Annotated in this window: 425 protein-coding genes, 4 tRNA genes and 14 pseudogenes (2 of these 443 only partly in view); 188 read left to right on the forward strand and 255 right to left on the reverse strand. The window is 60.5% G+C overall.

Features of this window, described 5'->3' with window-relative positions; genetic code table 11:
• From KI237_RS22905 to KI237_RS22960, 12 genes and pseudogenes are all read left to right on the forward strand, one after another.
• Positions 1-127 carry the final stretch of an ABC transporter permease gene (locus KI237_RS22905; RefSeq protein WP_212797177.1) on the forward strand. Its footprint begins 689 nt before the window's first position, so 127 of the gene's 816 nt are visible here — the last part of the coding sequence; the start codon falls outside the window, past its left edge; it ends in the stop codon at positions 125-127.
• Positions 124-912 carry an ABC transporter ATP-binding protein gene (locus KI237_RS22910; RefSeq protein ID WP_212797178.1) on the forward strand — a complete coding sequence of 263 codons (789 nt, stop codon included), beginning with the start codon at positions 124-126 and terminating at the stop codon, positions 910-912. Before KI237_RS22905 ends, KI237_RS22910 begins: the two co-directional genes overlap by 4 nt.
• Before the next feature lie 13 nt (positions 913-925).
• Entirely contained in the window at positions 926-1,651 is a 726-nt protein-coding gene (locus KI237_RS22915) for an urea amidolyase associated protein UAAP1 (RefSeq protein WP_212797179.1), read from the forward strand.
• A gap of 11 nt (positions 1,652-1,662) precedes the next feature.
• Positions 1,663-2,304 (forward strand): urea amidolyase associated protein UAAP2, encoded by a 642-nt coding sequence (locus tag KI237_RS22920; RefSeq protein ID WP_212797180.1) that lies wholly within the window; start codon positions 1,663-1,665, stop codon positions 2,302-2,304.
• 299 nt (positions 2,305-2,603) lie between these two features.
• On the forward strand, positions 2,604-6,245 hold the full coding sequence (gene uca, locus KI237_RS22925; protein ID WP_212797181.1) for an urea carboxylase: 3,642 nt from the start codon (positions 2,604-2,606) through the stop codon (positions 6,243-6,245).
• Positions 6,246-6,267: 22 nt separating this feature from the next.
• Positions 6,268-8,046 carry an allophanate hydrolase gene (atzF, locus tag KI237_RS22930; protein ID WP_212797182.1) on the forward strand — a complete coding sequence of 593 codons (1,779 nt, stop codon included), beginning with the start codon at positions 6,268-6,270 and terminating at the stop codon, positions 8,044-8,046.
• A gap of 251 nt (positions 8,047-8,297) precedes the next feature.
• Positions 8,298-8,915 (forward strand): annotated as a pseudogene (locus KI237_RS22935) (GGDEF domain-containing protein); the annotation flags it as partial.
• Positions 8,908-9,126, forward strand: coding sequence for a cysteine-rich CWC family protein (locus KI237_RS22940; protein ID WP_212797184.1), 219 nt, complete (start codon positions 8,908-8,910; stop codon positions 9,124-9,126). The pseudogene KI237_RS22935 and the gene KI237_RS22940, both read left to right, overlap by 8 nt.
• Before the next feature lie 35 nt (positions 9,127-9,161).
• Positions 9,162-9,854, forward strand: a complete 693-nt coding sequence (locus KI237_RS22945; protein ID WP_212797185.1) for a pseudouridine synthase — start codon at positions 9,162-9,164, stop codon at positions 9,852-9,854.
• Positions 9,855-10,164: 310 nt separating this feature from the next.
• Entirely contained in the window at positions 10,165-11,049 is an 885-nt protein-coding gene (locus tag KI237_RS22950; protein ID WP_212797186.1) for an alpha/beta fold hydrolase, read from the forward strand.
• 160 nt (positions 11,050-11,209) lie between these two features.
• Positions 11,210-11,283 (forward strand) — tRNA-Gly (locus tag KI237_RS22955).
• Between the two features lie 142 nt (positions 11,284-11,425).
• Complete coding sequence (locus KI237_RS22960) at positions 11,426-12,007, forward strand: hypothetical protein (protein WP_212797187.1); 582 nt, start codon at positions 11,426-11,428, stop codon at positions 12,005-12,007.
• 346 nt (positions 12,008-12,353) lie between these two features.
• Here the strand turns inward: KI237_RS22960 and KI237_RS22965 are convergent, their stop codons facing one another.
• The 4 genes and pseudogenes from KI237_RS22965 to KI237_RS22980 form a co-directional block, all read right to left on the reverse strand.
• Positions 12,354-16,727, reverse strand: coding sequence for a beta strand repeat-containing protein (locus tag KI237_RS22965; RefSeq protein ID WP_212797188.1), 4,374 nt, complete (start codon positions 16,725-16,727; stop codon positions 12,354-12,356).
• A 443-nt stretch (positions 16,728-17,170) separates the two neighbouring features.
• Positions 17,171-17,233 (reverse strand): annotated as a pseudogene (locus KI237_RS22970) (winged helix-turn-helix transcriptional regulator); the annotation flags it as partial.
• Positions 17,234-17,380: 147 nt separating this feature from the next.
• Positions 17,381-17,712 (reverse strand): annotated as a pseudogene (locus KI237_RS22975) (type II toxin-antitoxin system HicB family antitoxin).
• Positions 17,709-17,930: a type II toxin-antitoxin system HicA family toxin gene (locus KI237_RS22980; protein ID WP_249410764.1), complete on the reverse strand. Its 222-nt coding sequence runs from the start codon at positions 17,928-17,930 to the stop codon at positions 17,709-17,711. Before KI237_RS22980 ends, KI237_RS22975 begins: the two are co-directional and overlap by 4 nt.
• A gap of 819 nt (positions 17,931-18,749) precedes the next feature.
• Here KI237_RS22980 and KI237_RS22985 point away from each other — a divergent pair.
• On the forward strand, positions 18,750-19,022 hold the full coding sequence (locus KI237_RS22985) for a DUF3077 domain-containing protein (protein WP_212800682.1): 273 nt from the start codon (positions 18,750-18,752) through the stop codon (positions 19,020-19,022).
• A gap of 114 nt (positions 19,023-19,136) precedes the next feature.
• Here the strand turns inward: KI237_RS22985 and KI237_RS22990 are convergent, their stop codons facing one another.
• Positions 19,137-19,619 (reverse strand): Lrp/AsnC family transcriptional regulator, encoded by a 483-nt coding sequence (locus KI237_RS22990; RefSeq protein ID WP_212797189.1) that lies wholly within the window; start codon positions 19,617-19,619, stop codon positions 19,137-19,139.
• A 144-nt stretch (positions 19,620-19,763) separates the two neighbouring features.
• On the opposite strand from KI237_RS22990, the gene KI237_RS22995 reads away from it, so the two are divergent.
• The 5 genes and pseudogenes from KI237_RS22995 to KI237_RS23015 all read left to right on the forward strand — a co-directional run bounded on the left by KI237_RS22995 (position 19,764) and on the right by KI237_RS23015 (position 22,225).
• Positions 19,764-20,393 carry a LysE family translocator gene (locus KI237_RS22995; protein WP_212797190.1) on the forward strand — a complete coding sequence of 210 codons (630 nt, stop codon included), beginning with the start codon at positions 19,764-19,766 and terminating at the stop codon, positions 20,391-20,393.
• Between the two features lie 207 nt (positions 20,394-20,600).
• On the forward strand, positions 20,601-20,903 hold the full coding sequence (locus KI237_RS23000) for a type II toxin-antitoxin system HigB family toxin (protein ID WP_212797191.1): 303 nt from the start codon (positions 20,601-20,603) through the stop codon (positions 20,901-20,903).
• Entirely contained in the window at positions 20,903-21,262 is a 360-nt protein-coding gene (locus tag KI237_RS23005; RefSeq protein WP_212800683.1) for a helix-turn-helix domain-containing protein, read from the forward strand. The genes KI237_RS23000 and KI237_RS23005 overlap by 1 nt, the downstream gene beginning before the upstream one ends.
• Positions 21,263-21,597: 335 nt before the next feature.
• Positions 21,598-21,774 (forward strand): annotated as a pseudogene (locus KI237_RS23010) (type II toxin-antitoxin system HicA family toxin); the annotation flags it as partial.
• A 40-nt stretch (positions 21,775-21,814) separates the two neighbouring features.
• Positions 21,815-22,225 carry a type II toxin-antitoxin system HicB family antitoxin gene (locus KI237_RS23015; protein ID WP_212800684.1) on the forward strand — a complete coding sequence of 137 codons (411 nt, stop codon included), beginning with the start codon at positions 21,815-21,817 and terminating at the stop codon, positions 22,223-22,225.
• A 144-nt stretch (positions 22,226-22,369) separates the two neighbouring features.
• Here KI237_RS23015 and KI237_RS23020 read toward each other — a convergent pair whose 3' ends face one another.
• Positions 22,370-22,516 (reverse strand): hypothetical protein, encoded by a 147-nt coding sequence (locus KI237_RS23020; RefSeq protein ID WP_212797192.1) that lies wholly within the window; start codon positions 22,514-22,516, stop codon positions 22,370-22,372.
• Positions 22,517-22,692: 176 nt separating this feature from the next.
• On the opposite strand from KI237_RS23020, the pseudogene KI237_RS23025 reads away from it, so the two are divergent.
• Positions 22,693-23,096: pseudogene (locus tag KI237_RS23025) on the forward strand (low affinity iron permease family protein).
• Positions 23,097-23,182: 86 nt separating this feature from the next.
• Here KI237_RS23025 and KI237_RS23030 read toward each other — a convergent pair.
• The 3 genes from KI237_RS23030 to fos all read right to left on the reverse strand — a co-directional run bounded on the left by KI237_RS23030 (position 23,183) and on the right by fos (position 25,877).
• On the reverse strand, positions 23,183-23,686 hold the full coding sequence (locus KI237_RS23030) for a DUF4142 domain-containing protein (RefSeq protein ID WP_212797193.1): 504 nt from the start codon (positions 23,684-23,686) through the stop codon (positions 23,183-23,185).
• 250 nt (positions 23,687-23,936) lie between these two features.
• Positions 23,937-25,286 (reverse strand): sensor domain-containing protein, encoded by a 1,350-nt coding sequence (locus KI237_RS23035; protein WP_212797194.1) that lies wholly within the window; start codon positions 25,284-25,286, stop codon positions 23,937-23,939.
• A 177-nt stretch (positions 25,287-25,463) separates the two neighbouring features.
• Entirely contained in the window at positions 25,464-25,877 is a 414-nt protein-coding gene (gene fos / locus KI237_RS23040; protein WP_212797195.1) for a fosfomycin resistance glutathione transferase, read from the reverse strand.
• 257 nt (positions 25,878-26,134) lie between these two features.
• On the opposite strand from fos, the gene KI237_RS23045 reads away from it, so the two are divergent.
• Both KI237_RS23045 and KI237_RS23050 read left to right on the forward strand, forming a co-directional pair.
• On the forward strand, positions 26,135-27,370 hold the full coding sequence (locus KI237_RS23045; protein ID WP_212797196.1) for an aminotransferase class I/II-fold pyridoxal phosphate-dependent enzyme: 1,236 nt from the start codon (positions 26,135-26,137) through the stop codon (positions 27,368-27,370).
• A gap of 13 nt (positions 27,371-27,383) precedes the next feature.
• Complete coding sequence (locus tag KI237_RS23050; RefSeq protein WP_212797197.1) at positions 27,384-28,547, forward strand: MFS transporter; 1,164 nt, start codon at positions 27,384-27,386, stop codon at positions 28,545-28,547.
• Here the strand turns inward: KI237_RS23050 and yiaY are convergent.
• Entirely contained in the window at positions 28,544-29,692 is a 1,149-nt protein-coding gene (gene yiaY, locus KI237_RS23055) for an L-threonine dehydrogenase (RefSeq protein WP_212797198.1), read from the reverse strand. The genes KI237_RS23050 and yiaY overlap by 4 nt on opposite strands.
• A 140-nt stretch (positions 29,693-29,832) precedes the next feature.
• Here yiaY and KI237_RS23060 point away from each other — a divergent pair, with 140 nt between their 5' ends.
• On the forward strand, positions 29,833-30,852 hold the full coding sequence (locus KI237_RS23060; RefSeq protein WP_212797199.1) for a DUF4917 family protein: 1,020 nt from the start codon (positions 29,833-29,835) through the stop codon (positions 30,850-30,852).
• A 171-nt stretch (positions 30,853-31,023) separates the two neighbouring features.
• Here KI237_RS23060 and KI237_RS23065 read toward each other — a convergent pair whose 3' ends face one another.
• The 6 genes from KI237_RS23065 to KI237_RS23090 form a co-directional block, all read right to left on the reverse strand.
• Entirely contained in the window at positions 31,024-31,368 is a 345-nt protein-coding gene (locus KI237_RS23065) for a YegP family protein (RefSeq protein WP_212797200.1), read from the reverse strand.
• 81 nt (positions 31,369-31,449) lie between these two features.
• Entirely contained in the window at positions 31,450-32,031 is a 582-nt protein-coding gene (locus KI237_RS23070) for a DJ-1/PfpI family protein (protein ID WP_212797201.1), read from the reverse strand.
• A gap of 258 nt (positions 32,032-32,289) precedes the next feature.
• Positions 32,290-33,507, reverse strand: a complete 1,218-nt coding sequence (locus tag KI237_RS23075) for a class I SAM-dependent methyltransferase (RefSeq protein ID WP_212797202.1) — start codon at positions 33,505-33,507, stop codon at positions 32,290-32,292.
• 214 nt (positions 33,508-33,721) lie between these two features.
• A complete protein-coding gene (locus tag KI237_RS23080) occupies positions 33,722-34,339 on the reverse strand; it encodes a TPM domain-containing protein (RefSeq protein WP_212797203.1) in 618 nt (205 codons plus the stop codon).
• A 28-nt stretch (positions 34,340-34,367) separates the two neighbouring features.
• Complete coding sequence (locus KI237_RS23085) at positions 34,368-35,114, reverse strand: TPM domain-containing protein (protein WP_212797204.1); 747 nt, start codon at positions 35,112-35,114, stop codon at positions 34,368-34,370.
• A 36-nt stretch (positions 35,115-35,150) separates the two neighbouring features.
• Positions 35,151-35,759 (reverse strand): LemA family protein, encoded by a 609-nt coding sequence (locus KI237_RS23090; RefSeq protein WP_212797205.1) that lies wholly within the window; start codon positions 35,757-35,759, stop codon positions 35,151-35,153.
• A gap of 251 nt (positions 35,760-36,010) precedes the next feature.
• Here KI237_RS23090 and bglX point away from each other — a divergent pair, with 251 nt between their 5' ends.
• Entirely contained in the window at positions 36,011-38,302 is a 2,292-nt protein-coding gene (bglX, locus tag KI237_RS23095) for a beta-glucosidase BglX (RefSeq protein WP_212797206.1), read from the forward strand.
• Between the two features lie 132 nt (positions 38,303-38,434).
• Here bglX and KI237_RS23100 read toward each other — a convergent pair whose 3' ends face one another.
• From KI237_RS23100 to KI237_RS23120, 5 genes are all read right to left on the reverse strand, one after another.
• Positions 38,435-39,592, reverse strand: coding sequence for a phospholipase D-like domain-containing protein (locus KI237_RS23100; protein ID WP_212797207.1), 1,158 nt, complete (start codon positions 39,590-39,592; stop codon positions 38,435-38,437).
• Position 39,593: 1 nt separating this feature from the next.
• Complete coding sequence (locus tag KI237_RS23105) at positions 39,594-40,184, reverse strand: YceI family protein (protein WP_212797208.1); 591 nt, start codon at positions 40,182-40,184, stop codon at positions 39,594-39,596.
• A gap of 224 nt (positions 40,185-40,408) precedes the next feature.
• Positions 40,409-40,720 carry an amidase gene (locus KI237_RS23110; protein WP_212797209.1) on the reverse strand — a complete coding sequence of 104 codons (312 nt, stop codon included), beginning with the start codon at positions 40,718-40,720 and terminating at the stop codon, positions 40,409-40,411.
• On the reverse strand, positions 40,717-41,811 hold the full coding sequence (locus tag KI237_RS23115) for a serine hydrolase domain-containing protein (RefSeq protein WP_212797210.1): 1,095 nt from the start codon (positions 41,809-41,811) through the stop codon (positions 40,717-40,719). Before KI237_RS23115 ends, KI237_RS23110 begins: the two co-directional genes overlap by 4 nt.
• A 173-nt stretch (positions 41,812-41,984) precedes the next feature.
• Positions 41,985-42,869 (reverse strand): acyl-CoA dehydrogenase middle domain-containing protein, encoded by an 885-nt coding sequence (locus tag KI237_RS23120; RefSeq protein WP_212797211.1) that lies wholly within the window; start codon positions 42,867-42,869, stop codon positions 41,985-41,987.
• 145 nt (positions 42,870-43,014) lie between these two features.
• Here KI237_RS23120 and olsB point away from each other — a divergent pair, with 145 nt between their 5' ends.
• Both olsB and KI237_RS23130 read left to right on the forward strand, forming a co-directional pair.
• On the forward strand, positions 43,015-43,770 hold the full coding sequence (gene olsB, locus KI237_RS23125) for an L-ornithine N(alpha)-acyltransferase (RefSeq protein ID WP_003198679.1): 756 nt from the start codon (positions 43,015-43,017) through the stop codon (positions 43,768-43,770).
• The gene (locus KI237_RS23130; RefSeq protein ID WP_212797212.1) at positions 43,770-44,564 is read left to right on the forward strand and encodes a lysophospholipid acyltransferase family protein; all 795 of its coding nucleotides are present in this window, start codon (positions 43,770-43,772) and stop codon (positions 44,562-44,564) included. Before olsB ends, KI237_RS23130 begins: the two co-directional genes overlap by 1 nt.
• Positions 44,565-44,678: 114 nt before the next feature.
• Here KI237_RS23130 and KI237_RS23135 read toward each other — a convergent pair whose 3' ends face one another.
• Positions 44,679-45,263: an acyl carrier protein phosphodiesterase gene (locus KI237_RS23135; protein ID WP_212797213.1), complete on the reverse strand. Its 585-nt coding sequence runs from the start codon at positions 45,261-45,263 to the stop codon at positions 44,679-44,681.
• A 157-nt stretch (positions 45,264-45,420) separates the two neighbouring features.
• On the opposite strand from KI237_RS23135, the gene KI237_RS23140 reads away from it, so the two are divergent.
• The 4 genes from KI237_RS23140 (at position 45,421) to KI237_RS23155 (ending at position 48,788) form a co-directional block, all read left to right on the forward strand.
• Positions 45,421-45,723 (forward strand): ArsR/SmtB family transcription factor, encoded by a 303-nt coding sequence (locus KI237_RS23140; RefSeq protein WP_053182660.1) that lies wholly within the window; start codon positions 45,421-45,423, stop codon positions 45,721-45,723.
• A 17-nt stretch (positions 45,724-45,740) separates the two neighbouring features.
• On the forward strand, positions 45,741-46,907 hold the full coding sequence (locus KI237_RS23145) for an MFS transporter (RefSeq protein ID WP_212797214.1): 1,167 nt from the start codon (positions 45,741-45,743) through the stop codon (positions 46,905-46,907).
• A gap of 33 nt (positions 46,908-46,940) precedes the next feature.
• Entirely contained in the window at positions 46,941-47,990 is a 1,050-nt protein-coding gene (locus tag KI237_RS23150; RefSeq protein WP_212797215.1) for an alkene reductase, read from the forward strand.
• A gap of 183 nt (positions 47,991-48,173) precedes the next feature.
• Positions 48,174-48,788, forward strand: a complete 615-nt coding sequence (locus KI237_RS23155) for a hypothetical protein (protein ID WP_212797216.1) — start codon at positions 48,174-48,176, stop codon at positions 48,786-48,788.
• Positions 48,789-48,998: 210 nt separating this feature from the next.
• Here the strand turns inward: KI237_RS23155 and KI237_RS23160 are convergent, their stop codons facing one another.
• Positions 48,999-49,631 (reverse strand): TetR family transcriptional regulator, encoded by a 633-nt coding sequence (locus KI237_RS23160; protein WP_212797217.1) that lies wholly within the window; start codon positions 49,629-49,631, stop codon positions 48,999-49,001.
• A gap of 265 nt (positions 49,632-49,896) precedes the next feature.
• Between KI237_RS23160 and KI237_RS23165 the strand changes: the two genes are divergently transcribed.
• From KI237_RS23165 to adeC, 3 genes are read left to right on the forward strand one after another with little or no spacing between them, the layout of a single operon-like run.
• A complete protein-coding gene (locus tag KI237_RS23165; RefSeq protein ID WP_212797218.1) occupies positions 49,897-51,054 on the forward strand; it encodes an efflux RND transporter periplasmic adaptor subunit in 1,158 nt (385 codons plus the stop codon).
• Between the two features lie 3 nt (positions 51,055-51,057).
• A complete protein-coding gene (gene emhB / locus KI237_RS23170) occupies positions 51,058-54,222 on the forward strand; it encodes an efflux RND transporter permease subunit EmhB (RefSeq protein ID WP_212797219.1) in 3,165 nt (1,054 codons plus the stop codon).
• Positions 54,219-55,676: an AdeC/AdeK/OprM family multidrug efflux complex outer membrane factor gene (adeC, locus tag KI237_RS23175; protein WP_212797220.1), complete on the forward strand. Its 1,458-nt coding sequence runs from the start codon at positions 54,219-54,221 to the stop codon at positions 55,674-55,676. The genes emhB and adeC overlap by 4 nt, the downstream gene beginning before the upstream one ends.
• Positions 55,677-55,853: 177 nt before the next feature.
• Here adeC and KI237_RS23180 read toward each other — a convergent pair whose 3' ends face one another.
• A complete protein-coding gene (locus tag KI237_RS23180; RefSeq protein ID WP_212797221.1) occupies positions 55,854-56,207 on the reverse strand; it encodes a DUF6124 family protein in 354 nt (117 codons plus the stop codon).
• 1,676 nt (positions 56,208-57,883) lie between these two features.
• Between KI237_RS23180 and KI237_RS23185 the strand changes: the two genes are divergently transcribed.
• On the forward strand, positions 57,884-59,137 hold the full coding sequence (locus KI237_RS23185) for an OprD family porin (RefSeq protein ID WP_212797222.1): 1,254 nt from the start codon (positions 57,884-57,886) through the stop codon (positions 59,135-59,137).
• A gap of 342 nt (positions 59,138-59,479) precedes the next feature.
• On the opposite strand, the gene pcaC is transcribed toward KI237_RS23185, so the two are convergent.
• From pcaC to pcaR, 11 genes are all read right to left on the reverse strand, one after another.
• Entirely contained in the window at positions 59,480-59,872 is a 393-nt protein-coding gene (gene pcaC / locus KI237_RS23190; RefSeq protein WP_212797223.1) for a 4-carboxymuconolactone decarboxylase, read from the reverse strand.
• A gap of 10 nt (positions 59,873-59,882) precedes the next feature.
• Positions 59,883-60,683 (reverse strand): 3-oxoadipate enol-lactonase, encoded by an 801-nt coding sequence (gene pcaD, locus KI237_RS23195; protein ID WP_212797224.1) that lies wholly within the window; start codon positions 60,681-60,683, stop codon positions 59,883-59,885.
• 12 nt (positions 60,684-60,695) lie between these two features.
• Positions 60,696-62,060, reverse strand: a complete 1,365-nt coding sequence (locus tag KI237_RS23200) for a 3-carboxy-cis,cis-muconate cycloisomerase (RefSeq protein ID WP_212797225.1) — start codon at positions 62,058-62,060, stop codon at positions 60,696-60,698.
• Positions 62,061-62,105: 45 nt separating this feature from the next.
• Positions 62,106-63,401: an MFS family transporter gene (locus KI237_RS23205; protein WP_212797226.1), complete on the reverse strand. Its 1,296-nt coding sequence runs from the start codon at positions 63,399-63,401 to the stop codon at positions 62,106-62,108.
• A gap of 196 nt (positions 63,402-63,597) precedes the next feature.
• Complete coding sequence (pcaG, locus tag KI237_RS23210; RefSeq protein WP_212797227.1) at positions 63,598-64,164, reverse strand: protocatechuate 3,4-dioxygenase subunit alpha; 567 nt, start codon at positions 64,162-64,164, stop codon at positions 63,598-63,600.
• Between the two features lies 1 nt (position 64,165).
• Positions 64,166-64,870 (reverse strand): protocatechuate 3,4-dioxygenase subunit beta, encoded by a 705-nt coding sequence (gene pcaH, locus KI237_RS23215; RefSeq protein WP_212797228.1) that lies wholly within the window; start codon positions 64,868-64,870, stop codon positions 64,166-64,168.
• A 37-nt stretch (positions 64,871-64,907) separates the two neighbouring features.
• The gene (pcaF, locus tag KI237_RS23220; RefSeq protein ID WP_212800685.1) at positions 64,908-66,113 is read right to left on the reverse strand and encodes a 3-oxoadipyl-CoA thiolase; all 1,206 of its coding nucleotides are present in this window, start codon (positions 66,111-66,113) and stop codon (positions 64,908-64,910) included.
• Entirely contained in the window at positions 66,110-66,889 is a 780-nt protein-coding gene (locus KI237_RS23225; protein ID WP_014336962.1) for a CoA-transferase subunit beta, read from the reverse strand. The genes pcaF and KI237_RS23225 overlap by 4 nt, the downstream gene beginning before the upstream one ends.
• Positions 66,886-67,746 (reverse strand): CoA transferase subunit A, encoded by an 861-nt coding sequence (locus KI237_RS23230; protein WP_212797229.1) that lies wholly within the window; start codon positions 67,744-67,746, stop codon positions 66,886-66,888. Before KI237_RS23230 ends, KI237_RS23225 begins: the two co-directional genes overlap by 4 nt.
• A 294-nt stretch (positions 67,747-68,040) precedes the next feature.
• Positions 68,041-69,387 (reverse strand): 4-hydroxybenzoate transporter PcaK, encoded by a 1,347-nt coding sequence (gene pcaK / locus KI237_RS23235; RefSeq protein WP_212797230.1) that lies wholly within the window; start codon positions 69,385-69,387, stop codon positions 68,041-68,043.
• A gap of 140 nt (positions 69,388-69,527) precedes the next feature.
• Complete coding sequence (gene pcaR / locus KI237_RS23240; RefSeq protein WP_014336961.1) at positions 69,528-70,370, reverse strand: pca regulon transcriptional regulator PcaR; 843 nt, start codon at positions 70,368-70,370, stop codon at positions 69,528-69,530.
• 579 nt (positions 70,371-70,949) lie between these two features.
• On the opposite strand from pcaR, the gene KI237_RS23245 reads away from it, so the two are divergent.
• Complete coding sequence (locus tag KI237_RS23245) at positions 70,950-71,150, forward strand: hypothetical protein (protein ID WP_003198635.1); 201 nt, start codon at positions 70,950-70,952, stop codon at positions 71,148-71,150.
• Between the two features lie 365 nt (positions 71,151-71,515).
• The gene (locus KI237_RS23250; protein WP_212797231.1) at positions 71,516-72,991 is read left to right on the forward strand and encodes an inorganic phosphate transporter; all 1,476 of its coding nucleotides are present in this window, start codon (positions 71,516-71,518) and stop codon (positions 72,989-72,991) included.
• A 237-nt stretch (positions 72,992-73,228) separates the two neighbouring features.
• Here KI237_RS23250 and ccoM read toward each other — a convergent pair whose 3' ends face one another.
• The 3 genes from ccoM to KI237_RS23260 form a co-directional block, all read right to left on the reverse strand.
• On the reverse strand, positions 73,229-73,345 hold the full coding sequence (gene ccoM, locus KI237_RS30780) for a cytochrome c oxidase subunit CcoM (protein ID WP_025212288.1): 117 nt from the start codon (positions 73,343-73,345) through the stop codon (positions 73,229-73,231).
• Between the two features lie 144 nt (positions 73,346-73,489).
• A complete protein-coding gene (locus KI237_RS23255) occupies positions 73,490-73,651 on the reverse strand; it encodes a hypothetical protein (RefSeq protein ID WP_003184513.1) in 162 nt (53 codons plus the stop codon).
• Between the two features lie 94 nt (positions 73,652-73,745).
• Positions 73,746-74,087 (reverse strand): hypothetical protein, encoded by a 342-nt coding sequence (locus KI237_RS23260; protein WP_053119182.1) that lies wholly within the window; start codon positions 74,085-74,087, stop codon positions 73,746-73,748.
• A gap of 230 nt (positions 74,088-74,317) precedes the next feature.
• Between KI237_RS23260 and rapA the strand changes: the two genes are divergently transcribed.
• Positions 74,318-77,164, forward strand: coding sequence for an RNA polymerase-associated protein RapA (rapA, locus tag KI237_RS23265; RefSeq protein ID WP_212797232.1), 2,847 nt, complete (start codon positions 74,318-74,320; stop codon positions 77,162-77,164).
• Positions 77,165-77,650: 486 nt separating this feature from the next.
• On the opposite strand, the gene KI237_RS23270 is transcribed toward rapA, so the two are convergent.
• The 4 genes from KI237_RS23270 to KI237_RS23285 all read right to left on the reverse strand — a co-directional run bounded on the left by KI237_RS23270 (position 77,651) and on the right by KI237_RS23285 (position 81,702).
• On the reverse strand, positions 77,651-78,493 hold the full coding sequence (locus tag KI237_RS23270; RefSeq protein WP_212797233.1) for a cache domain-containing protein: 843 nt from the start codon (positions 78,491-78,493) through the stop codon (positions 77,651-77,653).
• A 249-nt stretch (positions 78,494-78,742) separates the two neighbouring features.
• A complete protein-coding gene (locus KI237_RS23275; RefSeq protein WP_212797234.1) occupies positions 78,743-79,618 on the reverse strand; it encodes an ATPase in 876 nt (291 codons plus the stop codon).
• A 106-nt stretch (positions 79,619-79,724) separates the two neighbouring features.
• Positions 79,725-80,717: an NAD-dependent epimerase/dehydratase family protein gene (locus tag KI237_RS23280; protein WP_212797235.1), complete on the reverse strand. Its 993-nt coding sequence runs from the start codon at positions 80,715-80,717 to the stop codon at positions 79,725-79,727.
• Positions 80,718-80,802: 85 nt separating this feature from the next.
• Entirely contained in the window at positions 80,803-81,702 is a 900-nt protein-coding gene (locus KI237_RS23285) for a LysR family transcriptional regulator ArgP (RefSeq protein WP_212797236.1), read from the reverse strand.
• 97 nt (positions 81,703-81,799) lie between these two features.
• Here KI237_RS23285 and KI237_RS23290 point away from each other — a divergent pair, with 97 nt between their 5' ends.
• The 4 genes from KI237_RS23290 (at position 81,800) to KI237_RS23305 (ending at position 87,137) form a co-directional block, all read left to right on the forward strand.
• Positions 81,800-82,402: a LysE/ArgO family amino acid transporter gene (locus tag KI237_RS23290; RefSeq protein ID WP_212797237.1), complete on the forward strand. Its 603-nt coding sequence runs from the start codon at positions 81,800-81,802 to the stop codon at positions 82,400-82,402.
• A gap of 175 nt (positions 82,403-82,577) precedes the next feature.
• Positions 82,578-83,174 (forward strand): superoxide dismutase, encoded by a 597-nt coding sequence (locus KI237_RS23295; protein WP_212797238.1) that lies wholly within the window; start codon positions 82,578-82,580, stop codon positions 83,172-83,174.
• A gap of 293 nt (positions 83,175-83,467) precedes the next feature.
• The gene (locus KI237_RS23300; RefSeq protein WP_212797239.1) at positions 83,468-85,519 is read left to right on the forward strand and encodes a putative bifunctional diguanylate cyclase/phosphodiesterase; all 2,052 of its coding nucleotides are present in this window, start codon (positions 83,468-83,470) and stop codon (positions 85,517-85,519) included.
• Positions 85,520-85,796: 277 nt separating this feature from the next.
• The gene (locus KI237_RS23305; protein WP_212797240.1) at positions 85,797-87,137 is read left to right on the forward strand and encodes an imelysin family protein; all 1,341 of its coding nucleotides are present in this window, start codon (positions 85,797-85,799) and stop codon (positions 87,135-87,137) included.
• A gap of 174 nt (positions 87,138-87,311) precedes the next feature.
• Here KI237_RS23305 and KI237_RS23310 read toward each other — a convergent pair whose 3' ends face one another.
• The 3 genes from KI237_RS23310 to KI237_RS23325 form a co-directional block, all read right to left on the reverse strand.
• A complete protein-coding gene (locus KI237_RS23310) occupies positions 87,312-88,547 on the reverse strand; it encodes an RNA polymerase sigma factor (RefSeq protein ID WP_212797241.1) in 1,236 nt (411 codons plus the stop codon).
• A 122-nt stretch (positions 88,548-88,669) separates the two neighbouring features.
• A complete protein-coding gene (locus KI237_RS23320; protein WP_003198606.1) occupies positions 88,670-89,014 on the reverse strand; it encodes a YciI family protein in 345 nt (114 codons plus the stop codon).
• A 67-nt stretch (positions 89,015-89,081) separates the two neighbouring features.
• Positions 89,082-89,516, reverse strand: coding sequence for a YybH family protein (locus tag KI237_RS23325; protein WP_003198604.1), 435 nt, complete (start codon positions 89,514-89,516; stop codon positions 89,082-89,084).
• A gap of 141 nt (positions 89,517-89,657) precedes the next feature.
• Here KI237_RS23325 and KI237_RS23330 point away from each other — a divergent pair, with 141 nt between their 5' ends.
• Entirely contained in the window at positions 89,658-90,143 is a 486-nt protein-coding gene (locus KI237_RS23330; RefSeq protein ID WP_003198602.1) for a GNAT family N-acetyltransferase, read from the forward strand.
• Positions 90,144-90,178: 35 nt separating this feature from the next.
• On the forward strand, positions 90,179-90,784 hold the full coding sequence (locus tag KI237_RS23335) for a pyridoxamine 5'-phosphate oxidase family protein (RefSeq protein ID WP_212797242.1): 606 nt from the start codon (positions 90,179-90,181) through the stop codon (positions 90,782-90,784).
• A gap of 11 nt (positions 90,785-90,795) precedes the next feature.
• Here the strand turns inward: KI237_RS23335 and KI237_RS23340 are convergent, their stop codons facing one another.
• Entirely contained in the window at positions 90,796-91,284 is a 489-nt protein-coding gene (locus tag KI237_RS23340) for a GyrI-like domain-containing protein (RefSeq protein WP_212797243.1), read from the reverse strand.
• A gap of 80 nt (positions 91,285-91,364) precedes the next feature.
• A pseudogene (locus KI237_RS23345) lies at positions 91,365-92,026 on the reverse strand (LysE family translocator).
• Between the two features lie 208 nt (positions 92,027-92,234).
• Between KI237_RS23345 and alaC the strand changes: the two are divergent.
• Complete coding sequence (gene alaC / locus KI237_RS23350) at positions 92,235-93,452, forward strand: alanine transaminase (RefSeq protein WP_212797244.1); 1,218 nt, start codon at positions 92,235-92,237, stop codon at positions 93,450-93,452.
• 138 nt (positions 93,453-93,590) lie between these two features.
• Here alaC and KI237_RS23355 read toward each other — a convergent pair whose 3' ends face one another.
• Both KI237_RS23355 and KI237_RS23360 read right to left on the reverse strand, forming a co-directional pair.
• A complete protein-coding gene (locus KI237_RS23355; protein ID WP_212797245.1) occupies positions 93,591-94,943 on the reverse strand; it encodes a GntP family permease in 1,353 nt (450 codons plus the stop codon).
• Between the two features lie 92 nt (positions 94,944-95,035).
• On the reverse strand, positions 95,036-95,569 hold the full coding sequence (locus KI237_RS23360; RefSeq protein WP_212797246.1) for a gluconokinase: 534 nt from the start codon (positions 95,567-95,569) through the stop codon (positions 95,036-95,038).
• Positions 95,570-95,784: 215 nt separating this feature from the next.
• On the opposite strand from KI237_RS23360, the gene gntR reads away from it, so the two are divergent.
• From gntR to KI237_RS23375, 3 genes are all read left to right on the forward strand, one after another.
• A complete protein-coding gene (gntR, locus tag KI237_RS23365) occupies positions 95,785-96,816 on the forward strand; it encodes an HTH-type transcriptional regulator GntR (protein ID WP_212797247.1) in 1,032 nt (343 codons plus the stop codon).
• A gap of 159 nt (positions 96,817-96,975) precedes the next feature.
• The gene (locus tag KI237_RS23370; RefSeq protein WP_212797248.1) at positions 96,976-97,530 is read left to right on the forward strand and encodes a hypothetical protein; all 555 of its coding nucleotides are present in this window, start codon (positions 96,976-96,978) and stop codon (positions 97,528-97,530) included.
• A gap of 291 nt (positions 97,531-97,821) precedes the next feature.
• A complete protein-coding gene (locus KI237_RS23375) occupies positions 97,822-98,241 on the forward strand; it encodes a GNAT family N-acetyltransferase (protein WP_212797249.1) in 420 nt (139 codons plus the stop codon).
• A 124-nt stretch (positions 98,242-98,365) separates the two neighbouring features.
• On the opposite strand, the gene def is transcribed toward KI237_RS23375, so the two are convergent.
• The 3 genes from def to KI237_RS23390 all read right to left on the reverse strand — a co-directional run bounded on the left by def (position 98,366) and on the right by KI237_RS23390 (position 100,218).
• Positions 98,366-98,905 carry a peptide deformylase gene (gene def, locus KI237_RS23380; protein WP_212797250.1) on the reverse strand — a complete coding sequence of 180 codons (540 nt, stop codon included), beginning with the start codon at positions 98,903-98,905 and terminating at the stop codon, positions 98,366-98,368.
• Positions 98,902-99,852, reverse strand: a complete 951-nt coding sequence (locus KI237_RS23385; protein WP_212797251.1) for a YihY/virulence factor BrkB family protein — start codon at positions 99,850-99,852, stop codon at positions 98,902-98,904. Before KI237_RS23385 ends, def begins: the two co-directional genes overlap by 4 nt.
• A 174-nt stretch (positions 99,853-100,026) precedes the next feature.
• Positions 100,027-100,218 carry a CsbD family protein gene (locus KI237_RS23390; protein WP_212797252.1) on the reverse strand — a complete coding sequence of 64 codons (192 nt, stop codon included), beginning with the start codon at positions 100,216-100,218 and terminating at the stop codon, positions 100,027-100,029.
• Between the two features lie 196 nt (positions 100,219-100,414).
• Between KI237_RS23390 and KI237_RS23395 the strand changes: the two genes are divergently transcribed.
• Entirely contained in the window at positions 100,415-100,792 is a 378-nt protein-coding gene (locus tag KI237_RS23395; RefSeq protein WP_003184570.1) for a hypothetical protein, read from the forward strand.
• Between the two features lie 242 nt (positions 100,793-101,034).
• Here KI237_RS23395 and fadD1 read toward each other — a convergent pair whose 3' ends face one another.
• Together fadD1 and fadD2 are read right to left on the reverse strand one after the other, a co-directional pair.
• Entirely contained in the window at positions 101,035-102,726 is a 1,692-nt protein-coding gene (gene fadD1, locus KI237_RS23400) for a long-chain-fatty-acid--CoA ligase FadD1 (RefSeq protein WP_212797253.1), read from the reverse strand.
• Between the two features lie 367 nt (positions 102,727-103,093).
• Positions 103,094-104,782 carry a long-chain-fatty-acid--CoA ligase FadD2 gene (gene fadD2, locus KI237_RS23405; RefSeq protein ID WP_212797254.1) on the reverse strand — a complete coding sequence of 563 codons (1,689 nt, stop codon included), beginning with the start codon at positions 104,780-104,782 and terminating at the stop codon, positions 103,094-103,096.
• A 210-nt stretch (positions 104,783-104,992) separates the two neighbouring features.
• Here fadD2 and KI237_RS23410 point away from each other — a divergent pair, with 210 nt between their 5' ends.
• Positions 104,993-105,937 carry an alpha/beta hydrolase gene (locus KI237_RS23410; protein WP_212797255.1) on the forward strand — a complete coding sequence of 315 codons (945 nt, stop codon included), beginning with the start codon at positions 104,993-104,995 and terminating at the stop codon, positions 105,935-105,937.
• A 44-nt stretch (positions 105,938-105,981) separates the two neighbouring features.
• Positions 105,982-106,452 carry a MaoC family dehydratase gene (locus KI237_RS23415; RefSeq protein ID WP_014336929.1) on the forward strand — a complete coding sequence of 157 codons (471 nt, stop codon included), beginning with the start codon at positions 105,982-105,984 and terminating at the stop codon, positions 106,450-106,452.
• Between the two features lie 200 nt (positions 106,453-106,652).
• On the opposite strand, the gene KI237_RS23420 is transcribed toward KI237_RS23415, so the two are convergent.
• From KI237_RS23420 to KI237_RS23435, 4 genes are all read right to left on the reverse strand, one after another.
• A complete protein-coding gene (locus KI237_RS23420) occupies positions 106,653-107,516 on the reverse strand; it encodes an efflux RND transporter periplasmic adaptor subunit (protein WP_212797256.1) in 864 nt (287 codons plus the stop codon).
• A 9-nt stretch (positions 107,517-107,525) separates the two neighbouring features.
• On the reverse strand, positions 107,526-107,732 hold the full coding sequence (locus tag KI237_RS23425) for a DUF1656 domain-containing protein (protein WP_092203896.1): 207 nt from the start codon (positions 107,730-107,732) through the stop codon (positions 107,526-107,528).
• On the reverse strand, positions 107,719-109,719 hold the full coding sequence (locus tag KI237_RS23430) for an FUSC family protein (protein WP_212797257.1): 2,001 nt from the start codon (positions 109,717-109,719) through the stop codon (positions 107,719-107,721). The genes KI237_RS23425 and KI237_RS23430 overlap by 14 nt, the downstream gene beginning before the upstream one ends.
• Positions 109,720-109,997: 278 nt before the next feature.
• The gene (locus KI237_RS23435; RefSeq protein WP_003198561.1) at positions 109,998-110,462 is read right to left on the reverse strand and encodes a ferritin-like domain-containing protein; all 465 of its coding nucleotides are present in this window, start codon (positions 110,460-110,462) and stop codon (positions 109,998-110,000) included.
• A 206-nt stretch (positions 110,463-110,668) separates the two neighbouring features.
• Between KI237_RS23435 and KI237_RS23440 the strand changes: the two genes are divergently transcribed.
• Entirely contained in the window at positions 110,669-110,905 is a 237-nt protein-coding gene (locus tag KI237_RS23440; protein WP_014336924.1) for a DUF3820 family protein, read from the forward strand.
• Positions 110,906-110,922: 17 nt separating this feature from the next.
• A pseudogene (locus KI237_RS23445) lies at positions 110,923-112,109 on the forward strand (aminotransferase class V-fold PLP-dependent enzyme).
• 109 nt (positions 112,110-112,218) lie between these two features.
• Here KI237_RS23445 and KI237_RS23450 read toward each other — a convergent pair.
• Genes KI237_RS23450 through zwf form a run of 3 tightly spaced genes read right to left on the reverse strand, consistent with a single transcriptional unit; the run spans position 112,219 to position 115,071 of the window.
• Entirely contained in the window at positions 112,219-112,884 is a 666-nt protein-coding gene (locus tag KI237_RS23450) for a bifunctional 4-hydroxy-2-oxoglutarate aldolase/2-dehydro-3-deoxy-phosphogluconate aldolase (protein ID WP_212797258.1), read from the reverse strand.
• 17 nt (positions 112,885-112,901) lie between these two features.
• On the reverse strand, positions 112,902-113,615 hold the full coding sequence (pgl, locus tag KI237_RS23455) for a 6-phosphogluconolactonase (RefSeq protein WP_212797259.1): 714 nt from the start codon (positions 113,613-113,615) through the stop codon (positions 112,902-112,904).
• Positions 113,602-115,071 carry a glucose-6-phosphate dehydrogenase gene (gene zwf / locus KI237_RS23460; RefSeq protein ID WP_212797260.1) on the reverse strand — a complete coding sequence of 490 codons (1,470 nt, stop codon included), beginning with the start codon at positions 115,069-115,071 and terminating at the stop codon, positions 113,602-113,604. The genes pgl and zwf overlap by 14 nt, the downstream gene beginning before the upstream one ends.
• 196 nt (positions 115,072-115,267) lie before the next feature.
• Between zwf and KI237_RS23465 the strand changes: the two genes are divergently transcribed.
• Complete coding sequence (locus tag KI237_RS23465) at positions 115,268-116,128, forward strand: MurR/RpiR family transcriptional regulator (RefSeq protein WP_170842276.1); 861 nt, start codon at positions 115,268-115,270, stop codon at positions 116,126-116,128.
• Positions 116,129-116,272: 144 nt separating this feature from the next.
• On the opposite strand, the gene KI237_RS23470 is transcribed toward KI237_RS23465, so the two are convergent.
• From KI237_RS23470 to edd, 11 genes are all read right to left on the reverse strand, one after another.
• The gene (locus KI237_RS23470; protein WP_212797261.1) at positions 116,273-117,127 is read right to left on the reverse strand and encodes a D-hexose-6-phosphate mutarotase; all 855 of its coding nucleotides are present in this window, start codon (positions 117,125-117,127) and stop codon (positions 116,273-116,275) included.
• A 240-nt stretch (positions 117,128-117,367) separates the two neighbouring features.
• Entirely contained in the window at positions 117,368-118,714 is a 1,347-nt protein-coding gene (locus KI237_RS23475) for a carbohydrate porin (protein ID WP_212797262.1), read from the reverse strand.
• A gap of 131 nt (positions 118,715-118,845) precedes the next feature.
• Positions 118,846-120,006: an ABC transporter ATP-binding protein gene (locus tag KI237_RS23480; RefSeq protein ID WP_212797263.1), complete on the reverse strand. Its 1,161-nt coding sequence runs from the start codon at positions 120,004-120,006 to the stop codon at positions 118,846-118,848.
• A 2-nt stretch (positions 120,007-120,008) separates the two neighbouring features.
• On the reverse strand, positions 120,009-120,854 hold the full coding sequence (locus KI237_RS23485; RefSeq protein ID WP_003198539.1) for a carbohydrate ABC transporter permease: 846 nt from the start codon (positions 120,852-120,854) through the stop codon (positions 120,009-120,011).
• Positions 120,847-121,755: a carbohydrate ABC transporter permease gene (locus KI237_RS23490; RefSeq protein WP_003198535.1), complete on the reverse strand. Its 909-nt coding sequence runs from the start codon at positions 121,753-121,755 to the stop codon at positions 120,847-120,849. Before KI237_RS23490 ends, KI237_RS23485 begins: the two co-directional genes overlap by 8 nt.
• Positions 121,756-121,937: 182 nt before the next feature.
• Positions 121,938-123,239 (reverse strand): ABC transporter substrate-binding protein, encoded by a 1,302-nt coding sequence (locus tag KI237_RS23495; protein WP_212797264.1) that lies wholly within the window; start codon positions 123,237-123,239, stop codon positions 121,938-121,940.
• Between the two features lie 116 nt (positions 123,240-123,355).
• The gene (locus tag KI237_RS23500) at positions 123,356-124,615 is read right to left on the reverse strand and encodes a D-mannose isomerase (protein WP_212797265.1); all 1,260 of its coding nucleotides are present in this window, start codon (positions 124,613-124,615) and stop codon (positions 123,356-123,358) included.
• A gap of 227 nt (positions 124,616-124,842) precedes the next feature.
• Positions 124,843-126,312 (reverse strand): ATP-binding protein, encoded by a 1,470-nt coding sequence (locus tag KI237_RS23505; RefSeq protein WP_212797266.1) that lies wholly within the window; start codon positions 126,310-126,312, stop codon positions 124,843-124,845.
• Complete coding sequence (locus KI237_RS23510) at positions 126,302-127,033, reverse strand: response regulator (RefSeq protein ID WP_212797267.1); 732 nt, start codon at positions 127,031-127,033, stop codon at positions 126,302-126,304. Before KI237_RS23510 ends, KI237_RS23505 begins: the two co-directional genes overlap by 11 nt.
• 186 nt (positions 127,034-127,219) lie before the next feature.
• Complete coding sequence (locus tag KI237_RS23515; protein ID WP_212797268.1) at positions 127,220-128,179, reverse strand: glucokinase; 960 nt, start codon at positions 128,177-128,179, stop codon at positions 127,220-127,222.
• Positions 128,176-130,002: a phosphogluconate dehydratase gene (gene edd, locus KI237_RS23520; protein ID WP_109755740.1), complete on the reverse strand. Its 1,827-nt coding sequence runs from the start codon at positions 130,000-130,002 to the stop codon at positions 128,176-128,178. Before edd ends, KI237_RS23515 begins: the two co-directional genes overlap by 4 nt.
• Before the next feature lie 231 nt (positions 130,003-130,233).
• Here edd and gap point away from each other — a divergent pair, with 231 nt between their 5' ends.
• From gap to KI237_RS23585, 13 genes and pseudogenes are all read left to right on the forward strand, one after another.
• Complete coding sequence (gene gap / locus KI237_RS23525) at positions 130,234-131,235, forward strand: type I glyceraldehyde-3-phosphate dehydrogenase (RefSeq protein ID WP_003184623.1); 1,002 nt, start codon at positions 130,234-130,236, stop codon at positions 131,233-131,235.
• 247 nt (positions 131,236-131,482) lie between these two features.
• Positions 131,483-132,004 carry an RNA polymerase sigma factor gene (locus KI237_RS23530; protein ID WP_212797269.1) on the forward strand — a complete coding sequence of 174 codons (522 nt, stop codon included), beginning with the start codon at positions 131,483-131,485 and terminating at the stop codon, positions 132,002-132,004.
• 99 nt (positions 132,005-132,103) lie between these two features.
• On the forward strand, positions 132,104-133,066 hold the full coding sequence (locus KI237_RS23535; RefSeq protein WP_212797270.1) for a FecR family protein: 963 nt from the start codon (positions 132,104-132,106) through the stop codon (positions 133,064-133,066).
• A 119-nt stretch (positions 133,067-133,185) separates the two neighbouring features.
• Positions 133,186-135,779, forward strand: a pseudogene (locus KI237_RS23540) (TonB-dependent receptor).
• A 181-nt stretch (positions 135,780-135,960) separates the two neighbouring features.
• Positions 135,961-136,551 carry a biliverdin-producing heme oxygenase gene (locus tag KI237_RS23545; RefSeq protein WP_212797271.1) on the forward strand — a complete coding sequence of 197 codons (591 nt, stop codon included), beginning with the start codon at positions 135,961-135,963 and terminating at the stop codon, positions 136,549-136,551.
• 178 nt (positions 136,552-136,729) lie between these two features.
• Positions 136,730-137,155, forward strand: coding sequence for a YbaN family protein (locus KI237_RS23550; protein WP_212797272.1), 426 nt, complete (start codon positions 136,730-136,732; stop codon positions 137,153-137,155).
• A gap of 34 nt (positions 137,156-137,189) precedes the next feature.
• A complete protein-coding gene (locus KI237_RS23555; protein WP_212797273.1) occupies positions 137,190-138,539 on the forward strand; it encodes a CoA transferase in 1,350 nt (449 codons plus the stop codon).
• 219 nt (positions 138,540-138,758) lie between these two features.
• Entirely contained in the window at positions 138,759-140,186 is a 1,428-nt protein-coding gene (gene arcD / locus KI237_RS23560) for an arginine-ornithine antiporter (RefSeq protein ID WP_212797274.1), read from the forward strand.
• A gap of 30 nt (positions 140,187-140,216) precedes the next feature.
• Positions 140,217-141,473: an arginine deiminase gene (gene arcA, locus KI237_RS23565; protein ID WP_212797275.1), complete on the forward strand. Its 1,257-nt coding sequence runs from the start codon at positions 140,217-140,219 to the stop codon at positions 141,471-141,473.
• A gap of 71 nt (positions 141,474-141,544) precedes the next feature.
• Positions 141,545-142,555: an ornithine carbamoyltransferase gene (locus tag KI237_RS23570; protein ID WP_212797276.1), complete on the forward strand. Its 1,011-nt coding sequence runs from the start codon at positions 141,545-141,547 to the stop codon at positions 142,553-142,555.
• A 196-nt stretch (positions 142,556-142,751) separates the two neighbouring features.
• Positions 142,752-143,681 (forward strand): carbamate kinase, encoded by a 930-nt coding sequence (gene arcC / locus KI237_RS23575; protein WP_212797277.1) that lies wholly within the window; start codon positions 142,752-142,754, stop codon positions 143,679-143,681.
• 65 nt (positions 143,682-143,746) lie between these two features.
• A complete protein-coding gene (locus KI237_RS23580) occupies positions 143,747-144,106 on the forward strand; it encodes a DUF5064 family protein (protein ID WP_212797278.1) in 360 nt (119 codons plus the stop codon).
• 263 nt (positions 144,107-144,369) lie between these two features.
• The gene (locus KI237_RS23585) at positions 144,370-144,546 is read left to right on the forward strand and encodes a hypothetical protein (protein WP_212797279.1); all 177 of its coding nucleotides are present in this window, start codon (positions 144,370-144,372) and stop codon (positions 144,544-144,546) included.
• A gap of 7 nt (positions 144,547-144,553) precedes the next feature.
• Here the strand turns inward: KI237_RS23585 and KI237_RS23590 are convergent, their stop codons facing one another.
• Positions 144,554-145,447, reverse strand: a complete 894-nt coding sequence (locus tag KI237_RS23590) for a helix-turn-helix domain-containing protein (RefSeq protein ID WP_212797280.1) — start codon at positions 145,445-145,447, stop codon at positions 144,554-144,556.
• Between the two features lie 175 nt (positions 145,448-145,622).
• Between KI237_RS23590 and pobA the strand changes: the two genes are divergently transcribed.
• Both pobA and KI237_RS23600 read left to right on the forward strand, forming a co-directional pair.
• Positions 145,623-146,813 (forward strand): 4-hydroxybenzoate 3-monooxygenase, encoded by a 1,191-nt coding sequence (gene pobA, locus KI237_RS23595; protein ID WP_212797281.1) that lies wholly within the window; start codon positions 145,623-145,625, stop codon positions 146,811-146,813.
• Positions 146,814-146,865: 52 nt separating this feature from the next.
• Positions 146,866-148,401: an MDR family MFS transporter gene (locus KI237_RS23600; protein WP_212797282.1), complete on the forward strand. Its 1,536-nt coding sequence runs from the start codon at positions 146,866-146,868 to the stop codon at positions 148,399-148,401.
• Positions 148,402-148,577: 176 nt separating this feature from the next.
• Here the strand turns inward: KI237_RS23600 and KI237_RS23605 are convergent, their stop codons facing one another.
• A complete protein-coding gene (locus KI237_RS23605) occupies positions 148,578-149,927 on the reverse strand; it encodes a spinster family MFS transporter (RefSeq protein ID WP_212797283.1) in 1,350 nt (449 codons plus the stop codon).
• 351 nt (positions 149,928-150,278) lie between these two features.
• Here KI237_RS23605 and KI237_RS23610 point away from each other — a divergent pair, with 351 nt between their 5' ends.
• The gene (locus KI237_RS23610) at positions 150,279-152,456 is read left to right on the forward strand and encodes a hypothetical protein (RefSeq protein WP_212797284.1); all 2,178 of its coding nucleotides are present in this window, start codon (positions 150,279-150,281) and stop codon (positions 152,454-152,456) included.
• A gap of 287 nt (positions 152,457-152,743) precedes the next feature.
• Here KI237_RS23610 and KI237_RS23615 read toward each other — a convergent pair whose 3' ends face one another.
• A complete protein-coding gene (locus KI237_RS23615; protein ID WP_053119051.1) occupies positions 152,744-153,049 on the reverse strand; it encodes a DUF2288 domain-containing protein in 306 nt (101 codons plus the stop codon).
• Positions 153,050-153,389: 340 nt separating this feature from the next.
• On the opposite strand from KI237_RS23615, the gene KI237_RS23620 reads away from it, so the two are divergent.
• The 9 genes and pseudogenes from KI237_RS23620 (at position 153,390) to KI237_RS23660 (ending at position 161,087) form a co-directional block, all read left to right on the forward strand.
• Complete coding sequence (locus KI237_RS23620; protein ID WP_212797285.1) at positions 153,390-154,517, forward strand: branched-chain amino acid ABC transporter substrate-binding protein; 1,128 nt, start codon at positions 153,390-153,392, stop codon at positions 154,515-154,517.
• A 229-nt stretch (positions 154,518-154,746) separates the two neighbouring features.
• Entirely contained in the window at positions 154,747-155,670 is a 924-nt protein-coding gene (gene livH, locus KI237_RS23625; RefSeq protein WP_212797286.1) for a high-affinity branched-chain amino acid ABC transporter permease LivH, read from the forward strand.
• Positions 155,667-156,923: a high-affinity branched-chain amino acid ABC transporter permease LivM gene (locus tag KI237_RS23630; protein ID WP_212797287.1), complete on the forward strand. Its 1,257-nt coding sequence runs from the start codon at positions 155,667-155,669 to the stop codon at positions 156,921-156,923. The genes livH and KI237_RS23630 overlap by 4 nt, the downstream gene beginning before the upstream one ends.
• Entirely contained in the window at positions 156,920-157,687 is a 768-nt protein-coding gene (livG, locus tag KI237_RS23635; protein ID WP_057448896.1) for a high-affinity branched-chain amino acid ABC transporter ATP-binding protein LivG, read from the forward strand. Before KI237_RS23630 ends, livG begins: the two co-directional genes overlap by 4 nt.
• Positions 157,688-158,389, forward strand: a complete 702-nt coding sequence (locus tag KI237_RS23640; protein ID WP_003198474.1) for an ABC transporter ATP-binding protein — start codon at positions 157,688-157,690, stop codon at positions 158,387-158,389. It begins immediately after the preceding gene.
• A gap of 270 nt (positions 158,390-158,659) precedes the next feature.
• Positions 158,660-158,965 (forward strand): BufA1 family periplasmic bufferin-type metallophore, encoded by a 306-nt coding sequence (locus KI237_RS23645; protein WP_212797288.1) that lies wholly within the window; start codon positions 158,660-158,662, stop codon positions 158,963-158,965.
• 25 nt (positions 158,966-158,990) lie between these two features.
• Entirely contained in the window at positions 158,991-159,860 is an 870-nt protein-coding gene (gene bufB, locus KI237_RS23650) for an MNIO family bufferin maturase (RefSeq protein ID WP_212797289.1), read from the forward strand.
• Positions 159,857-160,614: pseudogene (locus KI237_RS23655) on the forward strand (HvfC/BufC N-terminal domain-containing protein). The gene bufB and the pseudogene KI237_RS23655 overlap by 4 nt, the downstream one beginning before the upstream one ends.
• The gene (locus KI237_RS23660) at positions 160,611-161,087 is read left to right on the forward strand and encodes a DoxX family protein (protein ID WP_212797290.1); all 477 of its coding nucleotides are present in this window, start codon (positions 160,611-160,613) and stop codon (positions 161,085-161,087) included. The pseudogene KI237_RS23655 and the gene KI237_RS23660 overlap by 4 nt, the downstream one beginning before the upstream one ends.
• A gap of 219 nt (positions 161,088-161,306) precedes the next feature.
• Here KI237_RS23660 and KI237_RS23665 read toward each other — a convergent pair whose 3' ends face one another.
• Positions 161,307-162,221 carry a LysR family transcriptional regulator gene (locus tag KI237_RS23665; protein ID WP_212797291.1) on the reverse strand — a complete coding sequence of 305 codons (915 nt, stop codon included), beginning with the start codon at positions 162,219-162,221 and terminating at the stop codon, positions 161,307-161,309.
• 104 nt (positions 162,222-162,325) lie between these two features.
• Between KI237_RS23665 and KI237_RS23670 the strand changes: the two genes are divergently transcribed.
• The 3 genes from KI237_RS23670 (at position 162,326) to KI237_RS23680 (ending at position 165,485) form a co-directional block, all read left to right on the forward strand.
• Positions 162,326-162,925: a short chain dehydrogenase gene (locus KI237_RS23670; protein WP_212797292.1), complete on the forward strand. Its 600-nt coding sequence runs from the start codon at positions 162,326-162,328 to the stop codon at positions 162,923-162,925.
• A gap of 198 nt (positions 162,926-163,123) precedes the next feature.
• On the forward strand, positions 163,124-163,798 hold the full coding sequence (locus KI237_RS23675; protein ID WP_212800686.1) for a COG3650 family protein: 675 nt from the start codon (positions 163,124-163,126) through the stop codon (positions 163,796-163,798).
• Positions 163,799-163,871: 73 nt separating this feature from the next.
• Complete coding sequence (locus KI237_RS23680) at positions 163,872-165,485, forward strand: NAD(P)/FAD-dependent oxidoreductase (protein WP_212797293.1); 1,614 nt, start codon at positions 163,872-163,874, stop codon at positions 165,483-165,485.
• A gap of 121 nt (positions 165,486-165,606) precedes the next feature.
• On the opposite strand, the gene KI237_RS23685 is transcribed toward KI237_RS23680, so the two are convergent.
• A complete protein-coding gene (locus KI237_RS23685) occupies positions 165,607-166,701 on the reverse strand; it encodes a PLP-dependent cysteine synthase family protein (RefSeq protein WP_212800687.1) in 1,095 nt (364 codons plus the stop codon).
• 268 nt (positions 166,702-166,969) lie between these two features.
• Between KI237_RS23685 and nhaA the strand changes: the two genes are divergently transcribed.
• Positions 166,970-168,157, forward strand: coding sequence for a Na+/H+ antiporter NhaA (nhaA, locus tag KI237_RS23690; protein ID WP_212797294.1), 1,188 nt, complete (start codon positions 166,970-166,972; stop codon positions 168,155-168,157).
• A 919-nt stretch (positions 168,158-169,076) separates the two neighbouring features.
• Here nhaA and KI237_RS23695 read toward each other — a convergent pair.
• The gene (locus KI237_RS23695; protein WP_186615330.1) at positions 169,077-169,541 is read right to left on the reverse strand and encodes an outer membrane lipoprotein; all 465 of its coding nucleotides are present in this window, start codon (positions 169,539-169,541) and stop codon (positions 169,077-169,079) included.
• 170 nt (positions 169,542-169,711) lie between these two features.
• On the opposite strand from KI237_RS23695, the gene KI237_RS23700 reads away from it, so the two are divergent.
• Positions 169,712-169,996 (forward strand): hypothetical protein, encoded by a 285-nt coding sequence (locus tag KI237_RS23700; RefSeq protein WP_212797295.1) that lies wholly within the window; start codon positions 169,712-169,714, stop codon positions 169,994-169,996.
• Here the strand turns inward: KI237_RS23700 and pdxH are convergent.
• The 4 genes from pdxH to dinG all read right to left on the reverse strand — a co-directional run bounded on the left by pdxH (position 169,944) and on the right by dinG (position 175,387).
• Positions 169,944-170,591 carry a pyridoxamine 5'-phosphate oxidase gene (pdxH, locus tag KI237_RS23705; protein WP_212797296.1) on the reverse strand — a complete coding sequence of 216 codons (648 nt, stop codon included), beginning with the start codon at positions 170,589-170,591 and terminating at the stop codon, positions 169,944-169,946. The two genes, KI237_RS23700 and pdxH, sit on opposite strands and share 53 nt — an antisense overlap.
• Before the next feature lie 24 nt (positions 170,592-170,615).
• Positions 170,616-171,734, reverse strand: a complete 1,119-nt coding sequence (locus tag KI237_RS23710) for an OmpA family protein (RefSeq protein WP_212797297.1) — start codon at positions 171,732-171,734, stop codon at positions 170,616-170,618.
• Positions 171,735-171,852: 118 nt separating this feature from the next.
• Complete coding sequence (locus KI237_RS23715) at positions 171,853-172,998, reverse strand: serine hydrolase domain-containing protein (RefSeq protein WP_212797298.1); 1,146 nt, start codon at positions 172,996-172,998, stop codon at positions 171,853-171,855.
• A gap of 244 nt (positions 172,999-173,242) precedes the next feature.
• Positions 173,243-175,387, reverse strand: coding sequence for an ATP-dependent DNA helicase DinG (gene dinG / locus KI237_RS23720; protein WP_186708434.1), 2,145 nt, complete (start codon positions 175,385-175,387; stop codon positions 173,243-173,245).
• Between the two features lie 99 nt (positions 175,388-175,486).
• Here dinG and KI237_RS23725 point away from each other — a divergent pair, with 99 nt between their 5' ends.
• Entirely contained in the window at positions 175,487-175,951 is a 465-nt protein-coding gene (locus KI237_RS23725) for a CopD family protein (protein ID WP_212797299.1), read from the forward strand.
• A 125-nt stretch (positions 175,952-176,076) separates the two neighbouring features.
• Here KI237_RS23725 and KI237_RS23730 read toward each other — a convergent pair whose 3' ends face one another.
• The 4 genes from KI237_RS23730 to KI237_RS23745 form a co-directional block, all read right to left on the reverse strand.
• Positions 176,077-176,835 (reverse strand): collagen-like triple helix repeat-containing protein, encoded by a 759-nt coding sequence (locus tag KI237_RS23730; RefSeq protein ID WP_212797300.1) that lies wholly within the window; start codon positions 176,833-176,835, stop codon positions 176,077-176,079.
• Positions 176,828-177,100 carry a DUF1145 domain-containing protein gene (locus KI237_RS23735; RefSeq protein WP_212797301.1) on the reverse strand — a complete coding sequence of 91 codons (273 nt, stop codon included), beginning with the start codon at positions 177,098-177,100 and terminating at the stop codon, positions 176,828-176,830. Before KI237_RS23735 ends, KI237_RS23730 begins: the two co-directional genes overlap by 8 nt.
• A gap of 145 nt (positions 177,101-177,245) precedes the next feature.
• Positions 177,246-177,971 (reverse strand): PA1041 family peptidoglycan-binding anchor lipoprotein, encoded by a 726-nt coding sequence (locus KI237_RS23740; protein ID WP_212797302.1) that lies wholly within the window; start codon positions 177,969-177,971, stop codon positions 177,246-177,248.
• A gap of 90 nt (positions 177,972-178,061) precedes the next feature.
• The gene (locus KI237_RS23745) at positions 178,062-178,757 is read right to left on the reverse strand and encodes a PA1041 family peptidoglycan-binding anchor lipoprotein (RefSeq protein WP_212797303.1); all 696 of its coding nucleotides are present in this window, start codon (positions 178,755-178,757) and stop codon (positions 178,062-178,064) included.
• 191 nt (positions 178,758-178,948) lie between these two features.
• Here KI237_RS23745 and KI237_RS23750 point away from each other — a divergent pair, with 191 nt between their 5' ends.
• From KI237_RS23750 to KI237_RS23765, 4 genes are all read left to right on the forward strand, one after another.
• Positions 178,949-179,446 (forward strand): DUF6231 family protein, encoded by a 498-nt coding sequence (locus KI237_RS23750; RefSeq protein WP_212797304.1) that lies wholly within the window; start codon positions 178,949-178,951, stop codon positions 179,444-179,446.
• Between the two features lie 2 nt (positions 179,447-179,448).
• The gene (locus tag KI237_RS23755) at positions 179,449-179,937 is read left to right on the forward strand and encodes a YchJ family protein (protein ID WP_212797305.1); all 489 of its coding nucleotides are present in this window, start codon (positions 179,449-179,451) and stop codon (positions 179,935-179,937) included.
• Positions 179,938-180,007: 70 nt separating this feature from the next.
• Positions 180,008-180,493, forward strand: coding sequence for an LEA/WHy family protein (locus KI237_RS23760; protein ID WP_212797306.1), 486 nt, complete (start codon positions 180,008-180,010; stop codon positions 180,491-180,493).
• 5 nt (positions 180,494-180,498) lie between these two features.
• The gene (locus KI237_RS23765; protein WP_024619898.1) at positions 180,499-180,714 is read left to right on the forward strand and encodes an SEC-C metal-binding domain-containing protein; all 216 of its coding nucleotides are present in this window, start codon (positions 180,499-180,501) and stop codon (positions 180,712-180,714) included.
• 138 nt (positions 180,715-180,852) lie between these two features.
• Here KI237_RS23765 and KI237_RS23770 read toward each other — a convergent pair whose 3' ends face one another.
• Positions 180,853-181,410, reverse strand: coding sequence for a cysteine hydrolase family protein (locus KI237_RS23770; protein WP_212797307.1), 558 nt, complete (start codon positions 181,408-181,410; stop codon positions 180,853-180,855).
• 206 nt (positions 181,411-181,616) lie between these two features.
• On the opposite strand from KI237_RS23770, the gene KI237_RS23775 reads away from it, so the two are divergent.
• The 10 genes from KI237_RS23775 (at position 181,617) to pdeM (ending at position 194,878) form a co-directional block, all read left to right on the forward strand.
• Positions 181,617-184,067, forward strand: a complete 2,451-nt coding sequence (locus KI237_RS23775; protein WP_212797308.1) for a penicillin acylase family protein — start codon at positions 181,617-181,619, stop codon at positions 184,065-184,067.
• Positions 184,068-184,259: 192 nt separating this feature from the next.
• Positions 184,260-185,291 carry a ligase-associated DNA damage response exonuclease gene (locus KI237_RS23780; protein ID WP_212797309.1) on the forward strand — a complete coding sequence of 344 codons (1,032 nt, stop codon included), beginning with the start codon at positions 184,260-184,262 and terminating at the stop codon, positions 185,289-185,291.
• Complete coding sequence (locus tag KI237_RS23785) at positions 185,288-186,976, forward strand: ATP-dependent DNA ligase (protein ID WP_212797310.1); 1,689 nt, start codon at positions 185,288-185,290, stop codon at positions 186,974-186,976. Before KI237_RS23780 ends, KI237_RS23785 begins: the two co-directional genes overlap by 4 nt.
• Positions 186,977-187,317: 341 nt before the next feature.
• A complete protein-coding gene (locus KI237_RS23790) occupies positions 187,318-188,100 on the forward strand; it encodes a transporter substrate-binding domain-containing protein (RefSeq protein WP_212797311.1) in 783 nt (260 codons plus the stop codon).
• A 58-nt stretch (positions 188,101-188,158) separates the two neighbouring features.
• Positions 188,159-188,887, forward strand: coding sequence for an ABC transporter permease (locus KI237_RS23795; RefSeq protein WP_025212190.1), 729 nt, complete (start codon positions 188,159-188,161; stop codon positions 188,885-188,887).
• Positions 188,884-189,594, forward strand: coding sequence for an ABC transporter permease (locus KI237_RS23800; RefSeq protein WP_212797312.1), 711 nt, complete (start codon positions 188,884-188,886; stop codon positions 189,592-189,594). Before KI237_RS23795 ends, KI237_RS23800 begins: the two co-directional genes overlap by 4 nt.
• A 27-nt stretch (positions 189,595-189,621) precedes the next feature.
• Positions 189,622-190,740: a succinylglutamate desuccinylase/aspartoacylase family protein gene (locus KI237_RS23805; protein WP_212797313.1), complete on the forward strand. Its 1,119-nt coding sequence runs from the start codon at positions 189,622-189,624 to the stop codon at positions 190,738-190,740.
• A gap of 13 nt (positions 190,741-190,753) precedes the next feature.
• A complete protein-coding gene (locus tag KI237_RS23810; protein ID WP_003198401.1) occupies positions 190,754-191,518 on the forward strand; it encodes an ABC transporter ATP-binding protein in 765 nt (254 codons plus the stop codon).
• A 217-nt stretch (positions 191,519-191,735) separates the two neighbouring features.
• The gene (locus KI237_RS23815; protein WP_212797314.1) at positions 191,736-194,222 is read left to right on the forward strand and encodes a ligase-associated DNA damage response DEXH box helicase; all 2,487 of its coding nucleotides are present in this window, start codon (positions 191,736-191,738) and stop codon (positions 194,220-194,222) included.
• Positions 194,222-194,878 (forward strand): ligase-associated DNA damage response endonuclease PdeM, encoded by a 657-nt coding sequence (gene pdeM / locus KI237_RS23820; protein ID WP_212797315.1) that lies wholly within the window; start codon positions 194,222-194,224, stop codon positions 194,876-194,878. The genes KI237_RS23815 and pdeM overlap by 1 nt, the downstream gene beginning before the upstream one ends.
• A gap of 36 nt (positions 194,879-194,914) precedes the next feature.
• On the opposite strand, the gene KI237_RS23825 is transcribed toward pdeM, so the two are convergent.
• The gene (locus tag KI237_RS23825; protein WP_003184748.1) at positions 194,915-195,121 is read right to left on the reverse strand and encodes a hypothetical protein; all 207 of its coding nucleotides are present in this window, start codon (positions 195,119-195,121) and stop codon (positions 194,915-194,917) included.
• 102 nt (positions 195,122-195,223) lie between these two features.
• Complete coding sequence (dcd, locus tag KI237_RS23830) at positions 195,224-195,790, reverse strand: dCTP deaminase (RefSeq protein WP_003184751.1); 567 nt, start codon at positions 195,788-195,790, stop codon at positions 195,224-195,226.
• 354 nt (positions 195,791-196,144) lie between these two features.
• Here dcd and KI237_RS23835 point away from each other — a divergent pair, with 354 nt between their 5' ends.
• Positions 196,145-196,354 carry a cold-shock protein gene (locus KI237_RS23835; RefSeq protein WP_002554837.1) on the forward strand — a complete coding sequence of 70 codons (210 nt, stop codon included), beginning with the start codon at positions 196,145-196,147 and terminating at the stop codon, positions 196,352-196,354.
• A gap of 176 nt (positions 196,355-196,530) precedes the next feature.
• Here the strand turns inward: KI237_RS23835 and KI237_RS23840 are convergent, their stop codons facing one another.
• Positions 196,531-197,538 (reverse strand): DUF481 domain-containing protein, encoded by a 1,008-nt coding sequence (locus KI237_RS23840; protein ID WP_212797316.1) that lies wholly within the window; start codon positions 197,536-197,538, stop codon positions 196,531-196,533.
• A gap of 165 nt (positions 197,539-197,703) precedes the next feature.
• On the opposite strand from KI237_RS23840, the gene KI237_RS23845 reads away from it, so the two are divergent.
• From KI237_RS23845 to KI237_RS23860, 4 genes are all read left to right on the forward strand, one after another.
• Positions 197,704-198,057, forward strand: coding sequence for an MGMT family protein (locus tag KI237_RS23845; protein WP_212797317.1), 354 nt, complete (start codon positions 197,704-197,706; stop codon positions 198,055-198,057).
• Positions 198,058-198,101: 44 nt separating this feature from the next.
• Positions 198,102-199,661 (forward strand): AmpG family muropeptide MFS transporter, encoded by a 1,560-nt coding sequence (locus KI237_RS23850; protein ID WP_212797318.1) that lies wholly within the window; start codon positions 198,102-198,104, stop codon positions 199,659-199,661.
• Between the two features lie 129 nt (positions 199,662-199,790).
• Entirely contained in the window at positions 199,791-201,506 is a 1,716-nt protein-coding gene (locus KI237_RS23855) for a proline--tRNA ligase (protein WP_212797319.1), read from the forward strand.
• A 17-nt stretch (positions 201,507-201,523) separates the two neighbouring features.
• A complete protein-coding gene (locus KI237_RS23860; RefSeq protein WP_212797320.1) occupies positions 201,524-202,477 on the forward strand; it encodes a hypothetical protein in 954 nt (317 codons plus the stop codon).
• A gap of 112 nt (positions 202,478-202,589) precedes the next feature.
• Here KI237_RS23860 and dinB read toward each other — a convergent pair whose 3' ends face one another.
• Entirely contained in the window at positions 202,590-203,651 is a 1,062-nt protein-coding gene (dinB, locus tag KI237_RS23865; protein ID WP_212797321.1) for a DNA polymerase IV, read from the reverse strand.
• 286 nt (positions 203,652-203,937) lie between these two features.
• Here dinB and KI237_RS23870 point away from each other — a divergent pair.
• The 4 genes from KI237_RS23870 to KI237_RS23885 all read left to right on the forward strand — a co-directional run bounded on the left by KI237_RS23870 (position 203,938) and on the right by KI237_RS23885 (position 208,408).
• Positions 203,938-204,014, forward strand: a tRNA-Met gene (locus KI237_RS23870).
• Between the two features lie 232 nt (positions 204,015-204,246).
• Positions 204,247-204,323 (forward strand) — tRNA-Met (locus KI237_RS23875).
• Between the two features lie 153 nt (positions 204,324-204,476).
• The gene (gene mprF, locus KI237_RS23880; protein WP_212797322.1) at positions 204,477-207,119 is read left to right on the forward strand and encodes a bifunctional lysylphosphatidylglycerol flippase/synthetase MprF; all 2,643 of its coding nucleotides are present in this window, start codon (positions 204,477-204,479) and stop codon (positions 207,117-207,119) included.
• Positions 207,119-208,408 (forward strand): virulence factor family protein, encoded by a 1,290-nt coding sequence (locus KI237_RS23885; RefSeq protein ID WP_212797323.1) that lies wholly within the window; start codon positions 207,119-207,121, stop codon positions 208,406-208,408. Before mprF ends, KI237_RS23885 begins: the two co-directional genes overlap by 1 nt.
• A gap of 261 nt (positions 208,409-208,669) precedes the next feature.
• On the opposite strand, the gene KI237_RS23890 is transcribed toward KI237_RS23885, so the two are convergent.
• Complete coding sequence (locus tag KI237_RS23890) at positions 208,670-210,511, reverse strand: potassium transporter Kup (protein WP_502937137.1); 1,842 nt, start codon at positions 210,509-210,511, stop codon at positions 208,670-208,672.
• Between the two features lie 333 nt (positions 210,512-210,844).
• Between KI237_RS23890 and rimO the strand changes: the two genes are divergently transcribed.
• The 5 genes from rimO (at position 210,845) to tsaA (ending at position 214,940) form a co-directional block, all read left to right on the forward strand.
• Positions 210,845-212,185 carry a 30S ribosomal protein S12 methylthiotransferase RimO gene (rimO, locus tag KI237_RS23895; RefSeq protein WP_212797325.1) on the forward strand — a complete coding sequence of 447 codons (1,341 nt, stop codon included), beginning with the start codon at positions 210,845-210,847 and terminating at the stop codon, positions 212,183-212,185.
• A gap of 236 nt (positions 212,186-212,421) precedes the next feature.
• A complete protein-coding gene (locus tag KI237_RS23900; protein ID WP_212797326.1) occupies positions 212,422-212,895 on the forward strand; it encodes a GNAT family N-acetyltransferase in 474 nt (157 codons plus the stop codon).
• A gap of 83 nt (positions 212,896-212,978) precedes the next feature.
• Positions 212,979-213,689 (forward strand): rRNA pseudouridine synthase, encoded by a 711-nt coding sequence (locus KI237_RS23905; protein WP_212797327.1) that lies wholly within the window; start codon positions 212,979-212,981, stop codon positions 213,687-213,689.
• 57 nt (positions 213,690-213,746) lie between these two features.
• Positions 213,747-214,208, forward strand: coding sequence for a YehS family protein (locus KI237_RS23910; protein WP_212797328.1), 462 nt, complete (start codon positions 213,747-213,749; stop codon positions 214,206-214,208).
• Between the two features lie 33 nt (positions 214,209-214,241).
• Positions 214,242-214,940 carry a tRNA (N6-threonylcarbamoyladenosine(37)-N6)-methyltransferase TrmO gene (gene tsaA / locus KI237_RS23915; protein WP_212797329.1) on the forward strand — a complete coding sequence of 233 codons (699 nt, stop codon included), beginning with the start codon at positions 214,242-214,244 and terminating at the stop codon, positions 214,938-214,940.
• 206 nt (positions 214,941-215,146) lie between these two features.
• On the opposite strand, the gene fpr is transcribed toward tsaA, so the two are convergent.
• Positions 215,147-215,926, reverse strand: a complete 780-nt coding sequence (fpr, locus tag KI237_RS23920) for a ferredoxin-NADP reductase (RefSeq protein WP_003184787.1) — start codon at positions 215,924-215,926, stop codon at positions 215,147-215,149.
• Positions 215,927-216,047: 121 nt separating this feature from the next.
• On the opposite strand from fpr, the gene KI237_RS23925 reads away from it, so the two are divergent.
• A complete protein-coding gene (locus KI237_RS23925; protein WP_063322709.1) occupies positions 216,048-216,974 on the forward strand; it encodes a LysR family transcriptional regulator in 927 nt (308 codons plus the stop codon).
• Between the two features lie 4 nt (positions 216,975-216,978).
• Here the strand turns inward: KI237_RS23925 and KI237_RS23930 are convergent, their stop codons facing one another.
• The 3 genes from KI237_RS23930 to KI237_RS23940 all read right to left on the reverse strand — a co-directional run bounded on the left by KI237_RS23930 (position 216,979) and on the right by KI237_RS23940 (position 219,027).
• A complete protein-coding gene (locus KI237_RS23930; RefSeq protein ID WP_063322710.1) occupies positions 216,979-217,341 on the reverse strand; it encodes a diacylglycerol kinase in 363 nt (120 codons plus the stop codon).
• Positions 217,342-217,413: 72 nt separating this feature from the next.
• Complete coding sequence (erdR, locus tag KI237_RS23935; protein ID WP_212797330.1) at positions 217,414-218,067, reverse strand: response regulator transcription factor ErdR; 654 nt, start codon at positions 218,065-218,067, stop codon at positions 217,414-217,416.
• A 213-nt stretch (positions 218,068-218,280) separates the two neighbouring features.
• The gene (locus KI237_RS23940) at positions 218,281-219,027 is read right to left on the reverse strand and encodes a tRNA-uridine aminocarboxypropyltransferase (protein ID WP_212797331.1); all 747 of its coding nucleotides are present in this window, start codon (positions 219,025-219,027) and stop codon (positions 218,281-218,283) included.
• A 184-nt stretch (positions 219,028-219,211) separates the two neighbouring features.
• On the opposite strand from KI237_RS23940, the gene KI237_RS23945 reads away from it, so the two are divergent.
• Positions 219,212-219,634 carry a quorum-sensing-regulated virulence factor family protein gene (locus tag KI237_RS23945; RefSeq protein ID WP_003198359.1) on the forward strand — a complete coding sequence of 141 codons (423 nt, stop codon included), beginning with the start codon at positions 219,212-219,214 and terminating at the stop codon, positions 219,632-219,634.
• Here KI237_RS23945 and KI237_RS23950 read toward each other — a convergent pair whose 3' ends face one another.
• Positions 219,635-219,829: a hypothetical protein gene (locus KI237_RS23950; RefSeq protein ID WP_212797332.1), complete on the reverse strand. Its 195-nt coding sequence runs from the start codon at positions 219,827-219,829 to the stop codon at positions 219,635-219,637.
• Positions 219,830-220,296: 467 nt separating this feature from the next.
• Between KI237_RS23950 and KI237_RS23955 the strand changes: the two genes are divergently transcribed.
• Positions 220,297-221,415 carry an LOG family protein gene (locus KI237_RS23955; protein ID WP_212797333.1) on the forward strand — a complete coding sequence of 373 codons (1,119 nt, stop codon included), beginning with the start codon at positions 220,297-220,299 and terminating at the stop codon, positions 221,413-221,415.
• Between the two features lie 46 nt (positions 221,416-221,461).
• On the opposite strand, the gene recX is transcribed toward KI237_RS23955, so the two are convergent.
• The 23 genes from recX to KI237_RS24070 form a co-directional block, all read right to left on the reverse strand.
• Positions 221,462-221,929, reverse strand: coding sequence for a recombination regulator RecX (recX, locus tag KI237_RS23960; RefSeq protein WP_212797334.1), 468 nt, complete (start codon positions 221,927-221,929; stop codon positions 221,462-221,464).
• Between the two features lie 8 nt (positions 221,930-221,937).
• A complete protein-coding gene (gene recA, locus KI237_RS23965; protein WP_003198351.1) occupies positions 221,938-222,990 on the reverse strand; it encodes a recombinase RecA in 1,053 nt (350 codons plus the stop codon).
• Positions 222,991-223,073: 83 nt separating this feature from the next.
• Complete coding sequence (locus tag KI237_RS23970; RefSeq protein WP_212797335.1) at positions 223,074-223,574, reverse strand: CinA family protein; 501 nt, start codon at positions 223,572-223,574, stop codon at positions 223,074-223,076.
• Positions 223,575-223,646: 72 nt separating this feature from the next.
• Positions 223,647-224,105, reverse strand: coding sequence for a lysis system i-spanin subunit Rz (locus KI237_RS23975; protein ID WP_249410765.1), 459 nt, complete (start codon positions 224,103-224,105; stop codon positions 223,647-223,649).
• Positions 224,106-224,158: 53 nt separating this feature from the next.
• Complete coding sequence (locus KI237_RS23980; protein ID WP_212797337.1) at positions 224,159-224,704, reverse strand: glycoside hydrolase family 19 protein; 546 nt, start codon at positions 224,702-224,704, stop codon at positions 224,159-224,161.
• Positions 224,705-224,869: 165 nt separating this feature from the next.
• Positions 224,870-225,886 (reverse strand): contractile injection system protein, VgrG/Pvc8 family, encoded by a 1,017-nt coding sequence (locus tag KI237_RS23985; RefSeq protein WP_212797338.1) that lies wholly within the window; start codon positions 225,884-225,886, stop codon positions 224,870-224,872.
• A 9-nt stretch (positions 225,887-225,895) separates the two neighbouring features.
• Positions 225,896-226,108, reverse strand: coding sequence for a tail protein X (locus KI237_RS23990; RefSeq protein WP_212797339.1), 213 nt, complete (start codon positions 226,106-226,108; stop codon positions 225,896-225,898).
• Positions 226,101-226,484, reverse strand: a complete 384-nt coding sequence (locus KI237_RS23995; protein WP_038857206.1) for a phage tail protein — start codon at positions 226,482-226,484, stop codon at positions 226,101-226,103. Before KI237_RS23995 ends, KI237_RS23990 begins: the two co-directional genes overlap by 8 nt.
• On the reverse strand, positions 226,484-228,661 hold the full coding sequence (locus tag KI237_RS24000; RefSeq protein WP_212797340.1) for a phage tail tape measure protein: 2,178 nt from the start codon (positions 228,659-228,661) through the stop codon (positions 226,484-226,486). The genes KI237_RS23995 and KI237_RS24000 overlap by 1 nt, the downstream gene beginning before the upstream one ends.
• 128 nt (positions 228,662-228,789) lie before the next feature.
• Entirely contained in the window at positions 228,790-229,356 is a 567-nt protein-coding gene (locus tag KI237_RS24005) for a phage tail assembly protein (protein ID WP_212797341.1), read from the reverse strand.
• Positions 229,357-229,543: 187 nt separating this feature from the next.
• Positions 229,544-230,050 carry a phage major tail tube protein gene (locus KI237_RS24010; RefSeq protein WP_212797342.1) on the reverse strand — a complete coding sequence of 169 codons (507 nt, stop codon included), beginning with the start codon at positions 230,048-230,050 and terminating at the stop codon, positions 229,544-229,546.
• The gene (locus KI237_RS24015; RefSeq protein ID WP_212797343.1) at positions 230,050-231,216 is read right to left on the reverse strand and encodes a phage tail sheath protein; all 1,167 of its coding nucleotides are present in this window, start codon (positions 231,214-231,216) and stop codon (positions 230,050-230,052) included. The genes KI237_RS24010 and KI237_RS24015 overlap by 1 nt, the downstream gene beginning before the upstream one ends.
• Before the next feature lie 2 nt (positions 231,217-231,218).
• Positions 231,219-231,428 (reverse strand): hypothetical protein, encoded by a 210-nt coding sequence (locus tag KI237_RS24020; protein ID WP_212797344.1) that lies wholly within the window; start codon positions 231,426-231,428, stop codon positions 231,219-231,221.
• A gap of 89 nt (positions 231,429-231,517) precedes the next feature.
• Complete coding sequence (locus KI237_RS24025; RefSeq protein ID WP_212797345.1) at positions 231,518-231,946, reverse strand: phage tail assembly chaperone; 429 nt, start codon at positions 231,944-231,946, stop codon at positions 231,518-231,520.
• Between the two features lie 2 nt (positions 231,947-231,948).
• Entirely contained in the window at positions 231,949-233,844 is a 1,896-nt protein-coding gene (locus KI237_RS30635) for a phage tail protein (RefSeq protein WP_249410663.1), read from the reverse strand.
• A complete protein-coding gene (locus KI237_RS24035) occupies positions 233,845-234,480 on the reverse strand; it encodes a phage tail protein I (RefSeq protein ID WP_212797346.1) in 636 nt (211 codons plus the stop codon).
• On the reverse strand, positions 234,477-235,472 hold the full coding sequence (locus tag KI237_RS24040; protein WP_212797347.1) for a baseplate J/gp47 family protein: 996 nt from the start codon (positions 235,470-235,472) through the stop codon (positions 234,477-234,479). Before KI237_RS24040 ends, KI237_RS24035 begins: the two co-directional genes overlap by 4 nt.
• The gene (locus KI237_RS24045) at positions 235,469-235,801 is read right to left on the reverse strand and encodes a phage baseplate protein (protein ID WP_212797348.1); all 333 of its coding nucleotides are present in this window, start codon (positions 235,799-235,801) and stop codon (positions 235,469-235,471) included. The genes KI237_RS24040 and KI237_RS24045 overlap by 4 nt, the downstream gene beginning before the upstream one ends.
• Positions 235,802-235,812: 11 nt before the next feature.
• The gene (locus KI237_RS24050) at positions 235,813-236,424 is read right to left on the reverse strand and encodes a phage baseplate assembly protein V (RefSeq protein WP_212797349.1); all 612 of its coding nucleotides are present in this window, start codon (positions 236,422-236,424) and stop codon (positions 235,813-235,815) included.
• Positions 236,425-236,427: 3 nt separating this feature from the next.
• A complete protein-coding gene (locus KI237_RS24055; protein ID WP_212797350.1) occupies positions 236,428-236,940 on the reverse strand; it encodes a hypothetical protein in 513 nt (170 codons plus the stop codon).
• Positions 236,941-236,976: 36 nt separating this feature from the next.
• Complete coding sequence (locus KI237_RS24060; RefSeq protein WP_135843944.1) at positions 236,977-237,327, reverse strand: phage holin family protein; 351 nt, start codon at positions 237,325-237,327, stop codon at positions 236,977-236,979.
• A 132-nt stretch (positions 237,328-237,459) separates the two neighbouring features.
• Positions 237,460-237,888, reverse strand: a complete 429-nt coding sequence (locus KI237_RS24065) for a hypothetical protein (protein WP_212797351.1) — start codon at positions 237,886-237,888, stop codon at positions 237,460-237,462.
• Positions 237,889-238,378: 490 nt separating this feature from the next.
• Positions 238,379-239,113 (reverse strand): LexA family transcriptional regulator, encoded by a 735-nt coding sequence (locus tag KI237_RS24070; protein ID WP_028237204.1) that lies wholly within the window; start codon positions 239,111-239,113, stop codon positions 238,379-238,381.
• A gap of 743 nt (positions 239,114-239,856) precedes the next feature.
• On the opposite strand from KI237_RS24070, the gene KI237_RS24075 reads away from it, so the two are divergent.
• The 3 genes from KI237_RS24075 (at position 239,857) to fdxA (ending at position 244,020) form a co-directional block, all read left to right on the forward strand.
• Positions 239,857-240,216: a DUF6124 family protein gene (locus tag KI237_RS24075; RefSeq protein ID WP_212797352.1), complete on the forward strand. Its 360-nt coding sequence runs from the start codon at positions 239,857-239,859 to the stop codon at positions 240,214-240,216.
• Between the two features lie 770 nt (positions 240,217-240,986).
• On the forward strand, positions 240,987-243,554 hold the full coding sequence (gene mutS / locus KI237_RS24080) for a DNA mismatch repair protein MutS (RefSeq protein WP_212797353.1): 2,568 nt from the start codon (positions 240,987-240,989) through the stop codon (positions 243,552-243,554).
• A gap of 142 nt (positions 243,555-243,696) precedes the next feature.
• The gene (gene fdxA / locus KI237_RS24085) at positions 243,697-244,020 is read left to right on the forward strand and encodes a ferredoxin FdxA (protein WP_212797354.1); all 324 of its coding nucleotides are present in this window, start codon (positions 243,697-243,699) and stop codon (positions 244,018-244,020) included.
• A gap of 534 nt (positions 244,021-244,554) precedes the next feature.
• Here the strand turns inward: fdxA and rpoS are convergent.
• The 8 genes from rpoS to KI237_RS24125 all read right to left on the reverse strand — a co-directional run bounded on the left by rpoS (position 244,555) and on the right by KI237_RS24125 (position 251,678).
• On the reverse strand, positions 244,555-245,562 hold the full coding sequence (gene rpoS, locus KI237_RS24090) for an RNA polymerase sigma factor RpoS (protein WP_003198289.1): 1,008 nt from the start codon (positions 245,560-245,562) through the stop codon (positions 244,555-244,557).
• Between the two features lie 106 nt (positions 245,563-245,668).
• Positions 245,669-246,514, reverse strand: coding sequence for a peptidoglycan DD-metalloendopeptidase family protein (locus KI237_RS24095; RefSeq protein ID WP_212797355.1), 846 nt, complete (start codon positions 246,512-246,514; stop codon positions 245,669-245,671).
• Between the two features lie 211 nt (positions 246,515-246,725).
• Complete coding sequence (locus KI237_RS24100; protein WP_170862085.1) at positions 246,726-247,361, reverse strand: protein-L-isoaspartate(D-aspartate) O-methyltransferase; 636 nt, start codon at positions 247,359-247,361, stop codon at positions 246,726-246,728.
• A gap of 41 nt (positions 247,362-247,402) precedes the next feature.
• Positions 247,403-248,152, reverse strand: a complete 750-nt coding sequence (surE, locus tag KI237_RS24105) for a 5'/3'-nucleotidase SurE (RefSeq protein WP_212797356.1) — start codon at positions 248,150-248,152, stop codon at positions 247,403-247,405.
• Complete coding sequence (gene truD, locus KI237_RS24110; protein ID WP_212797357.1) at positions 248,140-249,198, reverse strand: tRNA pseudouridine(13) synthase TruD; 1,059 nt, start codon at positions 249,196-249,198, stop codon at positions 248,140-248,142. Before truD ends, surE begins: the two co-directional genes overlap by 13 nt.
• The gene (gene ispF, locus KI237_RS24115) at positions 249,195-249,668 is read right to left on the reverse strand and encodes a 2-C-methyl-D-erythritol 2,4-cyclodiphosphate synthase (protein ID WP_212797358.1); all 474 of its coding nucleotides are present in this window, start codon (positions 249,666-249,668) and stop codon (positions 249,195-249,197) included. The genes truD and ispF overlap by 4 nt, the downstream gene beginning before the upstream one ends.
• Before the next feature lie 43 nt (positions 249,669-249,711).
• Positions 249,712-250,557, reverse strand: coding sequence for an S-formylglutathione hydrolase (fghA, locus tag KI237_RS24120; protein WP_212797359.1), 846 nt, complete (start codon positions 250,555-250,557; stop codon positions 249,712-249,714).
• Positions 250,558-250,565: 8 nt separating this feature from the next.
• Positions 250,566-251,678 (reverse strand): S-(hydroxymethyl)glutathione dehydrogenase/class III alcohol dehydrogenase, encoded by a 1,113-nt coding sequence (locus KI237_RS24125; protein ID WP_212797360.1) that lies wholly within the window; start codon positions 251,676-251,678, stop codon positions 250,566-250,568.
• 107 nt (positions 251,679-251,785) lie between these two features.
• Between KI237_RS24125 and KI237_RS24130 the strand changes: the two genes are divergently transcribed.
• Complete coding sequence (locus tag KI237_RS24130) at positions 251,786-252,682, forward strand: LysR substrate-binding domain-containing protein (RefSeq protein WP_212797361.1); 897 nt, start codon at positions 251,786-251,788, stop codon at positions 252,680-252,682.
• Between the two features lie 170 nt (positions 252,683-252,852).
• Here the strand turns inward: KI237_RS24130 and ispD are convergent, their stop codons facing one another.
• The 23 genes and pseudogenes from ispD to rpsB all read right to left on the reverse strand — a co-directional run bounded on the left by ispD (position 252,853) and on the right by rpsB (position 279,167).
• Complete coding sequence (gene ispD / locus KI237_RS24135; RefSeq protein WP_212797362.1) at positions 252,853-253,560, reverse strand: 2-C-methyl-D-erythritol 4-phosphate cytidylyltransferase; 708 nt, start codon at positions 253,558-253,560, stop codon at positions 252,853-252,855.
• Positions 253,557-253,835, reverse strand: a complete 279-nt coding sequence (ftsB, locus tag KI237_RS24140) for a cell division protein FtsB (RefSeq protein ID WP_003184873.1) — start codon at positions 253,833-253,835, stop codon at positions 253,557-253,559. Before ftsB ends, ispD begins: the two co-directional genes overlap by 4 nt.
• Before the next feature lie 171 nt (positions 253,836-254,006).
• A complete protein-coding gene (gene eno / locus KI237_RS24145) occupies positions 254,007-255,296 on the reverse strand; it encodes a phosphopyruvate hydratase (protein WP_028237207.1) in 1,290 nt (429 codons plus the stop codon).
• Positions 255,297-255,548: 252 nt separating this feature from the next.
• The gene (gene kdsA / locus KI237_RS24150; RefSeq protein WP_212797363.1) at positions 255,549-256,394 is read right to left on the reverse strand and encodes a 3-deoxy-8-phosphooctulonate synthase; all 846 of its coding nucleotides are present in this window, start codon (positions 256,392-256,394) and stop codon (positions 255,549-255,551) included.
• A gap of 4 nt (positions 256,395-256,398) precedes the next feature.
• The gene (gene pyrG, locus KI237_RS24155; protein WP_212797364.1) at positions 256,399-258,030 is read right to left on the reverse strand and encodes a CTP synthase; all 1,632 of its coding nucleotides are present in this window, start codon (positions 258,028-258,030) and stop codon (positions 256,399-256,401) included.
• Positions 258,031-258,304: 274 nt separating this feature from the next.
• Positions 258,305-259,633: a tRNA lysidine(34) synthetase TilS gene (gene tilS, locus KI237_RS24160; RefSeq protein ID WP_212797365.1), complete on the reverse strand. Its 1,329-nt coding sequence runs from the start codon at positions 259,631-259,633 to the stop codon at positions 258,305-258,307.
• Between the two features lie 135 nt (positions 259,634-259,768).
• Positions 259,769-260,716 (reverse strand): acetyl-CoA carboxylase carboxyltransferase subunit alpha, encoded by a 948-nt coding sequence (locus tag KI237_RS24165; protein ID WP_212797366.1) that lies wholly within the window; start codon positions 260,714-260,716, stop codon positions 259,769-259,771.
• A 149-nt stretch (positions 260,717-260,865) separates the two neighbouring features.
• Positions 260,866-264,387, reverse strand: coding sequence for a DNA polymerase III subunit alpha (dnaE, locus tag KI237_RS24170; RefSeq protein WP_212797367.1), 3,522 nt, complete (start codon positions 264,385-264,387; stop codon positions 260,866-260,868).
• A gap of 150 nt (positions 264,388-264,537) precedes the next feature.
• Positions 264,538-265,191: a ribonuclease HII gene (gene rnhB, locus KI237_RS24175; RefSeq protein WP_212797368.1), complete on the reverse strand. Its 654-nt coding sequence runs from the start codon at positions 265,189-265,191 to the stop codon at positions 264,538-264,540.
• Entirely contained in the window at positions 265,188-266,318 is a 1,131-nt protein-coding gene (gene lpxB, locus KI237_RS24180; RefSeq protein WP_212797369.1) for a lipid-A-disaccharide synthase, read from the reverse strand. The genes rnhB and lpxB overlap by 4 nt, the downstream gene beginning before the upstream one ends.
• A 2-nt stretch (positions 266,319-266,320) precedes the next feature.
• Complete coding sequence (lpxA, locus tag KI237_RS24185; protein ID WP_192262328.1) at positions 266,321-267,097, reverse strand: acyl-ACP--UDP-N-acetylglucosamine O-acyltransferase; 777 nt, start codon at positions 267,095-267,097, stop codon at positions 266,321-266,323.
• Entirely contained in the window at positions 267,094-267,534 is a 441-nt protein-coding gene (fabZ, locus tag KI237_RS24190; protein ID WP_003184897.1) for a 3-hydroxyacyl-ACP dehydratase FabZ, read from the reverse strand. The genes lpxA and fabZ overlap by 4 nt, the downstream gene beginning before the upstream one ends.
• Positions 267,535-267,639: 105 nt before the next feature.
• Complete coding sequence (gene lpxD, locus KI237_RS24195) at positions 267,640-268,695, reverse strand: UDP-3-O-(3-hydroxymyristoyl)glucosamine N-acyltransferase (RefSeq protein ID WP_212797370.1); 1,056 nt, start codon at positions 268,693-268,695, stop codon at positions 267,640-267,642.
• 3 nt (positions 268,696-268,698) lie between these two features.
• Entirely contained in the window at positions 268,699-269,202 is a 504-nt protein-coding gene (locus tag KI237_RS24200) for an OmpH/Skp family outer membrane protein (RefSeq protein ID WP_003184901.1), read from the reverse strand.
• 45 nt (positions 269,203-269,247) lie between these two features.
• Complete coding sequence (gene bamA / locus KI237_RS24205) at positions 269,248-271,623, reverse strand: outer membrane protein assembly factor BamA (RefSeq protein ID WP_212797371.1); 2,376 nt, start codon at positions 271,621-271,623, stop codon at positions 269,248-269,250.
• 74 nt (positions 271,624-271,697) lie between these two features.
• Positions 271,698-273,050, reverse strand: coding sequence for an RIP metalloprotease RseP (gene rseP, locus KI237_RS24210; RefSeq protein WP_212797372.1), 1,353 nt, complete (start codon positions 273,048-273,050; stop codon positions 271,698-271,700).
• 52 nt (positions 273,051-273,102) lie between these two features.
• On the reverse strand, positions 273,103-274,293 hold the full coding sequence (ispC, locus tag KI237_RS24215) for a 1-deoxy-D-xylulose-5-phosphate reductoisomerase (RefSeq protein ID WP_212797373.1): 1,191 nt from the start codon (positions 274,291-274,293) through the stop codon (positions 273,103-273,105).
• Positions 274,290-275,095: pseudogene (locus KI237_RS24220) on the reverse strand (phosphatidate cytidylyltransferase). The gene ispC and the pseudogene KI237_RS24220 overlap by 4 nt, the downstream one beginning before the upstream one ends.
• On the reverse strand, positions 275,095-275,850 hold the full coding sequence (gene uppS / locus KI237_RS24225) for a polyprenyl diphosphate synthase (protein ID WP_212797374.1): 756 nt from the start codon (positions 275,848-275,850) through the stop codon (positions 275,095-275,097). Before uppS ends, KI237_RS24220 begins: the two are co-directional and overlap by 1 nt.
• A 13-nt stretch (positions 275,851-275,863) precedes the next feature.
• Positions 275,864-276,421: a ribosome recycling factor gene (frr, locus tag KI237_RS24230; protein ID WP_212797375.1), complete on the reverse strand. Its 558-nt coding sequence runs from the start codon at positions 276,419-276,421 to the stop codon at positions 275,864-275,866.
• Positions 276,418-277,161, reverse strand: a complete 744-nt coding sequence (gene pyrH, locus KI237_RS24235; RefSeq protein WP_003198235.1) for a UMP kinase — start codon at positions 277,159-277,161, stop codon at positions 276,418-276,420. Before pyrH ends, frr begins: the two co-directional genes overlap by 4 nt.
• 213 nt (positions 277,162-277,374) lie before the next feature.
• Entirely contained in the window at positions 277,375-278,238 is an 864-nt protein-coding gene (gene tsf, locus KI237_RS24240) for a translation elongation factor Ts (RefSeq protein WP_212797376.1), read from the reverse strand.
• A gap of 191 nt (positions 278,239-278,429) precedes the next feature.
• On the reverse strand, positions 278,430-279,167 hold the full coding sequence (gene rpsB / locus KI237_RS24245; protein WP_003198231.1) for a 30S ribosomal protein S2: 738 nt from the start codon (positions 279,165-279,167) through the stop codon (positions 278,430-278,432).
• A gap of 432 nt (positions 279,168-279,599) precedes the next feature.
• Between rpsB and map the strand changes: the two genes are divergently transcribed.
• From map to dapC, 3 genes are all read left to right on the forward strand, one after another.
• Entirely contained in the window at positions 279,600-280,382 is a 783-nt protein-coding gene (gene map, locus KI237_RS24250) for a type I methionyl aminopeptidase (RefSeq protein ID WP_212797377.1), read from the forward strand.
• Positions 280,383-280,426: 44 nt separating this feature from the next.
• The gene (locus tag KI237_RS24255) at positions 280,427-283,129 is read left to right on the forward strand and encodes a [protein-PII] uridylyltransferase (RefSeq protein ID WP_212797378.1); all 2,703 of its coding nucleotides are present in this window, start codon (positions 280,427-280,429) and stop codon (positions 283,127-283,129) included.
• Positions 283,130-283,256: 127 nt separating this feature from the next.
• Positions 283,257-284,456: a succinyldiaminopimelate transaminase gene (gene dapC, locus KI237_RS24260; protein ID WP_212797379.1), complete on the forward strand. Its 1,200-nt coding sequence runs from the start codon at positions 283,257-283,259 to the stop codon at positions 284,454-284,456.
• A gap of 175 nt (positions 284,457-284,631) precedes the next feature.
• Here dapC and KI237_RS24265 read toward each other — a convergent pair.
• A pseudogene (locus tag KI237_RS24265) lies at positions 284,632-284,895 on the reverse strand (DUF6124 family protein); the annotation flags it as partial.
• Here KI237_RS24265 and KI237_RS24270 point away from each other — a divergent pair.
• Positions 284,889-285,170: pseudogene (locus tag KI237_RS24270) on the forward strand (formaldehyde dehydrogenase, glutathione-independent); the annotation flags it as partial. The pseudogenes KI237_RS24265 and KI237_RS24270 overlap by 7 nt on opposite strands.
• Before the next feature lie 101 nt (positions 285,171-285,271).
• On the opposite strand, the gene KI237_RS24275 reads toward KI237_RS24270, so the two are convergent.
• A complete protein-coding gene (locus tag KI237_RS24275) occupies positions 285,272-285,772 on the reverse strand; it encodes a MarR family winged helix-turn-helix transcriptional regulator (RefSeq protein WP_212797380.1) in 501 nt (166 codons plus the stop codon).
• A gap of 258 nt (positions 285,773-286,030) precedes the next feature.
• Here KI237_RS24275 and KI237_RS24280 point away from each other — a divergent pair, with 258 nt between their 5' ends.
• The 7 genes from KI237_RS24280 to KI237_RS24310 all read left to right on the forward strand — a co-directional run bounded on the left by KI237_RS24280 (position 286,031) and on the right by KI237_RS24310 (position 296,041).
• Positions 286,031-286,984 (forward strand): PDR/VanB family oxidoreductase, encoded by a 954-nt coding sequence (locus KI237_RS24280; RefSeq protein ID WP_212797381.1) that lies wholly within the window; start codon positions 286,031-286,033, stop codon positions 286,982-286,984.
• A 37-nt stretch (positions 286,985-287,021) separates the two neighbouring features.
• The gene (locus tag KI237_RS24285) at positions 287,022-288,104 is read left to right on the forward strand and encodes a Rieske 2Fe-2S domain-containing protein (RefSeq protein ID WP_212797382.1); all 1,083 of its coding nucleotides are present in this window, start codon (positions 287,022-287,024) and stop codon (positions 288,102-288,104) included.
• A 553-nt stretch (positions 288,105-288,657) separates the two neighbouring features.
• Entirely contained in the window at positions 288,658-289,545 is an 888-nt protein-coding gene (locus KI237_RS24290) for a LysR family transcriptional regulator (RefSeq protein ID WP_212797383.1), read from the forward strand.
• Positions 289,546-289,909: 364 nt separating this feature from the next.
• Positions 289,910-291,247: an aminotransferase family protein gene (locus KI237_RS24295; protein ID WP_212797384.1), complete on the forward strand. Its 1,338-nt coding sequence runs from the start codon at positions 289,910-289,912 to the stop codon at positions 291,245-291,247.
• 301 nt (positions 291,248-291,548) lie between these two features.
• On the forward strand, positions 291,549-292,958 hold the full coding sequence (locus tag KI237_RS24300) for an APC family permease (RefSeq protein ID WP_212797385.1): 1,410 nt from the start codon (positions 291,549-291,551) through the stop codon (positions 292,956-292,958).
• A 167-nt stretch (positions 292,959-293,125) separates the two neighbouring features.
• Positions 293,126-294,409 (forward strand): alginate export family protein, encoded by a 1,284-nt coding sequence (locus tag KI237_RS24305; protein ID WP_212800688.1) that lies wholly within the window; start codon positions 293,126-293,128, stop codon positions 294,407-294,409.
• Between the two features lie 159 nt (positions 294,410-294,568).
• On the forward strand, positions 294,569-296,041 hold the full coding sequence (locus KI237_RS24310) for an aldehyde dehydrogenase family protein (RefSeq protein WP_212797386.1): 1,473 nt from the start codon (positions 294,569-294,571) through the stop codon (positions 296,039-296,041).
• 241 nt (positions 296,042-296,282) lie between these two features.
• Here the strand turns inward: KI237_RS24310 and KI237_RS24315 are convergent, their stop codons facing one another.
• Complete coding sequence (locus KI237_RS24315; protein ID WP_212797387.1) at positions 296,283-297,638, reverse strand: type III effector protein RopAA; 1,356 nt, start codon at positions 297,636-297,638, stop codon at positions 296,283-296,285.
• 176 nt (positions 297,639-297,814) lie between these two features.
• On the opposite strand from KI237_RS24315, the gene KI237_RS24320 reads away from it, so the two are divergent.
• From KI237_RS24320 to KI237_RS24335, 4 genes are all read left to right on the forward strand, one after another.
• Positions 297,815-298,177: an ArsC family reductase gene (locus tag KI237_RS24320; RefSeq protein WP_063322771.1), complete on the forward strand. Its 363-nt coding sequence runs from the start codon at positions 297,815-297,817 to the stop codon at positions 298,175-298,177.
• Positions 298,178-298,209: 32 nt separating this feature from the next.
• Entirely contained in the window at positions 298,210-299,244 is a 1,035-nt protein-coding gene (dapD, locus tag KI237_RS24325; protein WP_212797388.1) for a 2,3,4,5-tetrahydropyridine-2,6-dicarboxylate N-succinyltransferase, read from the forward strand.
• A 180-nt stretch (positions 299,245-299,424) separates the two neighbouring features.
• Complete coding sequence (locus KI237_RS24330; protein WP_212797389.1) at positions 299,425-300,630, forward strand: aminotransferase class V-fold PLP-dependent enzyme; 1,206 nt, start codon at positions 299,425-299,427, stop codon at positions 300,628-300,630.
• Positions 300,627-301,031: a SufE family protein gene (locus tag KI237_RS24335; protein WP_212797390.1), complete on the forward strand. Its 405-nt coding sequence runs from the start codon at positions 300,627-300,629 to the stop codon at positions 301,029-301,031. The genes KI237_RS24330 and KI237_RS24335 overlap by 4 nt, the downstream gene beginning before the upstream one ends.
• 114 nt (positions 301,032-301,145) lie before the next feature.
• Here the strand turns inward: KI237_RS24335 and tcdA are convergent, their stop codons facing one another.
• Complete coding sequence (gene tcdA / locus KI237_RS24340; RefSeq protein WP_212797391.1) at positions 301,146-301,964, reverse strand: tRNA cyclic N6-threonylcarbamoyladenosine(37) synthase TcdA; 819 nt, start codon at positions 301,962-301,964, stop codon at positions 301,146-301,148.
• A gap of 254 nt (positions 301,965-302,218) precedes the next feature.
• On the opposite strand from tcdA, the gene dapE reads away from it, so the two are divergent.
• The 3 genes from dapE to KI237_RS24355 all read left to right on the forward strand — a co-directional run bounded on the left by dapE (position 302,219) and on the right by KI237_RS24355 (position 304,640).
• A complete protein-coding gene (dapE, locus tag KI237_RS24345; protein WP_014336780.1) occupies positions 302,219-303,370 on the forward strand; it encodes a succinyl-diaminopimelate desuccinylase in 1,152 nt (383 codons plus the stop codon).
• Positions 303,370-304,179 (forward strand): putative RNA methyltransferase, encoded by an 810-nt coding sequence (locus KI237_RS24350; RefSeq protein ID WP_212797392.1) that lies wholly within the window; start codon positions 303,370-303,372, stop codon positions 304,177-304,179. The genes dapE and KI237_RS24350 overlap by 1 nt, the downstream gene beginning before the upstream one ends.
• Positions 304,180-304,262: 83 nt before the next feature.
• Positions 304,263-304,640, forward strand: coding sequence for a hypothetical protein (locus KI237_RS24355; protein ID WP_212797393.1), 378 nt, complete (start codon positions 304,263-304,265; stop codon positions 304,638-304,640).
• Positions 304,641-304,821: 181 nt separating this feature from the next.
• On the opposite strand, the gene KI237_RS24360 is transcribed toward KI237_RS24355, so the two are convergent.
• Entirely contained in the window at positions 304,822-305,031 is a 210-nt protein-coding gene (locus KI237_RS24360; RefSeq protein ID WP_003184959.1) for a cold-shock protein, read from the reverse strand.
• A 248-nt stretch (positions 305,032-305,279) separates the two neighbouring features.
• Between KI237_RS24360 and plsB the strand changes: the two genes are divergently transcribed.
• The 4 genes from plsB to KI237_RS24380 all read left to right on the forward strand — a co-directional run bounded on the left by plsB (position 305,280) and on the right by KI237_RS24380 (position 309,554).
• Positions 305,280-307,778, forward strand: coding sequence for a glycerol-3-phosphate 1-O-acyltransferase PlsB (plsB, locus tag KI237_RS24365; protein WP_212797394.1), 2,499 nt, complete (start codon positions 305,280-305,282; stop codon positions 307,776-307,778).
• 186 nt (positions 307,779-307,964) lie between these two features.
• On the forward strand, positions 307,965-308,339 hold the full coding sequence (locus tag KI237_RS24370; protein WP_212797395.1) for a hypothetical protein: 375 nt from the start codon (positions 307,965-307,967) through the stop codon (positions 308,337-308,339).
• Between the two features lie 93 nt (positions 308,340-308,432).
• On the forward strand, positions 308,433-308,831 hold the full coding sequence (locus KI237_RS24375) for a YbaY family lipoprotein (RefSeq protein WP_212797396.1): 399 nt from the start codon (positions 308,433-308,435) through the stop codon (positions 308,829-308,831).
• Between the two features lie 33 nt (positions 308,832-308,864).
• A complete protein-coding gene (locus tag KI237_RS24380; RefSeq protein WP_212797397.1) occupies positions 308,865-309,554 on the forward strand; it encodes a DUF4197 domain-containing protein in 690 nt (229 codons plus the stop codon).
• A 137-nt stretch (positions 309,555-309,691) separates the two neighbouring features.
• Here KI237_RS24380 and KI237_RS24385 read toward each other — a convergent pair whose 3' ends face one another.
• Together KI237_RS24385 and KI237_RS24390 are read right to left on the reverse strand one after the other, a co-directional pair.
• Positions 309,692-312,757, reverse strand: coding sequence for an efflux RND transporter permease subunit (locus KI237_RS24385; RefSeq protein WP_212797398.1), 3,066 nt, complete (start codon positions 312,755-312,757; stop codon positions 309,692-309,694).
• Between the two features lie 5 nt (positions 312,758-312,762).
• Positions 312,763-313,863 carry an efflux RND transporter periplasmic adaptor subunit gene (locus tag KI237_RS24390; RefSeq protein WP_212797399.1) on the reverse strand — a complete coding sequence of 367 codons (1,101 nt, stop codon included), beginning with the start codon at positions 313,861-313,863 and terminating at the stop codon, positions 312,763-312,765.
• Between the two features lie 94 nt (positions 313,864-313,957).
• On the opposite strand from KI237_RS24390, the gene KI237_RS24395 reads away from it, so the two are divergent.
• On the forward strand, positions 313,958-314,593 hold the full coding sequence (locus KI237_RS24395; protein WP_212797400.1) for a TetR/AcrR family transcriptional regulator: 636 nt from the start codon (positions 313,958-313,960) through the stop codon (positions 314,591-314,593).
• Positions 314,594-314,752: 159 nt separating this feature from the next.
• On the opposite strand, the gene KI237_RS24400 is transcribed toward KI237_RS24395, so the two are convergent.
• A complete protein-coding gene (locus tag KI237_RS24400; RefSeq protein ID WP_212797401.1) occupies positions 314,753-315,535 on the reverse strand; it encodes a class I SAM-dependent methyltransferase in 783 nt (260 codons plus the stop codon).
• A gap of 108 nt (positions 315,536-315,643) precedes the next feature.
• Here KI237_RS24400 and KI237_RS24405 point away from each other — a divergent pair, with 108 nt between their 5' ends.
• Positions 315,644-316,264: an energy transducer TonB gene (locus KI237_RS24405; protein ID WP_212797402.1), complete on the forward strand. Its 621-nt coding sequence runs from the start codon at positions 315,644-315,646 to the stop codon at positions 316,262-316,264.
• Between the two features lie 6 nt (positions 316,265-316,270).
• Here the strand turns inward: KI237_RS24405 and KI237_RS24410 are convergent, their stop codons facing one another.
• From KI237_RS24410 to ppc, 7 genes are all read right to left on the reverse strand, one after another.
• Entirely contained in the window at positions 316,271-316,969 is a 699-nt protein-coding gene (locus KI237_RS24410) for an extensin-like domain-containing protein (RefSeq protein ID WP_212797403.1), read from the reverse strand.
• Between the two features lie 16 nt (positions 316,970-316,985).
• Entirely contained in the window at positions 316,986-317,807 is an 822-nt protein-coding gene (locus KI237_RS24415) for an isocitrate lyase/PEP mutase family protein (RefSeq protein WP_212797404.1), read from the reverse strand.
• Between the two features lie 31 nt (positions 317,808-317,838).
• A complete protein-coding gene (locus tag KI237_RS24420; protein ID WP_212797405.1) occupies positions 317,839-318,699 on the reverse strand; it encodes a DUF72 domain-containing protein in 861 nt (286 codons plus the stop codon).
• On the reverse strand, positions 318,699-319,007 hold the full coding sequence (locus KI237_RS24425) for a hypothetical protein (RefSeq protein WP_212797406.1): 309 nt from the start codon (positions 319,005-319,007) through the stop codon (positions 318,699-318,701). Before KI237_RS24425 ends, KI237_RS24420 begins: the two co-directional genes overlap by 1 nt.
• Positions 319,008-319,369: 362 nt before the next feature.
• Positions 319,370-320,047 carry a tRNA (adenosine(37)-N6)-threonylcarbamoyltransferase complex dimerization subunit type 1 TsaB gene (gene tsaB / locus KI237_RS24430; RefSeq protein WP_212797407.1) on the reverse strand — a complete coding sequence of 226 codons (678 nt, stop codon included), beginning with the start codon at positions 320,045-320,047 and terminating at the stop codon, positions 319,370-319,372.
• 93 nt (positions 320,048-320,140) lie between these two features.
• A complete protein-coding gene (gene adk, locus KI237_RS24435) occupies positions 320,141-320,788 on the reverse strand; it encodes an adenylate kinase (RefSeq protein WP_212797408.1) in 648 nt (215 codons plus the stop codon).
• A 291-nt stretch (positions 320,789-321,079) separates the two neighbouring features.
• Positions 321,080-323,710: a phosphoenolpyruvate carboxylase gene (ppc, locus tag KI237_RS24440; protein WP_212797409.1), complete on the reverse strand. Its 2,631-nt coding sequence runs from the start codon at positions 323,708-323,710 to the stop codon at positions 321,080-321,082.
• A gap of 179 nt (positions 323,711-323,889) precedes the next feature.
• On the opposite strand from ppc, the gene KI237_RS24445 reads away from it, so the two are divergent.
• The 3 genes from KI237_RS24445 (at position 323,890) to lptF (ending at position 325,857) form a co-directional block, all read left to right on the forward strand.
• Positions 323,890-324,234 carry a pilin assembly protein gene (locus KI237_RS24445; RefSeq protein WP_212797410.1) on the forward strand — a complete coding sequence of 115 codons (345 nt, stop codon included), beginning with the start codon at positions 323,890-323,892 and terminating at the stop codon, positions 324,232-324,234.
• 369 nt (positions 324,235-324,603) lie between these two features.
• Positions 324,604-325,017, forward strand: coding sequence for a DUF4398 domain-containing protein (locus KI237_RS24450; protein WP_003198164.1), 414 nt, complete (start codon positions 324,604-324,606; stop codon positions 325,015-325,017).
• 51 nt (positions 325,018-325,068) lie between these two features.
• Positions 325,069-325,857, forward strand: coding sequence for a lipotoxin F family OmpA-related lipoprotein LptF (gene lptF / locus KI237_RS24455; RefSeq protein ID WP_212800689.1), 789 nt, complete (start codon positions 325,069-325,071; stop codon positions 325,855-325,857).
• 206 nt (positions 325,858-326,063) lie between these two features.
• Here lptF and KI237_RS24460 read toward each other — a convergent pair whose 3' ends face one another.
• From KI237_RS24460 to KI237_RS24530, 15 genes and pseudogenes are all read right to left on the reverse strand, one after another.
• A complete protein-coding gene (locus KI237_RS24460) occupies positions 326,064-326,393 on the reverse strand; it encodes a PA3694 family proteiin (protein ID WP_003198160.1) in 330 nt (109 codons plus the stop codon).
• The gene (locus tag KI237_RS24465; RefSeq protein ID WP_003198158.1) at positions 326,390-327,295 is read right to left on the reverse strand and encodes an alpha/beta hydrolase; all 906 of its coding nucleotides are present in this window, start codon (positions 327,293-327,295) and stop codon (positions 326,390-326,392) included. Before KI237_RS24465 ends, KI237_RS24460 begins: the two co-directional genes overlap by 4 nt.
• A 141-nt stretch (positions 327,296-327,436) precedes the next feature.
• A complete protein-coding gene (locus KI237_RS24470) occupies positions 327,437-328,714 on the reverse strand; it encodes a flavohemoglobin expression-modulating QEGLA motif protein (protein WP_003185001.1) in 1,278 nt (425 codons plus the stop codon).
• A 36-nt stretch (positions 328,715-328,750) separates the two neighbouring features.
• Positions 328,751-329,305 carry a hypothetical protein gene (locus KI237_RS24475; RefSeq protein ID WP_212797411.1) on the reverse strand — a complete coding sequence of 185 codons (555 nt, stop codon included), beginning with the start codon at positions 329,303-329,305 and terminating at the stop codon, positions 328,751-328,753.
• 95 nt (positions 329,306-329,400) lie between these two features.
• Positions 329,401-330,117 (reverse strand): TetR/AcrR family transcriptional regulator, encoded by a 717-nt coding sequence (locus KI237_RS24480; protein ID WP_058545985.1) that lies wholly within the window; start codon positions 330,115-330,117, stop codon positions 329,401-329,403.
• Between the two features lie 101 nt (positions 330,118-330,218).
• On the reverse strand, positions 330,219-331,721 hold the full coding sequence (lysS, locus tag KI237_RS24485; RefSeq protein ID WP_212797412.1) for a lysine--tRNA ligase: 1,503 nt from the start codon (positions 331,719-331,721) through the stop codon (positions 330,219-330,221).
• 107 nt (positions 331,722-331,828) lie between these two features.
• A protein-coding gene (gene prfB, locus KI237_RS24490) for a peptide chain release factor 2 (RefSeq protein ID WP_212797413.1) occupies positions 331,829-332,924 on the reverse strand; the annotation gives its coding sequence in 2 pieces (ribosomal slippage) (positions 331,829-332,851 and positions 332,853-332,924; 1,095 coding nt in all).
• Positions 332,925-333,056: 132 nt separating this feature from the next.
• Positions 333,057-334,058 (reverse strand): diguanylate cyclase domain-containing protein, encoded by a 1,002-nt coding sequence (locus KI237_RS24495; RefSeq protein WP_212797414.1) that lies wholly within the window; start codon positions 334,056-334,058, stop codon positions 333,057-333,059.
• Positions 334,059-334,103: 45 nt separating this feature from the next.
• Positions 334,104-335,114, reverse strand: coding sequence for a chemotaxis response regulator protein-glutamate methylesterase (locus KI237_RS24500; protein ID WP_212797415.1), 1,011 nt, complete (start codon positions 335,112-335,114; stop codon positions 334,104-334,106).
• Complete coding sequence (locus KI237_RS24505; protein ID WP_212797416.1) at positions 335,111-337,375, reverse strand: hybrid sensor histidine kinase/response regulator; 2,265 nt, start codon at positions 337,373-337,375, stop codon at positions 335,111-335,113. Before KI237_RS24505 ends, KI237_RS24500 begins: the two co-directional genes overlap by 4 nt.
• Positions 337,372-338,043, reverse strand: coding sequence for a chemotaxis protein CheW (locus tag KI237_RS24510; RefSeq protein ID WP_212797417.1), 672 nt, complete (start codon positions 338,041-338,043; stop codon positions 337,372-337,374). The genes KI237_RS24505 and KI237_RS24510 overlap by 4 nt, the downstream gene beginning before the upstream one ends.
• Entirely contained in the window at positions 338,040-339,305 is a 1,266-nt protein-coding gene (locus KI237_RS24515; protein ID WP_212797418.1) for a CheR family methyltransferase, read from the reverse strand. The genes KI237_RS24510 and KI237_RS24515 overlap by 4 nt, the downstream gene beginning before the upstream one ends.
• On the reverse strand, positions 339,302-339,838 hold the full coding sequence (locus KI237_RS24520) for a chemotaxis protein CheW (protein ID WP_212797419.1): 537 nt from the start codon (positions 339,836-339,838) through the stop codon (positions 339,302-339,304). The genes KI237_RS24515 and KI237_RS24520 overlap by 4 nt, the downstream gene beginning before the upstream one ends.
• The gene (locus KI237_RS24525) at positions 339,838-341,460 is read right to left on the reverse strand and encodes a methyl-accepting chemotaxis protein (protein WP_212797420.1); all 1,623 of its coding nucleotides are present in this window, start codon (positions 341,458-341,460) and stop codon (positions 339,838-339,840) included. The genes KI237_RS24520 and KI237_RS24525 overlap by 1 nt, the downstream gene beginning before the upstream one ends.
• Positions 341,461-341,667: 207 nt before the next feature.
• Positions 341,668-342,377, reverse strand: a pseudogene (locus tag KI237_RS24530) (tellurite resistance TerB family protein).
• Positions 342,378-342,559: 182 nt separating this feature from the next.
• Here KI237_RS24530 and KI237_RS24535 point away from each other — a divergent pair.
• The 9 genes from KI237_RS24535 to KI237_RS24575 all read left to right on the forward strand — a co-directional run bounded on the left by KI237_RS24535 (position 342,560) and on the right by KI237_RS24575 (position 351,633).
• Positions 342,560-343,474, forward strand: a complete 915-nt coding sequence (locus KI237_RS24535; protein ID WP_212797421.1) for a LysR family transcriptional regulator — start codon at positions 342,560-342,562, stop codon at positions 343,472-343,474.
• 197 nt (positions 343,475-343,671) lie between these two features.
• Entirely contained in the window at positions 343,672-345,129 is a 1,458-nt protein-coding gene (locus tag KI237_RS24540) for a gamma-aminobutyraldehyde dehydrogenase (protein ID WP_212797422.1), read from the forward strand.
• Positions 345,130-345,219: 90 nt separating this feature from the next.
• Positions 345,220-346,371, forward strand: a complete 1,152-nt coding sequence (ydcS, locus tag KI237_RS24545; RefSeq protein WP_212797423.1) for a putative ABC transporter substrate-binding protein YdcS — start codon at positions 345,220-345,222, stop codon at positions 346,369-346,371.
• 205 nt (positions 346,372-346,576) lie between these two features.
• Entirely contained in the window at positions 346,577-347,614 is a 1,038-nt protein-coding gene (locus tag KI237_RS24550; protein WP_212797424.1) for an ABC transporter ATP-binding protein, read from the forward strand.
• 1 nt (position 347,615) lies between these two features.
• On the forward strand, positions 347,616-348,563 hold the full coding sequence (locus KI237_RS24555) for an ABC transporter permease (RefSeq protein ID WP_212797425.1): 948 nt from the start codon (positions 347,616-347,618) through the stop codon (positions 348,561-348,563).
• Positions 348,553-349,371: an ABC transporter permease gene (locus KI237_RS24560; RefSeq protein ID WP_212797426.1), complete on the forward strand. Its 819-nt coding sequence runs from the start codon at positions 348,553-348,555 to the stop codon at positions 349,369-349,371. The genes KI237_RS24555 and KI237_RS24560 overlap by 11 nt, the downstream gene beginning before the upstream one ends.
• A gap of 165 nt (positions 349,372-349,536) precedes the next feature.
• Positions 349,537-350,961, forward strand: a complete 1,425-nt coding sequence (locus KI237_RS24565; protein ID WP_212797427.1) for a gamma-aminobutyraldehyde dehydrogenase — start codon at positions 349,537-349,539, stop codon at positions 350,959-350,961.
• Between the two features lie 146 nt (positions 350,962-351,107).
• Complete coding sequence (locus KI237_RS24570; RefSeq protein WP_212797428.1) at positions 351,108-351,371, forward strand: CopG family ribbon-helix-helix protein; 264 nt, start codon at positions 351,108-351,110, stop codon at positions 351,369-351,371.
• A gap of 10 nt (positions 351,372-351,381) precedes the next feature.
• Entirely contained in the window at positions 351,382-351,633 is a 252-nt protein-coding gene (locus KI237_RS24575) for a type II toxin-antitoxin system RelE/ParE family toxin (RefSeq protein ID WP_212800690.1), read from the forward strand.
• Between the two features lie 45 nt (positions 351,634-351,678).
• On the opposite strand, the gene KI237_RS24580 is transcribed toward KI237_RS24575, so the two are convergent.
• Entirely contained in the window at positions 351,679-351,837 is a 159-nt protein-coding gene (locus tag KI237_RS24580; RefSeq protein WP_212797429.1) for a hypothetical protein, read from the reverse strand.
• 387 nt (positions 351,838-352,224) lie between these two features.
• On the opposite strand from KI237_RS24580, the gene KI237_RS24585 reads away from it, so the two are divergent.
• Positions 352,225-353,853, forward strand: coding sequence for a glucan biosynthesis protein D (locus KI237_RS24585; protein ID WP_212797430.1), 1,629 nt, complete (start codon positions 352,225-352,227; stop codon positions 353,851-353,853).
• Between the two features lie 184 nt (positions 353,854-354,037).
• Here KI237_RS24585 and KI237_RS24590 read toward each other — a convergent pair whose 3' ends face one another.
• The 3 genes from KI237_RS24590 to KI237_RS24600 all read right to left on the reverse strand — a co-directional run bounded on the left by KI237_RS24590 (position 354,038) and on the right by KI237_RS24600 (position 357,895).
• Positions 354,038-355,144, reverse strand: a complete 1,107-nt coding sequence (locus tag KI237_RS24590; protein WP_212797431.1) for an NADH:flavin oxidoreductase/NADH oxidase — start codon at positions 355,142-355,144, stop codon at positions 354,038-354,040.
• A gap of 318 nt (positions 355,145-355,462) precedes the next feature.
• Positions 355,463-357,172, reverse strand: a complete 1,710-nt coding sequence (recJ, locus tag KI237_RS24595; protein WP_212797432.1) for a single-stranded-DNA-specific exonuclease RecJ — start codon at positions 357,170-357,172, stop codon at positions 355,463-355,465.
• Between the two features lie 180 nt (positions 357,173-357,352).
• A complete protein-coding gene (locus tag KI237_RS24600; RefSeq protein ID WP_212797433.1) occupies positions 357,353-357,895 on the reverse strand; it encodes a YaeQ family protein in 543 nt (180 codons plus the stop codon).
• A gap of 147 nt (positions 357,896-358,042) precedes the next feature.
• Here KI237_RS24600 and KI237_RS24605 point away from each other — a divergent pair, with 147 nt between their 5' ends.
• Positions 358,043-359,242: a CaiB/BaiF CoA transferase family protein gene (locus KI237_RS24605; protein ID WP_212797434.1), complete on the forward strand. Its 1,200-nt coding sequence runs from the start codon at positions 358,043-358,045 to the stop codon at positions 359,240-359,242.
• Between the two features lie 995 nt (positions 359,243-360,237).
• Here the strand turns inward: KI237_RS24605 and KI237_RS24610 are convergent.
• From KI237_RS24610 to ffh, 13 genes are all read right to left on the reverse strand, one after another.
• Positions 360,238-360,525: a DUF3509 domain-containing protein gene (locus tag KI237_RS24610; protein WP_003198105.1), complete on the reverse strand. Its 288-nt coding sequence runs from the start codon at positions 360,523-360,525 to the stop codon at positions 360,238-360,240.
• A gap of 184 nt (positions 360,526-360,709) precedes the next feature.
• Positions 360,710-362,080, reverse strand: coding sequence for a transporter substrate-binding domain-containing protein (locus KI237_RS24615; protein ID WP_212797435.1), 1,371 nt, complete (start codon positions 362,078-362,080; stop codon positions 360,710-360,712).
• Between the two features lie 120 nt (positions 362,081-362,200).
• Complete coding sequence (gene thrC / locus KI237_RS24620) at positions 362,201-363,610, reverse strand: threonine synthase (protein WP_046063933.1); 1,410 nt, start codon at positions 363,608-363,610, stop codon at positions 362,201-362,203.
• A gap of 102 nt (positions 363,611-363,712) precedes the next feature.
• Complete coding sequence (locus tag KI237_RS24625; protein ID WP_003198098.1) at positions 363,713-365,017, reverse strand: homoserine dehydrogenase; 1,305 nt, start codon at positions 365,015-365,017, stop codon at positions 363,713-363,715.
• Between the two features lie 132 nt (positions 365,018-365,149).
• Positions 365,150-365,881 carry a DsbC family protein gene (locus KI237_RS24630; protein ID WP_212797436.1) on the reverse strand — a complete coding sequence of 244 codons (732 nt, stop codon included), beginning with the start codon at positions 365,879-365,881 and terminating at the stop codon, positions 365,150-365,152.
• A 291-nt stretch (positions 365,882-366,172) separates the two neighbouring features.
• The gene (locus tag KI237_RS24635) at positions 366,173-366,466 is read right to left on the reverse strand and encodes a tyrosine-type recombinase/integrase (RefSeq protein ID WP_283246321.1); all 294 of its coding nucleotides are present in this window, start codon (positions 366,464-366,466) and stop codon (positions 366,173-366,175) included.
• Positions 366,467-366,492: 26 nt separating this feature from the next.
• Positions 366,493-367,005, reverse strand: coding sequence for an RICIN domain-containing protein (locus tag KI237_RS24640; RefSeq protein WP_212797437.1), 513 nt, complete (start codon positions 367,003-367,005; stop codon positions 366,493-366,495).
• Positions 367,006-367,424: 419 nt separating this feature from the next.
• Positions 367,425-368,321 carry a site-specific tyrosine recombinase XerD gene (xerD, locus tag KI237_RS24645; protein WP_212797438.1) on the reverse strand — a complete coding sequence of 299 codons (897 nt, stop codon included), beginning with the start codon at positions 368,319-368,321 and terminating at the stop codon, positions 367,425-367,427.
• Between the two features lie 132 nt (positions 368,322-368,453).
• Positions 368,454-368,804, reverse strand: coding sequence for a 50S ribosomal protein L19 (gene rplS / locus KI237_RS24650; RefSeq protein WP_003175895.1), 351 nt, complete (start codon positions 368,802-368,804; stop codon positions 368,454-368,456).
• Between the two features lie 45 nt (positions 368,805-368,849).
• The gene (gene trmD, locus KI237_RS24655) at positions 368,850-369,623 is read right to left on the reverse strand and encodes a tRNA (guanosine(37)-N1)-methyltransferase TrmD (RefSeq protein WP_205929660.1); all 774 of its coding nucleotides are present in this window, start codon (positions 369,621-369,623) and stop codon (positions 368,850-368,852) included.
• Positions 369,605-370,141 (reverse strand): ribosome maturation factor RimM, encoded by a 537-nt coding sequence (rimM, locus tag KI237_RS24660; protein ID WP_212797439.1) that lies wholly within the window; start codon positions 370,139-370,141, stop codon positions 369,605-369,607. The genes trmD and rimM overlap by 19 nt, the downstream gene beginning before the upstream one ends.
• A gap of 5 nt (positions 370,142-370,146) precedes the next feature.
• Positions 370,147-370,398 (reverse strand): 30S ribosomal protein S16, encoded by a 252-nt coding sequence (gene rpsP / locus KI237_RS24665; RefSeq protein WP_003198088.1) that lies wholly within the window; start codon positions 370,396-370,398, stop codon positions 370,147-370,149.
• A gap of 251 nt (positions 370,399-370,649) precedes the next feature.
• On the reverse strand, positions 370,650-372,026 hold the full coding sequence (gene ffh, locus KI237_RS24670) for a signal recognition particle protein (RefSeq protein WP_003198085.1): 1,377 nt from the start codon (positions 372,024-372,026) through the stop codon (positions 370,650-370,652).
• Positions 372,027-372,232: 206 nt separating this feature from the next.
• Here ffh and KI237_RS24675 point away from each other — a divergent pair, with 206 nt between their 5' ends.
• The 8 genes and pseudogenes from KI237_RS24675 to cmoB all read left to right on the forward strand — a co-directional run bounded on the left by KI237_RS24675 (position 372,233) and on the right by cmoB (position 381,798).
• Positions 372,233-373,045, forward strand: a complete 813-nt coding sequence (locus KI237_RS24675; protein WP_003198083.1) for a cytochrome C assembly family protein — start codon at positions 372,233-372,235, stop codon at positions 373,043-373,045.
• A 12-nt stretch (positions 373,046-373,057) separates the two neighbouring features.
• Positions 373,058-374,299 (forward strand): HlyC/CorC family transporter, encoded by a 1,242-nt coding sequence (locus KI237_RS24680; protein ID WP_212797440.1) that lies wholly within the window; start codon positions 373,058-373,060, stop codon positions 374,297-374,299.
• A 423-nt stretch (positions 374,300-374,722) separates the two neighbouring features.
• Positions 374,723-376,036 carry an MFS transporter gene (locus KI237_RS24685; protein ID WP_212797441.1) on the forward strand — a complete coding sequence of 438 codons (1,314 nt, stop codon included), beginning with the start codon at positions 374,723-374,725 and terminating at the stop codon, positions 376,034-376,036.
• Positions 376,037-376,247: 211 nt separating this feature from the next.
• Entirely contained in the window at positions 376,248-378,662 is a 2,415-nt protein-coding gene (lon, locus tag KI237_RS24690) for an endopeptidase La (RefSeq protein WP_249410664.1), read from the forward strand.
• A gap of 210 nt (positions 378,663-378,872) precedes the next feature.
• Positions 378,873-379,265, forward strand: a complete 393-nt coding sequence (locus KI237_RS24695; protein WP_212797442.1) for a protease inhibitor I42 family protein — start codon at positions 378,873-378,875, stop codon at positions 379,263-379,265.
• A gap of 2 nt (positions 379,266-379,267) precedes the next feature.
• Positions 379,268-379,903 (forward strand): lysoplasmalogenase, encoded by a 636-nt coding sequence (locus tag KI237_RS24700; RefSeq protein ID WP_212797443.1) that lies wholly within the window; start codon positions 379,268-379,270, stop codon positions 379,901-379,903.
• 199 nt (positions 379,904-380,102) lie between these two features.
• On the forward strand, positions 380,103-380,846 hold the full coding sequence (cmoA, locus tag KI237_RS24705; RefSeq protein WP_018611163.1) for a carboxy-S-adenosyl-L-methionine synthase CmoA: 744 nt from the start codon (positions 380,103-380,105) through the stop codon (positions 380,844-380,846).
• A pseudogene (gene cmoB, locus KI237_RS24710) lies at positions 380,843-381,798 on the forward strand (tRNA 5-methoxyuridine(34)/uridine 5-oxyacetic acid(34) synthase CmoB). The gene cmoA and the pseudogene cmoB overlap by 4 nt, the downstream one beginning before the upstream one ends.
• 158 nt (positions 381,799-381,956) lie before the next feature.
• On the opposite strand, the gene tadA reads toward cmoB, so the two are convergent.
• The 9 genes from tadA to KI237_RS24755 all read right to left on the reverse strand — a co-directional run bounded on the left by tadA (position 381,957) and on the right by KI237_RS24755 (position 391,221).
• Positions 381,957-382,448: a tRNA adenosine(34) deaminase TadA gene (gene tadA / locus KI237_RS24715; protein ID WP_212797444.1), complete on the reverse strand. Its 492-nt coding sequence runs from the start codon at positions 382,446-382,448 to the stop codon at positions 381,957-381,959.
• A complete protein-coding gene (locus KI237_RS24720) occupies positions 382,448-383,824 on the reverse strand; it encodes a multicopper oxidase family protein (RefSeq protein WP_212797445.1) in 1,377 nt (458 codons plus the stop codon). Before KI237_RS24720 ends, tadA begins: the two co-directional genes overlap by 1 nt.
• A gap of 107 nt (positions 383,825-383,931) precedes the next feature.
• Positions 383,932-384,750, reverse strand: a complete 819-nt coding sequence (locus tag KI237_RS24725; protein WP_212797446.1) for a helix-turn-helix transcriptional regulator — start codon at positions 384,748-384,750, stop codon at positions 383,932-383,934.
• A gap of 5 nt (positions 384,751-384,755) precedes the next feature.
• Entirely contained in the window at positions 384,756-385,295 is a 540-nt protein-coding gene (locus KI237_RS24730; protein WP_212797447.1) for a kinase inhibitor, read from the reverse strand.
• A gap of 137 nt (positions 385,296-385,432) precedes the next feature.
• Entirely contained in the window at positions 385,433-385,828 is a 396-nt protein-coding gene (locus KI237_RS24735; RefSeq protein WP_212797448.1) for a DUF6632 domain-containing protein, read from the reverse strand.
• A gap of 637 nt (positions 385,829-386,465) precedes the next feature.
• Positions 386,466-388,043 carry a glutamine-hydrolyzing GMP synthase gene (guaA, locus tag KI237_RS24740; protein ID WP_053161917.1) on the reverse strand — a complete coding sequence of 526 codons (1,578 nt, stop codon included), beginning with the start codon at positions 388,041-388,043 and terminating at the stop codon, positions 386,466-386,468.
• 79 nt (positions 388,044-388,122) lie between these two features.
• Complete coding sequence (gene guaB / locus KI237_RS24745; RefSeq protein ID WP_212797449.1) at positions 388,123-389,592, reverse strand: IMP dehydrogenase; 1,470 nt, start codon at positions 389,590-389,592, stop codon at positions 388,123-388,125.
• 242 nt (positions 389,593-389,834) lie between these two features.
• The gene (locus KI237_RS24750; protein WP_018611183.1) at positions 389,835-390,383 is read right to left on the reverse strand and encodes a hypothetical protein; all 549 of its coding nucleotides are present in this window, start codon (positions 390,381-390,383) and stop codon (positions 389,835-389,837) included.
• Positions 390,384-390,453: 70 nt separating this feature from the next.
• Positions 390,454-391,221 carry a sulfite exporter TauE/SafE family protein gene (locus tag KI237_RS24755; protein WP_212797450.1) on the reverse strand — a complete coding sequence of 256 codons (768 nt, stop codon included), beginning with the start codon at positions 391,219-391,221 and terminating at the stop codon, positions 390,454-390,456.
• A 229-nt stretch (positions 391,222-391,450) separates the two neighbouring features.
• Between KI237_RS24755 and xseA the strand changes: the two genes are divergently transcribed.
• The 3 genes from xseA to leuA all read left to right on the forward strand — a co-directional run bounded on the left by xseA (position 391,451) and on the right by leuA (position 395,810).
• Complete coding sequence (gene xseA / locus KI237_RS24760; protein WP_212797451.1) at positions 391,451-392,830, forward strand: exodeoxyribonuclease VII large subunit; 1,380 nt, start codon at positions 391,451-391,453, stop codon at positions 392,828-392,830.
• Positions 392,831-392,833: 3 nt separating this feature from the next.
• A complete protein-coding gene (locus KI237_RS24765; protein WP_212797452.1) occupies positions 392,834-393,667 on the forward strand; it encodes a peptidoglycan DD-metalloendopeptidase family protein in 834 nt (277 codons plus the stop codon).
• Between the two features lie 463 nt (positions 393,668-394,130).
• Complete coding sequence (leuA, locus tag KI237_RS24770) at positions 394,131-395,810, forward strand: 2-isopropylmalate synthase (RefSeq protein WP_212797453.1); 1,680 nt, start codon at positions 394,131-394,133, stop codon at positions 395,808-395,810.
• Positions 395,811-395,995: 185 nt separating this feature from the next.
• Here the strand turns inward: leuA and KI237_RS24775 are convergent, their stop codons facing one another.
• From KI237_RS24775 to trmJ, 22 genes are all read right to left on the reverse strand, one after another.
• Positions 395,996-396,412: a hypothetical protein gene (locus KI237_RS24775; RefSeq protein ID WP_212797454.1), complete on the reverse strand. Its 417-nt coding sequence runs from the start codon at positions 396,410-396,412 to the stop codon at positions 395,996-395,998.
• A gap of 68 nt (positions 396,413-396,480) precedes the next feature.
• Complete coding sequence (locus KI237_RS24780; RefSeq protein ID WP_212797455.1) at positions 396,481-397,272, reverse strand: amidohydrolase; 792 nt, start codon at positions 397,270-397,272, stop codon at positions 396,481-396,483.
• On the reverse strand, positions 397,260-398,408 hold the full coding sequence (locus KI237_RS24785) for a pyridoxal phosphate-dependent aminotransferase (protein WP_212797456.1): 1,149 nt from the start codon (positions 398,406-398,408) through the stop codon (positions 397,260-397,262). The genes KI237_RS24780 and KI237_RS24785 overlap by 13 nt, the downstream gene beginning before the upstream one ends.
• 271 nt (positions 398,409-398,679) lie before the next feature.
• Positions 398,680-400,149 (reverse strand): ribosome biogenesis GTPase Der, encoded by a 1,470-nt coding sequence (gene der, locus KI237_RS24790; RefSeq protein WP_212797457.1) that lies wholly within the window; start codon positions 400,147-400,149, stop codon positions 398,680-398,682.
• Between the two features lie 133 nt (positions 400,150-400,282).
• Positions 400,283-401,434 (reverse strand): outer membrane protein assembly factor BamB, encoded by a 1,152-nt coding sequence (gene bamB / locus KI237_RS24795; protein WP_212797458.1) that lies wholly within the window; start codon positions 401,432-401,434, stop codon positions 400,283-400,285.
• A complete protein-coding gene (locus tag KI237_RS24800) occupies positions 401,427-402,068 on the reverse strand; it encodes a YfgM family protein (protein ID WP_212797459.1) in 642 nt (213 codons plus the stop codon). Before KI237_RS24800 ends, bamB begins: the two co-directional genes overlap by 8 nt.
• 40 nt (positions 402,069-402,108) lie before the next feature.
• Complete coding sequence (gene hisS / locus KI237_RS24805; RefSeq protein ID WP_212797460.1) at positions 402,109-403,398, reverse strand: histidine--tRNA ligase; 1,290 nt, start codon at positions 403,396-403,398, stop codon at positions 402,109-402,111.
• 22 nt (positions 403,399-403,420) lie between these two features.
• On the reverse strand, positions 403,421-404,530 hold the full coding sequence (gene ispG, locus KI237_RS24810) for a flavodoxin-dependent (E)-4-hydroxy-3-methylbut-2-enyl-diphosphate synthase (protein ID WP_003185136.1): 1,110 nt from the start codon (positions 404,528-404,530) through the stop codon (positions 403,421-403,423).
• A 3-nt stretch (positions 404,531-404,533) separates the two neighbouring features.
• Positions 404,534-405,556 carry a RodZ domain-containing protein gene (locus KI237_RS24815; RefSeq protein ID WP_212797461.1) on the reverse strand — a complete coding sequence of 341 codons (1,023 nt, stop codon included), beginning with the start codon at positions 405,554-405,556 and terminating at the stop codon, positions 404,534-404,536.
• On the reverse strand, positions 405,556-406,314 hold the full coding sequence (gene pilW / locus KI237_RS24820; protein WP_212797462.1) for a type IV pilus biogenesis/stability protein PilW: 759 nt from the start codon (positions 406,312-406,314) through the stop codon (positions 405,556-405,558). The genes KI237_RS24815 and pilW overlap by 1 nt, the downstream gene beginning before the upstream one ends.
• 12 nt (positions 406,315-406,326) lie before the next feature.
• Complete coding sequence (gene rlmN / locus KI237_RS24825; protein WP_212797463.1) at positions 406,327-407,475, reverse strand: dual-specificity RNA methyltransferase RlmN; 1,149 nt, start codon at positions 407,473-407,475, stop codon at positions 406,327-406,329.
• 28 nt (positions 407,476-407,503) lie between these two features.
• Positions 407,504-407,929: a nucleoside-diphosphate kinase gene (gene ndk / locus KI237_RS24830; protein WP_003185145.1), complete on the reverse strand. Its 426-nt coding sequence runs from the start codon at positions 407,927-407,929 to the stop codon at positions 407,504-407,506.
• Positions 407,930-408,017: 88 nt separating this feature from the next.
• Complete coding sequence (gene iscX, locus KI237_RS24835) at positions 408,018-408,218, reverse strand: Fe-S cluster assembly protein IscX (protein ID WP_109753617.1); 201 nt, start codon at positions 408,216-408,218, stop codon at positions 408,018-408,020.
• A 13-nt stretch (positions 408,219-408,231) separates the two neighbouring features.
• Positions 408,232-408,573 carry an ISC system 2Fe-2S type ferredoxin gene (fdx, locus tag KI237_RS24840; protein ID WP_042727996.1) on the reverse strand — a complete coding sequence of 114 codons (342 nt, stop codon included), beginning with the start codon at positions 408,571-408,573 and terminating at the stop codon, positions 408,232-408,234.
• A gap of 3 nt (positions 408,574-408,576) precedes the next feature.
• On the reverse strand, positions 408,577-410,439 hold the full coding sequence (gene hscA, locus KI237_RS24845; protein WP_212797464.1) for a Fe-S protein assembly chaperone HscA: 1,863 nt from the start codon (positions 410,437-410,439) through the stop codon (positions 408,577-408,579).
• Between the two features lie 50 nt (positions 410,440-410,489).
• The gene (hscB, locus tag KI237_RS24850) at positions 410,490-411,011 is read right to left on the reverse strand and encodes a co-chaperone HscB (RefSeq protein ID WP_212797465.1); all 522 of its coding nucleotides are present in this window, start codon (positions 411,009-411,011) and stop codon (positions 410,490-410,492) included.
• A gap of 8 nt (positions 411,012-411,019) precedes the next feature.
• The gene (gene iscA, locus KI237_RS24855; RefSeq protein ID WP_122568811.1) at positions 411,020-411,343 is read right to left on the reverse strand and encodes an iron-sulfur cluster assembly protein IscA; all 324 of its coding nucleotides are present in this window, start codon (positions 411,341-411,343) and stop codon (positions 411,020-411,022) included.
• A 24-nt stretch (positions 411,344-411,367) separates the two neighbouring features.
• Positions 411,368-411,754: a Fe-S cluster assembly scaffold IscU gene (gene iscU / locus KI237_RS24860; RefSeq protein ID WP_003185157.1), complete on the reverse strand. Its 387-nt coding sequence runs from the start codon at positions 411,752-411,754 to the stop codon at positions 411,368-411,370.
• 43 nt (positions 411,755-411,797) lie between these two features.
• Positions 411,798-413,012, reverse strand: coding sequence for an IscS subfamily cysteine desulfurase (locus KI237_RS24865; RefSeq protein ID WP_212797466.1), 1,215 nt, complete (start codon positions 413,010-413,012; stop codon positions 411,798-411,800).
• Positions 413,013-413,062: 50 nt separating this feature from the next.
• Complete coding sequence (gene iscR, locus KI237_RS24870; RefSeq protein ID WP_003185160.1) at positions 413,063-413,554, reverse strand: Fe-S cluster assembly transcriptional regulator IscR; 492 nt, start codon at positions 413,552-413,554, stop codon at positions 413,063-413,065.
• Positions 413,555-413,822: 268 nt separating this feature from the next.
• Positions 413,823-414,599, reverse strand: coding sequence for a serine O-acetyltransferase (gene cysE / locus KI237_RS24875; RefSeq protein WP_003197992.1), 777 nt, complete (start codon positions 414,597-414,599; stop codon positions 413,823-413,825).
• A gap of 1 nt (position 414,600) precedes the next feature.
• Complete coding sequence (trmJ, locus tag KI237_RS24880; RefSeq protein ID WP_212797467.1) at positions 414,601-415,371, reverse strand: tRNA (cytosine(32)/uridine(32)-2'-O)-methyltransferase TrmJ; 771 nt, start codon at positions 415,369-415,371, stop codon at positions 414,601-414,603.
• Positions 415,372-415,515: 144 nt separating this feature from the next.
• Between trmJ and suhB the strand changes: the two genes are divergently transcribed.
• Positions 415,516-416,334 (forward strand): type III secretion system regulator SuhB, encoded by an 819-nt coding sequence (gene suhB, locus KI237_RS24885; protein ID WP_003185165.1) that lies wholly within the window; start codon positions 415,516-415,518, stop codon positions 416,332-416,334.
• 1,048 nt (positions 416,335-417,382) lie between these two features.
• On the opposite strand, the gene KI237_RS24890 is transcribed toward suhB, so the two are convergent.
• The 6 genes from KI237_RS24890 to queA form a co-directional block, all read right to left on the reverse strand.
• A complete protein-coding gene (locus tag KI237_RS24890; RefSeq protein ID WP_003185167.1) occupies positions 417,383-417,931 on the reverse strand; it encodes a glycine zipper 2TM domain-containing protein in 549 nt (182 codons plus the stop codon).
• A gap of 117 nt (positions 417,932-418,048) precedes the next feature.
• Positions 418,049-418,963 (reverse strand): protein translocase subunit SecF, encoded by a 915-nt coding sequence (gene secF, locus KI237_RS24895; protein ID WP_212797468.1) that lies wholly within the window; start codon positions 418,961-418,963, stop codon positions 418,049-418,051.
• A gap of 9 nt (positions 418,964-418,972) precedes the next feature.
• Positions 418,973-420,841 (reverse strand): protein translocase subunit SecD, encoded by a 1,869-nt coding sequence (gene secD, locus KI237_RS24900; RefSeq protein WP_212797469.1) that lies wholly within the window; start codon positions 420,839-420,841, stop codon positions 418,973-418,975.
• A 62-nt stretch (positions 420,842-420,903) separates the two neighbouring features.
• Positions 420,904-421,242 carry a preprotein translocase subunit YajC gene (yajC, locus tag KI237_RS24905; protein ID WP_003185175.1) on the reverse strand — a complete coding sequence of 113 codons (339 nt, stop codon included), beginning with the start codon at positions 421,240-421,242 and terminating at the stop codon, positions 420,904-420,906.
• Between the two features lie 43 nt (positions 421,243-421,285).
• On the reverse strand, positions 421,286-422,401 hold the full coding sequence (gene tgt / locus KI237_RS24910) for a tRNA guanosine(34) transglycosylase Tgt (RefSeq protein WP_212800693.1): 1,116 nt from the start codon (positions 422,399-422,401) through the stop codon (positions 421,286-421,288).
• 14 nt (positions 422,402-422,415) lie between these two features.
• A complete protein-coding gene (gene queA / locus KI237_RS24915; protein ID WP_212797470.1) occupies positions 422,416-423,465 on the reverse strand; it encodes a tRNA preQ1(34) S-adenosylmethionine ribosyltransferase-isomerase QueA in 1,050 nt (349 codons plus the stop codon).
• Positions 423,466-423,573: 108 nt separating this feature from the next.
• Between queA and KI237_RS24920 the strand changes: the two genes are divergently transcribed.
• Positions 423,574-423,658: transfer RNA gene (locus KI237_RS24920), tRNA-Leu, on the forward strand.
• Between the two features lie 328 nt (positions 423,659-423,986).
• On the forward strand, positions 423,987-424,316 hold the full coding sequence (locus tag KI237_RS24925) for a hypothetical protein (protein ID WP_212797471.1): 330 nt from the start codon (positions 423,987-423,989) through the stop codon (positions 424,314-424,316).
• Positions 424,317-424,415: 99 nt separating this feature from the next.
• On the opposite strand, the gene KI237_RS24930 is transcribed toward KI237_RS24925, so the two are convergent.
• On the reverse strand, positions 424,416-424,733 hold the full coding sequence (locus KI237_RS24930; protein ID WP_212797472.1) for a hypothetical protein: 318 nt from the start codon (positions 424,731-424,733) through the stop codon (positions 424,416-424,418).
• 26 nt (positions 424,734-424,759) lie between these two features.
• Between KI237_RS24930 and KI237_RS24935 the strand changes: the two genes are divergently transcribed.
• The 3 genes from KI237_RS24935 to KI237_RS24945 all read left to right on the forward strand — a co-directional run bounded on the left by KI237_RS24935 (position 424,760) and on the right by KI237_RS24945 (position 427,683).
• On the forward strand, positions 424,760-425,029 hold the full coding sequence (locus tag KI237_RS24935; RefSeq protein ID WP_212797473.1) for a hypothetical protein: 270 nt from the start codon (positions 424,760-424,762) through the stop codon (positions 425,027-425,029).
• Positions 425,030-425,270: 241 nt separating this feature from the next.
• A complete protein-coding gene (locus KI237_RS24940; RefSeq protein WP_212797474.1) occupies positions 425,271-426,536 on the forward strand; it encodes a hypothetical protein in 1,266 nt (421 codons plus the stop codon).
• A gap of 1 nt (position 426,537) precedes the next feature.
• Complete coding sequence (locus KI237_RS24945; protein ID WP_212797475.1) at positions 426,538-427,683, forward strand: hypothetical protein; 1,146 nt, start codon at positions 426,538-426,540, stop codon at positions 427,681-427,683.
• An 86-nt stretch (positions 427,684-427,769) separates the two neighbouring features.
• On the opposite strand, the gene KI237_RS24950 is transcribed toward KI237_RS24945, so the two are convergent.
• The 4 genes from KI237_RS24950 to KI237_RS24965 all read right to left on the reverse strand — a co-directional run bounded on the left by KI237_RS24950 (position 427,770) and on the right by KI237_RS24965 (position 431,245).
• The gene (locus KI237_RS24950) at positions 427,770-428,861 is read right to left on the reverse strand and encodes a hypothetical protein (RefSeq protein WP_212797476.1); all 1,092 of its coding nucleotides are present in this window, start codon (positions 428,859-428,861) and stop codon (positions 427,770-427,772) included.
• On the reverse strand, positions 428,861-429,391 hold the full coding sequence (locus KI237_RS24955) for a hypothetical protein (RefSeq protein WP_212797477.1): 531 nt from the start codon (positions 429,389-429,391) through the stop codon (positions 428,861-428,863). The genes KI237_RS24950 and KI237_RS24955 overlap by 1 nt, the downstream gene beginning before the upstream one ends.
• Positions 429,352-429,984 (reverse strand): hypothetical protein, encoded by a 633-nt coding sequence (locus KI237_RS24960; RefSeq protein ID WP_212797478.1) that lies wholly within the window; start codon positions 429,982-429,984, stop codon positions 429,352-429,354. Before KI237_RS24960 ends, KI237_RS24955 begins: the two co-directional genes overlap by 40 nt.
• A gap of 901 nt (positions 429,985-430,885) precedes the next feature.
• A complete protein-coding gene (locus KI237_RS24965; RefSeq protein WP_212797479.1) occupies positions 430,886-431,245 on the reverse strand; it encodes a DUF6124 family protein in 360 nt (119 codons plus the stop codon).
• Between the two features lie 492 nt (positions 431,246-431,737).
• Between KI237_RS24965 and KI237_RS24970 the strand changes: the two genes are divergently transcribed.
• Together KI237_RS24970 and KI237_RS24975 are read left to right on the forward strand one after the other, a co-directional pair.
• A complete protein-coding gene (locus tag KI237_RS24970) occupies positions 431,738-432,967 on the forward strand; it encodes a colicin E3/pyocin S6 family cytotoxin (protein ID WP_212797480.1) in 1,230 nt (409 codons plus the stop codon).
• Between the two features lie 7 nt (positions 432,968-432,974).
• Positions 432,975-433,229, forward strand: a complete 255-nt coding sequence (locus tag KI237_RS24975) for a colicin E3-like toxin immunity protein (protein ID WP_212797481.1) — start codon at positions 432,975-432,977, stop codon at positions 433,227-433,229.
• A 78-nt stretch (positions 433,230-433,307) separates the two neighbouring features.
• Here the strand turns inward: KI237_RS24975 and KI237_RS24980 are convergent, their stop codons facing one another.
• From KI237_RS24980 to KI237_RS24990, 3 genes are all read right to left on the reverse strand, one after another.
• On the reverse strand, positions 433,308-434,003 hold the full coding sequence (locus tag KI237_RS24980) for a lipoprotein (protein WP_212797482.1): 696 nt from the start codon (positions 434,001-434,003) through the stop codon (positions 433,308-433,310).
• A 58-nt stretch (positions 434,004-434,061) separates the two neighbouring features.
• Positions 434,062-434,547 carry a DUF3592 domain-containing protein gene (locus tag KI237_RS24985; protein WP_212797483.1) on the reverse strand — a complete coding sequence of 162 codons (486 nt, stop codon included), beginning with the start codon at positions 434,545-434,547 and terminating at the stop codon, positions 434,062-434,064.
• A gap of 273 nt (positions 434,548-434,820) precedes the next feature.
• A complete protein-coding gene (locus KI237_RS24990) occupies positions 434,821-435,537 on the reverse strand; it encodes a hypothetical protein (RefSeq protein WP_212797484.1) in 717 nt (238 codons plus the stop codon).
• A 453-nt stretch (positions 435,538-435,990) separates the two neighbouring features.
• Here KI237_RS24990 and KI237_RS30785 point away from each other — a divergent pair, with 453 nt between their 5' ends.
• The 3 genes from KI237_RS30785 to KI237_RS25005 are packed head-to-tail and all read left to right on the forward strand — an operon-like array spanning position 435,991 to position 438,090.
• Positions 435,991-436,809 (forward strand): alkaline phosphatase D family protein, encoded by an 819-nt coding sequence (locus tag KI237_RS30785; RefSeq protein ID WP_212797485.1) that lies wholly within the window; start codon positions 435,991-435,993, stop codon positions 436,807-436,809.
• A 44-nt stretch (positions 436,810-436,853) separates the two neighbouring features.
• Positions 436,854-437,633, forward strand: a complete 780-nt coding sequence (locus KI237_RS30790) for an alkaline phosphatase D family protein (RefSeq protein WP_283246322.1) — start codon at positions 436,854-436,856, stop codon at positions 437,631-437,633.
• A gap of 52 nt (positions 437,634-437,685) precedes the next feature.
• Positions 437,686-438,090 carry a DUF488 domain-containing protein gene (locus KI237_RS25005; RefSeq protein WP_212797487.1) on the forward strand — a complete coding sequence of 135 codons (405 nt, stop codon included), beginning with the start codon at positions 437,686-437,688 and terminating at the stop codon, positions 438,088-438,090.
• A gap of 22 nt (positions 438,091-438,112) precedes the next feature.
• On the opposite strand, the gene KI237_RS25010 is transcribed toward KI237_RS25005, so the two are convergent.
• Positions 438,113-438,736 (reverse strand): YopT-type cysteine protease domain-containing protein, encoded by a 624-nt coding sequence (locus tag KI237_RS25010; RefSeq protein ID WP_212797488.1) that lies wholly within the window; start codon positions 438,734-438,736, stop codon positions 438,113-438,115.
• 273 nt (positions 438,737-439,009) lie between these two features.
• Between KI237_RS25010 and KI237_RS30645 the strand changes: the two genes are divergently transcribed.
• Both KI237_RS30645 and KI237_RS30650 read left to right on the forward strand, forming a co-directional pair.
• Positions 439,010-439,813, forward strand: coding sequence for a DUF6630 family protein (locus tag KI237_RS30645; protein ID WP_502937138.1), 804 nt, complete (start codon positions 439,010-439,012; stop codon positions 439,811-439,813).
• A gap of 35 nt (positions 439,814-439,848) precedes the next feature.
• On the forward strand, positions 439,849-440,517 hold the full coding sequence (locus tag KI237_RS30650) for a hypothetical protein (RefSeq protein ID WP_249410666.1): 669 nt from the start codon (positions 439,849-439,851) through the stop codon (positions 440,515-440,517).
• 181 nt (positions 440,518-440,698) lie between these two features.
• On the opposite strand, the gene KI237_RS25020 is transcribed toward KI237_RS30650, so the two are convergent.
• Complete coding sequence (locus tag KI237_RS25020; protein ID WP_212797489.1) at positions 440,699-441,244, reverse strand: DUF4256 domain-containing protein; 546 nt, start codon at positions 441,242-441,244, stop codon at positions 440,699-440,701.
• A gap of 204 nt (positions 441,245-441,448) precedes the next feature.
• Here KI237_RS25020 and KI237_RS25025 point away from each other — a divergent pair, with 204 nt between their 5' ends.
• Both KI237_RS25025 and KI237_RS25030 read left to right on the forward strand, forming a co-directional pair.
• A complete protein-coding gene (locus KI237_RS25025; RefSeq protein WP_212797490.1) occupies positions 441,449-441,997 on the forward strand; it encodes a GNAT family N-acetyltransferase in 549 nt (182 codons plus the stop codon).
• A gap of 99 nt (positions 441,998-442,096) precedes the next feature.
• Positions 442,097-442,828 (forward strand): transporter substrate-binding domain-containing protein, encoded by a 732-nt coding sequence (locus tag KI237_RS25030; RefSeq protein WP_212797491.1) that lies wholly within the window; start codon positions 442,097-442,099, stop codon positions 442,826-442,828.
• Positions 442,829-443,407: 579 nt separating this feature from the next.
• Here KI237_RS25030 and KI237_RS25035 read toward each other — a convergent pair.
• Positions 443,408-444,157: a hydroxypyruvate isomerase family protein gene (locus KI237_RS25035; protein ID WP_212797492.1), complete on the reverse strand. Its 750-nt coding sequence runs from the start codon at positions 444,155-444,157 to the stop codon at positions 443,408-443,410.
• 41 nt (positions 444,158-444,198) lie between these two features.
• Positions 444,199-444,852 (reverse strand): arylsulfatase, encoded by a 654-nt coding sequence (locus KI237_RS25040; protein ID WP_212797493.1) that lies wholly within the window; start codon positions 444,850-444,852, stop codon positions 444,199-444,201.
• 127 nt (positions 444,853-444,979) lie between these two features.
• Here KI237_RS25040 and KI237_RS25045 point away from each other — a divergent pair, with 127 nt between their 5' ends.
• The 4 genes from KI237_RS25045 (at position 444,980) to KI237_RS25060 (ending at position 448,867) form a co-directional block, all read left to right on the forward strand.
• Positions 444,980-446,122, forward strand: coding sequence for a hypothetical protein (locus KI237_RS25045; protein WP_212797494.1), 1,143 nt, complete (start codon positions 444,980-444,982; stop codon positions 446,120-446,122).
• The gene (locus tag KI237_RS25050; protein ID WP_212797495.1) at positions 446,116-446,877 is read left to right on the forward strand and encodes a hypothetical protein; all 762 of its coding nucleotides are present in this window, start codon (positions 446,116-446,118) and stop codon (positions 446,875-446,877) included. The genes KI237_RS25045 and KI237_RS25050 overlap by 7 nt, the downstream gene beginning before the upstream one ends.
• Before the next feature lie 228 nt (positions 446,878-447,105).
• Positions 447,106-447,522, forward strand: a complete 417-nt coding sequence (locus KI237_RS25055; protein WP_212797496.1) for a VOC family protein — start codon at positions 447,106-447,108, stop codon at positions 447,520-447,522.
• A 295-nt stretch (positions 447,523-447,817) separates the two neighbouring features.
• Complete coding sequence (locus tag KI237_RS25060; protein WP_212797497.1) at positions 447,818-448,867, forward strand: hypothetical protein; 1,050 nt, start codon at positions 447,818-447,820, stop codon at positions 448,865-448,867.
• A gap of 62 nt (positions 448,868-448,929) precedes the next feature.
• Here KI237_RS25060 and KI237_RS25065 read toward each other — a convergent pair whose 3' ends face one another.
• Positions 448,930-449,643 (reverse strand): FadR/GntR family transcriptional regulator, encoded by a 714-nt coding sequence (locus KI237_RS25065; RefSeq protein ID WP_212797498.1) that lies wholly within the window; start codon positions 449,641-449,643, stop codon positions 448,930-448,932.
• Between the two features lie 97 nt (positions 449,644-449,740).
• On the opposite strand from KI237_RS25065, the gene KI237_RS25070 reads away from it, so the two are divergent.
• Positions 449,741-450,484 (forward strand): FadR/GntR family transcriptional regulator, encoded by a 744-nt coding sequence (locus KI237_RS25070; protein WP_212797499.1) that lies wholly within the window; start codon positions 449,741-449,743, stop codon positions 450,482-450,484.
• A gap of 1,559 nt (positions 450,485-452,043) precedes the next feature.
• On the opposite strand, the gene KI237_RS25075 is transcribed toward KI237_RS25070, so the two are convergent.
• From KI237_RS25075 to KI237_RS25105, 7 genes are all read right to left on the reverse strand, one after another.
• The gene (locus KI237_RS25075; protein WP_212797500.1) at positions 452,044-452,766 is read right to left on the reverse strand and encodes an oligogalacturonate-specific porin KdgM family protein; all 723 of its coding nucleotides are present in this window, start codon (positions 452,764-452,766) and stop codon (positions 452,044-452,046) included.
• A 134-nt stretch (positions 452,767-452,900) separates the two neighbouring features.
• Positions 452,901-453,668 (reverse strand): ABC transporter ATP-binding protein, encoded by a 768-nt coding sequence (locus tag KI237_RS25080; RefSeq protein ID WP_212797501.1) that lies wholly within the window; start codon positions 453,666-453,668, stop codon positions 452,901-452,903.
• A gap of 10 nt (positions 453,669-453,678) precedes the next feature.
• A complete protein-coding gene (locus KI237_RS25085) occupies positions 453,679-454,518 on the reverse strand; it encodes an ABC transporter ATP-binding protein (RefSeq protein WP_212797502.1) in 840 nt (279 codons plus the stop codon).
• A 10-nt stretch (positions 454,519-454,528) separates the two neighbouring features.
• A complete protein-coding gene (locus tag KI237_RS25090) occupies positions 454,529-455,437 on the reverse strand; it encodes an ABC transporter permease (protein WP_212797503.1) in 909 nt (302 codons plus the stop codon).
• Complete coding sequence (locus KI237_RS25095) at positions 455,437-456,474, reverse strand: ABC transporter permease (protein WP_210642934.1); 1,038 nt, start codon at positions 456,472-456,474, stop codon at positions 455,437-455,439. The genes KI237_RS25090 and KI237_RS25095 overlap by 1 nt, the downstream gene beginning before the upstream one ends.
• A 34-nt stretch (positions 456,475-456,508) precedes the next feature.
• The gene (locus KI237_RS25100; RefSeq protein WP_212797504.1) at positions 456,509-458,131 is read right to left on the reverse strand and encodes an ABC transporter substrate-binding protein; all 1,623 of its coding nucleotides are present in this window, start codon (positions 458,129-458,131) and stop codon (positions 456,509-456,511) included.
• A gap of 72 nt (positions 458,132-458,203) precedes the next feature.
• Positions 458,204-459,358: a mandelate racemase family protein gene (locus tag KI237_RS25105; RefSeq protein ID WP_212797505.1), complete on the reverse strand. Its 1,155-nt coding sequence runs from the start codon at positions 459,356-459,358 to the stop codon at positions 458,204-458,206.
• A 433-nt stretch (positions 459,359-459,791) separates the two neighbouring features.
• Here KI237_RS25105 and KI237_RS25110 point away from each other — a divergent pair, with 433 nt between their 5' ends.
• Positions 459,792-460,327, forward strand: partial view of a TRAP transporter substrate-binding protein gene (locus tag KI237_RS25110; RefSeq protein ID WP_212797506.1) — the 5' portion only. Its footprint extends 460 nt past the window's final position; 536 of the gene's 996 nt are visible here — the first part of the coding sequence; its start codon is at positions 459,792-459,794; its stop codon lies beyond the right edge, outside the window.

Consider the following 460,327-nt stretch of genomic DNA (forward strand, 5'->3'; position numbering starts at 1 on the left):
TTACCTGGCGATGGACGTGATCCTGCCTTACGTGGTGTGGATCACCCTGCTCGCCTGGCTGATGGACTGGGGCCTCAAGCAGCTGACCCGGCAAGCGTTCCCCTGGTACGAGGGGGCGAAGGCATGAGTTTCATTACGGTGAACAATGTCTGGCAACAGTATGCCGATCAGGTGGTACTGGAGCGTTTGAACCTGAGGGTCGCCGAGGGTGAGTTCTGCACCCTGGTGGGCGCCTCGGGTTGCGGCAAGTCGACCTTCCTGCGGTTGCTGCTGGGCCAGGAGCGTGCCAGTCGCGGACAGATTCTCCTGGACGGCGAACCCTTGGCCGGCGAGCCGGATGCCAGCCGGGGCGTGGTGTTCCAGCGTTATTCGGTGTTCCCGCACCTGAGCGTGCTGGACAACGTGGCCCTGGGCCTGGAACTGCCGCGCTCGCCGCTGCTGGGCCGACTGTTTGGCAGCGCCAAGCGCCAGGCCCGCGAAGAAGCCGCGCAACTGCTGGACAAGGTCGGCCTGGGCCACGCGCTGGATAAATACCCGGCGCAACTGTCCGGGGGCATGCAACAGCGGCTGGCGATCGCCCAGGCACTGATCATGAAGCCGCGTGTCCTGCTGCTGGACGAGCCCTTCGGTGCCCTCGACCCGGGCATTCGCAAAGACATGCACGCCCTGTTGCTGGAGCTGTGGCGCGAAACCCGGCTGACGGTGTTCATGGTCACCCATGACCTGTCCGAAGGTTTCAGCCTCGGCACGCGCCTGCTGGTGTTCGACAAGGTCCGCGTCGATCCCCACGCCCCCGGCGCCTATGGCGCACGCATTACCTACGACATTCCATTGAACAGCGACCGCCGCACCGCCCGTGCCGCCGTCGACGCCCTGCCCGCCGAACTGGCCGGCACGTTGCGTATCGCTTGAAAGGAGTTTTTCCATGACCGACTCGACCCCATTGTTTGCACCTTTCGCCGAAGAACTGCTGCCCGGCGGCGGCCACCGTTCCTTCGTGCTCAAGCGCGGCCAACTGCTGCGCCTGACCGACCTGCGCGGCGGGGCAAACGTCAGCTTGACGCTGCTCAATGCCAACGAAAAAACCGAACGCCTGAACCTGCCCGACAGCCTCAAATGCCAACACACCGCCAAGCTCACCGCAGGCCATTGCCTCTACTCCGACATGGGCCGGGTGCTGGCGGCCATCACCGCCGATACCTGCGGCTGGAGCGACAGCCTAGGCGGTGTGCTCTGCGCTGAGGAAGTCGCTGAAAAGTACGGTCAGGGCCGCTATCAGGAACTGCGCAACGGGTTCTTTCGCAACGGTACCGACAACCTGCTGGTGGAGCTGGGCAAATGGGGGCTGGGCCTGTCCGACCTGCTGATGACCCTCAACCTGTTCAGCCGGGTCGATGTCGATGAGCGCGGAGGCTTTCACTTCGTTGAAGGCAACTCCCAGGCCGGCGACTACATCGAGCTGTACGCACCGATGGACACCCTGGTGGTGCTGACCGCGCTGCAACACCCGATGGACCCGAACCCGCACTACGCCCCGCAACCGCTCAAGCTCAGTTGGATGAACGCCGACGCCAGCGTCGCCGAGCACTGCCGCCATTCGCGCCCGGAAAACCAGCGCGGCTTCATCAACACCGACCGCCTGTTCGCCTGAGGATCGCTGCCATGTCACTCGCCATCGCCACCGCACACAAGCAACCCGATACTGCCGTCTACCGCGCCACGATTCCCGCCGGAGAACCCTGGCTGGTGGAGGTCAAGGCCGGCCAGACCCTGCGCATCCTCGACCTGGAAGGCAACCAGGCGGTCGATACGCTGTTCTACAGCCTGGCCAATCCCAAGGAACGCTACGACGTGCAGCGCACCCTGCGCCGGCAGAACAGCGTTTACCTGAGCACCGGCAGCGTGCTGTATTCCAACCTCGGCCACCCGATGCTGACCATTGTCGAAGACACTTGCGGGCGCCACGACACCCTCGGCGGCGCCTGCGCCCAGGAAAGCAACACCGTGCGCTATGCCCTGGAAAAACGCTACATGCACAGCTGTCGCGACAACTACCTGCGGGCCTGCGCCCACGACGGTCGGCTGGGCAAGGGCGACCTTGGGCCGAACATCAACTTCTTCATGAACGTGCCGGTCACCGCCGATGGCGGCCTGACCTTCGAAGACGGGATCTCGGCACCCGGGAAATACGTCGACCTGCGGGCCGAGATGGACGTGATCGTGTTGATCTCCAACTGCCCGCAACTGAACAACCCATGCAACGCCTACAACCCCACGCCAGCGGAGCTCTTGATATGGAACTGAAACTCACCCGCCTGCGCCGCTGGCTGTTCGCGTTGTGCCAGAGCCGGTCGGGGCAGTGCATCAAATAGCCACCGATTTCATGAACACCCTCAACCCTTGTGGGAGCGAGCTTGCTCGCGATAGCGGTCTGTCAGTTACATCGCGGCTGGATGTACCGCCGCTATCGCGAGCAAGCTCGCTCCCACAGGGGGAGTCGGGTCTTTGGTTTCGCTCACGGGGACGACCCCGTTGGCCATCGAAAACTGCGGGACGGCCCGCATCCCAGTTCAGGCAGCACGCATGCCTGAGGGGGTTATGCCATGTTCGAAAAAATCCTGATCGCCAACCGTGGCGCCATCGCCTGCCGCATCCTGCGGACCTTGCGTGAACTGAAGGTCGAAGGTGTGGCGGTGTATGCCCAGGCCGACGCCGCCAGCTTGCATATTCTCCAGGCCGATGAAGCCCACTGCCTGGGCGAAGGCGCAGCGGCCGGTACTTACCTGGCGGTGGACAAGCTTTTGGCGATTGCCAAAAGCAGTGGCGCGACCGCGATCCATCCCGGCTACGGTTTTCTCTCGGAAAACGCCGCCTTCGCCGAAGCCTGCGAAGCGGCAAATATCGCTTTCATCGGCCCGACGCCCGAGCAACTGCGAGTGTTCGGCCTCAAGCACACCGCCCGCGACCTGGCGCGCCGGCAGGGTGTGCCACTGCTCGAAGGTACCGAACTGCTCGACAGCCTCGACGCCGCGCTATTGGCCGGCACACAGCTCGGCTATCCGGTGATGCTCAAAAGTACCGCGGGCGGTGGTGGTATCGGCATGCGAGTGTGTCGCAGCGCCGCCGACCTGAGCGAATCCTTCGAAGCCGTCAAGCGCCTGGGCCAGAACAACTTCAGCGACGCCGGGGTGTTCATCGAAAAGTACATCGAACGCGCGCGGCATCTGGAAGTGCAGGTATTCGGCGATGGCCTGGGCCAGGTGATCGCCCTGGGCGTGCGCGACTGCTCGGTGCAACGGCGCAACCAGAAAGTCCTCGAGGAGACCCCGGCGCCGAACCTGCCCGTGGGTATGGCCGACGAACTCTGCGCAGCGGCGATCCAACTGGCCCAGGCCGTGAACTACCGCAGCGCCGGCACCGTGGAGTTCGTGTTCGACAGCGACGCAGGGCTCTTCTATTTCCTGGAAGTGAACACCCGCCTGCAAGTGGAGCACGGCGTCACCGAGCAGGTGTGGGGCGTAGACCTGGTGCGCTGGATGGTGCAACTGGCAGCCGGTGATTTGCCGCCACTGAGCGAGCTGAGCCAAGGTTTGAAAGCCGAGGGGCATGCGATCCAGGCGCGCTTGTATGCCGAGGATCCAGGTCGGGATTTCCAGCCAAGCCCGGGGCTTTTGACCGCCGTGAAATTTCCCCCAGCCGACGGCAAGGCATTGCGCATCGACACCTGGGTCGAGGCCGGTTGTCAGATCCCGCCCTACTTCGATCCGATGATCGCCAAGGTCATTGGCTGGGCGCCAACCCGCGAGCAGGCGCGCCTGGGCTTGCATCAAGCGCTGGATGAAAGCCTGCTGTACGGCGTCGAGACCAACCGCCAATACCTGCAACAGATTCTCCTCGACACACCGTTTTCCAGCGGCCGGCCCTGGACCCGCTGCCTGGAAGCGTTGGTCTATCGCGCCAACACCGTTGAAGTGCTCAGCCCCGGTACCCAGACCAGCGTCCAGGACTATCCCGGCCGCCTCGGCTATTGGGCGGTGGGTGTGCCGCCGTCTGGGCCGATGGACAGTCGCTCGCTGCGCCTGGGCAATCGCCTGCTCGGCAACGAAGAAGGTGCAGCGGCGTTGGAAATCACCATGAACGGGCCGCTGCTGCGTTTCAACTGCGCTGCCCGGGTGGCAGTGACCGGTGCGGTGATTGCCCTCACGCTCGACGGCGAAGCGGTGCCGATGAACACCCCATTGTCAATTGTTGCCGGCGCCACCCTCGCGATCGGCCACATCTCTGGCGCAGGGGCGCGCAGCTACCTGTGCTTGCAGGGCGGCGTGCAAGTGCCGGATTACCTGGGCAGTAAAAGCACCTTCACCCTCGGCCAGTTCGGCGGCCATGGCGGACGGGCGTTGTGTACCGGCGACGTGTTGCACCTGGCGCCGCTGGATGAGCACACGACGCTGCCGCCAACGAGCGCGCCGGACCTGGAACTGCCAAGCGTGCGGCAGATCCGCGTGATCTACGGTCCCCACGGCGCACCCGAATATTTCACCGAGCGCTACATCCAGACGTTCTTCGACACGGCCTGGGAAGTGCACTTCAACTCCAGCCGCACCGGTGTCCGCCTGATCGGGCCGAAACCCGAATGGGTGCGTGCCGACGGCGGCGAGGCCGGGCTGCACCCTTCCAACATCCACGACAATCCCTATGCCATCGGTGCCGTGGACTTTACCGGCGACATGCCCGTCATCCTCGGCCCCGACGGCCCGAGCCTGGGCGGCTTCGTCTGCCCGGTGACGGTGATCGAAGCGGACCTGTGGCAGTTGGGGCAACTCAAGGCGGGGGACAAGGTGCGGTTCGTGCCGGTGGACCTGACGACCGCCCGCTCGCTGGCCCTGCAATGGCCCCCCTGTGGGAGCGAGCTTGCTCGCGATAGCGGCGGCACATCCAACCTTGATGAAACTGACAGACCGCTATCGCGAGCAAGCTCGCTCCCACAGGGGATTGCGTCGCCTGTGGTGTTGGATATCGGCCAGGACGATACCCGCCTGGTCGCTCGCCTGGCAGGCGACACCCACCTGCTGCTGGAAATCGGTGCCCCCGAACTGGACCTGGTGCTGCGCTTTCGCGCCCATGCCTTGATGCAGGCGTTGGAACACAAACACCTGCCCGGCGTGATCGACCTGACGCCGGGCATTCGCTCGCTGCAAGTGCACTACCAACCCGAGCAAATGCCCCTGGCCGATCTGCTGGCGCTCATCGTCGGTGAATGGGACGCGGTGTGCGCCGCGCAGGACCTGCAAGTGCCGTCGCGCATCGTCCACCTGCCACTGTCCTGGGATGATCCGGCCTGTCAGTTGGCCATCGAAAAATACATGACCACGGTGCGCAAGGACGCGCCCTGGTGCCCGAGCAACCTGGAGTTTATTCGACGCATCAACGACCTGCCCAACCTCGACGAAGTGCAACGCACGGTGTTTGACGCCAGCTACCTGGTGATGGGCCTGGGGGATGTCTACCTCGGCGCACCGGTCGCCACACCGCTCGACCCGCGCCATCGACTGGTGACCACCAAATACAACCCGGCCCGAACCTGGACCGCAGAGAACTCGGTGGGCATCGGCGGCGCCTATATGTGCGTGTACGGCATGGAAGGTCCTGGCGGCTATCAGTTCGTCGGGCGCACGTTGCAGATGTGGAATCGTTATCGGGACGTCGCCGCGTTCGACGGCAAGCCCTGGCTGCTGCGGTTCTTCGACCAGATCCGCTTCTACCCGGTCAGCGCCGACGAACTGTTGCGCATCCGTCGGGACTTCCCCCTGGGTCGCTTCGATCTAAAGATCGAGCACAGCCAGCTCAACCTCGCTGAATACCAGCGTTTCCTGGTGCAGGAAGCCGACGGCATTGCCGCGTTTCGCCAACGGCAACAAGGCGCCTTCGACGCCGAGCGCGAGCGCTGGATCGCCAGTGGCCAGGCGCACTTCGACAGTGAAGAACCGGCCATCGCGCCGAGCGAAGATTCGCCGCTGACTGACGGTCAACTGAGTGTCGACAGCCACATCGCCGGCAACCTCTGGCAGGTGCAGGTAGACGTTGGCGCCAGGGTCGGCGCCGGTGATGTGCTGGTGATTCTCGAGTCGATGAAAATGGAAATCCCGCTGCTTGCGCCCTCGGCCGGCGTGGTGCGCGAGGTGCGCGTCCAGCCCGGTTCGGCGGTGCGCGCCGGACAGCGCGTCGTGGTGCTGGACCGTGACTGAACTCAATCAAAGGATTAACACCATGAACCTCTCTCTTCGCTTGGACGACCTGCGCAATGCCTACCGCAGCGGCGAACTGACGCCACGCAAATTGCTACTGGGCCTGCGAGAAAAAGCCGCAGCGCTGAACCCGGACTATCACCTGTTCATCCACCTGCTGACGGCCGAAGAACTGGAACCCTACCTGAGCGCATTGGAAAGCCGCGACCTGGAGAGCCTGCCGCTGTACGGAGTGCCGTTTGCCATCAAGGACAACATCGACCTGGCCGGCATTCCAACCACCGCAGCCTGTCCGGCATTTACCTACGTGCCGCCACGCTCGGCGACTATTGTCGAGCAGTTGCTGGCACTCGGCGCGATCCCCCTGGGCAAGACCAACCTCGACCAATTCGCCACCGGGCTCAATGGCACTCGCTCGCCCTACGGCGCCTGCCGCAACAGCGTGTTGCCCGACTATCCGGCAGGCGGCTCGAGCGCCGGCTCGTCGCTGGCCGTGGCCTTGGGCGTGGCGAGTTTTGCCTTGGGCACCGACACCGCCGGCTCCGGTCGGGTGCCCGCAGCGCTGAACAATCTGGTGGGATTGAAGGCCACCTTGGGGTTGATCTCCACGGCCGGCGTGGTCCCGGCCTGTCGCACGCTGGACTGCGTCACGACCTTCACGGCGACGGCGAAGGAAGCCAGCCAACTATTGGCGCTGACGGCCCGCCCAGACCCTCGTGATGACTACAGCCGCCACAACCCGCAATGGAACGACGGTGCCGCGTTCGGCGCGCCTCGGCGCTTTCGCTTCGGTGTGCCGCGCCAACAGGACCTGGCATTTTTCGGCTGCCAGGAAGGTCCGCAACTGTTTCACAAAGCCATCGAGCGACTCGAACGCCTGGGCGGTGAAGCCGTGGAACTGGACTTGTCGCCGTTCCTGGAAGCGGCGCGGCTGCTTTATGAAGGCCCTTGGGTGGCCGAACGCTACAGCGTTGCCGGCCCCTTGATGGAACGTGAGCCGCAGGCCGTGCTACCGGTCATCCGCGCCGTCCTGGCGAAAGCACCTACGGTAGATGGCGTACAAACCTTCCGCGCCCGGTACTGTTTGCAAGCGCTCAAAGCCCAATGCGACCGGGCCATGGACACGCTCGATTGCGTCCTCACACCCACCATCGGCCGACCGGTGACCCTCGCCGAACTGGCCGCCGAACCGGTGCTGCGCAACTCGGAGCTGGGGTACTACACCAATTTCATGAACCTGCTGGACTACGCCGCCGTCGCCGTTCCCAGTGCGTTCATGGCCAACGGCTTGCCTTGGGGCGTGACGTTGTTCGGTCGAGCCTTCACCGATCAATACCTCTTGAGCGTGGCCGATGCCTTGCAGCGTCAACAGGACAAGGCCTTGCCCTTGCCCGCCAACCCGGCGCGCCACGACCGGGCGCGGCTCGTCGTGTGTGGCGCACACCTGGACGGGCTGGCGCTGAACGGGCAACTCAAGCAACGCGGTGCGCGTCTGGTCGAGGCCACCCGAAGCTCAGCGGATTACCGACTTCATGCCTTGGCCGGCGGCCCACCCTTGCGTCCTGGCATGGTTCGGGTTCGTGAAGGCGGCGTGGCGATCGAGGTCGAGGTCTGGGAACTGCCGAGCAGTGAACTGGGTTCATTCCTGACCGGCATCCCCGCGCCATTGGGGCTGGGCAAGGTGCAACTGGCCGATGGTCGCTGGGAAAGCGGATTCATCTGCGAGTCGTATGGCCTGGAAGGCGCACGGGACATCAGTCACCTGGGAGGATGGCGGGCTTATCTGCGTAGCCTGGAATAAGGCCGAAGCGGTGGTGAGGAAGCTTGCTCCCTCACCACAGTCCTACAGATCTGCAAATCCGAATGTCTTTTCCCACAGGGCCACTAAACTGATTTCATTGGGTCTGCGCCAAGGGAATCGCCATGTCGCTCCGTTCGCCGTTGTATTCCCAGCGCAGGCCGCTCCTGGCCGTGGTGGCGCTGCTCGGTACTGGTTTCCTGACCATTGCGTTGCTGGGCTATTACGCCGCCCATGCCTCGGTACGCGATAACATCCTCAAGACGCTGTATCTGAACCTGCTGATCGGCATACTCGTGACGCTGGCGGTCCTGGCAATCCTTTATCGGTTGATCAACCGCTACCAACAACGCCTCGACGCCCAGGCCACCCTCGACAGCCTGACCGAATTGCCGAATCGCCGTGGCTTCGACCTGCTGGCCGTGCAAGCCTTGCATGAAGCCCAGCGCGAGCCCAAACCCTTGACTGCGCTGCTGGTGGAACTGGACGATTTCAAGCGGCTGGACAGCACCCATGGTCATATCGCCACCGATCAACTGCTGACCGGGTTCGCCCGCGATCTGACGCAAAGCCTGCGGCATTCGGACATCGTGTGTCGCTGGAGCACTGAAGCCTTTGTCGTCCTGCTCAAGGACACCGACGGACAGACCGGTCTGAAGATCGCAGAGAAAATTCGTCAGCACATCGAAAAGCAGCGCTATTTCTGCAGTGGAAAACAATTGCTGGTCACCGTCAGCCTGGGCCTCACCACCTTGCAGGACGAAGACACCTTGCACAGGCTGCTGTCGCGGACCGATCATGCGCTGCAACGCGCCCGGCAGACCGGGTACAACCGAACCTGCGTGGAAATGCCTCATTCCAGTTATGAATAAACCCGACCTTTGCCCGGCCTGCGGCGGTGCCAACGACTGCACCCTGGCCGACCCACGAACCGCCGACCGGGCCTGCTGGTGTTACGGCGTGAGCATCGACCCGGCCGTGCTCCAGGCATTGCCGGCCGAGCTGCGTGATCAGTCCTGCCTGTGCCCACGCTGCGCCCAGGTCGAAGCCCAGTTGCGCGCCAAGCCTCAGCCGATCGCGTAAGATGCCCGCCCTCCGTTGCCTTGCCTGAACTGTCCATGCGCGTCGACCGTTTCCTCAGTAATCTGCCGCGATTCAATCGCCAACAAGTGCGCCTGTTGCTGGTGGAACGCCGGGTGCGGATCGACGGCCAGACCGTCAGCGATCCCCATGCACAAGTCCGTGAGTTCAGCCGTGTAGAGGTCGACGACGAAGTGCTGCAATCGGGCCGACCGGCGCGCTACTTCATGCTGCACAAGCCGCCCGGCTGTGTCAGTGCGACTCGCGACCCGCAACACCCTACCGTGCTCGACTGGCTGGACGAGCCGGACAAGGACGACCTGCACATCGCCGGGCGCCTGGATTTCAACACCACCGGGCTGATGCTGATCACCAATGACGGCACCTGGTCGCGGCGCCTGACACAACCGCAGACCAAGCTGCCCAAGGTCTACTACGTCGAAACCGAGCAAATCATCACGGCCGAATACGCCGAAACCTTCGCCCGGGGCCTGTACTTTGCCTTCGAAGACCTCACCACCCAACCAGCAGAGCTGACGCTGCTGGGGCCCAGATCGGCGCGTTTGAGCATCGTTGAAGGGCGCTATCACCAGGTCAAGCGCATGTTCGGCCACTTCAACAACAAGGTGCTGCGCCTGCACCGCGAGCGCATGGGCCCACTGACGTTGGACGCCGATCTTGAGCCGGGCCAGTACCGCGCCTTGAGCCCTGACGAAGTCCATCTCATCTGAACCCGCTACCGCTGGGCAGAAGTGTCGAACAATTTTCCGATAGGGACTTGCGCAACGCTCGCCCCCCTGCTTGAATCAAACCGTCGGCCGAAATGTGACCGACGAGTCACAACATACTTCCAAGAAACTTTTTGCCGGCTGGAACCCTCAGGTTCCGCCTTGTCCCGCCGGCGAACTGCCCGCCTATAACAACACCCGTCGACCGTTTTTTTGGATCGACATGGGCCTTATCTTCCAGGCGTATGCCTACCTGTCACATTGCCCGTGCAATCTCATTGCGCGCATACCCGCTTGCCAGGAGTCTTATGACATGAGGCCAGAAATCGCTGTGCTGGATATACAGGGTCAGTATCGGGTTTACACGGAGTTCTATCGCGCAGACGCCGCACAAAAGACCATCATTTTGGTCAACGGCTCAATGGCCACCACCGCGTCGTTTGCACAGACCGCCAAAAACCTCTACCCGCAATTCAATGTTGTGCTGTACGACCAACCCTACGCGGGCAAGTCCAAGGCCCACAATCGGCATGAGAAAATGCTGACGAAGGAGATCGAAGGGCAGATCCTCCTGGAACTGATCGACCACTTCGCCGCCGAGCACGTGCTGTCGTTTTCCTGGGGCGGCGCCGCCACGTTGAGCGCCTTGGCCCACCGGCCACGACGCATCGAAAAAGCGGTGATCAGCTCGTTCTCGCCGGTGCTCAATGCGCCGATGCGCGACTACCTGGAACGCGGTGTGGATTACCTGGGCAGCCTGGATGGCGACCGTGTCGGGCACTTGGTCAACAGCACCATCGGCAAACATTTACCGCCGCTGTTCAAGCGCTTCAACTATCGCCACGTCAGCAGTCTGGCCGAGCATGAGTACGGGCAGATGCACTTCCACATCAGCGACGTGCTCAACAGCGACCGGCAGTGCTACATCAACGCGGCCAAGAAAATCAACGTACCGGTGCTGTTCCTGAACGGCGAATGGGACGAATACACCTCCGCCGACGACGCCAGGCTCTTCGCCAACCATGTCGAACACAGCACCTTCAGCACGCTGCAAGCCACCGGGCACTTCCTGGACATGGAGCACAAAGCCGCCTGCCGCGACAGCCGCAACGCCTTGATGGGTTTCCTCACACCGGAACACCACGAAAGCCGACCGCGCTATAGCTACGTGCAGGGCTACCATGCACTGGCCATCTGAAACCGAGTCCTGGCGAGCAAGCCCCTTCGCCCCTTCAGCAACGGGGCTTGCCCGCCAACGACCGCTCTGGTTTGAGGCTCGCGTAGACGACTGACCGCACGCCATGTGAAGAAAAACTTCAAATCCGTGCGCACATCTGGTACAAAGTCAGCCGCTCTGAGCGGGTGTCGTATAATGGCATTACTCCAGCTTCCCAAGCTGATAACGAGGGTTCGATTCCCTTCACCCGCTCCAATCGAATTCTGGTCCTGCGTCGTACGTCTTTGGCGGGGGATTAAAAAGAAACCGGCTCTTGGTGGCCGGTTTTTTTTGGTCTGGCGTTTGTGGGATTTGCGCCCCTGAGGTGCACACCGAGTACCTATGAAGGAGAGCAAGGATGCACCTGATTGACTCATATATGCCTACGTATCAGTTCAGTGAATTGCATACCTTGGACATCCCCGTTGACCCCTCCCAAGCCATGGCGGCAATCCTCGCCCACCGCCCCGAAGACGACCGTTTTTTTCGGTATGCAATCAAGCTGCGCGAACTCCCCATGCGCCTGCTGGGTCGATCCCGGCCCCCAGGGGCTGATCAACGCGCGTCATTCGGACTGGACAATTTCACGCTGCTTGAGCGCAATGGCGACACCGAACTCACCTACGGGCTCGCCGGCAAGCTGTGGAAAGCTGACTACGGCCAAGTCGTTGTCGCGAATGCCGAAGCGTTCGAGCTATTCAATGAGCCGGGGAATGTGAAACTGGTCATCAGTTTCAACTGCCAGTTGCTACGATCGGGCCTGACGAGGGTCACCACGCAAACGCGAGTGCATTGCCTCGACGCGGATGCGCTGCGCAGTTTTACGTCGTATTGGTATTTGATTCGCCCGGTCAGCGGGCTTATCCGCCGACGCATGCTGAAGGCTATTGCGAGACGTTGCGCAGCAGGAGCGTTGAAGAACAGTACGCCAAGAGCATGAAGAGGATTTCACTGTGCCCTCGCCAAGAGGGGAGACCGGTAGGCGGCAAGCGTGCCGAGCAAGCCAGACTGGGCTATGCCGAAAAGTGATAGAGGGTCAAACATGCTTTGCGACAAAAGCGACAACGACAAACAAGGTCAAGGCGAACGCCGCACCGACGCCGAACGGCAGCAACGTAACGCGGAGAGTGGTCGGGGTTGAGCGTCTCATCTCTTCAGCTAACGCCTCTACCTCTTGATGCAATTGTTCGTCGCAAGATGCCCACCTAACGACAAAACAAAAGGCCCCGGCGTTTTTCACAGCGGGGCTTTTTGTATCCTGGTCGCAAGAACGCTGGCTCAGCTGTTTAGGAAAACAGATCATTGGCAAACGGGTTAATGCCCGACAGAGTGACGAGTTGCATATCAGCTGTCTGGATCTGTTCGATGGTATCGTAACCTGCATACCAATCCTTGAGGCGCACACCTTCTTGCGGTGTCTCTCCTGGAGCGAAGCTTGATCGGTGCAGATAGAGGTCATCACCGACGCGATCAGCCAACAGTTCAGAGCTGCTGATGTATGACAAAACCAATTTGTCGCCGCTGCTGATGCCGTCGTCCTGAATCGTCACTAGCGTTGGAGTATTGATGGTGTAGGTATCGCCACCCTCTCCACCGTTAGCAAAACCACTGGCCTGCAATATCAGCCTGTCATCCCCCTGACCTCCTGACAGCGAAAAGCCCACGCCCGTACCGGTCAACAGGTCGTTACCTTCCCCACCATCGGCCATGCCATGTGCCACAGTGATAGTGTCACTTCCGGCCTCACCGTAGGCTTGAGTACCCTCGTCGCTAGCAGCCGTGACGATGGTGTCGTTACCGCTGCCTCCGTACAAGATGTCTGCCTGCGGCCCATTCGCCGAGCCATCGACTTTGAAAGGTCCTATCGACGAAGTCAGCCCACCATAGAGGAAATCATTGCCGTCCCCGCCGTCGATGACGTCGTTGCCCAATCCGCCCTCCAGATAGTTGACACCGGTGTTTCCAACCAAGACATCGTTGAAGTGACTGCCCAACACGTGTTCGATGTTAAGCAATACATCACCTTCGGCATCACCACCTTGATTGATTTGAGTCTGCAAGTTGATCGAGACTCCTGTTGTGCTTGTAATGTAAAAAGCACTGTCGAGACCTGCGCGACCATCGATTACATCTGCCCCGGCTCCACCAATGAAGATGTCCTTCAGGCCAGAGCCCGATAGCGTGTCGTTAAAATTGCTGCCTTGAAACATTTCAACGTTGGCGTAGGTATGACCAGCAGCCTCTCCTGTGTCAGTGCCGTTGGTGAGGTCGATCGTCACCGCGCTGCCAGACTGCTCATAAGTGACTAGATCCTGGCCACCCGCGCCATCCTGCATCACGGACGAACTGCCGCCATAGAAAATGTCGTTATAAGTCGATCCTCTGATCACCTCGATACCGGTATAGGTATCACCTGCCGCGATGCCGGTATGCACACCCGTCTTGAGGTTGATGGTCACGGCTTCTTTGCTATCGGTATAACCCGCTATGTCAGAGCCGACACCGCCGATGAACTGATCCGCGCCCGCGCCACCGAACAGTGTGTCGTTACCCGAACCACCAGTAATGATGTTGTCGCTGTCGTTGCCGTAGCCGATGAACGCGCCAGTGCCGACGTAGGTCAGGCGCTCCACGTTTGCCGCCAGGACCGTGCCACTGGCATTGATCACCGACACGCGGACTTCATCGTTGCCACCACCGGCCTGTTCGATGATAGTGGGGGTGTACCCCATGTTGATGTTGTAGATATCGTCGCCGGCACCACCTTCCAGCCGTACTCCTGTGGCTATGGTGTACGGGCCGGCGGTAAGGACGTCGTTGAAAGCTGAGCCTATGACAGTTTCGATAGCCGTTAAAATAGTGCCTTCGGCATCTCCACCCGTGCCTGCAGTGCCCGTTCCGAGACGAATATTAACGTTTATCCCGGCAGTCGAACCCGAGTAGTCGACCGTGTCGCTCCCGGCACCTCCGTCGAAATCCATGCCGCTACCATCGCCAACGAACGTGTCGTTGAAATTCGATCCTCTGATCGCCTCGATGTCGGTGTAGGTATCACCTGCCGCGATGCCGGTATGCATACCCGTCTTGAGGTTGATGGTCACGGCTTCTTTGCTATCGGTATAACCCGCTATGTCAGAGCCGACACCGCCGATGAACTGATCCGCGCCCGCGCCACCGAACAGTGTGTCGTTACCCGAACCACCAGTAATGATGTTGTCGCTGTCGTTGCCGTAGCCGATGAACGCGCCAGTGCCGACGTAGGTCAGGCGCTCCACGTTTGCCGCCAGGACCGTGCCACTGGCATTGATCACCGACACGCGGACTTCATCGTTGCCACCACCGGCCTGTTCGATGATGGTGGGGGTGTACCCCATGTTGATGTTGTAGATATCGTCGCCGGCACCACCTTCCAGCCGTACTCCTGTGGCTATGGTGTACGGGCCGGCGGTAAGGACGTCGTTGAAAGCTGAGCCTATGACAGTTTCGATAGCCGTTAAAATAGTGCCTTCGGCATCTCCACCCGTGCCTGCAGTGCCCGTTCCGAGACGAATATTAACGTTTATCCCGGCAGTCGAACCCGAGTAGTCGACCGTGTCGCTCCCGGCACCTCCGTCGAAATCCATGCCGCTACCATCGCCAACGAACGTGTCGTTGAAATTCGATCCTCTGATCGCCTCGATGTCGGTGTAGGTATCACCTGCCGCGATGCCGGTATGCACACCCGTCTTGAGGTTGATGGTCACGGCTTCTTTGCTATCGGTATAACCCGCTATGTCAGAGCCGACACCGCCGATGAACTGATCCGCGCCCGCGCCACCGAACAGTGTGTCGTTACCCGAACCACCAGTAATGATGTTGTCGCTGTCGTTGCCGTAGCCGATGAACGCGCCAGTGCCGACGTAGGTCAGGCGCTCCACGTTTGCCGCCAGGACTGTGCCACTGGCATTGATCACCGACACGCGGACTTCATCGTTGCCACCACCGGCCTGTTCGATGATGGTGGGGGTCTGCCCCATATTGATGTTGTAGATGTCGTCGCCAGCACCGCCTTCCAGCCGGACCCCTGTGGCCGTGGTGTAAGGACCAGCAGAGAGCACGTCGTTGAAAGCTGAGCCTATGACAGTTTCGATAGCCGTTAAAATAGTGCCTTCGGCATCTCCACCCGTGCCTGCAGTGCCCGTTCCGAGACGAATATTAACGTTTATCCCGGCAGTCGAACCCGAGTAGTCGACCGTGTCGCTCCCGGCACCTCCGTCGAAATCCATGCCGCTACCATCGCCAACGAACGTGTCGTTGAAATTCGATCCTCTGATCGCCTCGATGTCGGTGTAGGTATCACCTGCCGCGATGCCGGTATGCACACCCGTCTTGAGGTTGATGGTCACGGCTTCTTTGCTATCGGTATAACCCGCTATGTCAGAGCCGACACCGCCGATGAACTGATCCGCGCCCGCGCCACCGAACAGTGTGTCGTTACCCGAACCACCAGTAATGATGTTGTCGCTGTCGTTGCCGTAGCCGATGAACGCGCCAGTGCCGACGTAGGTCAGGCGCTCCACGTTTGCCGCCAGGACCGTGCCACTGGCATTGATCACCGACACGCGGACTTCATCGTTGCCACCACCGGCCTGTTCGATGATGGTGGGGGTGTACCCCATGTTGATGTTGTAGATATCGTCGCCGGCACCACCTTCCAGCCGTACTCCTGTGGCTATGGTGTACGGGCCGGCGGTAAGGACGTCGTTGAAAGCTGAGCCTATGACAGTTTCGATAGCCGTTAAAATAGTGCCTTCGGCATCTCCACCCGTGCCTGCAGTGCCCGTTCCGAGACGAATATTAACGTTTATCCCGGCAGTCGAACCCGAGTAGTCGACCGTGTCGCTCCCGGCACCTCCGTCGAAATCCATGCCGCTACCATCGCCAACGAACGTGTCGTTGAAATTCGATCCTCTGATCGCCTCGATGTCGGTGTAGGTATCACCTGCCGCGATGCCGGTATGCACACCCGTCTTGAGGTTGATGGTCACGGCTTCTTTGCTATCGGTATAACCCGCTATGTCAGAGCCGACACCGCCGATGAACTGATCCGCGCCCGCGCCACCGAACAGTGTGTCGTTACCCGAACCACCAGTAATGATGTTGTCGCTGTCGTTGCCGTAGCCGATGAACGCGCCAGTGCCGACGTAGGTCAGGCGCTCCACGTTTGCCGCCAGGACCGTGCCACTGGCATTGATCACCGACACGCGGACTTCATCGTTGCCACCACCGGCCTGTTCGATGATGGTGGGGGTCTGCCCCATATTGATGTTGTAGATGTCGTCGCCAGCACCGCCTTCCAGCCGGACCCCTGTGGCCGTGGTGTAAGGACCAGCAGAGAGCACGTCGTTGAAAGCTGAGCCTATGACGGTTTCGACACCAATGAGCGTATCCCCCTCTGCGTCGCCACCCCGCCCAACAAGTCCAGTTCCCTGGCGCAAATCTATATTGATACCTTCAGTAGATGCCGAATAGTCAACAGTATCTGTACCAGCACCACCATCAATCTTGTCTGCGCCTGCAGTGCCTTTGATTACGTCGTTGCCACCCAGCGCGTTAATCTCATCATCCCCTGCGGTGCCAATTAGTGCATCTGCGCCAGCTGTTCCATTAATAACTGCCATTTTTTCTTCCCTGCTTTAAGGATGGTAGAGGAGGTCTCTTAAAATCAAAATTGTTTACACACTGAAGCATAGATCTCTGCGGTACTTTTCGGCCGTGGCCAATGAAGCTTGAGCGGAAACTCCGTCTAGAAAAACGGGTAATCAAAGTGTCATTTATTAAATTACAGGCACGACAAAGCCGCCCGATTTGAAAAAAGGGATATGTCTGAGTTTTTACGTTCAATTGCGTGTTGGCGCAGCCGATCCATGCTGAGTTCCATCCAAGGCCCATCCCCCTATTGGGAAGTTAACTGGGCGCTGAGCGTCCTTGCGTGATAGCACGACAATATCTCTTCACACAAGAGGCCTGATACGTACGGAAGGGGAGCGTGCTGCTGACGTCCTATGCAAACGGGGTATGTTGACCCCCTGTGTCCCGCGTTGCGGTCGAGGATGGCTTGTTAACCTTGGATCAAACCGGTCTCTTCCAGCATCCGAACACGACGCAGGCATGGCGAGGCGGATAGCGAGCCGACCAATCCAGGCAGGGGAATACGAAGGGAGATGATGACTCGGAGAACATGATGCGGCTTGATCAGTTGTGGACCGTGGACTGTTGGCAAACGGTGTTTAACGGAGGCAAATGAAATCTGACGTCCTGTCGCAGTCTGTCTTCAAGCGTGCACTTCACGATCCAGAACATCGACCACCCATTGGTTGATGCTCTTGTGGGCGAGCTGAGCTTTCACGGCGACTGTTGCGTGGAGGGCGGGGGCTAGGCGTAGGCTGAGATTGCCAGAATAGGGTTTCTGCGGTGCTCGCCCCAGCTTGGCACAGGTCTCCAGATAATCGGTAACCGCCTCTTCAAACGCGGCCCGAAGCTCGCTGACAGATTCGCCGTGAAACCCGACGACATCCTTAATGCCAGCGATGTGGCCGACAAACAGACCGTCTTCTCGCTGTAGTCGATTCGGGCGGCGTAACCTCGATAATTCATAACGTTCACGACGCAACTCCTGCTTGCTCAAGGAAAGCCCGAGCATCACGTACCTGGTAGGGCTTTGCTTCTTTGTCTGGGTGGGGCCGGTGGAACGTTGCGACCACACCATTCAATTCAAAACGTACACGCGATCCACTGCCTTCAATGGTCTTGGCACCCGTTGCGCCAAACAGTGACTCAATACGAGCCCACTCCAACGTTGAAGGCGTCGGCCTGGAGAATATGGCTCTGAGCGTGCTGAGCTGTTCATTATTCTTGGTATTACACCGCGATACCAAAAAAAGATTTATCACCTGCGTTGACGTGTGAGCAGCACCGATCAATAAAATCAAAATGTGGATCGGGTCATCCTTTCCGATTTAACCCGCCCTCCCCTTCAGTACCACTTTCCGCGAGCTGGCAAAATATGTCGGACATCAATCGCTTAAACCAATCGAGCAATCCGTTCCGCGGGACACTATTTCCTATCTACCCTGCTAATGAGTCCCGTGGCGAGGGAGCTTGCTCCCGCTTGAGTGCGAAGCGCTCACAAGAGGGGCTGCTGCGCAGCCCAGCGGGAGCAAGCTCCCTCGCCACGTATCGCATGACCCAGGGGAGATTTGTAGGCTAAATCCGAGAATTGCGTAGGGGGTGCGCTTACTTTGCTTTTCGGCGAGTTTTCACCTTGTTGCCCTTGTCCTTCGATGGCTACTCTCCAGACGTCGCTGCAAATTCAGCGACCGGGCCTAGGAACCCGTTGAATTCAAGGCGCACAGCGCCCATAAAATTGCAGGCGCTTTTTGTGTTTGCGATGATGTTTTATGGCGGCTGTGCGTGGGACACCCTCGGGTGTGCCGGGTGCCTTGATTCCCGGTTCCTAGCCCACGTGCGGCCGCCACCCGAATCTAGGAAAGGATGGCGGCGGTTTCTCAAGTCAAGTAGTGAAAATATGCGAAACACAATTCCATCCTATTTCCGCGCTTACCGAACCAAGCTTCAGCTTCGTGCCAACGACTTTCCGATCTTCGGAGGCAGGTCATGAACGAAAACACTGAGCTAAAACCATCGGCTACACCCCCTTCAACTATTCCGCCGACCGAGCACTATTCCGTGTCAATGGCGGCGTACCCATCCAAGAGGCATTGGAGCGGGCATCGGATCTTTTGCATCTCGCTCACCGGTTGGCCGAAGACGCGGCGTTTGAAAAGAGCACCGACCGCTACGCCTGGGCTGCGCATTTTTTGTTGGAGATGAGCAAGGCGGTGATTGATGACGTTGTGAAAGTCATTACGCCTAGACCGGAAGTTGAAGTTAGAAAAAAAGCCGAGAAACAATAGATAGACAGTACGTTTGAGAATGGGCACCGCAAGATGCCCACCTAACGACAAAACAAAAGGCCCTGGCGTTTTCGCAGCGGGGCCTTTTGTTTCTTGGCCGTCCACTGCTGTCGTTCATTGTTCAGACCCAGGCAAATGCCCCAACGGCAACGCCCCCGGCGTCTTCACCGTATGAATCGCAAAGTTGCTCCGGATATCACTCACCCCCGGCAGTTTCAACAGCCGCCCGGTGAGGAATCGGTCGTAGGCCCGCAGGTCCGGCACCACCACTTGCAACAGAAAATCCGATTCGCCGGACACCAGAAACGCCGAGATCACTTCCGGCAATGCCGTGACGGCCTGGCGAAACGCTTCGGCTTGTTCGTCGTTGTGCCGTTCAACCTTCACGCCGACAAAGATCGTCAACCCGAGGCCCACTTCGTCGCGGTCCAGGATGGCTTGATAACCGCGAATGACGCCGGCGTCTTCGAGCATCCGCACGCGGCGCAAGCAGGGCGACGGGGACAGGCCGATTTCTTCGGCCAGTTGCACATTGCTCAGGCGACCATCGCGCTGCAGCGCGGCGAGGATTTTGCGATCGAAGGCATCCAGTTTCATGAATTGGCAGTTTCCGATGGAATAAAGCGAATAGCTGGCAGGTTATGCCAGTTAATGAAGTATTAGAAGCCAACTTCGCAACCACCTGCCCTGCCCCTGCGCCATAGACTTGGCACTGGTGAATCGTCGATGAAGGGGTGCGGCATGGCAGAGCTCTGGTTGTTCCTGATGGCCTTGATAGTGGTGTACGTGTTGCCCGGGCCGGACATGATCCTGCTGCTGCAAACCGGTGCCCGTCAGGGCAGGGGCGCGGCGCTGGCGACGGCGGTGGGCCTAGGGGTTGCTCGTGGCTGTCATGTCGCATTGGCGGCGCTGGGGCTTTCGGCTTTGTTCAAGACCGCGCCATGGACCTTTGATGTGGTCCGCCTGGCCGGGGCTGCCTATTTGTTATGGATTGGATTTCAATGCCTGCGGACCACGTTGTTGCCGAACCTTGAAGGCGCCGCTGTCGAGGCCGGAAAGCGGCATTGGTACCAGGCGATTCGGCGTGGGCTGCTGACGAATCTGCTTAATCCCAAAGCCTTGTTGTTTTGCTCAGTGTTGTTGCCGCAATTCATCGACCCACAAGGCGGCCCCGTGCTGGGGCAATTCGCGATCCTGGGTGTGGTACTGGTCGGCGTCGGCCTACTGTTCGATAGCGCCTATGCGTTGGTGGGTGTCGCACTCGGTCGCTGGCTTCAGCGCTCGCCTTCGGCCCAGCGCTTACAGCAGTGGTTGTTTGGCAGTCTTCTGATTGGTTTTGCGGTACGGCTGACGTTTGTGCAGCAGTCATAGCGACTGCCACGAATACAATCCTCCGTCCTCGACACAACTAGACCCTAGGCTACGCGGCCATTATTCAATGTCTATCTCGCGACTTGGAACAACGCACTAGCATGGTGTGCTAGGAGTCGAGCAAATCTTTCATCAACCCTTCCGGCTAAATCCAATTGCAACGCCGGCCCAGTCGGACTAGACTCCTCCCAAAATGGGAGGAAGCAGGTGCGAATTATCGCGAGAGGTACCTTGCGGGAGTTTTGGGAAAGCAATCCGGCTTATGCCGATTCCCAGACGCCATTGGTTGAATGGTATCGACACATGGAGAAAGCGATCTATCGAACGCCTCAAGAAATTAAGGCTGAACTCAGAACAGCCAGTATTCTCAAAAGCGCCAGGGTCGTATTCAACATCGGCGGTAACAAATACCGAGTAATTTTGGCAATCGATTATCAGCGCCAGCTTGGTTTTGTACGATTCGTCGGTGCCCACGCCCAGTACGACCAAATCAACGCGGAGACCGTATGATGAACATCAAACCCATTCGCAACCAGGACGACCTGAATGCAGCGTTTGCGCGCATCGAACAGCTCTGGGGTGCGGAAGTCGGTTCGGCTGAGGGCGATGAGCTGGAAATCCTTGCCTTGTTAATCGAAAAATACGAGGACGAGCACTACCCAATGCCCCCCTCCGATCCAATTGAGGCAATTAAATTCCGAATGGATCAACAAGGCTTGACTCCGCGTGACTTGGAACCGTTCCTTGGATCGAGCGGGCGTGTGTCTGAAGTGTTGAACCGCAAACGCAAGCTGAGTCTGGCGATGATTAAACGCCTGCATGACGGATTGCGAATCCCTTACGAGAGCCTACTGGCAGACGTTGCGTAATACATAGCGACTCCACACCAATCTGCTGCAGCATCTCAAGATAGAAAAAACCGGTCCAACGTGACCGGTTTTTTCGTACTTTTCTAGCAGCAGCTAAAGCTCCGAGGCTGCTTCGCCCCAGCGGGAGCAAGCGCCCTCGCCACCCACGCATTTTCGCCCTGTTTCACATCCCGAAATAAACCCACCCCGCCCCTCTGCCGCCCTTGTGCGACGCCGCTTCTAGACTTCGTTGCAATGACTGCGAATGCCTGCCGAGGCCGTCTTCGGTGGTTATAGTGTTGATCATTCATTTTCAGTAGGTATAGTAACCACCAAGCACACCACACGGAGGTGTTGTGAATAGCCGATTCTTGATAAGCCAAATCATTGCAGACGGTTGGTATCTGGTGCGGGTTCGGGGCAGCCACCATCATTTCAAGCATCCGACCAAGCCGGGGTTGGTCACGGTTCCTCATCCGAAGAAGGACCTGCTCAAGAAAACGGCCATCAGTATTTTGCAACAGGCACTGCTTCAGCCGGCCCGTTGCGCGACGTTCCCGGAGGACGATGAATATGCTTTACCCGATTGCGATTTCCATGGGCGATGACCAGCACGCCTGGGGTGTTGAAGTGCCGGATATTCCCGGATGTTTTTCCGCAGGCGACGACTTGGACGAGGCCATGGCGATGGCGCGCGAGGCCATCGAGGGACACTTCGAGATTTTGGCTGAAGACGGCTCGCCGATTCCGTCGGCCCACACCGTCACCTTGCACGCCGCCAATCCGGCCTATGCCGGCTGCACTTGGGCGCTGGTGGACATTGATGTGACCAAGTACCTGGGCAAGGCGCAGAAACTCAACATCACGCTGCCCGGCTACCTGCTCAATCGTATTGATGAGTATGTGTTGCACCATCCTGAAGAGAAGAGCCGATCCGGCTTTCTCGCTTCGGCAGCGCTCAAAGTGTTGCAGCAAGGGCGCTAAGCAAGCCGCCACAACCTGTGGGAGCGAGCTTGCTCGCGAAGGCGTCGGCACATCCAACATCACTGCGAGCTGATCCACCGCCATCGCGAGCAAGCTCCCTCCCACAGGGTTTTGCGACAGCCCATTCGTGGGGTTGCGGGCTGCCTATTTCTTTTCCGTTCCCGACTCTTGCATCTGCACCGAGGACTGGGTGCCATCGGTGTTGTCCTTGGTCTCGTTACCCGAATTGTCGAAGCAGCCTTGCAGGGCGAACATACAGCAGGCAAGACAAACAGTACGTGCGAGGTTCATGGTGAACTCCGAAGCTGAAGGCTTTAAGGAATGACCTGCGAATCCGGTAATGGGTTGCAATTATTTTCAGGCTGTACGGAAAACCTTGCCGAACAGCGGCGCCTGAAAATGTAAGCAGAATTTTCACCGTTTCATTGCTGTCACACCAGACAGGTGCATCCATAAGGAACACAGCAATGACCTTCGCAAAAATCGCTCAAAAACTGGCGCTCTGGGCGGGAAGCCCCAAGACATTTCTGGGGCCATCGTGTTGTTGGTGCTCTGGGCCCTCAGCGGACCTCTTTTCCAGTTCAATGACACCTGGCAGCTGATCATCAACACGTCAACGACGATCATTACCTTCCTGATGGTATTCCTGATTCAAAACACGCAGAACCGCGATACAGACATCTTGCACCTCAAGGTCGATGAGTTACTGCGCGCAACCAAGGAGGCGCAGAATGCAATGCTCGGGCTCGAGTCGCTGGACCTCAAGCAACTGGAGGCGCTGAGAAAGCATTACCAAGCCATGGGCCAGGGCGAAGCCAAGAACCTTGACGGCCTGGAAGAAAAGAACAAAGTGGACCTGAACCAGTGCTGACGCAGAGGCGCTGAAAGGTTCTCCTTCTGGCGGGCAAAAATTGGCCGGGACGCAAACGTCCCGGCCTGGATACAAAACGCAGCGGATCAGCGGCTGGCTTGCAACGCCCTGGCCATTTCGAGATGCGTCTGCAGCTTGGGCAGGGTCTCATCGGCGAAGGCCTTGATCTCCGGCACTTCGGTAGTCTGGGCCTGCTGCTGGATCTGCGCGATGGCCTCCTCGGTGGCCTTGACCTGGCTGGCGGCATACGCTGCCTCAAAGGACTCGCCTTCCTGGACCTGCGGGATCAGGGCCTTGGCCTTGTCCGCCACCTCCTCCCGGGGAGCGACGGGCAAGTCGAGTTTCTTGGCGATCTTCGCCAGGTGTTGATTGGCGGTGGTACGGTCGTTGATCACCATGATGGTGTAATCCTTGACCTCTCTGGATTCAGCTTTCCCGTGGGCCATGCGACTGGCCTCGATGTCGGCCATGCCTTTGGCTGAAGCATCGTCGATGAATTCGGCAGGCGATTGGGCCCAGGCACTGTTGGCACCCAGGCTCATCAACACAATGACGCTGGTGGTGCGAAAAAAACTGGCCATACGGCTCATGGTCGCGCCCTCCTCTGATAAAAGTTCTGGCGGGGTCCCGCCTCTGGATCAGAACCACCCCATTTTGCTTTCCGCCGAGTAGTTTTCGACAGCCGCGAGGGGGTTCTCCTACTTCTGCGACCCACTTCAAACCTCTTCGTTCGATCATGGACCCTGTTTCCGGCGAGCGGGGCCCGCCTGACATCTGAAAAGGACAACGCTCGAAAGGTTGAAAAAAGCCTGCGGCACCGCGACGAACGGTGGCGCGCTATCAGATACCGAACGCCTTGTGATTGTGGCGTTTGGCCGCATACATCGCCTCGTCGGCGTGGCGGAATAGGGCAACATCTTCAGTGCCATGGTCGGGGAAACAGGCCACGCCGATGCTGGGTTCGATGCTCAGGCAGTGCCCGTCCAGACGCAGTGGCTGGGCCAGTGCATGGCGGATTTTTTCCTGCACGCTTTGGGCATCCCCCAAGGCCTGGATGCTGTGCAGCAAGACCACGAACTCGTCCCCGCCGATGCGTGCCACGGTGTCGGTGTCGCGGATACAGCCCTTGAGACGATTGGCCACCGCTTGTAACAGCATGTCGCCAACCCCGTGGCCATAGGTGTCGTTGATCTGCTTGAAACGGTCCAGGTCGATGTACAACAGGGCCATGCGCCCGGACGCCGCGCGAGCGCTCGCCAGTGCGCACTTGAACCGTTCACGGAGTAATTCGCGGTTGGGCACCTGCGTCAATTGATCGTACTGAGCCATATGCTGCAACCGGGCATGCAACTGCTTGCGCTCGATGGCGATGGTGAGCTGCGCGCAGACGTATTGCAGCAGTTCCTTGTCCTGCTCGGTGTAGCGCACATTGTCTGGCGCGCTCTTGACGATCAGCGCGCCAATCGTGCCGCTCTGTGAGTTCAGCGGCACGCCCAACCAACATGGCGCATCCGGCTGCGCCACAAGGTCGTCAAACCCCGGCGGCAACTGGCTGCAACCGGGCGTCAAGAGGATTGGTTGGCCGCTGCGTATCACTTCGGCGCACAAACGTCCGGTGACCGTGCCTGGCAATTCGGGCTGCCCTTCCCGGTCGTCGACGTGATAAGGGAAGTTGAGTTGCGAACATTGTTCGTCATACAGCGCCACCGAAAAATTCAGCGCCGGCAGCCACTCGCCAATAATCAGGTGGATGCGTTTGAACAGCGCCAGCAGGTCCGCCGCGGCATGGGCCGCCTCGGAAATCGCATACAACGCCGCCTGTCGGGACTCGGCCTGCTTACGTTCGGTGATGTCCCGGGCCACGGCAATGCGCAGTTGGTCCACCGGCGACCAGCGTGCCGACCACAGGATATGCACCACCCGACCGTCCTTGCGCAGGTAGCGGTTCTCGAAATTGAGCTTGGGCTCGCCGTCCATGATCTCCCGGGCTGCTTCGAGGGTCCGCTGACGGTCGGCAGGGTGCACCAGATCGATCATCGGCTGGCCGATCAACTCCTGCGGGGTGTAGCCAAAAATGTGTTCGCAGGCAGCGCTGACAAACACGAAACGCCCTTGGCCGTCGACGGCACACACGGCGTCCAGCAGGAGGTCGATGTAGCTGGCCAGCGGCGCGGAACTTCGAGTGTCCATGGGGCTGGAGGTCATCCGGATAATGCAACGGTGAGCGAAGCGGGTGATCGTCAGTTCGTGACGCCGATACAACGAGCGAGACCGACGCGCCCCCCGTACCGATGAGGATAGCGCAGGCGTTCAACTGTGGGGAACGAAACACCCAGCAGATCAGCCACTCGATCCAACGCAACCCCGTCACTGCGTAAAAAACGCCATGCCGGCATACGGTGCCTGCCGACAAGCCTTCAACCGGGACGCCAGGTCGCCCACATGGACCTCGAGTTTGTGCCCGTCCGGGTCGAGAAAGTAGAACGAATCACCCTCGCTGCGGTTGTCTCGCCACGATGAGACCTGGGCCGCGTTCAGCCGTGCCACCAGCACCGGGAAATCCTCAAGTTTGATGCTGAAAGCGTAATGGGTGTAGTCCGCCACCGGCTCGGGCCTGCGCGACGGGTCGAAAGCCAGGCACAACCACAAACCCGGCAGCGACAAATAGGCCCCGCGATCCCACTGGGCTTCGAGACGCAACTGCAACAGCCCGCCATAAAAAACCACGCTGCGATCCAGGTCGGTGACGGCAAGGGTCAGATGATTGAGGCCTGAGAGCATCAGCAAACAACCTTTAGAAAAGAGTGATAACCCAGCGGGCTTGGGGCGAATCCAGGGTACTTCCAAGCTCCGACATCGCCGACGGATTCCCCGCCCAAGGTCCTAGGCAAAGTCCTACGCAGAAATCTCCAGTGACACTCAAACACACCGGAAACAGCCGATTCAAATCCCTGCACAACGATCTGTAAAGTCTGGAAACACACCGCTATCGAAACACCCCACGGACAGCACCACTCACCAAGGAATGTAATCGCACCATGAACCAGACTGCTCAAGCGCCCCATCACTTCACCCACTACCGCAAGGTGATTACCCTCGCAGACGAGAACTGGCAGGGCACTGAAGCTGGAAAAATCTCAGGGCTGAATGTCGAGGTCAAGACACCCAATGTACTGGTCGACCAATACGGTCGGACTTTCCATCACTTCTGTACCACGTCCTACCTGGGCCTGGACTACCACCCCGCGTTGCTGGACGGCGCCATGACCGCCCTTTGGGAAACCGGCACCCTGCGGGTCGCCAACTCGAAAAATCGCTGCAAGCTGGCGATCCTGGACCAGTACGAAACCCAATTGTCGGAACTGTTTGGCGCCAGTTGCCTCAGTGCCCTGTCGTGCAGCGCGGCAAGCGCCGGAATCCTGCCGCTGCTGGCCAGCGGCGCGTTCACCAACAATTGTTCACCCGTCATGGTGTTCGACAAACACGCCCATTACTCGATGAACCACAGCAAGGCCGCCTGCGCCGATGAAACCCAGGTCATCACCTGCCCGCACAACGACATGGACTTCATCGAAGACCTGTGCAAACGCCAGCGCAGCGTGGCGTACGTGGCTGACGGTGCCTACAGCATGGGCGGGTTGGCGGACCTGGACAGCCTGATGTATCTCAAGCAGCGCTATGGCCTGTTTCTCTATCTGGACGACTCCCACGCTTTGTCTGCGGTCGGGGAGTCCGGCGCAGGCCTGGTCCGCTCGCGCGTCCCGGCCGTGGATGAGCGCACCCTGATCGTTGCTTCATTGGCCAAGTCATTCGGTGCCAGTGGCGGGCTGGTCATGTTTGGCAGTGAACGGCACAAGGCGCTGGTGCAGCGTTACGGTGGGCCAAGCAATTGGTCCCAGAGCCTGAACGCAGCGGCCATCGGCGCCGGCATGGCGTCGATCCGCCTGCACCGCAGTCGAGAATTCAGCGCCCTGCAAGAGCGTTTGCAAGCTAATATCCGCTTCTTCGACAGCCTCGTGCGCACTGAACAGCGCGGCAATCCCATGGCGATCCGCATGGTGCCCTGCGGTGAAGCAGCCCTGGCCAACAGCCTGGCCGTCGAACTGACCGAACAGGGGTATTTCACTTCAGCGGTCTTTTTTCCCGTGGTGCCGCAAGGCAAGGCTGCCATTCGCATTACCCTGCGCGCCGACATGGAGCCGAACGTGATTCGCTCGTTTTGCGAAAAGATCACCGAACTGCTGCTGACCCACGGGCGTGACATCCGCCCTTGAGACAGGACGCTCGATGAAGACCCGTACAACCCTGATCGTCACCTGCACCACCGTTTTCCTGGCCCAACTGGGCATGAGCATCTACTTGCCGGCCCTGCCCGATATCGCTCGGGACCTGGGCGCCGATGCGTCCCGGGTTTCCTGGGGCTTGTCGGTGTACCTGATCGGCATGGCACTGCCCATGTTGCTGTGGGGCAGCCTGAGCCAGCGGCTGGGGCGCAAGCCGGTCTTGCTGGCGGCCTTGGGGTTGTACGGTTTGGCCAACCTGGCCCTGCCGCTGGGCACAACCGTGGAGGCGTTCCTGACGCTCAGGTTGATCCAGGGCATCGGCGCCAGCGGCATTTCGGTGATGGCGCGAGTACTGATTCGGGACAGTTTCAGCGGCGACCTGTTGGCCAAGGCCCTGTCCTGGATATCGATCGCCTTTGTGATTGCCCTCGGTATCGGCCAGTACCTGGGCTCGCTGATCCAGGCCGCTTTTGGGTGGGAGGCGATTTTCCATGGCTTGGGTGCCGTCAGCCTGGCCATGGCAGCGGCGGTGTCCCGGGCCAGGTTCCCGGTGCTGGTGCAAGCCGACAACGGGCAATCGGCGTGGGGCATCTATGGGCAGATCCTGCGCCAACGCGCGTTCCTGCTGCCGGCCTTGGCCGGTGGGCTGGGTTACGGCGTGATCGTCGCCTTCAACACCGCCGCGCCGCTGATCCTGCAGGAGAGCTTCCACTGGTCGCCCATTGAATACGGCCTGTTGGGCTGGCCGGTCAGTGCGGCCTATTTGTTCGGCGCGCTGGCGGTGAACGCTTTTGTACTGCGCACCGGCCAACGGCGAATGATGGGTTGGGGCATCGCGCTGGTGCTGGGCGGCAGCGCGACCATGCTGGCAGGCAGCCTTACCCTGGACAACATCGCGCTGCTCTTCTGGCTACCGTATTGCTTCGCGGTGTTTGGCCAATCGTTGATCTACCCCGTCAGCCTGTCCCTGGCCAACGAAGGCTCACCGGTCGCCGGCGCATACGCCATGGCGTTGAGCGGGTTCCTGCATCAACTGATGGCCTCGGTGATCGGCGCCATGGCCAGCCTGTTGTTGAGCCAACAGGCTTGGCCGTTGGCAGCGTTGTGCGCGCTGCTGGGGATGGCGGCGATGCTCTGCGTGAGGTCCGTACCGCCCCGGGTCGCTTAGAACGCGCTGCGGAAAATCTCTTCGATCTGCCGCTGGTCCGCCGCCCGTGGGTTGGTCAGGCCGCAGGCGTCTTTCAAGGCGTTGGCAGCCAGCACCGGTACGTCGTTGAGGCGTACGCCCAGGTCACGCAAACCGGCCGGGATGTCCACGTCATGGGCCAGGCTGCGAATCGCCGCGATGGCATTCCGGGCCCCCTCTTCCGGGCTGAAGCCACGTGTATCGGCGCCCATGGCATGGGCCACGTCGGTCAGGCGAGCCGCGCATACCGAGGCGTTGAAACTCTGCACATGAGGCAATAGCACCGCGTTGCACACCCCGTGAGGCAAGTCGTAAAAACCACCCAGTTGATGCGCCATCGCGTGGACGAAACCCAACGACGCATTGTTGAACGCCATCCCCGCGAGAAACTGCGCGTAGGCCATGTTCTCCCGCGCGGTCAGGTCATGGCCGTCACGCACGGCCAGGCGCAGGTTGTTGCTGATCAGGGTGATGGCCTTCAGGGCGCAGGCATCGGTAATCGGCGTGGCGGCGGTGGAGACATAGGCCTCGATCGCGTGGGTCAGCGCATCCATGCCCGTGGCGGCCGTCAGGCCCTTGGGCATCGCCACCATCAGCGCCGGATCATTGACCGACATCAATGGGGTCACGTTGCGATCGACAATGGCCATTTTCACGTGGCGCGTCTCGTCGGTAATTATGCAAAAACGGGTCATTTCACTGGCGGTGCCTGCCGTGGTGTTGATGGCGATCAGCGGCAACTGCGGCTTGCTCGAACGGTCGACGCCTTCATAGTCGCGAATCTGCCCACCGTTGGTGGCACACAGGGCAATGCCCTTGGCGCAATCGTGGGGCGAACCGCCTCCCAGCGACACGACGAAATCACACTGGCTCTCCTTCAACAGCCCCAGCCCGAGCTCGACATTGGCGATGCTTGGGTTGGGCTTGGCACCGTCGAAAACCACCGAATCGATATCCTGGAGCGCCAGCAACTCAGCCACCTTGGTAGCGACGCCGGCCTTGGCCAGCCCCGCGTCGGTGACGATCAGTGCCTTGCGAAAGCCGTAGTTGCGAATGGCAGTCATCGCTTCATCGAGGCAGCCCAGCCCCATGATGTTCACGGCGGGAATGAAAAAAGTGCTGCTCATGGGGTCACGCTCCTGGTTGAGGCCGGATCGGCAGGGCCTACAGAATGACCGTCTGGTCATGACGCATCTTGATCTGGCTCAAGACTGGGTCGTGATAAAGTCGCGCCCTGCCTTTGCCACGTTTTGAGATGACCCTTGCGATGACCGATTTCCAGGAATACGACACCCGGCTCGAAGACTGGGAAGCCCTGCGCGCCGATACCGCCTTCAGCGGCCTGCTGGTGGGCAACGGCGCCAGCCGAGCGGTGTGGGATGATTTCGGCTATGACTCGCTGTTCGAAAATGCCCGCACTGTCGAGGAGAAACCCCTGAGCCCGTCGGAGCTGAGCGTGTTCGATGCGATGCAGACGCGCAGTTTCGAACAGGTGCTCGCTGCACTGAAAACCACCAGTCGGGTCAACAAGGCCCTGGCCGTCAGCTCCGCCGCGCCGCGCAATCGCTATTACGCGATCAAGGAAGCGCTGATCAACACCGTGCATGCGGTGCACATCCCATGGCGCCTGGTGCAACCCTCGACCCTGGCGACGCTCAACCAGGAGCTGAGTCGCTACCGCACGGTGTTCACCACCAACTACGACCTGCTCAACTACTGGGCAATCCAGCAGGCGCCCGAGACCATCAGCGACCTGTTCTTCGGCGATGACCACAGTTTCGACCTGAGCCAGGCGACCACCGACAAACCACGCCTGTTGTACCTGCACGGCGGCCTGCACCTGGTGCGCAACCAGGACGGCACGGCGCGCAAGCTCACGTCCACCGAAGGTACCTTGCTGGGCAGTTTCGCCATCAACAACACGATCAAGACCCTCGACGACGTACCGTTGTTCGTCAATGAAGGCCCGAGCCAGGACAAGCTCAAGACCATCCGCAGCAGCGATTACCTGTCGTTCTGCTACGACCAGTTGCTGCAGCACGGCGACAACTTGTGCCTGTTCGGCCATGCCTTGGGCGAGCAGGACAACCACATCGTGCAAGCCCTGCGCCTGGCCGCACCGAAAACCGTGGCGATTTCGATCTATCCCCGTAGTCAGGCGTTCATCCAGCATCAGAAGCGGCACTACGCCAAGGTGTTCCAGGGGCTGGAGGTGCAATTGCGCTTCTTCGACGCGAAGAGCCACCCGCTGGGCGATCCGAAGTTGTCGGTGCCAGTGGAGGTTTAAAGGCAGGGTAAAAAACGTGTGGAGAGGGGATCTATGTGTGGGAGCAAAGCTTGCTCGCGATGAATGATGACTCGGTTAGCCTGCACAACCGCAGCGCCTGCATCGCGAGCAAGCTTTGCTCCCACACACAATTGCCCCTCCACAGGCTAGGCGCCCCTTATTGCTGTCCTGTCAGAGCGCAGCCACGGTCTTGTCCTTGATGACCGTCGTCGGTCCGTTGGCCTTGACGCTGGCAATGCCTTTGTCCCGGGCCGCGTCCGATGAATAAGCTTCACTGCTGCCAATCACTTCATGGTTGGCCGCCTTGAGGTTGAAGTACGGATGGCCGTCCTTGGTGTGCTTGAGTTCATAGCGCTCGGCCAACGGACTGTTTTTCTGCACCGAAGCAATGCCACCATCGACACTGCTGCGGGTGGTGTACAGCTCACTGGTCAAGATTGTCTCGGCGTTGGCCGCTTTGAGCACAAACCGAAACTGGCCGCTGCTGCTTTTGCTGATTTCGTACCATCCGGACATGATTACTCTCCTGGCAATGAAGACATGCCCCGAGAGTAAAGACCCGCCGCGCTTGCCCCGCCAGTCCGTTGTGCAGCGTCATTACAAGGTAATGGCCGTGCCCAGCAGCGTCAGGAAACCCGCCAGCCAGCTCGGGTGCGCAGGCCAGGCCGGTGCGGTTGCGAGGTTGCCCTGGACATGGCCTTGGGTCACGGGAATGTCGATATAAGTCCCGCCCGCCAGCCGGACCTCCGGAGCACACGCCGGGTAGGCACTGCATTCACGCCCTTCGAGAATACCCGCCGCCGCCAGCAATTGCGCACCGTGGCACACTGCGGCAATCGGCTTGCCCGCCAGATCGAAATCGCGCACCAGTTGCAGGACGGTTTCATTCAGGCGCAGGTATTCCGGCGCTCGCCCACCCGGCACCAGCAACGCGTCGTAGTCGGCGGCCTGGACGTTGGCGAAGTCATGGTTGAGGGCAAACAAGTGCCCCGGTTTTTCACTGTAGGTCTGGTCGCCTTCGAAATCGTGGATCGCCGTGCGCACCGTCTGCCCCGCGGCTTTGTCCGGGCACACGGCGTGCACGGTGTGGCCGATCATCTGCAAGGCCTGGAACGGCACCATGACTTCATAATCTTCGACGTAATCGCCGACCAGCATCAGGATTTTCTTGGCGGCCATGGGTTGGGCTCCTTTGGGAATGCGTAAGTGGTTAACGCATTAAAGGTAGACCGGTACGTCGGTGGGTGAGCAATAAGCGGCGATTACCTGACGGGCTGCATCAATACGCTGGTCTCACAGACCTGACCCAACTCTGTGGGAGCAAAGCTTGCTCGCGCTGCAGGCACCGCGACTCGGCAGTCGAACCGAGTCATCCTTCGTCGCGAGCAAGCTTTGCTCCCACAGGCTCCTGCCACAGGAGATTGGTGTAGACAGAAGTCAGGCGAGATAACCGTCAGCCCGCAACAGCGTTTCCAGGCAGTGCTCGGTGATGTGGTAGAAGGCCTTGAGTTCCTGGATCCTGGCCAGCAGCTCGGTGGGGTCCGAAGGTTCAGCGCGTTTGACGGCCAGGATCATCTTGTTCTTGTTGGTGTGGTCCAGGGAGATGAACTCGAAGACCTTGGTTTCGTAGCCGCAGGCCTCCAGGAACAGCGCCCGCAAACTGTCGGTGACCATTTCCGCCTGCTGGCCCAGGTGCAGGCCGTATTGCAGCATCGGCTTGAGCAAGGCCGGGCTCTGGATCTGCAGGCGGATCTGCTTGTGGCAGCACGGCGAGCACATGATGATCGAGGCGCCCGAGCGAATGCCCATGTGGATCGCGTAGTCGGTGGCGATGTCGCAGGCGTGCAAGGCGATCATCACGTCCACCGCACTCGGCGCCACGCTGCGCACGTCGCCGTGCTGGAAGCTCAAGCCCGGGTGTTCCAGGCGCGCCGCCGCCTCGTTGCACAGCTTGACCATGTCTTCGCGCAACTCCACGCCAGTTACCACGCCTTCGGCCTGCAAGGTGTTGCGCAAGTAATCATGGATGGCAAAGGTCAGGTAACCCTTGCCCGAACCGAAATCCGAGACCCGCACCGGTTTGTCCAGGGCCAGCGGCGAGGACGTCAGCGCATGGCTGAAGACTTCGATGAACTTGTTGATCTGCTTCCACTTGCGCGACATCGCCGGGACCAGCTCATGCTTGTGGTTGGTCACGCCCAGGTCGGCTAAAAATGGCCGGCCCAGGTCGAGGAAGCGGTTTTTCTCACGGTTGTGCTCGGCAGACGGCACTTCCCGCAGTTGCTGGGGCTTGCTCTTGAACAGCGAGCTCTTGCCCTTTTTACTGTACTCCAGCTGCGCCTCGTCGGTGACCGCCAACAAATGCGCGTTCTTGAACGATGCCGGTAACAGCGCAGCAATGGTTTGCACCCCTTCGGCCAGCGGGAAATTCTTGGTGATGTCGCGGGTCTTGTAGCGGTAAACGAAGGACAGGCACGGCTGGTCCTTGACCATCAGTTGCTTGACGATCAACCGCTGGAGGTCCGTTTCGTCACCCACGTACTTGGCCAGCACCAGTTTGATGAACGCGTTTTGCGCAAGGCTGGTGTGCAGCAGCTCGACGAACTGGGCGTGGTGATCCGGCGCGGGACGGGCGGGGGTGGCGGTGACGGACATGAAAAAAGCAGCCTCGGGCGGGGCGAATCGGGAATGGCGGGTATTTTAGGGGGGATGGGCAGCGAGGGCACGGAAAAGTTGGTGTGGCGAGCAGTAGCCTCTGTGGGAGCAAGGCTTGCCCGCGATGAATACGCCGTTATTCGGCAAGCCAAACCGAGTCATCGCTCATCGCGAGCAAGCTTTGCTCCCACAGGCTTATGCCGACAGGAAATTTTCAGCCCAGCACCACCAACCGATTCGGCAGCTCATTGCGCTCCTGGGTCACCGGCACGTGCTCCTTGAGCAATTCGCCGCAGGCTTCGATGCAGGTCACAAAGCCCTCCAGCGTCCGCCCCTGGCGGACCTGTTGGGTGAACGTCGCGACAATGGCGTCCCAGTTCTTGTTGTCCAGGCGCTTGGAAATGCCTTCGTCCACCAGGATTTCCACGTACCGCTCAGCCTCGCAGACAAAGATCAGCATCCCCGTGCTGCCCACGGTGTGGTGCAGGTTCTGCTCGAGAAATTGCCGGCGCGCCAGGTTGGAGGCCCGCCAGTGACGTACGGATCGGGGGATCAGGTGCGTGGTGACTCGGGGAATGCGCAACACCAGGCACAGCACGATGAAACTGACCCATTGCACCAGCAACAGGCTGTGCAGGGCCAGCCAACCGGTGAGGTAGTGGACCACGCCAGGCACCACCAGGGCCAGCAGGCTGGCCCAGAGCAGTGGGATGTAGGCGTAGTCGTCGGCGCGAGCGGCCAGCACCGTGACCAGCTCGGCGTCGGTATCGCGCTCGACCCGGGCGATGGCCTCGGCGACCTTGCGTTGTTCGTGTTCAGTCAGTAATGCCATGGTTAAAAGTGCCCGCTCATTATTATTGTCACCAGCCGCCCGACGAACCGCCGCCCCCGAAACTGCCACCGCCACCGCTGAAACCGCCACCGCCACCGCCGAAGCCTCCCCCTCCGGAACCACTCGAACCGCTGGAGCCACCACTTCCTGCCGGCAGGATACCGAGCATCTGGCAAACGACTATCGTCAAGATGAACAGCAGCGCCAAAAAGATGAACAACACCGGATGACGTTCGACGAAATCAGGCTGCTCCTGGCCCCCCTCGCTGTAGATCGGCGTCGGCTCATCCAAAGGGCTGCCGCCCAGCACCACCAGCATCGCCGCGACGCCGTCGCTGATGCCTTTGTTGAAGTTGCCAATCTTGAAGGCCGGGGTGATCACCTGATTGATGATCACCGAACTCTGGGCGTCGGTCAGGCGATCCTCCAGGCCGTAGCCCACCTCGATGCGTAGTTTACGGTCGTCCCGGGCGACGATCAGCAGTGCACCGTTGTTTTTATCCTTCTGCCCGATGCCCCAGTGGCGCCCCAGTTGATAACCGAAGTCTTCGATGCTGCTGCCTTGCAGGTCCGCCAGCGTGACCACCACTACCTGTTCGCCGGTGGCCTGTTCATGGGCCTTGAGCTGCGCATCCAGTTGCCCGCGCACCGACGGGTCGAGCATCTGGGCGGTGTCCACCACCCGCCCGGTCAACGCCGGAAACTTCAGCTCGGCCTGGGCCGTGATGGCGAACACCCAGAGCAACAGCACCAGGCCAAATTTCAACACTCGCATCGCAACTCCTGTGTGCAAGCTCGCTCCCACAATTTTCTAGAACTTCACTTCAGGGGCTTTCTCGGCATTGGGGCTGGTGGCCTCGAACGTTTCGCGGATCGGCAAGTCGCTATACATCACGCTGTGCCACAGGCGTCCCGGGAACGTGCGGATCTCGGTGTTGTACTTCTGCACCGCCAGGATGAAGTCACGACGGGCCACGGCGATGCGGTTCTCGGTGCCTTCGAGTTGCGATTGCAAGGCCAGGAAATTCTGGTTGGCCTTGAGGTCCGGATAACGCTCGGATACCACCATCAGCCGGCTCAACGCGCCGCTCAACTGGTCCTGGGCCTGCTGGAACTGCTTGAGTTTTTCCGGGTTGTCCAGGGTGCTGGCGTCGACCTGGATCGACGTCGCCTTGGCCCGCGCTTCAATCACTGCGGTCAGGGTTTCCTGCTCGTGCTGGGCGTAGCCCTTGACGGTTTCCACCAGGTTGGGAATCAGGTCGGCGCGGCGCTGGTACTGGTTCTGCACCTGGCCCCAGGCGGCCTTGGCCTGTTCGTCCAGGGTCGGGATGTTATTGATGCCGCAACCGGCCAGCAGTGTGGTGAGCAGCATCAGGGCCAGTATCGGCAGGCTGCGTAGGTGGTTCAGTCGTGGATTCATCGGGTGAAACTCTCCCTTGCATGACATTGGAAAAACACGGCCACCTATCTCACCGACGTCTGGGGCATAATCTGCCGCCGCACTGGATTGAAACGGGGCGATGGGCTAAAAGATGCGCAGTGCGAAACTAAGTTCAGCCCAATGGGTTCGAAAGTGTGCTGCATTTAACTGAACAACAATAGCCGCTCCTCACATTTTGGCTGACCGGCGTGTCCTGATCACTGCCCTTTAGGCTTGCGAGAAAATTATTCATGAAGAAGCTGTGTTTGCTGGGCCTGTTTGTCAGTCTGGCCAGTCACTCCGTATTTGCCGACAACCTGCCAGCCCCCATAGAGAACAAGGACGCCTTCATCAGCAACCTGATGAAGCAGATGACCCTCGAAGAGAAGATCGGCCAATTGCGCCTGATCAGCATCGGCCCGGAAATGCCCCGGGAGATGATTCGCAAGGAAATCGCCGCCGGCAACATCGGTGGCACGTTCAACTCCATCACGCGCGATGAAAACCGTCCGATGCAAGACGCGGCCATGCGCAGCCGGTTGAAGATCCCGATGTTCTTCGCCTATGACGTGATCCACGGCCATCGCACGATTTTCCCGATCCCCCTGGCCCTGGCCTCGAGCTGGGACATGGACGCGATCTACCACTCCGGCCGCATCGCCGCCCAGGAAGCCGCGGCCGACAGCCTGGACATCACCTTCGCGCCGATGGTCGATATTTCCCGCGACCCGCGCTGGGGCCGTACCTCCGAAGGTTTCGGCGAGGACACCTACCTGGTGTCGCGCATCGCCGGGGTGATGGTCAAGGCATTCCAGGGCAACGGCGCCAACGCGGCCGACAGCATCATGGCCAGCGTCAAGCACTTCGCCCTGTACGGTGCGGTGGAAGGCGGCCGGGACTACAACACCGTGGACATGAGTCCGCTGAAAATGTACCAGGACTACCTGCCACCCTACCGCGCCGCCATCGACGCAGGCGCCGGTGGGGTGATGGTCGCGCTGAACTCCATCAACGGCGTGCCGGCGACCGCCAACACCTGGCTGATGAACGACCTGCTGCGCAAGGAATGGGGTTTCAAGGGCCTGGCGGTCAGTGACCACGGCGCCATTTTCGAACTGATCAAGCACGGCGTCGCCAAGGACGGTCGCGAAGCGGCGAAGCTGGCGATCAAGGCCGGCATTGACATGAGCATGAACGACTCGCTCTATGGCAAGGAACTGCCAGGGCTGCTCAAGGCCGGTGAAATCGAGCAGAGCGACATCGACAACGCCGTGCGCGAAGTGCTCGCGGCCAAATACGACATGGGCCTGTTCAAGGATCCGTACCTGCGCATCGGCAAGGCCGAGGATGACCCGGCCGACACCTACGCCGAAAGCCGCCTGCACCGCGCGGACGCCCGTGACGTGGCGCGCCGCAGCCTGGTCCTGCTGGAAAACCGCAATCAGACCCTGCCCCTGAAGAAGACCGCGAAAATCGCCCTGGTCGGCCCGTTGGCCAAGGCACCGATCGACATGATGGGCAGTTGGGCCGCAGCCGGCCGGCCTGCGCAATCGGTCACCCTGTTCGACGGCATGACCCGCGCCCTGGGCGCTGACTCGAAGCTGGTCTACGCCCGTGGCGCCAACATCACCGGCGACAAAAAGGTGCTCGACTACCTGAACTTCCTCAACTTCGATGCCCCGGAAGTGGTGGACGACCCGCGCACGGCCCAGGTGCTGATCGACGAAGCGGTACAAGCCGCCAAGGATGCCGATGTGGTGGTGGCCGCCGTAGGCGAGTCCCGTGGCATGTCCCATGAATCGTCGAGCCGTACCGACCTGAACATCCCGGCCAGCCAACGCGAGCTGATCAAGGCCCTGAAGGCCACCGGCAAGCCGCTGGTGCTGGTGCTGATGAATGGCCGTCCGCTGGCGTTGCTGGACGAGAAGCAGCAGGCCGATGCGATCCTGGAAACCTGGTTCAGCGGCACCGAAGGCGGCAACGCCATCGCTGATGTGCTGTTCGGTGACTACAACCCGTCGGGCAAACTGCCGATCACCTTCCCACGCTCGGTGGGGCAGATTCCAACCTACTACAACCACCTGAGCATCGGCCGGCCATTCACGCCAGGCAAACCGGGCAACTACACCTCGCAGTACTTCGATGACACCACCGGCCCGCTCTATCCGTTCGGCTACGGCTTGAGCTACACCGAGTTCAGCCTGTCGGACATGGCCCTGTCGTCGACCACGCTGAACAAGACCGGCAAGCTCGATGCCAGCGTGACGGTGGAAAACACCGGCAAGCGTGACGGCGAAACCGTGGTGCAACTGTACATCCAGGACGTGACCGGCTCGATCATTCGCCCGGTGAAGGAACTGAAGAACTTCCGCAAGGTGATGCTCAAGGCCGGCGAGAAGAAAGTCATTCACTTCACCATCAGCGAAGACGACCTGAAGTTCTACAACGCCCAACTCACGTACGCGGCTGAACCGGGCAAGTTCAACGTGCAGATCGGCCTGGATTCCCAGGACGTGAAGCAGCAGAGTTTCGAGTTGCTCTGACCCCCAGGCAACACCCAAGCCCCTGTGGGAGCGAGCTTGCTCGCGATGGCGACAGGTCAGTCAGATGGATATCGACTGACCCTGCGCTATCGCGAGCAAGCTCGCTCCCACAGTTGTTTCTGGGTGTTCGGGCTAACCCCGCCGATCCAGCAAGTTCACCACCACCCGATCCACCCACCCCCACACCCGCTGCTTGAAGCGCTTCCACAATGGCCGGCGCTGCCAGGCGTCGAGGCTGACTTGCAAGCTCTGGGTGAAGTCCCGCTCGAAACTGGCCGCCACGGCACTGCTGAGCCTGGAATCCAAGGCTTCGAGGTTGGCTTCCAGGTTGAAGCGCAGGTTCCAGTGATCGAAGTTGCAGGAGCCTATGCTGACCCAGTCGTCCACCAGCACCATTTTCAGGTGCAGGAAACACGGTTGGTACTCGAAGATTTTCACGCCAGCCTTGAGCAATCGCGGGTAGTAACGATGCCCAGCGTAGCGCACGGAAGGGTGATCGGTACGCGGGCCGGTCAGCAGCAGACGCACGTCAATGCCGCGGGCGGCGGCCTTGCGCAAGGAACGGCGTACGTTCCAGGTCGGCAAAAAATACGGCGTCGCCATCCAGATACGTTTCTGGCCGCTGTTCAATGCCCGTGACAGCGATTGCAGGATGTCGCGATGCTGGCGGGCGTCGGCATACGCCACCCGCCCCATGCCCTCGCCCACCGGCGGTACGCGCGGCAGGCGTGGCAAGCCGAAGTTGGACGCCGGCTTCCAGGCTCGCCGATGGCGGTTGGCGAGCCACTGGCGGTCGAACAGCAACTGCCAGTCGAGCACCAGCGGGCCGACGATTTCCACCATCACCTCGTGCCACTCACTGCGATCGTCGAGGGGGTTCCAGAATTCATCGGTGACCCCGGTGCCGCCGACGACGGCCAGGCGTTGGTCCACCAACAGCAGCTTGCGGTGATCCCGGTAAAGGTTGCGCACCCAGCGGCGCCAGCTCAGGCGATTGTAGAAACGCAACTCCACCCCGGCCTCGGTCAGGCGCTTGCGCAGGGCCAGGGTAAACGCCAGGCTGCCGTAGTCATCGAACAGGCAGCGCACGCGAACGCCACGTTCGGCGGCCTGGACCAGCGCCTGGACCATCGCGTCGGCGCAAGCGCCCGCCTCCACCAGGTAAAGCTCCAGCTCGACCTGTTCCTGGGCACGGGCGATCGCCACCAGCATGCGTGGGAAGAACTGTGGGCCATCGATCAACAGTTCGAAGCGATTGCCTTCACGCCAGGGAAAAACCGGACCATTCATGTCAGCGCGCCGTGAAGATCAGCACCGCATTCACCGGCACCGACAGGCTGATGGCCGACAACCCGGCCAGGTTGCGCAACTTTTCCAGGCCTGGCGCCAGATCGAAATCCGCCGCATTGAGCACCACCGGTTCCAGGGTCACCACTTGGAAGCGGCGTTCGTCCAGGCGCGTCGCCAGCAGTTCAACGTTGTATTCGTGCTGCTTGCCGTGCAGGTTCACCGTCAGCGGCAGGCGCAATTCCAACTGCGCGCCGTTGGCCAGGTCCTGGATCGGCGCCAGGTCGATCTTGGCGGTGGCCGTGGCTTCGGCAAATTGCTTGATCTGGAACAGCTCGGCGCGCATGCGCTCGTCCCGCAGCGCAATACCACTGTTGATGGAGTCCAGCTCCACTTCCAGGCGCGCCAAGCCCTCGGGCTGGACTTGACCGTGCAGCACCAGGAACCGCTGGACCTCGGAGACGTTGCCGTTCTTGCTGCTGATAAACGACAGCCGCGACGACTCGCCGTCCAGATACCAATCGGCCTGGGCCGGCAGCGCTGCACAGGCCAGCAACAAGCTGGCGGCAGCGAGAGGGAAAAACCGCTGGAACATACACACTCGGTGGGTAGATAAACCTGTGGCGAACCTTAACCGGACCGAGGGCGCTTGCAAACTGTCTGTTTTCAACAGCCGCCCATGAGTACAGAGAACCTGGGTTGAAGGGGTTTTATCTGTGGGAGCAAGGCTTGCCCGCGATGGTGTTTTCGCAATCGCCATCGCGGGCAGCCTTGCTCCCACAGTAGGATCGACGCGAGACCTTGTTGCCAAAGGTGGGTTCAGGGCTCCAACCGACACCCTTGCCGCTCCCCCAGCCACCGCGCGCTGTGGCTACGGCCCAGGCCTGTGACAGTGACGCGTTTGGCTTCGGGGGTTTCGAGGAACGCGCTGATGGGCACCGACTGTTTCACATAGCCACGGCAATAGTCAGCCGGTTGTTCCATTACATAACGGCAAGAGCAGTATTCCTTGGCGGTGTAGGCACTGATGATGTCGGGGAAGGCCCGCAATGCCACCCGCTCCAGCCAGATCCAACTGAACAGGGCGACGAGCAGCATCAATAACAGGGTGAGCAACACGTTGCGCTTCATGGCTGTACCGTCCCGACGAACGCCGCCATGGCGCGCTTGAGCAGTTCGTTATGGCGATAGCTGCCGTCGCGGTCGTCGCCGTAGCGCACGATCACCAGTTTGGCGCTGGGGATAACGTACAGCGCCTGACCCCAATGGCCCAGCGCGGCGAAGGTATCCGGCGGCGCATCGGGCCAAGGCTCGATTGCCGGATCGACGGCGCGGTTGAGCCACCAATGCCCACCCGGCACGGCTTCGTCCTGGCCGGCCTGGAAGTGGGCGAAAGGTTGACGATTGAACGCGACCCACGTCTTGGGAATCAGTTGCCGTTCGCCCCAGCGACCGTCCCGTTGCATCAACAACCCGACACGCGCCAGGTCTCGCGCGGTGAGGTAGGCATAGGACGATCCCACGAACGTACCGCTGGTGTCGGTTTCCCAAGTGGCGTGGCGGATGCCCAGGGGTTCGAACAACGCCGTCCAAGGGTAGTCGGGGTAGTGCGCCGGGCCGACGATGGTTTTCAGGGCCGCCGCCAGCAAGTTGCTGTCACCACTGGAATAACGGAACGCCTGTCCCGGCGGACTGGCGCTTTCATGCTGCGCAGTGAACGCCGCCATGTCATGACGCCCGCGGGTATAGAGCATCGCCACCACCGAAGAATGGAGCGGTGCGTATTCGTAGTCTTCCTGCCAGTCCAGGCCGGACGCCCAGTGGAAAAGATCGGCCAGGGTCAGGCCCGGATGCCGGCTCAGCGGTGGGTAATACTTGGCTGCCGGCTCATCCAGGGCAAAGCGCTGTTCACCGTAAGCCACGCCGAACACTGTCGCCAACAGGCTTTTACTGATGGACCAGGTCAGGTGCGGGGTCTGGGCGGTGGTCGGTCCGGCATAGCGTTCGTAGACCAGCCGACCGTCCTGGATCACCAGCAGCGCGTCGGTGCGGATACCCTCGCGGCTCGCATCGTCCCGGGGTGGGAAGGCGTATTGCTCCAAGGCTTCGATGGCCGGCCCGCTCGGGGTAGGGCCACTTGGCCATTGCTCGCTGGGCCAGTCTTCGGCGTGGGCGCTCAGGTTGAGCAACAGCAGCGGGATCAGCAACCAGCCTTTGGACATGCTTGGGGCTCGCAGGATTGAACCTTCAGAGCCTATTCAAACTTGATGACAGTTTCAGTACTTGTGTCGACAGTACCGACGCCATCGCGGGCAAGCCTTGCTCCCACAGGTCTAAGACAGACTGTCATTTAGCCTGAACCTGTGGGAGCAAGGCTTGCCCGCGATGAGGCCCATCAACCCAATGAAGACTCAAGCGCCTTGGCCAAGCGCTTGGCCCGCGCGCCCGCCGCCATCTCCATCACGCCTTTATCCCGCGTCCACATTTCACGCCACGTCGCAGGCCCGACGGCCAGGGCAGCGTTGAGTTCGCCATCGAGCCCCTGGAACTGAGCGAACAACCCGCCCAGCAGCACGTGCCCGGCCGCACTGGAAGGGTTATGCCGACTCACCTGCGCGCAGCCGGCGAGCAGCGCCAGCAGGCGCAGTTGCAACGCCTGGGGCCATGCGCACTCCTGCCCGACACCATACAACCAAGCGGTCATCGCGCTGAGCACATAAAGGTCTTCCAGGGTGCGGAACGGTTTGACGTAGGCGTGCCAACCGTCGCCTGCCAGCAACTCGCACAGCGCGCCGTCGAGCACGACGCGGCCATGGCTGATGTCCGGCATCAGGGCAATGGCGGGCAATTTTTCCAGGGTGACACCGGGCTCACCCGCATAGGCAACGGCCAGGTTCAACCGTGGCGTTTCACCGGGCGCTTCGCAGCGAGCGGCAATCAGCAGCCACTCGGCGGCGTCACCGGCCGTGACGAAATCCTTGCGTCCGCTCAGGCGCAAGTCGTCGAGGCGGGTTTGCATGTCCGCCGGGCGCAGGCTGCGCTGCTCGGTGGCACACAAGGCGCCGAGGCTCTGGGGCGCGCTCGGCCAAAGCACCCGCAGCGCCGCCTGATACCCCACCAGGAACGCCAGGCCCGGTGTCGCCATCAACCGCGCCCCGGTTACGGCCAGCTCGAACGGCATCACCGGCCCCAAGCGTTGCAACAACGCGGCATAACCTTCGGCCAGGTCCGGATGGGCGGGCAAGCGCTCGCCGCGTTCGATCAGGGTGTGCCAGGGCATGAGAGGGCTCCTTGAAGGCTGTCATATAAGCATCACCAAAGCTTCATGGCGATGACACCGGGGCTACATAGCCTGACTTTGCACAACATGGCTGCATAAAGAAAGTCGACAGGCTGCAACTGAACAGCCCGCACGGAGATTCGCTATGACCCAGATCGCCCGCATCAGCGACACCGGCAATGAACGCCGCCTGCAAGCCGAACGCCTGATCGGCGCCCAAGCCTTGCAAGAAGCACAGGCCCTGCGTTTCAACGTCTTCAGCGGCGAATTCAACGCCAAGCTCAAGGGCGCGGAAATGGGTCTGGACATGGATGACTACGATGTTCACTGCGCCCACATCGGCGTACGCGACCTGAACACCGGCCGCCTCGTGGCGACCACTCGCCTGCTCGACCATCAGGCCGCCAGCAGCCTGGGCCGGTTCTACAGCGAAGAAGAGTTCAGCCTCCACGGGCTGGTCCATCTCAAGGGCCCGATCCTGGAAATCGGCCGTACCTGCGTCGACCCGGCCTACCGCAACGGTGGCACCATCGCCGTGCTCTGGGGCGAACTGGCCGAAGTCCTGAACGAAGGCGGCTACAGCTACCTGATGGGCTGCGCGAGCATTCCGATGCAGGACGGCGGTATCCAGGCCCAGGCGATCATGCAGCGCCTGCGCGAACGCTACCTGTGCACCGAACACCTGCAAGCCGTACCGAAAAAACCCTTGCCGACCCTGGACGTGCCGTCCAACGTCATCGCCGAGATGCCGCCCCTGCTCAAGGCCTACATGCGCCTGGGCGCGAAGATCTGTGGCGAGCCGTGCTGGGACGAGGATTTCCAGGTGGCCGACGTGTTCATCCTGCTCAAGCGCGACGAGCTCTGCCCGCGCTACGCCCGCCACTTCAAGGCAGCGGTCTGATGAGCCGGCTGCGGGTGTACGCGCGAATTGCGCGAGTATTGCTGGTGGTGGCGCTGGGCCTGAGCATGGCCAGCGTGTTCGGCCTGTTTGAACGTGCAGGAATCGCCAACTCGATGGTCCGTCGCCAACGCTGGTCGCGGTTCTTCATGGCACGGCTGAGCCGTGCCCTGCCCTTTTCAGTCACCGTCCACGGTCAACTGCCGCAACGGCCGATGCTGTGGGTGAGCAACCATGTGTCCTGGACCGACATCCCGCTGCTGGGCATGCTCACGCCGTTGTCGTTCCTGTCCAAGGCCGAAGTGCGCACCTGGCCGGTCGCCGGATGGCTGGCAGCAAAGGCCGGCAGCCTGTTTATCCGCCGCGGTTCGGGCGACAGCCAGTTGATCCGCAAGCAAATGAGCCGCCACCTGGAACAGGCCCATCCGCTGTTGATGTTCCCCGAAGGAACCACCACCGATGGCCGCACCCTGCGCACCTTCCACGGTCGCTTGTTGTCGGCGGCCATCGATGCCGATGTCGCGTTGCAGCCGGTGGCGATCCGTTACCTGCGCAACGGTGAACCGGATTCGCTGGCACCGTTCATTGGCGATGATGATTTGCTGTCGCACCTGATGCGCTTGTTTGCCAATGATCGGGGTGAGGTGGAAATCCATCTGCTGGAACCGATTGCCTGCCACGGTCAGGAGCGTGCGGCGCTGGCGTTCCAGGCGCAGCAGGCGGTGCACAAGGCACTCTTCGGGGCGATTCCCGAGAAACAGCAAGCCCCGGTGCGGCCCGCGGCGATTGCGGCCTGACCCGGATTTCTGCGCAGCCCCCCTGTGGGAGCGAGCTTGCTCGCGATAGCGGCTTAACATTCAGCAGGGATGTTGACTGGGCCACCGCTATCGCGAGCAAGCTCGCTCCCACACTTAGTTTTGTGGTGTGGTTTGGCTCAGCGCAAAATCCTGCAACTGCGGGTAGAACAACCGGAAGTCTTCGCTCAACGGCTCATAAAGCCTGATCAACTCTTGCATCGCCCCTGCCAGTTCTTCTGGCCGGGACAAGCGCCGGGAAATGCCGCGCAGGACCTGACCAATCACCTCGAACTCCCGATAAGACCCCAGCCAGTCATCCGCTGCCATATGCGGCGCGATGTGCGCCAAGCGTCCCGGTAGCTGCGGTTCGGTGTTGAGTACGTGATATACCCGCGAAGTGAAATCCAGCAGCGGCCCCTCGCCGTACAACGTCCAGTCCCGGGCCAGACAGTGGTCGAAAAACACGTCGAGCACGATCCCGGCATAACGCCTGCGCACCGTGGAAAAACGCGACAGGGCAATGTCCACCAGGGGATGGCGGTCGGTGTACATGTCAATGCGCCGATGCAGGGCAATCGCCGCTTCGATCCGTGGGTCGTAGAGCCCTTGCAGCGGTCCCTTGACGAAGTCGCCGTAGAGGCTGCCCAGCAGTTGTTCCCGGCCAGGGCCGCCGAGGTGCAGGTGCGCGAGATAGTTCATGGTCCGCAGCTTAGCACCACCACGCCAATATCGTTATAACCCGATATAGCGATTTGTTCGGCATTGAGATCAAATCCATATTTGTATATCGCGAAATAACGATTTAAGGTTCGCTCCATCGCGATATAGCGTTTTATCAACCCCGAGCTTGCCACCCATGACCCTCGACCTCGACGAAATAATAAAAGCCCTGGCGCACCCAGTACGGCGAGACATCCTCAACTGGCTCAAAGACCCCAAGGTCCAGTTCCCCGATCAGTTGCACAACCACGAGTTCGGCATTTGCGCAGGCCAGATCGACCAGCGTTGCGGCCTGTCGCAATCCACGGTGTCTGCGCATCTGGCGGTGTTGCAACGGGCGGGGCTGATCACCAGCCAGAAGGTCGGTCAATGGCACTTCTTCAAACGCAACGAGGACGTGATCCAGCAGTTCCTCAAGCAAATGAGCCAAGAGCTCTGACCTGACAAGGACCCATCATGCCCCTTTCACTCCTGATCCTGGCCCTGAGCGCCTTCGCCATCGGTACCACCGAGTTCGTCATCATGGGTCTGTTGCCCGACGTGGCGGCCGACCTGGGTGTGTCGATTCCCGGCGCCGGCTGGCTGGTGACCGGCTACGCCCTGGGCGTGGCCATCGGTGCGCCGTTCATGGCCCTGGCCACCGCCCGGCTGCCGCGCAAGGCTGCCCTGGTGGCGTTGATGGGGATTTTCATCGTTGGCAACCTGCTCTGCGCCATTGCCAGCGACTACAACGTGCTGATGTTTGCCCGGGTCGTCACGGCCCTGTGCCACGGCGCGTTCTTCGGTATCGGTTCAGTGGTGGCCGCCGGCCTGGTGGCGCCCAACAAACGCGCCTCGGCCGTGGCCCTGATGTTCACCGGCCTGACCCTGGCCAACGTGCTCGGCGTACCGCTGGGCACCGCACTGGGCCAGGAAGCCGGCTGGCGTTCGACCTTCTGGGCGGTGACCGTCATTGGCGTAATTGCGCTGATCGGCCTGATCCGCTTCCTGCCGGCCAAGCGCGATGAAGAAAAACTCGACATGCGCTCCGAACTGGTGGCGCTCAAGGGTACCGGCCTGTGGCTGTCCCTGAGCATGACCGCGCTGTTCTCCGCCTCGGTGTTCACGCTGTTCACTTACGTCGCCCCGCTGCTGGGCGAAGTCACCGGTGTATCGCCCCGTGGAGTGACCTGGAGCCTGGTGCTGATCGGCCTGGGCCTGACCCTGGGCAACATCATCGGCGGCAAGCTGGCAGACAAGAGCCTGGCAAATACGCTGATGGGTGTCTTCATCACCATGGCCCTGGTGTCCACCGTATTGAGCTGGACCAGCGTGGCGCTGATCCCCAGCGAAATCACGCTGTTCCTCTGGGCCACCGCCTGCTTCGCCGCCGTACCGGCCCTGCAAGTCAATGTGGTGGCCTTCGGCAAAGCCGCGCCCAACCTGGTGTCCACCCTGAACATCGGCGCCTTCAACATCGGCAACGCTCTCGGTGCCTGGGTCGGCGGCAGCGTCATCGACCACGGCCTGGGCCTGACCTCCGTGCCCCTGGCCGCTGGCGCGCTGGCCGTGCTGGCGCTGCTGGTCACCCTGATCACTTTTCGCCAGGGCGGCAATGCTGACCTGGCGCCGGCAACTCACTGACTTTTAACCCTTCCACTTTCGAGGTTGTATTTCATGGCGACTATTTTCGACCCCATCAAACTCGGCGACATCGAGCTGAAGAACCGCATCATCATGGCCCCGCTCACCCGCTGCCGCGCCGACGCAGGTCGCGTGCCCAACGCGCTGATGGCCGAGTACTACGTGCAACGCGCATCCGCCGGCCTGATCCTCAGCGAAGCAACTTCGGTCACGCCGATGGGCGTGGGCTATCCGGACACCCCGGGCATCTGGTCCAACGACCAGGTGCGCGGCTGGAGCAACGTGACCAAGGCGATCCACGGCGCGGGCGGCAAGATCTTCCTGCAGCTGTGGCATGTGGGCCGGATCTCCCACCCGTCGTACCTGAACGGCGAAACCCCGGTGGCGCCCAGCGCGATCCAACCCAAAGGCCACGTGAGCCTGGTGCGTCCGCTGGCCGACTTCCCAACGCCGCGCGCGTTGGAAACCGCTGAGATCGCCGACATCGTCGAGGCCTATCGCGTAGGGGCAGAGAACGCCAAGGCAGCCGGTTTCGACGGCGTGGAGATCCACGGTGCCAACGGCTACCTGCTCGACCAGTTCCTGCAAAGCAGCACCAACCAGCGTACCGACAGCTACGGCGGCTCCCTGGAAAACCGTGCCCGCCTGCTGCTGGAAGTGACTGACGCCGCCATCGAAGTCTGGGGCGCCGGCCGGGTTGGCGTGCACCTGGCGCCGCGCGCCGACTCCCATGACATGGGCGACGAAAACCGCCTGGAGACCTTCAGCTACGTGGCCCGCGAACTGGGCAAGCGTGGCATCGCGTTCATCTGCTCCCGTGAGAAGGAAGGCGATGACAGCATTGGCCCGCAGCTCAAGCAAGCGTTCGGCGGCCCGTACATCGCCAACGAACGTTTCACCAAGGACAGCGCCAACGCCTGGCTGGCCGAGGGCAAGGCGGACGCCGTCGCCTTTGGTGTGCCGTTCATTGCCAACCCAGACCTGCCGGCGCGCTTGAAAGCCGATGCCCCCCTGAACGAGGCGCACCCCGAAACGTTTTATGGCAAAGGTCCCGTGGGATACATTGATTACCCAGTACTTTGATCAGCCACTAAAATGACAAAGCCCTGCCTCGAAAGAGCCAGGGCTTTTTGATGCCTTTAAATATTCGGTCAACTATCAAAACTTTCTAAAAGCTCACTTCAATGTTCATATCAAGGCCGACGGCAAAACCGGATAGCCTTGTCGATCAAACGTTAATGACACGCCATTGAAAAGGAATTCAACATGACTGACACCGTTCAAGGTGACAAGAGCCTTTACGAAAAAACACCCTCGCAGTTCAACTACGCACCGCCGGATATCTTGCACAAATACATTGAGTCACTGGACACGAAAGAGCCCTCCGAGGTTCTCAACGCCCTGATGAAACAAGAAAAATTGAACGACGACGCCAACCAGCAGATTCAAGCCTGGCAACAAGAAAGCCGTCGACCAAATCGAACCCGTCTCATTGTAAAGTTAATCAACCATACCGACCGGGCACTTGCCGTGGGTGAAAACGACGTTGACCTGGACGCCGAAGAACGAGACTTCCTGAGTATTACTCCTTGGGACATCCTGGCCTTTAAACTCGACTTCGAATATTCCAGGCAACTGGGCAGCCGCAGTAAGGACATGTACAGAAACTTTATTGTGTTTGGCGACAAGGATTGCGGCTTCGTCTTTAACTTCGGTTTGCGCGTCAACACGTCTTTCGGTGTAATTTCATCGACGCTGACGCCCATCCGGACAAACAGGGTGACTTCTATCGGCGCTACGCCAATCAAGTGCTCGACCCGAATCTCTCATGCGGCGAATGATGAACCCTACGGGTTCACCGTGGAAATCACGCTGGCTTGATAGGTGGCCCCGCCAGGTTCATCTGACGGGGTATCCGCCGCCCCATTCGGAAGGTCTTTCGAAAGGTCTGTTCATACACTTTCACAGGTGCGCAACAAATCACCTACAAAATTCGCCGCCGATGCCCTATCAACCAAGACGACGTCAGTTTATAAAAGCAACTTCGTTCCACAGCTATTGACACAAACCGACGCAATTACGCATTTTGTTTCATTTGCGCAGGTGGGGGCTCAGGCGCAGCATATCCAGCCCGGCTTCCACCCAGCGCTCAGCCTCACCGGCCAGGTCGAAGCTGTCGGGGGCCAGCAACCACTGATACAAAATGCCGTCGATGTAGGCGTGAATAGCGACCGCCGCCCTTTCAGGATTCAGATCGTCCGGCAGTTGACCGCGCTTCATCGCGTTGCGCAACGACAACGCAATACGCACATTGCAGTCGAGGCTGACCTCGCGCCGCTGCTGGCGTAGATCACACATTTCATCGGTGAATTCGCACTTATGGAACAGAATCTCATTAATGCGTCGGGTTTTCGGGTCCAGGGCCACCTGCTGGAACAACCGGACCAGCAGCTTGCGAATACAGCCCAGCGGATCAAGCTCTTCTTCTCTCTCACTGGCACGGGCCAGCTCATCAAGGGGCTCGTGCAAGGTATCGAGCATGGCCTGGAGCAGGTCCGCCTTGTTGCTGAAATGCCAATAGATGGCGCCGCGCGTCACGCCGGCCAATGTGGCGATGTCGGCCAGCGTCGTACGCGCCACGCCTCGCTCGAAAAACGCCTTTTCGGCGGCTTCGAGTATCTGGCTGCGAGTCTCCTGGGCTTCCTCTTTGGTACGGCGGACCATGGCAGTAAACACCTCAATCAGGATGCGTCAGCAATGCGTAAGAATCAGCTGAACAAAATATGAGGCGACGTCTCTTGGAACGCGTCTCTGACTTACACAGGCCTTTGTCAGGCTTTTGTAAATCCGGATATTACGCAATTTGGCTGTTTACAAACAACCATGTACGTAAGTATATTTCTTAGCATCCTACTAATTGAAATAGTGCGCCTTTTTACCTTTCCATCTTTCGAGTGCGCTCGTTGCGCGCCTGGACCCGAGGATTTCCATGCAATTCAAGCCAGCTGTTACTGCCCTGGTTACTGCCATCGCCCTGGCATCGCTGCTCAGCGGATGCAAAAAGGAAGAGGCTGCACCTGCTCCTCCGCCTCCTCAGGTCGGCGTCGTAACCCTCAAGACCCAGCCTTTCACCCTGACGTCGGAGCTTCCGGGGCGCACCAGCGCGTTCCGCGTCGCCGAAGTTCGTCCACAGGTCAACGGCATCATTCTCAAGCGCCTGTTCAAGGAAGGCGCCGACGTCAAGGCCGGCCAGCAGTTGTACCAGATCGACCCGGCCGTCTATGAAGCGACCCTCAAGAGCGCCGAAGCCAACCTGCGTTCCACCAAGTCGATTGCCGACCGCTACAAGCAACTGGTGGACGAACAGGCAGTGAGCCGTCAGGAATACGACACCGCCGTGGCCAACCGCCTGGAGTCGGAAGCCAACCTGCAGACTGCCCAGATCAACGTGCGCTACACCAAGGTCTATGCGCCGATCTCCGGTCGCATCGGCCGCTCCTCGGTCACCGAAGGAGCATTGGTGAGCAACGGCCAGGCCGACGCGCTGGCGACCATCCAGCAACTGGACCCGATCTATGTCGACGTGACGCAGAGTTCGGTCGAACTGCTGCAACTGCGCCGCGAGCTGGAAAGTGGCCGTTTGCAAAAGGCCGGCGAAAACGCCGCCATGGTCAAGCTCACCCTGGAAGACGGCAGCCTGTATCCGCACGAAGGCAAGCTGGAATTCTCCGAAGTGTCGGTCGACCAGACCACCGGTTCCGTGACCTTGCGCGCCGTATTCCCCAACCCTGACCACACCCTGCTGCCGGGCATGTTCGTCCACGCGCAACTGCAGGCGGGTGTGAACAGCGCGGCGATCCTGGCACCGCAGCAAGGCGTGACCCGCGACCTCAAGGGTGCGCCGACCGCCCTGGTCGTGGGCGCTGACAACAAGGTCGAACTGCGTCAGCTCAAGGCCAGCCGCACCGTCGGCAGCCAATGGCTGATCGAAGATGGGCTCAAGGCTGGCGATCGCCTAATCACCGAAGGGTTGCAGTTCGTACGCCCTGGCGTGGAAGTCAAAGCCACCGAAGCCACCAACGTTGGCACCAAGAACCCGGTCCCCGCACAGGCAGCCGATAAAGCCGCCGGCGGCAAAGGGGAGTAAACCATGTCGAAATTCTTTATCGACCGTCCGATTTTCGCCTGGGTGATCGCCCTGGTGATCATGCTGGTCGGGGCCCTATCGATCCTCAAATTGCCGATCAACCAGTACCCGAGCATTGCACCACCGGCCATTGCGATCCAAGTGACCTACCCGGGCGCGTCCGCGCAAACCGTGCAGGACACCGTGGTACAGGTGATCGAGCAGCAGCTCAACGGCATCGACAACCTGCGTTATGTGTCCTCGGAAAGTAACTCCGACGGCAGCATGACCATCACGGCCACCTTCGAGCAAGGCACCAACTCCGATACCGCCCAGGTTCAGGTGCAGAACAAGCTGAACCTGGCCACCCCGCTGCTGCCGCAAGAAGTGCAGCAACAGGGCATCCGCGTGACCAAGTCAGTGCGAAACTTCCTGATGGTGATCGGCGTGGTGTCGCGCGACGGCAGCATGACCCGGGAAGACTTGTCCAACTACATCGTGTCCAACATGCAGGACCCGATCTCGCGGACCGCCGGTGTCGGTGACTTCCAGGTCTTTGGTGCCCAGTATGCGATGCGGATCTGGCTCGACCCGGCCAAGCTGAACAACTTCAACCTGACCCCGGTGGATGTGAGCACGGCGATTTCCGCGCAGAACGTGCAGATCGCCTCCGGCCAGCTCGGCGGCCTGCCGGCCATGCCCGGCCAACAACTGAACGCCACCATCATCGGCAAGACCCGCCTGCAGACCGCCGAGCAATTCAAGGCGATCCTGCTCAAGGTCAACCCGGACGGCTCGCAAGTGCGTGTCGGCGACGTGGCCGATGTCGCCCTGGGTGGCGAGAGCTACAGCATCAATGCCCAGTTCAACGGCTCCCCGGCCTCCGGCCTGGCAGTGCGTCTGGCAACTGGCGCCAACGCCCTCGATACGGCCAAGGCCCTGCGCAAGACCGTCAACGACCTCAAGCCGTTCTTCCCGCAAGGCCTGGAAGTGGTGTTCCCCTACGACACCACCCCGGTAGTGAGCGAATCGATCAAGGGCGTGGTTGAAACCCTGATCGAGGCGGTCGCGCTGGTGTTCCTGGTGATGTTCCTGTTCTTGCAGAACTTCCGCGCCACCATCATCACCACGATGACGGTGCCGGTGGTACTGCTCGGTACCTTCGGCATCCTTGCGGCATTCGGTTTCAGCATCAACACCCTGACCATGTTCGGCATGGTGCTGGCCATCGGCTTGCTGGTGGACGACGCCATCGTCGTGGTGGAAAACGTCGAACGGGTGATGAGCGAAGAAGGTCTGTCGCCCAAGGAGGCCACCAAGAAATCCATGGGGCAGATCCAGGGGGCCCTGGTGGGTATCGCCCTGGTGCTCTCGGCGGTGCTGCTGCCGATGGCGTTCTTCGGCGGCTCCACCGGTGTGATCTACAAGCAGTTCTCCATCACCATCGTCTCGGCCATGGCCCTGTCGGTATTGGTTGCACTGATCTTCACCCCGGCCCTGTGCGCCACCATGCTCAAGCCCATCCCCAAGGGTGAGCACGGCACGCCGAAACGCGGTTTCTTCGGCTGGTTCAACCGCACCTTCGACCGTGGCGTCAGAAGCTACGAGCGCGGCGTGGGCAACATGCTCAAGCACAAGGCCCCGTACCTGCTGGCCTACATCATCATCGTGGTGGGCATGGTCTGGCTGTTCACCCGCATTCCGACGGCGTTCCTGCCCGAAGAAGACCAGGGTGTGCTGTTTGCCCAGGTGCAGACACCGGCCGGTTCCAGCGCCGAGCGTACCCAGGTGGTGGTGGACAAGATGCGTGAGTTCCTGCTGCGCCCAAGCAAGGACGGCGGCGAAGGCGATGGCGTGGCCTCGGTGTTCACCGTGACCGGCTTCAACTTCGCCGGTCGTGGCCAGAGCTCCGGCCTGGCGTTCATCATGCTCAAGCCGTGGGAAGAACGTAACGCTGACAACAGCGTGTTCAAGATCGCCGGCCGCGCCCAGCAACACTTCTTCACCTTCCGCGATGCGATGGTGTTCGCCTTCGCACCGCCAGCGGTGATGGAACTGGGTAACGCCACCGGTTTCGACGTGTTCCTGCAGGACCGCGCCGGCATCGGTCACGAGAAGTTGATGGAAGCCCGCAACCAGTTCCTGGGCATGGCGGCCCAGAGCAAGATACTGGCCCAGGTGCGCCCGAACGGCCTGAACGATGAACCGCAATACCAGTTGGAAATCGATGACGAGAAGGCCAGCGCGCTGGGCATTACCCTCTCGAACATCAACAACACGCTGTCGATTGCCTTGGGCAGTAACTATGTGAACGACTTCATCGACCGTGGTCGAGTGAAGCGGGTATACGTTCAGGGTCAGCCGAATGCGCGCATGAGTCCCGAAGACCTGAAGAAGTGGTACGTGCGCAACAGCGCCGGAACCATGGTGCCGTTCAGCGCGTTCGCCAAGGGCGAATGGGTCTACGGCTCGCCGAAACTGGCGCGATACAACGGCGTGGAAGCGATGGAAATCCTCGGCACCCCGGCGCCTGGCTACTCCACCGGTGAAGCCATGGCCGAAGTCGAAGCCATCGCCAAGAAACTACCGGCCGGTGTCGGTATTTCCTGGACGGGCCTGTCCTACGAGGAACGTCTGTCGGGCTCCCAGGCGCCAGCGTTGTACGCCTTGTCGCTGCTGATGGTGTTCCTGTGCCTGGCGGCGCTGTATGAAAGTTGGTCGATTCCGATCGCGGTCATGCTCGTGGTGCCACTGGGGATCATCGGTGCCTTGATGGCGACCAGCCTGCGTGGCCTGTCCAACGACGTGTACTTCCAGGTGGGCTTGCTGACCACCATCGGCCTGGCGGCGAAAAACGCCATTCTGATTGTAGAGTTCGCCAAGGAGCTTCACGAACAGGGTCGAACCTTGGTGGAAGCCGCCATTGAAGCCTGTAGGATGCGTCTGAGACCGATCATCATGACGTCCCTGGCGTTCGTCCTCGGCGTGGTTCCGCTGGCGATCTCCACGGGCGCAGGTTCAGGCAGCCAGCACGCCATCGGTACCGGTGTGATCGGCGGTATGCTCACCGCGACCATCCTGGCAATCTTCTGGGTGCCATTGTTCTTCGTGACCGTGTCGTCGATAGGCCGTCGCAAAAATACCGACGGGCACGACACTCCTGAAACTTCCAAAGAGGCTGGCCAATGAGCAAGTCGCTACTCTCCCTGACCATCGCTGCCGTCGTGCTCAGCGGTTGCTCGCTGATCCCCGACTATCAGCGGCCCGAAGCACCGGTCGCGGCGCAATACCCACAAGGGTCTGCCTACGAGGCGGCCAATGCGCCCGGCCAGGCCGCCGCCGAGCAAGGCTGGAAGCAGTTTTTCCATGACCCGGCGTTGCAGCAGCTGATCCAGGTCGCCCTGGAAAACAACCGCGACCTGCGCGTCGCGGCCCTGAACATCGATGCCTATGCCGCGCAATACCGCATCCAGCGCGCGGACCTGTTCCCGGCGGTCTCGGCCACCGGTTCCGGCAGCCGTCAGCGCTTGCCAGCGCGGGCGTCGCAGACCGGTGAAGCGGGCATCAGCAGCTCCTACTCGGCCACCCTGGGTATCAGTGCCTATGAACTGGACCTGTTCGGTCGGGTTCGCAGCCTGAGCGAGCAAGCCCTGCAAAGCTACTTCGCCACCGAAGAAGCTCGTCGCAGCACTCAAATCAGCCTGGTGGCCAGCGTCGCCAATGCCTACCTGACCTGGCAAGCCGATAAGGAACTGCTCAAGCTGACCCAGGAAACCCTGGGCGCTTACGATCAAAGCCTCAAGCTGACCTCGCGCAGCGCCGAAGTCGGCGTGGCCTCGGCCCTGGACCTGAGCCAGGCGCGCACCGCCGTGGAAAACGCCCGCGTGCAACTGGCCCGCTACACCCGCCAGGTTGCCCAGGACGAAAACAGCCTGACCCTGCTGCTGGGCACCGGCCTGCCGGCCAACCTGCACACCCAACCGCTGAGCGATGACCTGCTCAGCGAAGTGCCGGCCGGACTGCCGTCGGATCTGCTGCAACGTCGTCCGGACATTCTCCAGGCCGAACGCAACTTGCTGGCCGCCAACGCCAACATCGGCGCCGCGCGGGCTGCGTTCTTCCCGAGCATCAGCCTGACGGCCAACGCCGGCACCCTGAGCCCGGACCTGTCCGGCCTGTTCAAGGGTGGTTCGGGCACCTGGACCTTCGCGCCGCAAATCAACCTGCCGATCTTCAACGCCGGCAGCCTGCGGGCGAGCCTGGACTACGCCAAGATCCAGAAAGACATCAACGTCGCGCAGTACGAGAAGTCGATTCAGACCGCGTTCCAGGAAGTCTCCGACGGCCTGGCCGCACGGCGGACCTACAATGAACAGCTGCAGGCCCAGACCGCCTTCGTCGCCGCCAACCAGGACTACTACCGCCTGGCCGAGCGTCGCTACCGCATCGGCGTCGACAGCAACCTGACCTTCCTCGACGCCCAACGCCAACTGTTCAGCGCCCAACAATCGCTGATCACCGACCGTCTCTCGCAATTGACCAGTGAGGTCAATCTGTACAAGGCACTGGGCGGTGGCTGGAACGCCGAGACGGGCAAGAACGAACCGGTGAAAGAAGAAGCGCCGAAGATGAAGCTGTTCTGATTGATGTTTGAACGCTGAAACACGAAGCCCACCGAAAGGTGGGCTTTTTGTTTGTGCGTGCTGTGTGGGAGCAAGACTTGCCCACGATGAAGGCGATGCGGTCTTGCAGAAACCGAGACGCCTGTTTCGCGAGCAAGCTTTGCTCCCACAGCCCAGCATGGGATAAATCCCACCCAACTAACGTGGGTCGACGATATCCAGCGCTCGACTGGCCAACAACTCACCCAAGTCAATCATCTGCGCCACGCCGAGCGCGACATGCCGCCGCGAGCCTTCCAGATCGAACGCCAGGTCGTTGACCATGGCACTGGCCGAGGCCAGGGTTTCGCTGAGATTTGCTAGCAGGCACTCGGTGTCGAGGGTATCGATGACGGTGAAAACTTGAGTAGATGAGGTGTTGGGTTTTGGGGCGGGAGTGGTGCCCAGATGGTAATCGAGTGCTCGGTCTGCGGCCTCATGGAGCTTTTCTGGATCGGGGTCGTTGTAGGGGAAGGTGCACTCTGATGGCGAAGAAGGATGATGTTTTTTCATAACGGCGCTCCTGCATCAATTGGAGCCCGAGACATTGGGTCCGGGCGCTGGCGCCTAATGAATTCGGCGGGCTTGCAGTCCCGGTCGCTGAGTGGGCAGCGACCGGGACAGGCTAGATTTACCGCTTCCGAGCAGCAACCTTAAAACCTCGTCGGAAAAGTCGTCGAGTCTGTCAGACCGGCCACACATCTTGTGCGAGCTTGCTCGCGATAGCGGCCTGTCAGCTGGCTTTGCTCTTGTTGACTGGGTACATATCCGTTTTCGTGGTAACGGCGACTTAGGGTTTCGCCCTTACGGCGAGTCACTTTCGAAAAGCGCGAAAGTAACCAAAGCGCTCCTGCCCCACCACTCGGCACCTCGCCTAGGCTCGGTGTGCCCTCACTCCGGCATTGCTCCGTGGGCCGCCGCGAAGGACCATCCATGGTCCAGCGCGGCTACCTCGGCATCCATGCCGAGGTGCCCACTGCGCAATGCCTGCGTTCGGCCAGCGTGGTTAACGGGGCGCCGAGATCAACGTCCGCCACGAGGCGGCCTAGTAGCCGACCTGGTTCTTGGTGAGACCGCGTTTCTCCTGTGGGAGCAAAGCTTGCTCGCGATGGCGGTGGGTCAGTCACATGGATGTTGAGCCTACTGGCCTCATCGCGAGCAAGCTCGCTCCCACAATTGGGATTGGGGACAGCCGAAGAAACAGGTTGGCTATAAGGGAGCCTTCGCGAGCAGGCTTTGCTCCCACAGATCTGATGGGTGTACGACCGGGAGAGCCAGGTCGGCTATCAGGCCGCCTCGCGAGCAAGCTTTACTCCCACAGATCTGATGGGTGTACGACCGGGAGAGCCAGGTCGGCTATCAGGCCGCCTCGCGAGCAAGCTTTACTCCCACAGATCTGATGGGTGTACGACCGGGAGAGCCAGGTCGGCTATCAGGCCGCCTCGCGAGCAAGCTTTACTCCCACAGATCTGATGGGTGTACGACCGGGAGAGCCAGGTCGGCTGTCAGGCCGCCTCGCGAGCAAGCTTTGCTCCCACAACAGCTCTGATGGGTGCACGACCGTGAGAACCAGGTCGGCTGTCAGGCCGCCTCGTGGCGGACGTTGATCTCGGCGCCCCGTTAACCACGATGGCCGAACGCAGGCATTGCGCAGTGGGCATCCCGGCATGGATGCCGGGATAGCCGCGCTGGGCCATGGATGGCCCTTCGCGGCGGGCCCACGGAGCAATGCCGAAGTGAGGGCATGCCGAGCCTAGGCGAGGCACCAAGTGGTGGGGCAAAAGCGCTTTGGTTACTTTCGCGCTTTTCGAAAGTGACCCGCCGTCAGGGCGGAACCCTAAGTCGCCGTTACCGCGAAAACGGATATGTACTCAGTCAACAAGAACAAGGCCAGCTGTCAGGCCGCCATCGCGAGCAAGCTCGCTCCCACAGTAATTGCGTCTATCCAACCAATTGTTTTGCCGTTCGATAATCGCCCAAAACCCGCAAACGGCAATTGAACCGATCCCGGGCGGCCCTTCACCATCGCTCGCACAAAACCAATAACAACAGGTTCGAAGCCATGCCCCTACGCCCCGCCTCGCCAGGCTGATCCCTCGATCATCTAACCGCCCAGGTTCCACCGTACCGTCTGCAATCCAAAGTTGCGGCAACGACCCGTTTTGCCCATAAAAATCAGAGACACGCCCATGAAACCCACACAGTACTTGTTCCCCAGCCTCATTGCCGTAGCCCTGACCAGCACCGCCCTGCCCGTCCTGGCCGCAGAGTCAGGGTTTGTCGAAGATGCCAAGGTCAACCTCAACCTGCGCAACTTCTACTTCAACCGCAACTTCACCAACTCGAATGCCACCCAAGGTAAAGCCGAGGAATGGACCCAGAGCTTCATCCTCGACGCCAAGTCCGGCTTCACTCAGGGTGTGGTCGGTTTCGGCGTGGATGTGCTGGGCATGTACTCGGTGAAGCTCGACGGCGGTCGTGGCACGGCCGGTACACAACTGCTGCCAGTGCACGACGACGGTCGCCCGGCCGATGACTTCGGTCGCCTGGGCGTGGCCCTCAAGGCCAAGGTCTCGAAGACTGAGTTGAAGGTTGGTGAGTGGATGCCGGTGCTGCCGATCCTGCGTTCCGACGACGGCCGTTCCCTGCCCCAGACCTTCCGTGGCGGCCAGGTAACCTCCACCGAAATCAGCGGCCTGACCCTCTACGGCGGCCAGTTCCGCGCCAACAGCCCGCGCAACGACGCGAGCATGGAAGACATGTCGATGAACGGCCGCGGCGCGTTCACCTCCGACCGGTTCAACTTCGGCGGCGGCGAGTATGCCTTCAACGAAAAACGCACCCAGGTCGGCGTCTGGTACGCGGAACTGTCCGACATCTACCAGCAGCAATATTTCAACCTGACCCACAGCCAACCCATCGGCGACTGGACCTTGGGCGCCAACCTCGGCTATTTCACTGGCAAGGAAAACGGCAGCGCCCTGGCCGGCGACCTGGACAACAAAACTACGTTCGCCATGCTCTCGGCCAAATACGGTGGCAACACCTTCTATGTCGGCCTGCAAAAAGTCGGTGGCGACGATGCCTGGATGCGCGTCAACGGCACCAGCGGCGGCACCCTGGCGAACGACAGCTACAACTCCAGTTATGACAATGCCAAGGAAAAATCCTGGCAACTGCGCCACGACTTCAACTTCGCCGCCGTCGGCGTGCCGGGCCTGACCCTGATGAACCGCTACATCAGCGGCGACAACGTGCATACCGCCACGGTCGACGATGGTAAGGAATGGGGTCGGGAAAGTGAGCTGGCTTATACCGTGCAGAGCGGCGCGCTGAAGAGCCTCAATGTGAAGTGGCGCAACTCGACGATGCGCCGGGATTACAGCACCAATGAGTTCGATGAGAACCGCTTGATCGTCAGCTATCCGATCAGCTTGCTGTAAAAGCCAGATATGGATGGAGGCTGTACCACCGTCATCGCGAGCAGGCTCGCTCCCACAGGGAATCGGTGTCGAGCACCAAAAGTGTGCTCACTGAGCATCCCGTGTGGGAGCGAGCTTGCTCGCGATGACTTTGGCACATCCAACATCATCGCCAACTGACCCACCGCCATCGCGAGCAAGCTCGCTCCCACAGGGATTTGTAGCGGATGGATGCCTGTGAGCGACTCAAAAACTTGTGGGAGCGAGCCTGCTCGCGATGACGGTGGCACATTCAACATGGCCGCAAGCTGACCCACCGCCATCGCGAGCAAGCTCGCTCCCACAGGGACTCAGGGTGTGGGCTTAACCCCGTGATTCGACGCCCAGTTCATCCCACACCGACTCGGCCAGGTGAAAGGTGGCGTTGGCCGCCGGGATGCCGCAGTAGATGGCGCTCTGCATGATCACTTCCTTGATCTCGCCGCGGCTCACGCCGTTGTTGGCGGCGGCGCGCAGGTGCAGCTTGAGTTCTTCGTTACGGTTCATGCCGATCAGCATGGCAATGGTGATCAGGCTGCGGGTGTGGCGCGGCAGGCCCGGGCGGGTCCAGATGTCGCCCCAGGCGTGGCGGGTGATCATCTCCTGGAACTCGCTGTTGAACTCAGTCAGCGCATTGAGGCTGCGGTCGACATGGGCGTCGCCCAGCACCGCGCGGCGAACTTGCATGCCTTCGTCGTAACGTTGTTTCTCGTCCACAAAAAACTCCTCAGGCGCGGCTGGAATCAAGTAGGAAATCCAGCACCCGCGCGCTGAACGCGGCGCCGGCCTGGACGTTGGACAGGTGCGCGGCGTAGAACTCGGCGTACTCGGCCCCACGGACCCGCTCCTGGATAAAGTGCCCACCCGACGGCGGCGTCACGGCATCTTCAGTGCCGGCGATCACCAGCAGCGGCACGCGGATCGACGCCAGTTGCTCACGGAAGTCGGCATCACGCACCGCCGCACAGTTGGCCGCATAGCCCTGGGGCGAAGTGGCGGCGAGCATGTCAGTGATTTTTTTTGCGGTCGCAGGCTGGGCCTGGGCAAAGTCGGGGGTAAACCAACGGGCAATCGAGGCGTCACGCAACGCCACCATCGCCGCCTTGCCGTCACGCAGCACGGTTTCGATGCGCGGGTTCCACACCGACGGATCGCCGATCTTGGCCGCGGTGTTGCACACCACCAATTTGTGCAGACGTTCGCCGGCATTGATTCCCAACCACTGGCCGATCAGCCCCCCCATGGACAAGCCACAAAAGTGCACCTTGTCGATATGCAAGGAATCGAGCATGGCCAGTACATCGCGTCCCAGTTGTTCGATGCTGTACGGTCCTTCGGTGACCAGCGACTGGCCATGGCCGCGCGTGTCGAAGCGCAACACGCGAAAGTGTTCGCTGAAGGCCGCAACCTGCTCATCCCACATGTGCAAATCGGTGCCCAGGGAGTTGGAGAGCACCAACACAGGGGCGTCTTGCGGCCCATCAAAACGATAGTTCAGATCGCCCTCGGCGAGTTTGACGAATCCCACAACAGTCTCCTTTCAGGCGTTAAAGGCAAGGTGTTCGGCCACCGCTCGGGCCACCCAGGTCTGGGCTTGTCCGAGGTAGTGGGCGGGGTTGAGCAAATGATCGAGTTCGGCGGCGGACAGTTGCTCGGTGACCTGGGGTTCGTCCCCCAGCACCTGACGCAAATGCCGGTGTTCGGCCACGACGCGCTTGCAGCATTGCTCCAGCAGATGGTGCGCCGTGTCACGCCCCACACGCTGGGCCAGGACGATGCTCACCGCTTCGGCCAGCACCAATCCCTGGGTCAATTCCAGGTTGCGGGCCATGCGCGCCGCATCCACTTCCAGCCCTTCGGCCAGCAGCCGCGCCTGTTGCAAGGCACCAGAGACCAGGCAGCAGATCTCCGGCAAGGTTTCCCATTCGGCGTGCCACAGGCCCAGGCTGCGCTCGTGTTCCTGGGGCATGGCGCTGAACAGCGTCGACAACAAGCCAGGCACCCGCGTCGCCGCGCCGATCAGCACGGCCGCGCCCACTGGGTTGCGCTTGTGCGGCATGGTGGACGAACCGCCCTTGCCCGGCGCCGACGACTCGAACGCTTCGCCGGCCTCGGTTTGCATCAACAGGCTGATGTCGCGGCCCAGCTTGCCCAGGCTGCCAGCGATCAAACCCAGCACCGAGCCAAACTCCACCAGGCGATCGCGCTGGGTGTGCCACGGCTGTTCCGGCAGGTTCAGTTGCAACTCGGCGGCCAGGGCTTCGGCGACAGGCAGCGCCTGCTCCCCCAACGCCGCCAGGGTTCCGGAAGCGCCGCCGAACTGCAGCACCAGCAAGCGCGGCTTGAGTTCCCGCAAGCGTTGGCGACTGCGGGTGATCGCCCCCAGCCAACCGGCGATTTTCATGCCCAAGGTCACTGGCGTCGCGTGTTGCAGCCAAGTGCGACCGGCCAACGGTGTGGCGGCGTAGCGTTCGGCTTGGCGGGCCAGGGTGTCGGCCAGTTGCGCCAATTCGCCTTCGATCAAGCCCAGCGCCTGGCGCAATTGCAGCACCAGCCCGCTGTCCATCACGTCCTGGCTGGTCGCGCCCAGGTGCACATAGCGCTCGGCCTCGGCGCTCTGGCTGGCGATGCGCTTGCCCAACGCCTTGACCAGCGGGATCGCCGAATTGCCGGCACTGGCAATCGCTTCGCTCAATGCCGAAAAATCGTACAACTGGGCACGGCAGGCGTTCTCGATTGGCGCCACCGCGTCCTGGGGGATCAAACCTACCCGCGCCTCGGCCCGGGCCAGCGCCGCCTCGACATCCAGCATGGCCTGGACCCGCCCCGCATCGCAGAACACCTCGCGCATGTCGCGGGCGGTGAAGTAGGCATCGAACAGCTGATTGCCCGGTCGTTCGCTCATAAACAGTCCTTGGATGCGCCCGCCTCTCGGTCGGGCGCGGTGGTGTCAAAGGTCGTGATGCAAATACGCCGGTTGCTTGGGCAGGCGCAGGCTAAACAGAAACGCCACCACCATCATCACCGTGACGTACCAATAAAATGCGTTTTCCATGCCTTGGGCCTTCAGGCTCAGGGCGACGTACTCGGCCGAGCCACCAAAAATCGCATTGGCCACCGCATAGGCCAACCCTACCCCCAGCGCCCGTACTTCGGGTGGAAACATTTCAGCTTTTACCAATCCGCTGATGGAGGTGTAGAAGCTGACGATCGCCAGCGCCAGGGTAATCAGCACAAACGCCAGGAACGGGCTGCTGATACTTTTGAGGGTCAGCAGGATCGGCACTGTGCACAAGGCGCCCAGAGCGCCGAACCAGAGCATGGAATTACGCCGACCGATCTTGTCCGCCAGCATGCCGAACAGCGGCTGCATGCACATATAGAGGAACAGCGCGCCGGTCATGATGTAGCTGGCGGTCTTGGCGTGCAGGCCAGCCGTGTTCACCAGGTACTTCTGCATGTACGTGGTGAAGGTGTAGAAAATCAGCGAGCCGCCGGCGGTGTAGCCGAGCACGGTGATGAACGCGGCCTTGTGGCTGCGAAACAGTGCCGCGATGCTGCCGGCATCCTTGTTCTCGCGCATTTCCTTGCTGCTGGTTTCCTTCAGGGAACGGCGCAGGAACAGGGAAATCAATGCAGCCACGGCGCCCACCACGAATGGAATCCGCCAGCCATAGGCACGCAGTTCGTCTTCGCTGAGCAACTGTTGCAGGATCACCACCAGCGACACCGCCAGCAATTGCCCGCCGATCAGCGTCACGTACTGGAACGAGGCGAAAAAGCCACGTTGGCCCTTGAGGGCGACTTCGCTCATGTAGGTGGCCGTGGTGCCGTATTCGCCACCCACCGACAGGCCCTGCAGCAAGCGCGCGAACAACAGCAACAGCGGCGCCCAGACGCCGATGTCCTTGTAGGTGGGAAGGCAGGCGATGAGCAACGAGCCGAAGCACATCATCAGCACCGAGATCATCATCGAGTTCTTGCGCCCATGACGATCCGCCACCCGGCCGAAAATCCAGCCGCCGATGGGTCGCATCAGGAACCCGGCGGCGAACACACCGGCCGTGTTGACCAGTTGCACCGTAGGGTTGTCCGAGGGGAAGAACGCTGGCGCGAAATAAATCGCGCAGAACGCGTAGACGTAGAAGTCGAACCATTCGACCAGGTTGCCGGATGAGGCACCGACGATGGCGAAGATGCGCTTGCTGCGTTCTTCGCCGGTGTAGTGGCTGGTTGGGGTGGTCATGGGTTATTCACTCTTAGGGACTCAACAAAGTCTAGACACACTTCGTAACAGTCCCGTTCCACAGTATTGCGTTGCTTATACTGGCGCTATCGCGGGCAAGCCTTGCTCCCACAGAGGTTGCAGCCATTACCCACAACCTGTTGTGCACGCCTTGTGGGAGCAAGGCTTGCCCGCGATGGCGCTCCTGCTGGCACACTCAATAATCGAAGAACACCGTCTCGGCATCCGTGCCCTGCAGAATCACGTTCCACTGATACACACCCGACGCATCGGGCTTGCTCACGATCGTGGCGCGACGCTCCTCGGGTACACAGGCCAGCAGCGGGTCGGTTTCGTTGGCCGGTTCGCCGTCGAAGTAGATGCGCGTCAGCAAATGCTTGACCAGCCCGCGAGCGAACACCAGCACCACCAAGTGCGGGGCCTGGGTCGTGCCTTCCAATCCCGGCACAGTGCCCGGCTTGATGGTGGTGAAGCGGAAGCGCCCTTCGGCATCCACCGGCACCCGGCCAAAGCCTTCGAAGTGCGGGTCCAGGGGTTTGTCCTGGTCGTCTTCCGGGTGGGCGTATTTACCGGCGGCGTTGGCCTGCCAGACTTCCAGCATCGCGTCGTTGACGAACTGGCCATTGCCGTCGACCACCTGCCCGGTGATCGCCACGCGCTGGCCGAGGGTTTGTGCGACGGTCAGGTCTTCGCGGTTCAGCCAGGTCAGGCCGATGTGGTAGTAAGGGCCAACGGTGTGGGACGTGGTGGCGGTGAGCGTCATCTTATTTCTCCATCGGCGTGGCATCGCGGCCGCGCAAGACGATGTCCCAGCGGTAACCGAGGGCGTAGTGAGGGACGGTTTTTTCGAGGTCGAAACGGGCGATCAGACGTTCCTTGGCGCGGGTGTCCGGCACGCAGTTGTAGATCGGGTCGTATTCCAGCAACGGGTCGCCCGGGAAGTACATCTGCGTCACCAGGCGCGTCAGGATACTCGGCCCGAACAGTGAGAAATGGATGTGCGCCGGGCGCCAGGCGTTGTGGTGGTTGCCCCACGGATAAGCACCAGGCTTGATGGTCTGGAACTGATACCAGCCGTCGGCATCGGTGACGGTGCGACCGGTGCCGGTGAAATTTGGGTCCAGGGGCGCGTCATGGTTGTCGCGGTCATGGTTGTAGCGACCGGCGGCGTTGGCCTGCCAGATCTCCACAAGGATGCCTGGCACTGGCAGGCCATTCTCATCCAGCACGCGCCCGTGAATGATGATCCGCTCCCCCAATGGCTCGCCGGCATGTTGGGCGGTCAGGTCATGGTCCTTCTCTTGGACGCGGTCGGCACCGACAGTCGGGCCGGTAATTTCCGACAGCGAATGAGGCAGGAACACCAATGGCTTGGACGGCGAGCGCAGGTTGGTGGACTGGTATGGCGGGTGCAGATACTCCGGCTGGGTGCCCGCTTGAGGGCGACGATAACCAGGCTTGTCAGTCATGAAGCATTCCTCGGTTTCTTATTAGTAGAGCGACGCATCAGACGCGCTCGATTGCCAATGCCAGACCCTGGCCGACGCCGACGCACATGGTCGCCAGGCCTTTTTTGCCGCCGGTCTTTTCCAGGTGGTGCAGCGCCGTCAGTACCAAGCGCGCCCCGCTCATGCCCAGTGGATGGCCGAGGGCGATGGCGCCGCCGTTCGGGTTGACCTGGGGAGCATCGTCCGCCAGCCCCAAATCGCGCAACACCGCCAGGCCCTGGCTGGCAAACGCTTCATTGAGTTCGATCACATCGAAATCCGCGACCGCCAGGCCCAGGCGCTCAGTAAGCTTGCGCACCGCCGGCACCGGACCGACGCCCATCACTCGGGGTGCCACGCCGGCACTGGCCATGCCCAGCACTTTGCCGCGGGGCGTCAGGCCGTGCTTCTTCACTGCTTCGGCCGACGCCAGGATCAGTGCAGCCGCGCCGTCGTTGACACCCGAGGCGTTGCCGGCAGTGACGGTCTTGTCGGGGCCGTTGACCGGCTTGAGTTTGCTCAAGGTCTCCAGCGTGGTGTCGGCGCGGGGATGCTCGTCCTGCTCGACCACGGTTTCACCTTTTTTATGGGTGATGCGCACTGGAACGATTTCTTCGGCGAAAAACCCTGCCGCCTGGGCCGCTGCCGTGCGCTGTTGGCTGCGCAAGGCGAAAGCGTCCTGGTCGGCACGGGACACGGCGTAGTCATCGGCCACGTTATCAGCGGTCTGCGGCATCGCATCCACGCCGTACTGGGCTTTCATCAATGGGTTGATGAAGCGCCAGCCGATGGTGGTGTCTTCCAGCTTCATGTTGCGGGAAAACGCCGCGTCCGCCTTGCCCATCACGAACGGCGCACGGGACATCGACTCCACCCCACCGGCGATGGCCAGTTCCATCTCACCGCTGGCGATGGCGCGGAACGCGGTGCCGACGGCGTCCATGCCCGAGGCGCAGAGGCGGTTGAGGGTCACGCCGGGGATGCTTTCCGGCAGGCCCGCCAACAGCAGCGCCATGCGCGCCACATTGCGGTTGTCTTCGCCGGCCTGGTTGGCGCAGCCGAGAAACACTTCGTCCACCGCGCTCCAGTCCACCGAAGGGTTGCGCTCCATCAGCGCCTTGATCGGCACGGCCGCCAGGTCGTCGGCGCGCACGGCGGACAAACCGCCGCCAAACCGACCGATAGGGGTTCGAATCGCATCACAGATATAAACGTCGCGCATCAGGCTTCTCCCGGTGCCTGGCCGTGGGCCGCCGCGGTACGAGCTTCCAGGTCGCGCAGTGCGCGCAGCTCCACTTCGGTCGGTTCGGCGGTGGTTTGCACCTGATCGGCGAAACGAATCGCCCACCCGGTGGCGGCAATGACTTGCTCGCGGGTCACGCCGGGGTGCAGCGCGGTGACCACGAACTCATGGGTGTCGGCTTCCGGTTCCATGATGCACAAGTCGGTGATGATACCGACGGGACCGGCGCCTGGCAGGCCCAGGCGCTTGCGCGAATCGCCGCCTTCGCCGTGGCCGACCGAGGTGATGAAATCCAGCTTGTCGACAAACGAGCGAGCCGACTGCTTGAGGATGATCAACACGCTCTTGGCAGAGCCGGCGATTTCCGGCGCGCCACCGGCACCCGGCAAGCGGACTTTCGGCTGATGGTAGTCGCCCACCACCGTAGTGTTGATGTTGCCGAAACGGTCGACCTGGGCTGCGCCGAGGAAACCGACGTCGATGCGTCCGCCTTGCAGCCAGTAGCGAAAAATCTCACCGGTCGGTACGACGGTGTCAGCGGTTTCCGCCAGCTCACCGTCGCCGATGGACAGTGGCAGTACGCTGGGCTTGGCACCGATCGGGCCGGATTCGTAGATCAGCACGACGTCCGGCGACGACGTCAGCCGCGCCAGGTTGGCCGCTTTCGACGGCAGGCCGATGCCAACGAAGCACACGGCATTGTTCTTCAAGCGACGCGCCGCGGCGACGGTCATCATTTCGTTGGTGGAGTAAGTCATGGTTTCACCTGCGAAGCAGCTGCCAGTCTGGCCTGGAATTCACTGAAGTCTTTAGTGCCATGGATGTATTCGTTGATCCATGCGGTAAAGGTCTCACGGTCCCGGGCGATCGGATCCCACGCCTGGTAGAAGCGGTTGTCACGCTCGGTGTAGCCCAGAGCGTAGGACGGATGAGCACCACCCGGCACAAGGCACACGGCGCTCAACGCCCAGGTCGGCAGTACGCAAGCGTTCATCGGTGCGTTCAGATCGTCGACGATTTCTTCCACGGTGACGATGCAACGCTTGGCGGCCAGGGCGGCTTCTTTCTGCACACCGAGAATGCCCCACAGCAGCACGTTGCCCTTGCGGTCGGCTTTCTGGGCGTGGATCACAGTGATGTCCGGGCGCACCGAAGGTACAGCGGCCAATACTTCACCGGTGAAGGGACAGGTCACGCTCTTGATCAGCGGGTTGACCTTCGGCAGGTCGGAACCGGCATAGGCTCGCAGTACGGCGAACGGCAGGCCGGAGGCGCCGGCGACGTATGCGTTGGCCAGGTCGGCGTGGCTGTGTTCCTCGATCTCCAGCGGGCGTGGCCATTGTTTCTCCACGGCATCGCGCAAGCGGTGCAACGACCCGACACCAGGGTTGCCGCCCCAGGAGAAAATCAACTTGCGAGCACAACCGGCGCCGATCAACTGGTCGTAGATCAGGTCAGGTGTCATGCGTACCAGGGTCAGGTCTTTCTTGCCCTGACGAATGATTTCATGACCCGCCGCCGTAGGAATCAAGTGAGTGAAGCCTTCGAGCGCGACAGTATCGCCGTCGTTGACGAATTGCTTCACCGCGTCGTGCAGCGAAAGGATTTCAGCCATGGGGCAGGCTCCCGTTTTCCAGTAGACCGACATGAAGAAAAAGGCGCGAGGTTAAGCGCCGCAGTGACTGAAGATTAAGCCGGGCGGTAAAGCCAAACAATCCGATAATCGACTGAGTGTTCGTTTATCGAACAGATTGTTGTTTAGCTATCTATATTTGCCCAAGCACACAGAGCCCCTGTGGGAGCGAGTTTGCTCGCGATGGCGATGTGTCAGAGACCGATACCTGTCTGATCCAACGCTATCGAGCAAGCTCGCTCCCACAGGTATTCCATTGGAGGTTATATCGTGGGTTCAGGTCGCATCTGCATGGCTGACCATGCCCTTGATCACCACCGCTGTGGTCGCCAGGGCCGCTGGGATCACCAGGGCGGTGAGGACCTGTTCGAAGTTCCAGCCCAGGCCCAACAGGGTCGCGCCCATCCAGGCGCCGAGGATCGCGCCGAAACGACCGATACCCAGCATCCACGAGACACCGGTGGCCCGACCCTGGGTCGGGTAGAAACGCGCGGCCAGGGAAGGCATCGCCGATTGCGCGCCGTTGACGCACATGCCGGCCACCAGCACCAGTGTGGCGAGCAAGGTGATGTTACCCAGGCTCTGCCCCACCGCGTAGGCAAACAACCCGGCCATCAGATAGAAAATGCCGATGACCTTGTGCGGATTGAACCGGTCCATCGCCCAACCCACCCCGACGGCGCTCAACACGCCGCCAAACTGGAACAAAGCACCGATAAACGCAGCCTGCTCCATGCTCGCGCCACTGTCGCGCATCAGGGTCGGCAGCCAACTGGTCAACAGGTAGACGATCACCAGGCCCATGAAATAGGTCAGCCACAGCAGCAAGGTGCCAGCGCTGTAGGTGCCGGAGAAAATCACCGCCAGCACGTTGCGGGCTTTCACGGTTTTCTGTTCCGGCACACTGAAGCTCGCCGCTTGGGCCACTATGCTCGGTTCGATCGGTGCCAGGGTCCTGCGCACCTTGTCGGTGCCGCGATTGCGCACCACCAGGTAACGCGCCGACTCCGGCAGCCAGAACAGCAACACGACCGCCAGGATCAACGGCAGGATCCCGCCAATCAGCAGCAGGCTGTGCCAACCGAACGCTGGTATCAACTTGGCAGAGATGAACCCGCCGCCGGCCATGCCCAGGTTGAAGCCGCAGAACATGCTGGTCACCAACAGGGATTTCTTGCGTTCCGGGGTGTACTCCGAGAGCAAGGTGGTGGCGTTCGGCATCCCGGCGCCTAATCCCAGGCCGGTCAGGAAACGCAATACCAACAGTTGATCGACATTGGTGCTGTAGGCCGACGCCAGGCTGAACGCGCCGAACAGCAGGACCGCGCCCACCAGTACGACTTTTCGTCCGAAGCGGTCAGCCAGCGGCCCTGAGCCCAGTGCGCCGAACACCATGCCGATCAGCGCGGCGCTCATCACCGGGCCAAGGCTGGCGCGATCGATGCCCCACTCCTGGGACAGCGCCGGGGCGATGAAACCCATGGCCGCCGTGTCGAGGCCGTCGAGGAAAACAATCAAGAAACAGAGAATCACCACCCGCCACTGGTAGCGCGAAATGGGTTGGGCATTGATGAAGGACTGCACATCGAGGCAGTTGCCTACGGAGGTCTGAGGCTGGTTCATTTTATTTTTATTCCACGCGATAAACGCAGGCGAACGATCAGGGACCGGCGAAAGACGCCGGATGACGCTGCGCGACATTAATGAGGCCAGGCAAATACCGTCAATTCATCGCCGCCGACTGTGTGCGTTTATCGAACAGCTTACGTGAACAGCTGCGCGCTCAGGTCACGACTGGCCCCCAGCAGGCCTGGCAGGAAGCGCTGTTCCAGCTCATTGCGGCTGACCCGCCCGGCATGGGTACTGACATTCAGCGCCGCTACCACTTGCCCGGATGCGTCGTACACCGGCACGGCAATCGAACGCAGGCCCTGTTCCAGTTCCTGGTCGACGATGCACCAGCCTTGCTGCCGCACTTGTTCCAGGCATTCAAGCAATGCCTCGGGAGTGTGCAAGGTGCGGCTGGTCTTGGCTTGCAGGTCGGCATGGTCCAGGTAGTCGCGCAGCGAAGCATCATCCAGGGCCGCCAGGAGAATCCTGCCCATCGAAGTGCAATAGGCCGGCAGACGCCCGCCGACCGACAGATCGACCGAAATCAGACGCTGGGTGGTGGCTGACCGGGCGATATAGAGGATGTCGTCGCCTTCGAGCGTCGCCATGTTGCAGGCTTCGTGCAATTGCTCGCTCATGCGGTCCAGGTACGGCTGGGCAGAAACGGCCAGGGGCGTCGAGGACAGATAGGCGTGCCCCAGGGTCAGCACTTTGGGCAGCAGCGAATAGGTCCGTCCGTCCGTGGTGGCGTAACCCAGTTTGATCAAGGTATGCAGGCAACGCCTGACGGCGGCGCGAGGGATTTCCGTGCGATGACTGATCTGGGCGATGGTCAGGTGCCGCTTGCGCTCCTGGAAGGCCTGGACCACGGCCAATCCGCGGGCCAGGGACGTCATGAAATCAGGATCGCCGGTCAGGGCCTGGATCCGCTTGGCCGGCGAGGCGACGATCGGTGGCGCGACTGAAGTGAAAGCATTGCGCAATTGGTCGTTCATGTCTGGTCCTTCCCCGGGAATGACGGCTATTACAAGCGGCTGTCCGACGGACAGACAAGGGTCGGACCGCCAACAGTGTTCGATTATCGAACCGGCAACCGATAATCGCAATCCTGCGCGGTGTCATGGGTTCGCCAGCCGTCGAACGCTCGATAACAAGTTGAGCGAGAGCAACAAGCGATTTGACGTGAAGGCCTGGGCGATATTGAACTTGTCGCCTTGAATGGCATCAGGATATCGGCACTAGCAAGCCTCTTCTGAAACCTGATTGACACAAGTTTGCACATACAAACATCGTTTCACACAACAACAGGTCACTTTAAATTTTTCCCGATAGTGTTATTCAGCTGGACCGCTATAATGCAATTCAGCGACGATACGGCCAATCGACCGCTTCCGTACGCAGGCACCTTGGTCAAGACCTTGGCGCCCGAAGCACCTTTAGGGTCGCTTCCCCTGTATTGGCAACAACACGAAGCCCTGATGCTACGTCAGCTGTCAGCTCTGGTGCCGTGGCCGTCTGCATGCCTACATGCAGTGCGTATCACCAGATTCAATTTCAATTAATTAGGTACAACTGTGACGAAAGACGAACTGCGCGCGGAACTTGAGCGCCAGGAACAACGTTACAAGGAAGTTTACGGCGGGGAAATCACCACCTACGCCGCACAACCTGAACCGGAACGCAAACCCTGGCGCAAGCGCGCCACCGTTCAGGACCAGGCCTTCACCCAGGAACTCCAGAAAATGGAAAAAGAACTCAAAGCCGAAGAGCAGTGACGCTCTGCGCCTGATGTTCTTGTGAAGAGGGCTCCGGCCGCCACCCAGGCAGGAATCCGCAGCGCACGCCCGCCATGAGCGGGCCGCTATCCGCTCCCGTCCGACGGCCGGAAAGGTTCATCGCCGACCTTCTTTTCAGATATTTCATACAACCGCTCGAGGTGCTTTACAGCGGGCGGCGATCCGGTTCCGGGACGCTTTGCGCCCCTGAATCAAAAGGTTACGCGCCCCGTGGAAAACCTCACGCCAGAGGCATTCCTACAAATTATTTCGTTGAAGAATGTTGCCGATGAGCAGGCAATGCATCGATTACCGAGGTTTTCTGGCATAATCGCGCCCCCTTATGACCGGGTCAGAAAACCTTCATGATCGATTTATTCAGCGGACTGGATGCTTGGGTGCTTGTGAGCCTCTTGCTCGCCCTGGCTTTTGTCCTCGCCTTCGAGTTCATCAACGGCTTTCATGACACCGCTAACGCGGTTGCCACTGTTATCTACACCAAAGCCATGCCGCCTCATCTGGCGGTGTTCTTTTCCGGTGTGTTCAATTTCCTCGGCGTGCTGCTGGGCGGTGTGGGGGTGGCGTACGCCATCGTTCACCTGCTGCCGGTGGAGCTGTTGATCAATGTGAACACCGGACACGGGCTGGCCATGGTGTTTTCGCTGCTTGCAGCGGCCATCACCTGGAACCTGGGCACCTGGTACCTCGGTATCCCGGCATCCAGTTCCCACACGTTGATCGGCTCGATCCTCGGCGTGGGCCTGGCCAACGCGTTGATCAACGATATTCCGTTGGCCGACGGGGTGAACTGGCAGAAGGCGATCGATATCGGCGCCTCCCTGGTGTTCTCGCCCATGGCCGGCTTCCTGGTCGCCGCCCTGGTGCTGATCGGCCTGAAATGGTGGCGTCCGCTGTCGAAGATGCACAAGACGCCGGAACAGCGCCGCCAGATCGACGACAAGAAGCACCCGCCGTTCTGGAACCGCCTGGTATTGGTGATCTCGGCCATGGCTGTGAGCTTTGTCCACGGTTCCAACGATGGTCAGAAAGGTATCGGCCTGATCATGCTGGTGCTGATCGGTATCGTGCCGGCACAGTTTGTACTTGACCTGGGCAGCACCACCTACCAGATTGAGCGGACCCGTGACGCGACCCTGCACCTGAGCCAGTTCTACCAACGCAACAGCGAGTCCCTGGGTGAATACCTGGCGCTGGGCAAAAGCGTGAAAGGCGATCTGCCAGAGAAGTTCCGCTGCAACCCGCAGCAGACCGAGCCAACCATCGATGCCCTGCTCGATACGCTCAAAGGCGTGGCGGACTACCATTCGCTGCCGTCGGAAAGGCGCATCGAGGTTCGTCGCTACCTGCTCTGCCTGGACGACACGGCGAAGAAGGTCGGCAAGCTGCCAAGCCTGGCAGCCCGTGAGAAAGACGACCTGAACAAGCTGCGCAAGGACCTGACCGCCACCACCGAGTACGCCCCGTTCTGGGTGATCCTGGCGGTCGCCCTGGCGCTGGGCCTGGGCACCATGATCGGCTGGAAGCGCGTGGTCCTGACCATCGGCGAGAAAATCGGCAAGCAAGGCATGACCTACGCCCAGGGCATGTCGGCGCAGATCACCACGGCGTGCATGATCGGCATGGCGAACATCTTCAGCCTGCCGGTTTCCACCACCCACGTACTGTCCTCGGGCGTGGCCGGCACCATGATCGCGAACAAGAGCGGCCTGCAAGGTGGCACCGTGCGCAACATCCTGCTGGCTTGGGTGCTGACCCTGCCAGCAACGGTGGCGCTGTCGGCCGGGCTGTTCTGGCTGGCGTCCAAGGCCTTGGGCAGCTGATTCCAGCGGCCACAAAAAAAGGTGCGATCCTCGTGGATCGCACCTTTTTTTATGCCCTGTGGGAGCGAGCTTGCTCGCGATGGCGGTGGGTCAGTCAACACATGTATCTACAGACCTACCGCTATCGCGAGCAAGCTCGCTCCCACAATGGCTTTATGTGAAACAGAAAACTTGCCAAAAAAAAGGGCGACCGAAGTCGCCCAAAATGCCTTGCGTGCTCGTTGTAGCCGGAAAGACCTACGGTTTTTTCCGCTTGTGTGCGTCTTTCCAGATGAATAATCCAAAGCCTGCGAAAAACACGAACATGAGGCCGACCGTCAACACCCCGGCAAACACCACATTATCGAAAAACATGACTGGCCTCCTGGTCTTGCCCCTGTTGCGATGGGTTCAAGTTAACCAATCAGGCCTGGATGGAAATTGACCGGGGTCAATAACGCCCGCAACGGGGCGAAAAGGTGAGGAAATAACTGATCTGCATCAATGGATCGAGGGGGTTCAGCGCTTTTTCGGTTTATTTTTCGGCTTTTTCTTGGGCTTGCCCAACGGCATGGCCTGCTCGAAAGCCTGGCGGACTTCATTGAGGCGTTTTTCGTTAAGGTCGTGAACGCGCTTGGCGCGCTCGGCACTGAGGTCAATCAGCTTGTCGTCTTGGCTCATGGCGTATGGGCATCGTGCAGTGAATTGCGGATGCGCCCATGATGCGGGCTGTTGGCGGCGTTGACCAGCCTGCGCACGTCGGCAAACACTTGAATCAGATCTGGATATCGACCCACAAGCCCTGGCGCGACTCTTCGTCTATCAGCGGCACCACCGGCACGGTGTTGTCGGCGTTGAGTTCGGTGCCCGGTACGGCCAGGTGTTCTTCAGGGTCTTCATCGGCCTCGCGGCGGCGCCTGTCGCGTTCCTGCTGGCGACGCTGTTCCTCGCGCAACAGCAGCGCGGCCTCTTCCGGGTCGCGGTTTTGCAGGTCGATGGTGCTTTCGTTGGAGCTTTGCTGCACCGGGACCACGGGCGGTATGTCCGGTCGCTGGCGAACCGGATCCTGTTGAGCGGTGATGGGTACGGCGCTCAAAGGGAGCATGGGTGGCAACATAGAAGGTCTCCTGTCTTCAGGTTGTCGGCTGGGAAAGTGGCAGCTTGAACCGCCGGTCCGAAACTTGTGACCCAGTTGGCATTGCAGCGTTGCCCAGGGCCGAGCTTGTTTGATCGCTGGGCAAGTTTAAGTTCCGTGCCGTCAGTCACTAATCAGCGTACGTAAATCCTTTGGTCTGAGGGATCCTTCCGTTAAGATAACCGGCTTTTTCAAGGCGGGAGTCAGGCAGCATGGCGCAGCAGTATCAACCGGGGCAACGCTGGATCAGTGACAGCGAAGCCGAGCTGGGTTTAGGCACCGTTCTGGCACAGGACGGCCGCTTGTTGACCGTGCTCTACCCGGCCACTGGCGACACTCGCCAGTACGCGCTACGGAATGCGCCGCTTACCCGTGTACGGTTTTCGCCGGGCGATGTGATCACTCACTTCGAAGGCTGGAAAATGACCGTGCGCGAAGTCGATGACGTCGATGGGCTGCTGGTCTACCACGGCCTCAACGGGCAGAACGAAGTCGTCACCCTGCCCGAAACCCAACTGTCGAACTTTATCCAGTTCCGCCTGGCGAGCGACCGTCTGTTCGCCGGCCAGATCGACCCGCTGGCCTGGTTCTCCCTGCGCTACCACACCCTGGAACACACCAGCCGCCAGTTGCAGTCTTCGCTTTGGGGCCTGGGCGGCGTCCGTGCCCAACCCATCGCCCACCAATTGCATATTGCCCGTGAAGTGGCCGACCGCATTGCGCCGCGGGTGTTGCTGGCGGACGAAGTGGGCCTGGGCAAGACCATCGAGGCTGGCCTGGTCATCCACCGTCAACTGCTGTCCGGCCGCGCCAACCGCGTCCTGATCCTGGTGCCGGAAAACCTCCAGCACCAATGGCTGGTGGAAATGCGCCGGCGCTTCAACCTGCAGGTCGCGCTGTTCGACGAAGAACGCTTCATTGAAAGCGATGCCAGCAACCCATTCGAAGACACTCAACTGGCCCTGGTGGCGCTGGAGTGGCTGGTAGACGACGAGAAGGCCCAGGACGCGCTGTTCGCCGCCGGCTGGGACCTGATGGTGGTCGACGAGGCCCATCACCTGGTGTGGCACGAAGATCAAGCCAGCCCGCAGTACGCGCTGGTCGAACAACTCGCCGAGACAATCCCGGGCGTACTGCTGCTGACCGCAACCCCGGAACAACTGGGCCAGGACAGCCATTTCGCCCGCCTGCGCCTGTTGGACCCGAATCGCTTCCACGACCTCAAGGCCTTCCGCGCCGAGAGCGAAAACTATCGCCCGGTAGCCGAAGCCGTGCAGGAGCTCTTGGACAAAGGCCGTCTCTCGCCAGAGGCCCACAAGACCATCCAGGGCTTTTTGGGCAATGAAGGCGAAGCGTTGCTGACCGCCGTCAATGATGGCGATGTCGAAGCCAGTGCCCGACTGGTGCGCGAATTACTGGACCGTCACGGCACCGGCCGCGTGCTGTTTCGCAACACCCGCGCCGCTGTGCAGGGCTTCCCGGAGCGCAAGTTGCACGCCTACCCGCTGCCATGCCCGGACGAATACCTCGAACTGCCGTTGGGCGATCACCCCGAGCTGTACCCGGAAGTCAGCTTCCAGGCCCAGCCGGACGCCAGCGAAGAAGAACGCTGGTGGCGTTTCGACCCGCGGGTCGAGTGGCTGATCGACACCCTGAAGATGCTCAAGCGCACCAAAGTGCTGGTGATCTGTGCCCACGCCGAAACCGCCATGGACCTGGAAGACGCCCTGCGCGTGCGTTCCGGCATCCCGGCCACGGTGTTCCACGAAGGCATGAACATCCTGGAGCGCGACCGCGCAGCGGCCTATTTCGCCGACGAAGAGTTCGGTGCCCAGGTGCTGATCTGCTCGGAAATCGGCAGTGAAGGCCGCAACTTCCAGTTCGCCCATCACCTGGTGCTGTTCGATCTGCCGGCGCACCCGGACTTGCTGGAGCAACGTATCGGTCGTCTGGACCGGATCGGCCAGAAACACACCATCGAACTGCATGCCCCGTACCTGGAAACCAGCCCGCAAGCGCGGCTGTTCCAGTGGTATCACGAAGCCCTGAATGCATTTCTCAACACCTGCCCGACCGGCAACGCCTTGCAGCATCAGTTCGGCCCGCGCCTGCTGCCGCTGCTGGAAGAAGCCGACGATGGCCAGTGGCAAGCCCTGATCGACGAAGCCCGCACCGAACGCGAGCGCCTGGAAGCTGAGCTGCACACCGGTCGCGACCGTTTGCTGGAGCTCAACTCCGGCGGCGCCGGTGAAGGCGATGCGCTGGTGGAAGCCATTCTCGAGCAAGACGACCAGTTTGCCCTGCCGATCTACATGGAAACCCTGTTCGACGCCTTTGGTATCGACAGCGAGGACCATTCGGAAAACGCGCTGATCCTCAAGCCCAGCGAAAAAATGCTCGACGCCAGCTTCCCGCTGGGCGACGACGAAGGCGTGACCATCACCTACGACCGCAACCAGGCGCTGTCGCGCGAAGACATGCAGTTCATCACCTGGGAGCACCCGATGGTGCAAGGCGGCATGGACCTGGTGTTGTCCGGTTCCATGGGCAACACCGCCGTGGCGCTGATCAAGAACAAGGCCCTCAAGCCCGGCACCGTGTTGCTGGAGTTGCTCTACGTCAGCGAGGTGGTCGCCCCGCGCTCCCTGCAACTGGGCCGTTACCTGCCGCCGGCCGCCCTGCGCTGCCTGCTGGACGCCAACGGCAACGACCTGGCCGCCCGGGTTTCGTTCGAAACCTTGAACGACCAGCTCGAAAGCGTGCCTCGTGCCAGCGCCAACAAGTTCATCCAGGCCCAGCGCGACCAACTGACGCCACGGATCAACGCCGGCGAAGAGAAAATCGCCCCGCGTCACGCCGAACGCGTGGCCGAGGCCCAGCGCCGCCTGGCTGCCGATACCGATGAGGAACTGGCACGCCTGACCGCCCTGCAAGCGGTCAACCCGACCGTGCGCGACAGCGAACTGGTGGCCCTGCGCCAACAGCGCGAGCAAGGCCTGGCGATGCTTGAGAAAGCGGCGTTGCGCCTGGAGGCGATTCGGGTGTTGGTGGCGGGCTGAGTTTGGCGAGGGGCCGTCGTGGTGCTTTTATCGGGTGTATATCCGATTCTTTGGTAACGGCGGCTTATGGTTCCGCCCTTACGTCCACCGCGAGGCGGCCTGACAGCCGACCTGGCTCTCCCGGTCGTACTCCGCCCCAACTGTGGGGACGAGCCTGCTCGCGAAGAGGTCAGCGCATCCAACATCTTCGTCGGCTGTAACACCGCCTTCGCGAGTAGGCTCGCTCCCACAGGGATTTCCGGCAGCCACAAGATGCCCAGACGCCACGGAACCCTGTGGGAGCGGGCTTGCTCGCGAAGAGGCCGGCACATCCAGCATCGTCATCGACTGTATCGCCGCCTTCGCGAGCAAGCTTTGCTCCCACAGATCTGACGGTTGTACGACCAGGGAAACCAGGTCGGCTGTCAGGCCGCCTCGCAGTGGACGTAAGGGCGGAACCCTAAGTGGCCGTTACCGCAGCAACGGATAGACACCCACAACTCAACGCTAAGGACTGTAATACCCCACCGCCACCAGGAAATGCCCGACCTTCTTCAAGTACGCATGCTTGTCCTCGACCTTGCCCGTCACCGGGTTCTTCCAGCGATACTCATATTCCCCCGCCTCCTGCTTGCCGATCATCGCCAGGATCGGCTCCCCCACCGGCTTGCCATCGGGGTCCTTGACCTTGGCGAAGTCGGTATTGATCAAGCGCAGGTTGGTGCCGTGGCCGACATACCGGCGGGTATTGAGGTCAACGACGAAGACATACAGGTCATCCTGCAGATAACCGCCCTTGAGGGAATTGACCGCCGTCAGCGTGGCTTTCTCGTTTTTCAGCAAGTCGCTCGAGGCCTTGTCCAGCAGCGCCCTGGCCTGTTCGGCAGAAGCCCGTGGCAGGTAGTAGCCAACGGCCAGGATTCGTTCACCGACGCGCTGGAAATACACATGCTTGCGCTCGACCTTGCCGTCCGACCAGTTCTGCCAACGGTACTCGGCCTGCTGGATGCCGCTGGCCTCGGGAGTTTTCAAGGCATCCTTGAAGGCTTTGCGCAGGTCCGGGCCCAGCACGTCGGAAACATCTCGCCCGATCAGCGCCGAGGAAGGCCCGCCACTGGCGAGCATCACACCCTGGGTGTCCACCACGAATACGTAGCGATCCTTGTCGACGAATTCCCCCTGGCGACTGAAGGCGGCAAAGGCTTTGTCGCCGTTGTCGTGGTAATAGGCCAAGGCCTTTTCCAGCAGCGTGCGGGCCGCTTGGCCGTCATCCGGTGTCGCGGCATGAACCGGTGCCAGCCCCAGCAAAAGCATTGCGCCCAGCCAGGCCATCCTGTGAAAAAAACCCATATGCGCGCCCCTCGTTCTTGTTGGTGTTTCAAGAGCGTAGACGGCGTGGGGTGATGTTGGAGTATTCAGGGAATTGCTGGGAAGCCTGGTAAGTCAGTGGTATTGATATTGACTGACATGACGTCATCGCGAGCAAGCTCGCTCCCACACTGGATGGTACTTACCCTGTGGGAGCGAGCTTGCTCGCGATGGCGGTGGCGGTGGCGGTGGCACATTCAGAATCGCCATCGCGAACAAACGCTCACGGGTTTATTGAGCCCCAGCGCGCAGTTGCTGCTGCAAGTTCTGGATCTGCGCTTGCAAGGTGTTGATGTTACGGGTGACCTGGCCGCGGAAAGCGTCGAACTCTGCAGTGTTGCCGCCTTTGTCCTGCTGGCTCTTGAGCACGATCACGTCCTGCTCCAGGCGATCGATGGCCGAGTTGGAGGTGGCTCTTTTCAGGGCGGTGATGTCGGCACCGATGCTCTTGAGCTGGGCATCCAGGGCACCACCCTCGCCTTGGCTTTTCAGGGCGGTAACTTCAGCCGCCAGCGTCTTGACCTGGGCTTGGAGCTCCTTGTTGGAAGCTTGCAACTGAGTGTTGGTGTTCTGCTGTTCAGTGGCCTGGGCAATGAGCTGGGCCAGTTCCTTGTCCAGGTCGGCGGACGGACCGAAGGTGGCTTGCTGTTGCTTGTACTGCTCCAGCAGTTTGCTGTCGAATAGCTTGCCCTGATCCTGCAACTTGCTTTCCAACTGTTTGATCTGCAGTTTCAAGGCCTCACTGTCGCTCATCACATTGGACTGGCCAGCAACGACCTTGCCGGAAAACTCCTGCAGTCGTCCCGCCGCATCTTCACTGATCCGCGCAAAGCTCTCCTGGGTGGCCACCAGTTGCTGCTCCATCAGGGAAATCTGCTGGAAGCTCCACCAGGCCAGGAAACCGAACGCACACAGCAGCGCGCCGACCAATGCCCACAACGGCCCGGTGCTGGGCCCCCTGACCTTGGCCGCGGCAACGGGCGCCGGGCGCGCTTGCACGTGAGGCTGGCGGTTGGGCAGGAAATCATCGTCATCGGGAATGTCGGCCCGCATCCGCAGGCTCGGTACATCATCGAAGTCGTCGTTGGCATCGTTACGCATGGGCATGGTTCAACCTTTGGGAAACCGGTGATGGCTTGGTGCGGTGAGTATAACCCCCTCGCCCGCCGCACCGATTGACCCCGAACCCGGCACTCGGTTCATGGCGGGCCGATCAGCGGGTACTTTGGACCCTCCACCAGGCACAAAATTCATCAAGGGCGGTCCACAGGCTGACCTGCGGATCATAATCGAGATAATGCCGGGCCCGGCTGATGTCCAGGGTGAAATTTTTGTTCATGACCTGCATGCCCAGGCGCGACAGCGTCGGTTCGGGGCGGCCCGGCCACAACTTGCACAAACCTTCATTCAGGGCCGCGACACTATAAGCCAGGCCGTAGGAACGATAACGCCAGACCTGTGGGACTTCCATCTGGCGCATCACATAATTGACCACATCCCACAGCGGAACCGGTGCCCCATTGCTGATGTTATAGGCCTTGCCCAACGCTGAGTCGGTAGCCAGCAGACTGCTGAGCAGCGCTTCGTTGAGGTTTTGCACACTGGTAAAGTCCACTTTGTTCAGCCCGTTGCCGACAATCGCCAGGCGTCCCTTGCGCTGCATTTTCAACAGTCGCGGAAAAATGCTCATGTCACCGGCGCCGGTCACGAAGCGCGGGCGCAGGGCCAGCACTTCGAGGCCGAACTCCTGGGCGCCGAAGACTTTCTGCTCGGCCAGGTACTTGGTGGCCGCGTAAGGGTGCTTGAAGCGCTTGGGCACTTGTTCTTCAGTCAACCCGAGGTGGTCACGACCGTCGAAGTAGATGGACGGCGAGGACAGATGAACCAGGCGGCGAACCTTCTGCTTGAGGCAGGCCTCGACGACATTTTCTGTCACCTGGACATTGCCCTGGTGGAAATCCTGGTAGCGGCCCCAGAGCCCCACGGAGCCTGCGCAGTGCACCACGGCCTCGACATCCAGGCACAGATCCCGGGCCAGCAACGGGTCGCTCAGATCCCCTTGGACAAACTGTGCACCGCGTCGCACCAGGTGTTCCACGCTCTCGGCCCGGCGACCATTGACCCGTACATCCAGGCCTTGCTCCAAGGCGAAACGCGCGAAGCGCCCGCCAATGAAGCCGCTCGCGCCGGTGACCAGAATTTTCATGAATGCTCCTAAGAAATGCGGTTACGAGCCTCGCGCTACAACCTGCAAATTTATCTGTGCGCTGCTTTTACCTGCAGCTTGACGTCTAGTGCGCGTCCCAAGGCACCAACCACTGCCGGGAGGAACGGACCAACTGTTCGGTCAACAAGTTGAGCAACTGCCCGCCATTGCGCCAATAATGCCAGTACAGCGGTACATCGATCGGTTTATCTGCCAGCAATTCCACCAGCACGCCTCGCGCCAGCTGTTCGCGCACTTGCAGCTCGGGCACGAGCCCCCAGCCCAGCCCGGCTTCAGCAAGACGAATGAAACCGTCGGACGAGGGGCACAGATGGTGCTCGAAACCGCCCTCCACGCCCACGGACGCGAGGTAGCGGTGCTGCAGGAAATCATCCGGGCCAAACACCAACGCCGGCGCACGGGCCAATTGATCGGCCCGCACCCCGTCGGGAAAATGCCGGGCGATGAACGCCGGGCTGGCCAACGCCCGGTAACGCATCGCCCCCAGCAACACGCTCCGGGCGCCAGCCACCGGGCGTTCGCTGGCGCAGACACACGCCGCCACTTCACCGGCGCGCATGCGCTTGAGGCCAACGGTCTGGTCCTCTACCACCAGATCGAGCAGCAGGTGCTGCTCAGCGCAGAAATCGCCCACGGCCGCCGCCCACCAGGTTGCCAGGCTGTCGGCGTTCAAGGCGATGCGCAAACGCTCCGGCAAACCCTCCTCATCCAGGGCCGGCACCAGGCTTTGCAGGTCGCGCTCAAGCAGACGCACCTGTTGCACATGGTTGAGCAGCCGTCGGCCGATTTGCGTGGGTGCCGGCGGCGTGGCACGTACCAGCACGGGCTGGCCGACGCGCGCTTCCAGCAGTTTGATCCGTTGGGAAATGGCCGATTGCGATAAACCCAACACCTGGGCCGCGCGCTCGAAACCGGCCTGCTCGACTACGGCAGCCAGGGCAGAGAGCAATTTATAATCGAACATCAGTTTTCCTAATGAGCAATCAGCAGGATTGGTTTTTCTTATACAGCCCTTCCCCGGAAAATGGCCAGCATTGATACACGAACCGGGGATCAAACCTATGTGGCAAAGTTATATGAACGGCCTGCTGGTAGCCTTTGGGCTGATCATGGCCATCGGCGCCCAGAACGCATTTGTGCTGGCCCAGAGCCTGCGCCGCGAACATCATCTGCCCGTGGCGGCGCTGTGCGTCACGTTCGATGCGCTGCTGGTCGCCGCCGGGGTCTTCGGCTTGGCGACCTTACTGGCCCAGAGTCCGTTGCTGCTGTCGATTGCCCGCTGGGGCGGGGCGGCGTTCCTGCTCTGGTACGCCAGCCTGGCCCTGCGCCGGGCCTGCTCCAAGCAAAGCCTGCAACAGGGGGAAAACCAGGCCGTGCGCTCGCTGCGGGCGGTGCTGCTCAGCGCCCTGGCGGTAACGCTGCTCAACCCCCACGTTTACCTCGACACCGTGCTGCTGATCGGCTCCCTCGGTGCTCAGCAGAGCGTGCCCGGCGCCTATGTCGTGGGCGCGGCCAGCGCCTCGCTGCTGTGGTTCTTCACCCTGGCCTTCGGCGCTGCGTGGCTGGCACCCTGGCTGGCTCGGCCAAGCACCTGGCGGATCCTCGACCTGCTCGTGGCGGTGATGATGTTTACCGTGGCGGTGCAATTGATCGTCAACGGCTGATTATTCCAAACCGCTCTGGAACCTCTATTCCACACAGTTGTTGCGTGGTTATGCCGCACCCCCGGTGCTATGATCCGACTCCTGCGCCGCAAAGAGTACAAACTCCCCGGCGCTAGTCTGGCCGCCCGTGATCGGCCTTGCGCTCACCGCAACTGACCTGATTAGGAGAATCACCATGGCTTTCGAATTGCCGCCGCTGCCCTATCCACACGATGCACTGCAGCCGCACATCTCCAAAGAGACTCTGGAATACCACCACGACAAGCACCACAACACCTATGTCGTGAACCTGAACAACCTGGTGCCTGGCACCGAGTTCGAAGGCAAGACCCTGGAACAAATCGTCAAGACTTCCTCGGGCGGTATCTTCAACAACGCCGCTCAGGTCTGGAACCACACCTTCTACTGGAACTGCCTGGCGCCAAACGCCGGCGGTCAACCAACCGGCGCGCTGGCTGAAGCCATCAACAAGGCCTTCGGTTCGTTCGACAAGTTCAAGGAAGAATTCAGCAAGACGTCCATCGGCACCTTCGGTTCCGGCTGGGGCTGGCTGGTGAAAAAGGCTGACGGTTCCCTGGCCCTGGCCAGCACCATCGGCGCCGGCAACCCGCTGACCAGCGGCGACACTCCGCTGCTGACGTGCGACGTGTGGGAACACGCCTACTACATCGACTACCGCAACGTTCGTCCGAAATACGTCGAAGCGTTCTGGAACCTGGTCAACTGGAAATTCGTCGCTGAGCAGTTCGAAGGCAAAACCTTCACCGCCTAAGCACCGATGCCAGACAGAAAACCCGGCGCCGTGCCGGGTTTTTTTTGCCGGGCAAAAATGACCGCAGGCAACATACCTCGCGTCTGGAACCCAAGAAAAAATCCCTGGATGCCTCAAGTTGCGGCCCCTTCCAACCGACATAATGGTCGTAGAGCAATCACTCTGGAAAAAACGTACATCGGTCAGGTTTCAAGCGAAAACCCTTGTGTTTGATTGTCCCTTTGACTGACATCACAGGATTGCCAATACTCATGGCAACTTGACGCTACCCGCACGGAACAAGGAACCACTCTTTGAAGCTGGAACTCAAGAACAGCTTGTCTGTGAAGTTGCTCCGGGTCGTGCTCCTCTCGGCATTGATCGTTGGCATGATCTTGAGCTGCGCCCAGATCGTGTTCGATGCCTACAAAACCAACCAGGCCGTCGCCAGCGACGCCCAGCGGATCCTCGACATGTTCCGCGATCCTTCGACCCAGGCCGTCTACAGCCTGGACCGGGAGATGGGCATGCAAGTGATCGAGGGCCTGTTCCAGGACGAAGCCGTACGCATGGCTTCCATCGGCCATCCACGCGAAACCATGCTCGCCGAAAAAACCCGGCCCTTGCAGCAGTCCGAAAGCCGCTGGCTGACCGACCTGATCCTGGGCAAGGAGCGCACCTTCACCACGCAACTGGTGGGACGCGGGCCCTATAGCGAATATTACGGCGACCTGAGCATTACCCTCGACACCGCCACCTACGGCGAGGGCTTCATCGTCAGTTCGGTGATCATCTTCATTTCCGGGATGCTGCGGGCCTTGGCCATGGGCCTGGTGCTGTACCTGGTCTATCACTGGCTGCTGACCAAACCGTTGTCGCGAATCATCCAGCACCTGACCGAAATCAACCCTGATCGCCCCAGCGCGCACAAAATCCCGCAGTTGCGCGGCCACGAGCAAAACGAGCTGGGCCTGTGGATCAATACGGCCAACCAACTGCTCGAATCCATCGAGCGCAACACGCACCTGCGCCACGAAGCGGAAAACAGTCTGCTGCGCATGGCCCAGTACGACTTCCTCACCGGCCTGCCCAACCGCCAGCAATTGCAACAGCAACTGGACAAGATCCTGGTGGACGCCGGACGCTTGCAACGCCGGGTGGCGGTGCTGTGTGTGGGGCTGGATGATTTCAAGGGCATCAACGAACAGTTCAGCTATCAGACCGGCGACCAGCTGCTGCTGGCCCTGGCCGATCGGCTGCGGGCCCACAGCGGCCGGCTCGGCGCACTGGCACGGCTGGGGGGCGATCAGTTCGCCCTGGTCCAGGCCGACATCGAACAGCCTTACGAAGCCGCCGAACTGGCCCAGAGTATCCTCGACGACCTGGAAGCGCCGTTCGCCATCGACGATCAGCAAATCCGCCTGCGGGCCACCATCGGCATCACCCTCTTCCCCGAAGACGGCGACAGCACCGAGAAACTGTTGCAGAAAGCCGAGCAGACCATGACCCTGGCCAAGAGCCGCTCGCGCAATCGCTACCAGTTCTACATCGCCAGCGTCGACAGCGAAATGCGCCGTCGTCGCGAACTGGAGAAAGACTTGCGCGAGGCCCTGGCCCGCGAGCAGTTCACCCTGGTGTACCAGCCGCAGATCAGCTACCGCGACCTGCGGGTGGTGGGTACCGAAGCCCTGATCCGCTGGCACCATCCCGAGCACGGCCTGGTGCCGCCGGATCTGTTCATTCCCCTGGCCGAGCAGAACGGCACCATTATCGCCATCGGTGAATGGGTGCTGGACCAGGCTTGCAGGCAATTGCGCGAATGGCACGATCAGGGCTTCCTCGACCTGCGCATGGCGGTCAACCTGTCGACGGTGCAACTGCACCACGCCGAACTGCCGCGAGTGGTGAACAATCTCCTGCAAATGTACCGGCTGCCGCCGCGCAGCCTGGAGCTGGAGGTTACCGAGACCGGCCTGATGGAAGACATCACCACCGCTGCCCAGCATTTGCTGAGCTTGCGCCGCTCCGGGGCGCTGATTGCCATCGACGACTTCGGGACCGGCTATTCGTCCCTGAGCTACCTCAAGAGCCTGCCGCTGGACAAGATCAAGATCGACAAGAGCTTCGTCCAGGACCTGCTTGACGACGAGGACGATGCAACCATCGTCCGGGCCATCATCCAGTTGGGCAAGAGCCTGGGGATGCAGGTCATTGCCGAAGGCGTCGAGACGGTCGAACAGGAAGCCTACATCATCGCCGAGGGCTGCCACGAAGGTCAGGGGTATTACTACAGCAAACCGCTGCCGGCGCGGGAATTGGGCCTTTACCTGAAGCAGGCCGAGCGCAGCAAGGTTTCCATCATCTGATTCCTCCCCTTGCGCCAGGCCCCCTGTAGAAACTGGCGAAGCCTGCGATCTTTTGATCTTGATCTTTCACTTGCAACTCAGTTGGCTGGGACAAGATCGCAGCCTCGCTTCGCTCGACAGCGCCTACGGACGCTGCCGAAGGCGGCAATCTCGCATTATTAAATAAGAAATATTTACACCTGCAACCCTTTACACATAATGCAAATCTTTCGCATTATGTCGCAGTTTTGCGCACCCTCGCGCCAGTCCCATCCATCATCGAAGCAGGATGTTTGCCATGATTCGTATGCCCCTGGCTACCGCCAGTCTGCTGGCTATCGCTATTTCCCTCGCCGGTTGCGGCGAAGGCAAAGACAAGGCCGCCGCGCCGCAAGCGCCAACGCCTGCCGCCAGCACCGCGGCACCGGTCGCCCCTGCTGCCGGCAAAATCGACGAAGCTGCCGCCAAGGCCGTAGTCGCGCACTATGCCGACATCGTCTATGCCGTCTACAGCGATGCCCAATCCACGGCAAAGACCCTGCAAACCGCCGTCGACGCGTTCCTGGCCAAGCCGAACGCCGAGACCCTGAAGGCCGCCCGGGCTGCCTGGGTCGCCGCGCGCGTGCCTTACCTGCAAAGCGAAGTGTTCCGCTTCGGCAACACCATCATCGACGACTGGGAAGGCCAGGTGAACGCCTGGCCCCTGGACGAGGGCCTGATCGACTACGTCGATAAATCCTACGAGCACGCCTTGGGTAACCCGGGCGCTACCGCCAACATCATCGCCAACACTGAAGTCCAGATTGGCGAAGACAAGGTCGACGTGAAGGACATCACCCCGGAAAAACTCGCCAGCCTGAACGAGCTGGGCGGTTCCGAGGCCAACGTCGCCACCGGCTACCACGCCATCGAATTCCTGCTGTGGGGCCAGGACCTCAACGGCACCGGCCCGGGTGCGGGCAACCGCCCGGCGTCGGACTACCTGCAAGGTGCTGGCGCCACCGGTGGTCACAACGACCGTCGTCGTGCGTACCTCAAGTCCGTGACCCAATTGCTGGTCAACGACCTGGACGAAATGGTCGGCAACTGGAAGCCGAACGTGGCTGACAACTACCGCGCCACCCTGGAAGCCGAACCCGCCGAAAGCGGCCTGCGCAAGATGCTGTTCGGCATGGGCAGCCTGTCCCTGGGTGAACTGGCGGGCGAGCGCATGAAGGTGTCCCTGGAAGCCAACTCGCCAGAAGACGAGCAGGATTGCTTCAGCGACAACACCCACAACTCGCACTTCTACGATGCCAAGGGCATACGTAACGTTTACCTGGGCGAATACACCCGCGCCGACGGCACCAAGATGACCGGCGCGAGCCTGTCGTCCCTGGTGGCCAAGGCCGATCCGGCTGCGGACACCGCGCTCAAGGCCGACCTGGCCGACACCGAGGCCAAGATCCAGGTCATGGTAGATCACGCCAACAAGGGTGAGCACTACGACCAACTGATCGCCGCCGGTAACACTGCGGGCAACCAGATCGTGCGCGACGCCATCGCCGCGCTGGTCAAGCAGACCGGTTCGATCGAACAGGCTGCGGGCAAACTGGGCATCAGCGACCTGAACCCGGACAACGCTGATCACGAGTTCTGATCAACGCGAGCTACAAAACCTGTGGGAGCGAGCTTGCTCGCGATGAGGGCATATCAGTCGACATCACGGTTGGCTGATCCGCCGCTATCGCGAGCAAGCTCGCTCCCACAGTGGTTTCTGGGGTTTCGCAAATGTGTGAACCGCTCCCACAGGCATTTCGTTGCTTGTCGGTCATTACTGCAACCCCGCAAGCCGCCCTTCGATAAACCGCCGTTCCGGCAACTGCTGAGTCAACTCAAGCGCGCGTCGATACGCCGCCCTCGCCTCGTCCAATCGTCCCAGTTGACGACAGAATTCCGCCTGCGCCGCGTAGGCCAGGTGATAGTCGAGCAGTTCCCCGCGCCCCAGGATCGCCTCGACCAGGCGCAAGCCTGCTTCCGGTCCATCGCGCTTGGCCAAGGCGGCGGCGCGGTTGAGTTCGATCACCGGCGACGGCACGGCCCGCAACAACACATCATAAAGCCCGACAATCTGCAGCCAATCCGTCTGCTCTGCCGTCGGTGCTTCGGCATGCACCGCCGCAATCGCCGCTTGCAGGCAGTAGGGCCCGAAATGCCGGGTTTTCAGCGCTGCTTCCACCAACGCACAGCCCTCGGCGATCAGCTCGGCATCCCATAAGGATCGTGCTTGTTCATCCAGCAGGATCAGTTCACCGGTCGATGACGTTCGCGCCGGGCGCCGGGATTCGTGCAGCAGCATCAACGCCAGCAACCCCATGACCTCAGCCTCAGGCAGCAACTCCATCAGCAGGCGCCCGAGGCGGATGGCTTCGCGCGTCAGGTCTTCGCGGGTCAGCTCGGCGCCCATCGAGGCCGAATAACCCTCGTTGAACACCAGATAGATCACCCGCAGTACGCTGTCCAGCCGTTCCGGCAGTTCCGCGCGGGACGGCACTTGGTAGGGAATCCCGGCATCGCGGATTTTCGCCTTGGCCCGCACGATACGCTGGGCGATGGCCGCCGGGGCGGCGAGGAAAGCCCGGGCGATTTGTTCGGTGGTCAGGTCGCAGACTTCCCGCAACGTCAGGGGCACCTGGGCATCCGCCGCCAGGGCCGGGTGGCAACAGGTGAAAATCAGCCGCAGGCGATCATCTTCCACGTCTTCGTCACTCCACTGGCCCTGCTCCAGCTCTTCGAGCTGGGCGATCAACATTGGCCGGGACGCGGCGAAACGCGCACGCCGACGCAAACTGTCGATGGCTTTGAAACGCCCGGCAGATACCAGCCAGGCCCGCGGGTTGTCCGGCACCCCGTCGCGCTGCCAGCGCTCGACCGCAATGAAAAAGGCCTCGTGCAAGGCTTCTTCGGCGAGGTCGAAGTCCCCCAGCAGGCGAATCAACGTCGCCAGGATCCGCCGCGAGTCTTGCCGATACACCTGCTCGACCCGCGCCTTGACCGTTTCGACCGACATCAGTCGGACATGCCTTGGGGCTCGCTCCAGGCGCGGAAAATCTTCTGACGCGGGGCGTCGATGGATAACGCGTAAGGGGCAGCTGCAACGTTCATGAATGCAGTCCTGTGTGTATTTATTGTTCAGGGGTTCAGTTGGCGCACCGGTCGCACCTCGACGCAGCCGACCCGAGCCGCCGGGATATTGCCGGCGACCTGGATGGCTTCGTTGAGGTCCTTGGCATCGATCAGGTAGAAGCCCGCCAGTTGCTCCTTGGTTTCGGCGAACGGGCCGTCGGTGATCGACAGCTTGCCGCCGCGCATGCGTACCGTGGTGGCGGTCTGCACCGACTCCAGGGCCTCGGCGGCCAGCATCCGCCCACTGCCCTGGATCGATTCAGCATAGGCCATGCACTCGGCGTCCTCCGGACTGTCGGGCGAGTTGTGCAGCGTGTGTTCGTTGCTATACACCAGGCATAGATACTTCATGGAAGGCTCCCTGAGCGGATTGATCAACTATGGACGGCAGAATGAGGCTCAGCAAAAAAACCGACGGTCAGGGTTGCAGGTCGAACAGCGTCGTACCAGCCATCGGGTCGAATGGCGCGGACCAATGTTCATGGACGATTCGCCATTGCCCGGCTACACGCCGATAGCAGGCGGTCACGCGCATCCAGCAGGCCTGTTCCTCGCCTTTGTCGTTGGTGCCGCCGCAATAGGCCAGCCAATGGGCGAAGGCGATGTTCTCGGCCGGGGTAATCTTGACCTGATGGAAGTCGAACTTGTGCGGGCCGGGGCACATTTCCATGCAGGCCTGCCAATGGGCCCGGTAAGCGGTCTTGCCCTTGAATTGCAAGGCCTGGATGGCATCGAACGAGACGATGTCTTCGTCATAGAGGGCCATGACCTTTTCAACGTCCTTGGCCATCACCGCTTGGCGATAGGTGTCGATCAGGGCCTGGATTTCGGTTTCGGTGGCTTGGGTATTCATGGTGATTCTCCGCAGGTTTTTGTTGAAGACACCCTTTGTCGTTTGGAAAAACGGCGAATCGACAAGCCAACAAAAATAATTTCAAAGAAAAAATTCGCTAGAATCCAGGTCCTATTCTGCTGGCAAACAACGGATGTTTTTGTGACCGCTCAGCTCGTCCCCTACGAAGACCTGACCCCGCTTCAACGCGAACAGGTCAGCGCCATCGAAATCCACCCCGAACAGATCAAGTTCGCCGGCGATATCCACGGTGCCCTGCACACGCTGCTGTCCAAGCCCGGCCCCGGGGTCAAGGGGTTTGCGCTATTGGCTGAAGAGGTGCCGGTGGCCTTCCTGCTGCTCAAGCGCCCACCGGTACTGCCCGCCTGGGCCAATGAACACAGCGCCACCCTGCATGCCCTGCAAGTCGATCACCGGGCCCAGGGCAAAGGTTATGGCAAGGCCTGCCTGCAGGCGCTGCCCGCCGTGGCGCGAGCCGCCTGGCCGGAAATCCGCGGGCTGGAGCTCTCGGTTGACGCCGATAACGATTCGGCCATCGGCCTGTACACCCGGCTGGGCTGGGTCGACAGTGGCGAGGCCTACAAGGGCCGCATCGGTTACGAGCGGCGGATGGGGTTGGCGTTCTGATGGAACTTGACCCATAGACTCAGGATGAATGGCTGATGTTGACGTCGATTGAACAGCTGGAAGCTCTTTATGGCCTGCCCCACGAGCGGGCCGTGCGCAAACAGATCCCCTTCCTGAACGAGGATTACCAGGCGATGGTCCGGGCCTCGCCCCTGGTGGTCATCGGTTCGGCAGGACCCGACGGCCTCGATAGCTCGCCCCGGGGCGATGTGCCGGGTTTCGTGCAGGTCCTCGACGAGCACACCCTGGCCTTGCCGGATCGCCCCGGCAACAACCGCATCGACACCCTACGCAACGTCCTGCACGATCCGCGGGTATCGTTGCTGTTCCTCATTCCCGGGATTGGCGAGACCTTGCGGGTCAACGGTACGGCCCGGATCAGCGCCGAACCCGCGCTGCTGGAACGCTTTGCAGTCAACGGCAAGCCGGCTCGCACGGTGCTGCTGGTGACGGTCGAAGCGGCGTTTTTTCATTGTTCCAAAGCCATCGTGCGCTCAGACCTGTGGAATCCGGCTCGCCATCTCGAGCGCTCGGCCCTGCCCAGCGCCGGGGCGATCCACAAGCGCTTGAATGATGGACAGTTCGATGCCGAGACTTATGATCGTGAAGCACCTGCGCGGGTGCAGGCCAGCCTGTACTGAAGCGGTGACGATCAACTTGGCTTGAGCGGGATCCAGATCTCCAGGGTGCCTTGGCCGGTCCTGGGGTTGAAGTCCTCGCTGTAGCGCTCGAACTCCGGTAGCTCGGCCGCTGTATGGCCGGAATGTGGCAGCCACTCGTTCCAGATGTATTGGAACGTGTCCGGTAGTTGTTTCAACGGCCCCTTGTGTTCGAAGACCGCGTAATACCCAGGCTGGATTTCGATCCAGCGGTATTGCTCCGGCAGATCGTCGAGCCGGCTGATTTCCACGCCAGCGATGTATTCGAAACCGCCCTTCCCGTCCGGGTTGCAACACACGCCGTAGGTCACTTCATCTTTCTGCCCTGGCACCTTGCCGAGCCAGGGCAGGAACTTTTCCCAGAGCAAAGGGATGTCCTGGGCAGTGTCCTGGGTAAACCGAGCACCAAAGCCGGCGATAAGCTGAAAACGTCCCTGTTCAAAGCGTGGTTGGGCTGTGTAATCGCGTTTGTGCTTTTCCATGCGGCAACACTCCAGCAAAACGTGAAGTCGGGTTTGGCAGTATAGAAGCCAAACCGTGATTGCCAGGGCCGTTTCGCTCGTCAGATTCCAGGCAAGGCGTTGGTGACGGCTTTTCCTACAAACTCGTTGTAGCCAGAAACAATCACGTATACCGCGAAATAGCAGAAGATCGCGGCGGATGCCCAATAGGAATACCGCAGCAGTTTATCCCCAACAATTTGCCGCCCTGGGTTGCGGCCAGGCACAGGGCCGCGCACCACAACAACCCGGCGCAGAGAAAACCACTGAGGAACAGCGCCGAGCTGAGCAAGGTGCCACCACCCGAACGGGCGATAAGTGTGCCGCCCACCGCAGCGAACCAGAGGATGGCACTGGGCGATGACATGGCCAGGAAAATTCCGCGAAAGAACTCCTGGCGCGAGGAGTTGCCCTGCACCTCCAAGGTCTCGGCGAGCGCGGCACTATGGTAGATCGCCGAATGAATCATCTTCGCCGCGAAATACAGCAACAGCACCGAGCCACCGAGCCACAGCACCCAACGCACCGCCTCGTACTGCAGCAGGACGGTCATGCCCGCCAAGGCCAGGACGGCGTAGATCAGGTCACCCACGCAGGTGCCCAGGCCCAGGGCGAAACCCTGAAAGTAACCGCGCTGCATCGCCAGGGTGATCATCGCGATATTGGCCACGCCAATGTCCAGGCACAGGGAGAGACTCAGCAGGAAACCGCTGGAAAATTCCATCATTCATTCCGTTCGATTGGGGTATAGCGAATTCAACCGCCCGCAGCCATCGTTGAAGGCTGCGTGGCGAGGTAGACAGTGTCGTCGAAAATAGTTGCGCGCGGCTACTGGACAATCCGACATCCGCCCGATTATCTTGCGCCGCAGGCCACCGCAGTGGTCAACGTCGCTCGGACGGTTCCGGGCGCTCACGTATCTCGAGGCAACAATGGCCGAACAAGGTTCGCCGCGCCGCTTTGCGCGCATCGATCGACTCCCCCCGTACGTATTCAATATCACTGCCGAGCTGAAGATGGCTGCGCGTCGGCGCGGCGAAGATATCATCGACTTGAGCATGGGTAACCCCGACGGCGCCACGCCCCCGCACATCGTGGAAAAGCTGGTCACCGTCGCCCAGCGCGAAGACACCCACGGCTATTCCACCTCCAAAGGCATCCCGCGCCTGCGCCGCGCCATTTCGCGCTGGTACAAGGATCGCTATGAGGTGGACATCGACCCGGAAACCGAAGCCATTGTCACCATCGGTTCCAAGGAAGGCCTGGCCCACCTGATGCTGGCAACCCTGGACCAGGGCGACACGGTGCTGGTGCCCAACCCCAGCTATCCGATCCACATCTATGGCGCGGTGATCGCCGGCGCCCAGGTACGTTCGGTGCCGCTGGTGCCCGGGGTGGATTTCTTCGACGAACTGGAGCGGGCCATCCGCGGCTCGATTCCCAAGCCGAAGATGATGATCCTTGGCTTCCCCTCCAACCCCACCGCCCAGTGTGTGGAACTGGATTTCTTCGAACGGGTCATCGCCCTGGCCAAGCAGTACGACGTGCTGGTGATCCACGACCTGGCCTACGCCGACATCGTCTACGACGGCTGGAAAGCCCCGTCGATCATGCAGGTGCCCGGCGCGAAAGACATCGCGGTGGAGTTCTTCACCCTGTCCAAAAGCTACAACATGGCCGGCTGGCGTATCGGTTTCATGGTCGGTAACCCGGAACTGGTCAACGCCCTGGCGCGAATCAAGAGCTACCACGACTACGGCACCTTCACCCCGTTGCAGGTGGCGGCCATTGCGGCCCTTGAAGGCGACCAGCAATGCGTGCGCGACATCGCCGAGCAGTACCGCCAGCGCCGCAACGTACTGGTCAAGGGTCTGCATGAACTGGGCTGGATGGTGGAAAACCCCAAGGCGTCGATGTACGTCTGGGCCAAGATTCCCGAGGCCTACGCGCACCTGGGCTCACTGGAATTCGCCAAGAAGCTGTTGGCCGAAGCCAAGGTCTGCGTCTCGCCGGGAGTGGGGTTCGGGGAATATGGGGATGATCACGTGCGCTTCGCGCTGATCGAAAACCAGGACCGGATTCGCCAGGCGATCCGCGGGATCCGTGGGATGTTCAGGGCGGATGGGTTGGTCCACAAAACCAACGCCTGAGACAAAATCCTGAGATCACCGCAAACCCGTGTGGGAGCGAGCTTGCTCGCGATAGTGGTATGACAGTCGGCGCAAGTGTCGACTGTCAGTTCCTCATCGCGAGCAAGCTCGCTCCCACAATGGGTTATGTGCTGTGGCTTAGACCACCAGCGACAGCAACAGGATAAAGATCAACCCCACCACGGACAGGATGGTTTCCATCGCGGTCCAGGTCTTGAAGGTTTCGGCCACGGTCATGTTGAAGTACTGCTTGACCAGCCAGAAGCCCGCGTCATTGACGTGGGACAGGATCAACGAACCGGCGCCAGTCGCCAGCACCAGCAGCTCACGGTTCACACCCGGCATCATCCCCACCACCGGCACCACGATCCCGGCACCGGTAATGGTCGCCACCGTCGCCGAGCCTGTGGCAATGCGGATCACCGCAGCCACCAGCCACGCCAGCAGGATCGGCGAGATCTGCGCACTCACCGCCATGTGACCGATCACATCACCCACACCGCTGGTCACCAGCATCTGCTTGAAACCACCACCAGCACCAATGATCAGGATGATCGCGGCGGTCGGCGCAAGGCTGGCGTCCAGCCATTTGAGCATCTGGTTGGCACCGATGCCCTGCTTGTAGCCGAAGGTGTACAGCGACAGCAGCAGCGCCAGCAGCAAGGCCGAGATCGGGTGGCCGATCATGTCCATCCAGGCGCGGAAGAGGTTGCCATCGGGCAGCGCCACGTCAGCGAAGGTCTTGAGCAGCATCAGGAATACCGGCGACAGCACGGTGATCAGGGTGATGCTGAAGCTTGGCAGCTCGGCGGCGTTCGTCTCGCGGGCCAGTTGGTCCACCAGCTCCTGGTTCGGATGGCCGGGGATGTGCTTGGCAATGAACGTACCGAAGATCGGCCCGGCAATGATGGCGGTCGGCAGCGCTACGATCAGGCCATAGAGAATGGTCTTGCCGATGTCGGCACCAAATACGCCTATCGCCAGCAGCGGCCCCGGGTGCGGTGGCACCAGGCCGTGGACCGCGGAAAGACCGGCCAACAGCGGGATACCGATCTTGATGATCGACACGCCGGTGCGACGCGCAACGATGAACACCAGCGGGATCAGCAGCACGAAGCCGATTTCGAAGAACAGCGGGATGCCCACCAGGAAGGCGGCGAACATCATGGCCCACTGCACCTTGTCCTTGCCGAAGGCGCGGATCAGGGTCTGGGCGATCTGATCGGCCCCGCCCGACTCGGCCATCATTTTGCCGAGCATCGTGCCCAGCGCCAGGATGATGCCGACAAAGCCCAGCACGCCACCGAAGCCGTCCTGGAACGCCTTGATGATGGTGCCGGTCGGCATGCCCGACGTCAGGCCGAGGAACGCGGCAGCGATGGTCAGGGCAATGAACGGGTGGAATTTGAACTTGGTGATGAGGATGATGAGTCCGATCACCGTGACCACTGCATCAAGCAGCAGGAACGTCTCGTGGGACATGCCAAACATGGGAGGTGTCTCCTGATTTGTTGTTGTTATTGAAGCAGTTATTGGTTAGCCGTCGGGGTAGCGCTATCTTTCTGACGCAAATTTTTTGAAACTCAGCCGGCAAGCTTCAAACCATGGTCCAACCACCAGACGTAAGCCTGATGCGCCAACTCTTCAACGCTGTGGCTGGACGCATCCAGAGCCAGGGTCAGGGGCTCGCCGACAGGGGATTGAAGGGTGGCAAACTGGCTGTCGATCAGGGTCGACGGCATGAAATGGCCTGGACGATGAGAAACACGGTCGGCGGCCACTTCGGGGGTCAATTCAAGGAATACGAAGCCCAGGCCTGGCAAGGCGCTGCGCAGACGCTCGCGATAACTGTGCTTGAGGGCCGAGCAGGTCAGCACCGGGCGCTCACCCGAGGCGTCGACACGGCGCAACTCATCGCACAGGCTGTCGAGCCAGCCGGCACGGTCGTCGTCGTTCAAGGGAATACCGGCGCTCATCTTCTGGATGTTGGCCGCAGGATGGAAAGTGTCGCCTTCGATGGCAGTGGCGCCGCTCAACTGGCACAGCGCCTGGCTGACGCAAGTTTTGCCGCAACCGGCAACGCCCATGATGACCAGGGCGGTGATGGGATTATTCATGTAACACCTCAGCGCGCAGACAGCGCTACCTTTGCCAGTTATGACACCGCAGCAAAAGCAGAAGTTGCCGACGCCTTCTTGTCATTTTTGTGGTTGCAGCATGTTCGTTCACGACACCAGCACACGGGGATCAGGCAAACCCCACTTACGCATTTGCAGCCGCGTCGAGACAGCGCTACCTTAGTACCTTGATTTTTGTTTGGCAAGCCGCCCTGATGACCGCCCCTAAAAACGATAAGAATACTCGCACCACCGGTCGCCCTACGCTCAACGAAGTCGCACGCTTGGCCGGTGTCAGTCCCATCACCGCCTCCCGTGCCCTGCGTGGCGTCAGCACCGTCGCCTCGGAACTGGTGGAAAAAGTCCGCCAGGCCGCCGTCGAGCTCAACTACGTCGTCAACCCCGCCGCCCGCGCCTTGGCTTCGGCCCAGAGCCATTCAGTGGTCGTGCTGGTGCCGTCGTTGTCCAACCTGTTGTTCATCGACACCCTGGAAGCCATTCATCGGGTGCTGCGACCCAAGGGCTTCGAAGTGGTGATCGGCAACTACCACTATTCCCGGGACGAAGAAGAAGACCTGTTGCGCAACTACATGGCCTATCAGCCGCGGGGTTTGCTGTTGACCGGTTTCGACCGCACCGAAAGCGCCCGGCGCATGATCGAGGCCAGCAATATCCCCTGCGTATACATGATGGAGCTGGACCCCGACGCGGGGCTCAACTGCGTCGGCTTTTCCCAGCTCAAGGCCGGCGAAACAGCCGCCGAGCACCTGATTTCCAAAGGCCGCAAGCGCCTGGCCTACATCGGCGCGCAACTGGATCAGCGCACCTTGTTGCGCGGCGAAGGTTTTCGTCGCGCCCTGCAGAATGCCGGGTTGTACGACCCGGATCTGGAAGTGCTGACGCCGCGCCCATCATCGGTAGGCCTGGGCGGCGAGTTGTTCCTGCAGTTGCTGGACAGCCACCCGGACGTCGATGCGATCTTTTTCGGCAACGACGACCTGGCCCACGGCGCCTTGTTCGAGGCCCTTCGCTGCGGCATCAAGATTCCCGAGCAGGTTTCGGTGCTGGGCTTCAACGACCTGCCCGCCTCAGCCCACATGGTGCCGCGCCTGAGCAGCATCAGCACGCCAAGGGAAGCCATCGGCCGTCGCGCCGCCGAGCAAATGCTGACGTTGATGGCTGGCAACCGCATCGCGCAGCCAGTGGTGGACATGGGCTTTGAGCTCAAGGTCCGCGAAAGCACCTGAGCCTGCGCGCCAGTGCGGTCGATCCATGCCGCCCGCCGGCAAGGGTTGGCCGCCCAGCTCGCCGCGTGCCTGCCCACAAGCCCTGAAATAGGGGCCTTGCGGCGACGGCATGGGAATTGCTCCTGCCCATCGCTCAGCCATTACCCACAGGTGTTCATCATGTTGGTCAGCGCAAAACAGCAAGCGATGGTCTTGCCGCTCAAACGCCCGGGCGAAGATCCCACCGCCGAAGCCGCCAGCGGGCTGCAAAGTGCCGCGTTGCAGGCCTTGCGCGATAACGTCCAGGCCCAGGCCAGCCAGGGCAGTGCCCAGGTCCAGGACTCCTTCACCCGAAAAACCACGCAACAGGTCAACGCCGCCACGGCCATTAGCGACAAGGTGGACGAAGCGTTCGCCAAGACCCGCGTGCAATTGCAAACCACGGCTCCGTCAACGACCGAAGAAACCACGACACAAGATGGTTCTGCGACGGCAGAATTCAAGGACTACATGAGCAAGACGCCCGAAGAGCGCCTGCGCGACAGCATTCTCAAAGAGATGGGCATTAGCGAGGAAGAGTTCAAGGCGATGCCGCCCGAGAAGCAGATGGCGGTCAGCCAGGAGATTGCCCAGCGCATGCAGGACAAGTCGGCGATGGCACAAGTGGAAAAGGCCCAGCAGAACCGCACCGACGACAAAGCCTCGGCCACGGACATGTTTCTCGCCTCGCTTTAAGCCTCGGCGCATTGCGCAGCGTTTGAGCTGGGGTCAGCGCCCCAGCTCAAAACTGAGGTCAGCGGAGGCATTATCGGCTCAATGACCGAACAGGTTCACCTTCTTGGTTTTTTTGTCGGCGCGCTTTTCATCGGCAGTCTTCGCCGGTTTTTTCTTTGCCGCTTTTTTTGAATCCATGCCTTTGGACATGATACGTACTCCAGTCATACGGGATGTGAAGTCAGGTATACACCTATCGTCGCACCTGCGTTCTTTTATAATCGCCCTCCCCTTATCGCCCACGACCCTGTCATGTCCGAAATCCATTACGCAGCGCTCGAAGCATCGCTCTGGCCGCTGATGAACAAGTTTTATCGCGCCCACCAATCCTCGATGAAAGCCGTGCGTGACGCGCAGCTTTGGGTGGCGCGACGCGATCAGATCGTCGCCGCCCTGTGCCTGCGGCCGGTGTCGGGCGGGCATTGGTTGACAGGGTTGTTCGTCGACCCGGCGTACCGCGTACAAGGCATCGCCGCGCGGCTGATCGCCGAAGCGGTGAACGGCGTGAATGAGCCGGTGTGGCTGTTCTGCCACCCGGACTTGCGCGGTTTTTATGAGCGGCGTGGTTTCAGCTTCGACCCCGAACTGCCCTATGCGATGGCTGAGCGCCTGAGCCGGTATGCGCGCAGCAAGCCGATGATTGCGATGGGGTTGGCGCCTGCAAAACCTTAAAGATCAACACAGCCCACTGTGGGAGCGAGCTTGCTCGCGATGGCGTCAGGTCAGTTGCACCAAGGGTGGCTGACGCACCGCAATCGCGAGCAAGCTCGCTCCCACAGGGTTTGGGCGTGGGGGATCAATCGTCAGCCGTGGGGTCCAGGTCGGGAAACATCACCTCGGTAAACCCGAATTTGCTGAAATCACTGATGCGCGAAGGGTACAAGCGCCCGATCAGGTGATCGCATTCATGCTGCACCACCCGCGCATGAAAGCCCGACGCGTAACGCACGATCGGCTCGCCCTTGGGATCGAAGCCTTCGTAGCGGATGTGCTGGTAGCGCTCGACCGCACCGCGCAGGCCCGGCACCGACAGGCAACCTTCGAAGCCCTCTTCCATCTGCGGGCCCAGTGGAGTGATCAGCGGGTTGATCAAGATGGTCTGGGGCACCGCCTCGGCGTCGGGATAACGTTCACTGTGCTCGAAGCCGAAGATCACCAGTTGCAGGTCCACGCCGATCTGTGGCGCCGCCAGGCCGACACCGCCGACGCTTTCCATGGTCTGGAACATGTCGTCGATCAACTGCCACAACGCTGGGCTGTCGAACATGTCGACAGGCACCGGTGGGGCGATGCGCAGCAGGCGTTCATCGCCCATTTTGAGGATTTCACGGATCATGGTCGGGCTTCGTCAGGTTGGGTATGAGGGATGGAATGGTCGCGGCCCAGGCCCGACACATGCTGCTTTTCGTGCTCGCCCGCGCTCTTTTCACCTGGGTTCTTGCCCTCGGTGGACATGTGCTCGATCACCGCATTCATCTCCGCGCCGAGCAACAGCACCGCCGCAGAAATATAGAAATACAGCAACAACACAATGATCGCACCGATGCTGCCATACATGGCGTTGTAGTTGGCAAAGGTCTTGACGTAAAACGCGAAGCCCAGGGAGGCAATGATCCACACCACCACCGCCAGCACCGACCCCGGCGTGATGAAGCGAAACTCCTGCTTGACGTCGGGCATCACGTAATAGATCAGCGCCACGGCCACCATCAGCAAGATCACGATCACCGGCCAGCGCACGATGGTCCAGAGCGTGACGATGAACTCCTCCAGGCCGACCTGGGCCGCGATCCAGCCCATCACCTGTGGCCCGAGCACCATCAGCGCTGCAGCGGCCAGCAGCATGCCGGCGATGCCGACCGTGTAGAAGATCGACAGCGGAAAGCGCTTCCAGGCCGGGCGGCCTTCCACCACATCGTAGGCGGCGTTCATCGCGCTCATCATCAGCCGCACGCCCGCCGAGGCGGTCCACAACGCAATGACGATACCCACCGACAGCAACCCGCCCTTGGATTGCTGGAGCTGGTCGATCACCGGATTGACCTGCTCCAGAGCCTGGGGCGGCAGCACCAGTTCCGATTGCAGACGCAGCCAGGAGAAGAAGTCCGGCAGGTGCAGGAAGCCGATCAATGCGATCAAAAAGAGAATGAAAGGAAACAGCGAAAACAGCATCTGGTACGCCAATGCCGAGGCGTAGGTCGACATCTCGTCGTCGAGAAACTCGGTTACGGTGCGCATCATCACACGATGCAAGGGTAAGCCTTTCAAGGCTGGGAACATCATGTGCGTCTCCTTTCGCCGCAAAAAAGGAAGGTCGCTTGGCGACTCACGGGTTGTTATGCAAGACAAAAGTAACCTGTTTGGCGACTTTGGAACAATTTCCCCTCCGCAAGTTCGAGCCGACATGAGAACGGCCACCCGCGGATGGCCGTTCCAATCGTCTTGTCAGCAGGCTGGTTACGCTTTATCGACGCCTTTTTTGAGCGCGTCCTTGGCTTTGCCCACGGTTTGCTGCGCCTCGCCTTTCTTCTCTTGGACCACGCCCTCGGCGCGCATGCGGTCATTGTCCGTGGCCTTGCCCACGCCTTGCTTGATATTGCCGACAGCTTCGTTGGCAACGCCTTTCACTTTATCGCTCGTGCTACCCATGATGTGTCTCCTGTGAACAACAATACGAAGAGTCATTACACAAGGGTTGACTGGGGCCGTTTGCGGGGAGTTTCATTTTTTTCAGCGGCCCATTTCATCGCCGAATGCAGGTTGCGCTTTATGTTTGCCGATCAAGCCCCGAGAATGCCCCACGTATTCAGGCCGAGGCCTGAAGCTCCAACCCCGTAGGAACGTTATGAAACTCGATAAAAAACAGGCCATCGCCCGCAGGAACCAGGAACTGGGTGGCGCCGTACTGGGCGTCAACAACTGCCACTTCAGCGAATTGAACCGCAACCGCAACATCTTCTGGTTCGATATCCCGGTGGCGCGCCTGGCCATCGGTCAATACGAATGGATTCACCTGCTGCTGCACACGCCGGCCACCGATGAGCTGTTGCACCTGAAGGTGCCGACTGTTTTCCTTCGGGAAAAGATGGAAGGCCTGGAAGTGCGCAACCAAGGCAAACGCAAGGCAGCCCTGAGCCTGGAACTGAGTGCTGATAAAGACTCGTACTTGCAGGACATGCGGCCCGGTGGCACCAACGTGGATTTTGCGCAGTTCAGGTTGTAAGCCTGAATGTGCTCCCGCTGGGCCCTGTAGAAGCCCGCGAAGGCTCGGGCCGCGTTCGGACGATCCTTTGATCTTCCACCCAGGATTCAAATGTCAGGGGAAAGATCGCAGCCTCGCTTCGCTCGACAGCTCCTACAAGGTCCGGCGGGAGCAAGCTCCCTCGCCACAAAAACCTCTTTGCGCCAGCATCGTTGCGCAACAAAAAAGCCCCGCTTGAGCGGGGCTTTTTTGTGTAAAGGCTTTTACTTCTTCAGCCCCAGTTTCCTGAGCTCTGCATCCCGCAACTCGCGCCGCAGGATCTTGCCCACGTTGGTAGTCGGCAAGGCATCACGGAACTCCACGGCCTTGGGCACCTTGTAGCCGGTGACGTTGGCGCGCATGTGTTCCATCACCTGTTCCTTGGTCAACGTGACACCTGGCCGGGCGACGATGAAAATCTTGATCGCCTCGCCGGATTTTTCGTCCGGTACGCCGATGGCCGCACATTGCAGCACGCCCGGCAGGGTCGCCAACACATCTTCCAGTTCGTTGGGGTACACGTTGAAACCGGAGATCAGGATCATGTCTTTCTTGCGATCGACAATGCGCATGTAGCCGTCTGGCTGGATCACCGCGATATCGCCGGTCTTTAGCCAACCTTCGCTGTCGAGGATCTCGTCGGTGGCGTCCTGGCGCTGCCAGTAGCCCTTCATGACCTGCGGACCTTTCACACACAATTCGCCGACTTCGCCCAGCGGCAGTTCGACGCCTGCGTCATTGATCACCTTGCACAGCGTCGACGGCAACGGAATGCCGATGGTACCGACCTGGATGTTCTGGATCGGGTTGACGGTCGCCACCGGGCTGGTTTCGGTCATGCCATAGCCTTCGCAGATCGGGCAGCCGGTCACCGCCTTCCAACGTTCAGCCGCTGCCAGTTGCAGGGCCATGCCGCCGGACAGGGTGACTTTCAGGGCAGAGAAGTCCAGCTTGCGGAAGGCTTCGTTGTTGCACAGGGCCACGAACAGCGTATTGAGGCCGACGAAACCGCTGAACTTCCACTTCGACAGCTCCTTGACCATCGCCGGCAGGTCACGCGGGTTGCTGATCAGGATGTTGTGGTTGCCGATCAGCATCATCGCCATGCAATGAAAGGTGAAGGCATAGATGTGGTACAGCGGCAGCGGCGTGATCAGCACCTCGCAACCTTCATTGAGGTTGGAGCCCATCAGTGCCTTGCACTGCAACATGTTCGCCACCAGGTTGCGATGGGTGAGCATGGCGCCCTTGGCCACACCGGTGGTGCCACCGGTGTATTGCAGCACGGCGACATCGTCGCTGCTGGGGTTGGCTTCGCTCACAGGTTGGCCGTGGCCTTTGCTCATCACGTCGTTGAACTTGACGGCCTTGGGCAAGTGATAGGCCGGGACCATCTTCTTGACGTACTTGATCACGCTGTTGATCAACAGACGCTTGAGCGGCGGCAGCAGGTCGGCGACTTCGGTGACGATGACGTGCTTGACGCTCGTCTTGGGTACCACGGTCTCGGCCAGGTGCGCCATGTTCGCCAGGCACACCAGCGCCTTGGCCCCGGAGTCGTTGAACTGGTGTTCCATTTCCCGCGCGGTGTACAGCGGGTTGGTGTTGACCACGATCAGCCCGGCGCGGATCGCACCGAACACGGCCACCGGGTACTGGAGAACGTTGGGCAGTTGCACGGCGATTCGATCGCCCGGCTGTAAATCGGTATGCTGTTGCAGGTACGCGGCAAAGGCACCGGACAACTCGTAGAGTTCACCGTAGGTGATCGTCTTGCCGAGGTTGCTGAATGCCGGCTTGTTGGCAAAGCGTTGGCAGGACTGCTTCAACACCGCCTGAATATTCGGATACTCGTCTGGATTGATGTCGGCAGCAATCCCAGCTGGGTACTTATCCTTCCAAAAGTCTTCAATCATGGAAGCCCACTCCTCAGCAACGCGAATTCTCACCGCATTTGATGCGATTATTATTGGTGTGTGTTTATTGGTGAATCTGGCTTGAATCAAGGCCGAGAAGTCACAAAAGCGCGCCGAGAGTAGCAGCTTTGCCAAAGGCCGCCTAGAGCCAAAAATAGCCCCCACAGTCACAAACATGACTCGTGACCATTAAATGGTCACTTTTAGAGTAAAAGTTCAAAACTTCGCTGAGTCGCTCTGAATACGCAAAAAAATTGTGGGAGCGAGCTTGCTCGCGATAGCGGTGTATCAGCCGATATCTCTGTCACTGACCTAACGCTATCGCGAGCAAGCACGCTCCCACAGGGCTTGCTGGTCCTCTCTGACTTCAGGCGATGTCGCGCAGCTCCCGCCGCAGAATCTTGCCCACCGGGGTCATTGGCAACGACTCCCGCAACACGATGTGCTTGGGAATCTTGTAGCCGGTGAAGTTCTCCTTGCAGTAGGCCTTGAGTTCTTCAAGGCTGACGCCGGTTTCCCGCGCCACCACGAACAGCTTCACCGCCTCCCCCGAACGTTCGTCCGGCACGCCGATCACCGCGCAGTTGGCCACCTTGGGATGGGCCATCATCACGTCTTCGATCTCGTTGGGGTACACATTGAAGCCCGAGACGATGATCATGTCCTTCTTGCGGTCGACGATGCGCACGAAACCGTCCGGGTCGATCACCGCGATATCGCCGGACTTGAACCAGCCCTCGTGGTCCAGCACTTCGGCCGTGGCCTCAGGCTTGTTCCAGTAGCCTTTCATGATCTGCGGGCCCTTGATGCACAGCTCGCCGCGCTCGCCCAAGGGCTGCTCGACGCCATCGTCGTTGATCACTTTCATCAGCGTGCCCGGCACCGGCATCCCCACCGTGCCCAACCGGGACTTGCCGCCATAAGGATTGGCACTGGCCACTGGCGAAGTTTCGGTCAGGCCATAACCTTCGGTGATGCCGCAACCGGTGATCTGCTCCCAACGCTCGGCGGTGGCCTTGATCAGCGCCGTGCCACCGGAGTTGGTGACCTTGAGGTTGGAAAAATCCAGGGACTTGAAATCCGGATGGTCCATCAATGCCACGAACAACGTGTTGAGCCCCAGCAGCAGCGAGAAACGCCAGTTCTTCAGCTCCTTGATGAAGCCACCAATGTCCCGCGGATTGGTGATCAGCACGTTGTGGTTGCCGGTCACCATCATGCACATGCAGTTCGCCGTGAACGCATAGATATGGTAAAGCGGCAGCGGTGCAATCATGACCTCCTGGCCTTCGCGCAACAGTGGATGGCCGTCATCGCCGAGCTGCCCCAGGCAGGCCCGGGCCTGTTGCATGTTGGCCACCAGGTTGCCGTGGGTCAGCATCGCGCCCTTCGCCAACCCGGTGGTGCCGCCGGTGTATTGCAATACCGCAATATCGTCGAGGCTGACTTTCAGCGGCTTGATGCCCTGGCCGCGTCCCAGGCGCAAGGCGCTCTTGAAGGAAATGGCCTGGGGCAGCGAATAGGCCGGGACCATTTTCTTGACCTTGCTCACCATCGTGTTCACCAGCCAGCCCTTGGCGGTGGGCATCAGGTCGCCCATCTTCGCTTCGATCAGGTACTGCAGGTCCGTATCGGGCAACACCTCCTGGACTTTCTGCCCGAACATGTTCAGGTACACCAGCGCCCGGGCACCGGAGTCCTTGAACTGATGACGCATTTCCCGCGCGGTGTACAGCGGGTTGGTGTTGACCACGATCAGCCCGGCGCGCAAGGCACCGAACACGGCGATCGGGTATTGCAGGATGTTGGGCATCTGCACGGCGATTCGATCACCTGGCGCCAGGTCGGTATGGGCTTGCAGGTAGCCGGCGAAAGCCGCGCTGTAGCGCTCGAGTTCGGCATAGGTGAGGGTCACCCCCATGTTGCTGAACGCCGGACGATCGGCAAACCTCTTACAGGAACGTTCGAACACCTCGATCACCGACTTGTAGGCCCCAAGATCAACATCCAGGGGCACGCCGGTCGGGCGTTTGTCATTCCAGAAATCAGGCTGCATTGTTTTTGTCCTCTTTACCTGAGCATGTCCGGGCCGCGTCTGTATCGCTTGCAGAGGCGGAGCTCATGGGACACTAGCAGCTATGGCCAATCAGGCAAATATGGCAACCTGCGTCATTGATTGTATGAATCTTCTTGCCATGGGCGAGACGCAACGGATGCGCTATACAATGCAGCGACGCTGCGTCTGACTTTGTGCAAAGGAATCGCCATGATCCACCAAACGTTCTGGCTGACCGCGACCGACCATAGCCGCCTGTTCGTCAACCAGTGGCTGCCCGAAACCGCCCCTTTGGCGATGATCATGCTGGCTCACGGCATGGCCGAACACAGCGGCCGCTACGCCCGTCTGGCCCAGGCGCTGTGCGACGAGGGCTATGGTGTCTGCGCGGTGGACCTGCGCGGCCATGGCAAGACCGGCGAGGAAGCGATTCTCGGCCATTTTGCCGACGAGGACGGCTGGACCAAGGTCGTGGGCGACCTGGCCAGCCTCAACCACCACATCGTCCAGCATTATCCCGATACCCCCATCCTGCTGCTGGGCCACAGCATGGGCAGCTACATCGCCCAAGGTTACCTGTTGCATCACAGCGCCAGCCTGCACGGGGCGATTCTCAGCGGCTCGAACTTTCAGCCGGTGACGCTCTACCGCAGCGCTCGCCTGATCGCCCGCTTCGAACGCTGGCGCCAAGGTGCCACGGGGCGCAGTGCCCTGATCGAGTGGCTGTCGTTCGGCAGTTTCAACAAGAAATTCAAACCCACACGTAGCCCCTTTGACTGGCTCAGCCGCGATCCGGCCGAAGTCGACAAGTACGTCCACGACCCGCTGTGTGGCTTTCGCTGCACCAATCAACTGTGGGTCGACCTGCTCGGCGGGTTGCAGCAAATCAGCAAAGCGTCCAATCTCGCCCAGATCGATCCGGGCCTGCCCCTGCTGGTGGTGGGTGGCGAATGTGATCCGGTGAGCGAAGGCAAGCGTCTGAAGGATCTGGCCGACGCCTTGCGTGACGCCGGCATCCGGCACCTGCAATTGACGATTTACCCGCAGGCCCGGCACGAACTGTTCAATGAAACCAACCGCGATGAAGTGACCGCCGACGTGCTGGCCTGGATTGCCCAGGCCCTGAGCCACAAGCGGCCGCCACGCAGCGAGTAGGCTTGCAGCGTCTTTCCTTTACTCCGTCACAGGATTTGAAACAGATGACCCAGGTTACCAACACCCCTTACGAAGCCCTCGAAATCGGCCAGACCGCCAGCTATAGCAAAACCGTCGAAGAGCGTGACATCCAGCTGTTCGCGGCGATGTCGGGCGATCACAACCCGGTGCACCTGGACGCCGAGTTCGCCGCAGCGAGCATGTTCAAGGAGCGCATCGCCCATGGCATGTTCAGCGGTGCGCTGATCAGCGCGGCGGTGGCCTGCGAGTTACCTGGGCCGGGCACCATCTACATCGGCCAGCAGATGAGCTTCCAGAAACCGGTGAAAATCGGCGACACCCTGACCGTGCGCCTGGAGATCCTGGAAAAACTACCGAAATTCCGTGTGCGCATCGCCACGCGCGTGTTCAACCAGCGCGACGAACTGGTGGTGGACGGCGAGGCCGAAATCCTCGCACCGCGCAAACAGCAGACCGTGACTTTGCCGACGTTGCCGGCGATTACTGTGGGTTGATTCACTGAAGCGATCAGCCACAGCGGATTGGATGAAGCAACACCTCCCCTGTGGCGAGGGAGCTTGCTCCCGTTCGGCGGCGAAGCCGTCGTAAACAAAGCGCCCGTGTTCGATCAGATCCAACGCGGGCGCTTTTTCAGGGGTGCTTCGCCCCCCAGCGGGAGCAAGCTCCCTCGCCACAAGGTGCGTGGCGCTACGGACTATGGCTGGTCTTCGCGCACCTGCACGCTCGCCGTCATCCCGGCGCTCAGGTTCACCCCCTCCGGCACCTTGTCCAACTTGATCCGTACCGGTATCCGCTGGGCCAGTCGTACCCAATTGAAGGTCGGCTCGACCTCTGCCAACAGCTGCGCATCGGGGTTGGTGTTGCGGTCGGTAATGCCACGGCTGATGCTTTCGACATGGCCTTCCAAGGCATGGCCGGCGCTCATCAGCCAGATCTTGACCGGATCGCCCACGCGAATCCTTGGCAACTTGGTTTCTTCGAAATAGGCCTGCACATAGAACGTCGAGTCGTCGATCAGCGCCATGACCGGCTGCCCGGCATTCACGTAGTTGCCTTCGGCCAGGCGCAGGTTGGTGATGTGGCCGTTGCGTGGGGCCAGGACCTGGCTGCGCGCCAGGTTGAGTTCGGCCACCTTGGCCTCGGCCTGGGCTTCGCGCAGTTCGCCTCGGGCAATGCCGGCGTTGATCTGGGCGTTTTCCCGCAGTTCGGCACTGATGGCCTGGGGCCCCAGGGCCGCACGGCGGCTGGCTTCGTGTTCGCGCAAGCTCAGTTGCTGCTGACGCGTCTGGACCACCGCCCGGGCTTTCTCCAGCGCCGCCTCGAAACGCTCACGGTCGATACTCAGCAACACCTCGCCGGCCTTGACCTGCTGGTTATCCACAGCCTTGAGCTCGCGCACCCAGCCCGATACGTCGGGTGCAATCACCACCACGTCCGCGCGGATCCGCGCATCGCGGGTCCAGGGCGTGAGCATGTAGTACTGCCACAGGTGAAACCCGGCGAAGATCGCCACGGCCACCATGCACAGCGTGACGACGACACGTACGGAGGTACGCATGTTCAACTCCTATAGCGGCCCGAGGACCACGGTAATAACGGTCAGGACACAGACATACAGGGCGCAGTCGAACAAGGCTTCATGCCAGATCCAGCGCCCGGCCGGCACCAGGCTGAGCAACAGGCGCAGCGCGCCGGTCACCAACAACGCCAGCACCAGATAAATCAGGAACGGGCTGAGCAACACCCCGCCAATCGACCACTCACGCAAGCCCATGGCTGTGCTCCCGTCGTTCAGGTTCGTGCTGGTGGCACCAGGCGCGCCAGCTGTTTTGCAATTGCACCACCGCGCCCTGGGCCAGCTTCACTGCGTCACCGGGTGGTTGGGTCGACAACACCGTCAGGAACTGCGCGCTCGCCGCAGCCAGCGCATCGGCCTGGTCACCGGCCGGGCCGCGTTCGAGTACCTGCTCCAGTGCTTCGAAGTAACGCCGCTGCGCCTGGGTATCGGGCACTTGGGCGACGGCCAGGCTCAGGCGCAGATGCAACAGTTCATCGCCAATGTCCAGGCCAAGCAAACCATCATCCCAGCGGCTGCGCGCCTGCACCGGCAATTCAGGGTAATGCCTTGCCAACTGCAACAGCCGGTCGGCCATGCGCCCACCGAACCAACTCTCGGCGCCACGCAGGCTGCGATGGGTCAGGCGCACCAGATCGTGGAGGGTCGCGGCCAGCAGGCGGCGGCTGTGCCAGGCCGGGTTGCGCAAAATCAGCAGATTGAAGGCCAGCACCGCCGCGCCTACGCCAATCATAATTGCCTGGGCGTTGTTGAAGAACGCCGCGACGTCGTATTTCATGGTATTGAGCGGTGAAACCAGCACCACAAAATGCAGGCAGAACGACGTCGCCGTAGCGAAGATCTGCGGCTTGGCCATACCCAGCGCGCCGAAAAACAACGGCACGCCCATGGCCATGCAGAGCATCGCGAAGCTGCTCCATTGCGGGAGTATGAGCTCGCCGATCACGAACGCCGTCGGCACAGCCAACAGGATGCCCCGCAGAAAACTCATGCCGATCTGCGCGCCGTTTTCGCGACTGGCAAACAGGCTGCACACCACGCACGTCAGCACCAGCGCACCCGATGCGGCCGGCCAGGCGGTCGCCAGCCAGAAACTGGCCACCGCCAGGAACGCCAGGGCGCTGCGAGCACCGAAGACCATGGCCAGGGACAGATCACGATGAGGCGCCAGGGTTCGCGGTGGATCCGCCGCCTCCCGGCCCTCCTGCACCGCCGTCAAGGCGGCGCAGGCGGCCAGGGCGGTATCGAGCAACAAGGCGAACCGCGCCAGGCAATAACTTTGCGCCGAACTGATCTGCGGGTCGTGAGATGCATCCCATACCCGGGGGCGCAAGGCTTGCAGGGTCGCACTGTCGGCGTCGAGGGCCTGCCGTACCTCGTTCATCCACGGCTGGAGGGCCTCGGCCTCCTCGGGGTCAAGCTGTTTCCACTGCCGACGTACCGAGCGCGAAAGGCGCAGCAGCATCAGCAATTTCTGGCTCAAGCCGCTGATGGCCCGGGCTCGCTGCCGGCCACGGCTGCCTTCGAACCAGGCATGTTCGCGCTGGGCATCCACCGCGACGATCCTGCCCAGAATTTCCAGCAATCCTTTTCGCGCCTGGACATCGCCAGCCAGGGTTGCCCGGGCGGCCTGCATGCCGCTCTGCCAGGCGGCAAGGGCCTGACCGGCCAGTTGCCGCTCGACCCGCAACGGCCAGAGCAAGGCACTGGCCGCCGTGGCGCAAACAATGCCCAGGCTGATCTCGGTGCAGCGCGCCACCGCCTGGTCGAACACACCCAGCGGATGGGAAATGGCCGGCAAGGCAATGATCGCCACCGTGTAACCGGCCAACACGAATGAATACGACCAGGCACTGCGCAGCAGCGTCGAACAGGCTGTGCACAACCCCAGCCAGAGCGCCAAGGCCAGCAGGAACAACCAGGGCGCCTGGGCAAACAGGCCCATGAACACCACCGACATGACGGTGCCCACCAACGTGCCGACCAATCGCGCCAACCCCTTCTGCACCACCATCCCGGACAGTGGCTGGGCGACGATGATCGCGGTCATCAGCGCCCATGACGGCTGCTCCAGCCCCCAGCGCAACGCCAGCCACAACGCCAGCCCAGCACCAAGCACCGTCTTGATGGCGAACTGCAAAGCGAGGCGGTCGGGGGCGAACAAGGCCTGGAAGGTAATGGGCACGCGAAAAACTCTTTGGGAGATGCCAGTAACAATAGATGCTATGCGGGGAGATAGGCGATGCAATTATTAGCTAGCTACCTATCAGAGTCCAGAGTTGTTTGTCGCCATCATGCGAGGGCTTTTGTGGCGAGGGAGCTTGCTCCCGCTGGGTTGCGCAGCGACCCTGATTTTGGGCTGCTACGCAGCCCAGCGGGAGCAAGCTCCCTCGCCACAGGTACTTTTTCATCGTTATAAAAAAACGCCAGGCAAGCTGGCGTTTTTTGGATCAGGACGCGTTGTTAGCTGGCGCGCGCCTGATTACGCAGGGCCTTGACCTGGTCATGGTTGCGTTGCACACCGTGGTACTGACGCTCAACCAGGTCACGAATACCGACCAGGTTGTGCTTGGTGATTTTCTCCAGCGCTTCCTTGTAGGCCTTGAGCGCATGGTCTTCGCCACGCTCGGCTTCGTTGAGCACCGCTTCTTCATCCTTGCCGGTGAACATGGATTTCACGTCCACCCAACGACGGTGCAGGTCACCGGCAACGCTGGTGGAGGTTTCCGGATCGCCGCCCAGGGAGCGAACCGCCGCTTGCAGTTCGGCCGCAGCAGTCGCGCAATCCGCAGCACGTTGAACGAACAGCGCCTTGAGTTGTGGGTGCTTGATGTCTTCAGCGCAGGTCTTGAAGCCTTCCTGGCCATCTTTGCTGGTCTCGATCAGGTCGTTCAAGACGGAGATGGATTCTTTGTTGATGTCAGTCATTTTTCAGTTCCTTTGCTTGGTGAATAAAAAACCTGCAAGGGATATTGCATCGGCCATGCCAGTCCAAGAATTCAGTTATTTCCCTTTAAAATCAATAAATTAACAAAAAACAAAAAAACTGTATCCGCGTTATTTGCATGATCTGTCATTTGGCCTGCATGCAGAATGCCTGTATTTTCGAGGCAGATTTGAATCAGACGATTGCCATGAACCCGGAAAAGCTCGAATTGCTCATCACGCGTCAAATGCCATTCGGCAAATACAAGGGTCGAATCCTGGCTGACCTGCCCGGTCAATACCTGAACTGGTTCGCCCGCGAGGGTTTTCCTCACGGTGAACTGGGTGGTTTGCTGGCACTGATGCAGGAAATCGATCATAACGGGCTGTCGGACCTGCTCGATCCATTGCGTGCCAAACACGGCAAACCCAAGCCTCGCCCCTGACCAGTTGAGCCCCCGTCATGCCCGAAAACACGCTACGCGCCCACGATGAAGCTTTCTGGCAGACGTTTGTCGGCCGCTACGACGTCGATCCCGCCGGCCCGCTCAACCTGGAAAACGGTTACTTCACACGGATGTCCCGTACCGTGGTGGAGGAGTACCAGCGCAACATCGAACTCATCAACCGGGGCAACTCGGTGTACGTGCGCCAGCATTTCGACCGTGAACACGGCGAAACCATTCGTCGACAGGTGGCCCGACTGATCCACGCATCCCCCAGAGCGTGGCATTGGCCGGTAGCGCGGTGGATGCCTTGCAGACGCTGATTCGCAACTACAACCGCCTCAAGCCAGGCGATCAAGTGCTGATCTGTGATCTGGAATATGCCTCGGTCAAAAGCGCAATGCGCTGGCTGGCCCGCCAGCGTGGCGCGCAGGTGATCGAGATAGTCCACCAGCACCCTGCCAGTTTCGAAAGCCTGGTGGGCACTTATCGCGAAGCGTTCATTCGCTACCCTCGCCTCAAGTTGATGGCGCTGACCTACGTCAACCACCTCACCGGACTGGTGATGCCGGTCCAGGCCATTGCCGAGACTGCCCGCGAGTTTGCTGTCGACATCATCCTCGACGGTGCCCACGCCCTGGGCCAGATCGATTTCAACCTGAAGAAGCTCGGGATCGAATTTGCCGGGTTCAACCTGCAGAAGTGGATCGGCGGGCCCCTCTCCCAGGGCTTCCTGTACATCGCCCCGCAGCGGTTGGCCGACATCGACCCGGACATGGACGAAGACAGCTACCCCGCCACCGACGTCCGCTCACGCACGCCCCACAGCACGCCCAACATCCCTGCCTTGCTCACCTTGCCGCTGGTCTTCGAAGAACACCAGGCCCTGGGCGGCGCTTCGGCCAAAGGCGCGCGCCTCTGTTATCTGCGTGACCTGTGGGTGAGCGCCGTGCGCGATGTGCCGGGCATCGAAGTCATGACCCCGGATGACCTGGGTCTCTATTGCGGCATCACCGCGATGCGCTTCACCGCCCAGGCCGATCAGCAGGTGATGGCTGATCGATTGCTCAATGAGCATGGGATCTTCACCGTGGTGCGCCACACCAGTGTCGGGCCGTGTATTCGCATTACCCCGGGGCTGGTCACCTTGGCGAGTGATATCGAGCGGTTGACTGCAGCGCTGATTAAGCTGAGCCGTACCTAAATCCCTTGCTCCCTCGCCACAAAAGCTAAAACCCAGGCAAAAAAAAAACGGCGCGCCGACCAAGCGCACCGTAAAACCGTAGAACACCCAACGAGGTTCGGTAAAGCAATCAGTCCAGCAGCGCCAAGGCCTCGGCGGTGCATTCCTGGATGCGGGCCCAGTCGCCGTTCTTGATCCACTCAGGATCGAGCATCCAGCTTCCGCCCACGCACATCACGTTTTTCAACGCCATGTAGCTCTTGATGTTGGCCGGGCTCACGCCGCCGGTCGGGCAGAATTTCACTTCGCCGAACGGGCCACCCAAGGCCTTGATGGCCGCGACGCCGCCACTGACTTCGGCCGGGAACAGTTTGAAGCGGCGATAGCCCAGGCTGTAGCCTTCCATGATGCCCGAGGCGTTGCTGATGCCTGGTAGTAACGGCACAGAGCTGTAGACGCTGGCTTCGAGCAGATCACGGGTGATGCCCGGAGTGACGATGAACTGCGAACCGGCCGCCTCGGCGGCGTCCAGCATGTGGCGGTCGAGCACCGTGCCGGCACCGGTCACCAGTTCCGGACGCTGCTCGCGCAGCACCTGGATGGCCTTGAGGCCGTATTGAGAACGCAGAGTCACTTCAAGCGCCGTCAGGCCACCGGCAGCCAGGGCATCGGCCAGCGGCAGGATGTCCTGTTCACGGGCGATGGTGATCACCGGCAGGATCCGCGCCTTGGCACAGAGGCTGTCGATCAGGGCAACTTTGTCCGCCATGGAAACGGTCGGGGATGGGTTTGTCATAGCGGCTGATCCTTGGTTCATGGGCACCAGTAAATCTCTAACGTAGATTGCAAAAACGCGCGGATCGGCATTTCGGCGACATCGTCACCCGCCACCGCAGCGTTCAAGGTGGTCAATTTCGACTGACCGGAAATCGACAGCACTTTGTGTTGCGCCGAAGCCAGCAAGGCGCGGCTCATGGTCAAGCGTTGGTGCGGTACGGTCGGCGCCAGCATCGGCCAGCAGCGACGTGTGCCATTGGCGTCCAGGGCCTGGGCCAGGTTCGGGCTGTCAGGGAACAGCGAGGCGGTATGCCCGTCATCGCCCATGCCCAATACCAGCACATCGATCGGCGGCAGCTCGGCCAACAGACGATCGGCCTGCTCGGCAGCCGCTTCCAGGTTAGTGCTGGCGCTGTAGAGGCTCAGGAACTGGGCCTTGGCCGCCGCGCCTTGCAGCAGGTAACGCTTGAGCAGGCCGGCGTTGCTGTCGGCGTGCTCAACCGGTACCCAGCGCTCGTCAGCCAGGCTGACCACCACTTTGGACCAGTCCAGCGCCTGCTTGGCCAGGTGCTGGAAAAACGCCACCGGGCTGCGGCCACCGGAGACCACCAGGGTCGCCGCACCACGCGCCTCGATTGCCTTGCGCAACTGCTCGGCCACGTTCAGCGCCAGCCCCTCGGCCAGCACCACCGGGTTCTTGAATTCATGGGCGCTAACGCCCTGCGGCAGTTTCAATTCAGATATCGCCATACCATGACCTCCCATCCCGCGTGATCAGTGCAATGGAGCTCATCGGCCCCCAGGACCCAGCCGCATACGGCTTGGGCGCATCGCCGGATTTCTTCCATCCGGCGATCAACTGGTCACACCACGTCCACGCGGCTTCAATTTCATCTTTACGGACAAACAGGTTCTGATTGCCGTTCATGACTTCCAGCAACAACCGCTCGTAGGCATCGGGAATACGTGCGCTGCGATAGGTGTCGGAGAAGTTGAGTTGCAACGGACCGCTGCGCAATTGCATGCCCTTGTCCAGGCCCTGCTCCTTGGTCATCACTCGCAAGGAAATCCCTTCGTCCGGTTGCAGGCGGATGATCAGCTTGTTACTGATCTGCAAGCGCTGCTCGGGCGCGAAAATGTAGTGGGACGGTTCCTTGAAGTGAATGACGATCTGCGACAGCTTTTGCGGCATGCGCTTGCCGGTACGCAGGTAAAACGGCACCCCGGCCCAACGCCAGTTGCGGATGTCGGCGCGCAGGGCGACGAACGTCTCGGTGTCGCTCTGGGTATTGGAATTGGGTTCTTCCAGGTAACCCGGCACGGCCTTGCCTTCGCTGTGGCCGGCGATGTACTGGCCGCGCACCACCTGGGTGGTCAAGCCTTCCGGGCTGATCGGCGCCAGGGCCTTGAGCACCTTGACCTTCTCGTCGCGGATGCTGTCGGCGGACAAATCAGCCGGCGGGTCCATGGCGATCAGGCACAGCAGCTGCAACAGGTGGTTCTGGATCATGTCCCGCAGCTGACCGGCCTTGTCGAAATAGCCCCAGCGGCCTTCGATACCGACCTTTTCAGCCACGGTGATTTCCACGTGGGAGATGTAGTTCTGGTTCCACTGGGTTTCGAACAGGCTGTTGGCGAACCGCAGCGCGATCAGGTTCTGGACCGTCTCTTTGCCCAGGTAATGGTCGATGCGATAGGTACGGTTTTCCGGGAAGAACTGCGCCACGGCGTCGTTGACCTTGCGCGAAGACTCCAGGTCCGAGCCAATGGGCTTCTCCAGCACGACACGGGTGTTTTCGCTCAAGCCAACCTTCGCCAGGTTCTCGCAGATCGCCCCGTACACCGCCGCCGGAGTGGCGAAATAGGCAATGACCTGCTGGGTCGAACCGGCTGCTTCAGCCAAGGCGACGTAATCGTCGGCCTTGAGGAAATCCACGTGCAGGTAGGTCAATCGCGCCAGGAAGCGCTCGAGTACGCTTTCGTCCAGGTCTTTTTCACCGACGTAGCGACGCAGTTCGGCGGCGATGAATGCCAGATGCTGCTGCTCGCTGCCAGGTTCACGGGCCAGCGCAATGATTCGCGTGTCCTCGTGCAACAATTGGGCGCCGTCGAGCTGATACAGGGCAGGAAAGAGCTTGCGCAAGGCCAGATCGCCCAAAGCGCCGAACAAGGCAAAGGTGCACGGTTCAACCGTAATCGAAGGCATGATGTTTGTTCTTTTATCAAGTTAAACTACAAATACCTTTTTTCAAGGTATCACTCAAGGAAAAATGTAGTAATAACCACAACATTTTTCGAAAATACCGATTCCGAGTGGTGGTCCGTCGGAGCCATCAGTAGGATAGGCCACCGCAAAGGGTCGTATCAAAGACCCGTCTTTCTAGGAATCTTGTATGGACCGCGTGCGAAATTTACTGGAACAGATCCAGAGTCGCCTTGAAGACCTTAACAAGGCAGAACGCAAGGTGGCCGAAATCATCCTGCTCAACCCGCAGCAGGCGACCCGCTTCAGCATCGCCGCCCTCGCCCAGGCGGCTTCGGTCAGTGAACCGACCGTCAACCGTTTCTGCCGCTCGTTCGGCGTCAGCGGTTACCCGGAGCTCAAGCTGCAACTGGCCCAAAGCCTGGCCAGCGGCGCTGCTTATGTGAGCCGCGCGGTGGAAGCCGACGACAACCCGGAAGCCTATACCCGGAAAATCTTTGGCAGCGCCATTGCCTCATTGGACAGCGCCTGCCAGGCCCTTGATCCGAATTTGATCAGTCGCGCCGTGGACCTGCTGATCCAGGCCCGGCAAATCCACTTCTTCGGCCTCGGCGCCTCCGCCCCGGTGGCGCTGGATGCCCAGCACAAGTTTTTCCGCTTCAACCTGGCGGTGACCGCTCACGCCGACGTACTGATGCAGCGCATGATCGCGTCGGTGGCCCATACCGGTGAACTGTTCGTGATTATTTCCTACACCGGTCGTACCCGTGAGCTGGTGGAAGTGGCGCGCATTGCCCGGGAAAACGGTGCGTCGGTGCTGGGCTTGACCGCCGAAGGCTCGCCCTTGGCCAAGGCCAGCACCCTGAGCCTGAATATCCCCCTGCCCGAAGACACTGATATCTACATGCCGATGACCTCACGGATCATCCAGCTCACCGTACTGGACGTGCTCGCCACCGGCATGACCCTGCGTCGGGGCGTGGACTTCCAGCCGCATCTGCGCAAGATCAAGGAAAGCCTCAATGCCAGCCGGTATCCGGTGGGGGATGAGTTCAACTGACCTGGCTTGGATGCGCTAGCGCCTGATAAACCGCTATCGCGAGCAGGCTCGCTCCCACAGGGCTTGTGAACACCAAACATCCAATGTGGGAGCGAGCTTGCTCGCGATGAGGCCAGCAACAACACCCCAACCCCAGATCCTGAACTAAACCCCCACCCGCGCCTGCAAACTCAAATGCGCCCGCTCCCCGGGCGCCAGGCACAGGCTGTCGGTGCCGCCACTGGCCGCTTCGACGCAGACGAATTCGCTGACTTCATCCCAACTCACCCCCAGCAACGGCCGTGCGCCAGGATGCCAGACCACGGTGTCGGCACTGTCGCCAGTGTCGATGCACAATTCGCGCTGCCAGGCGTGGTCCTTGAGCTGCAATTCCCCCTCATGTTGGAACACCCGCTGGCAGCCGCCCTCGACCCGCAGTTCGCCTTCCTGCTGGCAAACCTCGCGGCTCAGCTGATCGTAACCTTGCGCGCCTTCCAGCCCAGACAGCGCTACCTCACCAACGTCACCAATACGCCAGTAGGCATGCAAAGCCTGGCTCAACTGGCACGGCAAGCTGTCCTGATGCTCGGTACTCAGGCGCAGCTCCATGCGTTCGCCGAGGTCTGCATGCAAATCCACTTGCCAGTCGCACAGCTGCAACTGCCAGTGCAGGTGCACGCCGTCGTCATCGCTGTGGCTGTCGAGCAGCTTCCAGTCGATCAACCGCGCCCAGCCGTGGGACGGCCAGGCGTTTTCGCTGGGATGACGACCATACCAAGGCCAGCACACCGGTACCCCGCCGCGTATCGCACCGACCTGAGGCCACTTGGCCGCGCACCACAACCAGGGTTTCTGGTCCTTGGGCTGAAAATGCAACAACTGTGCACCCTGGCGACTGAACACCGCCTGGCACAACGGGTGGTCGATCACCAATACATCGCGCTGCCGATAGCGCTCCCACGCGAACACCGGGCGTTCGCGCAAGGATCTGAAAAAGCGTTGTAGCGGATGCTCATGCATGGGCCGCGGTCCTGGAAATCATTAAATACCCAACTGTGTCCGGCTCGTTTTTTGTGGCGAGAGGATTTATCCCCACAGGCCTGTGGGAGCAAAGCTTGCTCGCGACTCAGGCGACTCGGCGCCCTGGAAGACCGTGTCATCTTCATCGCGGGCAAGCCTTGCTCCCACCCCCAAAAAAAAGCGGACAGCCTTGGCTGTCCGCAAATATGCGCACATAGAGAGGAGCTTATCGCAACAGCGTTAGAACACCGACTGAATTTTCAGGCCGGCCACCAGCGCGTTGTCGACTTCATCCACACCGCCTGGATGAGTGATGTATTGCAGGTTGGGGCGCACGGTCAGCCAGTTGGTCACGTGGATGCCGTAGTTGAGCTCGTAGTTGTACTCAGTGTCACGCAACGGCGCGAACAGCGGATCGTTGTAGTCGCTGACACCATTGGCAACGTTGGTCAGCTCGGCGTTTTTCTTCACGTCATCGTTGACATGGATACGGGAGAAACCGATCCCGATGTCATCTTTAGGACGCGCATCGAACGGCCCCTTGTACACGAACATCAACGACTGGTAGTTGTCGACGAAGTTGGTGTCCTTGTCGTGGAAGGTCGCGTTGGCGGCGATGTTCAGGCCACGAGAAGCGTCGCCGTTGTGGGTAGTCAGCTGTTGCTGCGCCACGAACCAGTAGCCGTGCTTGCTGTTGTGACTGCGATAGGCGTTGCCGGTGGTCGCAGCGTCATCGCCATTGTCGTCTTCACGGACGTCATTGGCATCGGCCGTGCTCTTGTAGTAACCGACACGGTATTCGCCCGGCAGATTGTTGACCTTCGGCGACCAGACCAGCTCGACCGGGATGACGGTACCCTTGGTGCCACTGCCGCTGAGCTTGAAGCCGTTACCGTGCTCAAGTTGCGATGGGTTCTGGTTGTACGCACCGATCTGCGCGTAGAACTCAGGCGTGATGTTGTACTTCACGCGAAGCGCAGCTTGCATGACTGGCCAGTTGTACCAGATGCCGGTCGCCCAGTTACCCGCTTGGGATCCGCAGAAGGCCAGGTTCTGAAACTCGCAAGGGAAGGTGTTGAAGTCTTCGCCTTCGCCGAAGTAACCGGCCTTGACGTCCAGCTTGCCATCGAGGAACTGGTGCTTGATCCACAATTGGGTCAGACGGACCATGTGGCCACGCCCGTAGACTTCCTGGGAAGAACTCAAGGTGCCGGCACGCGGGTCGCCGACACGGTCATTGGAAATGTTTTCGCCGTTACGGTTGGTGAGCTGGATCTTGGCCTGGGTGTTATCCCAACCCCACAGTTTTTCCAGGTCCAAGGCCACACCCAGACCAAACTGGTCGGAGTAACGCGCGGTCTTGTCGTTGTTGTAGCCACCATGCAGGTTGGCACCCACTTCACCGACGTAGTCAGCCTTGATATCGATACCTTGCTCGATCAGCTTGGTCCGTTCGCCGCCCCAGTCACCCGTCATCCACTGCGAGTCGGCGCTGAATGCGTCGGCCGCATGGGCACTACCGGCCAGCATCATCGCCGCAACGGCTGACAACTGGCAGATAAGCTGGGCATTGTTTTTCTTCTTCATCCCTACATCCTCGTCTTTATTGTTATTAACTGTTTTTATCTAACGCGGTTTACAACGATTGCGGCGGATGGTCCCCCATCCACCGCATACTCCCCTGTAAAAGCAAGCAAGCCCGCTTCCACACTGATCGCTCAGCGACCCTTGAACTGGGCCACGTTCGGCGCCCGTCCTTCGGCTTGCGCCTCGCCGGCCACACCCAGGCGCTCGCCTGTCTGCGCATCAAATAGTAATACTTTTGAGGGGTCAAATTGCAACGTTAAAGTTTCACCGGCCTGCGGAGCAACGTCCGGCGACAAGCGGCAGCAGACCTTGGTGTCATTTAGACTGACAAATACCAGGGTGTCCGGCCCGGTCGGCTCGGTAACCTGGACCTCCGCCCGGATGGTCGGCAAGCCATTGGGCTCGCTGCCGGCCAGCACGATTTGCTCCGGGCGCATGCCGAGAATCACTTCGCGGTCTTCCAGGCCGGCGTCCTGCATGCCCAGCGGCAACTCGCAACGGGCCTGGCCGCTGTCGAGCAGCGCCAGCAGGCGACCGTCCTTGCGTTGCAGGCGCAGCGGGATGAAGTTCATCGGTGGCGAACCGATGAAACTCGCCACGAACAGGTTGGCCGGGTTGGTGTAGATGTCTTTTGGCGTGCCGAACTGCTGGATGATCCCGTCCTTCATCACCGCCACCTTGTCGCCCAGGGTCATGGCTTCGATCTGGTCGTGGGTCACGTAGACCGTGGTGGTCTTCAGGCGCTGGTGCATCAGCTTCATTTCGGTACGCATCTCGACCCGCAGCTTGGCGTCGAGGTTGGACAGCGGTTCGTCGAACAGGTAGATCTTCGGCCGCCGTGCCAATGCCCGGCCCATGGCCACGCGCTGTTGCTGGCCGCCGGAGAGCTGGCCGGGCTTGCGGCTGAGCAGGTGCTCGATCTGCAGCAGCTTGGCCACGCGGTTGACTTCCGCGTCGATGTCCGCCTGGGGCATCTTGCGGATCTTCAGGCCGAACTCGATGTTCTCGCGCACGCTCATGGTCGGGTACAGCGCGTAGGACTGGAACACCATGGCGATGTCACGGTCCTTCGGGCTCATGCCGCTGACGTCCTGGTCGCCGATCATGATCGCGCCGCCCGTGATGGTCTCAAGACCGGCGATGCAGTTCATCAGCGTCGACTTGCCGCAGCCCGAAGGTCCGACGAGGATCAGGAACTCACCGTCCTTGATCGACAACTCGATGTTCTTCAGGGTGTCCGGCAGGCCGGCACCATAGGTCTTGTTTACGTTGCGAAGTTCAAGCGTTGCCATGATTACCCCTTGACTGCGCCGGCCGTCAGGCCGCGCACGAAATACTTGCCTGCCACCACATAGACCAGCAGGGTCGGCAGCCCGGCGATCATCGCCGCCGCCATGTCCACGTTGTATTCCTTGGCCCCGGTACTGGTGTTGACCAAGTTGTTCAGCGCCACCGTGATGGGCTGCGAATCACCGCTGGAGAACACCACACCGAACAGGAAGTCGTTCCAGATCTGCGTGAACTGCCAGATCAGGCAGACCATGATGATCGGGGTGGACATCGGCAGGATGATCCGCCGGAAGATGGTGAAGAACCCCGCACCGTCCAGTCGTGCGGCCTTCACCAATGCATCGGGAATGCTGACGTAGTAGTTGCGGAAGAACAGCGTGGTGAAGGCCAGGCCGTAGACCACGTGCACGAACACCAGGCCCGTGGTGGTACTGGCCAGGCCCATCTTGCCGAGGGTGAACGAGGCCGGCAGCAGGACGGTCTGGAACGGCAGGAAGCAACCGAACAGCAACAGGCCGAAGAACAACTGCGAACCGCGAAAGCGCCACATCGACAGTACGTAGCCGTTCAAGGCACCGATGGCGGTAGAGATCAGCACCGCCGGAACGGTGATCTTGATCGAGTTCCAGAAGTAGCCGTCGACGGTGGCCCAGGCCTTGACCCAGCCGATGCCACTGACCACGGTCGGCCAGCTCAGCAGGTTGCCGGTGCTGATGTCTTCCGGCGTCTTGAAGCTGGTCAACAGCATGACCACCAACGGCACCAGGTAAAGCAATACGGCGAGGATCAGCACCGCGTAGATGGCGATGCGACTCAGGCTGATGGAAGGTTTGGCAGCGAGACTAGTCATGACGCTTGGTCCTCAGCTCGGAGTACAGGTAAGGCACGATGATTGCGAGAATCGCACCGAGCATCAGGATTGCACTGGCCGAGCCCATGCCCATCTGGCCGCGACTGAAGGTGAACGAATACATGAACATCGCTGGCAGGTCGGAGGAATAACCCGGGCCGCCGGCCGTCATCGCCGCCACCAGGTCGAAGCTCTTGATCGCGATGTGCGCCAGGATCATCACGGCGCTGAAGAACACCGGCCGAAGGCTCGGCAGCACCACTTTCCAGTAGATGCGCGGCATGCTCGCGCCATCGATCTGCGCGGCACGAATGATCGACTGATCAACACCCCGCAAGCCGGCCAGGAACATCGCCATGATGAAGCCCGAGGCTTGCCACACCGCCGCGATCACCAGGCAGTACACCACGCGATCCGGGTCGATCAGCCAATCCAGGCGGAAGCCTTCCCAACCCCAGTCACGCAACAATTTGTCCAGGCCCATGCCCGGATTGAGCAGCCATTTCCAGGCCGTACCGGTGACGATCATCGAGAGCGCCATCGGGTACAGGTAAATGGTGCGGATGAAACCTTCACGACGAATGCGCTGGTCAAGAAACACCGCCAGCAGTACGCCAATCACCAGGGTGATACCGATGAAGAGGCCGCCGAACAGTGCCAGGTTCTTGCTCGCCACCCACCAGCGGTCGTTGTCCATCAGCCGGGCGTATTGCGCCAGGCCTGCCCATTTGTAGTTCGGCAGGAACGTCGAAGTGGTGAACGACAGGACGAACGTCCACAAGATATAGCCATAGAAGCCCACCAGAACGATGAACATGCTCGGCGCCAGCACCAGTTTCGGGAGCCAGCGCTGCAATGCATCGAACGGCGAGGCCTTGCTGAACACAGCAACAGAACTCATGGGAAGATCCAGTACAAGAGAAAAAGACTACAAAACACTCCCTGCGTGGGAGCGAGCGTGTGTGGGAGCTGAGCTTGCTCGCGATGAAGGCGCCTCGGTCTTTTCGAATGACCGCGTTATCGTTCATCGCGAGCAAGCTTTGCTCCCACAGGCTTACCCGCAAGGGCCTGCGGAGCTAACAGTTACTTCGCTGACTGGACCGCTGCGCCCAATTTCTTGGCAGCATCGGCAGGGTCGGCTTTCGGGTCGTTGATGTAGTTGGTCACCACATCAAAGAACGCACCCTGTACCGCCAGCGTGGTTGCCATGTTGTGCGCCATGCTTGGCTGCAGGCCGCCGGACTTGGCGTCTGTCAGGAAGTCCTTGGCAGCGGTCTGGGCGCAGGAATCGAAACCGTACTTGGCCATGTCGCCGAGCATGTCGTTGCGAACCGGAATCGAGCCCTTGTTGATGCTGAAGACTTTCTGGAAGTTCTCGCCCAATACGACCTTGGCGATGTCCTGCTGGCCAGCCGCAGTGCCCTTGTCTTTCTGCTTGAACACCGCCAGGGAGTCGATGTTGTAGGTGAAGGCCTTGTCGGTGCCTGGGAAGGCCACGCACTCGTAGTCCTTGCCGGCGACTTTCTTCGCCGCGGTCCACTCGCTCTTGGCCCAGTCACCCATGATCTGCATGCCGGCCTTGCCGTTGATGACCTTGGCTGCTTCCAGGTTCCAGTCCTGGCCCTTGCCGTCGGCGTCCATGTAGGTCGCGACTTTCTTCAGCTCGGTCAGCGCCTTGACCATTTCCGGACCGGTCAGCGCCTTGTTGTCCAGGTCGACCAGGGCTTTCTTGTAGCCATCAGCACCCATGACCGAGAGCACTACGGCTTCGAATACGGTGCTGTCCTGCCAAGGCTGGCCACCGTGGGCGAGGGGGATGAAGCCCGCTGCCTTGAGCTTGTCGCCGGCGGCGTAGAATTCTTCGAGGGTGGTCGGGTTCTTGGTGATGCCGGCTTTCTTGAAGACTTCCGGGTTGATCCACAGCCAGTTGACGCGGTGGATATTCACCGGCACGGCAACGTAGTCACCGTCGTACTTCACGGTATCGGAGACTTTCTTGTCGAGCAGGCTGTCCCACTTCTCTTCCTTGGCGACGTCTTTCAGGATGTCGGTGTCGAGCAGCCCGGTGGACGCCCATTCCTGGATGTCCGGGCCCTTGATCTGGGCGACGCCCGGTGGGTTGCCGGCCACGGCGCGGCTCTTGAGCACGGTCATGGCAGTGGAACCGCCACCCCCGGCGACAGCGCCGTCCTTCCAGGTAAAGCCGTCTTTTTCTACCTGGGCCTTGAGCACATCGACCGCGGCTTTTTCGCCACCCGACGTCCACCAGTGAACGACTTCCACGGAACCTTTGGATTCAGCGGCAAGGGTAGTGACAGGGAATGCTGCGACGGGAAGCAAGGAAGCAAGAGAAATGACAGTAGCGAGGCGAGAAATCGCATTCATCTAGAATTACCTTTCTTGTTGTTATGCATGCAAGTCTGGTGCTTGCGCTGCATGGATTCTAATCAGAGGGAATCCCTTCGCAGGTAACGAAGGGACGTGCAAATGTCACGACATGGTTACACAGGCGCAGGGCTGGATAACCGTGCCAGGGCTGACGCCATGCTGGGTGCCAGGGGCAGGCGCGGAATCAAGACCGCCTGCCAGGCGTGATACAGGTCCGGCTTGCCCGGCCAGATATCGGCGCTGGGGCAATTTTGCGGATCGAGTTCGTGATGCCAACTGCCGTTGCAGCGGTCGATGAAATGCTTGTCACAGAACTCCCAGAAGCACCGGTACCAAGCTTCGTACTTCGCCTCGTCAGTGCGCTTGAGCAAGGCACTGGCAGCGGCCGCCGCTTCGGCGTGAACCCAATGCAGGCGATGACGAACCACGGCGCGATTATCCCAGTCCAGGGTGTAGACAAGGCCCGGTGCGCCATCGACGTCCCAGCCGTGGCGGCAGTTCTGGTCGAACAGTTTTTGCGCGTCCTGGGCCAGCCAACCCGGGGTCAGCATGCCGATTTGCACCCGTGCGGCCTCAAGGTGCAGCAGCAGCCGCGCCCATTCGAAACCGTGGCCTGGGGTGGTGCCGTAGGGGCGGAAACCATCGGCAGGATTATCCTGGTTGTATTCGTGCAGCGGCTGCCAGTGGCGGTCGAAATGCTCCACCACCAGGTAGTCGTTGACGGCGGCATGGCCGTGGATCACCCGCTCGACGATACGCAGGGCGCGGGCCAGCCAACGAGGATCGTCGGTGGCATCGGCCAGGGCAAGGAAGGCTTCGGTGGCGTGCATGTTGCTGTTGGCGCCGCGATAGGCCTCTTCCTCACTCCAGTCGCGGTTGAAGGACTCGCGCAGCGCCCCCTCTTCTTCGCTCCAGAAATGCTCATCGATGATCCGCACCGCTTCGTCCAGCAACGCCTGGGCGCCGGGACGCTGGGCCACCACCGCGGAACTGGCCGCCAGGGCAACGAATGCATGCAGATAGGCCGCCTTGCCCGCGCCGTCTTCATCAGGCCGCGTCGTGGCGAACCAGCCACCGTGCTCGGCGTCGCGCAAGGGGCCGCTCAGCGCCTGGACGCCGTGGTCCACCAGCTCGGCAAACCCCGGCAGGCCCTGGATGTGGGCCATGGCGAAGCTGTGAGTCATGCGCGCAGTGTTCATGGTCTCGGCCCGAGCATCGGCCGGCAGGTGGCCGCGCTCGTCCAGGTTGCCAAAGCCGTCCGCCAGCTTCGACGCCTTGGCGAACGCCAGCAGCCGCAAGCCTTCGTCGGCAAGCCATTGCTGGTGGGCAGGGGCATTCAGCCAACTGCTGAAGGCCGGTTGGAAGGTGTCCATTGGGTGGTACCTTTTTTGTTGTTTTGACGCAGAGAGTCTAAACAAGGGATGGCGAGGGGCAGGTAACGAAAGGGGCGAGTTATGTCACCGACTTGTGACATTTCCCTGAGGGATGGGTTGAGGCTACTGGCGCCATCGCGAGCAAGCTCGCTCCCACACTGGACCCAAGCTGTTCACTGACCCTTGTGGGAGCAAGCTTGCTCGCGATAAACGATAACGCGGTCTAATCAATCCACACTGCGAGGCAACTGCAACGTCACCCGCAACCCGCCTTCGCGAAGGTTCTGCAAGCTCACTTCACCGCCGTGGCTGTGGGCGATGTTGCGAGCGATGCCCAGCCCCAGCCCGTACCCCTGCTGCTGCCCGGCCAGGCGAAAATGCGGTTCGAAGACTTGCTCCAGGCGCTGTTCCGGCACGCCGGGGCCTTCGTCGTCGACGTGCAGGATGAACGCGGTTTCATCGTCATCGATGTGCAGGTGGGCGTTCTGCCCGTACTTCAAGGCGTTGTCGATCAGGTTGCCGATGCAGCGCTTAAGGGCCAGCGGCTTGCCGGGATACGGCGCCAGCGCCCGGCCATCCTGGGTCACCCGGCCGTTGCCGTTGGGCGCCAGGTAAGGCTCGACCAGGCAATCGAGCACATGGTTGAGGTCCACCGGCTCGATGTTTTCATGGATGTCGGTGTCCTTGACGCATTGCAGCGCGCCTTTGACCAGCAGTTCCAGCTCATCCAGGTCACGGCCGAACTTGGCCTGCAGGTTCTCGTCTTCCAGCAGCTCGACCCGCAGCCGCAATCGGGTGATCGGTGTGCGCAAGTCGTGGGAGATCGCGCTGAACAACTGGCTGCGCTCGGTCAGGTAGCGGCTGATGCGTTCGCGCATGGCATTGAAGGCCCGCCCCACCTCCACCACTTCGCTGCCGCCGCCCTCGGCCACCGGCTCCACTTCGGCGCCCAGGGACATGTCCCGCGCGGCCCGGGCCAAACGCTTGAGTGGTCGGCTCTGCCAGTGCACCAGCAAACCGATGAACAGCAACAACAAGCTGCTGGTGAGCACGATGAAACCGACCTGTTGCTTGGGCAGGTCTTGCTCTTCAAGGCTGGTGTAGGGTTCGGGCAGCAGCGAGGCGATGTACAGCCATTCCCCCGGCGCCATCTGGATCTGCGTGACCAGCACCGGCGGGTTCACCGGTTCCAGGGTCAAGGCGTAGTGAGCCCACGAACGGGGCAGCTCATCGAGTTTGAGCCCAGCGTTGAAAATTCGCAGGTCGTCGGGGCTGACAAAATTGACCGAGATGTCGGCGTTACTGCCCAACGAACGGCGCAGCACATCGTCCACCGCCTTGAGCACCGCCAGTTTGCGCGGCGTGATCGGCAGCACATCCATGCCCAGGGGTTTGTCGTTGAGGGTAACGACAAACCGCGTACCGCCCATGCTGCGCAACTGGTCCAGCACCAATGGCCGGTACGCCACCGGCAGCGAACGCAAATAACTGACGCTGGCGGTCATCGAATGGGCCAGGCTGCGAGCGCTGGTGACCAGGCCTTCGAGTTGGGTGGCGCGCAGTTGCGAAACCCAGATCAGGCTGGACAGGGTCTGGGCGAACAACACCACCAGCAAGGTCAACAGCAGCATCCGGCCCAGCAACGAGCGCGGTACCGGTACCCGCCGGACGATTTTCCTCAACCAATCAATGCCCATTGCTGGCAACCACACTGGCCGCCAGCTGATAACCGCTGCCACGCACCGTGCGAATCAGCCGTGGCGGCTTGTCGGTGTCACGCAGGCGCTGGCGCAGGCGACTGACTGCCATGTCGACGATTCGGTCCAGGGGCATCAGCTCACGGCCACGGGTCGCGTTGCCGATGGTGTCGCGATCGAGAATTTCCTGGGGATGATCGAGAAACAACTTGAGCAGGGCGAAATCGGCACCGGAGAGAATCACTTCTTCACCGTCGGCGTGGAACAGCCGATGGCTGACCATGTCCAGCCGCCATTCATCGAAGGCCAGCACTTCACCGCCGGAGCGCTCCTGGCCGAATTGCGCCCGACGCAGCAGCGCCTTGATACGCGCCTGCAATTCACGTGGGCTGAAAGGCTTGCCCAGGTAATCGTCGGCGCCCAGCTCAAGACCGATGACCCGGTCGGCCTCGTCGGAACTGGCGGTGAGCATGATGATCGGCACGTGGGCCTGGCGAGGGTGCTGGCGAACCCAGCGGCACAGGCTGAAGCCGTCTTCATCCGGGAGCATCACGTCGAGGATCACCAGGTCGCTCGGCGCATCGTTGAACGCCTGGCGAAAGCCGGCGCCGTCCGGCGTGGTACGCACCTGGAAACCCGCGCGGCTGAGGTAGGTGTCCAGCAGCTCGCGAATCTCCTGGTCGTCATCGACCAACAAAATCGATTTGTTTACTGAACTCACAGGGCCGCGTCCTTGTTGTTTGGATTAGGGCGGATTATGCCTGATGGATATAACCTGCAAACACACTACAAACACTCTGTGGGAGCGAGCTTGCTCGCGATAGCGGCATAACAGTCAACCTCATGGCGACTGACACTCCGTCATCGCGAGCAAGCTCGCTCCCACAGGGGGTGGATACCTATCAGTTCAGGCAGCGGCGGACTGTTCCAACGCCACCCCAGCCCCCATCAGGCCGGAGTACGGCGCCGTGACCAGCCAGACCGGAATGCCCTTGAAGTAATCGCTCATGCAGCCCTTGTCGGCGAAACAGTGGGCGAAACCACTTTCGAGGAAGAAATCGGCAAACCGCGGGACCACGCCCCCGACGATATAGACACCGCCGCGCCCGCCCAGCGTCAACACATTGTTGCCGGCTACACGCCCCAGCCAGCGGCAGAACTGCTCGAGCACTTCCAGAGCAATCGGGTCGCCCGCCAGGCCGGCTGCGGTGATGGATTCGGGGGTGTCGAGTACCGGCACATGGCCGTCCACTGCGCAAATGGCCCGGTACACCCGAGGCAAACCGCTGCCGCTCAAGGCGGTTTCGGCGCTGACGTGGCCGATCTCGTTGTAGATGTGCTGCCACAGCTGGGTTTCCCGCGGGCTGCTCATGGGCAGGTCGACATGGCCGCCCTCCCCCGGCAACGCCGCGAAACGGCCTTCGCCCAGGTCCAGCAACGTACCAACGCCCAGGCCGGTGCCCGGGCCGATCACCACTGCCGGGCGCAACGGCTCCGGGGTGCCTTCGCACACGACCCGGTATTCATCGGGACGCAAACGGGTCATGCCCAGGGCCATGGCCGAGAAGTCGTTGACCAGCAACAGCTTCTCCACTTGCAAGGTCCGGCAGAACGCCAGGTTGCTCAGGCGCCAGTGATTGTTGGTAAAGCGAAACTCATCACCGCTCACGGGACCGGCCACCGACAGGCACACCGAACCGATGGCGCCCGGCTTCAGGCCCAAGCCACTCAGGTACACCTGGATGGCATCTTCCGGGCAGGCATAATCCGCCGTTGCCAACACCTGGATGTTTTCCAGGGAGTGGTTTTTCCACAGCGCGAAGCGTGCGTTGGTCCCACCGATGTCACCGACCAAAGCCAGTTTCAATTAAGCGTCTCCAGGGCAGAAGTAAAGGCGCTGGCGCCCTGCTCCGCCGAGCTGAAGGCCATGCGCATGAAACCGAACAGCTCGCGACCGGTGCCGATGTTGTTGCCCAACAGGCCCTTGGCCGGCGTGCGCGCGGCGAATTCCTCGGCGTCCACCTTCAATTCCAAGGTGCCTTTGACGCCATCGACACGGATGATATCGCCCTCCTGCACCCGGGCCAACGCACCACCGACATAAGCTTCGGGGCTGACATGAATGGCCGCCGGGATTTTCCCCGACGCGCCGGACATGCGCCCGTCGGTCACCAGCGCCACTTTGAAGCCACGGTCCTGCAATACCCCGAGGAACGGCGTCATCTTGTGCAGCTCAGGCATGCCGTTGGAGCGCGGGCCCTGGAAACGCATCACTGCGACGAAGTCTTTCTCCAGCAGGCCGGCCTTGAATGCATCGGCCAGGTCCTGTTGATCCTGGAAGACCATGGCCGGTGCCTCGACAATCTGGTTTTCCAGGGCCACAGCCGAGACCTTCATCACGCCACGGCCCAAGTTGCCTTCCATCACCCGCAGGCCGCCTTCAGGCGAGAACGCGCGAGCCACCGGGCGCAGGATGTTTTCGTCGAGGCTTTCGATCGGGCCGTCGCGCCACACCAGCTCGCCATCCTCCAGGAACGGCTCCTGGGTGTAGCGGCTCAAGCCGTGACCGAGCACGGTGTTGACGTTTTCGTGAAGCAAACCGGCTTCCAGCAGTTCACGGATCAGGAACGACATGCCGCCCGCCGCCTGGAAGTGGTTGATGTCGGCCTTGCCGTTCGGGTAGACGTGACTCAGGGTCGGCACCACCTCGGAGAGGTCGGCCATGTCCTGCCAGGTCAGTTGGATGCCCGCCGCCATGGCGATGGCCGGCATGTGCAGGGTGTGGTTGGTGGAGCCACCCGTGGCGTGCAGCGCGACGATGGAGTTGACCAGCGAGCGCTCGTCGACGATTTCGCCGATGGGCATGAAGTTGCCGCTTTGCTTGGTCATGCGCGTGACCTGGAACGCCGCCTCACGGGTCAGGGCATCGCGCAGCGGCGTGTTCGGGTTGACGAACGAGGCGCCCGGCAAGTGCAGGCCCATCACTTCCATCAACAACTGGTTGGTGTTGGCGGTGCCGTAGAAGGTGCAGGTGCCGGGGCTGTGGTAGGACTTCATCTCCGATTCCAGCAGCTCTTCGCGGGTGGCCTTGCCTTCGGCATAGCGCTGGCGCACGTCGGCTTTTTCCTTGTTGGAAATGCCCGAGACCATCGGCCCGCCTGGCACGAAGATCGTCGGCAAATGACCGAAGCGCAGCGCGCCCATCATCAGGCCCGGGACGATCTTGTCGCAAATACCGAGCATCAGCGCGCCGTCAAACATGTTGTGGGACAGCGCCACCGCCGTGGACAGCGCGATCACTTCACGGCTCGGCAGGCTCAGCTCCATCCCCGCCTCGCCCTGGGTCACGCCGTCGCACATCGCGGGCGTACCGCCAGCGAACTGGCCGACCGAGCCGATTTCGCGCAGGGCTTTCTTGATCTGTTCCGGGAAGGTTTCGTAGGGCTGGTGGGCCGAGAGCATGTCGTTATAGGACGACACGATGGCGATGTTGGCGGCGTTCATCATCCGCAGGTGATGCTTGTCTTCGGTGCCGCAACCAGCCACGCCGTGAGCGAAGTTGGCGCACTGCAGCTTGCCGCGCATCGGACCGTCGCTGGCTGCACCGTGGATCAATGCAAGGTAAGCCTGACGCGTGGCGCGGCTGCGGGCGATAAGCCGTTCGGTGACCTCAAGAACGCGGGGATGCATGTGTAGAACTCCAGGCTAACGGGTGTGGCGACCTGATTGTCTATGCTGATCAAAAGCCCGCCGCACGCTGTGTAAAAGACGAGGCGACAGACGGTTTCTTGACCATTCGGACCAGTTGATTCAGGTCACTCGTTGTAGATAAAACAAAATATTGCCACTAAAAAGGCTTGTTTTCTATTTTTATGCGAATAATCTTGTAATTCCAACAACAAATCGACGGCGGCGCAGTTAATGACTCTTCGAATCGCAATCAATGGTTTTGGCCGCATCGGCCGCAACGTCCTCCGTGCACTGTATACCCAAGGCTATCGTCGCGACCTGCAGATCGTCGCCATCAACGACTTGGGTGACAGTGCAATCAATGCTCATCTGCTCAAGTTCGACACGGTCCACGGCACGTTTGATGCTGACGTGCAGCACGATCACGAAAGCCTGACGGTCAATGGCGACCGCATCTCGGTCAGCGCCATCCGCAATCCGGCCGAACTGCCTTGGGCCGCCGAGAAGATCGACGTCGTGTTCGAATGCACCGGCCTGTTTACCGACCGCGCCAAGGCAGCCGCGCATATCAGCGCCGGCGCCCGCAAGGTGATCATCTCGGCACCGGCCAAGGGCGCCGATGCCACCGTCGTGTACGGCGTGAACCACGATATCCTGCGCCAGTCCCACCAGATCATCTCCAACGCTTCGTGCACCACCAACTGCCTGGCCCCTGTGGCCCAGGTGCTGCACCGCGAGCTGGGTATCGAAAGCGGCCTGATGACCACCATCCATGCCTACACCAACGACCAGAACCTGACCGACGTCTACCACAGCGACCCGTATCGCGCCCGTTCGGCCACCCAGAACATGATCCCGAGCAAGACCGGCGCCGCCGAAGCGGTGGGCCTGGTGCTACCGGAACTGGCAGGCAAGCTGACCGGCATGGCGGTGCGTGTACCGGTGATCAACGTGTCCCTGGTCGACCTCACTGTGCAGCTCAAGCGCGAAGCGTCGGCCGAAGAAGTCAACGAACTGCTGCGCCATGCCAGCCAGCATTCGAAGATTCTCGGCTACAACACCCTGCCGCTGGTCTCCAGTGACTTCAACCACAACCCACTGTCGTCGATCTTCGACGCCAACCACACCAAGGCCAGCGGCAAGCTGCTCAAGGTACTGGCCTGGTATGACAACGAATGGGGCTTCTCCAACCGTATGCTGGATAACTGCCTGGCGTTGTGTAACGCCGAGTAACTCACTGCTGACCAATGTGGAGCGAGCCTGTAAGAGCAAACCTGTGGGAGCAAAGCTTGCTCGCGATAGCGATTTCAAAGCCAGCACGGGTGCTGCATGTGACGATGTCATCGCGAGCAAGCTTTGCTCCCACAGGCCTGCTCCCAAGGTTTGCTCCTCACATGGTCTCGGCGAGGTGAAATCAAGGCTTGACCCGCGCAGTAGATGATAAGCATTATCATCTACTCGCATCGGATCGGGCCCTACCGTGAGTCAATCGCGCTTTCATCACGTCTTCCTCGCCCAGCGCACGCCGCTGCTGCGCACCCTCGAGCGCATGGTCAACAACCCCAGTACCGCTGAAGACCTGCTTCAGGAAACCTACCTGCGCGTCACCCGCGCACTGGGCGAACGCACGGTTGAACACCTCGAACCCTTTGTTTTCCAGACCGCCCGCAACCTGGCGCTGGACCATCTGCGTGCCCGGCGCATCCAGTCGCGGACCTTGCTCGATGACGTACCGCTGGAGGTCGTCCACAACGTCGTCGCCCACCAGAGCAGCGCCGAGGACGCCGCCCATGCCCAACAACTGCTCGAACGCCTGAATGTCAGCCTGCAGGCCCTGAGCTCGCGACAGCAGCAGATCTTCATCCTCAGCCGCCTGCATGGCCACAGTTACCAGGAAATCGCCGAACGGTTGGGCGTGTCCCTGAGCACCGTGCAAAAGGAACTGAAACTGATCATGGCGATCTGTGTGGGTGTGGCTGAGCGCAGCCAGGGCGAGCAATGACCCGCCCCACGCTTGAGGCCATAAGCTGCGTACAAGCTTGCCACTTGCTGCGTCCAGCTTGTAGCTTGAGCCCGTGCCGCTAAATACCGAGAACCCACTGTGACGGACAATCACCGCTCTGCCGAGCCCACTGCGACGTCGGAAACCGCCCATGCCATGGAGCAGGCGCTGGACTGGCTGATCCTGCTGGACAACCCCAGCGAGGAACAGACGCGCCAGTTCCACGCCTGGCTGGCAGCCGATCCACGCCACGGCGAGGCGTTCGCCAGGGCCCAGGCGATCTGGAACGGCCCGCAGGTGATGGAAAGTGCCCGTCGACTTGAAGCCGTGCCCAAGGTTACCGCGCGGTCGCGCCTGCGCGCCCACTGGAAACCCCTGGCCACCGCCGCCGTGCTGTTTCTCGGCCTGTTCAACTTCAGCGACCTGCCCCTGCGCTTGCAGGCCGACCACCTGACCGTGGTCGGTGAGCGCCAGCGCTTGCAGTTGGAGGACGGCTCCAAGGTCCTGCTCAACACCGACTCGGCCTTCTCCAGCACGTTCAACGAGCAGCGGCATGTGGCGCGCCTGTACAAGGGCGAAGCGTTGTTCGAAGTCCCGGGCAACCGTAACCTGCCACTGGAAATCGATGCCGGCCCGGTCATGGCCAGCGTCAGCGACACCACGTTCGCCGTGCGTTACCTCGACGGCGTGGCCCAGGTCCAGGTGCAGCGCGGCGACGTGGACCTGCGGGCCACTCGCAACGACACCCATGTGCGGCTGTCAGCTGGCGAAAGCATCCGCATCGGCCCCAACGGCTTCGACCGCCCGGCCCGGCTCGACGCCAACACGGACCTGGCCTGGGTCCAGGGTCGGCTGGTGTTCGAGAACCGGCCACTGAGCCAGGTACTGGCCGAGTTGCGACGCTATTACCCCGGCTGGATCATCAACAGTAACGAACAATTGGCCAACGTTACGGTGACCGGCAATTACCGCCTCGATCAGCCGTTGGACGTGGTCCGTTCGCTGGCCCATATCACCTCGGCGCGGCTCCAGGAATTCCCGGCGCTGGTGATCCTGAACTAAATGAGAATTATTTTTACTCGATAGGTTCTGCTGATTCGTCTCGTTATAGCCAATGCAATTGATTCGCATCCAGCCATGTGAATCTGCACCTATAACAGATGCGACACGGAGCGCTATCGATGTCCTCTCGCCTTACTTGCCGGTTTCTTGCCCCTTCTTGCACGCTGTCACTGCTCACCGCCGCCCTTCTGATGGCCGGCACAGCGCCGCTCGCCCTGGCCGCCACCAGCGTGCAACCCGCTGTACGCAACATGGGCGACTACACCTTTGCCATCGCCCGACAGCCACTGGTCTCGGCCCTGAATGCATTCACTGCGGTCACCGGCTGGCAAGTCGGGATGCCCGCGGAACTGGCCGCAGGCGTCGCCTCGCCAGGGGTGAACGGCTCGCTGTCACCTGAAAACGCCCTGGAGCGCCTGTTGGTGGGGACCCACCTGAGCTACCGCAAGCTGGGCGACAACAGCATCATCCTGGAAAAGCGCAGCGCTGGCAGCGCGCTGGAGTTGCAACAGGTAACCATCAGCGCCACCCGCCAGGAACAGGACATCACCAGCGTACCGAGCACGGTCACCGTCCACGATCGCCAGGAACTGGATCGCAACAACGTCAATACCCTCAAGGACCTGGTGCGCTATGAACCGGGTGTATCGGTGGGCGGCGCGGGCCAGCGCGGCGGTATCAGCGGCTACAACATCCGCGGCATCGACGGCAACCGGATCCTGACCCAGGTCGACGGCGTGGAAATTCCCGGCGGCTTCTTCAACGGCCCCTACGCCAAGACCCAGCGCAACTACGTCGACCCGGAAATCATCAAACGCGTGGAAATCCTGCGCGGTCCGGCCTCGGTGCTGTACGGCAGCAATGCCATTGGCGGTGCCGTCAGCTACTTCACCCTCGATCCGGACGACATCATCAAGCCGGGCGAAGACGTTGGCGCCCGCCTGAAGACCGGCTACAGCTCCGCCGACGAGAGCTGGCTCAAGTCAGCCACCGTCGCTGGCCGTAGCGGGCCGTTCGACGGCTTGTTGCACTACAGCCAACGCGACGGTCATGAAACCCAATCCTACGGCAGCCACAACGGCACGGGCCTGGACCGCACCGCCGCCAACCCCGAAGACGTGCGCGCCAACAACGTGCTGGCCAAGCTCGGCTGGAACTACAGCGACGACGGACGCCTTGGCCTGGTCTACGAGAAATACAAGGACGACCGCGACACCGACCTGAAAAGCGCCTATGGCGGGCCCTACTCCAACGGCCGCCCCACGCTCCCCACCACCATGCTGCCCGGCGGCATGTACCAGTGGCGCACCGGCAACGACACCATCACCCGCGAGCGTTTCGGCCTGGAGCACAGCTTCGCCCTCGACAGCCTGCTGGCCGATCACGTCAAGTGGAGCCTGAATCACCAGGTCGCCAAGACCGACCAGAGCACCGCAGAATTCTACTTCCCCGTTACCCGCCAGGTCCTGCGCACCCGGGAGACCCTCTATGAAGAGAAACAGTGGGTCTTCGACGCGCAACTGGACAAGGCCTTCAGCGTCGCCGACACCGATCACGCCCTGACCTACGGCACCACCCTCAAGCAACAGAAAGTCACCGGCTCGCGCAGTGGCAATGGCGTGTGCCTGGCGGTTGGCGTGGGTTGCTCCGCGGTAGGCGCCATCAGCACCCGGGATGTACTGGCAAAAGCCAGTGACTTCCCGGACCCGACCGTCAACACCTACAGCCTGTTTGCCCAGGACCAGATCAGTTGGGACAACTGGACCTTCACGCCAGGCCTGCGCTACGACTACACCCGGCTCAAGCCGCACCTGACTCAGGCGTTCCTCAACGCCGTGGACCCTACCGGCGGCGGTGACGTCAGCGACAACGACAAGACCTGGCATCGCGTCTCACCGAAGTTCGGCGTGACCTATGCCCTGAGCGACGAGTACACCTGGTACGGCCAGTACGCCGAAGGCTTCCGCACGCCGACCGCCAAGGCCTTGTATGGCCGCTTCGAAAACCCCGACGCCGGCTACAGCGTCGAGCCCAACCCCGATCTGGAACCGGAAAAAAGCAAGAGCTACGAGACCGGCCTGCGCGGCCGTTTCGATGCCGGCTCGTTCGACGTGGCGGTGTTCTACAACAAGTACCGCGACTTCATCAACGAAGATGCCATCACCCCGGCGCCGACCAGTTGACCTTCCAGAGCAATAACATCAAGCACGCCACCATCAAGGGCGCCGAGGCCAGGGGACGCCTGGAACTGGACGTGCTTGGCGCACCGAAGGGCTTGTACACCCAAGGCTCGGTGGCCTACGCGTACGGTCGCAACAACGACACCGGCGAGCCGCTCAACAGCGTCAACCCACTGACCGGCGTATTCAGCCTGGGCTACGACCAGGACCGCTACGGCACCTTGCTCAGTTGGACCGTGGTCAAGAAAAAGGACCGCGTCGACGACAGCAACTTCAACTCGCCCGATGGCGTGAGCAGCCAGTTCAAGACACCGGGCTTCGGCATCCTCGACCTGAGCGGTTTCTACAAGGTGACCGACGACGTCACCGTCAGCGGCGGCCTCTACAACCTCACCGACAAGAAGTACTGGCTGTGGGATGACGTGCGCGGCTACGACAGCGTCGGCGAAGCGGCGGTGCTGAGCCCCGCCAACCTCGATCGCCTGACCGCGCCTGGACGTAACTTCGCGGTGAACCTGATCTGGGATATCTGACCCGATTTGCCAGGCAAAACAAATACCTGTGGTGAGGAGAGTCATGTGGGAGCAAGGCTTGCCCGCGATGAAGGCGATGCGTTCTTTCAGAAATCGAGGCGCCTGTTTCGCGAGCGAGCTTTGCTCCCACAGCCCTGCGCAGATCCCCCTCGCCACAATGTCTTTATAAGAAGGAGTTCTCATGACCGCACAACGCCCCACTTCACGCTCCCAACGCCTGAACCAGATCACCCACGAACCCCACGCCAAGCTCGACGCACTGGTCAAGGCCCACGCCCCGTTCGAAACCCCGGCCAGCTTCGCCCGTTTCGTCGTCGCCCAGTACCTGTTCCAGTCGGAACTGGTGGCGCTGTACAACGACGCCGAACTGTCCGCCCTGATCCCCGACCTCCCGGCCCGGTGCCGGGCAGAGGCGGCCAAGGCGGATCTGGCAGACCTGGACACCGAAGTTCCTGCGCCAGTGGCCGGCGCGCTGATAACCCCGACCCAGGCCCAAGCCCTGGGCTGGCTGTTCGTCTCTGAAGGCTCCAAGCTGGGTGCCGCGTTCTTGATCAAGCGTGCCGTGGGCCTGGGGCTGAGCGAAACCTTCGGCGCCCGGCACCTGGCCGAACCTGCCGGCGGACGCGCCGAAGGCTGGAAAACCTTCACCCGCACCCTCGACGGCCTGGCCTTTACCCAACAGCAGGAAGCCGAGGCCGACAAAGGTGCACTGGACGCCTTCAACCGGTTTACGGTGCTGTTGGAACAGGCCTATGCGGCCGAGTTGGCCTGATTCACGCCGCTCCCACAGGAGATTTATGGTGGATGCATATGTTCAGTCACCCAGAAACCAGTGTGGGAGCGAGCTTGCTCGCGATAGCGTCAGCACAGCCGACATCAATGCCAACTGACACACCGCCATCGCGAGCAAGCTCGCTACCACTGGAATTGTGTATGACTGAAAAACGCTGATGAACCACTATTCAAAAACCGCCCGGCTGCTCTTCGCCCTGCTCGCCTACACCAGCCTGGGCATCGGCCTGGTCGCCATCGTCGTGCCCGGCCTGCCGACGACCGAGTTCATCCTCTTGGCCGCCTGGGCCGCGACCCGCAGTTCGCCGCGCCTGAGCGCCTGGCTGGAGAACCATCGGTTGTTCGGGCCGATGTTGCACAACTGGCGCAACGGTAAAGTCATCCCACGCCGGGCCAAGGTGGGTGCCACCACCAGCATGCTGCTCTGCGCAGGCTTGATGCTGGTGCTGCTCGACCACCGCTGGCCGGTTTACCTCGCGCTCGCCGGCATGGGCCTGGGCAATCTGTGGATCTGGTCGCGCCCGGAACAGGTGCAGGGTGCTTGCTCGCGCCGGGATGCGCAGCGGCCCCCAACGGATTTTTGATCTATGCTCGCCCTCTCGTACTGGAGGGCTTTCGATGTCAGAGCTGCTCACGTCCATGCAAACCGCACTCGGTTTGCCCACGACCCCGATCACCTTCACTGGCGATGGCGCGCTGCCCTCGGCCTTCGCCGTCACGGAGCTGGCCAGCGCCAGCATCGCCGTGGCCGGTCAGGCGACCACCGCACTCATCCAGCAACAAACCGCTCGCCTGCCGCCTGTCGAGGTCGACCGACGCCTGGCGTCGTTCTGGTTCTCCAGCTCCCTGCGCCCCATCGGCTGGAGCGTGCCGCCGATGTGGGACCCGGTGGCCGGCGACTACGCCAGCGCCGACGGCTGGATTCGCCTGCACACCAACGCGCCACATCATCGCCTTGCGGCGGAAAAAGTCCTCGGCACCTGCACCAACCGCGCCGACATGGCGGCCAGGGTAGCCCGCTGGAACAAGGCCGAGCTGGAGCAGGCCGTGGTCGACGCCGGCGGTTGCGCCGCCGAAATGCGTTCGTGGCAAGCGTGGCAGGTCCATCCCCAAGGCCTGGCGGTGAATGCCGAGCCGCTGGTGCACCTGATTGAAACGACTGCAGAGCAGCGCAAACCCTGGCTCGGCTCCGTGACCCAGCCACTGGCGGGCCTTAAGGTGCTGGACCTGACCCGCGTGCTGGCCGGCCCCGTCGCCAGCCGCTTCCTCGCGGGTCTGGGGGCCGACGTGCTGCGCATCGACCCACCGACCTGGAACGAACCCGGCGTGGTGCCGGAAGTCACCCTGGGCAAACGCTGCGCCCGCCTCGACTTGCGTCGGGCCGATGATCGCGCGGCATTCGAGGCACTGCTCAAGGACACCGACATCCTCTTGCACGGCTACCGTGCCGACGCTCTGGAGCACCTGGGTTACGGCACCGAACAGCGCCGGCAGATGGCCCCGGGCCTGATCGACGTCAGCCTCAACGCCTACGGCTGGAGCGGCCCATGGCAGAACCGGCGCGGCTTCGACAGCCTGGTGCAGATGAGCAGCGGCATTGCCGAAGCCGGCATGGGCTGCAAACCCACCGACAAACCGACACCGCTGCCGGTGCAAGCGCTGGACCATGGCACCGGCTATCTGCTGGCGGCCAGCGCCATTGTGTTGTTGTCCCGGCGCCTGGAAAGTGGTCAAGGCGGCTCGGCACGTTTGTCATTGGCGCGCACGGCGAAGCTGTTGATCGAGCGTGGCGCTGCAAGCGAGACCGGGTTACGGCCTGAGGACGAGAACGATCTGGGGCTGGTGGTGGAGCAGACTCCCTGGGGCCCGGCGCATCGATTGCGGGTGCCGCTGAAAATTTCCGCAACGCCGTTGCAGTGGGCCTTGCCAGCCGCCGAGCTCGGGGCTCATCGCCCGCAGTGGTGGTAGCTCAATCGCCATCGCGAGCTCACTCCCACAGTGGGCCTGTGTTCACAAATCCGTGTGGGAGCGAGCTTGCTCGCGATGGCGGCGTGCCCGTCGCCATAGATATCTGTGCTATTGCGCCATCGCGAGCTCGCGTCCACGGGTTACCTGACCCAGATCAGCTGCCGACCTGTCGAATCGACCTAGGCTGGTGACTCTCTTCCCCCACATGGGAGTCATGCAATGTCCGATACCCCTGGAAAACTTCGACTGGGAGCCCTGGTCGCGCTGGTAGTGGGTTCGATGATTGGCGGCGGGATCTTCTCTCTACCTCAGAACATGGCGGCCAGTGCCGATGTCGGTGCCGTGCTGATCGGCTGGGCGATTACCGCCGTCGGCATGTTGACCCTGGCCTTCGTGTTCCAGACCCTGGCCAACCGCAAACCCGATCTGGACGGCGGTGTGTATGCCTACGCCAAGGCCGGGTTCGGCGACTACATGGGTTTCTCATCCGCCTGGGGCTACTGGATCAGCGCCTGGTTGGGCAACGTCGGCTACTTCGTGCTGCTGTTCAGCACCTTGGGCTACTTCTTCCCGGTGTTTGGTGAAGGTAATACCGTTGCAGCGGTGATCGGCTCGTCGGTGCTGCTATGGGCGGTGCATTGGCTGGTGCTGCGCGGCATCAAGGAAGCCGCGTTCATCAACCTGGTGACCACCGTCGCCAAGATCGTGCCGCTGGTGCTGTTCGTGTTGATCGCGGTGTTCGCCTTCAAGCTCGATATCTTCACCGCCGACATCTGGGGCCTGAAGAATCCGGACCTGGGCAGCGTGATGACCCAAGTTCGGCACATGATGCTGGTCACCGTATGGGTGTTCATCGGCATTGAGGGCGCGAGCATTTTTTCCGCCCGTGCCGAGAAACGCACCGACGTAGGCAAGGCCACCGTTATTGGTTTCATCACCGTGCTGCTGTTCCTGATGCTGGTGAACGTATTGTCCCTGGGCATCATGACCCAGCCTGAGCTGGCGAAGTTGCAGAACCCGTCCATGGCCGCCGTGCTGGAGCATGTCGTGGGGCACTGGGGCGCGGTGCTGATCAGCGTCGGCCTGATCATTTCGCTGCTCGGCGCCCTGCTCTCCTGGGTATTGCTGTGCGCCGAGATCATGTTCGCCGCCGCCAAAGACCACACCATGCCCGAGTTCCTGCGCCGGGAAAACGCCAACCACGTACCGGCCAATGCCCTGTGGCTGACCAACGCGATGGTCCAGCTGTTTTTGGTCATCACCCTGTTCTCGGCCAGCACCTACCTGTCACTGATCTACCTCGCCACCTCAATGATCCTGGTGCCGTACCTGTGGTCGGCGGCCTACGCAGTGCTGTTGGCGGTGCGCGGCGAGACCTATGAGAACGCCCTGGCCGAACGCCGCAAAGACCTGGCCATCGGTGCCATCGCCCTGATCTATGCGGTGTGGCTGCTGTATGCCGGCGGGATCAAGTACCTGCTGCTCTCCGCCCTGCTCTATGCCCCCGGCGCGATTCTGTTCGCCAAGGCCAAGCACGAACTGGGCAAACCGATTTTCACCGCTGTCGAGAAGCTGATTTTCGCTGCAGTGATCGCAGGCGCCCTGGTGGCGGCCTACGGGCTCTACGACGGCTTCCTGACCCTGTAGCTGGCTGATTGTTTAACTGGAGAATTTGTAATGACCACGGAAAAGATGAAGTACGGCGTGCATTCCGAAGCCGGAAAATTACGTAAAGTCATGGTGTGTTCCCCTGGCCTGGCCCACCAACGGCTGACCCCGAACAACTGTGACGAGCTGCTGTTCGACGATGTAATCTGGGTCAACCAGGCCAAGCGCGACCATTTTGATTTCGTCACCAAGATGCGCGAGCGTGGCGTCGACGTGCTGGAAATGCACAACCTGTTGACCGACATCGTTGCCATCCCCGAGGCGCTGGACTGGATCCTGCAACGCAAGATCACCCCCAACTCGGTAGGCCTGGGCCTGGTGAATGAAGTCGGTTCGTGGCTGCGCAGCCTGGAGCCGCGCCATACCGCCGAATTCCTGATCGGCGGCGTCTCGGCCGATGACCTGCCGGACAGTTTCGGCGGCAAGACCATCCAGATGTTCCGCGACTTTCTCGGGCACTCCAGTTTCATCCTGCCGCCGCTGCCCAACACCCAGTTCACCCGCGACACCACCTGCTGGATCTACGGTGGCGTGACCCTGAACCCGATGTATTGGCCGGCGCGCCGCCAGGAAACCCTGCTGGCGAGCGCCATCTACAAATTCCACCCCGAGTTCACCCAGGCTGACTTCCAGATCTGGTACGGCGACCCGGACCAGGATCACGGCAGCGCCACCCTCGAAGGCGGCGACGTGATGCCCATCGGCAACGGCGTGGTGCTGATCGGCATGGGCGAGCGCTCGTCCCGTCAGGCCATCGGCCAACTGGCGCTGAACCTGTTCAAGCACAAGGCCGTGGAGCGAGTGATCGTCGCCGGCTTGCCGAAATCCCGCGCCGCCATGCACCTGGACACCGTGTTCAGCTTCTGCGACCGCGACCTGGTCACGGTTTTCCCGGAAGTGGTGAGCCAGATCGTCGCCTTTTCCCTGCGCCCTGACGAGAGCAAGCCCGGCGGCATCGATGTGCGTCGCGAGGAAGGCAGCTTCCTCGACACCGTCGCCGCGGCCCTCAAGCTGCCGGCGCTGCGGGTGGTGGAAACCGGCGGCAACAGCTTCGCCGCCGAACGCGAGCAGTGGGACGACGGCAACAACGTGGTGGCCCTGGAACCGGGCGTGGTGATCGGCTACGACCGCAACACCTACACCAACACCCTGCTGCGCAAGGCCGGGGTGGAAGTCATCACCATCAGCGCCGCCGAACTGGGCCGAGGTCGTGGCGGCGGCCATTGCATGACCTGCCCGATCGTTCGCGACCCTATCGATTACTGATCGTTGAGCCAGGGCCGGCGTTTACCCGATTCCGGCCCTGGGGATAACCGACACCCAAGGAGATCCATATCATGGCTTTCAACATGCGCAACCGCAGCCTGCTGAGCTTGATGCACCACACCAATCGCGAACTGCACTATCTGCTGGACCTGTCCCGCGACCTCAAGCGTGCCAAGTACACCGGCACCGAACAGCCGCACCTCAAGGGCAAGAACATCGCGCTGATCTTCGAGAAAACCTCGACCCGCACCCGCTGCGCCTTCGAAGTCGCGGCCCATGACCAGGGTGCCCACGTTACTTACATCGACCCGGTGTCCTCGCAGATCGGCCACAAGGAAAGCATGAAAGACACCGCCCGGGTGCTGGGGCGGATGTTCGACGCCATCGAATACCGTGGCTTCGAACAAGAGATCGTCGAGGAGCTGGCCACGTTCGCCGGGGTGCCGGTGTTCAACGGCCTGACCGCCGAATTCCACCCCACCCAGATGATCGCCGACACCCTGACCATGCGCGAGCACAGCGACAAGCCGCTGCATGACATCAGCTACGCCTACCTGGGCGATGCCCGCTACAACATGGGCAATTCGCTGCTGATGATCGGCGCCAAGCTCGGCATGGACGTGCGCATCGGCGCGCCGAAAGCCTTGTGGCCGCATCAGGACTTCATCGACCAGTGCCAGGCCTTCGCCGCCGAAAGTGGCGCACGCATCACCATCACCGAAGACCCGAAGGAAGCCGTCAAGGGCGTGGACTTCATCCACACCGACATCTGGGTGTCCATGGGCGAGCCGGTGGAAGCCTGGGATGAGCGCATCGAGCAATTGCTGCCCTATCAGGTCAACGCGCAAATGATGAAAGCCTCGGGCAACCCGCGGGTGAAGTTCATGCACTGCCTGCCGGCGTTCCACAACAGCGAAACCAAGGTCGGCAAGGACATCGCCGCGCGTTATCCGAACCTGGCCAATGGTGTGGAAGTGACCGAGGAAGTATTCGAATCCCCGGCCAACATCGCCTTCGAGCAAGCGGAAAACCGCATGCACACCATCAAGGCGATCCTGGTGTCGGCGTTGGCGGATATCTGAACCCAACGCAGCTTGCTCTCTGTAGAAGCAGATCTCTGGGGGTAAGGTCTGTGGGAGCAAGGCTTGCCCGCGATGGCATCGCCTCGGTCTATCAGATGCATCGAGGTGTCCGTATCGCGGGCAAGCCTTGCTCCCACAGGCCATTTCCCACAGCTGAGCAGGTTACCCGTTACCTCTTTGTGAGAAGGACAGCACCATGCGTATCGTCGTTGCCCTGGGCGGTAACGCCCTCCTGCGTCGGGGTGAACCCATGACCGCAGACAACCAACGCATCAATATCCGTACCGCGACCGAACAGATCGCAAAAATCCACCCCGGCAACCAACTGGTCATCGCCCACGGCAACGGCCCGCAGGTCGGCCTGCTGTCGTTGCAGGCGGCGGCCTACACCTCGGTCACGCCGTATCCGCTGGACGTGCTCGGCGCCGAGACCGAAGGCATGATCGGCTACATCATCGAACAGGAACTGGGCAATCTGCTGGACTTCGAAGTCCCCTTCGCCACGCTCCTGACCCAGGTTGAAGTGGACGCCAACGACCCGGCCTTCCAAAAACCCACCAAACCCATTGGCCCGGTCTACAGCCAGGAAGAGGCGCAGAAACTGGCCGCCGAAAAAGGCTGGGCCATCGCCCCGGACGGCGACAAGTTCCGCCGCGTGGTCGCAAGCCCCAGGCCCAAGCGCATCTTTGAAATCCGCCCGATCAAGTGGCTGCTGGAAAAAGGCAGCATCGTGATCTGTGCCGGCGGTGGCGGCATCCCGACGATGTACGACGCCGACGGCAAGCTGCAAGGCGTGGAAGCGGTGATCGACAAGGACCTGTGCTCGGCGTTGCTGGCCGAACAGCTGGAAAGCGATCTGCTGGTGATCGCCACCGACGTCAACGCCGCGTTCGTCGACTTCGGCAAGCCGATCCAGAAAGCCATCGCCCAAGCCCACCCCGACGAAATGGAAAAGCTCGGCTTCGCCGCCGGCTCCATGGGGCCGAAGGTACAGGCGGCCTGCGAATTCGCGCGCAACACTGGCAAGGTCGCGGTGATCGGTTCACTCTCGGACATCGACGCGATCGTCCAGGGCAAGGCCGGCACCCGCATCAGCACGGTGACACCTGGCATCGCTTATCGATAACAGGAAACTTGCGGGGCGGATCCAGGGTCTGCCCTACTCCCCATGCCTTCAAAGGAGAGTTGCTTATGGCCATGTTCGAACCCGGACACCTGCACATGGAGCGCCATGCGCTGAACAAGGACGATTTCAGCTACAACCTGTGCATCGACTACAAGGTCGACCAGGACGGCAAGGAGGGCACGGGCATGTCGTTTCGGGTGCATGGCACCGTCGAGGACAATACCCTGGACGAGACGTTCTTCCTGGCCAAGGACCAGGCCTTCGACTTCGCCCGCCATGCCACGCGCATCGCTCAGAAATACGGCTTGCCCAAGAGCGCCAGCATCGGCTCGATGCACAAGTACTACGACGAAATGTTCGAAGACGTGCGCAAGCAACTGGACGTCAAGCCAGGCGACCCGATGAAGCCCGAACACCTGGCATGACCGCAAAGAACCCCCTATCCCCTGTGGAAGCTTGTGGGAGCTTGTGGGAGCAAGGCTTGCCCGCGATGGCATCGCCTCGGTCTATCTGCTACACCGAGGTGTTTGCATCGCGGGCAAGCCTTGCTCCCACAAGCTCGCTCCCGCAAGGGGTTATCAGTGTTCTGAATATCGGGTGACACACAAAGCCTGCTTGGCTGGCAACTCGCTATAGCTGACCTATTCTGAAAGTAGTACCCCCGGGTATTCGTTCAGAGGTCACCGCCATGAACATCAAAACAAAAAGACGCCTCGCCATTTTTGTCACCTGCGCCGCCACGCTGGCGCTGTATGGCACTGCGGCCTACCGGGTCGAGCAGGCCAGGCAACTGCCCCGTGAATACGCCAGTTGCAACTTCGAACGGTGCATCCCCCACAGCGCGACCCTGAACGCCCTGCGCTGAGGCGAGGTCAGTCGTCCTGTTGATCAGTCTTGAGCCGGTCCCGGAACGCCTTGGGCGAGATGCCAACGCGCCGGCGGAACAGCCGGGTGAAGTTGGTCGGGTCGGAAAACCCGAGCATTTCGGAAATCTCGTAGATGGTCATGCCGGTGTAGGTCAGCAGGCGCTTGGCTTCCAGCAACTGGCGCTCATGCATGATCTGTAACGCCGGTTGCCCCGCCAGTTCCCGGCAGGTGCCGTTGAGGTGCGACACGGAAATGCCCAGGCGGTGGGCCAGGTCTTCGACTTTAACGTGCTCGCGATAGGTTTCTTCCACCAACTGAATGAAGCCGTTGAGGTATTCCCGGGCCCGTTGCGGGCGCTGGGCCTGGGTGTGTCGCTGCATCACCTGGCGGCTGACCCAGACCATGATCACGCTGACCAGCGCATGCATCAGCATTTCCCGCGCCGGTTGATGCCCCACGTACTCATTTTGCAAGGCGCTGAACAGGCTGTTGAGGTACTCGGCGTTCTCAAGGGCGGGGTAGCTTTCGGCCTGGGCCAGGACGTTGACCGAATGCCCCAGTTGCGCTTGCAGGTGCGTGACCAGCGGTGCCGCCAGGGTCACCACATAACCTTCCACATCCTCGGAAAAACGAAAGCCATGGATCGACAGCGGCGGCAGGATCTGCACGGCAGGCTCGGTGAGTAGAGTGCGCCGGCCCTCGATTTCCAGTTCCGCCTCGCCCTTGAAGACAAACAACAGCTGGCACAAATCGGCGTGCCGATGGGGTTTGATTTCCCATTGATGCTCGCGGCTGCGCTTGGAGATGGTCTCGCAGTGCAACAGGTCCGGCGTCGGCCATTCCTGGCTTTCGCCATAGAGCTTGAACACCGGGATCGAAGGCAGGTCAGGTTTTTTCATAACGTGGATCCGGGCCTGGGGTTGCGGGCGATAATCGCACCAATTGGCGAAAAGAACAGGTATCGGCTCAGTTTTCCCCTTCAACTGACAGGTCCGCAAGCGAAAAATGTAGGCACTCGATTTCTAACAATCAACACCGACCCTGGTCGCGTGCTTCGTGCGAGTCATAAGAACAATGAAAACCCTCAAGACCCAAGTCGCTATTATCGGTGCCGGCCCCTCTGGCCTGCTGCTCGGCCAGTTGCTGCACAACGCCGGGATCGACACTGTCATCCTCGAACGCCAGACCCCGGAATACGTACTGAGCCGCATCCGCGCCGGCGTGCTGGAGCAAGGCATGGTCGAACTGCTGCGCCAGGCCGGCGTTGGCCAGCGCATGGACGCCGAAGGCCTGCCCCATGACGGCTTTGAATTGGCGCTCAACGATCGGCGGGTGCACATCGACCTCAAGGGCTTGACCGGTGGCAAAAACGTCATGGTCTACGGCCAGACCGAAGTGACTCGTGACTTGATGGCCGCCCGCGAAGCTGCCGGCGCCCGGACCCTGTACCTGGCCAGCCATGCCCAACCCCACGACATGCAAACCGAGCATCCCTTCGTGACGTTCGAGCACCAGGGCGAAACCTGGCGCCTGGACTGCGACTACATTGCCGGTTGCGACGGTTTCCACGGCGTGGCGCGACAGTCCATTCCTGCGGAAAAACTCAAGGTTTTCGAACGGGTCTACCCGTTTGGCTGGCTCGGCGTGCTGGCCGATACCCCGCCGGTCCACGAAGAACTGGTCTACGCTCGCCACGCACGTGGTTTTGCCTTGTGCAGCATGCGCTCCAAGACCCGCACCCGTTACTACCTGCAAGTGCCCGCCGAAGAACAAGTGGCCGACTGGCCGGACGAGCGTTTCTGGAATGAACTGAAAAACCGCCTGCCCGCCGACCTGGCCGAAGCCCTGGTGACCGGCCCGTCCATCGAGAAAAGCATCGCCCCGCTGCGCAGCTTCGTGGTCGAGCCGATGCAGTATGGGCGGATGTTCCTGGTGGGCGATGCGGCCCACATCGTCCCGCCCACCGGCGCCAAGGGGCTGAACCTGGCGGCCAGCGATGTCAGCACGCTGTTCAACATCCTGCTCAAGGTCTATCGCGACGGCCGTGTGGATCTGCTGCAGAAGTATTCGGCCATCTGCCTGCGGCGCGTCTGGAAAGCCGAACGGTTCTCCTGGTGGATGACCTCGATGCTGCACCGCTTCGACGACGATGCCTTCAACCAGCGCATCAGCGAAGCCGAGCTGGAATATTTCGTCGACTCCGAGGCCGGTCGCAAGACCATCGCGGAAAATTACGTCGGACTTCCTTACGAGGCTATCGAATAGTCGCCTATCGACTTAAACTGCGGACTTCGTCCCATTTTGCCTCTCCGGCGCGATGCCCGCAGGTTCTGCCTTGACTCAGTTCAATACGCTCCAAGCCCCAAAACCGGCCATCGGCCGCGTGCTGGCAGCCCTGATGCTGGCGATTTTCCTGGGTGCGCTGGACCAGACCATCGTCGCCGTCTCGATGCCGGCCATCTCCGCACAGTTTGCCGACGTCAGCCTGCTGGCCTGGGTGATTTCCGGCTACATGGTCGCCATGACCGTGGCGGTGCCGATCTACGGCAAGCTTGGTGACCTCTACGGTCGCCGGCCGCTGATGCTGTTCGGCATGGGCCTGTTCACCCTAGCCTCGCTGTTCTGCGGCCTGGCACAAAACATGGAGCAGTTGGTGCTGGCGCGGATTGTCCAGGGCATCGGCGCTGGCGGCATGATTTCGGTGAGCCAGGCGATCATCGGCGACATCATCCCGCCCCGCGAGCGTGGCCGCTACCAGGGCTATTTCAGCAGCATGTACGCGGTGGCCAGCGTGGCCGGGCCGGTGCTCGGCGGCTACATGACCGAGTACCTGTCGTGGCGCTGGGTGTTCTGGATCAACCTGCCGTTGGGGCTCGCGGCCTGGTGGGTGGCCCGACGCAGCCTGGTCGGGCTGCCGGTGCCGCAACGCACGCCGATCATCGACTACCTGGGCACCGTGTTGCTGATCATCGGCCTGACGGCGTTGCTGCTGGGGATCACCCAGGTCGGCCAGGGCCATGCCTGGCACAGCCGAGAAGTGCTGGGGTTACTGGGTTGCGCAGGAGCCGCGCTGGGGGTGTTCGCCTGGCACGAACGCCGGGCGCGGGAGCCGTTGTTGCCGATGCACCTGTTCGCCAACCGCGATGCGGTGCTGTGTTGGTGCACGGTGTTCTTCACCAGCTTCCAGGCGATTTCCCTGACGGTGCTGGTGCCATTGCGCTTCCAGAGCGTGACCGGCGCCGGTGCCGACAGTGCGGCGTTGCACTTGTTGCCGCTGGCGATAGGGCTGCCGATCGGCGCGTATTTCGCCGGACGCCGGACCTCGGTCACGGGGCGCTACAAGCCGATGATCCTGAGCGGCGCCCTGCTCTTCCCGTTCGCTATCCTCGGCATGGCCTTCACCCCGCCCGCCGCGCTCTGGCTGAGCAGCCTGTTCATGCTGCTCAGCGGCATCGCTTCCGGCATGCAGTTTCCCACTTCGCTGGTGGGCGCGCAGAACGCCGTACACCAACAGGACATCGGCGTCGCCACCAGCACCACCAACCTGTTCCGCTCCCTCGGCGGCGCGGTGGGCGTGGCACTGATGTCAGCGTTGCTGCTGGCCTTGCTGCAGGATTCAAGCTTCGCCCAACTCGCCAGTTCGTCGCTGATCGGTGAAGGGCATTCCGGCAACGTCTTGCTGGACGGCCTGAACGCCGCCCCGGGCGAGGCGCAGAACGCCTTGCGCCAGGAATTGCAGGCGACGTTCCGGCATTTGCTGGTGATCAGCGCGGCGGTGGCGCTGCTGGGATTGGCAGCCGCGGTGGCGATGCCCAATCGCTTGCTGCGTGGGCGGGATGAGAAGGTGGGATAACGCGCCCTCCCCTGTAGCGCACAAACCTCTGTGGCGAGGGAGCTTGCTCCCGCTGGGGCGCGAAGCGGCCCCACTGTTCTGTCGGCTGAACCCGTTTTTGGGGCTGCTACGCAGCCCAGCGGGAGCAAGCTCCCTCGCCACAAAAGCGCTTTGGCCAGCAAACTGATCTGGAGTCGTCAGGCCGTCGCCGCCGCGCCCACCGGCATTACCTGCGCACTCATCCCGTCCTTCATCCGCTTGGCATCGCGCACAAAGCAGCGCGACGCCAGGAACAGAAACACCATGGTCAAGAGTAACGCCACTGGGATCAGGTACATCGCGTCGTGCAGGCCGATGGCCTTGAACGCTTCGGTCATCTGCGGGGCGTCTGCCGCTGCCATGGCCGTGCGCGCGAAGTAGTCGGACAAGCCGCCCACCACCACCGGACCCAAGCCGCCGCCGAGCAGATACAGCCCGGCAAAGTACAACGCCATTGCCGTGGCGCGCAGGCGCGGCTCCACCACGTCCTGGATCGCGGTGTAGACGCAGGTGTAAAAGTTATAGGCAAACAACCAACCGACGCTGAAAACCGCCACGAACACCCCGATTTCAATGCGCCCGGCATGCAGGGCCCACGCCGTGGTAACCGTCGAAATCGCCAGGCTGAACGTTGCAAACAGCAGGCGACCGTTGGGCACTCGTTGGTGGATCTTGTCCGCGACCCAGCCGCCCAGGGTGAGTCCGAACAATCCCGTCACGCCCACCATGATCCCGGTGGCCACCGCCGCATCGTGCAATGGCATCAGGAAATAGCGTTGCAGCATCGGCACCAGGAAGGAGTTGCAGGCATAAGTGGCGAAGTTGAAACACAACCCGGCCAGCACCAGCCACAGGAAAGTGGGAATCGCCAACACCCGACGGATCGGCCGGTCGATCTCTTCCTGGGACACCTGCACGGTTTCCGCCGCGCCGCGCTTGGGTTCCTTGATGAAGAACATGAACAACGCCAGCACCAAGCCTGGCACCGCGGCGATAAAAAACGGCGCGCGCCAGCTGTCGAAGGCCTTGACCATCGCGCCGATGGTGAAGAACGCCAGCAGCAACCCGATCGGCAGGCCCAGCATGAAGATGCCCATGGCCCGCGCCCGGCGATGGGCCGGGAACAGATCGCCAATCAGTGAATTGGCGGCCGGCGCATAACTCGCCTCGCCGATCCCGACGCCCATGCGCACCACCAGGAACGCCCAGAAACTGCCCACCAGGCCGTTGACCGCCGTCAGCGCGCTCCAGGCCGCCAGGCCCCAGCCCATCAACTTGCTGCGCGAACCGGTATCGGCCATGCGCCCCAATGGCAACCCGGCAATGGCGTAGACGAGGGTGAAGGCGGTGCCGATGATGCCGATCTGGAAGTCGCTGAGGCTCCACTCCATGCGGATCGGCTCGATGATGATCGCCGGGATGGTGCGGTCGAAGAAGTTGAACAGGTTGGCCAGGAACAACAGGAACAGAATGCGCCAGGCATTCGCCGCTTGGGTCGAGTTCTGCATGGGTCCGTCTCTTTTATTGTTATGGGGCATTAGCGCAATCTGAAATCTAGACAGCGGCGCACAGGCTGTCTCCAATCATTCGCAAGGCTGATACCCACCCATGGCGAGCGGCGCGTTTCTTGATGACGGTCAATTTCCTGTAACAATTGCCATCATTTAGCCCATTCTTGATTAAAGATCGTCTTCCAGTGGCCGATTCAACCTATCAGGAAAGAATCTCTCGAGCGGCGCCCAGGCCATAGCCCTGGACGCTCGGGCCGACCTTCGCGCCATCCAAGGACGCGAGCTCCCATCCGCGATGGTTCGATGACAGCGCTCGTCGAGCCAACCAGTTCAGGCATATGGCGCACAATGACTTCCAAAAAAACAGCCACTGCGGTATCCGATCTGACCCTGAGCCCGGCCGCCAACGGTCTTGAAGTCTCGAAACCCTCGAGCAGCTCGCGTCCCCTGTCGACTCAGCAGTATCTGTATTTCACCGAAACCAACACCGATCGGATCCTCGACAACCTCGATGGCTTGCGCGACGCGGTGTTCCCGCGACCGCCCCATCTGGTAGAGGACGAAAGCGACCGCGCCCAGCAGGAATTCCCGTCGGTGTGCCTGATCGGCCTGGGTCGCTGCGGCTCCAACATCGCCCTGGACGTGGCAGAGCTGGTGTACAACGCCCGCAAGTTCTACCTCAACGAATTCAACACCGAAGACAAAGGCTACGGCGACAAGGACTACAGCCCCGCGCAGTGGATTCGCAACAACCTGCGCCTGGGCACCAGCAAGGCCAGCAAACCGGTGTTCCTGGTGGAACCGCTGGTGATGCTCGGCGACCTGGACAAGGACATCGCCGGGCGCATCCGTTTCTCGCGCAAGGGCGAGAAAAGCGGCTTTTTGCGCGACTACAGCAAGATGAAGATCATGGACCTGTCGGAAGTCCACGCCGGTGGCGCCGGTAACGCGCCGATCCTGGGCCAGTACCTGGCCAAGATCATCCTGAACAAGGACACCCAGCGCTTCTCCAGCCCCGACTGGAAAATGATCCACTCGTACCTGATCGACAGCTGCGGCATCAAGGCCAACCAGTCGCGCCTGTACTTCTCGATCTTCAGTGCCGGCGGCGGTACCGGTTCGGGCATGGCCTCGGAGTTCGGCCTGGCCCAGCAATACTCGTACATGAACAAGACGTTCGACACCAAGCCGATGGACGAACACGACAGCAAGAGTGGTCATTCCTTCGTCTTCGAACCGATTTTCACCAGCGGCATCTGCGTGCTGCCGAACATTTCCGACCACCGCAGCGAAATGTCCGAAGCGTTGCACATCAACGCCGGTCGCCTGCTGTGCAAGTACCTGTCGGAAGAATGGGATTTCTCGTACAACTTCGACAACGAAGACAGCAGCGAAGCCAGCGTGATGGGGCGTATCCGTCCGTGGAACGCGATGATGCTGATCTCCAACGACATCATGCGCTACGCCGAAGAAAGCGATGACGGCAACATCCAGAACATTGATGTCAATGCCATGGAGAAGCACGCCAACCAGTACATTTCCCAGCAGATCTTCAACATCCTGACGGCCCAGGCGGTGACCACCGACTACGACCAGAACTATTTCCGTCGGGCCGGCATCGACATCGGCGAAACCATTCGCCTGGACGCCAACGACCTGTTCATGAGCCTGGCCGGCCCGGTAGCGATTGCCTACGCCGAGTCCGTGGTCCCGGAAACCCCGGCGCCAAGCGGCGACAAATTCAAGGTCTTCGAAAAAGAGCCGCCACGCCTGAACATCGATGACCTGTTCTTCCGCTCCATCGACCTGCCGCACTTCAACAAAGTCACCCAGGCCATCGAAGGCATCAGCCTGTTGCCGATCGAATCCAAGCGCTACCGCGCCTCGCTGGAGCAGTACAAGAACTCCGGCTACGACGCAGCGGCCCTGCATGACCTGCACTTCTTCAAGAACTGCTCGTCGGTGGTGTCCATCGTCTCCCTGCCCAAGGACTACAAGCTGTCCTATATGGACCTGAACCGGCTCAAGACCCACCTCAACAGCCTGTTCCCCAACACCACCCTCAAGCGTTACGCGTTGGTGATCGGCGCCTCGGCCAACCTGTCGCTCACCACCCTGATCGCCAAGAGCCCGTGCCTGTCGGATGACTTCCTGACCCTGATCGTGGCCTTCATCAAACGCTGCTTCGCCCGCACCCCGTACCGCTTCGACGACACCCTGGACAACTCGATCCTGGACTTCATCATCAATGAAGACTTCGACGAAGAACGGATCGACGACCTGCTCAACGAATTCGAAAACCCGGCGAAGATCCTCGACACCAACTGGTACGCGATCAAGCCGATGTACGAGAAGAAGTATCGCGAGCTGATCAACGACAAGGACAAGTTCGTCTCGATCAACGACATCCGCCTGTCCCGCGACTGCGTGAAAAAGGCCATCAAGTACCTGCGCGAGATTTACCGTCACCGCATTGGCAAGACCAAGGTTATTTCCCTTAATAACCATACTGGCAGGTCGTATTGAGGCCGGCGTAACACCGCGTTACCTCCAATCGCGAGCAAGCTCGCTCCCACAGGGTTTTGTGTACACAGAACCCCTGAGGGAGCGCGCTTGCTCGCGATAGCGGTCCTGAATCCTGCACCTTAACAATACCCAGAAACAATTGAGCAGCCCAAAGGCCGCTCCATCAACTGTTCCCGTTACGTATACGTCACCCTGCCCTGTGGCGTTTCGCCACGGCAAGACGCCATCACGCTACTCACCTACACACTTTTTCGCCCGCCCGAACACGAACCAACTTGGTGCACTGATCAATTCGACGCCCTTTCCTGAATCATAATCCAGGGCGAAACCACCACCGCCCAAAGCTGCGGATCGCGTTCCAGAAAATCCAGCGCCCGCGTTTCAGACAGCTTGGCGAGCTGGTCGGCGGCCAGCCAGGCAGCGACTTTGGTACCTTCGTCCTGGGCAACGGCCTCGGCGGCGGCGATCAAATCCAGTGCCGGATCGACCCACAATAGGGCACCCTTGGCAAAGAACGGCTCCAGCTCTTTCCAGGTGATGGATGCGGTTTCACCAAGCAGCTTGGCATAGAGGGTGCTAGGTTCTTGATTCATGGGACCTGTCCGGAAAAGAAATCGGCGCGAATGATAACGTCGGTGGTCTGGCAGAAAAACCCGGTAGCAATTGCAGTACCGATTGAAAAGCGCAGGAAAGCCAAGGATTGCCGAATATGACCGGACAAACCCCGCCGCCATTCTGTCTTTTTCTTTCAATTAAGCGACACCCTCAGGTTTTGCCCCCAAGCGCCAGCTTCCCTTGCCAACAATCGGCGCTCTACACTGTACCGGTACAGTTGCCGGGGGCATTTTCCGCGAGGGTATCCAAGATATCTGACCCGGTTCTGCTGCTACGGCGCCAGGACTATAAAAACTACAACAGCATGAGTGGAGCACTATGACTAAGGCTACTAAGCAGATTTCCAAACTGTTTGCCGCTATGGTTCTGGCCGGGGTTGCCAGCCATTCGTTCGCCGCCGACACCATCAAGATCGGCATCGCCGGCCCAAAGACCGGCCCTGTAGCCCAATACGGCGACATGCAGTTCAGCGGCGCGAAAATGGCCATCGAACAGATCAACGCCAAGGGCGGCGTCGACGGCAAGCAACTCGTCGCCGTTGAGTACGATGACGCCTGTGATCCAAAACAAGCGGTCGCGGTCGCGAACAAAGTCGTCAACGACGGCGTCAAGTTCGTGGTCGGCCACCTGTGCTCCAGCTCCACCCAGCCAGCTTCGGACATCTACGAAGACGAAGGCGTGATCATGATCACCCCGGCGGCTACCAGCCCGGACATCACCGCTCGCGGCTACAAAATGATCTTCCGCACCATCGGCCTGGACAGCGCCCAGGGCCCAGCGGCCGGCAACTACATCGCCGACCACGTCAAGCCGAAAATCGTTGCGGTCCTGCACGACAAGCAGCAGTACGGTGAAGGCATCGCCAGCGCCGTGAAGAAAACCCTCGAAGGCAAAGGCGTCAAGGTTGCCGTCTTCGAAGGCGTGAACGCCGGCGACAAGGACTTCTCCTCGATGATCGCCAAGCTCAAGCAAGCCAACGTCGACTTCGTCTACTACGGCGGCTACCACCCGGAGCTGGGCCTGATCCTGCGTCAATCCCAGGAAAAAGGCCTGAAGGCCAAGTTCATGGGTCCGGAAGGCGTGGGTAACGACTCCATCTCGCAAATCGCCAAGGACGCTTCCGAAGGCCTGCTGGTGACCCTGCCGAAATCCTTCGACCAGGATCCGGCCAACGTTGCCCTGGCTGACGCGTTCAAGGCCAAGAAAGAAGACCCGAGCGGTCCGTTCGTGTTCCCGTCCTACTCCGCTGTCCAGGTGATTGCCCAGGCCATCACCTCGGCCAAGAGCGAAGACGCAGGCAAAGTGGCTGAAGCCATCCATGCCGGCACCTTCAAGACCCCTACCGGTGACCTGAGCTTTGACGCGAAGGGCGACCTGAAGGACTTCAAGTTCGTGGTCTACGAGTGGCATTTCGGCAAACCTAAAACCGAAGCTTCGCCTCAGTAAGGCCTGGCCTGACTGACTGCCAATAAAGCCCACGGCGTGCCGTGGGCTTTGTTTTAAACGTATTGGGCCGCGCTGGCGTGATCCGCCAGTCTCCCCACCTGAAAATCTCAAAACCGTCATCAGCGGTTCGCTGGCAAACCTCGCGCTCGAAGTGGATGCAGATCCACGGGGCCGGGCGGGAAAATGACTCCACCAGTGAAATGCGTATCAGGTTTTTAGGAGCGCTGTAATGCCTGACATCTATCACTTCTTCCAGCAGCTGGTTAACGGCCTGACCGTTGGCAGCACGTATGCCCTGATCGCCATCGGCTATACGATGGTCTACGGCATCATTGGAATGATCAACTTCGCCCACGGCGAGGTATACATGATCGGCTCCTACGTGGCGTTCATCGCCATCGCCGGGCTGAGCATGATGGGACTCGACAGTGTCCCGCTGTTGATGACCGCGGCGTTCATCGCAAGCATCGTCGTCACCAGCTCCTATGGCTACAGCATCGAACGGATCGCCTACCGCCCCCTGCGCGGTAGCAACCGTCTGATCCCGCTGATTTCCGCCATCGGCATGTCGATCTTCCTGCAGAACACCGTACTGCTTTCGCAAGACTCCAAGGACAAATCCATACCCAACCTGATTCCGGGCAACTTTTCCATCGGGCCAGGCGGGGCACATGAAGTGCTGATTTCCTACATGCAAATCGTGGTGTTCGTGGTGACCCTGGTCGCCATGCTCGGCCTGACGCTGTTCATCTCCCGTTCCCGCCTGGGCCGCGCCTGCCGCGCCTGCGCCGAGGACATCAAGATGGCCAACCTGCTGGGCATCAACACCAACAACATCATCGCCCTGACGTTCGTCATCGGTGCGGCCCTGGCGGCCATCGCCGCGGTGCTGTTGAGCATGCAATACGGCGTGATCAACCCCAACGCCGGTTTCCTCGTCGGCCTGAAAGCCTTCACCGCCGCCGTACTGGGCGGCATCGGCAGCATTCCCGGCGCGATGCTCGGCGGGCTGGTGCTGGGCGTGGCGGAAGCCTTTGGCGCCGACATCTTCGGCGACCAGTACAAGGACGTCGTGGCATTCGGCTTGTTGGTTCTGGTTCTGTTATTCCGGCCGACCGGCATCCTGGGCCGCCCGGAGGTTGAGAAAGTATGACTAGGCATCTCAAATCGGCGCTCTTCAGCGCCCTGCTTGTCTGGGCCGTGGCCTACCCGGTACTGGGTCTTAAACTGACCATCGTCGGTATCAACCTGGAAGTGCACGGCACCAGCCCGGCCATCCTGGCGAGCATCGCCGTGTGTTCGCTGCTGATGTTCCTGCGGGTGCTGTTCAGCACGCAGATCAGCGCCATCTGGAAGTCGTCGCCCGGCCTGCCGGTGATCCCGGCCAAGGCCAGCAACTTCCTCACCCTGCCATCGACCCAGCGCTGGATCGTGCTGGGCCTGATCGTCGTGGCACTGGTCTGGCCGTTCTTCGGCTCTCGCGGCGCGGTGGACATCGCCACGCTGATCCTGATCTACGTGATGCTCGGCCTTGGCCTGAACATCGTGGTAGGCCTGGCCGGCCTGCTGGACCTGGGTTATGTCGGCTTCTACGCCGTCGGTGCCTACAGCTATGCGCTGCTGTCCCACTACTTCGGCCTGAGCTTCTGGATCTGCCTGCCGATCGCCGGGATGATGGCCGCCACCTTCGGTTTCCTGCTGGGGTTCCCGGTCCTGCGCTTGCGCGGTGACTACCTGGCCATCGTGACCTTGGGTTTTGGCGAGATCATCCGTCTGTTCCTGCGTAACCTGACCGACATCACCGGTGGCCCGAACGGTATCAGCAACATCGAGAAACCAACGTTCTTCGGCCTGACCTTCGAACGTAAAGCCGCCGAAGGCCTGCAGACCTTCCACGAGTACTTCGGCCTGGAATACAACTCGATCAACAAGGTGATCTTCCTCTACCTGGTTGCCCTGTTGCTGGCCCTGGCCGCGCTGTTCGTCATCAACCGCCTGCTGCGCATGCCGATCGGTCGCGCCTGGGAGGCATTGCGTGAAGACGAAATCGCCTGCCGCGCCCTGGGTCTGAACCCGACGATCATCAAGCTCTCGGCCTTCACCCTCGGTGCTGCGTTCGCCGGTTTTGCCGGTAGTTTCTTCGCCGCCCGCCAGGGCCTGGTGACGCCGGAATCCTTCACCTTCATCGAGTCGGCGATCATCCTCGCCATCGTGGTGCTGGGCGGGATGGGCTCGCAGCTGGGCGTGATCCTGGCCGCCATCGTGATGATCCTGCTGCCCGAAATGATGCGTGAATTCAGCGAATACCGCATGTTGATGTTCGGCGCCCTGATGGTGCTGATGATGATCTGGCGTCCTCAAGGTCTGCTGCCTATGCAACGCCCTCACATGGAGCTGCGCAAATGAGCCGCGAGATCCTCAAAGTCGAAAATCTAAGCATGCGCTTCGGCGGCTTGCTGGCGGTCAACGGCGTGGCCCTGACCGTGAAAGAAAAACAGGTCGTCGCCCTGATCGGGCCGAACGGCGCGGGCAAGACCACCGTGTTCAACTGCCTGACCGGCTTCTACCAGCCCACCGGCGGCACCATCGTGCTGGACGGCGAGCCGATCCAGGGCCTGCCCGGCCACCAGATCGCCCGCAAGGGTGTGGTACGCACCTTCCAGAACGTGCGGCTGTTCAAGGACATGACGGCGGTCGAAAACCTGCTGATCGCCCAGCATCGTCACCTGAACACCAACTTCTTTGCCGGCCTGTTCAAGACCCCGGCGTTCCGCAAAAGCGAACGCGAGGCCATGGAGTACGCCGAGTACTGGCTGGACAAGGTCAACCTCAAGGAGTTCGCCAACCGTACCGCCGGGACCCTGGCCTACGGTCAGCAACGACGCCTGGAAATCGCCCGCTGCATGATGACCCGTCCGCGGATCCTCATGCTCGACGAGCCGGCCGCCGGCCTGAACCCCAAGGAAACCGAAGACCTCAAAGCGCTGATTGGCGTGCTGCGCGAGGAGCACAACGTCACTGTGCTGCTGATCGAGCACGACATGAAACTGGTCATGAGCATTTCCGACCACATCGTCGTGATCAACCAGGGCACCCCCCTGGCCAACGGCTCGCCGGAACAGATCCGCGACAATCCTGAAGTGATCAAAGCCTACCTGGGGGAAGCGTAAATGCTGCAATTCGAAAACGTTTCCACCTTCTATGGCAAGATCCAGGCCTTGCACAGCGTCAACGTCGAAGTCCGCCAGGGCGAAATCGTCACGCTGATCGGTGCCAACGGCGCCGGCAAATCCACCCTGCTGATGACGCTCTGCGGTTCGCCCCAGGCCCACAGCGGCAGCATCCGCTACATGGGTGAGGAACTGGTGGGCCAGGACTCGTCACGGATCATGCGCAAGAGCATCGCGGTGGTGCCGGAAGGTCGTCGGGTCTTTGCCCGGCTGACCGTTGAAGAAAACCTCGCCATGGGCGGATTCTTCACTGACAAGGGCGACTATCAGGAACAAATGGACAAGGTCCTGCACCTTTTCCCACGCCTGAAAGAACGCTTTACCCAGCGCGGCGGCACCATGTCCGGCGGCGAACAGCAAATGCTCGCCATCGGCCGTGCGCTGATGAGCAAGCCCAAGCTGCTGCTGCTCGACGAGCCTTCCCTGGGACTGGCACCGATCATCATCCAGCAGATCTTCGACATCATCGAACAACTGCGCAAGGATGGCGTGACGGTGTTCCTGGTTGAGCAGAACGCCAACCAGGCGCTGAAAATCGCCGACCGGGCGTACGTCCTGGAGAACGGTCGCGTGGTGATGCAAGGCACCGGTGAAGCCCTGCTGACCGACCCGAAAGTACGCGAGGCGTACCTGGGCGGGTAAGCGGTTGCGAAAAACGAAAAACGGCCTTTGGGCCGTTTTTTTGTGGGAGCAAGGCTTGCCCGCGATGAAGGCGATGCGATCTTTCAGAAATCGAGGCGCCGGTTTCGCGAGCAAGCTTTGCTCCCACACAATCAACTCTCACCTCATTGGGTTTCGAGGGTAAATAAAAAAAATCGAGAACCCGCTGTAACACTTCCCCACGCTCCCTCTCTAGTTCAGCAGACCGGCGCTAACGCCGGTTCATTTCCCTGAGAAAACTGGAGAATCATCATGACTGCTTCGACCCGCACCCTGTCCGCCACCGCCCTGATCCTGGCCCTGGGTTCTGCCTTGAGCATGACAGCCGTCTCGACCGTCCACGCCGCCGACGACACCATGGAAAAATGCTTCGGCGTTGCCCTCAAAGGCAAGAACAACTGCGCCGCCGGTGCCGGCACCACCTGCGCCGGTACGGCAAAAATGGACTATCAGGGCAACGCCTGGAAATCGGTACCCAAAGGCACTTGCACCACGATGGAAAGCAAAACCTCCCCGACTGGTTTCGGCCAGCTCGAAGCGTTCAAAGCCAAGTCCTGATCGCATCTGCCTGAGACCCGCCACCATGTTGAATACCCCCTCCCTCGCCACTGATAACCGGCTGCCGCCAAGGGCCGGGTTGGGGCTCAAGAGCGAGCATTTTCGTGAGGTGCTCCAGACCCGACCGGATCTGGGCTTTTTCGAAGTGCACGCGGAAAACTACATGGTGGCCGGCGGGCCGCTTCATCACTTCCTGGGGCGGATACGCGAACAGTACCCGCTGTCGCTGCACGGCGTCGGCCTGTCGATCGGTGGGGAGGGGCCGCTGGATGTCGCACATTTGCAGCGCCTGGCCGCATTGATCGAACGCTATCAGCCCCAATCCTTTTCCGAACACCTGGCCTGGTCCAGCCACGGCCCGGTGTTCCTCAACGACCTGCTACCCCTGGCCTACGACGAAGCGACCCTGGACCGTGTCTGCGAACACGTCGACCAGGTGCAGTCCAGCCTCAAACGTACGCTGTTGCTGGAAAACCCGGCGACCTACCTGGCGTTCGAAGCCTCGACACTCGACGAGCCACACTTCATGAGCGAAGTCATTCGTCGCACCGGCTGCGGCCTGCTGCTGGATGTGAACAACGTCTACGTTTCGTGCGTCAACCACTGCCGCGATCCACTGGCCTACCTCGACGCCCTGCCGCTGCGAGCGACCGGCGAAATCCACCTGGCCGGCTTTGCCGAAGACACCGACAGCCTTGGCGAGCGCCTGTTGATAGACGACCACGGCGCGCCAATCGACAACGAAGTCTGGCAACTGTACCTCAAGGTTCTGGCGCAGACCGGGCCGGTAGCCACCTTGATCGAACGCGATAACCATATCCCCCCATGGGAGGTGCTGCTGGCCGAAGCGCGCCAGGCCGATCAACTTCTAAATGCCACGGGAACCCGGTCATGAGCGACCAGCGCACATTCGCCGCCGCCCTGCTCGACCCGCACAAGGCTTGCCCCCGGGGCTGCTCAGCGCTAACGGCGCCGACCCGCAGAGCCGCTTCGCGGTGTACCGCAACAACGTGCTCAGCTCATTGATCAATGCCCTGGCCGACAACTACCCAGTGGTGGCGCAACTGGTGGGCGAGGAATTTTTCCGAGGCATGGCTGGGGTCTACGTCCAGTCGGCGCCGCCGCGAAGCCCGCTAATGAGCGACTACGGGGATGATTTTGCCGGGTTCATCGAACGCTTCGAACCTGCCGCCTGCGTGCCGTACCTGGCAGATGTCGCCCGGCTGGAGCGACTGCACGTTCAAGCCTGGCATGCCGCCGACGCCGAGCCCATGGCCGGAGAACGGATCGTCGAGGCGCTGTCGTCCCCCACACAGACAACGCACCTGAAGATCGGTCTGCACCCGTCACTGCGGCTGCTGCAATCGTCCTTCGCCGTGGTGACGATCTGGGCCGCCCATCAGCACGAGACACCCGAGCCATTCGAGGCGTTTTCGGCGCAAAACGCCTTAGTGCTGCGCAATGGCCTCGACGTGCAAGTGTTCGCAATCAATCACGCGGCCCATGGGTTCATCAGCGCCCTGCAACAAGGTCTGTCCCTGGCCGCTGCCATTGAAGCCTCAATCGATCTCGACCTGGAACAGACCCTGGCCGGGCTCATTCGCCACAGCGCTATCACTCACCTCCTAGCTGAACAGGTATCCCCATGAACGCCCTGATTGCAGGTTCCATTCAATGGCTGGAAAAAATCCCCCACAGCCTGATCGCCTTCATCGCGCGATTCTCGATTGCCGCGGTGTTTTGGAAATCCGGCCAGACCAAAATCGAAGGCCTGGCCATCGACCTGTTCGAGGGCACCTTCCAGATCGGCCTGCCGCACCTGGCGGACTCGACCATTCCCCTGTTCAAAAGCGAATACGCCCTGCCGCTGCTGTCGCCGGAACTGGCCGCGCACCTGGCGGCGTCTGCCGAGCATGTGTTCCCGGTATTGATCCTGTTCGGCCTGGCAACACGTTTCTCGGCGATGGCCTTGCTGGGCATGACCGTGACCATCCAGCTGTTCGTCTACCCGGACGCTTACCCAACCCATGGCACCTGGGCGGCGGTATTGCTCTACTTGATGGCTCGTGGGCCGGGGGTGTTGTCCATCGATCACCTGATTGCCAAGCGCTACGCCCGCTGACTGAAATTGAAATTCTGCTGTGGGCAAATCTCCTGTGGGAGAGATTGAAAATCTCCTGTGTGCAAATCTCCTGTGGGAGCGAGCTTGCTCGCTATAGCGGTGGGTCAGCTTGCATGAATGCCGGATGTGCCACCGCCTTCGCGAGCAAGCTCGCTCCCCCAGGGGGTCTGGACAGGTCAAAAAATCCAAGCCACCCACAAGGGCTGTCCAATAGCTGGGCTATCGCTGAAGCCGATCCAACGCCTCGCCGCTGCGCTTGAACCAGTCAATCAAATAGTCAGCCAGCACCTGGGTGCGCTTGGGCAATCCCCCCTGGTACGGGTGCACCAGATACATCGGCATGCGCCGAGTCTGGTAGTCGCGCAGCAGCCAGTGCAGGCGTCCGTCGGCCAACGCCTCATGCAGCAGGTACGACGGCAGCCGGGCAATTCCGGCGCCGGCCAGGGCGGCTTTTTTCAACAGGCTGTAGTGATTACTGGCGAACGGCCCCGACACCCGGACCCGCAGCAGTTCGTGTCGCTGGTGGTAAAGCCATTCTTCCCGGCCGCTGTAGTGGCTGTTGAGTAAACAGCGGTGTTCGGCCAGGGCCTGGGGCGTTTCGGGTTCTCCATACTGCTCAAGGTAGGCAGGGCTGGCGCAGGTCATCTCGTGCCACGCCAACAATGGCCGGGCCACGAGCCGCTCATCGATGGCGGCGTCGGAACGGATCGCCAGGTCGAAACCATCGCGGGTCAGGTCACGGTAACCGTTGTTGAGCTCCAGTTCGATCTGCACGTCGGGATATGTGCCAGCGAACTCCATCAGCAAGCCTTCGAAGAAAGTTTCGCCCAACGAAACCGGAACCGTCATACGCACCGGTCCGGAAATATCGTCTTTCAAGCGGGCCAATGCCTGACGTGCCCTTTGCACCTGTACCAGCAGCGCCTGGGCCTGGGGCAGCAACGCCGCGCCTGCCGCCGTGAGGCTCAAGCGTCGTGTGGTGCGCTGTAGCAACACCACGCAAAACCGGCTCTCCAACAGGCTGATGCGCTTGGACAACTGGCCCTTGCTGCACCCCAATTGCTGGGCCGCCAAGGTGAAACTGCCCGCCTCCATCAACACGGCAAACGCCGCCAGGTCATCCATTTCGCTCATTGGATTGTTTCCAATTGAAAACCAAAGGTTGCCTATTAGCATGATTATCAATGGAAAGAACCCCTCTAGACTGAAAACTCGTTCAATCCACTGAGGAACAACTCATGAAAATCCTGTTGATCGGCGCCAACGGCACCATCGGTTCGGCCATTGATAAAGAACTGTCGCCACGCCACGAGATCGTGCGGATCGGCCGTCACAGCGGCGAACTGCAGGTGGATATCAGCGACAGCGCTTCAATCCGCGCGCTGTTCGCAAAGACCGGCCGCTTTGATGCCCTGGTGTGCGCCGCCGGTAACGTCACCTTTGCGCCCCTGGCCGACATGACCGAAGACAGCTTCGCCCTGGGCCTGAAAGACAAGCTGATGGGCCAGGTCAACCTGCTGCTGATCGGCCGCGAATTCGCCAACGACGGTGCGTCCTTCACCTTCACCACCGGCGTACTCAGCCACGATCCGATCAAGAGTGGTGCTTCGGCAGCCCTGGTCAACGGTGCCCTGGACAGTTTCGTGCGCGCCGCGGCAATCGAGTTGCCACGGGGCTTGCGGGTCAACTCGGTGAGCCCGAACGTGTTGCTTGAAGCCATGGATAAATACGCGCCTTATTTCCGCGGCTTCAAACCCGTTCCCGCAGTGGATGTAGCATTGGCCTACGCCAAGAGCGTCGAAGGCCTGCAAACCGGTCAGATCTTTCACGTGGGCTAACCGATCACCTACCCATGTAGGAGCTGTCGAAGGCTGCGATCTTTTGATTTTGATCTTTCGCTCGATACGCAATTTCCCGGGAAAAGATCGCAGCCTCGTTGCACTCGACAGCTCCTACACGACTTCTACACAGCGCCTACGGGTTGTGATGTGGGATCAGTCTGAGTAACGTGGCGGCACTTGTCTGGAGACCCAATGATGCGTGCCGCTCGCTCCCTGCTGTTTGTCGCCCTCCTGCCGCTGTTCACCGGCTGCCAACTGCTCGACGCCCCACGTCAGAGCGCCTCCCACGCCGGCCAGACGCGCATGCAGGGCGAACTCACGGCGGCCGATGGCAAGCTGGTGTTCCAGCCATGCCAGGAACAGCGTCGCTACATCATCAACGATAGCGGTGGCACCAGTGTGCTGCAGCAGGCCGCCAGTCTGGCCGATGACCAGGGCAAGCTGTTTGCCGATGTGCGCGGCCGTATCGTCTCCAGCACAGCGGCCGGCACCGACAGCCAATTGGATCTGGAACAGTTGTATCGCCTGGAGCGCTCGGGAACGGCTTGCGAAGACGTTGACTTCAAACGAATGATCCTGCGCGCTGCGGGACACAGCCCTGAATGGACGCTCAAGGCCAGTGGCAAGGGCCTGGTGCTGGACCGCGAAGGTCAGCCGTCGTTGGCGGTGCCTTACGTCGAGGAACAATTGGGCGATGGCCGCTTCAACCTGGGCACCGAGGCCAATGGCCAGAAAGTCGAGCTCTGGGTCACACCTGCGCGGTGTATCGACAGCGTCAGCGGCAGCATGCAACACATGAGCGCCGAGTTGCGGGTCAACGGCCAGGTCCAGCGTGGCTGCGCCTACTTCGGTGGCGCGCGCGACGACTGATTCACAGCTTTTGGCTTATAATCGCCGGTTCACGCCCTGGTGCAGTTGTGCATCCCGCGAACCGGACCCCACCATGTTACGAATCACCGAACTCAAGCTGCCGATCGATCACCCCGAAGAAGACCTGCGCCCTGCCATCGTGCAACGCCTGGGCATCGCCAGCGATGACCTGCTCGACTTCACCTTGTTCAAGCGCAGCTACGACGCGCGCAAGAAATCCTCCGAACTGTGCTTCATCTACACCATCGACCTGACAGTGCGCGACGAAGCCAGCCTGCTGCGCAAGTTCGCCGATGACCGTAACGTCAACGAGGCGCCGGATGTCAGCTACAAAGTGGTGGGCCAGGCACCGGCTGACCTGAACGAGCGGCCGATCGTGGTCGGCTTCGGTCCGTGCGGGATCTTCGCTGCCCTGTTGCTGGCACAAATGGGCTTCAAGCCGATCATCCTCGAGCGGGGCCCGGAAGTGCGCCAGCGCACCAAGGACACCTGGGGCCTGTGGCGCAAAAGCGTGCTCAACCCCGAATCCAACGTGCAATTCGGTGAAGGCGGCGCCGGGACGTTTTCCGACGGCAAGCTCTATAGCCAGATCAAGGATCCGAAATTCCTTGGCCGCAAGGTTTTGCACGAATTCGTCAAGGCCGGGGCGCCGGAAGAAATCCTCTACGTCAGCAAGCCGCACATTGGCACGTTCCGCCTGACAGGCGTGGTGGAAACCATGCGTGAGCAGATTCGCGCCCTGGGTGGCGAAGTGCGCTTCCAGCAGCGGGTCACCGATGTACTGATCGAGGACGGCCAACTGGTCGGCGTCGAACTGGCCAGCGGCGAACAGATTCATTCGAAACATGTGATCCTGGCCCTGGGCCACAGCGCCCGGGACACCTTCCGCATGCTCCACAGCCGCGGCGTGTACATGGAAGCCAAGCCGTTCTCGGTGGGTTTCCGTATCGAACACCCGCAATCGCTGATCGACAGCGCGCGCCTGGGCAAGTACGCCGGTCACCCGAAACTTGGCGCCGCCGACTACAAACTGGTGCACCACGCCAAGAATGGTCGTTCGGTGTACAGCTTCTGCATGTGCCCGGGCGGCACCGTGGTGGCCGCGACGTCCGAGCCAAACCGCGTCGTGACCAACGGCATGAGCCAGTATTCGCGCAACGAGCGTAACGCCAACTCCGGCATCGTCGTCGGCATTACCCCGGAAGTCGATTATCCCGGTGGCCCGCTGGCCGGGATCGAGTTGCAGGAGCGCCTGGAGTCCCACGCGTACGTACTCGGTGGCAGCAACTACGAGGCCCCCGCGCAACTGGTGGGTGATTTCATCGCCGGCAAGCCGTCTACGGCACTGGGCAGCGTCGAACCTTCCTACAAGCCAGGGGTGTCCTTGGGCGACCTGGCCCTGGCCCTGCCGGATTTCGCCATCGAAGCCATCCGCGAAGCCCTGCCGGCGTTCGAGAAACAGATTCGCGGTTACTCGCTGCACGACGCCGTGCTGACCGGCATCGAAACCCGCACCTCATCGCCCCTGCGCATCACCCGCAACGAATCGCTGCAGAGCCTGAACGTCAAGGGCCTGTTCCCGGCCGGTGAAGGCGCCGGTTACGCTGGCGGGATCCTGTCGGCGGGCGTGGACGGGATTCGGATTGCCGAGGCGGTGGCACGGGATATCCTCGGCCTGCCGGCCTGATCGCTATTCCTGTGGGAGCGAGCTTGCTCGCGATGGCAGTGTGTCAGTCAACATCATGGCTGGTTGATGTACCGCTATCGCGAGCAAGCTCGCTCCCACAGGGTCCCAGGCATCTTCAAGGTCAGATATTGGCCCGCAACACGCTTTGCGGCAGCGCCTCGCCCCGCTCCACACACGCCGCTACGCTGTCCATCAGCCCACTCAGCTCATACCCCTGGGCCTTGAGCCATGCCGGGTCGTAATAGGTCGTGGCGTAGCGCTCACCACCGTCACACAAAATCGCCACGATCGACCCCGACTCCCCCGCATCCACCATCTGCCGGGCCGCCATGAGTGCGCCGATCAGATTGGTGCCGCTGGACCCGCCGACCCGTCGTCCCAAACGCTGGGCCAGGTAATGCATGGCCGCCAATGACAAGGCGTCCGGGACCTTGACCATCGCATCGATGACTTTCGGCAAGAACGACGCCTCGACCCGTGGCCGGCCGATACCCTCGATGCGTGAACCACAATCCAGGCGCAGGCTGGCATCGCCGCTGCGGTAGTAGTCGAAGAACACTGAACGCTCGGCGTCGGCACACAGCACGCGGGTGCCGTGCTGGCGATAACGGACGTAGCGCCCCAGGGTGGCGGTGGTGCCGCCCGTGCCGGGGCTTGAAATCAACCAGCTCGGCTCCGGGTGCCGCTCGAAGCGCATCTGCTGGAAGATCGATTCGGCAATGTTGTTATTGGCCCGCCAGTCCGTGGCGCGCTCGGCGTAGGTGAATTGGTCGATGAAGTGCCCGTCATGCTCGCGGGCCAGGCGCTCGGATTCGGCGTAGATCTGCGTAGGATCGTTCACCAGGTGGCTCTGGCCACCATAGAACGCGATCTGTGCGATTTTTTCCCGGGAAGTGGTCGCCGGCATCACCGCAATGAACGGCAGGCCCAGCAACCTGGCGAAATAAGCCTCGGAAATCGCCGTCGAGCCGCTGGAGGCCTCGATCACCGGCGCACCGGGCTTGAGCCAGCCGTTACACAATGCGTAGAGGAACAGCGAACGAGCCAGCCGATGCTTGAGGCTGCCGGTGGGATGGCTGGACTCATCCTTGAAATACAACTCGATGCCCGGCAGGCCAGGCAGCGGCAGCGGAATCAGGTGGGTATCGGCGCTGCGCTGGAAGTCAGCCTCGATGATGCGGATCGCTTCGCGCGCCCACTGGCGGTGCTCGTTCATTTTGTGTTTGCTCATTGGATCGGTTCGACGTGCGGGATCACGCGGTCGTGCAGGCACGCAGGCGTTCGGAAAAAACCAGAAGTCAGCTTAGGAAAAAACCAACAGGATGCACAGGTACAGCTAAGGTCCAATATGGCCCGTAACTGCCGACTGCGTGGCGCAGATCTCGTAACGATATATAACAAAAAAGAATATAACTTTTGTTTTAACAACTAACCGCACGGGTTAGGGTGTGCCATCTTTTTGTTTCGATGAATGGAGAGCGATCGTGGCTCTACGCAATTCTCTGACACGCTTTTTCCAGCTGGAAGCGGCCAGCGGCCTACTGCTGATCGCCGCCGCCGTGTTGGCCCTGGTCATCAATAACTCGCCCCTTTCCTGGCTGTACAACGGCTTGCTGGACACGCCGGTGGTCGCCCAGGTCGGCGCGCTGAAGATCGCCAAACCCTTGTTGCTGTGGATCAACGACGGCCTGATGGCGATGTTCTTTCTGCTCATCGGCCTTGAAGTCAAGCGAGAAGTCCTCGGCGGGCAACTGTCGAAACCGTCGCAAATCGTCTTGCCGGGTGCGGCAGCGATTGGCGGCATGGTGGTACCGGCTTTGATCTACTGGTTCCTCAACCGCGACAATCCTCCTGCCCTCGCAGGCTGGGCGATTCCGACGGCCACCGACATTGCATTCGCCCTCGGCGTGCTGGCCTTGCTGGGCAAGCGGGTGCCGGTGTCGCTCAAGCTGTTCCTGATGACCCTGGCGATCATCGACGACCTGGGCGCCATTATCATCATCGCGATCTTCTATTCCGGCGCCCTGTCGAGCCTGTCGCTCATACTGGCGGCAACCTGTATCGCCGCGCTGGTGGCGATGAACCGGATGGGTGTGGTCAAGCTCGGTCCCTACATGGTTGTCGGCCTGATTCTGTGGGTCTGCGTGCTCAAGAGCGGTGTCCATGCCACCCTGGCCGGGGTGACCCTGGCGTTCTGCATCCCGCTGCGCACGAAAAACGCCGAGACTTCGCCGCTACTCACCCTGGAACATGCCCTGCATCCCTGGGTGGCCTATGGCATCCTGCCGCTGTTCGCCTTCGCCAACGCCGGCTTGTCCCTGAGCGGCGTCACCGTCGAAAGCTTCACCCATCATGTGCCCATGGGCATCGCCATTGGCCTGTTGCTGGGCAAGACCGTCGGCGTCTTCGGCCTGACCTGGCTGGCCGTGAAAATCGGCATCGCCAGCCTGCCCCTTGGCGCCAACTGGGGCCAGGTATTGGGTGTGGCGATCCTGTGCGGTATCGGGTTCACCATGAGCCTGTTCGTCGGGTCCCTGGCGTTCGAGCCGGGCGTAAGTGACTACGCGGGCATGGATCGGATGGGGATCCTCACGGGTTCGATCCTGGCGGCGTTGCTCGGTTATGCGGTGACGGCGGCGGCCAGTCGCAAGCAGGCTGCATTGCCTGGCTGATCCTTGCTTCTGCTTTTGCCGAGGGATGGTGTGTATATCCGTTGCTGCGGTAACGGCTGCCTAGGGTTCCGCTCTTACAGCGGGTCACTTTTGGAAGAGCGCCAAAAGTAACCAAAAACGCTTTGCCCCACCACTCGGCACCTCGCCTAGGCTCGGTGTGCCCGAGATCAACGTCCACCTCGAGGCGGCCTGATAGCCGACCTGGCTCTTGCGGGCGGTGTACACCAATGAGACCAGTTTGAGCAGAACCTGTGGGAGCAAAGCTTGCTCGCGAAGGCTTCGGCACATTCAGCATTGATGCAAGCAGACCCACCGCTATCGCGAGCAAGCTCGGCTCCCACAGGAATCGGCGGTGGACACTGATCTTATAAACGACCAAAAACCTCTGTGGGAGCGAGCTTGCTCGCGAAGAAGCCGGCAAGCCCAGCATCCATGTGACTGAACCCCCGCCATCGCGAGCAAGCTCGCTCCCACCCACCCACCCACCCTCATTCCCACAGGAGAAACGCGGTCACCCAGAACCAGGCCGGCTATCAGGCCGCCTCGCGGTGGACGTTGATCTCGGGCGCCCCGTTAACCACGCTGGCCGAACGCAGGCATTGCGCAGTGGGCATCCCGGCATGGATGCCGGGATAGCCGCGCTGGGCCATGGATGGCCCTTCGCGGCGGGCCCACGGAGCAATGCCGGAGTGAGGGCACACCGAGCCTAGGCGAGGTGCCGAGTGGTGGGGCAAAGCGTTTTTGGTTACTTTTGGCGCTCTTCCAAAAGTGACCCGCTGTAAGAGCGGAACCCTAAGCTGCCGTTACCGAAGAAACGGATATACACCCCCCCAAAAAAACCAGCAGACATCGAACCCCAGAAACAAAAACGGCGCTTTTCCGTTCAGGAATAAGCGCCGTTTTCTCTAATCATTCCAGCTTAGTGCGATACGCGACTCGTGCCACCCACGGTGGAAATACGAACCCGCTCACCCACACGGAACACCTCGTTTTCCTGAACCTGCTGCACATAGGCACGCATGCTACCGTCATCTTCACGCACGGTGATTTCCACACCCTGGGTACGGGTCAGACCTTCTTCAGTCGCAGAACCAAGCAGGCCACCGGCCACCGCGCCGATCACAGCGGCGACGATGCTGCCGCGGCCACCGCCGATGGCGCTGCCACCGACACCACCGACCACCGCACCGGCCGCACCGCCGATCGGGGTCTTGGTGCCTTCGATCTTGACCGGACGCAGGGACTCGATGGTCCCCATGCGAATCGTCTGCACGCGACGCGCTTCGTCACGGGAGTAGGAGTCACCGGTCAGGCTCGACTGACAGCCAGTGAGCAACATCGCCATCGTGGAAAAGGAAGCAACCAGCAAAACAGACTTACGCATAGCATCAACTCCAAAAGACAGGGATTCATTAAACTCCGCAGCTTGACGCCTGTCACGGCCTCGCCGGGATAAAATTGTTTTCATTCAGGTGGGATACAGGCGCACCCGAAAAATTCACCAAACAGTAGCGCCAATTTCCGAAACCTGCGTCATCAACCCGGGGATTTTTCATGGATTATTTCATCATCGTCGCGGTCACCGTGGCCGGTTTGTACTTCCACTGGTGGCTGTACGTACGAATCAAACGCTGGATGGACCGCGACCTGGCGCTGTCCCTGGCGGGGCAGGATGAGCATAAAAAGAACTACATGCTGCAACAATTGGCCCGCGCCCGTGAGCAAGGGGTCAAGCGCAGGGACTTGCCGCAATGGCTTGAAACCGCTGCGGCAGGTTACCCCGAAGCTAAGGCGCCAGACGCTCGCGTGTCCAGTTCGCCCCTTGCAGGCGATAGTTGAGACGATCGTGCAGGCGGCTCGGACGGCCCTGCCAGAACTCGATGCGCTCGGGCAGCAAACGATAACCGCCCCAATGCTCCGGGCAGTGCGGTTGGTGGTCGCTGAAGCGTTGTTCGGTGGCCTTGAGCAAGTCGTCCAGTTCAGCGCGCCCTGAAATCACTCGGCTCTGGGGTGAAGCCCAGGCGCCGAGGCGGCTGCCCAGAGGGCGAACCTGATAATACGCATCCGACTCCTGCGCCGTGACCTTCACCACTTTGCCCTCGATGCGCACCTGGCGCTCCAGGGTCGGCCAGAAAAACGTCATGGCCGCGAAGGGGTTCGCGACCAGTTGCTGGCCCTTGGCACTGTCGTAGTTGGTGAAGAACGTGAAACCCAGGGCATCCAGGCCCTTGAGCAGCAGGATCCGGCAGTGCGGGCGCCCTTGTGCATCCACCGTCGCCAGGGTCATGGCGTTGGCCTCCACCGGGGCCTGCTCGGTTTTCACTGCGTCGGCGAACCATTGGTGGAACAGTGCAAACGGCTCGGCCGGGGCCTGTGCCTCGGTCAAGCCATCGCGGGTGTAGTCGCGGCGCATATCAGCCAGCGGTTGGGTCATGGCGCGTTCCTTGTGGTTAGCCCATCACTGCTTGGGGGTATCGGCGGCCGCGACTTTCTTGGTATCGGTGGCGGCTTTGGCCGGTTGGGTTTTCTTCGCCGGGGTCGTGGCCTTGGCAGGGGCTTTCTTGGCAGGCGCCTTGGCCACGGCTTTTTTGGCCGGTGCTTTTTTACTGGTCGGGGTCACGGCTTTTTTCGCCGCAGGGGCTGGGGCTGGGGCCGCGGGTTTCACGTCCTGGGCCGCCACCATTGTCACGGGTGCGGGGGCCGGCATGTTGTATTTGCTCAGCAGCGCAACCATGGTGTTGGCCGGCGTGACCAGCAGTTCCACGCGACGGTTCAAGGCACGCCCTTCCACACTGTCGTTGGCCGCACGTGGCGCCACTGCACCCATGCCGCGCAGCATCAGGCGATCACGTTGCAGGCCGCTGAGACGGAAAATCGCCGCCACGGACTGGGCACGCTCCTGGCTGAGCTTCAGGTTCGCAGGTGCGGCGCCCGAAGTGTCGCCGTGGCCGAGGATCAGCACGGCAGTCTTCGGGTCGGTTTCAAGGATCTTCGCCACGCGGGTGAACGGGCCGAGGGTCACGGGCAGCAGCATGGCCGGACGGTCCGGGTTGAAGGAGCCGTCCACCGGCGCGGTGACCACCAGCACATTGTCGCGGCGCTCGAGTTCCAGCTTGCTGTCCTTGATGGCTGTGCGCAGCTTCGGCTCGTAGTCGTCGAGCCAGGCCTGGGTGACTTTCGGATCGGGCATCGGCACCGCCTTGGCGGTTTCCTGATCCTTGCCACCAAACGGCCACCACCACTTGCCGTTGCTTTCGGCTTCAGCCTTGGCAACAGCGGTCGGCGCCTTGGCCTCAGGCTTGGCTTCTGCTTTTGCCTCGGCTTTTCTGGCCGCGTCCGCGGCGGTTTCATCGGAAGAGAACGGCCACCACCAGTGGGTGGCGCTCTCGGCCTTGGCTTGCGGTGCGAGGGCGGCGGGTTTCAGAGGCGCCGCTGACGCCGTTTCCTCGGCCACTACCTTGTCGGAAGAGCCAAATGACCACCCGCTACCGCCGCCCTCGGCATCATTTTGTGGGGTTTGTGCGCAACCGGTGATAGCGAAGCACAGCGCCAGAGCGAGGGTTTTATTCGATGACATTGGATATCCACAAAATGATGTAAATGGAAAAATAAAGGCCATGTTTTGGCCGCATAAACAGACGCTTGGAAACTGAAAAGGCCACGAGGTTCCGGTGCCCGCCGCCTTCAATGGCGTTTTACAGACAAGTGGCAAGTACCCTCGCAAGGTTCTGCGCGCGCGGGTCCATCAATACGTAGGGCCCGAGCGTGTTGGTCACGAAGCCAAAAGCCACATCATGTTCCGGGTCGGCAAACCCCAAAGAGCCCCCGGCCCCAGGATGACCGAACGCCCGCGGGCCGAGGCCGTAGGTCGCATTCGGCACATCCGGCTGGTCGAGCATGCAACCCAGGCCGAAACGGGTCTGGGTCAACAAAGTCTTGTCCTCGCCGAAGCTATGCTGGCGAGTCAGCTCGTCGAGCATTTCACCTTCCAGCAGGCTGCCGTCCAGCAGCCCCGCATAGAACCCGGCCAGGCTGCGAGCGTTGCCGTGGCCGTTGGCCGCCGGTTGCTGCATGCGCCGCCACTCCGGTTTATTGGTACTGGTCATGATCGACGGCGGATTGGTGAAGGCCCGGGTGGTCATGGCCGTGGGTTCACGCATCGTCACCTGGAGCAGGCGTTGGGCCGCGGCATCGCCGACGTTGCCTTTGCCACGGGCGATGTGGGCCACGCGATGAAACTCTTCGTCCGCCAGGCCAACATGAAAATCCAGGCCCAACGGCTTGGCAACACGGGCCACGATGGACTCACCCGGACCACGCCCATCGACCCTGCGCAACAGCTCGCCAATCAGCCAGCCGTAGGTGATCGCGGCATAACCGTGGCCCTCGCCCGGCGTCCACCAAGGTGTTTCGGCGGCCAGGGCATCGACCATGGCTTGCCAGTCATAAAGCGCTTCGGGCGGCAGCAATTCACGTAGCGCCGGCAACCCGGCCTGATGGCAGAGCAACTGGCGCAGGGTAATGGATTGCTTGCCGGCGGCGGCAAACTCGGGCCAATAGCGGGCTACCGGGGCATCCAGCTGCAACTTGCCTTCGGCCACCAGTTGCAGGGCGGTGACGGCGGTGAAGGTCTTGGTGCAGGAAAACAGGTTGGCAATGGTGTCGCTGTGCCAGGCTTCATGGCCATCCTTGTCGGCGATACCGGCCCATAGATCGATCACCGTGCGACCACCCACCTGGATGCACAACGCCGCGCCGCGCTCCTGGGGATTATCGAACAGCGCCGCGAACGCTTCACGCACCGCCTCGAACTGAAGTTCATAATGGCCTTGAATCTGCACCCGTAACTCCCTTGAAACAAACACTTTTAAGGTGGCTGGCATTGTTTCAGCCATTCAGGCTTTTGGGAACCGCTGCAAGACGGCTGGCTAGGCATGGCCCGCTGTGGCAAGGAAGAATCTGTGGGAGCAAGGCTTGCCCGCGATGAAGGCACCTGCACCTCGGTTTCAAAAGGACCGCGCGGGCCTCATCGCGGGCAAGCCTTGCTCCCACAAGTACATTGCTCGCTATAAAATCGCAGCGACCTCAGGATATCTCCCGCCGAAACGGCGGCAGCGCATTGAGGATCGCCTTGCCATAGCGCTGGGTTACCAGCCTGCGGTCGAGCAAGGTGATGGTGCCGCGGTCTTCTTCGGTGCGCAGCAACCGACCACACGCCTGGACCAGCTTCAGCGAAGCGTCCGGCACGGAGATTTCCATGAACGGGTTGCCGCCTCGGGCTTCGATCCACTCGGCCAGCGCGGCTTCCACCGGGTCATCGGGCACCGAGAATGGAATCTTGGCGATCACCACGTGCTCGCAATAGGCACCCGGCAAGTCCACGCCTTCGGCAAAACTCGCCAGGCCGAACAGCACGCTGGAATCACCGCCGTCGACCCGCGCCTTGTGTTTGTTCAGGGTTTCCTGCTTCGACAGGTTGCCCTGGATGAACACCTGCTTGCGCCAGTCACGGTCAAGGCCGTCGAACACGTCCTGCATCTGCTTGCGCGAGGAAAACAGCACCAGGGTGCCTCGTGAGCCTTCCACCAGTTCCGGCAGGTCGCGAATGATCGCCGCGGTATGGCCGGCGGCATCCCGCGGGTCGGCCTTGAGGTCCGGCACCCGCAGCACACCGGCGTCGGCGTGATGGAAGGGGCTTGGAACCACGGCGGTCACGGCTTTCTTCGGCAGGCCGGCGCGCATGCGGAAACGGTCGAACGTGCCCAGGGCCGTCAGCGTGGCGGACGTCACCAGCGCGCCATAGGCCACGTTCCACAGGTTGCGACGCAGCATTTCCGCCGCCAGGATCGGGCTGGCATTGACCTCGATATCGAACAGCGAACCGCTTTCGGCCAGGGTCAGCCACCGCGCCATTGGCGGGTTGTCTTCCGGGTCTTCGGCGGTGAAGGCCGTCCACAGTTCCCAATTGCCTTGTGAGCGGGACAACAGGCTGCCGAACAGCGGGTACCACTCCTCGGCCTGGTTACTGGCGATGCCGATGTTGACCTCGCCATCCATGCCTTCCTTGAGCAGGTCGGTCAGGCGCGTGAACAGGTCGGTCAGGCGTGCGAAACCTTTCTTGAGCTCGATGCCCATTTCGCGCATGTGCTCGGGAATCACCCCGCCGACAAACCGGTGACGTGGCCGCTCGCGGCCCTCGACGTCTTCGCCGGGCTTGAAGTCGGCCACTTGCTCGCACGCGGTGAACATGAACTGCTGGTTCGTCTTGATTTCCCGCGCCAGCTCCGGCACTTGCTCGATGAACTTGCCCAGGTCGCCCGGCAATGGATGCTGGGCCAACAGTTTGGTGAGGTTCTTGGCGGTGGTTTCCAGCCAGTCGGCGGTGGAGCGCAGCCGGGTGTAATGGGCGAAATGCCCGATGGCCTTGTCCGGCAGGTGATGGCCTTCGTCGAACACGTAGATCGTGTCGCGCGGGTCCGGCAGCACCGCACCGCCGCCCAAGGCCAGGTCGGCCAGCACCATGTCGTGGTTGGTGACAATGACGTCGACCTTGCCCATGCCTTCACGGGCCTTGTAGAAGGCGCACTGGCCGAAGTTCGGGCAATGCCGGTTGGTGCACTGGCTATGGTCGGTCGTCAGGCGGGACCAGTCGGCGTCTTCCAGGGCCGTGGACCAACTGTCGCGGTCGCCGTCCCATTTATTGCCGGCCAGCTTCTCGATCATGCTGGTGAACAGCTTCTGACTGGCCTCATCGACTTCGATCTTGAAGCCTTCTTCTTCGAACAGCTGGGCCGTGGCGGTCTGCGCGTGGCCTTCCTGGAGCAGCATGTCGAGCTTGGACAGGCACATGTAGCGCCCACGGCCCTTGGCCAGCGCGAACGTGAAGTTCAGCCCGCTGTTGCGCATCAGGTCGGGCAGGTCCTTGTAGACGATCTGCTCCTGCAGGGCGACGGTGGCCGTGGCGATCACCAGGCGTTTGCCGGCGGCCTTGGCAGTGGGAATCGCCGCCAGGCTGTAGGCCACGGTCTTGCCGGTACCGGTGCCGGCCTCCACCGCCACGATGGCGGGCTCGCCACTGCGCCGGCCTTCGTCGTCGGTGTCGATGTCACCCAGGACTTTTGCCACTTCGGCAATCATTAGGCGCTGGCCATATCGCGGCTTGAGGCTCTTGGCTTCGAGAAAACGCGAATAGGCGCCCTGGATCGTGGTTTTGAGTTCGGTGCTGATCATGAATGGTCGGGCGCAAAAAACGCTGGATAAATTTTCAGTGGTTCGGATCGGCGGCTATCATACCCCGCTAATGAATCCTGCGCAGAACGGAGTAACCCAATGACACCCTTTGCCTTCATCTACACCCTGCATTTGCTGGCGGCCCTGGTCTGGGTCGGCGGCATGTTCTTCGCCTGGATGATCCTGCGCCCCGCCGCAATGACGGCGCTTGAGGGCCCTGCCCGGCTCAAGTTGTGGGTAGAAGTGTTTCAACGTTTTTTTGTCTGGGTCTGGGTGGCGGTGGTGCTTTTACCGATCAGCGGTGTAGGCCTGATCCATGTGCGCTTCGCCGGTTTCGAAACCGCGCCGCGGTACGTGCAGGTGATGATGGGACTGTACGTGGTGATGACAGCGCTGTTTATCCGCATCCAGGGCCTGCAACTGCCGGCATTGCGTAGCGCCGTGACGGCGCAGGACTGGCCCGCGGGTGCGGCGGTGCTGGGGAAGATTCGCAGGCTGGTGGGGATCAACCTGTTGATCGGGTTACTGGTGGTGGCGATTGGCGCGGCGCGGCCGATGTTCTGAACATCACCTAAAACCCTGTGGGAGCGAGCTTGCTCGCGATGGCGGTGTATCAGGCAATACTTCATCGGCTGACACAACGCCATCGCGAGCAAGCTCGCTCCCACAGGTTCAGATCAGTTTTTTCTTCAGAACCGCTGCACCGTCACCGTCCCCGCCGCTCCGGCAGGTCCTGGCTGGCCCTCGGCGCCGGGACGACCGCTTTTGCCACCATCGGCGGTATAGACCAGGCACCCCTTGGCCTTGCCTCCCGCCCCCGGTTTGCCACCAGGCCCAGCCGCGCCACCGGCACCGCCGTCCACCACGACCTTGATCTGCTCGGCAGGATAGGCGCGGGGCAGCTCAAGGCGTACCAACGCACCGGCCGCACCCGGCTGGCCATCGCTGCCATTGCTGCCGTCGGCCCCGCGACCGGCCGAACCCCAGGTGCAACCCGGCGCCTGGCCATTGGCACCGTCAAGACCGACGAAACCCGGCGCACCGGTACCACCGCGGGCATCCACCGACAACAGCGGCGCATTCAAGGCATTGAAACGCAGATTGAGATCGCGCCCCGACCGCGCGGCCTTGGTGTAGGTACCCGGTGCGCCGCGTGAAGTGATCTGGCTGCCCTCGGCCAGCTCAGCCTGGGCCACTTTCATTTCCAATACCTGCTGCGCCGGCACGATGGCGATCCGCGCTTCACGCCCCAGGTGCAATTGGTCGATGGTCAGTTCAGTGACATTGGAAGGCACCAGCAGCGTGCCATAGTCGGCCACGTCCAGTCGCTCAAGGACCAGGGTGCTGGTGGTGTTGGGCAGGCGCATCAACGAATGGCTTTCGACCTGGACCACCTGGGCCGAAGCCCATGGGCATACGAATGCGGCGAGCAGACACAATTTACGCATGGGAAGCCTCTGGCGCGGTCGGGAGGGTTTGCAAATGGAAGATACCGAACAGCAGCACTCTGAGGCGATCACGACCTGGCGCGGGGCGGTCACGCAAACTGGCCCTGAACAACAGCAGTTCCAGCAGATGGAGCACCAGCAAAAACCCGCCGGCGACAGTGACCAGCTCATGCAGCGGATGGACGAACGGCACGACCAGATTGACCAGCACCACCAGCCAGAACAGCAGAGTCAGCAAGCGCCCCAGCCCCCAAAACACCTTCATACGCCCCCCTGATCGGGAATTATTCTTTGCGCGCACAGTAACGGCTTGCGCGCAGGATAAGCCAGAGGGCCAGGCAAATTTAATCTAACTTGAGCGCCGGCCGCCGGATCGCCTTACCGACGACCCGACAGCCCTGGCCCGAACTTCAACGCTGAATATGCAGTTCAACCCGACGGTTCTGTGCCCGCCCTTCGTCGGTGTCATTGTCGGCCACCGGCTCGCTTTCGCCTTTGCCTTCGCTGGTGAGTTTGCCGGGGGCCAGCCCCTGGGTCAGCAAATACTCAACGACGCTGCTGGCCCGACGTTCAGACAGCCCCTGGTTATAGGCATCACTGCCGACACTGTCGGTGTGTCCCACGACCCGGATGCTGGCGACATTGGCATGGCTGAGCTTGCCCATCAGCCCATCGAGCTGGCTTCGAGCTTCTGCGGTAAGGTCGGATTTGTCGAAATCGAACAGTACCTTGCCGGCGTCGTTGAGGGTGATGACCTCGCTAGCCGGTGCTTCAGGCTCCATCGGTGGGGCGCTGGCCGGGTATTGCGGCACCGGGCAACCGTGATGTTCGACAGGGGTATTGGCCGGTGTATCAGGGCAACGGTCGCGGCGGTCGAACACCCCGTCGTCGTCTTCATCGCCATCCTGGGCATAGCAGATCAAACCACCGCCCAGTAGCCCCAATGCGGCGCCGCCAGCGGCCCAGCCACTGCTTTCAATGGCCCCCAACCCGCCGCCGGCCAGGCCGCCGATCAGGCTACAGATTGGCCAGGTGCGTTGATTGAGAGGTGCGCTACCGTCGCTGTGAGTGGCGCAACCGGACAACAGACTGCTCGCCAGCAGTACCGGTAAGGCGGCCCTGATTAGAACGTTCATGGTGAAGGCTCCTGTGTCACCGGCCCATACCGGTCACACAGGAGTAAAGACCCGCATCCGCAACTCTACAAGCCGCGAATGGCAAGGGTTTCAGCGGTTTATCTTGATTTCCGTGCGACGGTTCATCGCGCGGCCGTCGGCGGTCTTGTTATCGGCCACCGGCTGGCTCTCTCCGGAGCCGGACACCGAGACGAAACTGGCGCGAGGCACACCTTGCTGGACCAGGTATTGCACCACCGCATTGGCCCGTTTCTCCGACAGCTTCTGGTTATAGGTATCGCTGCCGACGCTGTCGGTATGGCCGGTGACCCGCAGTTGCGCGGTGGACGTTTCCTGTTTCAGCCGGGTGGCGACCGTGCCCAGCACCTCCTTGTCGGCTGGGGTCAGCGTGGCTTTGTTGAACTCAAAGTGCACGTCGCGGATCACGATGGTTTCTTCCTTGACCACTGGAGGCTCTTCCGCCATTGGCGGTGGCGCGGGTGGTGGGCAACCGTCGGCATCGACCTGCACGCCCTTCGGTGTGCCCGGGCACTTGTCGCGGCTGTCCGGCACGCCATCGCCATCTTCATCGCCATCGCCGTGCACCCAGCAGTAAGCCGCCGCCATGCCACCGACGAACAACGCGCCGCCGCCAGCCCAGGAAGTACTTTCGGTGGCGCCCAATCCTGCGCCGATCGCACCGCCGACGGCGGCACAGGTCGGCCAGTCGGTTTTCTGCAAACCTGCGCAACCAGTCAACACACTGGTTAGCAGAACCAGGGGTAACGCTGTCCGAACTATGCTCATCGGTTTTCTCCTTGAGGGATCGGCTTGTCGCCGATTCAGGGGAGTAAAGACCCGTCTTCGAATCTGCGCCAGCCTGAGCAATCGCGGGGTTTCGCCCCGTGTTTGCGAAGATTCCGAACGTTCAGGGACAAACCGCTCTAGGCCACGATGTCCGGGCAGGCTATCGTGATAGTTCTGACTGAGGAACTTCGATGACTGTTGCCATTTCTGCGCGTACGCCCCAGCAAGCCCTGGCGGCCGTGCTTGACCGTTATGCCCCGCAAACACTGCTATTGATCGGTGCCGGCGGCTTTCCCGCGCTCGAAGCATTCCAGCAGGCCCATCCCAACACCGAAGTGGTCCACGCCAGCCCCGGCGCGCTGCCGGCGGACGTGGCGGCACGGCGTTTTGACCTGGCCCTGGCGCTCGATTGCCTGGAGCATTTACCCAAGCGCGAGGGTCTGAACCTGTTGGGTGGCATCCGCAATCTCAATGCCAGCCGCATCGCCGTACTGGCAGACCTCAACGCCTGCGGCTGGCAAGAGACCGACTTTTTTTCCCTGGCCCTGCAAGCCAGCGAGCGATTCCAGCGCGAAGATCAGGTGTTGACCCTGTTCACCTACGATCTGCTTGAATACAAACAAGTCCCCGACTGGCTCAACTCGCGCTTTTGGGCCAATCCGGAAAATTTTGGAAAATATTGGTGGTAACCGTGAACACAAGCTCGCACACACCCATTTGCCCTTGCGGCAGTGGCAACTCACTGGACGCCTGCTGCGGCCACTACCACGGCGGTCACCCGGCGCCCTGCGCCGAAGCCTTGATGCGCTCGCGCTATAGCGCCTATGTGCTGGGCCTGGTGGATTATCTGGTCGCCACCACCCTGCCCGCCCAGCAGCCAGGCCTCGATCGCCAGTCGATCAGCGAGTGGAGTGCCAACAGCACCTGGTTGGGGCTGGAAGTGGAAAGCAGCGAGGTGCTCGGTGGTCAACCGGAACACGCCTTTGTCACGTTCACGGCACGCTGGCACGACGGCCAGGGCGAGCACAGCCACCGAGAGCAGTCCTCGTTCGTGCAGAACAACGGGCGCTGGTACTTCATCGACCCGACCGTGCCGGTCAAGACCGGCCGCAACGACGGCTGTCCGTGCGGCAGCGGGCACAAATTCAAAAAGTGCTGCGCCGGCTACTTCAATCGCTGATTTTAGGAAACGTCCGACGCTCGTCCATCGGCCCAGAGGGCTAGACTGGGGGTAAACCAGAGGCACGGACATGACCCTTCCATCATTCTTGCTGCGCGTCACCTGCCTGCTGCTGTTCATCGGGTTCGGCGGCTGTGCGTCCTGGCGCGGTGAAGAAGCCCCTGACCCCCAGGTGCACCTGGTCAAAGTAGAGGTGGTGCGGGCCCGGTTGCTGGAGCAGAAGTTCATGCTGCACTTTCGCGTCGACAACCCCGGCGACAGCGACCTGACCGTTCGGGGCCTGACGTACCGCATCCACCTCGGTGACCTGCTGCTGACCGAGGGTGAGCACGAACACTGGTTCACCGTGTCCCCAAAACAAAGCGCCTACTTCAAGGTGCCGATCCGCACCAACCTGTGGCCGAAAGTGCGGGACGTGGTGAAGTTGCTGGCCAAACCCCGGGAACAGATCCCCTATCGTCTGGAAGGTGAGCTGGAAACCGGATTATTCATCGCTCACTACGTGCACCTGGAACGCAATGGCGTGATAATCGCCGCCGATTTTATTGCGGAGTAACCCCGATGACCCAACAACCCCACGTCCACGGCCCTGATTGCAACCACGATCACGACCATCATCACGATCACGATCACGATCATGACCACGGCCATGTCCACGGTCCGAACTGCGGCCACGCCCACCAGGAACCGGTGCGCAACGCCCTGAAGGATGTCGGCCGCAACGATCCTTGCCCGTGCGGCAATGGCAAGAAATTCAAGAAATGCCACGGGGCTTGAGGGTCCGGGCGAAAAACTTTTTCGCCGGTTAGACCGTCATCGCGAGCAAGCTCGCTCCCACAGGGGCCCCTGGCTCATCACCGACTCTGTGGGAGCGAGCCTGCTCGCGATGAGGCCGGCACATTCACCGCTTATCTGTCAGCCCGCCTCCAGAATCTGCTTCACAGCGACCACCGTCGCGTACTCGCCATGCAAATTACCCAGGGACATGGCATGCACCTGGGCAGCCGAGCGGGCGTTGCCGAAGTAATCGCTCTTGTCGAAGGTAAAGCAGGCATCCTCGACCACCCAGGTGTCGAATCCAAGGTTGCCGGCCGTACGCGCCGTGGACTCCACCGAGTTGTGCGTCGCCACGCCGACGATCACCAGTTGCCCGACGCCCGCCTTGCGCAGGTCTTGCTCCAGGCGCGTGGCGCTGAATGCATCCGGCACCTGTTTCTGCACCAGCCATTCCCCCGCCAGCGGCTCGAACCGTGGCTGAACCTCCACGCCCAACTGGCCCGGCCAGAACACCGAGTCCGGTGAGCGGGACAGATGGTGGACATGAATCACCGGGCGCGCCGTGTGTCGCCATAAAGCCAGTAGCTCCAGCATGCGCAGCTCTGCCTCGGGATTGTTGCGAGGGCCAAGCCTGGGATGAAGGATGCCTTTTTGTTGATCGATGAGGATCAGCGCTGCGTTGTTCTGTAGCTCCATGCCGGTTTTCTCTTCTCGGTCATTGAATCTTCCACACTTGAGCATCACCTCTTCCTCCAGGCAAGCCTTCGAGCAAAAGCGATGACCCGGCCCCGGAGTTTCATCGCCAAACCAACAAATAACCCTCGCCCCGCTTGCGCGGCCTCCTCCTGCTCACTAACGTAGCGCCTTTATTGGTGCCACCCCCCTCCCGCAGGAGCTTTGCCATGGCCTCGCCAGCCTCTATTTCCCTTATTCCCCGGCTCGGCGTTGCCGCCGCAGTGGCCAGTGTGCTTGGTTTGAGCGGATGCCAGACCTGGAATGCCCAGGACACTGTCCCGCCGACTTCCGGTGTGCAACCGCTCAAGGGGCTGGCGCAGAACGTCTCGGTCCGGCGCAATGCCACGGGCATGCCGCTGATCGAAAGCAACAGCTTCCATGACGCCCTGTTCACCCTCGGCTACGTCCACGCCAGCGATCGCATCACCCAGATGGTCACCCTGCGCCTGCTGGCCCAGGGGCGGCTGGCAGAGATGTCCGGCGCCGAACGGCTCGACGTCGACCGCTACATGCGCGCCATCAACCTGAGGAAAAACGCCGACGAGCTGTACAAGGCGTCTTCGCCACGGCTCAAGCGCTTCTTCGAAGTCTATGCCCGCGGCGTCAACGCCTACCTGTTCCGCTACCGCGACAAGTTGCCGTCGGACCTGGCCGCCACCGGTTACAAACCCGAATACTGGAAACCGGAAGACTCGGCGCTGATGTTCTGCCTGCTGAATTTCAGCCAGTCGGCCAACCTGCCGGAGGAAATCGCCAGCCTGGTACTGGCCCAGACCGTCACCAACGACAAGCTCGCCTGGCTCAGCCCATCCTATCCGGATGAACCACTGCCCGTGGCCGAGGCTGACAAACTCCAGGGCTTGCGACTCAACGGCCAGATTCCGGGCCTGAACGAGATCAGCAAGGCCACCAGCCAGTTGACCGAGCTGAACCTTTTGGGCGCTGCGTCTTCGAGTAACTGGGCCATCGCGCCGCAACGCAGCCGCAGCGGCAAGAGCCTGTTGGCCAGCGACAGCCATGGGCCGCTGGGCATGCCGGGGCTGTGGAGCCCCGTACAGATCCGCGCGCCCAAGTACCAGGCGGCCGGGGTTTCCGTGGCGGGTATCCCGATGATCCTGGCCGGGTTCAACGGCAAAGTGGCCTGGAGCATGACAAGCGTGCTGGGCGACAACCAGGACCTGTTCCTGGAAAAAATCCGCCGCCAGGGCAATGGTCTCTCTTACGAGGTCAACGGCAAATGGCAACCGGTGATCGTGCGCAACGAAACCTTTTTCATCAAAGGCCAGCGGCCGATTCGTGAAACGGTGTTCGAGACCCGCCACGGCCCGTTGCTCAACAGCGCCCAGGGCCCGGCCATGGCCAACGGCTTTGGCCTGGCGTTGCAGATGCCGAGCCTGAGCGAGGACAAGACCCTGGATGCGTTCTTCGACCTGTCCCGGGCGCAGAACGTCGAGAAAGCTTCCGATGCCAGCCGGGAAATCCGCGCGATGGCGGTGAATCTGGTATTTGCCGACGCCGGCCATATCGGCTGGCAAGTCACCGGTCGCTACCCCAACCGCAGCGAAGGCGAAGGCCTGTTGCCGTCGCCAGGTTGGGAGGGTCGCTACGACTGGGACGGTTACGCCGACCCGATGCTGCACCCCTACGATCAGGACCCGGCCCAGGGCTGGCTTGGCACGGCCAACCAACGCGTCATTCCCCACGGCTACGGCATGCAGTTGTCCAACTCGTGGGCCGCACCGGAGCGTGGCGAACGCATGGCCGAACTGGCCGGTGCGGGCAAGCACGACACCCGCAGCCTGACCGCCATGCAATATGACCAGGGCACGACGTTCGCGGCCAAGCTCAAGAAAGTCTTCGAAGCACCGGGCATGACCCAGCCGCTCAAACAGGCGATCGAAGCCCTTCCGGTGGCTGACCGGGCCAAGGCCCGCGAGGCCTACACCCGCTTGATGGCATTCGATGGCCGGCTCAGCCCGACCTCCGCCGACGCGGCGATCTATGAGCTGTTCCTGCAGGAAAGCATGAAGCAGATTTTCCTCGACGAGCTAGGCCCGGACAGCAGCCCGGCGTGGAAAGCGCTGGTCGCCAATGGTCAATTGTCCTACTCGGCCCAGGCCGATCACCTGTTGGGGCGAGAGGACAGCCCATTCTGGGACGATGTGCGCACCCCTCAGAAAGAAGACAAGGCCGTCATCCTCGCCCGCAGCCTGGCCGCCACCATCAGCACCGGTGAAAGCCAGTTGGGCGGTGACCGCAAGGCTTGGCAGTGGGGCCAACTGCATCGCTACGCGTGGAAGAACAGCAACGGCCAGATCGTACGCGGCCCGCTGCCGGCCGGAGGCGACGCTTCCACGCTCAACATGGCGGCGTTCGCCGGGGGCCAGGATTTCAATACCACCCTGGCACCAGCGATGCGTTTTATCGTTGACTTCGGCCAGCCTGAACCGTTGATGATCCAGGACGGCGCCGGACAGTCCGGCAACCCGGTCAGCCCGAACTATGCCAATGGCATCGATCCGTGGATCAAGGGGCAGTACCAGAGCCTGCCGTTGCAGTCGCAGAATTTCGATCGGGCCTATGGCAAGACGCGGTTGACCCTGGTGCCTGGTAAATAACTGCAGCGCGCCCGATCGCGAGCAAGCTCGCTCCCACAGGGGCCGGTGTTGAATCAGATGCGATTCGACACAAAGCCCATGTGGGAGCGAGCTTGCTCGCGATGGGGTCACCCCATCCACCCCCGAAAACCCGATAGAACTTCTCCCTCCGCCCCCGCCTCTACCTGACAAGCCCATCGCTCCGGTGACTGCATGGATCTTGTCATTGCCCGCCCCGAAGGCTTGTACTGCCCGCCCGGGGACTTCTACATCGACCCGTGGCGCGCGGTAGAACGTTCGGTCATCACCCACGCCCACGGCGACCATGCCCGCAGCGGCAACCGACACTACCTGGCAGCGGCACCCGGCGAAGGCATTCTGCGTTCACGCCTGGGCCAGGACATCAACCTGCAAACCCTGCCCTACGGCGAACGCTTGTCGCATCATGGCGTGACCTTGAGTTTTCACCCCGCCGGCCATGTGCTGGGCTCGGCCCAGGTGCGGCTGGAATATCAAGGCGAGGTCTGGGTGGCGTCAGGGGATTACAAAGTCGAGCCAGACGGCACCTGCAACCCATTCGAGCCAGTGAAATGCCATACCTTTATCACTGAATCGACCTTCGGCCTGCCGATCTACCGCTGGCAGCCCCAGGCGCAGATCTTCGACGAGATCAACCAGTGGTGGCGCGGGAACATCACCGCCGGCCGAGCCAGCGTGTTGTTCTGCTATTCCTTCGGCAAGGCCCAGCGGATTCTTCACGGCATCGATGAAAGCCTCGGCCCGATCCTGGCCCATGGGGCGGTGGAGCCGCTGAACCGGGTCTACCGCGAGGCCGGTGTTCGCCTGCCGCCGACAATTTATGCCAGCGACATCAACAAGAACGACCCGATCATGGGCCAGGCGCTGGTCATCGCCCCGCCCTCTGCCGGGGGCACCAGCTGGATGCGCCGCTTCGGCGATTACAGCGACGCCTTCGCCAGCGGCTGGATGCGCCTGCGCGGTACGCGGCGGCGGCGCGGCGTGGACCGGGGTTTTGTGCTGTCCGACCACGCCGACTGGTCTGGCCTGCTCTGGGCCATCGAACAGACCGGCGCCGAGCGGGTGATGGTGACGCACGGTTCGGTAAGCGTGCTGGTGCGCCATCTCTGTGAGCAAGGCCTCGACGCCCAGGGGTTCAGCACCGAGTACGGCGATGACGAAGAAGACCTCGCCACGACCACCGACAGTGGTGAGGAGGCGTCATGAAGGCCTTCGCCGAGCTGTACGCCGAACTGGACGCCACCACCTCCAGCAATGCCAAGCTTGCCGCCATGCAAGCCTACTTCACCAAGGCCCCGCCTCGGGATGCGGCGTGGGCCGTGTATTTCCTCTCCGGCGGGCGCCCACGGCAACTGGTGCCGGTAAAAATCCTGCGGGAGTTGGCGGTCCAAGTATCCGGGCTATCGCTCTGGCTTTTCGAGGAAAGTTATCAGGCCGTGGGCGACCTGGCCGAAACCATTTCGCTGGTATTACCCGAATCGCCCCACAGCTCCGATGAAGGCCTGGCATTGTGGACCGAAGAGAAACTACTGCCGTTGCGTGGCGAGTCGCCCGCAGTCCTGGCTGAACGACTCCCGGCGATCTGGGCGCAACTGGACCGGCCGAGCCTGATGCTCTGCATCAAACTCATCACTGGCAGCTTCCGGGTTGGGGTGTCCAAGCTGTTGGTGACCCGGGCCCTGGCGACCCTGGCGGGGCTGGACAGCAAACGGGTGGCCCAACGACTGGTGGGCTATACCGACCTGTCCCATCGCCCCACGGCGGCCAGTTACCTCAAACTGATCGCAGCTGAGTCCGACGATGAACATGCCCAGCGCGGCGGCCAGCCTTATCCGTTTTTCCTGGCCCATGCCTTGTCTGCCCCGGTGGAGCAATTCGACGCCCTGCTGGGGCCGGCCAGCGACTGGCAGGTGGAATGGAAATGGGACGGCATCCGCTCCCAGGTGATCAAGCGTGACGGTCATCTCTGGGTCTGGTCCCGAGGCGAGGACCTGGTCACTGAACGATTTCCGGAATTGCATTCACTGGCCCAGGCGCTGCCGGACGGCACGGTGATCGACGGTGAAATCGTGGTCTGGAAAGCCCCCAAGTCGGCCACCGAGGACGCCTTCGACCCGGACGCGCCGCTGCAACCGGCGGTGCAACCCTTCGCCCTGTTGCAGCAGCGCATTGGTCGCAAGACCCTGGGCAAGAAAATCCTCGACGATGCCCCGGTGGTGGTGATGGCCTACGACCTGCTGGAATGGCAAGGCGAGGACTGGCGCAGCCGCCCCCAGGCCGAGCGTCGCGAACGGCTGGAGGCGCTGATTGCCGGTGTTCACAGCCCGGTGCTGTTGCCGTCATCGACAGTCACCGGCCAGGACTGGCTCGACCTCGCCCGGCAGCGCGAAGCCTCTCGCCGCCTCGGTGTCGAGGGCATGATGCTCAAGGCCCGCGACGCGCTGTACGGCGTGGGGCGCACCAAGGACATGGGGGTGTGGTGGAAATGGAAGATCGACCCGTTCAGCGTCGACGCGGTGCTGATCTACGCCCAACGCGGCCACGGCCGGCGCGCCAGTCTGTACAGCGACTACACTTTTGCGGTGTGGGACAACCCGCCGGGCAGCCGCGAACGCAGCCTGGTGCCCTTCGCCAAAGCGTACTCGGGGCTGACCGATGAAGAAATGCGCCAGGTCGACAGCATCGTGCGCAAGACCACCGTGGAAAAGTTCGGCCCGGTGAGCAGTGTCACGCCGACCCTGGTTTTTGAGCTGGGCTTTGAGGGTATCGCCTTGTCCAAGCGCCACAAGAGCGGGATCGCGGTACGCTTTCCACGGATGCTGCGCTGGCGCCAGGACAAGCACGTCGACGAGGCCGACACACTGTCGACCTTGCAGGATCTGCTGAAATAACTTGCTCCCGCCGGGCCCGTCGTAGGCGCTGTCGAGCAAAGCGAGGCTGCGATCTTCCCCCAGGCGATTAAATCGAGAGCAAAGATCAAGATCAAAAGCTCGCAGCCTTCGGCAACTCCTACAGAGCCCAGCAGGCGTTCGCGCCATCCTGGTGCAGCTTTTGATGTACGCTCATCCCCGCGCACCATCACATTCCATTGCCTGCCGCCGAAGCTTTTAAAACACTTGTTCGGCACTCTGGTTCGGAAATTGCTACCTTTATGCCGTCATACCGTTCTCGCCTTCACCGGTAACAATACTTACGCGCCACAAGCGCTCATATTGGTTTTAGGGATTGAATAATGAAAAAAGCACTGCTGACCCTTTCTGCACTGGCGTTGTGCATGGCTGCTGGCGTCGCCACGGCCAAGGAATACAAGGAACTGCGTTTTGGTGTCGACCCTTCCTACGCCCCGTTTGAGTCCAAAGCCGCCGACGGCAGCCTGGTCGGTTTCGACATCGACCTGGGCAACGCGATCTGCGCAGAGCTGAAGGTCAAATGCAAATGGGTCGAAAGCGATTTCGACGGCATGATCCCAGGCCTCAAGGCCAATAAATTCGACGGCGTGATCTCCTCCATGACCGTCACCCCGGCCCGCGAAAAAGCCATCGACTTCTCCAGCGAGGTGTTCTCCGGCCCAACGGCCTATGTCTTCAAGAAGGGCTCGGGCCTGAGCGAAGACGTTGCCTCGCTCAAAGGCAAGACCGTCGGCTACGAGCAAGGCACCATCCAGGAAGCCTACGCCAAGGCCGTGCTGGACAAGGCCGGCGTCAAGACCCAGGCCTACCAGAACCAGGACCAGGTCTACTCCGACCTGACCTCCGGCCGTCTCGATGCCGCGATCCAGGACATGCTCCAGGCTGAGCTGGGCTTCCTGAAATCGCCAAAAGGCGAAGGCTATGAAATCAGCAAGCCGGTGGACAACGAGCTGCTGCCGGCCAAGACCGCCGTCGGTATCAAGAAAGGTAACAGTGAGCTGAAAGCACTTTTGGATAAAGGTATCAAAGCGTTACACGACGACGGCAAATACGCCGAGATCCAGAAAAAACACTTTGGCGATCTGAATCTGTACAGCGGCAAATAATGCGCTGCGCCCATCCGGTCTCGGATGGGCGCTTTTCTCCTGCCAAAGGCTTTCTTCCATGTTCGAACAACTCCTACAAAATCTGGGGCTCAGCGCCTTCAGCCTGCAGGGTTTTGGCCCGCTGCTGATGCAAGGCACCTGGATGACCATCAAGCTGTCGGCCCTGTCCCTGTTGTTGAGCGTCTTGCTCGGCCTGCTGGGCGCCAGTGCCAAGCTGTCCAGCGTCAAACTGCTACGAATCCCCGCACAGCTCTACACCACGCTGATCCGTGGCGTGCCAGACCTGGTGCTGATGCTGCTGATTTTCTACAGCCTGCAAACCTGGCTGACCTCGTTTACCGACTTCATGGAATGGGAATACATCGAGATCGACCCATTCGGCGCCGGGGTGATTACCCTGGGCTTCATCTATGGCGCGTACTTCACCGAAACCTTTCGTGGCGCGATCCTTGCGGTCCCCCGGGGCCAGGTCGAAGCCGCCACCGCGTATGGCCTCAAGCGTGGCCAGCGTTTTCGCTTCGTGGTATTTCCACAAATGATGCGCTTTGCCCTGCCAGGTATCGGCAACAACTGGATGGTGATGCTCAAGGCCACCGCGCTGGTGTCGATCATCGGCCTGGCCGACTTGGTCAAGGCAGCCCAGGATGCAGGCAAGAGCACTTACCAGCTGTTTTACTTCCTGGTACTGGCGGCATTGATCTATCTGCTGATCACCAGCGCGTCCAACTTCATCCTGCGCTGGCTTGAACGCCGCTACGCCGCCGGAGCCCGGGAGGCGGTGCGATGATCGAACTTCTGCAAGAATACTGGCGGCCATTCCTTTACAGCGATGGCGTCAACGTCACGGGCCTGGCCATGACCCTGTGGCTGCTCAGCGCCGCGCTGCTGATCGGTTTTGTGGTGTCGATCCCGCTGTCCATCGCCCGGGTTTCGCCCAAGTTCTACGTACGCTGGCCGGTGCAGTTCTACACCTACCTGTTCCGAGGCACGCCGCTCTATATCCAACTGCTGATCTGCTACACCGGGATCTACAGCATCGCGGCGGTACGCGCCCAGCCCCTGCTGGACAGTTTCTTTCGCGACGCGATGAACTGCACGATCCTGGCCTTCGCCTTGAACACCTGTGCCTACACCACGGAGATTTTCGCCGGGGCGATCCGCAGCATGAACCATGGCGAAGTCGAAGCCGCCAAGGCCTACGGCCTCACTGGCTGGAAGCTGTACACCTACGTGATCATGCCGTCGGCCCTGCGCCGCTCGCTGCCGTACTACAGCAATGAAGTGATCTTGATGCTGCACTCCACGACCGTGGCGTTCACCGCTACCGTTCCTGACGTGCTGAAAGTCGCCCGGGACGCCAACTCGGCGACGTTCCTGACGTTCCAGTCGTTCGGGATCGCCGCGTTGATCTACCTGACCGTCACCTTTGCACTGGTAGGCCTCTTCCGCCTCGCCGAACGCCGCTGGCTGGCCTTTCTCGGGCCGACCCACTAGGGCTTTTGTTCCAGGACACACACGCACATGCGCCACCAGATCCACGACCTGCTGGCCCCGGTACCGGGGACCGCACGCAAGATCCACAGCTTCCACTTCGGCCCGGAAAAAGCCGTTGGCAAAATCTATATCCAGTCGTCCCTGCACGCCGATGAACTGCCTGGCATGCTGGTCGCCTGGCACCTCAAGCAGCGCCTGGCCGAACTCGAAGCCTCGGGCCACCTGCGGCACGAGATCGTGCTGGTGCCCGTCGCCAACCCCATCGGCCTCGAACAGGTGTTGATGGACGTACCCCTGGGTCGCTACGAAACCGAGAGCGGGCAGAACTTCAATCGCCGCTTCGTCGACCTGAGCGAAGAGATCGGCAACGAAATCCAGGACCTGCTCACTGACGATGCGCAGCACAACCTGATGCTGATCCGCACCAGCCTGCGCGATGCCCTCGCGCGCCAGACCGCCGGCACGCAATTGCAATCCCTGCGCCTGGCATTGCAGCGGCTGGCCTGCGACGCCGACATGGTGCTGGACCTGCATTGCGATTTCGAAGCCGTGGCCCACCTCTACACCACGCCCGAAGCCTGGCCGCAGGTCGAGCCACTGGCCCGCTACATCGGCGCCGAAGCCAGCCTGCTGGCGACCGATTCGGGCGGCCAGTCGTTCGACGAATGCTTCACCCTGCTCTGGTGGCAACTCAAGGAACGCTTCGGCGAACGCTTCGAGATTCCCCTGGGCAGTTTTTCGGTCACGGTGGAATTGCGTGGCCAGGGTGACGTCAACCACGGGCTGGCGAGCCTCGACTGCCAGGCCTTGATCGAATACCTGATCCGTTTCGGCGCCATCGACGGCGAACCAATGCCCATGCCCGAACTGCCCTACCCGGCCACGCCACTGGCCGCTGTCGAACCGGTGGCGACGCCCGTGGGTGGGTTGCTGGTCTACAGCGCCCTGCCCGGCGAATACCTGGAGGCGGGGCAACTGATCGCGGAAGTCATCGACCCGGTCAGCGACACCGTTACCCCCGTTCATTGCCGTAACGCCGGGCTGCTGTATGCCCGTTCGCTGCGCCGCATGGCCACGGCCGGCATGGTGATCGCCCATGTCGCCGGCACCGAAGCCTATCGCAGCGGCTACCTACTTTCGCCTTGAGGATGCATGCTCCATGTACAAACTGACCATCGAAGGCCTGCATAAAAGCTATGGCGAACATGAAGTGCTCAAGGGCGTTTCGCTCAAGGCCAAGACCGGCGACGTCATCAGCCTCATCGGCGCCAGCGGCTCAGGCAAAAGTACCTTTTTGCGCTGCATCAACTTCCTGGAACAACCCAACGACGGCGCCATGAGCCTGGACGGCCAGCCGATCCAGATGATCAAGGACCGCCACGGCATGCACGTGGCCGATGCCGACGAACTGCAACGCATCCGCACGCGCCTGGCCATGGTGTTCCAGCACTTCAACCTGTGGAGCCACATGACCGTGCTGGAAAACATCACCATGGCGCCGCGCCGGGTGCTGGGTGTCAGCAAGCAGGAAGCCGACGACCGCGCCCGTCGTTATCTCGACAAGGTCGGCCTGCCGGCACGGGTCGCCGAGCAATACCCGGCGTTCCTCTCCGGCGGCCAGCAACAGCGCGTGGCCATTGCCCGCGCCCTGGCGATGGAGCCGGAGGTGATGCTGTTCGACGAACCCACCTCGGCCCTGGACCCGGAGTTGGTGGGTGAAGTGCTTAAGGTGATCCAGGGCCTAGCCGAGGAAGGCCGGACCATGATCATGGTGACCCACGAAATGAGCTTCGCCCGCAAAGTCTCGAACCAGGTGCTGTTCCTGCACCAGGGCCTGGTGGAAGAAGAAGGTCGGCCGGAAGACGTGCTGGGTAATCCCACCAGCGAACGGCTCAAGCAGTTTCTCAGTGGCAACCTGAAATAAACTTCAGCCCTCATGGCAGACTGTTCCTGTGGCGAGGGAGCTTGCTCCCGCTGGGCTGCGAAGCGGCCCCTTGTCTCGGCATGACACACCTTGAGGGGAGGCTGCGCCTCCAGCGGGAGCAAGCTCCCTCGCCACAAAAGCTGCCCCGCAGTGCATTAAACCTTTCATCGCTCGCCGAGGTCACTGAAAGAAGACGTTCAGGGCGCACACGGCAGGCATGGCGACATCCAATAATTTCGCGAAACAGTGGTTCGATGCCCGCGGCTGGAAACCGTTCGCCTTTCAGCAGCAGGTATGGGCCGCGGTCAAGCGGGGGGAGTCCGGGCTGTTGCACGCCAGCACGGGCGCCGGCAAGACCTACGCCGTGTGGTTTGCCGCCCTCAACCGTTTCGCCCGCACCGCACCGCCGCCGGATAAACCGCGCAAACGCAAGCCGCCGGCCGAACCGCTGACCGTCCTGTGGATCACGCCGATGCGCGCACTGGCGGCCGACACCGGCAAAGCCCTCCAAGCGCCCCTGGCAGATCTGAACCTGCCGTGGAGCGTCGGCCTGCGCACCGGCGACACCAGCGCCAGCGAGCGCGCCCGCCAGGGCCGGCGCCTGCCCACCACGCTGATCACCACGCCTGAAAGCCTGACCCTGATGCTCGCCCGAGCCGATGCGCAAGCCGCCGTTTCGACGCTGCGTATGGTGGTGGTGGATGAATGGCACGAGTTGCTCGGCAACAAACGTGGCGTGCAATTGCAACTGGCCCTGGCGCGCTTGCGGCACTGGCACCCCGCACTCATCGTCTGGGGCGTGTCCGCGACCCTGGGCAACCAGGCCCACGCCGAACAGGTATTGATCCCGCAAGGCAACGGGATCAGTGTGCAGGGCGCCAACGGCAAGGCGTTGCAGATCGACACGCTGTTCCCCGCCGGCCTCGAACGTTTTCCCTGGGCCGGGCACATCGGCCTGAAGATGCTGCCCCAGGTCATTGCCGAAATCGACGCCAGCCGCAGTTGCCTGGTCTTTACCAATACCCGGGCCCAATCGGAAATCTGGTATCAGGCCGTCCTTGAAGCAAGGCCCGACTGGGCCGGGCTGATTGCCCTGCACCACAGTTCGCTATCGCGTGAGACCCGGGACTGGGTGGAACAGGCCTTGAAGGACGGCCAGCTCAAAGCGGTGGTCTGCACGTCCAGCCTGGACCTGGGGGTGGACTTCCTGCCGGTGGAACGGGTGCTGCAGATCGGTTCGGCCAAGGGAGTGGCGCGGCTGATGCAACGGGCCGGGCGCTCCGGTCACGCACCGGGGCGGACCTCCCGGGTGACGCTGGTGCCAACCCACAGCCTGGAATTGATCGAGGCCGCCGCCGCGCAGGACGCCGTGGCCCAACGGCACATCGAACCGCGCGAATCGCCCTACAAGCCGCTGGATGTGCTGGTGCAACATTTGGTCAGCATGGCGTTGGGGGGCGGCTTCGTGCCCGAGGTGTTGTTCGAGGAGGTGCGCGGCGCCTGGGCCTATCGCGACCTGAACCCGGCCGAATGGGCCTGGGCCCTGGCCTTCGTGCGCCACGGCGGCCTGTCATTGACCGCCTACCCCGATTACCGACGCGTCGAACCGGACGAACACGGGATCTGGCGAGTGCCCGACGCACGCCTGGCCCGGCGTCACCGCATGAGCATTGGCACCATCGTCAGCGATGCCAGCCTGCAATTGAAGTTCTGGAGCAAGGGCGGAGGCGGCAAGACCCTGGGCAGCGTAGAGGAAGGCTTCATCGCCCGCTTGCGCCCCGGTGACGGTTTTCTGTTCGCCGGGCGGTTGCTGGAATTGGTCCGGGTCGAGGACATGACCGCCTACGTGCGGCGCAGCCAGGCCAAGAAGGCCGCTGTGCCGCGCTGGAACGGCGGACGCATGCCGCTTTCCAGCGAATTGGCCGCCGCCGTCGTGGCACGTTTGAGCGAAGCCGCCGCCGGCCGCTTCGAGGGCCCGGAGATGCACGCCGTGCAGCCCCTGCTCTTGACCCAACAACGCTGGTCCGGTTTGCCCACGCAAGGCACATTGCTGGCCGAAGCCCTCAAGTCCCGGGAAGGCTGGCACCTGTTCCTCTACCCGTTTGCCGGACGCCAGGTTCATCTGGGCCTGGCCAGCCTGCTGGCCTGGCGCGTCAGTCGGCAACAACCGCTGACGTTTTCGATTGCGGTCAATGACTACGGCCTGGAGCTGCTCAGCGCCACGGCCGTGGATTGGTCGCACTACCTGACCCCGCGCCTGCTGAGTGTCGATCACCTGCTGGCCGACGTGCTCGCGAGCCTGAATGCCGGGGAGCTGACCCTCAGGCGCTTTCGCGAAATCGCCCGGATCGCCGGGCTGGTCTTCGCCGGCTACCCCGGTGCGCCAAAAAGCACCCGGCAAGTCCAGGCCTCCAGCGGGTTGTTCTTCCAGGTATTCAAGCAATACGACGCCGACAATCTGTTGCTGGCCCAGGCCGGGGAGGAAGTCTTGCGTGAAGAACTGGATATCCGTCGACTGGAGCAGACCTTGCAACGTCTCAATACCTTGAAGCTGGACCTGCACATGATCAAGCGTCCCACCCCGCTCGGGTTTGCGCTGCTGGTGGAGCGGTTCCGGGAAAGCATGAGCTCGGAAAAGCTCGCCGACCGCATCCGGCGGATGGTCAGCGAGCTGGAAAAGACTGCCGATCGCGGTGATGCCTGATGCCAGCGCCGTATCCCGTCAGCCTGGCCGGCGAAGAACTCTGGTTGCTCCCGGAAAAAGCCGTGTACTGGCCCGCCCAGGAAACCCTGATGGTGGCCGATGTTCATTTCGGCAAGGCCGCCGCTTATCGCCGCCTGGGTCAACCGGTCCCCCATGGCACTACCGCCAGCAACATCGCCGTGCTGGATCAACTGCTGGCAAGCCTGTCATGCCGGCAGTTGATCTTTCTTGGGGATTTTCTCCACGGCCCCGGCTCTCATGCGCCCGGCACCTTGAAGGCACTTTCCGACTGGCGTGAGCGACATCCGCACCTGGCCATGACGCTGATTCGAGGCAACCACGACAAACGTGCCGGTGACCCACCGCCAGCGCTGAACATTCGTGTCGTACCGCAACCGTTGCTTCTGGGCCCCTTTGCCGTGCAACACGAGCCTACCCCCCACCCCAGCCGCCATGTCCTGGCCGGTCACGTGCATCCGGTCTATCACCTGAGCGGCAAGGGCCGGCAACGCCTGCGCCTGGCCTGCTTCCGACTGGGCAGTGAAATCAGCCTGCTGCCGGCCTTCGGTGCGTTCACGGGCGGCTATCAGGTCGGGCAGGACAGCGCTTGCAGGATTTTTGTCATCGGCGATAACGAAATATGGCCCGTCAGCTAAAGCACTCTGTGCTCTCGCAGGCGGGCCATCGTCTCATCAGGCAACAGGCGCAGGAGGCGGCTCGTCCGGCAGGGTAGGCTCGCCGGGTTCGGTAGGTTGTTCGTTGGGGGTATCGGGATCAGGCTGACCGGGGATGCCGCCCGCCGCTTCGACAGGATGGGCCAGCAATGACCAGGCCATGACACCGATCTGATTGGGCTCAAGCCTTGCCAGTTCGGCACTGATTCGCGGATCGATCTTCATAGAGCAACTCCTGAGCGAAGGCCCGCTGCGCTGACGCACAAAAACGGGCAGTACACGCAATAGAGTGTCTGCCCGCTCAGGAATTCCAACAGCTCGTCAGATTCAGGTACGCGGCAACGTCACGCCGCGCTGGCCCTGGTACTTACCACCACGATCCTTGTAGGAAACTTCGCATTCTTCATCGGATTCAAGGAACAGCATCTGCGCCACACCCTCGTTGGCGTAGATTTTCGCCGGCAGGGTCGTGGTGTTGGAGAATTCCAGGGTCACGTGACCTTCCCACTCGGGCTCCAGCGGCGTGACGTTGACGATGATGCCGCAACGGGCATAGGTGCTCTTGCCCAGGCAGATGGTCAGTACGTTGCGCGGAATGCGGAAGTACTCGACGGTACGGGCCAGGGCGAAGGAGTTCGGCGGGATGATGCAAACGTCGCTCTTGACGTCGACGAAGCTCTTCTCGTCGAAGTTCTTCGGGTCGACGGTGGCCGAGTTGATGTTGGTGAACACCTTGAATTCGTCGGCGCAGCGCACGTCGTAGCCGTAGCTGGAGACACCGAAGGAGATCAGCCGGTCGGCGCCTTCGCCACGCATCTGGCGCTCGACGAAGGGCTCGATCATGCCGTGCTCTTGCGCCATGCGGCGAATCCACTTGTCCGATTTGATGCTCATGGCGGTTTCCTGAAATAGCGAGGTGGAAAAAATACGTCCGGCATCTTACCGGGGCACGGGGCCGGGTTCAAAGCGCCGCACGCAAATCTCGCCAATCCCCCTTGATTTCCGGCTCCTGCCGGCCATCGCCCGCGCCGTCAGTCACCAAATAAGAGAAACCTTCGCAAAGACCATTGGCACATTCTGGAAAAAGGGTTAAGGTGGCGCCACTGTGTTGCTTGTGTCACTGAGAATCTCTACACGATATGTTGAATTTCGATCCAACCATCTACAAGAATTTTTCCTGCTCTTTGCACTCAGTCTCGGCCAGGGTTCTTCCTGAGTCGCAGTTATCTTTGTTCAAGGAGTTACACCATGTCTAATCGCCAAACCGGTACCGTTAAGTGGTTCAACGATGAAAAAGGCTTCGGCTTCATCACCCCACAATCCGGTGACGACCTGTTCGTTCACTTCAAAGCTATCCAATCCGACGGCTTCAAAAGCCTGAAAGAAGGCCAACAGGTTTCTTTCATCGCTACCCGCGGTCAGAAAGGCATGCAAGCTGAAGAAGTTCAAGTTATCTAACTTGTCCTTGCTTTAGTAAAAGGCCCCGCCCTCAAAAGCGGGGCTTTTTTGTGCCTGTCTGTTTTTATCGGCGCACAAAAAAACTGTGGGAGCGAGCTTGCTCGCGATAGCGGCCTGTCTGTTAGACCGCTATCGCGAGCAAGCTCGCTCCCACAGGGTTTGTTACTCGCCTGGGATTACCAGGTCACGCCAAACCCGGCCGTGTAGCGTGTCTTGCTCAAGTCGCTGTCTTCGGTCCCCTCGATGACATCCTTCTCGGCCTTGAGGTTGAGCGACGCCCAGTCGGTGACCTTGTAGCGCAGCCCCACTTCAGCGTCATAGGCATAATCCGCCACATCGGACAGCGGTTTACCCACCTCACCGTTGGTGAAGAACTCGACGCGCTTGCCAATCAAGTAGCGGTTGTAGTCCCACTTCATGGCCACGGAGTAGAAGTTGTCCTTGCCACCATCGCGGTATTCATAGTCGGTGCGGTTCAACAGCGAACCCAGGGAGAACGCCCCTAGCTCGTCATCCCAGAACTGATAGCCCGGACCGGTACCCACCACGCGCTGGCGCGCCAGGTCTTCGACTTTGTCACGCTTGTAGTTCAGACGGCCTTGCCAGAACCATTTGTCGGTCAGGAACCGGTCGAGGGAATATTCCAGGCGCCAGTTATCGGCGGAAACCACATCGTCCTGGAACTCGCGGTTGTATTCACCTTCGGCGGTGTGCCGCCATCTGCCGTGGCGAGCCGAGGTCTTGAAGTCGATGTCGTAATCGTCGGTATCGTTTTCCGCACGCTGGTAATCCAGCGCGGCATCGATATTACCCTTCCACACCAAGTCCTCGACCACCGGCTTGGGCTTGAGGATCTGCTGGATACTGGCCAGATCGACGGTCTTGGGTGCATCACCGTTGGCCAAGGTGACCTTGCCATCCTCGGCCGCATGCAGCGCCTTGGCTTTCTCGCCGGTATAAGCATCCTGCTTGACCAAGAGTTGCTGATCGCTCTCCAGAGTCTTGACCTGTTTCCAGTCGATAGGAATCGCACCGGCGTAATCGGTCTGGATCAGCAACTTGCCGCCATCAAAAACGGTAATCTTGCCACTGAGCTTGTCGCCATTCTTCAACCAGACGGTATCGGCAAGCAAGGGCATGGAGGCACTGGCAACAGCCAGGCATAGCAGGGTTCTAGACAACATAAGCGTATAAAGAGCTCAAGTTTGCGGTGAAAAGGCGGCATTATCCCCCGGGACGACACCTCAGCAAGGACTGACCAAAGTATTTGTAATGAGTTCATTTCTCAACCAGCTTTACAGGACTTAACCTACAAACGGCCACACACCCTCTTTTTCGGACGCCTGAACGTGACTGATGCATCCCTGGATACCGAGAACGCCGCCCAAATCCGCCGCACCACCCTTTACCTGACCCTGGCACAGGTGCCAACGGGCAAGGTGGTCACCTATGGCCAACTGGCTGAAATGGCCGGCCTGGGCCGTGCGGCGCGCTGGGTCGGACGCACTCTCAGCCAGTTGCCGAACGACACGAAACTTCCCTGGCATCGGGTATTGGCCGCCGGCGGTCGGATCAGCCTGCCCGAGGGCAGCGCCTCAGGGGATGAACAGCGCGCACGCCTGCGCATGGAAGGGATCAGTGTCCTGAACAATCGTGTTGATATTCAGCGCCATGGCTGGCGCCCGGTAGAGCACAGCGGTTAGAGTGCGCGCTTTGTTTTCGCAATTTTTGAGGCAGACTCCAGCCCATGCCCCGTAAAACCTGGCGCGCCGCCCTCGCCGCCTATGCCAGTCCCTCGACGCTCGTGCTGTTGCTGCTTGGCTTCGCCGCCGGCTTGCCGTACATGCTGGTGTTTTCCACGCTCTCGGTCTGGTTGCGCGAAGCCGGTGTGGCCCGCGAAACCATTGGCTACGCGAGCCTGATCGGCCTGGCGTACGCCTTTAAATGGGTCTGGTCGCCGCTGCTCGACCAATGGCGCCTGCCGTTGCTCGGTAAACTCGGGCGTCGGCGTTCATGGCTGGTGCTCTCCCAGGGCCTGGTGATCCTCGGCCTGATCGGCATGGGTTTCTGCGACCCGCAAAAACACCTGTCTTGGTTGATCGCCATCGCCGTCATCGTGGCCTTCGCCTCTGCGACCCAGGACATCGCCGTCGACGCCTATCGCCTGGAGATCGCCGACGACACCCGCCAGGCCGCCCTCGCCGCCAGCTATATGTCCGGCTACCGCATCGCGGCACTGCTGGCCACCGCTGGCGCCCTGTTCTTCGCCGAAGGGTTTGGCTCCACCGGCTTCAGCTACAAACACTCGGCCTGGGCCGGCACCTACCTGCTGTTCGGTGTATTGATGGTCCCGGCGTTGCTCACCTCGCTGTTCATGCGCGAACCGCCGGTGCCACTGCGCACCCAACTGCAGGCCGGACGCTACTCGTTCGCCCATCAACTGGCGTCGGTGTTCGTGCTGATCGTGCTGCTGGTGTCGGTTCCGGCGATGTTCACCCAGCTCTACAACACCGACTTCGCCAGCGTGCTGTTCGAAGGCGTCAGCCTGCTCGACCTGCTGCTCGAAGACCGCGCATTCCTGCGGGCCATCCTCTATATCATCCTGACCGCCCTGTGCCTGTCGGCCGTGGGCCGCCGCGGATTGGCGCCGGTGCTGACGCCGGTCAACGACTTCATCCTGCGCTATCGCTGGCAGGCCCTGCTGTTGCTCGGGCTGATCGCGACCTATCGGATGTCTGACACGGTCATGGGGGTCATGGCCAACGTGTTCTACATCGACCAGGGGTTCACCAAGGACCAGATCGCCAGCGTCAGCAAGATTTTCGGCCTGATCATGACCCTGGTCGGCGCCGGCATGGGCGGCCTGCTGATCGTGCGCTTCGGTATCCTGCCGATCCTGTTCATCGGCGGCGTGGCCTCGGCCGCCACCAACATCCTGTTCCTGATGCTCACCGATATGGGCGCCGACCTAAAGATGCTGATTGTCACCATCTCCCTGGACAACTTCAGCTCCGGCCTGGCCACTTCGGCGTTCGTCGCCTACCTGTCGAGCCTGACCAACCTGAAATTCTCCGCCACCCAATACGCCCTGCTCAGCTCGATCATGCTGTTGCTGCCGCGCCTGATCGGCGGTTATTCAGGGGTGATGGTGGAGAAGTTCGGCTATCACAACTTCTTCCTGATCACCGCGTTGCTGGGCGTTCCGACCCTTCTGCTGATCGCCTTGCACTGGTTCCAGGAGAACCGCCGCAAGAACTCGACACCCATTGCAGAACCAACGCCCACCCGGCCTGCGGAAGAGTCGTAGGAAACTTCAGGAAACGCCGGGGAAACCGGCGTTCACATCGGGCGACCCGCCACGCGCCTGTACGCCAGGGCATCTCGCCCGTACAATGCTCCGTCACTTCTCGTCATCAGCAACCGACAACGGCCAACCATGCGCACCAGTCAATATTTGCTCGCCACACAGAAAGAAACGCCTTCCGACGCCGTCGTGATCAGCCATCAGTTGATGCTGCGTGCCGGCATGATCCGCAAACTTGCCTCGGGCCTGTACACCTGGCTGCCGATGGGCCTGCGGGTCATGCGCAAGGTGGAAGCCATCGTTCGTGAAGAGATGGACGCTGCCGGCTGCCTGGAAGTGTTGATGCCGGGCACCCAACCGGCCGAGCTGTGGCAGGAATCGGGGCGCTGGGAAGAATACGGCCCTGAGCTGCTGCGCATCAAAGACCGTCACGGTCGGGACTTCTGTGCGGGTCCGACTCACGAAGAAGTGATCACCGACCTGATGCGCAACGAGTTGAGCAGCTACAAGCAGCTGCCGATCAACCTGTATCAGATCCAGACCAAATTCCGTGACGAAATCCGTCCACGCTTCGGCTTGATGCGTGGTCGCGAATTCATCATGAAGGACGCCTACTCGTTCCACACCGACCTGGCCTCGCTGCAAGTCACCTACGACCGCATGCACCAGGCGTATTGCAACGTCTTCACCCGCCTGGGCCTGAAATTCCGTCCGGTTGAAGCCGACAACGGCTCCATCGGCGGCGCTGGCTCCCACGAGTTCCATGTACTGGCCGAATCTGGCGAAGACGACATCGTCTTCAGCAATGGCTCCGACTACGCCGCCAACATTGAGAAAGCCGAAGCCGTGCCACGGGAAACTTCCCGCGCCGCGCCGAGCGAAGAACTGCGCCTGGTGGATACGCCGAACGCCAAGACCATTGCCCAACTGGTGGAAGGCTACAACCTGCCAATCGAGCGCACCATCAAGACCCTGATCGTGCGGGCCGAAGAGGAAGGCAAGCTGATCGCCCTGATCGTCCGTGGCGACCACGAACTCAATGAAATCAAGGCCGCCAACCAGCCAGGCGTCGCCAGCCCGCTGGTCATGGCCACCGAAGCCGACCTGCGCGACGCCATCGGTGCCGGTGCCGGCTCCCTCGGCCCATTGAACCTGCCGCTGCCGATCATCATCGATCGCTCGGTGGAATTGATGAGCGACTTCGCCATCGGCGCCAACGTCGACGACAAGCACTATTTCGGCGTGAACTGGGAACGCGACCTGCCGGTTCCAACTGTCGCGGACCTGCGCAACGTCGTGGCCGGCGACCCGAGCCCGGACGGCAAGGGCACCCTGGAAATCAAGCGGGGCATCGAAGTCGGGCACATCTTCCAGCTGGGCAACAAGTACAGCAAGGCGATGAAGTGCGAAGTGCTGGGCGAGAACGGCAAGCCGGTCACCCTGGAAATGGGTTGCTACGGCATCGGTGTATCCCGCGTGGTAGCTGCCGCCATCGAGCAGAACAACGACGAGAAAGGCATCATCTGGAGCGACACGCTGGCACCTTTCCAGATTGCCCTGGTGCCGCTGCGCTATGAAACCGACCTGGTGCGCGAAGCCACCGACAAGCTCTACGCCGAACTGACGGCCGCCGGCTTTGAAGTGCTGCTGGACGACCGCGACAAGAAAACCAGCCCCGGCATCAAGTTCGCGGACATGGAACTGATCGGCATCCCGCATCGGATCGTCGTCAGTGACCGTGGCCTGGCCGAAGGCAACCTGGAATACAAGAGCCGCACCGAGGCCGAGCCGCAAGCGCTGCCGGTCGCCGACGTGCTGTCGTTCCTCCAGGCCCGTATCCGCCGCTGACACCAGATAGAGACGTCATGTTCAAGCGAAACACCTTAGGCCTCGGTGGCGCCGCCCTGTGCGGCGCCCTGCTGGTCAGCGGCTGTGCCAACCACATGTCACAACGCAGCGAGCACGAAGAACGGGTCGAGCGTAAATTGCTCGACCACAGCCTGCAGATCGACGTGGGCGAACCCAAGGTGCTCGACCTGCCGCAGCGTCGTGTGCGAATCAATGAGCAGAAGACCTTCGAAGTCACTGAGTTCGATGTCACTCGCCATTACGACCGCTACACGCCGTACCAACCCTGGCGGGAGATTTATGAGATCCCCTTGGGCGCGGTGGCCGTAGTGGCCGGTGTCGGCGCGAACGTGGTCAATGTGTTCACCCTGGGCAACCTGCCGGACACCGTGACCCGGGACTGGATCAGCTACGGTTTCGCCGGCCTCAACCCGTTCATGAACGTCCCTTCCCATGGCCGCGCCCAGCAGAACCTGGCGGGCATCGACGAAGTCCAGCGCGACAAGCGTACGGAACACTCGAGCCTGCCTTGGAGCGAACGCCCGGTGGAGGTCAAGGCCGCCCGGCAGACCTTCGAGCTGAGCACCGACCGTAACGGCGTGCTGCGCCTGAACCTGCTGGAAAGCCCGTTCGCCGAGCAGGACCTGAGCCAATTCGGCAAATTGCAGATCAGCGTGACCGATGCCCAGGACGAAGTGCACACCGACTCATCCCTGAGCATCAGCAGCACCTTGCGCAGCAAGCTGCTGGAAGCCCACGCGTTGATCTACGACGACCTGGAAGATGACGAGGTGAGCCAATGGGTGCATCGAGTCAAGCGGCTGTCGGAGCTGGGACTTGAAGAAGAGGCCAGCGAACTGGAACAGAGCCTGATCGAACTGACGCGCAATGATCCGGAGTTGCAGGCCGAATTCATGAAAGCCCTGACCAAGGATGGCGGGCGGTTGGTCGCGGATCCTGGCGTTAACTGACCCCCCTCTGGCAAGGAACTGTGTGGGAGCAAGACCTGTGGGAATAAAGCTTGCTCCCACAGGATCCTCCTGACCACAAGTACCGCGCCAGACGGAGCATTCATCGGCTGCCTCACCGCTCGAACAACTCCAACTGCTCAAACCCACCGCGCAAATCCTCCAGCCGCACCCCTATCCCCAATAATCGCACTGGTTTGCCGCCCCGGTTGAACGCCTGGGTCAACAGCAACTGGTAGCTGCCCAGGTCCCGCCCTGCCCCGGCCTGTTCCAAGGTGGTTTGGGTGAAGTCATGGAACTTCACTTTGACGAACGGCTTGCCCGGTCGATAACTGCTGTCGATCCGTGCCATGCGTCCGCTGAGGGTTTCCATCAGTTCCGGCAGTTTGTCGAGGCAACTCACCAGGTCGGGCAGGTCGACATCGTAGGTATTTTCCACACTGATGGACTGCCGTCGGCTGTCGTTATGCACCAGCCGCTCATCGACCCCACGGGCCAGGCTCCAGAGGCGCTCACCGAAACTGCCAAATTCGCGCACCAGCGCCAACTTGTCCCATTGGCGCAACTGCAAGCAATCGACGATGCCGAGCCGGTTCAGCTTATCGGCGGTGACCTTTCCAACACCGTGAAGCTTGCTGACCGGCAGGGCCGAAACAAAGTCATCGACCTGATCGGGGGTAATGACGAACAACCCGTTGGGCTTTTTCCAGTCGCTGGCAATCTTGGCCAGGAACTTGTTCGGCGCGACGCCTGCAGACACAGTGATGTGCAATTGGTTGGAAACACGTCGGCGAATGTCCTGGGCGATGCGCGTGGCGCTGCCACCGAAATGGGCGCTGGCGGAGACGTCCAGGTAGGCCTCGTCCAGCGATAGCGGCTCGATCAGGTCAGTGTAATCGCTGAAAATCGTATGAATTTCCTTCGACGCTTCCCGATAAGCATCCATTCGTGGCTTGACGATCGTAAGGTCCGGGCAAAGCTTCAAGGCGTGACCGGAGGACATGGCCGAGCGCACCCCGTAGGCCCGCGCTTCGTAGTTACAGGTGGCAATCACGCCCCGCCGATCCGCCGAACCTCCCACCGCCAAAGGCTTGCCGGCCAGCCGCGGGTCATCGCGCATTTCGATAGCGGCATAGAAACAGTCACAGTCGACATGGATGATCTTACGTTGCGTCATAAATAAAGAAGCAGAGTGTGCGACGAATCGGACCACCAGTATCGCACCGACACCTGTATGTAGCACCAGTAGTTTGAAAGATCCTTCGTGGAGAGGCGAAAGTGCCTACACAAATTTACTTTCTCAATCGCAACGCCCCCTCCAATAGAGCCGCAACCCTTGCCAGGCCTGCGTCACAGCGCTGTCACAATGCCTTTTCACAAGGCTAAGCGCTTGAAGCGGAACAGGTTTTTATGAAGTCAGGGTTGACAGCGGCGCGATCCTCTGTAGAATGCCGCCACACAGACGCGGGATGGAGCAGTCTGGTAGCTCGTCGGGCTCATAACCCGAAGGTCGTCGGTTCAAATCCGGCTCCCGCAACCAAACATCAAAAAAGGCTACTCGAAAGAGTGGCCTTTTTTGTGCGCGCTCGTTTTCTGACTACCCGATCAGAGAGTCGCCGCCTGCGACACCCTAAGCACAACCAGTTGTAGGACAATTTCCTTTAAATTCCGAGCATTTAGGAAGGCAAGGAGCGGATCGAGCGTTTATTTGAGCCTATCGCCTTTTAACGGTTGACACTCAGGCATTCGCCTGTAGAATGCCGCCACACAGACGCGGGATGGAGCAGTCTGGTAGCTCGTCGGGCTCATAACCCGAAGGTCGTCGGTTCAAATCCGGCTCCCGCAACCAAATATCAAGAAAGGCTGCTCGAAAGAGTGGCCTTTTTTGTGTCTGGCGAAAAAAGCTCTACATTACAAAGATTTTGTAATTATTTTCCTTCGCAGGGATTGGTAACTTGGCTGGATACCCCCATCCTGTCGCGCATAGCTCAAGAGGTGATTGATGCGCGCCCACTCGTCTGACCCGCAAGACCCTGTTACTGCGACACAACCGATCAAGGCCGAACGATTGCGCTGGCTGGACCGGATCAGTCAGTACCGCCAGCCTATTGGTCTGGCGGTCACGTTGCTGCTGTTTGCAATTGCCTTGATTGCCTGTCGCCACTTGCTGAGCGAGCTCGATCTTTACGCTCTGCACGATTCAATTCTGGAAGTGCCACGGCCGGCCCTGCTGGGCGCGATCGCAGCCACGGTAGCCGGTTTCATCATTCTCCTGGGCTACGAATGGTCCGCCAGCCGTTATGCCGGGGTGACGCTGCCGCCACAAACCATGATCCTGGGTGGGTTCACCGCGTTCGCCATCGGCAATGCCATTGGCCTGTCACTGCTGTCGGGCGGCTCGGTTCGCTACCGTCTGTATGCGCGTCATGGCCTGGGGGCCTCGGATGTCGCCCACATGACGCTGTTCGCCAGCCTGTCCCTGGGCTGCGCGTTGCCGCCGCTGGCGGCCCTGGCGACACTCAGCAACCTGCCCGCCGCGTCCGCCGCGCTGCACCTGCCTGCGACTTTGCTGGGGGCCATTTCCGTGGCGGTGCTGCTGCTCACCAGCGTCTTGGCCATCGGCATTTACCGCCGACGCCTGCCGGAACAGCCTCATCGTGACAGCCTGCTGGTAAAAGCCGGTCGCCGCACACTGCGCCTGCCGGGCCGACGCCTGACCTTCCTGCAGCTGGTAATCACCGCGCTGGATGTCGCCGCCGCCGCCACCGTGTTGTATCTGTTGCTGCCCGAGGCGCCGCCGTTCGGCGCTTTCCTGCTGGTGTACCTGCTGGCGCTGGCCGCCGGGGTGCTCAGCCATGTACCGGGCGGCGTCGGCGTGTTCGAAGCAATCCTGCTGGCCGCGTTTGCCGACAAACTCGGGGCCGCGCCGCTGGCCGCCGCGCTGTTGCTGTATCGCTTGATCTACGTGCTGCTGCCGATGCTGGTGGCCTGTGTGCTACTGCTGATTAATGAAGCGCAACGGCTGTTCCAGACGCGCCAGAGCCTGCGGGCAGCGTCGGGTTTCGCTGCGCCGATCCTGGCGGTGCTGGTATTCCTTTCAGGTGTGGTGCTGCTGTTTTCCGGGGTGACACCGGAAATCGATACCCGCCTGGAGCACATCGGCTTCCTGATCCCTCATCGGCTGGTGGACGCTTCGCACTTCGGCGCCAGCCTGGTGGGCGTGTTGTGCCTGTTGCTCGCCCAGGGCCTGCGCCGTCGCCTCTCGGCCGCCTGGATGCTGACCACCATTTTGCTGCTGGTGGGCGCCCTGCTCTCGCTGCTCAAGGGTTTTGACTGGGAAGAAGCCACGCTGCTGACGCTGACGGCCGCCCTGCTGGCGATATTCCGACGGTCCTTTTATCGTCCGAGTCGCCTGACCGAGCTACCGTTTTCCCCGCTGTTCCTGATCGCCAGTATCTGCGTGCTGGGCGCGTCGATCTGGCTGCTGCTGTTTGCCTACCAGGACGTGCCCTACAGCCATCAGTTGTGGTGGCAGTTCACCCTCGATGCCGACGCCCCTCGTGGCCTGCGCTCCCTGCTGGGTGCCGCCGTACTGCTGGTGGTGGTGTCCCTGACCTGGTTGCTGCGCACCGCGCGGCCGGTGATCCATTTGCCGACGGCAGAAGAACTGGAGCGGGCCAAGACGATTCTCATGACGTCTTCGCAACCCGACGGCGGCCTGTCCCTGACCGGCGACAAGGCACTGCTGTTTCACCCCAACGACGAAGCCTTCCTGATGTACGCCCGCCGTGGTCGCAGCCTGGTAGCGCTGTATGACCCGATCGGTCCTACCCAGCAACGGGCTGAAATGATCTGGCAGTTCCGCGACCTGTGTGACATCCACCATGCCCGCCCCGTGTTCTATCAGGTACGTGCCGAGAACCTGCCGTACTACATGGACATCGGCCTGACAGCCATCAAGCTGGGCGAGGAAGCACGGGTAGACCTCAAGCGTTTCGATCTCGAAGCCAAGGGCAAAGAGATGAAGGACTTGCGCTACACCTGGAACCGCGGCACCCGTGACGGCCTGTCGCTGGAGATCCATGAACCGGCCCAGGCGCCGATGGATGAGCTCAAGGTCATTTCCGATGCCTGGCTGACCGGCAAGAACGTGCGCGAGAAAGGTTTCTCCCTGGGCCGTTTCAGTAATGACTACCTCAAGCATTTCCGCATCGCGGTGATTCGTTTCGAAGGCCGCCCTGTCGCATTCGCCAACCTGCTGGAAACCCACAACCCGGAGCTCGCCAGCCTCGACCTGATGCGCGCCCACCCCGAGGCGCCTAAGCTGACCATGGAATTCATGATGGTCGGCCTCATCCAACATTACAAAAACCATGGCTACGCCCGCTTCAGCCTTGGCATGGTCCCGCTGTCGGGCCTGCAACCGCGGCGCGGCGCGCCGTTGACCCAGCGCCTGGGTTCGATGGTGTTCCGTCGTGGCGAGCAGCTCTATAACTTCCAGGGGCTGCGCCGCTTCAAAGACAAATTCCAGCCTGACTGGGAACCTCGTTACATGGCCGTGCCCGCCGGACTCGATCCGCTGGTGGCGCTGGCCGATACTGCCGCCTTGATTGCAGGCGGCCTGACTGGACTGGTGAAACGCTGATGATGCAACGCTCCTGGCGATACGTAGTGGCCGCTCTGCTGGTGCTGGCGGTGATTCTCGGTGGTGGTTACTGGTACTGGAACCGCCCGGCCCCGCAACCGACCCTGGAACAGCTAGCGCCCACCGACGGCGTAGCGATGACCAGGGTCATCCCCGGTACCAAGCCGCGCGCCCAGGTGCTGGTGGCGGTCAATGAAGACCAGAAGCTCAGCGACACGCAGTTGACGACCCTCAGCCGCAGCGGCTCGGCGCAGATCGTCCAGGTGATCCTGCCCAAGGACTGCATGTTGCAAGGTCGCGCCCTGCAGACGGGCTTGCGCCAGCTCCAAGGGCCAGCCACGCTGGTCAGCGGCATCGGCCCTGGCGCCGTGCTGGCCTGGCGCTGGTTGGCCGAGCAGAAGGACGACAAGGCCAAGGCCGTTTCGGTGGACCTGGCCCTGGAAAAACCCGGCTGCACTCACTTGCTGCCCAAAAGCGCAGCCCACGGCCACTGGCTGGTGGCCTGGAACGATAACCCTGACGACACCAGCGCCGGCTTCGTACGGGATCAGAAAAATGCCGAGACCAGCATCAGCGACTACGACATCAATCTGCCGCAAGTGCTGAACAACGAACTGCGCAAAATCCTGGTGGGCACCGACAAGGCCAAGGGTGGCCTGGCCATCCCAGTGGTAGAAGTCCCAGCCAGTCAGGCGCGGGACACCGTAACCCTGTTCCTCTCCGGCGACGGCGGCTGGCGCGACCTGGACCGCGACGTGGCCGACGAAATGGCCAAGATCGGCTACCCAGTGGTCGGCATCGACACCCTGCGCTACTACTGGCAGCACAAGAGCCCTGAACAGAGCGCGGTAGACCTCGCCGAGCTGATGCAGCACTACCGCCAGATCTGGGGCACCAAGCGCTTCGTCCTCACCGGCTACTCCTTCGGCGCCGACGTGTTGCCGGCCATCTACAATCGCCTGCCAGACACCGAACAACAGCGGGTCGATGCAATTATCCTGCTGGCCTTCGCCCGCACCGGCAGCTTCGAGATCGAAGTCGAAGGCTGGCTCGGCAACGTCGGCACCGAAGCCGCCACTGGCCCGGAAATGGCCAAGCTGCCCGCCGAGAAAGTGGTGTGCATCTATGGCGGTGAAGAGGCCGACGAAAGCGGCTGCACCGACAAGACGGCCGTGGGCGAAGCCATCAAACTGCCTGGCGGCCATCACTTCGATGAAAACTACCCGGCCCTGGCCAAGCGCCTGATCGACGAGATCAACAAGCGCCAGAGCAAACCTGCCGACCAGTGACCTGATGCAGGCATGACAAAAAGCCCCGGCAGCCTTGGTTGCCGGGGCTTTTTTATGCGGACTTGGCTTCACACACCCCCCTTTGTGGGAGCGAGCTTGCTCGCGATGACGGCAGCACAGTCAACATCACCGCCAACTGGCCAACAGCTATCGCGAGCAAGCTCGCTCCCACAAAGTTTCACTCTGGCATCAGTATTCGTATCGCCCATAAAAAAGCCCCCGCTGCAGCCAAGCAACGAGGGCTTTTTGTTTTGTTCAAGCTTACATCTCGACCTGGGTCCCCAGCTCGATCACCCGGTTCACCGGCAGGTTGAAGAAACGCAGGTTGCCGTTGGCGTTCTTGAGCAGGAAGGCAAACAGTATCTCGCGCCAGCGGGCCATGCCCTCCAGCTTGGAGGCAATGACGGTCTCGCGGCTCAGGAAGTAGGTGGTGCGCATCGGGCTGAAGTCCAAGTCGTCCAGATGGCAAAGCTTGAGCGCCTGCGGGACGTCCGGCTCGTCAGTGAAGCCAAAGTGCAGGATCACCCGGAAGAACCCTTCGCCATAGGCATCGACCTCGAAGCGCCGCTGCGGCGGTACTCGGGGAATGTCTTCGTACACCACCGTCAGCAACACCACTTGCTCATGCAGCACCTGGTTGTGCAGCAGGTTGTGCAATAGCGCATGGGGCACGGCGTCCGAACGTGCAGTCAGGAACACAGCGGTGCCCTGTACGCGATGGGGCGGCTGCACACGAATACTGCTAATGAAGATCGGCAGCGGCAACGCGCCTTCGTCCAGGCGCTCCACCAGCAATTGCTTACCGCGCTTCCAGGTGGTCATCAGCACAAACAAGGCGATACCGGCGATGACCGGGAACGCACCGCCCTGAACGATTTTCGGCACGTTAGCGGCAAAGTACAGGCCATCGACCAGCAGAAAACCAATCAATACCGGCACCGCCAGCAGCGGCGGCCATTTCCACAACAGCAGCATGACCGCCGAGACCAGAATCGTGGTCATCAGCATGGTACCGGTCACTGCCACGCCATAGGCCGAAGCCAGCGCGCCGGAAGACTCGAACCCCAGCACCAGCAGCACCACGCCAACCATCAGCGACCAGTTCACCGCGCCAATGTAGATCTGGCCCTGCTCGGCGCTGGAGGTGTGCTGGATGTACATGCGCGGGATGTAACCGAGCTGGATCGCCTGGCGCGTCAGGGAGAACGCCCCGGAAATCACCGCCTGCGAGGCGATGACCGTAGCCAGTGTCGACAGGCCCACCAACGGAATCAGCGCCCAACTTGGCGCAAGCAGATAGAACGGGTTACGTGCCGCTTCGGGATCCCCCAGCAGCAACGCGCCCTGGCCGAAATAATTGAGTACCAGCGCCGGCAGCACCAGGATGAACCAGGCGCGGGCGATCGGCTTGCGGCCGAAGTGCCCCATGTCGGCGTACAGCGCTTCGGCCCCCGTCAACGCCAGCACCACGGCGCCGAGGATTGCCACGCCCATGCCCGGGTGGACGACAAAGAAACGCACGGCCCAGGCCGGGTTCACCGCCTGCAACACTTCCGGGTGTTGCAGGATGCCGTAAACACCCAGGGCGCCAAGCACCAGGAACCAGGTCACCATGATCGGGCCGAACAGGATGCCAATGCGGGCAGTGCCGTGGCGCTGGATCAGGAACAGCCCCACCAGCACCACCAATGACAAAGGGACCACCCAGTGATCGATACCGTCGAACGCCAGGCCAAGGCCTTCAATGGCCGAGAGCACGGAAATGGCCGGCGTGATCATGCTGTCGCCGTAGAAAAGCGCCGCGCCGATCAAGCCGCAGATCACCAGGAATGTCCGCAGCCGTGCCCTTCCCGCCGCCGCTCGCCGCGCCAGGGCAGTAAGCGCCATGATCCCGCCCTCGCCCTGGTTGTCGGCGCGCAGGACGAACATCATGTACTTGATCGACACGACCCAGATCAGCGACCAGAAAATCAGCGAGAGAATCCCCAGCACCCCATCGTGATTGACAGACACCCCATAGGCACCGGAGAACACTTCCTTGAGGGTGTACAACGGGCTCGTGCCGATGTCGCCATAAACCACTCCGACCGCCGCGACCAGCATGCTCAGCGGCTTCGCTGCCGAATGCTCGGCACCCACCGCCTGACTACTTGCATGACCCATCCAACACTCCTGATTCCAGACCTGGCTTCTTGAACGAAGCACGATGCTTTGTTGAGGCAGCATGCGCTGTTTTACGTATTGTTACAGACGTTTTGTTGACTGCAGCAATCGTCAGAACGCAAAGGCGCGAAGCATAGCGCAGCACTCGTCGCATTTCCCGGTATAAAGCTGGTCAAGTGCCTCGACCATGGATAGAATTGCGCACTTTTTGATCAGAGGCGCGTCAGGCGCCCTGTCTCGGCAAGAGACGATCCCCCTACACCGAGGTTAGACATGTCCACCACTACCACGCCAGCCAATCCGAAGGTCGGCTTCGTTTCCCTGGGTTGCCCGAAGGCTCTGGTCGACTCCGAGCGCATCCTGACCCAGCTGCGCATGGAAGGCTATGACGTCGTGTCCACCTATCAGGACGCCGACGTGGTCGTGGTCAACACCTGCGGCTTCATCGATTCGGCCAAGGCCGAGTCCCTGGAAGTGATCGGCGAAGCCATCAAGGAAAACGGCAAGGTCATCGTCACCGGCTGCATGGGCGTGGAAGAAGGCAACATCCGCAACGTGCACCCAAGCGTGTTGGCCGTGACCGGTCCGCAGCAGTACGAGCAGGTGGTCAACGCCGTGCATGACGTGGTGCCGCCCCGCCAGGACCATAACCCGCTGATCGACCTGGTGCCGCCACAAGGGATCAAGCTGACCCCGCGCCACTACGCCTACCTGAAGATTTCCGAAGGCTGCAACCACAGCTGCAGCTTCTGCATCATCCCGTCGATGCGCGGCAAGCTGGTGAGCCGCCCGGTGGGCGATGTGCTCGACGAGGCCCAGCGCCTGGTCAAGGCCGGCGTCAAGGAACTGCTGGTGATCTCCCAGGACACCAGCGCCTACGGCGTCGACGTGAAATATCGCACCGGGTTCTGGAACGGCGCGCCGGTGAAAACCCGCATGACCGAGCTGTGCGAAGCCCTCAGCACCCTCGGCGTCTGGGTTCGCCTGCATTACGTCTACCCGTATCCGCACGTCGACGAACTGATCCCGTTGATGGCCGCCGGCAAGATCCTGCCGTACCTGGACATCCCGTTCCAGCACGCCAGCCCGAAAGTGCTCAAGGCCATGAAGCGCCCGGCGTTCGAAGACAAGACCCTGGCCCGCATCAAGAACTGGCGCGAAATCTGCCCGGACCTGATCATCCGCTCGACGTTCATCGTCGGCTTCCCCGGTGAAACCGAAGAAGACTTCCAGTACCTGCTGGATTGGCTGACCGAAGCCCAGCTCGACCGCGTCGGCTGCTTCCAGTATTCGCCTGTCGAAGGCGCACCGGCCAACGACCTGGACCTGGCCGTGGTGCCGGACGACGTCAAGCAGGACCGTTGGGAGCGCTTCATGGCGCACCAACAGGCCATCAGCTCGGCGCGCCTGCAAATGCGCATCGGCCGTGAAATCGAAGTGCTGGTCGATGAAGTGGACGAGCAAGGCGCCGTGGGCCGCTGCTTCTTCGACGCCCCGGAAATCGACGGCAACGTCTTCATCGACAATGGCAGCAACCTCAAGCCGGGCGACAAGGTCTGGTGCAAGGTGACCGACGCCGATGAATATGACTTGTGGGCTGAACAGATCCACTGACCTGCGTCACAGACTCACCGCTGTACCTTGTGGGAGCCGAGCTTACTGGCGATAGCGTCGGATCAGTTGGCACCTTAACTGACTGACACACCGCTATCGCCAGCAAGCTCGGCTCCCACAGGCGCTTCGCAAACCCGGTAAAAATTGATAAGCCCTGCCTTGCGACAAGATGCGGGGCTTTTTTACGACTATCGTATGGAGAAATCCCAGGACATCAGCACAAGGAACACGCGGCCATGCGTCAGCATTCGGTCATCCATACACCCAAACCGAGCGACTATCAGGAATTGACCCAGGTGTGGGAAGCCTCGGTGCGTGCCACCCACGACTTCCTGCCGGACAGCTACATCGAGCTGCTGAAAAACCTGGTGCTCACCCGTTACCTGGATGCGGTGATGCTCGTTTGCACCCGGGACGCACGCCAACGGATCACCGGTTTCGCCGGCGTTGCGGCCGGCAAGGTCGAGATGCTGTTCATCGACCCTCAACACCGCGGGCAGGGCCTGGGCAAGCAACTGCTGCACTACGCCATGGAACAGCTGAACGCCGATCAACTGGACGTCAATGAGCAGAACCCACAGGCCTTGGGCTTCTACCTCAAGCAGGGCTTCGAGGTCATCGGCCGCTCGGAACGAGACGGCATGAACCAGCCCTACCCGCTGCTACACATGCGCTACAAGCAGCCTGACCTGAAGGCTGGGCGCGGCTAAAAACGGCATGAGGCAAATGGACCCGCGATTAACCGGCGCCAGGCAGGTACAATGCCCACCCTCTTTTTGTTACGGCCCCCGTCATGACTGACCCGATTCGTCTCTCCAAACGCCTCATCGAACTCGTCGGCTGTTCCCGTCGGGAGGCTGAGCTGTTCATCGAGGGCGGCTGGGTCACCGTGGATGGCGAAGTGATCGATGAGCCACAGTTCAAGGTGACCACCCAGAAGGTCGAACTCGACCCCGAGGCCAAGGCCACCGCGCCGGAGCCGGTGACCCTGCTGCTGAATGTGCCGGCGGGCATGGACGTGGACACCGCGATGGCGTCCCTGGGACCGCAGACCCTGAGCGAAGAACATCGCTTCGGCAAGCGCCCGCTCAAGGGCCACTTCCTGCGCCTGACCGCCAGCGCCGACCTGCAGGCCAACGCCAGCGGGCTGCTGGTGTTCACCCAGGACTGGAAGATCTTGCGCAAGCTCACCGCCGACGCCGCCAAGATCGAGCAGGAATACGTGGTGGAAGTCGAAGGCGAGATGGTCGCCCATGGCCTCAATCGCCTGAACCATGGCTTGACCTACAAGGGCAAGGAGCTGCCGGCGGTCAAGGCCAGCTGGCAGAACGAGAACCGCCTGCGCTTTGCCATGAAAAACCCACAGCCCGGGGTGATCGCTCTGTTTTGCCAGGCGGTCGGGCTCAAGGTCGTCGCCATTCGCCGTATTCGCATCGGCGGCGTGTCCATCGGCAAGGTGCCGCTGGGCCAGTGGCGCTACCTGTCTGCCAAAGAGAAATTCTAATTTTCCGGCGCCCCGTCGAACCGGGGCGCCCACTGCCGATTGATCAGGACTGCACACATGATTCACAACGACGTACTGCGCAGCGTGCGCTACATGCTCGACATCAACGACAAGAAAGTCATCGAGATCATCAAGCAGGGCGGCTTGGAAGTCTCCCTGGCGGACCTTACGGGCTACCTCAAGAAAGACGAGGAAGAAGGCTTCGTGTTCTGCCCTGACGAGGTCATGGCGCATTTTCTCGATGGCCTGGTGATCTTCAAGCGTGGCAAGGACGAAAGCCGCCCGCCGCAGCCGATCGAAGTGCCGGTGACCAACAACATCATCCTCAAGAAACTGCGAGTGGCGTTCGAACTGAAGGAAGACGACATGCACGCCATCCTCAAGGCCGCCGAGTTCCCGGTGTCCAAACCGGAACTGAGCGCGCTGTTCCGCAAGTTCGGCCACACCAACTACCGCCCGTGTGGCGACCAGTTGCTGCGCAATTTCCTCAAGGGCCTGACGCTGCGCGTTCGCGGCTGACTTTCGAGATTTCCAGAGCCTCGATCCCAACCCATGACCTACACCGTCTCCCCCATCGGCTTCGTCCGCTCCTGTTTCAAGGAGAAGTTCGCCATCCCCCGCCAACCGCAACTGGCCCCGGCCGCACGCGGTGTGCTGGAGCTGGTGGCGCCGTTCGATCAGGGTGAGGCCGTGCAGGGGTTGGAGCAGGTCAGTCATGTCTGGCTGCTGTTCCTGTTCCACCAGGCCCTGGAAGACAAGCCACGGTTGAAAGTGCGGCCGCCGCGCCTGGGTGGCAATAAGACCATGGGCGTGTTCGCCACCCGCGCCACCCACCGCCCCAACGGCATCGGCCAGTCAGTGGTGAAGCTGGATCGGGTCGAAGCCGGACGCCTGTGGATCTCGGGCATCGACTTGCTGGACGGCACACCGGTGCTGGACATCAAGCCCTATGTGCCCTACGCCGACATCATCAGCTGCGCGTCCAACCACATCGCCAGTGCAGCGCCTGAGCTGATCCCCGTGCAATGGGCGGACGCAGCCCTGTTGCAAGCCCAGGATCATGCCAGACGCCTGCAAGAGCCCTTGGTGGCGCTGATCGAGCAATGCCTGGCCCAAGACCCACGCCCGGCGTACCAGCTTCCTACCGCCGAACGGGAATATGGTGCGCAGTTCTGGGACCTGGACGTTCGCTGGCATTACCCGCAGCCGGGGTTGATTCGGGTGTTGGAAGTCGTTCCTGCGGTTAAATAGACCCCGGAAACGAAAAAGCCCGCACGGCCTTCATCAGGCGGCGCGGGCTTTTTATGGTCTGGCAGCTGGACCGAGTCGCGGCCATCGCGAGCAGGCTCGCTCCCACAGGGTTTTGTGTTGAGTCAAATCTCACGAACAACACAGGTCAAATGTGGGAGCGAGCTTGCTCGCGATGGCGATCTATCAGCCACCACAGATATCTAGGCTTACTTCTCTACAAACGCCCGCTCGATCAGGTAATCACCCGGCTCGCGCATACGCGGCGAAACGGTCAGGCCGAAGCTGTTGAGCACTTCGCTGGTCTCGTCAAGCATGCTCGGGCTGCCGCACAACATGGCGCGGTCGTCCTGCGGGTTGATCGGTGGCAGGCCGATGTCGCGGAACAGCTTGCCGCTGCGCATCAAGTCGGTCAGGCGGCCTTCGTTCTCGAACGGCTCGCGCGTCACGGTCGGGTAGTAAATCAGCTTGTCACGCAGTGCTTCGCCGAAGAACTCGTTCTGCGGCAAGTGCTCGGTGATGAACTCGCGGTAAGCGACTTCATTGACGTAACGCACGCCGTGGCACAGGATCACTTTTTCGAAACGCTCATAGGTTTCCGGATCCTGGATGACGCTCATGAACGGCGCCAGGCCGGTGCCGGTGCTGAGCAGGTACAAATGCTTGCCAGGCTTGAGATCGTCCAGCACGAGGGTGCCGGTGGGTTTCTTGCTGATGATGATCTCGTCGCCTTCCTTCAAGTGCTGCAACTGGGAGGTCAGCGGACCATCCGGCACCTTGATGCTGAAGAATTCGAGATGCTCTTCCCAGTTCGGGCTGGCAATCGAGTAAGCGCGCATAAGCGGGCGGCCATTGGGCTGTTGCAGGCCGATCATCACGAACTGACCGTTCTCGAAGCGCAGGCCCGGATCGCGGGTGCACTTGAAGCTGAACAGAGTGTCGTTCCAGTGATGAACACTGAGGACACGCTCGTGGTTCATGTTGCTCATGTACGGGGACTCCTGGGAATGATGCCTGCGCCGATAATCTGCGCAATTGCATCGCATTCTAATGGCGGCGACAATATCTGTTAAATGGATTATTAAGATAAGGGTTATCGGTTATATAGATATGCGATTTACTCTACGTCAACTTCAAGTCTTCGTCGCCGTTGCCCAGCAGGAAAGCGTCTCTCGCGCTGCGGGCCAACTCAATCTGTCGCAGTCGGCGGCCAGCACCTCCATCACCGAACTGGAGCGGCAATCGAGCTGCCAATTGTTCGACCGTGCCGGCAAGCGCCTGAGCCTCAACGCCCTGGGCAAACAACTGCTGCCCCAGGCAGTGGCGCTGTTGGACCAGGCCAAGGAAATCGAAGACCTGCTCAACGGCAAGTCCGGTTTCGGCTCACTGGCGGTCGGTGCCACCCTGACCATCGGCAATTACCTGGCGACCTTGTTGATCGGCGGTTTCATGCAGCGCCATCCAGAAAGCCAGGTGAAGCTGCACGTGCAGAACACAGCCAATATCGTGCACCAGGTTGCCCATTATGAAATTGATCTGGGTCTAATCGAAGGTGACTGCAGTCATCCAGACATCGAGGTACAGAGCTGGGTCGAGGACGAACTGGTGGTGTTCTGCGCACCTCAACACCCGCTGGCCAAGCGCGGCCAGGCGACCATGGAGGAACTGACCCATGAGGCGTGGATCCTGCGGGAACAGGGTTCCGGCACGCGCCTGACCTTCGACCAGGCCATGCGTCACCACCGTAGCGCGTTGAATATCCGCCTGGAGCTGGAACACACCGAAGCGATCAAGCGCGCCGTGGAATCGGGCCTGGGCATTGGCTGCATCTCACGCCTGGCCCTGCGCGACGCCTTCCGCCGCGGCAGCCTCGTCGCAGTGGAAACCCCGGACATGGACCTGGCGCGGCAGTTCTATTTCATCTGGCACAAACAGAAGTACCAGACCTCCGCCATGCGTGAGTTCCTCGAGCTGTGCCGGGCTTTCACCGCCGGGGCCCAGCGCAGCGACGAAATTGTGCTGCCAACCATTGCCTGAGCCGTTACAGCAGCACCACGCCCCACACCAACGCGATCATCGTCAGGGCGACGAGCTGGGCCGCGCTGCCCATGTCCTTGGCGTTTTTCGACAATGGGTGCAGTTCCAGGGAGATACGGTCGATGGCCGCCTCCACCGCCGAGTTGAGCAATTCCACGATCAATGCCAGCAGGCACACGGCGATCAGCAGCGCCTGCTCGACACGACTGACGTTCAGGAAGAATGACAACGGAATCAGTACGACGTTGAGCAACACCAACTGACGGAAAGCCGCTTCGCCGACAAAAGCTGCACGCAGCCCGTCCAAGGAATAACCGGAGGCGTTGAGGATGCGTTTCAGGCCGGTCTGGCCTTTAAAAGGTGACATAGAGTGGGCAACTGCTCGAAAAGGAGTGGGGAAACTAATTCAAACCTGGTCAAAAAAGCGTGAACCAGAACACTAAGTCTGCGGTGAAATTGACTCAAGTTGTTGCAGCAGCAGGGCTGCCTGGGTCCGGGTGCGCACGTTCAGCTTACGAAAGATCGCCGTGACGTGGGCCTTGATGGTGGCCTCCGACACGTTCAGCTCGTAGGCTATCTGCTTATTCAGCAAGCCTTCGCAGACCATGGTCAACACCCGGAACTGCTGCGGCGTGAGACTGGCCAAGCCTTCGCTGGCGGCCTTGGCTTCCAAGGACACGCTCACCGCTTCGAACGCCTGGGGCGGCCAGCAGACATCGCCGTCCAGGACGGCCTTCACGGCCTTCTGGATCATCTCCAGGGAACTGGACTTGGGTATGAAGCCGCTGGCGCCGAATTCCCGGGCCTTGACCATCACCGAGGCTTCTTCCTGGGCCGAGACCATGACCACGGGGATCTGTGGATATTGGCCCCGCAACAGCACCAGCCCTGAAAAACCATAGGCACCGGGCATATTCAGGTCCAGCAGCACCAGGTCCCAATCGGCCTTCGCCGTCAACTGGACCTCCAGCTCCGCGATACTGGCCACCTCCGTCAACCGGACAGCCGGGCCGAGGCCCAGGGTCACAGCCTGATGCAACGCGCTGCGAAAGAGCGGGTGGTCATCGGCAATCAGGATTTCGTATGTGGCCATTTTTCAAATGATCCTGTTTTTAATGGCAGGCCCGATGCATTCGCGCCTCGCCAAGACAACTCAAGACACCGCCTTGCAGCGGCATCCACAGGGGCACATTCAACGCCAAACTCGGCGTTTCAAACATTGGCGGCGCCCTGGTCGGCGCCAAGCATGCCCAGCGCAGCCAGGGTGGTCAAGCAGCACGGCCGCCACGGTGTCCAGTATGGGCCACTATTGGGCCAATACCGCTTGCGGCGTACGGATAAAGGCTTGCAACTCGGCATGGGCCGGGGTCGACACGTTTACCTCCTGCTGGCCCTTGGCACCCAGGTAATGCTGGCTGAACACATCGAAATAAGCGTCCAGGGCCGACGCGGCATCGCTGTCCCCCGCCAGCTCCAGACACAATGCCGCCACTTCGGCAGTGCACAGGTGCTCGCTGCGGGTTGAACGGCGCAGGCGGTAACGCGACAATCTATCGGGCAGCAGGCTCAGTATCGGCAGTCGGTCGAAATACGGACTTTTACGAAAAATCTTCCGCGCCTCGGTCCAGGTCGCATCCAGCAGGATGAACAGCGGGCGCTTGGAATGATCGAGGTCGACCGTGTGGGTCACCCGCGATGGCTCGACGTATTCCCCCGGAAACACCAGGTACGGTTGCCATTGCGGATCGCCCAGCAGCGCGAGCAGTTGCTCGTCGACGTCGGTGCGCGACCAGATGAACGCGTGATTGTCGCGCACGACGTCGGCAATCAGCCAACCCGTGTTGCTCGGCTTGAACACTTCCTTGCTGGTCATGATCAGGCAGACCCCGGAGCGGGTCTCGACACTCGGACGCCAGGCACACAGGCAATGGCTCTCGATCACTCGGCAGGCGCTGCAACGGGGGGCGCGCCAACCACGGGCCTGGATCGGCCTGATTCCTTCATCGATTCGCTGATCGCGCAGGCGGGCTACGGCGTTAGGGGCGTGATTCATCGTGGGCAACGCCGACAGACAGGAAAACTCGACACGAACGACACTCGGCAGGGCAATAAAGGCCGGCAGTCTACCAGAGCGCACGAGCCTGTACCGTCCACCCTGGCTCCCCTATAATTCCCGGCCACTGAACGCACAGTCATGTGATCGGTCGAACCACCAGTCACTGAACCAGGAGAGTTTCATGCTGCGCCTTATCGTCCCTACCGTTGCCGTTCTGTTGGCGACGTCCTTCAGCGCTCAGGCTGCTTCGCTGAAAGAACTCGAACTGAACAAGATGCTGCAGAATGTCGCCAAGGAAAGTAGCGTCGGTACGCCGCGGGCGATCAACGAAGACATTCTCGACCAAGGCTATACCGTCGAAGGCACCGAGTTGATCAATCATCTCAGTGTGCAAAGCAGCCATGCCCAGAAAATGCGTGCAGACCCCAAGGCCGTGTACTTCCAGCTGGGCTCCACGGTGTGCACCAACCCGGGCTTTCGCAAGCTGATGGCCAAGGGCGCGACGATGCGCTACGAGTTCACCGAGGTTAAGACCAACCGCCCGGTCGCGACCGAGCGCTTCCAGGAATCGGATTGCCCGAAACCCGCCAAGACGAAGAAGTAATCAACCTGAGCTTGCGCGCCGCTGCTCATCGTCGGCGCGCAACTCCGCCACCAGCGCCTGCAGGTAACGCGAGCGCCACGCTCGCCCTCCCAACCGACGACAGCATTCTTCCTCAAGACTCACCCGATTGGCCTGTGCCGATTCCAACAGCATCAAGTACAACTGCCTGTCGAGCTCCAGAGTGACCTTGGTCATTTCTCCCGCCTCCATGCCCGATCCGCTTCAATCCATCACATGGCACCCAACCCTGGGCGTCAAATTGCATTGGAACGCTTGTTATCAGTAAATCAGAGCGGCACGCATCCGGCCGGCAATCTGACGAGCGGCGCGATATTTCAGCGCATGTATCCTGCGGTTGCCAACGGTCACTTTTGAGCGCCATGATCAGGACAGCAAAGATCGGCATGACGGTCTAGATTCAGAAGTATCCATAGTATTTTCATCGGGCAGAAAGAGGCTGCCCGGCCAACACCTTGGCGTGCGATTGTTTTTATCAAAGGGAAAAGCAGAACCCGCTGGATGGCTTGGTCGCCTTGCTGCAGACCGCGTCAAGCCAGGTCACCCTCCAGGCCTGATGCCTGGGCTGACAACGACACACGGAGTGTCGTGGCCTCGATGAATATCTCATCCGGGCCGGGGTCCTGTTAAGAAGGAGAAGCTGAATGCCTTACAAACCGAATGACCTGCTCAGTCGTCATTTTGAGAACCACGGCCACGACCTCACCCGCAAGGTCGAAGAACAACTCAACCTGGTGTCCCCCAACAGCCCCAACCTCCCCATTTACCGAGACATGATCCTGACTGTGCTACGCATGGCCCAGGAAGATCACAACCGCTGGAATGCCAAGATCACGCTACAAGCGCTGAGGGAACTGGAACACGCCTTCCGTACCCTCGAGCAGTTCAAGGGCCGGCGCAAGGTCACGGTCTTCGGCTCGGCCCGAACGCCTATCGAACATCCACTGTATGGCCTGGCCCGAGAGCTGGGGGCCGCGCTGGCCCGTTCGGACATGATGGTCATCACCGGTGCCGGCGGTGGCATCATGGCCGCCGCCCATGAAGGCGCAGGCCGCGACCACAGCCTGGGATTCAATATCACCCTGCCTTTCGAGCAACACGCAAACCCGACCGTTGAAGGCACGCCGAACCTGCTGCCGTTCCACTTCTTCTTCACCCGTAAACTGTTTTTCGTCAAAGAGGCCGACGCACTGGTGCTCTGCCCCGGCGGTTTCGGCACGCTTGATGAAGCGCTGGAGGTCCTGACGCTGGTACAGACAGGCAAGAGCCCGCTGGTGCCGGTGGTCCTGCTGGATGTCCCGGGAGGCAAATTCTGGCAAGGCGCCCTGAACTTTATCCGCGAGCAATTGGAGGAAAACCGCTACATCCTGCCCACCGACATGAAGCTGATGCGCCTGGTGTACAACGCCGAAGAGGCCGTGGAAGAGATCAACCAGTTCTATCGCAACTTCCACTCCAGTCGCTGGCTCAAGCATCAGTTCGTGATCCGCATGAATCACAAGCTAACCGAACAGGCGTTGCAGCAGATGCAGGGAGAATTCGCCGATTTGTGCCTGAACGACTGTTTTCATCAGCATGACTACAGCGGTGAAGAGCACGACGAAGCGCAGTTCAGTCATCTGACGCGACTGGCGTTTGCCTTCAACGCCCGGGATCACGGTCGCTTGAGGGAACTGGTGGACTACATCAACCTGCCGGAAAACTGGGCCCAACCCGCCCAAAAAACCCATCCCCTCACGTGGGAGCCGATCAAGGTAACCTGAGCCCATAAAAAAACGGCCTGCTATCGAAATAGCAGGCCGTTTTTGTTTAGTCATCCATACCGCGACCGCTGAACAAGCGGTTGATCATTTCCATGGAGTAGCCTCGATACGCCAGGAAACGCCCTTGCTTGGCTCGTTCCCGTGCATCGATGGGTAAATGTCCTGAGAACTTGCGGCGCCAGGTGTCCATCAGTTGCTCCTGCCAATCGATACCACTTTCGCGTAAGGCAAGTTCGATATCCGGGCGTTGCAAACCGCGCTGACCCAGTTCCTCACGAATGCGCAAAGGACCATAACCGGAACGGGCGCGATAGGAGACAAAGCTTTCCAGGTAACGGGACTCAGACAGCAAGCCCTCTTCGGTCAAACGGTCGAGGGCTGTGTCGATCAACTCATCGGTCGCGCCGCGCTGACGCAGTTTACGCGTCAGCTCGACTCGACCATGCTCGCGCCTGGCGAGCAGGTCCATTGCGGTTCGCCGCACCGCGACGAGGGTATCGAGTACGACGGTCATCGAATCGATCAGATGTCAGCGTCAGCCAGGTCGTCCGCAGTCTCGCGATTAGCCACGGACTTGACGTCTGCCACCGGGCTCAGCAGCTTGTCACGCAGTTGCTTCTCAAGGGCAGCGGCGACTTCCGGGTTGTCCGCCAGGAACTTGGCCGAGTTGGCCTTGCCCTGACCGATCTTGGTGCCGTTGTAGGCATACCAGGCGCCCGACTTCTCGACAAAACCGTGCAGCACACCCAAGTCGATCATCTCGCCATTGAGGTAGATGCCCTTGCCGTAAAGAATCTGGAACTCGGCCTGACGGAACGGCGAAGCCACCTTGTTCTTCACGACCTTGACGCGGGTTTCGCTGCCGACAACCTCATCACCCTCTTTCACCGCGCCAGTACGGCGGATGTCGAGGCGAACCGAGGCGTAGAACTTCAGCGCGTTACCACCGGTGGTGGTTTCCGGGCTGCCGAACATCACGCCGATCTTCATGCGGATCTGGTTGATGAAGATCACCAGGCAGTTGGCGTTCTTGATGTTACCGGTGATCTTGCGCAGGGCCTGGGACATCAGGCGAGCCTGGAGGCCCACGTGCATGTCACCCATTTCACCTTCGATTTCAGCCTTTGGTACCAGTGCTGCCACGGAGTCGACGATGATCACGTCAACCGCGTTGGAACGCACCAGCATGTCGGTGATTTCCAGGGCCTGTTCACCGGTATCCGGCTGGGAAACCAGCAGGTCGTCGACGTTGACACCCAGTTTGCCGGCGTATTCCGGGTCCAGGGCGTGTTCGGCGTCGACGAAGGCGCAGGTCGCACCGGCTTTCTGGGCCTGGGCGATCACCGACAGGGTCAGTGTAGTTTTACCGGAAGATTCAGGACCGTAGATTTCAACGATTCGGCCTTTTGGGAGGCCGCCGATGCCAAGCGCAATGTCCAGGCCCAGGGAGCCGGTGGAGATGGAAGGAATAGCCTGACGGTCCTGATCGCCCATACGCATTACGGCACCCTTGCCGAATTGACGTTCGATCTGACCCAAGGCCGCAGCCAAGGCTTTCTTCTTGTTGTCGTCCATTAAAGTCCTCACGTAATCAATAAGGCCTGACGGCCAACACCTGTATAAGTAGCCAGTATTATTCCACAGCGTTCGAGGATCGCCTACCCCTGATTTGAGATTTCTACAGCGGCATGTTGCAGCAGCCCCTCTAGCGCGGCCTTCACCGTTTGTCGGCGGACCTCGTCACGGTTGCCTGCAAAGAATCGCTGCTCGCTGATCACCGCCTCTCCAACGCCCCAGGCCAGCCATACGGTACCCACCGGTTTATTCGGCGAACCGCCATCCGGCCCCGCTACGCCGCTGACCGCCACGGCAAAACGCGCCAGGCTTTTATGCTGGGCACCTCGCACCATGGCCTCGACCACCTCGCGGCTGACCGCCCCGACCTTCCCGAACAACTCGGTGGGCACATCCAGCTGCTGGGTCTTCTGGCGATTGGAATAGGTGACGAAACCGGCCTCAAACCAGGCCGAACTCCCGGGAATCCGGGTAATCGCCTCGGCAATCCCGCCGCCAGTGCAGGATTCGGCCGTGGTGACGTGGGCATTGAGCAACTGCAGGCGCCTGCCCAGCTCGGCGGCCAGTCCGGTGATGTCATCCATGGTGCCTCTCCTGATTCCACACAATTGAGGCCTACCGTACACGAGCAACGGCAGCTTGCAAGGCTCGCCGGATTATCGACCCAGCGCCCTGATGTAGGCCTGGCAAGCCTGCAAGGCGATCAATCCGCGGTCACCTTCGTCGGTGATGGCGATAATTCGTTGAGCATGCGCCGGGTCAAGTCGGGCGCGTGGGGCGCCATGATCCAGGCCGCTGGCGGGGGTGGCGGCAGGCACTGCACAACCGGCGGCAACATCGTCGGCGTCGAGGAGGACTGACAGCCGGACATCGGCAGTAGCAAGGCGATCGCGCAGGCGATCCTGATCACGTTGGGCATCGCTCAAGGCTCGGTAATGGGTTTGTTCGCTGGTGGAGAGTTGCTGTTGGAGGGCGAGGCGTTTGTCTATTTCTTTTTGCTGCGACGCGGCGGCTGCCACGGTCAGTTGTTTCAGGATTTCAGCCTGGGAATGGGCCTGTTCGGCCAACGCCTTGCCATAGCGCCAATCCTGGATTTTCCATGCGGCGCTGCTCATCAACAACGAAAAAATCAGGGTCGCGACGGGAAGAAACCTCAGCAACGCCGGATTCATTCGAGCACCCGCAACGCACGCTCATACAGCGCTCGCCGGTCTGCCGCACCGTTCTGGCCGCCATTGATCCGCTGGGTGATGGTCTCGAAATCGCCGGCATCGGCGAGGGGGTTCAGCCCGCGCATAGCCCAGAACCATGCCGCCGAATGGCCGGCCCATCGTGGTTGCTCCAACAGCCCAGGCTCCGCGAGCAGATCTAGGCCGAGGGCCTCACCGCAAGCCCGATAGTTAGCACGTCCGGTAATCTGGAGCAGTCCGCGCCCCCGGTATCTTTGACCGTCACCGTCGGCTTCGAGCGTATTCCCCAGGCGCGACGCCAGTCGGCCGGTATCATATTTTTCAAGATAATCATCGCTCCCTAGTTCCCGTACGTAACGCAGCTGGCCGGACTCATGGCCGACCTGGGCGATGAACGCCGCGACACGTTTAACGCCAATGATCCGATAGCGCCCCATGGCATCGTTCAGGACCGGCGCAAAAACGCCGGCATTGGTGCCGGCGTTCGGGAGGATAAACAGCAACTGGGCTTGCGTGACGGACATGGCCTTCTCCTTGAGGCGATTGAGTTCGTGCCAGCGGATGCAGACACACCTGTAATTGCTCGAACCTCGCACCGCAGCGCAATGACACAAAGGTCTCCATACCTGACGACGACGCCACTTCAGTACGATTTCGCCCCAAGCTCGCTCCCACACAGGCGAGTGGGGTCAGGCCCTGGCATCCAGGCAGGTTGCATTAATCAAGCAGCGATAACTTTTTTCCCGGTCACCGCTGGCGGTGACCTTGTCGATCGACCAGCGACCGCGCATGAAATCCGGCCAGGACGGGTCCAGCAGTACGATGCCCTCGGCGCCGAGCCCCGGGTTGCCAGGGCATTCGATCGTCACCTTGAGTGCTTCGCGCAGCATCCGGCGCACCTCTCCTTCACCGGCAGCGCGGGCGTCATCGGCACTCTGGAAGCGCTGCCGCAGGGTCTTGAACGGCGCGATGCCGCTCGCCTCGACCTGCAGCTTGCCGGCCGCCGCATCCCACCAACGGGTCTTGCAGCCCTGGTATTTCGCCCGGGCGGTTTCATCCAGCTTGGCCGAGATGAAAGCGTGGTCGCCCGGACGGTTGTTGGTCGTCACCAACAGTTTCATCTCGGGCAGGACCTTGCCCGACAACGACTTCGCCTGACCGCGCCGCGCCAGCACATACAGCTCGTTGATCGGCTTGGCGACGGCGTCATAACGGTGGGCCAGGCGCGTCAGGAACCCCATGTCGGTTTCGTTGGATTGGTCGATGTGCTCGATTTTGATCAGCGACAGGTCCGGCGCCACACGGGGGGAAAACCCGTGCCTGGAGGTCAACTGACGAAACAGCGCCCCCAGGGTCGTCGGACCATGGCTGACAGATCGGCGTTGCTTGAATCCAGTCTGATCCGCAGCACTGAACGGCGCGGCCATGGCCACCAGCACCAGTTGCAAAGGGAACAGGAACGGCGTGCGCCGGGTGATGACGAACTCACCTTTATCCACCAGCCCCGACTCCCGATAACCGACCCGTAGACCGATCTTCCCGCCCAGGCTGGGTAACCCTTCGAGCCCCTCCAGGCTAATGGTGAGCGTCAGCTGGTCGGTCTCGATGCCCGCGGCGTCGACATGCTCCCACTTGAGCAGGCGTTCGTTGAGCAGCGCGGCGTTCGCGCCATAAATTTCCACCGTTGGCGTAAAACCCAATGACATGTCGCCTCCTTAATCCCAGGCCGAAACCGGTGGGGTTGCCACGGGCTTGAGGTCCACTTCCGGCAGGACCACCCATACGTCTGCCGGCAATACCGGGCCCCATTCAGCCAAGCCCGGATTGAGCAGCCAGAGCGCCTCCTCGACGATATCGTCACAACGCCCGAGCTCGCGGTACAGCAACAGATTCACCGAATCACCGGCGATACTTCGAACCCTACGCATTGGCGAACTCCGTCAATTCAACCACCCAGCCGACCACCATTGCCGTGCCGTCATCAATGATCTCGGTCTGGGTTTCCGTGACCTTGTTGATCTGCCACAGGCCCCAATTGCGACCGATGCCATCGACCAACGGCACGGGCACGCGCTGCGCCTGCAAGGCGCGCAACTCATCGAGGCGATCCATGGCGGTCGCGTACATCGACTTGCCGGTGATCGTCAGCCCTTGCAGGCCTTGCCCGACTTGGCTGGACTTGGGTTTGCTGGTAAGGATATCGATGCTCTTCCAGCCACCGTCCGAGGTGCGCACCAGGCTGTGGTACGCAAAGTTTCTGGACAGGCCGAAAATGAAACTGCCCAGGGCCATTTGCTGACGCATCACGTACCTCCGTCGGTCAGGGCCGCGTCACTGCGCATGGCGAGTGAGTTGGGCATGGTAGTCAAGCCAAACTGGCCCGAGAGCTGCTGCACCACCAGGTTGGCCAATTGACTGGCGCTGGCCTGGTCTTGGCCGTTGATGTAGATGTTGGCGGTCATGGTGTTCTGTTGCGTGGTGGTCTGGGCGTTGGTCAGGTCTTTGCTGAGCTGGTCTGGAGCGGCGAGTCTGTCGACGGGGGCGACGAGCTTCTCACCCAGAGACGCGCCGGCATCGCTCCCCAACCAGCCGCCCAGCAGTCCGCCAATCAGGCCACCAATGGCCGTGCCAATCACCGGAACGACACTCCCCAAGGCCGCACCGGCCGCAGACCCCGCTGCAGCGCCTGCCCAGCCGCCACCCGCAGCGCCCAGGCCTGCGCCCATCATTCGTTTGTCGCCGGTAAGGACACCCTCGGCCACATCAGCGACGGCGCCGACTACTTTCAATGGGCCGGGAGCCCTGCGAGTCATCGAGCGTAATGAGGCCGTTGGCCCGAGTGAAAGACGCCCAGCGCCGCCCAGCGAGCCTCGTGTACTGACGCGTATTTTCGGCCTGCTCGTGGACTCGGTACGCTGGTTGGCGTTGCGTGTATCCAGCTTGTCCCCACGAGGATTTCTGAAATCTTCGGAGATCACCTCACCCAATCGGCCAGGAAGGTGCGGGGCGGCCTTACCCAATACCCGCTTGGCCGCTTGGTTGCTCATCTCATCCGCCATGGCCTTGAGCAGCGCCCCCACCAGCGGTTTGATCGCCGCGCCAATCAACACAATGGCCGCGGCGGCTTTAGGTGAGGACTCAGCCAACTCACTCATGCCATCGGCCAGCGATCCCAGCCACTGGAACGAGGTATCCGCCAAAGGCGTCACGGCATTGCCGGTGGCCACCGACAAACGCTCGCTGCGGGCGTTAAGGACGTTCAACTGACCTTGCCGGGTTTTCGACAGCGCCAACGCGTCCTGTCGCACCGAGCCGTCGTTGCCCAGTTGTGAAGTGGCGTATTGGCCTGGGTCTTTCACCTGCCAGAACGCGGCGTTCACATCGTCGAGCTTCTGCGACATGCGCAGCACCGCTTCATCGCCAGTGCCAAACAGCGAAGAGGCAAGGGTCGAGCGTTTTTCGGGCGGCTGCGCGTTCAAGGCCGCCAGCACTGACATCACCACCCCCGGCGCGACGTCCTTGTCACGCAAGCCGCTCGCCACCTCTTTGGGATCAAGCCCCAGTTGCTTCCAGGCCGCTTGCTCGGTCGCGGAGGCCTGATCGCCCTTGCCTAAAGCGGTCGTGAAGTGATCGAGCGCCACACCCGCTTCAGCTTGTTGCGCGCCAGTATTGAGCAGTGCCGCCGTCAGTGCCGCCGCTTGGGCAGGCTGCAGGCCCGCCGAGGTGGCGGCCGCACCGTCACGCTGCAACACAGTGCCGATCTCACTCGCTTTCGCACCACCGGGAATCTTGCTCAGGTGGTTGGTTGCATCCGCCAGATCAAACGCTCTCTCTGCGCTGAGTTTCATGGAAGTGCGCCAGCCGAGCACCATCTCAGCGGCTTCCATGGCCGGCATTTTGAACGTCGCGGCTGTGACACCTGCATCACTGGCGAAGCGCAACAGTGCCAACTGCCGGTCCGAGGCATTGGGCAGATCGCTGCCGACTCCTGCCCTGGCCGCCAGGCTTTGCATCCTCACCACCTCAACCGCCGTGGTGCCTGCGGCCGCCACCAATGGCGCACTGGCGATACGCTGGGTTGGTTGCGCCATCTCCGCAATCTGGCGAGGCGTGAATTGGCCGGCCTGCTTCAGATCGGCCACGGCCGAATCCATCGCTATCGCCGGTTTGAGCAGCGCCGGTGGTTCGATACCGCCCCCCGACCTACCCTTTGGCTCATTGGCCGACTCACCCTTGGCGCCTGCGCCCATGGCTTGGGAAAACAATCGTTGCGCCGAAAGCTTCACCGTCAGCGACTCGATCGCCGTGGTCAGCAGGCCGAGCTTGAGCCCAAGCGTTTCCAACGCCAGATCGAGGCTCGCCAGTTGATCCCTGGCGAACGCGCCTTGTGCTGACACACCGCTCGTGAGGCTGGTATTACCGAACGCCAACCCACGCTCATCGAAGGCTGCGTATTTGAGCGAATATCTATCGTCCGCCATCCCGCTCTACTCCTGTTTCACGCCAAGGCGAGTGATCGCAATGTCGTAGCGGCGCAAGGCCTTGCCGGCGTCCCACTCCAGGATTTCCGCCTCACTTACCGAGTAAATGAGCGGCACCACATCGAGAATCACTTCGATGTCGCGCTCCGAAAGAAGTCCGCCGGTTTGTTTAAAAAATCGTCAATGCGTACCTGAAGCTGTGTCCAGTCGGGCACGGTCAACAGGCCCAGGTCGGGAATCATCAGCCCAGTGCAATGGGCCGTGATGAACTCGGCGCGTTCCTTGGCCGTCTTCAGTTTCTTCATCGCCTTGGTCGCGCGCAGCACCGGCATTTCCAGGGTCAGCGCGGTCAGGCTGCGGCCCGCTACGTCGAGTGGTTGCAGCAGTTGCACTTGGTCGGGATCGGCCTGTGGGTCATCCAGAAAGTACGACGCCGGGCGCGTGGACATCTCGTGCACGTACTGGGCGATGCTCACGTAGTCCGGGCGTTTGAGCTGGTCGAGTGCCTTGACCGACAGGCCGGTGGCCAATTTGGCCAGCTCGAAGAACTGATCGTCTTCGTCATCGCCGGCACGGGCCAGGGCGTCTTTCTGCGCGGCGTAGTACAGCGGCTTGAGTTGGATTTGTTCGATCTGCGACTCGTCGTCACCGGTGATCGGCGACAGCAAGACGTGAACGGGAGGTGTCCAGGACATGAAATGAATTCCTTGCTGAATCGTGGGGAGGTATTGCGCAATGCCGGTCAGTCAAGATGTGCAACCTGTGTGGGAGCGAGCTTGCTCGCGATGGCGGCGGTACATTCAGCATCAGGAGGTCTGATACACCGTTATCGCGAGCAAGCTCACTCCCACAGGGGATTGTGGTTAGCTGACAGGCCGTTGTTTAAGGCAACAACACCGCACGCCGCGCATCACCGAGGATGTCGACGCCGTTGAGCACGAACTTCTGGGTGCGCACGTCGATGTCGATCACCGGAACGCCGTTTTCCAGACGGTTGTAGGTGCGGCAGGACAGCTCAAGGTTGGTCTTGGGCTTCTCGCTCATTTTCAGCGGGGTTTCCTCGAGGGATTTCAACTTGCCGCCCACCGTGTGGTAGGTGAACCAGGTGTTGCCGTCCTGATCCTGGCCAGCTTCACGCACGTTCAGCAGAATGTCGTCGCCCACGCTCACGCCCAGTGCCAGCATGATTTCCGGGCCGAGGCCTTGCAGCGTCAACTTGGCCGTCAGTACCTTGCCGCCCTTGGCCATTTCCTCGCCAATGAAGCGGCCGCCACGCATCTCTTCCATGTCGAATTCGATCTTCGGCGGGCTGAACTCTTCCACCGTCGCCGACAACGGCAGGCCTTGCAGGGTGGCCGCGATGGCCTGTCTTACGCGGTTGGTAAACATTAGAGAACGTCCTCCAGGAACTGCTCGATGATTTCATCGCGGGCATTGAGTTGATAAATCATGTGTTCGTTCGGCGCGTAGCGGCCGTAGTCAATGACCACGTACCAGGTGCCGTTCTTGTACTTCTCGACGCTGTTCAATTCCGGGTGCAGGTACACGCTGCCGCCGGGGATGGTTTCGTCGGCCACCAGGGTTTGCAGCCAGTCGTTGATGCGCTTGACCTCCTGGTCCATGAACGACTTGGTCAGGTTCTTGGCCATGGCCTTCTGGCCGGCTTTCACCAGCTTGCGGCTGATGGCATCTTCCAGGCCGACGTAGCTGATGAACTTGCCGGTGATGGAGCGGTTACCCAGCAACGAGAAGCCGCCGAGGATGGTCCGGGCGTAGTAGCTGACGCCGTAGCGATTGAGCAGATCGCCTTCGGTGGAGGTGTCGAGGATGTTGTATTCGACGGTGCGCGAAACGTCCTCGGCATAGGTCACCTGGTTGCCCGGGCTCTCCCATTGCTTGACCTTGGCCAGCGCGGCAATCGCCAGGCTGGAAGGCGACAGGAAGACGTTTTTCTTCGCCGCTTTCGAGTACACGGCAGGCATGTTGTGCACCACCAGGCAACGGTCGAAACCCAGGTCCGCACCGCCCAGTTCCTGGCTGTAGGTCACTTGGTCGGCGACCGAGGCGTCCTTGCCGTCGAGCACCACACGCGCCTTGATGCGCTTGCCGAACGAAGCGAACTCGCTCGCCACGGCCTTGCTACCGGTAAAGCCCGGCGCGCCGATGATGGTCAGGTCTTCAGCGACCCCACTCAACGCCGCCAGGCCCAGTTTGCGACCGGTCTGCGCTTCGATGCCGCCGATGACGTTGTTCTGCGTATCGGCCAGCGTCGCACCCTCTTCGACGATGACCACGTAGACCGGCACCTTGACCACTTTGAGAATCTGGTAGACCGCCTGGAACAGCGTCCCCGCCTCGGCACCGGTCGGGTCCAACTGGGCATGGGTGGTGAAGCTGTTGATGCGGAACGGGGTGTTTTTCGGAATCAGCAGATTGGCATTCGGCGCGGTGCCGACCAGCCCGATGACGTTGTCCCCCAGGCCACCCATGGCCTCGGGAGATTCGGTGGCATTGACGGTAATGCCGTTGTGCTCGAAGTTCAAAACCTCAGCCATGGTTATTCAGCCTTTTTGGTGGCGGCCTTTTTGGCCGGGGTGGATGCAGAAGCCGGTTCGACGACTTCGGTTTTTTTCAGCGCCAGGCGACCGGCGCTGCGCAAGGCGTTGGCCTCGACGTCGAGCAGATCGAGTTCCTGGCCGATGCTCGACCAATGGCCGCCGCCGGTGGGGAATGGGAGGAGTACGGTGTAGGTTTGGCGTAGTGCCATTTCTGTTTCTCCGGATATGAAAAAGCCCCTTGGGAAAGGGGCTTTGAGGTTTTGGACGGATAAGAAAACGCCCCGACGGTGCGGGGCGTTTACTGGGATTGCTCGGCGAGCCAGAGAGGTGCAATCGGCCGGGATTCCAAGGAAGGAAAGTCAGATGTTTGCGGCCAGTCCCGAAGCGCCTGGCGATACGAGAGCAGCACGGGAAACTGCTCTGCATTCAACGTAGGAGCCAACTCTAACTCCTGTTCTTCACGGTGACGTGCGACCAACCATTCAGTGCTTCGAATTTCAGAATCGCGCCAGTTACGCTCGAAGGCGATCAATTGATCTGGCGATATCACCCGGTCAAAGGACTTGGGCCAACCATTGACGACCTTTATTTCTTTGCCTTGATCAATCTCATCTCTCAAGGCTTGGTACACTTCCTGAGAAAGTTCTACACACTCCTTCCCGACTGCATCGCCATAAGGTTCTCCGGGATAAAAGCCACCTGTCTCTGCGCAAAAAAATACAGTCATGATCAATATCCCCAATATTCCCAAGTTCCAACGGTATTGCTGAGTGAAACGGCAGAGTTGTTATTCACACAGACCAAGATAGTGCTCTTGGAGGTGCCGTTAGGCCGGGGCTGAGCATTCGACAAACCTTGACTATGGACTGTCCCCGAACCGGAAAGAAGCCCATTTGGAAACGCTTTAGGCAGCGTGATTGTTAGCGTTGTATAAGCACCGCCAGCAATCGCAGAGGCCGCATTGAAGGTTCCCCATTGGCGAATTAGTCCACCCGGATAATGCTGATATCCACTCGCGCCTACCGAAACTTTAAAATCATCACTGGTGACCCCTACCAACCAACCCGTCCACTCTCCCGCGTTTTGCATGACACGCACGGCAAAGATCGGCGTCTGTCCGCTGGATAGACCTCCAGTGATTCGCTGAACCAGGTAGTTGTTACTGGCATAGCCCTCGACAACAAGGCTGTAGCGTAATGACGGAGACCAGCCGAGCGGGATGTTTAGCAAACCAGCCAAAGGGGTCAAATAATTACCGGGGACCAGATAATTATCCATGTCAACTTCAGTTCTCAAGAATCCTCGACCAGCGCCAAAGGCGCCGACGGTCATAAGTACGCCGGCAGTCAGATCAAGCGGACTTGCCTGCCTCCTCATTGCAGTAGACAACGCATCCGGGACCGATCCGTTCTCCGCATACCAGGTAATACCCGCGCCAGTCGACAGAGTGATGCTATCCAGTGTATTGAGCACCAACTGATTAGCAGCAATACCCGCCACATAATCCGTACCTTGCAGGACGATGGTTGCAGTACCGGTCGACACGTTCAGCAGATTGATAGTGCCGCCATTGAACCCCGTGCTTGCCTTAGGCAAAGTGATATTCACCGGATTCGCCGAATTGATGATGAACGACTTACCGAACGCATCTGTGGTCAGAACGGTACTCGCGTCCAGCCCACCAATGCTTGAATGGTTACCGAGCGCACGCTGCACAAACGCAGTCGTCGCGAGTTGCTGATTGTTGTTGCTGACCGGTGCAGTCGGAGCCGTCGGGACGCCCAGCAACGCGGGCGAATTGAGCGGCGCAAACCCTTGAGTGATGTTCTGAAACGCCAACGCCGTAGTGCCCAGTACGATCAAACCATCGGTAATCAACTGCCAGATCGTATTGGCAAGCGTCGCGCCCTCCTCCACCGAGACAATCAACCCCGAAGTCACCTCGGCACTCGCATCGGCATCCTTTGCCCGAACCCAAGCGCCGTTCGCGACAACGTAAATACCGTTGTCTTTCGCCAAAGTCTGGGATTTGACCAAGACACGATTCCCGGCGATCACCGCAACACCATCGATCGCCTGCGCGCCACTCAAGACAATATTGGCTGTCGTTGCCACCCGCACAGATTGCTTGTTGTCGAGCTTGGCGAGTTCGTCAGCCACATAGCCGGCAACCCAAGCCCGCGTCGCCTTGACCACCGTATCGTCAATCAGCAACGTCACCAGCTCAGCATTACTGGTCTCGAAAATCGACCGGATGTAGAACTCTTTGCCCGAACCGGACGTCGCCAACACCGGTTTGAACGACTCCGGATACTTGACGATCGCGTACAGGATCCCGGTATCGGTCCAGATTCCGGCCTCACGCACATACCAGCCACCCACCTCAGGTGGGATGGTGACCTCAGCGAGTAACCAGCTCGGGTTTTTCTCATCCTGGAACAGCGCGTTCAATGGCCCGCGCCACACTTCGCGCTTGAGTGCCGTCGCTGTTGCAGCCGGGTTGTATTCCGCGCCGCCGCCGTCGCCGACGGAAATCTGTGACAGTTTGATCGGTACGCCCGTCGCCTTGCAGGCGGTTTCGTAGGCAATCCCCGCGTCGGTAAGCAGGGTGTAGTAGTCGGCCATTTAGGACCCCTGTGGATAAATAGTGGAAGTTTCGACGGTGTAGAGCCCTGCAGCCATGAAGGACTGGCCCGAGGCTTCAAGGCCCTGGATGACAATCGGATAAACCGTGGTCAGCTCGCCGCACACCGTGGCGGCCCCGATGACGTGGCGACCGGAGGCACTCAAGCCGACCGACACCGTCAAGGTGTCGCGTTCGCTCTTGGCGTCGGCCAGGCGCCGGTCAAGGCGGGCGTCGATTTCTTCGCTGTAGGGCTGCTCGGTAAATGCCCTGACGGAAAAACTGTAGGGCGGGCCGGGTGGCGTTTGCTCATACCAGGCGCGCACTTCAGGCATCAGTTGCAAACCCTTGGCGGCATTTTCCAGCGCCTTTCGCGTCCCGGCCTGCCGGGCGGTGGGCCAGGCGAGCTCAACGGTCAGGCGCTTCTGCGCCTCAGGTGCCGCGGAGCTCCACTCGTTGACCCCACGATCCGCCGCGAGATACGGCAGGAATGCCAGGGGCGTGGTCGCCGGGTTCATCAGTTCGGGAAACGGCGGATCGATGCCTTCGAGCAACCGGGCGAAACCCAGATCGAGCGCTCGTTCCAACGGTGAGCTGTTGGCCGGCAACAGGCTCGGGTGAGGTGTGTCGTCACTCATAACGTATCCACCTCGACCTCGATACCCGTGCAATACGGCGCCTGGAAAGCCGTGGTCACGATCGGTGCAAGCGGCTCGAGAATCTGCAGCTGAACCGCGCCCGCGCTGTGCAGCGTGTAGTCGATCCAGCTCGGGTCCACCCGACCTTCCAGGCGATGACAAGCTTGGGCATATGCCTGCAACTGCTGCTCGGCGGCAACCTGAGTCAACCCCGAATCCGGGCCGGCATTGATCTTCGCCACGACACGGATTTTGTAGGGTTTGATCTGCGCGGCCTGGACGATGACCCGATCCGTTTCCGGTCGCACATCAGGCCGAGCGAAATGCTCGCGAACGCCGTCGAGCAGCGCCTCGGACGGTGTGCCATTGCCCTCTCGGGACAGCACCGTGACCGTGACTTCGCCTGGCGCAGTGCGGCGGCCATTGCCGTCCTTGACCTGCGCCGCATAGCCATCCGGGTCGAAGGTGTAGGTAACCGTTACCACGCCCGCCGAGGCATTTTCCACCTTCACGACGGGCCGCTCACCCAAGGTAAAAATCTCCCGCCGATACTGCATGCGCGAGCCGGCCGCCGGGGCATGGGGGGCCAGGTAGTAGCGCAACCGGGCGTCATCGTCGCTCTCGTAGACTGCGGGAACGGGCGGAAACGCTGCAGGATCACCGGGATCAAGCAACTGGCGCTCCAAGCCCATGTCGGCGAGCCGCGCATCGAGGTTGCTGCCCGTGGCCCACCACGCCAGCATCTGCTGGATGCGGGCGTTGTACTTGCGTTCGTGGGTTTGCAGGCGGACACAGAACGCCTCGAGGGCGAGGGTCAGCAATTCGCTTTGGTTTTCGAGACTGTCCACCAGCTTCGCCGCGCTGGCGGGCGAACGGGCACCGACGTACTCGACCACGAAGGTCTTGAATTCGGCGAGCAAATCCTCGAACGCTTCGACGGTGACGATGGCCGGTTCCGCCAGTTGGTTCTGGCCGGGTATCAACATGCTCATGTCACCACCTCGAAAGTCTGTTTGCGGTTTTTCCAGGTGCCGGCGAAACGCAACAACAAGCCGGCGCCGTGTCGGCTGGCGACAATGATCTGCGGTTCAAAATCATCGATGCCGTTGTCCGGGTTGTAGAACGCTTGGGCCGCGTGGCTCTGGGCAAGGATCAGCAGGTCGTCGCCGAGGTTCTGCCCCAGCAACTGCGTGAGGGCGCAGCCATACAGCGGACGCTTCTGGCGAGTGCCCAACGGTGTGGTCAGGGCCCGGGTGGCGCGCTGCACGAACTGCAGCCAGTCGTCGACCGTGACGCCGGTATTTCGATCGATTCCAATCATGGGGAAATCTCTTATGCGGTACTGATGACACGTCCCTGGTGATCCACCACCGGGCCGCTCAGGTGCACACCGGAGGCGTCGAGCCGAATGCCGACGGCGCCCAGTTGCCATTCGATGGCATCGGGCGTCATCGCCAGCCGCGCCAGGCCAATGTTCAACTGCAGGGCTTCGCGGGAACCGCTGAACGTCGCCGGGCCGTTTTGCCAGTGCAGGACATGACTGCCGTGGTCGTAGCCGTTTTCCGTACCGTCCTGATAGAGGCGACGCGTCAGCGAGGCCTGGGTCGAGACGGGCGGGAACTGACCGCCGTTGAGGCCGAACAGCGCCACCGCCTGTCCACCGCTCTCACCGCCGCCATGGTTGAGCAACAGGCATTGCTCGCCCACGGACGGAATCCGCGACTCGCTCTGGGTCCCGGCGCTCGGGTTGAAAAAACGGATCGCCGGGGTCAGCAGACCGCCATGGCTGACCTTGCAGGTGTTGCTGGCGGCGTCGACCTCCTGGCAAACGCCGATGCGGCAGAAACTCTCCGCCCGCCGATGCAGGTCTTCCAGCTCGGTTTCCATCTGCGCCAGACGCTCGATGATCGGCCCCAGATGCATCCGTAGCAGCGCATCAAACATGGCTCAGCCCTCGAGTGCGGTGTATTGGTCCGGGTCGTCGATGTTCGAGACTTCCCAGGTACGGGCAAATTTCGGGATGCCCAACGGGTCCTCCAGCAGCGTCGGGCCCAAGTACAAGGTTTGGTGGAATAAAAGGGTCCAGGCGGTGTACGTCCGTGCCGGGCTGATGAACGTGGACGCAAGACCATCGATCTCCGTGGGCAGATCGCATTGGTCGCCCGACAGTCCCCAGCGGTTGTCCACGACCAGGTGTTTCAGCTCACCGGCCAGGTCGCACGCTTCCCATCCCGGAACGGCCATGACCACCTGCAGGGAAACCGTCAGGACATGGGCGATACGCCCGTCGTTGGCGCGGTTGCCTGACGCATCACGTTCAATGGCAATCAGCACCCAGGGCTGGTCGTCGGTGCCATCAAAATCCTGAGGGCTGCCGATTTTCAAAGTCGGATAAGTGGCGCGCAGCGTCTGGGCAATGGCGGCGAACAGCTGCGACGGTTTTTCGATAAGGACGGGCATTGATCGCCTCCTTGTGTATGGATCAACAATGTCGATTCATGGCTGGTCGGGAGGAACGTCCCGCGGTGGCACTTCGCAGACGCCAATCCGCTTGGCGACCCAGCGCTCGTAAAGACCGATCGCCACATCGGCACCGGCCATGGCGGTCAGGCAACCCAGGGCGCAGGCGCTCCAGATCGACATGCCGAGGGCGTACAACAGCATGGTTGCCGACACGCCGCAGACCACGCAGGCACCGGAGCGCAAGGCCAGGCGCCGCAACAGCGACCAGCCGCGGGCGCCCTCCTTGTCGGCGCGCCACATCTCGCCGGACACCCCGCCCACCAGGGCGAGCACGATGACCAGCCAGATCGGCATGTCCAGCAACGCTTGTTGCTCGTTTGTCATGTCTCGTTTCCTGGGGATGATTAATATTGGACGGGTAAGTTTTTTTGAAATGGAATGAGATGCGGGTCGGTGAAACCCACTAAATCGCTAGAAACGGCGTTCAAGCGTTTTTCAGGTAATTGGGGGCTTACATCACTTTGGCGCAGCGCAGGTCGCGCCTTTGTAAGTCATGGTGTAGGTGTAGTGCCGGTCCCAAGGCAGCGGTAGCCCGCTGGGGGCTGCCCATTCCGCGTAGTTGCCCGACATCGACCCCACGGCAACGACCTTACCCATGGCAATGGTCGCGAGATTGTTGGCGCTCCCTGCACCCGGCATTGGCACACTCCCGTTCCATTGGAGGTCTTCTCCGTTCTGGAACCATGCGCCCTTCCAGCCGGCCTGCGAGCTCGAGTACCAGGTGTTGTCTGCTTTGAAACAGATCGTTTGGTTGGCGAAAAAACCACCGCCCGGAACGTGGTAGGAAGCGAATTGCCAGGAACCGACAGGTGAGGTTTCAGCAATGGCTTGGATGGCCTGGGAGGCCAGGACTGCTGCGATCAGCACACTGAGCATTTTTTTCATTAACTGACTTCCTTTAGGTAAGTAGCTTTGTTGGGACGTTGATAGGAATCTTTATCGGAAGCACCTCACGGCACAGGCATTCCAAAAAGCCCGGTCGCCCAGGCTTTTCAGTAATGCGCTTAATCTTTCGGCGCGACTGGCGCGGTACGGATCCATTCAAATTGTTTTTCCGACCGCGGTCCCTGCCCGCCGGATAACTGCTTCTGGTGCTTTACGCTGCACACCCGGGTCAGTTGCCAACCCTCTGAACCGTTAAGGCCGGTTCATCGCTGCCTGTTGGTGGAACTAAAGAGCTTCGTTGCCAGCCGCTTTGTCGAGCGGCTTGGACATAGAATATGCATGGATGCATATACAGTCAATGCATAAATGCATTTATTTATGCGCGCGAAATGCACAAACGCATTTAACCCTCGTAAACACGGGTGTTGGGAGTTTTCAGGAGGCGAAAAAAAACCCGCACGGCGGCGGGTTTTATCTGACAGCGGGGGGGTTAGCGGGCGTACATGCCCCACCAGAAGACATGACCGAGGATGACGATTTGCTCATCCTGCATTTCCTGGAAGGTGTAGTCCTCGTCCGGATGTTCATCACGGTTGAAGCTGCGCAGGCGAATGCCAGTGGGCAGGCGATAAAGCTGCTTCACCCGCAATTGGCCATTGTGGTTGATGGCGTAGAGGTCACCGTCGACGATGTCGCCGATCCCACATTTACCTGCGTTCACCCCAACCGTGGCCCCGTCGCGCAGCACAGGCAACATGCTGTTGCCGCGCACCGTCACGCATTTGGCCTGGTCGAACTGCACACCGTTGTGGCGCAGGCTGCGCTTGCCGAAGCGCAGACTTGAGCGTTCGCTTTCCTCGATGACGAATCTTCCTGATCCAGCAGCCAATTCAACCTCGCGCAGAAAAGGGACCGAGACCTCGTCTTCCTCGACGGGTGTTTCGTCGTCCCACAGGCTTATGTCCTTGAGTTCGGAATGCGGCTCGTCGCGGCGGGCATTGCCGACGGGCACAACGTCCGCGCGCCCGCGCAGCTGGTCGGTGCTCACGGCAAAATATTCGGCGATCTTCGAGATGTGTTTATCCGAAGGGTCGACGATCTTGCCGCTGAGGATCCGCGAGAGGGTGGACTGAGGCACGCCGGTACGCCGGTGAAGCTCCGTGGGGGAGATCCCGTGCTGGTCGAGCAATGCTCTTAATACGGTAGAAACGTTGCGTTTTTGCATAACGCGCATAGTGCTTGTTCTTTTCGCAGAAGACAAATGCTGTTTTGCATAAACGTGCATATCAATGATGAGATCGCTCACATCTGGGGCGTGTCGGACCGCGTATTGAAGACGGCGGAGCCTTCAACATCAATACAGGCTGACTTACCGCTATCGCGAGCAAGCTCGCTCCCACAGAGGATCTGCGGTGGACGCGATGTCTATAACAACCCCGGAACATAGGTGGGAACGGGCTTGCTCGCGATGACGGCAGCGCATTCAACATCAATGCAAGATGATCCAACGCTGTCTCTGGCTACGTAGGGCAGCCAGCTTTTTTGTGAGCGCTTCGCACTCAAGCGGGAGCAAGCTCCCTCGCCACGGATCAATCCGAAATTTTCCCTACAACCTCATGGGAAATCGCCCGATCCGCGTCCTTCAATTGTGCGGCACCAGGCTACGTCGTCTTGCGCCTCTGCCTACAACTACGCCAGAATCCGCCGGCTTGTCCATCTTGGATCCCACCGGTACTTTGGTTCTCGTCACTGCCCATCAGTGATCGGGTTTAGTAGCTCGGCATCCAAGATGTTCATTGCTCCATTCAGTCAGGTATTCCTTCTCCTGCGCTCAATGGTAGCTGTGCGCAGGGCGCCCTCGGGTGCGCCGGTTTCTTGGATCCCCGGTCTACTAACCTGCGTACAGCTGCCACCCACTTCGTTTAGTAGCGAATCGGTGGTGGCTCTCACTTCGAGGATCCAAGAATCATGAGCAAGAACACGTCCAATCCCCCCACCCCAGACGATCACGTCTCCCGCAGCCAATCGGCCAACGCCAAGAAACTCGACGACGCGGCCACTCGCGCCCTGGACTATTACCTCAAACCAAAAGCCGACAAAGAAACCTGCGACACCCTCGACACCCTTTTCGTCATCGCCCCTAACGTCGATGCCGAATGCCTGCTCGCCAATCTCAGCGAAACCCTGGCCTCGACCAATGCCATGGTCAGCGACCTGGCATTCGACCTGAAGGGCTCGCGGCGGCATATCGCCCTGGGGGTCCAGCAGATGATCGAGCTGAGCCAGTTGCTCGCGAATCGAGCGTTGGATGTAGTCGATCCGAGGTAGGCATCCGTGATGCAAACCGGGATTTAAGAGAAGCCCGAGTAATCACTGTGGGAGCGAGCTTGCTCGCGATAGCGGTAGTTCAGTTACAACTAAGTTGTATTGGCTGCCGTCATCGCGAGCAAGCTCGCTCCCACAATTGGATCGGGGTACGACCGGGAGAGCCAGGTCGGCTATCAGACCGCTTCGCGAGCAAGCTTTGCTCCCACAACAGATTTGATGGGTGTACGACCGGGAGAGCCAGGTCGGCTATCAGACCGCCTCGCGAGCAAGCTTTGCTCCCACAACAGATTTGATGGGTGTACGACCGGGAGAGCCAGGCCGGCTGTCAGGCCGCCTCGCGGTGGACGTTGATCTCGGGCGCCCCATTAACCACGCTGGCTGAACGAAGGTGTTGCGCAGTGGGCAACCCGGCATGAATGCCGGGTTAGCCGCGCTGGGCCATGGATGGCCCTTCGCGGCGGCCCATGGAGCAATGCCTTCGTTCAGGCATGCCGAGCCTAGGCGAGGCACCGAGTGGTGGGGCAAAAGCGCTTTGGTTACTTTCGCCTGGGCCGGCATTCCGGCTTTTCGAAAGTGACCCGCCGTCAGGGCGGAACCATAAGCAGCCGTTACCGAAGAATCGGATATACACCCCGTCCAAAACCACTCACATATGGGTCGCCCCCGACCACCCATGTTAACCTTGCGCCCATCGCGGAAAAGCCCGGGCCGCCGCCCTCCTTTTGCCCCACACCTTTCAACGAGCTTGCCTGACACCGATGAATACAGCCGTGAACGACCTGTCCTCCCACACGCCGATGATGCAGCAATACTGGCGCCTGAAGAACCAGCACCCCGATCAGCTGATGTTCTACCGCATGGGCGACTTCTACGAAATCTTCTACGAGGACGCGAAGAAGGCCGCCAAGTTGTTGGACATCACCCTGACGGCGCGTGGGCAATCGGCGGGCATGGCAATTCCGATGTGTGGGATTCCTTACCACGCGGCGGAAGGTTACCTGGCGAAGCTGGTCAAGCTGGGCGAGTCGGTAGTGATTTGCGAGCAAGTCGGCGACCCGGCCACCAGCAAAGGGCCCGTGGAACGCCAAGTCGTACGCATCATCACCCCGGGTACGGTCAGTGATGAAGCCCTGCTGGATGAACGCCGGGACAACCTGATCGCCGCAGTGCTGGGGGATGAGCGCCTGTTCGGCCTGGCCGTGCTGGACATCACCAGTGGCAACTTCTCGGTGCTGGAGATCAAGGGTTGGGAAAACCTGCTGGCGGAGCTCGAGCGAGTCAATCCGGTGGAGCTGCTGATCCCGGATGACTGGCCCAAAGACCTGCCGGCAGAAAAACGCCGTGGCGTGCGGCGTCGGGCGCCGTGGGATTTCGAGCGCGACTCGGCGCTGAAAAGTCTTTGCCAGCAGTTCTCCACCCAAGACCTCAAGGGCTTCGGCTGTGAGAACCTGACCCTGGCCATTGGCGCCGCCGGTTGCCTGCTGGCCTACGCCAAGGAAACCCAGCGCACCGCCCTGCCCCACTTGCGCAGCCTGCGTCACGAGCGCCTGGATGACACGGTGGTGCTGGACGGCGCGAGCCGCCGCAACCTGGAACTGGACACCAACCTGGCCGGCGGCCGCGACAATACCCTGCAATCGGTGGTCGACCGTTGCCAGACCGCCATGGGCAGCCGCCTGCTCACCCGCTGGCTGAACCGTCCGCTGCGTGACCTGACGGTGCTGCTGGCGCGCCAGACTTCCATCACCTGCCTGCTGGACCGTTATCGCTTCGAGCAACTGCAACCACAGCTCAAGGAAATCGGTGACATCGAGCGGATCCTCGCCCGTATCGGCCTGCGCAACGCCCGTCCCCGCGACTTGGCACGCCTGCGCGATGCCCTCGGCGCCTTGCCCGAACTGCAAGTGGCGATGACCGACCTCGAAGCGCCGCACCTGCAGCAACTGGCGCGCACCACCAGCACCTATCCGGAGCTGGCCGCGCTGCTGGAAAAAGCCATCATCGATAATCCACCGGCAGTGATCCGTGACGGCGGCGTGCTGAAAACCGGCTACGACGCCGAACTCGACGAGTTGCAATCGCTGAGCGAAAACGCCGGTCAGTTCCTGATCGACCTCGAAGCCCGGGAAAAAGCCCGCACCGGCCTGGCCAACCTCAAGGTCGGCTACAACCGCATCCACGGCTACTTCATCGAGTTGCCGAGCAAGCAGGCCGAGCAAGCCCCGGCCGATTACATCCGCCGCCAGACCCTCAAGGGCGCAGAGCGTTTCATCACCCCGGAACTCAAGGCGTTCGAAGATAAGGCGCTGTCGGCCAAGAGCCGCGCCCTGGCTCGGGAAAAGATGCTCTATGAAGCGCTGCTCGAAGATCTGATCAGCCAACTGCCGCCCTTGCAGGACACCGCCGGCGCCCTGGCGGAACTGGACGTGCTAAGCAACCTGGCCGAGCGCGCGCTGAACCTGGACCTCAACTGCCCGCGCTTCGTCAGCGAACCGTGCATGCGCATCAGCCAAGGCCGTCACCCGGTGGTCGAGCAAGTACTGAGCACGCCGTTCGTGGCCAACGACCTGAGCCTGGACGACAACACCCGCATGCTGGTGATCACCGGTCCGAACATGGGCGGTAAATCCACCTACATGCGCCAGACCGCATTGATCGTGCTGCTGGCCCACATTGGCAGCTTCGTGCCGGCGGCGAGCTGCGAATTGTCCCTGGTGGACCGGATTTTCACCCGGATCGGCTCCAGCGATGACCTGGCCGGCGGACGTTCGACGTTCATGGTGGAAATGAGCGAAACCGCGAACATCCTGCACAACGCCACCGAACGCAGCCTGGTGCTGATGGACGAAGTCGGACGTGGCACCAGTACGTTCGACGGCCTGTCCCTGGCCTGGGCAGCGGCCGAACGCCTGGCGCACTTGCGGGCCTACACGCTGTTCGCCACCCATTACTTCGAACTCACCGTGTTGCCGGAAAGCCAGCCTTTGGTGGCGAACGTGCACCTCAATGCCACCGAGCACAACGAACGCATCGTGTTCCAGCACCACGTGCTGCCCGGCCCGGCCAGCCAGAGCTACGGCTTGGCGGTGGCGCAACTGGCCGGTGTGCCAAGTGAAGTCATTACCCGTGCCCGTGAACACCTGAGCCGCCTGGAAACCACCAGCCTGCCCCACGAAACGCCGCGCCCGACCAAAGGCAAACCGGCCGCACCGCAGCAAAGCGACCTGTTCGCCAGCCTGCCGCATCCGGTACTCGATGAACTGGCCAAGCTCGATCTGGATGACCTGACACCTCGTCGGGCACTGGATTTACTCTATACATTGAAGACACGGATCTAACACACAGGCTTTCAAGCTGTTAGAATCGCGCGCGGTTTGGGATGCTGCGAACTATTAGCCTGGTTCGCAGACTATCGCTCCCAAACCTGGCGACCCCACCGTGAAGGGGCTTCGCTGCCGCCGCCTGAGGAGAGAATTAGAAATGACCTTCGTCGTCACCGACAACTGCATCAAGTGCAAGTACACCGACTGCGTAGAAGTGTGTCCGGTGGACTGCTTTTACGAAGGGCCGAATTTCCTGGTCATTCACCCGGACGAGTGCATCGACTGCGCCCTGTGTGAACCGGAATGCCCGGCGAATGCCATTTTCTCGGAAGACGAAGTGCCGACCGGTATGGAGAACTTCATCGAGCTGAACGCCGAACTGGCGGACATCTGGCCGAACATTACCGAGAAGAAAGACGCGCTGCCTGACGCTGAAGAGTGGGATGGCAAGACTGGCAAGATCGCAGACCTGGAACGCTGATTACCATCGTTCGCTGAGAAGGCCCCTTGCGGGCCTTTTTGCTGCCTGGAACAAAATCGCAGGCAAAAAAAAGGGGCGGTTTGACCCGCCCACATTTTTTCCCTAATCCCTTTAATCCTTTTCATCATCCTGATGAATCGCGTCCTGCGATGTCCTTCCTTCCCATCGTCCTTGACGGGTGTGTCTGTCCGTCGACACAGGGCTGATATTAGTGTTTTCCCGGGCGAGTGCAACGCGGCTGATACAGGTGGCCGGCTCTGTCACACTACATTCATCAGAAAATTCCCCTTATAAATCAGTTAAATATAAAAATATCACGGCGTTTATAGCGGTCTGTCCCGCCGATGAGAAACCAATCGCTTACGTAACACTAGGCAAAGGCTTACACGCTAAATCTATAAATAGAATAAGCGTGGGAACACTCACCGGCCGCCCTCGCCACAAGAATGTGGTGCCCCCTGGACCACGGCCCATGCTCACAAACGAAAAAGCCCCGAACCAGTCGGGGCTTTTGCTGTTGCACTGAGCTTTATGTCACTGGAACAGCGACTCGCTCGACAAGCCGTTTTTCTCCAGGATCTCACGCAGACGCTTGAGACCTTCCACCTGGATCTGCCTGACCCGCTCACGGGTCAAACCAATCTCCAAGCCCACATCTTCAAGCGTGCTGCTTTCATGACCGCGCAAGCCGAAGCGGCGAATCACCACTTCCCGTTGCTTGTCCGTAAGTTCCGAAAGCCACTGGTCAATGCTCTGGGACAAGTCATCGTCCTGGAGCAACTCGCAAGGATCGGTCGGACGATCGTCGGTCAGGGTATCCAGCAGGGTCTTATCCGAGTCCGGCCCCAGCGAGACGTCTACCGAAGAGACCCGCTCGTTGAGCCCAAGCATGCGCTTGACCTCCCCTACCGGTTTTTCCAGCAGGTTGGCGATTTCTTCGGGTGAAGGTTCATGGTCGAGTTTTTGGGTCAACTCACGGGCAGCCCGCAGGTAGACATTCAGCTCCTTGACCACATGAATCGGCAACCGGATGGTCCGGGTCTGATTCATGATTGCACGTTCGATGGTCTGGCGGATCCACCAGGTGGCGTAGGTCGAGAAACGGAAGCCGCGTTCGGGGTCGAATTTCTCGACGGCGCGAATCAGGCCCAGGTTGCCCTCTTCGATCAGGTCCAGCAGTGAAAGTCCACGATTGACGTAGCGTCGGGCGATTTTCACCACCAGGCGCAGGTTGCTTTCAATCATGCGTTTTCGACCGGCCGGGTCGCCACTTTGCGACAGCCGCGCAAAATGAACTTCTTCCTCGGGGGAGAGCAGCGGCGAGAAACCGATTTCGTTGAGGTACAGCTGAGTGGCGTCAAGCGCCCGGGTGTAATCGATGTACTTATGTTGTTTAAGTGAAGCGGAGTGTTTGGATTTGGCACGAACGGAAGGTGGAGTCGCCCCTTCATCATTCGACATCGAATCCATAGCGATGCCGGTCTCCATAAGGAGAACCTCATCGTCGATGTCAAACTCCGGCACTTCTTTACTGAGAGCCATTGTTATAGTCCTTTGGTGAGTTCGACCTCAAGCTCAAGCGACGCCTTTATCCTTGGCAACGCTGGAGCCTGTTCCCTCTACGTGACGGAACAGGCTGACAATCAAATCAACGCCGTGGCAGGAATTGCAGCGGATCTACTGGTTTACCTTGTCGGCGAATCTCAAAGTGCAGTTTCACCCGATCTGTTCCCGTCGATCCCATTTCGGCAATTGTCTGTCCGACCTTGACCTGCTGCCCCTCCCGAACCAACAGCCTGCGGTTGTGGCCGTAGGCACTGACGTAGGTATCGCTGTGTTTGATGATCACGAGTTCGCCGTAGCCCCTCAAACCACTCCCGGCGTACACAACCGTGCCATCAGACGCGGCTAAAACAGGCTGTCCCAAATCCCCGGCGATATCAATTCCTTTATTCAAACTACCGTTTGAAGAGAATTTTCCAATGAGAACGCCATTAGAAGGCCATCCCCAGCCTGTCGGGGCGGGGCCTGCCGGAGGCATCGGAGCGGGGGCTGGTTTGCTCGCGACGGACGGTACTGTCGCCGTTTCAGCCCCCGCCGGCCGGCGAATGACCGTGGTTTTACTCGACGAAGAAGGGGTCGAACCCGACTGCGTCACCACCGCGGTAGGCGTTGAACCGTTACGGCCATCAAAGCGAATTGTCTGACCGGGGTGAATCGTATAAGGCGCAGGAATGTTGTTACGCGCCGCGAGGGCTTTGTAGTCCCAGCCGTAGCGGAAAGCGATGGAAAACAGCGTATCGCCGCGACGGACTACATATTGGCCGGTCGTTACTGTAGGACGTTGAGGTGCTGCACTGTTGCGATCGACAACCCGGACATTACTCGACGGCGTACTGGAACATCCGACCAGCAAAGTGCTCAAGACAAGGCCAGTCACCAGGCGCTGAAAGCTCGTGATACCCATACGCTGCGCAATGACTGTGAGACTCACCCGCCGCTCCCTTTGTGGTGGCTGAAAAATTGGAAACTGCCTGTCCAGGCAGAACTCATATAAATATAGCTGGCAACGACAGCGCCTCTATTAATGAAGCACAACGTGTCGCCGCACACGTTTGCTCGACGCCGTTGGACTCTGTTCAGCAAATCGGTGCCGCTGTAAGACACAGGCCAGGCCACGGAATTCAGCGTCTGTTTATAAATGCTCAGGCCAACGGTCCATTGAGTAACGGCACGAACCGTACCGCCCCCAGGACGTGTCGCGAAAAACCGTGTTCTTCACGCACGATCAGCATCAGTTGCTGGACTTCACCGGCGCCCACCGGAATGACCAGTCGTCCACCGGGGGCAAGCTGATCCAGCAGGGCCTGGGGTACATCGGTGGCCACCGCGGTCACAATGATGCCGTTGTACGGCGCCAGAGCCGGCCATCCCTCCCAGCCATCGCCCCAGCGAAACACCACGTTGCGCAGGTTCAACTCAACCAGGCGTTCCTTGGCGCGATCCTGCAGTACCTTGATCCGCTCTACGGAAAACACCCGCTCGACCAGTTGCGACAACACCGCCGTCTGGTAACCCGAGCCGGTACCGATCTCCATCACCTTGTCCAGCGGCCCCGCCTCCAACAGCAACTCGCTCATGCGGGCCACCATGTATGGCTGGGAAATGGTCTGGTTGTGGCCGATCGGCAACGCCGTGTCTTCATAGGCGCGATGCGCCAGGGCTTCATCGACGAACAGATGGCGCGGTGTGCGGCGAATCACTTCCAACACCTGGGCGTTGGACAAGCCTTCTTCGTAGAGACGCTGGATCAGTCGTTCACGGGTGCGCTGGGAGGTCATGCCGATTCCGCGGCGCAGCATATCGTCTTGCTCACGAGCCATCAGCGCAGCCCCTCCAGCCAGCCATCGAGATGTCCAAAGGCGTCGTTGAAGGTGCGGTCCAGTTGCAACGGCGTGATCGAGACATAACCTTGCATCACCGCATGGAAATCAGTGCCCGGCCCACCGTCCTCGGCATCACCGGCCGCAGCGATCCAGTAACCGGCCTTGCCGCGCGGGTCGACGACGTGCATCGGCTTGGCGGCGCGGGCACGATGGCCCAGGCGAGTGAGCTGGATGCCACGGATGTGATCGAGTGGAAGGTTGGGGATATTCACGTTCAGCACGGTGCGTGGCGGCAGGTCCAGCTCGCCATGGGCTTCGACCAGTTTACGGGCGAAGTAGGCGGCGGTAGGCAAGTTGTCGACCTGGCGTGAAACAAACGAAAAGGCAAACGAAGGCTTTTCCAGGAAGCGCCCCTCCAGGGCCGCGGCGACCGTGCCGGAATAAAGCACATCATCCCCCAGGTTGGCGCCCAGGTTGATCCCCGATACCACCATGTCCGGCTCTCGCTCCAGCAGGCCGTTGAGGCCCAGGTGCACGCAATCGGTCGGTGTTCCGTTGAGGCTGATGAAACCGTTATCCAGGTAGCAGGGGTGCAACGGACGGTCGAGCGTCAGCGAGCTGCTGGCGCCGCTTTTGTCCTGGTCCGGGGCGATGACCACGCACTCGGCAAAATCCGCCAGCGCAGCATAAAGCGCGGCAAGACCGGGTGCAGTCACCCCGTCGTCGTTAGAAATCAGAATACGCATGGGCTGTCCGTCTGCCCCACCGGCACCAGATCGACGAGTTCGCGCACCAAGACAGTGGCGAAACATCCGGCCGGCAGGACGAATTCCAGTTGCAGAATGTCAGGCGAGGGATAATGCCACGACAGCCCGCCAATGGGCAGTCGCAGGATGCGACGTTCGTGACTCATTCCCGCGTTTATCAACCAGTCGCGTAAATCGGCTTCGCCTGCGGCGATGGCTTGTTCCAGTTCGAACGTCGCACCGGCGGCAGGCGAAGGCCCCTCGCCCCACTGCGGCCCGGTCGGATGCACGTCGAGGATCGCCAGGCGCGGGTCGCTGCACTCAGCCTCGCCGGCCGGGAAGAAACTGCGACTGTCGGTGAAGGCGAGCAAATCGCCCACCTGGGCTTGCTGCCAGGTACCGTCGGCGACCCGCGCCGCCAGCACCCGGTTGAACAGAAAACTGCGGGCGGTGGATAACAGACGCGAGCGCACATTGCGCTGTTCCGGCAACGCCTTGCGCGCCGCCCAGGCCCGGGCATCGACGACATTGCCGCCGTCGTGGCCGAAACGCTGGGCGCCAAAATAGTTGGGGATGCCCTGGCGGACAATCTGTTGTAGACGCGCATCGATCGCCGCCGCGTCGCCCGTAAACTGGGTCAGGCGCAAGGTAAAGCCATTGGCCGAGTGCGCGCCGCGTTGCAGCTTGCGCCTGTGGCGTGCGGTCTTTAGGATCTTCAGCGTGTCGTTCTCTGCCGCCGACAGGTCCGGATCGGCCTTGCCCGGCAACTGAACGCTGAACCACTGGCGGGTCAGGGCCTGGCGGTCCTTGAGCCCGGCGTAGCTGACGGTGCGCAACGGCACGCCGGCAGCCTTGGCGATTCGCCGGGCCGCTTCTTCGGTGTTCAAGCCACGCTTTTCAACCCAGATCCACAGGTGCTCGCCATCGCCGGTCAACGGGATGTCGAGCACTTCATCGACCTGGAAGTCTTCAGCGGTGGCTTTGAGTACCGCGCGACCCAGTGACTCGCCGTAGGCACGTGGCCCCAACAATTCCAATTCGGTCATGAGCGCAGCAACAAGGCGATGGAATGGACGGCAATGCCTTCTTCGCGACCGACGAAGCCAAGCTTCTCGGTGGTGGTGGCTTTCACGTTCACTTGGTCCAACTCAACTTGAAGATCCTCGGCGATCGACTGGCGCATCGCTTCGATGTGCGGCGCCATCTTGGGGGCCTGGGCAACGATGGTGTTATCGACATTGCCGACTTTCCAGCCCTTGGCATGGATCAGCGAGACCACATGACGCAGCAGCACGCGGCTGTCGGCGCCCTTGAATTGCGGGTCGGTGTCGGGGAAGTGTTTGCCTATGTCACCCAGGGCAGCCGCGCCGAGCAAGGCATCGCTCAAGGCGTGCAGCAGGACATCACCGTCAGAATGCGCGAGCAGCCCGAAGCCGTGTGCGATCCGCACGCCGCCCAGGGTAATGAAGTCGCCTTCAGCGAAACGGTGAACATCGTAGCCGTGGCCAATACGCATAAAAAAACGCCCCGATTTTTGTCAGGGCGTGATTCTACCTGCATTAGGCGTTTAGAGCGCGCGCATGATGCTGTAAGTGGTCAACAATGAAGCTGGCAATGAAGAAATAACTGTGGTCGTAGCCCGGTTGCAGGCGCAGTTGCAACGGATGGTTGGCAGTCTTGGCCGCTTGTTGCAGGGCTTCGGGCTTGAGCTGGTTGGCCAGGAAATCATCGCGATCGCCTTGGTCCACCAACAGGGGCAGCTTTTCCTGGGCCTCGGCAATCAAGGCGCAGGCATCCCATTCACGCCATTTCGAACGGTCTTCCCCCAGGTAACGAGAGAAAGCCTTCTGGCCCCAAGGGCAATCCATCGGATTGTTGATCGGCGAAAAAGCCGACACCGAACGGTAACGCCCCGGGTTGCGCAAGGCGCAGACCAGCGCGCCATGACCGCCCATGGAATGACCACTGATGCCACGCCTGTCCGAAGCCGGGAAATGCGCTTCGACGAGTGCCGGCAATTCCTGCACCACGTAGTCATGCATCCGATAGTGCCGTGCCCACGGATCCTGCGTGGCGTTCAGATAAAAGCCCGCCCCCAGGCCGAAGTCCCAGGCACCGTCCGGATCGCCCGGCACATCGGCGCCACGGGGGCTGGTGTCTGGCGCAACGATGATCAGGCCCAACTCGGCGGCCATGCGCTGGGCACCGGCCTTTTGCATGAAGTTCTCGTCGGTGCAGGTCAGCCCGGACAACCAATACAGCACGGGCAACTTGCCGCCCTGCTCGGCTTGCGGCGGCAGGTACACGGCAAACACCATGTCACAACCGAGCACTTCGGAACGGTGCCGGTAACGTTTGTGCCAGCCGCCGAAACTTTTCTGGCAGGAGATGTTTTCCAGACTCATGACCGACCTCAGAAATGGATAACGGTACGGATGCTCTTGCCTTCATGCATCAGGTCGAACGCCTTGTTGATATCTTCCAGGCCCATGGTGTGGGTGATGAAAGTATCCAGCGGGATCTCGCCCGTCTCGGCCATTGCCACATAGCTTGGCAACTCGCTGCGACCGCGCACGCCACCAAAGGCCGAACCGCGCCAGACGCGCCCGGTCACCAACTGGAAGGGACGGGTGGCGATTTCCTGGCCAGCGCCGGCCACACCGATGATCACCGACTCGCCCCAACCTTTGTGGCAGCATTCCAGCGCAGCGCGCATCAACTGGACATTGCCGATGCATTCGAAGGAGAAGTCCACGCCGCCGTCAGTCATGTCCACAATGACTTCCTGGATCGGACGGTCGAAATCTTTCGGGTTGACGCAATCGGTGGCGCCCAGCTGCCTGGCGATTTCGAACTTGGCCGGGTTGATGTCGATGGCAATGATGCGCGCGGCCTTGGCCTTCACGGCACCAATCACCGCCGACAGGCCGATGCCGCCCAGGCCGAAGATCGCCACGGTGTCACCCGGCTTGACCTTGGCGGTGTTGAGTACCGCGCCGATACCGGTGGTGACGCCGCAACCCAGCAGGCAGACTTTTTCCAGCGGGGCTTCTTTTTGAATCTTCGCGACGGAGATTTCCGGCAGCACGGTGTACTCCGAGAACGTCGAGGTGCCCATGTAGTGGAAAATCGTCTCGCCCTTGTAGGAAAAGCGCGAAGTGCCATCTGGCATCAGGCCTTTGCCCTGGGTGGCGCGAATCGCCTGGCAGAGGTTGGTCTTGCCCGACTTACAGAATTTGCACTGGCCGCACTCCGGCGTGTACAGCGGGATCACATGGTCCCCCACCGCGACCGAGGTCACGCCTTCGCCGATGGCTTCGACAATGGCGCCGCCTTCATGACCGAGGATCGACGGGAAGATCCCTTCCGGGTCGGCGCCCGACAAGGTGTAGGCGTCGGTGTGGCAGACACCGGAAGCCACCACGCGCAACAGCACTTCGCCCGCCTTGGGCATGGCGACGTCGACTTCAACGATTTCCAGGGGTTTCTTGGCCTCGAAGGCAACGGCAGCGCGCGACTTGATCATTCGGACTCTCCAGCAAATAAAAACAAGACCGGGAGTGTAATCCTTCGCTGGACGATGAATAATCCAATCAAAAGCAAAACATTATTGCCGTACAGGGATAATCCTTCATGTCCGATAACCGCTGGGAAGGGATCGACGAATTCGTCGCCGTGGCCGAATGCAGTCAATTCACTGCCGCAGCCGAACGCCTCGGGGTTTCTTCCTCCCACATCAGCCGGCAAATCGTACGACTTGAAGAGCGATTGCAGACACGATTGCTCTACCGCAGCACCCGGCGGGTCACCCTCACCGAGGCCGGCCAGACGTTTTTGCAGCATTGCCAACGCCTGCAGGACGGACGCGAGGAAGCACTGCGGGCGGTAGGCGATCTCACCAGCGAACCCAAGGGCATGCTGCGAATGACCTGTGCCGTGGCCTATGGCGAACGATTTATCGTGCCCCTGGTGACGAGTTTCATGGGGCTGTACCCGCAGTTGCGGGTAGACATCGAACTGAGCAACCGCCCTCTGGACCTGGTGCATGAAGGCCTGGACCTGGCGATTCGCCTGGGTCGCTTGCAGGACTCGCGCCTGGTCGCCACGCGCCTGGCGCCGCGGCGCATGTATCTGTGCGCTTCACCCTCTTATCTGGAACGTTATGGGCGGCCCCATAGCTTGTCGGAATTGAGCCGCCACAACTGCCTGATCGGCAGTTCCGACATTTGGCAACTGGAGCAGAACGGGCGGGAATTTTCCCAGCGGGTACAGGGAAACTGGCGCTGCAACAGTGGGCAAGCGGTGCTCGATGCAGCGTTGCAAGGGGTGGGGTTGTGCCAACTGCCGGATTATTACGTGCTGGAGCATTTGCACAGTGGTGCATTGATCTCGCTGCTGGAGGCACATCAGCCGCCGAATACGGCGGTGTGGGCGTTGTACCCGCAGCAGCGGCATCTGTCGCCGAAGGTGCGCAAGTTGGTGGATTATTTGAAGGAAGGGTTGGCGCAGCGGCCGGAGTATCGGGGATAGCACTGATTGTTCGGGTTGCCTGAGCGATTGCTATCGCGAGCAAGCTCGCTCCCACAGGGGTTCTGTGCTGAACACACTATTTGTGCTCAATGAAATCCAGTGTGGGAGCGAGCTTGCTCGCGATGGCGCCGGCCCAAACAATGGTGATCCAACGAGGAAACACAACCCGCTCAATGACCATTCGCCCACCGCTGGCGCAACCACTCCAGGTCTTCCGGCCGAGTGACCTTGATGTTATCGGCCCGCCCTTCGATCAACCGCGGAGCCTGCCCCGCCCATTCCATGGCGGACGCTTCGTCGGTAATCACCGCATCTGCAACCAGGCTGTCGGCCAAGGCCCGATGCAAGGCGCCGAGGCGGAACATCTGTGGCGTGTAGGCTTGCCAGATCACACTGCGATCAACGGTTTCCAGCACCCGTCCATGCTTGTCGACGCGCTTGAGGGTGTCGCGCGCAGGGACAGCCAGCAGGCCGCCGACCGGGTCGTTCGCCAACTCGCTGAGCAATGAATCCAGGTCATCCCGGGCCAGGTTCGGCCGGGCGGCGTCGTGCACCAGCACCCAATCGTGATCGTCGGCGCCCTGCTCGTGCAGGTGCAGCAAGGCATTGAGCACTGAATCCGAACGTTGTTCGCCACCGTCGACGCGCTGGATGCGTGTGTCGTTGGCGCAGGCCAGGGTCGGCCAGTAGGGATCATCGTGTGCAAGGCTGACCACCACCCCCTTGACGGTGGGATGATCGAGGAAACAGCCGAGGCTGTGTTCAAGAATTGTGCGCCCGCCCAGTTGCAGGTATTGCTTGGGACGGTCCGCGGCCATACGAGCGCCAACGCCCGCGGCAGGAATCACGGCCCAGAAGGCCGGCAAACGAATACTCATTGGGCCAACTGGTAGAGGGTTTCGCCCTCCTTGACCATGCCCAGTTCATGTCGAGCCCGCTCTTCAACGGTCTCCATGCCTTTTTTCAGCTCTGTCACTTCGGCATCCATCACCCGATTACGCTCCAGCAGCGCCTCATTTTCGGCGTGTTGGTCGGCAATTTGCTGAGTCAGGTCGGCCACTTGCGCCAAGCTGCCATTACCCACCCACAGGCGGTACTGCAGGCCGGCCAGCAACAGGAGCAAGACAAGAAACAACCAGTTGGGACTGCGCATCGAATATCAGGTATCCAGTGAAAAAAGACCGCCATGCCAAACTTTGCAGCGTCTGATAGCACGAAGCCTGGAAAACCCAGGCTTGTGCTTGATAAGGCATCAGATTAGAGGCAAAACCGCCGCCAGGGCGACCTTTTCGACACAATCCGCTGTCTTTTTACCATTTACTGCTTAGCCGCGAAACTCGGCGCGACCGTTGTACTTGGCCTTGCCATTCAATTGCTCTTCGATACGCAGCAGTTGGTTGTACTTGGAAACGCGGTCGGAACGGCACAGCGAACCGGTCTTGATCTGGCCTGCCGCAGTGCCCACGGCCAGGTCGGCAATGGTCGAGTCTTCGGTTTCACCGGAGCGGTGGGAGATCACGGCGGTGTAGCCGGCGGCCTTGGCCATCTGGATGGCTTCCAGGGTTTCGGTCAGGGTGCCGATTTGGTTGAACTTGATCAGGATCGAGTTGGCGATCTTCTTGTCGATGCCTTCTTTCAGGATCTTGGTGTTGGTCACGAACAGGTCGTCACCCACCAGCTGGGTTTTCTCGCCGATCTTGTCGGTGAGGATTTTCCAGCCAGCCCAGTCGGACTCGTCCAAACCGTCTTCGATGGAGATGATCGGGTAACGCTCGGTCAGGCCCTTGAGGTAGTCGGCGAAACCTTCGGCGGTGAACACCTGGCCTTCGCCGGACAGGTTGTACTTGCCGTCTTCGTAGAATTCACTGGCGGCGCAGTCCAAGGCCAGGGTCACGTCGGTGCCCAGCTTGTAGCCAGCGTTGGCCACGGCTTCGGAGATCACTTTCAGTGCGTCTTCGTTGGACGCCAGGTTCGGTGCGAAACCGCCTTCGTCGCCGACGGCGGTGCTCAGGCCACGGGCTTTGAGCACAGCCTTGAGGTGATGGAAAATCTCGGTGCCCATGCGCAGGCCTTCGGAGAAGGTCTTGGCGCCAACCGGCTGTACCATGAATTCCTGGATGTCGACGTTGTTGTCGGCATGCTCGCCGCCGTTGATGATGTTCATCATCGGCACCGGCATCGAGTAAACACCCGGGGTGCCGTTGAGGTTGGCGATGTGGGCGTACAGCGGCAGGTCCTGGTCCTGGGCAGCGGCCTTGGCAGCGGCCAGGGACACGGCGAGGATCGCGTTGGCGCCCAGGGTGGCTTTGTTTTCGGTACCGTCGAGCTTGATCATCGCGTGATCGAGGGCTTTCTGGTCGGCAGGATCCTTGCCCAGCAACAGGTCACGGATCGGACCGTTGATGTTGGCGACGGCTTTGAGCACGCCCTTGCCCAGGTAACGGCTCTTGTCGCCATCACGCAGCTCCAGCGCTTCGCGCGAGCCAGTGGAAGCACCGGACGGCGCACAAGCGCTGCCGATGATACCGTTGTCGAGAAGCACGTCCGCTTCAACAGTGGGGTTGCCACGGGAGTCGAGAACTTCACGACCTTTGATGTCGACGATTTTTGCCATTGTTGTAAACACTCCAAAGTTGACTAGAACGTTGCAGAAAACTTGCTCACCCTCAGCTGCGATTCAGCCAAAAGAGACCGAATGGGAGCGCTTCGCACTCCAACGGGAGCAAGCTCCCTCGCCACAAGAGCACGGCTTGCCGGCGATGGGGCCCTCAAGGACGCCATCGCTGGCAAGCCATGCTCCCACAAGAGCAGTGCGGCCAGCGGGCCAGAGCGATAATCGAGCGGTACTTTACCGGAGAAAACCGCGTTACGCGGTTTCTATTGTCGGAAAACTCTTGACCAGCTCATCCAATGCCTTGAGCTGAGACAGGAAAGGTTCCAGCTTGTTCAAGCGCAAGGCACAAGGGCCGTCGCACTTGGCGTTATCCGGATCGGGGTGGGCCTCGAGAAACAGACCGGCCAGGGACTGGCTCATGCCCGCCTTGGCCAGATCAGTGACCTGGGCGCGACGACCGCCGGCTGAGTCGGAACGGCCGCCAGGCATCTGCAAGGCGTGCGTCACGTCGAAGAGCAGCGGGTACTCGAACTGCTTCATGATGCCGAAACCGAGCATATCGACCACCAGGTTGTTGTAGCCGAAGCTCGAACCCCGCTCGCAGAGGATCAACTGGTCATTGCCGGCTTCTTCGCACTTGCTCAGGATGTGTTTCATCTCCTGGGGCGCGAGGAATTGGGCTTTCTTGATGTTGATCACCGCGCCGGTCTTGGCCATCGCGACCACCAGGTCGGTCTGGCGCGACAGGAAGGCCGGCAACTGGATGACGTCGCAGACCTCGGCGGCGACTGCGGCCTGGGCAGGCTCGTGGACGTCGGTGATGATCGGCACACCAAAAGCTTGCTTGATGTCCTGGAAGATCCGCATGCCTTCTTCCAGGCCCGGGCCACGGTAGGAGGTCACGGACGAGCGGTTGGCCTTGTCGAAGCTGGCCTTGAAGACGTAAGGGATCCCCAGTTTCTGGGTGACCTTCACGTACTCTTCGCAGACCTGCATGGCCATGTCGCGGCTTTCCAGCACGTTCATGCCGCCAAACAGCACCATGGGCTTGTCGTTGGCAACCTCGATGTCGCCGACGCGGATGATCTTCTGGGCCATCGTCTTATGCCTTTTTCTGGTGTTGAGCCAAAGCGGCTTTCACGAAACCGCTGAACAACGGATGACCGTCGCGTGGCGTCGAGGTGAACTCGGGGTGGAACTGGCAGGCGACGAACCATGGATGATCCGGGGCCTCGACCACTTCGACCAGCGCGCCGTCACCGGAACGACCGGAGATTTTCAGGCCGGCTTCGATCAACTGCGGCAGCAGGTTGTTGTTCACTTCGTAGCGATGACGGTGACGCTCGACGATCACATCCCTGGCGTAGCAATCGTGGACCTTGGAGCCGGCTTCCAGCAGGCACTCCTGGGCACCGAGACGCATGGTGCCGCCCAGGTCCGAGCTTTCCGTACGCACTTCCACGGCACCGGTGGCATCTTCCCACTCGGTGATCAGGCCCACGACCGGATGGCCGCTGGCGCGATCGAATTCGGTGGAGTTGGCGTCTTTCCAGCCCAGCACGTTACGGGCGAACTCGATGACCGCCACTTGCATACCCAGGCAGATCCCCAGGTAAGGCACCTTGTTTTCGCGAGCGTATTGCACGGCAGTGATCTTGCCTTCCACGCCCCGCAGGCCGAAGCCGCCCGGCACGAGGATCGCATCGGCGCCTTCGAGCAGGCCGGTGCCCTGGTTCTCGATGTCTTCAGAATCGATGTAGCGCAGGTTGACCTTGGTACGGTTGCTGATGCCGGCGTGACTCATCGCCTCGATCAGCGACTTGTAGGCGTCCAGCAGCTCCATGTACTTGCCGACCATGGCGATGGTGACTTCGTGCTCAGGGTTGAGCTTGGCATCGACCACCGCTTCCCATTCAGACAGGTCGGCGCTGGCACACTGCAGGCCGAAGCGCTCGACGACGAAGTCGTCCAGGCCCTGGGAGTGCAGGATGCCCGGGATCTTGTAGATGGTGTCGGCGTCTTCCAGGCCGATGACCGCGCGCTCTTCAACGTTGGTGAACTGGGCGATCTTGCGACGCGACGAGATGTCGATCGGGTGATCGGAGCGGCAAATCAACACGTCCGGCTGCAGGCCGATGGAGCGCAGTTCCTTGACCGAGTGCTGGGTAGGCTTGGTCTTGGTTTCGCCGGCCGTGGCGATGTACGGCACCAGTGTCAGGTGCATCAGCATCGCGCGCTTGGCGCCGATTTCGAAACGCAGCTGGCGGATGGCCTCGAGGAACGGCTGGGACTCGATGTCGCCCACCGTGCCGCCGATTTCGACCATCGCCACGTCGGCATCGCCAGCACCCTTGATGATGCGGCGCTTGATTTCGTCGGTGATGTGCGGGATGACCTGGATGGTCGCGCCCAGGTAGTCACCACGACGTTCCTTGCGCAGCACGTGTTCGTAGACACGGCCGGTGGTGAAGTTGTTGTTCTGGGTCATGGTCGTGCGGATGAACCGCTCGTAGTGGCCCAGGTCCAGGTCGGTCTCGGCGCCGTCGTGGGTGACGAACACTTCACCGTGCTGGAACGGGCTCATGGTGCCCGGGTCAACGTTGATGTACGGGTCCAGCTTGAGCATGGTGACCTTAAGTCCCCGCGCCTCCAGGATGGCCGCCAATGAAGCCGAGGCAATGCCTTTCCCCAATGAAGAAACAACACCGCCCGTGACGAATATGTAGCGCGTCATGAAAAACCCTAGAAGTCTGCGTTAAAGCGGTCCGAGCCGCCGGGGAAAGCGAAGGAAGGCCGAAGCCCCCGATCACCTGCATTAATCACAGTGCACCTTTCAAAAAAACCGCCGCGTTGGGACAGACCGGAAGTGAAATCACCGGTACGTTGCTCGCTACACATTTTTTGGAATCGCCCAGCAAAGACTGCTTGGTAATCGGCAACTCCTGCAATTCAGGCGAATCCACAGAAGTTGTATCAAGAAGGGAGCGTAGTCTACCGGAAAGCCCCTTTCAGCTCAAACCCAGATCTTGGCTTCCTGGCGTCCAGATCAATTGCCAACTGCCATCAGCCTGTGCATCGAGCCCGGCCAGGTTGGCCACCGCCAGCAATTGCTCACCCTGATAGAGCAGCGGCAATCGGCCGCGAACGAACGCCGGCACGCCCTTTTCATTGAGCAAACGCTTGAGGTCACGGTGACCACGACCCGCTAACGCCATCACCTCGCCGCCTTGACGATAGCGCACGCTAAGCGGCCCCGCAGGCGGCGTGCCGTCGAGCACCACCCGACCATTGCCTGGCAAGCTCAGCGCAACCGCCGGATCCGCCCAGTCGACGCTGCCTGGCAGCGAACATAGCCAGTGGTCGGATAACCACCAGACCCGCCCGACGGCGCGGTGCAGCTCGCCACCTGCCAGGCGCCAGATCGGCCGGGCATCGTCGACGGCATCGCGCAACGAGTCCCAGCCCGACCAGTGATCGGTGTCGGGCAGCAGGGTCATCGGTGCCAGCCAGTGGCTCAAGGCGTTGCGCTGACGGGCCGGCGACAACGCCCGCAAAGGTGCCAGTGCCAGGGACTGCAGCCCAAGCCAGTCGAACGCGCCCGCAGACGCGGCCTGGGCCAGGTCGATCCGCGCCAGATCGTCCAGCAAGCCCTGGGCTTCACTCATGTGCGCCGCGCTGCGCGCCAGGGTCGTCGGGGCTTGGGGCCACTGCTCGGCCAGCACTGGAAAAACTCGCTGGCGCAGATAATTGCGCGCGTAGCGATGGTCGTCGTTGGAGGGATCGTCGATCCAGCTCAAGCCTTGTTGCGTCGCATAGATCTCCAACTCCGCGCGGGACACGTCGAGCAGAGGTCGCAACAAATAACCCTGGCCCAGCGCACGCTGCCTTGGCATCGCCGACAAGCCCCTCACCCCTGCCCCGCGCAGTAAACGAAACAACAGGGTTTCAGCCTGGTCATCGCGGTGCTGGGCAGTAAGTAGCACTTCGTTGCCCTGCGTTGCTGCGTGGAAAGCACCATAACGCGCCTCCCGGGCGGCGCGCTCGACGCTGGCGCCCGGCCGGACTTGCACATTGACCACTTGCAGCGGCACCCCAAGGGCCTCGCAAACCGAGCGGCAATGGGCCGGCCATGCATCTGCCACCGACTGAAGGCCATGGTGGACGTGGATCGCATTTAGCGGGGGCAGGGTTTGGGTTTTGGAGAGAGACACGAGCAGGTGCAGCAGGACGGTGGAATCGAGGCCGCCGGAGAAGGCGATGCGCCAGGTGGCGGCGTTGCACCAGGGGGACAGTTGTGTGAGGAGCCGGGTGGGCAGATCAATCCTGGGCTGATTCATAGAAACTGGCCTCCACACAAATCAAATGTGGGAGCGAGCTTGCTCGCGACGGCGGAGTATCAGTCAACTTATCGGTTGAATGTTAAACCGTTATCGCGAGCAAGCTCGCTCCCACACAGGGGTACAGCGCTTGAATCAGAGGCCGTAGCTCATCAACCGCTCGTAGCGACGAGCCAGCAAGGCGTCGTTGTCGAACTTCTTGAGCATCGACAATTGCGATGTCAGCTCGGCACGAATCAGTGCCGCCGCCGCAGCCGGGTCGCGGTGGGCGCCGCCGACTGGCTCGCTGATCACTTTGTCGACGATGCCCAGGCCTTTGAGACGCTCAGCGGTAATGCCCATGGCCTCTGCCGCATCCGGCGCCTTCTCGGCGGTTTTCCACAGGATCGAGGCGCAGCCTTCCGGCGAGATCACCGCATAGGTGGAATATTGCAGCATGTTCAGCTGGTCGCAGACGCCGATGGCCAATGCACCGCCAGAGCCGCCTTCGCCGATTACGGTGGCGATGATCGGGGTTTTCAGACGCGCCATGACGCGCAGGTTCCAGGCAATCGCTTCGCTCTGGTTGCGCTCTTCGGCGTCGATGCCCGGGTAGGCGCCCGGCGTGTCGATGAAGGTCAGGATCGGCATCTTGAAGCGCTCGGCCATTTCCATCAGGCGGCACGCCTTGCGGTAGCCTTCAGGGCGCGGCATGCCGAAGTTGCGACGCACCTTCTCGCGCACTTCGCGGCCTTTCTGATGGCCGATAACCATCACCGGCTGGTCATCCAGGCGAGCAACGCCGCCAACGATGGCAGCGTCATCGGAGAAGTGACGGTCACCGTGCAACTCATCGAACTCGGTAAAGATGTGCTCGATGTAGTCCAGGGTGTAGGGACGACGCGGGTGACGCGCCATGCGGGCGATCTGCCAGCTGGTCAGCTTGCCGAAGATGTCTTCGGTCAGCGTGCGGCTTTTGTCCTGCAGACGAGAGATTTCATCGCCGATATTCAGCGAATTGTCATTACCGACCAAGCGCAACTCTTCGATCTTGGCTTGCAGGTCGGCGATCGGCTGTTCGAAATCTAGAAAATTCGGGTTCATAGGCGTCCGTCTTGGGTCGACGTCCAAGAGAGCTTGGGCCGGCCGGTTGTCTATTCGCGCCTACCTTAAGGGAGAGGCGCGTTCAGGTCGAGATTAAAAATTCGGGTCGAGATCAGGGGTATTCCGGTTTCAGGAATGGCCCCTGGCCGTCAACGGTATTGGAGGAAGACGTTGTCTTTGCCGAACTGGTCACGCAAGGCTTGAATCAACGCATCCGCCGGGTCGATCCGCCAGCCTTCACCAAACTGCAGCACAGCCTTGGCGTCGGGGCGTACATACTCCATGGTGATCGGGCAGGCGCCGCGATGGCGCTTGAACAATTCGCCCAACCAGCGTAGCTGATCGCCCTTGAGATCCTGGGTCTGCAGCTTCAGGCGCAGGCTTTCCGCCAGGTTGGTACGGGCATCTTCCATGCTCATCACCCGCTTGACCCGCAGCCGCAGGCCACCGGAAAAGTCATCGTTGCTGACCTCGCCTTCCACCACCACCATCGCATCGGTCTGCAACAGCGACTGCGCCGAGTGAAACGCATCGGCGAACAATGAGGCCTCGATGCGCCCGGAGCGGTCGTCAAGGGTGATGAAGCCCATCTTGTCGCCCTTTTTGTTCTTCATCACCCGCAGGGCGATGATCATGCCGGCGACGGTTTGCGTATCGCGCGCCGGCTTGAGGTCGATGATGCGCTGACGGGCGAAGCGGCGGATCTCGCCCTCGTATTCGTCGATCGGGTGACCGGTGAGGTACAGGCCCAAGGTGTCTTTCTCACCCTTGAGGCGCTCCTTGAGGGTCAGTTCCTTGGCCTTGCGATGGTTGCCATAGACGTCGGCGTCTTCTTCGACGAACAGCCCGCCAAACAGGTCGGCGTGGCCGCTGTCATGGGTGCGGGCTGTCTGTTCGGCAGCCTTGATCGCCTCCTCCATCGCCGCCAGCAACACCGCGCGGTTGCGGTCGATGTTGGCCTGGTAGGCCTTGGGCTCATCCTGGAAGTAAGGGCCCAGCCGGTCCAGGGCGCCACTGCGGATCAAACCGTCGAGGGTGCGCTTGTTGATGCGCTTGAGGTCGACCCGGGCGCAGAAATCGAACAGGTCCTTGAACGGCCCGTCCTGGCGCGCTTCGGTGATGGCCTCCACCGGCCCCTCGCCCACGCCCTTGATCGCGCCCAGGCCGTAAATGATGCGGCCTTCGTCGTTCACCGTGAACTTGAACTCCGAGGCGTTCACATCCGGTGCGTCGAGGCGCAGCTTCATGGTCCGCACTTCTTCGATCAAGGTCACGACCTTGTCGGTGTTGTGCATATCCGCCGACAGTACCGCGGCCATGAACGGCGCCGGGTAGTGCGCCTTCAGCCACGCGGTCTGGTATGACACCAGGCCGTAGGCGGCGGAGTGGGATTTGTTGAAGCCGTAGCCGGCGAACTTTTCCACCAGGTCGAAAATGTTACCGGCCAGGTCGGGGTCGATGCCGTTGGTCGCGCAACCCTCAATGAAACCGCCGCGCTGCTTGGCCATTTCCTCGGGCTTTTTCTTACCCATCGCCCGGCGCAGCATGTCCGCACCGCCGAGGGTATAACCGGCCATGACCTGGGCAATTTGCATCACCTGTTCCTGATACAGGATGATGCCGTAGGTCGGTGCCAGCACCGGTTTCAAGCCTTCGTACTGATAATCCGAGTGCGGGTATGCCAGCTCGGCGCGGCCGTGCTTACGGTTGATGAAGTCATCCACCATGCCCGACTGCAACGGGCCCGGACGGAACAGGGCCACCAGTGCGATCAGGTCTTCCAGGCAGTCGGGCTTGAGCTTTTTGATCAGCTCCTTCATGCCCCGGGATTCAAGCTGGAACACCGCCGTGGTTTCGGCTTTTTGCAGCAGGCTGTAGGTCGGCTTGTCATCCAGCGGAATAAAGGCAATGTCCAGCGGTTCTTCGCCGACCTTGGCCCGGTCACGGTTGATGGTTTTCAGCGCCCAGTCGATGATGGTCAGGGTCCGCAGGCCGAGGAAGTCGAACTTCACCAGGCCCGCCGCCTCGACGTCATCCTTGTCGAACTGGGTCACCAGGCCGTCGCCTTCTTCATCGCAATAGATCGGCGAGAAGTCAGTCAGTTTGGTCGGCGCGATCACCACGCCCCCGGCGTGCTTGCCGACGTTACGCACCACGCCTTCGAGCTTGCGGGCCATCTCCCAGATTTCCGCGGCTTCTTCATCGACCTTGATGAAGTCCCGCAGGATTTCTTCCTGCTCGTAGGCCTTCTCCAGGGTCATGCCGACTTCGAACGGAATCATCTTCGACAGACGATCCGCCAAACCGTAGGACTTGCCCTGCACCCGCGCCACGTCGCGTACCACCGCCTTGGCGGCCATGGAACCGAAGGTGATGATCTGGCTCACCGCGTTGCGGCCATATTTCTCGGCCACGTAGTCGATCACCCGGTCGCGACCGTCCATGCAGAAGTCGACGTCGAAGTCGGGCATGGATACCCGTTCCGGGTTGAGGAAACGTTCGAACAGCAGGTCATATTCCAGCGGGTCGAGGTCGGTGATCTTCTGCACGTAGGCCACCAGCGACCCGGCACCCGATCCACGGCCAGGCCCCACCGGCACGCCGTTGTTCTTGGCCCACTGGATAAAGTCCATCACGATCAGGAAGTAACCGGGAAAGCCCATCTGGATGATGATATCCAGCTCGAAATTCAACCGATCGACATACACCTGGCGCTTGGCTTCGTAATCTTCGGTGGTGTCCTTGGGCAAGAGGACGCTGAGGCGTTCCTCCAGGCCGTCGAAGGACACCTTGCGGAAATACTCGTCGATGGTCATGCCATCGGGGATCGGGAAGTTGGGCAGGAAGTGCTTGCCCAGCTTCACGTCGATGTTGCAACGCTTGGCGATCTCGACAGTGTTTTCCAGCGCCTCGGGCAGGTCGCTGAACAACTCGGCCATTTCCTCGGCGCTCTTGAGGTATTGCTGGTTGCTGTAGTTCTTCGACCGACGCGGATCATCGAGGGCACGGCCCTCACCGATGCAGACGCGGGTTTCGTGGGCCTCGAAATCTTCCTGCTTGATGAAGCGCACGTCGTTGGTCGCCACCAGCGGCGCGCCGATCTTGTCGGCCAGGGCCACGGCGGCATGCAGGTGTTCTTCATCATTGGGACGATGGGTGCGCTGCACTTCGATGTAGAAGCGATCCGGGAACACCGACATCCAGTCACGGGCCAGGGTCTCGGCTTCCTCGGGGTTGCCACTGAGCAGGGCCAGGCCGATTTCACCTTCCTTGGCCGCCGACAGCATGATCAGCCCTTCGCTGGCCTCGGCCACCCACTCGCGCTCGATGATGATCGAGCCGTTGCGCTGGCCGTCGATAAAGCCACGGGAGATCAACTCGGTGAGGTTGCGATAACCCAGGGCGTTCATCACCAACAGGCTGATACGGCTCAGCGGTGCGTCCGGGTCCTTGTTCGACAGCCACAGGTCGGCGCCACAGATCGGCTTGATCCCGGCGCCCATGGCGGCCTTGTAGAACTTGACCAGTGAACACATGTTGTTCTGGTCGGTGACCGCCACGGCAGGCATGTTCATGCCCACCAGGGTCTTGACCAGGGGCTTGATCCGCACCAGACCGTCGACCAGGGAGTATTCAGTGTGCAGGCGTAGATGAACGAATGAAGCCGGCATAGTGATCCTGCGTTAAGTCATGAAAACAACAAGGCCCGGATTGTACCGGGCCTTGGGTAAAACATGTAGGAGCTGCCGAAGGCTGCGATCTGTTGATTTTGATCTGGATCTTGAGTTCCAAGATCAAAAGATCGCAGCCTTGGGCAGCTCCTACGGGATTGGCGAGCGTTCCACCACCCCTTCGCGCGCCTCATAGGCCAACCGTACCGGGGCGAACGAGCGCCGGTGGATCGGCGTTGGCCCGAGGCGCGCCAGGGCTTCCAGATGCACGGGCGTCGGGTAGCCCTTGTGGCCGCCGATGCCGTAGCCCGGATAAATCAGCTCGAAGGCGCTCATTTCCCGGTCGCGACTGACCTTGGCCAGAATCGAAGCCGCCGCGATGGCCGGCACTTTCGCATCGCCCTGGATCACCGCTTCGGCGCGCATCGACAGTTTCGGGCAGCGATTACCATCGATCATCGCCAGTTTCGGCGTAATGTGCAGGCCCTGCACGGCACGCTGCATGGCGAGCATGGTGGCGTGCAGGATATTCAGTTCGTCGATTTCTTCGACCTCGGCCCGGGCGATGCACCAGCTCAGGGCCTTCTCGCAGATCTCGTCGTAGAGCTTTTCGCGACGGGCCTGGGTGAGTTTCTTCGAATCGTTGAGGCCCAGGATCGGCCGCTTCGGGTCGAGAATCACCGCCGCCGTCACCACCGCGCCGCACAACGGGCCACGCCCCACTTCATCGACACCGGCCACCAGCTCTTCGACTTCGGCGACCAGATTGAAGTCCAGGCCCATCTGTAGCTTCACGTTACTCATTGTTTTGCGCCGATCAGGGTCAGCACCGCGTCCGCAGCCTGGTTGGAGGCATCGCGGCGCAAGGTGCGATGGATTTCGTCAAAGCCCCGGGTCTGTTCCTGGCCGCCGTCAATCAACGGCGCAAGCGTACTGGCCAATGCATCGGCGGTGGCCTCGTCCTGCAACAACTCAGGCACCAGCAAGCGCTGGGCCAACAGGTTCGGCAAGGACACGTAGGGGCTCTTGACCATGCGCTTGAGAATCCAGAACGTCAGCGGCGCCAGGCGATAGGCGACCACCATCGGGCGCTTGAACAACAACGCCTCAAGGGTAGCCGTACCGGACGCGATCAACACGGCGTCACACGCGGCCAGGGCTTCATGGGAGCGACCGTCAAGCAGCGTAATCGGTAAATCGCGACCGATCAAAAGCTCTTCAAGCTGGGCCCGACGCTGCGCACTGGCACATGGCAGAACAAAACGCACGCCGGGACGAATCGACAGAAGGCGCTGCGCGGCGTCGAAAAACAGGCCACCCAGGCGACTCACTTCGCCACCACGGCTGCCAGGCATCAAGGCCACCAGCGGCCCTTCGGGCAGGCCCAATGCCTGGCGCGCTGCTTGGCGATCAGCCTCCAGGGGAATCGTATCGGCCAGGGTATGCCCGACAAACCGTACCGGCACGCCCTTCTCTTCGTAGAACCGGGCTTCGAATGGCAACAGCGTCAGCATCAGGTCGCAGCCTTCGCGAATCTTCAGCACCCGCTTCTGCCGCCAGGCCCAGACCGACGGGCTGACGTAATGCACGGTCTTGATCCCGGCCTGGCGCAACTTGAGTTCGATATTGAGGGTGAAGTCCGGCGCATCGATGCCGATGAACACATCCGGTTTTTCATCGATGAGGGTCTGGATCAGTTTCTTGCGCCGGGCCAGCAACTCGCGCAGGCGACCGAGCACTTCCACCAATCCCATCACCGACAGGCGCTCCATCGGAAAATAGGACGTCAGCCCCTCGGCTTGCATCAACGGCCCGCCAACACCGATGAACTCGACGGCAGGATGCTGCGCCTTGAGCGCGCGCATCAGACCGGCGCCCAGAATGTCACCGGAAGCCTCTCCCGCCACCAGTGCAACACGCAAATTAGCCATGGTCAGCGAGTGATGCCGCGGGTCGAAGACTGGATGGAGTCGCGGAAGATCGCGACTTCCGGGTATTGCGCCGAAGCCTCGGCCAGTTCGGCGAGCGCCTGCTCAACCGTCAGGCCCTGGCGATACACGACCTTGTAGGCGCGACGCAGCGCCGTAATCGCCTCTTCGCTGAAACCACGACGGCGCATGCCTTCGAAGTTCATGCTGCGGGCTTCGGCCGGGTTACCGAACACCGTGACATAGGCCGGGACGTCCTTGCCGATGGCCGTGCCCATGCCAGAGAAGCTGTGGGCGCCGATATGGCAATACTGGTGCACCAGGGTGAACCCGGACAGGATCGCCCAATCATCCACGTGCACATGGCCGGCCAACGCAGTGTTGTTGACCAGGATGCAGTGGTTGCCAATCACGCTGTCATGGCCGATGTGCGCGTAGGCCATGATCAGGTTGTGGTCGCCCAGGGTCGTTTCGCTGCGATCCTGAACGGTGCCACGGTGAATCGTCACGCCTTCGCGGATCACGTTGTGATCGCCAATGACCAGACGGGTTTCTTCACCTTTGTACTTGAGATCGGGCGTGTCCTCGCCTACCGAAGAAAACTGGTAGATGCGATTGTGCCGACCAATCCGGGTCGGTCCCTTGAGAATTACGTGGGGACCGATGACCGTACCCTCGCCGATTTCCACACCTGCGCCGACAATCGACCACGGGCCGACCTCGACATCGGCGGCCAAAATGGCCGTCGGATCGATGATTGCGCGAGGGTCAATCAAACTCATAGTTTGCGTTCCGCACAGATGATTTCAGCGGAGCAGACTGGCTTGCCGTCGACCGAAGCCTGGCACTCGAACTTCCAGATCTGGCGCTTGCAACTGATGAACTTGGCTTCGAGGATCAACTGATCGCCCGGAGTGACCGGCTGGCGGAAGCGCAGCTTGTCGGAACCGACAAAGTAATAGAGCGTGCCGTCGGCAGGCTTTACGTCGAGCATTTTGAAACCAAGGATCCCGGCAGCCTGAGCCATCGCCTCGATGATCAATACGCCCGGCATGATTGGATGCGCGGGGAAGTGACCATTGAAGAACGGCTCGTTGATGCTGACATTCTTGTAGGCGCGAATGCGCTTGCCTTCAACGTCCAGGTCCACCACCCGATCCACCAGCAGGAACGGGTAACGGTGAGGCAGGTATTCGCGAATCTCGTTGATGTCCATCATTTCGGGGGGAAGCCTATGTAAAGATTGGAAGCGCACGAGTGACGCGCACTCCGCTAGCAAATCAAGATGCCCTAACGGCTGTGCACACTTGATATGGAAATGGTATCAGCCATCTGATGAAGCATTACCGCCAGGGGTCACGTCCCCTACACGCTTTTCCACCTGCTTGAGGCGCCGCGCGATGTCGTCGAGCTGGCGGATACGCGCCGCGCTCTTGCGCCATTCGGCTGCCGGCTGCATGGCCGTACCGGAAGAGTAGGCACCCGGCTCGGTAATCGAGTGGGTCACCATGGTCATCCCGGTCAGGAACACGTTGTCACAGATATCGATATGGCCCACCAGCCCCACGCCACCGGCGAGCATGCAGTGCTTGCCGATCTTGGTGCTGCCGGAGATGCCCACGCAGGCGGCCATGGCGGTGTGGTCACCGACCTGGACGTTGTGGGCGATCTGGATCTGGTTGTCGAGCTTGACGCCATTGCCGATGACCGTGTCGGCCAGGGCGCCGCGGTCGATCGCGGTGTTGACGCCGATCTCCACGTCATCGCCAATGGTGACACCGCCGATCTGGGCAATTTTCTGCCAGATGCCTTTCTCGTTGGCAAAACCGAACCCTTCGCCGCCCAGCACTGCGCCGGACTGGATCACTACCCGTTTGCCGATGCGCACATCGTGATACAGGGTGACCCGTGGTGCCAGCCAACCACCTTCGCCGACCTCGCTGCGCGCACCAATGACACAGTGGGCACCCAACGTGACGCCGGCACCGATACGGGCCGTACTTTCGATGACCACGAATGGGCCGACGCTGGCCGTTGGGTCAACCACGGCGTCTGCCGCGATCACTGCGCTGGGGTGAATACCGGCAGCCGCTTTCGGCTTGGGGTCGAACAGATGGGAAATGCGGGCATACGCCAGGTACGGATCGGGCACGATCAGGGCATCGCCAGCAAACCCATCGGCATCAGCGGCCTTGAGCAACAGCGCAGCCGCCCGGCTGTCGGCCAGGTACTTGCGGTACTGGGGATTCGCCAGAAAGCTCAACTGAGCTGGGCCAGCCTCTTGCAAAGTGGCTAGCCCAGTAATTGCTTTCTGCGGGTCGCCACGCAGGGTGGCGCCGAGGAACTCGGCCAACTGGCCGAGCTTGATAGTCGCTGTCATGGATTACTTCAGCTGATTCATGCGCTCGATCACCTGGCGCGTGATGTCGTATTGAGGCTTGACATCGATCACTGCGCCACGCTCGAACACCAGGTCAAAACCACCTTTCTTGATGACTTCTTCCACGGCGCTGTCGAGTTTCGGCTTGAGTTGCTTGAGCATTTCGCGGTCGGCAACGGCTTTCGCTTCGTTCAGCTCCTTGGACTGGAACTGGAAGTCACGGGCCTTTTGCTTGAATTCAAGCTCCAGACGCTCACGCTCGCCCTGGGCCATCTTGTCGCCACCGGCGACCAGACGATCCTGAATGCCCTTGGCGCTGCTTTCCAGGCCCTTGAGCTTGGTCAGTTGCGGGCCGAATTTCTTCTCCGCATCCACGGCATACTTCTTCGCCGCGTCGGACTCCAGCAGGGCCATCTGATAATTCAGCACGGCGATCTTCATGTCGGCAAAAGCCGGACCTGCGACCAGTACGGTCGCCAGGAGAACCAATTGAGTCAACTTACGCACGATGTACTCCTACAAAATCCATTGTCGTTATCTTGGGCCAGATACTTAGAACGTCTGGCCGAGGGAGAATTGGAACACTTGGGTTTCAGCGTCATCCGGTTTCTTGATCGGCATTGCCAATGCGAAGCTCAAGGGACCAAGCGCGGTGACCCAGGTCACGCCTACACCGACAGAACTGGCCATGTTGCTCAGGCTGATGTCGTTGCACTTGGTGTTGGAGCTAGTACCGTTCGTATTGGTGGTGTCACTGCACGAGGAGTCGAAGACGTTACCTACGTCCCAGAATACCGAAGTACGCAGGGAGCGCTGATCCTTGACGAACGGCATCGGGAACAGGATTTCGGCGCCACCCTGGATGAGCACGTTGCCACCGAATGGAAGCGGATCCTGGTCCGGATCACGAATAGTACCCGGGTTGTTGCCCGAACTCGGAGTGCTGCGTGGGCCCAGGGTGCTGTCCTTGAAGCCGCGAACCGAGTTGAAACCACCGGCATAGTAGTTCTCGTAGAACGGCAGGCCATCGGTCGAACCGTAACCGTCACCATAACCCAGCTCAGTGTGCAGGCGCATGGTGTAGTTGTCAGACAGCGGCTGGAACAGCTGGCCTCGGTAGTCGAGCTTGAAGAACGACAGGTCGCTGCCAGGGGTGGTGGTCTCGAGCACCAGGCTCTGGGAACGGCCACGAGTTGCCAGCACACCCTTGTTCAGGGTCGACTCAGACCAACCGACTGAAGCCTTGAAGTTCAGGTACTTGTCGCCTTCCTTGTCAACGAAGTCAAAAATCTCGTCAACGGTATAACGACCGGTGCTGATCTCGTCCTGCTGGGCGGTGAGACCGAAGGTCAGACGCGAAGTCTCGCTGATTGGATAACCCACGTTGACGCCTGCACCCAGGCTGTCCACGGCATAGCTGGAGATATCGGAGTCGAGCTCGTCATAGTCGGTGGTGCGGTAGAAGGCGTTGTAGCCCAGGCTCACACCATCAGCGGTCCAGTAGGGGTCCACATAACCGAAGTTGTAGCGGGTCTGGTATTCGCTGCGGGTCAAGCCGATGCTGACCTTGTTACCGGTACCCAGGAAGTTGTTCTGGGTGATCGAGCCACCGAGGATCAGACCGGCGCTCTGGGCGAAACCGACACTGGCGGTGATCGAGCCGGAAGCCTGCTCTTCGACGCTGTAGTTCACATCGACCTGGTCATCGACACCCGGTACGGCCGGCGTCTCGACGTTGACTTCCTTGAAGAAGCCCAGGCGCTCAAGACGAGTCTTGGACTGGTCGATCAGGTAGGTCGAAGCCCAGCCACCTTCCATCTGGCGCATTTCACGGCGCAGCACTTCGTCCTCGGACTTGGTGTTGCCACGGAAGTTGATGCGGTTGACGTAGGCACGCTTGCCCGGGTCCACGGCGAAGGTGATGTCGACGGTGTGGTCTTCATCATGCGGCTGCGGCACGCCGTTGACGTTGGCGAAGGTGTAGCCCTCGTTACCCAGGCGACGGGTGATCAGTTCGGACGTGGTGGTCATCAGCTTGCGCGAGAACACCTGGCCCTTCTGCACCAGCAGCAACGACTTGACCTGGTCTTCAGGCACTTTCAGGTCGCCGCTGAGCTTGACGTCACGAACGGTGTACTTCTCGCCTTCGTTGACGTTGACAGTGATGTAGACGTGCTTCTTGTCCGGGGTGATGGACACCTGGGTCGACGCGATGTCCATGTTGATGTAGCCGCGGTCCAGGTAGTAGGAACGCAGGCGCTCAAGGTCACCGGAGAGTTTTTCACGGGCGTACTTGTCGTCGTTCTTGAAGAAGGACAGCCAGTTGGTGGTCTTGAGCTCGAACAGGTCGATCAGGTCTTCATCCGGGAAAACCGTATTGCCCACCACGTTGATGTGCTGGATGGCCGCCACGGTGCCTTCGTTGATGTTGACCTTCAGGCCGACGCGGTTGCGCGGCTGCGGCACCACTTCGGTGTCGACGGTGGCCGAGTAGCGGCCCTGGGCAACGTACTGGCGCTGCAGCTCGTTACGGACACCCTCGAGGGTGGCGCGCTGGAAGATCTCGCCTTCGGCCAAGCCGGATTGCTTGAGACCCTTCATCAGGTCTTCGGTGGAGATCGCCTTGTTGCCTTCGATCTCGATACTGGCGACCGACGGGCGCTCGACTACCGTGATGACCAGGACATTGCCGTCACGGCCCAGTTGGATATCTTGAAAGAAGCCGGTCTTGAACAGCGCACGAGTGGATTCCACCAGGCGCCGATCATCCGCCTGCTCGCCGACGTTCAACGGCAAGGCACCAAAGACGCTACCCGCGGAGACCCGCTGGAGGCCATTGACGCGAATATCAGAGATAGTGAAGGACTCGGCGTGAACTTCGGCGATCATCAATACGGTGAGAACCGCAGTTAGCAGCAGACGTTTCATGAAGTCCTTTCTTATTCCAACTGGCAATAAACAAACTGCCGCAAAATGCGGCAGATTCGCAATTCAGCGAAGCGTTACAGTCGACCCAGATCGTTGACAAGGGCAAGCAACATCACCCCGACCACCAAGCTGATACCGATCTGTATCCCCCAACCTTGCACCCGATCCGACAAGGGACGACCACGCGCCCACTCGATCAGATAAAACAGCAGATGCCCCCCATCCAGTACCGGGATGGGCAGCAAATTCAGAACCCCCAGGCTAATGCTCAGATAAGCAAGGAAATTCAGGAAATCAGCGACGCCCGACTGGGCAGAAGCGCCCGCCACTTTAGCAATGGTTATCGGTCCACTCAAGTTTTTTACCGAGAGCTCGCCGAACAACATTTTCTTGAGTGAGTCCAGCGTCAGGATGCTCATGGTCCAGGTACGACGCGCACCCTCGCCAATCGCCGCCACAGGGCCGAAACTGACCTCGCGGATCATTTCCGGCGGCCACTCGACCGCCTTGACGCCCGCCCCCAGGTAACCGGTCGGCGCCTTGCTCTCGCCACGGGCGGCCAGGGTCACCGGGATGTCGATTGGAGCACCGTCGCGCTCGACGCGCAGCACAATTTTGGTATCAGGACGTACACGAACCGAATCGACCACCTGCTGCCAGTCGCTGACCGGCAGGCCGTCGAACGCCAGCAACCGATCGCCGGTCTTCAAGCCAGCGGCCTGGGCCGGGCCTTTGGGATCAAGTTCAGCGAGTATCGGCGGCATCGCCGGACGCCATGGCCGGATCCCCAGCGACCGGATCGGATCCGGTTCGTCGGCGCCCTTGAGCCAGTTGTCCAAAGCCAGTTCGCGAGGCGAATCCACCGTGGAGCCCTGCTCGCGCACCATCAATTGCAACGAACCGCTTTCACCCAGGCGACGCACCAGTTGCAGGTTGACCGCCGCCCAACCCGACGTCGGTTCGCCATCGATAGCAACGATTTCCTGCCCGGCACCCAGCCCGGCACGGGCCGCAACGCTACCCGACTCCACCGCACCGATGACAGGACGCACCTGCTCGCTGCCCAGCATGGCCAGGCCCCAGAAAAACACAATGGCCAGCAGGAAGTTGGCGATCGGCCCCGCGGCGACGATGGCGATACGCTGACGGACGGTCTTGCGATTGAAGGATTGATCGAGCTGGTCGGCCGGGACTTCGCCTTCGCGCTCATCGAGCATCTTGACGTAGCCACCCAGCGGGATGGCCGCTACGACGAACTCGGTGCCCTGCTTGTCGTGCCAGCGCAGCAAGGGCATGCCAAAGCCCACGGAAAAACGCAGGACCTTGACGCCACAGCGCCGCGCGACCCAGAAATGACCGAATTCGTGGAATGTGACCAGCACGCCCAAAGCAACCAGGGTGCCGACAATCATATAGAGCGCGCTCATCTGTTTTCTCCGCAATCCTGTCCAGGGCGACCCTGGCTAACGTATCGCAGCTTCAACGCCCGTGGCGCCGCAGCCATTGGCCCGCCAACTCACGAGCCCTGGCATCGGCCGTAAACACCGTAGCGAGGTCATCGACCGAAACCACGGCCTCGAGATTCAAGACTTCCTCGATGATACTCGCGATCTCGAGGTAACGGACACGTCCATCGAGAAACGCTGCAACCGCCACTTCATTGGCGGCGTTAAGCATGGCCGGCGCACTGTTACCCGCCTCGGCCGCCTGGCGCGCCAGGCGCAGGCAGGGAAAACGCTGCTCATCGGGCGCCTGGAAGTCCAGGCGAGCGATGGCGAACAGGTCCAGCGGCGCAACCCCCGAATCGATGCGCTCCGGCCAGGCCAGGGCATTGGCGATCGGGGTACGCATGTCCGGATTGCCCAACTGGGCCAGCACCGAACCGTCGACATAGTCCACCAGGGAGTGAATCACGCTCTGGGGATGAATCACCACCTCGACCTGGGACGGCTTGGCATCGAACAGCCAGCAGGCCTCGATCAGCTCCAGCCCCTTGTTCATCATGCTGGCCGAATCCACGGAAATCTTGCGCCCCATGGACCAGTTCGGGTGCGCACAGGCCTGCTCGGGTGAAACATGCATCAATTCTTCCAGCGGTGTCTGCCGGAACGGACCACCGGAGGCTGTCAACAAAATCCGCCGGACACCCACCGCGCCGAGGCCACGGGAAAAATCCTGCGGCATGCATTGAAAAATCGCATTGTGCTCGCTGTCGATGGGCAGCAATACCGAACCGCTCTTACGCACAGCCTGCATGAACAGTGCGCCGGACATCACCAGCGCCTCTTTGTTGGCCAGCAAGATCTTCTTGCCGGCCTCCACCGCCGCCAGCGTCGGACGCAAACCCGCCGCACCCACAATGGCCGCCATCACGGCATCGACTTCGGGGTCGGATGCCACTTGGCAAAGGCCCTCCTCTCCCACCAGCACGCGGGTTTGCAAGCCAGCGGCGCGCAGATCGTCCTGCAGCGCCCGCGCCACAGCGGCTTCAGGCACCACAGCAAACCGCGGCGTGTGGCGTATGCACAAGGCCAGCAGTTCACTCATGCGCGTGAAGCCACTGAGGGCGAACACCTGGTAACGCTCCGGATGCCGACCAATGACGTCAAGCGTACTCAGGCCGATCGAACCGGTCGCACCAAGAACCGTGATCTGCTGGGGGCGATTCACGATGCCGCCATCCACAACAGCACGGCAAAGATCGGGATCGCGGCGGTAAGGCTGTCGATGCGATCCAGCACGCCACCGTGGCCGGGCAACAGGTTACTGCTGTCCTTGATCCCCGATTGACGCTTGAACATGCTTTCGGTCAGGTCGCCAACCACGGACACAAATACGATCAGGGCGGCACCAATAAGGCCCATCAGCAACTGTGCGACAGTCCAGTCCCGCACGAAGCCGACCACGGTCGTGATCACCAGGCTCAGGGCCAGGCCACCATAGACCCCTTCCCAGCTCTTGCCAGGGCTGACCTTCGGCGCCAGCTTGCGCTTGCCGAAGGCCTTACCGGAAAAGTAGGCGCCGACATCGGCCCCCAGACCAGCACCATTACGACCATGATCTGCCAGTTGCCCAGCGGGCCTTGCTTGATCCAGATAAGCCCTTGCCAGGCCGGCAGCAGGATCAGCAGGCCGATCATCAGCTTGGTCGCCGCATTGGCCCAATGATGGGTCGTCTGCGGATAGGTCAGGACCAGGAAGGTCGCTGTCGCCCACCACAGTACCGCCGCGCCCAGCACCCAAGGCGCGAGGCCAGGCACCACGTACATGATGAACAGCATGGCCGCCACGGCCGCTGCGTAGGCCACGCGTGCCGACTGTGCAGGAAAACCCGCCAGCCGCGCCCATTCCCACGCGCCCAAGGTCACGACAAACCCGATGAACAGCGCAAAACTGGCGCCTTCGAGCAGGAAGAAACCGCCCAGGGCGATGGGCAACAGGATCAAGGCAGTGATGATTCGTTGTTTAAGCATTAAACCCGGGCTCCAGCTTCGATCTGCTCGCTCGTTTTACCGAAGCGACGCTGACGGGAAGCGAAATCGGCCAGTGCGGTACGCATGGCTTCGTGTTTGAAGTCCGGCCAGAACAGGTCGGAGAAGTACAACTCGGCATACGCCAATTGCCAGAGCAGGAAGTTGCTGATGCGATGTTCGCCACCGGTACGGATGCACAGGTCTGGCAACGGCAGGTCGCCGGTCGCCAGGCAGGTCTGCAACAGTTCCGGGGTGATGTCTTCCGGGCGCAAGTGCCCGGCCTGGACTTCCCGCGCCAGCCGCTGGGCCGCCTGGGCAATGTCCCACTGACCACCATAGTTGGCGGCGATCTGCAGGACAAACCGATCAGGACCCGCCGTCGCGGACTCGGCTTCGCGCATCGCAGCCTGCAATTCCGGATGGAAGCGCGAGCGATCACCGATGATCCGCAAGCTGATCTTGTTATCGTTGAGGCGCTTGGCCTCACGACGCAGGGCCTTGAGGAACAGGTCCATCAAGGCACTGACTTCATCGGCCGGACGCTGCCAGTTCTCACTGGAGAAGGCGAACAGGGTCAACACCTCGACCCCTGCCTCGGCGCACACCTCGATAACCGCACGAACCGCGTCGACCCCCGCCTTGTGCCCGGCGACGCCGGGCATAAAGCGTTTCTTGGCCCAGCGGTTGTTGCCGTCCATGATGATCGCCACGTGGCGCGGCACCGCGAACGGCACGGCCTGCTTGGTCTTTTCCATGAAAACGAGACCCTTATACGGCCATCAGGTCTTTTTCTTTCTGCGCCAAATCCGCGTCGATCTTAGCCACGTACTTCTTGGTCAGGTCGTCGATATCGCCAGTGGCACGACGCTCTTCGTCTTCGCTGATTTCCTTTTCCTTGACCAGGTCCTTGAGCTGGCTGTTGGCATCACGACGGATGTTGCGCACGGCAACACGGGCGTCTTCAGCCACATCACGGGCCTGCTTGGTGAAGCCCTTGCGGGTCTCCTCGGTCAGGGCCGGCATGGAGATCAGCAGCAGCTCACCCAGGTTGGTCGGGTTCAGGTTCAGGCCGGCACTGCCGATGGCCTTGTCGACTGCGCCCAGCATGTTGCGCTCAAAGGCCACGACCTGCAGGGTGCGAGCGTCCTTGACGGTGATGTTGGCCACTTGCTTGATCGGGGTGTCGGAGCCGTAGTACGGCACCATCACGCCTTCCAGGATGCTCGGGTGCGCCTGGCCGGTGCGGATGCGACCGAAGTTGTGCGCCAGGGACTCCAGGGATTTCTGCATGCGCTGTTCAGCGTCTTTCTTGATTTCGTTGATCATTGTTGTACTTCCTCGATCAGTGTTCCTTCGGCGCCGCCATGGACGATATTCAGCAAGGCGCCGGGCTTGTTCATGTTAAAGACGCGCAGCGGCATCTTGTGGTCGCGGCACAGGCAGATAGCCGTCAGATCCATTACACCCAGCTTGCGATCCAGCACTTCATCGTAGGTCAGATGATCGAACTTCTCGGCATGCGGGTCCTTGAATGGGTCAGCGGTATAGACGCCATCGACCTTGGTTGCCTTGAGCACGACATCGGCATCGATCTCGATCGCTCGCAGGCAGGCGGCCGAATCCGTGGTGAAGAACGGATTACCGGTGCCGGCGGCAAAAATCACCACTTCTTTGGAGTTGAGGTGGCGCATGGCTTTGCGGCGGTCGTAGTGATCGGTCACGCCAACCATGGAAATGGCCGACATTACGATGGCCGAGATATTGGCACGCTCCAGCGCGTCACGCATAGCCAGGGCGTTCATCACAGTGGCCAGCATGCCCATGTGGTCGCCCGTAACCCGATCCATGCCGGCCGCGCTCAGCGCCGCGCCGCGGAACAGGTTGCCGCCGCCGATGACCAGGCCGACCTGAACGCCGATCCCGACCAACTGGCCGACTTCCAGGGCCATGCGATCCAGCACTTTCGGATCGATCCCGAACTCTTCCGAGCCCATCAGGGCCTCGCCGCTAAGCTTGAGTAGAATGCGTTTATAGCGAGCCTGATAACCACTGCCCTGCTGAGCCATTGCGAATCTCTCCTGCGGCGTATTTTCGAAAATTCTTTGCAAGCTGTTTACAGCCTGCGTTCACTCTAGCGTGGCGCTGACACAGCGCCATCGGAACACGGCTTTGTAAGCCAGTTCCGACAGGAAACCAATAAAAATCGGCATCCCCATCCAAAAAGAGGCTGCGCGCGTTAAGCGGGCAGCCTCTTCAGGGCGACAGTTATAAAAACCGTCTTATTGCTTGCTGGCAGCCAGCTGAGCAGCAACTTCTTCAGCGAAGTTGTCTACTGGCTTCTCGATGCCTTCGCCCACTTTGAAGTAGGTGAAGGAAACGATTTCAGCGCCGCCCTTCTTGGCCAGTTCACCGACCTTGATTTCAGGGTTCTTGACGAACGCCTGCTCAACCAGGCTGGCTTCAGCCAGGAACTTGGTGATACGACCGGCAACCATTTTTTCAACGATTTCGGCTGGCTTGCCTTTGATCTTGTCTTCGTTGAGCTGCATGAACACAGCTTTTTCGCGCTCGATGGCGTCAGCGGAAACTTCCGAAGGCAGCAGGAACTCAGGGTTGCTGGCAGCGACGTGCATCGCGATGTCCTTGGCCAGTTCCACGTTGCCGCCTTTGAGGGCTACAACAACGCCGATCTTGTTGCCGTGCAGGTAAGAACCGACAACGTCGCCTTCAACGCGAACCAGGCGACGAATGTTGACGTTTTCGCCTACTTTGGCAACCAGTGCTTCACGCACCGATTCCTGAGCGGCGATCAGCGGAGCTGCGTCGGTCAGTTTGTCAGCGAATGCTTTTTCTACGCTGGCAGCAACGAATGCCTTGAAGTCGTCTTGCAGAGCCAGGAAGTCAGTCTGCGAGTTGACTTCAATGATAACGGCAGCCTTACCGTCTTCCTTGATGCCGATCGCGCCTTCAGCGGCAATGTTGCCAGCTTTCTTGGCAGCCTTGATGGCGCCCGAAGCACGCATGTCATCAATGGCTTTCTCGATGTCGCCGCCAGCCTTGGTCAAGGCTTTCTTGCAGTCCATCATGCCTTCGCCGGTACGCTCGCGCAGTTCTTTGACCAACGCTGCAGTAATCTCTGCCATTTCAAAATCCTCTTGGATAGGTTTTCAACCATTCCACCCGATCGAACGGGCGATCAATTCTTCCCGAACCACCCTTGTTAGCCGCTGCACGTTACAGATGCTGTAGCTGCGCTGCCGACAAGTGGTTTTCGAGGTGGCAAAAAGGGGGCCAAGCCCCCTTTTTGCTTACTGAGTCAACGCCAGGGCGTCAATTACTCAGCGGCTGCTGCCGGAGCTTCTTCAGCGAAGACTTCGGTGCCGCCATTTACGTTGTTGCGACCACGGATCACAGCGTCAGCCATCGAACCCATGTACAGCTGGATGGCGCGGATGGCGTCATCGTTGCCTGGGATGATGTAGTCAACGCCTTCCGGGCTGCTGTTGGTGTCGACAACGCCGATGACCGGGATACCCAGCTTGTTGGCTTCGGTGATCGCGATGCGCTCGTGGTCAACGTCGATCACGAACAGTGCGTCAGGCAGACCGCCCATGTCCTTGATACCGCCCAGGGAGCGGTCCAGCTTCTCAAGATCGCGAGTGCGCATCAGCGCTTCTTTCTTGGTCAGCTTGGCGAAAGTACCGTCTTCGGACTGGACTTCAAGGTCACGCAGACGCTTGATGGAAGCGCGAATGGTCTTGAAGTTGGTCAGCATGCCGCCCAACCAGCGGTGATCGACGTACGGCGAACCGCAACGTGCTGCTTCTTCAGCAACGATCTTGCCAGCGGAACGCTTGGTGCCGACGAACAGAATCTTGTTTTTGCCCTGGGCCAGGCGCTCTACGAAGGTCAGTGCTTCGTTGAACATCGGCAGGGTTTTTTCAAGGTTGATGATGTGGATCTTGTTACGCGCGCCGAAAATGTACTTGCCCATTTTCGGGTTCCAGTAACGGGTCTGGTGACCGAAGTGCACACCGGCCTTCAGCATATCGCGCATGTTGACTTGGGACATGATAGTTCCTTGATAAGTCGGGTTTGGCCTCCACGTATCCCAATGACCAACCAGCGGCTATATGAGCCAAAGGCACCCAGGTCATCGTGTCGACACGTGTGTGGATTTAAGCTTGCGGGGTCATCCCCGGAAAGCGGCGCATTTTATACCACAGCAAGGGCGAAAACGGAACACGGATTCTGAAATCCCTGTGGCGAGGGGATTGTGGGAGCAAGGCTTGCCCGCGATAAAGGCGATGCGGTCCTTTAGAAATCGAGTCGCCTGGATCGCGAGCAAGCTTTGCTCCCACTCGCGCGCCCACGCCACAGAGTTCCAGCGGGAGAGTTCTTTGCGCTGATCGTCTGTTAGAATCGCCTCTTTCAGGGCCACGTGAATCATCATCCGCCGCCCATTTCGTTTTGAACAGCGCCGTCAGGCGCAAAGAGAGCCTGTATGACCGTTACCCTCAAGACTCCCGAGGACATCGCAAAAATGCGTGTCGCCGGCAAACTCGCCGCCGATGTGCTGGAGATGATCGCCGACTACGTCAAGCCAGGCGTGACCACCGAAGAGCTGGACCGCATCTGCCATGACTACATCGTCAACGAGCAGAAAGCCATCCCGGCCCCGCTCAACTACAAAGGCTTCCCGAAGTCGATCTGCACCTCGATCAACCACGTGGTCTGCCACGGCATCCCCAACGAAAAACCGTTGAAGGATGGCGACACCCTGAACATCGACGTCACCGTCATCAAGGACGGTTTTCACGGCGACACCAGCCGCATGTTCCATGTCGGCAACGTGCCGGAGTGGGCCGAGCGCCTGTCGAAGGTCACCCAGGAATGCATGTACATGGCCATCGAACTGGTGAAACCGGGCTGCCGCCTGGGCGACATCGGCGAAGTGATCCAGAAGCACGCGCAGAAAAACGGCTTCTCGGTGGTACGCGAGTTCTGCGGCCATGGCATCGGCAAGGTGTTCCACGAGGAACCGCAAATCCTGCACTACGGCCGTGCCGGCACTGGCATGGAACTGCAGGCGGGCATGACCTTCACCATCGAGCCGATGATCAACCAGGGTCGCGCCGACACCAAGGTGCTGGGCGACGGCTGGACGGCCATCACCAAGGATCGCAAGCTGTCGGCCCAGTGGGAACACACCTTGCTGGTCACCGAGACCGGATACGAGATCTTCACCCTGCGCGGCGATGACACCATTGCTCGCGTTTCCGCCTGATCCGAACCCAGCCTATAGATATAGATAGAAAGGAAAGCCATTAAATGCCGCAGGTGGATCCCGAACTCTTCGACCGCGGCCAGTTCCAGGCTGAACTGGCCCTGAAGGCAAGCCCCATCTCGGCGTTCAAGAAGGCGATTCGCCAGGCCCACGAAGTGCTCGACCAGCGCTTTCGCAATGGCCGGGACATTCGGCGGCTGATCGAGGACCGCGCCTGGTTCGTCGATAACATCCTGCAAAAGGCCTGGGAGCAGTTCAACTGGAGCGAGGATGCCGACATCGCCCTGGTGGCGGTCGGTGGCTACGGGCGCGGCGAACTGCACCCCTACTCCGACATCGATCTGCTGATCCTGCTCGACAGCGCCGATCATGAAGTTTTCCGTGACTCCATCGAGCGCTTCCTGACGCTGCTGTGGGACATCGGCCTGGAGGTCGGCCAGAGTGTGCGTTCGGTGCAGGAATGCGTCGACGAGGCCCGCGCCGACCTGACGGTGATCACCAACCTGATGGAAAGCCGCACCATCGCCGGCCCCGAGCACCTGCGCCAGCGCATGCTCGATGTCACCAGCACGGCGCACATGTGGCCCAGCAAGGACTTTTTCCTGGCCAAGCGCGCTGAGCAAAAGGCCCGCCACCACAAGTACAACGACACCGAATACAACCTGGAGCCCAACGTCAAGGGCTCGCCCGGCGGGCTGCGGGACATCCAGACGATCCTGTGGGTCGCCCGACGCCAGTACGGCACGCTGAACCTGCGCGCCCTGGCCGGTGAAGGTTTCCTGGTGGAAAGCGAAAACGCCTTGCTGGCCTCGTCCCAGGAATTTCTATGGAAGGTCCGCTACGCCCTGCACATGCTGGCCGGGCGCTCCGAGGACCGCCTGCTGTTCGACCACCAGCGCTCCATCGCCAGCCTGTTGGGCTTCGAAGGGCAGGATGCCAAGCAATCCATCGAAAACTTCATGCAGCAGTACTACCGCGTGGTGATGAGCATTGCCCAGCTCAGCGAACTGATCATCCAGCACTTCGAGGAGGTCATCCTCGCCCCCGAGGACGAAGAACCGCCGCAGCCGATCAACTCCCGCTTTCAACTGCACGACGGCTACATCGAAGCGCGTCACGACTATGTGTTCCGCCGCACGCCGTTCGCCATGCTCGAAATCTTCGTGCTGATGGCCCAGCAGCCGGAAATCAAGGGGGTGCGTGCCGATACCATTCGCCTGCTGCGGGAAAACCGCCATCTGATCGATGAGGATTTCCGCCACGACATCCGCAACACCAGCCTGTTCATCGAGCTGTTCAAATGCCGGATCGGCGTTCACCGCAACCTGCGGCGCATGAATCGCTATGGGATCCTCGGGCGCTATCTGCCGGAGTTCGGTTTCATCGTCGGGCAAATGCAACACGACCTCTTCCACATCTATACGGTCGATGCCCACACCCTGAACCTGATCAAGCACCTGCGTAAGCTCCAGTACACGCAGGTGTCGGAGAAATTCCCGCTGGCCAGCAAGCTCATGGCCAAGTTGCCCAAGCCCGAATTGATCTACATGGCAGGGCTGTACCACGACATAGGCAAGGGCCGCCAAGGCGATCACTCCGAGATTGGTGCGGTGGATGCCGAGGCGTTCTGTCAGCGCCATCAACTGCCCCTGTGGGATAGCCGGCTGATCGTCTGGCTGGTGCAGAACCACCTGGTGATGTCGACCACCGCCCAACGCAAGGACTTGTCCGACCCGCAGGTGATCCACGACTTCGCCCAGATCGTCGGCGATGAAACCCGCCTGGACTACCTCTACGTGCTGACCGTGGCCGACATCAACGCCACCAACCCGAGCCTGTGGAATTCCTGGCGCGCCAGCCTGTTGCGCCAGCTCTACACCGAGACCAAGCGCGCCTTGCGTCGCGGCCTGGAAAACCCGGTGGACCGCGAAGAGCAGATCCGTCGCACCCAAAGCGCAGCCCTGGATATCCTGGTGCGCGGAGGCACCGATCCGGACGACGTCGAGCAGCTCTGGTCGCAATTGGGCGATGACTATTTCCTGCGCCACACCGCCGGCGACGTAGCCTGGCACAGCGACGCGATCCTGCAGCAACCGGCCGATGGCGGACCGCTGGTGCTGATCAAGGAAACCACCCAGCGCGAGTTCGAAGGTGGCACGCAGATCTTTATCTACGCCCCCGACCAGCACGATTTCTTCGCCGTGACCGTGGCGGCGATGGACCAGCTCAACCTGAACATCCATGACGCCCGGGTCATCACCTCCAGCAGCCAGTTCACCCTCGACACCTACATCGTGCTCGACACCGACGGCGACTCGATTGGCGACAACCCGGCACGGGTCAAGCAGATTCGCGACGGCCTGACCGAAGCCCTGCGCAACCCGGCGGACTACCCGACCATCATCCAGCGCCGGGTGCCGCGCCAGCTCAAGCATTTCGCCTTCGCGCCCCAGGTAACGATCCACAACGACGCCCAGCGCCAGGTCACGGTGCTGGAGCTCAGCGCGCCGGATCGTCCCGGCCTGTTGGCGCGGGTCGGTCATATTTTCCTGGAGTTCGACCTGTCGCTGCAAAACGCCAAGATCGCCACCCTCGGCGAGCGGGTCGAAGACGTATTCTTCATTACCGACGCCAACAACCAGCCGTTGTCCGATCCGCAGCTGTGCAGCCGCTTGCAGGAAGAGATGGTCCGGCACTTGAGCGTCAACCAGGAACCTGATGCTCACCCGACACGCATTAGCATCTGAATCACCGAATCCCCTGTGGGAGCGAGCTTGCTCGCGATAGCGGCGCAACATTCAATAGTGAGGTTGCCTGACCCACCGCTATCGCGAGCAAGTTCGCTCCCACAAACCCTATTGAACGAGGCCCCCGATGAACAACGCTCTGAACCAGTTGCAGCCCTACCCGTTCGAAAAGCTCCGCGCCTTGCTCGGTAGCGTCACGCCCAACCCGGACAAGCGGCCGATTGCCCTGTCCATCGGCGAACCCAAGCACCGCTCGCCAAGCTTTGTCGCCGAGGCCCTGGCCAGCAACCTGGAAAAGATGGCGGTGTACCCGACCACCCTCGGCATCCCGGAGTTGCGCGAGGCCATCACTGGCTGGTGCGAGCGCCGCTTTGCCGTGCCAAACGGCTGGCTCGACCCGGCGCGCCACGTGCTGCCGGTCAACGGCACCCGTGAAGCACTGTTCGCCTTCACCCAGACCGTGGTCAACCGTGGCGACGACGCCCTGGTGGTCAGCCCCAACCCGTTCTATCAGATCTACGAAGGCGCGGCGTTCCTGGCCGGGGCCAAACCGCACTACCTGCCGTGCCTGGACGCGAACGGCTTCAACCCGGATTTCGATGCGGTCTCGCCAGACATCTGGAAACGCTGCCAGATCCTGTTCCTGTGCTCGCCTGGCAACCCGACCGGCGCGTTGATTCCAGTGGATGTACTGAAAAAACTCATCGCCCTGGCCGACGAACACGACTTCGTCATCGCTGCCGACGAGTGCTACAGCGAACTGTACTTCGACGAACAAACCCCGCCGCCAGGCCTGCTCAGCGCCTGCGTCGAACTCGGCCGCAAGGATTTCAAACGCTGCGTGGTGTTCCACAGCCTGTCCAAACGCTCCAACCTGCCAGGCCTGCGCTCCGGTTTCGTGGCTGGCGATGCGGACATCCTCAAGGGCTTTTTGCTGTACCGCACCTACCACGGCTGCGCGATGCCGGTTCAGACCCAACTGGCGAGCATCGCGGCGTGGAACGACGAAGAACACGTGCGGGCCAACCGAGCGCTGTACCTGGAGAAATTCAACGCGGTCCTGGATATCCTCGCGCCGGTGATGGATGTACAGCGACCCGATGGCAGCTTCTACCTATGGCCAAATGTGGGCGGCGATGATGCAGCGTTCTGCCGTGACCTGTTCGAACAGGAACACGTGACCGTGGTGCCAGGCTCCTACCTGTCCCGCGACGTGGACGGCGTCAACCCAGGCGCCGGCCGCGTGCGCATGGCCCTCGTCGCGCCACTGGCCGAATGCGTGGAAGCGGCCGAGCGGATCCGGGCGTTCATCCAGCGCCAGGGTTGATGGCTGTATGGGGGCCACAGGTTCAGTGCTTCACTGGTATTTTTGTGTTTTGCCAATCGATTTATCGCGAGCAAGCTCGCTCCCACAGTGGTTTGGTGTTGTTCGCAGAACGCGTGATCGACACCAATCGCCTGTGGGAGCGAGCTTGCTCGCGATGGGGCCAGCACTTATTGCATCAAGTCCGAAGCTCTACCCGATCCAAAGCCTTGTTCGCCAACAACGCCCCCAACTCAATCATCTGCACCACCCCCAACGCCACATGCCGCCGCGAGCCGTCCAGGCCAAACGCCAGGTCGCTGAGCATCGCATTGGCCGAGGCCAGGGTTTCACTGAGGTTGGCTAGCAGGCTTTCGGTATCGACATTGTCTACAACGGTGAACAACTGCACCGAGGGCTTGGGTTCCGACTCGCTGTCGTCAGGCTTGAGGTAATGATCCAGGCGCTACGGATAGTGCTGCTGGACACGGTTCGCTAAACATTCGCTTCGACCTAGGCGGGGTTAAATCCCACAGCTTCCACACTGGGCAAACGCCGGCAATGACGTATAACCTTCAGCTCGCGCAAGCGATCATGTGGGATCGCCTGAACATCGCTGACATCGTTGGGGTAGAAGTGATCACATTGGACGAAGCACCTAAAGGGTACGGCGAGTTCGACGCAGGAGTGCCGAAAAAATTCGTCATTGCCCCTCACAATATGTTCCGCCAAGCCTAGATCAGTCGTAAGCGCAGCCCTGTTGGAGGGCCGTGCTTTTGCCAACAGGCCGCTGAAACAACCAGCGCCTTCAGCCCCATTCTTGATATGACTAAGAAGAGTTACGACTCCGCGACTTCGTAACCCGAAGTAAACAGTAAGGCGTTCGGATCAACAGCATTAACCGCATCCAACTGCGCGCTCATTTTGTTCAAACAGCCGATAAGTAACTCTACCTCCTCCCCGCTGAGGCCGGCCAAGAGCAACCGCTCTCTCTCCAAGGCAACGACAAGCACCCGGTTATGGAGCTCCTGCCCCGACACCGTCAAAGACACGGTGTACCTCCGCGCATCCTTCAGATCTGTATCAATTGTGATGAGTCGCTCACGCTCAAGCAGCTGGAGAGCTCGACTGACAGCACTCTTGTCTAGGCCGATGACCTGAACCATTCGGTTAGCGCTGATTTGCTGCTCCACGGCCAGTAAAGCCAGCAACCTCCATTCCACAATCCCGATCCCAAAATGCTTTCGATAACACTGTGACGCACCAGTGGACATTTTATTGGTCAAGAAAGTGAGCAAGGCGGGTATGTAGCGTTCGAGGTTCAAATGGGTAACTGGCATGACGAATGGTTCCTGGATTTTCGACCAAATTGGTTGACACCGCAACCAAAATGCCTAGTATGAGAATCACGTGATGACTCCGCGTTCGCAGTGTAAGCGTTCGCGGTATGACAATAAAAACAAAGGTGCCATGCCATGTCTTGCTCTGTAGCCTTCTTTCTCTCTTCCTGACCCAGGCTTTTAGCGCCAAGAAGCGCTAGACCCAGCCAACATCCTCCCAGCAATCAAACACTGCAACCATGCGGTGGGGTTAAGCTCATGCTTGAAGTCCGCGTTTCTCGAAAAATCAACGAAGCTGACGGCGTTTGCAGCTTCGAATTAACCGCAACCAACGGTGCCCAGCTGCCTGAATTTACTGCCGGTGCGCATATCGATGTGCATGTAGCAACTGGCCTCACACGCCAATATTCGATTTGCAACGCTCCGCATGAACGTGACCGGTATGTCATAGCCGTGCTCCATGAACCCGAGTCACGAGGAGGGTCTCGTGGTATGCACACAGACGTGGTCGAAGGAGCAATGCTTTCTATTGGAAGCCCTAGAAATCTATTCGAGTTGGATCTCAAAGGTGAGAGATACCTTCTGTTTGCAGGTGGGATTGGCATCACACCGATCCTGGCCATGGCACATACGTTGAATGCTGCCGGTAAGGACTTCGAAATTCACTACTGCGGTCGATCCATCGAGCGCCTCGCTTTCCTGAATACCCTCAACCAGGCGCCGTATCGCGACCATGTGCATATTCACGTCAACGATGGACATCCCGATCAACTATTGAACGCTGAAAAAACTCTATCTGCGCCTTCAAAAAGTGACCAGCTTTATTGCTGCGGCCCGTCAGGCTTCATGACTCATATTCAAAATACAGCCAAGGCCCAGGGCTGGGAAGACCATCAAATACACAAGGAAGATTTTGCCTCTAAGCCCCAGGTAATTGAAGGAGACAGTCAGTTTGAAATTGAGCTACATAAAACTGGGAAAATATTTGAAGTTCCAGCAGACAAAACCGTTCTTGAGATTCTTTTGGAAAACGGAGTGGAAATAGAAACCTCCTGTGAACAAGGCATCTGTGGTGCTTGCATTACTAAGGTTTTAGATGGCACTCCGGATCACCGCGATCAATACATGAATGCCGCTGAACACTCAAAAAATGATCGTTTTACTCCCTGCTGCTCGCGCGCTCACAGCAAGCGACTGGTACTGGATCTGTAGTCAAACAATAAAAAATCCTGATAGCCCGGAGAAAGACATGAGTACAACAGAAACTCAGCCACTCGCATATGATGCAGCAGGGGCTTCACAGGCATCAAAATTCCCTCTGAATCTTTGGTATGTTGCAGCGCTTGCATCGGAACTTAAAGATAAGCCCATTGGTAGAACCCTCCTTGGCAAGCCGATTGTTCTATTCCGCACTGCAGATGGTCAGCCAGCGGCTTTGGAAGATCGCTGCTGTCACCGCGCCCTCCCGTTATCGCATGGCACTGTTGAGGCGCATGGCGTTCGCTGTGGATATCACGGACTAATGTTCGATAATAAAGGCCATTGCATAGAAGTACCAGGCCAAGCAAAAATCCCAACCAAAGCTAAAGTTCCAGCGTTTCACGCGAAAGAAAGAGATCAAATTATCTGGATTTGGTTTGGCGATGCTGATAACGCCAATCCTACATGCGAGCCACCTGAATACGAAGTTCACTCGAATGGTAGATATCTTTTCGAAGGTGATGTCTACCACTACGACGCGCCGTACCAACTGATCCATGACAATCTTCTAGATTTAAGTCATTTGGGATATGTCCACTTACGCACAATTGGTGGCAATGCAAGCATCCACATGAACGCACAAATGAATGTCGAAAGTGACGACTCTTCAGTCCGTGTCACAAGGTATATGCCTGATTCCGAACCACCACCTACTTATGTTGCGGCATACCCCTTCAAAGGGAGAGTAGACAGGTGGCAGGAAATTGAATTCCGCGTCACGCATCTCCGCATTTGGACAGGCGCTGTGGATATTGGTACTGACTCACTGGATGACCCGGATCGCGGCGGGTTTCATATGCGAGGGTTTCACGGAGTAACTCCAGAAACAGAAACTACTAGCCATTATTTTTGGACGATGGCAACCAATCCGGTCAGTTCCCCTCAAGAAACGCTCAAAAAAGTAGTTGAGCAAACAATAATGACCTTCGACGAAGACAAAGTTGTAATCGAAGCCCAGTACAAAAACATGGTTAAAATTGGCAACGGGCCGATGGTAGACATTCATGTAGACGTCGGAGCAAATAGGGCAAGAAAAATTATCGAAAAGCTGCGTAACGAAATCATAAGCTGAAAATTTATTTCCAATAAACCTCCAGCAGCCTATGCCCCTTGTTTAGACTGGACAGCCCATAGTCAATTTATAGAAAATCCGAACCCATGCTTTGCTGTTTTTGCAGGAGGCATGGGCTCCACCGCCCATACACCTTGTAGAAAATCAACAACTGAGTGGACTCTGAATTCCAAATTCAGATTTCTGTCTGATAAAACTGCTGCGTACAATGAATCAACGTCATCGACGTGCTGCGAAATCCAGTATCCTGAAATATAACCACGCTCCAAAAATGTGCGCTCATGGAAACATGCGCACCAACCCATGTACGGAAATACACAACATTGGTGGAGCTTGGTAACAGGTGCGCACCTTGACTAGAAATCAAGGTGCCCCCATCACCGCGATGATTGACTCGCACCCTCAGTGTTAAGACCCGGAAGGCTCTAAGTCGGCAATCCCAACGCCACAGCAAACAGCCGCCCAGGCCATAAAAAAGTTGAGACCGCAACGGAACATTTGCACAAATCTTGCTTGAATATGACAGAAGCCACTATCTGTCGATGTAACGATTATGGACACAAAAAAAATTCTCCTTGCCGTCCGACTCGCCGAAACCTTGCATTTTGGCAAGGCGGCGGAGCTTGAGAACATGGCCCAGTCAGGCTTAAGCGCGCAAATTGCCAAGCTTGAGAGCGATTTAGGGTTCAGGCTTTTCATTAGAGCGAACCGTAGAGTCGCCCTGACTGAGGCTGGGGAGCGCTTCATCGAGAAATCTCGTATATTCATTGATGATATGTACAACTCAATCGCAGAATGCAAAGCGCTATCTGAAAATAAGCGAGCGGTTGTCAGGGTAGGTTTTTTTGGTGACCAAGCCGCTGAATACACACACCCGATCTTTGCTCTATTTCAAAAACTCAACCCTCATATTCGTCTAGTTTTTGTAGAACTCAAGATGAGTAACCAGGTACAGTCATTGATAGGCGGCGCGGTGGACGTAGTACTAATGCGATTGCCAACCTTCGACGAAAGACTGGAGTATATCGAGCTCTTTCAAGAGTCACGCGTCGCGGTTGTACCCTCAACACATCCTTTTGCTGAGCGTCAATCGCTTACGGTGGCAGATCTCCTGGATAAGCCATTTGCGATACCGGCTGAAGGGGCTCCCCGAGACTTAATTTCATATTGGAGCCTAGCCGACATTCGCCAAGAGCCCAGTAGAGTTGCCGCTTTCGTAAACTCTATACCTGAAGCTCTAGCTGCAGTAGCGTACGGGGGTGCATTTGATACTTTCCCACTCTCGATGAGCAAGGCGCATAACCATCCAGGTATTAGGTATGTACCCATTACTGATGCGTCTCATAACACAATGACACTCGCTACAATTAATGGAAATAGATCGCCATCGATCATGGCTCTGAGAAACTGTGCCTCCAAAGCTTTAGGATTCGAAATTTGATCAACCTCTCGTGATGTCATCGATCTCAAGCCGACCGTTGAAGCAATTCTTGCCACCTTCCTCTCCGAAGCTGATAGTCGCAAGGCATCGGCTTAGCTGCGTTTATATCCTTTTGCTGCGAACTTAGACGCAGAAAACATATAGATTCGATCCAATCACAAAACGTGATTAATCAATCAGCTTTCTTGCATTGAACCTCTGCTAAGCCTGTCACATCATCGAATCGTCAGTTCACCTTTATCAGCGAACATTTAACTTTAATAGCAACGCTCAACCAATACATCTTTGTGCCTGTAATGAAATCATGTTTGGGCGATACGATCACCTGCCATGTTTTCTCACAATGACAAAAAGAGGCAATAAAATGAATCATGTCGAAAAAATGCTCGTTTTAGATCGAAAACATCTGATCCACCCCCACCTGCCAAAAAACGATGATAACCGCGTCATCTTTGCGCGAGGAAAAGGCTGCAAACTCTGGGACATCGAAGGACGCGAGTATCTGGACGCGACCGGTGGGCTCTGGTTAGCACAGATTGGGCATGGCCGCGAGGAGATCGCCGAAGCAGCCGCCCGCCAGATGAAACAATTAGAATATTTCACGTGCTTCTGGGACTTCTCGAACGAACGTGCAATTGAGTTGGCGGAAAAACTCGCCACCTTGGCACCTGGTGATTTGGAAATGAGCTTTTTCACCAGTGGTGGATCGGAGGGCGATGACGCAGCGATTAAAACTGCTCGTTATTATCACACCCAACGTGGTGAACCAAAACGCACCTGGATTCTCTCTCGAACAAACGCCTACCACGGACTTGCCTATGGCGGGGGTACCGCTACCGGATTTGCTGAATTGCGGGATGGTATGGGGCCGCACCTACCACACGTCGCTTATCTTACTCAGCCAAATGCTTATCGCACTTACTATTTCAATGGACAAAATCCGACTGATTTCTGTGTCGCTGAGCTTGAAAAAATGATCGCCAGCATTGGCGCCGAAAACATTGCAGCCATGATCGCCGAACCGATCATGGGCGTAGGTGGGATGGTGCCTCCACCAGCCGACTACTGGCCACGCATGGCGCAAGTTCTTAAGAAGAACGGGATTTTACTGATCTTCGACGAAGTAGTATCTGCTTTTGGCCGCTCAGGCTACTGGTTCGCGGCAGAAAAATACGGCGTTACCCCAGACATGATCGTAACAGCCAAGGGCATTTCCAGTGGCTACATTCCCCTCGGCGCTGTAATCATGAGCCGTGATGTTGCAGATACGGTACGTGAGGGCCATGGCTATCCATTGGGTTACACCTACAGTGGTCACCCCGTAGCATGTGCGGTCGCCTTGGAAAACCTCCGCATTCTAGAAGATGAAGATCTGATCAATCGCTCTAACGAAATGGGCGCTTATATCGCAGAACAACTGTCGGCCCTGCGTGATAATCCATGCGTTGGTGAAGTTCGTCAGGCTGGAATGGGCATTGGCATTGAGCTGGTGACAGACAAGGAGTCTCGCCAACCTTTGCCTGATGTTGCAATGACGATCCCCGACATCATCCGCGAAGAAACGGGCGTTATTGTTCGTATCAGCAATGCCACGAACATTTGCATGTCTCCTCCCCTCACAATGAGCAGAGAGGAAGCAGATCGCGCAGTAGAGGCAGTCTGCGGCGTACTGGCCCGCGTAAGGCCAGACGGTACGGTTTAAGTGAATCTCAGCCTGGATCCTACGTTCGGATCCAGGCGGCTTACGAATATCGGTGCCTGTAGCTGCCGCACGGTGATAAATGAAGAGCTTTTTGAGAAGAGCGTTCCCCATCCGCCCCTCAAAAGCCCGAGGAATCCCAAATTACGCACTCCAAATTAATAAAAACAAAAACCATGATTTAATTAATTTGCGACAACTGCCAAACTGCGGCTCTGGCCATTTAATTAAATCCTAAAATAGACGACCTAGTTATTAAGAGCGATCTTATTAGCCGGGAAGTTTGCTGTATGCGGAGGGTTCTATGCAAACCGATGAACACAAGCTACGCCCCAATTCATTAGGCGTATCCGATATTGTTTTTTTTGTTGTAGCCGCTGCCGCTCCTCTAGGAGCTACGCTGGGTGCAGCACCCGCTGTTTTTGCTATTGGAGGCCCCAGCGCACCAAGTCTGTATCTTTGTGCATCCGTGATTCTATTACTTTTCGCTATTGGCTTTGCGGCCATGAGCAGGTATGTGGTGAGTGCTGGTGGCTTTGCTGAACTGGTTAAAGTCGGAATAGGTCGACCTTTTGGCAACGCTGCTTCAGGCATCGCGATCCTGGCTTACATCTGCATGCTGATTGGAATCTTCGGCGCCTTCGCTGCTTTTAACTCTGAAGCCTTCAAGTCCTTTCTCGGATTTGATCTAAGCTGGCAAGCTAGCGCTATTTTCGCGATCATTATTGTTGGTGTCTTCGGCTATTTGGATGTGAATATTTCGGCCAAAGTTCTTGGCGTTCTGATGATACTGGAAGTCTTGATTCTGGTGGTATTTGACGCCGCCGTTCTTATAAAATCCGATACCACAGCCATCACCTTTCAAAACCTCATACCTACTGACTTAAGCACACCTGGACTCGGTGTGGCCTTTATGTTCGCTTTCGCGTGTTTCGTGGGTTTTGAGTCAACAACGATATACGGTGAAGAAGCTAAAAACCCACATAAGACCATCCCGATGGCAACTTACATTGCAATTGGATTAATCGGTATATTCTATACAGTCACCACCTGGTGCCTGGGGATCGCTTACAGCGGCGCTGACATTCAAGCCGCTGCAGGCACGGATTTAGTAAACTTCGTCTTCAATGCAAACACAAAATTTGTAGGCCAATGGTCAACAGACCTTATGCAAATCCTAGCAGTGACGAGTCTATTTGCCGTCTTGCTGTCGTTCCACAATGCACTTTGCAGGTATCTCTTTTCGCTGTCGCGCTCGGGCTTCATTTTCAAAAGGCTAGGCAGGGTTCATGCCAAAAATAGCAGCCCACACAATGCAAGTATTACGCTTAGTTTCATAACACTGTTTATTATCGCTTTGTTCATGGCAGCAGATGCAGACCCTATCAACAGTCTGTATATGTGGATGGTTGCTCTTGGCACGTTGGGTATCCTGGCACTTCAAACATTGGGTTGCATTGCAGTTATTGCATACTTTAAGAAAACCCGCAAAGGGCACTTCTGGCAGGGGCTAGTAGCACCGGCCCTAGGTGGCGCTGGGCTATTTGTAGTCGTTCTGCTCGCCATCACTAACTTTCAAGAACTAAGCGGAGCAAAATCCGGGCTCGCTAGCCAACTACCTTGGCTAGTTTTGGTGGCAGCAATTTTGGGAGTAGTTAACGGTATCAGGAAACCTAAGCGACTGATTGATGGGGGCAACCCGGCTTCAACTTGATTGCGCAAAAAAATTACGGCGTTCCTTGGGAACGCCAAAATTCAAAGCTTCAATAAAGCAATATGCTTAGACATTGCTGTTAATTAACGAGTCTGCCAACAACAATATAATAAAGGATTCCAGCTATGGCACTTAGCAAGAGCTGCATTACCAAAATCATTCCGTGCATGGCGCTGAGCTACTCCTTGGGTGCGAATGCTTACGAGCTTCTAGCGAGTGGCGGCACGAAAGTTGATGCATCCCTGGAAGCCGTGTATGCATTGATGCACAGCGATAAGAATTATAACGTCTTAAACAACCGAGACCCCGGCAGCTCGAACTGGAGCGAAGGCTACATCAAGTACGGATTGAGCGGCAGCCAAGAAATCGCTAACAGCTCAACTGCGTACGGCGCATTTAACTTGATTAGTTCTGGAACTTGGGGGGACGGCGATGCAGCCGGATTTACACAAGGTAGCGAGCGCAGAACGGCGGTCAACGACGCCTATTTTGGCTGGCGTTCCGGGGATATGTTCCCTACCCTCGGTCACAATGGTTTAGATGTTTCAGCAGGCAGCCAGCAAGTCATGATTGGCGATGGATTCCTAATCCATAGTGATGGCCTGAGCTACGGTGATGCAGATCTGGGTGGCAACTATGATCGGGGAGGTGCCTACTACCTGGCGGCCCGCAAAGCATTCAAAAATACTGCTGTTGTAAAAATAGGTGGGAGCGAAGGATGGCGGAGCGATCTAGCATGGATCAAATCAGACAATCGCGCCCAGGCAGAAACAGAGCTTGGCTTAGCAACGCTTGAGCATGTCAATGAACTTGGGACTCTCGGCGTCACGTATATTCGCGGTTTAGACGTGAACGAGCGCTACGCTACGCCGCTGCAACGTGAGCGTGACGGTATGAACGTGGCTAGCATTCGCGGGGTTGGCTCTTTAGGTGTAGAGCAGCTTCACCTCTCATTTGAATACGCAACGCAGGATAGAAGTGACGGTCGAGAAAACGCCTGGTACCTTGAGGGGGGCTGGACATTCAAGGATTTAACTTGGTCACCAACAGTTACTTATAGATATAGCCGTTTCTCTGAAAACTATGACACTTTGTTTTACGGCCAAAGTAGAGGTTATGGCACCTGGTTCCAGGGGGAAGTCGCCTCTAATTACGCTGGCCCGTTCAACCAAAACACCAAAGTTCATCATGTTGGCATCAAAGCAAAACCCACCGAAAGTTTAACTGTGGGGGCATTGGCGTTTGATTTTAGAACAATCAACAAGAACCAAGGTAATCTTGACGGCAGGGAACTAGATCTTTATGCCGAGTGGATGGTAAATGAACATCTCATGATCAGCCCGGTCATTGGTTTTTACCAACCGAAGAAGAGCGCTCAGGATGGAGGGCTCCAGCTGGGTGATAACTCGACTAACACCTACCTACAGCTGATCGTGGGAACTTTCTTTTAATCGCCGAGCCGCTTAGCCGCCATCAGTATTCCAACGTTAGGGCAATAAATATGGCGGCTTCACAACAAGCACTCAGTCATTTGTAACGCTGAGTCTGCTCGTTAAATATAATTTTCATATTCAATTCATTTTGAACAAACAGATATTGGAGGCCAAAAAATGCATAAGACCCAACCTTATACCTCTCTGAATCTTCAACCCATTGCGGGTACTTGGCGCGAAGGCAGCACGGGCCGCTCAATGACCGTCAATGACCCCTTTACGCGCAAACCTTTAATCGAAATCTCTCTCGCTAGCAAAGAGGATTTGAATGATGCCTACACCCGAGCGGCGCAGGCTCAGGTTGCATGGGCAGAAACAGGCCCCACTGCACGCGCTGCGGTACTACTGCGCGCAGCACAGATCTTCGATGAGCGTCATCAAGAAATAGTTGATTGGATTATTTCGGAATCAGGTAGCACCCGGATTAAAGCCGAGTTCGAATGGATATCGGCAAAAAACATTACCTTGGAAGCAGCATCCTTCCCGAATCGTGTCCATGGACGGATTGTCGAATCCGACGTGCCGGCTAAAGAAAGCCGTATCTATCGCCGTCCACTTGGGGTTGTGGGGGTAATTAGTCCTTGGAACTTCCCTCTCCACCTGACTCAGCGCTCACTTGCTCCAGCCCTGGCACTTGGCAATGCAGTGGTAGTAAAGCCTGCAAGTGACACACCTGTTACCGGCGGACTTCTGCTCGCACGAATCTTTGAGGAAGCTGGACTGCCAGCTGGCGTACTCAGCGTGATCGTTGGTTCCGGAGCAGAAATCGGTGACGACTTCGTGTCGCATCCAATACCGAGTTTCATTTCATTCACCGGCTCAACGCCTATAGGGCAGAACATCGCTAGACAGGCAAGCTGCGGTGAATACCTCAAACATGTTGCTCTCGAACTCGGTGGTAACAACCCGTTTGTTGTCCTTGCAGACGCAGACCTTGAGCTCGCTGTACACGCAGCCGTTGTTGGCAAGTTCCTTCACCAAGGGCAGATTTGCATGGCCGTCAACAGGATCATCGTGGAAGACTCGATTTATGACGACTTCGCCTCAATGTTCATCCAGCGCGTAAGCAATCTCGTGCTTGGAGATCCGGGAGACATCAAAACTGCTGTCGGCCCAGTGATCAACCAGAAGCAGTTCAGCGGCCTGACGCAGAAAGTAGCACAAGCCAAAAGAGAAGGCGCAACCCTGGCCTACGCTGGCGAGTCTGAGGGTCTAGTCTTCGCTCCTCATGTTTTCACAGAGGTCAAACCCCATATGGAACTGGCGGTCGAAGAGATATTTGGCCCGATTGCCGGCCTGATGCGTGCCAAAGACGCCGAGCACGCCCTGGAACTGGCAAACGCAACTCAGTTTGGTCTCTCTGCTGCAGTTTTCTCTGGTGATCTGGATCGAGGTGTTCAATTTGCCCGGCGGATTCAGTCAGGTATGGCGCACGTCAACGATATTCCTGTTGCAGACGCTGCCAACATTCCTTTCGGTGGGGAGAAGAATTCTGGCATTGGCCGATTCAACGGCGACTGGGCAATCGACGAATTCACCACAACTCAATGGGTATCTGTACAACGTCAACCGCGTCAGTACCCCTTCTGATTCGAGTGCCTGGGCTGGGCAAAAAACAGCACGGCGCATCAAGCCGTGCTCGGCATTCTCCAGACTGAGAATGCCGAGTCTTTGAAATAGCCCGGAGCAATAATTCTCGACGAACGTGAATCGTGCACTACGCAAGTATTTTATACGCGCGCACTCTTGCTTGCTCCTTAGCCTCTTGACGCCTTGAGCTTAAAGAGGCTTTTTTTAACAAAAACTCAGAGCGACCGGCGACTCTGCGAAGCTAAACAGCTCGCTCAGCGGCATTGAGGGTCGAGCGGCCCGAGACCACATCGGCGCCGTCATCCTCATTGTCGCTATCTTCGGCGATCTGTTCGGCCGTCGACATGTTGGCCAAGGGCAACATTCCCTGCAGCTCATCCGGATGAGCGGGACCGGCGGATAGCCTGTCCAACGCGGCGGAGGCCTTGTCCGCCAACGGCTGGGTCATCACTCCCGTCGTCACCCAGGCAGCGAGCACCGGGGCCATCGTGGCCGTCACCGTCGCCTTGCCAGCCGCCGCCACACCCGCAGGCGAAATCCCGGAACGCCTGGCTGCGTTGACCGCGGCGGTCTGGGCCATGCCGATCGCCGTAATACCGCCGGCCAACGCGCCGAGACCACTGACCAGGCCAGTCGGCGTAACCAAGGCTTGCAGCGATTTGCTGCCATCGCGCATCGCGTCCAGCGGCAGGCTACCGACCCGCTTCGCAATGCCCATCGCAGCACTCCCTACGCCATAATTCTTGAGGTCCTTGTAACGCTGGTGCCAGTCTTGACGCCCCAGCAGGTATTCCGGGCCAATCCGGTGTTTGGATTTATCGATGGAATGTTGCAGGTCATAAGCGGCCATGCCTGAAAGCGGAGAACCGACGGCAGCGATCACCGAGTCCACCTTGCTGCCCGTTTGCGCATCGACGGTCTTCGTCACGACGGGTTGGATGACCGTGCGCAACACGTTTCGCGCGGTGAAGGTCTGGAACGTCAGGCTGCCTTCGACAGCCTGGGTCGTCAGGCTCGGCTTCACAGCCTGGGCGGCTTCCTGCATGACCGGCTCCAGATCGGCATTTTCGGCGACCAGCCACTGGGTGTCGCTGGTGGCGCGCTTGATCAGGCCATTGCCGACCGTGTCGGAGGCGCTGCTGACCAGGCCGGCAATCGCCGACAGCGCCAATGGAGCGGTAATCGAACCATTGCCGGTCACCGCCGGGGCGAAGTCCAGCGCGATGGACGCCGCGCCGAAGGGAACCGAACGAAGGAATCCAACCGTGTCATGGGCCGCGCGATCCAGGCGCGAGCCTTTGGTCAGCACGGCATCGACGCTTTGCGCGGTTTCCCCGTCATTGGCCAAGGTACGCGAACGATCGTCGATCAGTGCTTCGAAGGCCTCGCGATTGGCACCGTTTATATGCGGCTCGAATACCCGGGTGAGCTGGGCCTTGATTGCACCCGTCCGATTGGCCAGGTCCTGTTCAGCCGTGACAGGACCGATCGGGACGGATGCAGCGGTCCCGGTGGTCGCGGTCGTTGAATGGGACGGGAGTGTTTCTTCAACCTGATTCGTCAGTGGATGGGGCGGTGTCAGGGAGATGGAATCCATGGGCGGGTCTCTTGTGCGCAAAAGTGAAGGGTTTACCTGTGTTGCGTGGTCACCTCTTTCCGATCGGTTCCGCCTCGTCCGATCCGTCGCGACAGTCAAGGCACTGAAAGGAACGACGTGGCATAATCGTCCGCTGATTTTCAGGACGATACCGGGAACGTTTTGGGGGAGCATTCATGCCCAAGGAAAACAAGCACTTGCAGCTTTTCGGCATCAAAGCCTGTGACACGATGAAAAAAGCGCGTACCTGGCTCGATGAGCACGCGGTGCGCTACGACTTTCACGACTACAAGACCGCCGGCATCGACCGTGAGCACCTGACCCAATGGTGCAACGAACATGGCTGGCAAGTGGTGTTGAACCGTGCCGGTACGACCTTTCGCAAACTCGACGACGAACGCAAAGCCGATCTCGACCAGACGAAAGCCATCGAACTGATGCTCGCGCAACCCTCGATGATCAAGCGCCCGGTGCTCGATCTCGGTGACCGAACCCTGATTGGCTTCAAGCCAGATATTTATGCGGCAGAGATCAAGTAAGCCTGCCCAGTCCATTTTGTAGAGGTAATTTCATGTCCACTACCCTGTTCAGCCTGGCCTTCGGTGTCGGCACTCAAAACCGTCAAGGTGCCTGGCTGGAAGTGTTCTACGCACAGCCGCTGCTCAACCCGTCGGCCGACATCGTCGCAGCCATCGCACCGATCCTCGGCTACAGCGAAGGCAACCAGGCCATCACCTTCACCACCGCCCAGGCCTCGCAACTGGCGGAAGCGCTCAAGGGCGTTGATGCCGGGCAAGCCGCGCTGCTGACCCGCCTGGCCGAAAGCCACAAGCCGCTGGTCGCCACCCTGCTGGCCGAAGATGCCCAACTGGCTTCCACGCCTGAGGCCTACCTCAAGCTGCACCTGCTGTCCCATCGCCTGGTCAAGCCCCATGGCCTGAACCTGGCCGGCATCTTCCCACTGCTGCCGAACGTGGCCTGGACCAGCCTGGGCGCGATCGACTTGAGCGAACTGGCCGAACACCAGCTCGAAGCCCGCCTGCGTGGCGAGTTGCTGGAAGTGTTCTCGGTGGACAAGTTCCCGAAAATGACCGACTACGTGGTCCCGGCCGGCGTGCGTATCGCCGATGCCGCGCGGGTCCGCCTGGGCGCCTATGTGGGCGAAGGCACCACCGTGATGCACGAAGGCTTCGTCAACTTCAACGCCGGCACCGAAGGCCCGGGCATGATCGAAGGCCGTGTTTCGGCGGGCGTATTCGTCGGCAAGGGCTCGGACCTGGGCGGCGGTTGCTCGACCATGGGCACCCTGTCGGGCGGCGGCAATATCGTGATCAAGGTCGGCGAAGGCTGCCTGATCGGCGCCAACGCCGGCATCGGTATCCCGCTGGGCGACCGCAACACCGTGGAGTCGGGCCTGTACGTGACGGCCGGCACCAAAGTGAAGCTGCTGGACGAAAACAACCAACTGGTCAAAGTGGTCAAGGCCCGCGACCTGGCCGGCCAGCCTGACCTGTTGTTCCGCCGCAACTCCGAAACCGGCGCGGTGGAGTGCAAGACGCACAAATCAGCCATCGAGCTGAACGAAGCACTGCACGCCCACAATTAAGCCGCTTCACATCCTCACCTGTGGGAGCGAGCTTTTTTTGTGGGAGCAAAGCTTGCTCGCGATGGCAGCGACACGGTTTACGGTGAGACCGCGTCATCGTTCATCGCGAGCAAGCTTTGCTCCCACAAAAAAAAGCCCGCCCTCACAGGGACCGGCGTACCTTCAGCAGGGCCCGAAAGCATGTTGATCCAATCCCCCTGGCGGGCCGATTTCCCGGCTATCGCCGCCCTGCAACGGCAAGGCCAGACCTACCTGGACAGCGCCGCCACCACGCAAAAACCCCAAGCACTGCTCAATGCCCTGACGCATTACTACGCCAACGGCGCGGCCAACGTGCACCGGGCGCAACATTTGCCGGGCGCCCATGCCACCCAGGCGTTCGAGGACAGCCGCCTCAAGGTCTCGCAATGGCTCAATGCCGGAAACTGCGGGCAAGTGGTCTTCACCCACGGCGCCACTTCGGCGCTGAACTTACTGGCCTATGGGCTGGAACATCTATTCAACCCGGGCGACGAGATCGTCATCAGCGCCCTGGAACACCACGCCAACCTGCTGCCGTGGCAACAACTGGCCGAGCGCCGTTCGTTGACACTGGTGGTGTTGCCACTGGATGCCGACGGGGTGATCGACCCTGGCGCCGCCGCCGAACTGATCGGCCCGCGTACGCGGTTGCTGGCGGTGAGCCAGTTATCCAATGTGCTGGGAGCCTGGCAACCGGTGCCAGCGCTGCTGGCGCTGGCCAAGGCCCGGGGCGCGCTGACGGTGATCGACGGCGCCCAAGGCGTGGTTCATGGCCGCCACGACGTGGAGGCGCTGGGCTGCGACTTCTACGTGTTTTCCAGCCACAAACTCTACGGCCCCGATGGGCTGGGCGTGCTGTTTGGCCGTACCGAAGCCCTTGGCAACCTGCGTCATTGGCAGTTCGGCGGCGAAATGGTGCAACAGGCCGATTACCACAGCGCCAGCTTCCGCCCCGCGCCGCTGGGTTTCGAAGCGGGCACGCCGCCGATTGCCAGCGTGATCGGCCTGGGGGCGACCCTGGATTACCTGTCCGACCTCGACCCGCAGGCGGTCATCGAACATGAGGCAGCGCTGCATGACTACCTGCTCCATGGCCTGTTGGCCCGCAACGGCGTTCACCTGGTGGGCACCCCGCGCCTGGCCCTGGTCAGCTTCGTGGTCGACGGCATCCACAACGCCGACCTGGCGCACCTGCTGACCGAGCAAGGCATCGCCGTGCGCGCCGGGCATCACTGCGCCATGCCGTTGTTCAAGCATTTGAAGCTGTCCGGGGCGATCAGGGTGTCGCTGGCGCTGTACAACGACTCTGCCGATCTCGAACGTTTCTTCGAGGCCCTGGACCAGGCCCTGGAGATGTTGCGATGAACCTGCCCGCCGATGCCGCCCTGGCGCTGCAAACCTTCCAGGACGCCGCCGGCTGGGAACAACGTGCGCGATTGCTGATGCAATGGGGCGAACGCCTGCCGCCGCTGAGCGATGCGGACAAGTGCGACGCCAACCTGGTCCATGGTTGCGAGAGCCAGGTGTGGCTGGTGGGCCGCTTGCACGATGGGCACTGGCAGTTTTCCGCGAGCAGCGATGCGCGGCTGATTCGCGGCCTGGTGGCGCTTTTGCTGGCGCGGGTCAACGGTTTGTCCACTGAAGAGTTGCAGCAGGTGGATTTGCCGGGTTGGTTCAATCAGTTGGGATTGTCGCGGCAGCTATCGCCGTCGCGCAGCAATGGGTTGAATGCGGTGTTGAAGCGGATGTTTGAGTTGGCTCAATAACCGCCATCGCGAGCAAGCTCGCTCCTACATTGGATCGGGTTGAATGCGATGTTGAATACACCCAAATCCACTGTGGGAGCGAGCTTGCTCGCGATGAGGCCTTCAACCACGCCCTCAAACCTGAGGCTTGGCCCTGTCAGACGGCCGCCGCACTCCCGCCACAATCTTATCCACAGCCTTGGTCGCCGCGACCATGCCGAAGGTCGCCGTCACCATCATCACCGCGCCAAACCCACCGGCGCAGTCGAGCTTGACGCCGTCGCCGACAAAACTCTTCTGCAAGCAAATGCTGCCGTCCGGTTTCGGGTAGCGCAGTTGTTCGGTGGAGAACACGCAAGGCACGCTGTAGTGACGAGTCACGGTGCGGGAAAAGCCGTAGTCGCGACGCAAGGTGGAACGTACCTTGGAGGCCAACGGATCGTTGAACGTACGGTTCAAGTCGCAGACCTGGATCAGCGTTGGGTCGATCTGCCCGCCCGCCCCGCCCGTGGTGATGATCTGGATCTTGCGGCGCTTGCACCAGGCGATCAGTGCAGCCTTGGCGTTGACGCTGTCGATGCAGTCGATCACGCAGTCGATGTTCGGCGTGATGTATTGAGCCATGGTGTCACGGGTGACGAAGTCGGCCACCGCATGCACCGTGCAGTCGGGGTTGATCCCGCGCAGCCGCTCGGCCATCACTTCGACCTTGGGTTTGCCGACGGTGCTGTCCAGGGCGTGCAACTGACGGTTGGCGTTGCTCACGCAGACATCGTCCAGATCAAACAGCGAAATCTCGCCCACGCCGCAACGGGCAATGGCTTCCGCCGCCCAGGAACCGACACCGCCAACACCGACAATCGCCACATGGGCCGCCCGCAGGTGCTCCAGACCTTCGACGCCATACAAACGGGCGATACCGGCAAACCGTGGATCTTCTGTACTCATGACCATTACCCCAAAAACCGGCGCGCATTATAGGGCACCCAACGACCCGTCGCGATGTAGGCCTGTCGAAAACCTTTGTGGGAGCGAGCTTGCTCGCGATAGCGGCGTGTCAGTCGGTCTTGATCTTGCTGATCCACCGCTATCGCGAGCAAGCTCGCTCCCACAGGGTTTTGTGTTTTGCTATAAGATAACCGCCATTTTGCGCGAGCCTGCCCGCGCCTGCATAAGCCTTGCGTTCACTCTATATTCCCGGAGCTTCCATGACGGCCCACGCCGACCTCTCGCCGACCCTGCAACTCGCCTGCGACCTGATCCGCCGTCCGTCCGTGACGCCAGTGGATGCCGATTGCCAGAAACTGATGATGCAGCGCCTGGGCAACGCGGGCTTTACGCTCGAGCCGATGCGCATCGAGGATGTGGATAACTTCTGGGCCAGCCATGGCAAGCATGACGGTCCGGTGTTGTGCTTCGCCGGGCACACCGACGTGGTGCCGACCGGTCCGGTGCAGGCCTGGCAGCTCGACCCGTTCGATGCGGTCATCGACGAACAGGGCATGCTCTGCGGCCGTGGCGCGGCCGACATGAAGGGCAGCCTGGCGGCGATGGTGGTGGCGGCCGAACGGTTCGTCGCCGACTACCCGGACCACAAGGGCTCGCTGACCTTCCTGATCACCAGCGACGAAGAAGGCCCGGCCCACCACGGCACCAAAGCCGTGATCGAGCGCCTCAAGGCCCGCCAGGAACGATTGGACTGGTGCATCGTCGGCGAACCGTCGAGCACCACGTTGGTGGGTGATGTGGTCAAGAATGGCCGGCGCGGTTCCCTCGGCGCGAAGTTGACCGTGCGCGGCAAACAAGGTCACGTGGCTTATCCACACCTGGCGAAGAACCCGATCCACCTGGCCGCACCCGCCTTGGCAGAACTGGCTGCCGAGCATTGGGACCACGGCAACGACTTCTTCCCACCGACCAGTTTCCAGATCTCCAACCTCAATTCCGGCACCGGCGCGACCAACGTGATCCCCGGCGACCTGGTGGCAGTGTTCAACTTCCGCTTTTCCACCGAATCCACCGTCGAGGGCCTGCAACAGCGCGTCGCCGATATCCTCGACAAGCATCAACTGGACTGGCACATCGATTGGGCACTGTCCGGCCTGCCGTTCCTCACCGAACCAGGTGCGCTGCTCGACGCCGTATCGTCGAGTATCAAGGACGTCACCGGGCGCGAGACCCAGGCGTCCACCAGCGGTGGCACGTCCGATGGTCGCTTCATCGCCACCATGGGCACGCAAGTGGTGGAACTGGGGCCGGTCAACGCGACCATCCACCAGGTCAACGAACGCGTGCTGGCCGCCGATCTCGATGTGCTGACCGAGATCTACTACAAGACGCTGATCAAGTTGCTCGCCTGATGCTCGCCTGCCCGATCTGCAGTGAACCGCTGAACGCGGTGGACAACGGTGTAGTGTGCCCAGCCGGCCACCGCTTCGACCGCGCGCGGCAGGGTTACCTGAACCTGCTGCCAGTGCAGCACAAGAACAGCCGCGACCCCGGCGACAACCAGGCGATGGTCGAAGCCCGGCGCGACTTCCTCAACGCCGGGCATTACGCCCCGGTCGCCCGGCGCCTGGCGCAACTGGCCGCCGAACGCGCGCCCGGGCGTTGGCTGGACATCGGCTGTGGCGAAGGCTACTACACCGCGCAGATCGCCGAGGCGCTGCCCGATGCCGATGGCTATGCCCTGGACATTTCCCGCGAGGCGGTCAAGCGCGCCTGCAAACGCAACCCGCAACTGACCTGGTTGATCGCCAGTATGGCCCGGGTGCCGCTGGCGGACGGCTGCTGCCAGTTCCTGGCCAGCGTGTTCAGCCCGCTGGACTGGCAGGAGGCCAGACGGTTGCTCAGCCCCGGCGGCGGCCTGATGAAAGTCGGCCCCACCGCCGGCCACCTGATGGAATTGCGCGAGCGCCTGTACGACGAAGTGCGCGAATACACCGACGACAAGCACCTGGCCCTGGTGCCGTCGGGCATGGTGCTGGATCACAGCGAAACCCTCGAATTCAAGCTGACGCTCGAAAACGGCCAGGACCGCGCCAACCTGCTGGCCATGACACCCCACGGCTGGCGCGCCAGTGCCGAACGCCGTGCCAGCGTGATCGAGCAGGCCGAGCCGTTCCAGGTCACGGTGTCGATGCGCTACGATTATTTCGTTCTTCAATAACCTTTTGATTCCGGGCCCCGGGCAACCGTTCGGGGCCAGTTAAATCCGCGAATGGATTTTTCAAGACCGCAGCGAGGACATCCATGCGCCAACCCGATATCGAGATTTACCTCAAAGACGCCGACGTCGACCACAAGGCCATCGCCACCTGGCTCGGCCAGGCCCTGGGGCCGTGCAGCGACTGGGTCCAGAGAGGCCAGACCTACAAGTGCAAGGCTGGCAATATCCCAGTGACCTGGCTGCCCAAGGCCGTGGGCAAATGGAACAGCCTGTACCTGGAAAGTGACCAGACCCCGTGGGAAGACGACATCGCCTGCGCCCGCGCCGCCTTCGCCGCACTGAACGTCGAAGTGCGCTGCGCGCCTGGGTCATGGGTCGAGGAAGAAGGCGAGGAATCGGCCGATCGCTGGATTCGCATCAGCGCCGATGGGGAAGAAGAGATTACCTGGAAGACGGCGTAACAGTCTGGACGCATGGCGCAATTGCCATGTTCATGACAGATCCAAGGTGAAAGAAGATCCCATGTGGGAGCGAGCTTGCTCGCGATAGCGGTGTGACAGCCAATGAAGATGTTGCCTGATACACCTCTATCGCGAGCAAGCTCGCTCCCACAATGGGTTTTGTATCGCCAGTGAATGCGGGTTACAACCCCACCACATCCTCAGCCTGCAAGCCCTTCTGCCCTTCCACGACCGCGTACTCGACCTGCTGGCCTTCGGTCAGTGAACGGTGGCCCTCACCGCGGATCGCGCGGTAATGCACGAACACATCCGCCCCACCTTCGCGCTGGATGAAACCGTAGCCCTTGGCATCGTTGAACCACTTCACGTTGCCGGTTTCCCTTGCTGCCATGATACTCACTCCCCTTTCTTATTTTTAGGTCGGCTTTTCCCGCCCGACTGCAGAAGGCAAAGCCGTACGAACGTTAGCTGCCGTCCAGCCGTCCATAAGGGGCCGTGGCAGTCACCGGCCGAGTATATGACACAGGTAAAAACTCTCAACTGACTTTACTTCGGCGCTTTTTTGCCGATTTTCGATGAATCCGGCACACTAGCGAGCCCGAGCAGCCGCTCGGTTTTATCCACTCATGCAGAAGCCGTATGACCCGTTCCCCGTTCCGCCGTCTTGTGTTTGGCGCCCTGCGCCGACTGTTGTATCTCTGGGTTCGCTCCGAGACGATCAACCAGTCGTCCTTCACCCTCAACCTCGACCGCAGTCGTCCGGTGTTCTACGTCCTGCAAGATCCTTCACTCACTGACCTGGCGGTGCTCGACACCGAATGCACCAAGGCCGGCCTGCCCCGTCCGGTGCTGCCGGTCTCGGTGGGCAACCTGCTGGAACCGGCGGCGTTTTTCTACCTGACGCCAGCGCCGGACTGGATCGGCCGCCAGGACAAGCGCGGCGCGCCGCCCACCCTGACGCGGCTGGTCAACGCCCTGACCCACAATGCCGCCGAAGACGCCCAGATCATTCCGGTCAGCGTGTTCTGGGGGCAGTCGCCCGACAGCGAATCCAGCCCCTGGAAGCTGTTGTTCGCCGACAGTTGGGCCGTCACCGGGCGCCTGCGTCGCCTGTTGAGCATCATGATCCTGGGGCGCAAGACCCGCGTGCAGTTCTCCGCGCCGATTCACCTGCGCGAGCTGATCGAACACGACAAGGGCCACGAGCGCACCGTACGCATGGCCCAGCGCATCCTGCGGGTGCATTTCCGCAATTTGAAAGCAGCGGTCATCGGCCCCGACATCTCCCACCGACGCAATCTGGTCAAGGGCCTGTTGAACCAGCCGCTGGTCAAGCAGGCGATTGCCGAGGAAGCCGAGCGGGAAAAGATCTCCACCGAAAAAGCCAAGGCCCAGGCCCTGCGCTACGGCAACGAGATCGCCTCGGACTACACCTACACCGCGATCCGTTTCCTGGAAGTGGTGCTGAGCTGGTTCTGGAACAAGATCTACGACGGCATCAAGGTCAACCACATCGAAGGCGTGCAGAACGTCGCCCAAGGCCACGAAGTCATCTACGTGCCGTGCCACCGTAGCCACATCGACTACCTGCTGCTGTCGTACCTGTTGTTTCGCAACGGCCTGACGCCGCCGCACATCGCCGCCGGCATCAACCTCAACATGCCGGTGATCGGCGGCCTGCTGCGCCGTGGCGGGGCATTCTTCATGCGTCGCACCTTCAAGGGCAACCCGCTCTACACCGCCGTGTTCAACGAATACCTGCACACGCTGTTCACCAAAGGCTTTCCGGTGGAGTACTTCGTCGAGGGCGGGCGTTCGCGCACCGGGCGCATGCTGCAACCCAAGACCGGCATGCTCGCCATCACCCTGCGCAGCTTCCTGCGCTCCTCGCGCATGCCCATCGTGTTCGTGCCGGTCTACATCGGTTATGAGCGCGTACTGGAAGGTCGCACCTACCTGGGCGAACTGCGCGGGGCGAGCAAGAAAAAGGAATCGATCTTCGACATCTTCAAGGTCATCGGCGCCCTCAAGCAACGCTTCGGCCAGGTGGCGGTGAACTTCGGCGAACCGATCAAGCTGGCGGAATTCCTCGACAGCGAACAGCCGGATTGGCGCCAACAGGAACTGGGCCCGCAATTCAAACCGGCCTGGCTCAACGCGACCACCCACCGCCTCGGCGAGCGCGTGGCCCGTCACCTGAACGAAGCCGCGGCGATCAACCCGGTCAACCTCGTCGCCCTGGCGCTGCTGTCCACCAGCCGCCTGGCCCTGGACGACCGCGCCATGGCCCGGGTGCTCGACCTGTACCTGGCGTTGCTGCGCAAGGTCCCGTACTCGCCCCACACCACCCTGCCCGAAGGCGATGGCCAGGCGCTGATCGAACATGTGAAAGGCATGGACCTGCTGTCGGAACAGAACGATGCACTGGGCAAGATTCTGTACCTGGATGAGCAGAACGCGGTACTGATGACCTACTACCGCAACAACGTCCTGCACATCTTCGCGCTGCCGGCGTTGCTGGCGAGCTTCTTCCAGAGCAGCTCGCGCATGAGCCGCGAGCAGATCCTGCGCTACACTCATGCGTTGTACCCGTACCTGCAATCGGAGCTGTTCATTCGCTGGTCGCTGGAAGAACTGGACGGCGTGGTCGACCAGTGGCTCGAAGCATTCGTCGAACAAGGCCTGCTGCGTTTCGAAAATGACCTGTACCTGCGTCCGGCGCCGAGTTCGCGGCACTTCGTGCTGCTGACCCTGCTGTCAAAAAGCATCGCCCAGACCTTGCAGCGCTTCTACATGACCGTTTCGCTGCTGCTCAACAGCGGCCAGAACACCGTCAGCGCCGAAGAACTGGAAGACCTCTGCACCGTCATGGCCCAGCGCCTGTCGATCCTGCATGGCCTGAATGCGCCGGAGTTCTTCGACAAGAGCCTGTTCCGCCACTTCATCCAGACGATGCTGGACCTCGATGTGCTGCGCCGCGACGAGGCCGGCAAACTCAGCTACCACGAGCTGCTGGGGGAACTGGCCGAAGGCGCGGCCAAGCGGGTGCTGCCAGCGGAAATTCGCCTGTCGATCCGTCAGGTAGCGCTGCATCGCAGTGAAGATGCGGCGGACATCGCCAGCAGCCCCGACAGTTGACGGTTGCCGATCACTCACCGAGAAGCAGGGAAGGTTCCGGTGAGTGAATGGGCAGTCAACGAGCCTACTCCGACGCTGCGCAGCGGCTAAGGCGACGTCAAACGAAGAAAAGACCTACAGAGAACTTTGGAACGGGTCTCTAGGATGGGCTCACGTCAATGTCGACGTACTGAAAAGGAATTCAGCATGAACATCATCACGTTAACCCTGCAACTGCCTGAAGGCTTCCAACTCCCGCAAGCCGCTCGCACCGAAGTCAGCGTGCGAAATGCCGCCGGCGCACAGATCAGCGCCAGCGGCGGCCAGGGTTCCAACATGGCGCCTAAGGAGCCAGTGGCCCAGCAGCCTTGGCAATATCGCTTTCTCGTCGACCCCAAGACGACGCCCGTAGGGGAGGAACTCTCGGTCAAGGCACAAGCGTACCAAGGCGATACCGCTCTTTTTCTTGAAACCGAACAGGCCTTCACCTGGGAGGGTGGCAATCAACACGTTGACATCGCCCTGAGCCTGGCGCCAGCATCGCTGGCAGAAACTGTTCAAGCGCCCGCGTTCGGTTCCTGAGCCGCGACGTTACGAATGGATGCTTGGACGCAAACCCGCTGAATGCCCATTGACGCCAGTATGCCGCTGGCGTCAATGGGCAAGGTGCTTCCCATGAAAAAACTCGCTCTGCTTGCCTCCATGACCTTACTGGCCGCTTGCCAATCGACAACGCCACCACCCTCCGCATCCCTCGATGGCGAAGTGTTCTACCTGCAACGCATCGCCCTGCCGCCCAACGCGACCTTGAGCGTGAGCCTGCAGGACGTTTCCCTGGCCGACGCCCCTGCGGTGGTACTCGATGAACAGAGCGGCCCGATCAAAGGCCAGGTCCCACTGCCGTTCCACCTCAGTTATGATCAGGCCCAGGTCAAGCCCGGTCATCGTTATGCCGTGAGCGCCCGCATCGAAGTGGACGGCCAGTTGATGTTCATCACCACCGAACAACACGCCGTGCAACTCGACGGCAAGGATCCGCAGCCGTTGAGGATCCGCGTCAACGCCGCACGCTGATTCCTTTTTCCAACTTTCTTCAAGGACGCCATCATGCTTCGCTCAACCCTCCGTTTCACCGGCCTGTGCGCAGGCCTGTTGATCTGCGCCAATGCCATGGCCCTGTCCCTGGGCGACCTGTCGCAAAAAGACGCCACGGGCGGTCTCAAGGACGCCTTGACCCAAGGCGCGCAGGTCGCGGTCAAGCAACTGGGCACACCCGGCGGCTTCAGCAACAACCCGGATGTGAAGATCGAACTGCCAGGCAAGCTCGGCAAAGTCGCCAGCAAGATGAAAGCCTTCGGCATGGGTGACCAGGTCGATCAATTGGAAACCAGCATGAACCAGGCCGCCGAAGCCGCCGTGGTCCAGGCCCAGCCTATCCTGGTCAATGCCGTGAAGAACATGAGCGTAAGCGATGCCAAAGGCATCCTCAGCGGCGGCCAGGACTCCGCCACGCAATACCTGAACAAGAGCAGTCGCGAGCAGATCCGCGCCAAGTTCCTGCCCATCGTCAAGCAAGCCACCGACAAGGTCGGCCTGGCGCAGAAATACAACGCCTTCGCCGGCCAGGCCGCGACCTTCGGCGTGCTGGACGCCAAGAGCGCCAACATTGAAAACTACGTGACCGAGCAGGCGCTGGACGGGTTGTTCGAGATGATCGGCAAGCAGGAAGCCGCTATTCGCCAGAACCCGGCGGCTGCCGCGACCAGCTTGGCGAAGAAGGTGTTCGGTACGCTCTGAGATTGCGCGCAAAACACCTGTGGGAGCGAGCTTGCTCGCGATAGCGGTATCAGCCATTGCATCTCTGTTGACTGTTACACCGCTATCGCGAGCAAGCTCGCTCCCACATTGGATCTGTGCTGATCGCTAGATCGGATTCAGGTTTTCTTGACCCTGAACCACGCCGCATACAGCGCCGGCAGGAACAACAGTGTCAACGCCGTCGCCACGATCAACCCGCCCATGATCGCCACGGCCATCGGGCCGAAGAACAGGCTGCGTGACAGCGGGATCATCGCCAGCACCGCCGCCAGTGCGGTGAGTACAATCGGGCGGAAGCGGCGCACCGTCGCTTCGATGATCGCCTGCCAGGGCGCCAGCCCCGCCTTGATGTCCTGTTCGATCTGGTCCACCAGGATCACTGAGTTACGCATGATCATCCCCGACAGCGCGATGGTGCCGAGCATGGCGACAAAACCAAACGGCTGGCGGAACACCAGCAAGAACAGCGTGACACCGATCAACCCCAGCGGCGCGGTGAGAAACACCATCGCCGAGCGTGAGAAGCTGCGCAGTTGCAGCATCAGCAACGTCAACACCACCACGATGAACAGCGGCACACCGGCATTCACCGACTTCTGGCCGCGGGCCGAATCCTCAACCGTACCGCCCACCTCCAGCAGGTAACCGTCCGGCAGTTGCGCACGAATCGGCTCCAGGGTCGGGAAGATCTGCTGCACCAGGGTCGCCGGTTGCTCCTTGCCGTAGATATCGGCCCGTACGGTCACGCTCGGCAGGCGGTTGCGGTGCCAGATCACGCCCTCTTCGAAGCCGTATTCCAGGGTCGCGATCTGCGACAGGGCAACGCTCTTGCCGTTGTCGGTCGGCACCGCCAGGCTCGGCAACAACGACAGTTCGGTGCGCTCATGCACCGTGCCACGCAGCAGGATTTCGATCAGTTCGTTGTCTTCCCGGTACTGGCTGACGCTGGAGCCCGTGAGGGAGCTGCGCAGGAAACTCGCCAGGTTGGCGGTGCTCACGCCCAGGGCCCGGGCACGGTCCTGGTCGACGTTCAGGTACACCACCTTACTCGGCTCTTCCCAGTCCAGGTGCACATTGGTTACGTAAGGGTTTTCGCGAACTTTCACCGCCACTTTGCGCGCCAGGGCGCGGACCTCTTCAATGTGCTCGCCCGTGACGCGGAACTGCACCGGGTAGCCGACCGGCGGGCCGTTTTCCAGGCGAGTGACCCGCGAGCGCAGGGTTGGGAACTGTTCGTTCAGGGTCGCGATCAACCAACTGCGCAAAGGCTCGCGGTCTTCGATGGTCTTGGCCAGCACCACGAACTGGGCGAAGCTGGACGCCGGCAATTGCTGATCCAGCGGCAAGTAGAAACGCGGAGAGCCGGTGCCGACGTAGGCCACGTAGTTGTCGATGCCCACGTGGTCCTTGAGCAGCGCTTCAAGGCGCTTGACCTGCTCGGCGGTGTTGCTCAGGGAGGCGCCTTCCTGCAGTTTCAGGTCGACCATCAGCTCCAGCCGCCCCGATGCCGGGAAGAACTGCTGCGGCACGAGACGGAACAACACCACCGAGCCGATGAACAACAGCAAGGTCAGGGTAATGACGGTTTTGCGACGACGCACGCACCACTCCACCATCCGCCGGACACGCTGATAAAACGGCGTGCCGTATGGGTCGGTCTGGCCGTCAGCCGTGCCATGTTTGGCCGCGTGAATTTTCGCCAGGTCCGGCAGGAGCTTTTCACCCAGGTACGGCACAAACACCACGGCAGCCACCCAAGATGCCAGCAATGCCAGGGTCACGACCTGGAAAATCGAACGGGTGTATTCGCCGGTGCCCGATTGCGCGGTGGCGATTGGCAGGAAGCCGGCCGCGGTGATCAACGTACCGGTGAGCATCGGGAACGCCGTGCTGGTCCACGCAAAACTGGCGGCCTTGATCCGGTCGAAGCCCTGCTCCATCTTGATCGCCATCATCTCCACCGCGATGATCGCGTCGTCCACCAGCAGTCCCAGCGCCAATACCAGCGCGCCGAGGGAAATCTTGTGCAGGCCGATCCCCAGGTAATACATCGCGGCGAAGGTCATCGCCAACACCAGCGGGATCGCCAGGGCCACCACCATCCCGGTGCGCAGTCCCAGGGAGAAGAAGCTCACCAGCAACACAATCGTCAGCGCTTCCACCAACACCTGGACGAACTCACCGACCCCGGTCTTCACCGCCGCCGGTTGGTCCGACACCTTGCGCAATTGCATGCCGGCCGGAAGCGTGTTCTGGATCCGGGCAAAATCGACCTCGAGGGCCTTGCCCAGCACCAGGATGTCACCGCCCTCCTTCATGGCCACGGCCAGGCCGATGGCATCCTCACCCATGAAACGCATGCGTGGTGCCGGTGGGTCATTGAACCCCCGGCGCACATCCGCCAGATCGCTGATACGGAACGTACGATCGGCGACCCGGATCGGGAAGTTGCGGATCTCTTCCACGGTCTGGAAATTCCCCGAAACCCGTAGCTGCAATCGCTCGCTGCCGGTTTCAAAGAAGCCGGCGGTCGAGACGGCGTTCTGCTCTTCAAGGGCCTGCTGGACCGCCGCCAAGGGCAGGCCGAGGGTCGCCAGCTTCACGTTCGACAACTCGATCCAGATCTTCTCGTCCTGCAAACCGATCAGTTCGACCTTGCCGACGTCCTTGACCCGTTGCAGTTGGATCTGGACGCGGTCGGCGTAGTCCTTGAGCACGGCGTAGTCGAAGCCGTCTCCGGTCAGCGCATAGATGTTGCCGAAGGTGGTGCCGAATTCATCGTTGAAAAATGGCCCTTGGATACCCGGCGGCAAGGTCTGGCGGATGTCACCGATCTTCTTGCGGATCTGATACCACAGCTCGGGGATCTGCACCGAATGCAGGGAATCGCGGGCCACGAAGGTCACCTGGGACTCACCCGGGCGGGAAAACGAGACGATCCTTTCGTAATCGCCGGTTTCCATCAGCTTCTTTTCGATGCGCTCAGTGACCTGTCGCGACACCTCCTGCGCCGTGGCCCCCGGCCAGGCGGTGCGGATGACCATGGCCTTGAAGGTGAACGGCGGGTCTTCGCTCTGGCCGAGCTTGGTGTAGGAAAGCGCGCCAACGATCGCCAGCAACAGCATCAGGAACAGTACGATCTGGCGGTTGCGCAGCGCCCATTCGGAAAGATTGAAACCCATCGGGATTACTCCTTGGCCGTCAGGTTGACCACGCGGTTGGAGCGATCCACCGGCCGCACCTGCTGGCCGTCGAGGAGCACGTGCACGCCGGCCGCCACCACCCAGTCATCGGGGCTGAGGCCTTCAAGCACTGGAACGGTCTTTTCGCCGAAGGCACCGACCCGCACCGGGACTTTCTTCAGCGTGTTGTTGGCGTTGACCACCCAGACGTACGTCGCGCCGTTTTCAGCCGTGAGGGCCGACAAGGGCACCGACAGCGGCACCTTGTCGGCGGTCTGGATAAACACCCGGGCGCTCTGGCCCAGCTCGACCGGAACACTGCCGGCGGTGAAGGCCACGCGGGCGGCGAAGGTGCGAGACTTGGGGTCGGCGGCTGGCGACAGTTCGCGAATGCGTCCGCTGAAACGCTGGTCGGGCTGGCTCCACAGTTCGACCGAAACCGGCTGGCCGATCTTGAACCGCCCAAAACCCTGCTCCGGCAGGCTGATCAGCACTTCACGCTCGCCGTCGGTGGCCAGGGTAAAGACGGTTTGCCCGGCCGACACCACCTGCCCGACTTCCACCGAACGCCGAGCGACCACGCCATCCTGGGGCGCACGCAACACCGAATAGCTGGCCTGGTTGTTGGCGACATCGAACTCGGCCTTGATCTGCTTGAGCCGCGCGGTGCCGGAGCGATAAAGGTTTTCGGCATTGTCGTATTGAGAACGGCTGACCATCTGCCGTTCCATCAAGGTTTTGTAGCGATCACGCTCGGCGCGTACCAGGCTCAGGTTGGCCTCGGCGGCGGCGACCTGGGCACGGGAGGCTTCCAATTGCAGGCGCACATCTTCGGGATCGAGTTCGGCCAGCGGCTGATTGGCCTTGACCCGCTGGCCCTCATCGACCAGTCGACGGCTCACCTTGCCGCCAATGCGAAAGGCCAGTTCGGGCTCGAACCGTGCTCGCACTTCACCGGGATAACTGTCCATCGCCTGGGCTGAAGGTTGTGGTTTGACCACCATGGCGGGGCGTACGGCGACCGGGACCGGCTCGTCATGACCGCACGCAGACAGTAAAAAAGCCAGGGTAACTGGCACGGCGAGGGGCAGGGCATAGCGGAACATGGCGAGTGACCTTTCGCTAATGGTGCTTGGAATAATTATACTGGCGAGTATGTTATTAATAGCAAACTCACCAGTCCAGTATTAAAGCGAACAAATGTCGAACAATCCTCCAATCCCCTCCGGCCCCGGCCGTCCCAAGGACCTGGCCAAGCGCCAGGCCATTCTCGACGCGGCGAAGCGCTTGTTCCTGAGTATGGGTTACGCCAGTACCAGCATGGACGCCGTCGCTACCGAGGCTGGGGTCTCGAAGCTGACGGTCTACAGCCACTTCAACGACAAGGAGACGCTGTTTTCCGCTGCTGTGATCGCCAAGTGCGAAGAACAGGTGCCGCCGCTGTTTTTCGAATGGCCGGACGGCGTTCCGATCGAACACGTGCTGCTGAACATCGCCCGTGGTTTTCACCAGCTCGTCAGCAGCAAGGAATCGTTGAACCTGCATCGGCTGATCATGGCCCTGGGCAGCCAGGACCCGAAGCTGTCGACGATTTTCTACGAAGCAGGCCCACAGCGGATGCTCTCAGGCATGGAACGGCTGCTGATCAAGGTCAATCAGATCGGTGCCCTGAGCATCGATAAACCGCGCAATGCCGCCGAGCATTTCTTCTGCCTGATCAAGGGCGCGGCGAATTTCCGGCTGTTGTCTGGCTGCGGCCCGGCCCTGGAACCGGAAGCCGCCGAGGCTCATGTGCAGGAAGTGGTGGGGTTGTTCATGCGGGCTTATCGGCCGTAGGTCAGCCACAGTTTTTTCTGACTGAGGTGGACCTGTGGGAGCAAAGCTTGCTCGCGATGGCGGCGGCGCGATCTCTCAGAAGACCGCGTAATCGTTCATCGCGAGCAAGCTTTGCTCCCACAGATCATTCTCCTCCCCCAGAACACCTTTTCCCACAGATCAGGCCTTGAGCGCTTTCTTGGGGTAGATGTCGTAGCGGCTGGATTTGCCATCGAGCCCATGGCTCGGCTTCGGCCCTTCGATGCACGGGGCCTTGCGGGGGCGCTTGACCACCACCCGGTGAGTCGCCAGGGCCAGGGCCGCAGCGAGCAGCGCCGGGGCGTCCGGGTCATCGCCCACCAGGGGACGGAACAGGCGCATTTCCTTCTTCACCAGGGCGGTTTTCTCCCGATGGGGAAACATCGGGTCCAGGTAGATCACCTGGGGCGGCTCGCCTTCCCAGTTGCGCATCACCTCGATGGAATTGCCCTTGAGCAACCGCATGCGCGCCACGATCGGCGCCACGTCGAAGTCCTCCGCCGCACGGGCCAGGCCATCCTCCAGCAGGGCCCCAATCAGCGGTTGACGCTCGATCAGGCTCATTTCGCAGCCCAGGCTGGCCAGCACAAACGCATCCTTGCCCAACCCGGCCGTGGCATCCAGTACCCGTGGACGCACACCTTGGGCAATGCCGACCGCCTTGGCGATCATCTGGCCGCTGCCACCGCCATACAAGCGCCGATGGGCCGCACCGCCCTCGACGAAGTCCACGCGCACAGGCCCCGGCGCGTCCGGGCCCAGTTGCTGCAACTGCAAGCCCTGCTCGCCGACCTGCAAGGCAAACTCGCCATCGTCCACTTGCAATGGCAGGCCAAGCCGTTCGGCCCAATGCTCGGCCTGCGGTTGGAAGGCCGGGGCCAGGGCCTCGACATGGATGCGGCAGGCCGCAGGTTGCTCACTCATGGAAGTTGTTCATTCATGGAAACATGCTCAAAAAATTAAGGATCGGCAAAAACGGCCGATAACAACGGTGAACGGCATTTTGCCAGAGCTGAGCGTCGACCGAGAAAAATGTCAGACATTCAATCCACATCGATAGGCGTTATCTCCCCTTACGGCGATTACAGCCTGCGTAACACCCAAGCGCTGAGCGGCGTCAGTCACCTGTGGCAGGATTTTTTTGCCCGGGCCCTGGCCGATCAACTGGGTGATAACGCACCGGCACCTGGCAGCTACCAGCCAGTGCCCCTCGATGAGGCTGTTGAGCCGACCCTTGGCGCCGAATTGCTGGAGCACATCGTCAGCCAGCGCACCTGCGAAGTGACCGAAACACCGGTCAAGCCACCTGAGCCGCTGTTCCTGCCCATCGCCGAATTCGAACTCGATCTGCTGGACAAACCGTTCCCACCTTTCCCAGCGGAAGAAATCGCCGCCCAGCAAAAACAGCAGACCTTCGAAAGCAACTGGGTTCGCCCACTCGTCCTCACCGCCGGCCAACCGCTGCCGGAGCCCGGCCCTGCACCGCAACCGCGCCCACTGCACCTGCCGATCGCCGAGTTCGAACTCGACCTGCTGGACAAACCCTTCCCGCCCTTCCCGGAAGAGGAATTGGTGGCGCAGCAGAAACAACTGGACTTCGACACCCGCTGGGCACGTCCGATCGTGCTGCAGAACCTGCGCATCGCCGCCTGATCCCAATCAGCGACAGATCCACCATGGCCCCACATCCAGATGAAAATGGTTGCGGTGCGCCGCGTTGTAATCCGGGCTCAAGACCACACTGAACATATCGCAGGCGCCGTCGCGGGCCTGACGTAGAAAGCGCGCATCGGCATTGTCCTTGGGCCAGTCCTTGAGCACGCTGACCGTGCGCCCATCGGCCAGGCGAAACCCGGCGATGTCCAGCGCACTGGCAGTGGCGTGCTGGCTACGCGAGCCGTTTTCACGACCGTACATGTTGCGACAAGCGAAACTGCCGAGGTGATCGACCCGCGTCACTTTCTGCCCATAGACCGCCGCTGCCGCCGGCTGCAACGCATGACGCTCGAACAGCGCGAAGGCCACGGCCAGCGGGCAACTGGCGAGGAAACTGCTGCTCAGCGCCACCTCACCACCCTGCACCCTCAGCACATTGGTCAGCGGGCACGTCGAACTGGCGCCGCTGTCCGCCTGGCGGGCGGTGCGCAGCCCCGAGGTGGCGAGGGCCTGGTCGCACAACTGCGGGTCATTGCGCAGGGCCATGAGCTTGAAGCGGGTCAGCAGGTTGGGCGCGAGATTGACGTCCAGGGGCGCCCAGGGATTCCATTGGGGCGGCACTGCCACCCAGCCGCGCCATACCCCCAGCACTGCAACGCCAACGAGCAGCGCCACGACAGCAAGAATTTTCAAAAACCGCACGACGTTGCCTCGGGCCTCAACCCTTGAATAATTGGTTGGCCTGCTTGAACGGCATCGAGCGACGAGTGAAGGTGAACGTGCCCTCCTGCTGGATTTCTTCGGCGGCGCGGAAAAACTCGCCATACGCGGCCAAAGCCAACGCCGATCCGACGCTGATACGCTTGACGCCCAACTCGCTCAACTGCGCGACGGTCAGGTCCAGCGCCCCGGACATCAGCACGTTGACCGGTTTCGGCGCCACGGCCCGCACTACCGCAAGCACTTGCTCGGCGCTGCTCAGCCCCGGGGCGTACAACACGTCGGCCCCCGCGTCTGCGAAAGCCTTCAAGCGGCGAATGGTGTCGTCCAGGTCCGGATTACCGTGCAGGAAGTTCTCCGCCCGGGCCGTCAGCAGGAAGCGATACGGCAAGCTGCGCACCGCGTCGGCGGCGGCCTTGACCCGTGCCACGGCATGGTCGAAGCAATAGATCGGGCTGTCTTCGCGCCCCGTGGCATCTTCGATCGAGCCCCCCACCGCACCGGCCTGCGCCGCACGGAGCAGATTACGCGCGCAATCGTCGGGGGCATCGGCAAAACCGTTCTCCAGATCTACCGCCACGGGCAGGTCGGTGGCCGCCACAATCGCCCGCACATTGGCCAGCGTGTCCTCCAGGCCCAGCGCGCCATCGGGCCGGCCCAGGGAAAAGGCATGGCCGGCGCTGGTGGTCGCCAGGGCTTCAAAACCGAGGCTGGCCAGCATCTTGGCGGAACCTGCATCCCACGGGTTGGGAATGACAAAAGCCCCTTCACGTTCGTGCAACGCCTTGAACACCTGGGCTCGACGAATTTGCGCATCCATGTAGTTCGCTCCTGAGCAGAGAGGTTCGGCCTCAGAGCAAACCCAGTTGCTCGGCGGCGGGCTCTCTATATAGCTCAGGCAGGGCCGACAAGCCAGGCAAACGACTCATCAGGCGCGCGTGGAAGCGTTGCGCGAGTTTGGCCGCCAGCAGGTTGTCGGCGGTGTGCAGGAAGATATAGGGCGTGCGCCCTTCTTCGATCCATCCGGCGATTTTCTCCACCCACGGCGTCAGGAACGGTTCATTGGCTTCCAACAGCGGATGGCCGATGAAGCGCACTTGCGGACATTGGGTGAACGCCGCAGGCCGGGGCGGCACCCGGGGCTTTTTCGATTGCGCGTGAAGCACCGCAGGATCAGGCGAGGTACAACTGAACAAGGCCCGGGAATCGAGACAGATGCGTTCGACACCACGATCGAGCAACAGGCGATTGAGGCGTCGCTCAGCGTCGCCCTTGGCAAAGAATTCATCGTGACGCACCTCCACGGCCAAGGGGCGCTGCAAGGCGTCGATGAACCCCGCCAGTTCCGGCAACCGATTCGGGGTAAAGGCCTTGGACAGTTGCAGCCAGTACGGCGAGACACGCTCACCCAAGGGGCTGAGCAATTGCAGGAAGGTTTCAGTGGCCGTCAGGCGCTCGCGCAAGTCGCCATTGTGGCTGATGTCACCGGGAAACTTGGCGGTGAAGCGAAAGTGCGCGGGCAGGATTTCGGCCCAGCGCTGGACCGTGGTCGCAGACGGGCTGGCGTAGAAGGTCGTATTGCCTTCCACGGCATTGAACACTTGGGAATAGAGATTCAGAAAGTCGGTACTTTTCGCGTCCTGGGGATAGAGATAATCACGCCAGGCGTTTTCGCTCCAGGACGGACAGCCCAGGTAGTAAGGCAAGACCATCAGATGTAGAGATCGAGTCCCAGCACTTCCATATCCCAATCGACGAAACCGGCGGTGCTCAGGTAGCTCGCCAGGGCCGTGGCGACACTGCGGCTCATCGCGCGGTGATAAATCATGTCTTGCTGACGGGCGGGAAGATTGCTCAGGCGTTGCGCGGAAGCTTTGGCGGCACGGGCGGCCAGCTGCTCCTCGGACGGAAACTCCAGTTCGCCGTCGATGTCATCGAAGTTTTCCGGCTCAGTGACTTTACCCGCACGAGGCCGACGCTTGATGGGGTAGGACTGGGATGAAACGCCGTCTATACGCATAACAGAATGCTCGGTATCAATGATGGCAATTTAGCGGCACTTTCGCAGCCGCGCAAATGCGCAAGTGATAACTAGAACACATAAAGTCGAAAAGGTTTAAAAACGGGCTGAAAAAGTGACGACTGGCAATGCCAGGTGTGACTTTTTGGAAAGGAAATGACTTTTTGGCGGGGAATGATTTATGTGCTGGGTTGGCCGGTTAAAGGGCTTTGTGTGGGTAACGCCTTTGTGGGAGCAAGGCTTGCCCGCGAAGAAGATGACGCGGGCCTCCCGGGGACCTAGTCGCCGGCATCGCGAGCAAGCTTTTGCTCCCACAAATCCCCTCGTCACAGGTGTGCTCACTTGAGAACAGGGTGAGATTTTTACCGCTCGGCCTTGGGCGTTGCGACCTTGTCTCGCAAGTAAACCGGTTGCGCATCGTCAGCCGGGATGGCTTCACCGCGTTCCCAGGCGAAGCGCGCCAGGGCCAGCAGGTCTTCGGCGTGAGGCAGCAAGGTGGCGTCCTGGCCGCCAAGGTTGACGGCGATGCGCTCGCCGTAGCCCCAACCGGTACCGGCACCGAACCAGTCACCCTCGGCCCCGCTTGGCAACGTCGCCGCTTCAGGCGGCAATACCGCTTCACCACCGACTAGGCGCATTTCGCCGTCGGTTTCGCGATAGCAGCCCCAGTACACCTCGTCCATGCGCGCATCGATGGCCGCCGCGACTTGGCGGGCGCCTTGTTCGCGCAAGGCGCGCTGGGCCAGCACCGCCAGGTTCGACACCGGCAACACCGGTCGCTCCAGGGCAAACGCCAACCCCTGCACCACGCCGATGGCGATGCGCACGCCGGTAAAAGCGCCCGGCCCGCGACCGAAGGCAATCGCGTCCACGGCCTGCAGGGTCGTTCCGGCATCGCTCAGCAGCTTCTGGATCATCGGTAACAGTTTCTGCGCGTGCAAGCGCGGGATCACCTCGTAATGGCTCGTGACCTTGCCGTCATGCAGCAAGGCAACGGAGCAAGCTTCAGTCGCGGTGTCCAGGGCCAGCAAGGTGCTCATCGATGTGTCCGTAAATCAGGTGGAAAAAAGTGCGCCAGTATAAACAACTACGGCCCGCAAGCGGGCCGTAGTTGATGCAACTGATCAGACTTTTCAGCTCAGCGCTTCGAGCACCTTGCCGGTAATCGCATCGACCGAGCCAACGCCCGGGATGTGACTGTACTTCGGCTTGCCATGGGCAGCCGACAGGTTCTGATAGAACGCCACCAACGGCTTGGTCTGGGAATGGTAGACCGACAGGCGATGACGCACGGTTTCTTCGGTGTCGTCCTTGCGCTGCACCAGTTCTTCACCGGTGACGTCGTCCTTGCCCGCGAGCTTCGGCGGGTTGTAGACGGTGTGGTAGACACGGCCGGACGGCTCGTGGACGCGACGACCCGCAATGCGCTGGACAATCTCTTCGTCGTCGACCGCGATTTCGACCACGTGATCGAGCTCCACACCGGCCGTCACCAAGGCTTCGGCCTGGGGAATGGTGCGCGGGAACCCGTCGAACAGGAAGCCGTTGGCGCAATCGGCTTGAGCGATACGATCCTTGACCAGGGCGATGATCAGGTCATCCGATACCAGGCCGCCGGCATCCATGATGCTCTTGGCCTTGACGCCCAGCTCGGTGCCCGCCTTGACCGCGGCACGCAGCATGTCGCCCGTGGAAATTTGCGGGATACCGAATTTTTCGGTGATGAACTTTGCCTGAGTACCTTTACCGGCCCCGGGAGCTCCCAGCAGAATGACGCGCATCGATGTGCTCCTCAATTTTTTTATGTAAAACGCTCGGATTCGCCTCGTGGGGCCAATCTTCGAAAAACAGGATCGTGACCGCCCAAACGGCCAAAGGCTGATCAAGATACACAGCAGGCCCGACCCACACAAGCCGCCGAAAGTCGGAGGAACCCGCGCCCGATACGACCTTCGGAGGGGGTGGCGAGCGTCGCAACCGGGCAACAAACTGTCGCCTGGCCAACCTGTTTCCTCCCCCGGCGGACAACGCCCGGGAACGCCGGGCGAGCCGTTTCGGTGCGCTGCCTAACCTTAGCCGGTATTGCGCAAACCGGCGGCAATCCCCGCCACAGACACCAGCAACGCTTGTTCCACGGGGCTGCCCTGGGCTGCATCCTGCTGCCGCGAGCGCGCCAACAGTTCGGCCTGCAACAGATGCAGCGGGTCGAGGTACGTGTTGCGCAGGCGAATGAATTCCAACGTGGCAGGGCTATGTGCCAGTAGCTGCGACTGACCGGTCAACCCCAGGACCACCGAGCAGGCCTGCGACAATAGGTCGCGTAAATGCGCACCCAAAGGCAGCAGCCCAGGTTCCACCAAGCGCTCGTCATAGGAGCGGGCAATATCGGCGTCGGCCTTGGCCAGTACCATCTCCAGCATGTCGATGCGGGTCCGGAAGAACGGCCATTGCTCGCGCATCTGCCCCAACAACTCACCTTCGCCGCGCTCCAGGGCCTTGCTCAGTGCGGTTTCCCAGCCGAGCCAGGCTGGCAGCATCAGGCGGGTCTGGGTCCAGCCGAAGATCCACGGGATCGCCCGCAGGCTTTCGATGCCACCGGCCCGACGCTTGGCCGGACGGCTGCCCAGGGGCAGGCGCCCCAGTTCCTGCTCGGGGGTGGACTGGCGGAAGTACTCGACAAACTGCGGATTTTCCCGCACCACGGCCCGGTAGGCACGGACGCCATCGGCCGCCAGTTCGTCCATCAGGTCCCGCCACTGCGGCGTGGGCGGCGGCGGTGGCAGCAGCGTCGCTTCAAGCACCGCCGCGAGATAAAGATTGAGGTTCTGTTCGGCGATGTCCGGCAGGCCGAATTTGAAACGAATCATTTCGCCTTGCTCAGTGGTGCGGAAACGCCCGGCCACCGAACCCGGTGGCTGGGACAGGATCGCCGCGTGCGCCGGACCACCACCACGGCCCACGGTGCCGCCGCGACCGTGGAACAACAGCAGCTCGACTTGCTGTTCGCGACAGATGTCCACCAGCCGTTCCTGGGCCCGATACTGCGCCCAGGCCGCCGCTGTGGTCCCGGCGTCCTTGGCTGAATCGGAATAGCCGATCATCACTTCCTGAGGGCCTTGCAGCCGCGAGCGATATCCGGGCAGCAGCAACAGCCGCTCGATCACCGGCCCGGCGTTGTCCAGGTCGGCCAGGGTCTCGAACAGCGGCACCACGCGCATTGGCCGCAATACGCCGGCGTCCTTCAACAACAGCTGCACCGCGAGCACATCGGAAGCCGCACCGGCCATGGAGATCACGTAGGAACCCAGGGACGCCGCTGGCGCCGCAGCCACTTCCCGGCACGTCGCCAACACCTCCGCCGTATCGGCCGATGGCTTGAAATGGGCCGGCAGCAGCGGACGCCGGTTGCTCAGTTCCGCCAGCAAGAAGCTGATGCGCTGCTCCTCGTTCCAATCCTCATAGCGGCCAAGGCCCAGGTAGTCGGTGATTTCCGTCATGGCAGCGGTATGGCGCGTCGAGTCCTGGCGCACATCGAGGCGCACCAGGAACAGGCCGAAGGTCACCGCCCGGCGCAGGCAATCGAGCAGCGGCCCGTCGGCAATCACACCCATGCCGCATTCGTGCAACGAGTGGTAGCACAGCTCCAGAGGGTCCAGCAGCTCGCGGTTGTGCTGTAACACGTCGGCGCTTGGCGGCGTGGCGGCACTCAAGGAGGCGTGGGCCCAGTTGCGAGTGGCGCGCAGGCGTTCACGCAATTGCTTGAGCACCGCGCGATAAGGTTCGGCGCTGTCACCGGCCTGGGCACGCAAGGCCTCGCTGGCGTGTTGCATCGACAGCTCGGCTGCCAGTTGATCGACGTCACGCAGGTACAGGTCCGCCGCCATCCAGCGCGCCAGCAACAGCACCTCGCGGGTCACGGCGGCGGTGACATTCGGGTTGCCGTCGCGGTCGCCGCCCATCCACGAGGCAAAACGGATCGGCGCGGCCTCCAGCGGCAGGTGCAGCCCGGTGGCGGCATGCAGGGCCTGGTCGGCCTTGCGCAGGTAATTGGGAATGGCCTGCCACAACGAATGCTCGATCACCGCGAAACCCCACTTGGCCTCGTCCACCGGGGTCGGCCGGGTGCGGCGGATTTCTTCGGTGTGCCACGCTTCGGCGATCAACCGTTGCAGACGCTCGTGAATCTGTGCGCGTTCGGCGCCGGTCAGGTCGCGGTGATCCTGGGCCGCCAGTTGCGCGGCGATGGCGTCGTATTTCTGGATCAGCGTACGGCGAGCCACTTCCGTGGGGTGGGCCGTGAGGACCAGTTCGATCTCCAACCGTCCCAATTGCCGGGCCAGGGCCTCGGCGCCATGGCCTTCGGCCCGCAACCGGGCGAGCAGCTCGGGCAACACCCGCGCCTCGAAGGGTTGCGGCTGCGATTCTTCGCGGCGGTGGATAAGTTGGTATTGCTCGGCGATGTTGGCCAGGTTGAGAAACTGGTTGAACGCCCGCGCCACCGGCAGCAGTTCGTCCTCGCTCAACTGATCAAGGCTGGCGCTGAGCTCGGCGTCCACGGAACCGCGGCGGTCAGCCTTGGCGCCCTTGCGGATCTGCTCGATCTTGTCGAGAAACGTGTCCCCGTATTGTTCGCGGATGGTGTTGCCCAATAGCTCACCGAGCAGGTGAACGTCTTCGCGCAAGCGTGCATCGATATCGGTCATCAGCATTTCTCCAGCAAAAAAGTCCGGACAGCTCTTGGATGAGAGAGTGCCGATGCCCACCGTTTCTGACAAGCGACGAAGGGACTTTAAACCTTGCACAACAAAGCTAGTCTCATGGTAAGCCACACAACGGCTTGTCACTCACCGCGCCTGCCACGAGCAGGCTGATTGAGGTCATCATGAAAATCCGTGAACTTGCCCAGCATTGGGAAGAAAACGCCAAGGGCCGCCTGACCCAGACCGGCTACACGATTCATCTGGACGTGGAAGCCGCCGCACGGCTGGCGGCGATCTGCGACATGTACCCCAAGCGCCAACCCGAGGAGCTGCTCGGCGAGCTGATCGGGGCAGCACTGGAAGAGCTGGAAGCAAGCTTCCCCTACATCAAGGGCTCGCAAGTGGTCGCCACCGATGAAGAAGGCGACCCGCTGTACGAAGACGTGGGTCCAACCCCGCGATTCCTCGCTTTGTCCCGCCGGCATCTGCACGAACTTTCCTCGCAGAACGACAAACCCAAACACTGACTCCCGTAGGAGCTGACGAGCGAAGCGAGGCTGCGATCTTTCCCTGACACTTGAGTCCCAAGCGAAAGATCAAAAGATCGCAGCCTTCGGCAGCTCCTACACACGCGCCGGCCCAAAAATCGCCCCCTCCTCTACACCGGGAATACCGCTGCGGGCGTGGAAAGTTCAGCTTTTCTGTCGTTGACCGATCAGTCAGTAATTCTTTTGGCGAATGGCCATCTGCGCTGAACTTTTGAAAAACGCCTCGGGTCACACCGAGTAACCATACTGGAACGGTTGTTTAAATAAACACGCCTTGGCGCCAGCGCCAAACCAGACGTAACCGCTTCGGTCCCAGCATGGATTTGTAGTTTTTTCAGGAGTTTTCCAATGGAGTTGAAGCCTATGAATACCTGCACTGCCAAACCCTCATCCACTGGCCTTCGCGGTCTTAAGTTGGCTGCCCTGGCTATCGGTAGCAGCTTCATCCTGGCCGGTTGTGCCGGCAATCCACCTTCGGAGCAGTACGCGGTGACCCAATCGGCGGTCAACAGCGCCGTCAGCGCTGGCGGTACCGAATTCGCCGCCGTGGAAATGAAATCGGCCCAGGACAAGCTCAAGCAGGCCGAGATCGCCATGCACGACAAGAAATACGACGAAGCCAAGCGTCTGGCCGAACAGGCCGAGTGGGACGCCCGCGTCGCCGAGCGCAAGGCTCAGGCCGCCAAGGCCGAACAAGCACTCAAGGATTCTCAGAAAGGGGTTCAAGAACTGCGTCAGGAAGGCATGAACAAGGTTCAGTGAGCCGTTCACGCCACGACGTACTTCTCATTGATAAAAGGACGACAGACTATGATGCACAAACACTTGATGATGCCCGCCCTGCTCGCTGCCTGCGTAGCCCTGGCCGCTTGCTCCCACGACCCGAACGCGAACCTGGAACAAGCTCGTACCAACTACAACGGCCTGCAGGCCGACCCGGCGGCGACCAAAGTGGCAGCCCTGGAAACCAAGGACGCCGCCGACTTCCTGGCCAAGGCTGATAAGGCCTACATGGACAAGGAAGACGAAGCCAAGGTCGACCAGTTGGCCTACCTGACCAACCAGCGCGTCGAAGTGGCCAAGCAGACCATCGCCCTGCGCAACGCCGAAGCCGAGCTGAAAAACGCCGGTGACGAACGTGCCCGTGCCTTGCTCGATGCGCGTAACGCGCAGATCAAGCAACTGCAGGACAGCCTCAACGCCAAGCAGACCGAACGCGGTACGCTGGTGACTTTCGGCGACGTGCTGTTCGCCACCAACAAGTCCGACCTGCGCGCCAGCGGCATGACGAATGTGAGCAAACTGGCGCAGTTCCTCCAGGAAAACCCGGACCGCAAGGTGATCATCGAAGGCTATACCGACAGCACCGGTTCGGATTCCTACAACCAGTCGCTCTCCGAGCGCCGCGCCAGCTCCGTGCAACTGGCGCTGGTGAAAATGGGCGTGGATCCGGCTCGCATCGTGACCCAGGGTTATGGCAAGGAATTCCCGGTGGCCGACAACACCAGCGTCTCGGGCCGTGCCATGAACCGTCGCGTGGAAGTGACCATCTCCAACGACAACCAGCCAGTGGCCCCACGTTCGAGCATGAGCGCCAACTGATCGGCTGAGTGCAACACAAAAGCCCCGCCTGACTTCAATCAGGCGGGGCTTTTTTATGACCAAAATATGTTTGGCTGTACACATTCCCTGTGGGAGCGAGCTTGCTCGCGATGGCGGCAGGTCAGTCTACATAGGTGTTGACTGATCCACCGCCATCGCGAGCAAGCTCGCTCCCACAGGGGAATGGTGGTGTCCTTGGGATTGGATTACGGCTGCAACTTCTGCGGCGTTTCCTGCCCCATGCAGCGCACGGCGCGTTTCTTCTCGTTGATCAGCACGCCAGTCAGGCCTTTCTGCTCGGTGTCGAACAACACCAGTACACCATCGATGCATTGGGCGACCTGAGGGGCCGGCTCCAGGGAAACCTTGTAGTCCTCGCCCGGTACGGTCTTGAGCATCGTGAATTGGTTGAGCAGCAGCGCGTCCTCGGGCTTGGCGAAGTGCAGGTAGCCGTAGTACCACAACGTCGCGACGGTGCCGAGGATGCTGCAGATACCGGTGATGATCAGGGGGATGGCGTTACGTTCTTCGCTCATTGCGGACTCTCTGGTGATTCAACGGGTGATTTCGGGTAGTTCGGGACCTCGCCCAGGCGACGCAGGCCGTCAAAATGCTGGGGGTCGTCGAGGTAGCGCAGCATCACGGTGCGCCAGGTGGGGTCGGCGAATGTCTGCACATGACCGCCGCGTGTCAACTGCAAGACCCGCGGCGGCGGCGCAGCTTGATACAGGCGGATGCCGTTGGAAAGGGGCACGATGGGGTCGTCCAGGCTGTGGTAGATCAACTTCGGCACGCCATTCAATTGCGCCACGGAACTGATCGCGCTGTCACCGTCCGGCACCAGCCAGGACAACGGCACCTGGAACGGCCAGGTCAGCCAGGACGTGCTCAGGGCAAATCGGCCGACGTCGCGGTAGCTGGCGGGCACGCCATCGAGCACCAGGGCCTTGAGCTGCCGTTGGCGCTGCGGGTGCTCGACCAGGTAATGCACCGCCAGCGCGCCGCCCAGGCTTTGGCCGAGCAGCACCAGCGGCTTGCCCTGCACCTCGGGCGCCTGGTCGAGCCATTGGAACGCGGCGTCGATGTCCTGGTAAATCGCCGGCAGGCTCGGCTCGCCTTCGGACAAGCCGTACCCCCGGTAGTCGACCATCAACACCTGGTAGCCCTGCTCCGGCAACCACCAGCTCCCGCCCAGGTGCCAGGCCAGGTTGCCGCCGTTGCCGTGCAAATGCAGGACCGTGCCCTTGACCTCCACACCCGGTTTGACGGGCAGCCACCAGCCGTGGAGCTTGAGACCGTCGGCGGTGGTCAAGGTAACGTCGCGGTATTCGAGCCTGGCCCGCTCCGGGGTGAACGGCAAGCCGTGCTCGGGGTAGAACAGCAGGGAGCTGCAACCGCTCAGGGCCAGCAACAGGCAAATGATGCCGAGGGTTCGCATCCGGTGAACCTCGATGGAAGGTTGTAATACATTCAGTGTGGGAGCGAGCTTGCTCGCGATAGCGGCGGGTCAGTCACAGCCGTACTGACTGTACTGACGCTATCGCGAGCAAGCTCGCTCCCACAGGGATTGGTGGTGCGATTAAAGGATATTGGAATAATCCGCTTCGATCCGGTCCAGGCTCAGGTGGTTCAGGAAGTTGGAGAAACACATCCAGGCCGACAGGGCGTTCATGTCGCGGAACTGCTCGGGCAAGTACTTGGGCGGTACGACCAGGCCTTCGTCCACCAGTTGCCGCAACGTACGCATGTCCTCCAGAGTGGTCTTGCCGCAGAACAGCAGCGGCACCTGTTCCAGCTTGCCCTTGCGCACGGCCAACTGAATGTAGTTGTAAACCATGATGAAGCCTTTGAGGTAGGACAAGTCTTTGGTAAATGGCAGACCCGTCGGCACCGATCCTCGGAAAACCCGACTGGCGTTGCCGTAGCTTTCAGCCATTTCAAAACCCTGCTCGCGGAAAAACTCGAAGACCTGCAGGAAATCGGCGCCCTCCTCCACCATATGAATGGCCCGGGTGCGGTTGGTCAGTTTGCGCAGGCGGCTCGGATAGGAGGCGAAGGTGATGATTTCCATCAGGATCGCCAGGCCTTCCTGAGTCACCGTGGACGAGGGCGGGCCCTTGGACAGGAAAGTGCAGATCGGCTGGTTGAGGCCGTTGAGGGTGGTGCCGACGTGCACCAACCCTTCGTGGACTTCCAGCGCCCGCACGTCGCGCTCGTTGAACATCGCATCGGTGCGGATCTTGATGTAGTCCGCACCCGCCGCTGCGTCAGCCACGATGCCATCGGACTCGAACACCCGGATGGTTTCCTCGGCTTCGCCAAACACCCGGTTGAGGCGGTGTTGCAGCAGGCTGACGGCTTCCTTGGCGCTGAGGACTTTCGGCTCGTCCTTGAGGTCGCCACGGCCATCAATGTTGTTCAGGTAATCGGAGAGCATCAGGCCCAGGTCGGCCAGGGTCGGGTCGCCGGCGTGGAAGGCATCGGAGGCGGCGCCATAGAGCTCCTGGGAGATCAGCCCGAAATCCTCGGTGCCACGCGCCTCGAGCATGCGCACCACCATGCGGTATTCCTTGCACATGCGCCGCATGATCTGGCCAACCGGGTTGAACTGCCCAAGCTGGCGGGTGATGTCACGCTCGATGTTCTGGAACTCCAGCTTCACCTTGCTCGAATCGAAGGACAGTGGCCGGTTGAGGTAATAGTCGCGATCCACCGCGGGCATTTCCTTGCCCTTGGCCTTGAGAAAGCCCTTGCGGATGTTCTCGTCCCACTTCACCGCGTCGAGGATGCGAATCGGCGTTTGCGCCAGCACAATGCGATCGGACAAGGTGCGTATCGTCTGCTGGTAATCGTCCACCCGTAACTCCTGTGAAAAAACGTCCGCTTGTTGCTGTTATTGGGATTTGACCAGCCGCTGGTAGCGCACGGCCTCCGAGAACACATCGGAATTGGCTGGGTCGTCGAGGTAACTGAAGACCTGGTTCATGTCGCTGTCCACCAGCACGCCGTCGCCTTCTTCGCTAGGGTTCGGCTGGCCGCTGAGACGCTTCTGGCCGATGGCCTGGTTGATCTGGTCCAGGTCCAGGTTGTAGACCACCAGCTCTTGCTTGTCGGTCAACTCGAAACCGGCGATCAAATAGTGGCCGCCAAACCGGGCCGGCACCTTGGCCGACGCGTACCAGCGGCTGCCATGACGGGAAACGGTCAGCGCGATGGCTTCGCGCTCATGGGGTCTGGCCCTGAAGTAGCTGATGGCCTGGTAGCGGTGCTTGCCGACCTTCGTCAGCTCCAGGTTCAACGGTTCGCCCCAGGCATTGGTGCTGGTCCAGTGACCGAGCAGGCCCTCGGGCGCGGCTTCACTGTCAGGCAACGGCGCCTTGAACGACACCAGGCAGCCACTGAGCAGCAGCAACGACACGGCCAGTACAACGGCACGCCAGGCTTTCATTTGAACTCCCTATGGGACGGCGCCTTGTCCTTACATGTGGGAGCAGGTTGTGTGGGAGCAACGCTTGCTCCCACACAACCTGCTCCCACAAGGGGTTACACCGACGCCAGTACCAGGTGCATGTAGCGGGTCAGGATGCCGAGCATATCTTCATCGGCTACCGGCTCGGCGCCATTGAGCAAGCCCTGATATTCCATCCGTCCGATAATCGCCGTCAACACTTTGGCATCCTGTTGCGGCTCACGGGAGCCCAATACCTGGAAAAACTGACACGTGCCGTGCAGCAAAATCTGCTGGTGGGAACGTACCAACACCGCCAGGCGCGGGTTGAGCAGCGCTTCCTGGCGAAAGGCCTGTTCGGCCATCAGGTACTCACGGCGACTGTCCAATTGGTGTTGCACGTAATCGGCGGTCATCCGCGCAATGTCGTCCGCCAGTTGCGAGCGCGATTGGGCGCTGCCGTCACCGTAAGCGACCATTTCCCGCAGCAGGCCTTCGTTGCTGGCCCACAGCTTGGCCATGAACGCCGCGCTGCGTTCCACATACTGGGCGAAGGTATCGGTGAGCAAGTCATCGATGTCCTTGAAATAATACGTGGTGGCAGACAGCGGCACTCCGGCTTCGGCGGCCACGGCGCGGTGACGCACGGCCCGCACGCCATCACGCACCACAATGCGCATGGCCGCGTCGAGAATCTCCTGGCGACGCTGCTCACTGCCCTGTCGGCTGGCCTTGCGGCCCTGGTACTGAACACTTTCAGCGACAGCCGTGGCGACGCCCGCTGCACCTTCTGAAGCCATTGCACGATTCACGACAGGTCTTTCCTCGTTTTTTCAAAAGTAACCAATTGATACGTTTGTACCAGACAGGCAATAAAAAGCCGCCCTTCCAGGCGGCTTTTTAGTTGAAACACTTACGCTTGTGGCCGCATGTGCGGGAAGAGAATCACGTCCCGGATCGACGGCGAGTTGGTCAACAACATCACCAGGCGATCAATGCCGATGCCTTCGCCAGCGGTCGGCGGCATGCCGTACTCCAGGGCGCGCACGAAGTCGGCATCGTAGTGCATGGCTTCATCGTCGCCGGCGTCCTTGTCAGCCACCTGGGCCATGAAACGCTCGGCCTGGTCTTCTGCATCGTTGAGCTCGGAATAGGCGTTGGCGATTTCACGGCCGCCGATGAACAGCTCGAAACGGTCGGTCACGCTTGGGTTCTCGTCGTTACGACGGGCCAGCGGCGACACTTCGAACGGGTACTGGGTGATGAAGTGCGGCTGCTCCAGCTTGTGCTCGACCAGCTCTTCGAAAATCATCACCTGCAGCTTGCCCAGGCCTTCGAAGCCGAGCACCTTGGCGCCGGCCTTCTTGGCGATGGCGCGGGCCTTGTCGATGTCGTTCAAGTCATCGGCAGTCAGTTCAGGGTTGTACTTGAGGATCGAGTCGAACACCGACAGGCGCACGAACGGCTCACCGAAGTGGAACACCTTGTCGCCGTAAGGCACGTCGGTAGTCCCGAGAACAAGCTGCGCCAGCTCGCGGAACAGTTCCTCGGTCAGGTCCATGTTGTCTTCGTAGTCGGCATAGGCCTGGTAGAACTCGAGCATGGTGAACTCGGGGTTGTGCCGGGTCGAAACGCCTTCGTTACGGAAGTTGCGGTTGATCTCGAACACTTTTTCAAACCCACCCACAACAAGCCGCTTGAGGTACAGCTCCGGCGCGATGCGCAGGAACATTTCCATGTCCAGGGCGTTGTGGTGGGTTTCGAACGGCTTGGCCGCCGCACCGCCGGGGATGGTCTGCAGCATCGGCGTCTCGACTTCCAGGAAGTCACGCTTCATCAGGAAGCTGCGGATGTGGGCGATGACTTGCGAGCGCACGCGGAACGTCTGGCGCACGTCTTCGTTGACGATCAGGTCAACGTAGCGCTGGCGATAGCGCTGCTCGGTGTCGGTCAGGCCGTGGTGCTTGTCCGGCAGCGGGCGCAGGGACTTGGTCAGCAGGCGCACGCTGGTCATCTCGACGTACAGGTCGCCCTTGCCGGAACGGGCCAGGGTGCCTTCGGCGGCAATGATGTCACCCAGGTCCCAGGTCTTGACAGCGGCCAGGGTTTCTTCCGACAGGGTCTTGCGGTTGACGTAGACCTGGATACGCCCGGTCATGTCCTGGATCACCATGAACGAACCACGGTTGAGCATGATACGACCGGCCACCTTGACGGGAATCGCAGCCTCGGCCAGCTCTTCCTTGGTCTTGTTCGCATACTGCTTCTGCAGGACGTCGCAGTACGCGTCGCGGCGGAAGTCGTTGGGGAAGGCCTGGCCCTTGGCGCGCTCGGCAGCCAGCTTTTCCTTGCGCAGGGCGATCAGGGAGTTTTCTTCCTGTTGCAGGGCTTGCGGGTCGAGTTCTAGGTCGCTCATGTCTTTAAGGATTCCATCACAGGTTCGTTGCCCCCGGCCCCGGGCCGGAGTTTGCCGGCGAGCAGCGCTCTGGTGAAAGCGTGCTCGCCTGCCGCATGGGTGTCGCGTTACAGGCCTTGCTTGAGGCTCGCTTCCAGGTATTCGTCGATGTCGCCATCGAGCACCTTGTCGCAGTCGCTGCGTTCGATGTTGGTGCGCAGGTCCTTGATCCGCGAGGCGTCGAGCACGTACGAACGGATCTGGTGACCCCAGCCGATGTCCGACTTGGTGTCTTCCAAGGCCTGGGACGCCGCGTTGCGCTTCTGCACTTCCTGCTCGTACAGGCGAGCCCGGAGCATCTTCATCGCGGTGTCTTTGTTGGCGTGCTGGGAGCGCTCGTTCTGGCAGCTGACCACGGTGTTGGTCGGTACGTGGGTAATCCGTACGGCCGAATCAGTGGTGTTAACGTGCTGGCCACCGGCCCCGGAGGAACGGTAGGTGTCGATGCGCAGGTCCGACGGGTTGATGTCGATTTCGATGTTGTCATCGATTTCCGGCGACACGAACACCGCTGAGAACGAGGTATGACGACGGTTGCCGGAATCGAACGGGCTCTTGCGCACCAGACGGTGCACGCCGATCTCGGTACGCAGCCAGCCAAAGGCGTATTCGCCCTTGATGTGCACGGTGGCGCCCTTGATCCCGGCGACTTCACCGGCCGACAGTTCCATGATGGTGGCGTCGAAACCGCGTTTGTCAGCCCAGCGCAAGTACATGCGCAGCAGGATGTTGGCCCAGTCCTGGGCCTCGGTGCCGCCGGAACCGGCCTGGATGTCCAGGTAGGCGTTGTTCATGTCCATCTCGCCGCTGAACATGCGACGGAATTCGAGTTTGGCCAAGGCCTCCTCGAGACGTGTCAGCTCGGCGACGACATCGCCGACCGCGCCTTCATCGTTTTCTTCGACGGCCATGTCCAGCAGGTCGCGGCAGTCGGCCAGGCCACTGGACATTTCGTCCAGGGTCTCGACGATCTGCGCCAGCGCAGAACGCTCGCGGCCCAGCTCCTGGGCGTACGAAGGGTTGTTCCAGACATTCGGATCTTCAAGCTCGCGATTGACTTCGGTCAGGCGCTCATGCTTTTGATCGTAGTCAAAGATACCCCCGAATAGTTTCGGAGCGCTCGGACAGGTCCTTGATGGTGTTAAGGATCGGGTTGATTTCCATGGCGGGCAGCACTCGTTGGCGAACTTTTGAAAGCCGGCGAGTATAACGTAATCAAGCGCCAGCGGCAGCCCGCCTGGCGGCTTTAGGGGTAATGAGCTTCAGGTAATCTGCACAGCCCTGTGGCGAGGGGATTTATTCAATCCCCACCCGATTACGCCCATTGTGCTTGGCCATGTACAACCCCTTGTCCGCCGCCGAGATCAATTGCCGGCTATCACTCCCCTGCTGGGGGGTGAAGGTCGAGACGCCAATGCTGATGGTCAGGTGTTCGCCGCCGTCGGGCGTGGCGTGGGGGATTTTCAGGGCGACGACGCTCTGGCGCAGTTTCTCCGCCATCAGCCGGGCGCCGCCAGGCGAGGTGCCGGGCAGTACCAGGGCGAACTCCTCGCCGCCGTAGCGGGCCGGCAAGTCGGAAGAGCGGCTGCATGCCTCGCGGATCGCCGTGGCGACCTTGCGCAGGGCTTCGTCGCCCTCCAGGTGACCGAAGTTGTCGTTGTAGGACTTGAAGTAGTCCACGTCGATCATCAGCAACGACAGTTGGCTCTGGTCGCGCATCGCCCGGCGCCATTCCAGTTCCAGGTACTCGTCGAAGTGCCGGCGATTGGACAGCCCGGTCAGGCCGTCGGAGTTCATCAAGCGTTGCAGCACCAGGTTCGTGTCGAGCAGTTGCTGCTGGCTGATCCGCAGTGCCCGATAGGCCGCGTCGCGCTGCAACAGCATCATGTAGGAGCGCGAGTGATAGCGGATGCGTGCAACCAGTTCGATGTTGTCCGGCAACTTGACCAGGTAGTCGTTGGCTCCGGCGGCGAACGCCGCGCTCTTGATCAGCGGGTCCTCCTTGGTGGACAGGACGATGATCGGGATATCGCAGGTGGCCGGATGATTGCGGTACTCGCGCACCAGGCTCAAACCGTCGAGGCCGGGCATTACCAGGTCCTGGAGAATCACCGTCGGCTTGATGCGAACCGCGTGGGCGATGGCCTGGTGCGGGTCGGCGCAGAAGTGAAAATCGATGTTTTCTTCATTCGACAGCCCGCGCCGTACCGCTTCACCGATCATTGCCTGATCGTCGACGAGCAAGACCATGGCGGCGTTTTCATCGCGCTTGAATTCGTCGAGCTGCAGATCATTCATGGTCGCTTACCTGGGTACGTCCTGGGGCAAAGCTGGCGGGGAGCTTCATGGGGTAAAAATCTCCAACAACCGTGGCGCGATAGCATCCAGGGCAAGAATATGGGCGGCGGCGTCGATGGCGGCCGCCGCCTTGGGCATCCCGTACACCGCACTGCTGCGCTGGTCCTGGGCGATGGTCACGTAGCCCTGCTGGCGCATGAGTTTAAGCCCTTGCGCACCATCACGGCCCATGCCAGTGAGCAATACGCCCACCGCGTCGCCACTCCAGTACTGGGCGACACTTTCAAAAAACACGTCGATGGAGGGCCGGTAGATCTCGTTCACCGGTTCGGCGGTGTAGGCCAGGGTGCCGCCCTTCAACAAACGCAGATGATGATTGGTCCCGGCCAGCAACACCGTGCCGCGCTGTGGTGTCTCGCCGTGCCGGGCCAGGCGCACCGTGTGGCCCGAGACACTGCCCAGCCACTCGGCCATGCCTGCGGCGAACACCTCGTCCACGTGCTGGACCAGCACGATGGCCGGGGCAAAGTCACGCGGCAGCGCCTTGAGCAGCAACTCCAGCGCCGCCGGCCCGCCCGCCGACGACCCGATGGCCACCAGGCTCTTGCGCGATACCGCCGCGCGCTGCGCCGCCGGTGCCGGTCGTTCCAGCTTGTTGCGCTCACCGATCAGCCAGCCGATGTTGGTGATCTTGCGCAGCAGCGGCGCCGCCGCGTCTGCCGGGTTACCGACGCCCAGGGCCGGGGTATCGACCACATCCAACGCGCCATGGCCCATGGCCTCGAATACCCGGTGGACGTTCTGCTGGCTGTCACCGGTAACAATCACGATAGCGCATGGGCTGTCGGCCATGATCCGCCGGGTGGCCTCCACGCCATCCATGATCGGCATGAGCAAGTCCATCAGGATCAGGTCCGGGGTGTACTCGGCACAGCGCTGCACCGCTTCGGCCCCATTGGCGGCCACCCAGACCAGTTGATGCGCCGGATCGAATGCCAGGGCGCGGCGCAGGGCTTCGACTGCCAGGGGCATGTCATTGACGATGGCGATCTTCAAGCGCGTGCCCCTCCGATCAATTCCACCACCGCATCAAGCAGAGCGTCGTCATGGAAGCTCGCCTTGGCCAGATAATAGTCGGCGCCGGCGTCGAGGCCACGGCGACGATCTTCTTCACGATCCTTGTAGGACACCACCATCACCGGCAGCGATTGCAAACGGTTGTCACGCCGCAACAGCGACACCAGTTCAATGCCGTCCATGCGTGGCATGTCGATGTCGGTGATCAGCAGGTCGAAATCCTCAGCGCGCAAGGCGTTCCAGCCGTCCATGCCATCCACCGCCACTGTCACGTCGTAGCCGCGATTGAGCAACAACTTGCGTTGCAGCTCGCGCACGGTGAGGGAATCGTCCACCACCAGGATCCGCTTGCGCGGGGCCTGGGCCTGGTTCTGCCGGGCGATGCGCTCCAGGCGTCCGGTATCGAGCAACTTGTCCACCGAACGCAGCAGGTCTTCGACATCGACAATCAACACCACCGAGCCATCGTCGAGCAAGGCCCCGGCGGAAATGTCCTGGACCTTGCCCAGGCGTTCGTCCAGGGGCAGAACCACCAGCGTCCGCTCGCCAATGAAGCGCTCCACCGCCACCCCGTAGATCGTCTCGCGCTCGCGGATCACCACGACCTTGAGGGTCTGGCTGCTGCCTTGCGTCGCCGGGCGATTGAGCAATTGGCGGGCGGCCACCAACCCGATATGCCGGCCTTCGTGCCAGAAATGCTGGCGGCCTTCGACCTGGACGATGTCCTCCGGCGCCAGGTCGCACATGCGTTCGATGTGGGCCAGGGGAAAGGCGTACGCTTCATCGCCGACTTCCACCACCAGGCTGCGCACCACCGACAGCGTCAGCGGCACCTCAAGATGGAAACGACTGCCCTCACCCGCCGTCTGCTCCAGCACCACCGCACCGCGCAGTTGCCGGACCATGTGCTGGACCGCGTCCAGGCCGACGCCACGTCCGGACACTTCGGTGACCTTGTCGCGCAGGCTGAAACCGGGCAGGAACAGGAAAGTCAGCAGCTCCTCTTCGCTCAGGCTGGCGGCGGTTTGCTCAGGGGAAAGGCCGCGCTCGACAATGCTGCGGCGCACCCGTTCCAGGTCGACCCCGGCGCCATCGTCCGCCAGCTCCAGCACCAACAGGCCAGCCTGATGGGAAGCCCGCAGGCGGATCAGGCCTTCGGCGGGCTTACCGGCCAGTATTCGTTGCTCCGGGGGTTCGATGCCATGGTCCACGGCGTTGCGCAACAGGTGGGTCAGCGGCGCTTCAAGCTTTTCCAGCACATCGCGGTCGACCTGGGTCTTCTCGCCTTCAATCTCCAGGCGCACCTGCTTGCCCAGGCTGCGGCCCAGGTCACGGACCATGCGTACCTGGCCCGAAAGCACATCGGCGAACGGGCGCATGCGACAGGCCAGCGCCGTGTCGTACAGCACCTGCGCCCGTTGACTGGCCTGCCAGGCGAACTCATCCAGCTCGGCGGTTTTCTGCGCCAGCAATTGCTGGGTTTCGGCGAGCAAGCGGCGAGCATCACCAAGGGCTTCCTGGGCTTGCAGGCTCAGGGCGTGGTCCTTGAGGTGCACGTTCAGTTCTTCAAGGGCGCGCAGGCCGCTGCTTTGCTGGCGCTTGAGCCGTTGCAACGTCGCCAGCCAAGGCTTGAGGCGCTGGGTCTCCACCAAGGATTTGCTCGACAGATCGAGCAAGCTGTTGAGGCGTTCGGCCGTGACCCGCAAGACCCTCTCGCCGCCTTCGGTGACCCGTTTGCGCTTGGCGGCCGACTCCGTTGTCGCGGGCGGCTCCACTTCCGGCAGCTCGACGCGAAGCGGCTCGACCGGTGTTTCGACGCGGGGTGACGCCACGGCCGAAGCCGGTGGCGCATTGGGATCAAGCAGCCGCCCCATCAACGCCACATAGGCGTCGATGTCCGGGGCACCGACGTTGTTGTCCGGGGTAGCGACGCGCGTCAGCAGGTCAGTACCTTGCAACAAGGCATCGATGTGCTCAGCGCCCAGCACCAGGCGCCGCTCCTGGGCGCTGACCAGGCAATCTTCCATCACATGGGCGACGCTAACCCCGGCGTCCACCCCGACAATGCGCGCCGCGCCCTTGAGGGAATGCGCCGCGCGCATGCACGACTCCAGGTAATCGGCCTGGGTCGGATCGCGCTCCAGGGCCAGCAGACCAGCGCTCAGCACCTGGACCTGGGCTTCGGCTTCCAGGCTGAACAGCTCCAGCAACGAGGCGTCGCGCATCTGATCAGGGGTCATGACAGGCTCCGAGCCACGGCGCACAGCAGTTGCTCTTCATCCAGCCAGCGCAGACTGCGGCCCTTATAGGGCAGCACGCCACGGGTGTATTTGCCCGTCGATTGCGAAGCGCTCGCCAGGATGCGTTCATCGATGGCGTGGATGCCGTCCACCTCATCCACCGGCACCACTACCGGCCCGCCCTTGGCCGCGACAATCAACATGCGCGGCATGACCCGCGCGCCGGCAATCACCGCCGCGCCGGGCTCCAGGTCCAACAGGTCCACCAGCGACAGGCAGGCCACCAGCGCCCCGCGTACATTCGCCACACCCAACAAGGCCCGCGAGCGCTGGTGGGGCAAGGAATGGATCGGCTGCAACGGCGCCACTTCCACCAGGCTGCGCGTCGTCAGGCCCAGCCATTCCTCGCCGAGACGGAACATCAGCAGCGAGCGCGTGACCACATCGGTGTCCGCGGGGGCAAGGGACAGATCCCGCTGATCCTGCGGCAAGGCGTAACGGTCGAGCAGCCGGGTAGCCGCCGCCGAATACACCGAGCAATTGCGGCAGTGGATATGCTCGACCAACAGCGGACAGGATTTGTCGCCATGCACGCCGATGCGATTCCAGCAGTCGTCGATAGCCTGGGCATCGTCATGGGTGACGGTGTAAGAAGCCGAACCGCTCATCGTTTGTGCTCACTGTCTGCCGCGCGCCCGCTACGGGCGGCGCGTTCCTGCAATCGACGGGCTCCGGCCGCGTCCCCCTGGGAAGCCAGCAGCGCCGCCAAATGCACCAGGGCCTCGGCGTGTTGCGGTTCAAGATAAAGCGCCTTGCGATAAAAACCCTGGGCTTCAAGGGCGCTGCCAGCCATGTCGCTGAGCAGGCCCAACCAATAGAACACCTGGGCGTTTGGCGCGTGGCTGCGCAAGTAGGCCTCGCAAGCCACCCGGGCCTCGGCGCTTTTGCCGCCGTTGGCCAGGGCGGCGATATTCGCCAATAAGGTGGTGGCGTCGCTGCTTTTGGGCTCGGCAATCGGCATCACGTTCGCCGCAAATGGTCGCGGCCGACTCACTGGCGCAACGACGCGGGGCGCAGACTGACGAACCGGCAGCGGGGTCGGCATCACGGTCGGCAACGGTTGCGGCTCGGCCGCCCCGTGGCGACTGAAGGCGAACGACTGGGCGATTCCGATCGAGCGCATGCCCAGTCGGCCCAGCAAGCTGCCTTCGGCAGGGCCGATAAACAGCACGCCGTCCTGATGGGTCAGGCGCTTGAGCACCTCGAACACCTGTTGTTGGGTCGGCTGGTCGAAATAGATCAACAGGTTGCGACAGAACACAAAATCGTAAGGGGCCTCGTTCACCAGCAGGGCCGGATCCAGCAGGTTGCCCACTTGCAAACGCACCTGTTCGCGCACCCGTTCGCTGAGGCGATAGCAGTCGTCTTCAACGTCGAAATACCGCTCGCGAAAACCCAGCTCCGCGCCACGGAAGGAGTTCCTGCCGTAACACGCTTCCTTGGCTCGCTCCACCGACAGCGGGCTGACATCAAGGCCGTCCACCTTGAACTGATGTGGCCCCAGGCCTGCGTCGAGCAAGGCCATGGCAATCGAATAAGGTTCTTCCCCGGTGGAACACGGCAGGCTGAGGATGCGCAGCGCGCGCAGGTGCTTGATCTCGGCCAGGCGCTTGACGGCCAGCCTGGCGAGGGTGGCGAAGGATTCGGGGTAGCGCAAGAACCAGGTCTCCGGGACGATCACCGCTTCGATCAGCGCCTGCTGCTCCTGGGTCGAATGCTGCAGGGCCTGCCAATACTCATCGGCGGTTCGCCCGGGCACGGCAATGATGCGCTGGCGCAAGGCCCGCTCAATGATCGCGGTGCCGACGGAGGTCACATCGAGGCCGATGCGCTCCTTGAGAAAATCGAAAAAACGCTGGTCGTTGTTCATGGCCGTGCCTCGAGGTCATTGAGGTTCAACGGCGGCACAGGAAACAGCAGCGCCCGAACGGATTCGTCGAGCAGATCATTGACCCGCACCCATTGCAGCAAACCCTGGGCATCTTCGCGTACCGGGCCGAGGTAAGGCGCCTGACGATTGTCCAGGCCATAGGGTTTGAAATCGGTCGGGTCGCAGCGCACGGTGTCGGTTGCCTGTTCCAGGATCAAGCCCAGCACCTGTCCCGCATGTTGCGCGGCGCCCTGATAGCGCACCAGCACCAGGCGTGTACTGGTCCGGGCTTCGGCGCTCTGGCCAAAGGTCAGGGCGCACAGGTCGATCACCGGCACCACCGTGCCACGCCAGGCAAACACCCCCGCCACCCAGGACGGCGCCCGGGCGATCGGCTTGAGGGGCAGGCGCGGCAGCACTTCCACCACATCGATGGCCTGCAAGGCGTAACGTTCGTTGCCGATGCAGAACACCAGGAACAACGACTGGCGGGCCGTCGGAGCGGCGCCACGCCGGGTCTCGAGTTCGCTCATCAGACTTTGAAACGCGAAACGCCGCTGCGCAGTCCCACGGCGACCTGGCTCAATTCGTCGATGGCGGAACTGGCCTGGCGCAGGGACTCCACAGTCTGGCTGCTGGCATCGCCCAGTTGCACCAGCGCGTGGTTGATCTGCTCGGCACCGGTGGCCTGGGCCTGCATGCCTTCGTTGACCATCAACACCCGCGGCGCCAGGGCCTGGACCTGATGGATGATCTGCGACAGTTGCTCACCCACCTGTTGCACTTCGGCCATGCCTCGGCGCACTTCTTCGGAAAACTTGTCCATGCCCATCACGCCGGCCGATACCGCGGACTGGATCTCGCGCACCATCTGCTCGATGTCGTAGGTCGCCACGGCGGTCTGGTCGGCCAAGCGTCGGACTTCAGTGGCAACCACGGCGAAACCGCGACCGTACTCACCGGCCTTCTCGGCCTCGATGGCCGCGTTGAGGGACAACAGGTTGGTCTGGTCGGCCACTTTGACGATGGTCACCACCACCTGGTTGATGTTGCCGGCCTTCTCGTTGAGGATCGCCAGCTTGGCGTTCACCAGGTCGGCGGCGCCCATCACCGAATGCATGGTTTCTTCCATGCGCGCCAAGCCTTGCTGGCCGGAACCGGCGGCCACCGAGGCCTGGTCGGCGGCAGTGGACACTTCGGTCATGGTGCGCACCAGGTCTCGGGAGGTGGCGGCGATTTCCCGGGACGTCGCGCCAATCTCGGTGGTGGTGGCGGCGGTTTCGGTGGCCGTGGCCTGTTGCTGACGCGAGGTGGCGGCGATCTCGGTGACCGAGGTGGTGACCTGCACCGAAGAGCGCTGGGCCTGGGACACCAGAGAGGTCAGCTCGGCCATCATGTCGTTGAAGCCGGTTTCCACGGCACCGAATTCGTCCTTGCGCGCCAGGTTCAGGCGCCCGCTCAGGTCACCGCTGCGCATGATCTCGAGGATTTCGACGATACGGTTCATCGGCGCCATGATCGCCCGCATCAGCAGCAGGCCACAGAGTACGGCGACGATCAGCGCGACCAGTAACGAAAGACCCATGGCGACCTTGGCCGCCGTTACCGAATCGTCGATGGTCTGGGTGGCGTTTTCCGCCAGCTCACGATTGCGCTCGATGATGTGATTCAAGTGCCCGCGGCCGCCGATCCATGCTGGCGTCAGCTCTTTGTCCAAAGCCTGCCGCGCACCTTCGTAATCCTTGCGCTGGTACAAGTCCAGGACCTTTGCCATGGCCAGGTTGAACGCCTGGTGATTGACCTCGAACTCGTCGAAAGAGGCCTGGTCGGCCGGGTTCTGGATCAGCTTTTGATAGTTCTGCATCTCTTCGCGCAGGTGCTGCTCGAAGCCCTGGTAGCGAGCCTTGTCTGCGGCGGTGATTTCCCGGCTGCCCGAAAGGCCGACGATTTGTTGGGTCAGGACGTAGCTGTCGACCCAGCCGCCGCGAATCATGGAGCTGTAATACACCCCAGGCACCGCATCGACCCGGACGTTTTCTTCACTGTCCTGGATCTTCAACAACCGTGAATACGAGACAACCACCATCAGCAGCATAATGGCGATGATCACCGCAAAACTCGCCAGGATGCGTTGGCGCAATGTCCAATTCTTCACAGTAAAACCTCGGGCACTTGAAAATGCTGGGGAGTATAGCCGAGGGTAGCGCCAGGCCTGTATGACGGTGTGCGGGGAATTTTGACGAGCAATGCCCCTGTGGGAGCGAGCTTGCTCGCGATAGCGGTGTATCAGTCAAAACGCTGTGACTGACCGGGCCCCATCGCGAGCAAGCTCGCTCCCACAGGGAATGGGGTTAGGACTGTTCTATACCGTCGCCTGCCGAACCTGCTTTTCCAGCTCAGTCTTCAGACCCGGCTCCAGCTTGAGTTGGCGCGCCAGTTCATCGAGGTAGGATTTCTCCATGAAGTTTTCCTCGTCCACCAGCATCACGCTGGCGATATACATTTCTGCGGCCATTTCCGGGGTGCTGGCGGCGCGGGCGACGTCGGTGGGGTCCAGGGGCTTGTTGAGTTCGGCGTGTAGCCAGTGTTGCAGTTCCTGGTCGTTGTCGAGCTTGGTGAACTCGCCTTCGATCAACTGCCGCTCGCGCTCGTCCACATGGCCGTCGGCCTTGGCCGCCGCCACCAGCGCCTTGAGGATCGCCTGGCTGTGCTGCTCGACCTGCGCAGGGGGACACGGTCGAGGGTCTGCGGTTCGGTTTTCGGCGCGGTGCCTTGCTGGGCCTGCCAGTTGCCGTAGGCCTTGTAGGCGATCACGCCCAAGGCAGCCAGGCCACCATAGGCCAGGGCCTTGCCGCCGAAGTTGCGGGCTTTCTTGTTGCCCAGCAACAGGCCCATGGCCCCGGCGGCCAGTGCCCCGCCGCCCGCGCCGGAAAGCATCCCGCCCAGGTTGCCGGAGCCGCCGAGCAATCCGCCCAGACCGCCGGACGACTTGCCTTGTGACCCGCCAGCCTTGTTCTGCAACATTTCCTGGCCGGACTTGAGAAGCTGATCGAGCAATCCACGAGTGTTCATTTGTCGTCTCCACATTTCGGGCCAACGTAAGGCCACCAGCCTAGATCGAAAGTGCCCCGGCGCCTCGGGCGAGATTGCTTCCAGATGTTGCCTGCCGCCTTCAACAAAGTGCTCGCCTTCCATTCTAAAAAAACGATATACACTGCAGCACATCGATAAAACCGCCCACCGGATATTCGACCATGATGACCCTGCGCCAGATTCGTCATTTCATCGCCGTGGCCGAAACCGGCTCCATCTCTGCCGCTGCGCAAACGGCGTTCATTTCCCAATCCACCCTGACCCTGGCCATCCAGCAACTGGAGCAGGAAATCGGCGTCAGCCTGTTCAATCGCCACGCCAAGGGCATGACCCTGACCCACCAGGGGCATCAATTCCTGCGCCAGGCCCACCTGATCCTGGCCACCGTCGACAACGCCAAGCGCAGCCTGCAACAGAGTACCGACCAGGTCGCCGGCCACGTCACCGTTGGCGTTACCAGCCTGGTCGCCGGGTATTACCTGGCGGACCTGCTGACCCGTTTCCAGCGCGCCTATCCCAACGTGGAAATCCGAGTGATGGAGGACGAACGGCCCTACATCGAGCATTTGCTGGTCAGCGGCGAAATCGACGTCGGGGTGTTGATCCTGTCCAACCTGGAAGACCGCCACGCCTTGCAGACCGAAGTGCTGACCCATTCACCACACCGTTTGTGGCTGCCGGCGCAGCACCCACTGCTGGAACACGACAGCATCAACCTGGCCGACGTCGCCCGCGAGCCGCTGATCCAGCTGAACGTCGATGAAATGGACCGCAACGCCCAACGCCTGTGGCGCGGCGCGGGCCTGCAACCGAAGGTCACCCTGCGCACCGCCTCGACCGAAGCGGTGCGCAGCCTGGTGGCAGCAGGCCTAGGGGTGTCGATTCAACCGGACATGACCTACCGCCCTTGGTCACTGGAAGGCGACATCATCGAGGCGCGACCGATTGCCGACCTCAACCAGACCCTCGACGTCGGCCTGGCCTGGCGCCGGGGCACGGCGCGGCCGGCGTCGGTCGACCCGTTCCTGGCCGTCGCCCGGGAACAGCCCCATGGCGGGCGCAAGCCATCTATTTAATCGAACGTAGCCTTGAGTATTTCGAATTTGTCGGCCCTGCGGCTGAGCACTAGTCTTGTTGAGCCCCAACAATCCATTGTGGGAGCGAGCTTGCTCGCGATAGCGGTGTGACAGGCAACATTAATTCGACTGATACACCGCTATCGCGAGCAAGCTCGCTCCCACAGGTTCTTTGTTTCAACTGAGACCTATAAAAAATGGCTGGCACGCAAACCCCGTTGTGCACCGCGTTGCTGATCGACGGGGAACTCGTTCCCGGTGAAGGCATTGCCGAGCCGATCCTCAACCCGGCCACCGGCGAAGTGGTGGCCCACATCGCCGAGGCCAGCGCCGAGCAGGTCGAAGCCGCGATCCTCGCCGCCCATCGCGCCTTCGACGGCTGGTCGCGCACCACACCGCAACAACGCTCGAACCTGCTGCTGGACATCGCCAACACCATCGAAAACAACGCCGATGAGCTGGCCCGCCTCGAATCCCTGAACTGCGGCAAGCCGCTGCACCTGGCGCGCCAGGACGACCTCAGTGCGACGGTGGATGTTTTCCGCTTCTTCGCCGGCGCCGTGCGCTGCCAGACCGGCCAGCTCAGTGGCGAATACCTGCCCGGCTACACCAGCATGGTGCGCCGCGACCCGATTGGCGTGGTGGCGTCCATTGCACCGTGGAATTACCCGATCATGATGGCCGCCTGGAAAATCGCCCCGGCCCTGGCCGCCGGCAATACACTGGTGTTCAAGCCGTCGGAGCACACGCCGCTGTCGATCCTGGCCCTGGCGCCAATGCTGGCGCAGATCCTGCCACAAGGCGTCATCAACATCCTCTGCGGGGGCGGCGAAGGTGTGGGCAGCCATCTGGTCAGCCACCCGAAAGTGCGTATGGTCTCGCTGACCGGCGATATCGTCACCGGACAGAAGATCCTCCAGGCAGCAGCGAAAACCCTCAAGCGCACGCACCTGGAACTGGGCGGCAAGGCACCCGTGATCGTGTGCAACGACGCCGACATCCAGGCTGTGGTCGAAGGCGTGCGCACCTATGGTTATTACAACGCTGGGCAGGACTGCACCGCGGCATGCCGGATCTACGCCCAGGACGGGATTCACGACCGCCTGGTGGCCGAACTCGGCGCAGCGGTCAGCAGCCTGCGCTTTGCCGGCAAGCGCGACGCCGACAATGAGATCGGCCCACTGATCAGCACCCGCCAGCGCGACCGGGTCGCCAGTTTTGTCGAGCGCGCCCTCGGCCAGCCGCACATCGAACGCATCACCGGTGCGGCGGTGCATTCCGGCGCCGGTTTCTACTACCAGCCCACGCTGCTGGCCGGCTGCAAGCAAAGCGATGAAATCGTCCAGCGCGAGGTGTTCGGTCCGGTCGTCACCGTGACCCGCTTCGACGAACTCAGCCAGGCGGTGGACTGGGCCAACGATTCCGAATACGGCCTGGCTTCCTCGGTATGGACCCAGAACCTGGACAAGGCCATGCAAGTGGCGGCGCGCCTGCAATACGGCTGCACCTGGATCAACAGCCATTTCATGCTGGTCAGCGAAATGCCCCACGGCGGCCTGAAACGCTCGGGCTACGGCAAAGACCTGTCCAGTGATTCGCTCCAGGACTACAGCGTGGTGCGCCACATCATGGCCCGCCACGGCCAGCATCTGTAGATAACAGCACTACTCTAATAACAGGCCATCGTTGGCGCTTCACCCTGTCCGAACACTGCCCCGACCATAATTAAAGCAAGAGGGATTTCCATGTACGCGCACAAGACCGTATTGCTCAGTGCAATGACCACGGCGCTGCTGACCAGCATCAGCCTCCAGGCCGCCGAACCGCTCAAGGCCGTTGGCGCCGGCGAGGGCCAACTGGATATCGTCGCTTGGCCGGGTTACATCGAACGCGGCGAAAGCGACAAGGCCTACGATTGGGTCAGCGGTTTCGAGAAGGAAACCGGTTGCAAGGTCAATGTGAAAACCGCCGCCACGTCCGACGAAATGGTCAGCCTGATGACCAAGGGTGGCTATGACCTGGTCACCGCCTCGGGTGACGCCTCGCTGCGACTGATTGCCGGCAAGCGCGTACAGCCGATCAACACCGCGCTGATCCCCAACTGGAAAAGCCTCGACCCGCGCCTCAAGGATGCGCCGTGGTACGTGGTCAATCAGCAGACCTACGGCACCCCGTACCAGTGGGGCCCGAACGTGCTGATGTACAACACTGATGTGTTCAAGCAGGCGCCCACCAGCTGGAGCGTGCTGTTCAATGCCCAGGACTTGCCCGACGGCAAGCCGAACAAGGGGCGCGTGCAAGCCTACGATGGCCCGATCTACATCGCCGACGCGGCGCTGTACCTCAAGGCCGCCAAGCCTGAGCTGGGCATCAAGGACCCGTACCAACTCGACGAGACCCAGTACAAGGCCGTGCTGGAATTGCTGCGGGCCCAGCAACCGTTGATCCACCGCTACTGGCACGACACCACCGTGCAGATGAGCGACTTCAAGAACGAAGGCGTGGTGGCATCCGGCGCATGGCCGTATCAGGTCAACGGCCTGATGAACGAGAAACAACCGATCGCCTCGACCATTCCCAAAGAAGGCGCCACCGGCTGGGCCGACACCACGATGATGCACGCCGAGGCCAAGCACCCCAACTGTGCGTACAAGTGGATGGACTGGTCGCTGCAACCGAAAGTCCAGGGTGACGTGGCCGCGTGGTTCGGCTCGTTGCCGGCGGTGCCGGCGGCGTGCAAGGGCAGCGAACTGCTGGGCGCCGAGGGCTGCAAGACCAACGGTTTCGATCAGTTCGACAAGATCGCCTTCTGGAAAACCCCACAGGCCGAGGGCGGCAAGTTCGTGCCGTACAGCCGCTGGACCCAGGACTACATTGCAATCATGGGTGGGCGCTAAGGCCAGTCAGTCGATGTTGTTCACCGTGTGGGAGCAAGGCTTGCCCGCGATGAAGATGATTCGGTCCCTCGGGGAACCGAGGCGCCTGTATCGCGAGCAAGCTTTGCTCCCACAGCTTTGCTTCCACAGCTTTGCACCGACGGGGCTGTGCCCGGCAATCCGCTAACGATCCAACAGCAGTCGCGCTTTTTTGGAGCCCCGCACCATGACGCTTGCAGTCCAATTCACCCAGGTATCCCGTCAGTTCGGCGATGTGAAGGCCGTTGACCGGGTCTCCATCGACATCCAGGACGGCGAGTTCTTTTCCATGCTGGGCCCCTCCGGCTCGGGCAAGACCACCTGCCTGCGACTGATCGCCGGGTTCGAACAACCCAGTGCCGGCTCGATCCGCATCCACGGCGAAGAGGCCACCGGGCTTGCTCCCTATCAGCGGGACGTCAACACGGTGTTCCAGGATTACGCGCTCTTCCCCCACATGAACGTGCGCGACAACGTGGCCTACGGCCTGAAAGTCAAAGGCGTCGCCAAGGCCGAACGCATCAAGCGCGCCGACGAAGCGCTGGAGATGGTTGCCCTGGGCGGCTACGGCGAGCGCAAACCGGTGCAGCTTTCCGGCGGCCAGCGCCAACGCGTGGCCTTGGCCCGCGCGTTGGTCAATCGCCCGCGGGTGTTGCTGCTCGATGAACCCTTGGGCGCCCTCGACTTGAAGCTGCGTGAACAGATGCAGGGCGAATTGAAGAAGCTGCAACGCCAGCTGGGCATCACCTTCATTTTCGTCACCCACGACCAGACCGAAGCACTGTCGATGTCCGACCGCGTCGCGGTGTTCAATAAGGGCCGCATCGAACAGGTCGACACCCCACGCAACCTGTACATGAAACCGGCGACCACCTTCGTTGCCGAATTCGTCGGCACCTCCAATGTGATCCGTGGCGAGCTGGCCCGGGAACTGAGCGGTTATCCACAGCCGTTCTCGATTCGCCCGGAACACGTGCGTTTCGCCGAGGGCCCGTTGGGCGGTGGCGAGATCGAAGTCCACGGCCTGCTGCACGACATCCAGTACCAGGGCAGCGCCACGCGCTACGAGTTGAAACTTGCCAACGGCCAGACCCTGAACCTCAGCCAGGCCAACACCCAGTGGCTCGACAACACAGCCCAGCACCAGACCGGCCAGCACCTGAGCGTACGCTGGGCGCGGGAGGCGATGGTTGCGCTGCACGATACCGTCAGTGGCGAGGTGTGAGATGAACACCCTGGCTATCGCTCAAACGCCCACGCCTGGTTCACCGTTGCGACGTTTTTCCAACCTGCTGTACCGGCGCCCCAACCTGTACCTGTCGATGTTACTGGTACCACCGCTGATCTGGTTCGGCGCAATCTACCTCGGCTCACTGCTGACCCTGCTGTGGCAGGGTTTCTATACCTTCGACGACTTCACCATGGCGGTCACGCCGGACCTGACCCTGGCGAATTTCACGGCGCTGTTCCAGCCTTCGAACTTCGACATCATCCTGCGTACCTTGAGCATGGCCATCGTCGTGTCCATCGCCAGCGCCATCGTCGCGTTCCCGATTGCCTACTACATGGCGCGCTATACCCGTGGCAAGACCAAGGCGTTTTTCTACATCGCGGTGATGCTGCCGATGTGGGCCAGCTATATCGTCAAGGCCTATGCCTGGACGCTGCTGCTGGCCAAGGGTGGCGTGGCGCAGTGGTTCGTCCAGCACCTGGGCCTGGGGCCGGTGTTGCAGTTCGTGCTGGGGATCCCGGGCGTGGGTGGCAGCACCTTGTCCACCTCACACCTGGGCCGTTTCCTGGTATTCGTCTACATCTGGCTGCCGTTCATGATCCTGCCGATCCAGGCGTCCCTGGAGCGTCTGCCGCCATCGCTGCTGCAAGCCTCGGCCGACCTGGGCGCCAGGCCACACCAGACATTCATGCAGGTGATCCTGCCGCTGTCGATCCCGGGCATTGCCGCCGGCTCGATCTTCACCTTCTCGCTGACCCTGGGGGATTTCATCGTGCCCCAGTTGGTGGGCCCGCCAGGCTACTTCGTCGGCAGCATGGTCTACGCCCAGCAAGGCGCCATCGGCAACATGCCCATGGCCGCGGCGTTCACCCTGGTGCCCATCGTGCTGATCGCCATCTATTTATCCATCGTCAAGCGACTGGGGGCCTTCGATGCACTCTGACTCTCAAGACCGGGCCTCGTGGGGCTTGCGGATCGCGGCGTGGGGCGGGCTGGTGTTCCTGCATTTCCCGATCCTGATCATCTTCCTCTACGCCTTCAATACCGAGGATGCCGCGTTCAGCTTTCCGCCCAAGGGCCTGACCCTGAAGTGGTTCAGCGTCGCCTTCTCGCGTCCGGATGTGCTGGAGGCGATCAAGCTGTCGTTGCAGGTCGCGGCCATCGCCACGCTGATCGCCATGGTGCTCGGCACCCTGGCCTCGGCGGCGCTCTACCGTCGTGATTTCTTCGGCAAACAGGGCATTTCACTGATGCTGATCCTGCCGATTGCCTTGCCGGGCATCATCACCGGCATTGCGCTGCTGGCCACCTTCAAGACCTTGGGCATCGAGCCGGGCATGTTCACCATCATCGTCGGTCATGCCACCTTCTGCGTGGTGATCGTCTACAACAACGTCATCGCCCGCCTGCGCCGCACCTCCCACAGCCTGATCGAGGCCTCGATGGACCTGGGCGCCGATGGCTGGCAGACCTTTCGCTACATCATCTTGCCTAACCTGGGGTCGGCATTGCTGGCCGGCGGGATGCTGGCGTTTGCGCTGTCATTCGACGAGATCATCGTCACCACCTTCACCGCCGGCCACGAACGCACCTTGCCACTGTGGCTGCTCAACCAACTCAGCCGCCCTCGCGATGTGCCAGTGACCAACGTGGTGGCGATGCTGGTGATGCTGGTGACGATGTTGCCGATTTTGGGTGCGTATTACCTGACCCGAGGCGGTGAGAGCGTGGCCGGTAGCGGCGGGAAGTAACCCCTTTCCCACGGTAAAAAGAGCTTTTTGTGGGAGCGAGCTTGCTCGCGATGACTGACAAACATTCAACACCGATGTCGACTGCATGACCGCTATCGCGAGCAAGCTCGCTCCCACAGGGATCGGTTCCAGCAGACACAGAACTGCTTCGATGAGGACAATGCTATGCAAACCAAACTGCTGATCAACGGCCACCTGGTCAATGGCGAAGGCCCTGGCCAAGCGGTGTTCAACCCGGCGCTGGGGCGGGTGCTGGTGGAAATCAACGAGGCCAGCGAAGCCCAGGTCGATGCCGCCGTGCGCGCCGCCGACGCCGCCTTCGAGTCCTGGTCGCAAGTGCCACCCAAAGACCGTTCCCTGTTGCTGCTCAAGCTGGCCGATGCCATCGAAGCCCACGGCGAAGAGCTGGCGACATTGGAGTCGGACAACTGCGGCAAGCCCTTGAGCGCCGCGCTGAACGACGAGATTCCGGCGATTGCCGACGTGTTCCGCTTCTTTGCCGGCGCCAGCCGCTGCATGAGTGGTTCGGCAGGCGGCGAATACCTGCCGGGCCACACCTCGATGATCCGTCGCGACCCGGTGGGCGTCATCGCCTCCATCGCGCCGTGGAACTACCCGTTGATGATGGTCGCCTGGAAAATCGCCCCGGCCCTGGCCGCCGGCAATACCGTGGTGCTCAAGCCGTCGGAGCAGACCCCGTTGACGGCGCTGCGCCTGGCGGAACTGGCGTCGGAAATTTTCCCGGCCGGCGTGCTCAACGTGATCTTCGGTCGTGGGCAAACCGTCGGCAACCCGCTGGTCACCCACCCGAAAGTGCGCATGGTGTCGCTGACCGGCTCCATCGCCACCGGCTCGAACATCATTTCCAGCACCGCCGACAGCGTCAAGCGCATGCACATGGAACTGGGCGGCAAGGCCCCGGTAATCATTTTCGACGACGCCGATATTGATGCGGCGGTGGAAGGCATCCGTACCTTCGGTTTCTACAACGCCGGCCAGGACTGCACCGCGGCCTGCCGCATCTATGCCCAGCAAGGCATCTACGACCAGTTCGTCGAGAAGCTCGGCGCCGCAGTGGCCAGCATCAAGTACGGCTTGCAAACCGCGCCAGACACCGAGATGGGCCCTCTGATCACCGCCCAGCACCGCGACCGCGTGGCCGGTTTTGTCGAACGGGCCATCGCCCAGCCGCATATCCGCCTGATCACCGGCGGCAAGGCCGTGGACGGCAACGGGTTCTTCTTCGAGCCGACGGTGCTGGCCGACGCCCAGCAGGATGACGAAATCGTCCGCCGGGAAGTCTTCGGGCCGGTGGTGTCCGTCACGCCGTTCCTCGACGAAGCACAAGTGCTGGGCTGGGCCAACGATTCGGACTACGGCCTGGCCTCATCGGTGTGGACCGCCGACATCGGTCGGGCCCATCGCCTTTCGGCGCGCCTGCAATACGGCTGCACCTGGGTCAACACCCACTTCATGCTCGTCAGCGAAATGCCCCATGGCGGTCAGAAACGTTCCGGCTATGGCAAGGACATGTCCATGTACGGGCTGGAGGATTACACGGTGGTGCGGCATGTGATGTTCAAGCATTGAAACCATGACAACGTTGGCAACACATGCTCGCGCCTCCCCCGCCTGCGCGCTGCCAAGGTTTTCGTCGATCGGTGCACGCTCGCCGGTTCACGGAAATCCTGGCAGCACCTAGGGTGTCTACAACGTATACACCCTGGAGATCAGCCGTGGCCTCGCCCGTTTTGTCCTTTCGTGTGGAAGAAGGTCTGGTCCAACAGCTGGACTTGCTGGCTGCCGCCACCGACCGCGACCGTCAGTATCACCTCAAGCGTGCACTGGTCCGATATGTGGAAGCCGAATCCTGGCATCTGCAAGCCATCAGCGAAGGCATAGCCGATGCCGACGCTGGAAACCTGACCGATCTGGACGCCGTGAAGGCTAAGTGGGCAAAACGTGCCGAGCATCGTACTGACCGACAAAACATAGAGTGACCTCGACTCGATCCACGAACACTACCAAGGCGCTATCGGTGCAGAAGGCGCCGATGCGGTCATCAGCGCCATCCTGGAGACACTGCGCCAACTGCAACGCTTTCCCGGCTCGGGACGCCCTTCGGTCGCTCCCGATATTCGAGAGCTGGTGCTGACACATCACCCGTTCGTTGCCCCTTACCGGCTGATGCACGGACAATTGCAGGTCCTGCGGATACTGCACCAGCGCACCGAACGCACTCGGGACTGGTCAGTGGAGTGACATCGGCCGGTGCTCCCCGCCCCAGCCGCTCACCTGCCTCACCCTTCAAAACCGCGAAACACTGCGCATCGCATCCACCAGGTAACGCATGGCGATGCGGTCATTTTCCGATAATTCTCTATAGCGCTCGACCAGTCTCAATTCTTCCAAGCTGAGCCGGCGTTTCCTGCGCGGGTTGGTCAGCCCTGGAAAGATCCCCAGCATTTCGGCAATGCCCTTTATTTTTTCATGAGTTGTCCTTCTTTACGTCGAGATTGACCTGATAGCGCCGTCTGAATCCGGGTTCGATCGCCTATCTCGCTAAAGAATAGGGAGGATTCAAAGCGTGAAAAGAGAGTTTTAGAGTAATTAGTCAAAAAAAGTCGAAATCGACATAAAAAAAGAAATAACTGTAAGAAAATTTGACCAGGCCACGCTTTCCTTTCTCTCAAAGCCTGCATTTCCCCTATGATTTTGCGCCTCGGTGAACCGATCCAGCTCTCAGGCATCTGTTCTAACGTTCGTCGCGTTTGGCCAAAGGCATGTCCGAACTCCCTTATCAGTCTCTGTTGCCAGGATCGGCTCGGGATTGTTTCGAGAAAGGTTGTATTTATGCACCGCAGGAATCTGCTCAAGGCCTCCATGGCCTTCGCCGCCTACACCGGGCTATCGGCCTCCGGGCTCATGGCCGCACGCGCCTGGGCCGCCGATCAGACTGCCGACGGCGAAGCCCGTCCCTTCGATTTCAACGGTTTGAAAGATCAGGCCCGGCGGTTGGCCGAGAGCCGCTACGTCGACACCAAGCAAGTCTTGCCACCGACCCTGGCGCAAATGTCGCCGCTGCAGTTCAACGCCATCCAGTACGACGCCAACCACTCCCTGTGGAATGACCTCGACGGGCGGCAACTGGATGCACAGTTCTTCCACGTCGGCATGGGTTTCAAGCAGCCGGTGCGCATGTACAGCGTCGACCCGAAGACGCGTATGGCCCGCGAGGTGCACTTCCGCCCGGAACTGTTCAACTATGAGAAAACCACGGTCAACACCTCTCAACTGACGGGTGACCTGGGCTTCGCCGGCTTTCGTGTCTTCAAGGCGCCGGAGCTGGATCGGCACGACATCCTTTCGTTCCTGGGGGCCAGCTACTTCCGCGCCGTGGATGCCAGCGGCCAGTACGGGCTGTCGGCCCGCGGCCTGGCCATCGACACCTACGCCAAGAAGCGGGAGGAGTTCCCCGACTTCACCAAGTTCTGGTTCGAAACCCCGGAAAAGAACAGCACCCGATTCGTGGTCTACGCCCTGCTCGACTCCCCCAGCGCCACCGGTGCCTATCGGTTCGACATCGATTGCCAACCGACCCGGGTGGTGATGGAGATCGACGCGCACATCCATGCCCGTACCGCCATCGAGCAGTTGGGTATCGCCCCCATGACCAGCATGTTCAGCTGCGGCACCGTCGAACGGCGCATGTGCGACACCATTCACCCGCAAATCCACGATTCCGACCGGCTGGCCATGTGGCGCGGCAACGGCGAATGGGTGTGCCGTCCGTTGAACAACCCCGCCACGCTGCAATTCAACGCCTTCGCCGACAAGGACCCGAAAGGTTTCGGCCTGGTGCAGACCGACCACGACTTTGCCAGCTACCAGGACACCGTGGACTGGTACAGCAAGCGCCCAAGCCTGTGGGTCGAACCGACGACCGCCTGGGGCGAAGGCTCGGTGGACCTGCTGGAGATTCCTACCACCGGCGAAACCCTGGACAACATTGTCGCGTTCTGGACGCCGAAAAAACCGGTGGCCGCCGGTGACTCGCTGAACTATGGCTACAAGCTCTACTGGAGCGCGTTGCCGCCGGTCAGCACCCACCTGGCCCATGTGGACGCCACCCGCTCAGGCATGGGCGGCTTCATCGAAGGCTGGGCACCAGGCGAGCATTACCCGACCGTCTGGGCACGTCGTTTCGCCGTGGACTTCAGCGGCGGCGGCCTCGACCAACTGCCGCCGGGCACCGGCATCGAACCGGTGGTGACCTGCTCCCACGGCGAAGTGAAGGACTTCAACGTGTTGGTGCTGGACGCGATCAAAGGCTACCGCATCACCTTCGACTGGTACCCGACCGACGACAGTGTGGAGCCGGTGCAGATGCGCCTGTTCATTCGCACCAAGGACCGCGTCTTGAGCGAGACCTGGCTGTACCAGTACTTCCCGCCGGCGCCGGATAAGCGCAAGTATCCCTGATATTGATTCGGCGTCTGGGCTGGCCCTATCGCGAGCAAGCTCGCTCCCACAGGATATGTAGGAACAATACAAATCCACTGTGGGAGCTTGCTCGCGATGAGGCCTGTACAGCCACCGAATAATCCGACGTTCCAAACAAAAGCCCCGGCCAATGACGACCGGGGCTTTTTGTTTTACCGCTCACTCAATCGCGCAAATCCGACTCATGAATCGGCTGGTCCCGATGCGTAGCCCGCTGGTACTGCGCCGGCCACGTGGCCTTGCGTCCGCCCAGGTCATCATCGGCATGCAGGGCCCAGTACGGATCGCGCAACAACTCGCGGGCGAGGAAAATGATATCGGCCTGGCAGGTGCGCAGGATGTGTTCGGCCTGGGCCGGTTCGGTGATCATGCCGACGGTGCCGGTGGCGATTTCCGACTCCTTGCGCACCCGCTCGGCAAAGCGTGTCTGGTAACCCGGGCCGGTGGGAATTTCCGCATTGGCGGCCGTGCCACCCGATGACACATCGATCAAATCCACCCCCAGTGCCCTGAATCGCCGCGCCAGCTCCACGGTTTCGTCCGGGTTCCACCCGTCCTCGACCCAATCGGTGGCGGAAACGCGAACGAACACCGGCAGTTCTTCAGGCCATACCGCCCGCACCGCTTCGGTGACTTGCAGCACCAGGCGGATGCGATTCTCGAACGAGCCGCCGTATTGATCACGCCGCTGATTGCTCAACGGCGAGAGGAATTGATGCAGCAGATAACCATGGGCCGCGTGAACCTCGACCACTTTGAAGCCGGCCGTGAGGGCGCGCTTGGCCGAATCCACGAAGGCCTGGATCACACCGGCGATCTGTCCTTCGTCCAACGGCACCGGCTGGGCGTGCTGCGGGTCGAAGGCAATTGGCGACGGGCCGACTGGAACCCAGCCGCCGTCCGCTGGTTTTACGCTGCCATGTTTGCCCAGCCAGGGTCGCCAGGTGCTGGCCTTGCGTCCGGCATGGGCCAGTTGTATGCCCGGCACGGCCCCTTGGGCGGTAATGAAGCGGGTGATGCGTTGCAAAGGTTCGATCTGTTCATCATTCCACAGCCCCAGGTCCTGGGCAGTGATGCGCCCGTCGGCGGTGACAGCGGTGGCTTCAGTGAAGACCAGGCCGGCGCCACCCACGGCGCGGCTGCCCAAGTGCACCAGGTGCCAATCGTTGGCCAGGCCATCGGTGCTCGAATACTGGCACATCGGCGATACCGCGATGCGATTGGGCAGGGTCAATTGGCGAAGGGTATAGGGTTCCAGCAGCAGACTCATGGGGCACCTCTCGAATCAGTGGGCAGGCTCCAGGGTTCTGTTTGAAAAGTCGACGAGTGACAAAGGGTGCAACACCCGCGCCCGCGGGCAAAAAAATTCGACAAGACGTCACAAGGGCTATCAAGCAGTGCTTAGAGCCTAGTCGACAACCTGGGATCAGGGCGGGTTCAGGATTAAAAACCGGCCCTGATTCTCGTGTGGGAGCAAAGCTTGCTCGCGAGCCAGGCACCTCGTTCTTTGAAAAACCGCATCGCCTTCATCGCGGGCAAGCCTTGCTCCCACACAAGGAGTCGCCACCCGGCAGATGAGTATTCGAGCCTACCGCGGCTCGATATGGGCAATCATCAACTGCACCGTTTCCTGGCCGCGGAACTCGTTGAGGTCGAGCTTGTAGGCCAGTTCCACCCAGCGCACCGTAGGGTTGGGCCAGATCTCGCGGTCGATGCCAAAGGCGATACCATCGAGCTTCACCGAGCCGCACTCACTCTTGAGGACGACCTTCAAGTGTCGTTCACCCACCACCCGTTGTTCGACCAACTGGAACACGCCATGGAACATCGGCTCGGGGAAATGCTGGCCCCAAGGTCCGGCATGACGCAGCGCCCGGGCCAGTTCCAGGTGGAATTCCTCGACCGCCAACGTACCGTCCGACAGCAGCCGCCCGGTCAGGTCTTCGTCGCGCAATTGCCGGCGCACTTCTGCGTCGAACGCTTCGGCGAACAACGGAAAATTCGCTTCCGGCAACGTCAGCCCCGCCGCCATGGCGTGACCGCCGTACTTGCTGATCAGGGTGGGATGCTGCGCGGCCACCACGCTTAGCGCATCGCGAATGTGAAAGCCCGGCACCGAACGACCCGAGCCCTTGAGCAAGCCGTCGCCGGCATCGGCAAAGGCGATGGTCGGACGGAAATAGCGCTCTTTCATCCGCGAGGCGAGGATGCCGATGACCCCTTGGTGCCACTGCGGATCGAACAGGCACAAACCAAATGGCATCGACTCCACCGGCAGGTCCTTGAGCTGGGCCAGGGCTTCGCGCTGCATGCCCTGCTCGATGGACTTGCGGTCCTGGTTCATGCCGTCCAGTTGCGCCGCCATCTCCCGCGCCAGGGCCGAATCATCGGTGAGCAGGCATTCGATGCCCAGGCTCATGTCGTCCAGGCGCCCCGCCGCATTCAGACGCGGCCCGAGGATAAAGCCGAGGTCGGTGGAGGTAATCCGCGAAGCGTCGCGCTTGGCCACTTCCAGGATCGCCTTGATGCCGGGCCGGGCACGTCCGGCGCGAATCCGTTCCAGGCCCTGGTGCACCAGGATCCGGTTATTCGCGTCCAGGGGCACCACGTCGGCCACGCTGCCCAGGGCCACCAGGTCGAGCAATTCGCCAATGTTCGGTTGGGGTGTGCTGGCATACCAGCCCAGGCTGCGCAGACGCGCCCGCAGGGCCATCAGCACATAGAAAATCACCCCGACACCGGCCAGAGCCTTGCTCGGGAACTCGCAGCCCGGCTGATTCGGATTGACGATGGCATCGGCTGCCGGCAGTTCGAGGCCAGGCAAGTGGTGGTCGGTGACCAGCACCTTGAGCCCCGCCGCTTTCGCCGCCGCCACGCCTTCCACGCTGGAAATGCCGTTGTCCACGGTGATCAGCAACTGCGGTTCGCGGGCCAGGGCGACTTCGACGATTTCCGGGGTCAGCCCGTAGCCATATTCGAAGCGATTGGGCACCAGGTAATCGACATGGGCCGCACCGAGCAGGCGCAACCCGAGCATGCCCACGGTACTGGCGGTCGCGCCATCGGCATCGAAGTCGCCCACGATCAGGATGCGCTGGCGCTGCTCCAGCGCCGTCACCAGCAGATCCACCGCAGCGTCGATCCCCTTGAGCTGCTGAAAAGGGATCAAGCGCGCCAGGCTCTTGTCCAGTTCAGCCTCGGACTGCACACCACGCGCCGCGTACAGGCGGGTCAACAGGGGTGGCAAGTCACCGAGAAATGGCAGGGTGTCGGGCAGTTGGCGGGGTTCTATGCGCATGGGAAACAGGACTTTCTCTATGAATCATTAAAACACTGGCGAAGAGCGCTTTTGTGGGAGCGAACTTGCTCGCGATGGGGGCCACCAGCCAGTCTCTTCGGCGCTGACGAACCGCTATCGCGAGCAAGCTCGCTCCCACAATGGCTGCCCACCCTAGCTCAGCAATACCGGGTCAATGGCTCAACCACGCTCGCCCAGCAACCATTGCAACTGGACTTCATGCTGGCCACGGTCGTCGGTCACGAAAATCGTGCCCTCACTGATCATCACATCCCACTTGATCACCCGCGGCATGTCCTTGGCCAGGGTTTCGAGCACGTCCTGGGGCACCGCAGCGATGTTGACGTTTTTCAGGTTCTTGACCGCCGGGATCACCTTGCCTTCCCAGACCCGCAGGCTGCCGTAGGCCAACAGGCTGGTGCGCTCGGTCCGGCGCGAGCACCAGGTCAGGCGATCGGCATCCGGCTGGCCGACTTCGATCCAGTGCAGCACACGGTCATCCAGGCTTTTTTCCCACAGCGCAGGTTCGTCGACGTCTGACAGACCACGACCAAACGCCAGCAGCTCGTTGTACCAGAACGCGTAAGCCAGCAGGCGCACGGTCATCCGCTCTTCGGTTTCCGAAGGGTGGCGGGCGATGGTCTGCTTCACATTCTCATACACATTGCGGTCGAGATCGGTGAGGTTCAGTTCAAACTTGTAAGTCGTGGACGGCTGGGCCATGAACGGGCTTCTTGATACGAGGAAAGGCGGCAAGTCTAACCGATGACGCGGGCAATCCACGAATTGCCGACCATCAACCTGCGGCGACTGACCCTGGCCTATGATAAAACGCTCTATTCGTTCTGCCTTTGTCCTACAGGATCTGTCATGTCGCTTACTGCCAAACCCCTTGCCGGCGTCAAAGTCATCGAACTCGGCACCTTGATCGCCGGGCCCTTCGCCTCGCGTATCTGCGGTGAATTCGGTGCCGAAGTCATCAAGGTCGAGTCGCCCGACGGCGGTGATCCCCTGCGCAAGTGGCGCAAGCTGTACGAAGGCACCTCGTTGTGGTGGTTCGTACAGGCACGCAACAAGAAATCCCTGACCTTGAACCTCAAGCACCCCGAAGGCCTGGCGATTCTGAAAAAGCTGATCGGCGAAGCCGATATCCTGATCGAGAATTTTCGCCCCGGCGTACTGGAAAAGCTCGGCCTGGGCTGGGATGTCCTGCACGCACTGAACCCGAAACTGGTGATGGTGCGGCTTTCGGGCTTCGGCCAGACCGGGCCGATGAAAGATCAGCCGGGGTTTGGCGCGGTGGGCGAGTCCATGGGCGGCCTGCGCTACATCACCGGGTTCGAGGACCGTCCGCCGGTGCGCACCGGGATTTCCATCGGAGACTCCATCGCCGCCCTCTGGGGCGTGATCGGCGCCTTGATGGCCCTGCGTCACCGCGAGGTCAATGGCGGAACCGGGCAAGTGGTGGACGTGGCCTTGTACGAGGCGATTTTCGCCATGATGGAAAGCATGGTGCCGGAGTTCGACGTGTTCGGTTTCATCCGTGAGCGCACCGGCAACATCATGCCCGGCATCACCCCCTCGTCCATCCACACCAGCGCCGATGGCAAGCACGTGCAGATTGGCGCCAACGGCGACGCAATCTTCAAGCGTTTCATGCAGATCATTGGCCGCGACGACCTGGCCAATGACCCGCAACTGGCCAGCAACGATGGGCGTGACAGCCGCCGCGACGAGCTGTACGGCGTCATCGATCGCTGGGTCAACGCGCTGCCGCTCGATAGCGTGATCGACCAATTGAACCAGGCCGGAGTGCCGGCCAGTCGGATCTTCAGCGCCGAGGATATGTTCAGCGACCCGCAGTTCCTCGCCCGTGAAATGTTCCTGCAAGCCAAATTGCCCGACGGCAAGGCGTTCAAGATGCCGGGGATCGTACCGAAACTCTCCGACACCCCGGGCACCTCCGAATGGGTCGGGCCGGCGCTGGGCGAACACAACGCCCAAGTGCTCGGCGAGCTTGGCTACGACGCACAGCAGATCGCCAAATTGCGCAGCGACGGCGCCATTTGACGCTCCGTAGGGGCCAGTCACCGAAGATCAAACTGTGGGGGCGAGCTTGCTCGCGATAGCGTCGGCTCAGCCGACTTGATGTTGACTGGCACACCGCAATCGCGAGCAAGCTCGCTCCCACATTAGGATTGGTTTCACCCGGGAGAATCAGGCCAGCTGTAAGGCCGCCTTCGCGAGCAGGCTCGCTCCCACAGTTGGATGGGGTACAGCCTAGAGAGACAGGTCGGCTATAAGGCCGCCTCGCGAGCAAGCTTTGCTCCCACAGATCTGATGGGTGTATGACCGGGAGAGACAGGCCGGCTATAAGGCCGCCTCGCGAGCAAGCTTTGCTCCCACAGATCTGATGGGTGTATGACCGGGAGAGACAGGTCGGATATAAGGCCGCCTCGCGAGCAAGCTTTGCTCCCACAGGAAGAACGCGGTCTGATCAAGAACCAGGTCGGCTGTCAGGCCGCCTCGCGGTGGACGTTGATCTCGGCGCCCCGTTAACCACGCTGGCCGAACGCAGGCATTGTGGAGTGGGCATCCCGGCATGGATGCCGGGATAGCCGCGCTGGGCCATGGAGGGCCCTTCGCGGCGGGCCCACGGAGCAATGCCGGAGTGAGGGCATGCCGAGCCTAGGCGAGGCACCAAGTGGTGGGGCATGAGCGTTTTGCTTACTTTTGACTGGGCCGGCTTCCGGGCTTCTCAAAAGTGAGCCGCCGTAAGGGCGGAACCCTAAGCAGCCGTTACCGCAGCAATGGATATATACCCGACCATCAGGCCGCCATCGCGAGCAAACTCGCTCCCACAAAGATTCCAGCGCCTGACAGAACGCGTTAAAAACGTAAAAGCCAGGCAAAAAGAAACCCCGAGAAGTGGGGAGACGACTCGGGGTTAAACGTGACCATTCAGGGTCCGTACAACAAGCGACAAGCACCGGAGCACAATGCTTGCTCTTGTTGGTAAAGGGTCTGACTCCTCAGGAGGTAGGAAGGTTCCCACAAACCCCCAGTCAATTCGCCCCGACCATGACCTTGTCGCGCGCCAGATTGCGCAGCGCCGCAATCACACAGGGCTCCAGGCGGCCCTCGGCAATCAACACATCGCGATGCAGGCCATCGACCACATCCGTCAACTGACGCTTGTCGGTCAACTGGGCCTGATTGAACACTCGCTCGACCATGATGGCCCCGGAGGCATTCTTCAGCGTCACCAGGCATTCGCCCTTGGCGCCGGAGGGAGTCAGCGTGACCTGATACGGGCTCAAAGCCTCACCCAGCAATAGGCTGATACTTTCCATTCGCTCACCCTTCAATAGTCCGAAAACAACTGCATGTTCACAGTCAGTGACCGTGGGCCGCAGCAGAAAGTTCGCCAGCGCACCGAACCGGCACGCCTTGAACCTGTTCAACCGAGCATGCGCGCCCAATATGACAGGCAAACAACCGCCTTATCTTGAAGCCTTGGCGTGGTGACGGTCGGCGTCAGGCCATCAACTTGTCGCAACGGCGCCACCGACGCCTGGCATCGGTCCAGCCCCCCAGAATGCCGCGCAACTGCCCGTCGGCCCCATAGAAGGGCACCGACCAATGATAGATTTCCCGCAAGCCGCTGCTGAACATCAATTGCCGGTCGACGAACCGCGACTGGCCGGTGCGCAATTGCTCCATTGCCTCCCCATGGAGCAACTCGGCGGTGGCCGGTGGGAATGCCCCGGAGTCCGTCAGCCGCATGCCCCGCAGCTTTTCAAAGCGGGTCGCGAACTGGTCCTCGTAGCTTTTGTTGCACATGATCAGGCGCCCTTCCAGATCCTGGATAAAAATCGGGTCGGGAATGGCATCCATCAGGGCCCGTTGGAGCATCAACTGGTCCTTGAGGATCGCCTCGGCCTTGAGGCGCTGGTCAATCTGTATCTGCAGACGGCGGTTCCATAGCAGGGACAGGAGGCTGAACACCACGACCACGGTCACGCACCAGTACCCCCAGCGGGACAACCGCTCCCAGGTCGATGGCACCTGTACGGGTGTGACGCCGGCCATCCATTTGGAACGCAGCGCGCGCATGTCCTTGGCCGGGAAGGCCTCCAGGGCTTTGTTCAAGATGCTCAGCAGCACGGTCAGGTCCTGGCGTACCGCAAGGTAATCGGGTTCCCACTTGCCCTCAAGGCCCCTTCCTACCTGCAGTTGTCCCGCCGGATAGAGATGCACCCCGGTTTCATTTTCGATGGTGGCATAGGCTTCCCGACTCTCAACCAATGCCCGCGCCTCGCCATAGGTCTTGGTCGTGCGCAATTTGATAGCCGGGTAGTCGCGCCTGATCCCCGCTTCCAAGGCGTGCCGCGCTGGCAACGCCAGGACCTTCCCTTCCAGTTGTTCCAGCGAATGGAGGATCGACTCCCCGTCACGACCGACGAATACCCAGCCCGAGCCGCCGAATGCGTGGCTAAAACTCAGGAAATCCCGGCGTTCGTCATTCATCGCCAAGAGGGTCGTCATATCGGCTTCGCCGTTTTCCAGCATCGTCAGCAACTCACCGGGGGAGAACGACTCCCGGTGTACGAACTCAAGGCCGGTCATTTGCGTAATACGCTGGAGAATGTCGTGGTTCAGGCCGTTCCACTGCCCCAGTTCATTCTTGAACAGGTACAGCGGAAACTGCATCGTGGCCACGATGACTCGGGGGTTCTCCTTGATCCACTTCAACTCCTGCGCATCCAGCACCAGCCGTTCGCCAGGATTGAACGACGGCGTTTCGAAAGCCGCCAACTGCGCCGCGTTGCCCTCCTGCGCCCAGTACATCAGGGCCAGGCTCATGACCCAGCCCAGGGCTGGTTTGCCTTTGCTATAAAACGACATCTGCATTTCCTTCGAGATGACTCGCCCGTCCCTCCAAGGGCGAAAACCCGACCAGTTTGGCATGCAGAAACAAGAAAGCCCGTCAGGAGACGGGCTTCAAAATGTGACAGGTTTGCGCGGTCAGAGTGGCTTGCCGCGGTTGCCATGCTGACTGACAAAGGCCTGCACGGCCTTCAAGTCGTTGGGCAACACGGTGCAACGCTCATCTCGTTCAAACAAATCAGAAAGATGTGCAGGGAGCTCAAGTGCTTTTCCTACACCGGCTTTCTCCACGGCATCCGGGAACTTGACCGGGTGAGCCGTGCCCAGGATTACCATCGGGATATCCAGGCTGCGACGGCATTCACGGGCGGCCCTGACGCCAATGGCCGTGTGCGGATCGAGCAGCTCACCGCTCTGCTCGAACACCTCGGCGATGGTTTCGCAAGTCTGCTCATCGTCTACGGCCAGGGAGTCGAACAACTTGCGGGCTTCGGTCCAGCGCTCGGGCTCGACGCTGAAACCGCCGCCCTGACGGAAGCTATCCATCAGGCCGGCAATCGCCGCACCATTGCGACCGTGCAGGTCGAACAGCAGGCGTTCGAAGTTCGACGACACCATGATGTCCATCGAAGGCGACAGCGTGGCGTGCAGGGTTTCCTTGACGTACTGGTTGCCGCTCATGAAGCGGTGCAGGATGTCGTTGCGGTTGGTGGCGACGATCAATTGGTTGATCGGCAGGCCCATGTTGCGCGCCAGGTAGCCGGCAAAGATATCGCCGAAGTTGCCGGTCGGCACCGAGAACGACACGGAGCGGGCGGGGCCGCCCAATTGCAGGGCCGCGTGGAAGTAATAAACGATCTGGGCCATGATCCGCGCCCAGTTGATCGAGTTCACCGCCACCAGCCGCGTGCCCTTGAGGAAGCTCTGGTCGGCGAAGCTGGCCTTGACCATTTCCTGGCAGTCATCGAAGTTGCCTTCGATGGCGATGTTGTGAATGTTATCGCCGAAAATCGTCGTCATCTGCCGACGCTGCACTTCCGAGACCCGGTTGTGCGGGTGCAGGATGAAGATATCGACGTTTTCACAATGCTTGCAGCCTTCGATGGCCGCCGAACCGGTGTCGCCAGAGGTGGCACCGACGATCACCACACGCTCGCCACGCTTTTGCAGCACGTAGTCCAGCAGGCGACCGAGCAATTGCAGGGCGAAGTCCTTGAATGCCAGGGTGGGGCCGTGAAACAGCTCCATGACCCATTCGTTACCGTTGAGCTGACGCAGCGGTGCGATGGCATTGTGGGAAAAGACGCCATAGGTCTCTTCCAGGATCTTCTTGAAATCGGCGTCCGGGATACTGCCGGTGACGAACGGGCGCATGACCCGGAACGCCAGCTCGTGATACGGCAGGCCGGCCCAGGAAGCGATTTCTTCCTGGGTGAAGCGCGGCAGGTTTTCCGGCACGTAGAGACCGCCGTCCGTGGCCAAGCCGGCCAGCAGGACATCTTCGAAATTCAGGGCCGGTGCCTGGCCGCGGGTGCTGATATAGCGCATGGGGCAAACCTTTGGTTTGAGCTTCAAGTTTCAAGCTTCAAGCTGCAAGTTCAAAGCGGTGTGCTTTTACCTGTCGCTTGCAGCTTGTCGCTTGCCGCTTGGTTAATTCAAATGTTCGACGCGGATACGGACCACCGGGCCAACGACACCCTGTAGCGCTTCCAGCGCCGCAATCGCATCGTTGATGCGCTGCTCGACCACACGGTGGGTCAGCAGGATCATCGGCACCAGGCCGTCGTGTTCCTCGACTTCCTTCTGCATGATCGACTCGATGTTGATGCCGCGTTCCGAGAGGATGCTCGCCACTTGGGCCAGCACGCCTGGATGGTCCTTGGCCTGGATGCGCAGGTAGTAGGAGCTTTCGCACGCCTCGATCGGAAGAATCGGGTGAGCCGACAACGAGTCCGGCTGGAAGGCCAGGTGTGGCACACGGTTTTCCGGGTCCGAAGTCATGGCGCGAACCACGTCCACCAGGTCGGCAATCACCGAAGAGGCCGTCGGTTCCATGCCCGCACCGGCGCCGTAGAACAACGTCGAGCCGGAGGCATCGCCGTTGACCATCACCGCGTTCATCACGCCGTTGACGTTGGCGATCAGGCGGTCGGCCGGGATCAAGGTCGGGTGCACGCGCAGCTCGATGCCGTTGGCGGTGCTGCGTGCCACGCCCAGGTGCTTGATGCGATAACCCAAGGCTTCGGCGTAGTTCACGTCAGCGGTGGTCAGCTTGGTGATGCCTTCGGTGTAGGCCTTGTCGAACTGCAACGGAATGCCGAACGCAATGGAGGCCAGGATCGTCAGCTTGTGCGCTGCGTCAATGCCTTCCACGTCGAACGTCGGATCAGCCTCTGCGTAGCCCAGGGCCTGGGCTTCAGCAAGCACGTCTTCGAAGGTGCGACCCTTCTCGCGCATCTCGGTGAGGATGAAGTTGCCAGTGCCGTTGATGATCCCCGCGACCCAGTTGATGCGGTTGGCCGAGAGGCCTTCGCGGATCGCCTTGATCACCGGGATACCACCGGCCACGGCGGCTTCGAAAGCCACGATCACGCCTTTCTCGCGGGCCTTGGCGAAAATCTCATTACCGTGAACAGCGATAAGCGCCTTGTTCGCGGTGACCACATGCTTGCCATTCTCGATGGCCTTGAGTACCAGCTCACGGGCAACGGTGTAGCCGCCGACCAGCTCTATGACGATGTCGATCTCAGGGTTCGTGGCCACTTCGAAGACATCGTTGGTAATCGCAATACCGGTCGTCTGGAACTGAGGCTTTGGCGTGCGCATGGCAATTTGTGCCACTTCGATCCCACGCCCGGCACGACGAGCAATTTCCTCGGCGTTGCGCTGAAGTACGTTGAAGGTGCCGCCACCGACGGTACCTAACCCACAGATGCCTACTTTGACCGGATTCACTCTTGACTCCCCATGAAACGGCCGACGCAAGGTCGGCCGTGAAATACAGCCGCGCAGCAACGCGACTTTGTGTTTAACGGCCCGACGAAGGTTTTCGCCGAGCCGTGATCTTCAGAAGCGCAACGCCCGTGATCATTTCGCGCCCAAGGCCAGTTTGGCGACTTGTGGCGCCGGCTGGTAGCCCGGAATCACCTGGCCGTCGGCCAAAACGATGGCCGGCGTGCCGTTCACACCAATGGACTGGCCAAGGGCGAACTGCTTGGAAACCGGGTTCTCGCACTTGGCGGCCTTGATTTCCTTGCCATCGACCATCTTGTCCATGGCCGCCTTCTTGTCCTTGGAGCACCAGACCGCCTGCAACTGCTCATCGCCCGGCGAACCCAGGCCCTGGCGCGGGAACGCGACGTAGCGCACTTCGATGCCGCGCTTGTTCAGCTCCGGCACTTCGGCGTGCAGCTTGTGGCAATACGGGCAGGTGGTGTCGGTGAACACGGTGATGTGCGACTTGGTTTCGCCAATCGCCGGATAGACCACGGTTTCAGCGACTGGAATGCCGTTGATCAACTTGGAAATGCCCTGGCGCTCGGTCATCTCGGTGAGATTGACCGGCTTGCCGTCCTTGAGCTCGAACAGGTTGCCCTGGACGATGTACTGACCGTCGGCGCTGGCGTAAAGCACGCGGCTGCCCTTGAGCTTGATCTCATACAGGCCGGCCATGGGACTGGCCGAGATGGTTTCGATCGGCACGTCGAGCTGAAGGTTTTCCAGGCTCTTGCGGATAGCCTTGTCGGCCGCATCGTCGGCGATGGCAAAGGTACTGGCCAACGCAATGGCGGCGGCGGTGAACATCTGGATCAAACGCATGGGAACTCCTGAGGCGAACAAATGAGACGGGAAACGCCGACCCGCAGATTCGGGTTCCAACCGCCCACTGTGCAAACCGACAAAGCCTACCACATAAGGCCCGCGTGACCGAATGCCGCTGACGCAAGACGCTGGTGGAGGCTTTTCTGTGGGAACTGGACTGTGGGAGCTGACCTGTGGGAGCAAGGCTTGCCCGCGATGAACGATAACGCGGTTCAGTTTTCACACCGAGGCGCGGCCATCGCGGGCAAGCCTTGCTCCCACAGGTCTTGCTCCCACAGGGGATTTCATTCAGCCGCGCGGATGGTGCTTGGCGTGCAGGTCCCGCAGCCGTGCCCGGGCCACATGGGTGTAGATCTGGGTGGTGGACAGGTCGCTATGGCCGAGCAACATCTGCACCACTCGCAAGTCGGCGCCGTGGTTGAGCAGGTGCGTGGCGAAGGCATGGCGCAAGGTGTGGGGCGAGAGGGATTTATTGGTCCCCTCCTGCGCGGCCGCCCCCGTAAGCGCTGCCGGCAGTTGCTGACGACAAGAGCTATCACGCCGAAGCTCTGCGCCACTATTGTGATCGCTACCGAAAGCAATATTACCTTTCGTACACTGCCCAGCTCTTAATTTCCTACTCGCACTAGTTTAAATACCTGATTTGTCGTTCCTCCATAGGGCCAGGCGATAATACGAGTACCATTCCCAATGTTGGAACCGCGGACATCCAGAACGCGGCCATTATGTTTACTTTTAATAACGTACAAGCTAGAGCCCGCCGTCTCAAAATCCCAAAAATGTTGTGGCCGGAAAAGAATTGGGCGTACCCCTGCAAATACGTCAGACTCATCAGCCACAAAGATAGATCGATCCTTTACATTGTGTTGATTTGTAATTATGTGCGCATTGTATTCAGCCTCGTATGTAATACGCCATAAATTTTGAAGAGTGTCATTGTCAGGCCATAGAGTGATTGTCCGTGGCTCGGCCATATTATTCGTATCCATTTGGATAGTACGACCGTGATTTAAGTTTGTCGCAATTCTGTAAATACCCTCTACTATTGCATTAGGCCCCGGGTCATCGCCGTATTTCCGTTCAGAGGCTACACCTTTATCTTGAGCGGTTTTATCTCGCATGATAAATCTCCCGAGGTCGTCGCGTAGCAGGGTCAGGCCACTGAGATGCCCTGTCCCGAAGTGGCACCACGTAGTGTTCAATGCCGGGGGAAAACATACTTACAGGGCCGTTTCTGAATATTTTTACCCGTCTTGCCGAACCGGTCTACTGTCAGAACTTACAGGCCTATAGATGGATTCCAAATAATGAGATGCGCCCTTAGACACTTACTGACATCGTCAGGAGTTGGCACCCCATTTTTCCAAATCTTAGAGGCGCCAAAAGGGCGTTCGCCTCATTTGATCAGACTCCCATAAGCTGGATAAACAATTGAGGAAGCACGAATACAGAATCTTCACTTAATAACCGTTTGGTAACCCACCGATTCGACTGAGCATGTGATCGCCCCCACTCACAGAATGCTTGTGCAACAACAGCTTCAGCCACGCGGATGGTGTTTAGCGTGCATATCCTTTAGACGTGCCCGGGCCACATGGGTGTAGATCTGGGTGGTGGACAGGTCGCTGTGACCCAGCAACATCTGCACCACCCGCAAGTCGGCGCCGTGGTTGAGCAGGTGCGTGGCGAAGGCATGGCGCAAGGTGTGGGGCGAGAGGGATTTGCTGATCCCGGCTACCTTGGCCTGGTGCTTGATGCGGTGCCAAAAGGTCTGGCGGGTCATCTGGTCGCCGTTGCGGCTCGGGAACAGCACGTCGCTGGGGCGCCCACCCAGCAATTCATGACGAGCATCGCGCATGTAGCGCTCGACCCAGACAATCGCCTCCTCCCCCATCGGCACCAGGCGCTCCTTGCTGCCCTTGCCCATCACCCGCAGTACGCCCTGGCGCAAGTTGACCTGCTCCAGCGTCAAGCTGATTAACTCGGTGACACGCAGGCCGCAGGCATACAGGACTTCCAGCATGGCCCGGTCGCGCTGACCGATGGCTTCGCTGAGGTCAGGCGCCGCCAGCAACGCCTCCACATCGGCTTCCGACAGGGACTTGGGCAATGGACGCCCCAATTGCGGCATTTCCACACGCAAGGTCGGGTCCACCGCAATCAATTTTTCCCGCAGCAAATAGCGATAAAACCCACGCAAACCAGAAAGAAATCGCGCGGTCGAGCGCGGTTTGTAGTTCTGCTCCAGGCGCCACGCCAAGTGATCGAGGATCAACTCCCGCCCGGCATTGATCAGTTCCAGGTGGTTTTCCTGCAACCAGCCGTTGAACAGCGCCAGGTCGCTGCGGTAGGCATCGCGGGTGTTATCGGACAACCCCTTCTCCAGCCAAAGGGCGTCGAGAAACTGGTCTATCAGCGGATGATCGATGGCGGGCATAAGAACTCTTGAGGGATGCGGGCACACACAGCATCAAAATGGCAAATGAAGCCATGCAGGGTGCTCAAAGCGCAAATCGCAGGCAACAAAAAAGCAGCCCGAAGGCTGCTTTTTTTGCATCGGAAGCTGGACTTAAGCCAGTTTTTCCTTGATGCGAGCTGCTTTACCCGACAGGTCACGCAGGTAGTACAGCTTGGCTTTACGCACGTCACCGCGACGTTTCACAGCCATGCTGTCGATTTGCGGGCTGTAGGTCTGGAAAGTACGTTCTACGCCGACACCGTTGGAGATTTTACGAACGGTGAATGCACTGTTCACGCCACGGTTACGCTTGGCGATAACGACGCCTTCGAACGCTTGCAGACGGGAACGGTCGCCTTCCTTCACTTTCACCTGAACGACAATGGTGTCGCCTGGGGCAAAGGTAGGGATTTCTTTGGTCATCTGCTCTGCTTCGAGTGCAAGGATGATTTTGTTAGTCATGCTGTGCTCCTAAGGCAAGTCGTCGGACTCACCATCGATACGTTGTTAACTATCGTCCCGCTCGCGGATGTATTCCTCGAGCAGCTTCTTCTCTTCTCCAGAAAGCGAGCGGCTTTCCAGAAGATCGGCGCGTCGTTCATAGGTCCGACCAAGGGACTGCTGTAAACGCCAACGCCGGATGTGCGCGTGGTTGCCACTTAGCAACACGTCGGGAACACGCTGATCCGCATACACCTCCGGTCGGGTGTAGTGCGGGCAATCCAGCAGACCATCCGTAAAGGAATCTTCCTCAGCGGAATCTGCATGCCCTAAAGCTCCAGGCAGCAGTCGTGTAACCGCATCGATCAGGACCATCGCCGGCAGCTCGCCGCCAGACAGTACATAGTCGCCAATCGACCACTCTTCATCGACATGAGCTTCAATGAAACGCTCGTCAATGCCTTCATAACGGCCGGCAATCAGGATCAATGCATCCAAATTCGCCAGCTCGCGTACCGCCGACTGAGTCAGCTGGCGGCCTTGGGGCGACAGGTAGATCACCTTCGCACCCTCCCCGGCTGCCGTCCTGGCCTGAACCAGCGCATCTTCCAGGGGCTTGATCTTCATCACCATGCCCGGACCACCGCCAAACGGGCGATCGTCCACAGTGTGATGTCGATCCGTGGTGTAGTCCCGCGGATTCCAACAGGTGAGCTGCAACAGCTCCTGTTTCACCGCGCGGCTGGTTATGCCGTACTCGCTGATGGCGGAAAACATCTCGGGAAACAATGTGATGACTTCAACGCGCAAATTAGCCACGTTTAGAAATCCGCATCCCATTCCACCTTCATCTCGCCTGCGGCAAGGTCGACGGCCAACACGCATTGCTCGGTATAGGGCAACAGGCGTTCGCGATCATCCAGGCTGCCGACGCAAGGCTTGACCACCATGACATCGTTCGAACCGGTCTCGAGCAGGTGATCGATTTTCCCGAGCAATTGCCCGAGTTGGTCGATGACCTTCAGACCCACCAGCTGGTACCAGTAGTACTCGCCGTCGGTCAGTTCAGGGAACAGGTTGCGCGGCACGCAGATCTCATAACCGGCCAGAAGACGCGCTTCTTCACGATCATCGAGATCCTTGAGCTTCGCGACCAGGAACTTGTCGTTCCCGCGTCCGCTGACCAGCTCCACCTGTTTCACGCTACCTTCGCGCTTGAGCGTCCAGGTTTTGTAGTCCAACAGGTTCTTGATCGGATCAGTAAAGGAATACACCTTCACTTCGCCGCGAACGCCATGTACAGAGTAGATCTTGCCGACAACGATCAAATCATCAGCATCTTTTGGCGTCGCGTTCATATTGCTCAGGCCGCAGCCTTAGCCGATTCCTTCAACAACTGAGCAACGCGCTCAGAAGGTTGTGCACCAACGCTCAGCCAGTAGGCTACGCGCTCTTGGTTCACGGACAGACGAACTTCCTGACCACGGGCAACAGGGTTGAAGAAACCAACCTGCTCCTTGTGGGAACCGTCACGCGGGTTGCGGCTGTCGGTTACGGTCAGGTGGTAAAACGGGCGCTTTTTGGAGCCGCCAAGGGCAAGACGGATTGTTAGCATGTGAACATCGTTCCTGTAGTCGGTGCTGCAAATCTAAATGCACAGCGGGCATAGGTGCCCGAAAGGCCGCATATTCTAAGGAATATCCGGACTTTTGCAAATGTCTTTTTCCGGCGCCTGGCGCCATGCGATCAAGATTTGCCATAGAGCCGTCATGAAAAACGGCAAGTCAGCTCCCGCGTACTGCGGGTTTGCTGGTGATCCCCGCATCCGTGCGGGGCAACGCCGACATGACAGCCGGCGCAGATTCTTTACATTTTCGGCATGCCGCCGCCGGGCAACATACCGCCCATGCCGCGCATCATCTTGGCCATTCCGCCCTTGGCGGAGAATTTCTTCATCATCTTCTGCATCTGCTTGTGCTGCTTGATCAAGCGACCGATGTCCTGCACCTGGGTGCCGGAACCCATGGCGATACGGCGCTTGCGCGAACCGCTGATCAGCTCGGGGTCGCGGCGCTCGGCCGGGGTCATGGAGTTGATGATGGCTTCCATCTGCTTGAACTGCTTTTCAGCCGCGCCCTGGGCATTGCCCATCTGCGCCAGGTTCACGCCACCGATGTTCGGCAGTTTGTCCATGAGGCCGCCAAGGCCGCCCATGTTCTTCATTTGTTGCAGCTGGTCACGGAAGTCTTCGAGATCGAAGCCCTTGCCCTTCTTCAGCTTCTTGGCCAGCTTGTCGGCCTTGTCCTTGTCGAGGGTCTGTTCGGCCTGCTCGATCAGGCTGAGCACGTCGCCCATGCCGAGGATGCGCGAAGCGATACGCTCGGGGTGGAACGGCTCGAGGGCTTCGCTCTTCTCGCCCATACCGATGAACTTGATCGGCTTGCCGGTGATGGCGCGTACCGACAGCGCGGCACCGCCACGGGCGTCACCGTCGACCTTGGTCAGGATCACACCCGTCAACGGCAGTGCATCACCGAATGCCTTGGCGGTGTTGGCCGCGTCCTGGCCGGTCATGGCATCGACCACGAACAGGGTTTCCACCGGGTTGATCGCGGCATGCAGCGCCTTGATCTCGCCCATCATCTCTTCATCGATGTGCAGGCGACCGGCGGTATCGACGATGACCACGTCGATGAATTTCAGTTTCGCTTCTTTAATAGCCGCCTGGGCGATGTCCACCGGCTTCTGGCTCAGGTCGGACGGGAAGAACGTCACGCCGATGTCGTTGGCCAGGGTTTCCAGTTGCTTGATCGCCGCCGGACGGTAGATGTCCGCCGACACCACCATCACCGACTTCTTCTTGCGCTCTTTGAGAAAGCGCGCCAGCTTGCCGGCCGTCGTGGTCTTGCCCGCGCCCTGCAGACCCGCCATCAGCACCACAGCTGGCGGCACGGCGCTCAGGTTCAGGTCTTCGTTGGCGGCGCCCATCAGGCTTTCGAGTTCGGCCTGGACGATCTTCACGAACGCCTGGCCCGGTGTCAGGCTGCGCGACACCTCGGTGCCGACGGCGCGTTCCTTGACCGAGTTGACGAAGTCCTTGACCACCGGAAGGGCGACGTCGGCTTCGAGCAACGCCATGCGCACTTCGCGCAGGGTGTCTTTGATGTTGTCCTCGGTCAGTTTCGCCTTGCCGGTGACATGGCGCAGCGTCTGCGAGAGACGGTCGGTTAGGTTTTCAAACATGCGCGATCCTTTCAGGCCCAGATGAGACCGGGATAATGGCGGCCCAGACCGTGAAAAATGTGCTCGGCGAGCCTGCGGCGTGGGCAGGTCGCGGATTATAGCGAAGAAGCGGGCGACGTACACCTTACTGTCAGTTGCGGTGGTCTTTCGTGCGGAGGGGGTTCTATGCCAAACTCAGCGTCTTTCGGGCTTGCCTAACAGGATTTATGCTCCCCTTGTCACCCAGCTTGCTTGCCACGCTCGCCGCCGCTTGCCTTTATGCCGCTGCGACCCTCTATCAAGGCACCCGCCTGGCCACAGGCGCCAAGGCGAACAAACGCCTGCTGGTCACGCTTGGCGTGCTGGCGGTGCTCGGCCACGCGGCCAGCCTTTATACCCACTTGATGACGCCGATCGGCCTGGGCCTGGACTTTTTCAACGCCGCCAGCCTGATCGCCGTCGCCGTGATCGCCCTGACGCTGCTGGCCTGCTCGCGCATCCCGGTGGAAAACCTGCTGGTGCTGCTATTCCCGCTGGGGCTGGCCACGGTGCTGCTGGCGCAGTTCGCGCCGTCGGGCACGGTGCAGATCATCGACGAAGAGCCAGGCATCCTTGCCCACATCCTGCTGTCGATCCTGGCCTACGGCCTGTTCACCATCGCGGTGTTCCAGGCCTTGCTGCTACTGGTGCAAGACCACCAGCTCAAAAACAAGCACCCGTCCGGGCTGATCCGCAACTTCCCGCCACTGCAGACCATGGAGAGCCTGCTGTTCGGCTTCCTCTGGGCCGGCTGGAGCCTGCTGTCGCTGTCGCTGATCTCCGGCTGGCTGTTCGTCGAGAACCTGTTCGCCCAGCACCTGGTGCACAAGACCCTGCTGGCCTGCCTGGCATGGATAGTCTTCAGCGTGCTGCTGTGGGGCCGCAACCGCCTCGGCTGGCGCGGGCACAAGGCGATTCGCTGGACCCTGGCCGGTTTCTGCCTGCTGATGCTCGCGTACTTCGGCAGCAAGCTGGTCCGCGAATACATCCTGCATGTGTGACGGACGGCCCTGATGGATACGTTGCCCGTGGCGCCGCTGTTTGCCGTGCTGGTGGTGCTGATCCTCTGGTCGGCCCTGTTCACCGCTATCGAAGCCGCCCAGCAACACCTGCTGGCCCAGCGTACAGCCTCACGCGCCAGTGACAAACCGCTGGCCGCGCTGACATTCCCGCTGGCCAGCCTGATCCTGTGCAATACCCTCTGCCGCACCCTGGCCGTGGTCATCGGCACATTGCTGGCGATTTTTACCTGGCTGGAAAACGGCCCCTGGGTGGCCTGGCTCGGCATCAGCGCCGCCCTGCTGGTGTTTGCCGATTACCTGCCGCGCACCTTGGCCACCCGCCAGCCCGAAGCGGTGCTGGCACTGGGCAACACCTTGCTTGGCATACCGTTGAAGATCCTCTATCCATTTGCCTGGCTGTTGAATGGTGCTAGCCAATTGTTGCTGCGTCCATTTGCGCGCAAGACCGGCATGGTGCAGCAGAGCGACGACGAGATGCCCACGCCACCGCGCAGCGAGCATGAATCGGAGCACAATAGCGGCCGGCTGCACCCGATTTCCGGCATCCACGCCCTGGACAACATCACCGTCAACGATATCCTCGTGCCCCGCAGCGAGGTGGATGGGATCAACCTCGACGACCCCATCGGCGAAATCATTGAACAGCTGCGCCTGAACCGTCGCACCCGCCTGCCGGTGTTCCACAGCGACATCAACCAGGTCGAGGCGGTGCTCAACACGCGCCAGATCCGACATCTGCTGGCAGATGCGAGCCTGACCCAGGAAGCACTCCTGGCCGCCTCCCACGAGCCTTACTTCGTCCCTGAAAGCACGCCACTGCAACTGCAATTGCTGAATTTCCACAAGCAGCAGCGGCGCCTGGGCATGGTGGTGGACGAGTACGGCGAAGTGCTGGGCATCGTCACCCTGGAAGACATCCTGGAAGAAATCGTCGGCGAATTCGAAAGCGAGCACAGCCTCGACAACCCCCACGTTCAGCCCCAGCCCGATGGTCGCCTGATGATCGATGGCGCGGCGTCGATCCGCGAATTGAACAGGACCCTGGGCTGGCATCTGCCTTGCGACGGCCCCAAGACCCTCAACGGGCTGGTGACCGAAGCCCTGGAAACCATCCCCGAAAGCCCGGTGTGCCTGAAGATCGGCCGTTATCGGCTGGAAATCATCGAGACCGTGGACAACCGCGTCAGCCAGGTGCTGGCGTGGCATAACAGTTCGGTGCCCACGGCTTCCTGACATCCCTGGTCAAGGGAGCTTGCTCTCGCTGAACAACGCTGTGTAGGAGCTGCCGAAGGCTGCGATCTCTTGATCTTGATCTTTCACTTGCGATTCAATTGCCTGGAACAAGATCGCAGCCTCGTTGCACTCGACAGCTCCTACACAGCTCAACACGGCTCCTACAGCACAGTCCAGCGGGGATAGATCCCCTCGCCACAATACATATTGTCGAATCGTTAGCCCCCTTCCTATACTCAAGCCGCTTATCGAACCCTGTGTCTATCCTGCACCCAGCCGGTTCCCGCCCGACCATTGGCAAAATCCGCATCAGTCCTGCGACTGTTCCTACCCGAAACAGCGAAAGGATACCCGCCCACATCCCTGGGTGTTCGACCATAATAATTCGCTCCAACGGAGCACATGACTGTCAGGGATAACCGCATGACGACCGCTACCTGCAACGAAGCTGTGCCTGCCCAGCCGACAAATTCGGCCACCCGTGTGGCGACCGCGAGCTTTATCGGCACCGCCATCGAGTTCTACGATTTCTACGTCTACGCCACGGCGGCGGCCCTGGTGATCGGGCCGGTGTTTTTCCCACAGACCTCAGGCACGGCACAGATGCTGTCGTCCTTCCTGACGTTCGGCATCGCCTTCCTCGCCCGACCGCTGGGCTCTGCGTTGTTCGGCCACTTCGGCGACCGGATCGGGCGCAAGTCGACGCTGGTGGCGTCCCTATTGCTGATGGGGGTGTGCACCACGCTCATCGGCGTGCTGCCCGGCTACGCCAGCATTGGCGCCTGGGCGCCGATCCTGCTGTGCGTGCTGCGTTTCGGCCAGGGCCTGGGGTTGGGCGGTGAATGGGGCGGCGCGGCGCTGCTCGCCACCGAGAACGCGCCCAAGGGCAAACGTGCCTGGTTCGGCATGTTCCCCCAGCTGGGGCCCTCCATCGGCTTCCTGGCGGCCAACGGGCTGTTCCTGACCCTGGCCATGAGCCTGGACGATGAGCAATTTCGCGCCTGGGGCTGGCGGATTCCGTTCCTGCTCAGTGCCGTGCTGGTGATCGTCGGCCTCTATGTACGGCTCAAGCTCCACGAAACCCCGGTGTTCGCCAATGCCATGGCCCGCCAGGAGCGGGTAAAGGTGCCATTGGTGGAGCTGTTCAGCCAGTACTGGGCGCCAACCTTGCTGGGCGCGGCGGCGATGGTGGTGTGTTACGCGCTGTTCTATATCTCGACGGTGTTTTCCCTGAGCTACGGCGTGTCCACCCTCGGCTACAGCCGCGAGACTTTCCTGGGCCTGCTGTGCTTTGCCGTGCTGTTCATGGCCGCCGCCACGCCCCTGTCGGCCTGGGCCAGCGACCGCTACGGGCGCAGGCCGGTGCTGATCAGCGGCGGCGTATTGGCGATTGCCTCGGGTTTCCTCATGGAACCCTTGCTGACCCACGGCTCGACCGGCGGCGTGGCGCTGTTCCTGTGCATCGAGCTGTTCCTGATGGGCGTGACCTTCGCCCCCATGGGCGCCTTGCTGCCAGAACTGTTTCCCACCCACGTGCGCTACACCGGCGCGTCGGCCGCCTACAACCTGGGTGGCATCGTCGGCGCCTCGGCCGCACCGTTCTTCGCCCAGAAGCTGGTGGCGATGGGCGGTTTGAGCTACGTCGGGGGCTACGTTTCAGCGGCCGCACTGCTCAGCGTAATCGCCGTGCTGTGCTTGAAGGAGACGCGCCACAACGACTTGAACCGGGTCGCCTGACGCGCCTCCCGTAAGAGCTGCCGCAGGCTGCGATCTTTTGATCTTTCACTTGGAGACTCAAGCGTCAGAGGAAAGATCGCAGCCCTCGCTTCACTCGGCCGCTCCTGCGGGGCAAAACCGGCCAATGAAATAACCGCTAACAATCACCCGCCATTGAAACCACCCCCCACCTGCCCCATCTAAGACCCATACTCCATTGCGCAGGTGCCCCATGAGCGACCAGCACTCTACCGAAGCCACGAACGAATACGCTGATTCCGAACACATCGAACACACCTCCTCCGGCACCGGCCTGGCCCTGCCTGGCCAGAACTTGCCGGACAAGGTCTACATCATCCCGATCCACAATCGTCCGTTCTTCCCGGCCCAAGTGCTGCCGGTCATCGTCAACGAAGAACCATGGGCCGAGACCCTGGAGCTGGTGGCCAAGTCCGAGCATCACTCCCTGGCGCTGTTCTTCATGGACTCGCCCCAGGAAGACCCGCGCCATTTCGACACCTCGAAACTGCCGCTGTACGGCACCCTGGTGAAGGTGCACCACGCCAGCCGCGAAGGCGGCAAACTGCAATTTGTCGCCCAGGGCCTGACCCGCGTGCGTATCCGCACCTGGCTCAAGCACCATCGCCCACCGTACCTGGTGGAAGTCGAATACCCGCACCAGCCGAGCGAGCCGACCGACGAGGTCAAGGCCTACGGCATGGCGCTGATCAATGCGATCAAGGAACTGCTGCCGCTCAACCCGCTGTACAGCGAAGAGCTGAAGAACTACCTCAACCGCTTCAGCCCCAACGACCCGTCGCCGCTGACCGACTTCGCCGCCGCCCTCACCTCCGCCACCGGCAGTGAGTTGCAGGAAGTGCTCGACTGCGTGCCCATGCTCAAGCGCATGGAGAAAGTCCTGCCGATGCTGCGCAAGGAAGTCGAGGTGGCACGCCTGCAGAAAGAGATTTCCGCCGAGGTCAACAACAAGATCGGCGAACATCAGCGCCAGTTCTTCCTCAAGGAACAACTCAAGGTGATCCAGCAGGAGCTGGGCCTGACCAAGGACGACCGCAGCGCCGACCTCGAACAATTCGAGCAACGCCTGGAAGGCAAGACACTGTCGATCCAGGCGCAGAAGCGCATCGAAGAGGAAATGAACAAACTCTCCATCCTGGAGACCGGCTCCCCGGAATACGCCGTCACCCGCAACTACCTGGACTGGGCGACGTCGGTGCCCTGGGGCGTATACGGCCAGGACAAACTCGACCTCAAGCACGCACGCAAGGTGCTCGACCAGCACCACGCCGGGCTGGACGACATCAAGGACCGGATCCTGGAGTTCCTCGCCGTGGGTGCCTACAAGGGCGAGATCAACGGCTCCATTGTCCTGCTGGTGGGCCCGCCGGGCGTGGGCAAGACCAGCGTCGGCAAGTCCATCGCCGAATCCCTGGGGCGGCCGTTCTACCGCTTCAGCGTCGGCGGCATGCGCGACGAAGCCGAGATCAAGGGGCATCGGCGCACCTACATCGGCGCCCAGCCGGGCAAGCTGGTGCAGGCGCTCAAAGATGTCGAAGTGATGAACCCGGTGATCATGCTCGACGAAATCGACAAGATGGGCCAGAGCTACCAGGGCGACCCGGCCTCGGCCCTGCTGGAGACCCTCGACCCGGAGCAGAACGTCGAATTCCTCGACCACTACCTGGACCTGCGCCTGGACCTGTCGAAAGTGCTCTTCGTCTGCACCGCCAACACCTTGGACTCGATCCCCGGCCCGCTGCTGGACCGGATGGAGGTGATCCGCCTGTCGGGCTACATCACCGAAGAAAAAGTCGCCATCGCCAAGCGGCACCTGTGGCCCAAGCAACTGGCCAAGGCCGGCGTGTCCAAAGGCAGCCTGAGTATCAATGACAGCGCCCTCAAGGCCCTGATCGATGGCTATGCCCGTGAAGCCGGGGTGCGACAACTGGAGAAACAGCTGGGCAAACTGGTGCGCAAGGCGGTGATGAAGCTGATCGACGACCCCAAGGCCGTGATCAAGCTCGGGCCAAAAGACCTCGAGGCGTCCCTGGGCAAACCGGTGTTCCGCAACGAACAGGTGTTGTCCGGTGTCGGCGTGATCACCGGCCTGGCCTGGACCAGCATGGGCGGCGCGACCCTGCCGATCGAAGCGACGCGCATCCACACCCTCAATCGCGGCTTCAAGCTGACCGGGCAACTGGGCGAGGTGATGAAAGAGTCGGCGGAAATCGCCCACAGCTATGTCAGTTCGCACCTGAAGCAATTTGGCGGCGATCCGAAGTTCTTTGACGAGGCCTTCGTTCACCTGCACGTACCCGAAGGTGCCACGCCCAAGGATGGCCCGAGCGCCGGCGTCACCATGGCCAGCGCGTTGCTGTCCCTGGCCCGCAACCAGCCGCCGAAAAGAGGCGTGGCCATGACCGGCGAACTGACCCTCACCGGGCACGTCCTGCCGATTGGCGGGGTGCGCGAGAAGGTCATCGCGGCACGCCGCCAGAAAATCAACGAGCTGATCCTGCCGGAAGCCAACCGGGGCAACTTCGAAGAACTGCCGGACTACCTCAAGGAAGGTGTCACGGTGCACTTTGCCAAGCGGTTTGCGGATGTGGCCAAGGTGTTGTTCTGATAGGACAGTAGCGCGTGTGCGGGCCCCATCGCGGGCAAGCCTTGCTCCCACAGGGTCAATGTCGCTCACAGAATTGGGGGTGCAACAAAGATCCATTGTGGGAGCAAGGCTTGCCCGCGATGGTGTCATCAGCCCCAACCCTTTCCCAGCTGACACACCCAGTAGCATCTTCGGTTATGCTCGCCGTTCGTCGTGAATGCCGGAGCCCTTATGTCCCTCACCCGCCTGCTCGTCCCTTTCAGCCTCGCCCTGCTGAGCGCCTGCGCCACGCAAACCAGCAACAACGTGACCGTGGAAAAACTGAGCCAGTGCCCGGTAAGGCTCAATAACGGGCAGAACCTGATCCTGAGCTTGCCCAGCAATCCCACTACCGGTTATCGCTGGGCGATCCAGGATTCGGCCGGTGGCGTGCTCAAAGGCTTGGGACCGGAGGTTTATCGCAACCCGGAAGACGCCGGCATCGTCGGCGCCGCAGGTGTCTCGACCTGGCGCTTCCAGGCGTTCGGCACCGGCACCGGGCGCTTGCGCCTGACTTATCAACAGCCCTGGGCCCCGGAAGTACCGCCCGTGGAAACGTTCGACTGCGCCATTGCGGTGAATTGACCGTGGGCTGGCTGATCCTTGCACTGATGGGCGCAGCCACCTACCTGTACGGCCTGGCCATGCATGCCACGCTGCTGTGCCTGCTGGTCAAGCCCATGCCGGTCCTGGCCCTGCTCGGCTGGCTGCACGATGCGCCGCCTGGCGAATATCGGCGCTGGATCAGCCTCGGGCTGATTTTTTCACTGGTGGGCGACGTGTTGCTGGCCTGGCCTGGGGATCTGTTCGTGTTCGGCCTTGGCGCGTTTCTGCTGGCACACCTGGCCTACCTGAAAGCCTATCTCAGCGACTGCCGCCGCCCGGCGCTGCTGCCATTGGCCCTGGCCTTGGGCATCGGCGCGGTACTATTGGGGATCCTGGTGTCGAACGGTCTCGGGCCGTTGCTAGTGCCGGTGATTGTCTACGGCCTAGCCATCAGCGCCATGCTTTGGCGAGCGTTGGCACGGCTGGGCACCGGCGTGCCGAAACGCTCGGCCTGGCTGGCCGCCGCCGGGGCGCTGACGTTTGTGTTCTCCGACAGCCTGATCGGCATCAACCGGTTCGTGCAGCCCTTCCTTGCCGCGCCTTACCTGATCATCGTCAGTTACTGGCTCGGCCAATGGGGGATTACGGCGTCGGCGTTCCCCCAAAAGCCACACTGAAGAAAGATTAATGTGGGCCCGAGCGCTGTAGGAGCAAGGCCCTGTAGGAGCAAGGCTTGCCCGCGATAAAGGCACCGCGGTCTATAGCAAGACCGCATTGTCGTTCATCGCGGGCAAGCCTTGCTCCCACAAAGCTCGCTCCCACAGGTTTTTTGGTTAAAATGCCGGCCTTTTCACCACCCATGCCGCTGGAACCGCCGTGAGCAAAGACCCCGATCGTCTATTCGCCCAACCCCTGGCCCAAGTGCCGGACTTCGCCTTCAACGAGGACGTGGTGCGGGTGTTTCCGGACATGATCAAGCGTTCGGTGCCGGGTTACCCGACCATTGTCGAAAACCTCGGCGTGCTCGCCGCGCAATTCGCCCAGCCGGGCAGCGTACTCTACGACCTGGGCTCGTCCCTGGGCGCCGTGACCCAGGCCCTGCGCCGCCACGTGCGCACCGACGGTTGCCGGGTGATTGCAGTGGATAACTCGGCGGCCATGGTCGAGCGCTGCCGCGAATACCTCAACGGCCAGGACTCGATGTTCCAGGAGCTGCTGCCGGTGGAAGTGATCGAAGGCGACATCCTCGCCCTGACGTTCCAGCCGGCTTCGGTGGTGGCACTGAACTTCACCCTGCAATTCATCGCACCGGACCAGCGCACCGCATTGTTGAGCCGCATCCGCCAGTCCTTGCTACCGGGTGGCGCACTGATCCTGTCGGAAAAATTGCGTTTCAACGATGCCGAGGAACACGCCCTGCTCACCGACCTGCACGTAGCGTTCAAGCGCGCCAACGGCTACAGCGAGCTGGAAATTGCCCAGAAACGCAGCGCCATCGAAAACGTCATGAAGCCCGACAGCCTCGAGGAACACCGCGAACGCCTGCTGGCGGCCGGTTTCTCGAAAGTCGTGCCGTGGTTCCAGTGTCTTAACTTCGCCTCGTTGATTGCCCTGCCATGATTGATCTGTCCCCCTCGCCCGCCATCTGGCCGGCACGCCCCTGGCCGATTGGGCCGCGACACTGCAGACGCAACTCGACAGCAAGATGGAAAAGGGCCATGGCGATCTGGAGCGTTGGCAAAGCGCGCTCGATGCGCTGCCGGCCTTGCAACCCACCACGGTCGACCTGCTGAGTGGCCTGACGCTCGACACCGATTGCTGCGACGAAACCCGTGCGCAAATGCGTACCGCGTTGATGGGCCTGTCGCCATGGCGCAAAGGACCTTTCGACCTGTTCGGCGTGCACGTGGACACCGAATGGCGCTCGGACTGGAAGTGGTCACGGGTGGCCCCGCACCTGGATCTCAAAGGCAAGCGCATCCTCGACGTAGGCTGCGGCAACGGCTACTACATGTGGCGGATGCTCGGCGCCGGGGCTGACACGGTGATCGGCGTCGACCCCAACTGGCTGTTCTTCTGCCAGTTCCAGGCGGTGCAGCGCTACCTGTCGCAGCCCAACGCCTGGCACCTGCCGTTCCCATTCGAGGCCCTGCCAGCAGAGCTGGAAGGCTTCGACACGGTTTTTTCCATGGGCGTGTTCTACCACCGGCGCTCGCCGATCGAGCATCTGCTGGCCTTGAAGGACTGCCTGGTCAAGGGTGGCGAACTGGTGCTGGAAACCCTGGTGATCGAGGGCGACGAACACCAGGTGCTGGTGCCCGAGGACCGCTACGCGCAGATGCGCAACGTGTGGTTCCTGCCGTCAGTCCCGGCCCTGGAACGCTGGCTGCGCCGCGCCGGGTTCAGCGATGTGCGTTGCGTGGACGTGAGCCTGACCACCGTGCAGGAACAGCGCAGCACCGAGTGGATGAAGTATCAGTCGCTGAGCGATTTCCTCGACCCCGCCGACCACAGCAAAACCATCGAAGGGTTGCCGGCGCCGATGCGGGCGGTGATTGTGGCGCGTAAATAAATCGCCGCCCCCCTGTGAGAGGGCCTCTGTGGGAGTGAACCTGTGGGAGCAAGGCTTGCCCGCGATGACGGGCACCGCGGTCTATAGTAAGGCCGCGTTATCGTTCATCGCGGGCAAGCCTTGCTCCCACAGAGGTTCACTCCCACAGGGGGCGGTGTTCAGTCTTTGGCTCTTCGGGCCTTGAAGAACTCACTCAGCACAGTGCTGCATTCCTCGGCCAACACCCCGCCCTCGTACATCACCCGATGGTTCAGGAAACCCTGGCTGAAAAACTGCCCCTGGCTCTGCACGATGCCGGCCTTGGGCTCCAGGGCGCCGTAGACGACCCGGGCGATACGCGAATGGACGATCAGGCCAGCGCACATGCTGCAGGGCTCCAGCGTCACATACAGCGTGCTGCCGGGCAGGCGATAGTTGCTCACCGCTTGGGCGGCGGCGCGGATGGCGACCATTTCCGCGTGGGCACTGGGGTCGTGGCCGCTGATCGGGCAGTTGAAACCGCGTCCGATGATCTCGCCGTCCTGCACCAGCACCGCGCCCACCGGCACTTCGCCCAGGGCTGCGCCTTGGGCGGCGAGGGCCAAGGCTTCGCGCATGAAGTCCTGGTCACGGCTGCGGTCGATGATTTTGGCGGGGCGAATCTGGCGCATCACGCCACCTCGATGGCGGCCATCAGGCCGGTTTCCATGTGGTCGATCACATGGCAGTGGAACATCCATACGCCTGGATTATCCGCCACCAGCGCCACCTGCGCCCGCTCGTTCTTGCCCAGCAGGTAGGTGTCGGTGAAATACGGCACGACCTTGTGCCGGTTCGACGCGATCACCTTGAAGCTCATGCCGTGCAAATGGATCGGGTGCTGGTACTGGGTCATGTTCTTCAATTCGAAAATGTAGCTCTGGCCTTTCTTCAGCGTGGCGATCGGCCGGTCGGCGCAGGTCTTGTCGGTGATGTCCCAGGCCTTGCCGTTGATCTGCCACAGGCTCGGCGGCTTGCCATTGTCGACATTGACCGACACCGAGCCGACCCATTCGAAATTGAAGTTGAGTTTTTCGGCATTGGCCAGGTCCGGCTCAGACACCGGATTGGGCGGCAGCGCCGGCGGCCATTGGCTCGGCGCGTCACTGTTAGGCACCGAACGCAAGGTCCCCAGGCGCACCGGGCCATTGCGCAACGACAACTCTTCGCCGGCTGGCGGCGCCTTGATCGCCAGGCAAATGCGCATGCCCGGGCCAAGCCAGTATTCCTTGCCCAACGGGCGCGGTTCGATGGGGTTGCCGTCCAGCGCATAGATCTGCGCTTCAACGCCTGGGATGTTGATGCGGTACGTCAGGGTGTTGTCCAGGTTGAGCAAGCGCACCCGGGTGATCTGCCCGGCCGGCAGGTCAATCACCGCCTGCGCCACGCCGTTGATGGTCGCCAGCCGTCCGGCCGTGCCGCCACGCGCCGCTTCACGGGGAATGCTGAACTCCACGAACTCGCCCTGCTCGTCCACATGCCAGCTCTTGAGGCTCAGGGTCTGTTCGTACTTGAAGCCGGTGGGCTCACGCTCCTCGACGATCAACGGCCCCACGAGGCCGCGCCCCAGCTCCTCGCTGCTGTTGACGTGAGGGTGGTACCAATAGCTGCCGGCGTCCGGCACGCGGAACTTGTAATCGAAGTACTCGCCCGGCAGCACCGGCAACTGCGAGACATACGGCACCCCATCCATCTCCAGTGGCAAACGGATGCCGTGCCAATGAATGGTGGTAGCGACCGGCAGGTGATTGATAAAGCGCACCCGCAACCATTCGCCCTGGCGCACCCGCAGCTCGGTGCCCGGCGCCGAGGGGCCAAACGCCCAGGCCTGGGTCTTGTGCCCGGCCACCAGCTCGACGTCCAGCGGTGCGGCGATCAATTCATAATCGTGACCGGCCTCGGCATCGGCGCGCTTGCCCAGCCAGTACCGCGACGCACCTCCTGCACCCACGCCAACGACAACAAGACCGGCCAGGCCACCGAGTATTTGGCGACGGGTAAAGGACATGAACGCAACCACCTATTGAATCCGCGGCGAACCGTTGGGCCCGCAAAAGGCGAATACGATACACCCGCAGATGAGAAACGGTAAGGGCTGCAAAAATGAAAAACGCTTTAAATCCCTTCGCGCAACTCACGTGGCGACAGCCCATAGCGTGAGCGGAAGCGCACGGCAAAACGCGAGGCCGAGGCGTAACCACAGGCCCCGGCGATTTCACCGATCGGCCGAGAGGTGGTCTGCATCCATTGCAACGCGGTCGCCAATCGAACACCCTCCAGAATATTGCGGAAACTGTCCCCTTCATTCGCCAATTGACGACGCAACGTCGACTCACCCAGGTTCAGGTACTGTGCGATGTCTGCCACCGTCCAATCTCTCTCCGGGTTGCCCATGACCAGTTGCTGGACACGTTCACAAAGTGGATCGTCGCGCCCCATCAGCAAAGGTCCGAGTTGGCCGCCAAGGCATAGGCTCAGAAGAACCGCTTCCCCATAATGTGTGCGTAATACCTGCGGGGCGTCCGCGCTGATGGCCGCCAGCAACTGATCCCATGCCTGTATCGTGTGCTTGTCCAGGGGAACGCATAGATCACTCTTGAGTACACCGCGACGGCTCCTGATCTGCTGGCTATAACGGGTACTGAAGCTGCGCAATATCGAAGCGGGGAAGGTCACCGCATCGGCGATGTAGTGACCGTGGGGGCCGGGCAAGTTTGAGAGACCCAACTCGCGCCCGGCCGGCATCAGAATCAGCTGTTGCGGCCCGGCGCGCATCTCACGGTCATCCCACTGCAACAACTTTTCCCCTTGTCGTACTCGACACAAAGTCGTCACGAACACCGGCACCCGTGACAAGGTCAGGGGCTGGCGCGCCCGAATGACACACGCATCGATAATGTTTTCCCGGTGCTGTATGCCCTCACAAGGGTGCATCGTGCTTAACGTCCGTAAGTTGAAGTAATGGTCGCTTTGGCCAAGGCGTTGGCATTGAGCATGTACCCGACCAAGGCCCCGCTGGCCTGGTTGTCGAGCGCCAGCTTATCGACTTTCAATGCCCATACGGTGAATTGATAGCGATGGGGTTTATCCCCAACGGGAGGACAAGCGCCGCCAAACTCGGATTGACCATAGTCAGTTCGCCCTTGTACCGCACCGGCAGGCAAACTCGGCCCTGCTCCTCTTGGCAGGCTATGGATAGAAGCGGGCAGGTTAAAGACCGTCCAATGCCACCAACCGCTACCCGTCGGCGCATCAGGATCGTAGACCGTGATCGCGTAGCTTTTCGTGCCGGTGGGGGCGTTTATCCAGGAAAGTTGCGGGGAGGTGTTACCGCCTTCGCAACCGAAGCCTTGGAACACTTCCCGTTGAGTCAATGGACGATTGTCAGCAATGTCCTGGCTGCTCAATGAAAAGTCGGCGGCGTAGCCACTGAATGCCACTGCCATGGATAGTGCGGGCAGGATCGATCTGATGTTCATCGCGACTCCGGTCAAGGCTAAAAATGAAGCCAGAGTCTAGGTTGAACGCCGAATGGTCAGTGTGCCGAAACGCTCGACAATTGTGCCGAAATGCTCGATATCCGGAAGGGAGCACCATTGCCCCCAATTCGAGGCGGCTAGCGCGTCGGGTCGCTGCGCGGCATGAAAAAAGCCAGCGCCGCCGCGACAATGAACAGCGCCGGCACATCGCCAAGTAAATGCCCCATATGCCGAGTCCCATCCATCTCGACGTCGAAGGACTGCACCGCCATGATCGCGCCGTGCACGATGCTCGACCATACCGTGAACCAGATCAGGCTCAGGTGCTTCATCGGATCGCGCGATGCCATCAGCAGGAACACACCGAGGGTGGCGTAGATGCCGACAATCATCAACGGATAGTGGGAATGGCCGCTGTGCCACGCCCAGCCAGACGGCCACAGGTTCATCAGCGGCCAGATCGCGAAGACGGCGATCAGGCCGACAACGATCAAAACCATGCGCAAGGCGGCGAGCTTTTGAATGTCATTCATGCCGGGGCTCCTTATCGCGGCGTGTTTGTCACCGCAATGGGTGCCAGGAGTATAGAACACGCTTGGGCGTACACCGATTGCCTACGGCGAACTGCTCCCGTTGGGCTGCGCAGCAGCCCCAAAACCGTCATCACGATCGGCTCGATTGATGCTGCCCGCCTGGATTGGGGGGCTTCGCACCCCGGCGGGAGCAAGCTCCCTCGCCACGGTTTTGGGGGTTGATGGGGCAATGAGGTGAACCTCTCAAATGCCATCGCACAAACACCGAACGGGTTACTACGCCGAACCGCTCTTGTGGCGAGGGAGCTTGCTCCCGCTGGGCTGCGCAGCAGCCCCCGATCGAACATGTTCAATGCTCCATGGCCAGGGAGATGCTGCGGGCTTTGGTGCACACACCACGTCCGGATTTGGAGACCCTGTTCGATTTACATGCACGAGCACGAGGAGAACGGGCTGGCATGCGACAGGTCCTCGTGAACCATGCCCCCTTCCAACACCAGCATGTCATTGCGATCGGAGGCATGGAATTGACCAGCAAAAATGAAAAAAGCCCCATGGAAGTTATCCACAGGGCTTTTGTTCAAAAGGAGCGCAGGGGCCAATAGCGGCCGTCAGCGGTCAGCTGTTCAAGCCTGACTTATTCCCACTCAATCGTCGCCGGCGGCTTGCTCGACACGTCATAAGTGACGCGAGAGATGCCTTCGATTTCATTGATGATGCGACCGGAAACGGTTTCCAACAGCTCATACGGCAGATGTGCCCAGCGCGCGGTCATGAAGTCGATGGTTTCCACGGCACGCAGGGCCACGACCCAGGCGTAACGGCGGCCATCGCCGACCACGCCCACCGATTTCACCGGTTGGAACACCACGAAGGCCTGGCTGACCTTGTGGTACCAGTCGGCCTTGCGCAGTTCTTCGATGAAGATGTGGTCGGCGCGACGCAGCAGGTCGGCGTATTCCTTCTTCACTTCACCGAGGATCCGCACGCCCAGGCCCGGGCCTGGGAATGGGTGGCGGTAGACCATGTCGTACGGCAGGCCCAGTTCCAGGCCGAGGCGACGCACTTCGTCCTTGAACAGCTCGCGCAGCGGCTCGACCAGCTTGAGGTTCATTTCTTCCGGCAGGCCACCGACGTTGTGGTGGGACTTGATCACGTGAGCCTTGCCGCTCTTGGCGCCGGCCGACTCGATCACGTCGGGGTAGATGGTGCCCTGGGCCAGGTACTTGATGTTGTCCAGCTTGCAGGATTCGGCATCGAACACGTCGATGAAGGTGCGGCCGATGATCTTGCGCTTCTTCTCCGGGTCGGACTCGCCGGCCAGGTTGTTCAGGAACTGCTCTTCGGCGTTGGCGCGGATCACCTTGACGCCCATGTTCTCGGCGAACATGGCCATTACTTGCTCGCCTTCGTGCAGGCGCAGCAGGCCGTTGTCGACGAAGACGCAGGTCAGTTGATCGCCAATGGCCTTGTGCAGCAGCGCCGCGACCACCGAGGAGTCGACACCGCCGGACAGGCCCAGCAGCACGTTGTCGGTGCCCACCTGGGCGCGCACCTGGGCGATGGCGTCTTCCGCGATTTTCGACGGGGTCCACAGGGCTTCGCACTCGCAGATGTCGAGGATGAAGCGCGACAGGATGCGGCCGCCCTGCTTGGTGTGGGTCACTTCTGGGTGGAACTGCACGCCGTAGTAACGGCGATCATCGTTGAACATGCCGGCAATCGGACAGCTCGGGGTGCTGGCCAGGATGTGGAAGTCTTCCGGCATCCGGGTGACCTTGTCACCGTGGCTCATCCACACGTCCAGACCGAACAGGCCGTCGGCGTCGACGTGGTCCTCGATGCCGTCCAGCAGGCGGCTCTTGCCGACTACGTCAACGCGGGCATAACCGAACTCACGCAGGTCCGAACCTTCGACCTTGCCGCCCAGTTGTTCGGCCATGGTCTGCATGCCGTAGCAGATACCGAAGACGGGCACGCCCAGGTCGAACACGGCTTGCGGGCAGCGCGGGCTGTCGGCTTCGTGCACGGACTCGGGGCCGCCGGCGAGGATGACGCCTTTAGGCGCGAATTCGCGAATCGCTTCGTCATCCATGTCGAACGGATGCAATTCGCAGTACACGCCGATTTCACGCACGCGGCGGGCGATCAGCTGGGTGTACTGGGAACCGAAGTCGAGGATCAGGATGCGGTGAGCGTGAATGTCGAGGGCCATGACTCATTCTCATGTGGTGAATCAGAAACAACTCGGGGCTGAATGAACAGCCCCGGTGATTAACGTTTTGCTGAAGGCCTTACCCTACTCGGTAGTTCGGCGCTTCCTTGGTGATCTGTACATCGTGGACATGGGACTCGGCCATGCCGGCGCCGGTAATGCGGACAAATTCCGGCTTGGTGCGCATCTCGTCGATGTTGGCGCTGCCGGTGTAGCCCATGGAAGAACGCAGGCCGCCCATCAGTTGATGGATGATGGCGCTCAGGGTGCCTTTGTACGGCACACGACCTTCGATGCCTTCCGGCACCAGCTTCTCGGCACCCGCGGAGGAGTCCTGGAAGTAACGGTCGGAAGAACCCTGGGCCTGGGACATGGCGCCCAGCGAACCCATGCCGCGATAGGCCTTGTAGCTACGGCCCTGGAACAGCTCGATCTCGCCCGGTGCTTCTTCGGTACCGGCGAACATCGACCCCATCATCACGCAGGAAGCACCGGCAACGATAGCCTTGGACAGGTCACCGGAGAACCGGATGCCGCCGTCGGCGATCAACGGTACGCCCGTGCCTTCAAGGGCGGCGGCGACGTTGGCGATGGCGCTGATTTGCGGCACGCCGACACCGGCGACGATGCGGGTGGTGCAGATCGAGCCAGGGCCGATACCGACCTTGACCGCATCGGCGCCGGCTTCAGCCAGGGCCTTGGCGGCAGCGCCGGTGGCGATGTTGCCGCCGATCACCTGTACTTCAGGGAAGTTCTGCTTGACCCAGCGAACGCGGTCGATCACGCCTTTGGAATGGCCGTGGGCAGTGTCGACCACTACCACGTCAACGCCGGCAGTCACCAGGGCCGCGACGCGGTCACCAGTGTCCTTACCTGTGCCGACCGCAGCACCGACGCGCAGACGACCCTGGTCGTCCTTGCTGGCCAGCGGGTAGGCCTTGGCTTTTTCGATGTCGTTGACGGTCATCATGCCCTTGAGGGCGAACTTGTCGTCGACGATCAGCACGCGCTCGATGCGGTGCTTGTGCAGCAACTCGCGGACTTCGTCCTTGCTGGTGCCTTCCTTGACCGTGACCAGGCGCTCTTTAGGCGTCATCACTTGGCGGACGGTGGCATCCAGGCGGTTCTCGAAGCGTACGTCGCGGGAGGTGACGATGCCGACCAGGTCGCCATCGTGCAGCACCGGAACGCCGGAGATGTTGTGCATGCGGGTCAGTTCGAACAGATCGCGAACCGTGGCGTCAGCCTCGATGGTGATCGGGTCCTTGACCACGCCAGCTTCGAACCGCTTGACCTTGCGCACTTCGGCGGCCTGCTGTTCGATGGTCATGTTCTTGTGGATGATCCCGATACCGCCTTCCTGGGCCATGGCAATGGCCAGACGGGCTTCGGTCACGGTGTCCATGGCGGCGGAAACCAGGGGGATATTCAGTTCGATGCCACGGGTGAGACGGGTTTTGAGACTGACTTCGTTAGGCAGTACTTCGGAATAACCGGGCACTAGGAGAATGTCGTCGAAGGTCAGAGCTTCTTGGCTGATACGCAGCATCGCGGGGGCTCCCGAGCGGGAAAATGGAAGCGCGCCATTATACTCATGCACCCCGTCTGGCTCAATGTAAAACTCTGTCTATTATTGCCGGGGTGATCGATGGGGCTAAACACAGCCTGACTGCCAACAAAATCCCTGTGGGAGCGAGCTTGCTCGCGAATGCGCGTGCCAGTGGCATAGGCAGTGGATGACACACCGCTATCGCGAGCAAGCTCGCTCCCACATGGGTTGCTGCGTTGTTTCTATAATTCCACCTTCACCCAACTCACCGGCTGATCCAGCCAATCGGCGAATTCGTCGAGGAAGTCCTGCTTGAACCCCGCCTCCAGCCAGTTATTGAAGATGAACCCCAGGTTGGAAAACCCGCAGGGCTGCAAGAACAGGAAGCCGTTGATGTCATCTTCATGGCCGCATTCGGGGCAGGTGAAGTTGTCGGTGCGCGCCGGCATCCAGTCTTCGAGGCTTTCGAACAGTGCTTCGCCGACTTCCTTGCGGCACTCGGCGCAACCGGCTTCTTCGAGAAACCCCTTGGCCGGTGTATAGATGCAGCGCTTGGTGATGATCTCCAGGCCATTGATCGCCTCACCGAATGGCAAGGCTTCGGGGTGCATGACCACGTCGCGGGCACCGGAGGCGATGGCGTGGGCCATGCGATTGCCGGTGCGCCCACAGGTGGTCAGTTGTTCTTCGACGATATTCTTGCGCACCAGCCAGCGCACGATCGCCCGGGCCCGAGGCTCGTGGACCGGCAGGGTGGAAATTTTCGGAACGATGATGCTTTGCGAATTCATGGCGAGGCCTGGCTGTTTCCCTGGCAGGGTCTGATCAAAGGCCGGCAGCTTAATCCCTGGCGGGGCCAGGTCAAGCACTCAGGTAGCGCCCGATCAACGCGAGGCCGCTGGCAAGCACCAGCCAGGTGACCAGCCGCACGAATGCCTCTCGCGACATCTTCATGGTCAAGCGACGTCCTACCCACAGCCCCAGCGCCATGGCCGGCAACAAACACAGCGCCAGTACCAGCAAGGGTAGCTCGGCATACACACCGGCGACGATAAACAGGCTCAGGCGTACCACAGTGCTGCAACTGATCAAGGCACTTTGCGTGGCCCGGGCCGGTTCCTTGGGCAGGCGGCTGTTCAGATAGATGGCATATAAAAAGCCGCCGCTGCCAAACAACGCGCCGAACATCCCGCCCACCGTGCCCATCGCAAACGCCCAGCGCGATGACAACTGCGTCGGCCGGGTTTTTATCAACAGGCTGTAGATTGCATAGCTGCTGATGAACAGCCCCATCAACAGCAACAATAGGTCGGACTTGAGGTTGAGCAGGAAAATCACCCCGACGGTGCAGCCCAGCGCCATGCACGGCAACAACCGCAGCAGCTCCGGCCGGGACACGTCCCGGCGCGAGGGCAACAAGTTGCCGAAGGCCGCGACAAAGTCGAGCAAGACCAGCAACGGGACGATTTTCGACAGGGGCATGAACAGCAGCAGAATGGGCGCGGCCACCAGTGCCGTGCCGAACCCGGCGATGCCGAACACGATGTAAGCCAGGACAATGGCCGAGCCGATCACCAGCCATTGCGTGGGGGCAAATGCCCACTGGCCTAACCATGACAGAAGATCCATCCGGCACTTCCTTGATGAGGAGAGCGGGGACTTTAGCCAGATGTGCGGTGGCATATCCAGTAGTTGTGGCGGCTGATACACCGCTATCGCGAGCAAGCTCGCTCCCACTTTGGATCTTCAGTGCAGCATGGATCCAGTGTGGGAGCGAGCTTGCTCGCGATACAGGCAACTCAGTCTAATTGCTTGCACACATGGAGATTCACCGGCAAATCCCCTTATCATGCCGCCCATGATTAAAGATCCCTTTGCCCGACTGGGCCTGGACCGCGAAGTCCTGACTGTCAGCCAGCTCAACGGCCGTGCGCGGGTGTTGCTTGAAGACGTGTTCAGCAACATCTGGGTCGAGGGCGAAATCTCCAACCTCGCCCGCCCGGCCTCCGGCCATGTGTACTTCACCCTCAAGGACAGTGGCGCCCAGGTGCGTTGCGCGCTGTTCCGGCAGAATGCCGCGCGGGTGCGCCAGGCCTTGAAGGACGGGCTGGCGGTGAAAGTGCGTGGCAAGGTCTCGCTGTTCGAAGGCCGTGGCGACTATCAACTGATCCTCGACACCGTCGAGCCGGCCGGCGATGGTGCGCTGCGCCTGGCCTTCGATGCCTTGAAGGAGAAACTCAGCGCCGAAGGCCTGTTCAGTGCCGAGCGCAAGGTGCCGTTGCCGGCCCATCCGCAACGCATTGGCATTATCAGTTCGCCCACGGGCGCGGTGATCCGCGACATCATCAGCGTGTTCCGCCGCCGCGCGCCGCAGATCGCCCTGACGCTGATCCCCACCGCCGTGCAGGGACGCGAAGCGACCGCACAAATCGTCCGTGCCCTGAAGCTGGCCGACGCCCGTGGTTTCGATGCGCTGATCCTGGCCCGAGGCGGCGGTTCGCTGGAAGACTTGTGGTGCTTCAACGAAGAAGCCGTGGCCCGGGCGGTGGATGCCTGCGTCACGCCGATCGTCAGCGCCGTGGGCCATGAAACCGACGTGTCCATCAGCGATTTCGTCGCCGACGTGCGCGCCCCGACCCCGTCCGCCGCCGCCGAACTGCTCGCCCCGGATGCCGGCGACCTGGTGCGCCGGGTCGAAAGCCTGCATCGCCGGCTGGTGATGCGCATGCGTGACCGGCTGATGCGCGATCAACTGCGCCTCGAAGGCCTCACCCGACGTCTGCGCCACCCCGGCGAACGCCTGCGCCAGCAAGCCCAGCGCCTCGACGACCTGGACATGCGCCTGCGCCGGGCGTTCGAACGCAGCCTCAATACCCGTCGTGAACGTTTGATCCGCCTGGAGACCCGCCTCGCCGGGCAACACCCGGGCCGGCAGCTGGCCTTGCTGCGCCAGCGCCTGGACAGCCTGGCCGAACGCCTGCCCCGGGCCATGCGCGAAGGCCTGAAAACCCGCCGCGTGCAGCTGCACAACCAGATGCAGACGCTGCACATCGTCAGCCCCCTGGCGACCCTCGGCCGGGGCTACAGCATTTTGCTCGACGAGCGCGGCCAGGCGATCCGCATTGCCGGGCAAACCCAGACCGGCCAGCGCCTGACCGCCAAGCTCGGCGAAGGCGAATTGCTGGTACGGGTCGAAGACAATCACCTGACGCCGGTCACCCTTTCTTTACTGGATTGATTCATGCTGCGATTTTCCGCCTTCACCCTGGCCCCTTTGCTGTTGCTCTGCCTGACCGTCAACGCCCACGCTGACAGTTACATCAGCCGCCTGCTGAACAAACCGGTGCCCGGCGGCGTGGCCGTGGTGGACCTGGGCAGCGCCGCCAAGGCACCGAAAGCCAGTTACCAGGGCAAGCCGGTGCTGGTGGTCAAGGAACAGGACAACTGGCTGGCGATTGTCGGCATCCCGCTGACGGTCCAGCCCGGCACCCAACAAATCAGCTCAGGCGGGACAACCCAACCGTTCGTGGTCGGCTACAAGAAGTACCCCGAGCAACACATCACCCTGAAGAACAAACGTCAGGTCAACCCAGAGCCCGCGGACCTCAAGCGCATCGATGCCGAACTGGCGGTGCAACTGAAGGCCTACCGCAGCTTCAGCCCGAACATCCCCAGCAACCTGTTGCTGGACAAACCGGTCAACGGCCCGCTGTCGAGCAAGTTCGGCGTGCGCCGCTTCTTCAACGGCGAAGAACGCAACCCCCACGCCGGCCTGGACTTCGCCGTGCCCGCCGGTACGCCGATCAAGACCCCGGCCGCCGGCAAGGTGATCCTCACCGGTAACTACTTCTTCAATGGCAACACCGTGTTCGTCGACCATGGCCAGGGGTTCATCAGCATGTTCTGCCACATGTCGAAGATCGACGTGAAGGTCGGCCAGCAATTGGCCCGGGGCACCGTGGTGGGCAAGGTCGGCGCCACCGGCCGCGCGACTGGGCCGCACATGCACTGGAACATCAGCTTGAACGATGCACGGGTAGACCCGGCGATCTTTATCGGTGCTTTCCAACCCTGAGTCTTGCGGTGAGGCTACTGGCCCCATCGCGAGCAAGCTCGCTCCCACATTGGATCTGCTGTGAACTCAACATTTACAATCTATAGAGATCCCTGTGGGAGCGAGCTTGCTCGCGATGACGGCAGCCGCATCACCCCTCACTCCTGAATTGCCAAGCTCAAAACATCGCCGCAATTCCCAAGACCCTTACTTTAGATATACGCGATTAAATCTCGCAAACCCGCCCAAAATCAGAACTTATCCCAATTTTTTCTGACTGCTTGCAACCCCCGATCCACACGGTTAGGGTTGAGGGCATGAAAACCTCTCACACCCTCATTCAGCTTCGCCAGCACCGCAGCCTGTGCCTCGTCAGCGCACGACTGCCGGGCTGAATCGCGGCACCTCGTCTCGGCTGCGAAGCCACCCCCATCGAACCACCGGCAGGCCGCCTTTTTCCGGCCACGACAATAAGGATTTCCCCATGAGCATGCTCAAAGACCCGTCTTCCAAATACCGCGCCTTCCCGACCATCAACCTGCCGGATCGCACCTGGCCGTCGAAGACCATCACCGCCGCGCCGATCTGGTGCAGCTCCGACCTGCGCGACGGCAACCAGTCGCTGATCGAGCCGATGGACGCGGTCAAGAAACTGCGCTTCTGGAAAACCCTCGTCGCGGTGGGCGTGAAGGAAATCGAAGCATCGTTCCCAGCCGCTTCGCAAACCGACTTCGACTTCGTGCGTACCCTCATCGAAGAAGGCCACATCCCGGACGACACCACCATCCAGGTGCTGACCCAGGCCCGTGAAGACCTGATCGCTCGTACGTTCGAATCCCTGCGCGGCGCGAAAAAAGCCATTGTCCACCTGTACAACGCCACCTGCCCGTCGTTCCGCCGCATCGTGTTCAACCAGGACAAGGAAGGCGTGAAGGAAATTGCGGTAAACGCGGCCAAGCTGTTCGTCAAATACGCCGCGCAGCAGCCGCAAACCCAGTGGCAGTTCGAGTATTCGCCAGAAACCTTCAGCGCCACTGAGCTGGAGTTCGCCAAGGAAGTCTGCGACGCGGTGATCGAAGTCTGGAACCCGACGCCCGAGCGCAAGGTGATCCTCAACCTGCCGGCCACCGTGGAAGTCGCCACGCCGAACATCTACGCCGACCAGATCGAGTGGTTCCACCGCAACATCACTCGCCGTGACAGCGTGCTCATCAGCCTGCACACCCACAACGACCGTGGCACCGGCGTGGCCGCGACCGAGCTGGGCCTGATGGCCGGCGCCGATCGTGTCGAAGGCTGCCTGTTCGGCAACGGCGAACGCACCGGTAACGTCGACCTGGTCACCGTGGCGCTGAACCTCTACACCCAGGGCATCAACCCTGAGCTGGATTTCTCCGACATCGACGGCGTGCGCAAAGTGGTCGAGGAATGCAACCAGATCCCCGTGCACCCGCGCCATCCGTACGTGGGCGACCTGGTTCACACCGCGTTCTCCGGCTCGCACCAGGATGCCATCCGCAAAGGTTTTGCCCAGCAGAAATCGGACGGTCTGTGGGAAGTGCCGTACCTGCCGATCGACCCAGCCGACATTGGCCGCAGCTACGAGGCGGTGATTCGCGTCAACAGCCAGTCGGGCAAAGGCGGTATCGCCTACCTGCTGGAACAGGAATACGGCATCAGCCTGCCACGTCGCATGCAGATCGAGTTCAGCCAGGTGGTACAGCGCGAAACCGATCGCCTGGGCCTGGAAATGACGGCCCAGCAGATCCACGCCTTGCTGCAGCGTGAATACCTGCAAGCCAACACCCCGTACGCGCTGGTCAGCCATCGCCTGCAGGAAGAAAACGGCAACAGCGCCGTGGAAGTGGAAGTGGCGAGCAAGGGCCAGGGCGAGACCAACCTGCACTGGCGCGGCAAGGGCAACGGTGCGCTGGAAGCGCTGGTGGCCGGCCTGCCAATTCCAGTAGAGATCATGGACTACAACGAACACGCCATCGGCGCCGGCACTCATGCCAAGGCGGCGGCGTACATCGAATTGCGAGTGAATGGCGAGCGTGCGGTGCATGGCGTGGGTATCGATGAAAACATCACCACGGCGAGCTTCAAGGCGGTGTTCAGCGCACTGAACCGCTCCCTGAGCCAGCCGGAAGCCAAGGCGGCCTGATCGACTGATGAAATGAAAAAGGCCCCGGGGTGTGAACCTCGGGGCCTTTTTGTTTGGCTCAGGATTTTGTGCTGACTGCTCTGGCCTCATCGCGAGCAAGCTCGCTCCCACAAGGTTCTGCATCACGCCGCCCCCCTGTGGGAGCGAGCTTGCTCGCGATGGCGGTCTATCAGGCAATACAAATCTCAGGCATGGGTATCGATGGAGGTGGTCATCGCCTGCAGCAACGAGGCCCGCAGGGTCTGCAAGGCGGCCTGGGTGCCCATGATCTGGGTCTGGATGGCCATCGTCTGCTGAGCCTTCTGCTCGGCGCTGGCCTGGCTCTTTTGCACCCGGGCCAGTTCAGCTTGCTGCTGGGCCAGGAGCTTCTCGGTCTGCTCGATTTGCTTCTTCAGCTGTTCGACGATATCGATGCCGCCGCTGGAAGGGGCACCCGCCACGTTGGCGCCGCTGGTATCGACTTTCAGTGACTTGCCCTTTTCGTCGCCAGCGTCCGTCGATGCAGTCGTGGTCGCAGTTGTGTCTTCGTCAGCGCCCTTGATCCGAGTGGTTGGGGCCGAGAGCGGATAAGGGTTTATGGTAGTTGCACTGATAGTGGTCATGGGAACGCCTCCTTGGATGACCGTCTATCGGCAGGTAGCGCCGTTCCTGAAGGGCTGAATCGTTACAATTAGATGAATTCGAAGTCATCGGCATCCAGATTCGCCGGAAACCGCGTGCGATACGCCGCCAAGTCCCCTGCGTTCAAGCACACCTTGAACACACCATCGGCTTCGCCGGCGCTGAGCAAGTTTTCGCCCTGGAAATCCAGCACCTGGCTGTCACCGGTGTAGGCAAAGCCCTTGCCGTCGGTGCCGATGCGGTTCACCGCCGCCACGTAGCACAGGTTCTCGATCGCCCGGGCCGGCAACAGCCGGTTCCAATGCTGTCGCCGCGCCCCGGGCCAGTTGGCGGTGTACAGCAGCAGGTCGGTGTCCTCGGCGTCGCGGCTCCAGACCGGGAAGCGCAGGTCGTAGCAAATCAGCGGACGAATCCGCCAGCCCTTGAGCTCGAACAGCACCTGTCGCTCACCCGGGGTGTAGTGGTTGTGCTCCCCCGCCATGCGAAACAGATGGCGCTTGTCGTAATGCAGCACTTCTCCATCCGGCCGCGCCCAGAGCAGGCGATTGCGATGGCTGCCGTCAGCGGCCTGGATGATCACACTGCCGGTAATCACCGCGTCCAGCTTCGCAGCCTGGGCCCTGAGCCATTGGCGCGTCGGGCCGTTCTCCGGCTCCGCCAGGGTCTCGGATTCCATGGAGAAACCGGTGGTGAACATTTCTGGGAGGATGATCAGGTCAGCCCCGCGCGCCTGTTCGAGCAGCGGTTCGAAATGTTCCAAGTTGGCCCGACGGTCGTGCCAGGCCAGCGTGGTCTGGACCAGGGCAATGTCGAGGTTCGGTAACGTGCTCAGATCACGCATAGTTTTTCCGCCGCTTCACGCAGCGTCTCCTCGCGTTTGGCAAAGCACAGGCGCACCAGGCGCTGGCCTTGTGGTGGGTGCTGGTAGAACACCGAGATCGGAATCGTCGCCACGCCATGCTCGCGGGTCATCCACACCGCCATGTCGACGTCATTCAGGTCCGGGCGAATCTGCGAGTAATCCACCAGTTGGAAATAGGTGCCGGCCACGCGCTTGAAACTGAAGCACGACGGGGCCAGCAGGTCGCAGAACAGGTCGCGCTTAGCCTGGTAGAAGCCCGGCAGCTCATCGACGTGTTCCGGATGCTCGGCCATATAGTCAGCCAGGGCGTACTGCAACGGCGTCACGCCGCAGAAGCTGACGTACTGGTGCACCTTGCGCAGCTCCGCCGTCAGGGCCGCTGGCGCCACCACATAACCGGTTTTCCAACCGGTGACGTGATAGGTCTTGCCGAACGAACTGACCACGAAGGCGCGGCGATACAGCTCTTCATGGGCCAGGACACTGGCGTGGGCGACGCCGTCGAACACCAGGTGTTCGTAGACCTCGTCGCTGACCAGGTAGATGTCACGGTCGCGAATCAGCGTCGCCAACTGATCCAGTTCGGCACGGCTGATCAGGGCGCCGCTGGGGTTGTGCGGCGAGTTGAGGATGATCATGCGCGTACGCGGGCCCAGGGCTTGGCCGAGCTTCTCGAAGTCGATGGCGAAGTCATCCAGGCCCAATGGCACATGCACGCAACGCCCCCCGGCCAATTGCACGGCAGGTTCGTAGCTGTCGTAGCTCGGGTCGAAGACGATGACTTCGTCACCGCTGTGGACCACCGCCGCAATGGCACAGAAAATCGCCTGGGTCGCGCCAGGGGTCACGGTCACTTCCTGATCGGCATCGACGTTGGCGCCGTAGCTGCGGGCGATCTTCATCGCGATTTGCTGGCGCAGCGCCGGCAGACCGGTCATGGGCGAGTATTGGTTATGGCCTTGGGCGATATGCCGGCCAACTGCATCGCGCAGGGCCTGCGGACCATCGAAATCGGGAAACCCCTGGGACAGATTGAGCGCGCCGGTCTGCACCGCGAGCTGGGACATCTGGGTAAAAATAGTGATGCCGACATTCGGCAACTTGCTGGTGATCATCAAGGATTCCCTGCTCTGCACCCGGCTCTGGTGCGGCGCGGGAGAGCTCGAGAATAGCCCAATCGCCGGGCATGAAAAAGGGTGCCACACAGGGCACCCTTCTCATGCTGAAGACTCATGCCCTGTGGGAGCAAGGCTTGCCCGCGATGGCCGCACCGCAGTGTAACAACTGAACCGCGTTATCGTTCATCGCGGGCAAGCCTTGCTCCCACAGCTACACAGCTACAGATCTCCACAGCTACAGATCTCCAAATCCCAGATCCAAACTAGATCAGCGCTTGTCGCGACGCTTCTTGTCGGCCTTCTTGTGGTGCGACATCAAGCGGCGCTTCTTGTTGACCTGGCGGTCGGTGAGCGTGTTCTTGTTGCCTTCGTACGGGTTCTCGCCGCCCTTGAACTCGATGCGGATCGGCGTGCCGACCAGCTTCAGGACGCGACGGTAGGTGTTCTCCAGGTAACGAACGTACGACTTGGGCACCTTCTCGATCTGGTTACCGTGGATCACGATAATCGGCGGGTTGGCACCGCCCAAGTGGGCGTAGCGCAGCTTGATCCGACGGTTGTTGACCATCGGTGGCGCGTGCTCACCTACCGCATCTTCGAGGATCTGGGTGAGGCGGTTGGTCGGCCAGCGGGTCACCGCCGACTTGAACGAGTTCTGCACCGAAGCGTAGAGGTTGCCCACGCCCGTGCCGTGCAGAGCCGAGATGAAGTGGATGTCGGCAAAGTCGACGAAGAACAGGCGACGCTGCAATTCGATCTTCACGAAATCCCGTTCGCTTGGCGTCATGCCGTCCCACTTGTTGATCGCGATGACCAACGCACGACCCGCTTCCAGGGCGAAGCCCAGCAGGTTCAGGTCGTGATCGACCACGCCTTCGCGGGCGTCCATCACGAAGATCACCACGTTGGCGTCTTTGATCGCCTGCAGGGTCTTGACCACGGAGAATTTTTCAACTTCTTCGTGGATCTTGCCGCGCTTGCGCACACCAGCGGTGTCGATCAGCGTGTACTTCTCTTCGTTACGCTCGAAGGGAATGTAGATACTGTCGCGGGTGGTGCCGGGCTGGTCGTAGACAATAACCCGGTCTTCGCCGAGCATGCGGTTGACCAGCGTCGACTTGCCCACGTTCGGGCGGCCGATGATGGCGATCTTGATCCCGTCTTTTTCGCTCGGGCCCGGAATGCGCTTGGCTTCCTCACCTTCGGCAACGATCTCTTCTTCGCCATCTTCCGGCTCTTCAGCGTCCTTGGGGAAGTCCGCCAGGGCGATTTCCAGCATCTGGGTGATGCCACGACCGTGAGCACCGGCGATCGGGATCGCCTGGCCCATGCCCAAGGGCGCGAACTCGGCGCGGGCCATGTCCGGGTCGATGTTGTCGACCTTGTTGGCGACCACATAGGAACGCTTGTTACGCTTGCGCAAATGCTCGGCGATCATCTGGTCGGCGGCGGTAAAACCGGCCTTGGCGTCTACCAGGAACAGCACCACATCGGCTTCTTCGATGGCGAGCAGCGACTGCTCGGCCATTTTTTCGTCCATGCCGTGTTCATCACCGGAGATGCCGCCGGTGTCGACCAGAATATAGGTACGCCCTTGCCACTTGGCCTCACCGTATTGGCGATCACGGGTCAGACCGGACAAGTCGCCGACAATGGCGTCGCGAGTCCTGGTCAGGCGGTTGAACAAGGTGGACTTGCCGACGTTCGGTCGGCCCACCAGGGCGATTACGGGAACCATGCGGCTCTCCACTTCGTTATTTCAGAAAATACAAAAGCCGCTGCGAGGCAGCGGCTGGTGCTCGGGGCAGTCTGTGCAAGCCCTGCAAACCTTGTGAACAAGGCCGCTTGGGGGATTAGCCCCAAGCATAGTCTTACTTGATGGTCAGGGCTTCCAGTTTGCCGCTGTTGCCATACACATAGATCATGTTGCCCACCACCAGCGGACGGGCACGCAGGCCGTCGCTGTCGATGCGCTCACGGCCGACGAACCGACCGTCCACCTGGCTGAGCAGGTGCAGGTAACCTTCCAGGTCACCCACTGCAACGTAGCTGGAGAACACTTCCGGGGCCGACAGTTGACGACGGGCCAGGGAGTCGTTGCTCCACAATGCGGTGGTGGAACGCTCGTCAACGCCTTCGACGGTGCCCGAGGACAGGCTCACGTAGACGCTGCCAAAGCCTTGGGCGACACCGGCGTAGCTGGACGCATCGCGTTGCCACAGCGGACGACCGCTTTCCAGGTCCAGCGCCGCGACGCGACCCTGGTAGCTGGCGACGTAAAGCGTACCGCCGGACAGCAGCAAGCCGCCGTCGATGTCGACCACACGCTCCAGCTCCGAACGACCTTGCGGGATCGCTACGCGCTGTTCCCAGACCGGCACGCCGTTGGAAATATCCAGGGCCACCACTTTACCGGTCGACAAGCCAGCCACCGCCAGGCGGTTGGTGACGATCGGCGCGCTGGTGCCGCGCAGGGTCAGTACTGCCGGGGTGCTGTCGTACAACCAGCGCTGGTTGCCAGTAGCGGCATCCAGGCCGATCAGGCGGTCGTCCTGAGTCTGGACAACGACCACGTCACCGTTGGTGGCCGGCGGTGCGAGCACTTCACTGGTCACGCGGGCGCGCCACTTCTCTTCACCGCTGCTCGCGTCCAGGGCGACGATCTCACCCTTGAGCGTGCCGATCATGACCAGGCCATAACCCACGCCAACGGCGCCGGAAACAGGCAGCTCAAGATCTTTCTTCCATTTGACGTCACCGTTGGTGCGGTCCATTGCCATCACCACGCCCGTGACATCACCTGCATAGATGGTGTCGCCGTCAATGGCCGGCACCAGCATGTTGTAGGTTTCGCCCTGGCCATCGCCGATGGAACGGCTCCACTGCTTCTGCAGCACGACTTCTTCTTTGAAGTCGGTCAGTTCGGCCGGAGGCAGTTCTTTCTTGCTGTTGCTGCTGCAACCCGCGGCCAGAATGGCCAGGGCCAGCAATGCTGCATGTTTCCAACGGATCACGTCACGCATCCCCTTTGGCCAGGTCGTCCAGCTTGATTTGCAGGCCACCGACTGCTGCCTCATCCGACAGCGCAGCCTTGGCTTTTTGGTAGGCCGCATGGGCCTCATCGGCACGGCCCAGCTGTACCAGCAGGTCGCCCTTGAGTTCTTCGCGGGTCGCCAGGAATGCCTTGTCGGCATCACCGTCGAGCAGCTTCAATGCGTCTTCGGTCTTGTTCTGTGCCGCCAGCACCTGCGCCAGGCGCTGACGCGCCACTTCGCCCAGGGTCGGGTTGGCCGGCTTGTCGACGATACCTTTGAGCTCGGTGGCCGCGTCGTCCAGCTTGCCGCTGTCCACCGCCACCTTGGCCACGAACAGATGGCCGTATTGGGCGTAGGCGGTGCCGCCGAATTCCTTGTCCAGCTTGCCGGCCAGGTCCGCCACGCGTGCAGCGTCAGGCTTGCCGTCCGGAGTCAGGGTGGTTTCCAGCAATTGCTGGTAGAGCACCGAGGCGCCTTGCGACTGGTTGCTCTGGTATTTCTGGTAGGCCTGCCAGCCGAACACGATGACCAGCGCCAACAGGCCGCCAGTGACCAGCGGCTTGCCGTTGCGCGTCCACCAGTCCTTCAAATCCGCCAGCTGTTCATCTTCGGTACTCGACACCCCAATACTCCTTAATCGCTAAATCGGCTGTTTGACAGCTTCAACCCTGCACGACGCAGGTGGCCAGGTGTGCAGCAAGCGCATCCCAGGCAATACTTTGTTGTTCGCCCTGGCCACGCAGGGGTTTGAAACCTACCACTTGTTGGGCCATTTCGTCGTCACCGAGGATCAGTGCGTACAGCGCACCGCTCTTGTCGGCCTTCTTGAATTGGCTCTTGAAGCTGCCGGCGCCGGCGTTGATCTGCAGGCGCAGGTTGGGCAACTGGTCGCGGATCCGCTCGCTCAACGACAGGGCTGCCAGCTCGGCGGCCTCGCCAAAGGCGCACAGGTAGACGTCGACCTGACGGGACAGTTCTTCGGGAACCTTGTCCAAGGCTTCAAGCATCAGCACCAGGCGCTCGATACCCATGGCAAAGCCAACGCCCGGAGTCGGCTTGCCGCCCATCTGCTCCACCAGCCCGTCGTAGCGGCCACCGGCACATACAGTGCCTTGGGCGCCGAGCTTGTCGGTGACCCACTCGAAGACGGTCTTGCTGTAGTAGTCCAGGCCACGGACCAACTTGGGGTTGATCACGTAAGGAATGCCCACGGCGTCGAGACGCGCCTTCAGCCCTTCGAAGTGCGCACGGGATTCGTCGTCGAGGTAGTCCGCCATTTTCGGCGCATCGACCAAAACCGCCTGGGTCTCGGCATTCTTGGTGTCGAGCACACGCAGTGGGTTGGTCTTCAGACGGCGCTGGCTGTCTTCGTCGAGCTTGTCCAGGTGGGCGGAAAGAAACTCCACCAACGCTTCACGGTAGCGGCCACGGGACTCGCTGGTGCCCAGGCTGTTGAGCTCGAGCTTGACCGCATCGCGAAGCCCCAGCTCGCCCCACAGGCGCCAGGTCATGACGATCAGCTCGGCGTCGATGTCCGGACCCTCGAGGTTGAACACCTCCAGGCCAATCTGGTGGAACTGGCGATAACGGCCTTTCTGCGGACGCTCGTGACGGAACATCGGGCCGACGTACCAGAGTTTCTGCACCTGGCCGCCGCCGGTGATGCCGTGCTCGAGCACCGCACGCACGCAGGCCGCCGTGCCTTCGGGGCGCAGGGTCAGGGAGTCGCCGTTGCGGTCGTCGAAGGTGTACATCTCTTTTTCGACGATGTCGGTCACTTCACCGATGGAGCGTTTGAACAGCTCGGTGAACTCGACGATCGGCATGCGGATCTGCCGATAGCCGTAGTTATCCAGCAGGCGCGCCACAGTACTCTCGAAATAACGCCACAGGGGCGTCTGCTCGGGCAGGATGTCGTTCATGCCACGAATGGCTTGCAGGGACTTGCTCACGTGTATTCCTTAATCTTTCGACTTAACCGCGCGCGATGACCGCTGCGTCGGCTTCGACCTTTTCGGCCGCTTTCTGGCGAATCAGCCGTTCCAGCTCATCCACCAGATTGTCATTCGTCAGTTTCTGCGACGGCTTGCCGTCGATGTAAATCAGGTTCGGTGTACCGCCAGTCAGGCCGATGTGGGCCTCCTTGGCTTCGCCCGGCCCGTTGACCACGCAACCGATCACCGCGACATCCAGCGGCACCAGCAGGTCTTCGAGGCGCCCTTCCAGCTCGTTCATGGTCTTGACCACATCGAAATTCTGCCGCGAGCAGCTCGGGCAGGCGATGAAGTTGATGCCACGGGAACGCAGGTGCAGGGACTTGAGAATGTCGTAGCCGACCTTCACTTCCTCGACCGGGTCGGCCGCCAACGAGATGCGGATGGTATCGCCAATCCCTTCGGCGAGCAGCATACCGAGGCCGACGGCGGATTTCACCGTGCCCGAACGCAACCCACCGGCTTCGGTGATGCCCAGGTGCAGCGGCTGGACGATTTCCTTGGCCAGCAGGCGGTAGGCTTCGACGGCCATGAACACGTCGGAGGCCTTCACGCTGACCTTGAAGTCCTGGAAATTCAGGCGTTCCAGGTGCTCGACGTGGCGCAGGGCAGACTCCACCAGCGCGGCCGGGGTCGGTTCGCCGTATTTCTTTTGCAGGTCTTTTTCCAGGGAACCGGCGTTCACGCCGATGCGGATCGGGATACCCCGGTCGCGGGCGGCATCCACCACGGCACGTACACGGTCTTCGCGACCGATGTTGCCCGGGTTGATGCGCAGGCAATCGACACCCAGCTCGGCCACGCGCAGGGCGATGCGGTAGTCGAAGTGGATGTCGGCCACCAACGGGACCTTGACCAGTTGCTTGATCTTGCCGAACGCCTCGGCGGCATCCATGTCCGGCACCGATACGCGCACGATGTCGACACCGGCGGCTTCCAGGCGGTTGATCTGCGCGACCGTGGCGGCCACGTCATTGGTGTCGCTGTTGGTCATGCTCTGCACAGCGATAGGCGCATCGCCGCCCACGGGCACGTTGCCGACCCAGATTTTTCGGGATTCGCGACGCTTGATTGGAGATTCGCCGTGCATGACTTATTGACCCAACTTCAGGCGAGCGGTCTCGCCACTGGTGAACGGAGCGATGTCGACCGGCTGGCCGTTGTAGCTGACCTGCGCGCCACGGGCATAACCCAGGCGTACGGCAAAGGGTGGCTTGCCGTTGATGGCGGTGCTGTCGCCCTTGCGCTTGAGGCCACTGAACAGCACCTTGCCGTTGCCGTCGCTGATCTGCGTCCAGCAGTCGGCGACAAACTGAATCTGCACCTGGCCTTCACCTGCCGCAGGCGCCACCGCAGCCACTGGCGCTGCCGGGACAACGGGAGCGGCTGGCGCGGCGTGGGTCGCGGTCGGCGCTGGCGTGCTTGGGGCGGCAGGCGCCGTGGCAATCGGTGCGGTGCCGGGGCTCGGTGCAGCCGGCGCTGTTGGTGCAGCGGGCGCAGGGGCCGGAGAAGCTGGCTCGGCACCCGCTTGGGCATCGGCGGCGTCCTGGCCCGGCAACGCCAGGGCGGTTTCGCCTTCGGCCTGGCCTTCGACGACAGCCTGGTCTTCCGGCTCGTCCAGCGGATGGATCTGGGTGGTGCCGTCGGCGCCTTCGACTTCAACGTGCTCAGGGTTCATGGCGACCGGCTCCTTGTTGCGCAAGGAAGCCTGGTCCTGCCACCAGACAAAACCGCCACCAATTACCGCGATCAGCAGCAACAGGCTGACGATTCGCAAAATGGTGTGGGAAACGCGAACGGGCTCCTCGATGCGACCCAGGCTGTGCACGCTGCTGCCCTGGGCATCGGAGCCGGTGTATTGATCGAATTGCTGGACCAGCACGGTCTGGTCCATGCCGAGCAACTTGGCGTAGGCACGGATATAGCCCCGGGCAAAGGTATGCCCTGGCAGCTTGTCGAACGCGCCCGCTTCCAGATTGCCCAAGGACGCCACGGTAAGATTGAGCTTGAGGGCCACTTCGGCCAGCGACCAACCATTGCTTTCGCGGGCTTGACGCAGGGTCTCACCAGGATTTACGCGAGTCGCTGCTACAACTTCGGGATGCGCCGCTTTCATCATTGCTCCGACAGGTATTGCTGATATTCCGGCGTACCGGGATAGAGTCTTTTGAGTTGCAGGCCGTAGCTTGCAGCCTTGTCGCGATCTTCAAACACATGTGCCAGCCGAACGCCGAGCAATAGACTACGTGCATTTTGCTCGCTCAGCAGGCTAAAACGTTCGTAGTAGTCACGCGCGGGCACATAATGCCTGTCTTCGTAGGACAACTCAGCCATTTCCAGCAGCGCCCGCGGTTGCTGGCGGTTGAGCCGCAGCGCCTTTTCCAGCTGCTGGCGGGCCAGGTCACGCTGGCCAAGCTGCGCGGCCGTCATGCCGAGGTTTTCGAAAACCCGCGAACGCTCAGGGTAAAGGGTGTCGGCGGCAGCCTGCTCGAAGCGCTCGTAGGCTTCCTTGTAACGTTTTTGCTCGAAAAGAAAGCTGCCGTAGTTGTTCAGGATCCGTGCGTCTTGCGGGCGGGCAGACAGCGCCTTGCGAAAATGCTCGTCGGCCAGATCCGGCTCCATCTCGGCCTGGAACACCAGGGCCAGGGCCGCGTTGGCATCAGGGTCGGAGTCGTCCAGTTCCAAGGCTTTCTTGAGCGGCACCTTGGCCCGCTCGGTCATGCCCTGCTGCAAGTAGCCAATGCCCAGCTGCACGTAGGCCCCACGCGCCTCGTCGCGCCCTTTGCTGGTCCTCATCGGGTTGTAGTCACCCGACAGGACACAACCGGAACAAAGGCCGGCCAACAGCAAAACGAGCGCGAAGCGCAGGGACATAGAGTTCCTCTCTTAGTGACTGTTCGCAGCGTTTTGCACCGCATCGTCCGCGGCGTTCAACTCACGCACGGCAATGTAGCGCTCGCTGCGACGGGTGCGATCCAGCACCTGTCCTACCAATTGGCCACAAGCGGCGTCGATGTCTTCGCCGCGGGTGGTGCGCACGGTGACGTTGAAGCCAGCGTGGTGAAGCTGATCCTGGAAGCGACGAATCGCGTTGTTGCTCGGACGCTCGTAACCGGAATGCGGGAACGGGTTGAACGGGATCAGGTTGATCTTGCACGGGATGTTCTTGAGCAGCTCAATCATCTCGACAGCGTGCTCGACCTTGTCGTTCACATCCTTGAGCAGTGTGTACTCGATGGTCAGCACGCGCTTTTCGCCCAGGGACGACATGTAGCGCTGGCACGACTCAAGCAGCATCTTAAGCGGATACTTCTTGTTGATCGGCACCAATTGGTTACGCAATGCGTCATTGGGTGCGTGCAGCGACAACGCCAGGGAGACGTCGATGTGCTTGGCCAGCTCATCGATCATCGGCACCACGCCGGAGGTGGACAGGGTCACGCGGCGCTTGGAGATGCCGTAGCCCAGGTCGTCCATCATCAGGTGCATGGCGGAAACGACGTTGTCGAAGTTCAGCAGCGGCTCACCCATGCCCATCATCACCACGTTGGTGATGGCACGGTCGACGGTCGCCGGGACGCTGCCAAAGGATTTGTTGGCAATCCACACCTGGCCGATCACTTCGGCGGCGGTGAGGTTGCTGTTGAAGCCTTGCTTGCCGGTGGAGCAGAAACTGCAATCCAGGGCACAGCCTGCCTGGGACGAAACGCACAAGGTGCCGCGTTTGCCCTGGGGAATGTAGACGGTCTCGACGCAACTGCCGGACGCCACGCGCACCACCCACTTACGGGTGCCGTCGCTGGAAATGTCCTGGCTGACCACTTCGGGGCCGCGAATCTCGGCAACAGTCTTGAGCTTTTCGCGCAGGGCCTTGCCGACATTCGTCATGGCGTCGAAGTCGTCGACGCCAAAGTGGTGAATCCATTTCATCACCTGACCGGCACGGAAACGCTTCTCCCCGATCGAGTCGAAGAATTTCTCCATTTCCGGCTGGGTCAGCCCCAGCAGATTGGTTTTAACAGTCGATGTAGTCATGGATTCACCTTCACTCTCAAGCCAATGCTTAGCGAGCGGTTACTTCAGTAGCAGCGAAAAAGTAAGCGATTTCGCGAGCAGCAGCGGCTTCGGAGTCCGAACCGTGAACGGCGTTGGCGTCGATGGACTCAGCGAAGTCAGCACGGATGGTGCCGGCAGCGGCTTCTTTAGGGTTGGTAGCGCCCATCAGCTCACGGTTGCGAGCGATAGCGTTTTCGCCTTCCAGAACCTGAACGACAACCGGACCGGAAGTCATGAAGGCAACCAGCTCACCGAAGAAACCGCGCTCGCTGTGCTCAGCGTAGAAGCCTTCGGCTTCGGCCTTGGACAGTTGCTTCATTTTCGAAGCTACAACGCGCAGGCCAGCGTCTTCGAAGCGGGTAACGATCTTGCCGATCACGTTTTTAGCAACGGCGTCAGGCTTGATGATGGAGAAAGTACGTTGAACAGCCATGGTGTAACTCCAGAAACGGTAATTTGCGAAAAATTAAACCCGCGAATTATACGCGGGTTCAGGGGTATTGCCTAACCTGCCAGCTCGATCAGTCGATTTCTTCGATCCAGAGCGTCTGGACCGCTTCCAAGACCTTCTCGCCACAACGGCCAGAGGTATTGTCGAAATCGGGAAGCTCCATGATCCAGCGCTGCAAATCGACAAAATTCACAGTCAACGGATTCACGTCCGGCTTGGCTTCGGCCAGTTCTTCTGCGATGCGTTGTACATCATTCCAACCATAGCTCATGACAGTGTCACCATCAGTGCGGCGCTTCGGCCGCATGGTTCAGCGAATATTTCGGAATTTCGACCACCAGGTCTTCGGTGCCGACCTTGGCCTGACAGGTCAGGCGCGACGTCGGTTCCAGGCCCCAGGCCCTATCAAGGTAGTCTTCTTCCAGCTCATCGGCCTCATTCAGCGAGTCGAAACCTTCGCGAATGATGCAATGGCACGTGGTGCAGGCACAGACACCGCCACAGGCGCTCTCGATCTCGATGTGGTTGTCATGGGCCACCTCAAGCAGGGACTTGCCGGTTTCGGCCTCGACCACCATACCGTCCGGGCAATGCTCGGCGTGTGGCAGGAAAATGATCTGCGGCATCAGTTATTCCTCGATTTCATTCAGGTTGCGCCCCGCCAGGGCGGCTTTCACCGTCGAGTCCAGGCGGCGGGCAGCAAAGGCATCGGTGACGTGCGACAGACGCTTGGTCTGCTGCTCGATGGCATAGCCATCGGTGCCTTTGATCAATTCGGACAGTTCTTGCATCTGCAGTTCGATGACCATGCGCTCTTCGTCGTCGAGCAAGCGCTCACCGTCGGCTTCAAGGGCACCCTGCACGGCTTCGATCAGGCGCTGGGCGTCGACCTGTTGCTCGCGCAATACGCGAGCCACCTTGTCGTCGCTGGCATGCTGGAAGGAATCCTTGAGCATCTTGGCGATCTCGCCGTCGGTCAGGCCGTAGGACGGCTTGACCTGGATGCTCGCCTCCACGCCCGAACCCAATTCGCGGGCGGAAACGTTGAGCAAGCCGTCGGCATCGACCTGGAAGGTCACACGGATCTTCGCCGCACCGGCGACCATGGCCGGGATGCCGCGCAGTTCGAAACGGGCCAGGGAACGGCAGTCGCTGATCAGTTCACGCTCGCCTTGCAGCACGTGGATCATCATGGCCGACTGGCCGTCTTTATAGGTGGTGAAATCCTGTGCGCGGGCAACCGGGATGGTGGTGTTGCGCGGAATCACCTTCTCCATCAGGCCGCCCATGGTTTCCAGGCCCAGGGACAACGGAATCACATCGAGCAACAGCAGTTCGCCGCCATCGCGCTTGTTGCCGGCCAGGGTATCGGCCTGGATCGCGGCACCGATGGCCACCACCTGGTCCGGGTCGATTTCGGTCAGCGGCTGGCGACCAAAGGCCTCGGCGACGGCTTCGCGAACCCGAGGCACGCGGGTCGAACCACCGACCATGACCACGGCCTTGACGTCTTCCAGCTCCACGCCGGAATCACGCACGGCGCGGCGGCAGGCCTTGAGGCTGCGGGCAACCATGGGCTCGATCAGGGCGTCGAAGGCTTCGCGGGTCAGCGCGGCTTTCCAGTCGCCATAAGCGACTTCAACCGTTGCGGCGTCGGTCAAGGCTTCCTTGGCGGCACAGGCGGTTTGCAGCAGATGGCGCTGTGCACCCGGGTCGAGGTCGGCGGAGAGACCCGCTTGCTCGATGATCCAGCCAGCGATGGCGTGGTCGAAGTCGTCGCCGCCCAGGGCGCTGTCGCCGCCAGTGGCCAGGACTTCAAAGACACCGCCAGTCAGGCGCAGGATCGAAATATCGAACGTACCGCCGCCCAAGTCGTAGATAGCGACCAGGCCTTCGGCATGCTGGTCCAGACCATACGCCACGGCAGCGGCGGTCGGCTCGTTGAGCAGGCGCAGCACGTTCAGGCCGGCGAGCTTGGCGGCATCCTTGGTGGCTTGGCGCTGGGCGTCGTCGAAATAAGCCGGCACGGTAATGACCGCACCCACCAATTCACCACCCAATGCCGCTTCGGCGCGCTGGCGCAGGACCTTGAGGATGTCGGCGGAAACTTCTACCGGGCTTTTCGGGCCCTGCACGGTCTCGATGAACGGCATGTGGGATTCGCCACCGACGAAGCGGTACGGCAGCTGGTCGCCCAGTTGCTTGACGTCGGACAGACCACGACCCATCAAGCGCTTGACCGAGACAATGGTGTTCAGAGGGTCGGTGGCGGCGGCCAGCTTGGCCGACTCGCCCACTTCGACGCGATCGGCGTGATAACGCACGGCGGACGGCAGGATCACCTGTCCTTGCTCGTCGGCCAGCGGTTCGGAAAGACCGCTGCGCAAGGCAGCGACCAGGGAATTGGTGGTACCCAAGTCGATCCCGACAGCCAGGCGACGCTGGTGCGGTTGTGGACTTTGGCCGGGTTCGGCGATCTGCAGTAGGGCCATCGTAATCAGGACTTATCTGTAATCAGGCGTGCGACCGGAGCGGCACTGGGTTAATCGTCGAGGCGCTCTTCGAGCTGGCGCACTTCGTAGGTGAGCTTGTCGAGGAACTGCATGCGCCGCATCAGGCGTTCGGCCTGTTCGCGTTGCGCGGCATCGTTCCAGCAGGCTGCGAAGCTTTCGTTCAGTTCTTGCTGGGCGTCTTTCAAGCGACGCTTGAATACCGCGACACCGGCCAGGTCGGCGCTGTCCTGCAGGTCTTCGAGCTCTTCGCGCCATTGCATCTGCTGCAAAAGAAACTCGGGATCATGAACCGTGACCTCCAGCGGCAACTCATGGCCGCTGATGGCGAGCAGGTAACGCGCGCGCTTGGCCGGGTGCTTGAGCGTCTGGTAGGCCTCGTTGAGGTTCGCCGACTGCTCGAGCGCCCGCCGCTGCTCCGCCTCGGAAGCATCGGCAAAGCGATCGGGATGGACGCCACGGGCCAATTCAAGGTAACGCGCTGACAACTGTTCGAGATCCAGCTGGAACGCCGGCTGCATCTGGAACAACGCAAAATGACAAGGAGTTCCCACAAGCCGCCTCAGATGTTGAAGCTTTCGCCGCAGCCACATTCACCGCGCACGTTGGGGTTGTTGAACTTGAAGCCTTCGTTCAACCCTTCCTTGACGAAATCCAGTTCGGTGCCGTCCAGGTACGTCAGGCTTTTCGGGTCGATGATCACTTTCTGACCATGACTTTCGAATACCTGATCGTCTTCGCCCACTTCGTCGACGAATTCCAGCACATAGGCAAGACCAGAGCAGCCCGTGGTGCGAACACCCAGGCGGATACCCTCGCCCTTGCCGCGCCCCGCGAGGGAGCGCTGGATATGCTTAGCTGCCGCTTCTGTCATCTGGATAGCCATGAAAACTCCTTACCAATGCGCGGATCAGATCAAGCCTTTCTTCTGCTTGTAATCGCGAACGGCGGCCTTGATGGCGTCTTCGGCGAGTACCGAGCAGTGGATCTTCACTGGCGGCAGGGCCAGTTCTTCGGCCAGCTGGGTGTTCTTGATGGTTTCGGCTTCATCAAGGGTCTTGCCCTTCATCCACTCGGTGGCCAGGGAGCTGGACGCAATGGCGGAACCGCAGCCATAGGTCTTGAACTTGGCATCTTCGATGATGCCTTGCTCGTTGACCTTGATCTGCAGGCGCATCACGTCGCCGCACGCCGGGGCGCCGACCATGCCGGTGCCGACATCAGGATCCTGCGCGTCCATCTTGCCGACGTTGCGCGGGTTCTCGTAGTGGTCGATGACCTTTTCGCTATATGCCATTTGCTTCAATCCTCATCAGTGAGTCGCTCTGGTGGCGACTTCTTCAGTGCGCCGCCCACTCGATTTTCGAAATGTCGACGCCGTCTTTGTACATGTCCCACAGCGGCGACAGAGCGCGCAGCTTGGTAACGGCCTCGCAGACTTTCTGCGCGGCGTAATCGATTTCTTCTTCGGTGGTGAAACGGCCGAAGGTGAAGCGGATCGAGCTGTGAGCCAGTTCGTCGTTGCGGCCCAGGGCGCGCAGTACGTACGAAGGTTCCAGCGACGCCGAGGTGCACGCCGAACCGGACGACACGGCCAGATCCTTGAGCGCCATGATCAGCGACTCGCCTTCAACATAGTTGAAGCTCAGGTTCAGGTTGTGCGGTACGCGGGCGATCATGCTGCCGTTGACGTAGAGCTCTTCCAGGTGCTCGACCTGCTTGAAGAAGCGGTCGCTCAGGGCCTTGATGCGCACGTTCTCGGCAGCCATGTCTTCCTTGGCTACACGGAAGGCTTCGCCCATGCCGACGATCTGGTGGGTCGCCAGGGTGCCGGAACGCATGCCACGCTCGTGACCGCCGCCGTGCATGGTCGCTTCGATGCGAACACGTGGCTTGCGGCTGACGTACAGCGCGCCAATGCCTTTAGGGCCGTAGGTCTTGTGGGCCGAGAACGACATCAGGTCGACTTTCAGCTTGGACAGGTCGATGTCGACCTTGCCGGTGGACTGGGCTGCGTCGACGTGGAACAGGATGCCCTTGGAACGGGTCAGCTCGCCGATGGCGGCGATGTCGTTGACGGTGCCGATTTCGTTGTTCACGTGCATGATCGAAACCAGGATGGTGTCGTCGCGCAGGGCGGCTTCGATCATGGCCGGGGTGATGATGCCGTCTTCACCGGGCTCGATGTAGGTGACTTCGAAGCCTTCACGCTCCAGTTGGCGCATGGTGTCCAGGACAGCCTTGTGCTCGATCTTGGAGGTGATCAGGTGCTTGCCCTTGGTGTGATAGAAGTGCGCGACACCCTTGATTGCCAGGTTGTCGGACTCGGTGGCACCGGAGGTCCAGACGATTTCACGCGGGTCGGCGTTGACCAGGTCGGCGACCTGGCGACGGGCGTTTTCCACCGACTCTTCGGCCTTCCAGCCGAACACGTGGGAACGGGACGCCGGGTTACCGAAGTTTCCGTCGACCAGCAGGCACTCACTCATTTTTTGCGCGACACGCGGATCAACCGGGGTGGTCGCTGAGTAATCAAGGTAAATCGGCAATTTCATGGACTCTCTCCTAAATCAGGCTGGCTGGCGTTCCGCGTGCTCTGCGGCGGTCATTCGACGGCGGACGCTTCAATCTTGTCCAGGTGCGGCGCCTTGCTATTGCAACGGCGCTGGTCCTGACGCTGGGCTACTTCTTGCACCTCACGGCGAGTTACAAGGTCAGCCAAGCTGATACCGCTTAGAAATTCGTGGATCTGCAGGCTGAGGTCGCACCACAAGTGGTGGGTCAGGCAAGTATCGCCGCCATGGCAGTCGCCAAGGCCCTGGCATTTGGTCGCATCGACCGATTCGTTCACCGCATCGATCACCTGGGCAACCTGGATGCCCTGCATGTCGCGCGACAACTGGTAGCCGCCGCCTGGGCCGCGAACGCTGGAAACCAGGTTGCTACGGCGCAGCTTGGCGAACAGCTGTTCAAGATAAGACAGGGAAATGCCCTGGCGCTCGGAGATATCGGCCAGGGACACCGGCCCGTGCTGCGCATGCAATGCCAGATCCAGCATTGCGGTCACGGCGTATCGGCCTTTTGTAGTCAGTCGCATGGACAATTACCACGGAGTTCGGAATGGGGGCGAGTATGCAATTCCCGAGTATTTAAGTCAAGTATAAGACCTAGTGCTTTACTCGGGTTTACCCGCGAAAGAGCGCGCGCATCATAGCAAAGGCTGGCCGGCGGCGACCAGCGATACCGCGTTATCGTTCATCGCGAGCAAGCTCGCTCCCACAAGGGGCCACTGGTGAACGCACAATGAGCGTACGACACAGATCCCCTGTGGGAGCGAGCTTGCTCGCGATGGGGCCAGCCGGACTTCAGCTGGCCTGGGTTTCGTCCTTATCCTTCACACACGCGAAGTCTTCCTCGCGCAGTTCAGGCAGGTCCTTGGCACAGTAATTACTGCCCAGGTCCTTCAGGGCCCCACACATCCCCTCCAAGCGCCCATCGACGGCCTGCAGGTGATCGAGCAACTGGTTGATCGCACGGGCGACCGGGTCGGGCATGTCTTCGCCGACACCATAGGCGTCGAAACCGATTTTCTCGGCCATGGCCTTGCGACGGGCGTCCTGCTCGTCATCGGACTTGACGATGATCCGCCCCGGAATACCCACCACGGTCGCGCCAGGCGGCACGGCCTTGGTGACCACGGCATTGGAGCCGACTTTCGCCCCCGCCCCTACCGTGAACGGCCCAAGCACCTTGGCACCCGCCCCCACGACTACGCCGTCTTCCAGGGTTGGGTGACGCTTGCCTTTGTTCCAACTGGTGCCGCCGAGGGTCACGCCTTGGTACAGCGTCACGTCGTCGCCGATCTCGGCGGTTTCGCCGATGACGATGCCCATGCCGTGGTCGATGAAGAAGCGCCGACCGACCTTGGCGCCCGGGTGAATCTCGATCCCGGTCAACCAGCGCCCGAAGTTCGAGACCAGTCGCGCCAGCCACTTCCAGCCCATGTTCCACAAGGCGCCGGACAGGCGATGGATCCAGATCGCATGCATCCCCGGGTAGCAGGTCAACACTTCAAAGGCATTGCGCGCCGCCGGGTCACGATGGAAAACACTTTGGATATCTTCACGCAAACGTTCGAACATTTTATTTCTTCCGCTTAATCAGCTCGCCACGGGCCGCCTTCTGGGTTTCCGTGAGGATGCCGCGCAATATATTCATCTCCGCCCGGCTGACCGAGCTTCGTCCGTACAACCGACGCAGGCGCGCCATCAAGTGTCGCGGCTTTTCCGGGTCGAGGAACTCGATGTCCACCAGGGTCTGTTCCAGGTGTTCATAGAACCGTTCCAGCTCATCCATGGTCGCCAGTGTCTCACTGCGCGGCGACGTCACCTCGGTTTTTTCGACCTTGCTTGGCTTGCCTTCAGCGACGAGCCAGGCCATGCGCACTTCATAACTCAACACCTGCACCGCCGCCCCGAGGTTCAAGGAACTGAACTCAGGGTCGGAAGGGATATGCACGTGAAAGTGACATCGCTGCAGCTCGTCGTTGGTCAGGCCGGAGTCTTCACGGCCGAACACCAGGGCGATCTCAAAGCCTTGCGCGGCTTCCTCGACCACTTTGGTGCCGCACTCGCGGGGGTCGAGCAGCGGCCAGGGGATACGCCGGTCGCGAGCACTGGTGCCGAGCACCAGGTTGCAACCCACCAGGGCATCTTCGAGGGTGGCGACGACCTGGGCATTGGCAAGGATGTCACCGGCACCCGAGGCACGGGCGTCGGCTTCGTGATGGGGAAACAAGCGCGGCTCGACCAGCACCAAGCGCGACAGGCCCATGTTCTTCATGGCCCGCGCAGCTCCGCCGATGTTACCCGGATGGCTGGTATTGACCAGGACGACACGAATGTTCTGCAACAAGGGAGGCGCTCTCGAACACAATAAAGGGAGCAAATCTTACATAAGCACCTACCGTTAAGCTATGAAAGCGAACACCAACCTTCTCCTCGGAAAACTTTCTGATAGAATGCGCGGCTTTCTTTAACAACCTTAGGTGACACATCCATGCAGCCCATGCTGAATATCGCGCTGCGCGCCGCCCGCAGCGCCAGTGAACTGATCTTCCGCTCCATCGAGCGCCTGGATACCATCAAGGTCGATGAAAAAGACGCCAAGGACTACGTGTCCGAGGTTGATCGCGCCGCCGAGCAAAAAATCGTCGACGCCCTGCGCAAGGCTTACCCAAACCACTCGATCCTCGGTGAAGAGACCGGCATGCACGCCGGTACTGGCATCGAAGGCGAAGAGTACCTGTGGATCATCGATCCACTGGACGGCACCACCAACTTCCTGCGCGGCATTCCTCACTTCGCTGTCAGCATCGCCTGCAAATACCGTGGTCGCCTGGAACACGCCGTTGTGCTGGACCCGGTTCGCCAGGAAGAATTCACCGCCAGCCGTGGCCGTGGCGCCCAATTGAACGGTCGTCGCCTGCGCGTCAGCGGCCGCACCAGCCTGGACGGCGCCCTGCTGGGTACCGGCTTCCCGTTCCGCGATGACCAGATGGACAACCTGGACAACTACCTGGGCATGTTCCGCGCCCTGGTCGGCCAGACCGCCGGCATCCGCCGCGCCGGCGCTGCCAGCCTGGACCTGGCTTACGTGGCCGCCGGCCGTTTCGATGCGTTCTGGGAATCGGGCCTGTCCGAATGGGACATGGCCGCAGGCGCCCTGTTGATCCAGGAAGCCGGCGGCTTGGTGAGCGACTTCACCGGCGGTCACGACTTCCTTGAAAAAGGCCACATCGTTGCCGGCAACACCAAATGCTTCAAGGCTGTACTGACAGCTATCCAGCCGCACTTGCCAGCTTCGTTGAAGCGTTAAGTAACCGGCTGCAGAGAAAGCACCCTTCGGGGTGCTTTTTTTATGCCCGCATTTTCAGCGCCCCCCCCAAAAAAAATCCCCCTGTGGGAGCGAGCTTGCTCGCGATTCGGTAGCACATTCAACATGGATTCAAGCTGCCCCACCGCTATCGCGAGCAAGCTCGCTCCCACAGGGGATTTGGGCTGGGCAAAAGAGTTGTGTCCAATGAAGATCCAGTGTGGGAGCGAGCCTGCTCGCGATTCGGTAGCACATTCAACATGGAGGCAAGCTGACACGACGCTATCGCGAGCAGGCTCGCTCCCACAGGGGATTTGGGCCGGGCAAAAGAGTTGTGTCCACTGAAGATCCAGTGTGGGAGCGAGCTTGCTCGCGATTCGGTAGCACATTCAACATGGATTCAAGCTGACCCAACGCTATCGCGAGCAGGCTCGCTCCCACAGGGGATTTGGGCTGGGCAAAAGAGGTGTGTCCACTGAAGATCCAGTGTGGGAGCGAGCCTGCTCGCGACTCGGTAGAACATTCAACATGGATTCAAGCTGACCCACCGCTATCGCGAGCAGGCTCGCTCCCACAGGGGATTTGGGCTGGGCAAAAGAGTTGTGTCCAATGAAGATCCAGTGTGGGAGCGAGCCTGCTCGCGATTCGGTAGCACATTCAACATGGAGGCAAGCTGACCCACCGCTATCGCGAGCAAGCTCGCTCCCACAGGGGATTTGGGCTGGGCAAAAGAGTTGTGTCCAATGAAGATCCAGTGTGGGAGCGAGCCTGCTCGCGATTCGGTAGTACATTCAACATGGAGGCAAGCTGACACGACGCTATCGCGAGCAGGCTCGCTCCCACAGGGGATTTGGGCCGGGCAAAAGAGTTGTGTCCACTGAAGATCCAGTGTGGGAGCCACACTGCTCGCGATTCGGTAGCACATTCAACATGGAGGCAAGCTGACACGACGCTATCGCGAGCAGGCTCGCTCCCACAGGGGATCTGGGGTGGGTCTGGAATGCGGGCGTAAAAAAAGCACCCCGAAGGGTGCTTCTTCATAACAGCTGGATCACTGAGCCGGTTCGTTCTGCCCCAGGATCAGTTGGCCTTCCTTGTTCACCGGGATCTGATTGCCCGGGTCGCGGTCCATGCGGACTTTGCCTTCTTTGCCGTCGAGCATGTAGCGAACGTCGTAGCCCACAACCTTGTCGCTGATGTCATTGACCGTGTTGCAGCGAGTCTGGGTGGTGGTGTAGGTGTCGCGTTCCTGCATGCCTTCCTGAATCTTGTTACCGGCATACCCGCCGCCGGCCGCACCTGCCACGGTGGCGATTTTCTTGCCGGTGCCGCCGCCGACCTGGTTGCCCAATAGGCCACCGGCCAAGGCGCCGATCACGGTGCCAGCGATCTGGTGTTGGTCCTGGACTGGCTTCTGCCGAGTCACGGTGACGTCCTTGCACACTTCACGAGGGGTTTTGATCTGTGTTTTGACCGGCTCCACGGCCAACACCTGGGCAGATTCAGGGCCACTTTTTACCAAGCTGTAGGTGGCGACCGCACCACCGGCCGTTACACCGACAGCACCCAATACCGCACCAACCAGCATCGATTTGTTCACTTGAACCTCCTGACCATCACATGCGGAGTAATCCGCGCTTCTCCCAGCCTTGGAGCATAAAAAAAGGCGCGAGTTCAACTCGCGCCTTTTCAGCTGTGACCGGTGGAGCAACGAGCCTTATGGGCGGTCGTCGACTTCCGTTTCCGTGGCCGCAGGAGGAATCAGGTCCTCGGTGCTCAGGTTCAGCCAGATCAGCACCACGTTGGCGATGTAGATCGACGAGTAGGTACCCGCCAACACACCAATGAACAGCGCGATGGAGAACCCGAACAGGTTGTCGCCACCAAAGAACAGCAGCGCGGCAATTGCCAGCAAGGTGGAGATCGACGTCGCCATGGTCCGCAACAGGGTCTGGGTGGTCGAGATGTTGATGTTCTCGATCAGGGACGCCTTGCGCAGCACACGGAAGTTCTCACGCACCCGGTCGAACACCACGATGGTGTCGTTGAGCGAGTAACCGATGATCGCCAGCACCGCCGCCAGCACCGTCAAGTCGAAGGTGATCTGGAAGAACGACAGGATGCCCACGGTCACGATCACGTCGTGGATCAGCGAGACGATGGCGCCCACCGCAAACTTCCACTGAAAGCGGAAGGCCAGGTAGATCAGGATGCCACCCAGCGCCATCAGCATGCCGAGGCCGCCCTGGTCGCGCAGTTCTTCACCCACTTGCGGGCCGACGAACTCGACGCGCTTGACCTGGGCCGGGTTGTCGCCGCCGGCCTTCTGCAAGGCCTCGGCTACCTGATGACCCAACTGCGGATCTTCACCCGGCATGCGCACCAGCAGGTCGGTGGTCGCACCGAAGCTCTGCACGATGGCTTCGCCGTAGCCCGAGCTCGCCAGTTGCTCACGCACCTTGGTGACGTCAGCCGGACGCTCGTAGGTCAGCTCGATGAGCGTACCGCCGGTGAAGTCCAGGCCATAGTTCAGGCCCTTGGTGGCCCAACTGAACAACGCCAGGACCGTGAGGAACAATGTGAAGCCGAACGCAACGTTGCGAACGCCCATGAAGTTGATTGTACGTAACATGGCAGCCCCTTAAATCCACAACTTCTTGAAGTCACGACCGCCAAAGATCAGGTTGACCATTGCGCGGGTCACCATGATGGCTGTGAACATCGAGGTAAAGATCCCGAGGGACATGGTCACTGCGAAGCCCTTGACCGGGCCGGTGCCCATGGCGAAGAGAATCCCGCCCACCAGCAACGTGGTCAGGTTGGCATCGAGAATCGCGGTGAATGCCCGGCCGAAGCCTTCGTTGATTGCCCGCTGGATCGACATGCCCGCGGCGATCTCTTCACGTATCCGCGAGAAGATCAGCACGTTGGCGTCCACCGCCATACCCATGGTCAACACGATACCGGCGATACCCGGCAGGGTCAGCGTGGCGCCCAGCAGCGACATCAAGGCCAGCAGCATCACCATGTTCACCGCCAGCGCGACGGTGGCGATGATGCCGAAGAAGCGGTAGATGGCGATGATGAACAGCGACACGAACAGCATGCCCCACAGCGAGGCGTCGATGCCCTTGGTGATGTTGTCGGCACCCAGGCTCGGGCCGATGGTGCGCTCTTCAGCGAAGTACATCGGCGCGGCCAGGCCACCGGCACGCAGCAGCAGGGCCAGTTCCGAGGCTTCACCCTGGCCGTTCAGGCCGGTGATACGGAACTGGCTGCCCAGCGGCGACTGGATGGTCGCCAGGCTGATGATTTTCTTCTCTTCCTTGAACGCCTGTACCGCGACGTCTTTCTCGACACCATTGACCACTTGCTTGGTGTAGGTGGTGATCGGCTTCTGCTCGATGAAGATCACCGCCATGCTGCGGCCGACGTTGCTGCGCGTGGCGCGGCTCATCAGCTCGCCACCGTGGCCGTCGAGGTGGATGTTCACCTGTGGACGACCGTGCTCGTCGAAGCTTGCCTTGGCGTCGGTCACCTGGTCACCGGTGATGATCAGGCCACGCTCGATCTGCGCCGCCGGACGATTGCCCTCACGGAACTCGAAGCTCTCGGAAGAGGCCTTGGACGCGCCCGGTTCAGCACCGAGGCGGAACTCCAGGTTGGCGGTCTTGCCGAGGATACGCTTGGCTTCGGCGGTGTCCTGCACGCCCGGCAGCTCGACCACGATGCGGTTGGCGCCCTGGCGCTGCACGATCGGTTCGGCCACGCCCAGCTCGTTGACCCGGTTACGCACGGTGGTCAAGTTCTGCTTGATGGAGTATTCGCGGATTTCCGCCAGCTTGGCCGGGGTCATCGCCAGACGCAGCACCGCCTGACCATTGAGGTCGGCCGGCACAATGTCGAAATCGTTGAAGGTCTTGCGGACCAGCGCACGGGCCTGCTCGCGGGTATCTTCATCGCTGAAGCCCAGCTGAATGGCACCGTTGAAGGCCGGCAGGCTGCGATAGCGCACGCGCTCTTTGCGCAGCAGGCTCTTGACGTCGCCTTCGTAGACTTTCATCCGCGCGTCGAGGGCTTTATCCATGTCCACTTCCAGCAGGAAGTGCACACCACCGGACAAGTCCAGACCCAGCTTCATCGGATGCGCACCAAACTTGCGCAGCCATTGCGGGGTGGTCTGGGCCAGGTTCAAGGCCACAACGTAATCGTCGCCCAACGCCTTGCGCACCACGTCCTTGGCTGGCAGTTGGTCTTCCGCCTTGACCAGGCGCAACAGACCGCCCTTGCCGTTTTCGGCGATGGACGCAGCCTTGACCTCGATATTGGACGCCTTGAGCGCAGCGCTCGCACGGTCCAGATCGGCCTGGGTGACCTGCAGCGCAGTGCTTGCGCCACTGACCTGAATGGCCGGGTCATCCGGGTATAGATTGGGAGCGGAATAAATCAGCCCGACCGCCAGCACCGCCAGGATCAGTACATATTTCCACAGAGGGTATTTGTTCAGCATCACGCCGCCCGCTTATGACGCGGGCGCCTTGCGCGCCCCGTCGATTGAATAGAAGTTGTTACTTAGATCGCTTTCAGCGTGCCTTTTGGCAGCGTGGCCGCGATAGCGCCCTTCTGGAACTTCATTTCAACAGTGTCGGACACTTCCAGAACCACGAAGTCATCGGCCACTTTGGTGATCTTGCCAGCGATGCCGCCGGTGGTGACCACTTCATCGCCCTTCTGCAGGCTGCCCAGCAGGTTCTTCTGCTCTTTGGCGCGTTTGGCCTGTGGACGCCAGATCATCAGGTAGAAGATGACCAGGAAGCCGACCAGGAAAATCCACTCGAAACCGCCGCCCATAGGGCCGGCAGCAGCAGGTGCAGCCGCGTCAGCCATGGCATTAGAGATAAAAAAGCTCATTTAGCACTCCAGTTGCAAGTATTGAATCTAGGGATCGGAAAACTCAGTCCAAGGGCGGTACAGGCAACCCGCGCTTGGCATAGAAGGCCTCGACAAAGGCGGCCAATGTACCCTGTTGGATAGCCTCGCGCAAACCAGCCATAAGCACCTGATAATGGCGCAAATTGTGGATGGTATTGAGCATACTGCCGAGCATTTCGCCGCACTTGTCCAAATGATGCAGATAAGCGCGGGAGAAGTTCTGGCAGGTGTAGCAATCGCACGTCGGATCCAGCGGCGAATCATCATGGCGATGGAACGCGTTACGGATCTTCAGCACGCCCGTGTCGATGAACAGATGCCCATTGCGGGCATTACGGGTTGGCATCACGCAATCGAACATGTCCACCCCGCGGCGCACACCCTCAACCAGATCCTCCGGTTTGCCAACGCCCATAAGGTAACGAGGTTTGTCAGCGGGCATTTCGCCCGGCAGGTAATCGAGCACCTTGATCATCTCGTGCTTGGGCTCGCCCACCGACAGGCCGCCAATCGCCAGGCCATCGAAGCCGATCTTGTCCAGGCCTTCGAGCGAGCGCATGCGCAGGTCGCGGTGCATGCCGCCCTGGACGATGCCGAACAGCGCCGCCGTGTTCTCGCCATGGGCGTTCTTCGAACGTTGGGCCCAACGCAACGACAGCTCCATGGACACCCGCGCCACGTCTTCATCGGCCGGGTACGGCGTGCATTCGTCGAAGATCATCACGATGTCCGAGCCCAGGTCGCGCTGGACCTGCATCGACTCTTCCGGCCCCATGAACACCTTGGAACCGTCCACCGGAGAAGCGAAGGTCACGCCCTCCTCCTTGATCTTGCGCATCGCACCGAGGCTGAACACCTGGAAACCGCCGGAGTCAGTCAGAATCGGGCCTTTCCACTGCATGAAATCGTGCAGGTCGCCGTGGGCCTTGATCACTTCCATGCCCGGGCGCAGCCATAGGTGGAAGGTGTTGCCGAGGATGATCTCCGCGCCCGTGGCGACGATGTCCCGTGGCAGCATGCCCTTGACCGTGCCGTAGGTGCCCACCGGCATGAACGCCGGGGTTTCCACGGTACCGCGGGGGAAGGTCAGGCGACCGCGACGCGCCTTGCCATCGGTGGCAAGCAACTCGAAGGACATGCGACAGGTGCGACTCATACTGTTTCCTCGGGCCCGCGTGGCGCGGGGTTACGGGTGATGAACATCGCATCACCGTAGCTGAAAAAGCGGTATCCATGCTCGACGGCGGCCTTGTAGGCGGCCATGGCTTCGGGATAACCGGCGAACGCCGAAACCAGCATCAACAGCGTGGATTCGGGCAAATGAAAGTTGGTGACCAGGGCATCGACCACATGAAACGGCCGGCCCGGGTAGATAAAGATGTCGGTGTCGCCACTGAACGGCTTGAGCACGCCATCGCGCGCGGCGCTTTCCAGGGAACGCACGCTGGTGGTCCCCACCGCCACCACCCGTCCACCGCGGACGCGACAGGCCGCCACGGCATCGACGACTTCCTGGCTGACTTCCAGCCATTCGTTGTGCATGTGATGGTCTTCGATGCGCTCGACCCGCACCGGCTGGAACGTACCGGCGCCAACGTGCAACGTCACGAACGCCGTCTCCACGCCCTTGGCGGCAATCGCCTCCAGCAACGGCTGATCGAAATGCAGCCCCGCCGTCGGCGCCGCCACCGCCCCCAGGCGCTCGGCGTACACGGTCTGATAACGCTCGCGGTCCGAACCTTCGTCCGGGCGGTCTATATAAGGAGGCAACGGCATGTGCCCGACACGGTCGAGCAGCGGCAACACCTCTTCGGCAAACGCCAGCTCGAACAACGCATCATGCCGCGCCACCATCACCGCCTCGCCACCGCCGTCGATCAAGATCGAGGAACCGGGCTTGGGCGACTTGCTGGAACGCACATGGGCCAGCACGCGATGGCTGTCCAGCACCCGCTCCACCAGAATCTCCAGCTTGCCGCCGGAGGCCTTCTGACCAAACAACCGCGCCGGGATCACCCGGGTATTGTTGAACACCATCAAATCGCCCGGGCGCAAATGCTCAAGCAAATCAGTGAATTGACGGTGAGCCATGGCACCGCTGACCCCGTCCAGGGTCAACAGTCGACTGGCGCGACGCTCGGCCAAAGGGTGGCGGGCGATCAGCGAATCCGGGAGTTCGAAAGTAAAGTCAGCAACACGCATGATGGGGTTCGTCTAGCAGGGCCGGAAAGTCTAGCGGAATTATTAAAAATTCACCATGAAACGTGATTGACCAACGGTAGGCACCTCTCTATACTTCGCCGCCATTGAGCCCTGATGGCGGAATTGGTAGACGCGGCGGATTCAAAATCCGTTTTCGAAAGGAGTGGGAGTTCGAGTCTCCCTCGGGGCACCATCTTAAAGAAAGACCTTGAAATTCAAGGTCTTTTTTTTCGTCTGGAGGAAAGTGGGTTGGGTCGTGATCGAAGCAGATCCCAGCCATCCCCCGCACCCGTTTTTGTGGCGAGGGGATTCATCACCGCTGGGCCGCAAATCCTGTGGATGAGAAAGTCTCCATGGCGAGGAGAAACCCGTGGCGAGGGAGCTTGCTCCCGCTTGAGCGCAAAGCGCTCACAAAAAAGTCACTGCCCTCACCGATATTCCAGGTCATGCATCACCAAGACATGAACCACCCACCCATATCCACCCCACCCTCCTCACCCAGTCACTAAGGATTTCACCCCATGGAATTGCTGCTGGAAACGGTCGCTCTTTACTCGCTGAAGCTGGCTTATGAGACGGAGGGGCATAGCCCGATTTTGCGGGATGATCCGTTGATGGGCGGGTGTGATCGGGAGGTTTTTGGGTTGTTGGTCCGGCGGGGGGATTTGGTTGGGATTCAGGGGGAAATTGGGCGGTGTTTGGATTTGGCGTTGGGGGCGGTTGGGGGCGCTGATACAGCTCTGGGCCGTGAGCTGCATCAGTTGGCGTCAGAGTTCAGCACTGTGCAGACTATGGAACAGCTTGATGCCCCACTCATCGCGCTGAGGGGTTATCTAAAAGATATCCAGTGAATAGCGTTTAACGGACGGGCTTCGTCAGGAATTAACGCCCCTGCTTCATCCAAGACAGGGGATTTCTCGACTGTTCAGCGGCTAGATGATCTGCGGCGATCACTCAGTTTTCACGGCAATACAGAACAGCAAGTGAATACCGGCCATTGCGGCCTGGGATTCGTGTTCCTTTTGTGAAAGCCAAATGGTATTTCTGGCCATACGATATGCCTCTAATGGATCGAGCATTGAAGTGTCGGCGCCTTGATGCAAGAGCGAATGACCTAACCTACCGTCCGGGTAGCGTAGCCAACCTTCCCATCCCAACAACGACGCCCCTGCGACCTTAAGAAGCTCCAAAGCGTTCATCGCATGCGGGTAAGGAAGGACCAGTTCGCTCTGAGACGCGGACAACCGTTGTAAATCATCTATCGTCATGTACAACCCCTTTTCCGTAGTCCGCCATGAAGGAAAGTAGACTCGTCTCTTTTCCCGAAAACTCCTCCAAGCTCTATAAAGCACAACGGGAGCAACGCGGCGAAATCGAAAAAGCTCAAACCGCTGAACAGCGTGCTGCCGACGCATACGCAGCAGCTTTGGCCGACGGTGACGACGCAGTCAAAGAGCGTGCCGAAAAGGCTCTCAAGCAAGCATCGGAAGCAATGAAACAAGCCGCTCAAGGTAAACGTGGACTCAATACGCTTCTGGCTCAGTCGAGGCAAAAATTTATCTAATCCCCTGGACGCAACGACTCCAAAGTGCGTGGTCGGTCGCACCTAGCCAAGCCCGCCGGGCCGGATGAGCACTACACCGTATCTAATCAGTATTTGTCCTCCTATTTTATTTGATATCTCTACTGCCAAACGTCGTAACGATTTGGTACATTCGACTCGAACAAGAGCTTCCTAGCACGTGAAAATAAACTGACTAAAGAATGAATAGCTCCTCGGCAGTATTAAATTCAATAGGTGACTTATGGATGAGCAAACAAAGGGTGCATGGCTGTTAGCCCAATCGAAATGCCTTGATGGCGTGAATGGCGGGGGTAGACTAGAAAACATTCAGTATGCGGGGAAAACAGGCAGACTCTATAATTTGCTAAGGCGAAACACTATCGATGCTTCAGACTCGACCCTGCAAGCGCAAGATATCACTAGAATCTGCCAACTTAACAACATTGACCGTGCTGCAAGAGAATACGGCCTACTAGCACTCCAAAGAGAAGGCAGAATAGATATAACACCTGCAAAAGCAGTGGCGGTAATAGGCGCTACCACGACCGCTGTTCTTGAAGCGACGTCAAGTATTTTTGAAAACTGTGACCCTACGAATGAAGAGAGAGCGGCAATCTATTTGTCGGAACGCGTGTCAGAAAACCCTCTCCCCCTTGATGAGGCAAATAAATTAATTTCGGACATGTTCTCTCTGACCACCGCAAAAACTAAAGGTGTGCTGGACCTATGTAAGTCAACAGCAATAGTCGATCAGGCGGAGGATAAAGGTTTTGCAATTCTCTTTAACAATAATAATTTCCGTAATGCAGAGTACGCACAAAAAGCTTTTCGCATGATGCAGGCGCTGTCTGTAACTGACATGCAGAATGTACAGGAAGTTTTAGCACTAATAAAAAAGAGAGGCGCGATAGTAGATACTGAGGCAGCGAAAATATTGAGCGAGTCACTCTACAAGAGGGTAATCGGGATCGGACTATTTGACAGACTAGAGGTTAGCAACAATACTGAAGCCATTGGCTACCTCACATCACCAAATTCTTTTCAAAAGTTTGGACGCCCTTTTGAAGACGACCCGATTGACGATGCTAAAGCTCTCTTAGCATCGTTAACGTATGGCATGACTCGTAGCGCAGCATCTAGAGGTCATATTTCCTTCCCAGATGCACTCATTAGAAAATTGATTTCAGGAGAAGAAATTGGCGGAAAATATGGTGCAACTGCTATAGGAGAGGATTATAGAGAACTAGAGAAGCGCCAAGTTGTGCAAGTCTTCAAAAAGAACGGAAGCAGATTCACGATGAAGCTTCTCAAGAAAGACGTAGGTGAACTAGCGCGTACAATTATTTCTGGCAATGCTGGGGCACAAGAGGCACTACTCATGGATGGTGCCGCGGCTCAAAACTTTAAAGGTCCATCGGACACTAGAGCTGACATTCGAGCCAAGCACACTTTAAACGACACTCAATTTATCTTGGGCGCATTGGACCAAATGAGGAGCGAGGCATAAAATGGTTACTCCAAAAGGTGCAATGCTGGAAGAATTAGTCCGAGCGTATTTTGAGAAACAGGGCTTCTTTACTATTCGATCCGTACCATTTAAATATAATGGCACAGATGTCACAGACATAGATGTTTGGCTCTACAATCGGCAAGCCGCTAGCGTTAGAGTCCGCGCGGTAGTAGATGTTAAAAACAAACGCTCACCAAAAGCGTTCGAGCGAGTACTTTGGGTTAAAGGCCTTCAAACCATACTCCATTGTGATAGAGCAATTATCGCAACAACGGATGCCGGAGCAGACCTAAGTCGTTTTGCACAAGAACAAAACATCGCCGTTTTGTCTAAGAGCTTTCTAGAACGACTGGATAAAAATATCGAAGCCGAATCTAGGCTTTCGCTCGAAGAGTTTAATGCACTAATCCAAATCAACCCCGCCCACAAACAGGATGGTGACTGGTTAAAGGTTATATCAGACTCAAAATCAGCCATCGTAAGTCAGCCAGGCTTTGCGGCATTCAACAAAATCATGATTGCTTTTCGTTTCTTTGCCGAACGCGCAGAAGTTAGAGCACAACATCAAGAGCAAACGATAAGATGCGCCCTCTTAATCGCCTCACTAGCAAGCATTGCACTTGATGGCGCGCTGGAGAAACTAACTTTTGAAGATCGCCATCGTCGATACGAGGGTATAAAAGATGGTGTAACCTACGGAAACACGAACGGAAAATTCAAACAAAGCATCGATGTAGCATTGAATGTAATATCTGAAAGCATTAGCAACGGCAAGACCATCGCCGCACAAGCCAAAGAGAAAATTGACGAAAAACTTTCTCAAATACGAGCAAGCGTTATAGCTGAACATTTTGCTCGGGAGCATAACTCTCAAGCATTATTTTCAGTTGCGAAAGAATTTGATGTTGCTGCTCATTCTTTGAACCCTGACGCGATGTGGAACATGTCCATAGAGGCACGATCTGTGCTAGGCATATTTGCAGACTTTTCGCAGGTAAAACGTTCGGTCCTGCCGGTTGCCCAGCAAAACAATCTGACGCCTAGATCAGCCACATTAGATACGACGCTAATTAATGATGAGGAACCGCATCCTGCTGGCACTGAAAACAATTCAAGCCCTCAAAGAAAACTATTTAAATCCTAGCAAAATCGTATAGGTGTTACCGTTGTGCAACACCTATACAATCAAACTAAAATATTGAACCAAGTAATTGTGACGCCTCATTAGGCTTACGGAGAACGCCTATACATCTGGGCAATAAAGCTAACCAACAAAGGCTCAGCCTTTTCCGAAACTAGCCTTGAATCATTTACCGTCAAAATATGCTCACCAATAGAAGCATGGGCAATAGCGCAGCGAAATCGATAAATAATATAAGCTGTTGATTTCTGCAAATGGTCTAACGTCCAACCAAATCTGGCTTTTTCAATACTGGCTTTATTGAAGGAATGTTTAGAATGAGCGATAAACTCATTTCGTTTCTGTATATTATCGTTAAACGCCCAAGGAAACCCATCTTTCTCGTAAGCATAAAGAAGTTCATCTATCACCGCATCGTGGGATGACGTGCGAAAAAAAACCTCCAGACTACATGCTAACGAGGATTCGTCGGTCCAGTATTTCTTTATCAATCGCAATAACCGTTGATACTCGCTATTATTATACGTAGCTAAAAGTTTACCGACCCCTTTTAAATCGGCCCCAAGGGTTTTTATATCCTCGACCAAATCGTAGTCAAAGCTAAGCTCCAGCAAATGAAATAGCGCCAAATAATGGCCAAGCGGCGTCGAATCATATATTGCTCGCAATGTCGCAGTGCGGTGATCCGAAGTGGGAAGTTGAAGATTAGCAATCGCACGTATAGAGCTGACCCCCGTTATCTGCCCATTGAGCTCAAGTGGAGTATCATGGGAAAAACCGCCCCATATCGCACTTGAGCTCTTGTACTCTTCAATATAAATCTCATAGAACACAACCTCCAAAACAACATAATCATATTTAAATAAATAGTCAAATACCTGCAATTCTTCTAGATCTTCGGACCTAGTATCCCGCAGATAGGCTGCAGCCAACAAAGCCGAAGCTTCTCCGTAGGTGAAAGCCTCGCCTTTACACGACAAAAGATAACACTTGGCTATTGCATGTGAGTCGAGATCCATTTTGAAAGTTTCATTTCTCTGATAACGGGTCGAAAGATGGAGGATAGGTATGGCTATATAGCCATCTACTGCGCACTCCCCTTGAAATTCCGAGACCGCGAGACTAGCATCAATCTTCAAATCTTCAAAAGGAACCTGCCGAACTAAATCCGTGTAGTTCATTACTCCGCCTCACGTTCCCATATATCACGCAAAGGAGTTTGCCCTTCGTCTCTAAAAAACTCTTTAAATGATACGAATATTAGTTTTCGGGTTGCATATCCTATATTCGTTTTGCGGCTCGGAAACCCCGAAATAATCTCCTGAAAGAGATTCAACCCTAACGACTCTTCTGACTGTTCTGTCGCTATATCTGATGTAACTTTTTTAAGAGCAGTTTTTATGCGCTCCTGCCTATCGGGCGTAGAACCGAAATCTGCGGCCGCTGCAAAAAAACCATTAATAGTATTTTCATTTCCAAGCCAGTTGGTAGCTGAAAGCCCGCCATTCGCTGGCTGTGTATCCTCTACAGCATCGTCAAGATCGCAGTAAAATCTAAAAAAGTTGACGAAGTCACCAAACTGAATACCAAACTGTTCTACATCCTGTTGAAGAACGGCTTGTTCACTTAGTCGTTGCGCTACCACGTTTTGCTTGTCTACTTCTGGGGACTTTAAAAGATAGGCATGATAGCCGCTTGAAATTTTATCCAAAGAATATCTACGCGATCTCGTTCGCCGCCCCCTTCAACCTCTGGCACCAATTCCAGCCCTTCGATCTCTTTCATCAAAGTAGCTCGTAAGCTTAGTGACAGAATTTCAATTTGATGCCGCATTGACATCGGCTTTTGACCCGCATTCAAGACAATTATTCGATAAATAAGATGATCAAGATCCGGCTCGGCTCTTATCTCAAGATGAACGAGTTGCTCTGGTGGAAAGGTATGTCCGCTCTCAAGTATTTCTTTCAAAATAAATGTTCGCTGCAACCCATCTAGAATATTTAAAGGAGCCGACTCCAATAACAAATCCTTCAGTTTTCCATGATCTCCTGACTCCACAGCCTGCTTTGCTCGCACTGAGATCTCTATGGGTAGAGCAAGAGTAATCGTGGGCAGAAGTGTTCCATTTATAATATCTGCCTTCAATCTTGTGTATGCAGTAAATTTTTCCCGCCGCCTTTGAATGGAAAACGAAGCAAATTCATCTCCAACAAGCGAAATATAATTCGGTATATCGCATTGAGCATAAATTACAGGTGTTGATGTTCGTAAATCTTGCGCCGTGCCTAGTACACTGAGTTCCATATCTGCGTCCGCCTGAGGTAAATATTTTCTACGATAGAACTCACTTTACCTTTACTTTCCTTACCTTGGGAAGCCGGCAGCGTTTTAAAAAGGTATTCCACTCTGTCAGCTACCCATACCCGGAGGGTTCTTGGTGCAAGCGGCGAGAGTATCCGCTTACCGACGGAGCTCCAGGATCACGCCCCACTCAAGAAGGCCTAAGCTCGCCAGTTTTTTTACCAGCCTAACCTCAACCCATTCGCAGCGATGTAACGGGGCTGCAGATAGGCGCTCTGGATCGCTACAAGCGTCGCAGGCGCATAACGGTAGATCTGCATGGACGTGCTTCTTTCGGAAGCCGGCCAGGATGATATTCAGCTTATTGGCGCTAGAGAGGGGCTGTAGCAGCGTGCGCATCGCGTTGTATTGCTGCTTAGGCTATCAAGCCCCAGTAGTTGAGTGCCTCGCATCCGATTCATCGAGTCTCATGATCGCATTGTTGCTTCATTGAGTCAGGATGCAGAATTCATTCGTGCGCCTGTGAGAATTACCTCTAACGGTGTACCCCCGCTGTATCCTTAACTCTCTTGCAGAAAAACTCAATAAAGCCGGAATAAATCAATCCAGTTCAAATGGCTTCGGCCTGTCAAAACTGCCTATACACCAATGAGGGCGGCCCACAGCGCAAAGCGGCGCTAATGAATTTGGATCAACCAAGGCCAGATTCTCGAATGGATTGCACGAGGTCGCATAGATTCTCGATACAAGGCCAGCACCCACGATCACGTATCCCTATATGTATCCCGATATAGAAAACCGCTCAGTAAGCCTTGAATTTACTGAAATATTATAGTCTCCCTTGAAAGGAGGTCTTGCTAGGTAAGACCTCCTTTCTACTCAGGCAGCGTGTAGCTCTGCTACCCTACCTCACCTCAACAATATCCAAAGCCCGATTCGCCAACAGCTCACTCACCTCAATCACCTGCAAAATCCCCAACGCCACGTGCCGCCGCGACCCATCCAAATCAAACGCCAAATCACTGATCATCGCGTTCGCCGAAGCCAGATTCTCACTGAGGTTCGCAAGCAAACATTCAGAATCCACCCCCGGATCAATCCGTAAAATAGAATCGGACTTATCAGACGTTTCCCCCTTAGGCTTGGGTTTCAAATAGTAATCCAGGGCACGAGTGGCCGCTTCGTCGAGTTTTTTATTGCGAGCCGATTGGGCACGAGACGTGGGTTCATCTGTAACTGGAGGATTCGGTGTAATTTTGACCATGGTCCTAGCTCTCTTTGGTTGAGGCTACGACCCGCTCGCGACTAAACGATTGGGAGGCAGCTGTACGCAGGTTAGTCGACCGACGAGCTAAGAAATCGGCGCGCCCGGAGGCGCCCTGCGCACAGCCACCATCAAGTGCAGGGATGGGGATACCTGACTGATGGACGCTTGAGCGACTTAGCAACGACGGGCGACTAAACCCGATCACTGATGAGCAGTGACAGGACTCAAACTACCGACGCAACCCAAGGCGAACAAGCCGGCGGATTCTGGCGTAGTTGTAGGCAAAGGCGCAAGGCGACGTCGGCTCGCGAGTTGCGGTTGCCCAATGACTGACAGCCCCATCTGATACTTCAAATTGTTCCGGTCCCTCATAGCCAGCCCTACCTGTATTGAGGAAACAGGAACAACCACTTCAAGAAACCTCCTACATCGCGCCCCTCTCTCCCCGCGTTAGCGTCTGTCCTGCCTTTACCGGACGAGACTCACTACGTGGCGACACGCAAAAAAGACATCCCTCAGGTTCGAAACCCACCCGGCGGCGACGGGCATCACGTCACCTATCGGGACATGACCGCCAGCGAACTGGCCGAGCGCGAAGCCCGGCAGTTGGCTTACGAAGCCATGCTTGCCCGGCAGGCAGCCTATGAGCGAGAGCGCTGGGCCACGGTGGATAACAAGCCGCTGTCCACCGTAACCGGAAGCGTTTTCGCCAAGAGCTGCAAGCTCCCCAACGGCATCATCGATTACAGCAACCCCAACGGCTACGTCCCGGCAGACCTGGTCAAACAGTACGGCGATCTCATGTGGCTCGGCGGCCGGAGCGCCGATCCATCCGGCACCATTCCCCTCAAGCGGATCGGTGCGGGTACGGTTCCCGTTACCTTGGGCAGGCTCGCGCTGGGTGGTTCGGCGACTTCCTCGGCTGCAGTCGCTGGCGGCACCGTCGGCGCGGCCCTGCTGACAGGCATCGTTGCCCTGCTCTGGCCTTCCAACCTGGGCGACAGCGCGCTCTATAGCGAAGACCAGCTACGCGACCTCAAGCAGGCCCGCAGCCGCATGCGCCTGAGCGTCGAGCAGCAGGCCGACGGCAGCCTCAAGGGCTACGGCTTTTACACCGGCCAGCATCGCGACTGGGAAATGGTGGACGTTGTCCAGTTCACACCGCGAGCCGATCAGTTCATCGCTGACCTGGGTGATGGCATTGAACTGATCTGGACGCCGGCTACCAATCCGGCTGACACCCTCGGCATTCCTGCCTTGGAAGCGGCGCCCCAGGCGCCGCCTATTTGGATCTATCCGCCGACGCCGATGGCTGACAGCATCATCGTCAATCCGATCTATCCGCCGGAGTACAAGGATTTCATTCTGGTGTTTCCGGCGGAGTCGGGGGTTCGGCCGGTTTATGTGGTTTTAAGCGTTCGTCGAAAGGGTTTGGCCGAGACCGGCCACGACTATCATCCAGCCCCGAAAACCCATGAAATTATTGGCTTCCCTGGATTGAAGAGAGGCAAGAAAAAAACACCTGTACAAGGAGGTGGCGGCCTGCGGGATCGCTGGTTTGATGCGAAGGGCAGAACCATTTATGAATGGGATTCTTCACATGGTGAATTGGAAGCCTATCGTGCGAGTGATGGAAGTCACCTAGGAGCCTTCGATCATATTACTGGCGAGCAGACAGACGGCCCCAAAAAAAACCGTAATATCAAAAAATATTTGTGAGGATCAAATGGGACTCAAACTCAGACTTGAATGGTATGGCAAGCAAACCGAAACCTACGAAGGGGAAGAGTATTCGGAAGACTTGGGTGATGACGGCTCTGTCATTGAAGCCCTAGGGATTCCAGTCGAAAACAGCATAAACAACGGGGGGGTTGATGTTCCCCAAGAATGGGTAAAAATTCTCCAACCTCACTTTCGACACTCAATTGATTGGAGTAGCTACGACTACCAGATTGCTTTCGACTATCGAGATACCTGGTAGCCACTGAAGCTGTAGCCAATAAAAAGAGAAAAGCAGATTCACGCCAGCCATATAGAGGCGTGCGGCTCACCCGAGCAGCTATTGCTTCAGGTCTTCAATCAGCTTACCTACCGCCAAATCAGCCACCCGGGAAAACGCCGCACGCGCAGCTTCAGGATCGGTGGCGTACTGCTCCGGGGTGTAAGCGATGGTGTTGCTTTCATTGAATACCGAAATGGTATTGAAGTTGCGCCAAACCGAGGTGCCGCTGCGTTTCATGGAGGCGTTGACGCCAATGACGGGGTAAAGCACGGTGCTGTAGTTTTTCAGGCTAAGCCCCCACTGCGAGACCATGATTTCAACATCGGCGTCCGCCCTCTCACCCTGCGCCACGAGGGTGAACAACCCTTCTTGCTTGATGCGCCTCTCGAAGCTTTCACGCACCAGTTGGCCCACATCGATACCGTGAGCCTGCATGTTGTTCAGAATCAACTGGGAAATATCTGCCGTCGCGCCGTCGGCCACCTTGGTGCCCGCGACCGAACCGGCGCCTGCCAATGCGCTCGTGCCGACGCTCGATGCCCCGGCGGCCATGCCAGTCGCGGCGCCTGCTCCGGCCCCCAGGCCGGCACCCCACGCCTGGGTCATGCTCGTGTATTTGAAGTTTTCTACCGCAAAGTACACGGGAAGGATCTTGATCGTTTTGATCTGGTGGCGGTCTTCAACGCTCAAAGACTTGGTTACGCACCCGGAAAGCAGGGCCAGCGAAAGCAACGCGAAAATCAACTTTTTCATAGGTGAGAAAACCGATACCTGATGAATGAGGCTCGTGGCGCCATGACCAAAAACCGTTTCAATAGAAGCGGTCTTCTTCCTTCATGCGATAAATGCTTCCGAAGGTCATGAAGGAGATCCCGAGGAATACCAATGTCAGCAACACCCCGCCAGCCATGACGAAGAAGCTGGCGCGATAAGTGTGTAGCTCGGTGGCGATACTGCTGATTTGGGGGAGCCAACGTGAGTACAGCAGGGGAACGTCACCCCCTACTTCGTACTGATCATGTTCGTTATAGCGCTGGTCCATGTATTCGTCTTCATGGACTTGTTGATCACCGTCGGTATACCGGTAATGAATGATGATCCCGTTTTCATTCATCGGGATGCTTTCCAGTTGCGTCACGGTGCCTTTTACCTCGACAGCGCTCCATTGAACTGCCCCATAAATGGTTCCGGAATGTTTTGCCAGGGAGGCTAGAAACAACAACACGCAGCAAGCTACGGTAAGCAGGACGATTCGGTTATACAGGTGGTCTTTTTCAGCTTCTCGTGGGTAAAACATGCTCGATCCTTCGCGTGAAATCTTCCGCAAGCCTATCGGCGTTCGACCGGACAACTTGAATTTTCTCCAGCGCTTTCCCTCATTTCTTGAGGTACCGCCAGGAGGGAAAGCAAGGATTTGTTTGGGTAGTCATTTCTTGTTCTAGGACTGGGCACCAGGCACATGTTCATCGGTAACAGGAAGATTCGGCGTAAGCGCAAGGCGATGTGGCCTGGTAAGGTTCGCTTGCCCGGTATTATCCGACAACCTGTTCTGACGCTGTTTTTATCCCCTCTAGTAACCTGCAACGCATGTGTTTATCGCCGGTAGCAGCATGATGAGCTTCTTGCCTACTTCGACTTGGCGCTCCAGCGGGACCAACGTTTGCTCATAGGCAATCCGCTTCTTTGTCGCCTCCTGAGCGGCGTTCAGTTTTCCTGCGCCCCTCATGGAGAATCCCGCGACGCTGGTACTTTCATCCGTCACTTTGCTGGTGAGGTCTGCTTTCGCGGTTTCCTCGTTAGCCAAGGCTGCCTGCTGTTCTTTCACTATGGCCCTGAAGTCACCGGCTTTTACAGGTTCATTCTCGATGGACTGTAGACGGGTAATGAGACCTTCCTTGACCTTGAGCGTCGCTTGCACCATGCCGTCGGGTAAGGCGCTCGCCGCTTCCTGGGTCTCTTTGCTGCCTTGCTGGATGGTGCCCCACAGCACCTCCTTGTCGTTTGTGGTCTGCGCGTGAGTGAGCATGCACTCCAGCACCTTGCGAGCGCCGGCGTAGGAGGCGTATTGGATGTTGTACTGGTAGCGATCAGATGCAGCTATACCCAATAACGACAGTCCTGCCCCGGTATTCATCAGGCCAGGCTGGCCTGCCACAGCGCCACCAACGGCCGCAATGGCGCCTATCGACGTATAGTCGCCGGTAGCCCAATCCAACCGCCCTCGATCCAGCGAATGCTTGTTTATCAGCTGGCGCAGGGCTTCTGCGTGTTTTTGGGCGATGCTCATTTGCGCGTAGTGGCTAGGATCAGGGGCGAGGACTGGCGGCGCAAAGCCGACAACGTCTTCGGGTGGCAAAGGCCAACTGTCATGGACCGGAGACCAAGCGCACCCGCCCAAGAGAAGCGATGCTGCACAGAGTAAGACAACACCAGTATGGTAGGGCTTCATGAAAATCCTTATGACATAAGCAACGCGGCTCTCTCGCAAGATAGTTCACGCCCCAATGCTGTCAAACCGCTACCCCTAAAATATCCAACCTATCGCCGTCGGCACTTCAGCTTATTGCCAAAAGTGAGGAGAGACGATTAGACAAGCGAAGCGGTACGGCTATATTCACAAGGCTTTCATCCTGAATGGATTTGAATCCATCGCTGTAGATCCTGCCGGAGATGACGTAAGCATCCGAACCGGACTCATCTCCTGTTCTGAGATAATTATGCTCGGACAAAGGAATTCCCCATGGCCTTAGTCGACCCTAGAAATAATGAGTACGACGTTTCCAAACTACAGAGCGCCAGCATTATCGGGCACGTAACCACTCATTCCGCACGCATTTGGATTCGAGTCTATAAACCAGGGAACTGGAGCTTGGTTTGGTCAAAAAAAATAATTGAAGGAGACTTGGTAACGCTTGCCGGCAAGCCGTTGAAGGATTTTTTGAAACCTTTTGACTGCGCCTATGAGTCACATGACTTCAACTGGAACGATGATCTGACCCACACATTTGACCTAGAAGGTTTGGATCAAGATACGGCTTACTATTACTATCTGATGACCGACGAGACGGACGGTACGGAAACATTTCGCAGGACCGAAATCGGCTGCCATAAATCACTCTCTTTTAGAACCATGGCTGACAAGATGCTTGATTTCAGCTTTGGTTTTTATAGCTGCCATGATCCGTTTAATGCCAATGGAAGTTATGGCGCCTGGCCTCTATTTTTGGAAAAAATGGATATTTCGAACGCCCGGTTCTCTATAGGCGGTGGCGACCAGGTTTATGTTGATTGTCAAGACAGCAAGCACTTTCCCGATATCTGGGAGTGGTTAAAAGACAACAAAGATGATCTGATAACCGAGAGCTCCACAAAAGGAAAACTTGACACTAAAAAACTTGATGCGTACCTGCTCAATCTATACCGCTGGTACTATCGGGTGTACTGGAAATTTCCGCACCTCCAGGAAGCATTTTCCAAATTCCCGCAGTATATGATCTGGGATGATCATGAAATCATGGATGGCTGGGGTCTCGCACGGACTCAGAGAGAATTGCAATAATTTCGAGGTTTTTCGAGCGTGATGACAAAGTAACAGACCGAAAACTGGTCAACTCAATGTGGACGGCTGCGCGGACTGCTTACTTCGAATATGCGCATAGCCACAACCCTGAGACTGGCGTTTCTAAAGATCTGTTAAAAAAACCAGAGTCCTGCATCTGGGATTATAGTTTTGATAAGGGAGGGGTTCCATTTTATATGCTTGACATGCGTGGGCATCACGACGTCGAAAGCCCCGAAAATAAGAATTTTATTCTTGGAACAAAACAAATCGAACGATTCGAATCGTGGCTGAAAAGTAACGAGAGTGCATCCTCGCCCCTATTATTTGTGGTTAGTCCGGTACCATTTGTTCATTGGAAGTCTGTTGTATTGACGGCGGGATCATGGATAGATTCAGCGAAAGATGACTGCATGGATGAATGGGATCATAGTAGCAATCATGCAGAGCGCAACCTCCTGCTTGACTACATTTTTCGTACACTAGATGAAGGCGGCAAGACGCTTGTATTCATAAGTGGCGATGTTCACTGTGCTGCGGCCTTTCGACTAAGCCACGACAAATATCGTAAAGCCAGTATTTATCAAGTCACCTCAAGTGCTATTTCCCGGATGCCGGCTGGTCAGTTTGCCGGAAGCGGCATCGCGAACTCAGGAAGGATCAGCGGCCATGACTCGATCTATTTTGAACATCTTTTCAGTCACTCGGAAGATAAAAACTTTGCGATTTTCCATGTGACGGGCGGTGCTTCTGCCTCTGTAGACCTGTGTTGGCCTGGTGGCACCCAAGGAGAGGCGGTGGTGAAGACGCTCCGACTTCGATAGCCGAATCGATCACCTATTCTGACGCTGTCCCCTCTCCCACAGGCAGGCCTCCATGATCCAATGCAAACGAGCCTATGAAACAGCCAGCGCCGAGGACGGCGTACGGGTTTTGGTGGACCGCTTGTGGCCGCGTAATTGTCGTAAGGACGAACTCCCCATCGCGGAGTGGCTGCCGGAGGTTGCGCCTTCCCATGAGCTGCGCAAGGCGTTCAAGGCGGGGGCTGTTTCGTTTGAGCAGTTCAAGGTGGCCTATCGCAAGGAGCTGGCTGCACAGCCGCAGTGTTGGTGGCGGTTGGTGGATGTTGCACAGGGTGGCAACCTGACCCTGGTGTATGCCGCCAAATCCGCGGTCGAGAACAATGCCGTGGTGTTGGCTGAATGGTTGGAGGATGAGGTGGAGAAGCGGGCAGACGCGAGTTCACCGGTTTGTTATCGATCCGAATTCGCCGGCCATTGATGTGAACTGAACTCCATTCCGATCAGTGAGCTGCTGCTCCTTGGAACGCACCGAATTCATCCTCGTGATCAAACTCCAACAGATAGCTCTCGGTCACATGCCCGCCGGGAGCGACGTAGCTCGCCAGCAGCGCGTGCAGGTCGTTGCACAGGTCGGTCCGCGATTGATAGGCGCCGACGCCGTAGTTGGGATCGAAGAGTCGCCCCGTCTGGCCGTCGTCAAAGGACGCTGCGATAGCGTGACCACCACCGCCCTGCGGGCCATCGACGTAGTAGAACGAAATAATGAAATGACGGGGCCCGAGCCTTTGATGGATATCGAGGATAATGTGGCTGGCAACGCCACCGAGGTAGCTCTCATCGCCGCTCGAACCGCGTCCGATGATCACCTCGGCGGTGATATCCAGCGCCGCCCTGACACCGAGAAACATATTGGCAGTCAGCCCCTGCTGAGCCTCGGCGATCTCCTCCTTTCTGGCCCGCAACGCATCGACACAGTCATAAGGCGCACCGATCGCGACCCAGAGCGTACTAAAACCGAAGCACACGCCCAGGCCGTCCCCGCCAAACCAGGGAATCGCCCCGCCGAATAGAGCGCCTTGGCCTTCCCATCTTGTGCTCTGGTGCGCTCGTGGGAAGGTGAACATGGGGGAGTGCTCCGGGAGGATGGTGTCTGTCAACGGTAGACGAGGGGTAGCCGGGGCGCCATTTATGCGGGGAGGAAATCTGCCAGTCGTTTTTCCTGGTGCACCGGGTTGTAGGGTTTTGGGGCTGCTGCGCAGCCCAGCGGGAGCAAGCTCCCTCGCCACGGGTTGGGGGTTGCCTGGGGTGGGTGGCGGGCTTGTGACGTGGGTGGCGTACTTTTTTGTGGGGTGCGGCTAAGATGGCGCAGAGGCGAAATCACAAGGAAGGCTGGCGTGATGCAATCCCGTTTCGATCCACTGGTTCACATCGATTGGAAAACACCCGGCAGCGACTTGCTCGGGCTGTTGCAGCATTACTATCCCGACCTCGGTGTGTTTGCCGGCCCGGGGTTCGAGGCGTTGTTGGATGAGCTGTCCAACGAGATGCCCGAAGTCTGCTTCGACGTGCTAGCGCCGGTGTTGGCGGCTCAGGGTTATGACTTGTGGAACCTGGATGCCGGTGGCGACGACTATCGGCCGGTGGTTGTTCCGGCCGATCAACGCGAGGCGTTTGCCCAGCACTGGCAGGGCCAGCGCGGCGAGCCGAGGTTCACGGCGAGTTTGATCGCGCCGCCGGAGCCTGCCGCCATCGAACGCAAACCGGCCAAAGCCAAACGCAGCAAGGTGAACTGGCTGCAGGAAGTCCATGACTATCCCGGCGCCACCTATGTGCATGAGTACAACTACCGCAACGGTTGGGCCGCCATCACCGAGCAGGACGAAGACCAATGGTTGTGCTTCCTGATCGATTACAACCAATGGCCGCCCGCCGAGCAGGACATGCTCGAACACCGGACCGATGGCGTGGACGGCGCGGACTTGCAGCTCATCGATGCCGATGCCCAGCGCAGCCTGTGGAAACGTCGGGCATACGCGGCGATTACAGCGCGGATGACCGTTACCAATACGAAATTCGGCACGGCGATGAGATCGCGGCGTTCGGGCCGGCCGAGGTCCAGTGGCCGGAGTTTGAACAGCCTTGTGTGGTGGTGGGTTCGGAGATATTCGAACGCCAGCGGATTTACGAACCCGAGCATTTGACGCGGATCTGGCGGATCACGGCGGACAGCAACGAGGTGATTTTCGAGCACGCGGATGAACTGACGATCCTGCCCGTCGGCCCTGGTCGCTTGCTGTTCATGCAGCACAACGGCCCGAAGTGCTGGGTCTGGAATCAAGACTCACCGCACCAAGCCATCGCGGCCCAATCGATGCCCACTGAGGCCTATAAGCTGCGGGCGTCTACCGCGTACCTGGGGGGTGACGAGGTTCTGCTGTTCAGCGAAGGCGCGCGGCAGAATGTCGAGCATTCGGGTTATCAGGAGACGGTGTTGTTGGCGTGGCGCTTCAACTTCATGACCGGCACTGCGACGAAGGCGACATTGGACGGTTTCGGCAGTGAGCTGCGTCAAGACACGCGCCTGCTTGTCACGCAACCCAAGCAGGTCATTACGTTGCGCACGTTTCATGGGCAGCTTCATGTATCCCGGGGGCATGGGGATTGGTGGGTATGGGGTTATCGCACCAACACCTTTGGCACACAGACGCTGGCGTGGTTCTGGAATCAAAGCAGCGATGAGGTGGTGAAGCTGTCGAGCAAGGACATCCCGCGCATTAAACCGGATGTTCGTTATGTGCCGGGGCAGGATCGGTATCTGGCGTTTGAGACGGAGTTTGTGGCGCGGTTGCCGGGGTTTAGTGAGATGGTTGAGGCCAAGGGGCGTGAGGTTTTGGTTTTTGAGTGAGGTGGTTTGCCCACCGCGCGCCTTCGACCGCTCGGCTCTGTAGGAGCTGCCGAAGGCTGCGATTTTTTGATCTTGATCGTTCGCTCTAGACTCAACGGGCAATGAAAGATCGCAGCCTCGTTGCACTCGACAGCTCCTACACACAGCCCAGCGGGAGCAAGCTCCCTCGTCACAGGTTTGCTTAAACGCACAGCAACCCACGAAACCCGCGCGCCGCGTAATACGACTGCACGCCATTGTGGTAGATGAACACCCGGCCATAACGGTAGTCGCCAAAAATCGCCCCATCGAGCGAGCGAAGCGCTTGAGGGGTTGCCAGCCAACTGGATGTCTTGGCATCGAACTCGCCGAGCTGTTGCAGGGCTCGGTACTGCTCTTCCGTCAGCAGGGCGATGCCCATGTCTTCGGCCATTTCGACGGCACTGCCTTTGGGCTTATTCTCCTTGCGTGCGTCCAGGGCTGCGCGGTCGTAGCAGAGGCTTCGGCGACCGGTTGGGCTTTCCTTGGCGCAATCGCAGAAGGTGACAGCGCCGGTTTTCGGGTCGAGGCCGATCACGTCTGGCTCGCCGCCGGTGGTTTCCATGGCGTGGAGGGACTTCAGGGCTTTGGGGTTGTTTTCGAGCCGGGTTTGGACGTCGGCCCAGAGGATATCCGGGTGACGGTTCAGGTTCTTTTCGAAACGGGTTTTCAGGGTTTGAATGAGGTTGTCTTGTTCTTGTTTTTTCATGGGTTCGAGTGTCCGTGGATGATCGGTTGCTCGGGATATGCACCACCACGCTCGAACACCAGCGCGAATGGCACTTTTTACGCGAAGCTACGAAGATTTTCCGCTCAAGCAAGGGAGGCTCATACCCCCTCGAATTGCGAACAGACGGAGCCTCCCGTTGAGATTCGAGCGGCGCATACTCCTACTCAATTGAGATGCTGAGTCATGCCCCAAATGGTTATAGAACATGCGTCAGACGTTCCGCTGAGTTTTCGTCCGGTTAACCTCAACCAGGACAGCGACCTTTGCGTGCATTTCTTTGAGGACATGCTGCTGTGTGCGTTTGGTTGCGCACAACAGCTTCATGGCCCCGATGGTAAGCAGCGTTACCTTCAATCTCTCCAAGAAAAAGCAGCCGAGCTTCCTGGCAGCATTGTCCATGCCTGGGATGAAACACGGATCGTGGGCCAGATAGAAATGTCACTGCTGAAGGCAGAACCTACAGTGGGCTACATCCATTTTTTCTACCTCACCCCTGAGTGGCGATCCCGCGGTGCAGGGAAGTTGCTGCTGGCCCACGCCACTAACTTTTTTGCAGGGCTGGGGTGCGAACGGATGAGGTTGTCTGTGAGCGAAACGAACCACAGGGCAGCGCGGTTTTATAGGCACCATGGTTGGATTGATATCGGGGCCAGGCAAGATAAGCCGGAGCTGCGTTTGCGCTTGATGGAAAAGTCATTGGCGTCATACGGGTATGATCAAGACCATTCATGAGGCCTTCGGTCTAGCAGCTGGACGAACAAAATCGGCTGGTCGTTTCCACACCTTACCCAGTTGATAGAACCCCATAATCCCGTACCCGGAGCAAAAAGGATGACGTCTCTCGACCGTGCAGTGCTTGAAGATCTGGCCCCAAAAGGCGTGCTGCGTGCCGCGATCAACTTCGGCAATCCCGTGCTGGCTCAACAGGGGCCGGACGGCTCTCCCCAAGGGGTTTCGGTAGCTTTGGCCAAGGCATTGGCCCAGGCGCTGGGTGCGCCATTGGAGATGGTCACTTTTGATGCCGCCGGCAAGGTGTTTGCGGCGCTGGATGAGGATGTGTGGGACGTCGCGTTCCTGGCCATCGAGCCTGTGCGCGAAGAGCAGATTGCGTTCAGCGAACCTTACGTCATTATCGAAGGGACTTATTTGGTGGCCGCTGATTCGGCCTATCAGCATGTCCAGGATCTCGACCAGCCGGGGCTAAAACTCGCCGTTGGCAAAGGCGCTGCGTACGACCTTTTTCTTTCTCGCACGTTGGAACATGCACAACTCGAACGCGCTGCGACCTCAGCGGCTGCGGTAGACCTGTACATCGAAAAATCCCTGGATGCGGCAGCCGGTGTGAGGCAGCCGCTGGAGAAAGTGGCGGCCAGCAACCCGGCATACCGCGTGCTCGCCGGGGCTTTCACTTCCATCCGGCAAGCCATGGCGGTTCCAAGGGCTCGTGAAGCCGGCGCGGCCTACGTCAGGGACTTCATTGAGCGAAAGAAAGCGGACGGTTTCGTGCGTGCGGCTTTGATCGACAGCGGCCAGTCGGACGTGACTGTCGCGCCTTTAGCCTGAAAAAAACTTAGGAACTGCATGGCCCAAAGGCTGCGCCCCCTGCAATCAAAAACTGTGGGAACGGGCTTGCTCGCGATGGCGGTCTGTCTGGGCCGGTGATGTTGGCTGTGCCGCCGTCATCGCGAGCAGGCTCGCTCCCACAGGGGATTTGTGGCGGGCGCGACACCGTGAGCACCTGGGATCAAGACTGTGGGAGTGGGCTTGCTCGCGATGGCGGTCTGTCTGAGCCGGGGATGTTGGCTGTGTCGCCGCCATCGCGAGCAGGCTCGCTCCCACAGGGGATTTGTGGCGGGCGCAGACACCGTGAGCACCTGGGATAAAAAACTGTGGGAGCGAGCCTGCTCGCGATGGCGGTCTGTCTGGGACGGTGATGTTGGCTGTGCCGCCGTGATCGCGAGCAGGCTCGCTCCCACAGGGGATTTGTGGTGGGCGCAGACACCGTGAGCACCTGGGATCAAGACTGTGGGAGCGAGCTTGCTCGCGATGGCGGTGTATCAGCCAGCAGATTGGTTGACTGTGAATCCGCTATCGCGAGCAAGCTCGCTCCCACAGGGGGGTGGAGGCAGGCTTGGCTGTTTGTCAGGCGCTGAACGGCTTGATCCAATCAAGGCCTGCCACGGTAGAGTCGGTGGGACGGTATTCACAGCCGATCCACCCTTGATAGCCACGCCGCTCCAGGTCTGCGAACAAAGCCGCAAAATCCATATTCCCCGTCCCCGGTTCATGACGCCCCGGGCAGTCGGCGATTTGCACATGGACGGTTCGGTCATAGAAGCGGGCCAGGACATCCGCCGCGTCCCCGGTCAGCCGTTGGGCGTGGTAAAGATCGAGGATCAGCCCGACACTTGGGAAAGCCTCCAGCACCTGTTGCGCCTTGCTGAAGTCGGACATGTAATAGTCCGGCATTTCCTGCACGCAGATAACTTCGATCAGCGGCCGCAACCCCTGGTCCTCAAGGTAATTGACGGCGTACTCCAAGTTGCGCCCATAGATAATCGCGGCATCTTCCTGGGTCGTAACGCCGGACATGATGTGGACATCCGAACACGCCAGCGCCTTCGCATAGCGAACGGCCTGGAGCAAGCCGCTGCGAAACTCCTCGTCCTTGCCGTGCAAGGCCGCGATGCCTTTGGTCACGCCAGCCGGTGCGGCGAACTGGATCAACGGCAGGTTGTGTAGGGTCAGATGATCGGCCAGAAGACTGGCGTCGAACTCGTAGGGCGACGGGAACTCCACCGCGCGAAACCCCGCAGCGGCGGCGGCTTCGATGCGCTGTAGAAAAGGCACTTCATTGAATTGGAAACCGAGGTGAGCGTTGAACTTGGGCATGGGGTAAATCCTCCATCCTGGGAAGAAACGAAATCATCCGTTTAGAGCAACTTGCGCAGCGCCAGCACGGCACTGTCGGGTGTGGTCAATACTGGCAGACCGGAGCGAGCCTGGGCCTGTTCGGCAGCACTGGTCATCGAAAACTGGGCGAAACAAATCAGGTCGCAGCCCTCGACCCGGGCGGCCATTTCCACGATGGCGGCATCATGGGCTTGCGGGTTGCCGTCTTTCAACGCCTGCAATGCGCCCGGAACGAAATAGGGCACCACTTCTACCGCGCGACCACTGCGCTCTGCCGCTTGCTTGAACTCGGGCATCATCGAGGTAATCGTGGGCTCGAACGTTGCCAGCACCGCAATGCGCGATGCCTGGCTCAGCGCCTGGTCAATCATGGCTTCGTTCGGCTTGAGCACGGGAATCGCCACCTCGGGTTTAACCAGGTCGATGGCATCGCCAAACGCCGAGCAGGTAAACAGAATGGCATCCGCCGCGCTTTGTACGGCGTAGTGGGACAGCGTCAGGAAACGCGCCTTCATGCTCGTGGTCAACTCGCCCTCTTCCACCCGGTCCTGGGGCAGCGAATCCTCGAGCAGATTGATGATCCGTGCCTGCGGCCAATGCCGGGCAAAAGCCGCTGTGATGGGCTCGATCGCCAATGGGGTCGCGTGGATCATAAAAATGCGTGGAGCCTTCATACTCAGGTGCCTCGATAAGGTTTTTCGACGAGCCTGGCACGTCAATATCCACGGACAATATCACGAATTTTGCACGCTATCACAAGCTCTGATACCGTGTTGAAATTGTGATACGGAAGAAAACACCATGACTGTTATCCACCAAGACCATGACCTCCCGGAAAGACGTGATCTGATCGAGCTCAAAGTCTATGTAGAAAGCGTACTTGGCCTGAAGCTGCGCCTGAAACCGTGGGAAAACGTCAAGATCCTTCCGTATGGGCTGCGTGACCGCTACGAATTTTTCATCACGAATATCTTAAATGCCCAATGTCTTATCTTGAAGGAACGTCCACAGCGCGAAGCCAGCGTTGCGGATGTCGCCAAGCATATCCAAGCCATCCACAACTTCCAGGCCTACAACAAGTTGCCCGAGACCGGCGACCTGATGATTTTCGTCACCGACACCCTCCCCAGTTATGACCGTAAGCGACTGGTGGAAAAAGGCGTCCAGTTCATCGTGCCAGGCAATCAGCTTTTTCTTCCGGCCTTTGGCATGGATTTGCGCGAGTACTACCGCCAGCGCCTGGACAAACCCCAGGTCCTGAGCCCGGCTACCCAAGCCATGCTGATTCAATACCTGATCAAAGGATGGCAGCACCCGCTACGGAACACTCGCGCGGCCTTCGAGCAATCCTTTACCTACGCAAAGATGACCGTCACCCGAGCGATCAAGGAACTGACCGACTTGGATATTGTTAAGCCCGAAAAGGAACTGGGTGAAACCGTGATCCTTTTTCATTTGTCGCCCAAGGAAACCTGGGAAAGGGTGAAAGAGGCCATGCGTACGCCGGTCAAAAAAACACTTTGGCTCAATGCCATTCCGGAAGCTTTCGACACGCCAATGTTGCTGGCGGGAGAAACTGCCCTGGCCGAGATGAGCCTTCTCGCCAGCCCGAAAGCTCCTTGCTTTGCACTGACGGCCGCGCAGTTCGATCAGATTCGAGCGCGCGCGCAGTCTGAAATGAATGCGGCTTACGGGGACACGTTCGGCGCTTGGGGTTCAACTTCAAAAGCGGCCCAGTCGAAACTCGAGAGCACGGCGCCCTATCTTGAAGTGCCGCAAAACGATGCGGCGTGTTGTATTCAGCTTTGGAGTTATGAGCCGCCCCGCAGCAACATCGCCAATGGAACGGTAGATCCCTTTTCTCTCTATCTGAGCCTCAAGGATGATCATGATGAACGCATACAAATGTGCCTGGATGAAATGATGGAGAGCGTGAAATGGTAGTGGGTGTCGACCGGTTTCGGGAGTATTTCAAGGACTTCCAGGCGAGCTACGTTCTGATCGGCGGGGTGGCTGCCTCGATTGCCATGGAGGAACTCGGTGAAGAGTTTCGACTGACCAAGGATCTGGATATCGTCCTGGTCGTCGAGGCACTTGATCGTGAGTTCGTCGGGCAGTTCTGGAAGTTCATCAAGGACGGCGGCTATACCATTCGCCAGAATGGAGACAGCGACGGAGACTCCCCTGTTTTCTATCGTTTCCAGAATCCTGAAGACAAGTCCTTCCCCGTTCAGGTCGAACTGTTTTCCCGTGTCCCGGACGGCCTGGAACACGAAGAAGCAGCGCGCATGACCAAGATTCCTGTGGAAGAGCAAGCTGCCAGCCTGTCTGCGATTATCCTGGATGATGAGTACTACGCTTTTCTCCTCGCCGGCGTCGATCACACCCAGGAGATCAGCCACATCGGTGCCGACCGACTGGTTCCCCTCAAAGCCCATGCCTGGCTGAACAAGAAGGCGCTGATCGAGAGCGGCGTGCATGTGGACCGTCGCGACATCAACAAGCACTTCAGGGATGTAATCGTACTGGCTGTCGCTCTGACTGAAGCAATGGCCGTGCTTCCTGATCGAATGGCCAACGATTTGAGGTCATTTCTCAGTCAGGTGCCCGCTGAACTAGCCTCGAACCCAAATCTTTATAAAAGGGTGGATGGCGCTCATCTGATCAAAACCATTCAAGAAGCCTTCAGTCTCGTTTGAATCATGTTTTTCGCACGCTATCAGAAACATTGATAGCGTGCTGAAATCCTGTGTATGGCGCTTAACAGAAGGGTCTTATCGCGACGCCAGAACTGCCACTGCGCCTTTCCCTGTGGATAAACATCCGCGAGCAAGCTCGCTCCCACAGAGCTTGGCGACGACATTCCAGCATGAATAGCTAAGGTGAAGTAACCCGTTAATGCCCATCACTGAGTACACGAGGCCCGTATGAAGAACTTCACGATTCAACGTATTGACCACATCGTCCTGCGCGTAAAAGACCTCGAGCGCAGCCTCGCTTTCTATACGTCGGTGCTGGGTTGCGAGCTCAAGAAGCGCCGGGACGATCTTGGCATGCTTCATCTGGGCACAGGTGTTTCGATGATTGACCTGGTTGCTGTCGACGGGCCTCTGGGTCGCCAAGGCGGGCCGGCGGCCGGTAAGCAAGGGCACAATGTCGATCACCTCTGCCTGCGTATCGAGCCGTTTGATGAACAAGCCCTCCTCGCGCATTTGGCTTCAGCTGGCCTGGAGGTCGAGAAAGCGCAGATGCGCTATGGCGCGGAGGGCAAAGGCTGGTCGCTCTACTGCTTCGATCCGGATGGCAACCAGATCGAGTTGAAGGGGCCCGCGCTGGAGCCCTGAGCTTCAACTGGCGGATGCTGCCCCTGTGAGAGCGAACTTGCTCGCGATGGCGGTCTGTCTGGGCCGGTGATGTCGGCTGTGCCGACGTCATCGCGAGCAAGCTCGCTCCCACAGGGGATCGGCGGTGAACGCTGAGTTTGTCGATCAGGTCAGGAGGTGTTTGGAGATCACCTTGGAGATTTCAAGTCCTTGTCGAGAAGAAGAGGGTATTGCTACAGCCCGGCGGCAGATGGTGGACGCAATAGTGGCACTTCAGTAGCATTTGCCAACTTTATCGATCCTTCAAGGATGACCCATGCTCGCCCTGCCTCGCTGTCCTGCCCCGTTGTTAGCATTGTCCGCGTTGTTTGTATTGCTCGGCGGTTGCAGCGTCAATGGCAGTTACCCCGACGCCATCGAACCGGACGCCGCCAAGTTGCGGTTCGTCGCCAATACCAGCAACGCCACGCTGGATTATTTCGACGCAGCCCATTGCGACGGGCAAACCACGGGCATTCTCAATAATATGCTGCTGAGCGACACCGCGCGGCGGGTGGGGATGAGCGTTCCGGCGCCCAAGGATGCCAGGGGTTATTTGGAGGTCAAGCTCAAGCCGGGTGAGCAGATTCACCTGCGCACCAACATGAACAGCGGTTATGCCGTGTGTGGCAAGGGCTTCAACTTTACGCCCGAGGCCAATGCCGAATACGAGGTGACGTTCAAGTCCGAGAAGAACTTCTGCCTGACTCAGTTGCAACGCTTGCAACGGGTCGACGGCAAGGACGTGCGCACACCGATCCCGATCCTGAAAAAAGACTTTCCCGCCTGCGCCGGTCGCAATGCGCTGTTCCCCAAGACCTACCCGGACACGCCCCATCGCTTGGAGCTAATGAATCGAGTCATCGACAAAAGTCTGGTCGTCACCGTGAAGGTCGATCCGACCAAGGACAAAGTCGAAAGTTACTCACCAGAGAAGCTGGACACCCTGATCAACGAACGCAAGGCCAAGCTCGGCTTCGAGCTGCCGGCCGACTACTGGACGCTGTACCGGGAAAACCTGAAAACGTTTGGCGATGACATGGCGCAGAACAAGGCACACGCGATGGAACGCTTCAGGGACGAATACCAGACGCGGCTGCGGCAGTTGAAGGACGAGCAGTTGGAGCAGTGGGCGTTGCCCAAAACCGCCAATGCCAAACCGGAGAAAGCCGAGATCGACCTGGACGTCGCGATGATGGTGGAGTACTTCCGGATCGGGAATGGGGTGACGGTCGAAGCGGTAGGTCATCACCTGGAGAGGATGGCGCAGATGGATGAACGTTACGGGGTATGTACACGGTTCGCGGAGTGCTGGAAGCGCAACTAGCAAGAGGATGGGTTACCGCTATCGCGAGCAAGCTAGCTCCCACAGGGTTCTGCGGTGGGAGCTTATTGCGCCGTCGACTCGACCACACCTCGAACCCGCTGCAGCATATTGATCAAGTGCAAACGCATCGACGCCCGCGCCGCTTCGGCATCATGTCGCGCCAGGGCGGCATAAATCTGCTCGCGCTCGCGAACCACCAACGCCCGATTTTCAACCGTGACGGTAGGCCCGGCCTGTTGCACGACCGCGATCAAGCTATTGCCCACATGGGCCATGGCGTCGATGAAAAAACTGTTGCCCGTGCACTGGGCGACCTGCAGATGAAACTCGAAATCGACCCGCGCGCTTTCATCATCCGTTGCGTCAAAAGCATTCGCCGCGTCGAGTGCTTCACGCATCGCCTGCAACTGCTCCGGCGTGGCGCGGTGCGCGGCGATGCCGGCGGCTTCCACTTCCAGGCTCAGGCGCAGTTCGATGACGGCCAATGCATCGTAGGCGCCGCCCTTGACGTGTTTGCTGCCCTGAAAATCTCCCGGGCGGGCGGTGTCGACCACGAAGGTGCCAATGCCGTGACGGGTTTCGACCAAGCCTTCGGCCTGGAGTCGCGACATGGCTTCGCGAACCACCGTCCGACTGACGCCGCGTTCCTTGATGATGACCTGTTCAGTCGGCAACTTGCTGCCCGCAGGCAGCTCGCCAGCCAGTATCTGCTGCGTCAAGTCGACCACCAACTGCTGAGTCATGCTCAAGCGTCGATCGGGTGTGACACGGTCCATTGCACCTATCCATTAAAGCCAGACGATCGCGGCATTATAGCCGCGACCTTGGGTCAAAACTCACTATAATGCCCGCTGATCACACTAGAGCATGCCGATGACGGATCAAGCGTTATCTCCACTGAACAAGCCGCGCCGCCTCGCCGAAACATTGGTCGACCGCTTTGCCCAGCGCATGCGCGACGGCATTCTCAAGTGCGGCGAAAAGCTCCCCACCGAAGTGCATATCATGGAGGCCGAAGGCGTCAGTCGTTCGGTGGTGCGCGAAGCGCTGTCGCGCTTGCAGGCCGCGGGGCTGGTGGAGACGCGGCATGGCGTCGGCACGTTTGTCCTGGACATGCCGGCACCGGAGGGCTTCACCCTGGGGCCGGCGACGATTGCCACGTTGCCGGATGTGCTCAACCTGCTGGAGTTTCGCCTGAGCCTGGAAGTCCAGGCCGCCGGCATGGCCGCCGAGCGCGCAACACCTGAAGCCCTGGCCGAACTGGCCCAGGCGCTGGAGGCGTTGCTGCAAGGGCCGGAAAAGTCCGGCACTACCATCAATGCCGATTTCCAGTTCCACCTGAAAATCGCCAAGGCCGCCGGCAATTACTACCTGATCGACATCATGAAGCACCTGGGCACCAAGCTCATCCCGCGTACGCGCATGAACTCCGCCTACTCCGGGCAGAGTGATCGCAGCGCTTACCTGCAAGGGATCAACGCCGAACACCAGCAGATTTTCGACGCCATCGCCAGCAGGAATGTCGATGCGGCGCGGGCGGCCATGTACCTGCACTTGAGCAATAGCCGCATGCGCCTGTGTGAAACGCAACAACGCCAGGCGTTCTACAACGAATAACCCCGCCCCCCTGTGGGAGCGAGCCTGCTCGCGATGACGGCGGTACATTCAACATAGTCGGCACCAGGCAGACCGCTATCGCGAGCAAGCTCGCTCCCACAGGGGACCTAGGGTGAATGCCTGAGCTGTGAACGCTCGAAAACCAGTGTGGGAGCCGAGCTTGCTCGCGATGACAGCGGTACATTCAACATCATTGGCACAGACACACCGCTATCGCGAGCAAGCTCAGCTCCCACAGGGGATCCAGGATGAATGCCTGAGCTGTGAACGCTCGAAAACCCGTGTGGGAGCCGAGCTTGCTCGCGATGACGGCGGTACATTCAACATCGTCGGCACCAGGCAGACCGCTATCGCGAGCAAGCTCAGCTCCCACAGGGGATCGAGCGTGAATGCCTGAGCTGTGCACGCTCGAAAACCAGTGTGGGAGCCGAGTTTGCTCGCGATGACGGCGGTACATTCAACATCGTCGGCACCAGGCAGACCGCTATCGCGAGCAAGCTCGCTCCCACAGGGGATCGAGGGTGAATGCCTGAGCTGTGAGCGCTCGAAAACCAGCGTGGGAGCCGAGCTTGCTCGCGATGACGGCGGTACATTCAACATCGTCGGCACCAGGCAGACCGCTATCGCGAGCAAGCTCGCTCCCACAGGGGACCTAGGGTGAATGCCTGAGCTGTGAACGCTCGAAAACCAGCGTGGGAGCCGAGCTTGCTCGCGATGACGGCGGTACATTCAACATCATCGGCACAGACACACCGCCATCGCGAGCAAGCTCAGCTCCCACAGGGGATCGAGGGTGAATGCCTGATCTGTGAACGCTCGAAAACCCGTGTGGGAGCCGAGCTTGCTCGCGATGACGGCGGTACATTCAACATCGTCGGCACAGACACACCGCTATCGCGAGCAAGCTCAGCTCCCACAGGGGATCGAGGGTGAATGCCTGAGCTGTGAACGCTCGAAAACCCGTGTGGGAGCCGAGCTTGCTCGCGATGACGGCGGTACATTCAACATCGTCGGCACCAGGCAGACCGCTATCGCGAGCAAGCTCAGCTCCCACAGGGGATCGAGCGTGAATGCCTGATCTGTGAACGCTCGAAAACCCGTGTGGGAGCCGAGCTTGCTCGCGATGACGGCGGTACATTCAACATCGTCGGCACCAGGCAGACCGCTATCGCGAGCAAGCTCAGCTCCCACAGGGGATCGAGCGTGAATGCCTGATCTGTGAACGCTCGAAAACCCGTGTGGGAGCCGAGCTTGCTCGCGATGACGGCGGTACATTCAACATCGTCGGCACCAGGCAGACCGCCATCGCGAGCAGGCTCGCTCCCACAGGGGACCTAGGGTGAATGCCTGAGCTTTGAACGCTCGAAAACCCGTGTGGGAGCCGAGCTTGCTCGCGATGACGGCGGTACATTCAACATCGTCGGCACCAGGCAGACCGCTATCGCGAGCAGGCTCGCTCCCACAGGGGATTCAGGGTGAATGCCTGAGCTGTGAACGCTCGCTCCCACAGTTTTGATCCCGGTGTTCATGGGTTCACTGTCGACCAGTGCTACCGCAACTTAGAAAAAGTTGTATTGAATGCCGACTCGCAGGCGCAGTTGGCGATCACTGTCAACCGAGTTCACCTTGATATCGCCCACTTCAAAGAACGGTGCCCAGCGCTTATCCCACTTGTACTTGACCACCGCATTCTGTTCATAGTCATCGGTGCCACCGTTATAACGGATGTAGTTGGCATCGAAGTACGTCAGTTGATACTCATAAGCCCACGGCCCTTGGTTGGCGTAGTTGACGTAGACGTCGTAGCGATTGATCTTCTGATCGTCCTGGCCGTTGTTCGGTACGTCACGATCAATCTGGTCGCGGTCCAGCTTGGACGAATCGTAACGGTAGCGACCGGCGATGCTCAGCTCCTTGGTGATCTTGTAGCCCAGGCGCATGCCCAATTTGTAGGTGGTGGATTCCTCGTCGCTTTCCATGGCGAACGAGGGCGTCAGCGTCCAGCGGTCATCGATCTTGTGCTGATAGTTGACGGTGAATTCATGGCCGCTGCCGACAGTGTTGTCGAAGGCGACGTCTTCACGATCACCGGCGGTCTTGTATTTGAGTTCACCTTCCAGCCCCACGCCGTTGTCCAGCCGCATGCCGAACTTGGCGCGGTCGGCATGCATGCGCGACTGTTCCGCATATTGATGGCGAACGTTGATATAACCGGTATCGGCCTGTGCAACAACCGATGTGAACAACGAAGCGAAGGACAGAACTACGAGGGTCTTTTTCATGTTTTTTATTCTTGTTGGTTTAATAGTAAGTTGGGGTAAACGTCAAATCACAGGCGAGCGCGTGCGCGGCATTGATACCTGGGGTTCAACGTCTTTTACGGGTTAAAACAAGTACAACTCGTTAGTTAAAAAACTCAGACAGCGATAGGTACACGCTGTATGTCGCGGCTGGCTTGCACCAGCAACCGGGTGTACGCATGGGTGGCGCCATCGCTCGCCAGCAGATGACTGTCGAGCGTCTCCACCACCCTGCCCTGCTGCATCACTGCCAACCGATCACACAGGTGCGCGACCACCGCCAGATCATGGGTGACCATCAGGTAGGTCAGCCCTTCCTGGCGACGCAAGTCGGCCAGCAGATTGAGGATCTCCGCCTGCACCGAAACATCCAGCGCCGAGGTCGGCTCGTCCAGCAACAGCACCCGGGGACGCAGGATCAGCGCCCGGGCAATCGCCACCCGTTGGCGTTGGCCACCGGACAACTGGTGCGGATAACGAAAGCGGAAGCTGTCGTTCAAGCCGACCTTGCGCAGTATCTCGCTGACTTTCTGGGCACGCCCATCGATGCCATGGATGCGCAGCGGCTCCTGCAACGCGGCATCGACGGTGTAGCGCGGATGCAACGAGGCATACGGGTCCTGGAACACCATCTGCACGGTGCGGTAGTGGTTCAGCGGCAGGTTGCGCGTGACGGCTTGCCCTGCGACCCGCAGTTGCCCGTTCCAATGCTGGTACTGCCCGGCCAGGCAGCGCAGCACGGTGGTCTTGCCCGAACCGGACTCTCCCACCAGGCCGAATGCCTCGCCTTCGGCCACGCTTAAATCGACGTCGTGCAATACCGCGTTCAGTGCCGCGCCGGTGCCAAAACTGAGGTTCAGGCCAGCGATTTCAATCATGCTCATGTCAGCGTCCTCAAGCATTCAACCAGTGTGGGTCGCGCTGCAGCACCGGCAGCGTGGCGCGCGGGTGGTCCAGGCTCGGCAATGCGGCCAACAAGCCTTGGGTGTAGGGATGGGTGGCGTGATCCAGGTCGGCGGCGGCAATCGACTCGACCACGCGACCGGCGTACATCACCAGCACGCGATCACAGAAATGCCGTACCAGATTCAAATCGTGACTGATGAAAATCAGCCCCAGGTCGCGCTCGCTGACCAACTCTTCCAGCACGTTGAGCACCTGGCGGCGCACCGACACGTCCAGCGCCGAAGTCGGTTCGTCGGCGATGATCACCTGGGGATCGGTGATCACCATCATGGCGATCATGATCCGTTGCCCCATACCGCCCGAGACCTCGTGGGGGTACAGGTCATAGACCCGTCGAGGGTCGCGAATGTGCACCTTGGCGAGCATGTCCAAGGCGCGTTCGCGGGCTTCGCGATGGGGCACCTTGTGATGGGCCAGGTAGGCCTCGGCGATTTGTTCGCCGACCCGCACCACCGGGTTCAGCGAGTACTTGGGGTCTTGCATGATCATCGACATGCGTGCGCCACGAATGGCCTGGATCTGCTTTTCACTGGCGGCCAACAGGTCGATGTCGGCAAAACGCAAGGTCTTGGCGCTGACCTGTGCCGTCGGTGGGTGCAGACGCAAAAGGCTGCGGCCAACGGTGGATTTTCCCGATCCGGATTCGCCGACAATGGCGAGTTTTTCCCGGCCCAGGGTGAACGACACATCACGCACCGCCAGGGAGGTTTTGCCGGCGTTGCGAAACGCCACGCACAAATCCTGTACCGCAAGTTTTATCTCAGTCATGGGCTGTTCCTCAGGATTGGCTGCGTGGGTCGAGGACGTCGCGCAAGCCGTCGCCCAACAGGTTGAAGGCCAGGCTGACCAGCATGATCGCCGCACCGGGCGCCGCCACCAGCCACCAGCTTTCGAGCATGTAGCGGCGCCCGGTGGAGATCATCGCGCCCCACTCCGGCAGCGGTGCCTGGGCGCCGAGGCCGAGAAAGCCCAGGGCGGCGGCGGTGAGGATGATGCTTGCCATGTTCATGGTCAGGCGGATGATCACCGACGACAGGCACATCGGAATGATGTGCCGCAGGATGATGCGGGCACTCGACGCGCCCTGGAGCTGCACCGCAACGACGAAGTCGGCGTTGCGCAACGGCAGGGTTTCGGCGCGGGCAAGACGAGCGATCGGCGGCCAGGCGGTGAGCGCGATGGCGATCACCGCGTGCTCCAGGCCTGGGCCGAGGGCGGCGATGAACGCCAACGCCAGGACCAGGCTGGGGAACGAGATGAAGATGTCGGTGATGCGCATGAACAGGCTGTCGACCCAGCCACCGAAGTAACCGGAAACCGTGCCAACCAGCAGGCCGATGGGGCCGACGATCACCGTCACCAGCAAGACGATGTAAAGGGTGATGCGCGAGCCATACACCAACCGAGCAAAGACATCGCGACCGTATTCGTCAGTGCCGAACCAGTGCGCGCTACTGGGTGCCTGCAAGGCGCCGGCAAGGTTCTGCAGCAGCGGATCGTGGCCGGCAATCCAGGGGGCGAAAGCCGCGACCAGCATCAGGGTCGCGACGACGACCAGGCCGGCAAAAGTCATCGGGTTGTGCAGCAGAAATCGCAGCAGGCGCGCGGTGCTGGCGACCAACGCAGCCGAACTCGAAGCGGGCAGCACGGCACTGCCGGCTGCGCTGGAAGCAAGGGGCAGGTTCATTAGCGAGTCCTCGGGTCGAAGATCTTGTACAGCGCGTCGCTGATCAGGTTCAGCGTCACGAAGATGAGGCCGATCAACAGCACGCAGGCCATCACCGCGTTCATGTCACCGAGCAGCAAACTGCTGGTCAGGTACTGGCCGAAACCTGGCCAGGCGAACACGGTTTCGATCAGCACCGCGCCTTCCAGCAAGCCGCCGTAGGCCAGCGCGACGATGGTCAACAGCTGCACGCGAATGTTGCCGAAGGCATGACCCCAGACGATCCGCCGCTGGGACAAACCCTTGACCCGGGCGGTGATGATGTATTCCTGGGACAGTTGCTCAAGCATGAAGCTGCGAGTCATGCGGCTGATGTAGGCCACCGAATTGAAGCTGAGGATCACCGCCGGCAACAGGATGTGCCGCAGTGCGCTGCGAAAGGCCTCCCAGTCGCCAGACCAGGCGGTGTCGATCAACAACAGCCCGGTGTGTTTCGGGATCAGCCCGTCATAGGCCAGGCCGATGCGCCCGACGCCACCGGCCCACCCCAGCCAGGCGTAGAACACCAGGAAAGCCATCATGCCGATCCAGAAAATCGGCGTGGAATAACCGAACAAGGTGATCAACCGCGCGATATGGTCCCCGGCGCGGCCTTGGTGGGTCGCGGCGTAGACACCCAGCGGCAGGCCCGCCAGCACACCGAACAGAATGGCCAGGGTCGCCAGTTCCAAGGTGGCCGGGAAGACCCGGGCGATGTCTGTGATGACCGGGTTGCCGGTCAGCAAGGCCATGCCGAAGTCACCGTGCAGCAGGTCGCCTAAGTAGATCGCGAACTGGGTCCACAACGGCTTGTCCAGGCCCAGCTCCTGGTACACCTGGGCGTAGGCCGAGGCGTCGGCGTCCGGGCCGACGATGGCCAGCACCGGGTCCAGGGGCATCACTCGCCCGATGAAAAAAGTCAGCAGCAGCAACCCCAGCAGCGTCACCGCCACCGAGCCGCCGCGCCGGGTCGCCGAAGCGGCCCGGGTGGTCCAGATTGAAAAGGATGCAGTCGACATGTTCATTCCTGCCTTGGCCCTGTGGCCGTCGATTTCAGCGCTGCTTGTAGACGTCCCGAAGACGCGTGGTGGCGGCGGTGTGGCCGATGTAGTTGCGCACATCCGCATGGATCACCACTTCGTCCACCATTTGTGAGACCGGCATGATCGCCCCGGCCTGCTGGTCGTAGAGGGTCTGGATCTGTGCGTAGATTTCGCGCTGGCGCTCGGGGTCACGCTCGCGTTCGGCCTGCTCGATCAGTTGATTGAGCTGTGGGTTGAAGAACGAGGTGCGCCAGCCCTGGAAGTTGCTCAGCTTGGCTTCGGTGCGGTTGTCCGGGTTGTACACCAGGGCGCGCAGGCTCGAATGCGGATGACGCTCCGCCCCACCGCCGCCACGACCGACGAGGATGTCGAATTGGCGGTCGCGCATCGCCCCATAGATCTGGTTGCCGGTGCCGGTAATGATCGTCGCCTCGATGCCTGCCTGGGCCAGGGTGGCTTGCAGGCTGGTGGCGATGTTGATGAACGGAGGATCGGTCAGCGAGCGAATGCTCACCTTGAAACCTTCGGCATGTCCGGCCGCCGCCAACAGGCGCTTGGCCTCGGCCACGTCCAGGCGATAGCCCGGGTCGTCCAGGCGTGCTGGCAACCCCAGTTGCAAGGGCCGCTGGTTGATCACGCCGTAGTGCGGCATCACCACATCATTGATGCCCTGGTAATCGATCAAAAGGCGGATGGCCTGGCGCACGCGGATGTCCTGGAACAACGGTTGCTGCATGCTCATCGCTACGTAGTACAGCGTGCCGCGGGCGATGCTCTGGATGCGGACCGCATCGACCTTGCCCAGCGCCTTGATGTCGGTGGCGGCCATGCCGCGGGCGACGTCCAGGTCGCCGCGCTCGACCATCAGCCGCAGTGCCTGGGACTCGGTCATGTTGCGCATGATTACCCGGCGCAACTTCGCGGCGCCGCGCCAATAGTCGTCATTGCGAGTCATCAGGATCACGTCGTTGGCGCGCCAGATGTCGAGCTTGAACGCACCGGAACCCGCCGTGTGGGTCGCCAGCCACGCCGCGCCTTGGTCGTCGCCGATCTGATGCTGCAAGGCGACGCTGCGATCGATGATGAAGGCGCTGGGGGACGTCGCCAGGGTGTTGAGCACCAGCATCGGATCGGTGCTGCGCGGCAATTCCATGACAAAGGTGTGCGGCCCTTCGGCGCGCATCAATTTGACGACGTTGTCGGCGCTGAAACCGTAGGCTTTCCAGGTCGAAGCCAGGGCGCGGTTGAGGGTGACCACACGCTGCAATGACCAGGCGACGTCTTGGGCAGTGAGCGGTGCGCCGGAGTGAAAACGCACGTCGTCGCGCAATTGGAAGGTCAGGCGCATGCGGTCGGAGCTGATTTCCCAGGTTTTCGCCAGGGCGGGAATCAGCGTGTCCGGCTGCGCCGCGTCCTGCTCCAGGAGCATGTCATAGACGTTGGCGTTGACTTCGGCGACCTCCAGGCCCGTCGCCGCAGCGGGGTCCAGGGACAGCAGGTTGATCATGCTCATGCCCACCACCAATTGGTCGGCGGGCGTTTCGCCTTGGGCCAGGCTGACGGGCACCTGCACTGTGCACAGGGCCACGGCGACACACAGCAGCCTGGTCAGGCGCTTGGGCCAGAGTTTCATGGTTCAGTCCTTTCTTATATTTATAAAGACTTGGTCGTCCGGGCAGTTATCCGCCTCGGACGTGGTGCGCGATCAATGTCGAGACAAGGTATTGGCTTCGATATACGCGAAGTTGATGTCCTCGCCCAACCCCGGTCGGTCGGACAGGTGCACAAAACCGTCGGCGTCCATCGGGTCGACAATGCTGTTGAGGTGCGCCGGGACGTCTTCATAGTCGAGGAACGGGTGCAGCAGGCCACGCTCGTACCAGCGGCAATTGCTGATGGCCCCGACCACCGCCAGGTTAGCCGCACCATTGCCATGCACTTCGCAGTCCATGCCAAACGACTCCGCCAGGTGCGCCACTTTCAGGCACGGCCCGATACCACCGACCCCGGCCACCCCGGCGCGCAGGATGTCACAAGACTTTTGTGTCACCCAGCTGGCACGGCTGTGAAACTTGCCGGCGATGCTTTCCGGGCCCAGCACCGGAATGTCCAGGTTGGCCGCGAGCCAGGCATAGGACTCTGCCGAGTCTTCCATCATCGGTTCTTCGAACCAGGCGAAATTCAGTTTCTCCAAGGCCTTGCCGATGGTCAGTGCGTCTGTGCGGCTGTACCAGTGGTAGCCGTCGAGCATCAATGCGAGGTCCGGCCCCACCGCCTCACGCACAGCGGCGCAAGCCTGGATGTCCATTTGTGGATTGGGCGCGAAGGAAATCGGCGGCATCCAGGTGTGCAACTTGATGGCCTTGTAGCCGCGCTGGACCAGCTTCTCGGCGAACTGACCGTACTCGTCCGGCGTCGACAACCCACCCGGCAAATCGTCGCCACACATCGTCGAGCCGTACGCCGGGACCTTGTCGCGATAACCGCCAATCAACTTGTGCACCGGCAACTTGAGCTTGCGTCCGGCCAAGTCCCACAACGCCTGCTCCACCAGCGCCAACGCCCGGTCGGTGAACTGCCCGGCACTGCCACGCTGCCAGTGCGCCAGGTCTTGCCAGATGCTTTCGCGGTCCATCGGATCGCGGCCAACCAGCACCTTGCGCACGAAGGATTCGATGATGTGCGGACGAATCAACTCAGGCGGACCAAAGGCGTAACCCTCGGAGCCATCGTCGCAGCCGATGCGCAGCAAGGCCATCTTGATCATGACCTCATCGCCCGGATGGGCGTGACCGGCGCTGTCCTGGGCGCGGCGCGAAGGGGTGGAAAAGACTTCGACGTGAACGCCTGTGATTCTCATAGCGGGAGCACCCTGTTGTTATTGTTTATTTGTATGTCGTCATACAACGTGACAGATTATTCTGACGTTTCACGCGGACTGTCAACACACAAAATCAATAAAAATTACGGATAGCAGGGATCCTTCACGTAAATAAGGTTATTTTTCCTGAGAGAAATTTAAAATGTCGTCATACCACAAGGCAAAAAAGATACGACTCTGCACAGGAGCGCCACGATGACTGGAAGGCTGGAAACCCAAGCGAGGATAGAAACCTGTGGGAGGGCGCTTGCTCGCGAGCAGTGAACATCCGGGATCAAATGGGAGACGACTGAATCTCCCCGACGTACCACCCGGCAATGGATGGTTTTTCCCCTAGACTTGTCGCTGTTTGCTGTACGCCGGGTTTCGAAGAGGCCCGTACGATAAATACAAATGCAAAGGGAATTTCGCAATGCTCAAACCTGTGTGGAAAGCGCTCGCCTGCACCCTGGCTTTCGGGGCGTGGGGCACAGTCATGGCGGCTGAGCCGATCGTCATCAAATTCTCCCACGTGGTAGCCGAACAAACGCCCAAGGGCCAGGGCGCATTGATGTTCAAGAAGCTGGCGGAAGAACGACTGCCGGGCAAGGTAAGGGTCGAGGTGTATCCAAATTCAACGCTGTATGGCGACGACAAGGAGATGGAAGCCTTGCTGCTGGGAGAGGTGCAGATCATTGCCCGATCACTGGCCAAGTTCGAGCAATACACCAAGACCGTGCAACTGTTCGACTTGCCGTTCCTGTTTGACGACATCCACGCGGTGGACCGTTTTCAACAGAGCCCCGAGGGCCAGAAGCTGCTCAAGTCCATGGAAAGCAAGAACATCACCGGCCTGGCCTATTGGCACAACGGCATGAAGCAACTATCGGCCAACAAACCCCTGCGCACCCCCGAGGATGCCCGCGGCCAGACGTTCCGGATACAGACCTCAGCGGTGCTGCAGGAACA

This window comes from Pseudomonas sp. St316, assembly GCF_018325905.1.
Classification (GTDB): Bacteria; Pseudomonadota; Gammaproteobacteria; order Pseudomonadales; family Pseudomonadaceae; genus Aquipseudomonas.

Bases quoted from the DNA above. Each gene is read 5' to 3' on its own strand.
- KI237_RS24590 (WP_212797431.1), bottom strand. From the start codon at position 355,144: ATGAGTCTGCTGCTGGAACCCTATACCCTTCGCCAATTGACCCTGCCC.
- KI237_RS24330 (WP_212797389.1), top strand. From the start codon at position 299,425: ATGTTGATCCAATCCCCCTGGCGGGCCGATTTCCCGGCTATCGCCGCC.
- KI237_RS23090 (WP_212797205.1), bottom strand. From the start codon at position 35,759: ATGAATCCACGACTGAACCACCTACGCAGCCTGCCGATACTGGCCCTG.
- KI237_RS23100 (WP_212797207.1), bottom strand. From the start codon at position 39,592: ATGAATGGTCCGGTTTTTCCCTGGCGTGAAGGCAATCGCTTCGAACTG.
- KI237_RS23730 (WP_212797300.1), bottom strand. From the start codon at position 176,835: ATGCGTAAATTGTGTCTGCTCGCCGCATTCGTATGCCCATGGGCTTCG.
- KI237_RS23205 (WP_212797226.1), bottom strand. From the start codon at position 63,401: ATGACCACCCCAACCAGCCACTACACCGGCGAAGAACGCAGCAAGCGC.
- KI237_RS24295 (WP_212797384.1), top strand. From the start codon at position 289,910: ATGAATCATGTCGAAAAAATGCTCGTTTTAGATCGAAAACATCTGATC.
- KI237_RS24375 (WP_212797396.1), top strand. From the start codon at position 308,433: ATGAAAAAACTCGCTCTGCTTGCCTCCATGACCTTACTGGCCGCTTGC.
- secF (WP_212797468.1), bottom strand. From the start codon at position 418,963: ATGTTACGTACAATCAACTTCATGGGCGTTCGCAACGTTGCGTTCGGC.
- KI237_RS25060 (WP_212797497.1), top strand. From the start codon at position 447,818: ATGCTCGCCCTGCCTCGCTGTCCTGCCCCGTTGTTAGCATTGTCCGCG.
- bamB (WP_212797458.1), bottom strand. From the start codon at position 401,434: ATGCGTGACGTGATCCGTTGGAAACATGCAGCATTGCTGGCCCTGGCC.
- KI237_RS23810 (WP_003198401.1), top strand. From the start codon at position 190,754: ATGTACAAACTGACCATCGAAGGCCTGCATAAAAGCTATGGCGAACAT.
- KI237_RS23060 (WP_212797199.1), top strand. From the start codon at position 29,833: ATGACCGATTTCCAGGAATACGACACCCGGCTCGAAGACTGGGAAGCC.
- KI237_RS23310 (WP_212797241.1), bottom strand. From the start codon at position 88,547: ATGTCGGTCGAAACGGTCAAGGCGCGGGTCGAGCAGGTGTATCGGCAA.
- KI237_RS23800 (WP_212797312.1), top strand. From the start codon at position 188,884: ATGATCGAACTTCTGCAAGAATACTGGCGGCCATTCCTTTACAGCGAT.
- KI237_RS23165 (WP_212797218.1), top strand. From the start codon at position 49,897: ATGCAATTCAAGCCAGCTGTTACTGCCCTGGTTACTGCCATCGCCCTG.
- atzF (WP_212797182.1), top strand. From the start codon at position 6,268: ATGAACCTCTCTCTTCGCTTGGACGACCTGCGCAATGCCTACCGCAGC.
- arcA (WP_212797275.1), top strand. From the start codon at position 140,217: ATGACCACGGAAAAGATGAAGTACGGCGTGCATTCCGAAGCCGGAAAA.
- KI237_RS23770 (WP_212797307.1), bottom strand. From the start codon at position 181,410: ATGGAGCTACAGAACAACGCAGCGCTGATCCTCATCGATCAACAAAAA.
- pilW (WP_212797462.1), bottom strand. From the start codon at position 406,314: ATGTCCCTGCGCTTCGCGCTCGTTTTGCTGTTGGCCGGCCTTTGTTCC.
- KI237_RS23115 (WP_212797210.1), bottom strand. From the start codon at position 41,811: ATGTCCAAAGGCTGGTTGCTGATCCCGCTGCTGTTGCTCAACCTGAGC.
- KI237_RS23390 (WP_212797252.1), bottom strand. From the start codon at position 100,218: ATGGGTAGCACGAGCGATAAAGTGAAAGGCGTTGCCAACGAAGCTGTC.
- KI237_RS23150 (WP_212797215.1), top strand. From the start codon at position 46,941: ATGGCGACTATTTTCGACCCCATCAAACTCGGCGACATCGAGCTGAAG.
- KI237_RS24865 (WP_212797466.1), bottom strand. From the start codon at position 413,012: ATGAAATTGCCGATTTACCTTGATTACTCAGCGACCACCCCGGTTGAT.
- KI237_RS23590 (WP_212797280.1), bottom strand. From the start codon at position 145,447: ATGAAAAAACCTGACCTGCCTTCGATCCCGGTGTTCAAGCTCTATGGC.
- KI237_RS22990 (WP_212797189.1), bottom strand. From the start codon at position 19,619: ATGAAACTGGATGCCTTCGATCGCAAAATCCTCGCCGCGCTGCAGCGC.
- KI237_RS23930 (WP_063322710.1), bottom strand. From the start codon at position 217,341: ATGTCACCTTTTAAAGGCCAGACCGGCCTGAAACGCATCCTCAACGCC.
- lptF (WP_212800689.1), top strand. From the start codon at position 325,069: ATGCACAAACACTTGATGATGCCCGCCCTGCTCGCTGCCTGCGTAGCC.
- KI237_RS24420 (WP_212797405.1), bottom strand. From the start codon at position 318,699: ATGGTCTTGCCTTACTACCTGGGCTGTCCGTCCTGGAGCGAAAACGCC.
- KI237_RS24985 (WP_212797483.1), bottom strand. From the start codon at position 434,547: ATGTTTTACCCACGAGAAGCTGAAAAAGACCACCTGTATAACCGAATC.
- KI237_RS24640 (WP_212797437.1), bottom strand. From the start codon at position 367,005: ATGCGAGATAAAACCGCTCAAGATAAAGGTGTAGCCTCTGAACGGAAA.
- KI237_RS23695 (WP_186615330.1), bottom strand. From the start codon at position 169,541: ATGCGTAAGTCTGTTTTGCTGGTTGCTTCCTTTTCCACGATGGCGATG.
- KI237_RS23185 (WP_212797222.1), top strand. From the start codon at position 57,884: ATGAAACCCACACAGTACTTGTTCCCCAGCCTCATTGCCGTAGCCCTG.
- KI237_RS24015 (WP_212797343.1), bottom strand. From the start codon at position 231,216: ATGGCTGAGGTTTTGAACTTCGAGCACAACGGCATTACCGTCAATGCC.
- KI237_RS24515 (WP_212797418.1), bottom strand. From the start codon at position 339,305: ATGAACAACGACCAGCGTTTTTTCGATTTTCTCAAGGAGCGCATCGGC.
- KI237_RS25055 (WP_212797496.1), top strand. From the start codon at position 447,106: ATGAAGAACTTCACGATTCAACGTATTGACCACATCGTCCTGCGCGTA.
- KI237_RS24010 (WP_212797342.1), bottom strand. From the start codon at position 230,050: ATGTTTACCAACCGCGTAAGACAGGCCATCGCGGCCACCCTGCAAGGC.
- KI237_RS23990 (WP_212797339.1), bottom strand. From the start codon at position 226,108: ATGCGTAGGGTTCGAAGTATCGCCGGTGATTCGGTGAATCTGTTGCTG.
- KI237_RS23490 (WP_003198535.1), bottom strand. From the start codon at position 121,755: ATGAGTTCTGTTGCTGTGTTCAGCAAGGCCTCGCCGTTCGATGCATTG.
- eno (WP_028237207.1), bottom strand. From the start codon at position 255,296: ATGGCAAAAATCGTCGACATCAAAGGTCGTGAAGTTCTCGACTCCCGT.
- KI237_RS22910 (WP_212797178.1), top strand. From the start codon at position 124: ATGAGTTTCATTACGGTGAACAATGTCTGGCAACAGTATGCCGATCAG.
- KI237_RS24445 (WP_212797410.1), top strand. From the start codon at position 323,890: ATGAAAATCCGTGAACTTGCCCAGCATTGGGAAGAAAACGCCAAGGGC.
- KI237_RS23760 (WP_212797306.1), top strand. From the start codon at position 180,008: ATGACCCTTCCATCATTCTTGCTGCGCGTCACCTGCCTGCTGCTGTTC.
- KI237_RS22940 (WP_212797184.1), top strand. From the start codon at position 8,908: ATGAATAAACCCGACCTTTGCCCGGCCTGCGGCGGTGCCAACGACTGC.
- truD (WP_212797357.1), bottom strand. From the start codon at position 249,198: ATGACCGAATTGGAATTGTTGGGGCCACGTGCCTACGGCGAGTCACTG.
- KI237_RS25020 (WP_212797489.1), bottom strand. From the start codon at position 441,244: ATGAAAAAACAAGAACAAGACAACCTCATTCAAACCCTGAAAACCCGT.
- recJ (WP_212797432.1), bottom strand. From the start codon at position 357,172: ATGCGCATAGAACCCCGCCAACTGCCCGACACCCTGCCATTTCTCGGT.
- leuA (WP_212797453.1), top strand. From the start codon at position 394,131: ATGAGCATGCTCAAAGACCCGTCTTCCAAATACCGCGCCTTCCCGACC.
- KI237_RS24060 (WP_135843944.1), bottom strand. From the start codon at position 237,327: ATGACAAACGAGCAACAAGCGTTGCTGGACATGCCGATCTGGCTGGTC.
- dapE (WP_014336780.1), top strand. From the start codon at position 302,219: ATGACGGCCCACGCCGACCTCTCGCCGACCCTGCAACTCGCCTGCGAC.
- KI237_RS23605 (WP_212797283.1), bottom strand. From the start codon at position 149,927: ATGCAGAACTCGACCCAAGCGGCGAATGCCTGGCGCATTCTGTTCCTG.
- map (WP_212797377.1), top strand. From the start codon at position 279,600: ATGACCGTTACCCTCAAGACTCCCGAGGACATCGCAAAAATGCGTGTC.
- lpxA (WP_192262328.1), bottom strand. From the start codon at position 267,097: ATGAGTTTGATTGACCCTCGCGCAATCATCGATCCGACGGCCATTTTG.
- KI237_RS23295 (WP_212797238.1), top strand. From the start codon at position 82,578: ATGGCTTTCGAATTGCCGCCGCTGCCCTATCCACACGATGCACTGCAG.
- KI237_RS24695 (WP_212797442.1), top strand. From the start codon at position 378,873: ATGTCCCTCACCCGCCTGCTCGTCCCTTTCAGCCTCGCCCTGCTGAGC.
- KI237_RS24560 (WP_212797426.1), top strand. From the start codon at position 348,553: ATGCACTCTGACTCTCAAGACCGGGCCTCGTGGGGCTTGCGGATCGCG.
- KI237_RS24520 (WP_212797419.1), bottom strand. From the start codon at position 339,838: ATGAGCGAACTCGAGACCCGGCGTGGCGCCGCTCCGACGGCCCGCCAG.
- KI237_RS23610 (WP_212797284.1), top strand. From the start codon at position 150,279: ATGACTTCCAAAAAAACAGCCACTGCGGTATCCGATCTGACCCTGAGC.
- fghA (WP_212797359.1), bottom strand. From the start codon at position 250,557: ATGAGTCTGGAAAACATCTCCTGCCAGAAAAGTTTCGGCGGCTGGCAC.
- KI237_RS23545 (WP_212797271.1), top strand. From the start codon at position 135,961: ATGACCGCACAACGCCCCACTTCACGCTCCCAACGCCTGAACCAGATC.
- KI237_RS23825 (WP_003184748.1), bottom strand. From the start codon at position 195,121: ATGAAGATCGATCCGCGAATCAGTGCCGAACTGGCAAGGCTTGAGCCC.
- KI237_RS24775 (WP_212797454.1), bottom strand. From the start codon at position 396,412: ATGACCACTATCAGTGCAACTACCATAAACCCTTATCCGCTCTCGGCC.
- ccoM (WP_025212288.1), bottom strand. From the start codon at position 73,345: ATGTTTTTCGATAATGTGGTGTTTGCCGGGGTGTTGACGGTCGGCCTC.
- pcaH (WP_212797228.1), bottom strand. From the start codon at position 64,870: ATGACTGACAAGCCTGGTTATCGTCGCCCTCAAGCGGGCACCCAGCCG.
- def (WP_212797250.1), bottom strand. From the start codon at position 98,905: ATGATCCGTGAAATCCTCAAAATGGGCGATGAACGCCTGCTGCGCATC.
- iscU (WP_003185157.1), bottom strand. From the start codon at position 411,754: ATGGCATATAGCGAAAAGGTCATCGACCACTACGAGAACCCGCGCAAC.
- KI237_RS25095 (WP_210642934.1), bottom strand. From the start codon at position 456,474: ATGTCGACTGCATCCTTTTCAATCTGGACCACCCGGGCCGCTTCGGCG.
- KI237_RS25085 (WP_212797502.1), bottom strand. From the start codon at position 454,518: ATGACTGAGATAAAACTTGCGGTACAGGATTTGTGCGTGGCGTTTCGC.
- KI237_RS24395 (WP_212797400.1), top strand. From the start codon at position 313,958: ATGTCGAACAATCCTCCAATCCCCTCCGGCCCCGGCCGTCCCAAGGAC.
- KI237_RS23140 (WP_053182660.1), top strand. From the start codon at position 45,421: ATGACCCTCGACCTCGACGAAATAATAAAAGCCCTGGCGCACCCAGTA.
- KI237_RS24000 (WP_212797340.1), bottom strand. From the start codon at position 228,661: ATGGCGGACGATAGATATTCGCTCAAATACGCAGCCTTCGATGAGCGT.
- KI237_RS24290 (WP_212797383.1), top strand. From the start codon at position 288,658: ATGGACACAAAAAAAATTCTCCTTGCCGTCCGACTCGCCGAAACCTTG.
- pyrH (WP_003198235.1), bottom strand. From the start codon at position 277,161: ATGGCTCAGCAGGGCAGTGGTTATCAGGCTCGCTATAAACGCATTCTA.
- KI237_RS23585 (WP_212797279.1), top strand. From the start codon at position 144,370: ATGAACATCAAAACAAAAAGACGCCTCGCCATTTTTGTCACCTGCGCC.
- KI237_RS23110 (WP_212797209.1), bottom strand. From the start codon at position 40,720: ATGAAGCGCAACGTGTTGCTCACCCTGTTATTGATGCTGCTCGTCGCC.
- KI237_RS23080 (WP_212797203.1), bottom strand. From the start codon at position 34,339: ATGGCATTACTGACTGAACACGAACAACGCAAGGTCGCCGAGGCCATC.
- surE (WP_212797356.1), bottom strand. From the start codon at position 248,152: ATGCGTATTCTGATTTCTAACGACGACGGGGTGACTGCACCCGGTCTT.
- KI237_RS24350 (WP_212797392.1), top strand. From the start codon at position 303,370: ATGCTCGCCTGCCCGATCTGCAGTGAACCGCTGAACGCGGTGGACAAC.
- KI237_RS24360 (WP_003184959.1), bottom strand. From the start codon at position 305,031: ATGGCAGCAAGGGAAACCGGCAACGTGAAGTGGTTCAACGATGCCAAG.
- fadD2 (WP_212797254.1), bottom strand. From the start codon at position 104,782: ATGCAGCCTGATTTCTGGAATGACAAACGCCCGACCGGCGTGCCCCTG.
- KI237_RS24300 (WP_212797385.1), top strand. From the start codon at position 291,549: ATGCAAACCGATGAACACAAGCTACGCCCCAATTCATTAGGCGTATCC.
- KI237_RS23155 (WP_212797216.1), top strand. From the start codon at position 48,174: ATGACTGACACCGTTCAAGGTGACAAGAGCCTTTACGAAAAAACACCC.
- KI237_RS24040 (WP_212797347.1), bottom strand. From the start codon at position 235,472: ATGAGCATGTTGATACCCGGCCAGAACCAACTGGCGGAACCGGCCATC.
- dnaE (WP_212797367.1), bottom strand. From the start codon at position 264,387: ATGCCGGCTTCATTCGTTCATCTACGCCTGCACACTGAATACTCCCTG.
- KI237_RS23905 (WP_212797327.1), top strand. From the start codon at position 212,979: ATGACTGACCCGATTCGTCTCTCCAAACGCCTCATCGAACTCGTCGGC.
- KI237_RS23120 (WP_212797211.1), bottom strand. From the start codon at position 42,869: ATGCCCTGGCACACCCTGATCGAACGCGGCGAGCGCTTGCCCGCCCAT.
- KI237_RS24450 (WP_003198164.1), top strand. From the start codon at position 324,604: ATGGAGTTGAAGCCTATGAATACCTGCACTGCCAAACCCTCATCCACT.
- KI237_RS24415 (WP_212797404.1), bottom strand. From the start codon at position 317,807: ATGGATGCGCAAATTCGTCGAGCCCAGGTGTTCAAGGCGTTGCACGAA.
- KI237_RS23680 (WP_212797293.1), top strand. From the start codon at position 163,872: ATGTTACGAATCACCGAACTCAAGCTGCCGATCGATCACCCCGAAGAA.
- KI237_RS23850 (WP_212797318.1), top strand. From the start codon at position 198,102: ATGCCCCGTAAAACCTGGCGCGCCGCCCTCGCCGCCTATGCCAGTCCC.
- KI237_RS24070 (WP_028237204.1), bottom strand. From the start codon at position 239,113: ATGCAAAAACGCAACGTTTCTACCGTATTAAGAGCATTGCTCGACCAG.
- KI237_RS23200 (WP_212797225.1), bottom strand. From the start codon at position 62,060: ATGAGCGAACGACCGGGCAATCAGCTGTTCGATGCCTACTTCACCGCC.
- frr (WP_212797375.1), bottom strand. From the start codon at position 276,421: ATGATCAACGAAATCAAGAAAGACGCTGAACAGCGCATGCAGAAATCC.
- fdx (WP_042727996.1), bottom strand. From the start codon at position 408,573: ATGCCGCAGATCATTTTCCTGCCACACGCCGAGCATTGCCCGGACGGT.
- KI237_RS23710 (WP_212797297.1), bottom strand. From the start codon at position 171,734: ATGTCATCGAATAAAACCCTCGCTCTGGCGCTGTGCTTCGCTATCACC.
- KI237_RS23840 (WP_212797316.1), bottom strand. From the start codon at position 197,538: ATGTTGTCTAGAACCCTGCTATGCCTGGCTGTTGCCAGTGCCTCCATG.
- KI237_RS23980 (WP_212797337.1), bottom strand. From the start codon at position 224,704: ATGTCCGTCACGCAAGCCCAGTTGCTGTTTATCCTCCCGAACGCCGGC.
- secD (WP_212797469.1), bottom strand. From the start codon at position 420,841: ATGCTGAACAAATACCCTCTGTGGAAATATGTACTGATCCTGGCGGTG.
- KI237_RS25040 (WP_212797493.1), bottom strand. From the start codon at position 444,852: ATGAAGGCTCCACGCATTTTTATGATCCACGCGACCCCATTGGCGATC.
- KI237_RS25105 (WP_212797505.1), bottom strand. From the start codon at position 459,358: ATGAGAATCACAGGCGTTCACGTCGAAGTCTTTTCCACCCCTTCGCGC.
- KI237_RS23045 (WP_212797196.1), top strand. From the start codon at position 26,135: ATGAACCAGACTGCTCAAGCGCCCCATCACTTCACCCACTACCGCAAG.
- tsaB (WP_212797407.1), bottom strand. From the start codon at position 320,047: ATGAGCACCTTGCTGGCCCTGGACACCGCGACTGAAGCTTGCTCCGTT.
- KI237_RS24685 (WP_212797441.1), top strand. From the start codon at position 374,723: ATGACGACCGCTACCTGCAACGAAGCTGTGCCTGCCCAGCCGACAAAT.
- ppc (WP_212797409.1), bottom strand. From the start codon at position 323,710: ATGACCGATATCGATGCACGCTTGCGCGAAGACGTTCACCTGCTCGGT.
- uppS (WP_212797374.1), bottom strand. From the start codon at position 275,850: ATGGAAAAGACCAAGCAGGCCGTGCCGTTCGCGGTGCCGCGCCACGTG.
- KI237_RS23505 (WP_212797266.1), bottom strand. From the start codon at position 126,312: ATGGGCATTGATTGGTTGAGGAAAATCGTCCGGCGGGTACCGGTACCG.
- ffh (WP_003198085.1), bottom strand. From the start codon at position 372,026: ATGTTTGAAAACCTAACCGACCGTCTCTCGCAGACGCTGCGCCATGTC.
- KI237_RS24045 (WP_212797348.1), bottom strand. From the start codon at position 235,801: ATGATTGGAATCGATCGAAATACCGGCGTCACGGTCGACGACTGGCTG.
- iscX (WP_109753617.1), bottom strand. From the start codon at position 408,218: ATGAGCTATGGTTGGAATGATGTACAACGCATCGCAGAAGAACTGGCC.
- KI237_RS23700 (WP_212797295.1), top strand. From the start codon at position 169,712: ATGGATTATTTCATCATCGTCGCGGTCACCGTGGCCGGTTTGTACTTC.
- KI237_RS24585 (WP_212797430.1), top strand. From the start codon at position 352,225: ATGCACCGCAGGAATCTGCTCAAGGCCTCCATGGCCTTCGCCGCCTAC.
- recA (WP_003198351.1), bottom strand. From the start codon at position 222,990: ATGGACGACAACAAGAAGAAAGCCTTGGCTGCGGCCTTGGGTCAGATC.
- KI237_RS23780 (WP_212797309.1), top strand. From the start codon at position 184,260: ATGGATCTTGTCATTGCCCGCCCCGAAGGCTTGTACTGCCCGCCCGGG.
- KI237_RS24600 (WP_212797433.1), bottom strand. From the start codon at position 357,895: ATGGCCCAGCCGTCCACGACTTACAAGTTTGAACTGAACCTCACCGAT.
- KI237_RS24130 (WP_212797361.1), top strand. From the start codon at position 251,786: ATGTCCGATAACCGCTGGGAAGGGATCGACGAATTCGTCGCCGTGGCC.
- KI237_RS23420 (WP_212797256.1), bottom strand. From the start codon at position 107,516: ATGCGTACCTCCGTACGTGTCGTCGTCACGCTGTGCATGGTGGCCGTG.
- KI237_RS23270 (WP_212797233.1), bottom strand. From the start codon at position 78,493: ATGGGTTTTTTTCACAGGATGGCCTGGCTGGGCGCAATGCTTTTGCTG.
- rpoS (WP_003198289.1), bottom strand. From the start codon at position 245,562: ATGGCTCTCAGTAAAGAAGTGCCGGAGTTTGACATCGACGATGAGGTT.
- KI237_RS25080 (WP_212797501.1), bottom strand. From the start codon at position 453,668: ATGAGCATGATTGAAATCGCTGGCCTGAACCTCAGTTTTGGCACCGGC.
- KI237_RS24735 (WP_212797448.1), bottom strand. From the start codon at position 385,828: ATGAATGACATTCAAAAGCTCGCCGCCTTGCGCATGGTTTTGATCGTT.
- KI237_RS23615 (WP_053119051.1), bottom strand. From the start codon at position 153,049: ATGAATCAAGAACCTAGCACCCTCTATGCCAAGCTGCTTGGTGAAACC.
- KI237_RS24380 (WP_212797397.1), top strand. From the start codon at position 308,865: ATGCTTCGCTCAACCCTCCGTTTCACCGGCCTGTGCGCAGGCCTGTTG.
- KI237_RS23360 (WP_212797246.1), bottom strand. From the start codon at position 95,569: ATGAATAATCCCATCACCGCCCTGGTCATCATGGGCGTTGCCGGTTGC.
- lpxB (WP_212797369.1), bottom strand. From the start codon at position 266,318: ATGGCTAATTTGCGTGTTGCACTGGTGGCGGGAGAGGCTTCCGGTGAC.
- KI237_RS25030 (WP_212797491.1), top strand. From the start codon at position 442,097: ATGACGTCTCTCGACCGTGCAGTGCTTGAAGATCTGGCCCCAAAAGGC.
- fabZ (WP_003184897.1), bottom strand. From the start codon at position 267,534: ATGATGGACATCAACGAGATTCGCGAATACCTGCCTCACCGTTACCCG.
- suhB (WP_003185165.1), top strand. From the start codon at position 415,516: ATGCAGCCCATGCTGAATATCGCGCTGCGCGCCGCCCGCAGCGCCAGT.
- KI237_RS23075 (WP_212797202.1), bottom strand. From the start codon at position 33,507: ATGTCCGTCACCGCCACCCCCGCCCGTCCCGCGCCGGATCACCACGCC.
- KI237_RS23470 (WP_212797261.1), bottom strand. From the start codon at position 117,127: ATGCATGAGCATCCGCTACAACGCTTTTTCAGATCCTTGCGCGAACGC.
- KI237_RS23285 (WP_212797236.1), bottom strand. From the start codon at position 81,702: ATGTTCGATTATAAATTGCTCTCTGCCCTGGCTGCCGTAGTCGAGCAG.
- KI237_RS25070 (WP_212797499.1), top strand. From the start codon at position 449,741: ATGACGGATCAAGCGTTATCTCCACTGAACAAGCCGCGCCGCCTCGCC.
- lpxD (WP_212797370.1), bottom strand. From the start codon at position 268,695: ATGACAGCGACTATCAAGCTCGGCCAGTTGGCCGAGTTCCTCGGCGCC.
- KI237_RS24975 (WP_212797481.1), top strand. From the start codon at position 432,975: ATGGGACTCAAACTCAGACTTGAATGGTATGGCAAGCAAACCGAAACC.
- KI237_RS24785 (WP_212797456.1), bottom strand. From the start codon at position 398,408: ATGATCACCAGCAAGTTGCCGAATGTCGGCATCACTATTTTTACCCAG.
- KI237_RS24310 (WP_212797386.1), top strand. From the start codon at position 294,569: ATGCATAAGACCCAACCTTATACCTCTCTGAATCTTCAACCCATTGCG.
- KI237_RS23790 (WP_212797311.1), top strand. From the start codon at position 187,318: ATGAAAAAAGCACTGCTGACCCTTTCTGCACTGGCGTTGTGCATGGCT.
- KI237_RS23450 (WP_212797258.1), bottom strand. From the start codon at position 112,884: ATGACAAACCCATCCCCGACCGTTTCCATGGCGGACAAAGTTGCCCTG.
- rplS (WP_003175895.1), bottom strand. From the start codon at position 368,804: ATGACTAACAAAATCATCCTTGCACTCGAAGCAGAGCAGATGACCAAA.
- KI237_RS24465 (WP_003198158.1), bottom strand. From the start codon at position 327,295: ATGCGAACCCTCGGCATCATTTGCCTGTTGCTGGCCCTGAGCGGTTGC.
- gap (WP_003184623.1), top strand. From the start codon at position 130,234: ATGACTCTTCGAATCGCAATCAATGGTTTTGGCCGCATCGGCCGCAAC.
- KI237_RS24750 (WP_018611183.1), bottom strand. From the start codon at position 390,383: ATGAATTCGCAAAGCATCATCGTTCCGAAAATTTCCACCCTGCCGGTC.
- hscA (WP_212797464.1), bottom strand. From the start codon at position 410,439: ATGGCCCTACTGCAGATCGCCGAACCCGGCCAAAGTCCACAACCGCAC.
- KI237_RS24815 (WP_212797461.1), bottom strand. From the start codon at position 405,556: ATGAAAGCGGCGCATCCCGAAGTTGTAGCAGCGACTCGCGTAAATCCT.
- KI237_RS23225 (WP_014336962.1), bottom strand. From the start codon at position 66,889: ATGACTTACTCCACCAACGAAATGATGACCGTCGCCGCGGCGCGTCGC.
- edd (WP_109755740.1), bottom strand. From the start codon at position 130,002: ATGCATCCCCGCGTTCTTGAGGTCACCGAACGGCTTATCGCCCGCAGC.
- KI237_RS23085 (WP_212797204.1), bottom strand. From the start codon at position 35,114: ATGCGAGTGTTGAAATTTGGCCTGGTGCTGTTGCTCTGGGTGTTCGCC.
- KI237_RS24935 (WP_212797473.1), top strand. From the start codon at position 424,760: ATGAAGGAAAGTAGACTCGTCTCTTTTCCCGAAAACTCCTCCAAGCTC.
- KI237_RS23485 (WP_003198539.1), bottom strand. From the start codon at position 120,854: ATGACTAGTCTCGCTGCCAAACCTTCCATCAGCCTGAGTCGCATCGCC.
- iscR (WP_003185160.1), bottom strand. From the start codon at position 413,554: ATGCGACTGACTACAAAAGGCCGATACGCCGTGACCGCAATGCTGGAT.
- arcC (WP_212797277.1), top strand. From the start codon at position 142,752: ATGCGTATCGTCGTTGCCCTGGGCGGTAACGCCCTCCTGCGTCGGGGT.
- KI237_RS22965 (WP_212797188.1), bottom strand. From the start codon at position 16,727: ATGGCAGTTATTAATGGAACAGCTGGCGCAGATGCACTAATTGGCACC.
- KI237_RS23750 (WP_212797304.1), top strand. From the start codon at position 178,949: ATGACTGTTGCCATTTCTGCGCGTACGCCCCAGCAAGCCCTGGCGGCC.
- fos (WP_212797195.1), bottom strand. From the start codon at position 25,877: ATGCTCTCAGGCCTCAATCATCTGACCCTTGCCGTCACCGACCTGGAT.
- KI237_RS22950 (WP_212797186.1), top strand. From the start codon at position 10,165: ATGAGGCCAGAAATCGCTGTGCTGGATATACAGGGTCAGTATCGGGTT.
- KI237_RS23855 (WP_212797319.1), top strand. From the start codon at position 199,791: ATGCGCACCAGTCAATATTTGCTCGCCACACAGAAAGAAACGCCTTCC.
- KI237_RS23970 (WP_212797335.1), bottom strand. From the start codon at position 223,574: ATGGATGACATCACCGGACTGGCCGCCGAGCTGGGCAGGCGCCTGCAG.
- pcaK (WP_212797230.1), bottom strand. From the start codon at position 69,387: ATGAACCAGCCTCAGACCTCCGTAGGCAACTGCCTCGATGTGCAGTCC.
- adk (WP_212797408.1), bottom strand. From the start codon at position 320,788: ATGCGCGTCATTCTGCTGGGAGCTCCCGGGGCCGGTAAAGGTACTCAG.
- KI237_RS24390 (WP_212797399.1), bottom strand. From the start codon at position 313,863: ATGTTCCGCTATGCCCTGCCCCTCGCCGTGCCAGTTACCCTGGCTTTT.
- yiaY (WP_212797198.1), bottom strand. From the start codon at position 29,692: ATGAGCAGCACTTTTTTCATTCCCGCCGTGAACATCATGGGGCTGGGC.
- KI237_RS23955 (WP_212797333.1), top strand. From the start codon at position 220,297: ATGCCTTACAAACCGAATGACCTGCTCAGTCGTCATTTTGAGAACCAC.
- KI237_RS24305 (WP_212800688.1), top strand. From the start codon at position 293,126: ATGGCGCTGAGCTACTCCTTGGGTGCGAATGCTTACGAGCTTCTAGCG.
- KI237_RS24020 (WP_212797344.1), bottom strand. From the start codon at position 231,428: ATGGCACTACGCCAAACCTACACCGTACTCCTCCCATTCCCCACCGGC.
- rpsP (WP_003198088.1), bottom strand. From the start codon at position 370,398: ATGCTAACAATCCGTCTTGCCCTTGGCGGCTCCAAAAAGCGCCCGTTT.
- KI237_RS23320 (WP_003198606.1), bottom strand. From the start codon at position 89,014: ATGAAGTATCTATGCCTGGTGTATAGCAACGAACACACGCTGCACAAC.
- KI237_RS23495 (WP_212797264.1), bottom strand. From the start codon at position 123,239: ATGAATGCGATTTCTCGCCTCGCTACTGTCATTTCTCTTGCTTCCTTG.
- KI237_RS24945 (WP_212797475.1), top strand. From the start codon at position 426,538: ATGGTTACTCCAAAAGGTGCAATGCTGGAAGAATTAGTCCGAGCGTAT.
- der (WP_212797457.1), bottom strand. From the start codon at position 400,149: ATGGTTCCCGTAATCGCCCTGGTGGGCCGACCGAACGTCGGCAAGTCC.
- KI237_RS24510 (WP_212797417.1), bottom strand. From the start codon at position 338,043: ATGAGCGGTTCGGCTTCTTACACCGTCACCCATGACGATGCCCAGGCT.
- rseP (WP_212797372.1), bottom strand. From the start codon at position 273,050: ATGAGCGCGCTCTATATGATTGTCGGCACCCTGGTTGCTTTGGGCGTG.
- rimM (WP_212797439.1), bottom strand. From the start codon at position 370,141: ATGAACGCGACGCCAAAAGATGCTGATGATTTGATCGTTGTCGGCAAG.
- KI237_RS23030 (WP_212797193.1), bottom strand. From the start codon at position 23,686: ATGAGCCGTATGGCCAGTTTTTTTCGCACCACCAGCGTCATTGTGTTG.
- KI237_RS24720 (WP_212797445.1), bottom strand. From the start codon at position 383,824: ATGTCCTTTACCCGTCGCCAAATACTCGGTGGCCTGGCCGGTCTTGTT.
- KI237_RS24725 (WP_212797446.1), bottom strand. From the start codon at position 384,750: ATGCACCCTTGTGAGGGCATACAGCACCGGGAAAACATTATCGATGCG.
- KI237_RS24355 (WP_212797393.1), top strand. From the start codon at position 304,263: ATGCGCCAACCCGATATCGAGATTTACCTCAAAGACGCCGACGTCGAC.
- KI237_RS23250 (WP_212797231.1), top strand. From the start codon at position 71,516: ATGATCGATTTATTCAGCGGACTGGATGCTTGGGTGCTTGTGAGCCTC.
- pgl (WP_212797259.1), bottom strand. From the start codon at position 113,615: ATGGCGATATCTGAATTGAAACTGCCGCAGGGCGTTAGCGCCCATGAA.
- KI237_RS23860 (WP_212797320.1), top strand. From the start codon at position 201,524: ATGTTCAAGCGAAACACCTTAGGCCTCGGTGGCGCCGCCCTGTGCGGC.
- KI237_RS23735 (WP_212797301.1), bottom strand. From the start codon at position 177,100: ATGAAGGTGTTTTGGGGGCTGGGGCGCTTGCTGACTCTGCTGTTCTGG.
- KI237_RS25050 (WP_212797495.1), top strand. From the start codon at position 446,116: ATGGTAGTGGGTGTCGACCGGTTTCGGGAGTATTTCAAGGACTTCCAG.
- lysS (WP_212797412.1), bottom strand. From the start codon at position 331,721: ATGAGCGACCTAGAACTCGACCCGCAAGCCCTGCAACAGGAAGAAAAC.
- KI237_RS23550 (WP_212797272.1), top strand. From the start codon at position 136,730: ATGAACCACTATTCAAAAACCGCCCGGCTGCTCTTCGCCCTGCTCGCC.
- KI237_RS25010 (WP_212797488.1), bottom strand. From the start codon at position 438,736: ATGTTCACCTTCCCACGAGCGCACCAGAGCACAAGATGGGAAGGCCAA.
- KI237_RS23835 (WP_002554837.1), top strand. From the start codon at position 196,145: ATGTCTAATCGCCAAACCGGTACCGTTAAGTGGTTCAACGATGAAAAA.
- KI237_RS23005 (WP_212800683.1), top strand. From the start codon at position 20,903: ATGAACATCAAACCCATTCGCAACCAGGACGACCTGAATGCAGCGTTT.
- alaC (WP_212797244.1), top strand. From the start codon at position 92,235: ATGGCCGAACAAGGTTCGCCGCGCCGCTTTGCGCGCATCGATCGACTC.
- KI237_RS23130 (WP_212797212.1), top strand. From the start codon at position 43,770: ATGAGCCGGCTGCGGGTGTACGCGCGAATTGCGCGAGTATTGCTGGTG.
- dapD (WP_212797388.1), top strand. From the start codon at position 298,210: ATGTCCACTACCCTGTTCAGCCTGGCCTTCGGTGTCGGCACTCAAAAC.
- KI237_RS23440 (WP_014336924.1), top strand. From the start codon at position 110,669: ATGAACCCGGAAAAGCTCGAATTGCTCATCACGCGTCAAATGCCATTC.
- KI237_RS22945 (WP_212797185.1), top strand. From the start codon at position 9,162: ATGCGCGTCGACCGTTTCCTCAGTAATCTGCCGCGATTCAATCGCCAA.
- KI237_RS23415 (WP_014336929.1), top strand. From the start codon at position 105,982: ATGACCCAGGTTACCAACACCCCTTACGAAGCCCTCGAAATCGGCCAG.
- KI237_RS24475 (WP_212797411.1), bottom strand. From the start codon at position 329,305: ATGAAAGCCTGGCGTGCCGTTGTACTGGCCGTGTCGTTGCTGCTGCTC.
- KI237_RS30635 (WP_249410663.1), bottom strand. From the start codon at position 233,844: ATGGCCGACTACTACACCCTGCTTACCGACGCGGGGATTGCCTACGAA.
- rnhB (WP_212797368.1), bottom strand. From the start codon at position 265,191: ATGAGTAACGTGAAGCTACAGATGGGCCTGGACTTCAATCTGGTCGCC.
- KI237_RS22995 (WP_212797190.1), top strand. From the start codon at position 19,764: ATGGCAGAGCTCTGGTTGTTCCTGATGGCCTTGATAGTGGTGTACGTG.
- KI237_RS23885 (WP_212797323.1), top strand. From the start codon at position 207,119: ATGATGCAACGCTCCTGGCGATACGTAGTGGCCGCTCTGCTGGTGCTG.
- KI237_RS23890 (WP_502937137.1), bottom strand. From the start codon at position 210,511: ATGCTGGTCGCGGCGGTCGGAGTGGTTTATGGCGACATCGGCACGAGC.
- dinB (WP_212797321.1), bottom strand. From the start codon at position 203,651: ATGACGCAACGTAAGATCATCCATGTCGACTGTGACTGTTTCTATGCC.
- KI237_RS24960 (WP_212797478.1), bottom strand. From the start codon at position 429,984: ATGGAACTCAGTGTACTAGGCACGGCGCAAGATTTACGAACATCAACA.
- KI237_RS24385 (WP_212797398.1), bottom strand. From the start codon at position 312,757: ATGGGTTTCAATCTTTCCGAATGGGCGCTGCGCAACCGCCAGATCGTA.
- KI237_RS24940 (WP_212797474.1), top strand. From the start codon at position 425,271: ATGGATGAGCAAACAAAGGGTGCATGGCTGTTAGCCCAATCGAAATGC.
- tadA (WP_212797444.1), bottom strand. From the start codon at position 382,448: ATGCGCCAGATTCGCCCCGCCAAAATCATCGACCGCAGCCGTGACCAG.
- KI237_RS24050 (WP_212797349.1), bottom strand. From the start codon at position 236,424: ATGTTTGATGCGCTGCTACGGATGCATCTGGGGCCGATCATCGAGCGT.
- KI237_RS24320 (WP_063322771.1), top strand. From the start codon at position 297,815: ATGCCCAAGGAAAACAAGCACTTGCAGCTTTTCGGCATCAAAGCCTGT.
- dinG (WP_186708434.1), bottom strand. From the start codon at position 175,387: ATGATCAGCACCGAACTCAAAACCACGATCCAGGGCGCCTATTCGCGT.
- fadD1 (WP_212797253.1), bottom strand. From the start codon at position 102,726: ATGATTGAAGACTTTTGGAAGGATAAGTACCCAGCTGGGATTGCTGCC.
- KI237_RS23340 (WP_212797243.1), bottom strand. From the start codon at position 91,284: ATGGAAAAGCACAAACGCGATTACACAGCCCAACCACGCTTTGAACAG.
- KI237_RS24505 (WP_212797416.1), bottom strand. From the start codon at position 337,375: ATGACCCCTGATCAGATGCGCGACGCCTCGTTGCTGGAGCTGTTCAGC.
- guaB (WP_212797449.1), bottom strand. From the start codon at position 389,592: ATGCTGCGTATCAGCCAAGAAGCTCTGACCTTCGACGACATTCTCCTA.
- KI237_RS24125 (WP_212797360.1), bottom strand. From the start codon at position 251,678: ATGATCAAGTCGCGCGCTGCCGTTGCCTTCGAGGCCAAGAAACCCCTG.
- uca (WP_212797181.1), top strand. From the start codon at position 2,604: ATGTTCGAAAAAATCCTGATCGCCAACCGTGGCGCCATCGCCTGCCGC.
- KI237_RS25005 (WP_212797487.1), top strand. From the start codon at position 437,686: ATGATCCAATGCAAACGAGCCTATGAAACAGCCAGCGCCGAGGACGGC.
- KI237_RS23160 (WP_212797217.1), bottom strand. From the start codon at position 49,631: ATGGTCCGCCGTACCAAAGAGGAAGCCCAGGAGACTCGCAGCCAGATA.
- fpr (WP_003184787.1), bottom strand. From the start codon at position 215,926: ATGAGCAACATGAACCACGAGCGTGTCCTCAGTGTTCATCACTGGAAC.
- KI237_RS24165 (WP_212797366.1), bottom strand. From the start codon at position 260,716: ATGAACCCGAATTTTCTAGATTTCGAACAGCCGATCGCCGACCTGCAA.
- KI237_RS24425 (WP_212797406.1), bottom strand. From the start codon at position 319,007: ATGCGTATAGACGGCGTTTCATCCCAGTCCTACCCCATCAAGCGTCGG.
- KI237_RS23815 (WP_212797314.1), top strand. From the start codon at position 191,736: ATGGCGACATCCAATAATTTCGCGAAACAGTGGTTCGATGCCCGCGGC.
- KI237_RS23355 (WP_212797245.1), bottom strand. From the start codon at position 94,943: ATGTTTGGCATGTCCCACGAGACGTTCCTGCTGCTTGATGCAGTGGTC.
- KI237_RS24065 (WP_212797351.1), bottom strand. From the start codon at position 237,888: ATGAAAAAAATGCTCAGTGTGCTGATCGCAGCAGTCCTGGCCTCCCAG.
- tcdA (WP_212797391.1), bottom strand. From the start codon at position 301,964: ATGGTCATGAGTACAGAAGATCCACGGTTTGCCGGTATCGCCCGTTTG.
- KI237_RS23290 (WP_212797237.1), top strand. From the start codon at position 81,800: ATGTGGCAAAGTTATATGAACGGCCTGCTGGTAGCCTTTGGGCTGATC.
- trmD (WP_205929660.1), bottom strand. From the start codon at position 369,623: ATGGGATGCGGATTTCTAAACGTGGCTAATTTGCGCGTTGAAGTCATC.
- ispG (WP_003185136.1), bottom strand. From the start codon at position 404,530: ATGCACGGCGAATCTCCAATCAAGCGTCGCGAATCCCGAAAAATCTGG.
- iscA (WP_122568811.1), bottom strand. From the start codon at position 411,343: ATGGCTATCCAGATGACAGAAGCGGCAGCTAAGCATATCCAGCGCTCC.
- KI237_RS23940 (WP_212797331.1), bottom strand. From the start codon at position 219,027: ATGAATCACGCCCCTAACGCCGTAGCCCGCCTGCGCGATCAGCGAATC.
- KI237_RS23385 (WP_212797251.1), bottom strand. From the start codon at position 99,852: ATGATGTTCCCAGCCTTGAAAGGCTTACCCTTGCATCGTGTGATGATG.
- KI237_RS24370 (WP_212797395.1), top strand. From the start codon at position 307,965: ATGAACATCATCACGTTAACCCTGCAACTGCCTGAAGGCTTCCAACTC.
- KI237_RS24930 (WP_212797472.1), bottom strand. From the start codon at position 424,733: ATGACGATAGATGATTTACAACGGTTGTCCGCGTCTCAGAGCGAACTG.
- tsf (WP_212797376.1), bottom strand. From the start codon at position 278,238: ATGGCAGAGATTACTGCAGCGTTGGTCAAAGAACTGCGCGAGCGTACC.
- KI237_RS23740 (WP_212797302.1), bottom strand. From the start codon at position 177,971: ATGAACGTTCTAATCAGGGCCGCCTTACCGGTACTGCTGGCGAGCAGT.
- KI237_RS23580 (WP_212797278.1), top strand. From the start codon at position 143,747: ATGGCCATGTTCGAACCCGGACACCTGCACATGGAGCGCCATGCGCTG.
- bufB (WP_212797289.1), top strand. From the start codon at position 158,991: ATGTTGAATACCCCCTCCCTCGCCACTGATAACCGGCTGCCGCCAAGG.
- lon (WP_249410664.1), top strand. From the start codon at position 376,248: ATGAGCGACCAGCACTCTACCGAAGCCACGAACGAATACGCTGATTCC.
- KI237_RS23305 (WP_212797240.1), top strand. From the start codon at position 85,797: ATGATTCGTATGCCCCTGGCTACCGCCAGTCTGCTGGCTATCGCTATT.
- gntR (WP_212797247.1), top strand. From the start codon at position 95,785: ATGACCGCCCCTAAAAACGATAAGAATACTCGCACCACCGGTCGCCCT.
- ftsB (WP_003184873.1), bottom strand. From the start codon at position 253,835: ATGCGCAGTCCCAACTGGTTGTTTCTTGTCTTGCTCCTGTTGCTGGCC.
- KI237_RS23795 (WP_025212190.1), top strand. From the start codon at position 188,159: ATGTTCGAACAACTCCTACAAAATCTGGGGCTCAGCGCCTTCAGCCTG.
- kdsA (WP_212797363.1), bottom strand. From the start codon at position 256,394: ATGGCCCAGAAGATCATCCGCGTCGGCGACATCGAGGTTGCCAACGAC.
- KI237_RS24780 (WP_212797455.1), bottom strand. From the start codon at position 397,272: ATGCGTGATCTGAGCACGTTACCGAACCTCGACATTGCCCTGGTCCAG.
- KI237_RS24275 (WP_212797380.1), bottom strand. From the start codon at position 285,772: ATGCCAGTTACCCATTTGAACCTCGAACGCTACATACCCGCCTTGCTC.
- KI237_RS23280 (WP_212797235.1), bottom strand. From the start codon at position 80,717: ATGAAAATTCTGGTCACCGGCGCGAGCGGCTTCATTGGCGGGCGCTTC.
- KI237_RS25045 (WP_212797494.1), top strand. From the start codon at position 444,980: ATGACTGTTATCCACCAAGACCATGACCTCCCGGAAAGACGTGATCTG.
- KI237_RS23620 (WP_212797285.1), top strand. From the start codon at position 153,390: ATGACTAAGGCTACTAAGCAGATTTCCAAACTGTTTGCCGCTATGGTT.
- KI237_RS24100 (WP_170862085.1), bottom strand. From the start codon at position 247,361: ATGACCTCCCAGCGCACCCGTGAACGACTGATCCAGCGTCTCTACGAA.
- KI237_RS24580 (WP_212797429.1), bottom strand. From the start codon at position 351,837: ATGCTGGGGATCTTTCCAGGGCTGACCAACCCGCGCAGGAAACGCCGG.
- KI237_RS24005 (WP_212797341.1), bottom strand. From the start codon at position 229,356: ATGTCCTGGACACCTCCCGTTCACGTCTTGCTGTCGCCGATCACCGGT.
- KI237_RS24025 (WP_212797345.1), bottom strand. From the start codon at position 231,946: ATGACTGTATTTTTTTGCGCAGAGACAGGTGGCTTTTATCCCGGAGAA.
- fdxA (WP_212797354.1), top strand. From the start codon at position 243,697: ATGACCTTCGTCGTCACCGACAACTGCATCAAGTGCAAGTACACCGAC.
- thrC (WP_046063933.1), bottom strand. From the start codon at position 363,610: ATGCGCTATATCAGCACCCGCGGCCAGGCACCGGCCCTGAATTTCGAA.
- KI237_RS30785 (WP_212797485.1), top strand. From the start codon at position 435,991: ATGGCCTTAGTCGACCCTAGAAATAATGAGTACGACGTTTCCAAACTA.
- ispD (WP_212797362.1), bottom strand. From the start codon at position 253,560: ATGAGTATTCGTTTGCCGGCCTTCTGGGCCGTGATTCCTGCCGCGGGC.
- rapA (WP_212797232.1), top strand. From the start codon at position 74,318: ATGGCGCAGCAGTATCAACCGGGGCAACGCTGGATCAGTGACAGCGAA.
- KI237_RS23725 (WP_212797299.1), top strand. From the start codon at position 175,487: ATGACACCCTTTGCCTTCATCTACACCCTGCATTTGCTGGCGGCCCTG.
- KI237_RS23035 (WP_212797194.1), bottom strand. From the start codon at position 25,286: ATGGACACTCGAAGTTCCGCGCCGCTGGCCAGCTACATCGACCTCCTG.
- olsB (WP_003198679.1), top strand. From the start codon at position 43,015: ATGACCCAGATCGCCCGCATCAGCGACACCGGCAATGAACGCCGCCTG.
- KI237_RS25075 (WP_212797500.1), bottom strand. From the start codon at position 452,766: ATGAAAAAGACCCTCGTAGTTCTGTCCTTCGCTTCGTTGTTCACATCG.
- KI237_RS24285 (WP_212797382.1), top strand. From the start codon at position 287,022: ATGAGTACAACAGAAACTCAGCCACTCGCATATGATGCAGCAGGGGCT.
- KI237_RS24965 (WP_212797479.1), bottom strand. From the start codon at position 431,245: ATGGTCAAAATTACACCGAATCCTCCAGTTACAGATGAACCCACGTCT.
- KI237_RS23275 (WP_212797234.1), bottom strand. From the start codon at position 79,618: ATGCCCATGCGTAACGATGCCAACGACGACTTCGATGATGTACCGAGC.
- KI237_RS23950 (WP_212797332.1), bottom strand. From the start codon at position 219,829: ATGACCAAGGTCACTCTGGAGCTCGACAGGCAGTTGTACTTGATGCTG.
- KI237_RS23145 (WP_212797214.1), top strand. From the start codon at position 45,741: ATGCCCCTTTCACTCCTGATCCTGGCCCTGAGCGCCTTCGCCATCGGT.
- KI237_RS23665 (WP_212797291.1), bottom strand. From the start codon at position 162,221: ATGAGCGAAATGGATGACCTGGCGGCGTTTGCCGTGTTGATGGAGGCG.
- KI237_RS23475 (WP_212797262.1), bottom strand. From the start codon at position 118,714: ATGAAGAAGAAAAACAATGCCCAGCTTATCTGCCAGTTGTCAGCCGTT.
- guaA (WP_053161917.1), bottom strand. From the start codon at position 388,043: ATGGCCCTCGACATTCACGCTCACCGCATCCTGATCCTCGACTTCGGT.
- KI237_RS24990 (WP_212797484.1), bottom strand. From the start codon at position 435,537: ATGAGCATCGCCCAAAAACACGCAGAAGCCCTGCGCCAGCTGATAAAC.
- rlmN (WP_212797463.1), bottom strand. From the start codon at position 407,475: ATGACTACATCGACTGTTAAAACCAATCTGCTGGGGCTGACCCAGCCG.
- KI237_RS23500 (WP_212797265.1), bottom strand. From the start codon at position 124,615: ATGGACACCTTCCAACCGGCCTTCAGCAGTTGGCTGAATGCCCCTGCC.
- KI237_RS23910 (WP_212797328.1), top strand. From the start codon at position 213,747: ATGATTCACAACGACGTACTGCGCAGCGTGCGCTACATGCTCGACATC.
- livH (WP_212797286.1), top strand. From the start codon at position 154,747: ATGCCTGACATCTATCACTTCTTCCAGCAGCTGGTTAACGGCCTGACC.
- KI237_RS23425 (WP_092203896.1), bottom strand. From the start codon at position 107,732: ATGGGCTTGCGTGAGTGGTCGATTGGCGGGGTGTTGCTCAGCCCGTTC.
- KI237_RS24495 (WP_212797414.1), bottom strand. From the start codon at position 334,058: ATGAATGATCTGCAGCTCGACGAATTCAAGCGCGATGAAAACGCCGCC.
- dcd (WP_003184751.1), bottom strand. From the start codon at position 195,790: ATGAGCATCAAATCGGACAAGTGGATTCGCCGCATGGCGCAAGAGCAC.
- KI237_RS24925 (WP_212797471.1), top strand. From the start codon at position 423,987: ATGGAATTGCTGCTGGAAACGGTCGCTCTTTACTCGCTGAAGCTGGCT.
- recX (WP_212797334.1), bottom strand. From the start codon at position 221,929: ATGACCGTCGTACTCGATACCCTCGTCGCGGTGCGGCGAACCGCAATG.
- ndk (WP_003185145.1), bottom strand. From the start codon at position 407,929: ATGGCTGTTCAACGTACTTTCTCCATCATCAAGCCTGACGCCGTTGCT.
- KI237_RS23805 (WP_212797313.1), top strand. From the start codon at position 189,622: ATGCGCCACCAGATCCACGACCTGCTGGCCCCGGTACCGGGGACCGCA.
- KI237_RS24765 (WP_212797452.1), top strand. From the start codon at position 392,834: ATGCTGCGATTTTCCGCCTTCACCCTGGCCCCTTTGCTGTTGCTCTGC.
- KI237_RS25035 (WP_212797492.1), bottom strand. From the start codon at position 444,157: ATGCCCAAGTTCAACGCTCACCTCGGTTTCCAATTCAATGAAGTGCCT.
- KI237_RS23670 (WP_212797292.1), top strand. From the start codon at position 162,326: ATGAAAATCCTGTTGATCGGCGCCAACGGCACCATCGGTTCGGCCATT.
- KI237_RS23050 (WP_212797197.1), top strand. From the start codon at position 27,384: ATGAAGACCCGTACAACCCTGATCGTCACCTGCACCACCGTTTTCCTG.
- KI237_RS24075 (WP_212797352.1), top strand. From the start codon at position 239,857: ATGAGCAAGAACACGTCCAATCCCCCCACCCCAGACGATCACGTCTCC.
- KI237_RS24540 (WP_212797422.1), top strand. From the start codon at position 343,672: ATGGCTGGCACGCAAACCCCGTTGTGCACCGCGTTGCTGATCGACGGG.
- KI237_RS23375 (WP_212797249.1), top strand. From the start codon at position 97,822: ATGTCCGAAATCCATTACGCAGCGCTCGAAGCATCGCTCTGGCCGCTG.
- ispF (WP_212797358.1), bottom strand. From the start codon at position 249,668: ATGCGTATTGGCCACGGCTACGATGTTCACCGTTTCGCTGAAGGCGAC.
- KI237_RS23900 (WP_212797326.1), top strand. From the start codon at position 212,422: ATGCGTCAGCATTCGGTCATCCATACACCCAAACCGAGCGACTATCAG.
- KI237_RS24630 (WP_212797436.1), bottom strand. From the start codon at position 365,881: ATGCGTTTGATCCAGATGTTCACCGCCGCCGCCATTGCGTTGGCCAGT.
- KI237_RS25065 (WP_212797498.1), bottom strand. From the start codon at position 449,643: ATGGACCGTGTCACACCCGATCGACGCTTGAGCATGACTCAGCAGTTG.
- KI237_RS23675 (WP_212800686.1), top strand. From the start codon at position 163,124: ATGCGTGCCGCTCGCTCCCTGCTGTTTGTCGCCCTCCTGCCGCTGTTC.
- emhB (WP_212797219.1), top strand. From the start codon at position 51,058: ATGTCGAAATTCTTTATCGACCGTCCGATTTTCGCCTGGGTGATCGCC.
- KI237_RS23975 (WP_249410765.1), bottom strand. From the start codon at position 224,105: ATGAGCAGCGCCGCATGGAAAATCCAGGATTGGCGCTATGGCAAGGCG.
- xseA (WP_212797451.1), top strand. From the start codon at position 391,451: ATGATTAAAGATCCCTTTGCCCGACTGGGCCTGGACCGCGAAGTCCTG.
- KI237_RS23925 (WP_063322709.1), top strand. From the start codon at position 216,048: ATGCGATTTACTCTACGTCAACTTCAAGTCTTCGTCGCCGTTGCCCAG.
- cysE (WP_003197992.1), bottom strand. From the start codon at position 414,599: ATGTTCGAACGTTTGCGTGAAGATATCCAAAGTGTTTTCCATCGTGAC.
- ydcS (WP_212797423.1), top strand. From the start codon at position 345,220: ATGTACGCGCACAAGACCGTATTGCTCAGTGCAATGACCACGGCGCTG.
- yajC (WP_003185175.1), bottom strand. From the start codon at position 421,242: ATGAGCTTTTTTATCTCTAATGCCATGGCTGACGCGGCTGCACCTGCT.
- KI237_RS24950 (WP_212797476.1), bottom strand. From the start codon at position 428,861: ATGAACTACACGGATTTAGTTCGGCAGGTTCCTTTTGAAGATTTGAAG.
- KI237_RS24680 (WP_212797440.1), top strand. From the start codon at position 373,058: ATGGATACGTTGCCCGTGGCGCCGCTGTTTGCCGTGCTGGTGGTGCTG.
- KI237_RS25100 (WP_212797504.1), bottom strand. From the start codon at position 458,131: ATGAAACTCTGGCCCAAGCGCCTGACCAGGCTGCTGTGTGTCGCCGTG.
- KI237_RS24400 (WP_212797401.1), bottom strand. From the start codon at position 315,535: ATGAGTGAGCAACCTGCGGCCTGCCGCATCCATGTCGAGGCCCTGGCC.
- KI237_RS23070 (WP_212797201.1), bottom strand. From the start codon at position 32,031: ATGGCCGCCAAGAAAATCCTGATGCTGGTCGGCGATTACGTCGAAGAT.
- KI237_RS25090 (WP_212797503.1), bottom strand. From the start codon at position 455,437: ATGAACCTGCCCCTTGCTTCCAGCGCAGCCGGCAGTGCCGTGCTGCCC.
- pcaR (WP_014336961.1), bottom strand. From the start codon at position 70,370: ATGAACGACCAATTGCGCAATGCTTTCACTTCAGTCGCGCCACCGATC.
- KI237_RS23480 (WP_212797263.1), bottom strand. From the start codon at position 120,006: ATGGCAACGCTTGAACTTCGCAACGTAAACAAGACCTATGGTGCCGGC.
- KI237_RS23135 (WP_212797213.1), bottom strand. From the start codon at position 45,263: ATGAACTATCTCGCGCACCTGCACCTCGGCGGCCCTGGCCGGGAACAA.
- KI237_RS23570 (WP_212797276.1), top strand. From the start codon at position 141,545: ATGGCTTTCAACATGCGCAACCGCAGCCTGCTGAGCTTGATGCACCAC.
- KI237_RS24755 (WP_212797450.1), bottom strand. From the start codon at position 391,221: ATGGATCTTCTGTCATGGTTAGGCCAGTGGGCATTTGCCCCCACGCAA.
- tilS (WP_212797365.1), bottom strand. From the start codon at position 259,633: ATGAATCAGCCCAGGATTGATCTGCCCACCCGGCTCCTCACACAACTG.
- KI237_RS24610 (WP_003198105.1), bottom strand. From the start codon at position 360,525: ATGGAAAGTATCAGCCTATTGCTGGGTGAGGCTTTGAGCCCGTATCAG.
- KI237_RS23765 (WP_024619898.1), top strand. From the start codon at position 180,499: ATGACCCAACAACCCCACGTCCACGGCCCTGATTGCAACCACGATCAC.
- KI237_RS24615 (WP_212797435.1), bottom strand. From the start codon at position 362,080: ATGTCGTTTTATAGCAAAGGCAAACCAGCCCTGGGCTGGGTCATGAGC.
- mprF (WP_212797322.1), top strand. From the start codon at position 204,477: ATGCGCGCCCACTCGTCTGACCCGCAAGACCCTGTTACTGCGACACAA.
- KI237_RS24405 (WP_212797402.1), top strand. From the start codon at position 315,644: ATGTCAGACATTCAATCCACATCGATAGGCGTTATCTCCCCTTACGGC.
- KI237_RS22915 (WP_212797179.1), top strand. From the start codon at position 926: ATGACCGACTCGACCCCATTGTTTGCACCTTTCGCCGAAGAACTGCTG.
- KI237_RS24565 (WP_212797427.1), top strand. From the start codon at position 349,537: ATGCAAACCAAACTGCTGATCAACGGCCACCTGGTCAATGGCGAAGGC.
- KI237_RS23065 (WP_212797200.1), bottom strand. From the start codon at position 31,368: ATGTCCGGATGGTACGAAATCAGCAAAAGCAGCAGCGGCCAGTTTCGG.
- KI237_RS24535 (WP_212797421.1), top strand. From the start codon at position 342,560: ATGATGACCCTGCGCCAGATTCGTCATTTCATCGCCGTGGCCGAAACC.
- KI237_RS23785 (WP_212797310.1), top strand. From the start codon at position 185,288: ATGAAGGCCTTCGCCGAGCTGTACGCCGAACTGGACGCCACCACCTCC.
- KI237_RS24255 (WP_212797378.1), top strand. From the start codon at position 280,427: ATGCCGCAGGTGGATCCCGAACTCTTCGACCGCGGCCAGTTCCAGGCT.
- KI237_RS23255 (WP_003184513.1), bottom strand. From the start codon at position 73,651: ATGAGCCAAGACGACAAGCTGATTGACCTCAGTGCCGAGCGCGCCAAG.
- tsaA (WP_212797329.1), top strand. From the start codon at position 214,242: ATGACCTACACCGTCTCCCCCATCGGCTTCGTCCGCTCCTGTTTCAAG.
- KI237_RS23395 (WP_003184570.1), top strand. From the start codon at position 100,415: ATGAAACTCGATAAAAAACAGGCCATCGCCCGCAGGAACCAGGAACTG.
- KI237_RS23600 (WP_212797282.1), top strand. From the start codon at position 146,866: ATGCCCGCAGGTTCTGCCTTGACTCAGTTCAATACGCTCCAAGCCCCA.
- pobA (WP_212797281.1), top strand. From the start codon at position 145,623: ATGAAAACCCTCAAGACCCAAGTCGCTATTATCGGTGCCGGCCCCTCT.
- KI237_RS23640 (WP_003198474.1), top strand. From the start codon at position 157,688: ATGCTGCAATTCGAAAACGTTTCCACCTTCTATGGCAAGATCCAGGCC.
- pcaG (WP_212797227.1), bottom strand. From the start codon at position 64,164: ATGACGCTCACCGCCACCACGTCCCACACCGTTGGCCCTTACTACCAC.
- KI237_RS24980 (WP_212797482.1), bottom strand. From the start codon at position 434,003: ATGAAAAAGTTGATTTTCGCGTTGCTTTCGCTGGCCCTGCTTTCCGGG.
- livG (WP_057448896.1), top strand. From the start codon at position 156,920: ATGAGCCGCGAGATCCTCAAAGTCGAAAATCTAAGCATGCGCTTCGGC.
- KI237_RS23555 (WP_212797273.1), top strand. From the start codon at position 137,190: ATGTCAGAGCTGCTCACGTCCATGCAAACCGCACTCGGTTTGCCCACG.
- KI237_RS23370 (WP_212797248.1), top strand. From the start codon at position 96,976: ATGTTGGTCAGCGCAAAACAGCAAGCGATGGTCTTGCCGCTCAAACGC.
- KI237_RS24055 (WP_212797350.1), bottom strand. From the start codon at position 236,940: ATGCCCGTCCTTATCGAAAAACCGTCGCAGCTGTTCGCCGCCATTGCC.
- plsB (WP_212797394.1), top strand. From the start codon at position 305,280: ATGACCCGTTCCCCGTTCCGCCGTCTTGTGTTTGGCGCCCTGCGCCGA.
- KI237_RS24675 (WP_003198083.1), top strand. From the start codon at position 372,233: ATGCTCCCCTTGTCACCCAGCTTGCTTGCCACGCTCGCCGCCGCTTGC.
- KI237_RS23985 (WP_212797338.1), bottom strand. From the start codon at position 225,886: ATGTCATTGGGTTTTACGCCAACGGTGGAAATTTATGGCGCGAACGCC.
- KI237_RS23325 (WP_003198604.1), bottom strand. From the start codon at position 89,516: ATGAATACCCAAGCCACCGAAACCGAAATCCAGGCCCTGATCGACACC.
- KI237_RS23995 (WP_038857206.1), bottom strand. From the start codon at position 226,484: ATGCGTCAGCAAATGGCCCTGGGCAGTTTCATTTTCGGCCTGTCCAGA.
- KI237_RS23660 (WP_212797290.1), top strand. From the start codon at position 160,611: ATGAACGCCCTGATTGCAGGTTCCATTCAATGGCTGGAAAAAATCCCC.
- KI237_RS23230 (WP_212797229.1), bottom strand. From the start codon at position 67,746: ATGGCTGAAATCCTTTCGCTGCACGACGCGGTGAAGCAATTCGTCAAC.
- KI237_RS24335 (WP_212797390.1), top strand. From the start codon at position 300,627: ATGAACCTGCCCGCCGATGCCGCCCTGGCGCTGCAAACCTTCCAGGAC.
- pyrG (WP_212797364.1), bottom strand. From the start codon at position 258,030: ATGACGCGCTACATATTCGTCACGGGCGGTGTTGTTTCTTCATTGGGG.
- KI237_RS23945 (WP_003198359.1), top strand. From the start codon at position 219,212: ATGCTGCGCCTTATCGTCCCTACCGTTGCCGTTCTGTTGGCGACGTCC.
- xerD (WP_212797438.1), bottom strand. From the start codon at position 368,321: ATGCCCGCCATCGATCATCCGCTGATAGACCAGTTTCTCGACGCCCTT.
- KI237_RS24460 (WP_003198160.1), bottom strand. From the start codon at position 326,393: ATGAGCGAAGAACGTAACGCCATCCCCCTGATCATCACCGGTATCTGC.
- KI237_RS23685 (WP_212800687.1), bottom strand. From the start codon at position 166,701: ATGAACGAGCACCGCCAGTGGGCGCGCGAAGCGATCCGCATCATCGAG.
- KI237_RS24550 (WP_212797424.1), top strand. From the start codon at position 346,577: ATGACGCTTGCAGTCCAATTCACCCAGGTATCCCGTCAGTTCGGCGAT.
- zwf (WP_212797260.1), bottom strand. From the start codon at position 115,071: ATGCCTTCGATTACGGTTGAACCGTGCACCTTTGCCTTGTTCGGCGCT.
- KI237_RS24280 (WP_212797381.1), top strand. From the start codon at position 286,031: ATGCTTGAAGTCCGCGTTTCTCGAAAAATCAACGAAGCTGACGGCGTT.
- KI237_RS23745 (WP_212797303.1), bottom strand. From the start codon at position 178,757: ATGAGCATAGTTCGGACAGCGTTACCCCTGGTTCTGCTAACCAGTGTG.
- rimO (WP_212797325.1), top strand. From the start codon at position 210,845: ATGTCCACCACTACCACGCCAGCCAATCCGAAGGTCGGCTTCGTTTCC.
- KI237_RS25025 (WP_212797490.1), top strand. From the start codon at position 441,449: ATGCCCCAAATGGTTATAGAACATGCGTCAGACGTTCCGCTGAGTTTT.
- pdeM (WP_212797315.1), top strand. From the start codon at position 194,222: ATGCCAGCGCCGTATCCCGTCAGCCTGGCCGGCGAAGAACTCTGGTTG.
- bglX (WP_212797206.1), top strand. From the start codon at position 36,011: ATGAAGAAGCTGTGTTTGCTGGGCCTGTTTGTCAGTCTGGCCAGTCAC.
- erdR (WP_212797330.1), bottom strand. From the start codon at position 218,067: ATGGCCACATACGAAATCCTGATTGCCGATGACCACCCGCTCTTTCGC.
- KI237_RS24035 (WP_212797346.1), bottom strand. From the start codon at position 234,480: ATGAGTGACGACACACCTCACCCGAGCCTGTTGCCGGCCAACAGCTCA.
- KI237_RS24605 (WP_212797434.1), top strand. From the start codon at position 358,043: ATGTCGCTTACTGCCAAACCCCTTGCCGGCGTCAAAGTCATCGAACTC.
- KI237_RS23105 (WP_212797208.1), bottom strand. From the start codon at position 40,184: ATGTTCCAGCGGTTTTTCCCTCTCGCTGCCGCCAGCTTGTTGCTGGCC.
- KI237_RS23180 (WP_212797221.1), bottom strand. From the start codon at position 56,207: ATGAAAAAACATCATCCTTCTTCGCCATCAGAGTGCACCTTCCCCTAC.
- dapC (WP_212797379.1), top strand. From the start codon at position 283,257: ATGAACAACGCTCTGAACCAGTTGCAGCCCTACCCGTTCGAAAAGCTC.
- KI237_RS24730 (WP_212797447.1), bottom strand. From the start codon at position 385,295: ATGAACATCAGATCGATCCTGCCCGCACTATCCATGGCAGTGGCATTC.
- KI237_RS22960 (WP_212797187.1), top strand. From the start codon at position 11,426: ATGCACCTGATTGACTCATATATGCCTACGTATCAGTTCAGTGAATTG.
- KI237_RS23435 (WP_003198561.1), bottom strand. From the start codon at position 110,462: ATGACTGACATCAACAAAGAATCCATCTCCGTCTTGAACGACCTGATC.
- queA (WP_212797470.1), bottom strand. From the start codon at position 423,465: ATGCGTGTTGCTGACTTTACTTTCGAACTCCCGGATTCGCTGATCGCC.
- KI237_RS22920 (WP_212797180.1), top strand. From the start codon at position 1,663: ATGTCACTCGCCATCGCCACCGCACACAAGCAACCCGATACTGCCGTC.
- KI237_RS23410 (WP_212797255.1), top strand. From the start codon at position 104,993: ATGATCCACCAAACGTTCTGGCTGACCGCGACCGACCATAGCCGCCTG.
- adeC (WP_212797220.1), top strand. From the start codon at position 54,219: ATGAGCAAGTCGCTACTCTCCCTGACCATCGCTGCCGTCGTGCTCAGC.
- KI237_RS23775 (WP_212797308.1), top strand. From the start codon at position 181,617: ATGGCCTCGCCAGCCTCTATTTCCCTTATTCCCCGGCTCGGCGTTGCC.
- tgt (WP_212800693.1), bottom strand. From the start codon at position 422,401: ATGTCCTTCGAGTTGCTTGCCACCGATGGCAAGGCGCGTCGCGGTCGC.
- KI237_RS30645 (WP_502937138.1), top strand. From the start codon at position 439,010: ATGCAATCCCGTTTCGATCCACTGGTTCACATCGATTGGAAAACACCC.
- KI237_RS24315 (WP_212797387.1), bottom strand. From the start codon at position 297,638: ATGGATTCCATCTCCCTGACACCGCCCCATCCACTGACGAATCAGGTT.
- arcD (WP_212797274.1), top strand. From the start codon at position 138,759: ATGTCCGATACCCCTGGAAAACTTCGACTGGGAGCCCTGGTCGCGCTG.
- rpsB (WP_003198231.1), bottom strand. From the start codon at position 279,167: ATGTCCCAAGTCAACATGCGCGATATGCTGAAGGCCGGTGTGCACTTC.
- pdxH (WP_212797296.1), bottom strand. From the start codon at position 170,591: ATGACCCAACCGCTGGCTGATATGCGCCGCGACTACACCCGCGATGGC.
- KI237_RS23015 (WP_212800684.1), top strand. From the start codon at position 21,815: ATGCTTTACCCGATTGCGATTTCCATGGGCGATGACCAGCACGCCTGG.
- KI237_RS23260 (WP_053119182.1), bottom strand. From the start codon at position 74,087: ATGTTGCCACCCATGCTCCCTTTGAGCGCCGTACCCATCACCGCTCAA.
- KI237_RS23630 (WP_212797287.1), top strand. From the start codon at position 155,667: ATGACTAGGCATCTCAAATCGGCGCTCTTCAGCGCCCTGCTTGTCTGG.
- bamA (WP_212797371.1), bottom strand. From the start codon at position 271,623: ATGAAACGTCTGCTGCTAACTGCGGTTCTCACCGTATTGATGATCGCC.
- KI237_RS23020 (WP_212797192.1), bottom strand. From the start codon at position 22,516: ATGAACCTCGCACGTACTGTTTGTCTTGCCTGCTGTATGTTCGCCCTG.
- KI237_RS24555 (WP_212797425.1), top strand. From the start codon at position 347,616: ATGAACACCCTGGCTATCGCTCAAACGCCCACGCCTGGTTCACCGTTG.
- KI237_RS23335 (WP_212797242.1), top strand. From the start codon at position 90,179: ATGTTGACGTCGATTGAACAGCTGGAAGCTCTTTATGGCCTGCCCCAC.
- KI237_RS23645 (WP_212797288.1), top strand. From the start codon at position 158,660: ATGACTGCTTCGACCCGCACCCTGTCCGCCACCGCCCTGATCCTGGCC.